Source organism: Magnetospirillum sp., from assembly GCA_027532905.1.
Taxonomy (GTDB): domain Bacteria; phylum Pseudomonadota; class Alphaproteobacteria; order CACIAM-22H2; family CACIAM-22H2; genus Tagaea.
Map to the genome: position 1 here is coordinate 960224 of JAPZUA010000001.1, position 453815 is coordinate 1414038.

Below are 453815 nucleotides of genomic sequence, written 5' to 3' on the forward strand. Positions count from 1 at the left end.
GGGGGCCCTGCAGGCCGGGCACCATCTGCATGTGCGCGGGATCGGCACCGACGGCGACCATGGCCATAGCCATGGCCACGATCATGGGCATGGGCATGGCCATAACCACGGCCACGACCATGGGCACGATCACGGCCATGCGCGTGGGCACGCGCACGACCATGGCCATGGCCACGATCATGCGCACCCCCATCCGCATCCGCACAAACACGACTGAGCTCGCATGGACTATCTGCGCAACCCGGCCGAGATCTATCGCCGCTCCTTTGCCACGATCGGAAGCGAGCGCGATTTGGGCCGCCTGCCGCCCGATCAGGCGGCCTTGGCGGCGCGCGTGGCACATGCCTGCGGCATGGTCGATGTGATCGACACGCTGGTCGTGAGCCCGAACGCGATTGCCGCCGCGCGTGCTGCCTTGCAGAACGGCGCGTCGGTGCTGTGCGACGCGCAGATGGTTGCCCATGGAGTTTTGCGCAAGCGGCTGCCAGCGGGCGTGCAGATCAAATGCACGATCGATGCACCCGAAACAGCGGCGCGTGCGGCAGCACTGGGCACCACGCGCTCGGCTGCCGCTGTCGATCTGTGGGACATCGAAGGGGCGGTCGTCGCCATCGGCAATGCACCGACGGCGTTGTTCCGCTTGCTCGAGAATATCGATGCCGGCGGCAAGCGTCCGGCGGCGGTGTTTGCGTTTCCGGTAGGGTTTGTGGGCGCCGCAGAGTCGAAAGCCGAACTTGTCGCCGCGCCGCGTGGACTTGAATTTGCGACATTGCCGGGCAGGCGCGGCGGCAGTGCGATGGCCGCTGCCGCGATCAACGCGCTGTTCGGCAATCCCGAGGCCAACCCATGAGCAAATGGCTCACGATCGTCGGCATCGGCGAAGACGGCATTGGCGGCTTGTCGGCGGCAGCGTCGGCGGCGATCGCTTCGGCACAAACGCTGATCGGCGGCAAACGCCATCTTGGACTCGTCGGCGCCACAAGCGCCGAGTGCTTCGAATGGTCGAGCCCACTCGACGCGACGTTCGACCTCATCGCGGCAAGGCGCAACACGCGTGTCGCCGTCCTCGCCTCCGGCGATCCGATGTGGTTCGGCATCGGCACCACGCTGTTGAAACGCTTTTCCATCGACGAGATGGCTGTGCTGCCGCATGTCTCGGCCTTTGCATTGGCGGCGGCCGAAATGGGCTGGCCACTCGATGCGGCCGAAAAAATCAGTCTGCATGGCCGCCCGCTCGAAGCGCTCGCTTTGCATCTCGCACCAGGCGCCAAGCTGCTTGCCCTCACCGCCGATAGGGCAGCCCCTGCCGCGATCGCGGCGTTTCTGGCGGCACGCGGCTATGGCGCTTCGCCCGTGACCGTGCTCGAACATTTGGGCGGGCCGAAGATGCGGCGCATCGTTCGCACAGCCGCATCGTTGCCGCCGGGTCCCTATGCCGATCTCAATACGCTCGCGATCGAATGTGCGGCCGACGCAAACACGCTTGCGCTGTCGCGTGTTCCGGGCATGCCCGATGCCGCTTTCGAACATGACGGCCAACTCACAAAACGCGCAGTACGAGCAGCAACGCTTGCAGCTCTTGCACCCCTTCCCGGCCAGCTTTTGTGGGATATCGGGGCAGGCAATGGCTCGATCGCCATCGAGTGGCTGCGCGCGGTGCCGCACACACGCGCGATCGCCGTCGAGCGCGATGCCGCGCGCCATGCGCGCCTCCTGCACAACGCACAAACGCTCGGCGTGCCGCATTTGCAGGCGGTCGCAGGCTCGGCGCCAGCGGCATTCACGGGCCTTCCCGCCCCCGATGCCGTGTTCGTCGGCGGCGGCCTTTCCACACAAGGCCTCGTCGATGCGGCGTGGGCAGCGCTTAAACCGGGTGGCCTGTTCGTCGCCAATGCCGTGACGCTCGAAGGCGAGAGCGTGCTGGCCGAACTTCACCGCAGCAACGGCGGCGAGATGATGCGCCTCGCCGTCGCACATGCCGAGCCGGTCGGTCCGCATCGCGGCTGGCGTGCCGCGATGCCCGTCACGCAATGGATCGGGCGCAAGACATGAGCGGCACCCTTTACGGCATTGGCGTGGGACCCGGCGATCCCGAGTTGCTGACGCTCAAAGCTGTGCGGCTGATCGCTTCGTGCCCAGTCTTGGCGTATCCCGCCCCGGAATCGGGCGAGGCCTTGGCGCGCCGTATTGCCGCCCCGCACATCCCCATCGGCAAGATCGAACTGCCGATCCGCCTGCCGATCGAGATCGAACGCCATCCCGCCCAAGACGCGTACGATGCCGGTGCGGCGTTGCTAGCCGAACATCTTGCGGCGGGCCGCGACGTGGCGCTTCTGTGCTTGGGCGATCCGCTGTTCTACGGCAGCTATATGTATCTGCATGCGCGACTTGCCGAGCGCTTCCAAACGCGTATCGTGCCCGGCGTCACGTCGTTTGCGGCGTCGGCCGCCCTTTCGCACCACGCACTCGCCGCGCGCGAAGACAGCGTGACGGTGGTGCCTGCGACCTTGACCGACGACGAGATCGAACGGCGTATCGCCGCGCACGATTCGCTGGTCTTCCTGAAACTCGGCCGCCATTTCGCGCGGCTGCGCGAAACACTCGCGCGGCTCGGCCTTGGCGACCGCGCAGTCTATGTCGAACGCGCCGGGCTCGACGGCGAACGCACAATGCCGCTTGCGCAAGCCACGCACGCGACCGCCCCCTATTTTTCGCTGATCCTCGTGCATCGGCGCGGCAAGGCCTGGACATGAAGCCCGTTCTTTTCTGCCTCACGCAAGCCGGTGCCGATCTTGCCCGCAAGCTTGACGGCGAGCTGCATGGCTTTCGCCCGCGCGTTGCCGACGCCGAAATCGCCTTCGACGACGCAACCGCGCATCTGGCGGCCCTGTTCGCGGCCGGTCGATCCATTGTCGGCTTCTGTGCAGCCGGCATCCTCGTGCGCGCGGTCGCTCCGCTGCTTGACGACAAACGGAGCGAGCCGCCGGTCGTCGCCGTCAGTGCGGATGGCAAATTCGCGATCCCGCTTTTGGGCGGTCATCGCGGCGCAAACCGCTTGGCGCAGGATGTCGCGGCTGCCCTCGGCGGCCAAGCGGCCGTCACCACGGCGGGCGATGTTGCCCTCTGCGTGTCGCTCGACGAACCGCCGCCGGGCTGGCGCATCGCCAATATCGACGCGGTAAAGCCCGTGGCGGCAGCTTTGCTCGCGGGCGAAAGCGTGCGCATCGAAGGTACTGCTCCCTGGCTCGATACCTTGCCGCAAAGCGAAACCGCGCAAACGACGATCCGCGTCACGGCACACAAGCAAGCCGCCGATTCGAAGGCGCTGATCTATCACCCGCCGTTGCTGGCAGTCGGGGTCGGCTGCGAGCGCGGCACGTCGCAGGCCGAAATCGAAACGCTGATTGCAACAACGCTCGACGAAGCAGGCTTGGCCGCCGCTGCCGTCGCATGCCTCGTGTCGATCGATGTCAAATCCGACGAGCTTGGCTTGCTGGCAGTCGCCGAAAAATTCGGCGTGCCCGCGCGCTTCTTCGATGCAGCCACGCTTTCGGCGCAAGAGCCGCGCGTGACGGCACCTTCCGACTATGTCCGCGCCACCGTGGGCACCGCGTCCGTCGCCGAGGCATCCGCACTCGCAGCCGTGGGGTCGACCGGGACACTGCTGGTGCCCAAGCGCAAATCGATTCGAGCGACCTGTGCGGTCGCCGTATCGCCCGTTCCGCTCGATGCGGCAAAGATCGGCCGCGCGCGCGGCCATCTCGACATTGTCGGCATTGGTCCGGGCAGCGACGCGTGGCGCACACCCGAAGCGAGCGAAGCCCTCGCGGCAGCCGACTGCGTGGTCGGCTACGGGCTCTATCTCGATCTCGTCGCCGATCTGATCGATGGCAAGCAGCGTTTCGAAACGGGCTTGGGCCACGAAACGGGCCGCGTCGAACGTGCGCTCGATCTTGCGGCCGAAGGACGGCGTGTGGCGCTTGTCTGTTCGGGCGATGCCGGCATCTATGCGCTTGCGACGCTAGCGTTCGAGCGGCTCGAAGCCGGTGCGCCCGAGCGCCGGCGCATCGCAGTGCGCGTCTGCCCCGGCATTTCGGCCTTGCAGGCAGCAGCGGCAAGGCTTGGCGCCCCGCTTGGCCACGATTTCTGCGCGATCTCGCTGTCGGATTTGCTGACGCCGACCGCCACGATCGAGCAGCGTTTGCGTGCGGCCGCTGACGGCGATTTTGTCGTGGCCCTCTACAACCCCGCCTCCGAACGGCGGCGCAGCCTGCTGCCGCTGGCGCGCGACATCTTCACGGCGGCGCGCGGTGCGGATTGCTTGGTGGCGTGTGCGCGCAATCTCGGGCGCGACGGCGAGAAGGTGTCGATCTTCCGCCTCGGCGACGATTGGGTCGAAAGCGTTGACATGCTCACGCTCGTCATGATCGGCAGCGCGGCCACGCGCGCTTTTGCGATGGGCGGCCAGCAACGGCTTTACACGCCGCGCGGCTATGCGGCCAAGGAAACGCCATGAGTGTGGATTTCATCGGGGCGGGACCGGGTGCGCCGGACCTCATCACCTTGCGCGGCTTGCGCGCCATCCAGCGCGCCGACCTCGTGCTCTATGCAGGCTCGCTCGTGCCCGCCGAAATCGTTGCCGAGCGGCGGCCGGGTGTGGAAGCGATCGACACCGCCCCATTGGCGCTGGACGCGATTGTCGACGCGATGGCGGCGGCCCACGCCAAAGGCCAGCACGTGGCCCGCGTGCATTCGGGCGATCCGTCGCTCTACGGTGCGACCGCCGAACAGATGCGAAGGCTCGATGCGCTCGGCATTCCCTACGACGTGATCCCGGGCGTGCCCGCCTATGCCGCAATGGCGGCGGCGATGCGCACCGAGCTCACTTTGCCGGGCATTGTGCAAAGCGTGGTGCTCACGCGCACCGCCACGCGCGCTTCGGCGATGCCCAACGGCGAGACGCTGGCGAATTTCGCCGCGACGGGGGCAACGCTCGCCATCCATCTGTCGATCGCCAACCTTGCCAAAGTCGTACGCGAGTTGGCGCCGCTCTACGGCAGCGATTGTCCCGTCGCGATCGGCTACCGAGTAAGTTGGCCCGACCAGCAATTCCTTGCGGGCACGCTTGCCGATATTCGCGACAAGGTCAAAACGGCGGGCTTCACGCGCACCGCCCTCATTCTTGTTGGTCCCGGCCTGGGCGCGGACAATGCGGCCGACAGCCGCCTCTATGCCGCCGACCATACCCATGTGCTGCGCCCGGCGGCAAAGCGCTGAAAATCAGCGCGGCGCACCGTTTCGACGCAGGTAATCGGCAATCGCTCGCCGATTCGCGGCCTCGGCGATCGCAAGCGCCGTGCGGCCCGTGGCGTCGGTCGGCGTCAAATCGACCTTGGCCTGGACCAGCGCTTCGACGACCCGCAAATGCCCCTCGCGCGCGGCTAGCATAAGGGCGGTCGAACTCGTGCTGCGCTCGATCAGATTGAGATTGGCGCGGCCGGCGATCAAGGCCTGCACGACGCCGACATGGCCGCGTTCGCTTGCCCACATCAGCGGCGTGCGGCCCTCGCGGTCGCGAAGATCGGGCGTGGCGCGCGCGTCGAGCAGCATCTTGGCGATCTCGGCATTGCCGCCCACGGCGGCGATTACCAGGGCCGGACGATTGTCGAGATCGAGTTGGTTGGCCGAGATGCCGGCAATCAACTGCTGGCGCACGCCGTCGACGCTGCCTTCCCGCACCGCCTCGGCAAGCGGGCGGCGGATCAGCACTTCGATGCCGATCTGGGCTTGGGCCGGCACGGCAAGCAGCACGGCGAGAAAGACAAAAACGAAGCGACGCATGACTGGACTTTAGGAAGTTCCCGCGTGCGTCGCAAGCCAAGCGACGGCGTCGGCAATGCTTGCCACAGTCGGTCCCGGGGGCGGCGACGGACGGCGCAGCAGCACGACCGGCAGACCGAGATTGCGCGCGGCATCGAGCTTCGCGCGCGCGGAGTCGCCACCACTTGCTTTGGCAAGAATGACCTCGATGGCTTCGGACTTGAGGAAGCGGCGTTCGGCCTCGCGTTCGAAGGGGCCGCGCATCACGACGACACGCGCGCCCGGCAAATCGACCGGACCAGGCTCGGCACGCCGCACCAGGAAGTCGAGGTCGAGGGCGGCAAGCGGGGCAAGCCCGTCTGCGAAGGCCACGAACACGCGCCGCCCCATCGCGGGCAACAGCCGCACGGTGGCCCCGACGTCGTCGACAAAGAGCCAGCGGTCGCCGTCGACCGGCGGCCATTCGGGCCGCACAAAGGCCGCACGTGGGACATTGGCTTGCGTGCAGGCCAAGACTGCGTTGGCGGACATGCGAACGGCAAACGGATGCGTGGCATCGATGCAGACCGCGATGTTCTCGGCACGGAGATAGGTGCCGAGCCCAGCTGCCCCGCCGAAGCCGCCGCTGCGCATCTGGGCAGCACTCGCACTCGGCGCTGCCGTTCGCCCGGCAAGCGACAGGATGGTCTCGTAGCCATCGCCGACGAGGCGATCGGCGAGCAACCGCGCTTCGCCGGTACCGCCGAGAATGAGAATGCGCTTTTTCATGGCCCTGCCTGTCCGATCAGTTCGCCCGCCCGGTCGACGACCAGCACGTCGAGGGCGATCGCGGGGCCGGCGATCTCGGCGGCGATACGCTGCGCGTCTTCGGCGATGCGCTGGGCGAGCGGCAGTTTGGCCGACCGTGCCAGTGCGAGGATCGCACCGGCCGAAGCGTCGGGGGCGGATGCCGCTTCGCACAGTTCGGGGGCAGCACCCAAGGCTGCGAGGCGGTTGGCGAGATGGCGACCGTCAACGCGGCTGCGCGACGAGTGCAGATCCATCGCCCCCGCCGCGAGTTTGGCAAGCTTGGCAAAACCGCCCGCGACGGTCACGCGTGCGACCGGATGGACCCGCAAATACTTCAAAGTGCCGCCCGCGAAATCGCCCATGTCGAGCAGGGCCGAATCGGGCAATGCATAAAAGCTCTTCACAAACGCCTCCGAGGTCGAGCCGGTGGCCGCCGCGACATGGGCCAAGCCCTCGGCGCGGGCCACGTCGATGCCGCGATGGATCGAGTGGATCCAGGCGGCACACGAATAGGGCGTGACGATGCCGCTCGTGCCCAGCACCGACAAACCGCCGACGATGCCCAAGCGCGCATTCAGCGTTTTGACGGCGCGCTTTTCGCCGTCCGGGATCGACACCGTGACGATCCAGTCGGCTCCGTACTCGGCCAGCGCCGTCGCGATGATGGCTCGGGGTGCCGGATTGATCGCCGGCTCGCCGACGGCAAGGGCGAGGCCCGGTTTGGTGACCGTGCCGACGCCGATGCCGGCGCGAAAAGCGAGCCCCTGGCCGGGGACATTGCGCACGAGCCGGACCCGGATTTCGGCGCCGTGTGTGACGTCGGGATCGTCGCCGGCGTCTTTGACGATGCCGGCCTCGGCGAAATCGGCGCCGACAATGCCGCCGACGACGGCAAATGTCGGCGTTTGGCCCTGCGGCAGGCGAATCGTGACCGCCGACGGCATCCGCCCCGTCGCGAGCGCTTCGGCGGCGGCCCGGGCGGCGGCGGCGGCACAGGCCCCGGTCGTCCAGCCGCTGCGCAAAGGCCCCGAAGGCTTGGGCGGAAGTTCGTCTTCGACCATGATTTCAGTAGGGTAGCATCGCAAGCCCGGGCCGGATAGACTGGCAGCGATGGACGATCACGGTCTTGAAATGCCGGTCTTCGAACCGGGCAGCGTTTGGCTGGTGGGGGCTGGCCCGGGCGATCCCGGGCTGTTGTCGCTGTACGGCCTGCATGCGCTGCGGGGGGCCGACTGCGTCGTCTACGACGCACTTGTCGATGCGCGGATCCTGAAGCTCGCGCGCACCGGGGCAAGCCTGTGGTTTGCGGGCAAACGCGGCGGCCGCCCGAGCCCCAAACAACGCGACATCACGCTTCGCCTGATCGAGCTGGCGCGCAGCGGCAAACGCGTGCTGCGCCTCAAAGGCGGCGACCCATTTGTGTTCGGCCGCGGCGGCGAAGAAGCGCTTGGCCTTGCCGGTGCCGGGATCCCGTTCCGCATCGTGCCCGGCATCACGTCGGGTATTGGCGGGCTTGCCTATGCCGGTATCCCGGTCACGCATCGCGACACCAACCACGCCGTGACCTTCATCACCGGCCACGGCGTGACCGGCGACGTGCCCGACGGTCTCGACTGGCCGGCCCTTGCCAACGGTGCGCCAACGCTCGTTTTCTACATGGCGCTCAAACATCTGGGCCGCATCGCCGACCTGCTGATCGCCGCCGGCCGTGCCGGCGACACGCCCGCGGCACTGGTCGTGCGCGCGAGCACCAAGGACCAGCAAGTGGTCGAAACCACGCTCGCCCGCGCGGCTGCCGATGCGCACGCCAGCGGCATCGAACCGCCCGCCTTGTTCGTGGTCGGAGAGGTCGTGCGCTTGCGCGCCGGGCTCGACTGGCAGGGCCAGGCTCTGGGCCGCATCCTCGATCCCGACCCGCTGGGTCTGGGCAACCGCCAGACGGCGGAAACGGCATGAAAGGAAAACAGCACATGGTGCGTCCGACTTTTGCGGCAGCCCTCCTCGCGGTCCTCGCCTTGGGCGCTTGCGAATCGCGCACGTCCTGGGTCAAGGAAAGTGCGCCGGCAGGCCAGCTCGACTACGACCAGCGCGAATGCCGCCGCAATGCGGGCGACTACGGCTATATCGAGCGCGGGCCCTCCTACTCCACCGATGCAGGCCGCAATGTTGGCCAGTCGGTGGTGGCCGAAGAGTATCGGCGCTGCATGGAGCTGCGCGGTTGGCGGCGCGAGCGCGGCTCCGAAACGAGCGGGCCCACCGCCGGCGACCGCCGCTCTTGAGGCAAACACCGGGGCTGATCCTGGCCGCGCCCGCCTCGGGCAGTGGCAAGACGACCCTGGCGCTGGGGCTGGCACGCGCGCTGGTCCGCAAGGGCCTGCGCATCGCGCCCGCCAAGATCGGCCCCGACTATATCGATCCGACCTTCCACCAAGCGGCCGCAGGCCGGCCCTGCCCCAATCTCGACCCGTGGGCGATGCGGCCTGCAACACGGGCGGGCCTCGTTGCCGAGCTTGGCCAGAACGCCGACCTCGTGCTGTGCGAGGGTGTGATGGGGCTCTATGACGGTATTGACGCCGCCGGGACCGCCTCCACCGCCGAACTCGCCGCCGAGACCGGCTGGCCCATCCTCCTCGTCGTCGATACGCGCGGGCTTGCCGCTTCGGTTGGACCTTTGGTGGCGGGTTTCGAAAACGCTGCCAAAGGTTTTAAAGTCGTCGGCGCCATTGCCAACCGGGTCGGAAGTGCAAGCCACATCGCCCTGCTGCGCGAGGCCCTGCAACGCCATTGCCCCTCCATCGCATTTTTGGGCGGGGTCAAGCGCCAAGCCGATCTCGTCGTGCCCGAGCGGCATTTGGGGCTTGTACCGGCGGGCGAACGAAGCGACCTCGAACCCTTCCTCGAGCGCGCTGCCGATGCGTGTGCCGCCGGCGTCGATCTCGACGCGATCGTGGGTCTTGCCCGGCCAAGCCATCTCGCCGCCGCTGCGCCGCCGATCTTGATCCCGCCCTTGGGCCAACATATCGCGATCGCCAAAGACGCCGCTTTTGTCTTCGCCTATCCGACCCTGCTCGAATCCTGGCGCCGCCAGGGTGCGAGTTTAAGCTTCTTCAGCCCGCTTGCCGACGAGCCCCCCACGCCCGACGCCGATGCCGTGTTCTTGCCCGGCGGCTACCCTGAATTGCATGCCGCAACGCTCGCCGCAGCTGCCCGTTTCAAAACCGCTCTGCGTGGTTTCCGAGGCTTCGTCTACGGCGAATGCGGGGGCTATATGACTCTCGGCCGCAGCCTCGAAGACGCTTCCGGCATCCGCCACGCGATGCTCGACCTGCTGCCGATCGATACCTCATTTGCGACTCGTAAATTGCATTTGGGGTATCGGGCGATGCGGCTGCGGAACCGAACACCGTTCGGTGCGGCCGGAGCGATGTTTCGCGGCCACGAATTCCACTATTCGACCGTTTCGGGCGAAAATCCGGCCGATGCGCTGTTCGAAACATGCGACGCGCGCGGACATGCGCTAGACTCCGGCGGCTTGCGACGCGACAATTTCGCCGGATCGTTTTTTCATCTGATCGACCGCACTGAGGCTTGAACCCGCCCATGCTCTACCATTTCTACGACATGCAGCAGACGATGCTTTCGCCCGTGCGTTTGGCCGCCGAAACCGTCCAGCACATGTTCAGCCATCCGCTCATGCCGATGTCGTACACACGCATGGGCCGCGCGATGGCTGCCGGTGCGGAGATGCTTGAGCGCGCCACGCGCCGCTACGGCAAGCCCGCCTTCCGCCTCGACCAGGTCACGATCGACGGTGTGGAATGCCCGATTGTCGAAGAGGTCGTGCACACGAAGCCCTTCTGCGATCTGCTGCATTTCGACCGCGCCACGCCCACGACGCGCAACGATCCCAAAGTGCTGGTCGTGGCCCCGATGTCTGGCCACTACGCGACCTTGCTGCGCGGCACGATCGAAGCCCTGCTGCCCGACCACGATGTCTATGTGACCGACTGGGTCAACGCCGCACTCGTGCCGCTCGTCGAAGGCCCGCCCTTCGATCTCGACGCGTATGTGGACTATCTGATCGAGTTCCTCGAAGTGCTGGGCCCTGAGACCCATATCATCGCGGTCTGCCAGCCCTCGGTGCCGGTGATGGCAGCCGTGGCGCTGATGTCGGCCGACGACGGCGCTTTGGCGCCGCGCTCGATGACCTTGATGGGCGGACCAGTCGATACGCGCGTGAACCCCACGAAGGTGAACCAGCTTGCGGCCGAACGTTCGATCGAATGGTTCGAACGCTCGGTCTTGTCGACCGTACCGGCCAACTATCCGGGCTTCATGCGCCGGGTCTATCCGGGCTTTCTGCAGCTCAGCGGCTTCATGAGCATGAATCTCGACCGCCATGTCGGCTCGGCCATGAAGCAGTTCCAGCATCTCGTGCGCGGCGACGGCCTCAGCGCTCAAGGCCATCGCGAATTCTACGACGAGTATCTGTCGGTCATGGATCTCGACGCTGCCTTCTATCTGCAGACGATCAAGGTCGCCTTCCAGGACCACGATCTGCCGCGGGGGACGTGGGTTTCGCGCGGCCGTAAGGTCGATCCGAGTGCGATCCGCAACACGGCCCTGCTCACGGTCGAAGGCGAACTCGACGACATCTCCGGCGTGGGCCAGACCTACGCAGCGCATGTGCTGTGCAACAACCTGCCCAGCGACAAACACCGCCACTGGCTGCAGAAGAATGTCGGCCATTACGGCATCTTCAACGGCAAGCGTTGGCGCAACGAGATCCTGCCGCAAGTGCGCGGCTTCATCCGCGACAATCGATAGAGCCGGGGCGCTGACGCGTCGGCAAGACGCCCGAGTTACGGACCGCAAAATTTTGCGCGACATAGACGCGACATTTATGCGCCATCTGCGCAACATGCGCGCGACATAGGCGCGACATTTTTCGCCTCAAGTATCTGATAAATAAGCAAACGTCGCGTCCGAAACAGCGGTTTTCGCCGCTGTCGCGTAGGAGCGTTTGCCGCCATCTTCCTCTTCACTTTTCAAACAGCACACGCCGTCGCCGACGATGCACTGATGAAATCATATTCGCTTTATGTACGCAATCAGAAAATAAACTTATTTGCGCATTTCACCACGCATTTGATCATGCCGCTCGATCATCTTGCGGCGAGTCTCGGGCGACATTTTGTCCCAACGTTCGCGCATCTGCTCATAGGACGGCTCGGTGCGCGGCCCGCGCATGCGATCCATCGCACGCTCGCGGGCCGGATGGTCCATGTCGTCCCAGCGCTTGCGCATATCGTCGCGCATCTGCGCCTGGGCGAGCGGGGCAACGACGATACCGGTTGCCAATACAGTCAGGAAAAGACGGCGATCCATGGGCTCATGCCTCCTTCGAGTGACAGCGAAGGATAGAGGCTGCGCCGTTTGAGAGCCCTGCGCATTGCGGCATATCAATACCGCGTGCGCGCCCCTACCGCCCCGCGCGCGTGACGAGGGCGAGGCCCACGAAGATCGATGCCATCGCGGCCCAGATGTAGAGGCTGTGCTGTTCGCCGAACAGCAGCCAGCCCCAGAACACGCCGGCGAGCGTCACGAGAAAACCGGTCTGGCTGAAAAAGACCGGCCCTGCGAGGCGCAAGGTTTCGAAAAACAGCAGCGAGCCGATACCGGCGAGCGCGCATTGAAGCAACAGCGCCCAGTCGCCGTTGTTCTGCGGCGGGATCGGCAGGTGCCACACGCCCAATCCAGCCGCGAGCGGCAGGATGCAGGCGGCGGCTCCGATCTGCATGGTCGCGGCCAAAGCGATCGAATCGACGCCGTCGGGCCGCGCCTTGGCGATGTAAATGTTCGAAGCGGCGTAGAAAAACGGCATCAGCAGGCACGCTAGAACCCAGGGCAGCAGGTCGGGATCCGGCAGGCTCGCGCGCGGCCCTACCACAAGCAAAGCACCGGCGAGCCCGCAGCCGAGCCCGAGCAGGCGCAGGCTGTGGCGCTTTTCCATGCCGAGGCCGAGCGCCATCGCATAGGTCATCAGTGGCGACAGCGTGTTGAGAACGGCCGCAAGCCCCGCCGGCACATGGCCGACGACAAGCACCGCCAGCGAATTGGGGATCGCGATGGCGGTGGCCCCGGCAATCAGCGTATAGACCCAAAAGCGGCGGGCGAGCGGCAGGCTGGCGCCGCGAAAGCGCGCCACCGCCGCCAACAGGCAAGCGGCCGACACCGAAATCGCCAGCGTGAAGCCGAACGGATGGATGCCCGACGCATAGGCGATCTTCGCGAGCGAAAATTGCAGACCCCAGATCAGGCCCATGCACAACATGTAACCGAGGGCGAGATAGAGTCGGCGACCTGTCAGGGTCGGCGCTGCAGCGGGAGGAGACGAATCCATGAAGTTCGCAAGCTACAACATCCAATACGGCAAGGGCAAAGACGGTCGTTTCGACCTTGCGCGCATTGCCGCAAGCGTCGCCGATGCCGACGTGATCGCTTTGCAGGAGGTCGAGCGCTTCTGGCCGCGTTCCGGCAATGTCGACCAGCCGGCCGAGCTTGCGGCCCTGTTGCCGGATTTCTACTGGGTCTACGGACCCGGCTACGACATGGATGCCGACACCGGCCGGCCCGGTGGTGCGCGCCGCCAGTTCGGCAACATGTTGCTGTCGCGCACGCCGATCGTCACGTCGCGCAACCATCTCTTGCCCAAATACGGCGCGGTCCATCAATTCTGCCTGCAGCGCTCGGCTCTCGAAGGGGTGATCGAAACGCCGACGGCGGGGCCCTTGCGTCTCTATTCGCTGCATCTCTCGCATATCGACGACGGCGACCGCGCCGCCCAAGTGGACCGGCTCATCGAACTCCACCGCACCGCCCCCGACGAAGGCGGGGCGTGGTTCGGTGCCCACAAAGATGCCGACTGGACCCAAGGCCGACCGCCGCCGCCGATGCCGCAGGCGGCTTTGTTCATGGGCGATTTCAACATCACCTTCCGCTCGCCGCTTTATGCGCGGCTGGTCGGGCCGCTGTCGGCCGAGTTCGGCCGCGTGACGGCCAGAAGCGGCTTCGTCGATGCCTATGTGGCGGCCGGAAACGATGTGGCGAGCGGCTGGAGCTGCGACAGTACGCTCACGCATCGCGAGCGCATCGATTTCTGCATGGCGAGCGCGGTCTTGGGCCCCCGGATCAAACGCGCCTGGATCGACAACGACGCCCAAGGTTCCGACCACCAGCCGATCTGGACGGAGATCGAGCTTTAGGCGCCGAGATTTAGGCGGCGAGATTTAGGCGTTGGGGCTGCGCCGCAGGCTGCGACCGGACTCGACGTCGAACAGATGCACGTTGGCGGGCGACGCCGAAACCGCGATCGTCCGCCCCGGATCGGCCGCATCGGATGGCAGGGCGAGCACGAAGGCTTCGCCCGCCAGCATGCCGTGCAGTAGGCGCGTGGCTCCAAGCTCTTCGGTCACGTCGCACTGCAGACGCGGCTGCTGCGGCCCCGGGGCCGCTTCGACCTTCGCTTCTTCCGGGCGCAGACCGACTTCGACCTTCGCCCCTTTGCCGGGCGCGTAAACGGCAGCATCGAAACGCAGGCGGCTGCCATCGGCAAGCGCCACCTCGTCAGCCGACACGACCGTGCCCGAAACCAGATTCATCGCCGGCGAGCCGATGAACGTCGCCACGAATTTGCTCAAAGGAGCGCGGTAGATTTCGAGCGGCGTGCCGACCTGTTCGATGCGCCCGCCATTCATGACCACGACCTGGTCGGCGAGCGTCATCGCCTCGACCTGGTCGTGCGTGACGAAGATCGACGTCGCCTTGAGGCGGTTGTGCAGCTTGCGGATTTCAAGGCGCATCTGCACGCGAAGCTTGGCGTCGAGATTGGACAGCGGCTCGTCGAACAGGAACGCCGCCGGCTCGCGTACGATGGCCCGTCCCATCGCCACGCGCTGGCGCTGGCCGCCCGAAAGGGCGCGCGGCTTGCGCTTCAAGTAGGGCTCGATCGCGAGCAGGCGGGCGGCATCGGCCACGCGCCGCGCAATCTCGTCCTTGGGCGTGCCGCGATTGCGCAGCCCATAGGCCATGTTGTCGTACACGGACATGTGCGGATAGAGCGCGTAGTTCTGGAACACCATCGCGATGTCGCGCTCCGACGGCTCGACGTCGTTGACCGTGCGCCCGCCGATCGAAACTGTGCCGCCGCTGATCTCCTCGAGACCCGCGATCATGCGCAGCAGCGTCGACTTGCCGCAGCCCGAGGGGCCGAGCAGCACGGTGAAATTGCCGTCGGGGATCGTGAGCGAAATGCCCTTCACGGCTTCCACGCCGCCCGCATAGACCTTGCGCACCGAATCGAGAATCACGCTCGCCATTTCTTCCGTCCTTCGCGCGCCTTCGTCACTTTTCCGTCTCGACCAGACCTTTGACGAACAGCTTCTGCATCAGCACCACGACCAGCACCGGCGGCAGCAAGGCGAGCACCGCTGTGGCCATCGCGAGCTGCCATTCTGTCAAGGCGTCCTGCGTGACGATCATCTTTTTGATGCCGATCACGATCGTCTGCATGTTGTCGCGCGTCGTGATCAGAAGCGGCCACAGATATTGGTTCCAGCCGTAGATGAACTGGATCACGAACAGGGCCGCCATCGTCGTGATCGACAGCGGCAGCAGCGTGTCCTTGAAAAAGCGCACCGGCCCCGCCCCGTCGATCTTCGACGCTTCGACGAGTTCTTCGGGCACGGTCATGAAAAACTGGCGGAACAGAAGCGTGGCGGTCGCGGACGCGATCAGCGGCAGCGTGAGGCCAGTGTAGGTGTCGAGCAGGCCGAGATCGGCGACGATCTTGTAGGTGGGATAGATGCGCACTTCGACGGGCAGCATCAATGTGACGAAAATGAGCCAGAACGCAGCCATCCGGAACGGAAAGCGGAAGAACACGATCGCGTAGGCCGAGATCAGCGAGATCGCGATCTTGCCGAGTGCGATGACGAGCGCCATCACGAAGCTGTTCAGCAGCATCGTGCCGACCGGCTCGCGCGTGGTGGCGCGAGCGCCAGAAAACACGATGCGCTCGTAGTTTTCCAGCATCTGGTTGCCGGGCAACAGCGACATCTGGCCGTTCTGCACGGTGGCGGCGTCGTAAGTGGAGGCGAGCAAGGCGAGATAGACCGGGAACGCGACGATGCACACGCCGACGAGCAGCACGACATGCGGCACCACGCGGCCGACGAGGGTTTCGCGCTCGACCATCAGTACTGCACCCGGCGCTCGACGAATTTGAACTGCACGGCCGTGAGCGCGATCACGATCGCCATCAGCACGACCGACTGGGCAGCCGAGCCGCCGAGATCGCTGCCGAGTTTGCCGTCGGCATAGACCTTGTAGACCATCGTCGTCGTGTTACCGGCAGGGCCGCCGCTCGTGACCGAGTCGATGATGCCGAACGTGTCGAAGAACACGTAGACGATGTTGACCGTGAGCAGGAAGAAGGCCGTGGGCGATAGCAGCGGGAAGATGATCGTCCAGAAGCGGCGCATCGGCCGCGCTCCGTCAATGGCGGCGGCCTCGATCACGCTCTTGGGGATCGCGGCGAGGCCGGCGAGGAAGAAGAGGAAATTGTACGAGATCTGCTTCCACGTGGCGGCCAGCACCACGAGGATCATCGCGTGGTTGCCGTTCAAGAGCGGGTTCCAGTCGATGCCCCAGCTGCGCAGCGCCTTGGCGAGCATGCCGAGCGACGGCTGGAACATGAAGAGCCACAGAACGCCTGCAACGGCCGGGGCCACCGCATAGGGCCAGATCAGCATCGTCTTATAGATGGTGGCCCCTTTGATCTGCTTGTCGGCCATCACGGCGAGCAGAAGCCCGCTCGACAGCGACAGAAATGCGACCAGCACCGAGAACACGGCCGTGGTGCCCATCGTGCGGTAATATTCGGGGTTGGCGGCGAGGATCGTGTAGTTCTCGAACCACACGAATTCGGTCGAAATGCCGAACGCGTCCTGCATTAGCATCGATTGCCAGACCGCCTGTACGGCCGGCACGTAGAAGAAGACGACGACGATCGCGAATTGCGGCAGCAGTAGCGAATAGGGCAGGACTTTGCCGCCGAACAGCGCGCGTCGTTCCATGCTGCGAAGTCTCCGTTTCCTTCGAAGAAACGGGCCGGGTCCGCGAAGGACCCGGCCCGCCCGTTTCAGACCGCGTTCAGCGCGTGACCGTGCGCTCGAACTGGCGCAGCGAGGCGTTGCCGCGCGCAACGGCCGCATCCATGGCCTGCTGGGCCGTCTTGGTGCCCTGCAGGGCCGCTTCGATTTCTTCCGACCAGATGTCGCGGATCTGGACGAGGTTGCCGAAGCGCAGACCCTTCGAGTTCTCGGTCGGCGCCTTGTTCGTGAGCGACTTCAGCGGCGTCTCGAGATAGGGGTTCGTGTTGTAGAAGCCCGACGCCTTGACCTTTTCGTAGGCCGCCGTCGTGATCGGCAGGTAGCCCGATTCGGTGTGCAGGCGCGCCTGGCGGTCGGTGTCCGACAGGAAGGCGAAGAACTTGGCAACGCCCTTGTACTCGTTGGCGTTCTTGCCGCCCATGACCCACAGCGAAGCGCCGCCGAGCGTCGAGTTCTGCGGCGCACCCGCCACGTCCGGATAGTACGGCATCGCGGCGTTGGCCCAGTCGAACTTGGCGTTCGCCTTGACGTTGCCGTAGAAGCCCGACGAGGTGATCATGATCGGGCATTCGCCCGACGTGAACGTGCCTTCGCCCGTGTTGGTGCGGCCGCCATAGACGTAGGTCTTGTCCTTGGCGAGTTCGGCCAGATTGGCGAAGTGGCGCACATGCGTGGGCGAGTTGATGCGGAACTCGGTGTCGAAACCGTCGATGCCGTTCGACTTGGTGCCGATCGGAATGTTGTGCCACACCGAGAACTGCTCGATGTTGACCCACGTGACCCACGCGGTCGAGAAGCCGCAATTGGGCGTGGCCGACGCCTTAAGCTTCTTGGCGGCTTCGAACACTTCGGGCCAAGTCTTGGGCGGCGCGTCCGGATTGAGGCCAGCCTTGCGGAAGGCGTCCTTGTTGTACCACATCACCGTCGACGACGAGTTGAACGGGAAGGACAGCATCTCGCCGCGCGCGGTGGAATAGTAGCCCGCGACCGCCGGCAGATAGGACGACGGATCGAAGCGTTCGCCCGCTTCCTTCATGAGATCGGCGACCGGCTTGATGGCGCCGCGGGCTGCCATCATCGTGGCCGTCCCCACTTCGAACACCTGCATGATGTGCGGCGCGTTGCCGGCGCGGAACGCGGCGATGCCGGCGTTCATCGTGTCGGGGTACGAACCTTTGTAGGACGCGACGACTTTGTATTCGCGCTGCGAGGCGTTGAATTCATCCGCAAGGCGGTTGACGACGTCGTTGTTCGCACCCGTCATCGCATGCCACCACTGGATCTCGACTTGCGCGAAGGCAGGTGCAGCGGCGGCGACCATCGCGGCGGCGGCCGTGGCGCAAAGCAGATTTCGACGAAAAATCATCAGGTCTCTCCCCTTTTTGTGACGCAAGGATTCGCCCGCACGAACGGGCTCCTGCGTCGTTTAAGCGTGCAGAATGTCTCGTGTGCAACGCTTTTGTGAAGCTTTTATGACATAGCCCGATGGGCAAGAATAGTGCGCTCTTACCGGGTGGTTTTCCGACTGCCGGAATAGTCCGAACGCACGCGCGCGACCGCGTCTTGCCAGCCGCCATAGAGCTTGTCGCGCGCGGCCGCCGCCATTTTTGGCGTAAACAGCCGGTCGGCGCGGCGCAGCTTGGCGATGTCGGCGGTCGAGCCATAGACGCCCGCCCCCAGCCCCGCCAACGCCGCCGCCCCCCAAGCGGTCGTCTCGGTCACGACGGGACGGTCGACCGCCACACCGAGCTGGTCGGCCAAAAACTGCATGACCCAGTCGTTCGCCGCCATGCCGCCATCGACGCGCAGTGTCTTGATCGCGGCCTTGGGCCCGAGATCTTTCTGCATCGCCGCCATCAGATCGCGCGTTTGGTAAGCGGTCGATTCGAGGGCGGCGCGCACGATCTGCGCTTGCCCTGAATCGCGCGTAAGGCCGAGGATGGCTCCGCGCGCATCGGGGTCCCACCACGGCGCACCAAGGCCCGTGAAGGCCGGCACGAGATAGACGCCGCCATTGCCGTCGAGCTTGCGCGCGATCGCTTCGCTGTCGGCGGCGTTGGCGATGGCTTTGAGCCCGTCGCGCACCCATTGCACGACCGCACCCGAAATGAAGATCGAGCCTTCGAGCGCGTAGGCGGTTTTGCCGCCGAGCCTGTAGGCGACGGTGGACAAGAGGCGGTTTTTCGAACGCACGAATTTGTCGCCGGTGTTGAGCAGCACGAAACAACCCGTGCCGTAGGTGCTCTTGACCATGCCCGGCGAAAAACACGCTTGGCCGAACGCGGCCGCCTGCTGGTCGCCCGCGATGCCGCGAATGGGAATGGCCCCGCCGAAGAGCTTCGCGTCGGCAGCGCCGAAATCGTCGGCCGAATTTCGCACCTCCGGCAGCAGGCTTGCCGGGATCGCAAACGCCTTCAGCAATTCCGCGTCCCAGACTTGGCGCTTGATGTCGAACAGCATCGTGCGCGCGGCATTCGTGGCATCCGTCGCATGCACCTTGCCGCCCGTAAGGCGCCACAGCAAAAACGTGTCGATCGTGCCGAACGCAAGCCGCCCGGCTTTGGCGGCAGCCCGCGCACCCGCCACATTGTCGAGCAGCCACGCGATTTTGGAGCCGGAGAAATACGCGTCGAACAAAAGGCCCGTGCGCTTGCCGAGTTCGGCGTCGCCGATCTTCGTGCGCATCGTGCGGCACCAATCGGCCGTGCGCCGATCCTGCCAGACGAGCGCTTTGTGGATGGGTTTGCCCGTCTCGCGATCCCACACGAGCGTGGTTTCGCGCTGGTTCGTGATGCCGATCGCGGTTACGTCGGCGGCTTTGGCCTTGGCGTTCGAAAGCGCGCGGCGCACGACCGACAAGGTTGCGGTCCAAATCTCCTCGCCGTCATGCTCGACCCAACCGGGGGAAGGGTAATATTGCTTGAGCTGGACTTGGGCGGACGCAACGGGCGTGCCGTCGGTCGCAAACAGGATGGCGCGCGTCGAGGTGGTACCCTGGTCGATCGCAAGCAGATATTTGCCGGACATGGAACTTGCCGCCGCTCCCCTCGTGCTTTTTTATCGTTGCCGATGGGGATTCGTACGGCAGGCCCGCCTATTGTTCAAGGGCCGCCCAATCGACGCCGGCGAGCCGGTCGGCATCGGCGGCCACGTTGTAGATCTGCGCACTCACGCGCACCCACAACGCGTTCTCGAACGCCATGATCGGCGCTTGCACGCGCGCAATGTCGTAGAGCTTGGTGAGCAAGGCGAGGGCGCGCTTCTCGTCGCACACGCCGCCGAGCGGCAGGCGGATTGCGGCAAGGTGTGCGCGCGCTTCCGGCGGCCCCAGAATCTCGGTGCCGAACGACGCCGCCAAGCGGGCGGCCATCGCCGCACAAAGCGCATTGTTGTGCGCCCGGATCTGCGGCCAGCCGAAGCGTGTACCAAAGGCGAGCCCCTCCGGGATCGCGAGCCACGCGCCGACGTCGCGCGTGCCCGTCCAATCGAACTCGGCCGCGAGCCCCTGGTCGAGCCCGTGCGAGATCGTCGGCGGATGGACCCATTTGCGATGGGCGGGCGCCACGCTCAGAAACGCCGCCCCCTTCGCGGCAAACAGCCATTTGTGGCAATTGCCGACATAGAAATCGGCATCGAGGGCGGCCAGATCGAGCGGCAATTGGCCCGGTGCATGGGCACCATCGACCAAGACCGGCACGCCCATCGCGCGCACGGCCGCCAAGATTTCGGCGACCGGCAGCACCAAAGCACTCGGCGAGGTGATGTGGTCGACGATCAGCAAACGCGTTTGCTTCGGCAATTGGGCCGCGATGTCGGCGGCTGTGGGCACGGCGCGGCCGAAATCGAGCCGCACATGCGTGGCACTCGCGCGCCTGCACACGTAATCGACCGTCTTGGCGACGGCGCGGTAGCCGTGATTGGTCGTGACGATGCAGTCGCCCGGCTGCAGATCGAGCGAACGCAGCACGGCGTTGGCCCCTTGCGTCGCGTTTTCGACGAGCACCAGACCGTCGGGATCGGCGTTCAGAAATGCCGCAAGAGCCGTGCGCGCGGCCGCAACCGCATCGGGCCACACGCGCCGCACAAAATGCGTGGGGTCGGCCTCCATGCGCCGGCGCCACGCTTCGGCGGCATCGCGCACAGCGATGGGCGTGGCGCCGAACGAGCCGTGATTGAGTTGGGCGGTCGAAAAATCGAGCTGGAATTCCGCGCGGCAGGCGAGGCCGAACTCAGGCATTTGGTTTTGCGGCGAGGGCGGCTTCGACGGCCTTGCGGATTTCGGGACCCGTCGGCGACACGCGGCTCGGCCACGACGCGATCGGCTGCCCGTCGCGCCCGAACAGATGCTTGAAGAAATTCCAGCGCGGATTGGCGCCCTCGCCCATCGACTGCGCGATCCATTTGTAGAGCGGATGCGCCTTCGGGCCGGCGACGACGTTTTTCTCCGCCATCGGGAACGACACATCGAAGCCTTCGCAGAAGGCTTTGATCTCGGCGTTGGTACCCGGCTCCTGGCGGCCGAAATCGTCGGACGGCACGCCGACCAGCACGAGGCCCTTGTCCTTGTAGAGGTCCCAAAGTTTTTCGAGCTCGGTGTATTGCGGGGTGTAGCCGCAGAACGACGCCGTGTTGACGACGAGCACGGGCTTGCCGCGATAGGCCGACAAAGGCAGCGCTGTACCCTCGATCGACGTGAATTCGAAATCGAAAACGGACATGCCGGTGTTCCTTGAGGGTGCGGCCGCAGCTTTGCCGATCAGCTTTTCGCCGTAGTAGGTGCCCATCGCGACCGCAAAGCCGAGGCCTGCAAACAGGCGGCGCGTGACCGGCAAAGGCGGGGTCGTGCGTTTAGCCATAACGTTCCTCCGTCCACGGATCGCCGTGCATGTGGTAGCCGCGCTGCTCCCAGAAACCTGCGCGATCTTCGGCCACGAATTCGAGCTTCGCAAGCCACTTCGCACTCTTCCACAGATAGAGCTTCGGCAGAATCAGCCTTACCGGCCCGCCATGCGCGAGCGACAAGGGTGCGCCCTCCCAGGAATGGGCGAGCAGCACGTCGTCGTCGGCAAAGGCGGCAAGCGGCACGTTCGTCGTGTAGCCGTCGAACGAATGCTGGATCACGAAGCGCGCCTCAGGCTTGGGCCGCACAAGATCGAGCAGATCGTGCGTGGCGACCCCGCGCCAACGATTGTCGAAGCGCGACCACGCCGTCACGCAATGGATGTCGGACAGGAAGTCGGTCTGCTTCTGGCGCTGGAACGCCGCCCAATCCCATTTGAGCGGGGCTTCGACAAGGCCAAAAACCTCGAGCGACCAGTCTTCCGTCGAAACGCCGGGCTCCACGCCGATATCGAGCACGGGCCACGTATCCACGCGGCGCTGGCCGGGCGGCAGGCGCTCGGCAGGCGGCGCGGCAGCGCCGGTCAAAAGCCGGCCGTCGCGCGCCCATTTTTGCTTGGCGGCAATGAGTTTGTCGTCAGTCATGATGCCGAGATTATACGCCCGCAAACGGCGATTGGATCAAGGGACCGCCCCTGCCCGCTAACGCCAGCGCAGCAGGCGTTTTTCGAGCTGGCCGAGGCCCGTGCCGATGGTAAGGCCCAGGATCGACAGGATGACCACACCCGCCAGCAGCTGGTCGGTCAGCATCAGATTGCCGGCCTGCAGCACGAAGGCGCCAATACCGTATTGCGCACCAATCATTTCGGCCGAGACGAGCAGGATGAGGGCGATCGAACTCGAAATGCGGAAGCCCGCAAGGATGCCGGGCAAGGCACCCGGCAGCACGATCTTGCGCAGCACGTCGGCCGTGGGCAAGCCGAAGCTTTGGCCCATGCGAATGAGATTGCGCGGGACGGCGTCGATGGCGGCATAGGTCGCGATGACCGTGGGGAAGAACACGCCGAGCGCGATCGTGGCGACCTTCGAAGCTTCGCCAATACCGAGCCACAGGATCAACAGCGGCAGCAGCGAGATTTTAGGGATCGGGAACAGCGCCGACACAAACGGCACGCCGATCGCCCGGCTCACCGACCAAATGCCCATCGCGAAGCCTGCCGCAAGGCCCAGGAACGTGCCGAACCCCCAGCCGAACACGAGGCGGTAGGCGCTTTCCGACAGATGGCGCAGCAACAGCCCTTGCGTCCAGAGGTCGCCCAAAGCTTTTGCGACGGTGCTGGGCGGCGGCAGGAAGATCGGCGATACGAGGCCCGAACGCCCGGCATATTCCCAGACGGCGAGCAGCACGGCGAAGGCGGCGAGCGACGCATAGCGCACGGGCTGCGGCGCAAAACCGATCCCTCGAAATTCAACCTGCCGCTCAGACATCGGCGACCTCGCGCTCGGCAACGGCCGCTTCGTCGCGGATCAGATGCCACAGATGTTCGGCCCATTCGGCCATGCGGCGTGCAGCTTCCGGGCTGCCGCGCTGGGCTTGCGGCATGTCGAGGGCGACGATTTCCTTGATGCGGCCGGGCCGGCGCGACAGCACGCAAATGCGGTCGGCCAAGCGCAACGCTTCCTGCAGATTGTGCGTGACATAGACCGACGTGGTGCGCGACGCGAGCCAGAGTTTCAGAAAATCTTCCATCAGCAGATCGCGCGTCTGCGCATCGAGGGCCGACAGCGGCTCGTCGAGCAGCAATACGGCCGGATCGACGCTGAGGGCGCGCGCGATGCCCACGCGTTGGCGCATGCCGCCCGACAATTGTTTGGGGAACGCGTCGCGGAATTCGGTCAAGCTCGTGCGCGCCAGCGCATTGGCGACGCGCGCCTCCGTCTCGGCTTTCGCGAGGCCGCGATGTTCGAGGGCGAGGGCGACATTGCCTGCGACCGTGCGCCAAGGCAGCAACGCAAAATCCTGGAACACGTAGGTAATGGGATTGAGCGAAGCAATCGGCGCTTCCCCGCGCAGCACGACGCGGCCCGAACTGGGTGCAAGCAAACCGCCCATGATGCCGAGCAGCGTGGATTTGCCGCAGCCCGACGGGCCCAGCAAAGCCAAGCACTCGCCCGGCCGCACCGCAAGATCGATGCCCGCGAGAACGTCCAACGCCCCGTAGCGATGGGCGATCCCTTCGCAGACCAGCTCCACCTTAGCTGCGCGGCACGTTCATGTGGCCGCGCACGAAGGAGAGGTCGATCACGTCGCGCGCATTCACCTCGCGCGCGACGAGTCCCGCCTGCTGCCAGAACGCGACCTGGGCGTAGATGTCGCCCACGTCGAGGCGCCCTTGCGGATCGATATAGGGCAGGCCCTGCGCCACCAGATTGGTCGGCTGCTGCACGGCGCGCGCAACGAGGCTCAAGGTTTCGGCGTAGTTGGTGCCGTAGATTTCCTTGCCGGCCGCGTCGCGCAGATTGAAGGCGGCATGGAAATCGGCGGCCCCGCGCACATAGCCCGCAATGAAACGTTCGACGACGTTGCGGCGCGTGTCGATGGCGCGCGGACTCGTGAACAAAGCGCCGAGCTGCCACGGCGTTTCGTCGCCGGCCCAGGCGAGGATCTTGCCCGAGCCGTCGGCCTCCAGCGCACGCGCAAGCGTGACGGGGGCGAGGATGCCGTCGATCTGGCCGCCTTTGAACGCGGCCTGCATGTTGGGCAACGTTTGCAGCGGCACAAGCGTGACGCTGTTGATGTCGAAATTGTACTTCTTGGCGATGAGGCCCAGCATGTAGTGGAAGGTCGAGCCCGTGGTGGTGATGCCGATGCGCTTGCCCGCATAGTCTTTGGCGCCGCGAAGCCCGCGCTCGTAGGCGGCGTTCGTCGCCATGAAAGCGGTCAGCGGGAAGCCCTTTTCGTCGCGCGCTTGCGAAGCGACGATCTTCAAGGCCCCACGCCCGGCGAGATTGTAGAACGCCGCCGTGAGGCCCGTGACGCCGAATTCGGCGTCGTTCGAGGTGACGGCCACCGGCACTTGCTGCGCGGCCGTGAAGTATTTGAGTTCGACGTCGAGCCCAAGCTCGCGCCAATAGCCGCGTTCGGCAGCGACAAAAACCGGCCCCGACGAGGACAGGCGCAAAACGCCGACCGAGGTCTTGGCGGGCGTCTGCGCGTGCACGATCGCGGGGGCGGCAAAGGTGGCACCAAGCCCGGCAAGGCCCAGCCCCGCAAGAGTCGTGCGACGCGAAATCGGGGACATGGCAGTTTCCTCCGGCAAACGACGATTTTGCTGCGGCATTGGCGACCGCTGTGGCGTCTATATGGCGAGCGCACGCAATTGTGTCAAACGATAGGCGGTCCGTCGCGCAGGGTGGAAGGTGCGGGGCTGGCGTTTTGGCTGCGAATCCGGCATCCAAGACGGCACCCCGCCTCCGCAATCTGCGTCAGGACCGCCGATGAAACTGCTCGCCGCTTTGCTGTTCGCTCTTTGCGTTTTCGTGGCGCCGCCTGTTGCGCACGCGCAAGAAGCACCGTCGCCCGACGAAATCGAGAAGCTGATCGGCGCTCTCGAAAACGACGCGTCGCGCGCGGCACTCCTCGAACAGCTGAAGACACTCGTGCAGATCCAGCGCTCGGGCCAAGTGCCGGTCCTGGCGCCGACCGATGCGCCCGTCGAGCAGATCGCGCGCGTGGCCAACACCTTTGCCGAGCAGCTCGCCGACCAGATCGAGGCGATCACGCAAGCGGTCGTGCAGGCGGCGGCGTTTGCGGGCGACGCGCCCAAGCTTGCGGCGTGGTTCGACGCCCAAATCGGCAGCGAAGCCTCGCGCGACCGGCTGTTCGAAATTCTCGGCAAGCTCGCGATCGTGCTGGCGGCGGGCGCACTTGCCGAGCATCTCGTGTGGCGGGCCTTGGGCGTCGCCCGCCGTCGGCTTGAGGCGCGCGCGGTCGATGCGGGCTGGCGACGCGCATTTCCGATCGCGTTGAGCGGCCTCTTGGGCTTGTTGCCCATCGCGGCGTTTGCGGCCGTGGCGGTGGCCGTCCTCGGCGCGCTGCAGCCGTCGCGCACGGCAAGCCTTGTCGCGATCTCCTTCGTGAACGCCAACGTGATCGCGCGCGCGGTGGCGCTGGCCGCCGAAATCGCATTCGCGCCGCGCCATCCGGGTTTGCGCGCAGCCCCCCTCGGCGACGAAACCTCGGCCTATCTCTATTTGTGGGTCCGGCGCCTCACCAACATCGCCGTCTATTGGTATTTCGCGGCGCAAGCCGCCTTGCTGCTCGGCATGCCGGACGGGGCGCACAATTTCACGGTCAAGCTTTTGGGCGTGGTCGTCGCGATGATGGTGACGGCCATCGTACTGCAGAACCGCGTGGCGGTCGCCGAATCGCTCGCACGTGCTGCCACCGGCGAAGGCTGGCTCGTGCAGATGCGGGCGGGCTTCCTGGGCCAGGGCCTGTCGAAATACTGGCATGTGGCGGCCCTCGCCTACATCGTGACGGCCCTGTTCGCCTGGCTGCTGCGGCCCGACGGCTTCGCCTTCATCCTGCAGGCAAGTGCTATCACGCTGACCATCGGGGCGACTGCACGCGTGGCCGTGCTGCTGCTCGACTACGGGATCGCGCGCGTGTTCACGGTCGCCCCCGATCTGCGCGAGCGCTTCCCCGCCCTCGAAGCGCGCGCCAATCGCTACGTCAATGCCGGCCGGCGCCTGCTGCAATGGACGATCGGCGCGGTGGCCGTGCTCGCGATCGCGCAAGCCTGGGGCATTCGCACGCTCGAATATGCAGCCACACCGGCAGGCCAACGCGTGGCGGGCGGGCTGTTCTCGATCGCCTTTGCGGTCGTGCTCGCACTGGCGGCGTGGGAATTCGCCAATGCCGGGCTCGAACGCTATCTCGTGCGCAAAGGCGACGTCGAGAAGCCGACCGAGCGCACCTCGGCACGCGTGCGCACGCTTCTGCCGCTGTTGCGCCGTGCGTTGTTCGTGCTGCTGACCGTGTTCGTGACGCTCGTGACTCTCAACGAGATCGGCATCAACGTAACACCCTTGCTGGCGGGTGCGGGCGTGCTCGGCCTCGCCGTCGGCCTGGGTGCGCAAAACATGGTGCGCGATCTCATCACCGGCATTTCGATGATCCTCGAAGACGTGCTGGCGGTCGGCGACGTGGTGCAGCTCGGCGACAAAGCCGGCACGGTCGAAGCGCTGGGCCTGCGCGCGATCAAATTGCGCTCGGCCGACGGCACCTTGCACACGATCCCGTTCGGCACCGTCACGATCATCTCGAACCAGACGAAAGACTTCGCGTTCGCAACGTTCGAGGCGGTCGTGGGCTACGATGCCGATATCGGCAAGGCGCGCGCCGCCATGCGCAAAGCGTTCGAGGTTTTGCAGGCCGAGCCCGAGATGGCGCCGCTGCTGCTCGGCGACTACGAAGATCTGGGGCTCGATGCGTATTCCGACATCGGCCAGACGCTCAAAGCACGCGTGAAGACGTTGCCCGGCAAACAATGGCGCGTGCGCCGCGCCTTCAACGAAACGATCCGCGCCGAGTTCGCCGCCGTCGGCCTCAAGCTCGCCTGGGACAAGCAGGCCGCGACGGCTTAGACCTGCTCGAGCGCTTCCGGGTTGGGGGCGTCGAGCACCATACGCGCGAGCGTGCCGTCGAAGCCGGCACGCGCCATCGCCGCCATATGGCGCAGGCGCTGGTCTTTGCGCACCGCCGCATTCGTGCAGAACGGGCCGAGGCGCTTGCGTTTGGCGAACAGGATCGCGGCCGTGCGGTCGGAGATGCCGGCCTCGTCGAGGGCGGCGAGCGCCTTGTCGACTTCTTCGCCATCCACGCCCTTGATCTTGAGGCGCTGCACGATCTGGCTGCGCGGCAGGCCGCGGCGCGCGAGGCTCAGCGCACGCCCTTCGGCGAACACGCTGTCGTCCACGAGTTTGCGCGCCAAGAGCTTGTCGATGACGGCGGCGACGTCGGCAGCACCCTGCACCTTGTCGCCCACGCCCGCACGCGCCGCTCGCTCGACTTTGCGCATCAGCACGCGGCGCACGCCCTCGCTTGAGGCGGCGTAGCGCTCGAGATAGTGCAAAGCGGCCTTTTCGAGGCGCTCTTGGGTGGGCGGTTTGGGGGGTTGGCGGGGTTTCATCTGGCGCTGTTCTGCCATGCGGCGGGAAACATTGCGAGGGATCTTGCTTTGCGCTTATGGTCCCGCCCGCCATGCATGCTTTGCCGCCTCGCCCGCGTCGCTACGGTTCCGTGAATTGGTTGGGTCTTTGGACCCTGTCGATGCGCGAAATTCGTCGCTTCACCAAGGTCCATACCCAGACGATCGCCGCCCCCGTGGTGACGACGCTGCTGTTCCTTGCCGTGTTCGTGCTGGCGCTGGGGCCGCAGGTGAACGTTGCGGGCGGCATTTCGTTCGCCGAGTTTCTCGCCCCCGGCCTCATCATGATGGCGATGACGCAGAACGCGTTCGCCAACACGTCTTCCTCGCTCGTGATCGCCAAGGTACAGGGCAACATCGTCGACTCGCTGATGCCGCCTTTGTCGCCGGGCGAACTCGTGGTGGGATTTGCCGCCGGCGGCATCGTGCGCGGGCTCGTGGTCGGCCTCGTGGTCGCCGCGTGCCTGCTGCCCTTCGTGCCCTTGCATGTGCATGCATGGGGCTGGATCCTGTTCAACGGCCTGATGGCCTCGGCCTTGCTGTCGCTGCTCGGCATCGCGGGCGGCGTATGGTCGGAGAAATTCGACCATATCGCGGCCGTGACCAACTTCGTGGTGACCCCGCTCGCGTTCCTGTCGGGCACCTTCTACACGGTCGATCGCCTGCCCGAGCCGTGGCATCTGCTCGCCCTCTTCAACCCGTTCTTCTACATGATCGACGGGTTCCGCTTCGGCTTCATCGGCCATGCCGATGCGCACCCGTGGACCGGAGCGGCCGTGCTGATCGGCGCGAACGTCGCCTTGGCGGCCTTGTGCTACGGCATGTTCAAACGCGGCTACAAGCTGCGCAGCTGACGCCTAACATCCTGATCTAAAACTGCGAATTCGCCCCCGAATTGACAAAATCGGGGCTTTTCCGGATACTCGGTTTTTTGCGGCCCCGCGATCTTGTCGCGCGGGCAAAAAGGAGTCGTTTGCCGTGAGCACTGATTTTCCCGCCGTGATGCCGACCTATGCGCGCGCCGAAGTGGGCTTCGAGCGCGGCGAAGGCCCGTATCTGTGGGGAACCGACGGCAAGCGATATCTCGATTTTGCGTGCGGCATCGCCGTGACGGGGCTCGGCCACGCGCACCCGCATCTCGTGGCGCAAGTTGGCGCACAGATGCACAAAGTGTGGCACACCTCGAACATCTTCCCGATCCCGCAGCAGCAGCGTCTGGCCGAACGGCTGGTGGCCGCGACCTTCGCCGACACGGTGTTTTTCACCAATTCGGGGGCCGAAGCCAACGAATGCGGCATCAAGCTTGTGCGCAAATACCACGCGCACCACGGCAACCCGCAGCGCTACCGCATCATCACGTTCGAAGGCGCTTTCCACGGCCGTACGCTCGCGACGTTGGCCGCCGGCGGCCAGCAGAAATATCTCGACGGCTTCGGCCCCAAGGTCGACGGCTTCGACCAAGTGCCGTTCGGCGACCATGCCGCACTCGAAGCCGCGATCGGGCCTGCAACGGCCGGCATTCTCATCGAGCCGATCCAGGGCGAAGGCGGCATTCGCCCCGTGCCCGCGCAATGCCTCAAGGGCGTGCGCGAGCTGTGCGACCGCCATGGCCTGTTGCTGTTCTTCGACGAAATCCAGACCGGCATGGGCCGCTCGGGCAAGCTCTTCGCGCATGAATGGGCGGACGTGATGCCCGACGTGATGTCGGTCGCCAAAGCGCTCGGCAACGGCTTTCCCGTCGGCGCCTGCCTTGCGACCGCAAAGGCCGCCGCCGGCATGACGGCCGGCACGCACGGCTCGACCTACGGCGGCAATCCGCTTGCAATGTCGGCCGGCAATGCCGTGCTCGACGTGATGCTGGCCGACGGTTTCCTCGCAAACGTCGAGCGCATTGCGGGCCATTTGAAGCAGCAATTGGCGGGCCTCGTGTCGCGCAATCCCGACATGTTCGAGGATGCGCGCGGCTCCGGCCTGCTGCTCGGCCTCAAATGCAAAGGCCCGAACCAGGACATGATCCTTGCCGTGCGCAAGCAAGGCCTGCTCACGGCCGGTGCCGGCGACAATGTGATGCGCATCCTCGCCCCGCTGATCGTGACGGCCGAGCATGTCAGCGAAGCGGTCGAGAAGATCGACGCGGCCTGTGCGGATCTGCGCGCCAACGCCGCCGCCGCGCGCAAGGCCGGATAGGAACAGCCCCCATGACGATCGCCGCCCCGCGCCATTTCCTCGATCTCGACGTGCTCGAAACGGGCACGCTGCGCCGCATCCTCGATATGGGGGCCGCGTTCAAAGCCAAGCGCCCGCTCGGCGGCGATGCGAAGCCGCTTGCGGGCAAGACGCTAGCGATGATCTTCGAGAAACCGTCCACGCGCACGCGCGTGTCGTTCGAGGTCGGCATTCGCCAGCTCGGCGGCGAGGCGGTGATCCTGTCGCATCTCGACACGCAGCTCGGGCGCGGCGAGTCGATCGGCGACACCGCGCGCGTGCTGTCGCGCTATTGCGACGCGATCATGCTGCGCACCAATCGTGCGGACAATCTGGCCGAGCTCGTGCGCCATGCGACCGTGCCCGTCATCAACGGCCTCACCGATCTCTCGCATCCGTGCCAGGTGATGGCCGACGTGATGACCATCGAAGAGCGCAAGGGCGACATTGCGGGCAAAGTGGTGGCCTGGACCGGCGACGGCAACAATGTGGCCGCGTCGTGGATCCATGCGGCCAAGCGTTTTGCCTTCGAGCTGCGCCTTGCCTGCCCCGAGCCGCTGCGCCCGCATGCCGACGTGCTCGCCTGGGCCAAGCGCGAGGGTGCGCGCATCCAATTGCTGACCGATCCGGACGCCGCCGTGCGCGGGGCCGACGCGGTGGTGACCGACACCTGGGTGTCGATGGACCAGGAGGGTACGGCGCGCGACAATCGCGAGAAGCGCCACAATCTGCTTGCCCCCTATCGCGTGGACGAGCGTTTGATGGGGCTTGCCAAGCCGGACGCGATTTTCCTGCATTGCCTGCCCGCCCATCGCGGCGAGGAAGTGACCGCTGCCGTCATCGACGGGCCGCAATCGGCCGTGTGGGACGAGGCGGAAAATCGCCTGCATGTGCAAAAGGGCATCCTCGCCTGGTGCATGGCGTAAGAGTCGCGTTCAAGCTTCGAGGGCCGCGCGCACCAGCGAATACGCGACCGTGCCCATGATCGCGGCCACGCTCAGATCGACGATGCGCCACGCGATCGGCTTTGCGAAAATCGGCCCGAGCAGCCTTGCTCCGTAGCCGAGGCCGGCGAACCACACGATCGAGATCGCCGACGCACCGGCCGCAAAGGCCACGCGCGAAGCCATGTCGGCAAAACTGCTGGCAACCGTGCCCAGCAGCACCACCGTATCGAGATAGACATGCGGATTGAGCAAGGCGAGCGCCCACGACGCGGCGGCGGCGGCCGCGCGCGAGGCCACGCTTGCATCCGGTGCCGCAAGGCTCGAGCGGAAATCGAGCGCGCGGCGCAACGCGAACAGCGCATAGCAGACGAGAAACGCGGCCCCGCCCCAAAGCGCCACCTTGAGCAAGGCCGGCTGGGCGGCGAGCAGTGTGGCAAGGCCGAAGGCACCCGCGAGGATCAGCATCACGTCGCAGAAGGCCGCGATCGCGACGACGGTGCCGACATGCTGGCGGAGCAGCCCCTGGCGCAGAATGAACGCGTTCTGCGGCCCCGCCGCCAGGATGAGCCCCGCCGACAAGCCCAAGCCCTGCAAGGCGGCGGCTATCCATGACGCATTCGATTCCAACATCGCATGGAAAGCTTTACCCGAATCCGCGACCGGGCCAAACTGCCGCAATGAACATCGAAGAACTGCCCCGCGACGACATTGTGCTGCCGTTTCGCATCGTCCCCTTCGCCTTGCGGGGCCGCCTCGTGCGCCTCGGCGCCACGCTCGACACGATCCTGCATCGCCACGCCTATCCCAAGCTCGTGGCCCAGGCTTTGGCCGAAGCGCTGACGATGGCGGCCGCCCTTGCCGCGACGCTCAAATACGACGGCGTGTTTTCGATCCAGACCAAGGGCGACGGGCCGGTCAAAATGCTGGTGGCGGACGTGACGTCCGACGGTGCGTTGCGCGGCTATGCGCAGTTCGACGCAGCACGCGTGGCCGAATTGGGCGACGGGCCCGTCTCGGTGCCGCGCCTGTTCGGGGCGGGATATCTTGCGTTCACGGTCGACCAAGGGGCCGACATGGAGCGCTACCAAGGCATCGTCGAGATGACCGAACCCACCTTGGCCGAATGCGCGCACCATTATTTCCGCCAGTCCGAACAATTCGAAGCGGGCCTCAAAGTCGCGGTTGCGGGTACGCCCGACGCGGACGGCATCATGCGCTGGCGTGCGGGTGCCATCATGATCCAGCGCCTGCCGCCCGAAGACGCGCAAGGCTCGGCCGAAGGCGGCGACATCGATCCGCTGGCGGCCGCCAAGCGCGAAGACGAAGAAGATGGCTGGCGCCGTGCGATGATTTTGATGGGCTCGGCCAAAGCGCCGGAACTGGTCGATCCCGCCCTGCCGCCGTGGAAGCTCGTCGACCGGCTGTTCTTGGCCGAAGGGGTCGAGATTTACCGGCCGCTGGCCTTGGCGCATCGCTGCCGCTGTGATCCTGCGCGCATGCGCCAAGTGCTGCGCACGATCCCGCGCGCCGAGCTCGAGACGATGCGCGAACCCGACGGGGCCGTGCACATCACCTGCGAGTTCTGCAACACCACGCAGCTCTACAGCGATCTCGACGCAGTCTACGCGCCGACATAGCAAAGCCACAATCGCAGCCCAGTTTCAGCGCCTCCGGGAGGAATGCCATGACCGTCCATCGCCGCAATTTTTTGAAGCTCGCAGCTATCGGCGCCCCCGCTTTGGCGCTCGGCGCGTGCGCCGATGCGCCGCCGCTGCCGCAGTTTCCCACGCTCACCTACACGCACCTGCCGCGCATTGTGTTCGAGGCCGAGCGCCTGGAAATCGCCAACGAGTACCAAGCCCCGCTGGCACCGCCGAACGTCGAACATCTGTTCGCCCAGCGTCCCGATGCGGTGCTGCAGCGCTGGGCCAACGACCGGCTGGCGGTGAGCGGGCGCGGCGAAAATCTCGTGCGCTTCGTGATCGGCGACGCGCGCGTGACCGAAACCGAATTGCCGCGCGAAACCGGCGTGCGCGCGACCTTCACCAATTTCCAGGCGCAGCGCTACGACGGCCGCATGCAGGCGACGATCGAAATCCGCCAGGTGCGCGGCAATTTCCGCGTCGGCGACGCCGCCGCCTCGGCGACGCGCTCGCGCTCGGTCGCAGAGAACATCTCGCTCAACGACCGCGAACGCGTCTGGTACGAAATGGTCGAGCAGATGATGGCCGACATCAACGCCGAACTCGACCGCCAAGTGCGCGCCAACCTGCCGCGCTTTCTGGCGATCTGAACGCTACGCCGGGCGACTGGCCCAGTCGGCGAGTTTGGCGATGAAGGCGTCGCACTGGGCGAGCTGGTCGCGCGTCGTGTATTCATCGGTCTTGTGCGCGACCGCAATGTCGCCGGGGCCGCAGATCACGGTCGAAATGCCTGCCGCCTGGAACTGGCCCGCTTCGGTGCCGAACGCGACCGTCTCGGTGCGGTTGGCCCCCGTCAGCGCCAATGCAAGCTTCGCGGCCGGGCCGTCGATCTCGGGCTTGAGGCTGGGAATTGCCGCATAGCGCGTCATCGAAACGCTGGCCTCTGGCGCTTCCTTTTTGATCGCGGCGTCGAGTTCGGCGATCTTCGCGGCTGCTTGCGCGTAGATCGCCTCGGGGTTCGCCCCCGGAAGCGCGCGGAATTCCCAAGTGAGCGCGCATTCGCGCGCCACGATATTGGCCGCCGTCCCGCCATGGATGAGGCCAATACCCAGCGTCGTCCAGGGCGGATCGAACGACACGCCGGGCACGGCATCGGCCAAGCCCTTGGCGCGCAGTTCGACCTGCAGCGAGTCGAGGAAGCCCAAGAACCGGCCCATATAGACGATGGCGTTGGCCCCCAGATGCGGCGCACTCGAATGCGCCTCACGGCCGACGATCGAAACGCGATTGACCCAGCTGCTCTTGTGGCCGACGACGACGCGCATCATCGTGGGCTCGCCGACGATGCAGAGGGCCGCTTGCGGCAATTCGCGCCCGAACAGTTCGATCGCATGGGGCGCGCCGAAACAGCCGATCTCTTCGTCGTAGGACAGACACAGATGGATGGGCCGTTGCAGCTTGGCGTGCACGAGGGCGGGAACGGCTGCAAGCGCGCAGGCGATGAAGCCTTTCATGTCCGACGAGCCGCGCCCGTAGAGGCGCCCGTCGCGCTCGATCAGCGCAAACGGATCGCTCGACCAAGGCTGGCCCTCGACCGGGACAACGTCCGTGTGGCCCGACAGCACGGCCCCGCCAGCGACGGCAGGCCCGATCGTAGCCACAAGATTGGCCTTGGTGCCGTCCGCATTGGGCACAAGCCGGCTCACGACACCGAAGGATTCGAGATAGCGGCGCACGTCCTCGATGAGGGCGAGGTTCGAATCCGAACTCACGGTGCGATGCGCCACCAGCCGGGCGAGCATCGCGGTGCTGGAAACGGCAGAAGGCGTCATCGGCAGTCCTTTCAGCCCGTGCGCAGCGGCGGATTGCCGACGATGGCAAGGAACTCGCGGCGCGTGGCTTCGTTGTCGCGGAAAGCGCCGAGCATGCGCGAGGTCACCATCGTGACGCCGGATTTGTGCACGCCGCGCGTGGTCATGCATTGGTGCTGGGCGCGCACGATGACGGCAACGCCGCGCGGCTGCAGCACTTCTTCGATCGAGTTGGCGATCTGGGCCGTGAGGCGCTCCTGGATCTGCATGCGCTTGGCGAACACGTCGATCACGCGCGCGAGCTTGGAGATGCCGACCACGCGGCTGTTCGGCAGGTATGCGACATCGACCGTGCCGAGAATCGCGGCGAGATGGTGCTCGCAGAAGCTCTCGAAGCGCACGTCGCGCAACACGACCATCTCGTCGTAGCCTTCGGCCTCTTCGAACGTACGCTTCAAGAGTTCGACCGGATCTTCGCCGTAGCCCTGGAACCATTCTTCGTAGGCGCGCACCACGCGCTTGGGCGTGTCGCGCAGGCCCTCGCGCTCGGGATTTTCGCCGGCCCATTCGAGCAGCGTACGAACGGCCGCTTCGGCGGCGGCGCGGTCGGGACGAACATGGGCGGAAGGTCGCTTCAGCGGCTGAGTCATGGGTCTTCTTTTTTAGGGGGGAAGATCGGGATCAGTTCAGACGGCAGTCAGTTCAGACGGCCGGGCCGGTCGGGCTGGTCGAGCGAGAAAGCCGGGATCGCGATCTCGAAGGTTTCGCCAGCGTCGGTTTCCATCTGGTAGCTCCCGACCATGAAGCCGGACGGCGTCGGCAGCGGCGTGCCGGAGCTGTATTCGAAAGCTTCGCCCGGCTTCAGCACCGGCTGTTCGCCGACTACGCCGGGGCCTTTGACGTCTTTGCGGCGGCCTTGCGCGTCGGTGATGCGCCAATGACGCGCGCGCAACTGCACCGTCGCCTTGCTGCCGTTTTCGATGCGGACATGGTAGGCCCACACGAAATGGCCGTCGTTCGGCGACGATTGCTCGTCGAGATAAACCGGTTCGACGGTCACTTTGATGCCGCGCGTGGTTTCGCTGTACATCGCTTCCAGGCCCGTGTTTCGTTTTGAGTGAGACAGGCAACGAAACTGCAATATAGGCCTCAGGCGGGGCCGCGACCAGCGCGCCGGCAGCAAATCAGCGTTTTTTCGTGCCCTTCGAAGCTTTTGCGGCGGCCGCCAAGCCCTTGGCAAGATCGGCCAGCAGATCGGCCGGGTCTTCGATGCCGACCGACAGGCGCAGACTGCCGGGCCCGATGCGCAGGCGCGCCTTTTCGTCCGCCGGCAGGCGCTGATGCGTGGTCGTGGCCGGATGGCAGATCAGGCTCTTGGCGTCGCCGAGATTGTTCGAAATCTTGATGAGGCGCAGCGCATCGAGGAACGCGAAGGCCGCCTTCTTGCCGCCTTTGAGGTCGAACGCCACGAGCGGCCCGCCGCCCGCCATCTGGCGCTTGGCGAGCGCGTATTGCGGGTGCGATTTGTGGCCCGGATAGAGCACACGCGCGACCGGGGCGGCCTTCGCCAAAAAATCGGCGACCGCTGCGGCGTTGGCCCCTTGGGCGGCAACGCGCAAGGGCAAGGTTTCGAGGCCCTTCAGCAGCACCCAGGCATTGAAGGCCGACAGGGTCGGGCCGGTATGGCGCAGGAACGGTACGAGCGTGCCGTCGATCCAACCCTGGCGCCCAAGCACAGCCCCGCCCAGAACGCGGCCCTGGCCGTCGATATGTTTGGTCGCCGAATAGACGACGACGTCGGCGCCCAGTTCGAGCGGCTTCTGCAGCATCGGGGTCGCGAACACGTTGTCGACGACGACGCAGGCCCCGGCGCGCTTGGCGAGCTTGGCGACGGCGCGCAGATCGACGAGATCGAGCATCGGGTTCGACGGCGTTTCGAGGAACACGACGTCCGTCTTGACCGACAGCGCCTTGCGCCACGCGTCGAGATCGGCGCCGTCGACAAGCACGCTTTCAATGCCCCAGCGCGGCAAGAGTTCCGTCACGATGTAGTGGCACGAGCCGAACAAAGCGCGCGCCGAGACGATGCGCATGCCGGCCTTGAGCTGGCAGGCAAGGGCTGCGAACACGGCGGCCATGCCGCTAGCCGTCCCCTTGCAGGCCTCGGCCCCTTCGAGGGCGGCAAGGCGCGCTTCGAACATCGCCACGGTCGGGTTGCCGAAGCGCGAATAGACGAAGCGCGCATCTTCAGGAGCCGTGGGTGTCGCAAAGGCGCGCTCGGCCTCGGCAGCCGAGCCGTAGACGAAGCCCGAGGTGAGGAACAATGCTTCGCTCGTCTCCGACCATTGCGAGCGTTCGCCGCCGCCATGCACCACAGCCGTGCGCGCACGCCACGCCGGATCGCTCGCAAATTCGTTTTTCTTCGCCATCTTTGTCCGCCCTCGAAAACAAAAGCCCCGACCTTTGGATCGGGGCTGTCCGGCGGCACGAAAGTGCTTTCGAAGCGCTCCGACCTTTTAGCGGATTTTTTAACGTGGTCCGCAAGCCGGTCGGCTCAAATCGCCACGAGAGACGTAGAATTAGACGACCCCGCCCCCGCTTGTCAAGAAACGCCGCCGCCTCTTGAGATTAGTACCCGGACAGGCTAGAAAATCAGCCGCCGCTTTGCGATGCGGGTGTAGCTCAATGGTAGAGCCGGAGCTTCCCAAGCTCAAGACGAGGGTTCGATTCCCTTCACCCGCTCCAGCGCGCGCCTACGCGGCACGCGCCGCATCGCCCTTCGTCTTCCAAAGGCTGAATAGAATGCCGGACGCCAGGATCGCGACGGTGATGCCGAGGCCCCAGGCCGGCGGGAACTTCTCCCAGCCCAAGCCCCAGGCAACGAAGATCTTCGAGCCGATGAAGATCAGCAGGATCGCGAGGGCGTATTTTAGATAGTGGAAGCGATGGACCATCGCCGCGAGCGCGAAATAGAGCGCGCGCAAGCCCAGGATCGCGAAGATGTTCGACGTGTAGACGATGAACGGGTCCGTCGTGATCAGGAAGATCGCGGGCACCGAATCGACCGCGAAAATCACGTCGGCGATTTCGATCAAGATCAGCGCCAGAAAGAGCGGCGTCATGAAACGCGCAAGCTTGCCCGAGCCCGCCGGCGCTTTGGGGTCGGGAAGCTGCACGAAGAACTTCTCGCCGTGCAGCTGCTCGGTCACGTTGAAGCGCCGCTTGAGCCAGAGCAAAGCCGGATTGTTCGCAATGTCGGGCTGCTGGTCGCCCATATAGAGCATCTTCACGCCCGTGAAGACGAGGAAGAGGGCGAAAATGTAGAGCACCCACGAAAAATTCTCGACGATGGGCGCACCGATGCCGATCATGATCGCGCGCAGCACGATCACGCCGAGAATGCCCCAGAACAGCACGCGGTGCTGGTAGAGGCGCGGGATCGCGAAGTAGCCGAAGATCATCGCGATGACGAAGACATTGTCCATCGCCAGCGTCTTCTCGATCGCGAAACCCGTCAGGTATTCGACGCCGGACTGGGGCCCGAGATACCACCACACCCAGGCGCCAAACAGCAGGCCGAGGCTGATATAGCCGGCCGACAGGATAAGGCTCTCCTTCGCCTCGATTTCGCGGTTCTCCTTGTGCAGAACGCCGAGATCGAGCGTGAGCAAAGCTGCGACGATGCCCATGAAGGCAAGCCACATCCAAGCGGGTTTGCCGAGCCATTCGGCAGACAGGAAAGCGAATTCCATCGGGAGATCCTTCGAATATCGGCACGCGCATCGGGAGCGATCCGACATCGCGTTCGCGCCGACAGCGCACGCCAGAGGGGCCCGGATCAAGGGTTGCGTTCCATATGGGCAGCCGAACCGGCTTTTCAAGGCTCGTTTTTCGCGCGTCCCCGCTTGAAAAGGCGCATGCCCCGTCCCTATCTCGCTTTCGTCAGGGTCCGGGCCCCTCTGGTCGCTCACTTCGGCGCGACGATGTCGGACTCTTCCATCTCAGGCGGGCAAAAAGCGCCCGTCTCCCTTGGGAGAAGATCGTGACGCATTCCGCCACAGTCGAAATCGACGGCGAGATTCTGCCGCCGCCGCGCAAACCGGGCTGCAGCCCCGACATCGACGCCGCGCGCGACCGGCTCGAAGCGCTCGCGCGCACGCTCGACAGCGCCGTGCGCATTCCAGGCACGTCGATCCGCATCGGTGCGGACGCGGCCCTCAATCTGATCCCCGGCCTCGGCACGCTCGCGGCCAAGGGTCTTTCGGGCTATCTGATCTGGGAGGCGCGCCGCCTCGGCGTGCCGACGCGCACGCTGCTGCGCATGGCGGGCAATGTCGGCCTCGACGCGGCGATCAGCGCCATTCCCGTGCTGGGCTGGTTCGGCGACGTGTTTTGGCGCGCCAACGCGCGCAACATCGCCCTGCTGCGCGACCATCTCGACGCGCAAGCGTGAGGGCCGAGGCGCCCTTCAGTATCCGTCGTCGAGTTCGGCGCGCAGTTCCTCGAAGCTCGGCACCAAGCCGGTGGCGGCGGCCATTTTGGCGCGGTCGGCATCTTCGAGAACTTCGACCGATTTGAGCCACGCATCGAGCATCAGGCGCGCCTGGGCCGGCCCCACGATGTCGGTCGAGGCCGGCTTGCCGGTGCGCACCACGACGTTGGCCGACAGGCTGATCTGGCCCGAGCGCATGTTGAGAATGCTGACCATGTGGTTGAGCCGCGCGTCGAAATGTCGGAAGGCGGCGGGCAGGCGCACGGCGAATTGCCACCAGATCGGCTGCGCCAAACGGTAGAACCGGTCCCAATCGACGCCGCCGTCGCCCGCACATTTTTTGGCAAGATCTTCGGCCTCGTGCACCAGGGCCTGTTCGAGTTCCTCGCCCAGAATGAGGCGCGCGAAATGCCGCACACCGTGATGCACGGTGCGCGGTATCTTGTCTTCGGCGAGCAGCTCGCTGAGCGGCCGGAACAGGATGCGTCCGAATGGGTCTTTACGCAGATGCCGCGCCCAGCGCCCTTCGAGCTCCTTGCCGATACCCGCGAGCGCCACGCGCGCGATCTTGGCGATGAGACCGTTGTTGATCATCTCGGCCATCGCGGCATTGAGATCGCCGACCTGCAGCGGCTCGGTCTTGTCCGCCTGCCGCGCCTGCACGGTTTCGATGAAACCGCACAGAATCTCGACTGCGAGAATCTCGAGTTTTTTCTGCTCTTCCGATCCTGCGCCCGAAACGGAATCTCCGTCGGCCATTGCGGATCTCCTTCTATAAGGGAAGATTATGCCGCTGTCGGGTCACGTCAAGGGATACCGCAATGCAACATCGAAATTATGCGCGCGGCGTTGCACACCAGCGCCGCCACAAAGCGCGATAAAGCCGTTCATAATCCCGCGCGTGGCGTTGCAGATTGCAAAGTGCGGAGGCCGCCACGCGCGCGCGCAACGCCGGTCGATCCTGGTGCGGTGCAGCAACTGCAAGCCGCGCGGCAAGTGCTGCAAAACCGGCCGCGTCGTCGGCCGCCCAATCCGCAGCGCCGATGCGCGCCAAAAGCGCTGCCGTCCAGCGCGCCATGATCGTTTGGCCGCGCAAGGCCACGATCGGAACGCCCATCCACAGCGATTCGAAGCTGGTGGTGGCCCCGTTGAACGGCGTGGTGTCGAGGGCGAGATCGATGCGCTGGTAGAAGCGCAGATGCTCGACCAGCCCCAGATTGCCGCGCTCGAACACGACGCGTTCCGGGGCAACGCCGAGGCTCTCGAACCGCGCGCGGAAATTCGCGACCGTTTCGGGGTCGTCGTAGCGCTGCGACGATTTGAGGCGCAGCTGCGAATCCGGCACGGCGCGCAACGCCGCCGCCCACAATGCGAAGGTGCGTTTGGAAAATTTCGACGGATGGTTGGCCGAACCGAACGTGACGAAACCGTTGGCGATGCAAGGTGGGGGCAACGGCTCGGGGGCGATCGTCAGATGCGGATGCACGAACATGGCGCGCGTGCGCAAAGGCCGCTCGGTCAAGCGGTCGTCCGCACCGCCCGCCATCGCGGGATCGAGCACGATGCCGTCGAAGACGTCCGTGCCCGTCGTGCTCGAATCGTAGATCGAGAGCTGCACGGGTGCCGGCCGGTGGAGTGCCACGCCGAGGCGGTTCTCGTCGAAATGGGCGGCACTCAATACCAGAATGTCGATGCGGTCGGCGCGCATGCGCGTCGCGACTTGCGCATCCGACATGCCACGCGTCGATACCCAACCGTCGGCGAGCGCTTGGAAGCGCTTGGTGATCGCATCGTCGGCGCGCGTTTCGGAATAGGCGAAGACCTCGAAACGCGTGCGATCGCGATAGGCAAACAACGCCTCCAGCGGGCGGGCAACCGAATGGTAACGGAAATCCGACGACACATAGCCCACGCGCAAACGCCGCTCGGGATCGGGCACGTTGTCGTGCGGCAACGGCGGCTGCGCGGGCGCAAGGGCAGAAGCACGCTGGCGATTGACCGCAAGTATCGCGTCGGGATCGCTGGCGTCGTTGTAGGCCATCGCGAGAAGCTGGGCTTTGAGGGCGCCGTCGCGCTCGGCATCGCTTGCCTGCGCCGCCGCTTGCGCAAATGCCGCAGCCGCCCGCGCGGGCTCGGCCAATCCCAGCAAAGCATGGCCGAGCTCGTAGCGGATGCGCGGCGAATTCGGCACGCTCTGCGCGCACAGGAGCCCGAGATTGACCGCAAGCTGGAAGCGGTTCGTGGCGCGCAGCACGTGGCCCAGGGCCACCATCAGATTGAGATTGGCCGGATCGTCGCGCAAGGCCGCGTTCAGCATGTGGGCCGCCCGCTCGCCCTGCCCCGCCTCGCACAGCGCCAGCGCATAGTCGCACAAGCACGCGACGTCGCGCGGGCGCAGGCGCAACGCGCGCTCGAACAGTGCGAGCGACAGCGCGCTGTCGCCCGACTGCCGGGCCGCGACGGCCGCCGCCAGCAGAACTTCGAAATTTTCCTGCGCTTCGTCCGACGCCATGAAGCCTAGAGCCAATCGGCCTTTCGGAACCGGTAATAGAGATAGCCGCACACCGCGATGATCGTGCCGAGCACGACGAAATAGCCGTATTCGGTTTCGAGCTCTGGCATGTTCTTGAAGTTCATGCCGTAGATGCCCGCGATCGCGGTCGGCACGGCGAGAATGGCGGCCCACCCCGCGAGCTTTTTGGTGACGTCGTTCTGGCTCGCTGCCGACAGCATCATCGCCGCGTCGAAGGCCGAGGCCAAAGCCTCGCGCAGATTGTCGATCGATTCGTTGACCTGCAGCACATGGTCGTAGACGTCGTGGTAGTAGGGCCGCATCTCCGCATCGATGACGGGCAGGCTGTAGCGCTCGAGCCTTGCGCAGACTTCGAGCATCGGCGACACCGAGCGGCGGAAGCCCAAAAGCTCGCGGCGCAGCTGGTAGAGCCGGTTGACTTCGTCCGACGTGAAGGTCTTGGCGAGAACGTGGCTCTCGATCTCGGCCACTTCTTCGGCGATCGTGTCGATCACAGGGAAGAAATTGTCGGCCACGAAATCCATCACGGCATAGAGCACATAGCCGGCCCCGCGCGCGAACATCTGGGTTTCGCGCTCGCAGCGCGTGCGTACCTCGCCGTACGAGGTGGACGGGCCGTGGCGCACCGCGATCACGTAGCCGCAGCCCGCGAAGATGTGCGTTTCGCCGAACACGATCGCGTTGTCTTTGATCTGGGCGGTGCGCAAGACCATGAACAGCGCGTCGCCGTAGATATCGACCTTCGGGCGCTGGTGGGTGCGGTTGGCGTCTTCGACTGCGAGCGGATGGAGGCCGAAACGCTGCTGCACGTGTGCGAGCAATTCCTCGGACGGCTCGTGCAGGCCGATCCACACGAAATCGCCGGCATCGAGACGGTCGAGGGAAGCCTCGTCGAGCGGCAGATCGCGTTGCTTGATGCCGCCGCGATAGAGGGCACTCGCCACCACCATCGGCGTTCCGTATTCGGTTTTGAGATCGGAAAACGGCATGACAGTCCCCGCCCGGCGCGATTGCTTCGCGCGCACTCTAGGCCATCTCCCGCGCAAACGGGAGGGGGCGTGCGGCAACGGTCGACAGGCACGAAAACGCAAGGTATAAGTGTGACGTTTTCGCGAACGAGCCACCGGAAAATCCGGGGAGGTCGCGATATTTCAGGGGAGGAATGCAGATGAAGCGCAGTGTCGCTTTTGCCGTGTTGGCTGGTTTCGTGGCTGCCGCCATGCCCGCCTCGGCGCAGGAAAAACTCGAAGTTTGGTGGGTCAAAGGCTTCTACAAGGCCGAAGACGACGCGCTGTTCGAAGCCATTCGCAAATTCGAAGGCCGCACCGGCGTCAAAGTCGAGCTGTCGCAATACGCCATTCAGGACATGATCCCGAAGACGGTGGCCGCACTCGAAGCGCGCACGGTGCCCGACGTCGCGTATGCCGACGTCTACGACTTCCAGGTCACCAGCAAATGGGCTTTCGAAGGCCGGCTTGAAGACCTGTCGAGCGTGATGCGCCCGCTGCTGCCGAAGTTCGCGCCCAATACGGCCGAATCGACGCTGCTGTGGAACGACGTGGCCAAGAACCGCGCCTACTACGCATTCCCGCTCAAGCAGCAGACGATGCACATCCAGTACTGGAAGGATCTGCTCGAACAGTCCGGCTTCAAGGAAAGCGATATTCCGAAGAACTGGGCCGAGTATTGGAGCTTCTGGTGCGACAAGGTGCAGCCGGGCTTCCGGCGCGCCTCGGGCACGCGCGGCTTCGCCATCGGCCAGCCGATGGGCGTCGATTCCAGCGACTCGTTCTACTCGTTCTTGACGTTCATGGACGCCCACGGCGTCAAACTCGTGGACGACGAGGGCAAGCTGCTGGTCGACCAGCCCGCCGTGCGCACGGGCCTTATCGCCGCCCTGAAGGACTACACGGACGTCTATTCGCGCAATTGCACGCCGCCGTCGGCGACGGCCTGGAAGGATCCCGACAACAACGTCGCCTTCCACAACAAGACGACCGTGATGACCCACAACGCGACGATTTCGATCGCCGCGAAATGGCTCGACGACATGAACAACCCAGCTCTGACGGCCGAGCAGCGCGCCGAAGCCAAGGCGAACTACGAAAACCGCATCGCCACGGCCGGCTTCCCCAACCGTCCCAACGGCCAGCCGATGGTCTATCGCGCTGCCATCAAGACGGGCGTGGTGTTCTCCGAGGCGCGCAACAAGAACCGCGCCAAGGAATTCGTCGCCTTCCTGCTGCAGGAAGAAAACCTGTCGCCGTACGTCGAGGGCGCGCTTGGCCGCTGGTTCCCGGTCACCAAGGAAGGCCAGCAAAGCGCCTTCTGGAACGCCGACCCGCATCGCCGGGCCGTGCGCGACCAGTTCGCCAACGGCACCGTGACTTTCGAGTTCACCAAGAACTGGAAATTCACGATCCTCAACAACGAAAACGTCTGGGCCAAGGCCATGAACCGCGTGGTCAACGAGCGCGTGCCGGTCGAACGCGCCGTGGACGAAATGATCGCCCGCATCAAGCAAGTCGCGGGCTAAGGCCAAACGAAGCCGGCGGCCGCCCGATTTAGGGGCGGCCGCCGGTCCTCTTGCCGCGCATTCGTAATCGAGGCCGCCGGACATGTCGCAAGCCGCAAGCGCCGATCTCTCCGCCTTTCCAGCTGCGGCCCCTGCCGCTGGCCGCATGTCGAGCTGGCAGAATTGGGGCACGCTTCTGGTCCTGCCCTATCTGGCGGTGTTCTTCGTCTTCGTGCTCTACCCGGTCGGCTACGGGCTGTGGCTCGGCAACGACATGCAAAGCTATCGCGAGCTTTTTGCCGACGACATCTTCTGGCGATCCGTCGTCAACACGATCATTTTCATCGGCGTCGGCGTGAATCTGAAGCTGGCGATCGCGCTCCTGCTGTCGGGCTTTTTCGCGGTGCCGCGCTGGTGGATCCGCGTACTGGGGCTGCTGTTCATATTGCCCTGGGCTGTGCCTTCGATCCCGACAATTCTGTCGTTTCGGTTCATGCTGAACCCCGAATGGGGCGTCATCAACCAAGTCTACTACAACCTCACATTCCTCGACGGGCCCAATTGGCTCAACAACCCGGTCCTCGGCCTGACGATGTCGATCGTCGTGCATATCTGGAAGTCGCTGCCCTTCTGGACGCTGATCCTGCTCGCGGGCCGCCTCGCGATCTCCAAGGAGATGTACGAAGCCGCCGCTATCGACGGCGCCTCGGCCTTGCAGAAATTCCGCTTCATCACCTGGCCCTCCATGCGCCAGCTCTATTTGACCTGCACGATCCTGTCGATGTTCTTCACCCTGGGCGATTTCAACAGCGTCTATCTGCTGACAGGCGGCGGGCCCGCCGACTTGACGCACGTGCTGGCCACACTCGGCATTCGCTACATCCGGCTCGACCAGGTCGATCTGGCGATGGCGTCGATCATCTGCGCGCTCCCGCTGATGGCGCCGCTGATGGTGTTCATGATGCGCCGTCTGTCGAAATAGGAACGCTTGCGATGCGCAATTTCTTCACCGAAGCCCGCCTGCTTTTGGTCGGTATCCCGGTCTTTCTGTGGACCATGATTCCGCTCTACCATCTGACGCTGTTTGCCATTTCGCCAAAGGACACGGCATTCAAGGGCAAGCTGTGGCCCGACGATCCGACGCTTCGGAACTTCGAGATGGTGATTCAGCAGAAGCACTACTATCTCAACAATTTCTGGCATCAGATGTGGAACTCGCTGGTGATCGCACTCGCCGTCGGCTTCATCACGCTGTTCGTGGCGACGGCGGCGGCGTTCGCGATCAGCCGCCTGCGCGTGCGCGGCGGCCGGCTCATCATGAACCTCGCCTTGCTCACCTATTTCGTGCCGGCCGCGTTCCTCGCCTTGCCGATGTACAAGGCGATGGCCGTCTACGGTCTTCTCAACACGCAATGGGCGCTGATCTTCGCGATGGTCGCGATCGCCACACCCTATGCGATCTGGGTGCTCAAACAGGCCGGCGACAAGCTGCCGATCGAACTCGACGAGGCCGCGATCATCGACGGGGCGACCGCACCGCAGCTGTTCCGCTTCATCTTCCTGCCGCTGATGGCGCCCTCGATGGTCGCGGTTGGAACCTACGCGCTGCTGCTCGCGTGGAACGAATATCTCTACGCGTTCCTGCTGCTGTCGCGCGACGTCGACACGACATTGGCCGTGGCGCTGGGCGCGTTCCTGTCGGCCGACGATTCGCCGTGGGAACTGCTGATGACGGCGGGCCTCATCTACGCGCTGCCGCCCGCCGCCATCTACTACGCGTTCCGCCGCTACATGGCGGCCGATCTTACCTCGGGCTCCGTCAAAAGCTGATGCTGACCGCGGACGAAATCGCCGCCTATGCGGACCAAGGTTTCGTCGTGCCCGCGATGCGCCTCGACGCGGCGCGCGTCGAAGCGTTGCGCGGCACGCTCGACCGGCTCATCGCGGCCAATCCGCATATAAGGCCCGAGCGGCTTGTGAGCGCGCATATCGAGGGCGAAAACGCCGAGGGCGTCAAAGGCTCGGCCGATTTCCTCGATCTCGCGCGCGATCCCGCGATCGTGGCTGCGGTTTCCCAATTGATCGGCGCGGACGTGATTCTGTGGGGCTGCCAGATTTTCTGCAAACCCGGCGGCGACGGCATGGAAGTGCCATGGCACCAGGACGGGCATTACTGGCCGATCCGCCCCCTGGCGACCTGCACCGTGTGGATCGCACTGGATCCCTCGAATGTGGCCAACGGCTGCCTGCGCCTGATCCCGGGCTCGCATCGCGACAAGACGCTGCTGCCCCACATGACCGAAGCGCGCAGCGACGTGGTGCTGACCCAGCGCGCCGACGATGCGGGCTTCGATGCGTCAACGGCCGTCGATATCGAACTCGAGCCGGGGCAGATGTCGCTGCACGACGTCTATGCGATCCACGGTTCGAACCCGAACCGCTCGCCCCAGCGGCGCGCCGGTGTCGCGATCCGCTACATGCCGGCAACGTCTTTGTTCGCGCGCGACCTCATCAAGACGAGTGCGGCGAGCGGCTACAAGGTCGATTTCTCCACGCGGCCCATTTGGCTCGTCGCGGGCCAGGACCGCACGGGCCAAAACGATTTTCGCGTCGGCCACAAAAACTAGAATTTGCCGTATTTGAGATAGGCTGCCTGCGGATCCATGCCGGCGAGGATAGCGCTGCGCACGGCGTTTTCCGTTCCGACGACTTCTTCGGTGCGCGCCACAGCCGCCTCGGCGATGGCTTGCGGGACAATGACAGCCCCGTCGGCGTCGGCCAGCACATAGTCGCCGGTCGCGACCGTGACGGCGCCGATCGTGACGGGGGCGCCGAACGCATCCGGGATCCAGCGCGCACCAATATCGGCCGGCGTGGCAAAGCTGCAGAACACCGGAAAGCCGATTTCGACGACCATGTCGACGTCGCGGGTACCGCCGTCGACGAGATAGCCAAGCACGCCTTTGCGCTTGAGGGCGGCCGCCGACAATTCGCCCATCAATGCGATTTCGTGCGTGTGCGGCTGGCAAACCACGACATGGCCTGCGGGCGCTTTGGACAGAAGCCCTGTCCAAGCGAGCAGCGTGTCGTGCGCGGTTTTGGTGCGGTCGATATGGCCGCTCACGGTCCAGACGGGCCCTGCGAGCCGCATGCCGGGGGCAAGCGCGCGGATTGCGGGCGGCAGCACGCAGCGGTCGTGCGCCATCGTGCGCAGCACATCGTGCACGGCCGAACTGTAGCAACGGCCCAGCCTTTGGCTCAACGTGTCGGTCATGACGGTCTCCCGGAAAAATGCGAACGCTTGTCAGACTCTTGCCATCAAGATAAACCCGAGCGAGACATTCTGGCAAAGGCGACGCACGCCCGTGACGCAGAGTTTTGCGCTGTATTTATGGATCGCACTCGGCAGTGCGGTGGGCGGTGTTGCGCGCCACGCGGCGTCGGCCGCAATTCTTGCTGTCGCCGATCCGCAGGGTCTTCCGTGGTGGACGATTCTGGTCAACGTCACCGGCAGTTTCGCGATCGGTTTCGTGGCGGCCGCGACTGCGCCGTCGGGTCTGTGGCCGCAGAGCGACAATCTGCGCATTTTTCTGACCGTCGGCGTGTTGGGCGGCTACACGACCTTCTCGGCCTTCTCGCTGCAAACGCTCGAGCTTGCGCGCCAGGGCGAGATCGGGCTTGCCGGGCTCAACGTGGCGCTGTCGGTCGGGCTGTGCCTTGTCGCGGTGGCGGCCGGGCAATATGCCGCGCGCCTGTTCGAATAGCGCGCCCTAGGAGACGAAAACGTGGCGGCAGAAAACGAACTTGGGCATTTCGACTATATCGTCGTGGGTGCAGGCTCGGCGGGCTGCGTGCTCGCCAACCGCCTGTCGGCCGATCCTGCCAACCGCGTGCTGCTGCTCGAAGCGGGCGGCCAGGACGACTATCTGTGGATCCATATTCCGGTGGGCTATCTCTACACGCACGGCAATCCGCGCGTCGATTGGTGCTTCAAGACCGAGAACGAGCCGGGCCTCGGAGGGCGCGCGCTCGGCTATCCGCGCGGCAAGGTGCTCGGCGGCTGCACGGCCATCAACGGCATGATCTATATGCGCGGCCAAGCCGCCGACTACGACCATTGGCGCCAGTTGGGCCTCAACGGTTGGGGCTGGGACGATGTGCTGCCCTATTTCAAACGCTCGGAAGACAATGTGCGCTTGCGCGACGACGCGCTGCACGGCACGGGCGGCGAAGTGCGCGTCGAGGAGATGCGCCTCTCCTGGGAAATTCTCGACGCGTTCCGCGACGCGGCCGCCCAAACCGGCATTCCGAAGATCGAGGATTTCAACGGCGGCGACAATTTCGGCTGCGCCTATTTCCAGGTGAATCAGAACAAAGGCGTGCGCTGGACTTCGGCCAAAGGCTTCCTGCGCCCGGCGATGAAGCGGCCGAATTTGCGCGTGCTCACGCATGCGACCGCCCACGGCCTTATCCTCGAGGACGGGCGCGTGGCGGGCGTGCGCGTTTCCCACGGCGGCAAAATCCGCGACGCGCGCGCGGCACGCGAAACGGTGCTGGCAGCAGGGGCCATCGGCTCGCCGCAGCTGCTGCAAGTGTCGGGCATTGGCGATCCCGCCGAGCTCGCCAAACACGGCATTGCCGTGCGCCATGCAAGCACGGACGTCGGCGCCAATCTGCAGGACCATCTGCAGATCCGCTGCGCCTACAAGGTCCACGGCACCAAGACGATGAACGAGCGCGCGAACTCGCTGTTCGGCAAGGCCGCGATGGCGCTCGAATACGCGCTGTTCCGGCGCGGGCCTTTGACGATGGCGCCCTCGCAGCTCGGTGCGTTCGCAAAATCCGGACCCGACAAAGCCACCGCCGATCTCGAATACCATGTGCAGCCTTTGAGCCTCGACCGTTTCGGCGAACCGCTGCACGCTTTCCCGGCTTTCACGGCGTCGGTGTGCAATCTGCGCCCGACGAGCCGCGGCCATGTGCGCCTCAAATCGGCAGACCCCACGGCAGCCCCGGCGATCCAGCCCAACTATCTTTCGACCGACGAAGACAAGCGTATTGCAGCCGAAGCTATTCGCCTCACACGGCGCATCGTGGCGGCCCCGGCGCTGCAGCGCTTCCGACCCGAAGAGTTCCGTCCCGGTCCCGAGGCCGCCAGCGAAAGCGAACTCGTGGCGGCGGCGGGCCGCATCGGCACCACGATCTTCCACCCCGTAGGCACATGCCGCATGGGGGCGGACGCCAACGCCGTCGTCGATGCGCGGCTGCGTTTGAACGGGCTCGCAGGGCTTCGCGTTGCCGACGCATCGGTGATGCCGAGCATCACGTCCGGCAACACCAACGCCCCCACGATCATGATCGCGGAAAAAGCCGCCGCGATGATCCTCGAAGATTCGCGCGCGTGACGCACAAGCCGGCGGGTTGACAGGCTCGCGCGCGCATGCGTCGATAAGCACAACGGGTTGGGGGGAACATCATGTCGGCAAACCGTATCCGCGCGCGCATCGGGCGACGCCTGCGCTTGGGCTTCGTGGGCGGCAGCAGCTCGGCCATGATCGGGCCTGTGCACCGGCTTGCGGCACGGCTCGACGATTTCTACGAGCCCGTCGCGGCCGCCCTATCGTCCGACCCGCAGCGCGGGCTTGCCGAAGGTAGCGCGCTTGGCATCCCGCGCGTCTATCCGGATTTTGCGGCCCTCATCGCAGGCGAAGCGGGCCGCAGCGACAAACCCGACGCGATCGCCATCGCAACACCCAACGATCTGCATCGCGAGCAGGCCTGCGCCGCACTTGAAGCGGGCTATCCGGTGATTTGCGACAAGCCGCTGGCCAACAATCTCGCCGACGCGCGCGCGATCCAAGACGCCGTGCGCCGCACCGGCCTGCCCTTCGTGTTGCTGCACAATTATTCGGGCTATCCGATGGTGCGCGAGGCGCGTGCGGCCGTTGCGGCGGGCGAGCTTGGCAAGCTGCATCTCGCCCGCGTGAGCTATCTGCAAGGCAGCCTCGGCCAGTATGTCGAGGCGGATTTCGACAATCTCAATCCGCGCCTCAAATGGCGCCTCGATCCGGTGCGCGGCGGCAGCCATGTGATGGCCGATATCGGCACGCATGCGCATCAGTTGCTCGTGTACATCAGCGGCCGACGCGTCGAGGCCGTGCAGGCGGAGGTGGGGGCTTCGTTCGAAGCGCGCATCGCCGACGATACGGCAAGTGCGCTTTTGCGCCTCGAAGGCGGGCTGCGCGCAAGCTTCCTTGCGAGCAAAGCCGCGACGGGAGCCGAAAACGCGATTTCGATCGAGCTCTACGGCGACAAAGGCGGGCTTGCCTGGGAGCACAGCACGCCCAACGCGCTCAAAATCATGCGCCCGCAAGCCGCGTTCGAGACGCGCACACGCGGCCTTGCAAGCCTGCATCCGCTGGCCCAGCGGGCCACACGCATTTCGGCCGGGCACCACGAGGGCTTCTTCGAAGCGTTCGCCAATCTGATGTCGGACTTCGCCGACATTCTGGCCGCACGCCTGCAAGGCCAAGCGCCCGATCCGTTGGCGCTGCACATTCCGGGCATCGAAGACGGCGTTGCCGGGGCTGCCTTCGTCGAAGCGTGCGTGGCCTCGAGCCGCAGCGGCACGTGGCACAATTGCGAATGACGCAAGCACTTCGATACGTTCGCTTGCTTCAAGGAGAACAGCCGACATGAACAATCCGAACGGAGCGGAAGCTTTCGTCAAACTCCTATCCGCCCACAAAGTCGAGCATGTGTTCGGCCTGTGCGGCGACACGAGCCTGCCGCTCTACGACGCGCTCGCGCGCCTCGGCGGGCCGGGCGGCCACGGGATTGCGCACATCCTGACGCGCGACGAACGCTCGGCCGGCTACATGGCCGACACCTATGCGCGTCTCACCGGCAAGGTCGGCGTGTGCGAAGGCCCGTCGGGCGGCGGCGCCACCTACATTCTGCCGGCGGTGGCCGAAGCCAACGAATCCTCGATCCCGCTGCTCGCAGTCACAACCGACATTTCGGTTTCCTCGCGCGGGCGCTACGTGCTGACCGAACTCGACCAGGCTGCCCTGTTCAAGCCCGTGTCCAAATGGAACAAGGTCATCGACAGGGCGGGCGAAATTCCGGCCACGGTGCGTCGCGCGTTTCGCGAAGCCACAAGCGGCCGGCCTGGGGCCGTACATCTGGGCCTGCCCTACGACGTGCAAAAAGACCCCGTCGATGCCGCCGATGTTTGGGGCGAACCAATCAACGCATCGGCGCCGTCGCATCGCGTGGCACCCGACGATGAAGCGATCGCGGCGGCCGTTGCGGCCCTCGCCAAAGCCAAACGCCCGGTCATCGTGGTCGGCGGCGGCGTCGTACTCGCGCATGCGGAAGCAGCCCTTGCGCGCGTGGCCGAAGCCCTCGGCGCCCCCGTGCTGACGACGATCTCGGGCCAAGGCTCGATTGCCGACAGCCATCCTTTGTCGGCCGGCGTGGTCGGCTCGAATGGCGGGACGATGCCGACGCGCGATCTCGTGGCTGACGCCGATCTCGTGCTGTTCGTGGGCTGCCGCGCGGGCTCGGTCACGACCGAGCGCTGGCGCTTTCCGGCGGCGGGCACGCCCATCGTGCATATCGATGTCGATCCGGCCGTAATCGGGGCCATCTATGCGACGGCGGCAGGCGTGGTTGGCGATGCGCGCCTTGCCCTCGACAAGTTGGCCGATGCGCTGGGTGCCAAACGCAGCGGCGGCGATGCGGCCAAGCGTGTCGCCGCCGCGCGTGCGGCACGCGATGCGGCGTTCCTCGAGCTTGCAAACTCGAACGCAACGCCGATCCGGCCCGAACGGCTGGTGCACACGATGGCCCAGTTGCTGCCCGAGGATGCCGTGATCGTCGCCGATCCGGGCACGCCGTGCCCGTATTTCTCGGCCTTCTACCCGAAGCGCCGCACCGGGCGCTGGTTCGTGACCAACCGCGCGCACGGCGCTCTCGGCTATTCGCTGCCGGCGGTCGTCGGGGCTGCGGTTGCGCGCCCGGCCAGCAAATGCGTGGCCGTGATGGGCGACGGCAGTTTCGGCTTTGCCTGCGGCGAGATGGAAACGATCGTGCGGCTCGGCCTGCCGATCACGCTCGTGGTCGTTTCCAACGCGGTCTATGGCTGGATCAAAGCCGGACAGAAGACCGGTTATGGCGGCCGCTATTTCTCGGTCGATTTCAACCGCACCGACCATGCGGCCGTGGCTTCCGCGTTCGGCGTTAAAAGCTGGCGCGTGGAAGATCCCGCCGATCTCAAGGGCGCGCTCAAAGCCGCGTTCGAACATCCGGGCCCGACCTTGGTCGATGTGCTGTGCCAGCCATTGCACGAAGCCAAGGCGCCCGTCAGCGAATGGGTGGCCTGACATGCCTGCACCTGGCAAAACCGACATCGAAATTGCCCCTGACCGGCTGCGCAGTTTCGCGCGCGCACTCGTTGCGGCTGCGGGCTCCGATGCGGCAGAGGCGGCGTGCGTCGCTGACAATCTCGTCGAGGCCAATCTCACCGGCCACGATTCGCACGGTGTCGGCATGCTGCCGATCTATTTGGATGCGGTGAAACGCGGCAAGCTCGCACTCGGTGCCACGCCCAAAATCGTCAGCGAAACCTTGGCAACCCTGGTCGTCGACGGCCAGCAAGGCTACGGCCAAACGATCATGCGTGCGGCAACCGACTTATTGTGCACCAAAGCCAAGATTGCGGGGGCAGCAGTGCTCGCCTTGCGCAACACCTACCATATCGGCCGCGTCGGTGCCTGGGCCGAGCAAGCGGCGGCACACGGGCTTGCGTCGTTCTTCGTGGTCGATGTGGCGGGCGTGGACGCCAAGGTCGCACCGTTCGGCGGCATTGGTGGCCGGCTCGGCACCAATCCGATTTGTTTGGGCCTGCCCGTACCGGGCTTCCCGCCCATCGTCGCCGACATGGCGACGAGCCGCATTGCGGTCGGCAAGGTCCGCGTGGCGTTCAACAAAGGGGTGCCGGTCGCACCGGGCATCCTGATCGACCACGAAGGCAAACCCACGACCGATCCCGCGACGATGTACACGCAGCCTTCGGGCGCTTTGCTTGCGATGGCCGAGCACAAAGGCTACGCGCTCTCGGCGCTCATCGAACTTTTTGCGGGCGCACTCGGCGGCGGCGGCACCATCGCGACGTGGCAGCCCAGCGAAACGCGCATCATCAACAATGCGATCGCGGTCGCGATCGATCCGGCCGCGTTGGGCACCGCCGAGACGGTTGCAGCCGAAGCGCAAAAGCTCGAAGCTTGGCTCAAATCCGGCCAAAGCGACGTGATGCTGCCCGGCGAGCCCGAGCGGCGCGCGCGCGCCAAACGTGCCGCATCGATCCCGATCGACGCCGGGAACTGGGGCCAACTCGTCGAACTCGCCAAAAGCCTTGGGGTGGCGGTGCCCGCCTAGCTCAGAACCAGCCGCGTTTCTTGAAATAGAGATAGGGCAGGATGGCCGAGGCGATCATGAAACCGATCGCCATCGGATAGCCGAAGCTCCAATCGAGCTCGGGCATGGATTTGAAGTTCATGCCGTAGACCGTGCCGACGAGCGTGGGCGGCATCAGCACGACCGAGACGACCGAGAACAGTTTGATAATGCGGTTCTGCTCGATATTGATAAGGCCCAGCGTGGCGTCGAGCAGGAAGTTCACTTTGCGGCTGTCGAAATCCGCGTGTTCCATGAGCGAGGTCAAGTCGCGGTTCAGCGACTTGAAGCGCGCATGCATGTCTTTCGACTGTTTTTTGGTTTCGCCCTCGGCCGAGGCGTCGAGGAAGCGGACAACGCGCTGCAGGCCCAGCATGCTCTCGCGCGCGGTCGAGCACAGATCTTCGATGCGGCCAAGCTCGCGCAGCACGTCCTGCATCGAGCGTTCTTGGGCCGCTTGCGCCGTCGGGCGCGCGGGATTCGCGAAAATCGTGCGCGAGATGCCGTCGAGGTCGGAGCCGGCTTTTTCCAGAATGTCGGCGATGCGGTCGACGAAAGAATCCATCAGGCCGATCATCGCCTCTTCGCCGTTCGCACAGCTGCCCGGCAGGCGCAAAAGGCGCGTGGCAAACTGCGTGACCGGGCGCGGGTCGTGGTAGCGGACGGTCACGAGGCAGCGATTGGTCAGCACGAAGGTGAAGGCGTCGGCCGTCGGGTTCGGATCGTCGGCGCGCGCCAGGATCGTCGCCGTCATGTAAAGCGCGCCGTTTTCCGAATAGAGCCGCGCCGACGGTTCGATCTCGAGCATTTCGGCATGGGTCGGGATCGCGAGATTGAACGCCGCATCGACGCGCGCGCGATCCTCCGGGGTCGGCGAATAGAGATCGATCCACAACGCCGCCGTAGGTACGGGATCGGTCGCACCGATTTCGCGTTTGACGATCGTGCCGTCCTGGGGGAGATACGCAAAAATCATGGCCGCTCAATTTCATACTTTGCGCCCGCGTGCAATCGCAGCGCGGCCGAATCAAGATATAGCGAGTTACCCACAACCTATTGTGTCTGGACCTTGACTTGGGCGACTCGATTGCTCACAATATGTTGTATTGCAAGTGGAGTTATCCACAACAGCTATGTCGAGCCGGAAAACCGGCAGTAAATCAAGGGGATGCGCAATGGATTGGACGCCAGAGCAAATTTCAGACCTGACCCGCCTGTGGGGCGAAGGTCTGACGACGGCTGAAATCGGCAAGCGCCTAGGCATTTCCAAGAATGCGGTTGTAGGCAAGGCCCATCGCCTGCATCTGCCCGCACGCCCGTCGCCGATCAAGCGCACGGGTCCGCGCCCGGCGGTCTACCGCCCTGCAACGCCGCGCCAGCCCGCCGCCCCGCGCGCACCCCAAGCGCCGCGCGAACCGCGCGCGCCCTCGCAATCCGCGCAGACGAGTGCGGCCGCCTTGCGCGCCCTTGCCAACCAGCCTTCGGCCAAGCGCATGCCGATGATGGCGCTGTCCGCAAGCACCTGCCGCTGGCCGATCGGCGATCCGGGCGACACCGAATTCCATTTCTGCGGCGAGCGCTCGCTCGACGGCAAGCCCTACTGCTCGGCGCATGCCTCGATCGCCTACGTCAAGATGAAGCCGCGGACCGAAGCCGCCTGAGAGGGCGGCCTTCGCCTGCCAAAAGGCCCATGGCTGAACCCGCACTGCTGATCGGCAAAGGCGAGGACGCGGCCTTGCTGCGTCTTGCCATGGCCAACCGCCATGGGCTCATCGCCGGTGCGACCGGGACCGGCAAGACCGTGACCTTGCGCGTGATGGCCGAGCTTTTGTCGCAAGCCGGCGTGCCGGTCTTCATGGCCGACATCAAAGGCGATCTCTCCGGCCTTGCGCGCGCAGGCGAGGCCAACGAAAAATTCGCGGCACGCGCGGCCGAACTCGGTGCCGCGGATTTCGAGTTCGCGCCGAGCCCCGTGCTGTTCTGGGATGTGTTCGGCGAGGCGGGCCATCCCTTGCGCGCCACGATCTCCGAAATGGGGCCGCTGATGCTGGCGCGTCTGCTCGATCTCAACGAGATCCAGACCGGCGTGCTCAACATCGTGTTCAAAGTCGCCGACGACGAGGGGCTGCTTCTCGTCGACCTCAAAGATCTGCGCGCGCTGCTGGCACACGTGTCGCAGAACGCGGCCAACTACGCGGCCAAATACGGCAACGTGTCGCCGGCCTCGGTGGGAGCGATCCAGCGCGGGCTGCTCGCCCTTGAGACGCAAGGCGGCGACAAATTCTTCGGCGAGCCCGCCGTTGCGATCGGCGATCTGCTCAGCGTCGATGCCAAAGGCCGCGGGCTCATTTCAATCCTGGCCGCCGACCGTTTGATGCAGCGCCCGCTGCTCTACGCCACGTTCCTGCTGTGGCTGCTGTCGGAGCTCTACGAAAACCTGCCCGAAGCGGGCGATCTTGCGAAGCCCAAGCTCGCCTTCTTTTTCGACGAAGCGCACCTGCTGTTCGCCGACGCGCCCAAGGCGCTCATCGAACGTATCGAACTCGTGGTGCGGCTCATCCGCTCCAAAGGGGTCGGCGTCTATTTCTGCACGCAGAATGCGCTCGACCTGCCCGACAACGTGCTGGGCCAGCTCGGCAACCGCGTGCAGCACGGGCTTCGCGCCTTCAGCCCGCGCGACCAGAAGACCTTGCGCGCGACGGCCGAAACCTTCCGCGCGCGCCCCGGTCTCGACACCGCCAAAGCGCTGCAGGAGCTCAGTGTGGGCGAAGCGATCGTCTCGCTGCTCGACGAAAAGGGCTCGCCCGTGCCGGCCATGCGCGCGCGCATCTGCCCGCCGCGCTCGCGGCTGGTGCCTTTATCGGATGACGAGCGTCGCGCGCACAACGACCGCAGTGCCCTGTTCGGCAAATACGAAGACGCGACAGACCGCGTTTCGGCCTACGAGCAGATCGCCCAGGCCAAAGAAGCCCAGGCCAAACCTACCGGCAGCATCGGCGAGGCGCTGGGCAGCATTCTGGGCGGCGGAACGCGGTCGGGATCGGGGCCGGGTGCGGGCCGCGGGCGGCCGCAGAAATCGGTTGGCGAACAGGTTGCAGGCGCTATTGTGCGCTCGGTTGCAAGCTCAGTCGGCCGTCAGATCGGGACTGCAATCGTGCGCGGCGTGCTGGGCTCGATCCTGAAACGATGAAACGCATTCTTCCGATGTTCGCGATGGCAGCCTTGCTGGCTGTCGGGGCGTTTGCGTTTGCGCAAACGCCGCTGCAAGGCGCTGTCGTGCGCGTCGGGCCCGACAATATGCCGACTTGTGCCGACGCGGACGTCGCGTGCGCGGTGGCACGCTTCTATGCCTGTGCAGCCGCCCAAGACGCAGCCTTTTGCGCGCAACTTGGCTTTGCCGAAATTCCGAAGCTTGTCGAAACGCCGCAGCCGGTCGAGTTCGTGATCGAGCGCATGAGTACCATCGAGGCCAAGGACGTCACGGACGACCTCAAGCATTTGCCGTGGTTCCGCCCCGGCTTTCTGCTGGTCGAAGCCCAGGCGCGCCGCTGCCCCGCCAATGGCAGCTGCGAGGGCGAGGAATGGGATGATTGGCAGATCTATATTCGCCGCGACGAGACGACGGCCCAGATCGTCTATTGGCGCGGCGACAGCGAGCCCGACCAACCGCCGGAAATTCCGGAGAGTTTCAGGGCCCCCGCCCCCGCGACAGCCGAATAGAAGCAGCCGAATAAAAGCGGCATTTTGCAGAGGCTTGGCGTAAGTTTGCCGGATCGGCCGGGTCCGCTCTGTTGCCCGGCGGCCACAGTTCCGAGGTTCCATCGTGACCGACCCGAATAAGAGCGCCAAGGGCGCGTTGTGCTTGTGTCGAACGGCTGCTTTCGGCGGCCTCGCCGGGGGAGCGCTTTCGTGAACGACGAAACGCTCAACCAGCTGCGCGCCGAAATGGTCGAATTGCTGCCCCGGCTGCGGCGCTTTGCGCGCGGCCTCGCCGGGGCGCCCGACCAGGCCGACGATCTGGTGCAGTCCGCGTGCGAACGCGCCCTTGCCCGGATCGACCAGTACCAGCCGGGCACACGGCTCGACAGCTGGATGTTCCGCATCGTCCAGACGATCTATCTGGACGATCGACGCGCGGTCAAGGTGCGCACCGGCGAAGGCCGGATCGACGCAAGCTTGGTCGAAGACGAACTTGCTTTCGACGGCGGACGCGGCCTGGAAGCGCACATGACCTACGAAGCGGTGCGCGCCGCGATCGCCCAACTGCCCGAGGAGCAACGCGTGGTGCTGACGTTCGTGTGCATCGAAGGCCAGAGCTACAAGGAAGCCGCAGCGTCGCTGGGGATTCCGATCGGCACGGTAATGAGCCGCCTCGCCCGCGCGCGGGCGGCCCTTGCCAAGCGCATGGGCGAAAGCGGTGCCTCGCTTGCCGCCCCTGCCGAATAGAAGAGAAGGAAGACCGCCGCCATGAACCAACCCCGTTTCGACGACGAAAGTCTGATGCGCTATGCCGACGGCACGGCCGCGTCCGACGAAGTGTCGGCGATCGAAGCGGCCCTGCCGGGCGACGCTTCTTTGGTGCGGCGCGTGGCCATGTTCCGCCAGACTGCGGCTTTGGCGCACGCCGCCATGAACGAAGTGCTGCTCGAGCCCGTACCGCAGCGCCTCATCGACACGGTGCTGCGCGCACCCGCCGCACAAAAAGCGGCGATCGACGATGAAACGCTGATGGCCTATGCCGACGGTGCGCTCGATGCCGCAGCGGCCGCACGCGTGGCAGCGCGTGCTGCGGGCGACCGCGACACCGCCGCGCGCATCGCAATGTTCCGCCAAACCGGGGCGATGGCGCGCGCAGCCTTCGCCCCCGTGCTCGACGAACCCGTTCCCGCACGCCTCGTGGCCGCGATCCAAAAGGCGCAAACACCCTCAAACGTCGTGGCCTTCGCAGCGAAACCCGCCCTGCGCTCGAAAACGCGCACCTGGGCGGGCGCTGTGATCGCAGCCTCGCTGCTGCTGTTCGTGGGGCTGGGTGCAGGTGGCGTTTTCACGGGCCGGCTCGACCCGGTGCTCGGCGGCATCCAGTTCGCCTCGAGCGACCGCTGGCTCGAAAACGTCGCGGGTTTCTATACGGTCGCCGAAGCCACGCAAGCCAGCGAAGGCCGCCTACTTGTCGATTTCACGGCCGCCGACGTGCCCGAACTCGGCAAATGGTTCGGCGCCAAGCTCAACCGCAATCTCGCTATTCCCGACCTGGCCGCCCACGGCTTCGAACTGCAGGGCGGGCGCATGGTCATCGTCGGCGGCAGGCCCGCAGCCCAGCTCATCTACACCAACAGCGCCAACGAGATGGTGGGCCTCGTGATCGCCTTCTCGCAGTTCAGCGAACGCGGGGCACGCAACGAAGCGCGCCAGGGCGTCAATCTCGTGCACTGGCATCGCGGCGGCTACGGCTACGCCTTCGCCGGCCGCATCGCCCCCGACCGCCTCAAGATGCTCGCCGACCAGGCCTGGACCGATCTCGAAGCGATTTGACGGCATCGAGCGGCTCGCCGGAGTTTTCCGTACGCGCTATGGGCGCAAACGGATTTGAAGCCGTGCCCAAGGGGCCGACTTGAAGCAACTGCGGATTTCGCTAATACTGGCGAGAACAACAACCGCAAACAGAGAGTCCCCCCTCATGAAACGTCGCCATCTTCTGGCCGGTGTCGCCGCCGCTTCGAGTGCCGGTCTTGCCGCCCCCGCGTTGTCGCAGAACCGCATCGAATGGCGCATGGTCACGCTGTGGCCGCGCAATTTGCCCGGTCCCGGCGTTGCTGCGCAAAAGGTCGCCGACCGCATCGGCCTTGTCTCGGGCGGCCGCATTTCGGTGCGTCTGTTCTCGGCGGGCGAAGTTGTGCCGGCCCCGGGTGCCTTCGACGCAGTCGCGGCGGGCACGGCCGATCTCTACCACGGCGTGCCGTCCTTCTGGATTTCGAAATCGCCGGGCATCGGTTTCTTCGGCTCGTTTCCGTTCGGCATGACCGCCTTCGAACAGCAAGGCTGGATGATGCATGGCGGCGGCCAGGCGCTGTACGACGAAATCTACGGGCGCTTCGGCGTGAAGCCGTTCATCTGCGGCAATTCGGGTCCGCAATGGCTGGGCTGGTTCCGGCGCGAACTGCGCTCGATCGACGATTTCCGCGGCCTGCGTTTCCGCACGGCGGGCCTGGGCGGCGAAATGTTCCGGCGCGCCGGCGCTTCCGTCGTCTCGCTGCCGGCGGGCGAAATCTTCGCCGCCTTGCAGTCGGGCGCCATCGATGCGGCCGAATTCATCGGGCCGTTCTCGGACGGGCCGCTCGGCCTGCATCAGGTCGCCAAAAACTACTACTATCCGGGCGTCCAGGAACCCTCCTCGGCCGAGGAAATCGGCATCAATATGGGCAAGTGGAACGCGTTGCCTGCCGATCTCAAACAGGCCGTGCAGTTCGCCTGCCAATCGGTCGCCGAGGAAATCACCACCGAATACGACGTGCGCCATCCGGTGGCGCTCGCGGGCCTGATCGCCAACAACCAGGTCGTGCCGCGCGAAGCGCCGCGCGACCTGCTGATCGCCTTCGGCAATTCGGCGGGCGAAATGATGGCCGAGTTCCGCGCCCACAGCGATCCGCTGGTCAAGCGCATCGCGGACAGCTACGCCGAATTCCGCGTGCGCTCGCAGAACTATATGCTGCAATCCTATGCGGGCAATTTCAACGCCCGCGCCCTGCCGATCCGCTGGGGCTGATGCCGGGCGGCGGCTGCGGCGGCGCGCAAGCGTCGGACGCAGCCGCCGATCCGCCGCGATGAAAACGCTGCTCAAACTCGCCGATCTGATCGACGAAGCCAGCGACCGGCTTGGCCGTCTCGTGATGTGGGCCGCCGGGTTGCTGGTGCTAGTCCAGTTTTCGGTCGTCGTGCTTCGTTATGCCTACGGATCCAGTTTCATCTGGATGCAGGAAGGCGTCGTCTATCTGCATGCCGCTTTGTTCATGCTCGCGATCGGCTACGCGTATCTGCACGACGGCCATGTTCGCGTCGACGTGCTCTATGCGGAATGGAGCCCGCGCGCCAAAGCGCTCGCCGATCTTCTCGGCATAACCATCGCCGTGCTGCCTTTCTGCGCGCTGGTAATCTGGGCGTGCTGGTCGTACGTGTCGATTTCCTGGCGCTTGCGCGAAGGGCCGATGTCGGTCGGCGGCCTGCCGTTTCTATTTGTGCTGAAGTCGCTGATCCCGGCGATGGCCGTGCTGCTGGGGCTGCAGGCGGTGGCCATCGGCCTGCGCGCGACGGCCGTGCTGACCGGCCACGCGACAACCCATTTTCCGCGCAAGGCCGCCGGCGGCGGCCACGGCGGCTAGGAAAGATCGACAATGGCTTTGGGCGGCGTGCTCGATCTCCTGATGTTCCTTTCGTTGTGCCTGTTGATCCTGACGGGCGTGCCGGTCGTGTTCATTTTGACCGGCTGCGCGGTTGTGTTCGGCGCCGTCGGCTGGGCGCTCGGCGCGTTCGATCCGTTCCTACTGGGTGCTTTGGCGCAGCGCATTTTCGGCACCATGACCAGCGAAGTGCTGATTGCAATTCCCCTGTTCGTGTTCATGGGAATCATGCTCGAGAAGTCCAAGATCGCCGAGGAACTGCTCGAGGCAATGGGGCGACTCTTCGGCAGCGTGCGCGGCGGCCTTGCGATTTCGGTCAGCATCGTGGGCGCGTTGCTCGCCGCATCGACCGGGATCGTGGGCGCCACTGTCGTCACGATGGGACTGATGGCGCTGCCCGCGATGCTGCGTCGCGGCTACGACCCCGCTTTCGCCTGCGGCACAATCTGCGCGGCGGGCACGCTGGGGCAGATCATCCCGCCGTCGACCGTAATGGTCATTCTGGGCGAGGTTCTGTCGGCCGCCTACCAGCAGGCCCAGCTTGCCCAAGGCAAATTCATGCTGGAAACCGTGAGCGTGGGCCAGCTCTTCGCGGGCTCGATGGTCCCGGGGCTTTTGCTGGTGGCGCTTTACATCGCCTACCAGCTCGCATTCGCCTGGCTCAAACCCGGCGTCGCACCGCCAATCCCGCGCGAAGAAGCCGGCACGGTCGGCGCGCGCGACATCGGCAATGCGCTCGTTCCGCCCATCGTTCTGATCGTCGCCGTGCTGGGCTCGATCCTGGGCGGAATCGCGACGCCGACCGAAGCAGCTGCGGTCGGCGCAGTGGGCGCCACGTTGCTTGCGGGCCTTCGGCTCGACGCGCACGGACCTGGGCGCGTGGCGATCTATGTCGGTTTTGCCTGCGCCGTCGGGCTTGTCGTGCTCGGATCGAATTTCGACATGCGGCTGGGTCGCCAAGCGGCACCGCTCGGCGACCGCGTCGCGATCTGGATTGCGGGCGCATTTGCGCTTGGGCTCGCGGTGGGGATCGCCGCCGCCGCGTGGCGCTGCTTTGGAACCGGCGTGCTGGCGGGCGTGTCGCGCGCCACCATGTCGATCACGGCCATGATTTTCGCCACGCTGATCGGCGCCACGCTTTTTGCGCTGGTCTTTCGCGGCCTCGGCGGCGACGAGATGGTGCGCGACTTCCTGGCCGACATGCCCGGCGGCAAGTACGGTGCCATCGCCCTGGTGATGGGCGTCATCTTTGCGATGGGGTTCTTTCTCGACTTCGTCGAGATCACGATCATCGTTATCCCGATCGTCGGGCCGATCCTTTTGCAGATGGATATCGATCCGATATGGCTGGGCGTCATGATCGCGGTCAATCTGCAGACGAGCTTTCTCACGCCGCCGTTCGGATTTTCGCTGTTCTATCTGCGCGGCGTAGCACCCGCGAGCGTGCGCACATCCGACATCTACCGCGGCATCGTGCCGTTCGTGATTCTGCAGCTGATCGGGCTCGGCCTCGTCGTCGCGTTCCCGGCATTGGCAACGTGGCTGCCCGAAAAACTCTTCTGATCTTCTCGCGCGCCTCTCGGCAAACACCCAAACGTCAGCGCTGGCCGAGCAAGGGGTCGGTGAAGGTCGCGTAGGCGTGGAAGAAACGGTAGATGTTGGCGACGTAGGTCACCGTCTCGTCGCCCACGCTCTGCTGCACGATGCGCTCCACATTGCCGAACCAGCGATTGGGATCGAGGCCTTGCGTGCGCGCACGCGCGCGCAGGCGCTGGATGCGGTTGGGGCCTGCATTGTAGGCGGCGATCGCGAAAAGGATGCGCTGCGAAGGCTCGATTTCGGGATCGTTGAAATAGCGGTCGCGGATGCGCGCCATATAGGCAATGCCCGCGGCCACGTTGGTCTCTTCCTCGCCGACATCGGGAAACCCGATCTCGGCCGCCGTCGGCGCCATCAATTGCATGATGCCGATGGCGCCGACGGGACTGCGTGCCTGCTGGTCGAGCCGCGACTCCTGGAAACCTTGGGCGGCCATCAGCATCCAGTCAAAGCCGTGCGTGTCGGCATGGTTGCGGAAATAGGACGACAGCCGCTCGAGCTTGGCGCGCTCGTCGCCCCCGAGCGGGTTGGAGAGGCTGCGCACGCTTTGGAAATACTGGCTCAAGAGCTGCGCGTCGTTCGCCGGTTTGGCTTTCTGGCGCTTTGCGAAAAACGCGTCGGCGGCACCGCGCAGCGCTTTGTCTTGTGGCCGGAAGCCCCAGGCGATGGCCCCGCCGCGCGCGATCTTCACGTTCGTCGTCGCGATGTTCGGCAGCACGCGCGTCCACAGGGCGGCCAGATGGGAGTCGACGACTGTGATGTCGAAAATGCCGGCCGAGACCATCTCGAGCTTGTCTTCGTCGGCGAGCACAGGATCGAGCGGAACGAGTTTGATCGGCGCGCGGCCCTCGGCGACGAAACGACGGTTGAGGGCCTGCAGATGCTCGTAGTAGCTCGTGGCAACGCGCACCGACAGCTGGCGACCGGACAGATCTTCCAGCGTGCGCGGCACGTTGGAGCCGTTGCGCGCGACGATCACCTCGTCGATGTTGCGCAAATAGGGCCGCGAGAAACCGATCTCAGCACTGCGCGTCGGCGTGACCGTCATGCCCGAGGCGATCACGTCGCCGCGCCCAGCGAGCAGACCCGGGATCAGATCCTCGAACGCGAGCGGGACGAACAGCACGCGGATCTGCGGCTGGCCGCGTTTGCGCTCGCGGTTGAGGAAGCGCGCGAATTCGTGCGCGAGCTCGGCTTCGAAGCCGCGCACCTCGCCGCGCACAAGTTGGAAATCCGTGCGTGTCGGCGCGACCAGCACGCGCAGCATGCCGCGCTTGCGGATCTCGGCAAGGTCGCCCGTGTAGCGCGCATCGGAGAGGTCGAGCAGCTCCGAGCCGTCGGGCAGTTCGTCCTCGAGGTCGGCATCCGGCTTTTGCGCGAATGCAGCACCGACGGGTGCGAGCAGCACGACGAGTGCGGCCAACAGAATGCGGCAGAAGGGGGCGAGAGATTGTGGCATGGTGCGGCTTCTATCCCACCAGCGCGTGTGCAATGTCCGCCGGGCGGTCGGTGATGATGCTGTCCACCCCCCAGGCGACAAGTTCGCGCGCGCGCGCAGGCTCGTTGACGGTCCATACCAGCGCCTTGAATCCGGCTTCCTTGACGTCGCGCACGAGCTGGCGCGTGAGATGCTTCCAGCCCGGATGGATGGCGACGCAAGCCAACGCTTCGGCCTCGCTGCGCCAGCTGCGGCCGAGTTCTTCGGCAAGATAGCCGCGCGGCAACGAGGGGGCCGCTGCTTTAGCGGCTTCAAGCGACTGGCGCTTGAAGCTCGACACGATGGGTGTGGGCCCGCGCCATTTCGCAAGCACAAGCGCGCAAGCACGCTCGGCCGTTTCGGCTTCGCGGCCCGGGCAAGGTTTGATCTCGATGTTGAAGCCCATGCCGAGGTTTGCCATCAGCGCCATGGCTTCTTCGAACGTGGGGATGGTTTCGCCCTTGAAGGCGGGTCCGAACCAAGCGCCCGCATCGAGCTTTTTGATTTCTGCAAGCGTGGCTTCCGCGACGGGGCCTTTGCCGTTGCTCGTGCGCTCGAGCGTTTCGTCGTGCATCAGCACGACCGCGTTGTCCTTGGTGAGTTTGGCGTCGAACTCGATCCAGCTCGCACCTTCTTCATGCGCGCGGCGAATGGCGACGAGCGTATTTTCGGGCGCGTTGGCTTTGGCACCACGATGGCCGACGATGCGGGGCGGGTTGGGCATCGCAAACGCTCCTTGAAGGGTCAAAAGAAAACCCCCGCCGGAGCGGCTGCTCCAGCGGGGGCTTGTTGGTTCAAACCGAACGCATGCCCGAGACTACTCGGCCGACGGAGTCGGCTTCTTGTCGAACTGGTCGGAGATGTCGGCACCAGTCGCCTGATCGACGCGGCGCATCGACAGCTTGACCTTGCCGCGATCGTCGAAGCCGATTAGCTTGACCTTGACCGCATCACCGACCTTGACGACGTCGCCGGTCTTTTCGACGCGGCGCGGGGCAAGTTCGGAGATGTGGACGAGGCCGTCCTTCGAGCCCATGAAGTTCACGAAGGCGCCGAAATCCATGATCTTGACGACCTTGCCGGTGTAGATGGCCCCCATCTCGGGTTCCGACACGATGCCCTTGATCCAGTCGATCGCCTTCTTGGCGTTTTCTTCCGAGACCGAAGCGACCTTGATCGTGCCGTCGTCTTCGATGTCGATTTTGCAGCCCGTCTGTTCGACGATCTCGCGGATGACCTTGCCGCCGGTGCCGATGACTTCGCGGATTTTGTCCTTCGGCACCTGGAACGTCGTGATGCGCGGCGCGTTCTTCGAGACTTCCTGGCGCGGGTCGTTGAGACCCTTGGCCATTTCGCCCAGAATATGCAGGCGCCCGTCCTTAGCCTGACCAAGGGCGATCTTCATGATGTTCTCGTCGATCGAGGTGATCTTCAAGTCCATCTGGAGGGCGGTGACGCCCTTTTCCGTACCGGCCACTTTGAAGTCCATGTCGCCGAGATGGTCTTCGTCGCCGAGGATGTCGGAGAGAACCGCAAACGCGCGGTCTTCCTTGATGAGACCCATCGCGATGCCGGCAACCGGACGCGGCAGCGGGACGCCCGCATCCATCATGGCAAGCGAAGTGCCGCACACGGTCGCCATCGACGACGAACCGTTCGACTCGGTGATCTCCGACACGACGCGAATCGTGTAGGGGAACTTGTCCTTGGGCGGCAGCAGCGGACGGATGGCGCGCCAAGCGAGCTTGCCGTGGCCGATTTCACGCCGGCCGGGCGAGCCCATGCGCTTGGCTTCGCCGACCGAGTAGGGCGGGAAATTATAGTGCAGCATGAAGTGCTCGCGATATTCGCCTTCGAGCGCGTCGATGATCTGCTCGTCGTCGCCGGTACCCAGCGTGGCCACGACCAGCGCTTGGGTTTCGCCGCGCGTGAACAGGGCCGAGCCGTGCGTGCGCGGCAGGAAGCCCACTTCCGTCACGATCGGGCGCACCGTCTTGGTGTCGCGGCCGTCGATGCGACGGCCGGTATCCAAGATGTTATCGCGCACGACCTTGGCTTCGAGTTCCTCGAACAGGCCGCCGAACACGGCGGCTTCTTCCGGAATTTCCTTCACGGTCGCAAGCGCTGCGGCCTTGACGGCGGCAACCTTGTCGCGACGCGCGAACTTGACCGGCTCGGCATAGGCCTTGCCGAGATCGGCCGCAAACGCCGCGATCTTGGTTTTGACGGATGCGGCAACCGGCGAAGCTTGCGTGAGCGGCCAGGGATCCTTGGCGGCCGTTTCGGCGAGCGAGATGATGAGATCGATCACCGGCTGGAACGCGCGATGGCCGAACATCACGGCGCCGAGCATCGTTTCTTCCGACAATTCCTTGGCCTGCGATTCGACCATCAGCACGCCGTCCTTGGTGCCGGCCACGACGAGTTCGAGATCGCTCGCCGCAAGATCGGTCTGCAGCGGATTGAGGCGGAATTCGCCGTTATAGACGCCGACGCGCGCAGCCCCGATCGGGCCCATGAACGGAATGCCCGAGATCGTGAGGGCCGCCGAGCAGCCGACCATCGCGACGATGTCGGGATCGTTCTCGAGATCGTGGCTCAGCACGGTCGCGATGACCTGCACTTCGTTGCGGAAGCCCTCGGGGAACAGCGGACGCACCGGACGGTCGATCAGGCGCGAAACCAGCGTTTCCTTTTCCGTCGGGCGACCTTCGCGCTTGAAGAAGCCGCCGGGGATCTTGCCGGCTGCGAAGGTCTTTTCCTGGTAGTGGACGGTCAGCGGGAAGAAATCTTGGCCGGGCTTGGCCGACTTCGCGCCCACGACCGTGCACAGCACAACCGTGTCGCCGTAGGTGGCCATCACGGCCCCGTCGGCCTGGCGGGCGATCTTGCCGGTTTCGAGGACGAGCTTGCGCCCGCCCCACATCATTTCCTTGCGAACGACGTCGAACATGGAATTACTCTCTTTCTTTCTGCCGCGTACGGACCCGCCGGCGCGCATCCCGTGATGCGCGCGACGTGGCGACGGTTGCGAAAGCCCGGATGGCCCTCGCCCCAACCGGCGCCGCCCCTGTCAATTGGGACGTCGAATATGGGTTGCGCGGCGTCGTACGACGGACCGCCGCGCGGGGTGTGTGGCTGGAATCGGAAAAAAGCGCGCGCCGCATCTGCCCCGGCTTCGGGTAGAGATGCCGCGCGCGCTTCGGTCGGTGGAAGGTCAAGCAGTCCGCTTTTAGCGACGCAGATCGAGGCGCCCGATCAGCGTCTCGTAGCGCTTCTTGTCTTTCGACTTCAGATAATCGAGCAGCGAACGGCGCTTGCCGACCATCATCAAAAGACCGCGACGCGAATGGAAGTCCTTCTTGTGCGTCGTCAGATGTTCGGCGAGTTCCTTGATGCGCTCCGAGAGGAGGGCAACTTGGACTTCCGGCGAACCCGTATCGCCCTTTTGGACGGCATAGGCTTCGACGATTTCGGTCTTGCGTGCGGCGTTCATCGACATCGGTCTCTCCTTGGACCCTAGAGGTTGAAGACACGCGTGGGGCGCAAAGTCGCACCGTCGGACGCTGCAAGTGCGACCAGCTTGCCGTCGCAAAAGACGACAAGCACGGGCGCCTCGAGCGGGGATGGTTCCACGCGGGGGTCTCGCAAAGCCTGGCCCCTTCGAAGGGCGGCGGCTTGTTCCACGGTCACGGCCAGAGCCGGGATGTCGTCCAGCACGGTCTCAACCGGGGCGAGGACCCCAAAGCGGGCGGGACTATGCCCAAAACCCTCCAGTTTTTCCAGGGAAATCGAGGCATCGAGGCGAAATCGGCCGACGGCCGTACGCCGCAATTCCGTCACATGCGCGCACGTGCCAAGCGCCAATGCGAGGTCGCGGCCGAGGCTGCGCACATACATGCCCTTGCCGCTGGCGACCCGGAAGCGAGCGGTATCGGCATCCGGGGCCCCCAGATATTCAAGCTTGTGGATCAAGACCTTGCGCGATTCCATCGCAACGTCTTCGCCGGCCCTTGCGCGCGCATAGGCGCGTTCGCCGTCGATCTTGATGGCCGAATAGACCGGCGGGGTCTGGTCGATTTGGCCGACAAATCGCTCCAGAACGCCCGCAATCTGGGTGTCCGTCGGGCGAATATCGGAGGTCGCCACGACCGCCCCTTCGCGGTCGTCGGTCGCCGTCGCCTCGCCCCAACGCACGGCAAATTCGTATTCTTTGTCGCCGTCCACGAGATAGGGCAGCGTCTTGGTGGCCTCGCCGAATGCCATCGGCAACACACCCGTGGCCAGCGGATCGAGCGTGCCGGCATGCCCACCTTTGGCCGCGTTGAACACGCGCCGCACGCGGCCGAGCGCTTGGGTCGAAGACAGGCCGAGCGGTTTGTCGAGCAAGACCCAGCCGTCGATCTTGTCGCGCTTGGTGCTGCTCACGCTTTTTTCTTGGCCGCCCGCTTGCGCGCCGGTTTTTCCGGCGGCGGCGGCGATATGTCGGCAGCGACCTTGGGATCGCGCAAGGCGCGGTCGATGCGCTCGGCATAGTCGAACGACGTATCGCGCTGGAAATGCCATTCGGGCGCCATGCGCAGATCCACACGCCGTGCGATCTCGCCGCGGATATAGGCGCGTGCCCGTCCGAGGGCCGCAATGGTGGGCTCCGCACCCACGCTGCCGAGCGTGGTCACGAAGGCGGTTGCGTGTTTGAGATCGGGGGCCACACGCACCTCGCCGATCGTGATGTTGAGCGTGTCCTGCAGATCGGGATCGCGGAAATGCCCGTCGCGCAGCACCTCGATAAGGGCGCGGCGCAAAGCTTCGCCCACGCGCAATTGGCGCTGCGATGCCCCTTCACTCGAATGTCCGTCGCGTTTCATGGCCGCCCTTTTAGCCCAAATGCGCGCAAGCGCAAAGCGGTCGGGCGGCGACCTGAGAACTCTGCACTTCGCCTGCCTCAGAACGATAGGATCAAAGAACAGCTTTGGAGCTGCCGACCGGAATGCATTTCAACGCCGAGCATCAATGTCGCTGAGCGGGCTTCCGCGCACGATCCAACGCTGCGATCAAAGGGTCCACAGGAGGCTCTGGGACCTCCGACTCCAGTTTGCTGACCGCTTGATGAATGTTTTGGTCAAGTCGACTGTGGCATCTGAATTCGTTTAGGTTGTCTCGCGCTACCAAGATAACGTTCGAGACGGCAGACAATGGTATTGGGCCAATATTGCAAGCTTCTATCCCGTGTATAAACTCACCATATGTACTTCCTGGCTCATCCCACTTAGCGCGTGCGCTTCTCGCATCCCAAAAAGTGTCTGCTAGATTATCTCTATCGACATCAAGCAGGGCTACAACTCGAACGGCTTGGTGCCTGCCAAAAAATCCAAGAGCCTGAGAAAACCGATGTGGACGGTACCGAGCTGTCGATCCAAAGTCGAAGAGACTAATGCCTCCGTTTCGGCCGCAGAATGAGCTTCGAAAGTTTGGGCATACGCCTGGACGGATTTGATTGTTCTGTAAAATTTCAGCCAATCTATCGCTGCCGGTCGCGTGCCAAAGGTGGCCACGCAGCTTCGCCCAAAGAGAGTCTGGAATTCCGGGATGCAACATCTCGACAGTTCTTTCAGGAGCCCTTTCTACCGCCGCACGTCGACGACGACGCGGCCTTGGATTTGGCCCGCGACGATGGCCTCGGCGAGCTTCGGCAGATCCTCGAGCCCGCAGATGGAAAGCCCTTCGCCGGGCAGGCCGTCGGGCAGCAGCGCCGCCAATTTGCGCCACGCAGCTTCGCGCTCAGGCAGCGGGCACAACACAGAGTCGATGCCGATCAGTTTGACGCCGCGCAGGATGAACGGCATCACCGTCGTCGGCAGATCGGCCGAACCCGCAAGACCGCAGGCGGCAACGGCGGCACGGCGTGCGCAGCCGGCGAGCACGCTCGCAAGCGTCGTTCCGCCGACCGAATCGATCGCCCCGCCCCAGCGCTCGGTCAAAAGCGGCTTCGAGGGGGCGGCCAGTTCGGCGCGATCGACGATGCTTGCCGCACCAAGGCTGCGCAAATAAGGCTCGAGCTGGCGGCGGCCGGTGGAGGCGGCAACCTTGTGGCCGAGCTTGGCGAGCAAGGCGACCGCGACCGAGCCCACGCCGCCCGCCGCTCCGGTCACCAGAATTTCGCGGTCGCGGCGCAGGCCTGCGGCTTCGAGTGCATGCACCGCCATCATCGCGGTGAGGCCGGCCGTGCCCATGCCCATCGCCCATTTTTCGTCCGTACCGGCCGGCAATTTCACCAGCCAGGCCGCTTGCGCGCGCGCTTTTTGCGCCATGCCGCCCCAGTAGTTTTCGCCGACACCCCAACCGGTCAGGATCACGCGGTCGCCCGGTTTGAACGCGGCATGGGCCGAGCTTTCGACCGTGCCAGCCCAATCCACGCCCGGCACCATCGGGAAGCTGCGCACGATCTTGCCCTTGTCGGCGATCGCGAGCCCGTCTTTGTAGTTGAGCGAGGAGTAGGCGACGGCAACCGTGACCTCGCCCTCGGGCAACGACGCCTCGTCGAGCGATTTGACCGACGCTGCGACCTTGCCATCCAGTTTGTCGAGCACGAGTGCGCGAAACATCGAAACCCCTCCGGTTCGGCGGTAAACTCGGGCGCTTAAGCATTTTCGTCAAGCCTTGAGTGGCCGCCCTTGAGTAGCTGTCTGCCGCACGGCATCCTTGCCCCATGGATCGCATTTCCGACTGGCTGGTCGCCGAGGGGCCGCATGTGGCGGACATGGGCGCGTTGCTGAGCGGCCTCGCCGAGCGGCTGCTGGCGGGTGGGGTTCCCGTGGCGCGCATGGCGGCCATGATTGAAACGCTGCATCCGCGCTTCATCGGCGCCATGCGCGTTTGGGAGCCGGACGGCGACGTGCGACTGCGCCGCTTGACGTTCGACGATCCGCGGGTCGTTGCCGCACCCAAACGCTTCACGATCGACGAATTGCAGGAAACCGGCGACTGGGTCGAGTTCAAGCTCGACGATCCGCGTATCGACGACTACGACCTGCTGCCGCAGCTCGCACAGGAAGGCCACACGCATTACTTACTGATGCCGCTCAAATTCCGCGAAGGCCCGCTGCAGGGCCTGTCGTTTTCGACCAAACAGCCGGGCGGCTTCACGGGCGCGCAAAGCCGCGCGATCCGCAGCCTGCAGCCGAGCCTTTCCCTGACCGCCAACGTGATCGCCACCCACACGATGTGGCGCGAGGTGCTGAAGGCCTATGTCGGCGAAGTGCCGGGCGACTTGATCCTGCAAGGGGCGATAAGGCGCGCCGACGTGCGCCGCGTGGAAGCCGCTTTGATCATGACCGACATGCGCGGCTTCACGCGGCTTGCCAATGCGAGCACGCCCGAAGCGACGGTTGCCACCCTCAACGCCTATCTCGACGATGTGGTGCCCGCGATCGCGGCGGCGGGCGGCGAGATTCTCAAATTCATCGGCGACGGCGTGCTGGCGACGGTCCCTTTCGACACGACGGCGAATGCCGCGGCCGCGTGCGCGGCGGCGCTGGCGGCTGCACAGGCGATCCGCCACGCGGCCTCCAATGTCGGCACTGCGCTGCATGTGGGCGAGGTTGCGTTCGGCAATATCGGGGCGGGCGACCGGCTCGATTTCACGATCATCGGGCGCGACGTCAATCTGCTCGCGCGCATCGAAAAAATCTGCGGCGAATTCCACGAAGACATCGTGATGTCGCAGGCTTTTGCCGCTTTGTGCGGTGCGCCCACGCGCCTCGTCACGCACTTCACGCCTAAAGGCTTCGACGGCGAAGTAGCCGTGTTTGCGCCGGCCTGAACTGCCCGACTTGGCCGCCGCAAAAATTCAGGCACTGAAGAATTTTTGTCGATATGCACTTAGCGCTATCGCCGAAGCGCGTCGGCGCACTAATGTAGTACGCATAAGATAAAGCGCCGGACAGAAAACCGCGCGCGCAACGTTGGAGGAACGCCGCGAATGGCGAACGCACTGGGCCATCTGATCGTCAGCGGCCGTTGGGACGACAATGTCGCGATCGTCGACGTGGCGGCAGCTTTGCGCGCCGAAAACGACGGCACGCCCAATGCCGTGCTCGCACGGCCGCGCGCCACGCCCGACGTCGATACCGACGGCGACGGCAAGCCCGACGCCAAAGCAAGCGGCCAGCCCGTGTCGATCGCGGTCGACGCGCAGAGCCGTTTTGCCTATGTCGTCAACCATTCGGGGGGCGCGACGCCGGCGGGTGCGGCCGGCTATCAGCATGGCCATCCTGGCCTCGTTGGGGTTGTCGATCTCAAAGCCGCGCGCGACAAGGCAAACGACGGCACGCTGGGGGCGATCGCGGAATTCGTGCCGACCGGCCGCACCGGCCCCGTCGGCTGCGCGATCACGCCCGACGGGCGCACGCTGCTCGTCAATTGCGGCGAAGCCGAAGGCAGCGAAGACGGCGGCGACGAGATCACGGCGATCGACGTCGCCACGCGCAAGGTCGTGCGGCGCATCCCGCTGGCCGAAATGCCGGGCCATCCGGCCCCAGGCCCCAGCAAACACGACAGCCCGCATCCGAGCTTCGGGCGCTATCCCAATCCCACGGGTCTCGGCATCTCGGCCTTGCAGGGCGGGCTCGTATTCGTCGCCAATGGCGGCTTCAGCGATGTGTCGGTGCTGTCGCTCGAGGCGGCCATGGCAGGCGAAAAGCGTCCCGAGATTGGCCGCGTCGCGATCGAAACTGGACCTTTTGGCCTTGCCGTCAGCCCGGACGGACGGCTGGTCGCGGTTGCGGCGCGCGAAAGCATGTCGCATGCCTACGAGGGACGTACGGTCTCGATCATCGACGTCGCGCGTGCTGCCGCCGGCGGCAAGGACGCGGAGGTCGCACGCGTGCGCGTGGGCAGCGACGATCCCAACGAAGCTACGCGCCCGTTCGCCGTCGCGTTTGCGCCCGACGGCAAGCGCGTCGTCGCGACGTGCTTTCGTTCCAACACGATTTCGCTGATCGACGTCGACGACGCGATCGCGGGCCGCTCGGCCGAAACGCTGCGGCTCTATCCGCGCACGCCGACGGGTGCGCTCGCGCGTCCGCGCGGCATTGCCATCGCAGGCGGGCGCTATGCCTGCGTGATCGGCGGCGCCAAAGCGGGTCCAGGCAGCAGCCTTGTTTGGTTCCTCGATCTCGAAAGCGGAAAAATCGTTTCGTGCACGACCGGCGTGGGCAACGAGAGCTACATGCTGGCTGCATTCTAACGCCGGAAAAACGGCCCAACGCCGAAAAAAGTAGGCCAAAAAGGGAGAAAACCATGATGCCGACCCGCCGTTCCTTGCTGAAGACCGCCGCCGCATTGCCGCTGGCGACGGGCAGTTTCGCAGCCTTCGCGCAGACACCGTGGGTGCCCACGCGCGAGGTCGAGTTCGTCGTACCCTTCGCCGTCGGCGGCGGGGCCGATCTGCTCGCGCGCATCGTCCACAAGATCATCCAGGACGAAAAGCTGGTGCCTGTGCCGATCGCTCTCAACAACCGTCCGGGCGGCGGCGGGGCCACGGGGCTCGGCTACGTGACCGCGCGCAAGATCGGCGATCCGCACACGATCATCCTGGTCAACGGCACGACGCAGATCACGCCGATCCTGAACCCGGCCGCCAAGACGCTGTCCGAAGTGCGTCCGGTCATGAACGTGATGCTCGACGACTTCCTGCTGTTCGTTCGCGGCGATGCACCCTGGAAGACGGCCGCCGAATTCGTCGCCGACGCGAAGACGAAACCGGCCAAGAGCCTCGCCTTCGCGACCGGCGGCACCACCGACATCATGGCGATCACGGTCTTCGCCAAGGCGTCGGGTGCGGAATACAACGCGCTCAACTTCAACAGCGGCGGCGAAGCGCTGACCCAGCTGCTCGGCGGGCACGTGCAAGCCTGCATGGGCAATCCGCTCGAGTTCATGGGCCATCTGCAGTCGAAGGCCGTGCGCGCCCTCGGCGTGTTCCGCGACAACCGGTTCGCGGCCCTGCCCGACGTGCCGACCATGAAAGAGCAGGGTATCGCCGCCCCCAATTTCCAAATGTGGCGCGGCATGGCTGTGCCGCGCGGCACGGCCGACGCGCCGTCGCTCTACTGGGAGGGCGTGTTCGCCAAGGTCGTCGCCACGCCGGCCTTCAAGGCCTACATCGCCGAGAACATCGCGTCCGAAGCGCCGATTCCGGGTGCGGCGTTCGCGAGGTTCCTGGCCGACCAGGAGAAGCTCTATCGCGACCTTCTCGGCAAGCCGGCCTGACGCGATGGACCTGTTGCGCGCGAAGGGCGGCGAAATTGCCCTGAGTCTGTTCTTCGTCGCAACGGGCGCGTTCTGGATCGCCGTTGCGGCAGGAATGCCGTTGTGGGACGGGTTCGCGCCCGCGACGGGACTCCTGCCGCTGGTATTCGGCGCCCTGCTCATAATCCTTGCCGTCGCGGCGACGCTCGTCGACGTCGTCTGGGCGTCGTCCGCAACGCCGGACCGCGCTCCGGTCGGGCGTGCGCTGATGGTTCTGCTCGCGGTCGCGGCCGGGGTGGCCGGCATCGAGACGGCCGGGTTCTTCGCGTCGATGTTCGTAACGATGCTGTTCTTGTTCCGCGTCGCCGAAAAACGGCCGATGCTTTCGTCGCTGCTTGCTTCGGCGGGCACGGCACTCTTCCTCACGCTTGTTTTCCGCACGTGGCTCGGCGTGCCGCTCCCTGCCGGACCTTGGGGGTTCTAGAAATGTCGGTCGTCTACGATCTGGCAGCGGGCTTCGCGGGTGCGTTGACGCCTTGGAATCTGCTTATGTGTTTTGCGGGCGTCTTTGCGGGCCAGATCGTCGGCGCGTTGCCCGGCATCGGGCCGGCGGCGGCGATCGCGTTGCTGCTGCCGCTCACTTTCGGCGCCGATCCGACGTCGGCCATCATCCTTTTCGCGGGCATCTATTACGGTGCCCAATATGGCGGCACGCTTACCTCCGTGCTGATCAGCGTGCCGGGCGAACCGTCGAGCGTGATGACCAGCATCGACGGCTACCAGATGGCGCTGCAGGGCCGCGCCGGGGCCGCCCTTGGCATTGCGGCGATCGGCTCGTTCATCGCCGGCACGCTCTCCACGATCGGGCTGATGCTGCTGGCTCCGCCGATGGCCAAGGCCGCCCTCGCCTTCGGCCCGCCCGAGTATTTTGCACTCGTCGTACTCGGCCTCACCGCCCTTGCCGCTGTCGGCGGCTCGGTGCTCAAAGGCCTCACGACCGGCATGTTCGGGCTGCTGATCAGCACGATCGGCATCGACCAGCAGACGGGCGTTGCACGCTTCGCGTTCGACCAGATCTGGCTGCTCGACGGTGTGGGCTTCATCGTGCTGTCGGTGGCCCTGTTCGGCGTCGGCGAAGTGCTTTCGAGTGCGGGCATGGCGACACCGCGCCCGATCACGACGGTCAAGAATCTGCTGCCGTCGCGCGCCGAATGGAAACAGAGCCGCATGCCCATTCTGCGCGGCTCGGTGATCGGCTTCTTCGTCGGCGTGCTGCCCGCCACGGGTGCGACGATCGCGTCGTTCCTTGCCTATATCGTCGAAAAGAAAGTTGCCAAAGACCCCTCGCGCTTTGGCAAAGGGGCGATCGAAGGCGTGGCAGGTCCCGAATCTTCGAACAATGCCGCTGCCGCCGGTGCAATGGTGCCGATGCTGGCCTTGGGTGTGCCCGGCTCGGGCACCACAGCGATCATCCTTGGCGCCCTCATCATGTTTGGCGTGCGTCCCGGACCGGAGCTGTTCGACAAAAACGCCGCACTCGTGTGGACGGTGATTGCCAGCATGTATATCGGCAACGTGATCCTGCTGGTCATGAACCTGCCGCTCGCGGGTCTGTTTGCACAGCTGCTGCGCGTACCCTATTCGTGGCTCTATCCGCCGATCCTCGCCTTGTGCGTCGCGGGCGTCTATTCGCAGGCGAATTCGATCGAAGACGTGTGGATGCTGATCGGCTTCGGCGCGCTCGGCTGGGCCATGATGCGCTACGACTGGCCGGCCGCCCCGATGATCCTGGGCCTCGTGCTGGGCACGATCTTCGAGAACGCATTGCGCCAGTCGATGACACTGTCGCACGGCAGTGCGGCGATCTTCTTCACGCGGCCGATCTCGGCCGTGCTGCTCGCTTGTGCGGCGGCCGCCGTGCTCGCCCCGTTCGTCTACAAGCTCGCGACGTCGCGCCGAACAGCCTGACGGGCGCGCGGCCGTCTATGCCAACCGCCGGTCGGCGACGTTCCAGAACTGCGTGTGGAACGCGCGCAAGGACGGGCGATGGCCGATGCTGACGATCGCCGCGTCCGGCAGGCTGCGGTCCAGCAGTTCGTAGATGTGCGCTTCGTTGGCGTCGTCCATCGCGGCGGTCGCTTCGTCGAGAAACAGGAAATCGGGTTTCGCCAACAGCGCGCGCGCGACGGCCAGGCGCTGCTGTTCGCCGGGCGAAAGTGTCTGCCCCCAATTCGCGGATTCGTCGAGGCGTGCACCTAGGGCCGAAAGACGCACCGCATCGAGTGTCGCGCGCAACGTTGCGTCGTCCGCACCGCCATTGTGCGGATAGAGCAAGGCTTCGCGCAGCGTGCCGATCGGCATGTAGGGTTTCTGCGGCAAGAACAGCGGCCGTGCCGCCTTCGGCAACAGCACGGCTCCGCGCCCGAACGGCCAGATGCCCGACAGCACGCGAAACAGCGTGCTCTTGCCGCTGCCGGACTCGCCCGTCAGCAGGATGCGCGCACCCGGTGCGATCGCCACCCCGGCAGCGGCGATCAGCACGCGCCCGTCGGGCAAGGCGACATCCACGCCTTCGAGGCGCAAATGGCCGTCTTGCGAAGCACCATGCACGAGCGGTGCGACCCGCTCCGCCTGTTCGGCGGCGGCCACGGCCGCTTCGAAATCGAGCAGCCGGTCGACAACGGCCTTCCAGTCGGCCAATTGCGAATAGGCTTGCACGAAGAAGGACAAGGCACCCTGCACCTGGCCGAAGGCCGAAGCCGTCTGCATGAGGCCGCCCAATTGCATCGAGCCCGAGAAATAGCGCGGTGCCGCGACGATGAACGGAAACACGATCGCGATTTGCGCGAACAGGCTCGTGAAGAGATTGAGCTTGAGGCCCGCCCACATGAGATCGCGCCAATTGGCCACGACGGCGGCAAAGCGGGCGAGGAAATCGCGCCGCTCGCGCGCCTCGCCGCCGTAGAGGGCGACCTGTTCGGCGTTTTCGCGCAGGCGCATGAGGCCGTAGCGGAAGTCGGCTTCCACGCGCTGCTGGGCGTAGTTCAGCGGCACGAGCGGCTTGCCCACTTTGTGGGTAAGCCACGTGCCGACGACCGAATAGACGAGCGCGAACCACACCATGTAGCCCGGTATCGAGATCTCGCGGCCGAACAGCGTGAAGCCGTAGTCGCCCGAGAGCCCCCACAAGATGCCGAGAAACGCGACCAGCGTGAGCACTGAATTGACGAGTTGCACGAACAGCCCGAGCGTGGTGGCGACGAACAGCCGCACGTCTTCGGCGATGCGCTGGTCGGGATTGTCGGTGTCGGCGCCTGTCAGCTGGAATCGGTAGTAGACGCGCGCTCTGAGCCAGCCGTCGATGTAGCGCTTGGTGAGCCAGTTGCGCCAGCGTATCTGCAGCCACAGGCTGAAATAGCGCGTGGCGACGAAATTGCCGATGAAGAGGGCGGCAAGCCAGCCGAACACGGCGAACTGCGCCCAGAAGGTGGCTTCGTCGCGCTCCTGCAGCGCGTTGTAGAAATCGTTGTTCCAGCTGTTGAACAGCACTTCGAGATAGACCCCGCCGATCGTGAGGCCCATCACCGCACCGAACAGCAGGCAGGCCGGCAGCCGGTCTTCGGAGACCCAATAGGGGCGCGTGAGGCGCCACAGCCGTGCCGCAAATCCCGCCGGTTTTTCGCCCGTCATGTTCGGCTGTCCTCGGTGGTTCGTGTCAGACCGCGCGTTCGAGCGGGTCTTCGAAGGAATTTTCGCTCGGGTCTTCAAAGCGCTGAAGGCGTGCGGCCGCAAGCCTTGCGAAGCGCAGCGTAAGGGCGCGCCGCCGCGCCGCAGCGAGCGGCGCGCAGATCTGGAGCGGCCGCCGCACGACACCGTCGAACGCGTCGGCGACGATGAGGCCCGCCGTTTCCGGGATCAGACGGTCGGGAAAATCGACCGGCACCGCGAACGCAAACGCGTCGCACCATTCGAGATATTCGGGCCATTTGCCGTCCGACTGAAAATCGGCGGCCGACGATTTGATTTCGACGATCGCGAAGTGCCCGTTGTCGTCCAATGCGAGAATATCGGCGCGCCGCCCGCTCGCAAGCCCCGCCTCGGCAATGCCGACATAGCCGAGATTGCGCAGGAGCCTGAGCGTGCCGCGCCGAACCTGGCGCGCGACAAGATCGTCGCGCGGCTTCACATGAAACCGGCTTGGCGCATCAGCACGAAAAGATCGCGCTGAGCGCGCGCTTTTTCGGCCGGATCGGCGATGTCGGCCACCACCTCGCCCTCGAAATTGGGCCGCTTCAGCATACCCACGATGATGGCGCGCGCGAGATTAGAGGCCTTGCCCGGCGGCAGCGAGGTGGGCAGGCACATCTTCATCAGCATCATCGTGCGCATGCGCAACGGGCGCGCCGGATCGTCGATCTTTTCGAGGATGCGTTCGGTCTTCACGAAATGCACGAGCAGATCGTCGAGGCGCGTGCAGATGCGCTCGACATGTTCGGGCGGCAGGGGCGAGCTGCGGATTTCGCCCCACACTTGCGTGATACCGGCCATCTTCTCGTTGGGCGGCACGCGCGCTTTGACGATGTCGGAAATCGATTCGACGTTGACGAGCACGTCTTCGATGAGGCCGAAGGTTTCGTCCGGATAGAGGCGGCCCGTCGCCGTCTGCGTGAGGGCGATCAAGAAGCGCGTCTTGCGCAGCGGATTGAGCATGATCATCGCGATCCACGCTGCCGCCGCCCGGTAGCCCGCCGCGCCGCCGCGATTGAGGATGCGCATCTTGCGCTGCACGAGCGCATCCACCAGATCGCTGCCGCCGATCGGCGGGGCCGCGTCCGGCATCAGCCGGTCGAGGATCTGGCGGAAGGTCGGAATTTCCTGTTCGGGGTCGCTGCGCACGAGCGGGTTCGCACCGCTAAGCTGGATGCGCACGCGCTCGATCAGCACTTGGCTGCAGCCGGGCAAGCGTCCGGCCTGCACGAGGCGGGCGATCTGCACGATGCTGTCGTCGGTACCACCGTCGGCAGAAGCCGGTGCGACGCCGGGTGGCGGGGCTTGCCATTGGCCAAGGGCAACGTCGAGCAGCTTGTTGACGGCGGCGGCAAGGCTCGGCTGGTCGCCGAGCAGTTCCTGGATCACGCTTGCGGTGCCCAAAATGTCGGCGACAAAATCGTCAAGCCGGCGCGCGGCCACGTCGTCCTGGCTGTCGTTGATCCAGTAGAGCAGGCGCTCGAGCTTGCCGAGATAGTTGCGGATTTCGATGAGTTCGCGGCTGACGGCCACGCGGAACAGAAAATCGGCATTGGCCGCACTGTCGCCGGAACCGGCGACGATTTTTGCAACCGTCGCGTCGAGCCCGAGCTGCTTGATCGACGGCAGCTGCAGGGTTTCGACGTCTTTGGTGCGCTTGCCGATCTCGGTCGCAAAACCGTAGAGCGCGTCGCGGCGCTGGGCGACCGTTGCCCCGCCGCCCGAACCTTCGGCCTGCAGCGTTGCGACCTGGTTGAGCGCGCTGCCGACCAGCGCGTCCTGGTCCTGCAGGCGCTTGTATTCGCGGTAATTGTGCAGCACCTCGATCGGCGTCAGATTCTGCTTGTCGAGATACATGCGCATGAGCCGGTTCATGGCCATACGCGCCGGCAGCTGCAGACAATCGTCGGCCGCCGCACAAGCCGGGGCCGCGTCGATGCGGCCGACCGTCAGTTTTTCTTCGCGCTTTTCCTTGATTTTGGTGAAGACCGCCGTCTGCGACCCGCCGCTGGCCTTCTCGCGGAAGACCTTGACGCCCTCGACCTCGCGCTTTTCGAGCATGCGGCGCGCAAAGGCTTCGGCCTCAGCCTGATTCGGCAGGCTGGTTTCGATAATCCAACGGCCTTCTTTGAGGCACTGGACCTCGAAAATCTCTTTTTTGAACAACGCACGCCCCCGGTCCTAGCTGCTTATCCATATTAAACGCGGCGCGTTGCGGGTTACAATGGGCGCATGTTGACGGTCGAGCGAATCCCGTGCCTCCAGGACAATTACGTCTGGCTGCTGCGCAGCAGCGGCGGCAACGGCGTCGGCGTCGTCGATCCGGCCGAAGCGGCCCCGGTCGAGGCGGTTTTGGCGCGGCATGGTCTTGCCTTGACGCATATCTTCAACACGCACCATCACGGCGACCATGTCGGCGCCAATCTGGCGCTGAAAGCGAAATACGGGCCCACGATCGTTGGGCCGCGCGCGGACCAAGCGCGCATTCCCGGCATCGATTTGGCGCTGGCCGACGGCGAGAGCTATGCGTTCGACGGCGAGATCGCCACGGTGCTCGACGTGCCCGGCCATACGCGCGGCCATATTGCATTCTGGTTTGCGGGCAGTGCGGCGCTGTTTTGCGGCGACACGCTGTTCGCACTCGGCTGCGGGCGCATGTTCGAAGGCACGGCGCCGCAAATGTGGATGTCGCTTGCCAAAATCCGCGCCCTTCCCGACGCCACGCAGGTTTACTGCGCGCACGAATATACGCAGAGCAACGCAAAATTTGCGGTCAGCGTCGATCCAGACAATGCCGAACTGCGCGCACGCTCAGCCACGATCGACCGCCAACGTCTGGCGGGCGAAGCGACCGTGCCGTCGCTGCTGGGCCTCGAGAAACGCACCAACCCGTTTTTGCGCGCCGACGATGCGGGTCTCGCACGCCGCATGGGGCTGCCCGCAACGCAGCCGGCCGCCGTCTTCGGCGCCTTGCGCGCCGCCAAGGACGTCTTCCGATGACCAGCGAATATCGCGTCGTGTTTTTCGGCGACCGCGAGATCGTGATGGCGCTCATCGAACATGCGCGCACGCAAGGCACCAAATTGCCGGCGGGCAAAGCCAACAAACTCGAAATCGACCGCGCCACGCTCACGGCAAAACTTGGCTTCGCGCGCCGCGGCAGCCCGAACGAAGCGCCGATCGAGTTCAACTCGGCAGCACTTGCGCAAGCGCTGATCCGCTACTGCAAAAAAGCCGGCATTCCGCTGCCCGTGAAGGCCAACAAAGAATTGCGCGTGATGGACGACCGCGTCGCCTTCATCGTGGAACTGCAGCGCCCGGCCGTCGATACGCTCGTTCCGATCGAATACGAATAGCGGTAAAACGCGACGGCCCCGCCCGACACCTTGTCCGGCGGGGCCGCGCGCAACGTGCCGTCGTCAATTGCGTTGGCTGATCGACACCGCATAGGCGGGTTGGCGCGCCGTAAAGAGCGGATCGTTCGCCGGCCCTGCGATTCCGTCGGCGAGGTTCAGCGGATCGAAGATGCGCTCGTCGCAGCTCTCGTTCTTCTCGAGTGCTGTGAGCGCAAGGCGGCCGAGCCGGGTCGTGGGCCGCTGATCTTCGTCCGGCCATTGCTGGGTGGCATTCGTGGCCTCGTCGCCCGCGCGGCCGAAAACGACCACCATGTCGAAAGCGGCGGTGTTGGCGGCGATACGCGCCTTGATGTCGTCGACGAGGAAATCGGCAGGCTTGGCTGCGGCTTCCGCATCGGTGAGACCGACTTCGCCGCCGACCGGCACCATCTTGAACTTCACCAAACGCGTTGCACCCGCCGCATTGGTCAAAGTATAGCCGTGGATACCCCAGTAGTTCACGCCGACCCAAGAGCCCGGCACCGGCTTGCTCGCAAGATAGCGGCCTTGCGCGGTGGTTTCGGGATTGGCTTCGGTGAAAGCCCTGATCTTCTCCGCATCCGGGCGGCCGTCGGGCCCCGGCAGACGCGCCTGCAGAAACGCCAGCATCTGGTCGGGCGATTTCACGAAGTTTATCGGCGCATTAACCATCACGAACTCGGTCTCCGCACGGCCGCCATCGTCGATCCGGAAAGAGAAGCCACGATTGACCGCCTTGGTCGCGTCGGCGACTTTGGGATTGCCGCCGCCGACCGACAGGCGGGCCACGACCGGCGAGGTCTTTGCGAAAATCGCGGACTTGCTGAGGCCGGCAGCTTCCGCCGTGGGCGTGAACGTGCCGGCAAAACACTGGCCCTTGGCGCCGCTCGGCCGGGCCTTTTGGTTGCCGGCGAGCGTGCGCTGGATCTCGACGATTTGGCCCGGATCGGCAGTCTGGGCGAAGGCGGGCTGGGTGAAAGCGGGGACGCTTGCGGCAAACACGGCCGACGACAGCGCGAAAACGGCGCGTTTGAGTTTCATAGGGGGACTCCTCCAAACGACTTGCGAGTGATGTCGCACTTGCCGTTCGCGCAGCGGGACACGCAGGTTACGCGCCGTCGATCGGAATTCCGTGCCCGGCATCGCGCTCGGGTTCGAACAGCAAAACGCCCCCCAAACTTGCCGGCAGGGCAACGCGCCGAGCAGGCGTGCCGGGTCGCGTCGCGAGTGCGTAGCCCGCAATCCAGGGCAGGCAGGGCGGTGCGACGCCCAAGTGCCGCTCGGTCGCCACCGGATCGCGGAACACGAGTGCGCCGCGCGACGTGGCAAGCCCCGGCGCATCGTCGATACGAGTCGCTGCCAAGCCCGTATAGGCGGCATAACGCGCCACGGCCGCCTGCGGATCGGCGACGCAAATTTCCACACGCTTCAATCGCGTCGCCCCATTTTTGTGGCTGAGCCACCGCTTCTGCCACAAAAAATCCGGCGTGTGCTGTTCGACGAACTGCACGCGCCCCTCTTCCATCATGCCCGGTTTGGTGCGCACGACCGTGAAGCGCGCTTGGCGAAACCCTTCCGGCGTTTCGATCGGACGGCTCAACGCTACCGGATCGAGCGGCGCAAAGCCGCCCGCCTGCAGGCGCGCTTGGTCGCCAATCGGATCGACGGTGCCGAACGCGATCAGATGCACGCCCGTGTAGCGCGCAATGCCGGCGCGCAAGGTGGCGGCATTCGGCGTATCGGCAAGCGGGGCCAGGAATTCGAGATAGCCGCCTTCGAGCATCACGCAATGGTTGCCGGTGCCGGCTGGGACGGGCGGATCGCCCACGCTTTGCGCCGAAAACGGCGTCACGCAAAAGCCGAGTTCGGTCAACGCAGCGGCGGCGGCAGCCGGATCCGGCACCCAATGCGCGATATGGTCGAGCACAAGATGGCCTGGTTCGGGGCGCTGGTTCATGGGGCGCGTCCAAGCTGCAGATGGAAATCGCGATGTGCCAAACGCCGCGTCGCACAATCGAAGCGCATCAGATCTTCGCCGACGGCGATCGGCCCCGCATAGTCGTGCGCAACCTCGTCCAGCACGGCATTGCGGTCGAAGCGCGTGGGCACAAAATGATTGAGCACGAGCAGCTTCGCATTCGCCTGGGCCGCCACGCGGCCGACCTCGTCGGACCGCGTATGGTATGAGGCCACGGCCGCAACCGTCGCGGCCGTGCGCACGCCGGGAACCGGCTGCAATTCGCGATGCACGAAGCATTCGTGGACCAATACGTCGGCGTCGCGTGCGGCCGCGATCAAGGCCGGGCAAAAGGCCGTGTCGCCGCTGAAGACGGCCTTGCAGTCGTCGGCTTCGAAGACGAAGCCGAATGCGTGGCGCACCGGTGCGTGTGCAACGGCCACGGCCATTACGCGCACGCCGCCCTCGTCGAACACAGTACCCGGCGCGATCTCGACCGTTTCGATTTCGAAGGCCGCCACCGAGCCGCGCTGCTCGTGCGCGATGCGCAAACGCCGCTCAGGCTCAAACAAAGCCATCGTGCCTTCGACGAAGGCCTTGGTGCCCGGCGGCCCGAACACGCGCTGCGAGCGCGCGCGGCCCTGATGCCAGCTCGAGATCACAAGCTGGTAGAAATCGACGACATGGTCGGTGTGCAGATGCGTCAAAAACAACGCGTCGATATCGGCCCCGCGGCCGCCCGCTTCGACGAGACGCTGCGTGACGCCCGAGCCGCAATCGACGAGGAACTGCAGCCCGCGCGCACGCACCAAGTTGGACGGCCCGCGACGCGCCGGGTCGCATTGCGGACAGCCCGTTCCGAGCAGCACGATTTCCATTTCCGGCATATCCCCCGCGTTCGAAGAACACGAAGAATAGCGGCCTTTATCTCGTCTTGCGAGACGCTAGAGCCCGCGACGAGTGCGCTGGTTTTCTTCGATCATGCGGATCATGTCGTCGTATTCGCTGCGCGTGGCCGCGACAGGCTTCAGCATCTTGCCGTCGACGATGCCCTTCCACACATCGGGTGCGTCGACCGGCATCGCGAGCAACGCGTCGCGATAGGCGGCCATCAGATCGTCGGGCAGTTTGCGCGCGACCCACGGCGAATTGGGGATCAGCGGCGAGCGCCACACAATGCGCACGGCCCCCGCCGGGATCATCTTCTTTTCTTCCATGCGCGTGATGTTGCTGCGCTCGGCATTGTTCCACCACGTCGCGGCCGCATCGTACTGGTTGCCGACCACAGCCAAAACGCCGGTCTCGTGGTTGCCAGCAAAGCCCGTGCGCGCGAAATGGCGGGCGGGGACAAGGCCCTCTTTGGCCATGAAATAACTTGGGGCGACGAAGCCCGAGGCCGAATTCGGATCGGCAAACGCAACGCTCTTGCCGCGCAGATCGGCAAGCGTGCGGTAGGGCGAGTCCGCGCGCACGACCACGACAGAGTGGTAGCCGACGGCTCCGTCGAGATCCATGTCCTTGGCGATCGGCACGATGTCTTCGCCCATCAGCTGCACCGCACGCGCATAGGCGGCCGGTCCCATGCGCGCAAACTCGACCTGGCGGGCGGCCAAAGCTTCAACGACGGCCGCATAGTCGTTGCCGCGCCGGACCGTGACCGGCACGCCGAGCTTGGCGCGCATATAGCCTGCAAACGCATCGAACCGCACCAGCGTGTCGGCTTCGTTTTCGGCACTCGTGATGCCGAAGCGCAATTCTTTGAACGAGGCGCGCCAATCGGCCTTGGCGGGCGTGGCGGCGCATGCGACGAGCGCGATTGCGGCCGCAAGCAGATGCTTCAGCATGGCAAGCCTCCCTCTCGAATGGATTGACAGGGAAGCAAGCCTGCGTCGACGCTGTGGCGGCCGCATGACGGTGCCGCTAACGTTCTGCGACAAAATCTCCCGATGGCACGCCGCTTGCTCACCCGAAGGCGGCCGTCTAACACGGCGGAAAACAAAGGGAATCGATGGCTTTTCTGGAACTCGACGCGCTCAGCGCCCGCTACGGCAAAAACACCGTGGTGGCCAATCTCAGCCTTGCGGCCGAGAAGGGCGAATTTTTGTCGATTCTGGGCCCTTCGGGCTGCGGCAAAACCACGACTTTGCGCATGATCGCGGGGTTTGTGGCGCCGTCGGCCGGGGCCATCCGCGTGGCAGGCCGTGCGATCCAGGACGTGGCCCCGCACCAGCGCAATATCGGCTACGTGTTCCAGAACTACGCGCTGTTCCCGCACCTGACCGTGCGCGAGAACGTCGCTTTCGGCCTGCGCATGCGCCATGTCGCCAAAGCCGCCCAAGGCGAGCGTGCAGACAAAGCGCTCGATCTGGTCGGGCTCGGGCATTTGGGCGACCGGTACCCGGCGCAGCTTTCCGGCGGCCAGCAGCAGCGCGTGGCGCTTGCGCGCGCCCTTGTGATCGAACCCGATCTTCTGCTGCTCGACGAGCCCTTGTCCAATCTCGATGCCGCGTTGCGCGGCCAGATGCGCAGCGAAATCCGCGCGCTGCAGCGTCGCCTGCAAATCACGACCGTCTTCGTCACGCACGACCAGGCCGAAGCGCTCGCCATGTCCGACCGTATCGCCGTCATGGACCATGGCCGCTTGGTCGAGGCGGCAACGCCGCAAGCTTTGTGCGATGCGCCCAACCACGGCTTCACGGCCGAATTTCTGGGTGCCCGCACGGTCGTGGCCGGTGCGCGAGCAGGCGGCATCTTTGCGCTGCCCGAAGGGGCGCGCTGCGCGGTCGGCGCCGACATGCCCGACAACGCCACGCGCATCGTGCTGCGCGCCGCGCGCTTGCATCTTTCCGAAGGTTTGCGGCCCGCACGCTTCATGGCGAGCGGGACGGTGCGCGACGTCGCCTATCTCGGCGACTTCTACGACGTCGCCGTTGCGGCCGCGAACACTACGATCCGCGTAATCCGCCCGAGCAGCGAGACGCTGCCAGCGGTGGGGGCGGCCTGTTTCCTGTCCGGCGACGACGATGCCGTTGCCTGGCTTGCCGATTGATTTTTCGTTTCAAAGAAAGAGGAGTCCGACAATGAAAAAACATCTGAACCGTCGCCAGTTCGGCACGGCCCTGCTGGGGGCCGGTGCCGCCACGCTCGCGGCACCCGCGATCTTCGGCCTCAATGCCGTGGCGCAGATCCGCCGCGGCGACGAGCTCGTCGTCGGTATCTGGGGCGGCGCGCAGGAACGCATCACGCGCCAGCACATCGTGCGCCCGCTCGAAGAGAAGCACGGCGTCAAGATCAACTACGTGCTCGGCGGCACGCCCGAGCGGCGCGCGCGCGCATATCAAGAGCGCGGCCGGCCGTCCTTCGACCTGCTCTATCTGAACATCTCCGAAAGCCGCAAAGCGGTCAAAGACGGGGTCACGCAAGCGCCCGCCCTCGACCGTGTGCCGAACGCGAAGTTCCTCTACGAGCCGGCCAAGCTCGGCGGCTACGGGGTCGCCTTCAATCCCGTTACGATCGTCTACGACAAGCGCAAGGGCTCGATTTCGTCGTGGAAAGATTTGTGGAAGCCCGAATGGAAGGGCCGCATCGCTTGGCCGAGCTATCCGGGTGCGCAAGGCGAGTCGGCACTTCTCATGGCAGCCAAAGTGTGGGGCGGATCCGAACGCAATATCGACATTGGATTCCAGAAGATCCGCGAGTTGAAGCCGTTTGCGGCCATTCAGGGCAGCCAGGACCAGCTTTATACGATGTTCGACCAGGGGGTCGCCGATATCTCGATCGAGTTCGGCTCTTTCACGCGCAGCTACGCCGAAACGCGCAATGCCAACATCGAGATCGCATCGCCGATCGAGGGTCAGGCCTTGGCGCAGAACGTCGCGTGCCCCACGGTTGGCACGACGAAGCAAGCGTTGGTCGAAGCCTTTATCGACCTGCATTTGGGCGAAGCCTGCCAGCTTGCTTACGCACGCGAGATCTACTATTCGCCGACCGTGAGCAATCTCACGATCCCGGCCGATCTCCGACCGAAGCTCGTAATCGGCGACGACGTCAAAAAGCTGGTCGACTTTGATCGGGAGCACGTCGCAGACCAGCAATCGACGTGGTCTTCGCGCTACAACCGCGAAATCGCAGGCTGACGAAACACCGTCCAGCCAAGCGCGGAAGGACCACGACGATATGACTCGCGACCGCGTTTGGTTGGGCGTTCTCCTCTCGGTTCCGGCGACGGCATGGCTTGCCGTCGCCTTCGCCGCTCCCTTGGTCGTCGTTGCCCTGCTGTCGCTGCAGGAAACAGCCGATCCGTTTGCGGCCCTGTCGCTCGTACCGTCTTTCAAACAATTCGCCGACATTCTCGGCGACCGCTACTTCCTCGGCATCATCGCCGAGACGATCCTGCTCGGCTTGGGCGTGACCGTTGGGGCCGTCGTGCTCGGCTATCCGCTCGCCATGTGGCTGGCGGGTTTGCCGCCGCGCTGGCGCTCGGTTGCGTTTGCTGTCGTGCTGATTCCGCTTCTCACGAACGTCGTCGTGCGCTCGCTCGGCATCGTGCTGCTGCTCGCCCCAGACGGGCTGTTCAACAGCGCCTTGCGACCCTTCGGGCTCGCGCGCCCGCAAGGCTATGTGTTCACGCATTTCGCCGTCGCGATCGCGTTGATCCAGGTGTTTTTGCCGTTCATGGTGCTGTCGCTTTACGACTCGCTCGCCAATCTCGACGGCCGCCTCAAAGAGGCCGCCGCATCGCTGGGGGCCTCGCGCGCGCGCATCTTTTTTGCGGTGACCTTGCCATTGTCGCTGCAGGGTTTGCGCGCGGGCGTCACCATCGTGTTCCTGCTGTCGTCGACCGCCTACGTGTCGGCGACGATCCTTGGCGGCAAGAAGGTCTGGACCACCGGCATGATCGTCTGGCAGGAGGCGCTGCAGAATCTTAATGCGCCGACGGCCGCCGCCCTTGCCATGATCATGCTCGCCTGGGGCATCGCTTTCGCGTTCCTGGCCGAGCGCATCGTGCGCCGCTTCTCGCCGTGGCTGACTCCCGAGGGGCCGCGGCGCGCGTCGCTTGCCCTGCCCGCCGCATTCGAACGCGTGCTGGTGCGGGTGGCCGATATCAGCGGCCAAGCGCTGTGGCATGCGCTGCTCGCTCTCGGCATTTTCTTGCTGCTGTTCCCGCTGATGCTCGTGGCCGTGCAGTCCTTCAACGACGTGCCGCAGGCGAGCGTGGCGGGTTTCCGCGCCTTTACGTTCAAATGGTACGCGGCCGTTTTCGAGGTCGGATCGTATTTGCGCGCCTTCGAGATTTCAGCACAGCTCGCCGCCGCCTCCGTCGCCTGCGCGCTCGCTTTGGCGCTGCCGGCCGCCTTCGTGCTCGTGCGCTTCGGCTATCCGGGGCGCGGTGCCGTGCAGGCTTTCTGGATGCTGCCGCTCGCGCTGCCGCATGTCGCGATCGGCGTGGGCATGCTGCGGCTGCTGCAATGGTATATCGCGATCCCGCCGTTCATGGGGCTGCTGCTTGTGCATGTGGTGCTGATCGTACCGTTTGCGATTTCGCTGCTGCGCAGCTCGGTTTTGCAGCTCGACACCGCACTCGAACAGGCGGCAGCCTCGCTAGGGGCAAACCCGGTGCGCGTATTTTTCCTGATCGTGCTGCCCAATCTCGCACCGGGCCTGGCGGTCGCGGGCATCATCGGGTTCCTCATCTCGTTCGGCGAGGTGACGGTCACCTCGTTCCTCACCACCGCGCGGCTCACCACGCTGCCGGTGCGCATCTACGCCGAGGCGAGTTTCAGCCTGGAGCCGACCGTGCACGCGGTCTCGACCCTGCTGATTCTGGCGACCGTCGCCCTGCTTGCGATCGTCAACCGCTTCGTAAAGCTCGACCGCGTCTGGGCAAAATAGGGTTAACGAATATCTCTTGCGCGATTTGGCCGCTGCGCTAGGATAAGGGTCTTGTTTTCGGGAGAGTTCGATGGCTTCCAGCATCAGCGACAGCGTACCCGGCGGCACGCCGCAGACCCAGCGCCCGACCGAAACGTCGCAGACGGCCCCGTCGAGCGCCACGCGCGACGGCATCACGCGCCGCGACACCGTGCCCGCGAACCAAGAAAGCGTGACGCGCGCCGATGCGCCCCCGCCGCCGCCCGCTGGCACCCAGCGCGGCCAGACGGTCGATATCAGCGTCTAAGAAAAGTCGGTCGGCTCCGGCGACAGCGTTTTAGTTCGCCGCCAGCCACACCCCGCCCAAATCCTGGCCGAGCAGATGCGACGGCGTGATGTGCCAGCCGCGCACATTTGCGGCGAGCGGCACGATGCGCGTGAACCAGAACAGCGGCACCGTGTAGGCCAAATCGAACGTATGGATCTGGAAGTCGCGCACCAGCGCCTTGCGCTTGCCGAAATCGGTCTCGCGCTCTTGGGCGTCGAAGATTTCGTCGAGACGCCGGTCGAGATGGCGCGACACGTTGAAGCCCGGCACGCGGTCGATCGAGATGAAGCGCCGCAGTTGGAAGTTCGGCTCGTCGGCGAACTCGGTCGTGAAATCGAGCATCACCTGGAACTGGCCCGAGGTGCGCGCGGCGAAGTAGGTCGCGCGCTCGGCCTGGCGCTGCTCGACCGTGACGCCGATCTGGCGCCATTGGTCGATCGCCCACACGGCCACGGTCGGGAAGGGCGGCAGCGACATCGAGATGATCTCGAAGCGCAGATTGGGCACGCCCGCCTCCTGCAGCAGGCGGCGCGCTTCGGCCCGGTTGCGCGCCATGTCGCGGCCCATGCCGGGATAGGTGGCAAGCTCGGCCGCTGTCGGCGCGTAAGCGTAGCCCGGTCGCAGCAACGAGCCCACCGCACTCACCTGCGAGACGCGAGAGAGCGATTCGACCGAGCCCCAACGGTCGAGGGCGAGGTTGAGCGCGCGACGCACGCGCACATCGTCGAACGGTTTCTGCTCGATATTGAAGGACAGAATCAGGCCCGAGAGCCACGACTCTTCTTGGAAGGCCACGCGCGGGCCCGACACACGCGCTTTTTCGGCGGGGCTGATGCCGCGGAACTCGGCCATCACCTGCCCGCCTTGGATGGCGTTCAGCATCGCCGCCCCGCTCATCGTCACGGCGCGGAAACCGTCAAGATAGGGCTGACCCTGGCGGAAATAGCCGTCGAAGCGCTTGCCGGTCCAATGCGAGCCGCGCACGCGTTCGCCGAACACGAACGGGCCCGAGCCCATCGTTTCCTTCTCCGGATAGACCGGATCTTGCGCGAGCTTGGCGGCCGAATAGATGCAATTGAAAGGCGCCGCGAGATACGTCATGAACGCGGGATTGGCGTTGTTGAGGCGGAAGACGACCGTGTCGGCACTGGGTGCTTCGATCGCGGCCACGTCGGCGAAATGATCGCGCCGCGCCGAGCGCGCACCACCGGTCGGGTTGCGGATGCGCTCGAAGCTCGCTTTGACGTCGGCCGCCGTCAGCGGCGAGCCGTCGTGGAAGCGCACGGGCTGCGCGATCTTGAAGCTGTAGGTCTTGCCGTCGGGCGACACGGTCCACGACGTCGCAAGATCGCCCTGAATTTCCGGATATTTGGTCGCGTTGAAGCGCACCAGGGTCGAATAATGCGGGGCGAGATGGTGGATGACCGCGAAATTCGTCGCCGCATGGCAATCGGTCGTGTCGGGCTCGCCGCCGACCGCGAAAATCAGCTCGCCACCGCGTCGCGGCGTCTCTTGCGCCGCAGCGCTTCCAACGCCGACGAGGCCAACAAACGCCAATCCAGCGAGGGCGACCCCCGCGAGTGTCCGAAACCACATGGCCGTTTCTCCCAGAACAACTTTATGAGACATAGCTTATAGGGCAAGCGGGGGATAGGCAATGGAACAAGGCATTCTGAAACGTCCGGGGGCAGACGTGCATTACGGGAGCTTCGGCTCGGGGCCCGCTCTCGTGTTTGCGCACGGGCTCGGCGGCAATGCGCTGTCCTGGTGGCAGCAAGTTCCCTATTTCCAACGCGCCTGGCGCTGCGTCGTGTTTTCGCATCGCGGCTTCGCACCTTCGACGGTCGCAAGCGGCCTGCCCGATCCCGCCGACTATGCGGGCGATCTTGCGGCCCTTGCCGACCATCTCGGTCTCGACGATATGGCGATCGTCGCCCAGTCGATGGGCGGCTGGGGAGCGGTCGAATTTGCGCTGCAAGCCCCGAAGCGCGTGTGCGCGATTGTGCTGGCCGCCACGAGCGGCACGTTCGACCCGAGTGCGGCCGATCCGAAGGCTTTTGCGGCGTGGCAGGTTTGGGCCGCTGCCGAACGCGAACGCCTCAACGCGGCTGCGATCCATCCGGCGGCGGGCGAAGCCATGGCCCTGGACCGGCCCGACCTCAAATTCCTCTACAGCAGCATCGATGCGATGTCGCAGGGGCTCGACAAAGAAGCGCTGCGCAAACGCCTGTTTGCCGCCCGTGTGCGCCCGCTTGGCCATGCCGCGCGTTTGGCCATGCCGGTGCTTGTCGCATGCGGCGAAAAGGACCCGGTCTTCGCCTCGCCGGTGGGCGCTGCCTTTGCAGCCGCTTTTCCGCAAGGTCGGCACATTGAATTTGCAAAGGCCGGACATTCGGCCTATTTCGAAATCGCACCCGAATTCAATCGCCGGATAGAGGCCTTCCTCGCCCCATGAAAGCGCCGATCTTCTACAGCAAGCCCGTGCCCCTTGCGGCCGAGATCCACGGCACCAAGCGCTATCGCGCCGTCGCCGATTTCCGCTTCGCGCGCGCTGCCAATGCGGTTCCGCTGGGGGCGAGCGAAATGGGGATTGCAGCACGCCACTATCCGCTCGTTTTCGCCGCAGCCGAGCCCGGCGGCATCGCCGCGATCATGGGCGTGCAGACGGGCGAAAACCTTTTCGTCGATGCCGAAGGCAAGTGGGCGCCGGACGTCTACGTGCCGGCCTTCGTGCGCCGCTACCCGTTCGCCTTCGCCGAGCAGGACGACAAGCTCGTCTTGTGCATCGACGAAGCAGCGAACGCGCTCGACGACGCCGAAGGGCCGTGGCTGTTCAACGTCGACGGCACCACGACCGCGTTCACCGACCAGGTCGTGCAGTTCAACCGCGAGTTCCAAATCCAAGCGCGTGCGGCCGCCGAATTCGCGACCGCCGCAGCGACGGCGGGCCTGCTTGCCGACAACCGGGCCGAGATCGAAACCCGCAGCGGCAAGAAGATGACGCTCGGCGGGTTCCGCGTGATCGACCGCGCCAAATTCGAAGCGCTGCCCGACGAAACCTTTCTCGAGTGGCGCAAGCGCGGCTGGCTCGACATGGCGGCAGCGCACTTCCTGTCGTTCCATTCCTGGCAGAATCTGATCGCGCGCGCCTGAAAACTATTTCTCGGCCATGGCGAAGACTTCGCCCGTCTCGCCTTCGCGCAGGCGCTCGAGATGGTATTCGGCAAGCGCATCGTCGGGATAGCGCTTGCACAGATCCTCGAACGCCGCGAGCGCTGCTGGATCGGCGTTTTTCATGAGTTCGAACGCGGCCAGATAGAGCGTCGTGTTTTCGTCCGTTGCACGCGCACCCGTCAGCGGCTCGAACACGTGGATGGGTTCGGATTTGCCTTTGACGATCACGCCGCCGACCTTGCGGCACAGCACCTCGGGCGAGGCGTCGCGCGTCTGTTGCGTGATCAGGATGCGCGTGCCGAAATATTTGTTTAGGCCCTCGAGGCGCGCCGCCGTGTTCACCGCGTCGCCGAGCGCTTTGTATTCGTAGCGGTCGAGCGAGCCGAAATTTCCCACGTTCGCCTCGGCCGTGTGCACGCCGATGCGCGTCATGCCGAAATCGACCCCCTTGGCGCGCTCCTCGGCGCGGAAGCGTTCGGAGAATTGGTCGATGTCGAGGGCGGCCTGCAAAGCGCGCTTGGCATGGTCGGGCTGCTCGCGGGGCGCATTGAACATCGCGTAGATCGCATCGCCCGTGAACTGGTTGATGGTGCCGCCGAACTTCCAGATCTCGCGGCAGCCGCCATCGAGATAGCGATTGAGAATGTCGGCAAGATGCGCCGCCTCGAGCTTCTCCGACAGCGTCGTGAAGCCTTGCACGTCGGTGAAGATCAGCGACATCGGACGGCGGCTTGCCGAGAGGTCGAGCTTCTTGGGATCCTTGACGATCTCCTGCAGCAATTCGCCCGACACGTATTTGCTGAACACGCCTTGGATGAATTTCTTCTGCTGGCGCTCGGCACGGCCCGACCACGCGTCCGACAGCCAAAGTGCGAGGCCCAAAGCCACAACGGGCTCGATCAGCGGCAGCAGCAATTGCCGGTCGCGGAACAGATAGAAGGCGCCGACCCACAGCACGGCGATCGCGACGACCGCACCGGTCGCGCGCAGCCAGATCGGCACGCCCGTATTACCGAGCGCTGCCCCGATCAACGCAAACAGCGCCAGGGTCGCAACGAGCGGGACGAGGGCGCGATCCTCGGGTGCCACGCGGCCGTCGAGCAGCTGCGCCAGAATATGCGCCTGGATCACGATCCCGGCGATGGTCCCCTCGCGCCCTTCGCGGGCCACGGCAAACGGCGTGCGATGGCGGTCGGTCAGCGACAGATCGGCGCCAAGCAGCACGATCTTGCCGGCGATCCACGCATCGGGCAGCACCGGCACGGCGTGCGAGGGAAAGACGCGGAAGGGCGGCGTCTGCGCATCGGGCTGGCCGCGCCAGGCGATGATGCGCCGCGATTCCGGGATCGCCACGCCCAGTCGCTCGGCGAGGCGTGCCGCGACGTTGGGCAGGCGCGTGCCGTCGTGGCCTTGGCGCGGCTGGGGCACGAATCGGATCGTGCCGTCGCGAATGTCGGGCTCGATGTCGGCCAAGCCCCGCCATGCGGGGGCGACGAATTCGTCGAGATACTCGCGCTGTTCGTCGGTCACGTAGAGCGGCGAATCGCTGTAGCTGATCGCGAACGGAATCGTGAGGGCGGCCAGGACCGCGCGCAATTCGTCGTCCTTGTCTTCTTCGGTTTCCTGGTCGAGCAGCACGTCGAGCAGCAGCGCTTTGGCGCCCTTGGCCACAAGCGCTTCGATCGTCTTGGCGAGAAACCGGCGGTCGATCGGCGAGCGGTACGGAAACGACGACAGCGTTTCTTCGTTGATGGCCGCCACCACGATGTCGGGATGCTGCGACTCGGGCGCCGTCACGGTTGCGATACGATAGTCGGTCGTCCAGCGCTCGGCCGTGCCGACGAACGGAAACAGCCGGAAGATGCCGAACGCGACCGTCGCGGCCAAAACCGCGATCGCAAACGAAACGCCGATGCGGCGCAAGACGACGGCGGCGCTCATGCGCGCTTGAGCGCGCTCACGGAGCAACGGCGCGTGCCAATGCGCGCGCTTGGTCGTTGCAGCCTTTTTCGATCATCCATGCCGCCTGCAGCAGCGGATCGCTGAAGCTTGCGGGCATGCGGTGGATCACCACATTGGCGGCATTGCCGCCGACGTCGAACACGTAGCCGCGCCCATCGGCAAGCGGGATGCGTGCGGGCAGCGCAAAACGGTCGCTCTCCGCCGGCCATTGGCCGCGCGCGCGCCAGCTGCGGTCGGCAGGCTCGATCGCAAGCGCCGTCGCCTCGGCAAAACGCGGCCCCCACAGCACCGGAATAGCGTCGCCCGCAAGGCAGCGTGCGCCTGAGCGGCTCACATCGAGCACCCACGGATCGGGCAGTTCGACTGCTTCGCCGCCCGCGCGCACGACACCGAGTGCGGCCGTGCCCGCAACGCGCTGGTTCATGAGGTTCTTGAGCGCATCGCCGACATTGGCACCGCCCGTTGCCGCTTGACCCGGAGCGGGCGCTTCCTCGTAGGGGCCGCGCAGCTTCAATGAGCGCCCGTCGGATGCGATCAGCGTGAGGCGTTGGCCGGCCGTGAGCACCAGCACTTTGGTGCCGTCGATCTTGGCGCCGGGCGCCAATTCGATGCCTCTGGCTTCGACCACGACAAGCTCGTTCGCCGTCGCCGCCCCGGCGAGGCCGACGAAAACTGCAATGGCAGCACTAAGCGATCGAACGATACGACGCATGATCGCGAGTTTAGCTTGGATTGCGTGCAACCGGCAATGTTTCGGCGCTGAGGGCCGCCGCACCGTCGCCCTGCAGCACGAATGCACCCCAGAAAAACGGATGCGCGCTGGCGGCTTGGTCGGCGAGCGCCATCTGCGAGGCCGCAAGGGCGCGCGCAATGCCGCCGCGCGTGTTGCCGCCGAGCCGGTCGAACATGCCGGTTGTGAGCTGCACGGTCTGCTGGGAAGGCACTTGCCAGTGCGTGACCAGAAGGCCGCGGGCCCCGGCGAAGAAAAACGCTTCCGCCAAGCCCGACAGCGATTCGCCGCCGAGCCGTTCGCCCGAGGCCGCCGTATTGCAGGCCGAGAGCACGACAAGATCGGCATCGAGCCGCATCGCGGCGATCTCGCTTGCCTCGAGGAGCCCGTCTTCGGCGGGATCCGCCACGTCGCCGGCCGGTGCGCTCAGCGCCAGGCCCGGCTGGGCTTGGCAGCGCAATTCGCCGGGCAGCAGCCCGTGCGTGGCGAAATAGAGCACGCGGTAGCGCTCGAGCTGCTGGCGGCGCAGATTGGCGGCCGTGGCATTGGCACCCAGCAAAAAAGCGTTCGGCCCCGCATTCAGCGAAGCCGCCACGCGGCGCACTTCGTCGGCGGTCTCCGGCAACGGGGCAAGGGCGCGGATCATTGCGGCGGGTACGGCGCCGTCCGAACGGCACGCATCGGCGAGCGCACCGAGCCCGTTGGCGGCCCCGCTGCCTTGCGGCGCCCCCCCTGAATTGGGATTGCCGAAATCCGGATTGGCCAGCGCAAAAAACGGCTCAGGTGCCGCCGGGCGAGCGGCCAGCGTACGCAAATTCAGGAAAGCCCGCACGCTCGGCGGGCTTGCGGTCGCAATGCGGCGCGCCAGCCACGCCGTCTGCCGATAATCGCCGGCCGCTACTGCCGCTTGTTGCGGCGGTTGCGTCGCCAACACGGCGAAAGGCAGGCTCGCAAGGGCGCCGTTGGCGACGACGAACAATTGATCGACCTCCGCCAAGGCCGTCTCGAACGGCCCCAGCAAGGTGCGGTAGAGCCGATGCGACAGCGCCACGTCGAACGGGGCGACGTCGCTGCGGCCGCGAATTTCGAAGGCGTTGCGCAAGATGCGCACCTGGTCGGCGAGTTGCTCTTCGTCGCTCGCCAAGCGCGCGGCTTGGATGCCGTCGCGGCGCACGAGGAACGCAAACGCGCCGTCCGGCCCGGTCAGATAAAAAACGAGTGCTTCGCGCGGCCCCAAAGCGGCGCGCAACTCGTCCGGTGCGACCGGCTGCGGCGAGGTGAGGCGCGAGAAGCCGGGGGCCGCAAGCTCGATGTCAGCTTCGAGTGCGGCAGCTTTGGCCGTCGCGGCGGCGAGATCGGCGCGCAGCTTGGCCACGCGCGCGGCATCGCGCAGAGCCGTCGGCTTGCCGAGCTCGCCCGCAAGATCGAGGCCCAGACGGTCGCGGCTGCGCAACGCGTCTTCGTGCGCAGCCACGACGGGGGCGAGACGCGCATCGTCGCGCGCCAGGCGCTGCGCCGTGCGTGCAACGGCCCGCCCGGCCGTACCGTCGCGCATCAATTGGGCGACCGCAAACATCTCGGCATGCAAAGCGCCTGCGGCAGCCGGATCGCGCTTGGCTTGCGCATCGGCTGCCTCGAGGAACGGGCGCACTTGCGCGAAATTCAGCGTGCGCACCGGCACTTGCGCCAGCACGATGCGGAACGCGTCGCGGTAATTGTCGATCGCGGCCGCATAGCGCCCGTCGTTGCTCTGCTCGCGTGCCAGCGCCATCAGGCTTTGCGCCACCGGCCAGCCGCCGCCGAACACGCGCAAGGTCTGCTGCGCTGAAGCCGCAAGCAGGCGCTCGGCATTGACGAAGTCGCCGCGCGCACCGAGCACTTGGCCCAACTGCGACAAGGCGCGCGGCTGCCACCACGGCGGCAGCCCCGGAATGCTGTCGATGATGCGGCGCGCTTCGAGGGCGGCGGACTCGGCACCCGCAAGGTCGCCGGTTTCGAGCGCCATCGACGAGGCGAACAGAAGCGCATGCGCAAGCTCGGCCTGCAGCACCACGGCACTGCCGAAGATCGAGCCGCCGCCGCCTGCATCGAGGCTCGCCGGAATGCCGCCGCCCAGCGTTTCGATCAAAGCACGTCGACGCTGGATCGTGTCGCGCGCACTCGCCAGCGCCCGCTCGTACTGGCGCTGGTTGGCGGCGTGCAGGGCAAGAAAGGTCTGCAGGCGCGGATACTCGCCGGGATCGGGCGAGCGCAGGATCAGCGCTTCGGCGCGCTGGAACAACGCATCGGCCTCCTCGAAGCGGCCTTGCGCCGAAACTTCGAGCGCCAGCGAGCTCATCGTCGTGCCCGTGCCCGGATGGTCGGGGCCGAGCGCTGCCGTCTGCAGCGCAAGCGCGCGCCGATAGGCGGCCTCGGCCCCCGCATTGTTGCCGACGCTGTTGTAGAGCCGCGCAAGCTCGACGAGATCCTGGTAGCCGCCGACCGAATCGCTGCCGGCAACCGCTGCACCAAACGTCGCCTCAAGATGGTTTTTGAGGATCGCGACGTCGAACGGCCCCGGTGCTGCGGCCCCCAGCGACAGGCGCATCGCTTCGACCAAAGCCGGCAAGGCGGCAGGCTGGCCCTCGGCGACCGCCAAGCGATTGCCCGACACGATCGCCGCCGCAACGAGCGGCCAACCACCGTCTTTGAGCGAACAGGCAGCGACCATCAGGTTCGTGTCAGTACCGACCCATTCGGGCGATTTGCATGCCGCGCGCAAACCGAGCGTGCGGATCGGCGCACTCGTCTCGAACCTGCGCGCCAGGAACGCACGGCGCGCGTCCGGCTCTTGCGGCACGTTGCGCAATTCCGACAAAGCCTGCGCCGAGCCGTAGACACGCGGGCTATTGGCGCAAAAGATTTCGCGCAGATCGGGCTGCACGCGGTTGGGCACCGCCCGACACGCCTCGCCCGACAAGGCGGTGCCGACCGGCGTTTCGAAACTCGGCCCCCCGCCCATGGCCTGGCAGCCGGCCAATGCGACCGCGAGCCCGCAGACTGCGAGGCGCCAAACGGGCTTCATGCGCCCGGTGCCGGCGGCAAGCGCCGGCGCGTGTAGTCGCAGAGCATGTTCATGAGCGCCTTCATCATCGGATCCTTGAGGCCGTAGGATTCGACCACATGCGGCGGCGGCAGCATCATGCGCGCATGGCGGTCGGCGGCGGTTTCGTCGAGCGGCAATCCCGCTTTGGCGCGCGACTCGAACGGCACGGTCGAGCGGCAATATTCCATCAGCGAGTTGATGAGGCGCACGAGATCGGGGTCGAGCGACATCAGGCGCTGCGTAAGCTGCTGGCTGGTGATCACGATGCAGATCGTGTCTTCGCCAGCGACCGCCGTCGCCATGCGGTAGCCGCCGTCGAGAATCGCCATCTCCCCGAACAAGGCACCCGGTCCCAGGCTTGCCACGATGATCGGGGCATCCACGCCTTTTTTGAGGATCAGGATTTTGCCTTTTTCGACCAGAAACGCTTCCGACCCGGCTTCGCCCTCTTTGAATACGACTTTGGCCTTCGGGTAGGTGCGTTTGAACATGGCGCCTAGAAATCGCCCTTGCGAATCTGGAACACGTCCGGGTTCTGCGGATCGCGGATATACGAGATCTGCAGCGTCGGCGGCACCGCCGGTCGCTGGCCCTCAGGGGCTGCGACGCCAGCGAGGGCCGCAATCGCGCGCCGGCCTTGCGTATCGTCGCCGCGGAAGACGAGCACGGTGCCGTCGGGCTGGGCCAAATTGACGGCGACCGTATCGGCCTTGTAGCCCACGGACACAAGATGGGTTTGCAACATGCGCGCAAGATCGACGGCTGTGGCCGGTGCAAGCTGCGGATTGGCGGCCCCGCCGAACGTGACGGTCACCTGGACGAGTTGACGCGTACGGAAACCGATCACGTAGGCGACCTGTACCGGACCGCTGCCAGGCAGCAGGTCGGGGACGGTGATCGCCAGGATCTGCGTGCGCTCGACCCCGTTTTCGGCCGTCTCAATCTTGTCGGCCGGGATCGAGAAATCGCGCCGGATGGCCTGGCGCACTTGATCGGGCGTCATGCCGAACAGGGCCGAGCGGAAGCCGGTCAGGCGAAATTCAGGTTCGGCTGTCGCTGGAGCACCCGTCGCAGGCGGCGTTGTCGGGCGATTGGGGGCGGGTGCTTGTGCATAACCGGCGCTGGCCCCAATCGCCAGCGCGCCAAGGACCACCAAAAACCGTGCGATCGCACGATCACGCTGAATTTTTGTTCCCATTTGCTTACCCCATCCCCATCAATTACCGCCGTTGCGGCGGATCGGCAAGCCCGACACGACGAAGCATATATGGTAGACGAATGCGCGGAGATTGTACCGATTCTACCATTCGTGTATTGAAATTAACTATCCCGATGTCCGATTCGCGCGCCCTTAGGAAAGTACTCACTGCCTTTGCGGCGCTCGCCGTATTCGGCCCTGGGGTTGCCGTCGCTCAGCTTGTGATTCCGCCGTCGGCCGAGCCGCGCCTACCGGGTGCCCCGATCCGCGTGCCGGAAGTCGAACTCGACCTGACGATCCCAGCACAGCCGCGCGCCCCCGACCGCCGCGCAGTCGACGAGCTGCGCTTTTCGATCGAGCGCATCGTGGTCGAAGGTGCGACCGCCTACGATGCGCAGACCCTGGCCCGTTTTACGCAGCCGCTGATCGGCCAATCAGCCGGTCTTTCGTCGATCTCGGGCGTGGCGGAGGCGATCGAGGATCGCTACCGCGCCGACGGCTACGTGCTTACGCGCGTTTTCGTGCCGCCCCAGCGCGTGGGCGACGGCACGTTTCGCATCCAGGTCGTCGAAGGCTATCTCGACGACATCATCTTCGACGGCGGCAGCCCGGGCGTGCAGGCGCGCATTGCAGCCTATCTGCGCCGCGCACTCGAGGGCCGGCCCGCGAAATTGCGCGATCTCGAGCGCGGCCTGCTCTTGGCGGGCGATCTTGCCGGCGTCGATGCTGCCGGAACGCTGGCGCCGGGCCAGGTCCCGGGCTCGTCCAATCTGTCGATCCGCATCCAGGAACGGCCGGTGCAAGCAAGCGTGACGATCGCCAATCGCGGCTCGAAATTCCAAGGGCCCGTGACGATCGCCAACGAAGTCAGCTTCAATGGCCTTCTCGACCAGACCGAGCAGATCACGCTGGGCTTCACGACGATCCCGACCTACCGCGACAGCCGCGAAATGCGCCAGGGCAGCTTTCGCTATAGCCAACCGCTGTGGGGCGACGGGCTGACGGTCGGCTGGGACACGACCTATTCGGCCGGCTGGCTCGGCCACACGCTGCGCGCAACGGCCGTGCACACCGAGGCGCTGCGCTACGGGCCGCGCGCCTCTTATCCGATCATCCGGTCGCGGCGCGAGAATCTGAGCGTCGACGTGTCGGCCTTCGTGTCGCGCACCTTCACCTTCGCGACCGTGTCCGACGCCTACCAAGTCCAGACGGACGAAAAATATCTCGCCTACGACATCCGCTCGACCTACACGCAAGTGGGCTTTTGGCAAGGGGCGACAATCCTGACCGGCGGCATGACGCGCGGCTTCTCCGCCCTCGACGGCACGGAGGGTGCGGCCGCCGGCCTCAGCCGCAACGACGCGCAGGCCAATTTCACGAAATTCTCGGGCGAGCTGCGCCGCATCCAGATCCTGCCCGAGAATTTCTCGCTGCAATGGGTGGGCGCGGGGCAGTTCAGCAAGAGCAAGCTCTACGCGAACGAAGAATTCTCGCTCGGCGGCTCGCGCTTCGGGCGTGGCTACGATCCTTCGGAAATCACCGGTCGCCAAGCGCTCGCCATGTCGGCCGATCTGCGCTACGGCGATCTCAATACGATGGGCTGGCAGCCTTACACGTTCTACGACCACGGCCGCGTGTGGAGCGGGACCGGCATTCGCGGTTCGCTGTCGCAATGGCAGACGCTGACCTCGGCGGGCGTGGGTGCGCGCTTTGCGCCGCTTAGCTGGCTCAGCGCCGGGCTCGAAGCGGCCCAGCCTTTGACGCGCGCACCCGGTCTTGCCGAAGGGCGCAAGCCGACGCGCTATTATTTCGACGTCACGGCGCGCTTCTAAAGCGGCGATTCCGCATGCGGCAAACACACGCGGGCGGCAATACCGTCGCCGCGCGCGGCCGTCAGTATCTCGACATCGATGCCGTAGACTTGGCGCAACGAAGCCGCCGTCACGACGGCGTCAGGCGCGCCGTAAGCCAGCAGGCGGCCTTCATGCAACAGGGCCACGTGCGTTCCGTGCGCGAAGACCTGGTCGGGATCGTGCGTCGACAGCACGATGCCCACGCCCGAGGCCCTGAGTGCATCGATCTGCGCCAGCACGCGCGCGCGATTGCCGAAATCGAGGCTCGCGGTGGGTTCGTCCATGACGAGCAGGCGGGGCGACAGCGCCAGCGCACGCGCAATCAAAGTGAGTTGGCGTTCGCCGCCGGAGATCTGCGTGTAGATGCGGTCGGCCAAGTGGGCGATGCCCAGCCTCGTCAAGGCGGCGTGCGCAGCCTGCCGGTCGGCTTCGCTCGGCCGCGCGAACAGACCCAGATGCGCCGTGCGCCCCATCAGCACCATCTCTTCGACCGTGTAGGGGAAATAGCCGGGCTGGGCTTGCGGCACGTAGCCCACGCGGCGTGCAATGTCGGCGCGCGTCAGGCGCTTGATGTCCGTGCCGTCGAGTGTCACACGACCGGCAAGCGGCGGGATGAGGCCCAGCAGCGTGCGGAACAAAGTCGTCTTGCCGCCGCCATTGGGGCCGAGCAGGCACAGGACCGTTCCTTCCGCGAGCGCCAACGTCACGTCGCGACCAACAAACCGCGCGCCGAAACCGAAGGCCAGATTTTCGGCTGCGAGACTCATTGCCCCGGCCCTATTGCCAATGCCGGCGCGTGGCGGCCAGAAGCCACACGAACACCGGCGTGCCGAGGGCTGCCGTCAATACGCCGAGCGGCAATTCGGTGCGTATCAACGTGCGCGCCACCGTATCGACCCCAAGCATAAAGCTGGCGCCGAGCAGAATCGAAACCGGCAGCAGGCGCCGGAAATCCGGACCGACCAGCAGGCGCGCCACGTGCGGGATCAGGAGGCCGACCCAGCCGACGATGCCCGCGACCGAAACGACGCTGGCCGTCGCCAACGTGGCACAGACCACGATGGCGAGACGTAGGCGGCCCGTCTCGACGCCGAGTGCCCGCGCCTCATCGTCGCCCAACGACAAGAGATTGATGCGCCAGCGCAGCGCCCACAGCGGCACCAAGGACATAACGACCAGCAGCGCCAGAACCTGCATGTCGCTGCGATCGACCGCAGCGAGGCTGCCCAGCAGCCAGAAGGTGATGGCCGGCAATTGATTGTAGGGGTCGGCCAGATATTTGAGCAGCGACACGCCCGCCCCCAGCAGGGCGCCCAACGCGACGCCTGCGAGCACAAGCACCAAAACCGGATCGTGCCCGCCGACGCGCGAGGCGAGAAGATAGACGGCCGCAACCGCACCAAGCCCTCCAGCAAAAGCCATTGCCTGGATCGTCAGCACGTCGAGCGACAGATAGATGCCGAGGACAGCCCCAAGGGCCGCCCCCGACGACACGCCCAAGATATCGGGCGAGACGAGCGGATTGCGGAACAACCCCTGATAGGCAGCACCGGCGGCGGCGAGCGCGCTGCCGACAAGCAAGGCCGCGAGCACGCGCGGTCCCCGTACCGAAAAAAGCACAGTCTCGACGGCCGGATCGAGACCCGAGAGCGTGCCGGTGAGGCGCGCGAAAGCGGCTTCGAGCACGTGCGCTGCCGGGATCGGAAACCGCCCGACGGAAAACGCCATCAGCACGGCGGCGACCAGCAGCAGGATCGCAAATGCGTAGGCCGCGCGCGTTCTCACGCAGGCTCGCTCGCGCGCACGAAGGGTGCGATCTCGGCGTCGGACGGGCGGCGATGGTAGAACATCTCGAAAAACGCCGCGACGATGGGGCCGAGCGGTTCGGGGAAGAGGTCCGGATACAGCACGCGCCCGAGCCAGCGCAGACCCAGCAGCCGATTGACCGAGGGCGGGAAGTCGACCCAGCCGAACGGCACGTTCGGCGCCAGGAACACGCGCCGACGCCGCACGGCAGCAACCGACGCCCACAAAGGATTGGCGAAGACCCCGGCATAAAAATTGGGATCGACGGCGACGATCGTGTCGGGATCGAACAGCAGCACCTGTTCGATCGAGACTTGCGCAAGCCCGCCGCGACCCAACGATGCCGCGACGTTGGTCGCCCCCATCTGCTCGATAGCCTCGACATTGATCGAGCCCGCAAGTCCGGTTTCCAATCCCTGGGGCCCACGCGCAAAATAGAGGCGCGGGCGCTGGGCCATGGGTCGTCGTGCCACGCGCGCGTCGATGTCGGCCAGCGTTTCGCGCGCAAAGGCCGCAAACTGGGCCCCGCGCGCCGACTCGCCGAGTATGTCGCCAAGCAGCGCAAACGCGTCCGGCATTTTCCCGAATGCGCCATCGACCAGCAGATAGGGAACGCCAGTCTGCGTCTGCACACGGTCGGCCAGCGAAACGTATGTGTCGTTGATCGTGCCATAGTCGAAAATCAGATCGGGGCGCTGGGCCAGAACCGTTTCGGGATTGGCGGTGTTGCCGCGCCCGGTCAGCCGCCCAAGCACCGGCAGATCGGCATAACGCTGCGGCACGAAAGGTCGCTCGGCCGCTCGGAAGGCAGAGGTCCAGCCCACGAGCGTGTCGGGGGCCAGCGCATAGAGCAGCACGCTTGCCGGGGGACCTGCCGCATAGACGCGCGAAACGCGCGCGGGTACGCGCACGCGCCGACCGGCCGAATCGACGACTTCGCGCGTCCGGGCTTGCGCGCCGAGCGGATTCGGCATCGCGAATGCCGCACCCAATCCCGCAAGCGCCTTACGACGCGAGATGCGCACGGCCTACTTCCCCACGATCACGTCTGAGGCTTTGACGATGGCCGAGACTTTGTCGCCCTTCTTGAGGGCGAGCTCGTCCACGGCCTCATTTGTGATCGAAGCCGTCACGACGATGCCGGCCGCAATTTTGATCTTCACGTGCGACGTGGTCTGGCCGCGCACGATCTCCTGTACCTTGCCGGGCAGCATGTTGCGGGCACTGAGTTTCATGGAACGCTCTCCTCCTGCGGCAAGCCCGGGGCGTCGAAGCCATTGCGCTTCAGCACGGCTTGGGCCGCAGGCGACAAGATGAACATCGCGAAATTCGCGGCCTCAGCACGCGCCCCGCGCAGCAACGCAAGCCCGTAATCGGCGCCGACTGCAAGCTCTGCCGGGATCGCCACGATTTGCAGGCTTGGGATTTCGCGCTTGGCTTCTTCAGCCGCCGTGCAATAGGCCAGGAAGACGTCCGCGTTGCCGTCGGCAATGTTCGCCGCATAGACGCTGCGCCCGACCGGCGGCGGCGGGGCACCGGGCCCGCCGGTAAGCTTCAGCGCCTTGGCCTCGAGCCTTGCGCGCGCACCGGTCTGCACGCGCTCGGCCTTGGCGAACAGCGCCCACGCATAGTCGCCCGCCGGATCGGCGACCGGCGTCGACGTGCCCACACGGATTGCCGGGTCGAGCAGCGTGGCGAGCAGGTTCTGCGACGTCGCGGCAAGCCCCGGCCGCACGAGCGCGCACAGCCGATTGCGCGCAAAGAGCACAGTCGGCCCAGCCTGCCCGCTGGCCGACAGGCTCTGCGGGTGGGTCATGTTGGCGGAGGCAAAAACCTCCGCCGCCTCGCCGCCCGCAATACGTTCGCGCAAGAGCCCCGACGCGCCGAAAGTGCCCGCGACCTTGCCGCCCGTCTGCTTTTCGTAAAGCTCGGCGACCTGCGTCAAAGCGCTGCGCAGCGAACCCGCCGCATAAAGGCGGACGGGTTCCTGGGCTGCGGCGGGCACGGCCAGCATCGCGAGCAATGCGGCCAGAACTGCGCGCCTCACGAGCGCGGCCGCGGCGTTTCGGCGTTCGGGAAGAACAGCTGTTCGCCGCCGATCTTGTAGTCGGCGATCGTCGCCTGACCCTTGGGGCCGGCCAGCCATTCGATGAAGGTGCGGCCAAGCTCCTGCTTGACCGTGGGATGGCGGGCGGGATTGACGAGGATCACACCGTACTGGTTGAAGAGCTGCGCATCGCCCTCGACGAGGATGGCGAGATCGCCGCGGTTGCGGAAATTGAGCCATGTGCCGCGATCGGCGAGGATGTAGGCCCCCATGCCCGACGCCGTGTTGAGCGCCGGGCCCATGCCTTGGCCCACTTCGCGGTACCAAGCGCCCTTGGCGGCGGCAAGATCAACCTTGGCGCTTTGCCAGTAACGCAGTTCGGCCGCATGCGTGCCCGAATTGTCGCCACGCGACACGAAGGGTGCCGCCGCCTTCTGGATGCGGGAAAAGGCTTCGTTGACGTCCTTGAGGCCCGCAACGCGCGCGGGATCCGCCTTCGGGCCGATCACGACGAAATCGTTGTACATGACCTGGATGCGCGCCACGCCGAAGCCTTCGGCCACGAAACGCTCTTCGGCCGGCTTGTCGTGCACGAACACGACGTCGGCATCGCCGCGGCGACCCACATCGAGCGCTTGGCCAGTACCCAGCGCCACGACGCGCACGTCGATGCCGGTGTCGCGCTTGAAGGCCGGCAGCAGATGGCCGAAGAGGCCCGACTGGTCGGTCGACGTCGTCGAGGCGACCGTGATGAAGCGTTCTTGCGCTTGTACGGGCAGCGCCGCCAACGCCAGCAAGCCCGCCAATACGACGCGCCGCATCTTCACCGCTGTGTCTTTCACTGCTGTGACCTTCACCATGGCAATTCTCCTGCAAGATAGGCCGCCGCTTCCGGCGTGCCGGGGGATTTGAAAAAGCGATCGGCGGGTGCATGTTCGCGCACGCGGCCGCGATGCAAGAAGACGATGTCGGCACCCAAACGCCGCGCCTGGCCAAGATTGTGCGTCGTCATCACGATCTTGGTGCCCTCGTCGGCCATCGCGCGCAGAATGTCTTCAAGGGCACGCGTTGCGGCCGGATCGAGGCTCGCGGTGGGTTCGTCCAAAAACAGAATCTGCGGGTCAAGCGCCCAAGCGCGTGCCAGCGCCACGCGCGCCTGCTCGCCGCCCGACAGCACGCGCGCGGGTCGCTCGGCAATCGCTTCAAGGCCGACGCGGCGCAACCTGTCGCGCGCGATCTCGGTGCGCGTGCGATGCGAAACGCCGCGCAGCTTGAGCCCGTAGGCGACGTTGGCGAGGGCCGAGCGGCGCAGCATCGACGGGCGCTGAAACACCATCGCCTGATGCCCCTGGGGATCGCTTGCCCACGCGATCGTGCCGCCGGTCGGGGTCGCAAGCCCGTGGCACAGCCGCAGCAACGTGCTCTTGCCCGAGCCGTTGGCGCCGACCACGATCGTGGGCGCACCGGCGGCAAGCGTGAGCGTGAAATCCTCGGCGACAAGCGTGGCACCGATCGCGAGGCGCACATTCGCAAGCTCGAGCGGCAGGATGCTAGCCATAGCTGCGCACCGACATGTTCTTGAGCCACGCCGCCGCCGCATTGACGGCAAGCACCACCGCGAGCAGCACGATCCCGAGGGCGAGTGCCAAACCCAGATCGCCCTTGCTCGTTTCGAGAGCGATTGCCGTCGTCATCGTGCGTGTGACACCTGCGATGTTGCCGCCGACGATGATCACAGCACCCACCTCGGCCGCCGCACGCCCGAACCCGGCGAGGACGACGGTTACGAGCGCATAGCGCGTGTCCCACAGCAGCGTGGCGGCCGACTGCATGAGGCTTGCGCCCAGCGAGCGTAGCTGGTCGCAATGCTCGGCCCACGCATCTTCGAGCGTTTGGCGCGCAAGTGCCGCCAGGATGGGAGCGATCAAAATGGTCTGGGCCACAATCATGGCGCCCGGCGTGAAGAGCAGCCCCAAACTGCCGAGCGGGCCTGCACGCGAAAGCAGCAGATAGACGACGAGCCCGACTACGACCGGCGGCAGCCCCATCAATGCGTTGAGAATCACGACGATGGTCTGGCGGCCGGGAAAGCGGGCGAGCGCCAAGGCCGCACCGATCGGCAAGCCGATCGCGGCCGCGATCAACGTCGCGGCAAGGCTCACTTGCAGCGACAGCGCCACGATCCCGAACAGTTGCGGGTCGCCGCCGATCAGCAGAGCCAGTGCCGTCGCAAATGCATCGCCAAATATCGCCATGGATGTGGGGGAATGTCGGTTGGCGCGGCAGGCAGGTCAAACCCCTTGCGCGGCAAAGTTTGCATGTTTTTGCAGGATTTTGCATAAAGGCAGCATGGGCGAAGCCGTTTTGACGACCGAGGAAGTCGCGCGCCATCTGCGCTTGAAGCCGCGCTCGATCTACGAGCTTGTGCGCGCCAAACGCATCCCGTGCGCGCGCATCGGCGGCAAATGGCTGTTTCCGCGCAGTCTCGTCGATGCGTGGCTCGTGCAGAACACCGACCTCGGCGCGCTTAAAGCACAGCCCGCTTCGCCGCCGCCGATCCTTGCCGGCAGCCACGACCCGCTGCTCGATTGGGCGCTGACGCGCTCGGGCTGCGGGCTTGCGGCCCTGCCGGGCGGCAGTCTCGACGGGCTCGACGCCCTGCGCGACCGCCGTGCAATGGCGGCCGCCCTGCACATCGTCGATCCCGACAGCGGCGCCTTCAACGTACCGGCATTGCAGGCCGCCTTACCGGGCCACGATCTGGTGGCGTTCGGCTGGGCATGGCGCACGCAAGGCCTGCTCGTGGCGCGCGGCAACCCCAAGAAGCTGCGTACGCTTGCCGACCTCCGCCGCCGTCGCATCAAAACAATGTTGCGCCAACCGGCCGCAGGCAGCCATGTTCTGTTCATGCATCTCCTCGCCGAAGCGGGCATTCGCCTGACCGAACTCGACGCCGCCCCCCTGCCCGCCTTCAACGAGACCGAGATTGCGGCTGCCGTGCGCGAGGGCCATGCCGATGCAGGCTTCGGCGTTGCCGCGTCGGCGGGCCAGCTCGGCATCGATTTTGTGCCGCTGTTCCGCGAGCGCTTCGATATCGCCGTGCGACGGCGCGACTATTTCGAACCGTCCCTCCAAAGCCTGCTCGCCTTCGCGCGCAGCCCCGCCCTTGCCAAACATGCCGAGCATCTGGGCGGCTACGATCTCTCGTGCCTCGGCCAAGTGGTGCTGAACCAATGAGTCCGACAATTATCGCCGTTTCGAGCCACGCCAAACACGAGTTTTCGAAACCTGCCAAAGACGCCATCGAGCTTCGCGAAGGGTTCGGAATCGTGGGCGACGCGCACGCAGGTACGACAGTCCAGCATCTGAGCCGCATAGCAGTCAATCCGAACGCGCCCAATCTGCGCCAGGTGCATCTGATCCACGCCGAATTGCTCGACGAGCTGCGCGGTCGCGGCTTCGCACTCGCCCCCGGCGCCATGGGCGAAAACGTCGTCACGCGCGGCATCGACCTGCTCGGGCTTGGCACGGGCACCGTTTTGCATCTGGGCGCCGACGCGGCGATCCAAGTCACGGGCTTGCGCAATCCGTGCGCGCAGCTCGACAAGCTTCAGCGCGGCCTTTTGGCCGCCGTCCTCGACCGCGATGCGAACGGCGCGCTCGTGCGCAAATCCGGCATCATGGCGATCGTGCTGAAAAGCGGGCAGGTCCGGCCCGGCGATGCGATCCGCATCGAAGCACCGCCCGGCCCCTTCGTCGCTTTGGCACCGGTCTAAAGTTCTTCGGGCGGCTTGTGCTTGGCAAAGAGCCGCAGCAACAGCAGATCGTAGACGATCTTGATGCCGCCCGCCGCAACCAGCGGCCAGCCGAAACTCGAGGCCGCCAGCATCGCACCCGCAAGGATGGGCCCGACGGCCGTCGCAAGCGTGCGCGGGGCGGTCGTAAGGCTCGCCGCTGCGGGCCGTTCGGCCGCCGAGACGGTCGCCATCACGTAGGATTGGCGCGCCGGCACGTCCATTTGCGTGAGCAGGCTGCGCAGCATAAGCAGCCCGACCGCGATCTCGGCATCGGGCGCGAAAGGCACTGCCATCAGCAGGAAATTGGCGGGCAGATGCGAGAACACCATCGTGCGGATGAGGCCGATGCGCTTGGCGAGCCACACGGCCGCGAACTGTGAGAACGCGGCGAGCAGGCGGGTGGCGAAAAAAACTGCCCCGGTCTCGGCGGCCGAAAAATCGAACCGCACGAGCAGCCACAGAGCCAGGATCGCCTGCACGATGAGGCCGCTTGCGAACGAGTCGATTGCAAATAGCGCAGCCAGCACCAGCACATGGCGGCGCGACTGCTGGAGCGGAACGCGCGCGGCCCCCTTCTCGGGCTTGCTGTCCGGCACGCCGCGATAAAGGGCGAAGATCGCAAGGCCGATTGCCGCATAGACGAAAAACATCGTCTCGGTCGAAATCGCCAGATAGTCGATGAGGCCGATCGACAATGCGCCGAAAGCGCCCGCGAAAATCCCGACGAAGCCGTAGCGCGCAAATACCATCGTGCGCGCGTGGCCGTCGGCGTCGGCGGCCAGCGTGGCATGTTCAAGCGGCACGAACGGGCTCGAATCCCCGCCTGCGACATTGAGCGTGCCGACGAACCCGACCACCGCCACGACCCAGAAACCTTGCGCGAAACCGAAGGCGAGCCCGGTCGCCGCCATTGCGAGCGAAGCGCCCAGCAAGAGCGTGCGGATCGACGCGAGATGGGCCGCCATGCCCACGCCGAGCGACGTAAGGGCGGCCCCTGTGAGCGCCAAAGTCGAAATCGCACCGACCGCAAACGTGTCGTAGCCGAGGGCGGTCAGATGCAGCGGCAGCAACAGGGCCGCAAACCCGTCGGCGAAAGCGCGCAAGCCGCGCCCGGCCGTGACCCGTGTGGATTCGCGCATTCCCGATCCCCCGCCCCCCAAGGGTCTAGCGGGTATGCGGCGGCTTCGCTAGAGGCGGCGCAGATCGGCGGCGGGCAGATACTTGTCGGACCAGAGCAGATCGGCCTGCACCACGCGCGGCGATTCAAGCCCGCGCGCCAGCAACTCGACCGAGCGCTGCAGGCGCGGCAGCTCGATCTGGCCGAGGCCCAGACGCGCCGTCTCCGCCCCCAGCACTTGGTTGTCGAGCACCCATTTGAGGCGGTCGCGCTCGATATCTTTGTTCACGAGCCCGTCGGCCTTGAACAGCGATTCGGTTACGGCCGCAGGATCGGCAACCGCATCGCGCCAACCGCGCATCGTGGCGCGCAGGAAGCCCGGCAACGCCGCTTCGTTCTCGCGCAGGAATTTGCGGCTTACGATCACGGAGTTCGAATAGAGATCGAGCCCGTGCTGCGAATAGAGCATGATCGAGATGTCTTCGAACTTCACGCCGAGCCCGCGCAGATTGAGCCAGATCGTCGAATCGAAGCCGGTGATCGCCTCGACCTCGCGGCGCATGAACACGGCTTCGCGCAAGCGCAGATCCATGTTGTTGAACTTGACCGACGCCGGATCGAGCGAATTGGCGCGGAAGAAAACCGGGAACAGCCGGAATGCATTGTCGGTGAGCGGGCCGCCGACCGTGCGCCCGATGAGATCGGCGGGCTTCTGGATGCCGGCCGATTTCCACGACACGATCGCGGCCGGTGTGGATCGGTAGATGTTGAAGATGCCAAGCGGTGTCGCATCCGGATTGCGCAGATGCCATTCGGCCAGGGCCGGCAAGTCGGCAAAACCGAGATCGTAGGTGTCGGAGGCTACGCGCTGCATGGCGTCGGCACCCGAGGCCGGATCCATCGACGCGATGCGAATGCCTTCTTGCGCGAAATAGCCGCGCTCGGCCGCATGGATGAACGGCGAATTGGTGCCGTTGCGCGGCAGGTTGAGGGTAAAACGCACCGGCACGCCGCCGCTCTGCGCGAACACGTAAGGGGCCGGCAAAGCCGCCAAAGCGCCTGCGGCGGCCGCGGATTTCAGAAACGTCCGGCGCGCGACGTTTTTCGGCTTGTGCATGGCATCCCCCTCCGGCTTGCGAGGCGGAAATCCACGCAAGCCCTATGCCAATTGCAGTCTAGCGCCGCGTTTCGGGGGACAGGTCGCGTTCCAGGCGCTGGCTGTATTTCGACATGCCGAAACACAAGATGAAATAGGTGAGGGCCGCGAAGACGTAGGCCTCGTTGGGAAAGCCCATCCAGTTGGGATCGCCAAGCGCCGCGCGCAGCGTGGTGAAAAAGTCGAAAATGCCGACGATGACGACGAGCGTCGTATCCTTGAACAAGCCGATGAACGTGTTGACCTGCGCCGGGATCGTCATTTTGAGCGCTTGCGGCAGCACGATCAGGCGCATTTTTTGCGCATAGTTGAGGCCCAGCGATTCGGCCGCCTCGTATTGGCCGCGCCCGAGGCCCTGCAAGCCGCCGCGCACGACTTCGGCCAGATACGCCGCCGAGAAGATCGTGTAGGCGAACTGGATGCGGAACAGCCGGTCGATCGTCATGCCCGAGGGCAGGAACAGGGGCAGCATGATCGCCGCCATGAAGATGATCGTGACGAGCGGCACGCCGCGCACACATTCGATGACCGCAACGCAGAACCATTTGACGACCGGCATGTGCGAGCGCCGCCCGAGTGCGAGCAGGATCGCGAGCGGATAGCCGGTCGCAAGGCCGAACACGGCGATGAACACGGTGACGGTGAGCCCGCCCCACAGACGCGTGGGCACCTGGGTTCCGAAAATCTCGATACCGAAGAAGGTGCCGTCCATCAGCATGAACATCAGCGCCGATGCGGCAAGCCAGGCATAGATGAGATTCTTCGACCACAGCCGGCGGAACAGCGACAGGCCGACCATGACTGTAAACAGCGACAGCATCGTGGCCGGGCGCCAGCGCAGCTCGTAGGGATAGAGGCCGAAAACGGCGAACCAGAATTTCTCGTCGATGAACGCCCAGCAAGCACCGCTGCGCGCTTCGCGGCATTGGGCGGCAGTACCCGTCCAGTGCGCGTCGAACATCGCCCAGCCGAGGATCGGCGGCAGGATCTTGTAGAGCACGTAGAGGCACACGAGGGTGATCGCGGCATTCAGCGGCGTGCCGAAATAGCGCAGACGCAGGCCGTTCGCGACGCTGCGCCAGGTGGCACTTGCGGCACGCGGCGCCGACATCGGAGCGGCAAGATCGGCCATGCGCCTAGCGCTCCTTCAGCGCGACGCGCGCGTTGTAGATATTCATGCCGGCCGCCGTCAGCAGCGACAGCACGAGATAGACCGTCATCATGATGAAGATCACCTCGATCGCCTGGCCGGTCTGGTTAATCGAGGTGTTCGAAACGCTGAACAGATCCTGATAGCCGATCACGATCGCAAGCGACGAGTTTTTGGTGAGATTGAGGTACTGGCTCGTGAGCGGCGGCACGATCACGCGCAGGGCCTGCGGCAGAATGACAAGGCGCATGATGCGGCCATTCGAAAGCCCGAGCGCGCGCGACGCCTCCCACTGGCCCTTGCCGACCGACTGGATGCCCGAGCGCACGATCTCGGCGACAAACGCCGCCGTGTAGATCACAAGGCCTGTGAGCAGTGCCGCGAATTCCGGGCTCAGCTCCGCACCGCCCGCGAAGTTGAAGCCCTGCAGTTCCGGCACCGACAGGATCAGGCGGTCGCCGGTCAGCTGGGCGGCAGCCAGAGGCAGCATCACAAGATAGCCGACGCAGATCGGCCACACACGGCGATATTCGCCCGTCTGCATCTGATGCGCGCGCGCGCGCCGCGTGGTCCACACGATCGCCGCGATCGCCAGGGCAAGGCCTGCCAGCGCAAAGACGGCCGCATCGTTCCATTCGAGCACGGGGATCTTGAGGCCGCGCTGCGAGAGATACACGCCCGGCAGCGGATTGAGCGCTTCGCGCACGCTCGGCAGTTGCTGGAACACCACGAGCCAGAACACGAGTTGCAGCACCACAGGCGTGTTGCGCACAATTTCGATATAGGCACCGACGAGGCCCGACAGCAGCGGATTTTCAGAGAGGCGCAGAATGCCGAGGAACACGCCGAGCAGCGTGACCAGAAGGCAGCCGATAATGGCAACGCGCAGCGTGTTGAGCAGCCCCACGAGCAACGCGCGCGCATAGCTGTTCGACGGCGTGTAGGGAATCAAATATTCGCCGATCGGAATGCCGGCCGAGCGGTCGAGGAAGCCGAAGCCCAGCGTGAGGCCGCGCGCGGCCATGTTGGTCTGGACGTTCGAGAAGAAGAAGATCGCAGCTGCCACAACGACGAACAGGAGGGTCGCCTGCAAGGCAAGCGCACGCGCCGTGCGGTCGTACCACCAAGCGGGCAGCGACGAGGTCGAAGAGGTGGCTTGTTGCATTTGCTGCGAAATCCAAGTGGCCGCTGCCGATAAGCCGGCAGCGGCCGTCCTTGGCTCGACTCAGCGTGCGGGCGGGGCGTAGAGGAGGCCGCCCTTGGTCCACACGTTGTTCATGCCGCGCTCGAGGCCGAGCGGGGTATTGACACCGATGTGGCGTTCGAAGATTTCGCCGTAGTTGCCGAACGTCTTGATGATCGTGCGGGCGTAAAGAGCATTGGCCGCACCGATCGATTCGCCCATGTTGCCTTCAGCGCCGAGCAGGCGACGCACGACCGGGTTGGTCGAGCTGGCCGCGATCTGATCGACATTGGCGGCCGTGATGCCCATTTCTTCGGCATCGATCAGCGCAAACACGGTCCATGCGACGAGGTTCGTGAGTTCTTCGTCACCCTGGCGCACGGCTGGCCCCAACGGCTCCTTGGACACGCGCTCGGGCAGGATCACGTGGTCGCGCGGGTTGGTGAGCAAGGTGCGCTGGGCGGCCAGTGCCGCGAAGTCGTTCGTGTAGACGTCGCAACGGCCCGCATCGTAGGTACGACGCAGCTCGTCGAGATCGGCCACGACGACCGGGCGGAACGTCATGTTGTGCTGGCGGAAATAGTCGGCGAGGTTGAGCTCGGTCGTGGTGCCGGGCTGCACGCAGACCGTCGCACCGTTGAGACCGCGCGCACTCGTGACGTTGAGGCGCCGCGGCACCATCATCGCCTGCCCGTCGTAGAACACGACGGCGGGGAAGTTGAAGCGGTTGACGTTGGTGTCGCGCGTCAGCGTCCAGGTCGTGTTGTTCGACAGCATGTCGACTTCGCCAGACGCGAGTGCGGGGAAGCGGCTCTGCGTCGTCACGGGAACGAATTCGACCTTGTTCGGGTCGTTGAAGATCGAGATCGCCACGGCGCGGCAGATATCGACGTTGAAGCCGGACCAGCGGCCTTGCGTGTCGGGGACGCCGAAGCCCGGATTGCTCGGCCCCTGTACGCCGCAGCGCAGCGTGCCGCGCTGCTTGATGGCGTCGAGTGCCGGACCGGCGAGAACCGCCGCCGGTGCGAACACAAAGAATGCCGCCGCAGATGCGGCAAAAATCGTCGCGAATTTCACTGGTAGCCTCCGTTCATGCGCCCCTGTGGTCGGGGCTTGGGGGGGATTCTTAGCGACGCCCATGCCCGCTTTTTACGGCGGGACATGGGCGCTGTCGGTCGTGCGTGCGGCCGGGGCAAAGATTGTCCCGATACACGTCATCCGGACATATGAGCAATTCGCGGGCCATCTTCAAGATGGCGCAAACGCGATATTTCGCCCGGTTTACAGGCAAAAATCGTTAAATCTGCCTAAATGTTTTCCCGCGTGAAAATTGTAGTTTTCGCTCTGCCGCGAACGCGGGCGCTCAAGCTTTCGATCTTGCCCAATGTGCGGCGATCGCGTCGCTTGTCGCGAGCCACACGTCAGGATGGGCAGTGCCGATATGGCGCAAAGCGGCCTTCAGCTTGCGCAAACGAAAGGGCTGGCCCGCAACATAGGCATGCAAGGCAACGCCCATCACGAGCGGCTGGCCCTCCGCCTGTTCACGCATTTCGTCGAACTGGTCGACGATCATGTCGGCGAAATCGGCCGCACTGTGGCGCCGCGCCACGATGGCGTTCGAATCATTGAGCTCCTGCGGATAGGGTACGCTCAGCAACCGGCCGCCCTGCACGTTGAGCCAGATCGGTTGGTCGTCCATGCACCAATCAAGCACGTAGGAAAAGCCCGCCGCGTGCAAGAGATCGGGCGTGTGCTTTGTTTCGGCGATCCACGGCCCGAGCCAGCCTAGCGGGGCTGTTCCCGCATGTGCGGCGATCGCGTCGCGCGCTTGCGTGATGAGTTGGCGCTCCGCCGCTTCGTCGAGCCCGGCTTGGCTTTCGGAATTCGTGCGCCCATGTGCGACAATCGCGGCACCTGCGGCGCGGAACGCCTGTGCGAGTTCCGCATGGCGCTTGTAAATCGCCGAATTGACCAGCAGCGACGGGACGATGCAGCTCTGCTTAAACGCGTCGAGCAGCCGCCATGCGCCCACACGATTGCCGTATTCGCGCCACGACCAATTCAGCACGTCGGGCGTGCCCGATCCGGGCACGATGTCCTCGGAGAGGCCCTCGCCGAACGCGTAGCTTTCGAGATTGAGCGCGACATAGACCGCCAAGCGCTTGCCTTCAGGCCACGCACCGGCCGGCCGCCGCACGATCGGCACATCGTCGAAACGGCCGGGATGCGGCAGATCCATTGGTCAGCCCTTAAAGCGGGCGGCAAGTGCGGGCGACAGGCCGACAGTCTCGCGGCCCACAGGCAACGCATAGCTGCCTGTGCGCGCCTTGGCCGGGCGAATGCGCACGAGCGCTTCGAGCAGCGGCACGCCGGTCGTGATGCCGTCGAACATCGGTACGGGGATCTTGTCTTGCAGGCGCGCAGGTACCCCTGCCATCACGGCCCCCGTCAAGACGATCGCCTCGACATGGTCGCGCTCGACGAGGTCGTTTGCCGCTTCGACGATCATGCGCTCGACCTCGCTCTGGTCGCCGGGCGCGTAGGGTGCGGCACTTTCCAGCGCGCGCCAACCGGCCACGCAGCCGCCGAGCCCGGTTGCGGCAATCGTGTCGCGGTAGAGCCCCAGCACGCGCTTGCCGAACAGGATTACGCCCACGCGCCGCCCCACCAAGGTCGCCACGTGCAAGGCGGCTTCGGTCATGCCGAGCACAGGGACCGACAACATTTCGCGCGCGGCCGTTACGGCGGTGTCGTAGGAGACGACGATCAAAACGCCGTCGCAGTCGCCCGCATGTTCGGCGACGAGCGCCATCGTCGAATGCTCGGCAATCGCGTTTTCGCTGCGCGAGCCGATCACGCGTGCGCCGAAACTGCCGGTGACGGCGCGGATCTCGGTGCCGGGAGAAGCCGCCAAGCGCGCGGCGTCGGCCACTTTGCCCGTGACGAATTCGGAGGTGTTGGAATTGACCAGCAGCAGACGCATCGCGGAACACTCGTTTGAAAGATGTTTGGAAACGCTTTCGAGCCTAGCCGTCGCGACCGCGCCGGTCGAGGCCCACGTCGCGCGCCATCGCGCGCAGATAGAGCGCGCGATAGTAAGGCTCGAGTTCGCCCGCTTCGCGGCGCAGCTCGGCCATGCCGGCGCCAAGTGCCGGGGCGAGTGCCGCAACCTCGGCCAGAATCGCGGCCTCGTCGAGCGTGAGCAGCTTGCCGTTTTCGACAACAAGACGACCGCCCACGACGACGTCGCGCACCGAGGAGCCGGTTTCGCAATAGACAAGCTGGCGCTCGAGATCGTTGAGCGGCGTGAATGCCGTGGTCGCAAGATCGAGCAGCGCCACATCCCCCGCCGCACCTGGCGCAAGGCGCCCCAACGGCACGGGCGCGCGCGCCGCACGCGCGCCGCCGAGATACAGCGCGTCGAGAATCTCGGGCGCTTTGGGCCAATCGCGATAGTCGGTGCGCGTCAGCGTGTGCACAAGGGCCGCCGACTTCGCGACAAGCCACAGATTGTGCGTGTCGTCGACCGTGGCCTCGTCGGTGCCGAGTGCGAGATGCACACCTGCGTCGCGCAAACGGCGCCACGGCATGATGCCGCTGCCCAGGCGCAGATTGCACACCGGATTGTGCGACACAGTGCAGCCCGAGCGCGCCAGCAGGTCGATGTCGTCGTCGTCGATCCAGATTGCGTGCATCACGAGCATGCGTTCGTCGAGCAGCCCGAGATCGTGCACGTAACGCACCAGCGATTTGCCGAGTTTTTCTTCGCCGAACACGCGCTGGGTTTTGGTCTCGAGGATATGCACGAAAAACGGGAGATCGCGTTCGCGCGACAAGGCACTCAGACGCGCGAAATAGTCCTGCGTGACGCGGTGCGGGGCCGAGCACGATACCGCTGCGCCCAACCGCCCGCCTTCGGCCCCATGCCAACGCGCGACCAGATGCGCGTAGCATTCCATCAATTCGTCGGCCGATTGGCGCGGCGCCGCATCCATGCGCGCGCGAATCGCGGGCGGAATGAGCTCGGCCAAGAAAGGCTGCTTGTCGTATTCGACGATGTTGGGCTGGTCGAGCGCCATCGTCGCGCGCATGCCGCTGTCGCGATAGGCTTCCATCACAGCATCGATCGCGTCGGGTGTCACGGTCGGTACGTAGAACGCATCGTCGAGCACCGTCGTGATGCCGAGCTTCAGCATCTCGATCGCCCCCAAGGCCGTGCGCAGATAGGCAAGGCGCCGCCCCTGCCCTTCGGCGGCCAAAGGCGGCACTTCGTAAAGCATGAAGACTTCGAGTGGATACCCGTCGAGACAGCCGCGCATCAGATTGCCCGGCGAATGCACATGCGCGTTGACGAGGCCGGGCACTGCGAGTTTGCCGCGCGCATCGAGCGTGCGAATGCCGTCGGGCACAAGATCGGCGGCCACATCGCCCACCGCGGCAATGCGGCCGCCGCGAATGAGAATATCGCCCGCCTCGATATGGCGCGGCGTCTCCATCGTGAGGATGCGCGCACCGCGTATCAGCAAATCGCCGGTCATCCGCGAAACTCTATCGAGTCGCGTGCGGTTCGGGTACGGAAATTGCTAACATTCGGCGCATGACCATCGATCCTACGCTGCACAAACGCATCGGCATGCTCACGCCGTCTTCCAACACCGTGCTTGAGCCGGTGACCACGGCAATGCTTGCGGGCTTGCCGGACGTGACCGCCCATTTCGGGCGCTTCCGCGTGACTGAGATTTCGCTGTCGACGGCGGCGCTGGCGCAGTTCGACCTGCAGCCGATCCTCGATGCGGCCTTGCTGCTGGCCGATGCCAAGGTCGATGCCATCGTATGGAACGGCACGTCGTCGGGCTGGCTTGGCCTCGAGCGCGACCGCGATCTATGTGCGGCGATTACGGCGACGACGGGCGCCAAAACCGGCACCTCGGTGCTCGCCCTTGCCGAAATCCTGCGCAGCACCGGCGCCAAACGCATCGGCCTCGTGACCCCGTATCTCGACGAAATCCAGGACAAGATCGTCGCGAACTTCGCGGCCGAAGGCTTCGACTGCATCGCCGAGCGCCATCTGCGCGACCGCGGCAATTTCTCGTTTTCGCAGTATTCGGAAGCGACGATCGCCGATCTCGTGCGCGAGGTCGCGAAGGAAAAGCCAGATGCGATCGCGGTTTTCTGCACCAATATGCGCGGCGGCCCCATCGTCGAAGCGCTGGAGGCCGAGACCGGCATTCCGATCTACGACTCTGTTGCCACCGCCGTATGGGCAGGCCTGCGCGCGGCAGGTACTGCACCTGCCCGCGTGCAAGGCTGGGGTCGTTTGTTCCGCGAGGTACCGTAGATGTCGCAAGCCGCTGCGTTCGAAATGCACAAACATTTTTTGGCGACCGTGACGCCCTCGGGCAACACAGTCGTCGAGCGCGCGACCTTGGCGGTGCTGCGCAATTTCCCGAGCGTGTCGCCGCATTTTTCGCGCTCGCCCGTGTTCGGCGCATCCGACCCCTATCCGGACGCCTATGACTGGACGAACATGCTGCGCGCCGCCGAATTGCTCGGCCATGCGCGGCCCGGCGTGGTCGTGTGGAACGGCAGCAAGGGCGGTTCGGTCGGCATCGCGGTCGAACGCGAGTTGCGCACGCGGCTTGAAGCAAGCGCCAAATGCCCGGCGACCACGTCGTTATTCGCGACCATCGAAGCGCTCGGGCTGCTGGGTGCTTCGCGGCTTGCTTTCGTGACGCCCTATGGCGACGCCTACCAGGCCAAGGTCGAAAAGAATTTCGCGGAAATCGGCTTTGCGACCGTGGCGCGCGAAAACTCACGCATGGCCGACAATCTGAGCTATGCGAGCGTGCCGCTCGACGAAATCCGCGCACAGGCGCGCCGGGCGGCGGCGGCAAGGCCCGATGCGATCCTGGGCTGGTGCACGAACTATCCATCGGCCTGGGTCGCGGCCGAGATCGAGGCCGAAACCGGTATCCCGTTCCTCGACGCAACCACGATCGTGCTGTGGCAAGCGCTCAAAATGCTGGGTGTGGATCCGACGTCGGCTTCCCGCGACTGGGGCCGCGTCTTCGCGCTGTAGGCGCCCAAAAAAGCGCCGAATTTTTGCGCACGCGCGCGGCCGTGCCGTCGGCGATGCAAGCAGAATCGGCATCTGCGTGCCGTGGCATATCGCTTGCTTCGCATGCAGACGACCGCCGGTCTCCCCCCAAGACATCAGGTCGCCGTTCGGCACCCAAGCGGCTTTCGGCCGCCCGTCAACTTTTAAGGAGTCCGCCATGACCGTCCGCCATCTTCCCAAGCTCAGCCGCCGCAGCGTTCTGGCCGGTGCCGCCGCCCTGTCGGCCGGCAGCCTTGCAAGCCCGTCGGTGATCCGCGCGCAGACGCGCGAACTGGTCGTGGGTGCAGCCTCGAGCCAGCGCAGCTGGTCGGAAGAGATCATGATCCCGGCCTTCGAAAAGAAGCACAATGTGAAGGTCGTTTTCGAGGGTACCCGCTCGCTCGTCAATCTCGAGAAGATGCAGAAGAACAAGGACAAACAATATCTCTCGGTCGTGCAGATGGACGATCCGGTGATGATCTTGGCCGTGCGCGAAGGCCTGCTCGAGCCGATCACGGCCGCCAAAGTGCCCAACTCGGCGTCGCTGAAGCCCGGTGTGACGCACATGAACGGCATGTGGGTCAACTACCTGCAGCCGTGGGTCGGCATTGCCTACAACACAACCCGCATGGCCGCCCCCACGAGCTGGGCCGAGATCTACGATCCCAAATACAAAGGCCGCGTGATTCTGCCTTCGCTGCAGAACACCGAAGGTGTCATGAACCTGTTCTTGGCCTCGTTCCTCAAGACCGGCAAGCCGATGGCCGAAGCGCAGAAGGACATGGACTCCGCCTTCGCCAAGCTCAAAGAGATGAAGGCCAACATCCTGATGGCCTACACGCAGGAAGGCCAAGCCTACAATCTGCTCGAACAGGGCGAAGCCTTCATGGTGGCGGGTGCGATCTCCACGCTCGCCCTTGCACGCAAGGCAAAGGGTGCGCCGATCGAACTCGCCGCACCCAAAGAAGGCACCTTCTCGATGCCGTCGGGTATCGCACTCGTCAAAGGCGCACCGCTGCCCGAGCTGGGGGCTGCCTATGTCGACATGCTGCTGAGCCCGGAAATCCAGGCCAAGGTCACGGAAGCGACGTTTGCGCTGCCGACCAACCGCACGGTTCCTGCACCGGCCGGGTTGTCGAGCCTCATCGTGCATCCAGTCGACTGGGCCAACGTGTCGGAAAACCGTGCTGCATGGGTCGCGCGTTGGGATCGCGAGCTGTCGCTCTAGGGCCGCAGTGCCGAGCCGCGCGATGAGTGCGAGCGAAGCCTTTCTCGACATTCGCGGCGCCGAGAAATCCTTCGCGGGCAACCGCGTGCTCGGCGGCGTGGATTTTGGCGTGAACCGCGGCGAGTTCGTCTCGCTACTCGGACCTTCGGGCTGCGGCAAAACCACGCTGCTGCGCATCGTCGCAGGGCTGCTCGACGCCGATCGCGGCAGCGTGCGTCTGGCAGGCTCCGAGATCGGCAACCTGCCCACGCACAAGCGCGGCGTGGGTGTCGTCTTCCAGAACTACGCGCTGTTCCCGCATTTGTCGGTCGCCGACAATGTCGCGTTCGGCCTGCGCGCCCAGCGCCGGCCGCAGGCCGACATCGCACCCACGGTCGCGAAGTTTCTCGACCTCGTGCACCTGACCGAGATGGCGGCACGGCCCGTACGCGGGCTTTCGGGCGGCCAGCAGCAGCGCGTGGCGGTGGCGCGCGCGTTGGCGGTCGCCCCCAAATTACTGCTGCTCGACGAACCGTTTTCGGCCCTCGACCGCAAGCTGCGCGAGACGATGCAGATTGAACTCAAGCGGCTGCTGCGCGACGTCGGCATCACGACAGTGCTGGTCACGCACGACCAAGAAGAAGCGCTCGTCATGTCGGACCGCGTCGCGGTGATGAGCGGCGGTGCGATCGAACAATTCGACCGGCCGGACGCGATCTATCTGCGCCCCAAAACGCCGTTCGCTTTGGGCTTCGTCGGCCATTCGACGCGCATTGTCGGCAAAGCGGGCGCAAGTGCGAACGGCACGCTTGCAGTCGAAACGCCGGTCGGCCGCTTTTTTGCGGCCGCCAGTTTCATGGCGGGCGTGCCTGTGCTGCTCGCGATCCGGCCCGAGCGCATCCGCATCAACGCCGCCGAAACGGAAGCAAACACGCTCGACGCAAAACTGACCGAGCTTGTGTTCCAGGGCTCGAAAGTGCATCTGCATTTTGCGGCGGGCGAGGCGCAGACGCTGCTCGTGGAAGCCGCCCAGATCCCGCCCGACCTCGCGGTCGGCGACACGGCCCGCCTGTCCTGGTCGTACGACGACACGCTCATTTTCCCGCACGACGGCACGCCGCAATGATTGCGGCCCTCAAGAACCGGCTGGCACGCACGGATCGCATCGCGATCCTGGCCGTGCCGGCTCTCCTCTACATGGTCGCGATTTTTGCGATCCCGGTGGCGGGGCTGCTGTTGCGCAGTTTCAGCGGACCCGACGGATTCACGCTCGCGGGCTATGTTTCGTTTTTGAGCGACGCGTTCAACTGGCGCGTGATCGGCAACACGCTGCGCGTAGCGGCGATCACCACGCTGATCTGCCTTGCCATCGGCTACCCGACCGCCGTGGCGCTGTCGCGCGCACGCGGCTTCGTGCAGGTGGCCCTGCTCGTTGCGATCATCCTGCCTTTGTCGGTCGGCGTGATCGTCAAAGCCTTCGCCTGGCAGATCGTGCTGCGCCGCGACGGTATCGTCGCCAATATCCTGGTCGGCCTCGGCGTGTGGGACACGCCGAAACTGCTTCTGTTCACCGAAACGGGGCTGATCATCGGCGCGGCCAATCTGTTTTTGCCGTTCATGATCCTGCCGATCTATTCGGTGCTGAAACTCGTCGATCCGAACATCCAGGATGCGGCTGCGACACTCGGCGCTTCGCCCCTCTACCGCTTTTTCAAAGTGGCGTTGCCGCTGGCCATGCCCGGCATTGTGAGCGGGGCATCGATCGTCTTTTCGCTGGCCGTGTCGATGTACGTGATCCCGAGCCTGCTGATCGGCGACCGCTTCCAGACTTTGGCGACCCTCGTAGGCCGCTCGTTCTTGTTGATGCGCAATGAGCAACTCGGTGCCGTGACCGCAAGCGTGCTGCTGGCCCTCGCCCTTGCCATTGTCGCCTTCAGCACCTGGGCCGTGCGACGCAAGGGGGATTCGCGATGACGCTCGCCGAACGCAGCGCGACCGCGGTCGTCTGGACGATCGCCGGCGCGGTCACGATCTTCCTGATGACGCCGCTCGTCGTGACCGTGATCGTGTCGTTCGGCTCGAGCGCTGTTTTCACGCTGCCCCCGCCGGGCTGGTCGCTGCGCTGGTACGAGCGGCTTGCCAATCTGCGGGGGCTAAGCTCGGCCTTGGCGGTATCGTTCCAGGTCGGCCTGCTCGCGACCGCCGCATCGCTGCTGTTGGGCGGCATGGCGTCGATCGCGTTGGCACGCGGCCGTTTTGCAGGCCGCGAAGCGATCCTCGCGTTCCTGACCTCGCCCTTGATGCTGCCGGGCTTGGTGCTCGGCATCGCCTTGCTGCAAGGCCTGCGCTTTGCGGGATTGCGCGACGTGTGGACGAGCCTTGTGATCGCGCACGTGATCATCACCATGCCCTACGTCGTGCGCACGCTCTATTCGGCGCTGACGCTGTTCGACTTCTCGCTCGTCGATGCGGCGCGCACGCTGGGCTGCTCGTATCCGGCCGCGATCGGGCGGGTGCTGCTGCCCAATCTCGCCCCGGCTTTCGTAACGTCGGGAATATTCGCTTTTCTCGCGTCGATGGACAATTATGCGATCTCGATCTTCTTCACCAATGCCTGGACAAAGACATTGCCCATCCAGATGCTCAACTATGTCGAAGAGCAGCCCGACCCGACCATCGCAGCGATTTCGTCGCTGCTGATCGGCCTCGTGCTCGTACTGCTCTTGATCTGCGAGCGCGTGGTGGGCCTGCGCCGTCTAGCCGAGATCTAAAGCAAATCCGATGCAGCTTCCCGAACACGACCGCGATTTTCGCGGGCACGCCGGCCTCTCGCCGATCCGCCATTGGCCCAATGGTGCCACGCTTGCCGTGTCGGTCGTCGTCAATGTCGAGGAAGGGGCGGAGCTTTCGCGCGGCATGGGCGACGAAGCCAACGAATTCATCTACGAGGCGGTCGAGCGCGTCGAAGGCCAGCGCGATCTGTGCATGGAATCGCACTTCGAATACGGCACGCGCGCAGGCTGGCCGCGTCTGCGCAGCGTGCTGCGCCAATACGGCGTGCGCGCGACGATGAGCTGCAACGGCCGCGCCGTGGCCTTGTCGCCGTGGTTGGCGCAAGAAGCCGTTGCCGACGGACACGAAATCTCAGCGCATGGCTGGCGCTGGGAGCGGCATGTGGCGATGGACGAGGCCCACGAGCGCAACGTGATCGTCGCCACGGTCGACGCATTGCAGGCGGCGAGCGGAACGCCCACCGTCGGTTGGCACACGCGCTCGGCGACCTCGATCAACACGCGCCGCCTGCTCGTCGAGCATGGCGGCTTCCTCTACGATTCGAACGCCTACAACGACGATCTGCCCTATGCGGTAACGATGCTCGGCAAATCGCACATCGTGCTGCCCTATTCGTTCGACACGAACGACATGCGCTTCAACAACAATGGCGGCTTCGTACAGGCAGGCGACTTTGCGACCTACTGCATCGGCGCGTTCGACCGGCTCTTGGCCGAAAGTGCGACGCAGCCGCGCATGCTGTCGGTGGGGCTGCATTTGCGCATCATCGGCAAACCTGCGCGCATCGGCGGGCTCGAAAGATTCTTGGCCCACGCGTGCGGCAAGCCGGGCGTGTGGTTCGCGCGCCGCGACGAGATCGCGCATGCGTGGCGCCAAGCAACGGGCCTCGGGCCTTGGCAGGCGCGCGGCTAGGCCGCGCAAAGGGCAGCGTCGCGCCGAGCCCGTGAACAGACGTTCAGGGGCTCGGGCCCTTTCAACCCCATTTCATTTCGCCTGTCGCCACCTTGGAACCGATATCGAGCGCAATGCCCATGCCCAGGCCGCTGAAGCGCGCTTCCATCGCCGCCTTGAGTGCGGCGGCATTCGCAGCGCGCGCCAGTTCCTCCTCGAACGCGGTCAGATAGGCGAGGGTGAATGCGATGGCGGAGCCGTCCGTCGCCGCTGCCGTCGCCATATGGCCAGGCACGACGATCGCGGGCTTGCGCGCGGAGAGCTTTTCCAGATTGGCGCGCCAGCTTGCGCGCTGCGTCTTTTCGGGCGTGTCGGCGGTCCAGACATGGACTCCGGCGAAGATCAACACGCCGCCAAAAACGGCGTTTAGATCCGGCACGAAAAGCGTGCGCCGGTTGGCAAGCTCGTCGGCGGCAACAATCTCGACGGCCGCGCCGTCGACATGCAACGTGGCGCCGTCGAAGCTGTCGGGGATTACGATGTCCGCAAGCGACTGTGGGCCGTTGTCCTTGAGTTGCGGGCCCCACACGGCCAGCTTCTTTTCCACGTTGCCGCGGATCGCGGCGATCGTCGCCGACGCGGCGAGCACGCGCGCATTCGGGAAAGCCGTCGTGATTGGTTTCAGGCTGAAGTAATAGTCGGGGTCAGACTGGCTGACATAGATGGTCGTCAGGGTCTTGCCGGTGGCACGGATCGCCTCGACGACCTTCCGGCCGTCCGAATAGGTGAAACCACCGTCGATCAACATGGCTTCCGAGCCGCCGCTGAGCAGCACCGGCGCACGGTAGAAACCGGTTTCGCCGGCGGGCAAGTGTCGCCAGGCGAGGCGGCCCGCTGCCATGGCAAATCCGGCAGAGGTCGCGGCGAGCGCTCCAGCTGCGGCTTTCATAACGTTTCTCCTCGTAAGCATGGTGTTCTCCCAGTTGGACAAAAAAAGAGGGCGTGAAATCAAGCCGCCTTGAGCAGGGCGATCAACGCTTCGGCGTCGCCGAACAGGGCGGCGCCCGGCACCGGTCGGCACGTTTCTCCGATACCGGCGATCAATCTCGGCACGCCGGTGACGCCAAAGCTGCGCATTGCCGTTTGGCCTTTTTGGATATGGGATTTGCCGGCCACGACCAGCGCGTCATCCGGCTTCTGCAGCCTTTCGGCAGCTTCCACGAGACTCAGAGAACGGAGGATCGCGTTGAGAACGGCAAAATCCGTGATGTCGCGCCCGTCGACGTAGCGTGCCGCCTGAATCGCCCGTAGCGCCTCCAGTTGCCGATCCGGTGCTATAAGGGCGACGGCGGTCAGCGCCAGCGTCGCCGGGCCGGAATCGAACCGCGTGCCAGGTTTCTCCAAGACATGCCGACGATAGGCTTCGCTGAAAATCTGCCCCGTCAATCGAGCGATACGTTCGTCGTTGCTCCATGCAAAGGCTGCGAAGCCGGAATCCATCGGCCGGGCACCTTCGCCGGCGAACAGGCCGGTCGGCAAAACTTCAATGGCAAGATCGCCATCGGCGGCGAGCCGTTCCAACATTGGCGCGGCGCCGTAGCACCAGCCGCATAGCGGGTCGAACAAATAAGTGGCGTGTGTGCGCTTGGTCATGCCGCATCTCCTTGATGCCAGCATTTGCCACACGATTATTGACTATAGAAGACAAACAAAGAATACAGACTGTATGGTATTTCAATACAATTTCTTTGGAGGCGATCATTCGCACGATAAACCTTAACCGCCTTTCCTATTTCGCCGCCGTGGTCGATACGGGGTCGTTTACGCGCGCCGCCGAAAGGCTCGGTATCACCAAGGCGGTGGTCAGCCAGCAAGTCGCCCAGTTGGAGCGCGACCTGCGGACGAGCCTGCTCGTCCGCACTACCCGGCGGGTCCATCCGACGGAAGCCGGCCGCCTGTTGCATGCGCGCTGTCTGCTGATACTGCGCGAGGCCGAGACGGCCGTCGACGAATTGGCCCAGACGGTGGCCCAGCCGAGCGGAGTCCTGCGCATCACAGCGCCGAACGACTATGGCACTGCGATCGTCGTGCCGGTGGTGACGTCGTTCACCACGCGCTATCCGGACTGTCAGGTTGAACTAACGCTCGGCGACGCGCTGCTCGATCTGGCGAATGGCCGTATCGATATGGCCATTCGTGTTGGCTGGCTTGCGGATTCGAGTCTGTCGGCCCGGCGGATAGGCGGTTTCAGGCAATTGCTCGTTGGCGGCGGGGCGCTTGCCGATCGGGCAGCGGCGGTGCGAGACCCCAAGCAGTTGGCTGAGCTGCCCTTCATCGCCAATATGGCTTTGCGCGAGCCGCTGACCTGGACCCTATCGCGCCCTGCGGGCAAACAGCAGACAGTTCGAATGCGCGCCAGCGTCGCCATCGATACGACTCCGGGCGTGCTGGCGGCGGTTCTCGAGGGCGGCGGGCTGTCGGTGCTGCCCGACTATCTTGTCGCAGCCGATCTGGCGGCGGGCCGACTGCGCCATATTCTGCCCGAATGGCAGCTCCCGTCCGGCGGCGTATACACGGTCTATCCGGCGACAAGATTTCGCCCGCGCAAAGTGACCGCCTTTGTCGATATGCTGCTGGCGGCCACCCGGACTGCGCCGTCCCAGGATGCGCATTTGCGCATACCCTGAGTGTGTGCGGCAAAAGAGCGGAATCGAAGACGCGGCCGGAGCCCCGCTCGACGGCATTTCGCGCGGTGTGCTCGAAGGATCGAGAGGAAAGATATTGGCGCGCCCGGCGCGACTCGAACGCGCGACCTTCAGCTTCGGAGGCTGACACTCTATCCAACTGAGCTACGGGCGCTCACCAATTCGGGCCGGAACCTAGCGCATGCCCTGCGGCTTTGCAAATCCGCGCCAAACGCGGTGCACGAGGGCCAAGCCCAGGGCGGCGGCCTGCGCATAAAGCTCGGTGCGGTCGAGCCGCACGGCCAGCGCAAAATGCAGCCAGCCCAACAGGGAAGCCGGATAGACCAAAAGATGCAGCTGGCGCCAACGCGGCATTCCCAGCCACGCGCGCGAGGCCCCGTTCGAGGTGGCCGCGAGCGGCACCATCAGCAAAGTGGCGGCCAAGCCCAGTGCGAGAAAAAGACGCAGCAGTTCCTCGAACAAAAACGGCCAATCGAACCCGTATTGGCGGGTCCAGAAGTACAGATGGGCAAACGCATAGAGGGCACCGCCGAGCCCAAAGGCGCGCCGCCATGGCTCGATCGGCGCCAACAGTCGAAAGCTCAGCAGCGGCGAAATGAGCAGCGCCAGCACGGTAAAGCGCATCGCCCACAAGCCGGTTTCGCGCACGGCCAAGCGCCAGGGCGAGGCGGCGTAGCTGCCGTCGAGCAAGCCCGCCGCCAGCAGCACGGCCGGGGCCGCCGCCATCGCCCAACCGGCGGCGGCGACCGGCTTCATCGCGGCGGGACCCGCGCGAGGATCCAGGCGGCGACGTCGTCATGCACGCGCGCGCGCGCCTGGTCGCGCAGCAGCATGTGGTAGCCGCTCGGATATTCGATTGCCTGCCGGTCGGCGGGCGGGGCGGGCGGCAGGCTTGCGAGCATCTGCGCCATCGGATCGCCCGGCACCAGCGTGTCGCGCGCACCCACCAGCACCAGCAGCGGCGCCTCGAGCTTGGGGGCTACAGCGCTTGCCTCGTCCATCAGATCGACAAGGCCCTTGAGCGCATCGACGCGCGTGCGCTTCAAGAACAGCGGATCGCGCGCCAATTCGCGCATCATCGCCACATTGTCGGACGGCACGATGCCCTGCACTTCGACGCGCGGCGCAAATCCCGGCACCGTGCGGTAGAGCAGCCACAGCCCGCCGCGTTCGAACCAGGTGAGGCTCGCCCGGCTGCGCACGGCGGGGGCCACGAGCACAGTGCCGGGTGCGCCCGGAATCGCCCCGCGCGCAATGGCCGCCATCGCGACCGCCCCGCCCATGCTTTCGCCGGCCACGAAAATCGGCACGCCCGCATGGCGCGCCGCAACGAGGGCATGCACGCTTGCAAGGTCGGCGACCAACGCGTCGCTGCCGGCCCAAATGCCGGGTTGGGGCGCGCGCCCGAAGCCGCGCTGGTCGTAGGCGTAAAGCGCAATGCCGCGCGCAGCCCAAGCTTGGGCCGGCATGTCCCACGCGCGCGAATGGTCGTTGAAACCGTGCAACGCGACGATTACGGCGCGCGTTTGCGCCGCATCTTCCGGCTGCCAGCGGCGATAGGGCAGCACGGCCCCGTCTTCGACGACAAACGCGTCGGCCCGCATCTCGGGCGCTTGCACGGCCGCCCCGCGCGGATTGAGTTGCGAGGTGCACGCCCCCAGAAAAAACGCAAGCATCGCCGCAGCAACCGCTTGGTTAGGCCGCATCGCTGGCCTGGCGATCGTTGCTCTTGCGGACCAATTGCAGGAAAAGATCTTCAAGATCGCTCTCGCGCGTCGCAAGGTCGACGATGCCGAGCCCGCTGCCATGCACGGCCGCAAGCAACTCCTCGACGCGCGCCGCACTCGGCCGATAGCGCAGTTGCAGCGTGCGCGCATCGAGCCGCGTTACGCCCAAGGCCGCAAGCCGTGCCGGCAGTTCGCCCAGATCGCAATCGACGACGATGCGCAATTCCTTGGCATCGAGGCGCGCAAGCAGCGCTTGCTTGGTGTCGCATGCCACGAGCCTGCCGCGATCGATGATCGCGATGCGGTCGCACAATTCTTCGGCTTCCTGCAGATAGTGCGTGGTCAGCACCACCGTGGTGCCGCCTTGGTTGAGTTCGCGCACATAGGCCCACAGGCTTTGGCGCAATTCGATGTCCACACCCGCCGTCGGCTCGTCGAGCACCAGCACAGGCGGGGAATGAACAAGCGCTTTGGCGACCAGCAGGCGCCGGCGCATGCCGCCCGACAGCGTGCGCGCATAGGCGTCCGCCTTGTCCGCCAACCCGACGGCCGCGAGGATTTCCATCGTGCGGCGTTCGGGCTTCGGCACGCCGTAGAGCCCGGCCTGCAGATCGAGCAGTTCGCGCGGCGTGAAAAACGCGTCCATATTGAGTTCTTGCGGCACAACGCCGATGGCGGCACGCGAGGCGCGTGCGTCGCGGTCGATATCGATGTCCCAAATGCGCGCGATCCCGGACGTTTTGTTGACGAGGCCGGCCAGAATGTTGATCAGCGTCGACTTGCCCGCCCCGTTGGGGCCGAGCAGGCCGAAAATGCCACCGCGCGGCACGGCAAGGTCGATGCCGTCGAGGGCGACTTTCGCGGGCATGGCGCCGCGCGGCGCGTAGACTTTGCGCAAACCGATCGTCTCGATCGCGTTGATGGGCGCGTTGTCCGGCAGTTTTGCTTGGTCGCTCATGCAGCGTTTGCTAGCACCCCTGTGCCCGCAGGGTCAAACACGGGGCCCCTTGGGCGGAATCGTTGCATCGGCGGCGCCAATCGGTATCATCCGCGCCATCCGCCCCCCGAGACGGCGAAGAGGAATACCATGACGGCACCCGCCAACCCCATCGACGCCCCCGAAACCATCGAGGTCGAAAGCACCATTGTGCCGTGCGACGGCGGCGGCGGCGCACTCGGCCATCCGCGCGTCTATCTCACGATGGGCGCCAACGACTATGTCGAATGCGGCTATTGCGACCGCAAATACGTGCTGAAGCCGGGCAGTCCGCGCGGCGGCCACTGATGGCCGCACGGCTCTGCCTGGTCGACGGATCGGGCTTCATCTTCCGCGCCTACCACGCACTGCCGCCGCTCACGCGCGGCGACGGCACGCCCGTGGGTGCGGTGATGGGTTTCTGCAACATGGTGGCCCGCCTCATCGAAACCCATGCGGGCGACCGCATCGCGATCGTTTTCGACACCGCGCGCGTGAGCTTCCGCAACGAATTCTATCCCGAATACAAGGCCCACCGCCCCGATCCGCCCGAAGATCTCAAGCCGCAATTCGCGATCGTGCGCGAAGCAACGCGCGCGTTCGATCTGCCGGCGATCGAGCTTGCGGGCTTCGAGGCCGACGACCTCATCGCGACCTATGCGCGGCTGGCGCGCGAGGCGGGCGAAGAGGTCGTGATTGTGAGTTCCGACAAGGACCTCATGCAGCTCGTGCGGCCCGGTGTGGCCATGCTCGATCCCATCAAGCAGAAGACGATCGGAGAGGCCGAAGTCTTCGACAAATTCGGCGTGAAGCCGGACCGCGTGGTGGACGTGCAGGCCCTTGCCGGCGATTCGACCGACAATGTGCCGGGCGTGCCGGGGATCGGCGTCAAAACGGCGGCCGAACTCATCAATCTTTACGGCGATCTCGAAACGCTGCTCGCACGCGCGGGCGAAATCAAGCAGCCCAAAAGGCGCGAAAGCCTGCTTGCCAATGCCGAGCTTGCGCGCGTGTCGCGCCGCTTGGTGCTGCTGCGCGACGATGCACCGGTACCCGTCCCGCTTGCCGAGCTCACGCTCAAAACGCCCGATCCCGAAAAGCTTCGCACATTCTTGAGCGCGCAGGGTTTCCGCAGCCTGCTCGGCCGCCTCGATGCGCTGGCGAGTGCGCCGCGCGGCACATCTTCGGCCGCCGCACCCGCCGCCGTCTCCGCCCCGGTACCGACACCGACCGCCCCGGCATCCGACATCGAACAGCGCTACACGCTCGTGCGCGATGCGGCCACGCTCGAAGCGTGGGTTGCGCGCGCGCGCGCCGCCGGTATCTGCGCGATCGACACCGAGACGACGTCGCTCGATGCGCGCAACGCCAAGCTCGTCGGCGTGTCGCTTGCGATCGAACCCGGCGAGGCCTGCTACATCCCGGTGGGCCACGTGGCCCCCGGCACGCAAGCCGCCGTGGGTGGGCTCGACTTTGCCGGCAGCATTCAACGCGTCGAGGACCAGATCGCGCTCGAAGATGCCGTGCGCATTCTGGGGGCGCTGCTCGCCGATCCAGCCACGCTGAAGATCGGCCATAATTTCAAATACGATCTGCATGTGTTTGCCGGCTGCGGCCTCACGCGAGTCGCCAGCATCGACGATACGATGCTGATCTCCTACGTGCTCGAAGGCGGGCGCCACGGCCACGGCATGGACGAGTTGGCGGCCTTGCATCTCGGCTACAAGACGATCAGCTACGACGAAGTCACGGGCACGGGCAAAGCGCGCATCTCGTTTGCCGAGGTGCCGCTCGACAAGGCGCTCGCCTATGCCGCCGAAGACGCCGACATCACGCTACGCCTGCATCGTGCCTTGAAACCACGCTTGGCCGAGCAAGGATTGCTGACCGTCTACGAAACGATCGAGCGGCCCTTGATCGCCCCCGTCGTGGCGATGGAAGAAGCCGGGATCGGGGTCGACCGTGCGGCCTTGCAGCGCCTCTCCAACGAGTTCGCATTGCGCTTGGCCGAGCTCGAAAAAAAGATCCATGCGCTCGCAGGCCACCCGTTCAATGTCGGCAGCCCGGCCCAGCTCGGCAAGGTGATGTTCGACGAATTGGGCTTGAGCCTGCCCGACGGCAAACAGCCCGCCAAGACCAAGACCGGTGCTTACGCAACCGGCGCCGATGTGCTCGACGATCTTGCCGCACTCGGCCACGAACTGCCGCAGGCGGTTCTCGATTGGCGCCAGCTCGCCAAGCTCAAATCGACCTATACCGACGCGCTCGGCCACGCGATCGACGCCAAAACCGAGCGCGTGCATACGAGCTTTGCGCTGGCCTCGACCTCGACCGGGCGGCTGTCCTCGTCCGATCCCAATCTGCAGAACATTCCGGTGCGCAACGAAGAGGGCCGCAAGATTCGCGAAGCCTTCGTGCCCGCCCCCGGCACGGTGCTGCTGTCCTTCGACTATTCGCAGATCGAACTGCGCCTGCTGGCCCACGTCGCCGACATCGCCTCGCTCAAGGAGGCGTTCGCCAAAGGCCAGGACATCCACGCTACGACCGCGTCCGAAATGTTCGGCGTCCCGCTCGACAAGATGGACAAGGAAACGCGGCGACGCGCCAAGGCGATCAATTTCGGCATCATCTACGGTATCTCCGCCTTTGGCCTCGCGCGCCAACTGGGATTGCCGCAGGGCGAAGCGCGCGCCTATATCGAGGCCTATTTCAAACGCTATCCCGGCATTCGCGCCTATATGGACCGCACCAAAAAAGAAGCGCATCAGCACGGCTACGTGGCGACCTTGTTCGGACGCCGCATCTGGCTGCCCGAGATCGGCTCCAAGAACCCGGCCATGCGCGCCTTTGCCGAGCGTGCGGCCATCAATGCGCCGATCCAAGGCGGCGCGGCCGACATCATCAAGCGCGCGATGATCAGGGTCCCGGACGCGCTTGCGCAGCACAAGCTCGCCGCCAAGCTTTTGTTGCAGGTCCATGACGAATTGCTGTTCGAAGTGGCCCCCGGCGACCTCGAGCGCACGGTTGAAATCGTCAAGCCCTTGATGGAAAAGGCCGCCGAGCCGCGCCTGACGCTGTCGGTGAAGCTGCAAGTGGATTGGGGCCAGGGCCCCAATTGGTCGGCCGCCCACTGAACCCTGCGCAGGCTTTGCGGCAACTTGTCGAATGCGCTATTCTCTGGGTATGTCCTACGTGCTGATGCCCGCTTTGGTCTCGCCGCCCGTGGCCGAGATCTACAAGAAATTTCTGTCGCCGGCCGCGCCCGCGACGGTGTCGGACATTTTGGGCAAAGCCGAAAGCTTCAAACAGAATCCGACGGCCTCTTCGCCCGCCCCGCTGCCGCCCGCATCGGCGAGCTGGGGCCGCGGCGGCACCTCGTTTTTCGCCTAAGCCATGGCCGAGCTCTACCCCCTCCCCAATGTGATCTCGCCGTTTGCGCCGCGCGTGACGCCGCCCAACACCGGCAGCCCGGCCCGCGCCGAGCGCGTCGAGCAGCGGCAGAATCCGCCGCCCCCGCCGCCGACGAATTCGGCGCGCGGCAACACGCTCGACGTTCAAGCCTGATTCCGCACAAAACCCAAACGCCAATGCCCGACGAAACGTCCCCCGGCGATGCGCGACAGGCGCTGCGCGCCATCGACAAGCGCCTCGCCGAATTGTGGCACATGGGTTCGTGGTTCGTGGCCGGCTGGTCGATCGAGGCGACCGACCTCATCGTGGCGCTCGCTCCCATCGGCATGCTGCCGGATCTCGCGGAAACCGAAATCGGCCTGCTGCGCGGCGACTCACTCGACGGGCGCGCCCTCGTGGCCGTGGCCAAGCGCGCGGATCTGCGCATCGAAGCGATTCCGGCGGGTGCTTGGTGGGCGGCCCCTGCGATGCGCGCAGCGTTGGCGCAGAGCGTGCAGCGCTATGCGATCCGCCGCTCGCCCTTCCACGCAACGGCGCGCATCGAGATCGACAATTTTCCGACGCTCAAAACCGTCGAGCAGGTCGCACAACTCGCGACACTCTCCTATTCGCTCAATCTTGCGGCCGAACGCCTGCTTGCGGCCAACAGCGACATCGATCTCGGGCGCAGCCCCACGGTCGCCGGCTACCGGCTGTGGAACCGCCGCCAAGGCTGGAAGGCCGACGCGGATCTTTTCTGCCTGCTGGCACTGGCGCTTGCCGAAAACGGCCTCGCGCGTGCGCGCGATCCGCGCACGGCCCCGATCGTCAAGGCCGCCTTCGCCGTAGGGCCCGGCTGGGAGTTTTCGCTGCCCCGCGGCGGCGGCAGTCCGATGATCCACAACGACGTGCTCGGCGAAGTGCGCTCGACCGTTTCGACGCTCGTCAATTGCGCGCTGCCCGGCCAGATTCTGACCGGTTCTTTCAACCGCCCGATGGTGGACGGCGCGCCGCGCCCCGGTGTGCCCTACAAAAATCTCGACGCGCCCCGCTTCATGGGTTTGGCCCAGCGCCGCCTCGGCGATTTCGACAACGTGCTGCTGGGTCCCGAGAAGATCGCCGGCCTCAAACTCTATCTCACCGGCGACGAGATCGGCCCCGGCACGTTCGACATCAAAGCGTTCCGCTACAAGCTCGCCGACGGCGGCGACATCGAGGCCTTCAACGTCAAGCTCAACATCTTCCGCCCCGCCAATCCGCCGCTGTTTTTCGGGCTGCAGCACAAGGATCTCGCCAACGCAGCCCCGACGCGCGCCTACTATTCGGAAGATTCGGCGCGCGAATTCGTGCTGAAAGACTGAGCTTGGCGATGATCGGTTGCGGTCTGGATTTCGGCACGTCGAATTCGGCGATCGGCATAACGCGCGGCGGCCATGTCGAGCTTGCACCCGTCGAAGACGGCCGCACGCTGCTCCCCAGCGCCGTGTTCTTCGACGACGACGCGAGCCTGCCCGTGCAGTTCGGCGATGCCGCGATCGCGGCCTATGTGGGCCAAGCCGAAGGGCGGCTGATGCGCGCGCTCAAATCGCTGTTGGGATCCTCGCTGATCGAGGAGGAGACGCGCCTTGCCGGGCGCAAAATGCCGCTCACGCGCGTCGTCGAGATCTTCGTGCGCCATCTCAAACGCAAAGCCGAAGAATTCGCCGGCGCGCAAATCGCCGACGTCGTGATGGGCCGGCCCGTGCGCTTCGTCGACGGCGACGACGCGGCCGATGCGGCAGCACAAGCCGCCCTCGAAGCCATCGCGAAAAAGGCGGGCTTCCGCAACGTCGCCTTCGCGTTCGAGCCGATCGCGGCCGCCTACCATTACGAACGGACGGTGACGCGCGAAGCGATCGCGCTGATCGCCGACATCGGCGGCGGGACGAGCGACTTTTCGGTGGTGCGCGTGGGGCCTCAGCGGCGCTTGCGCGCCGAGCGCGCGCAAGACGTGCTGGCGACCGGGGGCGTGCATATCGGCGGCACCGACTTCGACACGAGCCTCAGCCTTGCGCGCCTGATGCCGCTGCTCGGCCACGGCACGCGCCTTGTCGAAAAGAATCTGTCGATGCCCAACGCGCTCTATTTCGAGCTCGCCGCGTGGGCGACGATCAATTTCGCCTACACGCGCAAGAACGAGCGCGAGATCGCCGAACTCGTCGCGATCGCGGCCGAGCCTGCGAAGGTCGAGCGGCTCTTGAACGTCGTGCTCCATCGGCTCGGCCATCGCCTCGCCGCTGCTGTCGAAACCACCAAGATGGAATTGAGTGCGGCCGCGCGTGCCGCCTTGCCGCTTGAGTTTCTCGAGAAAGATTTGACGCTCGAAGCGTCGCGCGCGGATTTCGAGGGCGCCATTGCCGGCCAAATCGACCGGCTGCAGGAAACGGCCAGCGCCTGCATTGCGGCGGCGGGTCTCAAACCCGCCGCGATCGACACGGTCCTTTTGACCGGCGGCTCGAGCCGCGTGCCCGCCGTGCGTGCTGCAATCGCGCGCGCCGCCCCTGCGGCAAAACTCGCCGGCAGTTCGGACCTGCTGTCGGTGGCCTTGGGCCTGACGCAGATGGCCGGTCTTCGGACCTAGCGCACCATGCGGATTAGGTAGAGCGCGTCGTCTTCGGTCAATTGCGCGAAGCTTGCGCGCACCGCATGGATCATCGCGCGCGTCGTCTCTGCATAACTCGTACCGGGGGGCAGATCGCGGCGGGCCGCACTGCAGATCTCGATTATGGTCGCAAGCCGCACCGGCGGCCGGTCGTCGTGAAGCGTTGCGTGAAGGCTCAGCATGGGCGCTCCCTGGCAAATTCGCTTGCGGCGAATTGGTTTTTTGGGTCTGTCGCCGAGACAATGTCGCGCCTCGCCTGCGAACCCTTGCGCCTTCAAGTGGGTGTGCGCAAGCGCCCTACAAGAGATATCGACAAAAAAGAATCGCAGAATCGCAACATGGCGGTATCAAGGTAAATACAATGGCTTCGCGCCGCTAACGGACGGTATCGGCCTGCGTCGCGCGTGCGCGTTTGACGAGCCGTACAAGCTCGACGCGCGCTGCTTCCGGATCGCCGACGACCTTGTCGAAGGCAAGCCGCACGGTCTCGCCGGTTGCCGCCTGCCGCAGATCGAACCCTTCGGGATCGACGCCGGTCATGCGCCAGCCGCCGGCCGCACGCCCGGCCAACACGGTCGCGTAGAGTTCGACCGCATCGCCGTGGTCCTCATTCATGTGCGCAACGATTTCCGCTTCGCCGGCTGCCAAAGCTTCGCAACCGGCCACGTCGCGCGCGAAATTTTCGAACCACACGATGCGCCCGAACCCGGCGACGAGATGCGCGCGCCGTGGCGCCACGCGCCAGAACGAAAAATCGGCGAAGCCCGCATACATTTCCGCCTGCGGAAAGCGCGCGAGATAGCGCGCGACGAGTGCGGCGTCTTCAGCCTTGCCCGGATCGAGGCGGGCCGCATGGCCCTGCACGCTCACGCGCGGGCCGGTCAGCGTTTCGCCGTGGCCGGCCGTCCCGTCGAACAGCAGCGAGCAGCGCGCATCCACGAGCAGGTTCTTGGTGTGCTCGGCCAATGTGGAGATCAGCAGCAAGGGTGCGCCGTCGTGGCCGAACGCGACTTCGACGAGGCTTGCACAGGCAGCCCCCGTCTCGGGCGTATCCGGCCGCGCGGTCACGGCGACGGTCGCCTTGTGGCAGCCTCGTGCCACATGGCGGGCAAGGGCGAGCGGATCGGTTGGCGGCGGCATTGCGGTCATGTTTTTTCCTGCAGGCAGCGCGGTGCTGTTTGGCATAGGATCGCACGAGGCGTGCCCCAATTGAGCCGCAATCGCCTGCCATTCTCAAGATCGTTCCGTCCCCCCTCTTGCTCGGAGCCGATCCTGCCATGGCCCTCAGCGTTTCCGTCCCTCATTCGCGAACGATGCCCATGCCGACTTCCCAACGCTCGATTGTCCTGGTCGACGACGACCGCAACATCCTCGCCTCGGTGTCGCTCGCCCTCGAAGCCGAAGGCTTCAAGGTGCGCAGCTTCACCGACGGAGCGGAGGCTTTGCGTGCACTAGCCGCGGAGCCCGCCGACTTGGCGATCCTCGACATCAAGATGCCGCGCATGGACGGCATGCAGGTGCTCGAGCGTCTGCGCGCAAGCTCGGCGATGCCGGTCATCTTCCTCACCTCCAAAGACGACGAGGTGGACGAGGTGATGGGTCTGCGCTTGGGTGCGGACGACTACATCACCAAGCCCTTTTCCCAGCGCCTGCTGATCGAGCGCATCCGCGCCCTGCTGCGCCGCCAGGAAGCAAACCGGGCTGCCGCCGCAGGCCAGAGCCCGGCGGTCGGCACCGAGCCCGCCTTGGTGCGCGGCGATCTGTCGGTCGATCCGGAGCGCCATCTGTGCACCTGGAAGGGCCTTCCCGTGGTGCTGACCGTGACCGAATTCATGCTGCTGAAGGCACTCGCCCAGCGCCCCGGCCTCGTCAAAAGCCGCGACCAGCTGATGGACCTTGCCTACGGCGAGTCGATCTATGTCGACGACCGCACGATCGACAGCCACGTGAAGCGCCTGCGCAAGAAGTTCAAAGCGGTCGATCCGGAATTCAGCCAAATCGAAACCCTTTACGGCCTCGGCTATCGCTTCAAAGAAAAATAGGGCGCGTTTCAAAGAAGAATAGCCTGGGCCGCACGGTGCTCTAAAGTGCGGGCCATGGACCGGCCATGGAACTGAAATCCCTGTCGCGGCGGCGCTTCTCGCCGCTCACGCGCCGCATTCTGTTCGTGAACATGCTGCCGCTGCTGCTGCTGACGGTGGGCGTGCTTTATCTCGACGATTTCCGCCGCGGGCTCATCGAGTCCGAATTGCAGGCCCTGACCACGCAAAGCCAGATCATCGCGGCCGCCCTCGGCGAAGCGGCCGTGTCGGTCGCCGACCCCGACGATGACGAGCGCGACGACCGCCTCGCACCCGAACTGGCACGCCAGATTTTGCGCCGCTTGGTCGAGCCCACGCGCGTACGCGCGCGCCTGTTCGACGATACGGGTGCTTTGCTTGCCGACAGCCGCATGTTGGGCCAAGGGTTCCTTGCGGTCGAAGTCGCCCCGCTGCCCCCGCCCGACGCACCGGCCGAACGGCCGCGCGCCAGCGACATGCTGGTCGATCTGCTCGGCGGGGCGATGACGCAGGATTTGGCGCTGCCGCCCTATCGCGAATTGCGCGAGGCGAATGCGGCCGACTACGAGGAAGCGCGCCTCGCCTTTCTGGGCGAGGGTGCGCGCGCAGTGCGCCGGGCTGCCGGCGGCGGGATCGTGCTGACGGCCGCCGAACCTGTGCAGCGCTTCAAGCAAGTGCTCGGCGCTCTGATGCTCTCGACCGACGGGCGCAATATCGAAACCGCGCTGCGCACGGTGCGGCGCGACATTCTGCGCCTGGCAAGCGTCACGCTGTTGCTGACGGTGCTGCTGTCGCTGTATCTGGCGGGGACCATCGCGCGCCCCGTGCGGCGCCTTGCGCGTGCGGCCGACCGCGTCACGAGTGCCCGCACACGTTCGGGCGTGGGCGGTACACTCGGGGCCGGTGCCGCTTTGTCGCGCGCGATCCCGGACCTCACCGCGCGCGGCGACGAGATCGGCGATCTGTCGGCCGCCTTGCGCGACATGACCGAAGCGCTTGCCCGCCGCCTCGACGCGATCGACCGCTTCGCCGCCGACGTCGCGCACGAACTCAAAAATCCGCTGACCTCTCTCAAGAGTGCGGTCGAAACCGTGGCGCGCGTCTCCGATCCCGGCGTGCAGCAAAAGCTTATGGCGATCGTGCTCGAAGACGTGGCGCGCCTCGACCGGCTCATCACCGACATTGCCGGTGCCTCGCGCCTCGATGCGGAGCTCAGCCGCACGCAAGCCGAGCCGGTCGATCTTGCGCAGTTGCTCGAAGGTTTGGCCGAAGCGCTCGCCGCCGTCGCCAAACCCGGTCAGGCCAAACCGATCTTCACGGCGGCCAATGCCGGGCCCTTTGCCGTGATGGGGATTGGCGACCGGCTCGGCCAGGTCTTTCGCAACGTCGTCGCCAACGCCCAGTCCTTCAGCCCGCCCGACGCCTCGGTGCGCATCGCCATCGCCCGGGTCGGCAACAAGATCGCCGTCACGATCGACGACGACGGCCCGGGTATTCCGGCAGAAAAATTCGACGCGATTTTCGAACGATTCTATTCCGAGCGCCCAGCGAGCGAAAAATTCGGCACCCACTCGGGCCTCGGCCTGTCGATTTCGCGTCAAATCGTCGAGGCGCATGGCGGCACCATAACCGCCGAAAACCGCCAAAATGAGACGGGTGCCGTGCGCGGCGCACGCTTCACAATCCAGCTGCCGGCTGCCTAGTTTTTGGGCGGTATCTGGGGATTTTCGGGCTTCTGGTTTACTGCCCATCTTTTGTGCAGCGCAACGCGGCGCGATTGACATCAGCGTCGTTCGGTCGCAGGCTGCTGGCGGCGTGAGGCAACGAACCACACTTCAGGTCCATGCGACCTGTGTCGAAATTGCCAGGGTTGGCGTTTTGTTGTGCGGCGCATCGGGAAGCGGCAAGTCCGACCTGGCGTTGCGGGCCATCGCCGCCGGTGCGCGGCTGGTGGCCGACGACAGGGTCGATCTCTGGTACGATGAACCAAAGCAGAGCGGACCAAAGCAGAGCAGGACGAAACGGTCGCAACAGATTGTATGGGCACAAGCGCCCGCGGCCTTGGTCGGTTATCTGGAGGTTAGAGGAATCGGTATCGTGCGTGAGCCTGCCGCAAAACGTGCCCGTATCGGGCTGGTGATCGACTTGGCCGACAAGGCCGACATCGAGCGCCTACCGGAAATGCGTTCGCGCACGCTGCTCGGGCAGGCATTCCCGTTGCTCGCCCTCGACCCGTTTGCGGCGTCGGCCGTGGCAAAACTTTTCCTGGCCGCGAAGCTCGCGCGCCACCAAGCGCTTTTCGCGCATTGAAGCGCCCGAGGCCGAGATCCAAGATGACATCTTCGATTTTGCCCGGCGCGCGCGCCCGATGACCGTTCCCCTGCAAGCAGCGCCCGTTCCGGCCCCGCATGCGCCTGCGCGCCGCGTGGTGCTCGTCACCGGTCTGTCGGGGGCCGGCCGGTCTTCGGCCATGCGCGCACTTGAAGATGCGGGCTACGAGGCGGTCGACAATCTGCCGCTCACCTTGCTCGCAAGCCTCGTTTTGTCCGAGCCTGCCGCCGATCTGCGCCCGGTCGCGATCGGCGTGGATACGCGTACGCGCGATTTTGGCGTCGATGCGCTGACCACCGCCATCGACCGGCTGGTGGCCGAGCCCGCCCTCGACGTACGCCTGCTCTATCTCGATTGCGACGACGACCAGCTCGCGCGCCGTTTCACCGAAACGCGCCGCCGCCATCCGCTCGCCGCCGACCGGCCGCTCTTGGACGGCATCAAGGCCGAACGCCGCCTGCTCGAGCCGTTGCGCGCGCGCGCCGACCGCGTGATCGACACGACCGGCCTTGCCCCGCACCAGCTCAAGCGCTTCGTGCAGGACGATTTCGCCCTCGACGCGCCCGCGGGCCTTGCCCTGTCGGTCGTGAGTTTCGCCTACCGCAACGGCCTGCCGCGCGAGGCCGATCTTGTGTTCGACGTGCGGTTCCTCGCCAACCCGCATTACCGGCCCGATCTGAAGCCGCTTACCGGCAAAGATGCCGACGTGGCGCAGTTCGTGGCCCGCGATCCGGGCTTCCAGGCATTTTTCGACGGCCTTTCCGACATGATCGCGGCCCTGCTGCCGCGCTTCGAGGCGGAAGGCAAATCCTATCTCACCGTCGCGATCGGCTGCACGGGCGGGCGTCACCGCTCGGTCTTCGTGGCCGAACGTTTGTCGGCACGCCTCGCCCAAGGCGGGCGGCGTGTGGCACTCGTCCATCGCGACCTCGACCGGAGTTTTGCATGAGCACGACACCCCGCCCCCCGCAACGCCCAAACAACGTCGAGCCGATCGCCAAAGACATGCCCGAAAAATCCGAAACGCTGATCGGGCTTGTGCTCGTCACGCACGGCCGACTTGCCGCCGAGTTCGTGGCCGCCCTCGAGCATGTGGTGGGGCCGCAGCGCAACGTGGCGGCCGTGTGCATTGGCCCCGACGACGACATGGAAATGCGCCGCAACGAAATCCTCGAAGCGGTCGCACGCTGCGACACAGGCGCCGGCGTGGTCGTGCTCACCGACATGTTCGGCGGCACGCCGTCGAACCTCGCCATTTCGATCATGGACCGCGCGCGCATCGAAGTGATCGCGGGCGTCAATCTGCCGATGCTGATCAAGCTTGCGAGCGTGCGCGCAAGCGAACCGCTGGTCGCCGCCGTGCAGGCCGCGCGCGAAGCGGGCCGCAAATACATCAACGTCGCCTCGCAGTTGCTGGCAGGCGACATCAAGCCGGTCGCCGCCGCGCGATGAGCCAAACGGCCGCGGCGACCTGCGAGATCCGCAACAAGCGCGGCCTGCATGCGCGTGCGGCCGCCAAATTCGTGAAACTCGCAGGCCAGTTTGGCGCCGACATCCGCGTGACCAAAGGGGCCACGACCGTGTCGGGCCTGTCGATCATGGGGCTGATGATGCTGGCGGCCGCCCCGGGCTGCAGTGTCGAGATCGCGGCCGAAGGCGACGACGCGCAAGCGGCCGTCGACGCGATCGCCGCCCTCATCGCCGCCAAGTTCGACGAAGACTGAAGCGATGGCGCGCACGCCCGCACCCAAATCGACCGCCCGCGGCAAGGGCCAGGCAAGCTATCAAGGCCTCGGCGTGGCGCCCGGCATTGCGATCGGGCCGGCGCACGTGCAAGGCAGCGAAGTGCCCGCCTTCGCCGACTGCACGATCGCACCCGACCAGATCGATCTCGAAAAAGCGCGCTTTGCCGCCGCCGTCGAGACCAGCAAGAAACAGCTTGCCAAACTCAAGCAGAAGACCGGCAATCTGCCGGCGGCGGCGGCCGAAGAGCTGAGCTTCCTGCTCGACGCGCACATCCAGATGCTGTCGCAATCGCGCCTCGTGCGCGGCGTGGAGCGACGCATCGGCGAAAATCTCGCAATGTCCGAAACGGCCGTGCGCGCCGAGTCCGAGGCGATCGCCGAAGCCTTCGAGGCGATGAACGACAGCTATCTTGCCCAACGCGTGCAGGATGTGCGCGAAGTCGCCGCCCGCCTCGTGCGCAATTTGACGCAAACGCCGTGGGGCGCATTCAAGAATCTGCCGGCCGGTGCCATCATCGTCGCCGAAGAAATCACGCCCGCCGACACGGCCACGATGGACCCCGACATTGTCGGCGGCTTTGCGACCGTGACCGGCGGGGCCGAAGGCCACACCGCGATCATGGCGCGCGCACTGGGCCTGCCGGCCGTGCTCGGCATTGCCGATCTCGTGGGGGCGGTGCGCTCTGGCGACACCGTGATCGTGGACGGCACCGAGGGCCGTGTGATTGTGCGCCCGACGGCCGCCACGCTCGAGCGCTACGAAAAGCGCCGCCTCGACTACGAAAAGGAAGAGCGCCAGTTTTCGCGGCTGGCGAAGCTTCCGGCCGTCAGCAAAGACGGTGTGGAATTGTCGCTCGGCGCCAATCTCGAACTGCCGCGCGAGGTCGAGCAAGCACTCGCCGTCGGTGCGTCGTCGATCGGCCTGCTGCGCAGCGAATTCATGTTCATGAACCGCTCGGACGTACCGGGCGAAGACGAGCAGTACAAGTTCCTCTCCGAAATCGTCAAAGGCATGGGCGGGCGCACGGTGACGATCCGCACGCTCGATGTGGGCGGCGAAAAACTCGCCTCGGCATTGGGCGATCTGTCGCCAGGGCCGAACCCGGCTTTGGGCTTACGCGCAATCCGCCTGTCGCTGGCGCGGCCGGAACTGCTCGATGCGCAGATTTCTGCGATTCTGCGCGCTGGCGCGCACGGGCCGGTGCGCATCCTCGTGCCGATGATCGCAACGGTCGACGAAATGAAGCAGGTGCGCGAAGCCCTGCTGCGCAACGCGCGCCGCTTGATCCGCAAGGGTACCCCCATCGCCGATCCGCTGCCGCCCGTGGGCGCGATGATCGAGATCCCGGCGGCGGCGCTTGCGGCGGACGCGCTCGCACGCGTGTGCGATTTCTTCGCACTCGGCACCAACGACCTCACCATGTACGCGCTTGCCATCGACCGCGGCGACGAGCAGGTGGCGCATCTCTACAACCCCTTGCACCCGGCCGTGCTGCGCTTGATCCAATTCACGGCCGAGGCCGCGTTGCGCAACCGCATTCCGGTGTCGATCTGCGGCGAGATCGCGGGCGATCCGCGCTACACGGCCTTGCTCGCGGGGCTCGGCATCCGCGAATTGTCGATGGCGCCCATCAAAATTCCGCGCGTCAAAAACCGCGTGCGCACGCTCGACATCCAAAGTGCAGCGGCACGCGCGCGCATGGTCATGGAGCAATGGGACATGAAGACCATTGCCGACCTCGTCGACGCCTACAACGACAGCCTTCTCAAGACCAAAGAATAGAAGCGTTTTCAGCCGCTTGGGGCAGGCTCGGGAAAACCCTTTGAGCGGCTGCGGCAGGGCGGCTATAAGCGGCCCTTCGCGCCCCCGCAAAGGCGGGGACTGCCCCCTTTCTGTCCCAACCTGGAGCTTGTTTGCAGATGCCCGATTATATCGTCAAAGACGTGTCGCTGGCCGAGTGGGGCCGCAAGGAACTGTCGATCGCCGAGTCCGAAATGCCGGGTCTCATGGCGATCCGCAGCGAATACGGCCCGTCGCAGCCGCTGAAGGGCGCGCGCGTCGCAGGCTCGCTGCACATGACGATCCAGACGGGCGTGCTCATCGAAACGCTGAAAGCACTGGGCGCAGACGTGCGCTGGGCGTCCTGCAACATCTTCTCGACGCAAGACCACGCCGCCGCCGCGATCGCAGTCGCCGGCACGCCGGTCTTCGCCTACAAGGGCGAAACGCTGGTCGAGTACTGGGACTACACGCATAAAATCTTCGAATGGGCCGACGGCGGCGTGCCGAACATGATCCTCGACGACGGCGGCGACGCCACGCTGCTGATCCATCTCGGCATGAAGGCCGAGATGGACCTGTCGGTCGTCGCGAACCCGACCAACGAAGAAGAAGAAGTGCTCTACGCCGCTATCAAGAAGCGCGTGGCCGAACAGCCGGGCTGGTACAGCAAGGTCGGCAAGGCAATCCGCGGCGTCACGGAAGAAACCACGACCGGCGTGCATCGCCTGTATCTGATGGAAAAGGACGGCTCGCTGCTGTTCCCGGCCATCAACGTCAACGACTCGGTCACCAAGTCGAAGTTCGACAATCTGTACGGCTGCCGCGAATCGCTGGTCGACGCAATCCGCCGCGCGACCGACGTGATGATGGCCGGCAAAGTCGCGGTCGTCGCCGGCTTCGGCGACGTCGGCAAGGGCTCGGCCGCCTCGCTGCGCCAGGCCGGTGCCCGCGTGCTCGTGACCGAAGTCGATCCGATCTGCGCGCTGCAGGCGGCGATGGAAGGCTACGAAGTGGTGACGATGGAAGACGCCGCCACGCGCGCGGACCTCTTCGTGACCGCCACGGGCAACGTCGACGTCATTACGATCGAGCATATGCGCGCCATGAAGGACCGCGCGATCGTGTGCAACATCGGGCATTTCGACAGCGAGATCCAGGTCGCGGCCCTCAAGAACTACAAGTGGAACAACATCAAGCCGCAGGTCGACGAGATCGAACTGGCGAGCGGCAAGCGCATCCTGCTGCTGGCCGAAGGTCGGTTGGTGAATCTTGGGTGCGCCACGGGCCATCCGAGCTTCGTGATGTCGTCCTCGTTCGCGAACCAAACGCTGGCGCAGATCGAGTTGTGGGTGAACCGCGACAACGGCAAGTACGCGCGCAAGGTCTACACGCTGCCCAAGACGCTCGACGAAAAGGTCGCGGCCCTGCATCTCGAGAAGATCGGCGTGAAGCTTTCGAAGCTCACCCCGGCCCAGGCCAAGTACATCAACGTGACCGAACAGGGTCCGTTCAAGGCCGACACGTACCGCTACTAAGCGGCACCTGCCGACACGCAAGGAAACGGCCGGACGCTGGCACCAGCGTCCGGCCGTTTTCGTTTCAGTCGCTTGAATGCGCCCGCTTCGTCTAGGATATGCGCCGTGATCGAGTTTCTGTCAGGACTGGCGGCGGGCGGGGCGGCGGTGGGGCTTGGCTGTCTCGCATTGTGGCGGCGGCTCAAGGCGGCCGAGGCGCGCGCGATTTCGGCCGAGGCGGCGCGCGGCGAATTCGCGGTGCGCGCCAATCTCGAACGCAGCGAGCGCGAAGCCGCCGAAGATGCAGTGCGGCGCCTCGAATCCGCATTCGACGCGCTCCCCTTGCCGCTGTGGCGGCGCGACGGCGAACAGCAGCTTGTCTGGTGCAATCGCACCTACGCGGCCGCCGCCGACCTCACGCGCGACGAAATCCTGGGCGGACGCATCGGACTCGGCGGGGTGGCGCTTGCCAACCGCCTCATGCGGCTTGCGCGCCTCGCCCTTGCCGCGCGCACGCCGCAGAGCGAAAGCGACCATATCGTGGTCGCGGGCGTGCGGCGGCTGTTCGACTTCACGGAAGTGCCGCTGCCCGACGGCGGCACCATCGGCATTGCGGTCGACCAGACCGAACGCGACGATGCGGCGATCGAACTTGCGCGCCACATCGCCGCCCAAGGTGCGGTGCTCGAGACGATGCCGGTCGCGATCGGCATTTTCGGCGCCGACCGGCGCCTCAAATACTTCAACAGCGCCTATGCGCGCCTGTGGCGCGCCGACGAGGCGTGGCTTGCGGGCGAGCCCGAATACGGCGAGATCCTCGAGACGCTGCGCGAGCGGCGGCGCCTGCCGGAATTCGCCGATTTCCGCCTGTTCAAGCGCCAGCGCATGGGCCTCTTCGACTCGCTGTTCGAATCCTTCGACGAGCTCATGTATCTGCCCGACGGCACCACCTTGCGCGAGCGCTGCATGCCGCATCCGCTGGGCGGCCTCCTGTTCGCGTTCGAAGACGTAACCGACCGGCTCGTGCTCGAGCGCTCCTACAACACGCTGATCGCCGTGCAGCGCGCCACGCTCGACAATCTCTACGAAGGCGTCGCCGTGTTCGGCTCGGACGGGCGGCTCAAGCTGCACAACCCGGCCTTCGCGCGCATCTGGGACATTCCCGACGCCGCCCTCGTCGCCGAGCCGCATATCGGCGACGTGGTCGAACGCATGCGCCCGTTCTACGAACCGCAGGCCGACTGGCCCGCCCTCAAAGAGCGCATCGTCGAGAGCCTCACCGCGCGCGACGGCACGCGCGCGCGTATCGCGCGCAACGACGCGCGCGTGCTCGACTATGCGGTGGTTCCGCTGCCCGACGGGGCCACGCAGCTTTCCTTCGTCGACGTCACGGACCGGCTGCGCGTGGAACAAGCGCTGCGCGAGCGCGCCGAAGCGCTCGAAGCCGCCGACCGGCTCAAATCCGAATTCATCTCGACCGTGTCCTACGAGCTGCGCACGCCGCTCAACACGATCATCGGCTTCACCGAGCTGCTGGCGAAACAGTATTTCGGCACCCTCAATGCGCGCCAGAGCGAATACTGCGCCGACATCCTGACGGCGTCCGAGCGGCTGCTGGCGATCGTCAACGACATTCTCGATCTCGCCTCGATCGACGCCGGGCGCATGACGCTCGAGCTGCATGCGGTCGATCCGGCGAGCCTGCTCGCCGACACCGCCCAGATCATGAGCGATCTTGCGCGCGAGCGCGAAATCACGGTCGCCGTGGACGCCGCAACCGACGTGCCTTTGCGTGGCGACGACCGGCGCCTCAAACAAGCGATGTGCAATCTCGTGTCCAACGCGCTCAAATTCACCCCGCCCGGCGGGCGCGTGGCGCTGTCGGCCCGGGCCGAAGGCGACAGCGTGCTGCTCGCCGTCGCCGACAACGGCACCGGCATCGCCAAGGCGGACCTTGCGCGCGTGTTCAAGGAATTCGAGCGCGGCAACGACGCCGAGACGCGACGCATGGGGGCGGGGCTCGGCCTGTCGCTGGTCAAACGCATCGTCGAGCTGCATGGCGGCAGCATCGATTTGCAGTCCGAACCCGGCGTCGGCACGGTCGTGACCTGCCGGCTCGCGCGCTGGAACGAAGCGGCCGAAGCGAAATCGCCTTAAGCTACGCGCCGGTTCGGGTCGCGCAGCATGCTGTCGATATGGAAGCCCTGGAAAAGGCGAATGCCGACCGCCTGGCCGAGCTCGAGCGCTTCGGCCGTCTCGCAGCGCGCCATGATGAGGCGCCCCGGTTCGGCCGCCGCAATGCGTTCGGCCACGCCCGCATCGCGCCATTCGTTGACGCGCTCGGCACGGAAAAGGATCTTGATGAAATCCGCCCCCATCTCGGCGCGCGAGAACATCGGCAGCACGTCGAGCGTGACGCCGTCGAGCAGCACGCGGTACCCGGCATTGCGCAGGAATTCGCACGCCGTCAGATACTCGGCGAAATCCCAGAAGACGTCGAAGCGCGGGATCTCGATGATGATCTGGCTCTTCGGGATGAAATTGGCGATGCGCGTGTCGAACTCGCGGAACGATGCACTCATCACGGTCTGGATGTTGAGATTGATCGACACGTTGCCGGACGTGCGCGTGACGAATCCGTCGAACATGGCGCGCAGCACGCGCTGGTCCATCGTGCGCGTGAGCTGCTGGAACAAGGGCTTCACGATGCGCAGATCGTTGCGCGGGGCCACCATCTGGCGCAGATCGTTGATGCCGACGAACACCTCGCGAAAAAAATTGCGCATCATCTCGCCGGGGGCGACAGCACAGCACATCTGGCTCTTGAGGAAGCCCGTGATGTCGGCCTTGCGCAGCAGGTCTTCGAGCTTGGCGAGCGAGGCGGGCGTCAGCGGCTGGCCCTGCGCGGTGGTGAGGGCCGTGCCCGCCTTGTTGAGCAGGCGCGCGCGGCGCTCGGCGAAGGCGCGATAGTCCTCGGCGATCTTGCCGACGATCGCCTCGAAATCGGCGAGGCCGTCCTTGAGCGCGAAGAACTCGTAGGCGTCCTGCGCCTGGCCTTCTTCGATGCCGGCCGCCGACGCGTGCTGGCGCAAAAGCGCTTTGAGATCGCTGTCGAAGTTTTCGAGATGGTAGCGATGGTCGCGCCGGAACAGCAGCACGATGTTGAAATTGTGCATCGCGTACACGCCGCTGTCGGATTGCCCGAGCAGCGTGCGCAAGGCGTGGATGATCTGCTGGAAATTCTCGCGCCGGCGCCCGAACCACGCCGAATTGTTCATCGCGATGACCGCGCCGTAGCGAAACTGGATGTCCTCGGACCGCTTGATGCGGGCGAGTTCCGCCAACAGGCTTTCTTCGTCGGTCGTGTCGGTGGTTTTCTGATCCATAATGCGTGCGGATTCTATCCTAGAGGACCGGTTTGTTCAACCCGACGCGCCCAGGGGAGGCCGCGCGCAGGGGCAGGCTGCGCTTGGCGACTGCGCCAGCGCTTCATGATGTCGAGCGATTCCGGCAGGCCGAGGCGCTCGAACATCGCCACCGCCTCGGCCGGCGGATCGAACTTGGCGTCCGCCGACTCCGGCATCACGCGCCCTTCGCTCGTCGAGGTGCGGCGCACGAGGCGGGCCAGCACCAGATACTGCGCGCGCTCCATGCCAAGTGCTCGGGCCGCAACCGCCAACGCGCGCCCGTCGGCCTGGTAGAGCACGCGGCGCGACAGGCGCATCGGCAGTTCGGCAAAACGCGCGAACAAAGCTTCGAACAGCGACACGTGCCCCTGGCGCAAAGTGCGCACCAGGATCGCGGGATCGTTGAGCCGCTCGGCCTTGATCGTGTCGGCAAGGCGGTCCGCACTCGAGCCCCACGCCATCGCCTCGCCATGGTCGGCGGCGGCATTTCCGACCGCCTCGTCGATCGCCCATTCGACCTCGGACGACCAGTTCGGCGACAGGCCTGCGTCGGGCTGGAAGGCGTAGCGCTCGCGGATCTGGCGTTTGAGATCGGCCGCAACCCAGCCATAGAGCTTGGCCGCAAGTTCGGAAGGCAGATCTTCGCGCGTCACAAGGCCGCTTTGTAGGCGCTCGTTCTCGCGCGCGAAATCGGCGAGATAGGCGTAGGTCGCGGCCGCGATTTCGGCCGAGCGATTGGCGAGCAACTCGGCCATCACATCGGCATCGCCGGTTTCGACGAGTGCTGCCGAAACGCCGGCACCGATCTCCTCCCGCGCGGCGATCGCAAGGCTGTGCGCACTGCCGCGCTGGCGGATGATTTCGATGAGATCGGCGTCGTTGAGGGCCGCACTCATGGTCAAAAGGGGGCGCGCGATTTGGATCTCGTCGTTGGCGAGTGCGAGAACGAGATCGCGCGGCGCATCCGGATTGGCGGCGAGCGATTCGGCCAGGCGCTGCCGGATCTCGGCTTCGGTCTCGCGAATGAGATGGCGCACGATGTCGGCGGCGATCTGGAAGGCGCTCGGATCGAACGCACTCGGCGCATCGGCTAGGATTTCGCCGAGCTGGTTGCCGATCTGCGCACGCGCGGGCCCACGCGCCGGGCCCCGGTCGGCCTGGGCGACCTGCAGCAACGCTTCGATTTTGCTTTGGATGCTTTCGGCCATCGCGGGTCCACGTTATGCGACGCAGCGAGTCTGCGGCAAGCGATTGCACCTGAGCCGCAGACCTTGAATCGTTTTGCGAATAATTCTTACTTGCATATTTGAAGCGCGAAGGCTATAACAACGCCACTGCAACTCATTCGCATCTGACGGAGAAAAGACAATGACAGTCGTTTCACGCCGCGCTTTGTTGGGCGGAATTGGGCTTGGCGGCCTTGCAGCAGTTTCCGGCGGCTGGGCGCCCTTCGGCGCGGCCCGCGCGCAAGCGGCCGGCACCGTCAATCTCTACACGGCGCGCCATTACGACACCGACGAGGCGATCTACACGAATTTCACGCGCGCAACCGGCATTCGCGTGAACCGCATCGAGGCCGACGCCGACAAGCTCATGGAGCGCATGCGCGCCGAGGGCGCCAACAGCCCGGCCGACATTTTCATCGCGGTCGATGCCGGGCGCATCTGGCGCGCGCAGGAGGCCGGTCTGCTGCAGCCGCTGCGCTCCGCCGTGCTCGAGGCGGCCATCCCCGCCAATCTGCGCGAGCCTGCGGGCCATTGGTTCGGCCTCTCCAAGCGCGTGCGCGTGATCGCTTACGACAAAGCGCGCGTGGCCCCTGCCGACATTGCGACCTACGCGTCGCTTGCCGATCCCAAGTGGAAGGGCAAGCTTTTGATGCGCTCGTCGACCAATATCTACAATCAGTCGATGGTGGGCGCCATGATCGCGCACAACGGCGAAGCTGCGACCGAAGCTTGGGTGAAGGGCATGGTCGCGAATTTCGCGCGGCCCCCGCGCGGCGGCGACACCGACCAGCTTCGCGGCATTGCCGCCGGCGAAGGCGAGATCGCCGTCGTGAACCATTACTACTACGCAAACCTCGCCGCCTCGACGAAGCCGGAGGACCAGGCTTTGGTCGCGAAGGTCAGCCTCGCGTTCCCCGAGCAAGGGGCCAACATGCGCGGCGTGCTTGCGAACATCACGGGTGCCGGGATCGCGCGCCATTCGCCGAACCGCGCCAATGCGGTGCGCTTCCTCGAATATCTTGCGACTGCCGAAGCCCAGAGCATCTTCGCCGAAGGCAACAACGAGTATCCGATCGTGCAGACCGCCCGCCTGTCGCCGGTCTTGAGCCGCTTCGGCGAGTTCCGCGAGGACACGATCGACGCCGCCGTCTTCGCGCGCAACAACGAAGCCGCCCTCAAGCTCACCGACCGCGCGGGCTGGCGCTGACCTCGGACGTGGCGGTAGTCTCATAGGAGCAATGAACTACCGCCACGCCTTCCACGCCGGAAATTTCGCCGATCTTGCCAAGCACGCCGCCCTCGGCCTGCTGGTGCGGCATTTGGTCGAAAAGCCCAAAGGCTTTTGCGTGCTCGACACGCATGCGGGCCTCGGCGAATACGATCTTCTTGCCGATGCGGCATCGCGCACCGGCGAATGGCTGGGCGGCATCGGCCGTGTCTTCGGGCGGAGCGACCCGCCCGCATCCCTCGCCCCCTATCTCGACGCGGTCAAAGCCCTCAACCCAGACGGCGTGTTGCGCTGGTATCCGGGCAGCCCGCGCCTCGTCAAATCGCTGCTGCGCCCGCAAGACCGCCTGATCGCGTGCGAATTGCACGAGGCCGACGCGGCGACGCTGCAACGCACCTTCGCGCGCGAGCGCGGCGTGGAGATCCGCGCGCAAGACGGCTACCAAGCGCTCGCAAGCCTGTGGCCGCCGCGCGAGCGGCGCGGCTTGGCGCTCATCGATCCGCCGTTCGAACGCACCGACGAATTCGCCGTCCTCGAAAACGCATTGCGCGGCGCCCATCGCCGCTTTGCGACGGGCACGCTCGCAGCCTGGTATCCGATCAAAGGCCGCGCTGCGGTCGATGCGTTTTTGGCCGCGATCGGCGACGGCCGTATTCGACGCGTGAGCGTGGCCGAATTCATGCGCCAGCCGCCCGACGATCCCAAGCGCCTCAACGGCAGCGGCCTCTTGATCGTGAATGCGCCATGGCAATTCGACGAAAAACTGCGCGAGGGCTGGGAATGGTGCGCTGCCGCCCTCGAGATATCGGGCGGCATTCGCATCGAAACGCTGGTCGGCGAATAAGTCGCTTTAGGTTGGCCCGCTTAGGTCGGGGGTGCGCCGATCGGGCCGTTGAGTTCGACTGTGACCGCCTCGGGACCTTTGCGCGCAGTCACGACCTTCATGCGCACCGGCTGGCCCGGCGACAGGCTCTGAAGCCCGGCATTGCGCAGCACCGTGATGTGCACGAACACGTCCTTGCCGCCGCCATTGGGCTGCACGAAGCCATAGCCTTTGAGGCCGGAGAACCATTTGACCACGCCGTCGAGCGATTCGGCATTCGAGAGATCGACAGGTGCCTGGTAGCTCGACCGCTCGTTGCCGCCGCGATCGCCCCAGCCGGCACCGCCACCGCCGCCGCGCTCGCCGCCGCGGTCGCGCTCGTAGCCGCCGCCGCGATCGTTGCCCCCGCCCCAGCCTGTCGACGAATTGCTGCGCTCGGTATAGGCCGGGCGCGCACGCGGGGCCGACGGTTGGGCGGTCGACTGGTCGACCTCGAGCACACGCAGAACCTGACGGCCCTTGGCGCTCGAACCGACTTCGACCGTCACGCTTGCACCCTCGCCGATCGATTCGTAGCCGGCTTGTTTCAAAGCCGACAAATGCAGAAAGGCTTCGGCCGATCCGTCGGCGGGCGTGACAAACCCGAATCCTTTGGCCGAATTGAACCACTTCACTGTGGCGCGCATCATCCCGTCACCGGCAGGCATCGTCCCGTCCTCGTCCTTCGCGTCGCAACGACGTTGGTTTGCAATGAAACAGCTTGCGGACGCCTTGCATTGCTCCCGCATTCGCGTTTTGCATCACAAGGCAGTCGCAATTATACCGCACCGCGCATCGACTCGCAAAGTCCGGAATAGCGCCCCGCTAATTGCGGGCGGTCTCGTAGACAAGTTCGGCCGCCGCAAGATCCTCAAGCGCCGTACCGACCGATTTGAATAGCGTGATTTGATTGTAGAACGAGCGCCCGGCCGCACGCCCTTGCGCCAGTTCGCCGAGGTCGCCCGCGATCTGCGCCTCGTGCAGCGTGCCGTTGGCCAGCGGCTGCACGATGTCGCCCGCCTCTTTCAGCGCCCCGCCGTAGGTATCGACATAGACGCGCGCGCGCGCGATCGCTTCGTCGTCGGCCTCGCGCATGGCGGGCGTGAAGCCGCCGACCAGATCGATATGCTGGCCCGGTCGCAGCCATGCCCCTTCGATCAGCGGCGCTTGGCTCAAGGTCGCACAGCTGATCGTGTCGGCCCACGCGGCCGCCTCGGCAAGATTTGCGGCGGCACGCGCGCGCAGGCGGCGGCCGTCGAAATTGGCGGCCAGGGTCTGCGCCTTTTTGAAGTCGCGACCCCACACGACCAGTTCGCGGATCGGCCGCACCGAGGCGTGGGCGAGGATCAGATGCGGCGCCAAAGCGCCCGTACCCACCATCAGCAGCTTTTCGGAATCCTGCCGCGAGAGATATTTGGCTGCCAATGCGGAAGCAGCGGCGGTGCGCTTCAAGGTCAGCATGCGCCCGTCGATCATGGCGAGCGGCGTGCCGTTGCGCGCCGACAGCAGCAGATAATTGCCCATGACCGACGGCAGACCCGCCGCTCCGTTCGACGGAAACACGGTCACGATCTTGATGCCGCAATAGCGCCCCGGCTGCCAGGCCGGCATCAGCAGCAGCGTTGCATCGGCCGCACCGGGGACCGGCACCGTATGGTGATGGCGCACGGGCACTTGGGCGCCGGTGCGAAAAGCGCCGCGCAGCACTTCGATCAGCGGCCCGATCTCGAGGATGTTTTCGACTTCGCTCGCGCCGAACACACGCATCGCACCGGGCGGGGCACTGCGCATCGCGGCTGCGGTCCTAGACCGGCGGCGTGGGGATAGGCAGCGATGCCGGGCTCGCAGGCGGTGCGGTTACGGCAGGCGCAGTCGCCGCGATTTTGGCCTTGAGCTCGGCCACTTCGCGAGCCAACGCATCGGCGCGGCGCGTGGCCGCACGCCCGCGGCTGCGCGCTCGACCGCCGCCGAACCACGCGATCACAGCCCCCAGCGCAAAGCCGATATAGAGGGCACCCACCAACGCCACGAACAGCGGCATTTCAAGCGCAGGGCCGAGCGGCCAGAAATCGACCGTCGCATCGCCGCGATTGCCAAGAGCGAACAGCCCGGCTGCGGCGGCGAGGATCCCTGCAAAAATCCAATAGAACAGCCGCATGGAAGCCGGCCTCAGCCGGACTTGCCGTCGGTATTGAGCTTCTCGCGCAATTCCTTGCCCGTCTTGAAAAACGGGATGAATTTTTCGGTGACATCGACCGACGTGCCCGTGCGCGGATTGCGGCCGGTGCGAGCCCCCCGTCGCTTGACCGAAAACGCGCCGAAGCCGCGCAGCTCCACGCGATGCCCGCGCGCAAGCGCCGCCGTGATTTCGTCGAACACCGTGGTGACGATGCGTTCGACGTCGCGTTGATAAAGATGCGGGTTGAGCTCGGCCAGCCGCAAGATCAGTTCCGACTTGGTCATTGCCCCGACACTCCCCAGCGCTTTGATATTGTCACCGCAAACGCAAGTCAGGGTGCCAGACGGCCACCAGCCCGTCAAGCCTAAGCCGTTCGGGCAGATAGGTTTTTCCGAACATCGCCGAAATCGCACTGCGCGCCATGCCGCCCAGGAGCGGCTCGTCGCGCCAAACCTGGATTTCGCGCATCGGCAAATCGCCGTCGATACCCTTGGTGGCCAGCCAGTCGCGCGCCTCGCCGATCCCGCCCAGCGCATCGACGAGGCCGTTGGCTTTGGCCTGGCGGCCGGTATAGACGCGCCCGTCGGCAAGCTTGAGGGCCGTTTCGCGGTCGAAATTGCGCCGCTCGGCCACCATGCCCACGAACATGTCGTACATGTCGTCGATCAACAGGCGCGTGGCGGCACGGCCCTCTTCGGTCAGCGCCTCGAATGGCGAGGGGACGGCCTTCAAAGGGGCGGATTTGATCGTCTCGGGCACGACGCCGAGTTTGCCAAGCAAGCCCGTCACGTCGGCCGTCTGCATCAAAACGCCGATCGAACCGGTGATGGTGCCCTCGCGCGCCACAATATGGTCGGCCGCGATCGCGACCATGTAGCCGCCCGAGGCCGCAACCTCGCCCAGCACGGCCACAACGGGCTTGTCGGCGGCTATGGCGCGCACCGCGCGAAAGAAGCTCTCGCCGCCCACGACCGTGCCGCCGGGGCTGTCGATGCGCAGCACCAGCGCCTTGGCATTGCGCGAGGTCATTGCGTCTTCGAGCGCGTCGATCATCTCGGGATCGTCCGCAATCACGCCCGACAGGCGCAGCTCGGCAATGTAAGGCTGGTAGCGGCGCGCAAGGTCGCTGCCGCCGGCCGCAACCGCGATCGCGACCGCCGCCACGACGATCGCCGCCCCGCGCCACCAAGAGCGCGAGCGCTTCAAACGCCGCCGTTCCGCAATAAGTTCGCCCTCGTCCATGGCCCGCAATCTAGGGCGTCGGGGTGCATGTCACAAGCCCCCGCCCGTCCCCAACGCAAAAGGGCGGAACCTTTTGGGTTCCGCCCTTCGCATTTTCGTCCCGCTTTAGGACGCGAAGAAAAACTAGTCGTTTTCCTTCTCGGCCTTGCGCTTGAGGGCCGCACCCAGGATGTCGCCAAGCGAAGCGCCGGAGTCGGACGAGCCGAACTTCTCCATCGCTTCCTTGTCGTCCTCGATTTCGCGCGCCTTGATCGAAAGCTGGATCTTGCGGCTGGCGCGGTCGAGCTGGGTGATCTTCGCATCGACCTTTTCGCCGATCGCGTAGCGCTCGGGGCGCTGTTCGGCGCGGTCGCGGGACAGATCCGACTTGCGGATGAAGCCCGTGACGCCGTCGGCCAGCGTGAGTTCCACGCCGTTGTCCTGCACGGCCGAAACCGTGCCGGTGATGATGTCGCCCTTCTTGAAGCCTTGGGCGGCCGATTCGAACGGATCGGAGGTGAGCTGCTTGATGCCGAGCGAAATGCGCTCTTTTTCGACGTCGACGTCGAGCACCTTCACCTTCACGGTGTCGCCCTTCTTGTAGTCCTTGATGGCTTCTTCGCCGGACTTCTCCCAGTCGATGTCCGAGAGATGGACCATGCCGTCGATGTCGCCGACCAGACCCACGAACAGACCGAACTCGGTGATGTTCTTGATCTCGCCTTCCATCTCGCTGCCGGCCGTGAACTTCGTCTTGAACACGTCCCAGGGATTGTCAATGCACTGCTTGAGGCCGAGCGAAATGCGGCGCTTGGCGCTGTCGACGTCGAGCACCATCACTTCGACTTCCTGCGAGGTCGAAACGATCTTGCCCGGATGGACGTTCTTCTTCGTCCAGCTCATTTCCGAGACGTGCACGAGGCCTTCGATGCCGGCTTCCAGTTCCACGAACGCGCCGTAGTCGGTGATGTTCGTCACGCGGCCGTTGAAGCGCGCGTTGGCCGGATACTTGGCGGCGACACCTTCCCACGGATCGGCTTCGAGCTGCTTCATGCCGAGCGAGATGCGCTGGGTTTCGGCGTTGAAACGGATCACCTGCACCTTGACGTGCTGGCCGATCGTCAGCGCTTCCGACGGATGGTTGATGCGCTTCCAGGCAATGTCGGTCACGTGCAGCAGGCCGTCCACGCCGCCGAGATCGACGAACGCGCCGTAGTCGGTGATGTTCTTGACCACGCCTTCGAGGATCTGGCCTTCCTTCAGCGAGGCGACCAGTTCCGAACGCTGCTCGGCGCGCGTTTCTTCGAGAACCGCACGGCGCGAGACGACGATGTTGCCGCGGCTGCGGTCCATCTTGAGGATCTGGAAGGGCTGCGGCGTGCCCATGAGCGGGGTGATGTCGCGCACGGGGCGGATGTCGACCTGGCTGCCGGGCAGGAACGCAACCGCACCGCCGAGATCGACCGTGAAGCCGCCCTTGACGCGGCCGAAGATGATGCCGTTGACGCGGGCATTGTCCTTGAAGTTCTTGTCGAGCGCACCCCAGGCTTCTTCGCGCTTGGCCTTGTCGCGGGAGAGTGCTGCTTCGCCGTGCTTGTCTTCCATGCGTTCGACGAAAACGTCGACCGTGTCGCCGGCCTTGAGCTCGGCGGGGGCACCGGCGGTGCCGAATTCCTTGAGGGCCACGCGGCCTTCAGCCTTGAGGCCCACATCGATGATGGCGAAATCGCCTTCGATCGAAACGATGCGGCCCTTGACGACGCGGCCGTCGAACGAGCCGCTTTCGCCGAGCGATTCCTGCAGCAGGGCTGCAAAACTGTCGCTGGCTGCGCCAGCGCTGCCCGATGCGGCCGCTTCGTGGCCGGTCAGTTTGGATGCTTTCGCCATTTTAGGATCGGTTCCTTTGGGTCTTTCAGCGCCGGTCGTCCGTAAAGCGCGATGCTTTCGGCCGACGCCGGGGTCGGGGTTCGCAAGACTAGGGACCATCCCTAGCCGCGTGTTTTCGCCGCGATGATTGCCAGCGCTGCTTGGAAGGCGGCGGCGGCGTCCAGATCCGAGGTATCGAGCAGCTCGGCATCGTCGGCGGGTTTCATCGGTGCGGCAGCGCGTTCGCTGTCGCGTCGATCCCGCTCGGTCAAATCGGCGAAAACGCGCTCGTATATAGGGGTTTCGCCGCGCGCAAGCAACTCTTTGAATCGGCGCGTGGCGCGCGCCTCTGCACTCGCGGTCACAAAAATCTTCGCAACCTCGGGCCACGGGCACACGACCGTGCCCACGTCGCGCCCGTCGAGCACCGCACCGCCCGGCTGGCGCGCGAAATTGCGCTGGAATTCCAGCAGGCTGGCGCGCACCGCCGGGACTGCCGAGACGACCGAAGCATGCTTGCCCACCGCCTCGCTGCGCAGATCGGCAGCACCAAGGTCGGCATGCGCAAACTTTGCTGCTGCCGCTTCGGGCGCCAGATTCTCGCGCAAGGCCTTCGACGCAACCGCGCGATAGAGCGATCCTGTGTCGAGATGCGGCAGGCCGAAATGCGCGGCAAGCGCTTTGGCAAGCGTGCCCTTGCCGGCCGCAGCCGGGCCGTCGAGGGCGATGATCAAGCTTGCCCCACCGCGATGTCGCCGCCAAGTTCAGCCATCAGCGCAAGGAAGTTCGGAAAGCTCGTGGCGATGGCGCCGATATCGTCGACCGACACGGTCTGGCGGCTGGCAAGCCCCATCACGAGGAAGCTCATCGCGATGCGATGGTCGAGATGCGTGGCGATGGCGGGCGTGTTCGCCGCCATGCCGGGCGGAGCGCCGTCGCAGCCTTCGACAATCAGATCGTCGCCGTCGATGCGCACATCCACGCCGCATGCAGCAAGCCCGCGCGCCACGGCCGACAGCCGGTCGCTTTCCTTGACGCGCAGTTCGCCCAAGCCCCGCATGATCGTGCGGCCGCGCGCGAACGACGCCGCGACCGCCAGGATCGGATATTCGTCGATCATCGAGGGCGCCCGATCCGCCGGCACGTCGACGCCGACGAGCGAAGACGCGCGCACATGGATGTCGCCGACTTCTTCGCCGGCCGCTTCGCGGCGGTCGCCGATATCGAGCGTGGCCCCCATTTCGCGCAAGGTTTGATAGAGGCCCGTCCGCCGCACATTGAGGCCGACATTGCGCACGACCACGTCCGAGCCCGGCACGATCAACCCCGCCACGACCGGGAAGGCCGCCGACGACGGATCGCCGGGTACGTGGATCGTGCAGCCGGCAAGCTCGGGCTGGCCCGTGAGGGCGATGCGCGACACGCCGTTTTCTTCGCGCACGTCGAGCGTGGCGCCGAAATGGCGCAGCATGCGTTCGCTATGGTCGCGCGTGGGCTCCTTCTCGAGCACGATCGTCTGGCCCGGTGCGGAAAGGCCGGCAAGGAGCACCGCACTTTTGACCTGGGCCGAGGGGACGGGCAGCGCATATTCGATCGGGATGGGGCTGGCCGCACCGATCACGGTCAGCGGCAGCAACACTTTGCCGTCGGCGGCCCCGCGCGCCACGAAGCGCGCCCCCATCTGCATCAAAGGTGCGGTGATGCGGCCCATTGGGCGGCGACGCAACGATGCATCGCCCGTGAAGACCGAAACGAAATTGTGGCCCGCCACGAGCCCCATCAGCAGGCGGGCACCCGTGCCCGCATTGCCAAGATCGAGCACGTCGGCGGGCTCGATCAGGCCGCCGATCCCGCGGCCGCGCGCGCGCCAAATCCCTGTGGCTTCGTCTTTGGAAATCTTGGCGCCCATTTGGCGCATGGCCGCGGCGGTGCGCAGCACGTCTTCGCCCTCGAGCAGCCCGTGCACGACCGTTTCGCCGACAGCCAGACCGCCCAGCATCAACGCGCGGTGCGAGATCGATTTGTCGCCCGGAACCGCGACGGCACCCGACAAAGAGGCCCCGCGGCGGGCGACGGCAGGGGTCGGCTTGGATGCGGCTGACATGGGCGAAACCTCGAATTTCCGGGCGGGCGCCGGGTTTTAGCAACCAAGCCCCCCACACGGCAACACGCACGGCAACAAGGGGCCGCAGCACCAGGGGGCCGCACCCCGCCCGCTGCACCCCGGTTGACAGGGCGGGCCGGACGTGGCATGTCCCGCGCCCGTTCCAAAACGGGCGATTTTTCGGGGAGCTTCCAGGTATGTCGAAAGCCGAATGGGGTTTGAAGCGGACGTGCCAATCGTGCGGTGCGCGTTTCTACGACCTTACGAAAAGCCCGATCGAGTGCCCGAAATGCGGTGCGGAATACGATCCGGAAGTGCTGCTGAAGTCGCGTCGCGGCAAAGCGCCGGTCGCAGCGCCGAAGCCCGTCCCGGTCCCCGTCGCCGACGATGTCGACGCGATCGAGCCGGCGGTGGGCGACGAGGCCGAGGAAGAGGATGCGGTCATCGAAGACACCTCGGAACTGGGCGAGGACGAAGAAGACGTCGCCGAAGTGATCGAGAACGTGGAAGACGAGGAACGTTGACCGCCGCATCGGTTCGGCATAAATAACCGCCTGCCGCCAGCGGGACCCACCCCGCCGGCCACGAATTTCGGGGCCATAGCTCAGCTGGGAGAGCGCCGCAATGGCATTGCGGAGGTCAGCGGTTCGATCCCGCTTGGCTCCACCATATAGAACAAGGGCTTAGCTGGAAACAGCTAGGCCCTTTTTCATTTGATTCTACCACCGTTCTACCACGGCAATGGCAAGATATGGCACTTTACGGCATGGCATTGAGCCCAAAAATCTTCACTCTCGAGAGTCGGGGCGGCTCTCAGCGACCTGCAAAACGTTCATTTTATACCTTGGCGAAATTTTCTCTGCGCATACATTGATTTTTGAAGGAGATTGATTATGGCAGCCCGTGAAAATTACAGAGCTCATCAAGCCGCTGAATATCTTCAGATTTCTGCGAGTAGTTTAGCTAAGCGTCGCGTCGCGGGGTCTGGCCCCCAATTTTGCAAACTTGGGCGGATCGTCGTTTACCGGCGTGTCGATCTCGACGCTTGGTTAAACGAAAATTCCCGCGAAAGCACCTCGGAAGCGTCATAGTAGGTCCGGTCCTCGGTCGCGGAGTAGGCGGGAGCGACGCCGACGGCCCGCGCGCCCTTTTGGGAACGCCGTAGCGGACCGATGGCGGCTCGGGCGGCTACCGTCGATTCGTGGGTTAGCGTTGGTTTGCAGACGCCCCCCATAAACCTGAGGACCACCGATGACCGGTGAGATCATGAACCTTCGGCTGCTTTTGTCTATGAATCGGCGCTTAACTTTGACCACGGCATTAATATGAAGGATCCAAAGGACCTAAGCGCAGATCCGGTTGTTTAGAGGGCTCACGATTGAACGCTGAATAGCCGTCGATTATACTCCGACCAAGATCAAACGCTTTCATTCTGATGTCCCTACGCGCCCACTGAATTGAGCGCCGCTTATAATTGTTTCTCGAAGGCAGTTTTGTTAAGCCCGGCCAATTTCGCAAGATTTATCGCAATGCTCGCAGTGTCACTGCTTGATGTGCTGGTGGGACGCTGGCGCGGGTACCCCCCTCTAAGTCTGCCAACTATTTCTTCTTATTGTGAGCGCGTATGCCGATGGGGCGTGTCCCGACGGCACCACGATCTGCCGGCAAATCGCTGGGCTTCAACTTTTCAATCAATAGTTCGACCGTCGCGGGGATTCGGCGGATGCCTTGCTCCCAGTTTTTCAACGTACCTTTCGCAACGCCCAAGACCTCGGCCGCTTGCGCTTGCGTGAGATTGTTTTTGGTACGCCAGCTATAGAGCGCGTCGGGACCGAAATTTTTCATTCCCTCAAAATACGTCATTGGTGCCTCGAGTGCGAGAGAAAATCCTTTACAAAGACACCAATGGTGTCTATAATGCTTTCATCATCACGCTGCATCCCACAAATCGGAGACCGTTATGTCCGACGACATCCCCATCGCCGACCCGCTCGATTCCAAGATTTGGACGGCTGATCCCAGCCGGAGCTGGGATATCCGCCAATCGCGGCGCATCTGGAACTTTGTTTTGGCGTCTTGCCCTCTGATCGCGGCGCATCTAAGGGAACGAGGACCCAACGACATCGAGCCGGATCTGTTCGCGGATCTCGCGGTGCGCGCCTCCCGCGCCAAACTGTCGGATGATGTCGTCGGGTCGCTCTGGTTTCTGGCCGCAAGCCGAAGCCATGTCGCTGCGGCGGGGGCCCTGGTTGGCATGCTCGCCCAATCTTCAAATACCACGTCAATATCGATTGAAAGGCGACGGGCGATCCGGCATTGGCGCCGTCGTTTGGCGCGGGTCGAGGTGCTGGACGATGCAAAGCAATTGACGGCGGAGTTTTCTGCTTTGGTCAAATCTGCTGATCTGGACGAGAGACTTGCGGCCGATCGGTCTCGGCCCGAGTCCGGTCGCGAGCTGATGGTCCTGGCGCCAGCACTGGCGGCTGAGATCGAGCAGGATCGCGAGATAAAACCCTACAAGAGCCTCGGCGAAATGATGCGGCTTTGGCGACCGAAGACCTCATTCGACGTGCTCCAGAAAGTTCTGCACTTGGAGTTTCCGCATCTTGGCAGTGCTATCGATACGGTATTGGGTTCGGTTATGTCGGGGGGTGCCGATCGCGAACCGCCGGTGTTGTTGGTCGGCGCCCCCGGCCTTGGCAAGGACGCGCTGTGGCGGCGTGCATGCGAGCTTACGGGGCGGCCCTTCGTGGAATATGAGCTTGCTGGGACGGCCGATTCCCGCGCGCTCAAGGGCACCGCACGCGGCTGGTCTTCTCGGAATCCGAGCTATCCCGCCCAGGTCGCGCGGCGGCTGCAGGCGGCAAATCCCTGCGTTCTAATGACGGAATTGGACAAAGCGGGCGGGAACCCCGCGAATGGATTGATCGTCGATACCCTGCTCGCATGGCTGGAACCCGGATCGCGTGGACATTGGTTCGACGAGGGGCTGGGCGTGCCGTTGGATTTGAGCCGATTTACCTTCGGGTTCTCAGCGAACCGTATAGATCCGCTGCCGGGTCCGCTACGAAACCGGCTGCGGATCATCGCGATCAATGCGATCGCGCCGACACATGTCGATCTCTTGCTCGCCAATGTTCGTCGTCGCCACGCGACGCAACTGGGCGTTCGCGAGGGCGACGTTCCCGAGCTCGACAAGCGGGTTGTTGCGCGGCTGCGTCAGGTCGCGCGGCAAGGCGGGTTGAATCTGCGGCTGCTGGAGCGGGTCATGCGCGCCGCTTTTCCTGAGCGGTCGCAAGCCATTTTCGCAAAATTCCATTAGGGGCAGACCCCAATGACACCGCAATCAATCTCAGTCGCGGTCACTTGGCCGAGTGATGTCTATCGCGAGTTCAAGGTAACTGTAACCAATGCCGCGTCTAAACAGGAAGTACCGAGCTACATTGACGCGGCTGCGAGGGGCATTAAAGAATGCGACAGCGTTCCGCGTACGGCGATCTTGAGACCGGCGCCACGCGTTTCGGTGATCCGACTTGCCGCCGATCCGACCTGCCGGTGTCAGATCAGCCGGGTTTCGAGCCTCGCGCCAAGAGGAAATTGGTCAAGGTTCCGGTTTGCGGTGAAGTGGGTGTCGCGCCTTGTCGCTGTGTGCGATGGATATACCGCCATGCGCGACTCGGTAATTCCGATTGCGGCAACACTCGCCGCGTTTTTTTTCATCAGATAGTCTTGCTGTGACTCGGCTTCCAAGGTTGACCCCGCCATTTCTACATCTATCAAACCGATACTCCATAGAGTCTGGAGCGTTTCGGCGAAAAGAATCAACGTTAAAGCGTTCCCCTCTAGACCATCGAATCTGCGCTTAGGTCCATTGGCTTCTGCTTATTTATGCCGGGGTCAGATTTCAACGCCGGTTCACAGGCGGAAGCACTACAAAAAAATGGCTGCACTCGTCACTCAGATATCGGCCGCCAGCACCGGCGACGTTCGGCGAGATACAGCCTCTCAAACCGGTCGCCGGGATGCAGTAATCTCTCATTCGGCTTGGTTCAAAAACTCGATCAGGTCACTTGAATAACATCGTTAATGCCCCGTCAACGCGGAGGTTTCGGCATTTAGGAAACCGGCGATGCATCCGAAAAAGAAGCTAGGCCTGAAAAGTCGATTTACTAGGATGATCTGCGGTGCGAGCGACCGACGTAAATTTCGTTGTTATGATCGACGACCTCGAAACTGCGGTGGCTATTGATCCTTTGTCGTATTGCGCACCGCGGCCGTAAGCTGGACCGAAAGTCGTTGGAGACGATACGCCTGATGGCGGTCGAACGGGTTCGCGATGGCGAAGCAGCGACGCTAAATAGGCAAGTCATTGGGATTCAGCTTAGGCTCAAGCTCTGCAGACCAAGAAAATGGTACCCCAATTGCGGCTACGTTCAGATCTGGGCGTCCATATCGCTGGAACGTTTTGGGATCGGAGTGTCCCATCATTGTGAGTCGGTCGCGCAGGGACAGATTGGTATCTTTGAGCAACGAAGCAAATCGATGGCGCAATACACGCGGCGTTACGAGTTTTCCGTCCTTTCCAAATATTTCACTCATGATCGCGGTGACCCTGTCATAGGCCTTCTTTGGCGACTTGACCCGCACAACCCGTAGGCCCTCCGGACCGGTCGCCTGCAAAAGCGCTCTAGTCCATGGCGCATCAGCCTTTACGGTAATACGGCGAACGCCAAGGCCAACATCTTTTTCTTTGCGGACCTTGACTGGCCGCAACTCGATTTCAACCAAATTGCAGCCTGGTGATCGGATGCTAACACCAAGAGCGATTTCTTCTGGGCGTGCGCCTGCCGCAAGCATAATACAGATTGGCAAATACCAAATGCCGTGCGTGCGAGCGGCCTCCTCTAATTTGAATTCCCAATTTGGCGGAAGTCTTTTTAGACGTTCCCAGTATCGCTTTCGAGCGGGTGCCTTTTTGTAAGATGGTTGGGCAGACGTATCAAAAAGCGTTTTAGTAGCCCAAACGCAAAATTCGAGTGCCTGCAGCGCATATTGCCGCTCCCCATCATCTGACTTGCAGCAAATGTTGTTCCAATAATCCAAGGCGCTAAAAATCGCGCATTCGAGCCAGATGAGGCATGCCGTATGAACTTTCTTTCGATGCCCACCTGAAAATCTTCGGAGGTCGAATCCGTCGGTTCTTGAGCACTCCGCCTTATAAATTTTTTGGTAGGCGCGTTCTGTTTGCGCTGTTCGCACTGCATCAATTCGCGATCGCCATTTTTCGCCGATAATATTTTGCGTTTGCGTCAAATGATCGATTGCGATTTGTATTCTTTCGAATTCTTGGTCTATCAGTTCGCCGTGTCGCTTTTCGCTTAAGAAAGAATGGTACTCTTCTGGCTCAAGCGCGTCGGCCGCGAATTCATATTCGAAGTATCGTCTTTCCTCGCCCCCCTCCCTTATTCTTCCCGGGGGAAGATAAGAGGGGGAAGATGATGTTGGAGATAGTGTAGGCACTTGGGCATGCGCCCGGGTTGAGCCCACCGAAGCGAGACCGCTAGATGCGGCGAGAAGCGATGATCCTATTTTATCGGTATTGAACATGGTGGCTCCTTTCCTCGGCGACAGAAACAGCGCCGTGTTAGAGACAACATATTAGTTTTGATCGGAATGGGCGCTTATACCGCTTTTTTTCGTACTACCGGCATTCACTTTTTTTCAAAAGCCCGGGCTCCAGGTCGGCATCTACGGCATCAGATAAATGGCCGCCAGACCATTAAGTCACTAAAATCTTTATAATTAACACGGCAGCAGCTAGCCGGACGGCGTCGCGGATCGTCGTATATGCCTCGGAGCCTGCAATCTCCCCGTTGCCAAGATTGATGAGACCACCGTCTTGTATCCCGATGATCGTGTCCCCATCGGATCTGGTCATTCCAAGAAGTGTCTTGATGCCGGACGCGGTCGGCGTGTTATCGATATTGGCGACACACTGCACGTCATTGCTTTAGCCAGAATTAAGGGATCCCAATATTTACATTATAAATGTGTAAATTTTAGTATCTTTGTCGGCCCCGCCTCTAAATCGTGTCTCTTACATGTCCTTCGAAAATGTTGATTTCGCCGTCCAGTTTGAGTGACCTGACTGAAGTACTCCACTGGATCTGTAGAAATCGGCAAATTCGAACACTTGTTGTCTGTGCTATTTTGCCAGAAGACCCGCAACGGCATCACTTGATTAAGGTTGGACGGAGATCGAGGTGCGCATGTTACGAATTTCTTGTGGCGTTAGACTTCACGAACTAGGAACCAGACGAGCTCCAACACAGACATGTCGACAGTCCATCAGCCGCCAGCACCGCGCGCCGTTGCCAACCCTGCAAGATGATGCAGAACTTCGTCAGCTTTCATGACGTCGGCGTACTTGTGATGCAGATCGAAAAGGTTGATCTTGTGGATCAGATCCGAGCGATCGAAGGTGCATTCTTCGACGACCGAAATGTGATATCCGCCCGAATAGCCATCAATACAAGTTGCTCTGACGCAGCCTGAAGTGCTCTCGCCGCACACGATTAGGCTGCGCACCCCAAGCATCGTAAGGTGCGATCCCAGAGGTGTTCCGGCGAACGCCGAGGCGCGCTGTTTGACGATGACGACATCTTCCGGGGCCGGCGACAGTTCGGGATGGATTTCGTAGTCGTCAGGCGATGAAGTCATCCGCTGCCGACGTGTCGGTTCGACCCCGCCTGGCTTGCTTAGTGGACGCGCATCCGACGTGCTGTAGAAAATGGGGATGCTTGCGCGTCGGGCTACCGCAAGGAGCCTCTTTGTTGGGTCCAGCGCATTCCAGGCGTTGATTCCGCACGAACTGGGCCACTGCGCCTGAACGTCGACTGGCGGCTTGCGGCCGCCACGATATGCCGAGTTATAGAGATCGACGGCGATGATGGCAGGGCTCGGCCCGACGAACGTGCGACGGGCGTAGGCACTGTAGATCGTGAGCGTGTCGCGATCGACCACGTCTTTCCAGCAGTGGTCTTCAAACGCTTCGATTTCTGCCATGGTTCAAGGCTCCTGATCTGTGAATTGGGTGGCGATGCGCGATGCGCCCGCAATCAGTTTTTGGCGCCGAGACCCGCCCGGAACTCAGGATGAGCCACCGGCTTCCTAGTCGATGTATCCGGCCTGCTATCGCCTGCCTCGATGAAGGTGACCGCAATTGCGGCCACGAAGCACAGCAGTCCGGAAATCACGAAGGCAGAAAAGTAGTCGCTATATGTCACTCGGATCAGCGCTGCAAAGGCAGCCGCCGAGGCCCCTCCCAACTGGTGGCACACGAACACCCAGCCGAATACCAGCGGTGCGCGCTCGCGGCCAAACGTATTGGCCAATATGCGGACGGTCGGTGAAACGGTCGCGAACCAACCCAGACCGAAAAATGCAGCAAATATCGACATGGTATAGATATCGTCAAACGAGAACGGCAGATAGAGAAGCGATACCCCTCTGACGCCGTAATAGATCGCCAACAGGCTGCGATTGTCGAACTTGTCCGAAAGCCAGCCCGACAGGGAAGTGCCAAAGAAATTGAACATACCCATCGTTGCGAGAAGCGCCGCTCCGGTGATCTCTGAATATCCGTGATCGACGCAGGCAGGAATCAGGTGCGTCCCGAGCAATCCGTTCGTCGATGCGCCGCAGACAAAAAATGTCCCACTGATCAACCAAAAATTTCGGTTTGAACTTGCATTGCGAAGCGCCAGAAATGCGAGTGCGAAAGGATTTTCATGTCGGCTGGAGATCGGCTCGATCGGTTGCGTCTCGCCGTAAGGCAACATGCCCACGTCGGATGGCCGATCTCGGAAGAAAATCACGACGAGCGGCAGCAGCGTGCAAAGTACGCCAACGATGCAAACAAGCGTGATACGCCATCCGTAGGCAGAATTGACGCTAGCCATCGCGGGCAGGAAAATCAGTTGGCCTGTCGCGGCAGCCCCCGAGAATATCCCGATGACTAGGCCTCGTTTCGTCGTGAACCATCTGGACGCGACCGTTGCGGCGAGAACCGTCGCCAGAAAGCCGGTACCCGTTCCGACGAGAACGCCCCACACGACGATCAACTGCCAGACGTGCTCCATGAAGGCTGTCGCTGCGATTGCCCCGGCGAGGACGAGAAGCGCGACGAGGATGCATCGCCGAACGCCATATCGTTCCATGATCGCGACCGCAAACGGCGCAATGAGCCCATAGAGCAGGAGATTCAAAGATACGGCGAAGCTGATCGTCGCCCGAGACCATCCGAATTCCTGCTCAAGCGGCAGTATCAGGACACCGGGCGTTGCCCGTATTCCGGCACCGGCCAAGAGGACGAGGCTTGTCACGCCGACGATGATCCAGCAATAGTCGATCGGCAGTTTTCTCATGATTTCGTGGTTCTTCTTCGTCCAGAATTTGAAGCGAACAGATCCTGCCGCTGAGCGAAATCCGTCTAGTATGGCTTCTCGCCCAGCAGCGTCAGTCGACGAAGCAGTCTGCGCTCGCTTGAGTCAAAATCCGTTCTAGCATGCAGGCAGGACCGATTGTCCCAGAACATCAGATCGCCGACGGTCCATACGTGCTCGTAAACATAACTTTGCTGCTCTTGATGCGCGAAAAGCTCGTTCAAGATGGCATCACTTTCATCTCTCGGCATTCCGACGATGTACTGGGTCAGTAGCCTGTTTACATAGAGCGCCTTTCGGCCCGTCGGAGGGTGTGTCCGGAAAATCGGATGAATGAAACTTCTGGGTCCGAGGTTCGCCGACGACGGTCGAAGCGTACTGACCGTGTCGTAGCTATGCATCGCTGACTTTCCAGACAGCGCGGCCTTAAGGTGTGTCGGCAGGTCGTCGTACGCCTGAAGCGCATTGGCGAAGAGGGTGTTCCCGCCTTTCGACGGAATCTCCAACGCATAGAGCATCGTTCCGGTCGCTGGCTTTTCGATATAGGTCTGATCCGAGTGGAAGTGCATTTCGCCGTCGGGTAGGGAGCCGATCAACTTCCCGTCTTCCCGAATGTTCGAGATCAGCATGATCGCGGGATTCGATTTCGCTGCACGCTCGGCGTTTGCCGTTTTTGCAAGCGGTCCGAAACGTTCTGCAAATCGTATCTGCGCGTTTTCGCCGATCTTTTGACCCCGGAACAGGATCACACAGTGCCTTTCCCACTCCTGCCGAATACGGGAAAATTGGTTTTCGGTGAGGTCTTCCGAAAGGTCGAAACCAACCGCTTCAGTGCCGATAGCTTCCGAAAGGGGCCTAAACTCAAGCGCCATGGAGTTGTCTCCCATGATCCGTTTCCGACAAAGATAGACTGGAGAAACTTGTAGGAAGGTCGACTCGCATTCGATCAACGGCGATCTTCAAGGCTTGCGCAAATGGCACCTCGCTCAGATTGCACAAATCGGGTGGGGTAGATTGGGAGAAATCCCCAAATGAATAAGCACCAGCCATAGAAGTACGCATAGGAGTGCTGTATTTAAGAGGTCTAGCGCAAAGACAGATACATTGGACTTCAAGCGAGCGTAGATCAGCATGTCTGATTACCTCAGCTAGGAGATTCAGCCGAATTGCGGCCCGGAGATCTTCAATAGTCTACGGACGCGTTGAGCACGACGCACCGACATCGCTACCTTACCTTCGCAAGGGTATTCTCGCCCAGAGAGCCGAGAGCGCTTACGCGGTTGTTCTTTTTCAACCAATCGAGAAGATCCCTAAGCTGCCGATCCCGCTCTCGAACGCGCTGGTCGTTGTTCTCGTCCCAGCGATACCATCCAGCTCCCGCCGATGCGCCGATCTGGCCGCTGTCGGCCAGATTCTTCAGGATAGCCGGCGGCGCGAAGTGGGCGTTGCCGGTTGCCTTGTAGATGTAGTCCATGACGGCCACGATGGTTTTCTTGCTGGTCGAAAGATCCTCCTGCATCATCGGACCCCATAGTGCCAGCCTAGGACCGATGCTAAGTCGCACGGCCATATCGATGTCGTGGGCAGTCGATACGCCCTCTTCAAGGATTTTTTGAACTTCCGCTTTCAGCGCATACTGGATTCGATTGATTATGAATCCGGGGCACTCGCGACAAACGATCCCCACGTGATCGATGGTTTCGAGAAAGCTCTGGGCCCGCACGACGAACTCGGGTGCCGTGAAGTCGGCCGTGATGATCTCGACAGCCTGGATCAAATGCGCCGGCGCGACGTAATGGATGCCGATCACCCGCCGCCGCCCCGGAACATCCACACAGATCTCGCTGAGCAGGAATGAAGACGTATTCGTGGCCAGCATTACGTCTCCGGCACACATTTCGTCGAGCTGCCGGAAGAGCGCACGCTTCGCTTCGAGATCCTCGTGGATGATTTCATGAACGAGGGTTGCGCCCTGGACGCAGCTCTCGAGAGAATCGTGAAGCTTTATCCGGTCGAGTATCTCGTCCTGCGCTTCCTTGGACTCCGCGAGATTCCCGAGGATGGGGCGCACCCGATCAGCAAACCCGTCAAGGCTCTTCCGGTTCTGATCGTAGAGGCCGACTCGGTGCCCGCGGGCAGCACACAATGCGGCGATGACCGTCCCCATAAGTCCTGCGCCGACGATTGCGATCGAGCCATTCATGGTCATCCTTCTTTCCTTTACCCATTTCCCGAAAACGGCCCGGCTATTGGACGGTCAATTCGAAGAAGTGTACCAAAAATCACTCTAGTGTCCAATTTTGGAACACTACATACTTGGATACTCAGTGATTATCTTCATGATCGAAGCCATTTCCAGGCATCGCCAGCATGCACACCCTCGCTTGTTCGCCGTAGGCGCCCATAGGACAGTCTGAGCAGTTTGCGAACCGGAGTGCTTTCGGCTCATCGTCATCGTGAATGGGACGAGGATGAGACCGATGTAACAGACCCCGCCGAACGACACAGCCCAGCGCGACGAGCTGCTCGATGGCGAGATCTTCTACAGCCAGGCCGAAGCCAAAGTGCTGATCGAGGGTTGGGGGCGGCACTACAGCACGATCCGCCCGCACAGCAGCCTTGGCCATCAACCGCCAGCCCCGGAAACCGCAACGCCACCATCGCCGCCTTCCGGTTCCGCTTCGCTCCACCTACTGCCGGCAATGGTGAAGGAGGCCACAATGCACTAACAGTTTATCCGGACCACTCGATGGGGGGCGACCGCCATAGTGTACCAAAATTTGTCCTAGAGTCTATTTTTGGAACACACTACATTCGTTCTCTTAGACGTTTTTTTATCAGCGGTTCCGCGATTGGATGCCTCGCAGATGCACACGCTCACCTTAAGCCTCGCTTGCGGCGACTATGACCGCACTCGTGCAGTATTTGATGGCCGTGCTCCCATCGATGGCTGCACAATCATCCCGCTCGCAATGCCGCCCGAAGAAGCGTTTCCGCGGGCACTGCGGCATCAGTCCTTCGATATCAGCGAACTATCGATGGCGAGCCATATGACCCAAGTTGACCGGGGCACGAACGCCTACATTGCGGTGCCGGTCTTCCCGTCGCGTTTGTTCCGCCACTCCTCGATCTACGTGCGGCGCGATCGGGGGATCGCACACCCCTCTGATCTCAAGGGCCGCCTCGTAGGCGTGCCAGAGTACCAGATTACAGCAGCCGTCTGGGTGCGTGGCATTCTTCAGGATGAGTACGGCGTCCTACCTGCCGATTTGCGTTGGCGTACGGGAGGGGTCGAACAGGCAGGGCGAACGCCGAGCGTCACACTAAAGCTCCCAGGAAACGTCGATGTATCAGCCATTCCAGATCACGATACGCTGTCGGCCCAACTGGATCGGGGCGATATCGACGCGCTTGTATCTGCGATGCCGCCCTCGTGCATGAAGACAAATCGTGAGGTTGGACGTCTCTTTCCGGACTACAAGGCCGTCGAGTCCGAATACTTCGCGAAGACCGGCATCTTCCCGACCATGCATTTGGTCGGGATTCGAAAGCGGCTGGTCGAGGAGCATCCATGGTTGCCCTTCAATGTGTATCGCGCATTTGCAAGAGCGAAAGAACTTTGCTACGCGCGGCTCGAAACGCTCGGACATCTCTATACGACCTTGCCTTGGCCGGTTGCTGAGCTTGAGCAAACACGTGCACTTCTCGGGCAAGATTTCTGGCGCTACGGCGTCGACGAAAACCGAAAAGAGATCGACGCGCTGGCTAGATACCTCCATGAACAAGGCCTTACTGCGCGCCGCTTGACGGCAGAAGACGTGTTCCATCCGTCTACTTTTTCGATCCCAAAGCTCTGATGCCTAAGCTCGTCGGCCAGTCGGTTCCCCGAATCGAAGATCCGCCGCTTCTGCGCGGTACAGCCCGCTTCGTCGACGACGTCAATCTTCCAGGGATGTTGGCAATTGCATTTGTGCGAAGCCCGCATTCGCATGCTTCGATCGGCCGTATCGACACGCAGGCGGCACGTGCTTTACCAGGCGTTCGTGCTGTCTTCACGATGGAAGACCTTCGGCACCACCTAACCGCGGACAGATTGGTCGTCGCCCTGCCGAGCGCGGCCTATCTGCTTGAGGTGCATCGCCCAATTCTCGCCGACCGGGAAGTCGCCTATGTCGGCGAAGCAGTCGCCGTCGTCGTTGCGGAAAGCCGCAACGTCGCCGAGGACGCCGCAGCTCTGGTGGATATTGAATACGAACCGCTGGCAGCAGTAGCTGACTGCCGCGCTGCACTTCGCGAAAACGCACCGAGAGTGCATAGCGCACACCCCCACAATATTGCCGCCCGCTTTACTCTGGGGTTCGGCGACATCGACCGTGCATTCGAAGATGCCCACCATGTATTCAGCGAGTCTCTTTGGCAGCATCGTGGTGCAGCACATCCTCTCGAGTGTCGCGGGGTGGTCGCAATACACGACCCGCAGAGCGACGTCCTTACGGTCTGGTCGTCGACTCAAACGCCGCACACCGCACTCGCACAGATCTGCGATTTGCTCGGACGCACGGAAAATCAGGTGCGCGTGATTACCCCAGATGTCGGCGGCGGTTTCGGACCAAAGCTCGTTTTCTACCCTGAAGACCTCATTGTGCCGCTAGTCGCACTTCGCCTCGCCGCGCCGGTGAAATGGATCGAAGACCGCCAGGAACATTTCATCGCAACGACACAAGAGCGCGACCAGTTTTGGGACGTGGAAATCGCGGTCACACGCGACGCACGAATACTCGGCGTACGCGGAAGGGTCGTCCATGACCACGGCGCCTATACGGCCCGCGGCTTGACTGTTGTCCAGGGAGCAATGTCCGCGCTTCCTCTCGCGTACGATATTCCGGCATATCAGATCGAAGGTCTGGCAGTGCTTACGAATCTGGTTCCAGTCACGCCGGTGCGCGGGGCCGGCCAGCCGCAAGGCGTCTTTGCGATGGAACGATTGCTCGATCGGGTCGCAAATGAACTTGGACTTGATCGCATGGAAGTTCGTCGACGCAATCTCGTGCGTAGAGAACAGATGCCATTCACGAGGCCGTTTGCAACACGGGGCGGAATCCCAATTTCGCTTGATTCCGGCGACTACCCAGCCACTATGTCGGCGGCGGCTGAAAAAGCCGACTGGGTCGGTTTCAAGGCGCGCCAAAAGCTGGCGTTGCAAGCCGGACGCCATATCGGCATTGGTCTTGCCAACTATGTCGAGGGAACAGGGCGCGGCCCTTACGAGTCGGTTTCAGTGCGCATTGACCGCAGCGGGAAAGTTCTTGTCGCCACCGGTGCGGTAGCTATGGGTCAAAGCACCAAAACGATGCTGGCACAAATCGTCGCCGACGAACTCGGCGGCGACATGTCGAACATCATCGTCACTGCCGGCGACACAAGCGCCATCGCCCAAGGGTTCGGCGGGTTCAACAGTCGACAGGCTGTTACGGCAGGATCGTCGGCGCTCATCGCCGCCTGCAAGCTGCGGGATCGCATTTTGGACCTAACCGCCAAGGTTCTTGAAGTCGCGCGCAGCGACCTTGCGATCCAGGGGCGCACCGTCCGAATTGTGGGAACGGACCGAAGTTTGGATTTCGCTGATTTGGTCAAGAAGGTCGTTGGGCTGCCTGGATACCGCATGCTCGACGCGCACGGCCCGGAACTTGCCGTAACCGAGCACGTCCAGATCGATCCAATGGCCTACGCGAACGGATGCGCTGTGGTTGAAGTCGAGGTCGACCCCGAAATCGGCCGTGTCGATATCCGGCGCGTCACCTTCGCGCACGACTGCGGGCGAATGATCAATCCAAAAATCGTCGATGGACAGGTAATAGGCGGTATCGTGCACGGCATCGGCAATACCTTGTTCGAGTGGATGCGTTACGGTGCAGACGGCCAGCCACTCACGACCACGCTTGCGGACTACATGCTGCCAACCGCAACCGAAATTCCGCCCATCGATCTTCTCCACCTAAGCAGCCCAACGCCGCTCAATCCGCTCGGCATTAAGGGTGTCGGCGAAGCCGGCGTCATTCCAATGAGCGCTGCCATCGTCGCCGCGATCGAAGATGCACTTTCCCCTTTGGGGGTACATCTTTCGGGCAGCCCGATAACACCGAACAACCTCCTCGCTGCCATTCACGGTTCAGCGCAGAATTGGGATGCGGAGCCAGCGACGCAGTAGTTAGCGCGATGGATGAATCAGAAGCCTTGCGTGCCGCGGAGAACTTCGCTGCTGATATTGAGCACTAAGTCGTCGATGGCAGGCTGCTCGCGGATCAGCCCCTGCTCCCAACAATAGCGGACAAGCGTCTTCAGGTTCTCGCGATTACGTGGCGTTAACCCGTACTCCCAAGGGTCCTGCCCCATCAGTTCCACTTGCTCTTCCCAGGCGCTCGTCCCCCAGGCTAGAGGCGCCACGCGTGGATTGCGAAAGCGCTCGTAACCCAGACGTTTGGACTCATTGAACGCAAAAGCAACGTTCGGCGCAATCCAGGGGTTCTTCTTGACCAAGTCCTCACGGATCAAGACCAAATGCATGATCGGAAAAATCCCAGTGCGTTTGAAATAGTCTTCTTCTGCGGATTTGAAGTCAGGGATCAAGCGCCGGATGTTCTTGTTGCCGGCAAGAAACGAGGGCGGATAACCGGGCGAGATCAGAGCGTCGATCTCTCCGGTCACAAGCATTCGGTCCAAGGACCCCGGTGATGCACGTTCGATCCGGAGCCCTGCCTGAGGCGTAAACGGAATGTCTTCGTCTCGGTCAGTGAGCCAAGTGATGTCCTGGTGCGGAACGCCGTACTCGTCGCCGAGAATACCGCGTACCCAGACCGCAGCGGCTGGTTGGAAGCCGCTCTCCACGCCAACTCTGCGCCCCGCCAATTCCGACGGCTTTTCGATTCCTTTGTTCGGATTCACGAAAATGAAACCATGCCGAAAGCGGCGATGCGGAAATACAGGGAGCGCCACGTAGGGATGGCCCCTTTCACGGGCCATGAAGTAGGCGCACGCGTTCAACTCGCCAATATCGCATTCCGCATTTCGCGCCAGCCGCCATTGCCGATCCCGCGCGGTCGACGCCGCGAGCACCGTCAGATCCAAACCTTCCGGTCGAACGACACCGTCAATGAGCGGTCGCGTGATCTCGTAGTCGCCACAGCTCAAAGACACTTGAATGTTTTTCGGCATCTGAATCCCGACTAGATGGGGTTTTTTGTGACATTCCCGTCTTTATGCACATACCACCGTTCGCTTGTGATCGGCTTACCCGCCAATCTGGCGGCCATCCAATCCGCAATCAAAGTGGTCGGATAGGGCCCGAGATTCGCAGACGGAACGAAGCCGACTGCATGGCGGGATTCCTGATAGACGACGAACTGACGGGGACACGTCATTGTTGCAAGCATTCGGTCCGCGTTTTCCAAGGGGCACAGCTCTTCATGTTCACCAGCCAGAGCGATATAAGGCACTCGGATTTTGTCTGCATACCCTTCCCACGTCAGGCTGCGTCGGAAATCATCGAATTTTGCCTCGTCTGTATAGCCCGAGATGTACATAAGCCGACGTTTGTAAGTCGGCGAAGCCGCTTCGACCATTGTCTTCTGCCCGGGCTCGAAGCAAATAGACGAGACGGCACATGCACGCAGACGCGGTTCGTTCGCCGTAACAGCCGTAACGATCAAGGAACCGAGACTGTTGCCGAATATCCCGATTTTGTCTTTGTCGATCTCCGGTCTCGCAATCGCCCAATCGACAAGCTTCGGCGCCAGTTCAATGAAGCCTTGTAGCGAGAACTTGTGGCCAAGAATTCGCGACTCCGACTGTCCCGGACCATCGACCACAAGAACGGCCATACCACGCGAAAGCCAGCGATCGTTCGACAGCGACACGAATATCTCTTTGAATGTGTCCAACCCCGGGAACGATACCACTAGCGGAATCTTGCCGCCGGTATATCCAGGCGGAAGGTGGAACCAAGCTGGTATTTTGCTTTGACCGAACGGGATCCAGACTTCTTCGACCTTGTGATCGGCAAGGCGCGCGTAAGCCGTATAGCAGTCGCGTTTGTTCTTGTTGCAGTTCGCGTTGATCGCGTTGACTGTATTGTGCGGCCACTGCGCAGCACCCCATTGAATGGCAGCAATGAAATAGTTGTCGCGGGCGGTCACGAGATTGCCGGCGTCTTCGGCAGCGATCGCTTTGGCCTGGCGACGGCGGGCCGCCGCCTCGAATGATGGTCCAATATCCGCAAACTTCTTTACGCCTTGGCGAATTGTCGCAAAGTCGGGATTTGATTCAATGCCGCAGGCTCCGTTAAAATAAAGCGATCGAGGTTGGTCCCAATCGATGCCGACGGATGCGATAACATTGTCTAAGAGCCAGCGTTGATCCACCCATCGGCGGGAGCTCGGCGCTTCGACATTTGGATCGATCTGAATTTCGTTCGACATAATTCACCTTCCTGATTGCTCAATCTGAGACTGAAGTCTGAGGCGAACCAACCACTGGCCGCCAAGCGGAGACTCCGCTCACGCTTTTCCATCGACGCTGACGAGAAGCCTCACGAGGCAGCGCCACCTTCTCGAATGTCGCGAGCATTGGCTTTTGAGGCCCATTTGATCAATGCGACCATCATGGCCGTCGGCACCACAATGCTAGCAACAAGAGCAGGCGTTCCGGGGACAAGAATGATCAGACCGCCGACAGCAATCAGAATCCTGATCGGCCAGTGTATCCGCGACTGCCGAACCGTGCCAGCGATTGCGTAGCTGATAGCCAGGACACTGATGAATGCGGCGACGAGTGTCACGACGACATTGCCCATCGCACCCTCGAGCAGGAGCTCAGGTCGAACGACGAAAAGAAAGGGCAGGAGGAATCCGGCATAGGCAAGACGGCAGCCGTAATATCCAACGCGGTCCGCGTTGGCGCCCGCCAGTGCCGCAGCGGCCATCGCAGCGACCGCCATCGGCGGCGTAATCGCCGACATGCACGCGAAAACCAGCATGAACATGTGCGCCGTCATCACCGATAGCCCGTAATCGGCGATCAGCACGGGCGCCACCAACGCCACTCCCATGATATAGACGGCAGCCGTCGGCAGCCCCAAGCCGAGTATGACTAGCAAAACTGCTGCAGCAACGATCACCACCGCAAAGTTCCCGCCGGAAACGGCCGATAGGATGAAGCTGAACTTTCCGACCAAGCCGCTCATGTCGAGATACCCGATTGCCATGCCGGCAGCGGCACACGCAGCAGTCAGTCCGCTGATGCGAACAGCAGTCTCGATGCAGCATTCGAGCAGTGCGCTGGGCGTTACCCAGAGATTTCGATTGGGAGTGAGATAGCTGGACAAAATTCCGATAACTGATGATCCCGCGGCAACGATCGTCGGCGAGTATCCCGCTTCAATCAGGTAAAGCAACGCGAAGACGGGGAAAATCAGACGGAAGTCGCGCTTTAGGACGTTGGGCAACGACGACACGTCGCCTTCCTGAAGCGCTCCCTCGCGCAAATAGCTGGATTCATGGTGTGTGATCGCCAGTACACCGAGATAGTAGAGAATGGCGATGCCGGTTGCGGCCAGTGCGATCGAGCGATAGGGAATCCCCGTGTACTCGACCATGAGAAACGCCACGGAGCCCATTACCGGTGGCAAGATGGCGCCGCCGCAGGATGCCGCCGCTTCAGTCGCTGCGGCACGCGTAGCAGTCGCGCCACTGCGGCGCATGATGGGAATCGTGATCGGGCCGGTCGTCATGACGTCGGCGGTGGGGCTGCCGGAAACCGATCCGTAGATTCCGCTTGAAACGACACACGCCTTTGTTGCACCGCCTTTTGTTCTCCCCACGAGTGCGCTGGCCAGATCAAAGAAGAACTGACCCCCGCCCGCACGATGGTAGATGCTGCCAAAGAAGACGAACAGGAACCCATAGGTCGCGGCGACCTCGACGGTCACGCCAAACAGTGCATCTTCTGATACGGTTATCCGACGTGCGTAATATTCCAGACTTATCGGGGTGTGCCCCAGCGCGCCGCCAAGATGGTGGCCGTACGCCACATACAAGAGCAGGAGCACGCATGTACCGGTCAAGCCCCAGCCGACAACTCGACGACAAGCTTCGATGACGAAAACCGTCATGACCACGCTCATCGCAACTTCTAACCTGGATACTCGCGTGATGCCCTCGATCATCGTGTCGTAGAACCGCCAATTGAAGATAAAGTAACTACATGCGACTATTGCACCTACCGTCCACAACCAGTCGATCCAGTTTCGGTCGCTCCGACCGGTATGTGCCGAGGTCGTAAGAAAAACGATCGGAAGCATGCCGGTCAGGAATATAGCGGTGTGGAGATGCAGGCTGGAAATCGAGAAGAAGGCGTATCGAAAGATGTATACCGCCATTAATATTGAAATTATCGCGACCAGTATACGCGCGGGACCATCCAACTCAACCGAACGACCTTCGTTGATATAACGGAACACCAATTGACGGAGTGAAGTCGCGCTGGTCATTGATGTCCACCGATAAGCCGAAAGCGGTCTACTTCATGCCGACTACTTAAGAATGGCCCCGCGAGCAAGTAGCGGGGCCATCGTCGTCAACTCACTTCAGAACACCGGCTTCACGGAAGTACCTCTCCGCGCCCGGATGATAGGGGACGCTCGGCGGCTTGCGGGCCAACTCCGCAAGCGTTACCTCGCTATACGAAGGATGGATGGACCGGAAGCGGTCGAGTCGGCTACCGATGGCCTTCATGTACTTGTAGACCGCCTCTTCGGATACGGAGGTCGCCGCAAGCATCACAAGATCGATGCGAAGCGTCTTAACGTCCTCATCGAGGAAACTGTAAGAGCTCTTCGGAAGGGTTACGATCTCGAGATCGTATTCCTTTGCAACCGCACTTAGATAGCTGTCCGGCACCTTCAGCCAAACAAGCGGCCGGCTGCGAGCGACTTCATTGATCGCCTGGAACGGTTGGAATGCTGTGCCAATCTGCCAATCAATCTTGCCATCCCTGAGTTCATCGACGCCGCGCGCACTGGGGAGATACGCGACTCGCGATCCCGACCATTGCTTCTCGATGGACTCAATCGATGCACCGCCCTGCTTCAGGAGCGAGTCCGCGATGATATTCACATAAAGCGTTCCACGGGCGCTTACCGACATCGTGCCCCGAGGCCTCTTCTTGGTATAGTCCTCAAGCGTCACGACGCCGGCCTTTTCGGCCCAAGCTTTCTCGGCGATGAAGAAGAACTTTGTGCCCGGCAGGCCGTTAAACACGAACGAGAGCTTGCCCTTCATCGGCTGCTCGAAGGGCGGCTTCCCCTCAAGGGCCATCGGGATCTCCACGTTCGTTACGCCCAGCGACAGTTGAGCGTCATTGTTCATGAGATCGACGAGACCGCCTGACCCGGTGTTCGGCCTGAATGTCATCGTCGAACCGGGATAGACGTCCCGGACAATGGCATTTAGGGCCTCAACGACCGCGCGACCGAACCCGGTCGCTGTCGCGCCCGAAGTCGTGATTGAAATCGGCTGATTGTCCTGGAAATCCGCTTTTGCAGAAAAGCCAGAGAAGATGACGGCCGCGGCAGCAAGGCCTGCAACTATTTTCTTCATTTCCAATCCCCTCATTTGGACCCCTGCCGTCCGGATCGCTGCAGGCGTCGTTGATCGAGCATTCGCCTCATCTGTTTCATTTTATGATATCGTACCAAAAAAAGAACGCAACAATAAACACATGGCTCCGTCAATAAAGAAGGTCCCAGATGCAAAGTTCGAATGGCCGGACGGCGAAGGCTTACGTCTTGGAGCGTCTCGGTTTCGACGGGCTTGAGCAGAAGTTGCTCTCCCTAACCGCCCCGCCTCCAAAACATTTATTGATCCGCATGCGCGCCGTATCGTTGAACTATCGAGACCTGAAAATCGTCAAAGGACTGTATGCGCGCCCGCCAAAGCTGCCCCTCATTCCCTTGTCAGACGGAGCGGGCGAGGTCGTCGAGACCGGTACAGACGTTACGGCGGTCCAGATCGGCAGCCGCGTCATGCCAATCTATATGCAAGGCTGGTATACCGGGCCGCAGACGCGCGAGCGTCTTGGGTGGCTCTCGAGGGGGGGCGACATCGACGGGACTGCCGTCGAGTATCTTGTTTGCCACGAAAACGACGTTGTTCGAATTCCAGATTCCATGACCTACGAGCAAGCCGCGTGCCTCCCGTGCGCAGGAGTCACTGCATGGCATGCTCTTATTTCAGTCGGTCGACTCCAAGCGGGGCAAAGCGTTCTCGTTCTCGGCAGCGGCGGGGTCTCGAATTTCGCGATTCAGATTGCACGTATACGCGGCGCGTCTTCCATTGCGATAACGCGAAGCGCGTTGAAAGCCGATGGGCTGCGAAAGATCGGCGCCATAAATGTTGTCGATGCAAGCAACCTCCCAGGTTGGGACAATGAAGTCCGTGCTCTTACTGGGGGGAAGGGCGTTGACCATGTCGTTGAGGTCGGCGGGCGCGAAACCATCGAAAGATCAATAAATGCGACAAGCGCCGGCGGCCAAATTCATATCATCGGAGATTTGAGCGGTGCATTTCCGCCGAAGGATCTCGACGCTCAAACGGTCAGCATAAAGTCGATTACCGTTGGGTCTAAGGAAATGCACGAAGACCTAACCCATGAATTCGAGCGAAGTGGGGCGAAACCGATTATTGATCGGGTGTTTCCGTTCTCGCAACTCGCTGAAGCCTTCAACTATCTCGATAAGGGAACACACTTCGGCAAGATCGTAGTTACATTCTAGCTGATTGCAGTTTGTTCGGAACGAAGCGCTGCGGCCGGATGTCGCCTTGTTCTACGACATCCGGCCGCACGCCATTTACCGACCGGCCGTCTTCCACACATCCCGATAACGCGGGATCTGATCCGGGATCCACGTGAAGCCTTGGACCGTATCTTTGCGCGCAAGATACTGGACGGCGAAGAACAACGATACATACGGCAGATCATCAACGATGATTTGCTGCGCCTTCGCATAGAGAGGCTTGCGCGCGTTGATATCCGTCAGTGCACGCGCCTGGTCCAACAAGGCATCGAACTCTTTGTTCGAATACCCCGTCGAGTTCTGCGCCGCGTTTGTATAGAAAAGGAACCGGAACAACCCATCGGGATCCGGACGCTGCGTCCAGTTCATCGGCGTGAAGTTAATCTGACGCCGAACCGTACGCGGATAGAACTCGGCGTTCGAAACCGGCTCAAGCGTCACTGTGATTCCGACTGCCTTCAATTGATCCTGAATCACCTCGGATATCTGCGAGTCGGGCGTGCGCTGAGGCGATGCCATGGCAATCGACAGCCCATTCGGGTAGCCAGCCTGCCTCAGAAGTTCGCGCGCCTTGGCCGGATCATAGGGAAGCGACTTGACGTCGGGGCTCTGCCACCAAAGACCTTCGGGTGTCGGCGATTCAGCGATCGGCGCTTGCCCCAGCATGATGATGTCCACCAGCTTCTTTCGGTCGATCGCGTGCGCGATTGCCCGGCGCAGCAACGGATTGTCGAAGGGTGGCTTGTCGATCTGCCATTGCAGCGAATACCAGCGGTTCGCCGGGGCCCGATCAAGCTTGATATCGCGAACGTTGCGGAGCGGGATCACATCCTGCGCTGTAAGCGTAGGGATAAGGTCAAGTTCACCCGTCCGTAGGCGCTGCAAACCCACAACAGATCCCGCGATATTCTGCATCACGATCCTGTCGAGATAAGGCTTTCCGGCCTCCCAATAGTTCGGGTTGCGTTCGACGACCAACTGGTTCCCGCGCACCCATTCACGGAGAATAAAGGGACCGCTTCCGACCGGTCGGCTTCCGAAGTCATCGCCGAGCCTTTGGACGGCCGTCGGCGACACCATGTAGCCTTCGCGCTGTCCGAGAAGCCCCAATAGTCCGGGATCCGCTACCTTGGTGTCGACCGCCACTGTCAGCGGATCCAAAACTGTAACCGCCTTGATCGATGCTTCAAGCGCCGGTCGTTGGGGCGATTTGGCGTCCGGATTGAGGCGCCAATCGAAGTTCCATTTCACTGCTTCGGCATCGACAGGCGTGCCGTCCTGGAACTTGACGCCTGGCCGCAGTTTCAAGATGAGACGCAGCCCCTCATTCTCGTATCGCCAGCTTTCCGCGAGTTCGGGCTTGACCGAGAAATCGGTGTCGAGGCGAACGAGCGTGTTGTAGAGCAGATAGAGGACATCACGCTCCGATAGATCGTTGGAGCGGACCGGATCCAAGGTTTGCATGCCGTGAAAGGACCCGACGACAAGCGTGCCGCCTCGCACCGGTTCTTGCGCCAAAGCGGAGAACGCCATCGAGCCGCCAGCCAGAAGCCCAAGAACTAGGCTTCGGAATCCGCGTTGCACTCCCATATTCGCCCTCCATCCCGGTTGTCCCAAAAGTGGGATTATTAATTATTAGATGACAGTATTAGCCTCAACGACGAATGTCAACGTGTCGGGAAGCAGATTGTACGCGAAACGGCTTCAAACAGATCGTCGAGATCGGCGACAGATCCGATTAGCTCGGTCAGCGGATCTATCCGCGAGAAGCGCGGGGCATCATCAAAGAACGAAAGCACAGCAGCGCTTGTGGTGATTCGTCTACTTTTCGCGGCATCAGTTTCGATAGTTGTTTCTGAATTTTTATCGCGTCGATCAGGCGCACAATGCCGCTATGGGAGCTTGAACGGCTTTTCAGGCTTATTGGGATATGACTAGTATGATCTGTTCCGAATTTTGAACACTAGGGGATTAACAATGCGAATTCTTGTAACAGGGGGCGTCGGTGTGAACGGGGCCGTTGTCACGCGTAAACTACTCGCGCACGGCATCGTCCCCATCGTCGTTGATCGACGTGCTGATTTCTCGCTTGTGCAAGACATCAAAGGAAAATTCGATTTTGCAGAACTCGATATCACCGACTTTGACGCTGTTAACAGCTTGCTTGCCGAAAAACAGATCGATCGAATCATCCATTTAGCGGCATTTATAGATCCGAACATGGACACGGAACCGTTTAAATCGTTCCAGGTAAACGCAGCAGGCACTGCGAATCTACTTGAAGCGGCAAAGCGGGCGGGAATCAAACGATTCGTCTATGCAAGCAGCCGCGCTGTCTACGGCGAATTGCCGGGCAATGTTGGCGTGCCGGAATACCGACTGATTTCGGAGGACTATCCGAAAAACCCGCTCCTCTCGTACGACGCGACGAAGTTGGCCGCCGAAAATCTTGGCCAAGTCTATCGAACCGTTTTTGGGCTCGAGTTCGCAGCGCTGCGTTTTTCGGCAATCTACGGACCCGGCAAACAGGCGCGACATGGCAAAATGTCACTGCGCAGTCGCCTGGTGGAAGACCCGTTCTGCGGAAAAGAAGTGCATCTGCAAAAGGGCGGCGACCAGGTCGATGACTTGATCTATGTCGACGACGCCGCGGAGGGCATGGTCGGCGCTGTGATGGCCGAAAAGCTGCCTCACGCAGCGTATAACATCGCAAGCGGCGTTGGATGCACTCTCCGTCAATTTGCCGATGCCGTTCGTGCGGCGATCCCAGGCACGGTTATCGAAATCGGCCCAGGACTAAATCCACTCGGCTTTTCCGTCAATCGGGCTGGGATATTCGACATCCAACGCGCGGGCATCGACTTTGGATTCAAGCCGAAATTTGATCTGGCAAGCGGCGTGAAAGACTATGTCGATGCGCTTCGACGCCTTGAACAATAACTTTGCCGACCTGAGTGGATTAGCGTGCGCTTGCGGTTCGCGCCGCCTCGATGAGCGCACGCAGGCGGACTGGCGTCACGGGGAGATCTAGCACCCGCACGCCGAGTGGTTTCAGCGCATCTTCGATTGCCGACACGACAGCCGCAGGCGCCGCGATCGTGCCGCCTTCGGCAGCGCCTTTGACGCCGAGCGGATTGAGCGGGCTTGGGGACTCCATGTGCAGCAACTCGATGCGAGGCAATACATCCGAGGCCGGCAGCAAATAGTCCCCGTAAGTCACCGTAAGCGGCTGTCCGCGATCATCGTAGCGCATCCATTCGAACAAGGCGTTGCCGATGCCGTGGACAATCGCCCCAAGCACCTGCCCTTCAACGATCTGAGGGTTGATGACCTTCCCACAATCGTGGATCGCAACATATCGAGTTAGTTCTATGCCGCCCGTTTCGCAATCTACTTCGACCTCGGCGACATGCGCGCCGTTTGCGAAAGGGGTTCCGGCAACCTGAAAATCGGATGCAGCGAACAAACCGGGAGAAATCCCCCCCGGAAGAGCGAATCCGATCGATCCATTTACCGCTTTAGCGAGGTCGCCGAGCGACCGCGACATCTGACGTACACCCCGCACATGCGCGACACCATCTCGAAGTTCGATGTCCTCCGGCGCCGCTTCGAGAAGGACAGAGGCGATCTGTTTTGCCTTCTGTGCAACCTCGATCGCCGCCGCATATACCGAGTTTCCCGCGGTCACTGTCTGGCGGCTTGCAAAGGCGCCAATTCCAAGCGGACTAAAGTTCGTATCGCCGACGATCACATCGATCATGCTGGTTTCAACTCCAAGTTCCCGCGCGACGATCGTCGCCAGCATCGACTTTGTCCCCTGCCCCTGCGCTGTCGCGCCGCTTGTGACAAGTATGCGCCCGGAAGGTCCGATGCGGACAGATGCGCTCTCAAACGGACCGCGCCCCGTCAATTCGACGTAGTTCGACAAGCCAATCCCAATCCACCGTCCCTTGGCGCGCGCTGCGGCTTGACGAGCGGAAAAATCCGCCCATCCGGCCGCCGCTAGGACCCGTTTTTGGCATTCTGGATAGTCGCCGCTGTCGTAGGTCATCATGCTGCCGTCGCGCATGACGACCGGCGTCGTAAACGGCATCTGACTTGCTTGAATGAGATTCCTACTGCGTATCTCGTCGCGCGTTATCCCGACGATCGCGGCGGCGCGATCAAGCATGCGTTCCATTACATACGTGCCTTGCGGCCGACCTGCGCCCCTTGTCGCCGCAGTGGGCACCATGTTGGTCAGACAAGACGAAACCTTCATCTCGTAGGCAGGCAAGACGTAGGCGCCGATCAGGTTTGTCGCCGCGTTTTGCGGAATGGAGCTGCCATAGGGCGTGCAGGCGCCATGGTCGTGGATAAGGCGCCCTTTGACGGCAAGCACCTTGCCATCCTTGTCGAGCGCCATCGCTACCGACCAGAATTGATCGCGCTCCATGACAGTCGCCTGGAAGTTTTCACGTCGGTCCTCGGTCCATTTCAAAATGCGCCCAAGAAGTTTCGCCGCCGCAGGCACGGCAAGCTCCTCGGGATGGAATACGGCCTTCGGGCCGAAACCGCCGCCAACCTCAGGTGCCACGACCCGCACTTGACTCTCGTGCAGCCCTAGCATTTGCACCAAGACTGCCTTGTTGCGATGCGGCATTTGGGTGCTGTCCCAAACATCCAGAGATTCGGCGCTTTCGTCGTACCTGGCCAAGATGCCGCGCGGTTCCATCGAATGCCCGCCGCCTTTATGCAGGCGGAATTCCTCCGAAAAAACATGCGCCGCACGTTTGAAGGCGCTATCGACATCCCCGTATTTGATGACCGCTTCGGCCACCAGATTATCCGGACAGTCGAGGCGCGTTTTCGGCGCACCTGGCGCAAGGCCGACGACGATGTCAACAACGGCAGTCAGCGGCTCGTAGTCGATTTCAACGCGCGCAGCAGCATCTTCCGCCAATGCCTGACTTTCAGCGACGACCAGTGCGATCGGTTCGCCGACATAACATGTCTCGCTGGAAGCGAGCACCGGCGGATCGACCACAAAACGGATGGCACCAGACGGCATAGCCAACGCGATGCGATCCTGCGTGAGCAGTGGGCGAATATCGGCATAGGTCAAAACCGCCTTCACCCCAGGCGCAGCCTTCGCTGCGGCGGTATCTATGCTTCGGATAAGCGCGTGCGCCATGGCGCTGCGAACGAACGCGACATGAAGCATCCCTGGCATATGCAGATCATCGACGAAACGGCCCTTCCCACGCAGCAATGTCTCGTCTTCGTAACGCGTCCCAGTCTGCAGCTCACCGATAGCCATATGCCTGTCCTCTAAAGACAATTCGTCAAATCAGTCCACATTTACGCCCCGGCCTTATCTTCGAACGCTTGCCGCCAAGACAGACGAAAGTTTATGCAAGCGCCTTGCTCCGTCGTGCGTTCTCCTCCCACCGGCGACGAACTTCGGCGGATTGATAGTCTTGCGTCTTCGACATCTTCGGCCAATCCGATACGTCGAGCCAAAGCCGCAGTAGATGACGGCGGCGCTCTTTCTCCGGGTGGTCCTCGAATGCAGCACGCCCGTGCAGGACCGTGCGATTGTTCAGAAACTGCATGTCGCCAGGCTCAAGATACATGTTCGTCATTATTTCAGGATGATTTGCAAACGCGTTGAGCGCCTGAAGTGCAGCCTCCTCCTTCGGACTAAGCTGCACCAATCCGGACAAAACCGGACGCCGAATATAGCCGGGCACATAAAAGCAATTCAGCCATCCATCCGCATGCTCGTAAATCGGAACGCGGTGCCGACTGACCAGATCGTAACCCGCGTCTTTTGCATCGCCGTCCGTACCGCGAAGGAAGAAGCCTTCGTATAGAACCTCCAAGAGCATTGGGCAGTGGTCGAGAAGCAGATTATGTACCGCATGGGCGCTCGCCAACCGCGACGCGCCACCGGTTTTCGCCATTGTAATGCTTAACATCGAGACAATATCGGAAGCGTCAGTATGAGCGAGCTGAGCGCCGGGTGAGTGGTATCCACGGCGGCGGAATATGTCGGGCTGCTCGTCGCTCAAATCGATTATGTCGCCCAAGCGGTCGCCTTCGTGGCTTTGCGCTTCGGCGCGCCCGAAATGAGCGCCGATCCCCCAATAGATGCGCTTCAGATCATCCAGACCGTACTTCTGCGCCGGCAATCCCCGAATAACGATAAAACCCCGCCCGGTCGCGATCTCTTTTCGAATTTCGTCAAGATCGCCATTAAGCGATACGAGCGGAAAATCGTCGGATCGCACCGCATCCCAAGCAAGTCCGCGCGCCTTGACCCGCGCAAGACAATCATCGATCTCTTGAAGGGTTCGCTCCGGCAGACGGAACACCCAATCGCTTCGATCGGACAATTCCTTGGCTGTCCAAACGGAGCGGCCTTGAGGGCGATACCGCGCAAACGAGGTTGTGCCTTGGTTCATAGCATCCTCCTATTTCGGAGCCACATTCAGTGTCGGTGCGCTCGAACGGTGCCCGGCGGTTAACCCGCCACAATATGGAAATGGTTCATCTCCGGCTTTTCCTGACATGATTAGGCCAAATTGTTCCAAAGTTTGAACCCTCCTTGGCCATCAGGAAATGTCCGCTGTGCCTCACCCTTGCATTCGTTTGAGCTTGAAAAACAAGGAATCGGCAATGTGCTCCTCCAAATACCCTTCGAACGGCTGACCACAGAACGATAGCACATTCCCATTTTTTGTATTATTATTGATTTTGGTATGAATACGAGCGAAAACTAGTTTTTCCGTGAAGAGATTCAGCAGTAAATGACAACTCACCTTCTGACCACGCTAGGCCGAGACCGACTTGACCGGCACTATCGGGACGGCTCTTGGAAAAGCGACACCTTCTACAAACTTGTCGCGAACCGGGCTGAGCGAAGCCCCGACAAATTTGCCATCCGCGATCGCGCCCGACGGCTCACCTACAGACAGCTTGTCCAGGAGGCGGATGCTCTCGCACGCGCGCTACAACACCGCGGAACCCGCCCAGGGCAACGTATCGCCGTTTGGGTCGCAAGCCGCATTGAAGTCGCGATCGCGCTCCTTGCCTGTTCGCGCAACGGCTATGTCTGCTGCCCTTCGCTACACCGCGACCACACTGTAAACGACGTCACAGAATTGCTTCGAAAAGTTCGTGCGTCCGTGCTGATTGCCCAGCGTGGTTTCGGCGCCGACGCCGAAAAGAACGACATCGTCGTTCAGGCGGGAACAATCGCGTCGATCAGACATATCTATGTGCTTGGATCGGTCGATGAGCATAACGGAACTCCGCTTTCGCTGCCGTGGTCACAAGACGCGGCCGCAGAAGCGAACCCAGTTCGGCCCGATGACAATCCCGACAGCGTCGTTTATCTCGCCTTCACATCCGGTACGACAGGCGTTCCCAAAGGCGTCATGCACAGCGACAATACGCTGCTTGCCAACGCACGAACAATCTCGCGGGACTGGACGATCGACGAGAAGGCAAATGTCTATACGCTCGGCACTCTGAGCCACAATCTCGGATTTGGCGCGATGATCATGACTTTGATTGTCGGCGGCGAGATAATCGTCCACGACTTGCCCAAAGGGGCGAGCTTGCTCGACCGGCTCAAGGAAGTGGGCGCCACGTTTCTTTTCGGCGTTCCCACGCATGCCATAGACCTGCTGTCGGAGATGCGAGGCCGCAAGGCCCTTGATCTTCCCAAACTCGCCGGCTTTCGCGTGTCTGGCGCATCCGCCCCTGCTTGGGTCATCAGCGAGCTTCTGAGCCACGGAATCAAGCCGCAGGCCGGGTATGGCATGACGGAAACGTGCTCACATCAGTATACGCATCCGAACGACGAAGCGAGATTGCTCACCGAGACAGTCGGCCGTGCTTGCGAAGGCTACGAGATAAAGATCTGGAACACGGAGAACGCGTCGATCGAAATGCCTGTCGGGGAGATCGGCGAGATAGGCGGCAGGGGTGCAAGCCTTATGCTAGGCTACTTCAACGATCAGACGGCGACGGAAGACTCGTTCAACGCCCACGGCTGGTTCATGACCAGCGATTTGGGCTGGATCGACGAGAATGGCTACCTTCGCATCACCGGCCGCAAGAAGGATGTCATCAATCGCGGTGGACACAAGATTTTCCCTGCAAAACTCGAGGCGATCGCGTCCCAGCACCATAGCATCGAACGCGTTGCTGCAATCCCGGTTGCCGATGCACGGCTCGGCGAGAAGGTCTGCCTCGCGGTCGAATTCCGAAACGGCGAGAAGATTTCGGCAAAAGATATTCTGGAGCATCTGAACGTCGGTGGGCTTTCGAAGTACGACATGCCCGAGTATTTCCTCGAGCTCGACCGCATTCCGCTCACCGCGAGCGGAAAGATCCGAAAAGTCGAAATAGTCGAGGCGGTCAAATCCGGTCGCCAGCTTCCTGTCGCAATCCGGTGATCGCAAGAGCGCCACACGAACTTTGAATACGTCTCAGCGAAGGTCACATGCGCGCCATAATCGTCGATGCCTACGGCCCGATCGAAAATCTGCGTCTCGGCACGATGCCAGATCCAGTCCCTGTCCGAGACGAGGTGCTCGTGCGCACCCATGCCACCACGGTCAACTATGTCGACCAGTTGGTGATCACCGGGAAGTACCAGTTCTTGCCCAAGCCACCCTTCGTGCCCGGCAAGGGGCCTGCCGGTATTGTCATTGGGCTAGGGCCCGATGCCAAGAGAATCAAAGTCGGAGATAGAGTTCTGGCAATGGCGGAGATCGGCGGATATGCCGAACTCGCAACGGTATCGGAATCACAATGCTATGTGCTGCCACCCAAGATGAGCTTCCCCGAAGCGTCGTCGATGGCCGTCGCGAGCGATACCGCTTGGTTCGCCCTGAACGATCGGGCACGTTACAAGGTCGGCGACACTGTCCTTGTGCTTGGCGCTTCGGGTGCCGTGGGAATAGCCGCGATTCAAATCGCGAAGGCAATGGGCGCTTTTGTAATGGCGGGGATATCCAACCCCGACAAGATACCCCTCGCAAAGTTAGCCGGAGCCGACGCGATCGTCGACTTGGCGCGGCCCGACCTACGCGACGGGTTGCGTGCCCAAGTCCACGCCCTAACGGATGGTCGTGGCGCAGACATCATCCTCGATCCGCTTGGCGGCGATGTATTCGACGCTGCAATCCGCGCGCTTGCCTGGTGCGGTCGACTCGTTGTCATCGGGTTCGCCGCAGGACGAATTCCGACACTTAAAGTCAACTACGTGCTCCTGAAGAACATTGAAGTGACTGGCCTTCAGGTCAGCGATTACCGCAAGAAACGCCCCGAGCAAGTTGAAACCTGCTATCGGCAATTATTCGATTGGTTTCAAGCCGGAAAGATATCTCCGCTGCCGATGACCGCGTATACGTTCGAGAATTTCCACGAGGCGCTTGCGGCTATTCGCGACAGAACGGCGCGCGGACGCGTTGTCCTTACGCACAGAACGGACACGCTATAGCGTTGAAGCCAACTCAAGTGCCGTGCGAGACGTCGTCCTCGACGCGCTTCGGACGGCTTGGCGCCAAAACGCGCTTTCGCCGAACCGTGCTGTTTTCGTGTTTTCCCGCCGCTTCGTCCTCAAGTCTTGTAAGCAGCGCGATCGCGTAGCGCGCCGAACGCTCGACCATTGATTTGCAACGCTGAACGATATCATCGACATCGCGGCGTATGGCCGCATCGACGACTCCTCGCATAATTGAAAGCGTTTCGCTCTCGCGTTCGGCTCCCGAAGCCTCTGCGGTTAACGCCCGCAAATAGTTTATTCGAGCGCGCAAGTTGCGAAGTATCGAACGGGCCACCTCGTTGTCGGCGCCACGCATCAAGATGTCGAAAAAACGATCAATCGACTGGACGTAGTCAGTGACCGGCTTGCGATTGATATCCCGCTCGATCGCGTCGCACGCGAGTTTCAGCGCCTCGACGTCTTTTGCGCTTGCTCGCTGAACGAACAGGCCCGCCGACGCTGTCTCGAGGGCAAGTCGAACCTCGTATATTTGGCGAGCTTCCGACGGCGAAAGAGCAGCGACCATGAGTCCCCGACGCGGCCCACGTTCGACCAATCCTTCAGCCTCAAGCTGACGAAGCGCTTCTCGGATCGACGTCCTGCTGACGCCGGTTTCGACACACAGCATTCGCTCCGTGAGCTTTTGGCCCGGTTTGTAGTGGAGCCGCAGAATAGCGTTGCGGATCTTGACGGTGGCACGTTCCCGCAAATTGGGGGCATTTCGTCCAACCCGCAGCGATTGCTGTCCGCCACGCGCCATCCAGAAGAATCCTTGCGTCTGAGCCGCAGATTAGGTGATCTGCACGCCTTCAAGAATATCAGAGGATCGTCGCAAAAGTCTGCCTATCCTTGGCGGCGGCCGAATAGCCTCGAAACATAAGCCAATATCACCTTCCACAACAGTCTGCCTGCCGACAGGCTCTCTACCGGTGGCGGCGTTGATGGGGCGGATACCGAATTTGTCGCCGGGTCTTGTGTCGAAACCGGACTAGTGTTTTCGGCGTCGATCTGGTTCCGCAAACGGCCAGCGAACTCCGATGTAATCTGATTGGCGAGTTCTTTTATAACACCGGAAGCTCGGCCATACTGAGCAACGGCTCCAGTTAGCGATAGGGTCGTCTTGATCGTGACAATCGAGCCCGATGGCGACGGGTCTAGTCCAAACTGGATGTTAGCATTGGCCGCTCCGCGCCCCTTAGCATCGTTGCCGCGCGCGGTCGCCAAGGCTCGGTGGTTCACCGCATCCATTTCAGTGAATTTTACGGTACCGGCGAAGTTCATTGTCACCGGGCCAAGGCGAACCGTAACCTTCCCTTTGAAGGTCTTATCGTCGACAATCTCGACCAGTTCTGCGCCCGGCATACACTTGACCATGTTCGGCACATCGAGCAACACAGCCCAAGCGCGGTCGGGAGGAAGCGGCACTTCAAACGAGTTTTCAAATTCCATAACGCTTATCGGACCCCTTTGGCCTTTGCCTCAAATTCGCGACAGAGCGTCGCATCGACCACTTCACGCCTCGAAACATACCACCAATTCCAATTTCGGTACAGTTGGCAATTGACACAAATATGACTGCCTGTTATTGAATTTACGACATTTGAAATGCCTGCTGTATGCTGGAGTTGAGAAGAGAGAAAAAAATTGGAACACTCCGTTCTGCAGACTGCGACACTGTCCAATCAGCGCCCCCTGCGGCTCCTGCTGCCGAACGAATTGTCGTCTGTATCTCAGCTTAAAAGCAGCGACAATTTGGCTTTTTCCGATCCGATGCCGCCCTGCGCTACCTCAGCCGTATTGGAACTTGGCCAATGCTAAGTTTGATCGTTCGGCGACTTCTGCTCGGCATTCCAAACATCATTCTCATTTCAGTACTGCTGTTTTTTACGATTCTTGGCGCTTTGGGCAGCCCCGCAACCCTCATGCTCGGCCTCGATGCAACGCCGGAACGGATACTTGAGCTTGAGCGCCAGTACGGTTTCGACCGTCCACTCTACGTGCAGTATATCGATTGGGTATGGAAGGCTCTGAACGGAGACTTCGGTCGGTCCTATGCGACGAACCAACGTGTCGTCGATGCGCTTTTGCCCCGTATCCTGCCCAGCGTCGAACTGGCACTTCTCGGCATGATCGTCGCAGTTACCACATCCGTCGTATTCAGCAGCATTACTGTCGGCCGCAGAATCGTCCAGCCTGTTGTCAACATTCTCAGTCTCATTGGGATCACAGTGCCAAACTTTATGCTTGGCATCACACTGACATACATTTTCTCCGTCGTATTGGGCATCCTGCCGACATCCGGGTGGGCCCCCTGGTCTGCAGGCATTTTCGAGCATCTGCTCCATCTGATCCTGCCTGTGCTGACAGTCGCCGCGTACTACTTCGCCTCGTTTGGCCTCGTGTACCGCGCTGAGTATCGCGCCACATCGCGCCGGCTTTACATTCAGGTCGCGCGCGCAAAGGGGCTTTCGGAAAGCGCCGTGTCTTTCAGGCATATCCTGCCGAACTCAATTCTTCCTGTAATCACTCAGGTCGGCAGCAGTCTTGGGCAACTTGCGGCCGGCGCGCTCGTCGCAGAGACGGTCTTCTCCATTCCCGGCGTCGGCACGCTTTTCACAAGCGCGCTCCTATCTCGTGATTTTCCGGTGTTCCTCGCGATCGGAATGATCACGATTGTCAGCGTGGTTGTCATGAATCTTTTGGCCGACTTGCTTTATGTCGCCGCCAATCCCCAAATCCGGCTCGATTAGCCATGAAGAACCGGAACGCGTTGATTGGATTTGTGATCGTATCCATCGTCACTACGCTGGCGATCGCGGCGCCTTGGATCGCACCCTACGATCCCGCGACGACGAGTATCCGCTTGTTCGAGGGCCCGTCTGCGGACCATTGGCTTGGGACGGACCAGCTCGGACGCGATATCTTCAGTCGCATTCTTTTTGGCGCGCGCGTATCGCTGATAATCGGTGCCGGCTCGGCAGTGGTTGCAGGTATCATCGGCGTGCCCATCGGGCTTGCCGCCGGCTATCTCGGTCGCACTGTCGACATGATGGCCATGCAGTTCATCAATCTTTTCATTGCCCTACCGGGGCTTGTTCTCGCACTCATTATCATCACGATGACGGGCGCGACGATGCTCAACATCGTATTGGTCCTCGGATTCGTAGCCTGGCCGGGCGTCGCCCGACTGGCTCGCGGGCAGACCTTTGCGATCCGAGAGTCGGTGTATGTCGAGGCTGCACGCGCCGTCGGGGGCGGCACGGCATGGATCATCATCCGCCACATCTGGCCCAACATCTTTCGCCTCGTAGCAGTCCAGCTTGCGACAGTCGTGGCATTCGCAATATTCACGTCTTCGAGCCTCAGCTTCCTCGGTTTGGGCGTGCCGCCGCCGACCGCCGACTGGGGCGGAATGGTCCGCAGCGGTGTCGACTATCTGTCCGTCAATCCGTACATGAGCCTTGCCCCTGGCTTCTCGGTCGCGATCACTATTTTCGGCTTCTACATGCTGGGCTATCGAGAGGAATAGCGAATGGCCCGGAACTCCCTCCTTGAAGTCGAAAACGTTTCGGTGTCTTTCAAATCGGCGCAAGGACCCATTCGCGCCGTCCGTGACGTCAGCTTTCGGATAAATCCCGGCGAGATCGTCGCGCTTGTCGGCGAGTCGGGGTCGGGGAAATCCACGACTGGCCTGGCTACAATGCAGTTGATCCCCTCGGCAACGGTATCGGGCCGCATATGTCTTACGCGAAAAGACGGGACCAAAGCCGATCTGGTGTCATTGAGCGAATCCGACATTCGCAGGGTCCGCGGCAACGAAGTGGCGATGATTTTCCAGGAGCCGATGTCGTCGCTCGATCCGGTCTTCACGATCGGAACGCAGATGTGCGAAGCGGCGAGGGTCCACCAGCGCCTCTCCTATCGAGAAGCCTATGCCGCATCGATAAAGGCCCTTGAAGCGGTCGGCATGCCTGATCCCGAAAAATGCATGGAGACCTACCAGCACAAGCTGTCGGGCGGCATGCGGCAGCGCGTCATGATCGCGATGGCCTTGAGCAGCAAGCCCTCTCTTCTCATCGCCGACGAACCGACGACCGCGCTCGATGTCACCATCCAAGCCCAGATCGTCGAGTACCTGAAGCGTATCCAGAAACAGACCGGAATGGCGATTCTGTTCATCACTCACAATCTCGGGCTCGTTGCCGAAATCGCCGATCGCGCCATCGTTATGTATGCCGGGGAGATCGTCGAATCGGGCAGTGTGTCGGAACTGTTCACGCGCCCCCGGATGCCATACACCTCCGGTCTCTTGAAATCGTTGCCACGTCTTGGACGGAAGAAGACACTCGGCACGCCGATCGAGCCTATTCCCGGCAGCCTTCCGAGCCCTCTTGCGCTTCCAAGCGGCTGCAAGTTCCATCCTCGTTGCGGCCACTTCGTCGCCGGGGTCTGCGACACGGCCGTTCCCGAACTCGAATCCAGCGACCAGGCGCATCAGGTTCGCTGCGCCCGCTGGCGCGACATCGCGAGGACAGCGCAATGAGTTCGGAAATGGCACCGCTTCTGCAGGTCGAAGGGCTGAGGAAATGGTTCGACATCACGCGCGGCGTATTCGGCCGCAAGGTCGGCCAGGTGAAGGCCGTCGACGACGTTTCTTTCACGGTCCGCTCGCGTGAGGTTTTAGGATTAGCGGGCGAGTCGGGGTCGGGAAAAACCACGATTGGCCGTTCCGTCCTTCGCCTCGTCGAGCCAAGCGCGGGCCGTGTTGTTTTCGACGGCACTGACGTGACCTCTCTGAACACAGCGGACCTCCGCCGATTTCGGCGCAGGATGCAGATTATCTTTCAGGATCCGCTCGCGGCCCTGAACCCGCAAATGACGATCGAGGAGGTTTTAAGCGAACCCTTGATCGTCCAAGGTATCGGCCGCAGCGACGCTGATCGACGCAACCGAGCCGTGGAACTGCTCGATAGTGTGTCGCTTTCAAGCGACTATCTTAAGCGCCGTCCCGGGGAAATGTCCGGCGGTCAACGGCAGAGAATCGTCATCGCCCGCGCGCTCGCCGTGAACCCGGAGTTCATCGTCGCGGACGAGCCGGTTTCGGCGCTCGACGTATCGATCCAGGCACAAATCATCGCGCTTTTGATCGAGCTGAAGGGTCGCCTTGGTTTGTCCATGCTCTTCATTTCCCACGATCTCGCGGCAATGGAATACATCTCCGACCGAATTGCGGTTCTTTATCTCGGTCGCGTCATGGAGATCGGTCCAAGTTCCGAGGTCTGCGGCAATTTCAAGCATCCCTATACGGAGATGCTGATCTCGGCCGTCCCGCAACCCGAGCCCGGATACCAGCGCAAGATTTTTCCGGCAGGCGAGATTCCGAGCGCTGCGTCTCCGCCCAGCGGCTGCGTATTTCGGACTCGCTGCAGCTACGCACGGCCTGAATGCGCGCAAATTGTTCCGCAGTTGCGGAAAGTGGCCGAAGATCATTACACCGCATGTATCCGCGATGATTTATCCCTCTCGAGGGTGCTGCTATGATCGGACACGTCCAAAGCTATGCAGGCGAAGTCAAACGGCACCGCGATGATTGATCACTGTCCGGAGCAGAAGCGTTCGCTCGGAAACGCGGGTGCGAAATGAAACCGGCGCCATTCACGCATCACAACCCGAAGACCTTGGCCGAAGCGATTTCACTGCTTTCGGTCCTCGCGCCCGAGGACGGACGAATCATTGCTGGTGGTCAGACTCTTGTCCCGATGATGGCGTTTCGCTTGGCCCGTCCCCGGCATGTCATCGACATCAATGGAATTACAGAGCTTGGGAAAATCACGATCGAGAACGGCACAATGACGATCGGCGCCACCGTGCGCCACAATGCCTTTGAAAAGCCGTATCCCGGGAGCGGGAAGCTTGGAAGCCTTCTTGCGAACGTCGTGCAAAACATTGCGCATGCGCCCATTCGGTCCCGTGGCACTTTCTGCGGTAGCATTGCAAATTCGGACCCCGCGTCGGAATGGTGTCTCGTATCGACAACTGCTGGCGCGGAGATCGTATTGGCAAGCGTACGCGGCGAGCGAATCGTTCCAGCACATGATTTTTATACCGGCATAATGGCCAATGCGCTCGCAGAAGACGAAATTATCACCAAGGTCCGTATCCCGCTTCTTTCGGACGATACGCGGTTTGGATTTCACGAGGTAAGCCGAAGAAAAGGCGATTTTGCAATGGCAGCTTGCCTCGCGATCTATCGTCTGTCGAACGGCAAAGCACTCGAACCAAGAATCGGACTTGGCGGTGTCCAAGCAATTCCGAAACGCGTCACCGCGGCCGAAGAAGCTCTTCGCGGCGGCGACATTGGGGGCGAGCTGTTCCGTCAAACCGCATCCGTCGCGATGCGCGCGATCGATCCGCTCGATGACGAGGAGTTTCCGGAGCAATATCGTCGGGAGCTGGCGCAGGCGGTGGTCGCGCGCGCATTGGAAAGCAGCGTCGCATGACAGACGAAGTGGATATCAGCCTATCCGTCAACGGACGGACCTATCGCTTTAAGGCGGAGCCCCGGCGAACCCTGGCGGACGCGCTGAGAGAAGATTGCGGACTGACCGGGACACATCTCGGCTGTGAACACGGCGTCTGCGGAACGTGCACCGTCAGCATGGACGGACAGCCAGTCCGCGCGTGTCTGATGTTTGCTGTCCAAGCGCAAGGGGCAAAGATCGTTACCGTCGAAGGCCTCGCATCGGGATCGGAGCTGCATCCGCTTCAAAAGGCTTTCATCGAACATCACGCTCTTCAGTGCGGCTTTTGTACGCCTGGATTTCTGATGCTCGCATGGACCGAGCTCGCAAAGAATCCGAACCCAAGCGATGAAGAGCTGACTGACATTCTGTCGTCCAATCTATGTCGCTGCACAGGATACAAGAACATCTTTTCCGCGGTAAAAGCAGCGGCCAATGAAATGCGAAATGGAGCGCCAAAATGAGTATCCAGGCCGCCCCATCGCAGCGAAAGGAGACCAAAGTCTTCGGAAAACGCGTGCCGCGTCTCGAAGATCTTCCCCTCGTCAAAGGGCTCGGACGGTTCGTCGCGGACCTCTCGTTTCCCCATCAGCTTTACATGCGCGTCGTTCGCTCGCCGATCGCACACGGGACGATCACACGGATCGACGCTGACGAGGCGCGTAAGGCGCCAGGCGTGGTCGCGATTTGGACGCACGCCGACATCGCATCATACCCTCTGATCGACTTTAGAGATCCATCCGCGGAAGCGTTGATGCCATACCGGCAACCGCTGCTCGCCAAGGACCGTGTCCGATATGTCGGCGAGCCGATTGCCGTGGTGTTTGCCGAGTCCGCCTACCTTGCCGAAGACGCAGCAGACTTGGTCTTTGCCGAAATCGACGAGCTTCCTCCGCATATGGATGCTCAAGCGGACTGCGCCAGCTTCGCGCCGGGCATTTCGACCGAACCGATCGTATTGAAGCAAGGATTCGGCGATCTACCGGGCGCGTTCGCCAACGCCCACTGCGTCGTCGAACTGGAACTCTCGATCGGGCGCCACTCGGGCGTTCCAATGGAATGCCGGGGTGCGATCGGGCGCTACGATGCAGCGCAAGACGTTCTCGAGCTGTGGGGAGCGGCGAAGGTGCCGTTGCGCAACCGAGAAACGATGGCGCGTTACTTCCAGCGTAGCTCGGCATCCGTGCAGCTCTACGAACTACATGTCGGCGGCGGATTCGGCGTTCGCGGCGAGTTGTACCCCGAAGATTTCCTCGTATGCGCGGCCAGCATGACACTTGGCCGACCGGTAAAGTGGATCGAGGACCGCCGGGAACATCTCATGGCGACAAACCAGTCGCGCGAACAATATCACCGCGTCCGAGCGGCTGTCGATCAGACCGGCCGCATTCTGGCGCTCAGCGACGTGTTTTTCCACGATCAAGGCGCTTACGTCAGAACCCATGGCGCGAGGGTCGCGGATCTGACGATCGGTATGCTACCGGGCCCGTACCACGTGCCTGTCTATCAAGGCATCGGCCATTTTCGCCTGACGAACAAAACGCCCGCTGCCACCTATCGATCGCCTGGGCGTTACGAGGGCTCTTTCGTTCGCGAGCGTCTTGTTGATGCGATTGCAGCAAAGTTGGGGCTCGATCGGATCGAGGTTCGCCGACGCAATCTGATCCCAAGCGCCGACATGCCCTACACACGGCAACTCGGCGCGCTCGGAACCGAGGTTGTGCTCGATTCCGGCGATTACGCCGGCCTCCTGCAAACGTCGATCGATCGCTTTGGGTGGGACGAATTGCAGAAGACGATCCGCGTGCGTCGAGCACAGGGTGAATTCGTCGGCGCCGGCATCGCGATGTTCCTCGAAAAAAGCGGGATGGGACCGTCCGACAGCGTCACGGTCAGCGTCGATCCCATGGGTTTCGTCGAAGTCGTCACAGGTGGAGCTTCTGTCGGGCAAGGCTTCGAAACAGCCATGGCGCAGATCTGCGCCGAAACGCTCGGCGTCGACTATCGACGCATCCGGGTCGTACATGGACAAACGGACCGAATTCGCTTCGGAATTGGGGCCCATGCGTCGCGCGCCACGGTTATGACCGGAAACGCCGTCCACGCAGCCGCAACGAATGTTCGCGATCTTGCCCTCAAGCATGCATCCGTCTTGTTGCAGGCACCGGCTGAACTGCTCGACATCGTCGATGGCATCGTCGCCCGAAAGGGCAGCCCAAGTGGGCCCACGATTTCCCTCGGCCAGTTGTCGCGGCAATTGTCGCCCGGCCCTGAAGCGATCGCACGCGGGACAAACGGTCTCTCCTGCGAAGGATGGTTCTATGCCGACCACATGACCTACCCCTATGGAGTCCACTTGGCGCTTGTACGAGTGGACGGGGAAACAGGTCAGGTCTTTGTCGAGCGCTACATGGTCGCGAGCGATGTCGGCCGAGCGGTCAACCCAATGATTGTCGAGGGCCAGGTTGTAGGCGGCGTCGCGCAGGGGCTCGGCGGCGCTCTTTACGAACAGTTCCGCTACAGCGATACCGGACAGCCGCTCTCACTGAATTTTGCGGAGTATCTGATACCAACCGCGCATGAGGTGCCCGACGTCGAAGTCATCGTCGCGGAGGACGCACCAAGCCCCCTCAATCCACTCGGGATCAAGGGCGCTGGCGAGGGCGGCTGCACGGGCGTCGGGGCAGCCATCGCCTCTGCTGTCGACGACGCGATCGGCATCCCGGGGGCTATCACATCCCTTCCCATCACGCCCGCGAAGCTGAAAGCGCTGCTTAAGAACAGACGCGACAATTCGAACGGCGACAGCACATGAAAGCAGCTCCTTTTCAGTATCACGATCCCACCTCGATAGACGAGGCGATCGACCTACTTGGCAAACTGGAGAACGCAAAAGTTCTTGCCGGCGGCCAGTCGTTGATGGCGATGCTCAACATGAGATACGCCCAACCCGATCACGTCGTGGACATCAATCGCATCGCAGATCTTTCGTATATTCGGGAAGCAAACGGCGCACTCGTTATCGGCGCCATGACCCGCCAGCGCGATCTGGAGTTTTCTGATCTCGTTCGCAGGACCTGTCCCATACTCCACGAAGCGATCCAGCATGTCGGCCACCGCCAGACGCGCAATCGCGGAACCGTCGGCGGATCGCTTTGCCACCTCGATCCGTCCGCCGAACTCGCAGCGATGGCTGCGCTGCACAACGCAACGCTGACAGTGGCAGGTCCAAAGGGCTCTCGGGAGCTTGCCTTCAAAGAGTTCGCGCTCGGCTTTATGACGCCGGCGCTGGAAGTCGACGAAATTCTGACGGCGATTCGGATCGAATTCTGGCCTAAGGGCCACGGCTACGGGTTTCTCGAATTCGCCCGTCGGCACGGAGATTTCGCCGTCGCGTCGGCTGGGGCGCTGATCACGCTCGACGCAAAAGGCTTAATCGACCGGGCCAGCCTCGTGATTGGCGGCGTCGGCTCGGTACCTACGCGAGTAGAAAGCGCCGAGCAGATCTTGCTGGGCACGCAGCCGACCCAGGCCGTTTTCGAGGAAGCTGCGCGCGCCTGCAAATCGATCGAAGCCCTCGACGATATCCATGCACCGGCCTCCTATCGATTGCATCTGGCGGAAACCCTGGCGCGACGAGCTCTTGCCAAAGCCCTCCTCAGCCTGAGATCGGACGGAGAACAATGACGATGGATTCCCGCGACATTGTCGTTACGGTGAATGGCATCCGCCACGAGGCAACGGTGAAAACGCGCGTCACCCTCGCGGACTTTCTGCGTCACCAACTCGAGCTTACGGGCACACATCTCGGATGCGAGCACGGCGTCTGCGGCGCATGCACCGTCCTTGTTGATGGCCGTACGGCACGCTCTTGTCTGATGCTGGCAGTTCAGGCGCACGGCCACGAAATCAGAACTGTCGAAGGTATAGCTCCGAACGCAAAGGAACTGCATCCGCTGCAGACGGCTTTCCAGAAACATCATGGACTGCAATGCGGCTTCTGCACGCCCGGAATGCTGACGACTTTGATCGAGTTCCTCCACGACAATCCAGATCCGACGGAAGCCGAAGTAAGAATAGCGATATCCGGCAATCTCTGTCGCTGCACCGGCTATCAGGGAATCGTCGATGCCGCCCTCGATGCCGCAAAAACAATGCGCAACAGCACATGAGTACGCCGTGCAAGATATGACCGAAAAGTCGCTTCAGGATATGGCGGAAGCCGCCGGACTGGGATTGGCGTTCCAGTTGTTTCCCGAGGACATTCGAGCGGCTGTGAAGCAAGTCGCAAATCAGCGCGCCGCACTTCGGGACGATATCTCGGCGGCGGAGGAGCCATGGCCTCCCATGACTATTCCCGGGAAATGAGCGAAGAACTGCACTGGCTTGGAATTGCCGAATTGCACGCGGCTTTCGGGGCGCGCAGAACCTCGCCGGTCGAAGTGGTCGAGGCCTTGTTGCGGCGCATCGAGCGCCTTGACGAAAAACTTCACGTATTCGTGACGCTGGATGCCGAGAACGCCCGCAAAGCCGCGCGCGCCGCGGAGCAGGATATCGAGGCGGGAAGACACAAAGGACCGCTGCACGGCATCCCGATTGCGATCAAGGATGTTATCGATGCTGCAGGCCTTCCGACGACGTGCCAATCGAAGATCTTCGAAGGCAACATACCGTCTGACGACGCGACGTCGGTCGCCCAGTTGCGTCGAGCCGGCGCCATCGTCCTCGGAAAGGTCGCGACCTACGAGTTCGCCCTAGGCGGGCCGAGTTTCGACCTTCCCTATCCACCGGCACGGAATCCGTGGCATGTCGATCACAGTACTGGGGGGTCCTCCTCAGGTTCGGGCGTTGGTTTGGCAGCCGGTCTCTTTCCCGGCGCGCTTGGCACCGACACCGCCGGCTCCGTCCGCAATCCGGCCAGCGCTTGCGGGATCGTTGGCCTAAAACCGACCTACGGCCGCGTTTCGCGTCAAGGCGTGTTCCCGCTGGCTTTTACGATGGATCATGTCGGCCCGATGGCACGGCGCGTCGCCGACATTGAACACCTGCTTGCCGCCATGGCCGATCGCAACGCCCCTTATATCGACGCCGCGACAGACGCTGCTGTGCCGCACAGACCCGCCGATCTTCGTGGAAAGCGCATCGGGTTCGTTCGGCATTTTCACGAGCGCGACATGCCGGCAGACAATGAAGTCGCGGCCGCTCTTGAGTTGGCGGCGCGGGTCTTCGAAGAGGCCGGTGCCGAAATAGTTAACGTATCGCTTCCGCCGCTCGACGCCTTCGCCGCCGTCAACCGCATCATTCTGCAGGCGGAGGCCTGGGCGGTGCATGCGAGTTGGCTTCGGACGCGCCCTCAAGACTACGCGAAGCTCACGCGCCAGCGTCTTCTCGGCGGGGCATTCCTGAGCGCGGAGGATTACGTTCAGGCGCAGCGGAGACGGCGGCGCATGATTGCGGCAATGGAAGATGTATTTCGGGACGTCGATTTGCTCTTATGTGCGAGTGCCATGGATCCGCCGTGCCGGATTGACGATGCGGAAGCTGTTGCACGGACCTACCCACGTCAGGCGCGCACGCCGTTCAGCGTGACGGGGCATCCAGCTCTCGCGATGATGTCCGGGCTCTCTTCGGCTTCATTGCCGCTGTCTTTGCAGCTTGCAGGGCGCTATTGGGACGAAGCCAGCGTGCTGTCGGCAGCCGCTGTGTTCGAGCGCGAAACCCAGTTCTACCGGCATCGCCCGACGCTTGAATAACCGATAGAACTAAGGTCAACGCCCCTTTTTCTTCGGGGCAAGACGGCGTATCGCAGACGGCTCGATCGCAATCGGGCCGTCTGCGACGCCGCATTCGCCAAGCCGATCAGTCCGCGTATCCGTAGTACCACTTGCGCAGATCGCGATACGTGATCGGCTTGTATTTCGGCGGATTGTTCGGCCCCTGGCATGTCGGCAGAACTTCGATCAAGGCATCCGCGTTCGGTCCGAAGAACACTGGAATCGAATAACGATCGACGGTGTTCGTATTGATAACCCGATGTTTCGTCGACAGATACTGATCGTTCGTCCATCGAACAATCAAATTTCCCGTATTGATGAGTAGCGTTCCGGGGATCGCCTCTACCGCCCGCCAATGGCCGGACGGCATGCGTACTGCGAGTCCCGACTCGCTGGCCGTCAGGAGCGTCATCATCGAATTGTCGGTATGTGGCGCAATGCCGTACTGGCGGTCGCCGATCGTTTTCTGCGGCGGATAATGCAGCAGCGACAGGTTGACATGCGGCACCTCGAAGAATTTGTCGAAGTAATCCAAGGGCAGATTCAATGTCGTCGCCCAAAGCGGCAAGAACTGCTTGCCAAGTTTTTCGGCCGCCGCTTGGTACTTCACTACGACCTCTTTGAACCCGGGCAGATTCTCCGGCCAGACGTTCCGCTCGACCTTTGGATCGGTTTCCCGGATGACTGTGAACTTGGAATAAAGATTCGTCTTCGCATCTTTGATGATGTTGACGTTCGCTCTGTTGGAGCGTTCCTCGCCGCCTCCTTGATAGCCGGTCTTGTGGCTATCGACGTCGATGTAGGGCACCCGGTCCTTCACTTCGGACGGAAGCGAATGGAAGCGCTTCGACTGCTCGAAAACCTGTTTGATGAGTTCTTCGGGGATGCTGTGTCCCTTGAGATAAAAGAAGCCGACGGTTTCGGTGATTTCTTTCAACTGCGCGGCGACGCGTTCGCGCCCACCCGGCTCGCCTTTCAGATAAGGCGACATATCGAGCGTCGGAATCTCCTCGTCGGAGTCCGGGTAGTCCATGAGCCTGAGCTCTTCTTCCTCGGTGAATTTCGGCATCGATGCAGTCGAACTGGTGGGCGCCGTTTGAACTATCGACATTTGCTTTCTCCTTCCCTGATTGGACCAATCATATCCTGATTGTTTTTGGCATACCATCATACAAATATGCCTTCTTAAGCGTCTGTATTACCGAATATTTCTCCGAATTAGCTTTTCTGGTTTTTTCGTTAGCCGAGATACATCGGCCGGACTTAGCTGCCGGCAATCGTTCCGGGCGGCAGCGAGCGGGCATATGCTGCGATCTCGCCCGGTCGTGTGAACCAAACTTTGTCGCGCAGTTTATGGTTCACGATGTATTGCAGCGCTTTGCGAAGCTGAGCGTAACGAAAGGGCTGTCCAACGACGAAAGTGTGCAGCGAAATGCCGCAGACCAAGGGTGCCCGCTCCGAGAATTCAAGCATCGTGTCGAATTGATCGATGATCATTTGGCTGAAATCGGTCGCCGACTGCATCCGGCTCAGCATCGTCGGGCTGTCGTTGATTTCGATAGGATAGGGCACGGACAGAATAGGTCCTGAGCGTGTCCGCATCCAAAACGGCTGATCGTCGGCGGGCCAATCCAGCAAATAGCTGTAGCCGGCTTCCTTGAGCAGATCCGGCGTAACGGCGGTTTCGGATATCCATGGCCCCATCCAACCTTCGGGCCGCACGCCGTGACCCGCCGCCAGCTTGTCGGTTGCTTCGCGAATGAGACGCGCCTCGCTCGGCTCGTCCAGATCGCCCTGGCGCTCAGAGTTTGTGCGTCCATGCCCGACAATTTCATCCGCCCGCGCCTTGATCCGCGCCACGATTTGCGGGCAGCGGTCGTAGACTGCGGAGTTGATCAAGTGGGACAACGGCAGTCCCAAAGAGTCAGCCAAATCGAAGATACGCCAGATTCCGACGCGCAAGCCGTAGTCGCGCCAAGCATAGTTGCGCGGGTCCGGTGGGGGTCCGAGCGAGGTCGGCGTATGCCCCATCGTGCCGCCGAAAGCGAAGTCCTCGACATTGAGCGCCAGGTAAAAAGCCAATCGTTTGCCGCCCGGCCAGTCGAAATCGGGCCGCTCAAAGATCGGCGAATACTCGAATCGGCCATGGTGCGGCAACGTCATCGGGCGCCCCTCGCTCCAGTACCTTCAAACATTCGCATTTGCCCCTTACCGAGCGCTTCGAGCGCCTTGATGTACCAAATTTGCTACATTTTTGAAATTCCGGCAAGCCATATAAATCGAGGTTCTGTGAGCTGATTTAACCCCCATCATAAAGTGTTCCATTTTTCGTACGATATGAAATACTTGCTGACGAGTTTTTGGACAACAGCTTCTAAAGGGCAATTGAACAGCGTGACGGACCCATCGGAGCGCATGTACGACGCGCTGATCGTCGGCGGCGGTAACGCAGCGATGTGTGCTGCCATCAGTGCGCGGCGCGGCGGTGCGAGCGTGCTCGTGCTCGAGGCAGCGCCAAAATTCTATCGCGGCGGCAACACGCGGCACACACGCAACATGCGCTGCGCCCACGATTCCGCGACGGAGACACTGACCGGTCCCTATACGGAAGCGGAATTCTGGACCGATCTTCATCAGGTCACGGGCGGTCAGACCGACGAAGAACTCGCCAAGCACATGATCGCCGAGTCCAAGGAGATGCTCGGCTGGATCGTCGAGCAGGGTGTGCGCTTCCAGCCGTCGCTCGGCGGAACCCTCAGCCTAGGCCGAACCAATTCGTTTTTCTTAGGCGGCGGCCGGGCAATGCTTAACGCGCTCTACCGCACGGCCGAGTCGCTCGGCGTCGAAGTTCTTTACGACGCGGAGGTCGTCGGCGCCGACATACGCGACGGGATGTTCCTGGCCGCTAGCGTCAAACGCGGTTCCAAGATCAAAAGGATTCGCGCCAAAACGTTGGTCGCGGCGGCTGGCGGATTCGAGGCGAACATCGACTGGCTCAAGCAATACTGGGGCGATCCGGCCGACAATTTCCTGATCCGCGGGACGCCCTACAATCGCGGCACCGTATTGCGCATACTGCTCGATGCAGGCGCTCATCCGATCGGCGATCCCACGCAATGCCATGCAGTCGCGATCGACGCGCGCGCGCCCAAATTTGACGGCGGCATCATCACGCGGCTCGACTGCGTCGTCTTCGGCATCGTAGTGAACAAGCACGCGCAGCGCTTCGACGACGAAGGTGCCGATTTCTGGCCGAAGCGTTATGCGGTTTGGGGCCGCCTCGTGGCCGCCCAGCCGGACCAGATCGCCTACATCGTTTTCGACAAAAGCGCTTCGACGCTGTTCATGCCGTCGCTGTTTCCGGCCATCGAGGGGCAGACGATCGCCGAACTTGCGGCCAAACTCGGCCTCGATACCGCAGCGCTCGAACAAACCGTCGCGCGCTTCAATGCGGCCGTGCGCCCCGGCACGTTCGACTCGACCGTCTTGGACGATTGCCGCACCGAGGGTCTTGTGCCGCCGAAGAGCCATTGGGCGCGTGCACTGGCGACACCGCCCTTCTACGCCTATCCCGTTCGACCCGGCATTACCTTCACCTATCTCGGCACAAAGGTCGACAAGACCGCCCGCATCCTGATGCAGGACGGCAAACCGTCGGCGAACATGTTTGCGGCCGGCGAGATCATGGCCGGGAACGTGCTCGGCAAAGGTTATGCCGCGGGTATTGGTATGACGATTGGAAGCGTGTTCGGGCGTATCGCGGGCCGGGAGGCCGCAAAACGTGCAAGCAACTGAAACGACGTCGCCTGCCCTGATCGAGGCCGACCGCCTGATGGTAGTCTGCAATTCCTGCCGCTATTGCGAAGGCATTTGCGCCGTGTTCCCGGCGATGGAGATGCGGCGCAGCTTCACGGCTGCGGATCTGCGCTACTTTGCCAATCTCTGCCACGGCTGCGGCGCTTGCTACGACGATTGTCAGTTCTCACCACCGCACGAGTTCAACGTCAATGTGCCGAAAGTGATGGCGCAGGTGCGCGCCGAATCCTACGCGCACTACGCATGGCCGCGTGCGGCCGCCAAGATTTTCGAGCATAACGGTTTGGCGGTGGCGCTTACTGCCGCACTGGGTGTTGCCGCTTTTGTGGCCGGTTTCGTTGCATGGACGGATCCAAGCGTGCTGTTCGGCACGCATACGGGACCGGGTGCGTTCTACCGGCTGATGCCCCACAATGCGATGGTGCTGCTGTTCGGCGCCGCGTTTTCGTATGCGTTGCTGGCGCTCGCGATGGGTCTGCGGAATTTCTGGCGCGACGGCAAGGGGGCCGAGGCGGCGGCCTACGCGGCGGCCGGGCACGATGCGGCGACGCTACGCTATCTCGACGGCGGCGGTGCCGGCTGCCAGGACGGCGACGGGGCCGAAAGCGACAATCGGCGCCTGTTCCACCATCTGACACTCTACGGCTTCTTGCTGTGCCTCGCCTCGACCACCACCGCGACGCTCTACCACTACGTCCTCGGCCGCGAAGCGCCCTATCCTTGGTACGACGTGCCGGTCGTGCTCGGAACCTTGGGCGGGCTTGGCCTGCTCGTGGGCCCGATCGGGCTGATGCGCGAGAAGGCCAAGCGCGACCCGGCCACAAAAGCGACTGGGCTCGTAGGCATGGAAACGGCGTTTGTTGCGATGCTGTTTTTGACGAGCCTCAGCGGGCTTGCCCTTCTGGTTCTGCGCGAGACCCCGGCGATGGGGCTGCTCCTCGCCTTCCATTTGGGCGTCGTGTTCGCGCTGTTCTTGACGTTGCCCTACGGCAAGTTCGTGCATGGGCTCTATCGCTATCTCGCCCTCGTGCGCTATGCGCAGGAGCGAAAATCGGGCCCTTGAGGGCGCCCGGCAGGCCGCGCTTGACCTGCGGCCGTCCATATGCACATTGCTTGGCCCAACAGGCTTGGTTTCGTTTTCTTTTGAACGGCTTATGGCGGCGAAGCGAGCCGTGTGTTTTGCAACGATTGGGCAGCGCGGCAAACAGATGACACTTCGTTATGACGACATTGGGAACCGTCTCAAAGCCTACCGCATGGGCTCAGGCTTGAGCGCCGACGAGATCGCCAAGCAACTTGGCATCTCGCGGACGGCTCTTTACCGTTTCGAGAAAGGCGAATTGGCCAAGATCGAGACGCTGGAAAGGCTGGCCGAGCTGCTCGGCGTATCGATCCCTACCCTGCTCGGCGTCGGCATCGAATACATCCCCTCCGCTGTCGGCTACTTCGAACGGCTTCGCCAGATCGAAGAGACGGCAGAGCATATCGTCGTGCTATCCGGCCCTATCTCGTTTTTGCTCGGGTCCGAAAATTTCTTACCGACTCTGCAAGACGTGCTGACCGAAAACATCAGCAGCACGATCGAAAACCAAGCCCAAGCGCTGAGCGATATCAAGCAGATCATCGAAATACTGCGCCAGCGCAAAGAACTCTATCGGCGACGGCGGCCGACGATCGTCAACATGATGTCGGCCCTTGAGATCGAGCGCTTTCTGGATCACGGTTTCATCGGGCGCGCTGGGCTTGCGGATGCAGAAATCCGAAAAAGAAAGCAACTCGCACGGACCGAGATACAGCATTTTGCATCCCTGATCGATCAGCACCCGATCGGGATCCAAGTAGGTATCGTAACGGATACGCTGCCGTTCACGGGTTTTCAGCTTTTTCGACAACCAGACCGGAAGTTGCTAGTGCTGAGCCCGTTCAGGCTCGGCAGCGAGCCAAACGTTCGGGTCGGCGTCGCAACGATTACGTCCGCGCCGGATGCGGTCAATCTCCACGAAAAATCGATCGACGAAATGTGGCGCCGAGCTCTCAAAGGTCAGGCAGCCGCCGAGTATCTCCGGCGCCTGCTCGCAAACGACAGCGAACCCGACGTCCCCAAGAAAAAGAAGTAATTGACGTAATTTTGATCTGACCGGGATTTCTTGAGCCAGGCTGAATAAGGCGATCAGCTTGAAATGATACCGCCTAAAACTTAAATCCGTTTTAAGTGGGAATTAAAGTTCTCACATTCATCCGCGCTGGCGTGCCATAGCGGGTGAAACTGGGCACTATTGGCGACGAGCAATGGATGTCCCCTAAAGTCGTTCGGCACACGGCACGTCGATTAACGAATAGCGTGCCATAGTCGATGTATAGGGGAACTTTTTGAGCGAGACAGGAACAAGTGGAAATTTCCTGTAATTATCTGAAATTCTTAGATTTTCTATCTCTAATGTCTCTCGAGATCGATCTTCCTTATACTTTTTTCAAGAAGACATCCTTGGCAACTGACATCGCCATTACGGCGCATGGCCAGCCAGCATAGAACGCTAGGTGCGTAATGGCTTCGACAAGTTCCTCTTCCGTGAGTCCGTTCTGTTTTGCTATTGCGAGATGGGACCGGAGCTGCTCCGGACGATATGCCGCAACAAGCGCGCTGATTGTCACCAAGCTGCGATCACGCTTGGAGAGCTGGGACCGCTCCCAAATATCACCGAACAGTATGCCATCAGTCAATTCGACCATTTTTGGCGCGATGTCGCCGTATAGTTGCTGCGCGCGCGTGGGCGGTAGATCAGATATCGACGATACTGGTTGCTCAGGATTCTTCGTAGAGTTTGTCATCTTTGCCTCAATGAGACCTATCCCACTTAAGGACGAAGCACATCGCGATCGTCCGGGCACTAGCGGCACTCAAGTCAATACGAATCAAACCTCCCGACCGCTCTGAGAATGAAAACGCCGAAGGCACAGGGAGTTTGGCATTCCCTTCTGTCGATGCCACGTCCCTTCGGCAGGTGACTTGGTTCCCGACGACCGCCTGCTTAGTCTAACCTGTCTGAAGTTCTTGAGGTGCGAGACTAATTGAGCCTCCATCTCAACGTTACAAAAGTGGACATCGAATCAGCTATAGAGGATCCCTGCCACGGGATCGGAGACGCGCCATGTCACTTGTCAAGAAAGTCCACCATGTCGCCTATCGCTGTAAGGATGCGAAGGAGACGGTGAACTGGTACCGAAAATATCTCGACATGGAATTCATCCTCGCAATTGCCGAGGATGAAGTGCCTTCAACAAAGGCGCCAAACCCTTACATACACGTCTTCCTTGATGCCGGAGACGGGAATGTTCTTGCGTTTTTTGAGATCGTCGGGCAGCCGCCGATGGATCGAGACCGCAACACGCCGTCCTGGGTGCAGCATCTCGCGCTGAAGGTCGACACGATGGAAACGCTTCTCGCGGCGAAGGCGCGGCTCGAGGCCGACGGCATCGAGGTCGTGGGACCGACGAACCACACGATCTTCAAGAGCATCTACTTCTTTGACCCGAACGGCCATCGACTTGAACTTGCGGTGGATTGCGGCACGCCTGACATGTACCAGCGTCTGGATGCTGTAAAGTGGGAGATGCTCGAAGAGTGGAGCAAAACCCGGCGCGCACCGAAACACGCTCGATGGATGCACGAAATGCCCGACGCCTGACCCTGCGACGCGGGATTCCGAATGAAAGCTGGATCGACCCGTCAACCGAACGTGGGCGATGGCAAGATACGCCCGCTGCAGGCGCCGAAGCCGATCCGATGGTCTTGCCCGCGTGCGTATCCCCGCAGCGTCACGACATCGCCGTCTTCGATGAACGTGCGGCTCGCTCCCTCGTCCAGCCGTATCGGTCGTTTGCCGCCGTGGGTCAGCTCCAGCAGGGAGCCCTGACTTCCATCCGTCGGCCCCGAGATCGTGCCTGAACCGATCAGGTCGCCAGTCTCCATCTTGCAGCCGCCGACCGCATGATGCGCGATCTGCTGCGCAGACGAATAGTACATCTCTCGGTAATTGGTCCGACTTACCGTGGTCGGCGCGTGCGCGCCGGTCGGCGTCAATTGAACCTCGAGATCGATGTCGTAGAGCATCGGACCGGGCTCATTAAGATACGGCAGTAGGGGACGCTCGCGCGGCGGCGTCGGAGTCCGGAACGGTTCCAGAGCGGCTGTCGTGACGATCCAGGGACTGATCGTCGTTGCGAAGACTTTCGATTGGAACGGGCCAAGCGGCTGATACTCCCAAGCTTGGATGTCCCGCGCAGACCAGTCGTTCAGGAGCACATAGCCAAACACCAATTCGTCGGCCTGTGCGACGGAGAGCGGTGTCCCCATTTCCGACGGCAAGCCAATGACCGCGCCCATCTCCAGCTCGAAATCCAGACGGCGGCACGGACCGAACACCGGCAGATCGGCGTCCGCAGGCTTCATCTGACCCAACGGTCGCCTGATCGGTGTGCCGTCGACGACAACCGTCGAGGCGCGTCCGTTGTAGCCGATCGGGATGCTGAGCCAGTTCGGCGGTAGCGCGTATTCGGGCCCTCGGAAAAGCGTGCCCACATTCACAGCGTGGTTCTTGCCGGCGTAGAAATCCGTGAATCCGGATACCTTGATCGGCAGATGCTGCACGACTTCGGACAGCGGTCGAAGAGCCCTGGAACACAAGGAGCGGCTACCGCTCAGGCGCGGATCGCCGCCGTCGATCAGTAGGTCGGTCAGGCGTTCACGGACCTGACGCCACTTACCACGCCCCCGCGCCATGAACCCGTTCAGCGCGGATGCCGCGAACACCGACGTCCAATCGCGGCCGAACCATCCTTCGCTCTCGAGTACCGACAGATCGAGGACGCTTTCACCGATGGCCACCCCGCAGCGTGGGGCTTCGCCTGCCGGGCTGAAGACACCATAAGGTAGGTTCCGAAGCGGAAATTCGCAGTCCGGGGCATTCGCATTTTCAAGCCAGCTCTTCATGTCGGCAGCGATCATCCAATGCCACGCCTTTCAGGAAGTCGGCATGGCCAAATTGCGGGTTGTAGCTTTCGCCATTACCACACCTACTGCCAAGCTTCGCGACATCCAAGTCCCCTTGGGAGGGGACACAAAAATTAGCCTTCTTCAGCCTTCTTCGGGCCAAATCGGCGTTGAATCAGCCCCGAAAAAATCTGATGATATCAATAATTAACGGGGTGGGGGGCTGCGCTGTGATCGAGAACATCATTCTGGAAATCGGCAAACCCCGATTCTCAGCACAGCTTTTTGACGGCGTTAGTCGAGCACTGAACCTGCGGCAGATGGTGGCATACCGATTCGACCCGATCGGGAAAATCGAACTGCTGTTCGCAGCGAGTCGGGATGGCGAAGATGCGATGCACCGCGCCATTCGTGACTATTCGACAAGCCTCCATACGAGGGATCCCCTCCGCTGTTACCTTCAAGCGCAACGCGAGCGGCAGTTGCGCGTCCATCATGTTGAGGCCCGAACGATTTCCGACACGTATTTCCGCCAGAACCTCTATGTGTCGCAGCGCATAGCGAGCAAGACCGCCATCGTCATCCGCCGACCGGCTGACGCCATCGCAATCGGATTCTTCCGAGGCGACGATGCGGGCGAGTTCTCTGATCGACAGTGGGATTTCTTGAATCGGTCCGCCGGCGCCGTTGCAGCCGCCGTTGAACGACATATCGATCTCTGCCGCGAACCACCTGTCGCCGATTGGGGAAGCCGTCTCGAGTCCGTCGCGTGCAGTCAGCCCCTTTCGCGGCAGGAGATCGCTGTGTGCAGCCAGATTCTCGAGGGCTATTTCAACGAAGCGATCTCACTCAATATGGGCATCTCGGTCCACTCAGTGATCACGTACCGACGGCGCGCCTTCGCTAAACTACGGGTCGGCACGCAGAACGAATTGTTCAATCTACTCCTGCGCGGGCGGGCCAACTAGCGTCTAGTCTGCCGTGTCGCATCCGGAGGCGACTTGTCAGGGCAAGCCTCGCCTATAATTTCGATCCCTGATCGGACGGCGAAACCTCGGGCAATCGCTTGTCCGATCCGTTTAGGAGCTTCTTATGGTCTATTGTGTAATTGGCGGCGCCGGTTTCATTGGTCGACGTGTCGTCCGCTCGCTTGCTGCTAAAGGGCACGAAGTCGTTTCCCTCGATATCGATTCGACACGACATTTCGACGATCTCGGAAGCCAGGTGCGGTCCGTCCGCATTGACCTCGCCCAGTTCGAGGACGTCGTAAGCGCATTCGCCGACCACCGGCCCGAAGCCGTCATCAATCTAAGCTACATGCGCGAGACGTTTCCACGGCCCGCCATGAAGGTTAATGTCCTCGGTATGGACAACTGCTTTGAAGCGGCACGCGTGTGCGGCGTCGAGCGCGTTGTCTATTCGAGTTCTATCGCGATTCACGGGCGTCAGGCGCCTTACGGCAGGCGAAAGATTACCGAAGACGACGCACCATTCCCCATCCGCCAATACTCCGTCCACAAGGTCTTCAACGAGTGGCAAGCGAAGGAATATCGCGAGAAACACGGAATGTGCATCGCGGGCGTACGGGCGGCCCATGTCGCCGGCGTCGATAAGCTTATCGGTTCCGTCGATCACGTCGAGTGTATCGTGAAACCGGCGCTAGGACAGAAAGCGGAGTTCGAATTTCGCGACCAGATGCGTTGTGTCATCCACGCCGACGATGCGGCCGAAGTCTTCGTGCTGATCGCGCTCGCGCGCGCACCGAAGCACACGATCTACAATTCCGGTGGCGAAACGCTCAGCATCGGCGATATTGCAGAAATGGTCCGAAGCGAAATCCCTGATGCCGAGATCGCCTTCCGAAACGAGACAGGCGGTGAGGCACAATCGACAGCCTACCTGTTCGATAACAGCCGCTTCGTAAGTGAGTTTGGCTTCCAATTCATGCCGTATCGGCAACGTATTCCGCAGATGATCGACGAAGTACGCAAGCGACCATCGGGGACCTGAGATCCACGCTTTGGCAACTCGTCAGGCACGTTTCCCAGCCATATGCCGTACAGCAGTATAGGCGAAAACAATCGCAGCTCCGATGTTGATGCCGCCCCCCGGGTAGAAACCGCGCATAACCGGCGAGATGTCCTGCCCGGAAGCGTAGAGTCCCTCGATCGGGTGATCATCGGACCCTACGACCTGGCTGTCCGCCGTCGCCTTCAAACCTATCGCGGTGCCCAGCGTTGAAGGATAAATCCGGAGCGCCACATAGGGCGGATTGCAGATCGGACCGAGATTTGGGTTGGGTTTTACTGATGGATCGCCGAGCATCTTAAACCCGAAAGGCGTGGTCCCGCGCCTGAAGTCAGGATCGAGTCCCGTGCGTGCATATTCGTTATTTTTTCTAACCGATTCAGTCAATCCGTTCGGATCGACGGCGATCTTTGCGGCAAGCTCCTCGATGCTTGAACCGACGACGATATAGCCGCTCCCTTCGTAAGGGCGAAGCGACGGTCGATAAGGCCGAATCATGCCCAGCCCCCAGCGCCAGACGAACTTACGATCACAGATGAAGTAGAACCGGTTGCCGTCAGCAACTCCGTTCTTGAACATCGCAGCACCGATATCGTGGTAAGTTGAAGACTCATTTACGAACCGCTTCCCGGTTGCATCGACCGCAATCAGGCCAGGCTTCCCTCGATCTAGATAGCCATAGAGGATCGTTTCTTCGCTGCCATCCGGATGCTTTAGGACAGACGATGGCTGCCACAGGCCGGAACCAACCACGTTGTCGTCGATCACGGCACCGATCTTTCGTGCCGCATTGATGCCTTGGCCGACATTCCCGATCCAGCCAACCGAATGGTCGTGCGGATGATTGGGACCTAGCTCGCGCCGCATTTCGGCGTTGTGAGGGAACCCACCGGTCCCAAGAAAAACGCCACGCAACGCGCGAATGCGACGTTTCGTACCGTCTTGATCCACGACGGCACCGATCACCTTTGAATCTTCGACAATCAGCTCGATGAGTGGCGATCGGACCCAAATGTCTGCTTTCATATTTCGCAGCGTAAGGAGCATCCGAGCGACGAGGGCGTTACCGGCGCCTATGTCCGTACCGCGTGAGTATCTGAGGCGATCCATCGCAAATCGCGCCACCGTAGAAACCACAGTCGCGAAGCCACTAATTGACCGGAACGGATTGAGGAAATTATCAACTTTGCGCTTGTCGATCGACATCCCACCCAGAAGCATAAGGCGATGGATCGGCGGACGAAGAAGTTCGAAATCCTGTCCGAGTTTCCGCCCGTCGAAACGTCGCGGCTCAAGTGTCCGCCCTTCGAGAACACCACCCTCCGTCTCTGCGTGGTAGTCGGGCCATTTCACGTAGTCGTAGACGACTTCGGTGTCGCGCTGTAGCTCCGCGATCGCTTTTGGGCCAGCCTCTAGGAACGCCTCGACAAGATCAGAGCGGTAGTAGTTTCCAAGCTCGTTGCGTAGGTATATTCGCGCGTTCTCTACAGAATCCTGCGCACCCGCTGCCTTCGCTTGGTAAGTATTCGGCACCCACGCGAACCCACCAGACGTCGCCGTCGTTCCACCAATAACCGACATTTTTTCGCAGATAAGCACGCGGAGTTGCTGCTTGCGAGCGAAGATGCCCGCAGACAATCCGGCAGCACCGCTTCCGAATACCAGCAGGTCTGTCTCGTGGTCCCAGTTGGTGCTTGATGCTGTCATTTTTAAGTTCCTTGTCCGGTCCATCGCCGGATATCCGGTGATCGGCTTGGATTTCTGGTTCAGGCGCCGTCGCCATGTTTAGCGTCGCTCGGTGCCGGCGGGTCTTCGACGAAGACATCCCGAACGAGCTCTGGATCTACCTTGATCGATACCCCGGCCCGCTCTTGAGGAAGGAGCATAACGGAGCGAGCATCTCTACCACCCCAACCGCGGTTCATCGCCTCGAGGATATCGGCAAGCGCGAGATTGGCGATCCGCATAGGTACGCGCAGTTCACGACCGAGTTCGGTCGCGAGCTTCAGATCTTTCTCAACGATTTCCAGTGAAGCATGCGGCGGATCAAAGTTCGCCGGCAGGAATTCGTCTGCAAGGCCGTCAAACGTCCGTCGTCGGCCGATCGACCCTTGACGAATTGCTTTCCACAGCGCGAGCGGCTCTGCGCCTGCCTTGACCCCGAGCACAAACACCTCGGCAAGAGCCGCCTGCATGGCCTGACTGGCGCTGTTGTGAACAAGCTTTGTTACTAAGCCGGCACCAATAGCGCCAACATACGTTGGCTTGTCGCCCATTGCCTTGAGAACTGGCTTGAACCTGCTGAAAACTGCCCGATTACCGCCAACCCAAAATGCCATTCTCCCGCGCTTTGCACCGAGAGCGCCGCCGCTGATTGGGGCATCAAGCAAGTGGCAGCCCTTTTTCAGGAACGCCTCATTCAGCTTCTTGAGCAAGCCAATCGAGTTCGTAGAGGTTTCGAAGCAAGCACCACCCTCGCGCATGCCTTCGAGAATGCCGCTGGGGCCAACCGTCGCCGTCTCAATCGCCTCAAGGCTTGGAAGACAAGTGAATACCACGTCGCTCCGCGCCGCTGTTTCAGCCGCGGTGTTTGCCCATTGCGCCCCTGCGGCAATCTGCTCTGAAGCGGCGTCAGCACGAAGGTCGCTTACGATGATCCTGTACCCGGCGCGAAGCAGACTCATCGTCATGGGCGCGCCCATGACGCCGATCCCAATGAATCCAACGACCGGCCGCGCGCCGGACACTACGACGCAACCTTCTGGGGTGTTTCACCAGAAGCTCTGTACGCAGCACCTGCACCCCGCACCACCTCCACAATATGCTCAGGATTATCGATGGTCGTGCCGCGCCAGGCTACATGACCGTCGGGCCGGACGAGGACGAGCGGCATCTCGTAAAGATCAGCGATGCTGGAATCCGTGATCCGCTCGACAACGAACGGAACTCCGCGGCGCGCAAAGGCAGCCGCAAGCAACTCCGTGTCCGACTTATTCGAGAAGGCGAGAAGGACAAATTTCGCCCCGAAAAGATCAAGCATCGACCGTCCGTCCGCAAGCCATGCATGGGGTGCTCGGGAGCCAGGGCGTGCTGTCGGCACATAGACTCGGAAGTCGTCAGGAACCGGCGGCGTTCCGTCAGGAATGCAGATCGGGGAGCCTTCGTAACGATGACCGATCTGCAGGCCGAGCGACTCCCACTCGACACGGGTCGACTCCCGCAGTCGTCCTCCAACGCTTTCACGAAGACGCCGACCTTCGTCGGTGTCGTCAGCGATCGCACGGGTATCGGGAACATCGCGCCAAGCATTGTAGTTGGATGTCGAGAAACGGAGATTGCGCGCAGCGATCGGACGTCGCTCGGCTTCGTAACTTGCGAGCAGCTCGGAGCCCGCCCATCCTTTCAGCACGGCATCAAGCTTCCAACCGAGATCGAAAACCTCTTGCATCCCGGTATTCATGCCCATTCCACCGGTCGGCGACGTCGTATGAGCAGCGTCACCGACAAGGATTACGCGGCGATCGAGGAAGCGCTCAGCAAGCAACTCACTCCGGCGCCACGGAATAACCGAATCCACTCTGTATGGGATATCATTTGCCCCAAGCGCGCGACGCACCCAGTAGTCAGCGTCGAAAGTATCCAAGTTCATTTTCTCTTGGGACCCTAGGACGGTGATGCGCCAAACCGCGTCGCCATCCACGACCGTCATGTTGCCCCAAGTCCCTTCAGCATCTGTGAAAATATAGCGCTCCGCCTCTCCCATCCGGTGCTTCTTCGTAAGGCCAGGAGCGGTAATCAGAATGTTAATCGAATAACTGAGAAGCCGACCCTGCATCTCAATGCCCAGAGCAGTTCGAATACTGCTTCCGGCGCCATCGCAGGCAAGAAGATAGTCGGCATGAACCTCGAGCTCGTCGCCTGTAGCTAGGTCTGTCACGTATCCAACGACCGAGCTGTCGTGTTGAACAAAGCGATTGAAGCGATGGCCGTATCGCAAGTCATTACACGCGTAATCGCGCGCTGCATCCGCGAGGATTGGCTGCATCCACGATTGCGGGCACCGTTGCTTCTTTTCCGGCGTTTCTGGCGGCGTCGGCGCTGCCCGCATGCTTGGATACGGCTCTTTGGCAATAAGATGGCCGTTGAGTGAGGTGCAGAAAACCATGGATAGCTCGTAGTCCGGAGGGAAACCGGCATTGCGGATTCGGTTCGCAATCCCCCACTTGCGCGCAAGCTCCATCGTCCGGACAATGATCAGTCCGGTGCGGGGATGCGCGACATCGCCGCCGCCCTCGTCGATCACAAGCGTCTTGATGTTCCTGGAGCCGAGCTCGATCGCCATGCCGAGACCAACTGGACCAGCGCCGACAATCAAAACGGGGACGTGGATCGATTTTGCCGAATCGGGCTGTCGGCTGTTGGCCTGTGTCATTTCCCCTCCCATGTTCGCTTGCCGCATTGACTAACTAAGTCAACGTCCGTATTAATGTCGAATTGAATTTTGAAACCTGGAATATTCATATGCTGAATGGCGTCGATCTTAATCTTATGCGCGTGTTCGCGGCCGTCGATGCCGAACGCAACGTGTCCCGAGCGGCATCGAAGATCGGCTTGACTCAGCCTGCAATGAGCAACGCGCTCTCGCGGTTGCGTCGAGTCTTCGACGACCCATTGTTCGTGCGGACCCCCTCGGGTATGGAACCGACGGCGCTGGCGCTCGAGATGGCCGGCGCGGTACACGAAGCCCTTGTTCATTTCGAGCGCGCATTCGGGGGCCCGCGTGAGTTCAATCCGCAACGGGTCATACGTCGTTTCCGAATACTGATGTCCGACGCCGGCCAGATTGTTGTCCTGCCAACCCTGATGCGCGCGCTGTCGTTGAGCGCGCCAGGCATAACGATTGAGGCGGTTCAGATCCCGCGAGAACAGGTCGTCGAATCGCTCCAAAGCGGTTCGGCCGACATCGCGATCAGCCATTTATCCTCGCTTCGGGCCGGAATCTATCAAGAGCCGCTGTTCGACGATTCCTACTGCTGCGTGGCCTCCGCAAAACACCCCGTTTTGAGAGGATCGATCAGCGCACAGCAATTTGCAGCGGCAAAACACGTCGCGATCGCTTCGGGAAACGCAGAAGCGCTCGTCGAGCGGACACTTTCGAAGAAGCGACTGACCCGTGACATCGCATTGATTGTAACGCAATATCATATCGCCATCGAGGTAGTGCGCACCACCCGCTTGGTCGCAACAGTACCCCTCCGCTCGGTCCGCTCGCGGACCGACGTCCAAGTCATGGCGCACCCCTTGAGTATTCCGAAAGCGCAAATTCGTATTTTCTGGCACCGACGCGTAAACAATGACCCGGCCAATCAATGGCTGCGAAGATTCCTTCGCGAGACGCTCGTTCCGAAAAGCGAAACATCCCCCGTCCCGGAGAAGAAAAATGAATGATGTAGCCAAGCGGCTCGACGAAATCGAAGCTCGGATCGCAATTAGCGAGCTGCGCTCGGCGTATTGTTGGTATACGACGCGCGGCGAGCGGGATCTCGTAGTAGATCTGTTTACCGAAGACTGTGTCTTTGAGAATAATCGCGCTGAAGGGGAGAATCCGGCGATCGCGATAGGAAAGTCGGCGCTGCGCGCATATCTCAGCAAAATGGCACCCGGGCGGCGGATCCCCGTCGTCATGAACGAAATTCTGTCCGTATCGGAAGATCGTGCATCCGGCACATGCGTCATGCAGTCCTTCGGTAGTGATCCGTTCTGCGGGCACTATATAGACGAGTTCCTGAAGATATCTGGCTCATGGAAGTTTTCCGCCCGCCGTTTCTTTCCGTACTGGCCTATCTTCAAGCCGGACAAAGTCCGTCGAAAACCCTAGCGTTGCGAAGGTCCTGTACGCGCTGCCTGAACTGCTGAGCGAGCAAAGTCGGCGAGATAGTTTGCGACAGTTTCAGGACTCTCAATCATCGGGAAATGCCCGGTATCGGACATCACCTTTATGTCAACAGCGGTCGACAGACTGGAGAGTTTGCGCATCAGCGGCGTCTCTGTTGTTGGGGTCATGAATGTCCTGCCGAAGCCGGCCTGGAATTGCGTCGATTGGATGAGCAGTATCGGAACGCGCACAGAGCTCCATGTGCTGTTTCCGACGGCCGCCTCCCAGCGTATCGAATCGATCAGTATCTGCGCGCCAAGCTCCGCGTCGATGCCACTCGCCCGCTCGACCACACGATCAACAATGCTACGCTCGACTTTCGCGGGAAACATTGCTTGAAAGGACCGATTCACGAACCCTCGAATCCCGTCGCGCGCGAGGTCACCGTTGAGTTCGGCGATCTGGATCTCCGGATCACCGACATAGATGCTCCCGTCGACGAATGCGAGGCCGGCCACGGCTTGCTTCGACTGCCGGTAGCATTCCCGAATGACTTTTGTGCCCAAGCTATGACCGACAAAGACCACGTCATTGAGTCCGAGACTATCGACAACCGCGTTCACTTCCTTTGCGAACGTCGTGATTGAGTTCTCTTCGAGTGGCTTTGACAGGCCGTGGCCGGGTAGATCGACCGCAACACAGGCGAATCGGTCCGACAATTCGAATATCGTCGCATCCCAATCGTCGAGAGAGCATCCGAAGCCATGAACAAAGACGAGGTTGGGACGCCCCCCGCCGACCACTCTGAAGTTCAAGTTAGCGGGCATCGGGCCTACAACATCATCGGCCAAGTGATCTAACCTCGGAATCATGCGACACGCTGCCTTTCAGACTCCGGAATTTGAATGCGTGACATCAGACAAGACCCACAGTCTTTCTTCTAAGAAACTCGTCGAGGCCCGCCCGGCCGCCTTCATAGCCGATGCCGCTTCGTCGGTACCCTCCGAATGGCGCGCCAGGGTTCGTCCGGCTCGCGTCGTTGACGTAGACAGTTCCGCTCTTGAGCTGCGCGGTAACCCGGATTGCGCGCCGAAGATCGGCGGTGTGAACGTAATTAGAAAGCCCGAACTCAGTGTCGTTCGCCGCAGCGACCGCATTCGCCTCGTCCGCGAACGGTACAATCGACATAACTGGTCCAAATATCTCTTCTCGTATTAGCGCGCTGTTTGAGTCCACATCCTCGAACACCGCTGGCTCAACGAAAAATCCTTCAGAGAACGGGTGCGACAGAGCAGGTACCTTGCCGCCTGAAATCAACTTCGCTTCTTTTCGGCTTGTTGACTGATTGATCAGCGCAACAAGCCGATCACGAGCGACAGCCGAAACGACCGGTCCCATCGTCGTCCGCTCGTCGAAAGGGTCGCCGAGCACGATTCCATTTGCATGCTCGACCAGTGCCGCCCTGAAAGATGCATAGACACTCTCGTGGACATAGATCCTTGAACCAAAAGTACAAGATTGTCCGGCGTTCGATAGGCCTGCGCAGACGACTTTCGTTGCGAGGCGGACATCCGCGTCTGAGAAGACGAGGTGCGACGACTTACCGCCGAGTTCGAAGCAGAACGGCTTCACCAGCGGCGCCCCAGTCCGCATCATCGCCGAAGCGGCTCGCAGCCCTCCGGTGAAAGATATCTTCTCGACATCCGGATGTGCCACGAGGGTCTCACCCGCCTCCACGGCGCCAGGAACTATGTTCACCACACCAGCAGGGATCCCAGCTTCGACGCATGCTTGCGCGAATAGCAACGGGGTATATGGGGTTATCTCCGATGGTTTGACGACAACGGTGTTACCCGCCGCAAGTGCAGCCGGGATCTTCATCGTTAGAGACAGCAACGCCGAGTTCCAGGTAAGGACGATTCCAATCACGCCGTATGCTTCGAACCGCGTGTACTCGAAACGACCGGCATCGAGCGAAGCCGTAACATCCCCGCCGATTTTATCGGCCCAGCCTTGGTAAGTCCGGATCCAATCGACGGCAAATCTATGCCTAGCTGCGAAAGAACGCGCAGGCATACCGACCTCCGCCGCGGCAAGTGTCCGAAACTTACCTTCCCACGCCTCAACGATGTCAGCCAGCTTCCCGATCCGCGCCCGACGTTCGGTCGGACCAATTGATTCCCAGAGCGGCGCGGCACGTTTCGCAGCGGCGACGGCATGCCTAATTTCTTCAGCCCCACCAAGAACGACTGTTCCATTAATCTCTCCAGTCGCCGGATAGATGTGGCTTATCTCCCCGCCACTTCCGGCCGGGAGAAAAGCGTTCTCGATGAATATCTCGTTCTTCAACACTTGACGCGTTCCACTTTCTGTCGTTCGTCACCCTATCGCGGATGTCAGTCTGAGCGGTACGGCCGGGTGCCCGACATCCCCTGACGGGCACCCGGCCTTCGCAAGTCATTACGTAAGCTTTACTGACTCAAGTCGCGTGGCATATGGATCGCCCGCCGGACGTATCCATTCGGCAACCTTCCGCGTCGCCGCCCATTGCGAGTTCGACCACGGCCCTGTCCCGAATAGGAAATTGTCGTAGCAGAACTTGTGCATACGCTGAGCGATGGCCATTTGCTTGTCCGTATCGACCTCTGCCAGCATCGCCGCATGCATCGCATTTAGCTCCGGAACGTTATCGGTTGAGCCCCATTGTGCGCCGGTGATGAGCCAACCGGCGGTAGTCCGAAGATCATTCTCGAATGCGATCGACTGGATTCCGGCGCCGGTGAGCTGCCGGTTGACCAGGCGGCTAATGTAGGTCGAGGCCTCAAGCATGACGATTTTCGGCTTCAATCCTATGCCGCCCCAGTAACCAGCCACGGCTTGTGCAATTTCTGGAAGATTTGCGTAAGAACCGGACGGATAAGCCATCAGATCGAACTCAAAACCTTCCGCACCGGCCTCCCTAACCAACCGCCTGGCGCGCTCCGGATCATGCTTCCGGACCGCAAACAAATTCGCGTCGAAGCCTTTGCTCGCGGGGAAGACATGCGCATTGGGACTCGGCGTGCCCTGACGAAGCAAGCCGCGTACAATTTCATCTTGGTTTACGGAGATCGTAAGCGCTTCTCGGAACCGCACGTCGTTCCAAGGTTTGATGCCGCGCTGGACGTCGAAGTAGTTAACTTTCATAATTGCCGTTTCCGGCGCCCGGAAGATCTTAAGATTGGGATCAGCAGCAATCTGCATACCCTGGACGCCAGTAATCCCATCTATAATGTCGACTTCACCGGATCGGAGCTGCGCCATTCGGGTTGTCACCTCCGGCACAACATTCATTCGCACGGTTTTCACATTCGAAATTCGGTCTTTCCGGTAATGCCGTTCGTTCGCCTCCATTTCGATAAACGCGCCGATCTGGTTTCGGACGAGTTTGAACGGCCCCGTTCCCATAGGCTGGGTCCGGAACGCGTCTGGTCCGACTTTCGTGAAATGCGCCTTCGAGGACACATTCCACCAGATTGTGAACTCCGCCGTCCGCATCGGGGTCGGATTGAAGAGCTTCATCACGACTGTCCGCGCGTCTGTGGCTACAACGGACTCAATTTGTCGTTTTAAGCCGGGTACCTGCGGCTGCGGCGGGTTGCGCGTACTGAACGCTTCCCACGACCACGCGACATCCTCAGCCGTCACCGGCGAGCCGTCCCAGAACACGGCGTCGCCACGAATCGTGAAGGTGACGGTCTTGCGGTCGGAAGAAACATCCATGCCTTCCGCAAGATCGAACTCGAGTTGCCCCTTGTCGTCAAACCGGAAAAGCGCATTGTAAAGTGAATAGCCGATTGGGCGCGCGAGACCACCGCCCTGAAAGAACGGATCGACGGACTGGTCCGTGAGTGACGTCAGAGCGATCCGAAGTGTTCCCGCCGGTGCAGCATTGGCCCGCTTCGACACGAGCGAGCCTCCGACCGCAAGCGCCGACGCTGCCGCAGCGCCGATGAAGAGTTCGCGTCGATTTAGGCTGGCAATCAGATCTCCTGGATTCGACATTTCGTTTCTCCCTTTTTTGCGTTTTTGTTGGCGTTTTCAGGTGTGGACTCTATCCGGCAAAATGGCAGGCAACGCGATGGCCGGGGGCAATCTCCCGAAGCGTTGGCGCTTCGGCGGCGCATCGATCGGTTGCCGACGGGCAGCGGGTCCGGAAACGGCAGCCGCTCGGCGGATTCATCGGATTCGGCAGGTCTCCGCTGATTCGGCCTTCGAGATTTGGATTGCGCGGATCGGGCGGAAGGGAGGCCTCTAAAAGTCCCTGCGTATAGGGATGCTTCGGCGTGCCGTATATCACGTTGGCTGGCGCTGCCTCGACGATCGTACCGAGATACATCACGATCACGTCGTCACTCATGTAGCGTACGGCACCGAGATCGTGGGCGACGAATATGTAGGCAACGCCACTCTTGGCTTGGAGATCCTTCAACAAGTTCAGAACTTGCGCGCGGATTGAAACGTCGAGCGCGGAGACGGGTTCGTCGAGCAGAATCAGCTTTGGGCTGGTCGAGATCGCGCGCGCAATCGCGATCCGCTGGCGTTGTCCACCGCTGAATTCGTGCGGGTAGAGCGCTGCCGCCGATTTCGGAAGCCCTACGGATGTTAAAAGCGCATCAAGTCGTTCGCGTACGACTGCGCTGCGACCGAAGTTGACAAGAACTGGCTCCATGACCGATTCCTCAACCTTGTGTCGCGGGTTTAGAGAACTGTAGGGGTCCTGGAACACCGCCGAGACCGCCCGTCGAAACTCGCGCAGGCCGTTGCGATCCAGATCCCAGATTCCGTCGCCGAGAAAACTCACCTCACCTTCGGTCGGCGGCTCAATTCTAAGAATCATTCGGCACAAGGTCGTCTTGCCGCATCCGGATTCGCCGACAATCCCAAGAACTTTTCCCGCTCGGATATCGATCGAGACTCGATCGACCGCAGTAAGAGAGCCAAAACGCTTGGTAACGCCTTCAAGTCGCATGAGGGGTGCGGCGGGTCCGTGTGCCGTGCCAAAAGTTGTAGCTGTCATGCGGCACCTCCGTTCGTCGATCGCAGCCGCTCATGGACGACCCAACACGCACTCAGATGACTTGCGGAGAGAGCCACATCGGGCGGCACTTCCCGCCGACATATTTCGCTTGCCTCGCGGCACCGCGGTGCAAACGCACAGCCCGGTCCGAGCTTGCGCACGTCAGGTGGCTGCCCGTCGATCGAGAACAGCCTACCATTTTCGTCGGTTTCAACGTTCAACGAGCGCATAAGCGCCTTCGTGTACGGATGCGACGGCCGCTCAAAGAGCTCGGCGAGCGGGGCCTTTTCGACAACCCGACCAGCATACATGACCGCAACGTCGTCGCAGACACGCGCGATTACTGCGAGGTCGTGGCTGACCATGATCATGCCTAGTTGGAACTCCCGCTGCAGCTCACGCAAAAGCTTGAGAATTTGGAGCTGGATCGTGACATCGAGTGCCGTCGTTGGTTCGTCACACAGAATCAAGGCAGGATGGCACTCCAACGCCATCGCGGTCACAACCCGCTGGCGCTGACCGCCGCTCAATTGATGGGGATAGCTTTCAACTCGTGATTCCGGAGCCGGTATTCCAACCCGTCGCAGGGCAGCGACAACTCTCTCTTTGAGTGTCGCCTTATTCCGAACATTTTGATGCTGGCGCAGCGGTTCCTCGAGTTGATTCCCAATCGAGTAAACCGGATTGAGCGATGTCATTGGATCCTGGGTGACAACGGAAATCTGCGCACCGCGAATTTGGCGCATTTCGTCCTCGGAAAGCTTGAGGAGATCCTTACCGTTGAAAAGTATTTCTCCACTTTCGATGTTCCCAGCCGGTTTTGCGACCAGTCGGACGATCGACATCAGCGTCACACTCTTTCCGCTTCCCGACTCGCCGACGATCCCGAGCGTACGACCGCGCTCGACAGTCAGCGATACCCCGTTGACAGCCCTGCTCACGCCGTTTCGCGTCCGGAACGTCGTGGTGAGGTTCTTCACCTCGAGAAGTGGAGCCTCCTTCATGACTTGCTCGGTCATAGCTGACGGAACCTTGGGTCAAGTCGAACGCGCAGCCAGTCGCCGAGAATGTTGATCGACATAACGACGAGAAAGATTGCGATTCCTGGAACGGCGACAAGAGAGGTCTGGAAGCCGATAAAATTCTTGCCGGAAGCAAGCATACCCCCCCATGTCGCCTGCGGGGGTGGTACGCCGAGCCCAAGGAAGCTCAGCGACGCCTCTACGACAATGGTGGCGCCGAGTTGAAGCGTTGCCAAAATCACTAACGGATTGATGATGTTCGGTAGGAGGTGCCGGAAGAGGATGCGCGTGTTGCTGCAGCCGGCCACTTTCGCAAGCTTAACAAACTCCATCTCGCGCAGACGCAGGACCTCACTGCGGAGGACGCGCGCGTACCCGGCCCAGCTCATGAAGATCAGGGTCAAGATTAGATTTTGCGTACTAGCACCGACCGCGCCGACCACCGCAATAGCAACCAAGAGAAAGGGCACGGCAATGAAGACCTCGCACATGCGAGATATCAAGTTATCGATCACACCACCAAAGTAGCCTGATAGGAGAGCAAGGAATGTCCCGATCGAACCGGCACCCACGACGACGGCAAAACCGACAAGCAACGAGATTCTCGCGCCACTGATCAAACGGCTCAGCACGTCGCGGCCAAGGTCATCGGTTCCGAGAATATGCTCGAAGGTGCCACCGAGAAATACCGGCGGCAGATGCGAGTTCATCAATCTGACGGTATTCGGATCGTGCGGCGAGATGACTGGCGCCAGGAAACCAACGACGATCAGAGTCGCAATGATCCCGATGGGAATAACCGGAGCGCCGCGCAGCGCGTCTCGAACGGACTGAACGGAGAGAGCGTATGCCATCAGCGCCGAATCCGGGGATCGATAAGGCCATAGAGGATGTCTACGGCCAGATTTAACAATACAATCCCCGACGAAGAGATGAATACGATCGTCTGTACGAGAGGATAGTCACGCGACTCGATTGCTTGGATCGACAACTGTCCGATTCCGGGCCACGCAAAAATGTTTTCGACGATTACCGAGCCACTTACGAAGAAGACCAATTGCAGCGAGAACATCGTCATGATCGGCAGCACCGCATTGCGGAAGGCGTGCTTCCATACAATCACGTGCTCGGGCAGGCCCTTCAAACGGGCGAGCCGGATGTATTCGGCATGAAACACGTCGAGCATCGACGATCGAGTCATTCGCGTCAGGGAAGCCAACGAGAACCATGCGAGCGCGATGGAGGGCATGATAAAGGACTGCCACTGTCCCATCCCCGATGTCGGGAGCCATCGCAGATTCACGGCGAAGATTGCGATCATGAATATTGCGATTGCGAATGACGGTGCGGCCTGACCAATCATAGCAAGAACGTTTGCTGCCTTATCGACGAGGCTGCCGGCACGCACAGCTCCATAGACCCCGATCAAAACGCCGCCGGTCGCCGCTAGAAGTGCCGCAAAGAATCCAAGTTGAGCGGTCCGCGGGAGCCGTTCGAGATAGACCTCGATTGCAGGTTGGCCAAAGCGGAAGGACGTGCCGAAATCGAACGTGACTGCACCTTTTAGGAAGAGCCAGTATTGGGCAAGTAGCGGCCGGTCTAGACCGAGCGCTTGGCTGAGAGCAATTCGGTCCGCAGGCGTTGCATCCGGTGGGATTAGCAAAGACGCAGGATCGCCGCTCAGGCGGGCGAGCACGAATACGATAATGCTGATGCCAATGATCGTCGTAATTGCCTGGGCAAAGCGCGACAATAGATAGCGAGTCATGCCCGCACCGTATACGCGACAAAACGCGTACCCGCTGCACAGGCGAGGGCAGGCGTATAGTCGATCATTGCTTCAATGTACCTGTCTGAAATGGCTGCATCACATAGCGCTGTCGGAGAGGGCGGGACTTCTGTGAACGTCACATGAGGCCTCTATTCGGGGCGCTCTGAAACGATTTACTGTTTGCTTCGGCTTGGGCGTGCAGACACGGCACGCTTCGATGTTTCCTCCGACGAAACCGATGTTGGGTCTTCGTGTTGTTTTTGTGCTTGATGTAAGCAAGTGACGGCGAGGTTAGGAGCAATCCGACTCTGTGTAAACTTTCTTGATAATGGTGATTTGCTAAATCAGTTTTATGAATATGGCTGTCACATTCTTTGTATGTTTGGGTTCTGGTCGCCACACAAAAGACTGCTCATTCTTGATGGCGTTTTCTGCGATTCCGCGCTTCGGCATATACAGGCACGTACTTTATCTACCGACAGGCGCTCTTCAGTGGCGAATTCTCTAAATTGTACCTGCTTTAACAAGCGATGGCGTCTCCTAGGGGATTCGAACCGCTATACTGACCGTGAAAGTGACGACGATTAGATCAATGGAGTGGGGTCCGCTGATTAGTCTCTACAGTGCCTTGCTTTCAAGCCGAACTCGGTCGCCTTGTTGCGATATCGATGACCTTGGCCGAAGAGCTTGACGCCGTTACCTCAGCATTAGGTAATGCTGCCCGACCTAAGGCTCTCGAAATGCGGGTTGAATTTGCTTCGACGGACGCACGTAGCGGGTCGTCCGGCAAATGGGCGTATTTCTTAGTCGTCCGTATATCGGCATGGCCGAGCATGCGCGCGACTTTGACTAGAGTGTCGCCAGCACCGGTGGCGTTAGTGGCAAACGAGTGACGTAAGTCGTGCAGCCGAACATGCGGTATTCCCGCCTTCGCGCGCAGCCGTTCCCAGACATGTGCGAGGCCGACAAAGTGTTTTCCCGCTTGATGGCCCACAAACACGAAAGGGTTATCGTTGAACCGCGGCTGTGCATCGATGATCGCCGCGACCTCCCGCGAAATCGGAATCGTTTTTTTGCCCGTTTTTGAGTCTGGGAGAAGCAGCACCCCTCGTTCGAGATCGACCCAATCCCAACGCAAGGCCAAGATCTCCATTTTCCGTGCACCAGTCATTGCAAGCACCAAGATCGCACATAGAGCGACGGGATTTTCACCTCGGCGCGGCGGCAGGGGACGTTGGTCCTTTTTTGCAGCGGTGCATTCAGCCTCCCAGTCGAGCCAATCGCGCTCAGCCTGATGGAGTGCTTTACCAAGTTGGTCCGTTTCATTCGATTTTAGGTAAGTCGTTATTTCGTTCGATTTGAAAAGCGTCACGCCCTTGGCGGGGTTCGACTTCATGTACTTTTGGGAGATCGCCCACGCGAAAATCGCAGCGAGGAGCGCCGTAGATCGCGCAGCGATCCCCTTGCCGCCGCGCACGTTTGCAACACCGCGTGGCCGGGTTTTTTCGCGCTTCTTGGACTTGCCGGCGGCAACGTCGTCCTGGAATCGTTTGACATCGACTTGTTCGACCCGAGTTACGATACGAGCACCTAGCAAGGGCTTTATATGGCGCTCAATATTGGACCTGTCCGTCTCCAAAGTGCGCGGCTTCTTTGGGCGGCCCTTCCCGGGAATCAATCGGGTTTCGCAATCTTTGACATACAAGTCGCAAAGCGCGGCGACTGTAAGCTCATCGGCTCCGATTTTGGTATCCCGGGACGGATCCTCACCCATGCGCGCGCGATGAAGCATATCGCTGGCGCGCGCACGCGCCGTGTCCGGCGTCCAAGGTGAGCCGTGCCGCCCGATCGTGGCCATGCGCTGCTGCGCGCTTCGGCCGCTACCCACCCGATATTTCACAAAATAGGCTGCACCTGCTGAGGTCCTGCGCACACCGAAGCCCTTCAGCGTGTCGTCCCAAAGTGTCGCATCGATAGCGAGTGCATCGACGGATTTCTTGGTGATCTTGCCATGTCTCTTTTCGATCTTGTCCTGCATGTCTCGACTTGCCCAATGATGCCGACGGCGCCGCAATGGGCCATCCCATTCTACCACCATTCTACCACCGAACTGGAAAACAGGGGTATCTCGGAATATCGTGTATTGATTGTTTTCAAAAGCTTGGCATCTCCCGGCACCTCCCGGAAACATAGTATTTTTCAATGGCATTGCGGAGGTCAGCGGTTCGATCCCGCTTGGCTCCACCAAATAAAACAAGGGCTTAGCTGGAAACGGCTAGGCCCTTTATCTTTTTTAGCTAGCACCCAGCTAGCACCAGATGGCCAAACAGCAGCTTTAGACTTCGACCAAACCCTTTCTGGCGTCGGTTCCGATTGCGTCGTTCTTCAGCTATTCAGCTAGCCATCCGGATTTCTGAAGCAGATATCCAACGACATTGAGGACAAGCTCGCTTTCTCACTGGTCTGAGCCCGTAAACTCATCCATTCGAATGTCGATTCTGCTTCGTATTTGAGCCTGTCTGGGTGGTTGTGGCAACGGGGCGAGGACGCTTGCCGCAACAACGATCGCGCCCGCAGCACTACGGGCGTTGACGGCGGACGGTGTCGCCCCATTGGCCGACGGTGCTCGCCGCTTTGGCATCGATCTTTATGCCGATCACGGTGGCGCTCGAGAGATCGACCCCTGTCAGATCGGCTTGCGTAAAGTCGGTGCCGAGCATTTCGGCACCGAGAACTTTTGTGGCCTGCGCTTTGCCGATGACCTTGCCGCCATCGTCGATGAGCTCGGCGGCGGAAAGCCTTGCGCCCGCCATGATTGTGCCGGCAATTGTCGCATACGATAGATTTGCGCCGGCGAGATCGACTTCGGAGAAATCGGCGCCATCGAGGCGCGCTTTGACGAACGATGCCGATCTCAAGTTCGCGCCGCGCAGAAGAGCACCGGAGATATCCGCCTCTTCAAAACGCGCGCCGCGCAGATCGAGCCATTGAAGTTTCGCACCGGCGAGTTTCATCCTATCGAACACAGCGCGCTCGCCTTTTTTTCCCGCCGTCTCGAGCCATTGGGCGTGCTGCGTTGCGATCCACTGCACCTCGGATGTCGTGAGAGCCGAGGATTGTGCGAAGATCCGGTTCCACTCGTCCTGTACGATTCCGTCGAATTTCGCGCCGGCGGTATTGGCGCCGGCAATCCGCGCGCCGCGAAGGTCGCAGCCGCTCAGCGACGCGCCGCAAAGACGCGCGCCGTTGAGATAGGCGCCGCGAAGATTGGCGCCGTCGAGCTTCGCTCCCGAAAGGTCGGCGCCTGCAAGATTGGTATTCTCGAATTCCGCTTCGCTCAGATCCGCATCGCGCAGCGAGCATCCGGCAAGACGGGCTCCGCTGGCTTTACCGCGAACAAAGCGGACGTTGTCGAGATTTGCGCCCAGCAGCGCTGTGGGGGTGTCTTGGGTTCCGGTAAAATTCACCTCGCGCAAATCGCAGTGCATTAAGCAAACCTGGTGCATCTGCGCGCCGCGAAGATCGGCGCTGCGCAAACTGCTTCCGGAAAGATCGGCATCGATCAGAACGACTGCGCGCATATCGGCAAGCGAGAAGTCGCAGGAAAGAAACGCAGCGCTGATGAACGACGTCCGTTGAAACAGACCGCCGGAAAGATTGAGATCGCTGACTTCAAATCCGTCGAGTTGCGCGCCAGTTACGTCGAGCCGCATGCCGTTGTCGCGCCCGAACAAGTAGCCGCCATGCCGTTTGACGAGGTCGGAAAATTCGGTTTTTTCCACTGACTTTATCTACCTGTTCGCATTTCGCGTTTCGCGTTTTGCAATCCCGAGAAGATCACCAAATCGCTTGCAACTGGAGACTGACAGAATGAATGTAGAAGAAATGTGGGGATCGACAAGACATCGAAACGGTTTGTAATAAAAAATTATCCAAAAGAACAACAACTAGGGCGCGCTATTCGCAGCTCCCCAGCTGACTCGGCAGGATCTGCGCCAAGCGAGGGACGAGGCGATGGCTTGTCCGGCGCCAGCGCAATCGGAGCATCTCGAGACGGCTATGAATTGGGATTTCTGTATTTCTGATTCTGTGGTTTACGTGATTGCCTGCCGGCCTGCGGCTGGAAAGTTCAATTTTTTCAATATCCTAAATTCCGATAACATTGACTCAAGATTGCTTCTTCGCTAAAATTTCTCCAATTCCCGCTGCAAAAGGGGGAACGCCATGGGCGAAAAAACCGTTATTCTGCGCCTCGTTGTGATCACGCTCGTGTTCGTGTGCGCGATGGGAGCGCTCGGCTACGTCGTCACGCGCTATCCCGAATTGCTCACGAGCGACAGCCTTGCCGTCGTCGACGGCGTTGCCATCAGCGTGCCCGATGCGCGCAGCACGGGTGTGGCCCAGACCTATCGCTGCCGCATGAGCAAAGACTACGTGCTCGAACCCAACTCGAACCGCGTTGCCACCACACTGCAGACCACGAGCTGCGGCTTCGAAGATACGGCGACTCCCAACTGAGGCGGACCGAATTGAACTGGGGCCGTGGGTAGTTTCCGAGGCTCGCGGCCGCGGTACCGGCGGCTAGAATTCCGGGAGGTCCACCTTGCGCGCCAACCTTTCCGGCGCCTGAAAGGAAGTCCCATGAACCGCCTCGCCGAATTGCTCGCCATCGCCGCCGTCGCGATGGCCGCCGCAAACGCGGTGCCTGCCCATGCGCAGGGCGCCAAACAGACCGTCGGCTTGGCCCAGATCAACCCGGCCACGCTTGCCAGCGGCTATCGCAGTTCGAAGGTCGTCGGCAGTGCGGTCTACAACGAAGCGAACGAGCAGATCGGCAGCATCGACGACCTCATCGTCACGACCAACGACAGCGTGCCCTACGCGATCCTGTCGGTCGGCGGATTCCTCGGCATCGACAAACACTACGTGGTCGTCGCGATGAGCGCTCTCGACGTCGACGGTGCGCGCATGGTTCTGCGCGGCGGCACGAAGGAATCGCTGAAAGCGCTGCCGGGTTACAGCTACACGAACTAGCGGCACTCGCGCGCAAGGCCGGCCGCCTTGTTCGCGCGATACCACGCGACGGTGCGGCGAATGCCTTCCGACAGGCCGATCTTCGGCACAAAGCCCAGGATCGCCTGCGCACGCGCCGTGTCGGCCACTTTGCGCGCTTCGCCGGCGGGCTTGGATGCGTCCCAAAACACGCCTCCGTCCCTGCCAGCGACATGGCGCAGGATCGTCTCGACGACCTCGGAAATCGCGTAACCGTGCCCGCTGCCGAGATTGATGGGCCCAGCACCGAGGCCCTTTTCGTAGGCCGCGAGCAGCCCGTCGATCGCGTCCTCGACATAGAGGAAATCGCGCACGGCCGTGCCGTCGCCCCATACACGGAGCGGCACTTCGCCCGCGACCGCGCGCGCGATCAAGGCCGGCACCACGAGTGCGGTTGCGGGATCGAAATCGTCGAACGGCCCGAACGTATTGACCGGCCGCACCACCGCGATGTTGGCAAGGCCGTACTGCACGCCATAAGCCTCGATCAACTTCTCGGCCATGCGCTTGGACCACGCGACATACTGGTTGGCCGGATGCGGTGCTGCCGACCACGCCAGGTCTTCGACATAGCGGTCGAGCGGCGGATAGACCGAGACCGTGCTGACATAGACGATGCGCGCAACGCCAGCCCGGCGTGCGGCTTCGAGCGCGTTGAAGCAGATCAGCGTGTTGTCGGCCAGCATCGTTGCGGCTTGCGCGATCTGAATGCCGACCGATCCGCGCTTGCCAGCAAGATGGAACAGCCCGTCCGCGCCCGCGGCAGCTTCGTTCGCAAAGGCCGGGTTTTTGAGATCGCCCACGCGCAGCTCGACCCCGTCCGGCAGCGTCACCGCCGGCGGTCGGGAGGCAACCGCACGCACGCGCGCCCCGCGTGCAAGCAGGTGCGGCACAAGGGCGCGCCCGTAGAGCCCGCTTGCCCCGGTCACCAGGATCGTCTTGCCGTCGTAAAGTTCGCTGTCCACGCGCGTCATATTGCGGCACTTTGCCGGGCCGTGCCACTACGACGCGCGCGCCACGGCGCTCGACGACGGCGGAGGCGCCCGGGGTCGAACGCTCAATAGATCAGATCGTCCTCGCTGCCGGCCCCGCCCTTCGAGAGAACGATTTCGTCCTTCGCGGCGAGTTCTTTGGCAACGGCGACCATCGCGGTCTGCGCTTCGGCCACGTCCTTGCCGCGCACGGGACCGAGCGCTTCGATTTCCTCTTTGAGCATCTTGCCGGCACGCTCGGACATGTTCGAGAAAAAGAGGTCGCGCACCTGTTCGTTGGCACCCTTCATGGCGATGGCGAGTTTCGATTTGTCGACCGCGCGCAGCAGCGTCTGCACGCCGCCGGGATCGAGACGGCCCAGATCCTCGAACTTGAACATGAGCGCTTTGATCTTGTCGGCACTGTCGCGGTTGCGCTCTTCGAGCGCTGTCGTAAAGCGCGCTTCGGTCTGGCGCTCGAGCGAGTTGAAGATTTCGGCCATCAGCTCGTGCGTGTCTTTGCGGCTCGTCTTGGCGAGGTTCGACATGAACTCGTTGCGCAGCACGCGTTCGACGTCGTCGAGCACTTCCTTCTGCACCGTCTCCATGCGCAGCATGCGCATGATGACTTCCATCGCGAACGCTTCGGGCAAAGTGCCCAGCACGCGCGCGGCGTGGTCCGAGCGGATCTTGGCCAGCACCACGGCCACGGTTTGCGGATATTCATTCTTGAGATAGTTCGCGAGGACCGCTTCGTTGACGTTGCCGAGCTTGTCCCACATCGTGCGGCCGGCAGGGCCACGGATGTCGTCCATGATCCCGGCCATGCGATTCTTGTCGAGAATCTTGCCGAGCAGCCGTTCGGTCGAATCGAACGAGCCGACGAGCGAGCCGGTCGCCGAAATCTGGTCGGCGAACTCGACGATCAGGCGCTCGATGATCGAAGAATTGACCGTGCCAAGACCGGACATCGACTGCGAGATCTCCTTGATCTCGTCGTCGGTCATCAGCGCAAAGAGTTTGGTCGCGACGTTTTCGCCGAGCGACAGCAGCAGGATCGAGGCTTTGTCTTGGCCTGTGAGGGTGCGATAGTCGTCGCGGACACGCATGGCACCGCTCCCGTCGCTCGCCCGCTGCCGATACGCGAAACACATCGCGCACACGAGACAGGCGACTCGGAGAGTAGCACAGTACGACCGCACAACCTAATTTAGGCTCGGCCAATGGCGGCCCGGCCTATTGCTGGCGGATATAGTCGAAATCGAAGCCGCGATAGTGGAAGGCGAGACCGACCAGCCGGTCCTCGCGGTCGTACCACGCGTCCAAATTGAGCCAGGGCTGTTTCTGGCGTTCGCCCTTGCGGATTTCGTAGCCGCGCATGGCATAGCGCCGCGCTTCCACCGGCTTGCCGGCCACTTGGCGGGTTTCAGCCCCGCGCAACTCGACCGCAAGATCGGCAAGCGATCCCCATTGCACGTCGAACCCGCGCGGGGCGCGCATCACCGCGACGTTCCAGTAGCTGAGCGGCTTGATGCCGACCGGCACGGCATGCGTTTCCTGATGGCCGTCGAGGCGCAGCACGCCGTCTTTTGCGACCCCGCGCAGGCGGAAGGGCGTGCCGTTGTCGTCGATGTCGCTTTCGATGCCGACCAACACGCCGTCGCGCCAAATCTCGCGCGTGCGCTGCACGTAGCGATAGACGGTCACGAAGGCCAGGCGCAGCTGCAATTTCGAATCGGTTTCGACGACCAACGCGCCGTCGCGCTCGGCAAAGGTGATGCGATGCGTGCCGACTTCCGAGCCCGATTTGCGCACCGAAAAGACCATCGCCCCGTCGGGCGGCACGCCCGGCATGGCCGCCGCCGTCGAAGCGCTCGCGATCGCGGCCGCAAACAACAGCGCCGACACGCCTGAAATTGCACGAATCATGGCATTGAATGTGGGGAGCTTGCTGCACCTGCACAAGCGAAATCCCCGTGAAAGTTCCCGCCGGTGTTGCCGAAAACGCCTTTTCACCTTATATGATGGGCAAGGAATCCGGCCATGAACGGCGAAACTAGCGTTCTCACAAAGCTGCTCGGCGTGACCGCCATTTTCGTGGCGGTGATGGGCGTGCTTGGTTATTTGGCCACGCTGTTTCCGGGTTTTGCCGACGGTGCGACGCGGCTTACCAGCAATTTCTCGGCGGTCGAGCGCCCCGTGACAATCACCGAGCCGCAAACCTTTCGCTGCCGCATCACCAAAGAATTCGAGCTCGAAAAGACCGGCAGCCAAGTACGCACCACGCACCAGCTGACCGCCTGCGGCAACGAAAACACCAGCAAATAGCGCCGAAACGGCTCAGGCCAGAATTTGGCGGGCGGCGGCGGCGTCGATCGCGATCTGGTCTTTGAGGGCGGCAAAATCGGCGAATTTTCGCTCAGGCCGCAAAAACGCTTCGAAGCCGACGCGCAGACGGCGCCCGTAGAGATCGCCGGCAAAATCGAACAGATGCGCTTCCAGTTGCGGTGCCAAGCCGCCGCCAAGCGTGGGGCGAACGCCGAGATTGGCGACTCCGGCGACACTCTGGCCAGGGATGGCGCCTTCGACGCGCACGGCATATACGCCGAAGGCTGGCGGCACATGAGTGCCGAGGCCCAAATTGGCGGTCGGGAAACCGATCGTGCGGCCGCGCTTGGCGCCTGCGCGCACATGCCCGTCGATCGCGTAGGGCCGGCCGAGCAGACGGGCGGCACGCTGCGGATCGCCTGCGGCAAGGGCCGCGCGCACAGCAGTCGAAGAATAGATGGCTTTGTCGTCGGCCGTGGCGGCCGCCACGATATGCGCAACGCGCCCGGCTTGCGCCATGCGCGAAACCAGCGTGGCCGCCGTCCCGCTGCGGCCGCGCCCGAACGCAAAATCCCAGCCCGCCACGATCGCCGCCAGATCGAGCCGACCCAGCAGGATCTCGTCGACGAACGCATCGGCCGAATGGGCGGCGAGGGCCGCGTTGAAACGTAGCGCAAACACGTGGGCGACACCGCATTCGGCCAGCAACTCGAGCTTGCGCCGCACGCTAGCAAGCCGAAAGGGCGGAGCGTCGGGCTGGAAAAAGCGGCGCGGATGCGGCTCGAACGTAACGACCGATAGGGCCGCACCCTGCCGGGCCGCAGCATCGGCGGCCGCGGCGATCACCGCCCGGTGGCCCAAATGCACGCCGTCGAAATTGCCGATCGCGGCGACCGTGCCGCGCGCGGCGGCCGGCAGGCGCTCGAGATCGCGATGGAAGCGCAAAGCGGAATTCATGAGGGGCGTCGCGCGCCGGGCGGCGCTATTCGCCAACCTCGGCAGCCACGCGAGCGGCGCTTGCCGCGACCGGGCGGGTCGCGACCAGCACCACCGCCTCGCCTTCGAGCACGATCTTGTCGTCGACCGAGATCGTCGTCGTCAGCGTGCAGCGGCGCTTTTCGGGCAGCAGTTCCTTGACCGTGGCGCGCGCCACGACCGTGTCGCCCGCGCGCACCGGCGCTTTGAAGCGCAGCGTCTGGCTCAGATAGATCGCCCCCGGCCCCGGCAGCTTGGTGCCGAGCACGGTCGACACGAAACTCGCGGTCAACATGCCGTGCGCGATGCGCCCCGAAAACGGCGTTGCGGCCGCGAACACCTCGTTGATATGCACGGGGTTGTTGTCCCCGGTGAGGCCCGCAAACAGCACGATGTCGGTTTCGGTCACGGTTTTGGCGAAGATCGCCGTTTGGCCGACCGCGAGGTCCTCGAAATAGAGGCCGTGCAATTCTTCGAATTGGTTCATCCCCAAATCCCCCTCGCGCGCCCTGCGATCGATCGCATCCAGCGCCTGTTGCGCTGCAACATGCCCCTTGCCCGACTATAGACGAGGTGCTGCAAGCCGGGCAACGTATGTTGCAAAAGGAGGCCTGCCTATGCCGCCGACATCGAAAATTACAGCTCCGCCAGCGGCCCGCAGCTTGGCCGGCGTGGCGCTCTTCGCGGACGTGCCGGAGCCCGCCCGCAAGCAGATCGAAAAAGCCTGCCGCTGGCGCACCTACGATTCCGACCAGACGATCATCGCGCGCGACGATGCCTCCAACGACGTGTATTTCGTGGTGGCGGGCCTGGCGCGCGTCGTCCTTTATTCTGCGACCGGGCGCGAGGTCAGTTTCGACGAGATCGGCCCGGGTGCGTGCGTGGGCGAACTTGCCGCGATCGACGGCGGCAACCGCTCGGCCGGCGTCGTGGCTTTGGCGCCGAGCCTCGTGGCGATCCTGCCGCGCGCGGCGTTTCTGGCAACTTTGGCAGCCGAGCCCAAAACCGCTTTAGCCTTGCTCTACCGCTTGGCTGCCGCCTTGCGCCAAGCCACCGGCCGCATTTTCGAGCTTTCGACGCTGGGGGCGCACAACCGGGTCTATGCCGAGTTGCTGCGCCTTGCCCGCCCCGCCGCTGGCGAGCGCATCGTCATCCGCCCGATCCCGGCCCACGGCGACATTGCCGCACGCGTCTCGGCCACGCGCGAGACGGTGGCGCGCGCCCTCTCCGATCTCGCCAAAAAAGGCATCGTCGCGCGCGAGAAACAGGAGCTCGTCGTGCGCGATCCCAAACGCCTCAAGACGATGGTCAGCACCTTCAGCGAGGCGTGACTTGTGCCGCTTCCTCCGGCGCGCGTAGCCGCGCGAACACGCGCGACACGTCGTCCATCACCAGGAAAAACGCCGGCACGAAAATCAGCGACAGGCCCGTCGACACGATGAGGCCGCCGATCACAGCGACCGCCATCGGCGAACGGAACTCGCCGCCGTCGCCGACCCCGTAGGCCGACGGAAGCATGCCCGCCGCCATCGCCAGCGTCGTCATCACGATGGGCCGCGCGCGTTTGGCACCCGCATCGACGATCGCCGTCACGCGGTCCACGCCGCGCGCGATCTCTTCGACCGCGAAATCGACGAGCATGATCGCGTTTTTGGTCACGATGCCCATCAGCATCAGAATGCCGATCACGACCGGCATCGACATCGGTTTTTGCGTGAGCAACAGCGCGATCGCGACACCGCCGAACGACAGCGGCAACGAAAACAGAATGGTGACCGGCTGCAGGAACGAGCCGAACAGCAGCACCAGCACGCCGAACACCATCAGGATGCCGGCCCCCATGGCGAGTGCGAAGCCTTCGAACACTTCGCCCATGATCTCGGCATCGCCCGTCGTGCGGATTTCCACGCCCGGCGGCAGGCTGCGCGCGGTCGGCAGGTCCAGGATCGCCTCGATGGCGCCGCCCAGCGCGTCGGTGCCGAGCAGATCGGCCTCGACCGCAATGCGCCGACGCCGGTCGTAGCGGTCGATCGCGGTCGGGCTCTGGCCGAATTCGATGTCGGCCACGGCCGCAAGCGGCACAGGCCCGCTGCGCGCGGTGGGCACTTTGAGCGTCTCCAGCGTTTCGCGCTCGCTGCGCGCGATCTGTTCGAGCTGCACGCGGATCGGCACCTGGCGCGTGCCGACGTCGAACTTGGCGAGATTGGCGCCGATGTCGCCGATCGTGGCCACGCGCAGCGTCTCGGCGATCGTGTCGGTCGAAACGCCGAGCTCGGCCGCACGCTCGGGCTTCGGCCGCACGCGGATTTCGGCACGGTCCAACGCGGCCGTCGAAATCACGCCTTGCAGCATCGGCAAGGTTCGCATTTCGGCGGCCAAGCGCGACGACACATCGGCCGTAAGGACCGGGTCGTCGCCCGCTACCAGCAGCGACAGGCCGCGCTGGCCGTTGTCGGCCAGACGCCAGAAGCGGATGTCCGGCACGTCGGCAAGCTCGCGCAAGATCTCGGCCTCGAGCGCCTTCTGTTTTTTGGCGCGCTGGCTCTTGTGCACGAAGGCGATCGTGAGCGTGGCGCGGCGCACTTCGCGCCCGCCATTGGGCGTGCGGCCCCCGTCCACGAACACGCTCAGCACTTCGGGCCGCGCGCGCAGGCGCTCGGCGATCGCACTCGTCTTGGCTTCGGTGTCGGCCAACCGAGCACCGGGCGGCAGTTCGACCACAAGCAGGCTGCGCGCGGCATCCTCGCCGGGCAGGAAGCCCGAGGGCAGCGCTTGGGTGGACATGACCGAGCCCGCGAAGATCGCGAGCCCGAGCCCGACGGTCGCAAAACGATGGCGCGCCGACCAGCCGATGGCGCGCAGATAAAGCGCCATCACGCGCCCCGGCGGGCCTTCGCGGTGTGCCACGGGCCGCATGAAATAGGCCGCCATCATCGGCGTGATGAGGCGGGCGACCAGCAGCGAGAAAAACACCGCCGCCGCGACCGTGAGGCCGAATTGCTTGAAATACTGGCCGACAATGCCGCCCATGAAGCTCACGGGCGCAAACACCGCGATGATCGTGAGCGTGATTGCGACGACGGCAAGGCCGATCTCGTCGGCGGCTTCGAGGGCAGCCTGCCACGGCGATTTGCCCATCTGCATGTGGCGCACGATATTTTCGATTTCGACGATTGCGTCGTCGACGAGAATGCCGGTCACCAGCGTAATCGCGAGCAGCGACACGAGATTGAGCGAGAACCCCATGAGGTCCATCGCGAAGAAGGTCGGTATGATGGCAAGCGGCAGCGCGCAGGCCGTGATCAAGGTTGCGCGCCAATTGCGCAAAAACACGAGCACCACCACGACGGCCAAGAGCGCGCCCTCGACAAGACTCGCCATCGCCGAATGGTAGTTGCCGAGCGTGTAGGCAACGTAGGTGTCGATCTGCTGGATCGCCACCTGCGGATAGCGCGCCTGCAACGCCGCGATGCGCGCCTGCACAAGCGTGGCCAAGGTCGCGTCGCTGGCCCCTTTCGAGCGGCTCACCGCGAAGGCGACCACGGGCTCGCCGTTGATGCGCGCGAATGTGCGCCGCTCGGCCGCCCCGTCGGTCACGCTGCCGAGCTCGTCGAGCCGCACCTTGCGCCCGCCCGACAGCGAAATCGCGGTCTCGGCGAGTTCGTCGAGCGTATCCGTGCCCGCCAGCGTGCGGATCGATTGTTCGCGCCCCGCGATCTCGCCGCGCCCGCCGGCGAGGTCCACATGCGTGGCACGGAGCTGGCGATTGACCTCGGCGGCCGTCACGCCGAACGCAGCCAGACGGTCGGGATCGAGTGTCACGCGAATTTCGCGCTCCACGCCACCTACGCGCTCGATCTTGGACACGCCGCGTATCCCTTGCAGATCGCGCGCGATCACGTCGTCCACGAACCACGACAATTCTTCGACCGACATTTGCGGGGCGCGCGCGGCAAAGGTCACGATCGGCAGGCCCGCAATATCCACGCGCTGCGTGATCGGCTCGTCGATGGTGCGCGGCAGATCCGAGCGGATGCGCGCGATCGCGTCTTTGACGTCGTTGAGCGCACGGTCGGCCGAGACCTCGAGGCGGAACTCGATCGTCGAAGTGCTGACGCCCTCGCTGATGCTCGAGGTGATGTGCTTGACGCCGAGCAGGCCCGCGACCGCGTCTTCGACCTTCTTGGTGACTTGCGTTTCGAGCTCGGTGGGGGCGGCCCCGGCTTGCGTGACCGTCACCGACACGAAGGGGGCGTCGATGTTCGGGAAACGCGTGATCGGCAGCTTGGCGAAGCCGTAGAGCCCCAGCACCGTCAGCACGAGAAACAGCACGATCGACGGCAGCGGCTTTTTGATGGCCCAGGCCGAAACGGGGAATGCCATGCTGCGTTACTCCGTCGCCGTCTGGGTGCGCACGCGGTCGCCGTCGCGCAGGAACGGGGCTGCGCGCGCCACCACCAAATCGCCGGCGCCAAGGCCGCTCTGGATTTCGGCCCAGCCGTCGGCGATGAGGCCGAGGACCACTTTGCGCACGACGATCTTGCCGTCCACGACGATCTGCAACGTCGCCTGGCCCTCGCCATAGACGACCGAACCTGCAGGCACGGCCAACACGGTCTTGCGCGCAAGCTCGACCGTGCCGCGCGCAAACGTGCCGATGCGCAAACCCGCTTCCGCCGCCTGCGGTGCTGCGGCGAGTGCAATGCGCAGCTTGCCCAGGCGCGTGGTGCGGTCGACCTCGGCGGGCACAAGCCGCACCTTGCCCGGCACGTCGGTGCCGTTGGCGGCATGGATCGTCGCTTCCATGCCTTCGCGCATGCCGGCCAGGCGCGTTTCGAGCAATTCGGCTTCAAGCTCGATTTCGCTGTCGGCGAGAATGCGGAACAAAGGCTCGGTGCCGCCGGTCATCTGGCCGATGCGCGCCGAGCGGCGCGACACGAGCCCGCCGCGCGGCGCTTTGACCTCGCTGCGCTCGGCGCGCACGGAAAGCTCGCGGCGCTGCGCTTCGATCTGGGCACGCTCAGCATTGGCGAAGGTAAGCCCGTCGCGGGCGCCCGCAAGCCGCCCTTCGGCCGCGCGGAACGCCGACAGGCGCTGTTCGACGGTGGCTTCCGTCGCGTTGCCGTTGGCGCGCAACGCGCGCGCGCGCTCGAGGGCGGGCAGCGCTTCGTTGTAGGCGGCCTCGGCCTGCACGATCTGCGCGCGCGCCTGCGAGATCGCGGCCGTGGCGCGCTGCAGCTGTGCCGCATTCTGGGCAAGTTGCGCATCGAGCAGATCGCGCGACAGGCGTGCAAGCACCTGGCCTTGCACGACGATGCTGCCCTCGTCGGCGAGCACGTCGACGATGCGCACGCCGTCGTTTTCGGCGAACACCATCACGTCTTCGCGGGGCACGAGCGTGCCGGTCACGCGCTGCCGGTCCACGAGTTCGCGCGAGGCTGCCGCAACAACCGTGACGGTCGGTGCGGGTGCCGCCGGCGGATTGGCGGCGTTTGCGACGAATGGCTCAAAAGCGACAGGCAGCGCCGCAACGAGAGCGAAAGCGAACAGAAAGGCGGTACGCGTCATTTGCGGGCAACTCCGATGCGGGACGGCAGCTTACGCGCGCGGCGCTGCTTTGGATCAGGACGTTTGGTTTCGGAGCGTGTCGGCTCGGAACGTTTTGTTGCGTGCCGTTTCGCCGTGTTGCGCTTGGTTCCGGCGGGCAGCAGGTCGGCGCGCAGCAAGCGCATCGTGTGCGCGATGTCGGGCCGCGGATCGTAGCCGGGCACGCGGCTCAATTGCACGACGAGGCCGTCGAACAAGGCGATCAGGAACATGGCGATGCGCCGAGGCTCGCAATCGACGCGCAAGCTGCCGGCCGCAATGCCCTCGCGCACGATGTCTTCGAGCGTGACGCGGATGAAGGCATGCACGCGCAAACCAAGGGCTGCGACGGCCGCATTGCGCGAGCCCTCTGCCGTGGTCTCAGCCCACAAAGCGTAGTCGGCGCGCTGGCGACCGCACAGATGCTGCACCATCAAAGCCTCGAGCGAGGCCAGAATGTCGGCACTGCGGCGCACATGGGCGAAGCCTGCGGCGGCATCGTCCATGTCGCGCGCGCAGAGCCCTGCGATCAACGCGTCCTTGGACGGAAAATAGCGGTAGAGATTGCCCGCACTCATGCCGGCAGCGGCACAGATCTGCTGCATCGAGGCGCTGTGGAAACCGTGGCGCACGAAACATTCCTTGGCCGCATCCAGGATGCGCGTGCGCCGGTCGGCGCGGTCGTGGTCGGCGAGTTTGGGCATGATGGCGCCTATAAAATGAATGTTCGTTCACTTTGTCAAGCGACGCGTTTTTCCCGGCGTTACGGTGCCGGACGCCAGCCCCTGGAGTATCGCTTCGAGTGCGGTCAGCGCATGGGCGGCCTTCATGCCGTCGGCGACATCCATTGCGGCGCGTTCGAACATCGCCGAAAGCACGCTCGCCAGCGCTTCGATCGGCAAGGGCGGCAAGGCGCCCGCCGCCATTGCCGCGGCAAGCCCGTTTTTGAGGCTGCGGTCGCCATGCTGCGCTTCGATGCGTCGCATCGCCGGGCGTCCGAGCACGGCAGGTCCTTCGACGAGCAGCAGCCTCACGCGCCCTTCTTCACGCATCGCCTGCACATAGGCCGCCGCACCGGCAAGCAACGACGCCATCGGCGAGTACGCCGGGCCGTCGGCCGTTTCGATGGCGTCGGCAACCGCCGCGGATTCGGCTTCGACGACCGCGCGGAAGAGCGCTTGCTTATCGGGGAAATGGTGGTACAGCGCGCCGCGCGTCGCCTTGGCGGCATCGACGATTGCGGGCGTGCCGGCGGCGGCATAACCCTGGTCGACGAACAGCCGCCGGGCGGCGGAGACCAGCCGCGCGCGCATCTCGGCGCTGCGCTCGGGATTGCTGCGGCGCGACGATTTCATTTGCGTACATCCTGCCTGTTTGTTACATTCAAAAACATACAGAAAGTATGTTTTTGAATGGAGAAAGGAAAGCATGAAGGTTACGAGCTATTACCCGGTGCTGATGGTTGCGGACGTCGCGGCGACGACGGCGTTTTACATCCGGCACTTCGGGTTCAGGGCGCTGTTCGAGGCGAATTGGTACGTGCATCTGCAACTCCGCGACGATCCGAACGTCAATCTCGCGATTCTCGACGGCACACATGCGACCATCCCGGAAGCGGCACGCGGCCGCGCTGCGGGCATTCTGCTCAACTTTGAAGTGGCGGACGTCGATGCCGTCCACGCCCGCGCGATCGCCGACGGACTCCCGGTCCTGACGCCGCTGCGCGACGAGGCGTTTGGGCAACGCCACTTCATCACGCAGGATCCCAACGGGGTTCTGATCGACGTCGTCACGCCGATCCCGCCGAGCGCCGAATTCGCCGCGCAGTACGCTGCCGGTGCGCTGTCGCGCTGATCGGTCGGCGTCGCTTGCGCACGATGCGCGCGCCGCACGTTCCGCCGACTGGATCGGCGGAACAAGAGCGAATCGCCTTCACCAACCTTGCCAAAACGCAAGGAATATGCTTCTATATGGCATCCGCCGTAGGCTTCACGGCGGGGCGCTGTTTCTCATTGTGAAGAACGTGTTTTCCTTATCCTGCGGGGTTATTCGGCGATGTAACACGAATTGGCGCCGTGGCGACATCCCTGCAAAATCAAAGGAATATATAGGCGACCGTCGCGCTTCGTCGCGTTTGGCAACCTATTTCAGGCCAGCGAATCCAGCTGCTGGCGGGCGGCTTCGTAGTTGGGATCGATCGCAAGTGCGCGGTCGAACGCCGCACGCGCTTCGTCGAGGCGCCCCAAGCCCAACAAGGCGGCGCCGCGCCCGAAATGGCCGCGTTTGTCTTTAGGCGCGGCTTCAGCGAGCATGTCGAGCATCGCCAGCGCCTGGGCGAAATCGCCGTAGCGCATATAGGCGATCGAAAGATTGATCACGATGTCGGGCTGGCCCGGCATCAAAGCGCGCGCCTGCGACAGGAGGCCGATCGCCTCGAGATACGCCCCCTGGCTCATTCGCACGAGGCCGAGATTGTTGGCCGCCAAGCCGTTGCCGGGCTCGAGATCGAGGGCACGCTTGAAACACGCGGCGGCCTCGTCGTTGCGCTCTTCGGCCCGGTAGACCGCCCCCAAATTGGCGTGCGCGTCGGCGAAATCCGGGGCAAGTGCGATCGCTTGTTTAAGGCGCGCGATCGCGGCCGGTCGCTTGCCGAGCGCATGCAGCGCCAAGCCGCCGAGATTGAGCGCGTCGAGATCGTCGGGGTTGGATGCAAGCAGCTGCGCGTAGATCGCTTCGGCCTCGGCGATCTTGCCTTTGGCGTGCAGCTCAAGGGCCGCCCCCAGCGTGGCTTCGGTCATGCTCTCTCCTCAGGCGCCGATTCGGCGCCGCGCCCCAAAGCGCGCTGCATCATCACGCTATCGACCCAGCGTCCATGTTTGTAGCCGATCGCCTCGAACACGCCAACCATGCGAAAACCAAGCGCTTTGTGCAGGCCGATCGAGCCCGAATTGGCGCTGTCGCCGATCACCGCGACCATCTGGCGCGCGCCCCACGCCTCGGCGCGGCCAAGCAGCTCGACCAGCAAGCCGCGCCCGATGCCGCCGCCGACCGCATCGGGGGCCACGTAGATCGAGTCCTCGAGCGAATAGCGATAGGCCGCACGCGGCCGGAAGGGCCCGGCATAGGCGTAGCCAACGATTTTGTCGGCGCGCGTGGCCACGATGTAGGGAAGCCCTTTGGCAAGCAGGCTCGCGCGCCGCTCGGCCATCGTTTCGAGCCCGGGCGGGATTTCCTCGAAGCTGCCGAGGCCGTGCGTGACGTGATGGGCGTAGATGGCCTGGATGGCGGCGATGTCGGCGTCGACCGAATCGCGGATCGAAAGCGGCTCGGTCATGCGGACCTCGGCACCAAGGTTCTGGAAAGATCGGCGAGCTTGTGGACGAGCACGCCCAGATCGGCCGCAAGCTTGGCGAAGCCCGGCGCTTTGGCGATCGCGAGTTCGTCCATGTAGAGGCCGCGATTGATCTCGATCTGCAGCGCATGGCGTGCCGCCGACGGCGTGCCGTAATGGCGCGTGATGAAGCCGCCGGCATAAGGATCGTTGCGCCCCACCGCATAGCCCATATCGCGCAGACAGCTTTCGGCCGTGGCGATCACGGCGGGCGCGCAGGCCGCCCCGAAACAATCGCCGAGCACGAAATCCAAGCGGCGGCGGCCGGGGTCGCGGTCCATCGGCCCGCCGACCGACGGCATCGAATGGCAATCGACGAGCAGGCACGCACCGAACTGGGCTTGGGTGCGGGCGAGCAGCGCTTCGAGGGCCGCATGGTAGGGCATGTAGAGCGCTTCGATGCGCCGGCGCGTTTCGGCGAAATCGAGCTTGCCGCGATAGATCTCGGCCCCGTTCGCGACCACGCGCGCCACCGTGCCGAGCCCTCCTGCCACGCGCGGCGACTGGCGGTTCACGAAAGCCGGCAGCGGGCCCTCGAACATCGCCGGGTCGAGCTCCCACGGCTCGCGGTTGGGATCGACGTAGGCGCGCGGGAACAAAGCTCTGACGAGGGCCGCCCCGTTCGCGGCTGCGGCGGCGGCGAAAAGTTCGTCGACGAACGCGTCTTCCGAGCGGCGCAGCACGGTCGGGTCGAGGCGCGAAGAAGCCAAGAAAGCGGCCGAATAATGGGCGCCGGAATGCGGCGAGGAGAAGACGAGCGGGGCTGCCGGCGCCGTCGCCGGCACGATTTCGAACGGCGGATCGGGCTCGTAAATCGGGGTCGGCGGACGCTCCGACGAGGTGGGCGAGAAGGCGGGCATCGGGATGGGGTCGTTTCGAAGGCTTGCCAAAAAATCGAGGATCGGTATATTCCGCGCCTTCCCGGTCCGGATGGGCGCTTAGCTCAGCGGGAGAGCACTACCTTGACATGGTAGGGGTCACAGGTTCAATCCCTGTAGCGCCCACCATCCGGACCCGAAGAGGCCTCTTGGGCCTAGACCGTCGGATTCGCATCCATCGCGCGGTCGAGCATTTCCGACACATTGCGGCACAGATCGTTGTAGGGCTGCGACGTGCGGAAGCTCGTCCCCCGCGGATATGGGGCGGGGACGGCGAGTTCGCCCACCACGCGGCCCGGCCTTGCCGCCATCACCACGATGCGCGTCGAGAGATAGACGCTTTCGTAGACGCTGTGGGTGACGAACACGACCGTCCAGCGCTGCTTCTCCCACAAGGCCAGCAGGTCGTTGTTGAGCTTGAAGCGCGTGATTTCGTCCAACGCCGCGAACGGCTCGTCCATCAGCAGCACTTTAGGCCGCAGCACGAGGGCGCGCGCGATCGACACGCGCATCTTCATCCCGCCCGACAATTCGCGTGGGTAAGATTTGGCGAATCGGTCGAGCCCGACCATGGCGAGCGCTTCGTGCACGCGGTCCGGCACGTCGCTTTTGGGCCGGTCCTTGAGCGTGAAGGGCAAGGCCACGTTGTCGAAGACCGTGGCCCACGGCATCAAGGTCGGCTCCTGGAATACGAAGCCGATTTCGCGCATCGGCCGGCCGGCCGCATCGTAGCTCGAGGACGGCCAGTCGATCATTCCTTCGCTGGGCTCGCCGAGGCCAGCGATCATGCGCAAGGCCGTCGACTTGCCGCAGCCCGAGGGACCAAGCAGCGAAATGAACTCGCCGCTGCGCACGTCGAGATCGAGGCCGCGAATGGCTTCCGTACCGTTCGAGAAGACCTTGCGAATGCCGGCAAGGCGCACGAGGGGTTTGGGTTCGGACATGGGCTGGGCCGCGCTCAATTCTCGCGCCGCACCTGGCTCTCGTGCCAGCGATGCAGGAGCGCCCATTGCAGCCACATGGTGAGATAAAACAGCACGATGCCGAACACCGACAGCATCAGAAGGGCCGCAAACATGCGCGGGATATTGAGCATGTTGCCGCTCTCGACGATGCGCCAGGCAAGGCCGGTGGCCGTACCCGATCCCGCCACGAACTCGGCCACGACCGCACCGATCAGCGCCAAGCCGCCCGACACGCGCACGCCGCCCAGAATGTAGGGCAAGGCCGACGGGAACTGCAGATAGCGGAAGCGCTTCCAGCGCGAAGCGCCGTAGAGCTCGAACAGATTCTTGAGCCCGTGGTCGGCCGAGGAGAGGCCGATCGTGGTATTGGAGAGGATCGGAAAAAACGCCACGAGCCAGGCGAGGATCAGCAAGGCGAGCCACAGTTTTTCGAAGCCGACCCAGATGATTACCAAGGGTGCGATCGCAACGACAGGGGTCACCTGCAGCATCACGGCGTAGGGCCACAGCGTGCGCTCGAGCGTGCGGTTGAGCGTGAACAGCACGCCGAGGCTAATGCCCGTTGCCACGGCCGACAGAAACGCACCCAAAGTCACCTTGGTGGTGAACCACAACGACTGCATCAGCGAGGGCCCATCGTTGATCAAGGCGGCCGCGATCAGGCTCGGCGCCGGCAGCACGAATTTGGGCACGTTCCATGCCGCCACGGCCCATTCCCACGCGGCGAGGAACACAAGGCCCGCCCCTGCCGGCAACGCGTAGCGCGAATGGCGGGCCCAGAGGCCGTCGGTGCTGCTCGAACTCATTCGGCGGCGATCGGAGCAGGGGACGGGGTCGCGCGCGTTTCCTGCTCGCCATGCGCTTCGAGGAGTTCGCGCAGCTTGCGGCGCATGGCAAGGCCCGGCCGATCCGACGGCATGTGGAATTCCTCGCCATCGACCACGGCCAGAGGCACGTCGTAGCTGCAGCCTTCGAGGATGCGGCGGTCTTCCTCGATGATCTTGCGGTCAAAGGCGATGACCTGCTCGGTCGAGGCCATCTCTTCGGTGTCGTTGCGGAAGCAAAACTGCACCAGCATCGTGCGGTCGTCGGTCATCGGCGTGGCGGCCGTCACGATCGTGTGGCGCAGGCCGTTCGGGTAGGTGATGCCAAGGCGCCGCACGAACGGCATGTACCAGGTGTTGGTGCGCCGGCGCGTGGTGGTCCCTTCGGCTACTTTGAGCGTATCGGCCGCATCGGACCCGCGCACCGAAACTTCGCTTTCGACGAAATAGTCGAAGCCCCAGGGGCCCTCGACGACGGTCGGCATCACGGGCGGCAGCGGGCGTGAGGTGTCGCCGAAGGTGCTGCGATGCACGAAGGCCGGGTGCGCCACATCGAACGAGTTTTCCATGAGCCGCAATGCGCCGATCGCCCATTCTTCGTAGAACTGGTCGATGCGCCGGAAGCCGGCTTCCTCGGCTTCGGGGATCTGCGGCAACGCGCACAAAGGCTCGCCCAGCGCCACCCACACATGCCCGTAACGCTCGACGGCCTTGTAGCCGTCGACCGCGATGCGGCCGGTGTTCTCGGGGTTCTCGCGCTGTGGAATGCGCACGCATTTGCCCGTGCCGTCGAAGGTCCAGCCATGGTAGCCGCACACGATATTGCCGCCTTCGAGATAGCCCAGCGACAGCTTGGCCGTGCGATGGCAGCAGCGGTCGGCGATGGCGGCAAGGCCACCGTCGGGCTTGCGCCACACGACGATGGCTTCGCCCAGCAGCGTGAAAGGCTGCGGGCCGGCATCGAGCCGCCCCGTCGGCATGACCGGATACCAGAAGCGGCGCAGAACCGGCTGTTGCGTGGGCAGCATCAGATTGCGCCTTTCCTACTCGGCCGCCTGGGCCGGACGGCGATGGCGAGTCACTTCGGTTTCGCCGTGGCGGGCGAGAAGCTCGCGCAGCATGCGCCGCATGCGCAAGCCCGGCATGTCGCTCGGCATGTGCGTTTCGAAGCGCTCGTCGAGCGGCACGTCCGGATCGCACGATTCAAGGATAACCTTGTCCTCGAGTGTGACGAGCCGGTCGAACGCCACGATGTCGGCAGCGGGCGCCTGCTCTTCGGTGTCCGAGCGATAGCACCATTGCACAAGCATCGTCGTGTCGTCGGTCATCGGCGTGGCGGCCGTGATGATCGTGTGGCGCAGGCCATTGGGATAGGTGATGCCCAAACGCCGCACGAACGGCATGAACCACGTGTTCTTGAGTTTTCGAACGGTGTCGCCTTCGCCGGCACTCAAGACCTTGGTCGCGAGATCGCCGCGGATTTTGACCGGGATCTCGGCGCGGAGGTGAAAACCGTAATCGTATTCTTCGAGTTCGTTCTTGGCCGGGATCGGCTCGGAGGCTTCGCCGAACGTCTTGCGGTGCGTGAAGGCCACATGCGCGTTGTCGAAGGAATTTTCCATGAGGCGCAACGCGCCGATTTTCCACGGCTCGAAGAACTGGTCGATCTTGCGCAAACCCGGCTCGTCGGCTTCCGGAATATGAGGAAGATCGGCCAACGGTTCGCCCAGCGCCACCCACACATGGCCGTATCGTTCGACCGCGCGATAGCCCGATACGCCCATCTTGCCGGTCGCTTCGGGGTTCTCGCGCTGCGGAATGCGCACGCATTTGCCCGACGCGTCGAATGTCCAGCCATGGTAGCCGCAGACGACGTTGCCGCCCTCGAGATAGCCCAGCGAAAGCTTGGCCGAGCGATGGCAGCAGCGGTCTTCGATGCAGGCGATCGAACCGTCTTCCTTGCGCCACAGCACGATTGGCGTGCCCAGCAGCGTGAAACCGTAGGGCGCGTCGCCGAGCTTGCCCACAGGCATGATCGGATACCAGAAACGGCGCAGAACCGGCTGTTGCGTGACCAGCATGGATCGCTCCTCCTCTTAAAATCTCAAAGGCCGCGGCGCTTGTTGATGAAGTCGAGCGTGAAAGCCGAACGCCAGTCGAAATCCGGCTTGTAGAGACCTTCGTCGCGCATCATCTCGAAATGGCCGCGAAAGCGCGCCTCGGTCATTGTCCCGATGCCCAGACGCTTGGTGTCTTCGGTTTCGACGATACCGTAGCTCTTCATTTTGTCGATAGCATAAGCGATCAAAGCGTCGGTGTTGTCCGGATTGTCGCGCTTGATCAGCACCGACGCGGGGGCGGGATCGCGGAAGAAATCGATCCAGCCGTCGGTCGTCGCGTCGACGAAGCACTGGATCGCGCGCGGCTTCTCGCGAATCGTTTTGGTCGGGAAGATCGGCATCGACGAATAGCTGAGATAGCCCAGATCCGACAGCATGAACACGACGGGCTCGACATTGGCTTCCGTGCGCACCTTGAACGGTTCGCTCGAAATGAAGCCTTGCTGGATCGCCATTTTGTCGACGAGCCAGGGGCCCATCTGGAAATTGTAGGCGCGGATCTGCGCGTCGGTGAAGCCGTAGCGCGCGCGCAGGAACGGCCAGAAAGTGGTGCGCGAGCTCTGCCCGATCATGATCGGGCGGCCTTTCATGTCTTCGAGCTTTTCGATGCCGTTGCCCGGATGCGTCATCAGGATCTGCGGCGTCTTCTGGAACGAGGCCATCACGGCCTGGGCCGGAAAGCCCGCCTCGTTGAGGCGGAACGGATCGTCGGTGAACGAGCCCATCATGCCGTCCACCGCCCCGCCTGCGAGCAGCGCCTTGGCGTCAGTGCCGGGCCCACCCATGCGGATCGTCACGTCGAGGCCGCACGCGCGGTACATGCCCTTGGCCACGGCTTGGTAGTAGCCGCCATGCTCGGCCTGCGCGCGCCAGCTGCTGAGGAACGTTATCTTTTCCTGGGCTTGCGCGATTTGCGGAGCGAAAAGGGCGGCCACAAGAGCAAGGCCAGTTGCCAACCGAGCGATCATCGAAGGGCTCCCACCGAAAACGAGCGCAAGCGCCCGACGCGCCTGCCTGATCCCACAAATGCAGCAAGCATTGTGCCAGCGAGCGGACAATCGCGGATCGCGCTTGGCGCCGTTGTTGCATCGTTTCGAGCAGGACAGGGCCGTGCTGCGCCCAAAATTTCAGCATTCGTTCGGAAGGCGCGAAATGGCCGAATCCATCGCGAAGCACGATGCCGAGAATGCCGCCCGTTTGGCGCGCTTTCGCCACGCGCTGGGCGCGATTGCCTACGACGACGCGCATCAGACGCTGAAAGCGATGAGCCGCGATTGGTCGGCCGTGAGCCCGCTCCTGCGCAAGTCGCTTCGCGGCCGCGTGGCCGACGCGATCGTGGCCCCAAAAACGCGCGAAGAGATCGTCGCGATCATCAAAGCTGCCGTCGCGTTCGGCATCAAGCTCATCGCGCGCGGCGGCGGGACCGCCAATTACGGCCAAAGCGTGCCGCTCGACGGCGGCGTGCTCGTCGATTTCCGAAACTATGCGGGCATCGTTGGCGTCACGCCCACGCATGTGCGCGCGCGCGCCGGCACCAACATGGAAGCGCTCGATGCCGAACTACGCCCGCATGGGCTCGAGCTGCGCATCCACCCTTCCACGCGCCATGCCTCGACCCTGGCGGGCTTCATCGCCGGCGGCTCGGGCGGAATCGGCAGCATCCGCTACGGGCTTTTGCGCGACCGCGGCAATATCGCAGCGATCGAATTGCTGAGCATCGAGGCCGAACCGCAAACGGTCGAGCTGCGCGGCAAGGCAACGGGCCTTGCCCACCACGCCTACGGCACCAACGGCCTCATCACCGAAATCGAACTGCCGCTCGCACCGGCCTGGGAATGGCGCGAAACGGTATTCGCTTTTTCGGATTTTGGTGCGGCACTTGCCTGCGCCGTGCGCGCAGGCTCGGAAGACGCATTGCTGCTCAAAGTGCTGTCCTTGCAGGAAACGCCGATCGCGCAGTTGATGCCGGCCATGTCCGGCATCGTGCCCGAGGGCCATACGATGCTGTCCGCGATGGTGGCCAAGCAGCATCGCGACGAACTTGTCGAACTCGTAGAAGAGTTCGGCGGCCGCCTCGTGAACGAGGCGGGCGAAGGCCAAGGGCCTTACGGCGAGCCGCTCTACAAATTCTGCTACGGCCACAGCCTTGCACAGGTGCAGAAACGCGAACCCAAATTCACGAGCGTGCAGACGCTGTTCGCCGGGGCCGCCCTCAAACGCCAGATCGGCGATCTGCATCCGCTCTTTGCGGGCCGCCTTCCCTTCCGGCTCGAGTTTCAGAAATCGCAAGGCCGCCTTGTCGCGGTAGGCTCGCCGCTGTTCGTGTACGAAAACGAAGCCCAGATGAGCGCCATCGTGGCGCAGATCCAAGCAGGCGGCGGCCAGGTCGCGAACTCGCACACCACCTCGGTGCGCGCGGTCGGCATGAAAGTCGTGTCCGACGCCGACATCGCGTTCGTGCGCCGCATGGATCCGCACGGGCTGCTCAATCCCGGCAAGATCGATCTTGCGGCCCACGAAACCGATGCGCTGAAGACCGGGCTCGCCACATCGGGCTGGCATGTCGAAGAACGCAGATTGGATTCAGCCCCGGCGCGTGCATCGGACAGCCGAACGGCCTAGGCTTGGGCCCATGGAACGACTCGAATTCGGCAATCGGCATTTGCGCGCAGAAGCGCTGCCGGAACTGGGCGGGCGCCTCGCGCGCCTGCAATATCGCGCGGGCGACGGTGCGCACGACGTGCTGGTGCCGATCGGCGCCGACCCGGCGCTGCCGCCAAGCTGGCCCAAGGGTGGGGCCTATCCGCTGATCCCCTATTCAAACCGCATCGCGGATGCGCAAGTGCTGCACGCGGGCAAAACCCATGCGCTCGCCCCGCATCCGGATGCCAAGCCGCACACGCTGCACGGCCACACGCAATTGCGGCCCTGGGGCGTTGCCGCACGCAGCGAATCCGGTCTCACGCTCGCGATCGAGCATGCCGGCGACGCGCAATGGCCGTGGGCTTTTGCGGCTACCCAGCGCTTCTGGATCGATGAGGCAACGCTTCATGTCGCCATCGAGTTTCGCAACCAAGCGGCCGGCGACGCGCCCGTCGGCATGGGATGGCATCCGTATTTCGCGATTTCCGGTGATCCGGCGGTCGTTATGAACGCCAAAACCGAATGGCTGCAGGACGACGTCAATCTGCCGACCGGCGAAACGACAGCCGCACCGCAAGGCGGGCTCACGCTCGATCGTTCAGGCGGGACGCGTTATCTGGGCGGCTGGGACGGCACAGCCAAATTCGAAACCGGGCTTGGCCTCGGCCTCACGCTGCGCGCAGACCGAATTTTCGGGCAGATGGTTGTCCATCGGCCACGCAATATCGATTATTTGTGCCTCGAACCCGTTTCGCACGTCGCAAACGGCTTCAATCTCGCGGCCAAGGGTTGGCGCGAAACGGGGACGATCAGTCTGAAGCCTGGAGAATCGGTTGCCGGTCAACTCGCCCTCACGGTGGAGAGCAAGTAACCATTGAGGGCAGCTGAATCGAAACCAGCGCTGCACCGCAAGAAGCGCCCAGCCTGACAGGTGGAACCTGATAGGGCGGGGCGCGTCGTTGCCGCAGGCCCCAGAAGGGACCTGCGAAGCCAAAAAAGGCTTAGATGACCTTCAGATTGTCGGCCGAAGTCTTGCCCTTCTTGGGATCGGGCTTTTCTTCGTACGACACCTTCTGGCCTTCATTCAGACCGCGAAGCCCAGCGCGCTCGACCGCCGAGATATGAACGAACACGTCAGCGCCGCCGCTTTCCGGCTGGATGAAGCCGTAACCCTTGGTGCCGTTGAACCACTTGACCGTACCTGTAGGCATATTGATCACTCCTAGATGTCAGTTACCGGCTATGTCCATAACCGCTTAACAAAAAATTAGCAACAAGCGCGATTCGCATGGTTGCACGGTCTGGAGCAGCGTTTTACGCGTACCGCACGCTGATGGCGATCCTGTTCCGCGGCAACCGACTACCTGAATAATGTTCCATTACAAGCGCTTGATGCAAAAACAGCGCTATCGCGCCGGGGGTGGCGGCGGGCATTTTCGCAAAACCGTGCCGATGGCGCGGCGGGCGATATTTTCGATCGTGGGGTCGCTCGCCTCGATATTTGCGATCGTCATGCGCCCATTTTCGCCCGGAAGAGCGAATGTCTGAGCGAGCCGTACCCCGCCTTGGCCGTATTCGATGCGCATCGTGGCGGGCGTGGGTTGCGAATAGGCGGCATCGAAACTTTGACGCGCAGCGCCGATCACAGCCGTGTAGCGGCGGCGTTCGAACTCAACATAGTTGATTTCGCAGTTCGTTGCCGGATTGCCGATCGCCCAGCGCCCGTCGATGTCGGGCGGCGGTCCTGAAAGAATCGCCTCGGCCTGCAATTCGGAATCGAGAATCGGCGGCAGCAGAATCACAAGCCCGACCGCAAGCGCGGCAACCGCGAAGCTTGCGCCGGCCACGAGATATTTGCGCCGCCGCTTGGCCGCGAGCCGTGCCGCAACCGCGCGATACAGCAGCGGCAGCTCGTCGCGCTCGAACGCTTGCGCACGCAGCGAAAGCGAATCGTCGGCCGCACCGAGGGCACCGGCAAAAACCGTGACCCTCTCGGCGGCCGGATCGCCCGGAACATGGCCCACAATATGGATCTCGATCGCCGCCCCGATCTTGCCGAAATTGGCGGTGCCGAGCGCCATGCGCAGGCGTTGGGCCGTGACAAGCGCCCAATCGGCGGCGGCATCGGCGGCGGCGAAATTGCGCGTGGCCAGCCGTTCCCGGCCGTTGCCGACCGACAGCGTGGCGCGGCACACAAATTTAAGGTCGCTTGCGGTCACGCGGCATTATAGCGAGCGAACCTGCCCACGCCAGCAAGTCAGCCGCGCTCGCGAGTCGTACGGAAGGTAAGGCCCGGCCAATCGGTCTGGATGCGATTGAGCTCCCAGGCATTGCGCGCGAGAAACACAGGTGCGCCGTCGCGGTCGTCGGCAAGGCTGCCGCGATTGCCGTCGACGAATTTCTTGAGCGCGGCCGCATCGGTGCTCGACACCCAGCGTGCGGCCTCAAACGGGGCTGGCTCAAACCCGGCTTTGACGTCGTATTCGGCGGCAATGCGACTGGCGAGCACGTCGATCTGCAGCGCACCGACCACGCCGACGATCCATTGCGAGCCCAGCAGCGGGCGGAAGACCTGCGTGACGCCCTCTTCGGCGAGATCCTCGAGCGCACGGCGCAATTGCTTGGCTTTCAACGGATCGTCGAGCCGCACCCGGCGCAGGATTTCGGGCGCGAAATTGGGGATGCCCGTGAAGCGCAGCGCTTCGCCTTCGGTGAGCGCGTCGCCCACGCGCAAAGTGCCGTGGTTCGGAATGCCGATAATGTCGCCGGGCAGTGCCTCTTCGGCGAGTTCGCGCTCTTGGGCGAAAAAGAAGATCGGGCTGTGGATCGCGATCGCCTTGCCGGTGCGCACCTGCACGAGCTTCATGCCGCGCTTGAAGCGGCCCGAGCACAGACGCAGGAACGCGATGCGGTCGCGATGGTTGGGGTCCATATTGGCCTGGACCTTGAACACGAAACCGGTCACGCGCGCTTCTTCGGGGTCGATGTTGCGCGGCTCGGCGGGCTGGAAGCGCGGACTCGGCGCGAACTCCGCCAGCCCGTGGATCAGCGATTCCACGCCGTAATCCTTCAGCGCACTGCCGAAGAACACCGGCGTCATGTTGCCGCTGCGATAGGCTTCGAGATCGAAGGTGGGATACGCCGACAGCGCCAAGCCCGCCTGCTCGCGAAACTCGCGCAAGGGCCGCTCGGCGACGGCCGCATCGAGGGCCGCATCGTCGATGCCGCTCGTCGCTTGCGTGCGCTCGTAATTGCCGCCGACCTTGCCGGTCAAAAACGCGTTGCTGCGCAGATCGAAACAGCCGTGGAAATCCGAGCCCATGCCCACGGGCCACACCATCGGGCACACGTCGAGTTGCAGCGTCTTTTCGATTTCGTCGAGCAAGTCGAACGGGTCGCGGCCTTCGCGGTCGACCTTGTTGACGAAGACCGAAATCGGAATGTCGCGCAGGCGGCAGACCTCGAACAATTTGCGCGTCTGCGTCTCGATGCCCTTGGCGGCGTCGATGACCATCACGGCCGAATCGACCGCCGTCAGCGTGCGGTAGGTGTCTTCGCTGAAATCTTCGTGGCCCGGCGTGTCGAGCAGGTTGAACGTCGCCCCTGCATAGTCGAACGTCATGACCGAGCTTGTGACCGAAATGCCGCGCGCCTGTTCGATCGCCATCCAGTCCGAGCGCGCGCGACGGCGTTCGCCCCGCGCTTTCACCTGGCCCGCAAGGCGGATCGCCCCGCCGAACAGCAACAGCTTTTCGGTCAGCGTCGTTTTGCCCGCGTCTGGATGCGAGATGATGGCAAAGGTGCGGCGCGTGGCGGCACCGCTTTGGGGGTTTGGCGGCATGAGCGGCCTTGCACATAGCCCCCAGGGCCTGCGGCTGCAAGGCCCAAAATGGCGGGCTTGCTACAGCGGCAAGCGGATGCGCACGCGTGCGCCGCCCATCGGCGATTCTTCGATGCGCACGTCGCCGCCATGGCCGCGCACCACGTCGCGCGCGATGGTGAGGCCGAGGCCCACGCCGCCGGTTTGCGCGTTGCGCGCCGGATCGAGGCGGAAAAAGGGCTTGAACACGTCTTCGCGCGATTCGGCCGGAATGCCGGGGCCGTCGTCGTCGATTGCGACTTCGACTTCCGATGCGTGCCGCACGGCGACGACGCGCACTTGGGCTGCGTGGCGCACGGCGTTGGCGATCAGATTCTCGAGGCAGCGTTTGATCGCGTGCGGGCGCACCGGCAGCGTGAGATCGCCCTCGATGCTGAGTGCGACCGAATGGCCGCCGCGCTGGGTGGCGGCGATAATCCCGTCGAGCAGTGCGGCAAGATCGGTCGTCTCGATCTGCTCCTCGCCCTCGCCGCGCACAAAGGCGAGATAGGATTCGACCATGCGCGCCATGTCGCCCACATCGGCCTTGAGGCCTTGCGCCGAGGGATGGTCGCCAAGCATCGCCAGTTCGAGCTTCATGCGCGTGAGCGGCGTGCGCAGATCGTGGCTGATGCCAGCCAGCATTTCGGTGCGCTGGGCCATGTGGCGCGCAATGCGCTCGCGCATGGTGAGGAAGGCCGCCGCCGCCTGGCGCACTTCACTGGCCCCGTGCGGGCGGAATTCGGTGTCGATGCGGCCTTTGCCGAAATCGTCGGCGGCCTTGGCCAGAAGGCGGATCGGCCGCACCTGGTTGCGCATGAAGGTCGAGGCGACCGCGATCAAGATCAACGACGTGCCGACCATGAAGAGCAGGAACACGTAGACGTTCGTCGTGAACACGCGCTGGCGCGAGGCGACGAGATGCAGCACACCGTCCGGCAGCTGCACCGCGAGCTTCAAATCGGCCGGATCGCCCCACGCATCGAGCAGAAACGGCCGCCGCACGCGCTCGTTGAGGCCCGAGACGAGATAATGCTCGAGCAGCGTGTCCGGCGCTTCCGGCCCCGTGCGTTCGAGAATCGCCCCGCCCTCGAAACGGTAGGTCGAGCCGTAGGCCAAATGCATCGTCTGGAACAGCCACGTGCGGTCCGCACCTTCCGGAAAGCGGCCCAGCGTCTGCACGACCGTCGCCACTTCACCCGCGAGCGCGTTCGACAGACGCCGCGACACCGTGTCCCAGACGCGGTCGTAGAACACGAGCCCTGCGACGAGCTGCACCAGCACCATCGGGGCGACGATGATGATGAGCGCGCGCGCATAGAGCGTGCGCGGCAGATATTGGCGTAGCGTGTGGCCGAGCGCGCCCATCGTCAATCCGTGCGCAGGAGGTAGCCGGCCCCGCGCACCGTCTGCAGGAAGCGCGGATTGCGCGGGTCTTCTTCGATCTTCGGACGCAGGCGCGTGACGGTTACGTCGACCGTGCGCACATTGCCCGACAGGCGCGAGCGGCGCAGCAGCTCCTCGCGGCTCACGGGCGCGTTGGCCGAACTCGCCAGCACCTTCAAAAGCGAGGTTTCGGCCGAGGTCAGCTTAATCTGCGACGTGCCGCGCGTGAGCTGTTCGCGCGCAATGTCGAAGCGGAAGCCACCGAAATCGACCGCTTCGGGCGCTTCGCTGGGCGGGGGGGCCCGGCGCAAAATGGCGCGAATGCGCAGCACGAGTTCTTCGGGCTCGAAGGGTTTTGGCAAATAATCGTCCGCCCCCGAGGCAAGGCCCGAGATGCGGTCGGCGGTTTCGCCGCGCGCGGTCAAAAGCACGATCGGCACGTCGCGCTTGGCGCTGCGCAGGCGCTTGGTGAAGGCAATGCCATCCTCGCCCGGCAGCATCACGTCGAGCACCACGAGGTCGAAGGCGAGTGCCGCAAGCTGCGCTTCGGCCTCGGTCGTGTCGGCGGCGGTCGCCACGCGATAGCCCTGCTCGGCCAGGAACCGGCGCAGCAATTCGCGCGTGCGCGTATCGTCGTCGACGACGAGGAGGTGGGCCCCTTCAAGCATGGAGATGAATTTAGGGCTGCGGGGTCCGCCTGCCAACAGACCATTTGGCGACAAATTCATGCGCGTTGCTTGGCAGCGAGCGGCGGCGTCTTTGCGGGCTCGGCCGCGACTTTGCGGCGGTCGCGCTCGTCGATGAGGCCCAGCATCACGCGCCGGAAGCCTTCGACGGCCGCCGGCCCCGCCGCCCGGTAGGCGGCCGCGATGCGCCGGCGCTGGTTTTCGGACAGTTTGCGCTCAAGAGATGCCCCCTGCTCGGTCAGCTCGAGGCGGCGTTGGCGGCGATCGGACGTGCCTTGGCGCTGCAGGATGTAGCCCTTGCGCACCAATTCGCCCAGCACGCGCGACAGGCTTTGTTTGGTGATGCGCAGGATCGCCAGCAATTCACCGACATTGATGCCCGGATAGCGGCCGACGAAATAGATGGCCCGGTGGTGCGCGCGCCCGAAGCCGATTTCCTCGAGCATCCGGTCGGGCTCGGCCGTGAAATCGCGATAGGCATAGAACAGCAGCTCGATGCCGAGGCGCAGATCTTCGTCGCGCAGATAGAGATGCTGAAGGCCGGGGCGCAAATCAGGCATGTGGTTTTTTCATGCTCCGAATATGTCAGTGTTGTTGACATATATGCCGCAAGAGTGTTTCTTTGCGCAAGCCCAAAACGGGCGGTTAATTGCGCCTGCAGCGTCGCAGGCGAAACGAAAGACCCCTATAGCGAGGAAATCCGCCATGGCTCTGGTTCCCTTCGACGATCGCGACGGTTTTGTGTGGTGGAACGGCGCACTCGTGCCGTGGCGCGATGCCAAGCTGCACGTGCTGTCGCACGGGCTGCACTACGCCTCGGCCGTGTTCGAGGGCGAGCGCGCCTACAACGGCAAGGTCTTCAAGCTGCGTGAACATTCGCAGCGCCTGCTCGATTCGGCGCGCATCCTAGGCTTCGAGATCCCCTACACGGTCGAAGAGATCGACGAAGCCACCAACGCGGTCGTCGCCGCCAACGGCCAGCCCGACTGCTATTTGCGCCCGATCGCCTGGCGCGGCTCGGAAATGATGGGCGTGTCGGCCCAGCAATCGAAGATCAATGTCGCGATCGCGAGCTGGGCCTGGGGCAGCTACTTCTCGGACAAGGAGAAGGGCATCCGCATGTGCTGGGCCAAATGGTCGCGGCCCGCCCCCAACACGGCCCCGACGAATTCGAAGGCGGCCGGCCTCTACATGATCTGCACCATGTCGAAGCACGAGGCCGAAAAGAACGGCTATGCCGACGCGTTGATGCTTGATTGGCGCGGCCAGATCGCCGAAGCGACGGGTGCCAACATCTTCTTGGCGATCGACGGCGTCTTGCACACGCCCAAGCCCGACTGTTTCCTCGATGGCATCACGCGCCGCTCGGTCATCGCGATGGCCAAAGCGCGCCAGATCCAGATCGTCGAACGCGCGATCTGGCCGGACGAATTGGCGCAGGCGCAAGAAGTGTTCCTGACCGGGACCGCCGCCGAGATCACGCCGGTCGGCGAGATCGACAAGTATCGCTTCACGCCCGGCCCGATCACCAAAGCGCTGCTCGAAGATTTCGGGCGTGCCACGCGCGGCGAGGTCGATTTCCCGATCTCCTAATGCCCGAGAACCCTGATGCCCGAGAACAGGGTCCCGGCGGCTGAAATCGCGGCGCGCTTTCAAGCCGCCTGGGACCGGTTCGCGCGCTCCTATCCCGAACCTGCCGCAGGGCCGCGCCTAATCGATCCGCTGCTGCGGCTGTTCGGCAAAGACTCGCAAAGCTTTGCCCGAATTGAGCGCGCGCGCGCCCTCGACCGGCTCGCGCGCGATGCCGTGACGGCCGAAATGATTGGCGAAGGTGTAAGCGCCGACGCGGCGCACGCAACGCTCGACGCGTTTATTCAGGGTGCGCGCGGCAGATAGCGGTCGGCGAGCATGAACATCGCCGCCACGCCCACACCGAACATGCCGTTGATGAATACGCCGCGCGCCATGTTCTCGATCACGAACCCGGCCGCGACGGGGCTCCCGCGCAGCGGTGCGAGCACGAACCAGCCGAAGAGCGTAGGCCCCAGCACGCCGAACACGAAGCCCATCGGCAACGGATGCAAGTTCGCCGGGAAACGATGCCGCAAGGCGGCATAGACAAGCGCCCACACCCCGCCCCAGAAGGCTGCGTTCAGCACCAAGGGCACGCCGAGCGGGCCAACAGGGCGCATCCGGTAGGGCGGGTTGGCAAGGATGCCGGACTTGAACAGCATCTGGATCGCCCCCTGGTGGAACACCAGCACCGCCAAAGCGCCGCACGCAAAAGCAAGGGCCACCCAATAGGGCGAGAGGTCGCGCAGCTTCATCGATCCTGCTCCCAGCGGCGCGCCGCATCGTCGTCGCTTGCTTTGGCGCCGACCCATTGCGGACCGGCTGCCGTGTCTTCGAGTTTCCAGAAGGGTGCGCGCGTCTTGAGCCAGTCGATCAGAAAATGGCACGCGGCGAAAGCGGCTTCGCGATGCGCACTGGCCGCAGCACACAGAACGATGGGCTCGCCCGGTTCCATAAGCCCGTAGCGATGCACGATCAGCGTGGCCTGCAGCGGCCAGCGACGATTGGCTTCGGCTTCGATTTCGGCGAGCTGCTTTTCGGTCATGCCGGGATAGTGCTCGAGCGTCATCGCGCCGATCGCGGCATCGCCCGCCATGTCGCGCACGAGGCCCACAAAGCTCGTGACCGCACCGATATCGGTACGCCCGGCCGTCAGCGCCGCAAGCTCGGCGCCGACATCGAAGGTTTCGCGCTGCACGCGGATCGACATATCTAGCCCCCCGTGACCGGCGGGAAGATCGCGATCTCGTCGCCGTCGGCAACCGCGTGATCGAGCGGCACGTAAGTCTGGTTCACGGCCACGCGCACAACGTCGCGGCGCGCCAAAGCTTGCGCATGGCCGGGCGAGCGTGCCGCCAGCCAATCCAGCAATTGGCCGACCGTCGCGATGTCGGCGGGTTTTTCGACGATCTCTTCGCCCGTGCCTACACGCGTGCGCAGCCAAGCGAACCACAGGATCTTCACTGGGCAACCTCCGTATAGGGCAGGAAATCGACGAGGCTGCCCGCTGCCACTGCGCGCGTGTCTTCGTCGAGTTCGATGAGGCCGTCGGATTCGACGAGCGATGTGAGGATGCCCGCCCCGTCGCGCGGGAATTTGTGCGCGACCGGAATGCCGTCGTCGCCCGCCACCAGCTTCGCGCGCAACCATTCGCGCCGCCCGGCCTTTTTGCCGATGTCGGCGGCCGTGCGCACGCGCTGAAGGCGCGGCACCACGTCGGCCGCACCGGCCAAGCGCAGCAGCACGGGGCGCGCGAAACGCAGGAACGTGACCATCATCGCAACCGGATTGCCCGGCAATCCCAGAAACGCCTTGCCCGCAAGCGTGCCGAACGCAACTGGCCGGCCGGGGCGAATGGCAAGGCGCCAAAAATGCAAAGCGCCCTGCGCTTCAACGGCGGCGCGCACATGGTCTTCCTCGCCCATCGACATGCCGCCGGACGTGATGACGGCATCGTGCGTCGCGGCGGCGGCAGCCAAAGCCTCGCGCACCGCCTCTTGCCGGTCGGCGAGGATGCCGAGATCGCTCACCTCGAAACCGAGCCGGTCGAGGGCGGCCAGCAGCACGAAACGATTGGCGTCGTACACGGCGCCGGTCGGTGCTGCATGGCCCGGCTCGCGCAATTCGTCGCCAGTCGAAAACACCGCGACGCGAAGTTTCGCAAAAGCGTCGAATTCGACATGGCCTAGCGACGCGATGAGCCCAACATCTTGCGCGCGCAGCCGGTGGCCCGCTTTCAGCACGGTCGCACCCGCGGCAATGTCTTCGCCGGCCTTGCGCCGATTGCTGCCGCGCTTGAGGCCCGGCGGCAGTACGGCAAACTCGCCTTCGACGCGCACGTCTTCCTGCATGAAGACCGTATCGGCGCCCTGCGGCATCGGGGCGCCCGTGAACACGCGCGCGGTCGTGCGCCCACGCAACGGCTCCGCCATCGGATGGCCGGCTGCACTGCGCCCGACGATCGGCAGGCGTGTGGCCGCGTTCGGATCAAGATCGGCGAACGCAACCGCATAGCCGTCGACCGCCGCATTGTCGTGCGGCGGCACGCTGCGCGCGGCGACGATGTCGGCCGCCAGAATGCGCCCGACGGCGTTGCGCAAGCCGCATCGTTCGACGGCCGCCAGCGGCGTTGCGCGGTCGGCAAGGATTGCGGCGGCGGCATCCGCGCGCATCAACTCGCCACCGAAAGCAAAACAATCGTCGGAGAGCTGCGCCATCAGCCGAGCCCCGTATGCTTAACGACGAAGTCGACAATAGCGGCAGTGTCGTCGAGTTCGAGACGCGGCACCGTGAGGCCTTCGAGGGCCGCGTCGCTGGCCACCGCCACGATGTGCGGATCTTCGGGTGCGAGCAGCTTTTTGCCCACCGACGGGCGATGCACTTCGATCTTGTCGTGCCCGTGGCGCTTGAAGCCTTCGACGATCAACAGATCGACCGGGGCGAGGCGAGCCACAAGCTCTTCGAGCGTGGGCTCGGGTGCATCGCGCAATTCGTGCATCAGCGCAAAGCGGCGCGCCGAGGCGACGAGCACTTCGTGTGCACCGGCCGCACGATGTTCGTAGCTGTCCTTGCCCGGCGTATCGACGTCGAATTCGTGGTGCGCGTGTTTGATCGTCGAGACGCGCAAGCCCCGCGCGACCAGAACGGGCAGCAGCCGAACCACAAGCGAGGTTTTGCCGCTGCCGCTCCAGCCCGCAAGTCCGATGATGCGCATCGTCTTTAAACCGACTGGCGCGCTGGGGCGGCAGGCTTGGCGGGCGCGGGCGGCGGCGGCGCCTCTTCGTCGACATGCTTGAGGCCGGTCGCAAGATAGTCGTAGCCGGTGTAGAGCGTGAGTGCGGCTGCGATCCACAAGCCGATTTCGCCGATCGGCAGCACCGGCAGCATCGCGGTGGGTGCGGCATCGCCGACGATGAGGAAACCCAGCGCCGTCATCTGGATGGCGGTCTTCCATTTGGCGAGTTTCGAGACCGGCAGACCGACGCGGATTTCGGCCAGGAACTCGCGCAAGCCCGAGACCAGCACTTCGCGCAGCAAGATCACCAACGCCGCAAGCACGGTGAAACCTTCCACGCGCCCGAACGCGACGAGAAGCAGGATCGTGGCCGCGACCAAGAGCTTGTCGGCGATGGGATCGAAGATACGGCCGAGTTTGGATTGCTGCGCCCAGGCGCGCGCGAGATAGCCGTCGAGCCAATCCGTCGCTGCGGCGATCGCATAGACACCGCACGCCACATAGCGCCACAGATCGCCGTCCAACCAGAACAGCGCGACGATCACCGGAATGGCGAAGATGCGGCTCAAGGTCAGCCACATCGGCAGCGAAAAAGACATGGGCCTCGCGTGGGTCGAAACGGGGTGGCGGAGGGCGGAATCCAGGGTGCTATTTTACCCGCCGCCGTGGAAGTGGTCATAGATTTTTTTGGCCGCCGCCTTGCCGACCCCGGCCACGGCTTCGAGATCGGCGAGACCCGCGCGTTTGACGGCAGTGGACGAGCCGAAATGCAGCAAAAGCGCCTTTTTGCGGCGAGGACCGATACCCTCGACCTCGTCCAGGGACGAGCTCGAAATCGCCTTGGAACGCCGCGCACGGTGGCTGCCGATGGCAAAACGGTGCGCTTCGTCGCGCAAGCGTTGCAGATAGTACAGAACCGGGTCGCGCGGCTCGAGTTGGAAGGGTGCGCGCCCGGGCAGGAAAAACCGCTCGCGACCCGCGTCGCGGTCCGGCCCTTTGGCGATCGCGGCGAACGGCAGATCGTCGATGCCAAGCTCGGCCAGCACGGAAGCGACGGCATTGAGCTGGCCCTGCCCGCCGTCGATCAGCACGAGATCGGGCCAGGTTCCCTCGTCGCGGTTCGGGTCTTCGCGCAGGGCGCGCGAAAAGCGCCGCTCGAACACTTCGCGCATCATCGCGTAATCGTCCCCACCTTCGCCGACGTCGGACTTGCCGGCCCCGCGAATGTTGAATTTGCGGTACTGGGCTTTGGCGAAGCCTTCCGGCCCCGCGACGATCATCCCGCCGACGGCGCCAGTACCTTGGATATGGCTGTTGTCGTAGACCTCGATGCGCGCGGGCGGGCCGTCGAGCCCGAACACCGTTGCCACGCCATCAAGCAGCTTGGCTTGCGCGCCCGATTCGGCCATGCGTCGGGCGAGCGCTTCGCGCGCATTGTTGAGCGCATGTTCGACCGGTTTGCGCTTCTCGCCGCGCTCCGGCACCGCGATGCGCACGCGCGATTCGGCCCGCGCCGTCAGCGCTTCTTCGATGAGCGCGCGCTCGGCCACGTCCTGCGACAACAGGATCGAAGGCGGCGGCGGCTTGTCCGCATAGAACTGGCCCAGAAACGCCGCCAGCACGTCGGCCGCATCGACGAGCTTGTCGTGGCGCGGGAAATAGGCGCGGTTGCCGTAGTTGCGCCCGCCGCGGAAGAAGAACACTTGGATGCAGCTCTGCCCGCCTTCGGCATGGATCGCAACCACGTCGCAATCGCCGAGATCTTCGAAATTGATGTCCTGGCGCGCTTGCACGGCCGTAAGTGCTCGGATGCGGTCGCGATACATCGCGGCCGTTTCGAAATCCATCGTGTCGGCGGCTGTCTGCATTTTGGCGACGAGTTCGCTTTGCGCATCGCGCGAGCGGCCTTCGAGAAAATCGATCGCCTCGTCGACGAGACCGCGATAGTCGGCCGCCGAAATGCGCCCCACGCACGGGGCCGAACAGCGCTTGATCTGGTAGAGCAGGCACGGCCGCGTGCGCTGGCTGAAGATCGCGTCCGTGCACGAGCGCAGCAGGAACGCGCGCTGCATGGCGGTGAGCGTCTGGTTGACCGCCCCGGCCGACGCGAAGGGCCCGAAATAGCGGCCTTTGCGCTCGCGGCTGCCGCGATGTTTTGCGACCTGCACGAAATCGTGGTCTTCGAAAAGTGCGATGTACGGAAAGGATTTGTCGTCGCGCAGCAGCACGTTGTAGCGCGGCATCAACCGCTTGATGAGATTGCTCTCGAGCAGCAGCGCTTCGGCTTCGGTATGCGTGGTGACGATCTCGAGGCGCCGCGTTTCGGCGACCATGCGCAGCAGCCGATTGGGCATGCGCTCGAACTGCAGATACTGCGCGACGCGTTTGCGAAGCGCACGCGCCTTGCCGACATAGAGCGCGTCGCCCTTGGCATCGAGCATGCGATAGACGCCGGGGCTCAGCGGCAGCGTCGCCAACGCCGCGCGCAACACCCCCGCCCCTTCGGCGGCGATCGGCGGCGGTTCGAACTGCAGAGCGTCGTCGTCGGACGGATTTTCCATGGCTGCTTTGCGTTAGCGAGTCCGGCTGCGGCGGGCAAGAGGATGCGTGCTGTGGCGCTTGGGACACGCGCCTGCACGTGGGGCAGGCAATGCCGATTCGGCTGGATTCTTCTATCCACCAAGTCTGTGGATAAACTTGTGCAAAACCGCCTTCAAGGCCCCTCGAACCGAGCAAAAACGGCAATTTATGTCGTCTTGCCTAGTTTTTAGACGTTTTTGTTAAGTCGCTGATTTGCATGGATATAGAGGTTAACAATCGCCTTCGATGCTTCATATTTCCGTCAGAAATCGCTGAATTCCGCCATTTTTGTGGCTGGGTCCGGACGGTGTGCACAAGTTGCGAAGCGCAATTCCTGTATGCGCACCGACCGCGTCAAGCGCCTTTTCGGAATATTTCGATGCCGACCGACGCCGCGTCGGGGGCGATGTCGAGCTTCTCGACGCGCACGCGCACCCACAGCACCTCGGCGATCGCAAGGCATTGTGCGGCCACGCGTTCTGCCAGCGTTTCGACGAGATTGACGTGCCCGGCATCGACGATTTGGCGAATCCGATCGATCGCATGGTCGTAGCGCACGACCTCGCGGATCGAATCGCGCTGCGGCGGCCGGTCGGGCACGCCGAGTTCGATGTTGAAGCGTACGCGCTGGGCCGCCCCCTGCTCGTGCGCAAAAATGCCGATGCGCGCTTGTAGCACCAGATCGCGGATCAGCACGACACGGCAATCGGTCGCGTTCATTCGTCGGGCTGATGGGTGCCGGGCGCACCCCAATTGAGATGCTGGCCGCCGTCGAGTGCGATCATCTGGCCCGTGACCGAGCGCGCGGCGACGAGGAAGCGCACGGCGGCGCACACCTCGTCGAGCGCGGGCGCGCGGCGCAGCGGCACGCTCGCCACTTGGCGCGCGAACTGCGCGGGGTCTTGGCGGATATTCGCAAGCGTGGGCCCCGGACCGATCGCGTTGACGCGGATGCGCGGGGCAAGTGCGAGTGCGAGCGTCTGCGTCAGCGTCCACAGGCCCGCTTTCGACAATGTGTAGGTCGTGAAATGCGGCGTGAGATTCCACACACGCTGGTCGATCAGATTGACCGCGACCCCTTCGGCATCCGCCGGCAGATGGCGCGCCATTTCCTGGATCAGCACGAAGGGCGCGCGCAGATTGGCCTCCATATGCATGTCCCAGCTGGCGCGCGTCGCGTCGTCGATTTCGTCGCGCTCGAAGGTCGAGGCGTTGTTGACGAGCACGCCGATGGGCCCGAGGGCGGCATGCGCTTCGGCTGCCAGCTGCTGCACCTGCGCTTCGCTTGCGAGATCGGCTTTGAACGCAAAAGCGCGACCGCCGTCGGCGGCAATCTCGGCGACCAGCGCCTGTGCGTCGTCGTGCGACTGCGCGTAGTGGATGCCGACGGCAAAACCCTGGCGCGCGAGATCGCGAGCGATGGCGCGGCCGATGCGTTTGGCAGCCCCCGTGACGAGGGCGGTGCGCGGCAGATTGGGGGGCAGGGTCATGACGCTCCGATACCCTTCGTGCGCGCCGCACGCAACAGCGCCGTGCCGAAGACCGCCGGGGCGAGAGCAGCGATCACATAGGCGAGCGCGTAGGAGTCGCTGAGCAGCACGATGGACGCGAAAAAGCTCGGCACGATTGCGACACCGCCGAAGGTGAAGAGGCCGATGGCACCCGTGGCTTCGCCCACGCGGTCGGCCGGAGCGATGCGCGCGACCTCGCCCAAATAGACGCCGTTCCACGACATTGCGGTGGCGCCGAACAACATGCAGGCGAGCAGCAACACGGGATAGCTCAGGGTCGGCGCGGCCATGCCCACAAATGCGCCGAGGGCCGCCATCGCGAGCCCCAGCATCCCGAGCACGCGGTCGGGCCGGCCGCTTTTGTCGGCAACCAACCCCCACACGACGCGGCAGACAACGCCCGCAGCTTGAGCCGCCGCAAGCACGCCTGCCGCCGCGACGAGGTCGAGGGCGGTGTCGTGCACGAGAAACGCCACGAGAAAGCCTGCAAGCGAGCCCTGCAACCCCGAAAACGCCGCCGACGCGAGACCCAAGCGCCGCAGCTCTTTGACGGCCCACAGTCGCTGCAAAGGTTCGACGAACTGGCTGCGCAGCGAAAAGGTTGGCCGCGATATCGTGCGGCCGCTCGCGAATTGCTCTCGCCACGGCGTCAGCGCAAGCGCTGCCGCGAACAGCACGCATGCCGCAACCACGGCCGCCCCGCGCCAGCCCAAGGCCAGGGCGAGCGGCGGCATGCTCAATGCCGCCAGCATGAAGCCGCCGGGCACACCCGTCTGCTTCAGCGAAAACACGAGGTTGCGGTTGGCGGTCTGCGTGTTGCCCACGAGAATCGCCGACGAGGCCGGCGTCGTCGGCCCCAAGCTGATGCCGCACGCGACGGCCGCAAGGGCCACGCTCCACGGCGTGCCGATCGCCAGCAGCAACTGGCCGGCGGCACCGCTGCACAACGTCACCTGCATCGTGCCGAGGGCGCCCAAACGCTGGATGAGGCCGCCGCTGGCCAAGCCCGCTACCGCCGCAACAGCGTAGAGGGCGGCCACGTAGTAGCCCACGCCCGCCGTCGGCATGCCGAGATCGGGACCGACCAACGGCACAAGGACGGCAACCGTGAGGCTGGCCCCACTCACCAAAATTTGCACACACAGCGTCAGGAAAAGCGGCAGCCAGAACGCGTTCACTTGCGCGCACCGCCCGGCGGGGGACGGCGCGCGCGCCCTTTGCGCGAATTGACCGCACCGCCGGTCGAGCGCGGGCGCGGCCGGTCGGGGCCCGATTGGTAGCCGGCTTGCGCGCCCTCGCCCACGCCGCCCGGCATTTCGAGTTCGATCGATTCGAGCCGTTTGATTTCGTCGCGCAGGCGGGCTGCTTCTTCGAATTCGAGATTGGCCGCCGCCTCGCGCATGCGCGTCTCGAGGCCCGTGATGTGGCTGCGCAGATTGTGGCCGACGAGATGTTGGGTCCCCTCGTCGCCGGTGCCGACAGTCACGCGGTCGCGCTCGTACACGCTGCCCAGAATATCGCCGATCTGCTTGCGGATCGTCTCGGGCGTGATGCCGTGTTCGAGGTTGTAGGCGACCTGCTTGGTGCGCCGCCGGTCGGTTTCGGCCAAGGCCGCTTCCATCGAATCGGTCCGCTTGTCGGCATAGAGGATCACGCGCCCGTCGACGTTGCGCGCAGCCCGGCCGATCGTTTGAATAAGGGACGTGCGCGAGCGCAGATAGCCTTCCTTGTCGGCATCGAGAATCGCCACGAGCGCGCATTCGGGAATGTCGAGCCCTTCGCGCAGCAGATTGATGCCGATCAGCGCGTCGAACGCGCCGAGCCGCAGATCGCGGATGATCTCGATGCGCTCAAGCGTCTCGACGTCCGAGTGCATGTAGCGCACGCGCACGCCGTTTTCGTGCAGATATTCGGTGAGGTCCTCGGCCATGCGCTTGGTCAGCGTCGTCACGAGGGCCCGCTGGCCCTTCTTCGCGACGGCTTTAAGTTCGCCCAAGAGATCGTCGACCTGGCGCTCGGTCGGGCGGATTTCGACCGGCGGATCGACGAGGCCCGTCGGCCGGATCACCTGTTCGACGAACACGCCCTTGGTGCGCTCGAGCTCCCAATTGCCGGGGGTTGCCGAGACGAACACGGTCTGCGGGCGCATCGCGTCCCATTCTTCGAATTTGAGCGGGCGGTTGTCGATGCAGGACGGCAGGCGGAAGCCGTATTCTGCCAAGGTCGACTTGCGCATGTAGTCGCCTTTGTACATACCGCCGATCTGCGGCACCATCACGTGGCTTTCGTCGCAGATCAGCACCGCGTTTTTGGGCAGATATTCGAACAGAGTCGGCGGCGCCGCCCCAGGCGGGCGGCCCGTGAGATAGCGCGAATAGTTTTCGATACCGGCGCACGAGCCTGTGGCCGCCATCATCTCGATGTCGAACGTCGTGCGCTGCTCGAGGCGCTGGGCTTCGAGCAATTTGCCGCCGGCGTTGAGCTCGGCCAGGCGCAGCTTGAGATCGGTTTTGATCTGCGAGATCGCCTGTTCGAGCGTGGGCTGCGGCGTCACATAGTGCGAATTGGCGTAAAGCTTGGCCGTGGCGAGGGTCGCCTTCTTCTCGCCCGTCAGCGGATCGAATTCGAAGATCGCCTCGATCTCGTCGCCGAACAGCGACACGCGCCACGCGCGGTCCTCACAGTGCGCCGGGAAAATTTCGACCGCGTCGCCGCGCGCGCGGAACGTGCCGCGCTGGAAGGCGGCTTCGTTGCGCTTGTAGTGCAGCTTCACGAGCTCGCGCAGCAGCGCGTTGCGGTCCATGCGCTGGCCGGTCTTCAGCGTCAGCGTCATCGAGGAATAGGTCTCGACCGAGCCGATGCCGTAGATGCAGCTGACCGACGCCACGATGATCGTGTCCTGGCGCTCGAGCAGGGCACGCGTCGCCGAATGGCGCATGCGGTCGATCTGCTCGTTGATCGAGCTTTCCTTCTCGATATAGGTGTCCGAGCGCGGCACGTAGGCTTCGGGCTGGTAGTAATCGTAATAGCTGACGAAATATTCGACCGCGTTGTTGGGGAAGAACGACTTCATCTCGCCGTAGAGCTGCGCGGCGAGCGTCTTGTTCGGCGCGAGCACGAGTGCGGGGCGCTGCAGATTCTGGATCACATGCGCCATCGTGAAGGTCTTGCCTGAGCCCGTGACGCCGAGCAGCACCTGGTCCTTCTCGCCGCGCTGCAGACCTTGGGTGATCTCCGCGATCGCCGCCGGCTGGTCGCCGGCCGGCACATAGTCCGAGACGACCGCCAGCCGCTCGGGCGGATGCGCATCCGGATCGACCGCCAGCGGCGGGGCCGGATTCTGCAGCGCATCGGGCAAGGGAGCGGAAATTTTGGGAAGAGCCATGACGCGCGCACTCTAGCGCGTTGCCAACCCCCGTCAACGCGCGCGAATGGCGCGCGCACTCAGGCGAACGTCACCACCACATTGCCGACCGTCTGGCCGATTTCGACGGCTTCGTGCGCGCGCGCGATGTCGGCAAGCGCGAAACGTTTGGCGATGCGCGTTTTTAGATGGCCCATGGCGACGCGCGAATTCACGTAGGCGCAGCCGTCGCGGCGCTGGGGCGGCGACAATTCGTACATGATAAAACATGCGAAGGTCAGGTTCTTGGCGATCGACGGCATGAAGGGCAGCTGGAACTCCGGCTTGCCCGAGCCGTAGATCGCGGCAAGCCCGCCGGGCTTCAGCGACGCGACCGTCGCGGCCGCATTGGCCGCAATATCCATGTCGATCACGCGGTCGACACCTTCGCCGCCGGTGAGCTCGCGCACCCGTGCGGCCACGTCTTCGCGGCGATAGTCGATGGTTGCGTCCGCCCCCGCCTCCTTGGCGATCGCGGCTTTTTCGGGCGAGGAGACGGTCGCGTAGACAATCGCCCCTTCGTATTTCGCCATTTGGATGGCGGCATGGCCGACAGCACCCGCCCCGCCCGTCACCAGCACGCGGCGCTGCGAGACGCCGCCATTCATCGTGACGGCGCGCCACGCGGTCAAAGCCGGGATGCCGAGACAGGCCCCGGTGTCGAAATCCGCATTGCTCGGCAAAGCCGGGGCAAGTTCGGCCGGCACGCAGACATAGTCGGCGGCCGTGCCGTCGGCGCGCTGCCATTGCGCATTGAACACCCACACGCGTGCACCGATGCGCGCCGGATCCACGTTCGGCCCCACCGCATCGATGATGCCGGCCCCGTCCGAATGCGGGATCACGCGCGGATAGACGGCGTTGCGCGACGCGACCGCGCGCGCTTTGACGTCGGACGGGTTCACGCCCGAGGCGGCAAGCTTCACCCGCACCTCGCCCGGCCCCGGAATGGGATCTGGCAAGACGGCCAGCGACAGCACTTCGGCCGCCGGCCCGAACGACGAATAGATCGCAGCGCGCATGTCTCTTTCCCCCCGCCTTTCGCTATGGGCGAATCGAAGCGAGGGACGAGCTTAGCGGTTTCGCGCTTGCCACGCGCGCATTTGGGCGATCTCCCGCTCCTGGTCGCGGATGATGCCCTCGGCCAGCGTGCGGATCTCGGGATCGGATCCGTGCTGGATCACGATGCGCGCCATTGCGACGGCACCCTCGTGGTGCGCAATCATGCCGGCCACAAAATCTTTGTCGGCATTGCCGCTGTAGCGGATGTCCATGTCCTTGTGCATTTTGTCGTTCGCGGCACGGTAGGCGCGCGTTGCGGGCGAATCGTTGGCCGAGCCGCCGCGGTGGCCTGCGTGCTGAGCCACTGCGGGGCCGCCGACGAGAAGTGCCGCCACGAGGGCGACAAATGTGCTTCTGCGAATCATTGCGTTTGGGTCTCCTTCGAAAAGACACGCGATTGTGCGCGGACAATGTTTTAGCCACCCTGCCCCGCAGGAAGGTCAAGCCGATTGCCAGCACCGCTTGAGGGGTCTAATTTCCACTGTCTTTTTTCCGTCCCATCGCACCCCAAGGAAGCCCCTATGTCGATCGTCGCCGACCGTCTCCAGCGCGTGAAGCCGTCGCCCACCATTGCCGTATCGATGAAGGCGGCCGAACTCAAAGCCGCCGGCAAGGACGTGATCGGCCTGGGTGCGGGCGAGCCCGATTTCGACACGCCGCAGAACATCAAAGACGCCGCCAAGCGCGCCATCGATGCGGGCGACACGAAGTATACGGCCGTCGACGGCACGCCCGCGCTCAAAAAGGCGATCATCGCGAAGTTCGAGCGCGAAAACGGCCTCAAATACGCCGCCAACCAGATTACGGTCGGCACGGGCGGCAAGCAGGTGCTCTACAACGCGCTGATGGCGACGCTGAACCCCGGCGACGAAGTCATCGTGCCCGCGCCCTATTGGGTGAGCTACCCCGACATGGTGATCCTCGCCGAGGGCATGCCAGTCGAAGTCGCGTGCTCGGAGAACCAGAATTTCAAGCTGACCCCAGAAGCGCTCGAAGCGGCGATCACGCCCAAGACAAAATGGGTGATTTTGAACTCGCCTTCGAACCCGACCGGGGCTGCCTACTCGGCCGCCGACCTCAAGGCGCTTGCCGACGTGCTGCTGCGCCATCCGCATGTCTGGATCATGACCGACGACATGTACGAACATCTGCTCTACGACGATTTCAAATTCGCCACGATCGCGCAGGTCGAGCCGAAGCTCTACGACCGCACTTTGACCGTCAACGGCGTGTCGAAAGCCTATTGCATGACCGGCTGGCGCATCGGCTATGCGGGCGGTCCCGCCGCCCTCATCAAGGCCATGCAGGCGATCCAGTCGCAATCGACCTCGAACCCGAGTTCGGTGAGCCAGGCCGCCGCTGTCGAAGCGCTGAACGGCCCCAACGGCTTCATCGCCGAGCACAACAAGGCGTTCGTCGAGCGGCGCAACATGGTTGTGAAGATGCTGAACGAGGCCAAGGGCCTGCGCTGTCCGATGCCGGACGGCGCGTTCTACGTGTTTCCGTCCTGTGCGGGCACGATCGGCAAGAAGACGCCCGAGGGCAAAACCATCCAGACCGACACGGATTTCGTGACGTATCTGTTGGAGAGCGTGGGCGTTGCGGTCGTGCAAGGCTCGGCCTTCGGATTGGCGCCCTATTTCCGCATCTCCTACGCCACGTCGTCCGAAGTGCTGCGCGAGGCCTGCACGCGCATCCAGAAGGCCTGTGCGGCACTGACGTAAGCGCCGTTCGGGCGGGGGAGAGATAACGCGTGAAAATCGTATTCGTCGGGGCCGGCGGGGTTGGCGGCTATTTTGGTGCGCGCCTTGCCGCCGCCGGTGCCGACGTAGCGCTGATCGCGCGCGGGCCGCATCTTGCGGCCATTCGCGGCCAGGGCCTGGCGGTCGAATCCGCACTCGGCAATCTGCGCCAGAAAATCCGCGCCGAGGCCGATCCCGCCGCCATCGGCCCGGTCGATCTCGTGCTGCTGGCCGTCAAATTGTGGGACGTCGAAAGCACCATCGAGCATATCCGCCCCTTGATGGGGCCGACGACGCACGTGGTATCGCTGCAAAACGGCATCGATTCACCGAAGATGCTGGCGGCGGCCTTCGGGTCGGCGCAGGTCCTCGGCGGCGTTGCGCATATCGCAACGACGATCGCTGGGCCCGGCACCATTCGCCATACCGGCACGCTCGCGCGTCTCACGATCGGCGCCTTCGGCAATCCGCAGCACGAGAAAGCCGCCGCCTTCGTTGCGGCCGCAAAGGCTGCCGGCATCGACGCCGTGCTGAGCCCCGACATTGCGCGCGCGATCTGGGAGAAGTTCGTCTTCCTCTCGGCCTTCTCTGCGATCACGGCGGCCTCAAGGCTCGCCAAGGGCGTGTTGTGGCGCGATGCGGCCGCACGCGGTCTCTACGAAACCTTGGTGCGCGAAGCGGTCACCGTGGCGCGCGCCGAGAAGATCGACTTGGCACCCGACCAAGTCGAAAAAACCGTGGCGCAAGCAGCCGCCTTGCCGGACGGCATGAAGGCCTCGATGCTGCACGACCTCGAACGTGGCGCGAAACTCGAGCTGCCGTGGCTGTCGGGGGCGGTCGTGCGCATGGCAAACGCGCACGGGCTCGCCGCCCCGTCGCATGCCGCCATCGTCGGCCTGCTGCAGCCGTTCGCGCAAGGCACGCCGCATGTTCATTCGTGAAATCGACACGCTGCTGAAGAAGCACGATCCGCGCTGGCGGTTCGCTCTCTTTCTGATTTTTCTGATCGCCTGCGTGCAGTCCGTCGCCATCGTGGCGCGGCCCTTGCCGATCAACGCGCTGATCGACGGTGCCAAGCCGCAAAGCTGGTGGGGCGCCATCGAGGCCGCCCTTGTCGGCGACGGCAACCGCATCTGGTTCTACGTCATTGTGATCTTCGCGATCGAAGTCCTCGTCTTTTGCTTTTTCCTTTTGTCCGAGTATCGCACCTCGGCCCTGTCCGAGCGCATCATCCGCTCGATCCGCGGCTCGATAGCGCTCAACCTGCTGCGCGGCCCCTATGCGCGCCTGTCGAAGTTGGGGGCCGGCGGCGTGCTGGCCGCCGCTGCGGGCGATCTCGAAGCCGTGCAGCGCCTGCTGCGCGAAGCGCTCGTGCATGCCGGCGTGGCCGTGCTGCAGATTTCGCTGATGCTCGTCGTGATCTTTTTCGTGGAGAGCTGGCTCTTTTACATCTTGGTCGTCGAGATCGCGTTGCTGGCGGGCGGCATTGCGATCTACGCCAATTGGCGCAAGCAGCGCTATCTGACCAAAATGGGCCTCGACCAGGGCTATCTCGGCTATCTCGCCGCCCTCTACCAGAAGAATCTCGATCTGCGCTTCACCGGCCTCGGGGCCATCTATCTCGTGCGGCTTCTGTCGGGCGCGCGGCGCTTGATGCGCATCAATCTGCTGCTGTGGCGCCGCCATGCGCTCTATCACGGGCTCGTTGAGTTCGTGATCGGCATGTCGGCGGCCGTGTGCTTGGTGCTGCTGTTCGTGACGTCGGAAGGCGGGCCGCCGCCCATCGGCAAGTTCCTGATCTTCGCCTACTACACGATGCTGATCTTCCCGAATCTGAGCCGCATCGGCGAAGCTTGGCCGATGATCAACGACGCGCGGCTGGCTTTGAAGCGCATCTCGGCCTCGACCGACGGGCTCGACGCCGTCCTCGCCGACAAGGCGCAGCGCCCGGCCGCCTCGTTCGGCGAGATCCGCTTCGAAGAAGTCGGGCTCGTGTCCGAGCGCGGCGAAACACTGCTGCATCCTTTTTCGTTTTCGATCCGGGCGGGCGACAAGATCGGTCTGTTCGGCGACTCAGGGGCGGGCAAAACCACGCTGATCTTCATGCTGCTCGGCATGCACCGACCGTCGTCGGGCCGCGTCACCGTCGACGGGCGCGACGTGACGTCGCTGAGCCTCACCGACCGCAAGCGGCTGTTCTTCTTCGCGCGTGCTGCGACCGCGTTCGTGGCGGGCGACGTCGAAGACAACGTGGCCATCTTCCGCCACCTGTCGGAAGACCTTTGGCAGCAGACGCTTGAGCGCGTGCGCATGGACAAGCGCATCGAAGCCGAGCCCGAGCGGCGCAAAGCCTCCGTCGGCGACAAGGGCGAGCCGTTTTCGGGCGGCGAGCAGCAGCGCTTGGCGTTTGCGCGCGCATTGCTCACCGATTCGCCGTGCCTGATCCTCGACGAAACCTTGGCTTCGCTCGACGAAGACACCGAGATGTTCATGCTCGGCCGCCTGCTCGCCGATTTCCCGGAAAAGACCCTGATCTGCGTGTCGCACCGCAAGCAGGTCGCAACCTTGTTCGACCGCCGCATCGAAGTGAAGCGCGGCGGCTTCGTTCGCATGATTGAGGAGCCGAAATGACCGCCGCATTCGACGCAAAAGCCTGCGCCGCCGCTTTGTTTGAGGCCCGCAAGGCCGCCCGCAAGATCGATTGGCCGACGACCGGCCCGCAAACGCCGGCCGACGCCTATACGGTGCAAGCGGCCCTGGCCGAGCTTTCCGGCGGCGCCGTGCCGGGCTGGAAGGTCGGCAATCTCACGGCCGCGCAACAGGAAAAATCAAAGATTCCCAGCGTCACCACGGGCGCGTTGCTGGCGCCGTGGTTCGGGCCAAGCCCCGTGCGCTGGCGGCTTGCCGATTTCCTCGTTCCCAAGCTCGAATGCGAATTCGCGTTTTCGCTTGGGATGGATTTGCCGAAGCGCGAGCAGCCCTATTCGCGCGACGAGGTCGCGGCCGCCGTCGCCGCCTTGCATCCCGCGATCGAGATTTTCGACACGCGGCTTGCCGTATCCTCGCCGATCGGCGGGTTGGCCGATTGCATGGCAAGCGGCGGCTTCACTTACGGGCCCGGATTTGCCGATTGGAAAAAGCTCGATCTCGGCAAACACACGATGACGCTCGCCCTCGACGGTACGGAAGTGGCGAAGGGTAGCGGGGCCGAAATTCTCGGCGATCCGTTTGCAGCCCTCGTGCTGATGGCGAACAATCCGCCCTCGTGGAACGCCTTGCGCAAAGGCGCGATCGTGACGACGGGTTCGTGTATCGTGCCGTATCTGGCGTCCAAAACAGGCACTTACACGGCCGATTTTGGCGTGCTGGGCAAAGTCGAAATCGCAATGGTTTAGAGCTTCTTGACAGTATTTTAGAATTATTCTAATCTCCAAATCGAAGGAGAAGACCCATGAAAGTCGATATCGGCCTCAAAGAAAACGCGCGCAAGACCGCTGCCGAAGCCCTCGGCCGCGTGCTGGCGAGCAGCTACATGCTCTACGTGAAAACGCAGAGCTTCCACTGGAACGTCGAAGGGCCGTTCTTCGCACTCCTGCATGCGCAATTCGGTTCGCAGTACGAAGCCTTGGGCGACGCGATCGACGAAATCGCCGAACGCATCCGCGCCCTCGGGTTTGCCGCCCCCGGCAGCTTGACGCAGTTCAAGAAACTGTCGGCGGTCGAAGAGCAGACAGGCACGCCGAAGGCCGAGAAGATGATCGCCGAACTGTTGGCCGACCACGAGACCTTGGCCAAGCTCGCGCGCGAGACCAAAGACATCGTCGAGCGCGTCGGCGACGCGGAGTCGGGCGATCTCATGGTCGAACGCATGACCGAACACGGCAAAACCGCCTGGATGCTGCGCGCCCAGCTCGCCTGAGCTTTCGGGCTCAGCTGATCCAGGCGATACGCAGAATGTTGGTTGCCCCCGGCGTGCCGAATGGCACGCCGGCGGTGATCGCGATCGTGTCGCCGGGATCGGCGAAGCCTTCGGCCTTGGCGACCTCGCAGGCCTTTTCGACCATTTTCGTGAACGAGGCAAACTCGTCCGACACGTGCGTGTGCGTTCCCCAGCACAGCACGAGGCGGCGTGCCGTGCGCCGATTCTGCGTCAGGCACAGGATCGGCGCTTCCGGCCGCTCGCGTGCGGCGCGCAAAGCCGTCGAACCCGACGTGGTGAAGGTCACGATCGCCGCCGCCTTGATCGTGCGCGCGACTTGCGCTGCCGCCGCCGTGATCGCGTCCGACGCAGTCGCCTCGGGTGCCGAATGGTCGGCATCCATGATCGGGCGATACAAGGGATCGCGTTCGACGCGGCCGATGATGCGCTCCATCATCGACACCGCCTCGACAGGATGTTTGCCCGACGCAGTTTCGGCCGACAGCATCACGGCGTCGGCCCCGTCATAGACGGCCGTCGCGACGTCGGAGGCTTCGGCGCGCGTCGGTGTGGGCGCTTCGATCATCGATTCGAGCATCTGCGTTGCGACGATGACCGGGCGGCCGAGCCGGCGCGCGGTGCGCACGATGCGCTTCTGCAAGGCCGGCACGTCTTCGGGCGGCATTTCGACGCCGAGATCGCCGCGCGCCACCATCACCGCATCGGCCAATTCGACGATCTCCTCGAGCCGTTCGATGGCCGAGGGTTTTTCGAGCTTGGCGCACACGCCGGCCCGGCCTTGCACGAGCTTTTTGGCTTCCGCCATGTCGTCGGGCCGCTGCACGAACGAAAGTGCGATCCAATCCACGCCCATCTCGAGCGCGAAATCGAGATCGCGCCGGTCTTTTTCGGTAAGGGCGGAAATCGGCAGCACCGTGCCCGGCACGTTGACGCCCTTGCGGTCGGAGATGGTGCCGCCGACCAGCACCTTGCAAAGTGCGTGCGTCGGCGAGGTTTCGAGCGCTTCGAGGCGCAGCTTTCCGTCATCGACGAGCAAATGCTGGCCAGGGCTGAGGGCTGCGAAAATCTCGGGATGGCGCAAGGGGGCACGCGTCTCGTCGCCGGGCGTGGCGTCCATGTCGAAGCGGAACGTCGCCCCCGCCGTTAGTTTCGCCGAGCCTGCCTTGAACGTGCCGACGCGCAGCTTGGGCCCTTGCAGGTCGGCAAGGATCGCGATCGGGCGGCCGGTTTTGGCTTCGAGCGCGCGCAGCTGGTCGTAGCGCTTTTTGTGGTCCTCGTGCGCGCCGTGGCTGAAATTGAGCCGGAAAACATCGGCACCGGCTTTGAACAAGGCTTCGATCGTCGCACTGTCGCTTGTGGCAGGCCCAAGCGTGGCGACGATTTTGGTGGCGCAGATGCGGCGCATGCGGCGGTTCGCTCCGTGTCGGGCGGCCCTTTGCGACCGCGTTTATCGAATCACTATAGCGCGAAAATCGTTGACGTTGGTATGGGTGGGACCGGTCGTCACGAGATCGTCAAGTTTAACGAAAAATCCGTAGCCGTCATTGTCGGCAAGGCGCTCGGATGCCGACAAACCGAGTACCGCCGCGCGGACGAGCGTGTCGGGGGCGACGATGGCGCCGGCGTTTGCTTCGGTGCCGTCGATGCCGTCGGTATCGCCCGCAAGCGCCCACACGTCGGCAAGCCCATCGAGCGCCACGGCCAAGCCGAGGGCGAACTCCGCATTGCGCCCGCCGCGCCCCTGCCCGCGCACGGTAACCGTCGTCTCGCCGCCCGACAGCAGCACGCACGGGGCCGCGACAGGCCCGTGGCCCCCTTTGATGCGGCGCACGAGGTCGGCGTGTGCTGCCGCCACGTCGCGCGCTTCGCCTTCGAGATCGGGGCCGAGCGAATGCACGGCAAAGCCTGCCGCGCGCGCGATCTCGGCCGCACGGTCGAGCGACTGGATGGGTGCCGCAATCATGCGATAGGCCGCATGCGGCAGCGCCTTGGGCGTTTCGGCTGCGGGATCGTTGAGGCGTGCGGCGATTTCGGGTGCCGGCACGATGCCGTATTTCGCAAGGACGGCGCGCGCATCGCCAAGCGTCGTCGGGTCGGGCACAGTGGGGCCTGAGCCGATCGTCGAAGGATCGTCGCCGGGCACGTCCGAAATACCCAGCGTGAGCACGCGCGCAGGCGCGGCCGCGGCGGCAAGCCGGCCGCCCGAAATCGTCGACAGGTGTTTGCGCACCGTGTTGATCTCGACGATGTTGGCCCCCGATTTGAGCAGCGCCGACGTCAGCGCGCGGAACATCTCGAGCGCGATCGGCGGGGCCGGATTGCTGAGCACGGCCGAGCCGCCGCCGGACATCAACGCGAGCACCAAATCTTCGCGCCCGAGACCGCGCACAAGGTCCATCATGCGCGCCGCCGCCGCCATGCCGGCCGCATCGGGTACCGGGTGCGCGGCCTCGACGATCTCGATGCGCTTGCACGCGACGCCATGGCCGTAGCGCGTGACGACGAGCCCCTCGAGCTTGCCTTGCCAATTGTCTTCGACCGCGCGCGCCATCGCGGCCGACGCTTTGCCCGCCCCCACCACCACAAGGCGACCCTTGGGCGGCGGCGGCAGAAAGGCCGGAATGCGCAACGCCGGTTGGGCCGCCGCGATGGCGGCTTCGAACAACGACAAGAGAAGGCGGCGCGGGTCGGTCATATCTGCGACCGAGCCTAGCAGGTGCGCGCGGTTGGACGCTATACTCGGCCGCGAATCATGAATCTGTTGCCGCTTCTCGAAGCCGACGAGCTTCCCGTTTTTTTCGCGCGCCCGGCCGAGCGGCCGACGCCGTTGGTTCTGCTGTGCGACCATGCCGGGCGCGACGTGCCGCGGGCCCTTGGCGACATGGGGGTGCCGCGCGCCGACTGGGATCGCCATATTGCGTGGGACATCGGCGCTCTGGCCGTCGCCCAGCATTTGGCCAAGCGCTTCGGCTGCGCTTTGATCGAGAGCCGCTATTCGCGCCTGGTGCTCGACTGCAACCGCCGCACCGACGATCCGGGCCTGTGCCCGGCGGTCGCGGACGGCACGGATATTCCGGCCAACCAGGATTTAACGCCGGCCGCCCGCGCGCGCCGCGTGGCCGAATTGCACGCGCCCTACCACGACGCGATCCGCAGCGTGCTTGCGAATATGCGCGCGAGCGGCCACGTGCCGGTCGTCGTGTCGATGCATTCCTGCACGCCGGTGTTCAAGGGCTTTGCGCGGCCCTGGCATATTGGCGTGCTGTGGCGCTCGGACCCGCGCTTGCCCGTCCCCCTGATGGCGGCGTTGCGTAGCCGCGGCGACATCGAAGTCGGCGACAACCAGCCCTACGATGCGCGCGACGGCCACGGCTTCACGATGCGCGAACATTGCGAAGAAACCGGCTATCCGCACGCGCTGATCGAGATCCGCCAGGACCTCATCGACACGCAGGCGGGTACCGCCAAATGGGCCGCGATCTTCGGCGACGCGCTCGAGCCCCTGCTGGCGCGCAAAGAGCTGCGCCGCGTCGAGGTCTATGCGTGAGCGAGCCCGCTTTCACGCTGGGCCTCGAGGAAGAGTACCTGCTGGTCGACAAGCGCACGCGCGATCTTGCGCGCGATCCGCCTGCCGACCTTGTGGCGCGCTGCGAAGCCGCCCTTGCAGCCCAAGGCCAGGCAGGCCAAGTCAGTCCCGAATTTCTGCGCGCCCAGCTTGAAGTGCAGACCGGCGTGTGCCGCACGGCCGGCCAGTTGCGCGCCGAACTCGTGAAACTGCGGCGCGCGATCGTCGCCGTCACGGGCGAGGCAGGGCTTGCCCCCATCGCGGCTTCGACGCATCCATTCGCCGAATGGCGCGGCGTCGAGGCGACCGACAAGGATCGCTATCGCGCCCTCGAGCGCGATCTGCAGGGTGTCGGTCGTCGCCTCGTGATTTGCGGGCTGCATGTGCATGTCGGCATCGACGACGACGAGCTGCGCGTCGATCTCATGAACCAGATCGGCTATTTCCTGCCGCATCTGCTGGCGCTGTCCACGTCGTCGCCGTTCTGGCGCGGCGAGGATACGGGCCTCGCAAGCTACCGCGTTGCGATCTTCAACGAACTGCCGCGCACGGGCCTGCCCGACCATTTCGAAAGCTACGGCGAATATCGCCGCCAGCTCGAAAGGCTGGTGGCGGCCGGCCTCATCGACGATGCCTCGAAACTCTGGTGGGATGTGCGTCTCTCCGCGCGCTTTCCCACGCTCGAGATGCGCATCACCGACATGTGCCCCTATCTCGACGACGCGGTCGCGATTGCCGCTCTCTACCAGTGCCTGTTGTCGATGCTGTGGCGCCTCAAACGCCAGAACCAGCGCTGGCGCATCTATCCGCACATGCTGGTGCGCGAAAATCGCTGGCGCGCGCAGCGCTACGGCTTCGATGCGGGCCTCGTCGATTTCGGCAAGGACCGCATCGTCGATTTTGCGGGCCTGCTCGAAGAACTTTTCGAACTTATCGCCCCCGACGCCGCAAGGCTCGACTGCACGGCCGAAATCGCGAACGCGCGCACGATCCTCACGCGCGGTACTTCCGCCCATCGCCAGCGCCAGGCTTACGCGCTCGCATTGGCCGACGGTGCGGACCGGCACGAAGCGCTGGTCGCCGTGGTGGACGGGCTGATCGCCGAAACCGCGTCCGGTTTGTCGTAAGGGCGCGACCGCCCTATATTGCGGCCACACACCCCCGCGCTGGAGACACGCCATGGCCGCCGATCTCGATCCCAAGACCCGCACCGAGCTTGAAGCCGCCGCGTTTCGGCGTCTTGTGCAGCATCTGCAGGAACGCACCGACGTGCAGAATATCGACCTTATGAATTTGGCCGGTTTCTGCCGCAACTGCCTGTCCAAATGGTATCTGGCCGAAGCCCAGACGCGCGACGTGGCGCTCACCGACCCACAAGCGCGCGAAATCGTCTACGGCATGCCGTACGACGAATGGAAGGCCAAGCACCAAGCCCCGGCGGACGCCGCCAAACAGGCCAAATTCGCCGAGACACACAAGCACTAACGCTATCCACAGGCTGGGGAAGAAAAGTCCCTAGCGGGGACCCGCGCGAATCGGTAGCTTCGCGCGCTTCATTGCATATTGGAGACAGCAGATGGCGGACGGCGGCGAAGTAGGCGGCATTGCAGCGGCGAAACTCAAGCAGTTCGTCGAAAAGATCGAGCGACTCGAAGCCGAGAAAACCGACCTCGCCACCGATATCCGCGAAGTCTACGCCGAAGCCAAGGGCAACGGCTTCGACACGAAGATCATGCGCCAGGTCATCAAGCTGCGCAAAATGGAAGAGCCCGACCGCAAGGAACAGGACGAGCTGCTCGACCTCTACCGCGCCGCGCTGGAAATCTGAGCTAGCGCCAGACCGCCATTTCGATTCCAAAGCGGTCTTTGGACGGCACGGGCGGGAAGCTCTCGCCCTTACCGGCCGCGACGCGCAACGCGGCCACGCACACACAAGCCGCATCGATCACATCGTCGACCGCGACTTGCGCGCGCGGAAAGCGATCGAGCCATTTTTCGACGACGCCGAAACCAGCTTTGGCGAGTACTTCAAGCCGCGCTTGACGGCCCTCTGCGGAGCGCTTGGGCGCCAAGATGGGTGCCCCTGCCAGCCGCGCAAATCCCAATTCCGGATGCGCTTCGACGATACGGCACGGCGGCTGCCCGCGCAGCACCGCATCGAGCTCGCGCATTTTCGGGAACAGGTTGAAAGATTGTTTGGAAAGCCCGATCCCGTGCGCCTTGCGATTGGCATCGAGGGCCGCGCGATAGTCGGCTGCATCGAGGGCCGCACGGCACGGGGCCGAGAACACGCTCGAGCCTTTGCCCGGCAAAGCCGCACGCGCGGCGCGCTCGCAATCGCGCCCGCCGGGCAAAGCTTCGTCCGCAAAACCCATCGGCATATCGACTGCGATCAAAGCGGGCTTCGCGTCGAATAGTTCCTCGAAGCGGCGCACGAAGCGCACGCTCTTTGTGCGCCCCTCGGCCCCGACCGCGACCCATCCGCCGCGACAGCCATCGACGCCGTAGACGAGGCTCACTCCGCCGCCTGGGCCGTTGCGGCGGGGTTGCGGAAGTTTGCCAGCAGCATCGCTTCGTGCGCTTTGGCGCGGGTAAAATGGGCTTGTTTCACGTGGCCGTAGCCGCGGATTTCTTCGGGGATCGAGGCGAGACCCACCGCCGCCGCATGGTTGGCGGGCGTGAGGTTCGCAGCGATTTCGTCGAGTAGATTTTCGTAGTCGGCGATGAGGCGGCGTTCCGTGCGGCGCTCTTCCGTGCGCCCGAAAATGTCGAACGACGTGCCGCGTAGGAACTTGAACTTCGCGAGCACGCCGAATGCCGACAGCATCCACGGGCCGAAGGTGCGCTTCTTGGCGTGGCCCGTATTGGCGTCGATCTCGGCGATCATCGGCGGGGCGAGATTGAATTCGATTCGGTAAGCGCCTTCGAATTGGCGCGCCAAGGCCGCACGGAATTTTCCGTCGCTGTAGAGGCGGGCCACTTCGTATTCGTCTTTGTAGGCGAGCAGCTTTGCGTAGTAGCGCGCGACCGCGAGCGCCAAACCGATCTGGCCCGGCGTCTTGGTGCGCTCGGCCGCGTCGATCGCGGCAACGCGCGCGGCGTAGCGCTCGGCAAGGCTCGCATCCTGATAGCCCGTGAGATGGGCCACGCGGGCGGCCACGATATCTTCGAGCGTCGTGGCGATTTTGGCTTCGACCGGCATGGTGGGGGCGGCGGCTTCTTTGACGCGCGCGATGTCCACGGCCGCCAAACGGCCCCATTGGAAGGCGCGCTTGTTGGCTTCGATCGCGACTTCGTTGAGTTCGATCGCGCGCATCAGCGCTTCGAGCCCGACGGGGACAAGGCCCTTCTGCCAGGCAAAGCCCAGCATGAACGGGTTCGTCGCGATCGAATCGCCCATCAGCGCCGTGGCGAGTTTCGTGGCGTCCACCACGTCCATCGCACCCTGGCCCAACGCATGCGCGATCGTGTCCTGCATTTCCTTGTTCGGGAACGCAAGATCGGGATTGCGCGTGAAATCGCCTGTGGGTGCTTCGTAGCTGTTGATGACGGCACGGCTCATGCCGATGCGCATCTTGTCGAGCGTTTCGGCGCCGGCGGCCACGACCACGTCGCAACCGAGCAGCAGATTGGCTTCGCCTGCGGCAATGCGCACGGCGTGCAGATCGTCGGGCGAGCCCGCAATGCGGATGTGGCTCACGACCGCGCCGCCTTTCTGCGCCAAGCCCGCCATGTCGAGGATCGACACGCCCTTGCCTTCGAGATGGGCTGCCATGCCGACCAAGGCGCCGACCGTGACCACGCCCGTACCCCCGATGCCCGTGACCAGAATGCCGTAGGGCTTGTCGAGCGACGGCAGTTCGGGGGCGGGCAGCAGCGCGAACGGATCGGCCGCCCCGCTTGCGGCTTTGCTCTTGGCCTTGCGCACGCGCCCGCCGAGCACGTTCACGAAAGACGGGCAGAAACCCTTGGCGCAGGAAAAATCCTTGTTGCAGCTCGATTGGTCGATGGCGCGCTTGCGCCCGAATTCGGTTTCGACAGGGACGACCGACAGGCAGTTCGATTTGACCGAGCAGTCGCCGCAGCCTTCGCACACTGCATCGTTGATGAAGATGCGCTTGGCGGGATCGGGATAGGTCCCGCGCTTGCGCCGGCGGCGCTTCTCGGCCGCACAGGTCTGGTCGTGGATCAGGATCGTCACACCGCTCGTGTCGCGCAATTCGCGCTGTACTTCATCGAGATCGTCGCGATCGCGAATCTCGACACCGGGGGCAAACGACGCGGCCCCGTATTTCTCCGTGTCGTCAGTCGTGATCACGATGCGCGCAACGCCTTCGGCATGCAGCTGCTTGGTGATCTGCGGCACGGTCAACGGCCCGTCATGCGGCTGGCCGCCGGTCATCGCGACGGCGTCGTTGAACAAGAGCTTGTAGGTGATGTTGGCTTTGGCCGCGACCGCCGCCCGGATCGCGAGCGAGCCCGAATGGTAGTAAGTCCCATCGCCGAGATTCTGGAAAATATGTTTGGTCGTCGTGAACGGCGCTTGGCCGATCCACGGCGTGCCTTCGGCCCCCATCTGCGTAAACGTCGTGGTCTCGCGGTCCATCCACAGCGCCATGAAATGGCAGCCGATCCCTGCAGCTGCACGACTGCCCTCGGGCACTTTCGTAGACGTGTTGTGCGGGCAGCCCGAGCAGAAATAGGGGATGCGCTTGAAGCTATGGCCTTCGGGGGCCGCTTCCTTGGCTTCGATCAGCGCCACGCGTGCTGCCATACGCTCGGACCAGTAGAACGGCTTCAGGCGTTTGGCGATGACCTTGGCGATTTGGGCCGGATTGAGTTCGTAGGACGAGGGCAGGATCCATTCGCCCTTCTCGTCGAACTTGCCGATCACGCGCGGGCGCACGTCGGCGCGCCAATTATAGAGCTGCTCTTTGATTTGGTTTTCGATGAGGGCGCGCTTCTCCTCGACGACGAGCACCTCTTCGAGGCCCTCGGCGAAGGCGCGCGCGCCTTCGCGCTCGAGCGGCCACGGCATCGCGACTTTGTAGACGCGCAAGCCGATGCGCGCGGCCAAAGCATCGTCAATGCCGAGATCTTCGAGCGCTTGGCGCACATCGAGATAGCTCTTGCCCGTCGTCACGATGCCGAAGCGAGGGTTCGGGCTGTCGATGACGATCTTGTCGAGCTTGTTGGCGCGCGCGAACGCAAGCGCTGCGTAGACCTTATATTTCTGCAGCCGGTATTCCTGGTCGAGCCACGGATCGGGCCAGCGAATATGCACGCCCCCTTCGGGCATCTGGAAATCGGTCGGCTGCACGATCTTGATGCGGTGCGGATCGACCGACACCGAGGCTGTGCTGTCGACCGTTTCGCCCGTGCATTTGAACGCGACCCAGCAGCCCGAATAGCGGCTCATCGCCCAGCCATAGAGGCCCATGTCGAGAAATTCCTGCACGCTCGACGGGTTCAGGATCGGGATCATGGCCGAGACGAATTCGTGCTCGGACTGGTGCGGCAAGGTCGAGGATTTGGCAGCATGGTCGTCGCCCGCCAGCACCAGCACGCCGCCATGCGGCGAGGTGCCGGCCGCATTGGCGTGCTTGAACACGTCGCCGCAACGGTCGACGCCGGGGCCCTTGCCGTACCACATGCCGAACACGCCGTCGTATTTGGCGCCCTCGTACATATTCACTTGCTGCGTGCCCCACACGGCGGTGGCGGCGAGGTCTTCGTTCACGCCCGGCGTGAAATGGATGTGATGGTCTTTGAGATGGCGCTTGGCCTTCCACAAGGCCTGGTCGAGACCGCCGAGCGGCGAACCGCGATAGCCCGTGACGAACCCGGCCGTGTCGAGGCCGGCGGCCAGATCGCGTTCGCGCTGCATCAGCGTGAGGCGCACGAGCGCTTGCGTGCCGGTCAGGAACACGCGGCCCGAATGCGCCGTGTATTTGTCGTCGAGGGCGAGATCGAGCAGCTTGCCGGCGGCTGGGGTCATGATTTGCGTTTCCCGTCCCTGATTGCCGTTTGCATTGGTCGCGCGTCGGTCTTGGAAAACCGTACAGCGAAGTGCGGGTCCGCTCAATCGCCGCCGCAGCTTGCCGCAAAGAACGCAATCTCCAGCTTGGGTTCGTTCGATTTGCTTTCGCGTTGTTGCGCGATCCCGGCAGGTTCGCGCAACGACGTTTCGTCAGGCGGCCTGCGTTTACTTCTTTGCCACAAGGTCTGCGAGTACGTTTTCGATCAGGATTCGCCCGATCTCGCCGCGCCCGGCCCAGCCCATCGACAGAATCGATTCGGGATGGAACTGCACGGCGGCGATCGGCAGCGTCTTGTGCTGCACGGCCATCACGATGCCGGCCTCGGTCTTGGCCGTGATGTCGAAGGCTTCATGCGGGAAGGTCGCCATATCGGCGTAGAGCGAATGGTAGGCGCCGACAGCGCACGGGCTGGGCAAATCCGCGAACAGGCCCTTTGCATCGTGCAGCACGTTCCAGCGCTTGCCGTGGCGCGGCTCGGGCAACACGGACAGCGTGCCGCCGAACGCCTCGACGGTCCCTTGCAGGCCCAAACACACGCCGAATTGAGCCACGCCCGCTTGCGCCAGCGCCTTTACCAAAGCGGGCACGCCGAATTGCTGCGGCGTGCCCGGGCCCGGCGAATGCACAACGAGATCAGGGGCAAGCGCCAGGATCTGGGCGGCCGAGAGCCCATGGCGATAGGTTGAAACCGTCGCCCCCGTTTGGCGGAAGTAGTCGGCGAGCGTGTGGACGAAACTGTCTTCGTTGTCGATCAGCACGATCTTGCGCCCTGCCCGCGGCCCCGGCACTTGCGCCGTGTCTGCCGTCGCGGCGGCGGGCGGGGCCAGCACGCGGAACAATGCATTGGCCTTCAGATACGTCTCTTCGTTTTCCTCCGGGCCCGTCGAATCCCAGATCAACGTCGCACCCACGCGATAGCGCGCCATCTGGCGCTTTTTCATGTCGTCTTCGAGATGCACGGTGCGGATCGTAATGCCGGTATTGACGTCGCCATTGAGCAGCAAGGCGCCGACGGCTCCGCCATACCAGCCGCGCGGGGCCGTCTCCATCGCTTCGACGATTTCGACGGCCCATTTTTTCGGCGCACCCGTGAGTGTGACGGCCCACATATGGCTGATGAACGCATCGAGGCCCGTCACGTCGGCGCGCAGGCGGCCTTCGACATGGTCGACCGTGTGGAAGAGGCCCGCATAGGTTTCGATCTGGCGGCGGCCCAGGAGCTTGACCGAGCCCGGCTCGCAGATGCGCGATTTGTCGTTGCGGTCGACGTCGGTGCACATGGTGAGCTCGACTTCGTCCTTCTCCGAATCGATCAGCGCTTTGAGCCGCTCGGCATCTTCCATGGCGTTGCGCCCGCGCCTTGCCGTGCCCGAAATCGGGCAGGATTCGACGCGCGTACCCTCGACGCGCACGAACATTTCGGGGCTCGTGCCCACGAGCCGGTCCGGCCCGAGCTGCAGATAGAATTCGAACGGCGACGGGTTCACCTTCTTGAGTTTGGCGAACAGGCCCGACGGTGCGCCGGGGTACAAAGCATCGAACCTTCGCGACAGCACGACCTCGAAAATGTCGCCCACGCGCATGCGCTCGCGCGCCGCATCGACCATCGCCCCGTATTGTTCGGCCGAAAGGTCGCTGGTGATTTCGGGCTTTTCGGTGGGTTCGACATAGCGGCGCTTCGGCACGGGTGCGTAGCAGCTGCGCGCCGCCCCTACCGTGGTGCGTTCGCCCCGCGAAAATTCGTAGTCGTAGCGGAACGCCGTCTCTTTGCGGCGATCGACGATGTACATGCGATCGGGCAAAAACAGATGCAGCTCGCGCGCATCTTGGCCCCGCGCATGGTTGAGGGCGATCGGCTCGAACTGGAACAGAAGATCGTAGCCGAAGGCGCCGTAGAGCCCGAGGAACGCGTCGCCGATGCCGGCAAACTCGGCCACAATACGCCGCAGCGGCGAGAACAGCGACGGCTGCAGGCTGCGCTGCTCTTCCGGGAACGGTCCCAAGGCGGGCGCGATCTCGAGCACGCGTGAGCGCGCCGATTTCTCGACGCAGGCAAATTCGGCCAAGATCGGGTCGAACAGATCGAGCAGGATTTCGCCGCGCGCATTCAGCGCCCGCAAAGTCAAACGACGCCCGTTGCCGACCAGTTCGAGCGGCGGATCGATGAAGCCGAATTCCCAGCGCGAATAGCGCCCCGGATAATCCACGCCCGACGAGAACAGCCCGCCGCGCGTGCGGTCGAGCTTTTCGGCGAAACCATCGAGGGCGGTTGCGTAGTCGAGCGGGCGCTTCACGCGCGCGACGACGAGGCCGGTTTTGGAGGCGAATTCGGTGCGCATGGCATCCTCACCAAGAATGGGCTGCGGCCCCAGCTTGGTGCCAAGGCGGCGAAACGGTCGGTCGATTACGGGAATCGGAAAGGGGAAATGGGTTGGCTGGCGCTTAGCGCCACCAAGCCTGCCAACGGACGATGCGAACCGCGACGCTTTCCATAATCGGAACGCTAACAGGCAAGCTGGGGCGGAGTCCAGAACTTCAGGGGTCGGCAACTTGGCCCCACCCCAACTTGGCGCGTGATTTTGCCGGCCAAGGCGGCTAAAACGCCGTCCATCATGAGCGTTCTTGTCACCGGGGCTGCCGGATTCATCGGATTTTCCGTCGCGCGCGCGTTGTTGGCACGCGGCGAAAGCGTCGTCGGCTTCGACAATTTCGATCCGTACTACGACGTGGCGCTCAAAGAAGCGCGCGCCGCCGAGCTTGCCAAACATGCGGGCTTCCGCATGGTGCGCGCCGACATTGCGAGCGACGGCGCTTTTGCGGCAGCGCTCGCCGACAAGGCGATCGACCGCGTGGTGCATCTGGCCGCCCAAGCGGGCGTGCGCTATTCGATCACGAACCCCGAGGTCTATATCCGCACGAACATCGTCGGCCATTTCAACGTCGTCGAAGCGTGCCGGCGGCGCGGCGACATCAAGCATCTCGTCTACGCCTCGTCCTCGTCGGTCTATGGCGGCAACACGAAATTGCCCTTCGACGTCGCCGACAAGATCGACCGGCCGGTCTCGCTCTATGCCGCGACCAAGGCCGCCAACGAACTCGTCGGCCATTGCTACAGCCATCTCTATGCGTTGCCGGCCACGGGCTTGCGCTTCTTCACGGTCTACGGGCCGTGGGGCCGGCCCGACATGGCGCTGTGGATCTTCACCAAGGCGATCCTCGCGGGCCAGCCCATTCCGGTCTTCAACAACGGCCAGATGCGCCGCGACTTCACCTATATCGACGACATCGTGGCGGGTGTGATCGCCGCCCTCGACCATGTGCCGCCCGCAGGGGCGAGCGCCCCGCACCGCGTCTACAATCTCGGCAACCACAAATCCGAGCCGCTGCTGCGCTTCGTCGAGCTCATCGAGCGCGCGACGAACCACAAAGCCATTCTCGATCTGCAGCCCTTGCAGGCGGGCGACGTGCCGGAGAGCTTCGCCGACATCGAAGCCTCGACGCGCGATTTGGGATTCGCCCCGCGCACGGCGATCGACGTCGGCGTGCCGAATTTCGTCTCCTGGTTCCGCAGCTACCACGGCATCTGAGGCAGCCGCAGGCGCGCGTTTACGACCCCGGTTCGCGCGGCGCGTAGCTGCGCAGCAACAGAGCACCCGTACCGCCTTTGCCGTCGGCCCAGCGCAAAATCGTTTGCCGCGTGCGCTGCTCGTGCTCGAGCGTGACTTTCTGGTGCGGCAATTCCGCGACGACATTGCGCCCATCGAGACGCGCCTGCACGCGAAAGGTTTTGTCGAGCTTGTTCGAGCCGCGCGCGCTCATCAGATACACAAGCTCGTAGCCGTCCGCCGCTTTTTCAAGGGCGATGGCGGCGAGGTTGGGCCCGCTCCAAGCCCCCACCCAAACGCCCTCGTAGAATTTCCACCACTCGCCGGCCGGCAAGGCGGCCGGTTTCAGCGTTGCGGTCTCGGCCATCAAATCGGGTGCAGCGGCCAAACCGCCCTGCCCGCAAGCGGCGGCACCCGCCGCGCGCGTGCGCAGCGGATCGAGAAACGCCGCCAAACAGACGGCGTAGATTTGCGTCATGGCGCTGGAACTCGAACCGCCATGACCGACAAGGATCGTCGAAGCGTCGTCCAAGGGCAGAAACGGCACGTTGCGTTTGGCCAGGATTTCGCGGGCGCGACGTCCGCGCTCGGGGCTTGCCAAGGCAAATTCGTCGGAAAAGGGCAGAATGGCGGCCGCTCGTTCGAATTTTCCGTCGGCCAGGGACGCATAGAGATGGTCGGTGCCCGCCGTCTCGGCGGCGACGGTACCGACGAGCGTCGAGGATACGCCTGTCCCCGGCGAGGACGGCACGATCGCATACACCTCGACGCGACGCGCGGCTTCGAGCGCGATCGCACCGCCATAGCTTTGGCCCGCCAGGATCACGCGCGCATAGCCTTGCACCTTGGCACGCTGCACTTCTTCGACCGTGCGTGCGACATGGCGCAAACCGCCCGTGGTCCAGCCGCCGCCTTCCGACAGGCCGTCGCGCTTGATGCGGACGACGTCCCAGCCGGCGGCATGCAGCACGCGCACATAGGCGGGCGGCGGAGCGCGGGACTGGTCGTTGTTGCCCGAGAGTCCGTGGTTCCAGATGACGATGCCGCGGGCCGTTCCGGGCCCCTTGGGCGGCAGATCGTCGAAGCCTTGCACGACCTCGTACTGCGCAAAAGCCGGTGCCGCCGCGAGCAGCAATGCCGTCGCCAAACCCAGTATCCCCCGCATCGTTCTCCCCCGTATTCGAAGCCCCGCCTACAGCGTCAGCGCGAACTCCAGCGTTTCGGCCGGCTGCCCGCGCGCCGGTTGCGCGCGCAGCAGGCGCCCGGCCCGCCGCATGCCGAGTTTGCGCGCCACACTTTGCGAGGCAAGATTGTCGGGGTGCGTGCCTGCCGTCAAGCGTTGCAATCCCATGGTGCGCGCGAAATCGACGATGCAGGACGCGGCCTCGCTTGCGTAACCCAGCCCCTGGAACGGGCCGCCGACCCACCAGCCCATGTCGGCCTCTTCGCCCGCCCCGTCGAGCCCGAGGCCGATGGTGCCGATGAGGCCCGGCGCCTCAAGCCTTTCGAACGCGAAGGTCAGCGTGCGCGCATCGACGATGGCGCGGCGCGCATCGTCGACGAACTTTTCGGCGTCCGCGCGCGTGTAGGGATGCGGGATGTTGGCGGTCCAGCGCGCCAACTCCCAATCGCCGCACCAGCGCGCCAGGGCCGGCGCGTCGCCGTCTTCAGGTGCCCGCAGCACCAGGCGCTCGGTATAGAGCTTGAGTTCGAGCAGCTCGTCCATGCGGGGCCGTTGCGGCTAGGGCCGGACCTGCACGTGGGAGACGACGCGGCGCACATTGTCGGTGCTGCGCGCTTCGGCCATCGCCTTGTCGAGTTCGGCCTGGGTATGCGCGCGGCCGAACAGATAGACCGTGCCGTTGACCGCCCGGTAGCGGAAATTGACCGAGCGCACGCCGTCGGCGGCGAGCAGCTTCACGCCGAGCTTCTGTTCGATCACGAGATCGTTGGCCGTGGCCCCGACCCCGCCCTCGCTCGTGACTTGGATCTCGTTGACGATCTGGCCCACGCCCTGGACCCCGCGCGCGATCGCCTCGGCGCGCGCTTTGGCGGGGGCGGTTGCGACCGCTCCGGTCAGCATCATGCGCGTGAGATACACATCCGTCGACACGTCGCGGAACAAGGCACCCGATTCGCCCGCGACCGCGCGGTTGAAGGCGATCAGGATGCGGTTGTCTTCGGTGATCTGCGAGGTGGTGCGGTCTTCGCTCGCAAGCCGTGCGACGGTCGAAACGCCGGGCGGGGCACCGCAGGCAGCGAGTGCCAAGGCCGCAAACACAATTAGTGCGTATTTCATTTGTAGAGCCCCTCCAGAGCGTCGGCGTAAGCGTCGCGCACGGCGTGGCGACGGACCTTGAGCGTGGGCGTCAATTGCGCGTTGTCGATGGCGAAGGGGGCGGATGCTACCACGAATTTACGCACGCGGTCCGGCAAAGCGAGTTTGGCGTTGGCACGCTCGACCGCGCGCGCCAAAGCCTCGCGCAAGTCGTCCGTACCGATCGCCTCTGCGTTCGGCACCAGAACGGCCGCGAGATACGGCTTGCCGTCGCCGACCACCATCGCCTGCGCGATCTCGGGCTCGAGCAGCAACGTGCCCTCGACCTTCGTGGGTGCGATCATCTGCCCGCCGGAATTTTTGATGAAATCGCGCTTGCGGTCGGTGATGCACAGGCGCCCGGCCGCGTCGAAACTGCCGACGTCGCCCGTATGCAGCCACCCGTCGCGCACGGCGTTGGCAGTCCCGGCCGGATCGTTCCAATAGCCGGTCATCACAAGTTCGCCGCGCACGAGGATTTCGCCGTCCTCGGCCAAGCGCACTTCGACGCCTTTCAAGGGCGGGCCGACCGTTTCCATGCGCTCCATGAAGGGCCGGTTGCACGCAACGACGGGCGCAGCCTCGGTGAGCCCATAGCCCTGCAGCACGCGCACGCCGAGCGCGTGGAAGAAGATGCCGATTTCGGGATTGAGGGCGGCCCCGCCCGACACAAACGCCTTCAACGATCCGCCGAAGCGCGCGCGCACTTTTTCGCGCACGAGCTTTTCGAGGATTGCGTCCAACAACCTGTCGAACAGCCCGAGCTTTTCGCCGCGGTAGCGCCGCGTGCCCAGATCGAGCGTTGCGGCAAACAGCTTCTGGCGCAGCGGACTCGCCTTTTTGAGACCGCCCAGGATGCGCTGGTGCAGCGCCTCGTAGAGGCGCGGCACGGCCGTCATCAAGGTCGGGCGCACCTCGAGCATGTTGGCCGAGAGCTTGTCCACGCTTTCGGCAAAATGGATCGTCGCCCCGATGCCGGTCGCAACCCCGACATAGACCGAGTGCGCATAGGCATGCGACAGCGGCAGGAAACACAAAAACCGCTCGTGCGTTCCGCCCAGCACCTGCACGAGATCGTCGGCCCCCATCGCGTTGCACAGGATGGCCCCGTGATGCAGCATCACGCCGCGCGGCAAGCCGCCGGTGCCCGACGTATGGATGATGCAGGCAAGGTCGCTGCGGACGAGCCGCGCGGTCGTGGCATCGGTCGGGTCGGGCGTGTCTTTGCCGCGTTCCACCACATCGTTCCAGCCATGCAGATCCACACCCGCATGCTGGGCGATCTTCGGCACGTCGATCGCCACGACGAAGCGGCAGTGCGGGCCCGCCGCGCGCGCGGCCGCCATCGCGTTCGTCGCAAGCTCTGCGGTCGACGCAATCACGCCGACGGCCGAAACATTGGCCAGGATGTAGCGATGGTCGGCAACCGTGTTGGTTGTGTAGGCCGGCACCGTGATCGCACCCGCCGCCATGATCGCGAGGTCGGCCAAAAGCCATTCGGGCCGGTTTTCGGCGATGAGCCCGATGCGGTCGCCTGGTTTGACGCCCAACGCCGCCAAACCCTTGGCCAAGGCGCGCACCTTGGCGGCGGCGGCTGTCCAACTGATCGGGACCCATGCACCGTCGATCTTGGCGACGAGAAATGGGGCTTCGCCCAAAGCCGCAGCACGGTCGAAGAAAAGCCGCAGCAGATTGGGGCACTTGGCAAAATCGACGCGCAATCGGACCTCCCATCGGCGGCGGCGCTTGGCGCGCCGCCTTTCCCGACATATATCGTAGTCTCGCCTCTCAATTCCAAGCCCGGGATGGATCTATGACTGCCGCCGCGAAACTTGCCCCATCCGACACGCTGCCGGTGTGGAACCTTGCCGATCTGTTTCCGGGGCCGGACTCGCCGGAACTCAAGGCCGCCCTCGAAGCTGCAGTGGCGGACGCGCAGGCGTTCGAAAAGAAATACGCGGGAAAGCTCGACGGCCTGTCGGGTTCGGAACTGGGGGCGGCGATCCAGTCCTACGAAAAGCTCGACGAGCGGCTGTCGCGCCTCTCGAGCTATTCTGACCTCACCTATGCGGGCGACCAATCGGACCCGGCGATCGCCAAATTCTACCAGGGCATCCAGGAGCGCGTGAACGCAGCGGCAAGCCACACGCTGTTCTTCACGCTCGAGCTCAACCGGCTCGAAGAATCCGACCTTGCCCCCAAACTCAAGGAACCGGCCTTGCGCCATTATGCGCCGTGGCTGTCCGACCTGCGCAGCTTCCGCGCCCACCAATTGGGCGACGACATGGAAAAGCTGCTGCACGAAAAATACGTGGCCGGCAAAGCCGCCTGGACGCGGCTGTTCGACGAAACCATGGCGGGCCTGCGCTTCGACGTGGACGGCAAGAGCCTCACCTCGGCCGAGGCGCTGCACTTGCTTTCCGACCGCTCGGGTGCGGTCCGCAAGACGGCCGCCAAAGCGGTGGGCAAGACGCTGGGGGACAATGCGCGGCTGTTCGCGCTCATCACCAACACGCTCGCCAAAGACAAAGAGATCGAAGACAAATGGCGCCGCTACGCGGCCCCCATCTCGGCGCGCAATCTCGCCAACCGCGTCGAGGACGAAGTCGTCGACGCGCTGATGACGGCCGTGCAGCAATCCTATCCGCGTCTGTCGCACCGCTACTACGCGCTCAAAGCCAAATGGTTCGGCGTCGAGCAGCTCGATTATTGGGACCGCAACGCGCCCTTGCCGATGGCCGACGACACGAACGTGCCGTGGCCGGCTGCGCGCGACACCGTGCTCGAAGCCTACGGCGATTTTTCGACCGATCTTGCGGGCTTGGGCAAACGCTTTTTCGACAATCCGTGGATCGATGCCGGCGTGCGCCCCGGCAAATCGCCGGGCGCCTTCGCGCACCCGACCGTGCCCTCGGCCCATCCCTATCTGCTGCTGAACTACCAGGGCAAAACGCGCGACGTGATGACGCTCGCGCACGAACTCGGCCACGGCGTGCACCAATTGCTGGCGGCGGGCCAAGGCCATCTCTTGGCCGATACGCCGCTCACCCTCGCCGAAACCGCCTCGGTGTTCGGCGAAATGCTGACCTTCCGCAAGCTGCTGGCGCAAGCATCCGATCCGCAGCGCCGCAAGGCGATGCTGGCCGGCAAGGTCGAGGACATGCTGAACACGGTCGTGCGCCAGATCGCGTTCTGCACGTTCGAGATGCGCGTGCATGCCGAGCGGCGCAACGGCGAATTGATGCCCGAGCGCATCGGCGAAATCTGGCTCGACGTGCAGCGCGAAAGCCTGGGGCCGGCCTTGCGCCTGCACGACGAATACCGGAACTACTGGACCTACATTCCGCACTTCGTGCACACGCCGTTCTACGTGTACGCCTACGCGTTCGGCGATTGCCTCGTGAATTCGCTCTATGCGCGCTATCGCCAGACGCCCGACGGCTTTGCCGAGAAATATCTCGCGATGCTGCGCGCGGGCGGCAGCAAGCGGCACAAGGAATTGCTGGCGCCGTTCGGGCTCGACGCGTCCGACCCCGGCTTCTGGCGCCAAGGGCTCGGCGTGATCGAAGGCTTCATCGACGAACTCGAAACGCTGTAATGGGATCGTTTTGATGGCACAGATCTGATGGCAGGCGGCAGCGAATCCAACCGGCTCGGCGGGCGCATGGCGCGCTATGCGCGCGTGGGCACGGCCGTGGGCGGGCTTGCCGTGCGGCTCGGCGCCGAGCGCGTGCTGGGCGTGAAGATGGATCGCGAGCGCCATGCGGGCGAGTTGCGCGCGGCCTTGGGCGGCCTCAAAGGGCCGCTCATGAAGGTCGCCCAGCTCATGTCGACCATCCCCGATGCGCTGCCCGAAGAATACGTGGCCGAACTTTCGCAGTTGCAATCGAACGCGCCCGCCATGGGCTGGCCGTTCGTGAAGCGGCGCATGGCGGCCGAATTGGGGCCCGATTGGCAGAGCCGGTTTTCGTCGTTCGAGCGCGAGGCCGCCGCCGCCGCCTCGCTCGGCCAAGTGCATCGCGCCACCGCCAAAGACGGCACCAAGCTTGCCTGCAAGCTCCAGTATCCCGACATGGCCTCGGCCGTCGAAGCCGATCTGAAGCAGCTGCGGCTCATCTTCGGCGTCTATGAGCGCTACGACCCGGCCATCCGCACGGGCCAAATCCATGCCGAATTGTCGGCGCGCCTGCGCGAAGAGCTCGATTACGGGCGCGAGGCGCGGCACATGGCGCTTTATGCGCATATGCTCGCAGGCGAGCCGCAGATCCATGTGCCCCGCGCGATCGCCGAGCTTTCGAGCACGCGGCTTTTGTCGATGACGTGGCTCGAGGGTGCGGGGCTGCTTACGCTCAAAGACGCTCCCGTCGAACTGCGAAACCAGATTGCGATGAACATGTTCCGCGCGTGGTACGTGCCGTTCTACGGCTACGGTGCGATCCATGGCGATCCGCATCTCGGCAACTATGCCGTGCGGCCCGACGGCGGCATCAATCTGCTCGATTTCGGCTGCGTGCGCATTTTTCCGCCGCGTTTCGTGGGCGGGGTCATCGATCTCTACCGCGCCTTGCGGGACGGCGACACCGCCCTTGCCGTGCATGCCTACGAAACCTGGGGTTTCACCGATCTTACCAAGGTCAAGGTGCAGGCGCTCAATCGCTGGGCCTCGTTCATCTACGCACCCTTGATGGAAGACCGCGCGCGCCCGATCGACGAGACCAATTCGGGGGCGTATGGGCGCGACGTCGCCGAAAAAGTGCACAAGGAACTGCGCGATCTGGGCGGCGTGCAGCCGCCGCGCGAGTTCGTGCTGATGGACCGGGCAGCCGTGGGCCTGGGCTCGGTCTTTTTGCACCTCAAAGCAGAGGTGAATTGGCATCGCGCGTTCCACGGCCTCATCGAGGGTTTCAGCGTCGAAGCCCTTGCCGCCCGCCAGACCAAGGCGCTGGCCAAGGCCGGCGTGCCGGCGGCCGCGTAAGGCGCGCGCCGCAAAAATTCTTGCTTCCCGTGGGCGCGCCGCACGCCTAAATTGGCAATTGTGAAAAAACACGTTGTCGATTCGATTGCTTTCGCCGGGGTTGATCTCAAACTCGACCGCCAGTCGCCACTGCCTTTGTACGTGCAGGTGCGCAGCCGCCTGCTTGCGATGATCATGGCTTGGCCCGACGAGCGCGAGCAGTTCCCGACCGAAGCCGCCTTGACCGAAATGTTCGGCGTAAGCCGCGTCACCGTGCGCGGGGCGTTGGCCGAGCTTGCGGAATCGGGCTATCTGCAGCGCCAGCGCGGGGCGGGTACGCGCGTGCGCGCGCACAAGATCGAAGAGAAGCTGAGCCTCGGGCGCAATCTCGCCAAAAAATGGATAAGCGGCGATCCGATGAAGATCTCGGTCGTGTCGTTTGCCACGATCGAAGCGCCTGAGAACGTCGCCGCAGCGCTCAAGCTTGCGTCCAAGACGCCTGTGCTGGCGATCAAACGTCTGCGCGCGATGAAGGTTACGCCGATCTCGGTCGATTGGCGCTACGTGCCGCCCGATTTGGCCAAAGGGATCACGCGCACCGACGCGCGCACCGGCATTTTCGCGACCCTCGCGCGCAACGCAGCCCTCACGCGCGCCGACATGGAAGTGGAAGGCTGCAGTGCGAGTGCCGAAGAGGCCGAATTGCTTCAGGTGCCCGAGGGGACGGCGATGCTGTCGCACAGTTTCGTCGTCTGCGACAAAGCCGACCGCCCGGTCGTGTTCGGCCGCTCGGTCGCGCGCGCCGACCTCACGCGCTACGCCGTCAAAATGGACCTCACGCCGGAAACGGTGGGGTGAGCGAAGCGCCGACGTTAGTGGGCGCCACAGCTTGTTTTTTACTAGGAATATGCTCTATTTTGACCATCGCCGCATGCGGCGGGCGCTGTTTGACAGGTGAAGAAAAATTCTGGGGGAACCCCGACAAATATGGGCTCGCGCATAGGTAACCCAAATTCGTCGCCGTGGTTACATCGGTGAAAAATCAATGGGATAAATAGGCTACCGTCGCGGATCGTCGCTCAAGGTAACCTATTGTTGGCCCCGCTGACGCGCTTGACGCTCGGGCGCGATGCGGGCTTCACTCGGGCTCGAAGCAAACATTCGCAAACTTGGCCGGGAGGCTGCCGCCATGACCCTCAAGACAAGCGTTTCGCGCCGTGCCGTATTGGCGGGTGCCGCTGCCGGCTCTGCCGCCCTCGCCGCTCCGGCGATCGTTTCTGCGCAAGCCGGAACCTTGCGCATCGGCGTGCTGCTGCCGCGCTCGGGGCTGTTGGCGCAGGCCGGCCAAAGCTGCCATCGCGGCGCTTTGGCCGCCCCCCGCGTGCTGGCCGAGCTCGGCTACCGGGTGGAACTCGTGCATGTCGATACGGAATCGAACGCCGACATCGCGCGCACCCAGGCCGAGCGGCTCATCAACGACGGCGCGCATGTGCTCACGGGCGCTTTCGACAGCGGCCACACGCTGGCGATCGCGCAAGTCTGCGAACAGCGCCAGGTGCCGTTCGTCGTGAATATCGCGGCCGCCCCGCCGATCACGGAGCAGGGCCTCAAGTTCCTCGTGCGCAATTTCCAGACCGGGCCGCAGCTCGTGACCAACGGCTTGCGGCTCATCAACAACCTGATTGCGGCCACCAAGATCGATCCCAAGCGCGCCGTGTTCCTGCATGCCAACGACACGTTCGGCCAGGCGCAGCGCAACGCGATGGATGCCATCTTTCCGCGCACGAACATGCCGTTCCAGCTCGTCGAGAGCATCGCCTACGATCCGCGCGCGCAGGATCTGTCGGTCGAGGTCACGCGCCTGCGCAGCCTGCGCCCCGATCTGGTGCTGGTCGTCACGCGCGCGTCGGACGCGATCAAGCTCGTGCGCGATATGGTGCGCCAGCGCTTCGAGCCGATGGGCATCGTGTCGCCCGGCAGCCCCGGCATGTACGACGAGGAATTCTACCAGGCGCTGGGGCCGCTCGCCGATTTCCACGTCTCGAACCTGCCGTGGGTCAATCCGAAGTCGGCGATGACGCAAGCCCTCGAGCGTTCGTTTGCCGCCACGAATCCCGGCAATCGTTTTGCCGCCGACGGCTTCAATGCAGGCTTCACGTTCGAAGCCCTGCTGATCGCGGCCGACGCGTTCAAGCGCGCCGGCACCACGAGCGGCGTGCCGCTCATGGAAGCGATCCGCGCCACGAACCTCACCGAGCATGTGATGATCGGCGGACCGATCCGCTTCGACGAGAAGGGCCAGAACCCGAATATCGGTTCGGCCTGCGTGCAGAATCGCGGCCGCATGCCGGTCGTGGTGCTGCCCGAAGACTCCGCCACGATGGCGCCCGTGCTGCCGATGCCGGGCTGGCAGGGCCGCACGTAAAGAATCGAACAACGGCGATGCCGTTCGATTTCTACGTCACGGTTGCGGTCCAAGGCGTTCTGACGGGGCTGGTGTACGGGCTGATGGCGCTCGGCCTGTCCGTCATTTTCGGCGTCGTGCGCGTGGTCAATTTCGCGCACGGCGAATTCGCGGTCGTGGCGATGTATCTGGCGTTTCTGGGTTTCGCCATATTCGGCCTCGATCCGATTCTGGCAATGCTGCCGATCGGGCTCGGCTTTTTCGGCCTCGGCTATCTGCTGCAGCGCCATCTCATCAATCCGTTCGTCGGCCGGCCCGAGCACGAGCAGTTCATCCTGCTCGTGGGCCTCGCGATCGTGCTCGTGAACGGCTTGCTGATGCTGTTCGGGCCCGACACGCGGCACGCCAATCTGCCCTACGGCTTCGACAGCTACGAAGTGGCGAACGTGCTGATCGACAAAGTGCGCGTCTATGCCGCCGCCGCCGCGTTGGTCGTGGCCGCCTGTCTGTTCGCGTTCTTCCGGTGGAGCCGCACCGGCATGGCGATCCGGGCGTGCGCGGACAATCTGCTCGGGGCCGCGATCGTCGGGCTCGACGTCAAGCATCTCTACGCGCTCACTTTCGGCCTCGGTATGGCGTGCGTGGGGGCGGCGGGCGCCTTGATGGTGGTTCTGGCCGACGCAACGCCGATGCTCGCCCCTGCTTTCACGCTGCTCGCCTTCACGATCGTGATCGTCGGCGGCATGGGTTCGATGGCGGGCGCTTTGGTGGGCGGGATTCTGATCGGCGTGTCGGAGGCGTTTGCCTCGTTCCTCGTGGCGCCCTCGGCCAAGAGCATGTTCAGCTTCGCGATCCTGATCGCGATCTTGGCGCTGCGCCCGCAAGGCCTGTTGGGCCGCAAACAATGAGCGTTTTTGCCCCGCTCAACGGCCGCGCCAAATTACTGCTGGCCCTGTTTGTTGTGGGGCTTGCGGCCGCACCGATAGCGGCCGACCGCTATCTTTTGTCGGTGCTGATCCTGATTTTCTACTTCGCCTATTTGGGCCAAGCCTGGAACATCATGATGGGCTTCGCGGGCCAATTGTCGCTGGGCCATTCGCTCTATGTCGGCTTGGGCGCCTACGTCGCGGCGGCCTTGTGGACCAAGTTCGGCATCGGCCCGTGGGCGGGCATGTTCGCCGGCATGGCCGTCGCGATGGCGTTCGGTGCTGCGATCGGCTGGCTCGGCTTCCGCTTCGGCATTGCGGGCGTTTATTTCGCGTTGCTCACGATCGCTTTCGCCGAATTCACGCGCATCGCCTTCGACCATATGGACTGGACAGGCCGCGCAGGTGGGCTCTTCTTGCCCGTGCGCGCCGAGCAAGCCCATCAATGGTGGAACCTGCGCGGCGGACCCTTGCTGTTCTACTATCTGGCGCTGGCGCTGATGCTGGGGGCCTTGTGGCTGTGCGCAACCTTGCGCGCCGCGCGCATCGGCCATTACTGGCTCGCCGTGCGCGAGGACGAAGCGGCCGCCCGCGCACTCGGCATCGATGTGTTCGCGGTCAAGATGAAGGCGGTGCTGATCTCGTCCGCAATGGCGGCCGTCGGCGGCACGTTCTACGCCTTCTACTACAACAATCTCTTCCCGGCACAGATCTTCGACATGTCGCGTTCGATCGAGATGATCCTCGCCCCGATCGTCGGCGGGCTCGGCACCTTGATCGGTCCGATCCTGGGCGCCTTCATCCTCACCCCGCTCGGCGAAGGCTTGATCGCCGCCACCGAAGAAGCGGGCTTGAGTGCGCCCGGCACCAAGGCCGTGTTCTACGGCCTCGCCTTGATGGCGATCGTGTGGGTCGCCCCCTCGGGCGTGTGGCCGTGGCTGCGCCGCAAACTCGGGCTCGAAACGCCGTGAGCCGTTTTCTCGAGGTCGCGCACGTCACGAAGCGCTTTCGCGGCCTCACGGCCGTCGACGATGTTTCGTTCGGTCTCGACAAGGGTGCGATCTACGCGATCATCGGGCCGAACGGGGCGGGCAAAACGACCTTGTTCAATCTGCTCGCGGGCGTCTATGCGCCCGACACCGGCAGCATCGCCTTCGAAGGCAAGCCGATCGCAGGGCTCGCGCCTGAGAAGATCTGCCAAGCCGGCATTGCGCGCACCTTCCAGATCGTGCGGCCGTTTCCGGGTTTGAGCGTGCTCGAAAACGCCAAGATCGGCGCCCTGCTTCGCCATCGCGATCCGGCGAATGCCGAACAAGCGGCGGGCGAAACGCTGCGCCGCCTCGATCTGTGGGACAAGCGCCGCCAGCTCGCGGCAAGCCTCACATTGCCCGACCGCAAACGCCTCGAGATGGCGCGGGCACTCGCAACGGAACCCAAACTCCTGCTGCTCGACGAGGTGATGGCGGGCTTGAGGCCCACCGAAACCGATCGCATCGTCGCGATCCTCAAAGCGCTGGCAGCCGAAAGCGGCCTCACCGTGCTGCTGATCGAGCATGTGATGCGTGCGGTGATGGCGCTCGCCGAGCGCATCTTGGTGCTCCATCACGGGGCCGCGATCGCCGAAGGGGAACCCGCTGCCGTCGTACGCGATCCGCTCGTGCTCGAATGCTATCTGGGGGCCGAAGCGCTCGAATGATGCTCAAGGTCGAAACGCTCGATCTTTTCCACGGCGATGCGCAAGCGCTCGACCAAGTGTCGCTCGGCGTTGAAGCGCACAGCGTCGTCGCGATCGTGGGCGCCAACGGGGCCGGCAAAACCTCGCTGATCCGCACGGTCGCCGGCATCCACAAGCCCGCGCGCGGGCGCATTCTGTGGCACGGGCAGGATATTGCGGGCTGGCCGAGCCACAAGGTCTGCGAACTCGGGATCGGCCAAGTCGCCGAGGGTCGTCAAATTTTCCCCACGCTCACGGTGCGCGAGAATCTCGAAACCGGGGCCATGCTGAAGCGCGCCAAGGCCAAGCGCCACGCGAATCTCGAGCGTGTTCTGGCCCTCTTCCCGAAACTCGCGCAGCGTGAGCGCCAGGCAGCGGGCACGTTGTCGGGCGGCGAACAACAGATGCTCGCGATCGGCCGCTGCCTGATGGGCGAGCCGAGCCTCGTGATGTTCGACGAGCCGTCGCTGGGCTTGGCCCCCGCCGTCGTCGGTGAGATGCTGCGCACGATCCGCACACTAGCAAGCGAGGGGCTCACGGTCGTGCTCGTCGAACAAAACGTCGCGGTCTCGCTCAAGCTCGCCGACCGCGCCTACGTACTCGAAAACGGCCGCATCGTGCTCGAGGGCACGGGGGCCGAGCTCCTCGCCGACGACCGCGTGCGCCAGGCGTATTTGGGGCTGTGAGCGCTCACACTTTCGGCACGCTCGAATAGAGCGATACGAACAAGAATCGTTTGGCCGCTTCTTCGGGCGCAAACGAATCGTCCATCCAATTCATCGTCTCGGGCGAAAACTCGCGGAAGCTTCGCCACATTCCGTTGCGGCGCATATGGAGCCACGCCGCATGCAGCGCCACTTGGTCGATCGTCCAGGTTGCTTGGCGGCTTTCGAGGAAATGACGGCAATAACCCGCCACCAGATCGGCATAGCGCAAGGAAGCTTGCGTATCGCCGAAATAGACCAACGTCGCGAGCAGGCGGTTGGCAAAATCGTAGCGGATTTTTACATTGGCCCCGGCATCGACTGCCGCGAGATCGTCGAGCCAAGCGCGCGGATCGCGCGTGGGGGCAAGATCGATGTCGCAGACCAGGATGGGTCGCCGATAGCGGCGCATCAGATGCGGCAGGACGAGAAAGCGCGCGCAGGAATAGTAGGTCTTGGCAGCGTAGAACGGATCGCCGTCGGCGGGTGCAAATCGCGCAAGGTCGGTCGTCTCGCGCGTGATCGCAAGATCGAGATGTCCTTGCGTGAGATCGCGCACCCGCGCAAGCCGCGCTTCAGATTCGGGCGTCGAATTCACGATGTGCAGATGCAAGCCAATGCCCGGCGCTTGGGCGGCCAGATTGCCCGCCAGCAGATCGACGAAGCGCGCCGCATAGCCCGCATCGGCCGCGGCAAAAAAGATGGGCGCGTCGCCGCCGATATAGCTGCCCTCAGGGGCGGAGCCTGAATCCGTCGACAAGCCGGCGAAAAACGCATCGTCGAGCCGGATCTGGCGCGCGATTGCCGAGAAATGCAGATGCGGATCGAGGCCCGGCGGATTCGGCAATTCGCCCCAGCGCGCGAAGGCATCGGCGGCGCCCGCGACGTCGTCGCACTCGGCGCGCGCGGTCCCGAGCCCGTACCACGATCCGCCGTCGCGGGGACCCAGCGCGGTCGCACGCATGAACGCTGCAACCGCCTCGGCCGGGCGCTCGAGATCGAGCAGCGCATTGCCCAAGCGCCGCTCGACGTCGCCCGCGCGCGGACTGAGTTCGAGCGCGCGCCGATAAGAGGCAACCGCCGCCGTCGCATCGCCGAGCCCGTGAAGTGCGCGGCCCAGCAGCGAATGGATGGGGGCTATCGTCGGCGCAAGCTCAGCCGCGTGCGCCAGAATCGCTCGTGCGGCCGCAAAATCGCGCCGCTTCACGCACGCCTCGCCCTCGCGCAGCAGGCTGTAGGCGTCGGACGACAATCAGGCCTTCGCCGCGTCGAGGATCGCGTGCAGTAGCACATTGCAGCCCGCCGCAAGATCGCCGGGCTTGGCGTCCTCGACCTCGTTGTGGCTGATACCGTCGACGCACGGTACGAAGATCATCGCGGTGGGTGCTACGCGCGCCATATAGACCGCATCGTGCCCCGCACCCGACACGATCTCCATCGCCGGATAATCGAACATCGCCGCCCCTTGGCGCACCGCATCGACCAAGCTCGGCGCGAACGGTGTGGGCGGGAAGTACCAGAAATCCTTGATATCGAGTTCGAGCCCTGCAGATGCCGCGATCGCGGCACAGCGTTCTTTGAGGGCCGCATCCATACCCGACAGGCGCTTATCGTCCGGATGGCGGAAATCGACCGTGAAGAATACGCGGCCCGGAATCGTGTTGCGGCTGTTGGGCGAAGATTGGATGAAGCCAACGGTGGCGCACGCATACGGCTGGAATTCGAAGCCGATCGCGTTGACCGTCTCGATCATGCGTGCGGCCCCCACCAGCGCATCCTTGCGTCGGCGCATTGGCGTGGGACCGGCATGCGCTTCCTGGCCGACGACCGTGACCTCGTACCAGCGCTGGCCTTGGGCACCTGTGACGATACCGATGGTCTTTTTCTCGGCTTCGAGGATAGGGCCTTGTTCGATATGTGCTTCGAAATACGCAGCCGTTGCGCGGCCGCCGACGGGGGCAGCCCCGCGATAGCCGATCCGGTCGAGCGCTTGGGCGAACGACACGCCGTCGATGTCTTGCTTGGCGTCGACCTCGTCTGCTGCGAACACGCCCGCATAAACGCCCGAGCCCATCATGGCCGGCGAAAAGCGCGAGCCTTCTTCGTTGGTCCACACGGCCACTTCGATGGCGCGGTCGGTTTCAATCTTCGCGTCGGCCAGCGTGCGCAGCACTTCGAGGCCCGCGAGCACGCCGTACACGCCGTCGAACCGGCCGCCGGTGGGCTGCGTGTCGAGATGACTGCCGGTCATCACGGCGGGCAGATCGGCGCGCTTGCCGGGCCTGCGCGCGAACATGTTGCCCACGCGGTCGATCTCGACCGTGCAGCCGACGGACTTCGCCCATTGCGCAAACAGATCGCGCCCCTGCCGGTCGAGATCGGTCAAGGCCAAGCGGCATACGCCGCCCTTGGGGGTGGCGCCGATGCGCGCCATGTCCATAAGGCTTTGCCACAGACGGTCGGAGTCGATTCGCAGATTTTTCATGGTTTCTTTCTACCGGATCGATTGACGCGGCGGGAGAGGGCGTCGCATGCTGCTTCCAAAGAAGGTTGGGAGAAACAAGATGGCCGTCAACAAGAAAAAGCCGGAAGAACTGCGCTCGCACCGTTGGTACGGCGCGCAAGACATGCGCTCCTTCGGGCACCGCTCGCGCACCAAGCAGATGGGCTTTTCGGCCGAGGATTATGCGGGCAAGCCGATCATCGCGATCCTCAATACGTTCAGCGACGCCAATCCCTGCCACCACCACTTCAAATCCCGCGTCGAAGACGTGAAGCGCGGCATCTACCAGGCCGGCGGCTTTCCGCTGGAGATGCCGGCCATGTCGCTGGGCGAGCCCTTCATGAAGCCCACGACGATGCTCTACCGCAATCTTATGTCGATGGATGTCGAGGAATTGCTGCGCGCCAACCCGGTCGACGGCGTGGTGCTGATGGGCGGGTGCGACAAGACCGTGCCTGCGATGCTGATGGGGGCGGCTTCGATGAACCTGCCCGCGATCTTCCTGCCCGCAGGGCCCATGCTGCGCGGCAACTGGCACGGCAAGACGCTGGGCTCGGGCTCGGACGTGTGGAAATATTGGGCCGAGAAGCGTGCGGGCAACATCGACGACAAAGCCTGGGTCGAAATCGAAGACGGCATCGCGCGCTCGTTCGGCACCTGCATGACCATGGGCACGGCCTCGACCTTGGCCTCGGCGGCCGAAGCGCTCGGCATGACGCTGCCAGGAGCCGGCTCGATCCCGGCGGCGGATTCGAACCATCCGCGCATGTCGGCCGCCTGCGGGCGGCGCATCGTCGAGATGGTGTGGGAAGATCTCAAGCCCAGCGACATCATGACGACGGCGGCGTTCGAGAACGCCGTGATGACCGTGACAGCTCTCGCCGGTTCCACCAACTCGATCATCCATCTGATCGCGATGGCCGGGCGCATCGGGGCAGCACTCGATCTCGACAAGTTCGACGCGCTCGCCAAGCGCGTGCCCGTGCTCGCCAATCTGCGGCCGAGCGGCAAATATCTGATGGAAGATTTCTACTATGCGGGCGGCCTACCGGCCTTGTTGGCCCAGCTCGAAAAGTTCCTGCACAAAGACTGCATAACCGCCAACGGCAAGACTCTCGGTGAAAACATCGCCGGGGCCGAGATCTACAACGACGACGTGATTCGCACGCTTGCCAACCCGGCAGCGCCCGAAGGCGGCATTGCCGTGCTACGCGGCAGCTTGGCGCCGAGCGGGGCGGTGATCAAGCCGCCGGCAGCCGAGCCGCATCTGCTCAAACACCGCGGACCGGCGATCGTGTTCAAGAACTACAACGACATGGCCGCGCGCATCGACGATCCCAATCTGGGGGCGACGAAAGATTCGGTGCTGATCCTGCAAAGTGCGGGGCCGCTCGGGGCTCCGGGCATGCCCGAATGGGGCCAGTTGCCGATTCCCAAAAAGCTGCTCGAAGCGGGCGTGCGCGACATGGTGCGCATCTCGGATGCGCGCATGAGCGGCACCAGCTACGGCGCGTGCGTGCTGCATGTCGCGCCCGAATCGGCCCTTGGCGGGCCGCTCGCGCTCGTCAAAGACGGCGACATCGTTTCGCTCGACGTGCCCGCGCGCCGGCTCGATCTCGAGATTTCGGCCGCCGAAATGGCGGCGCGCAAAGCCGCTTGGAAGACGCCGCCCGAACATTATCCGCGTGGCTACGGCTGGATGCACCATCGCCATGTGACGCAAGCCAACGAAGGTTGCGATTTCGACTTTTTGCGCGGTACGGCCCCCATCCCCGATCCGGAGATTCATTGACGCACGGCAGGATTATCGTGTTCACTTGATTGCAGTGCCCCGCAAGAGGGCCGAAAACGATCAAGGGAGAAACGCGATGATCCGCCGCTTGGTTCCGCTGGCCGTCAGTGTCGGCGTTCTGTTCTGTGCGACTGCCGCTTCCGCCCAAACCGCCAACAGCTATCGCCTGATGACCGGGCCGCAAGGCGGGGTGTGGGTGCCGCTCGGTGGGGCGCTCAAAAATCTGTGGGAGAACGCGATCCCCGGCCTCTCGATCCAGACGCTGCCGGGGGCCGGTATCGCCAATGTGCGCGGCATCGACGAGGACAAGGCCGAGATCGGCTTCGGCAACTCGATTTCGACCGTGGACGGCGTAAACGGGGCCGAGCCCTATCCGCGCAAGACCACGAATGTGTGCCAGCTCGCCTCGCTCTATCCGCAGTATTTCCAGGTCGTGGTCAACGAGGATTCCGGCATCAACAGCCTCAAGGATCTCAAAGGCAAGGCGATCGCCGTGCAGACGCGCGGCAACACGGCCGAGATCATCACGCAGCACATCCTGCGCGTGGCGGGTTTGAGCTATTCCGACGTGCGCACCAACTTTCTGCCCTCCTACAACGACGCGGTATCGCTGCTGAAAGACGGCCATGCGCAGGCCTTCACGCTCGGCACCACGATCCCGGCCTCGTCGGTCATGGATCTCGCGACGTCGCGCAAGATCCGCGTGCTCGACCTCAAAGAAGCCGTCGAGCCGATGAAGAAAATCAATGCGGGCTACACGGCCGTGACCTTGCCCGCCAACACCTATCCGGGCCAAACCCAGGCCGCCACGCAGATCGGCTATGCCGCACACCTCATCGTGTCGTGCAAACTGCCCGAAGACCGCGTCTACACGATGCTGCGCACGATCGCCGCCAATATGCGCGACCTGTCGGCGGTCAACAAAGCGATGGAAAACGTGACGCCGGCGATGATGGCCGAAGATATCGGCGTGCGCTTCCATCCGGGCGCGGTGCGCTTCTATCGCGAGGCCGGCGTGCGCATGTAGGCGAAACGACGGCGAACGGGCGGGGTCGACGAAAACACAATGCAGAACATGAGCTATGCGCGCGCGGTGGCGCTGCTGGTCGGCGCCATCGGTGCAGCCATGTCGCTGTGGCATATGTGGGTGATCGTCGCGGCCCCGCCCGAAGCTTTGTTCTTCCGCGGCGGGCACTTGATGTTTGCGATGGTGCTCGTCTTTCTGCTCTATCCGCTGGCGGCCAAAGACGACGCAAAAACGCCCGGCCTGCTCGATTGGCTGTGCATCGCGGGCAGCATCGTCTTCATCGGCTATCTGTGGGTCAATTACCGCTACCTCATCAACCGCATCCCCTACATCGACGACCCGACGAGCATGGACAAAGCGATGGCCGTGCTGGCGATCGTGCTCGTGATGGAAGCCACGCGCCGGGTGATCGGCTGGGCCTTGCCGATCACGGCGATGGCCTTCATGGGCTATTGCCTTGTGTTCACGAACATCTCGTTCGACGCGTTTCTCGACCAAACGTACCTGACCACCGAGGGGATTTTCGGCTCGACCTTGGGTGTGTCGGCGGCGTTCGTCCTGATCTTCGTGCTGTTCGGCTCGTTCATGGAGCGCACGGGCACGGGCCAGCTCTTCATGGATTTTGCGCTCGCCTTGACCGGGCGGCAGGCGGGCGGACCCGGCAAGGTTTCGGTCGTGTCGTCCTCGCTGTTCGGCACGATTTCGGGCTCGGCCGTGGCCAACGTGATGGTCGACGGGCCGATCACGATCCCGCTCATGAAGCGCTCGGGCTTCAAGCCGCATTTTGCGGCCGGGATCGAGGCCGTTGCGTCCACGGGCGGCCAGATCATGCCGCCGATCATGGGGGCTGCCGCCTTCGTGATGGCCGAATATCTGCAGACGACCTATTTCCAGGTCACGCTGTGGGCGCTGATCCCGGCATTCCTCTACTACGTCGCGTGTTTCGGTGCCGTCCATTTCGAGGCCAAGCGCGACGGGCTCAAGGGTCTCAGTGCCGCCGAAACGCCGCGCCTGGGCGCCGTGATGCGCGCGCGCGGCCACCTGTTCATCCCCGTGCTCGCCATCCTGGTCATGATGTTTTCGGGCTATTCCTCGCCGCTCGCGGCCCTGGTCGGCACGTTGCTGTGCTTCCCCGTGGCGCTGATGCGCAAGAACACGCGCGAAGGCTTGAGCTGGTGGCATGTGCTCGACGCCCTCATCGACGGAGCAAAAAACGCATTGTCGGTCGCCATGGCGTGCGCATGTGCGGGCATCGTGATCGGCGTAATCGCGCTCACGGGCATCGGCATCCAGTTCACGCAATGGGTGCTGGTCCTCGCCCAAAACACGCTGCTGCTGGCCCTCGTGGTGACAGCGATGGCCGGCATCGTGCTCGGCATGGGCATGCCGACCACGCCCGCCTACATCATCATGGTGTCGCTGCTCGTACCGGCGCTCATGAAGCTCGGCGTGGTCGAACCGGCCGCACATATGTTTGCGTTCTATTTCGCCATTCTGTCGGCGATCACGCCGCCCGTGGCGCTTGCCGTGTTCGCGGCCGCGAGCCTCGCCAAATCCGATCTTTGGGCATCGGGCTGGGCGGCCGTGAAGATCGGTGCTGCGGGCTTCGTAGTCCCGTTCATGTTCGTCTACGAACCGGCCTTGCTGATGATCGGCGACTGGGCCGACATCGCGCGCGGCTTTGCGGTGGCGTCGCTCGGCATCGCAATGCTCGCAGGCGGCTTGCACGGCTATTTCTTGCGCCGCTGCACGGCGCTCGAGAAAACCATGCTGCTTGCCGGTGCCGCCTGCGTCGTCTTCCCGAGTGCCGTTACCGACCTGACCGGCCTCGGCCTTGGGGCCGCGGTGCTGCTGATGCAGCGCCTGCGGCCCGCAGAGTCCTAATCAGAAATCGGTCTTGGCACCCGCAAGTGCGGCAACGCCGGCCTTGGCGACTTCGAGATCCTGGTCGCCCGTACCCGAACCCACGCCAATGCCGCCGATCGTGTGGCCGTCGACGACGATCGGCAGGCCGCCTTTGACGTTCAGGAGCTTGCCTTGCGTGGCGATGGCAAGGCGAATATCGAGCCCTTCGGCCATGCCGCCGGTGGGTGCGCGGCTCGACGCGGCCGAGATCGCCTTACGCGTGGCCGAATCGACCGACAAGGGCTTCGCACCGTCCATGCGCGCAAAAGCCAGCAGATTGCCGCCATTGTCGACGATAGCAATGCATTGCGGCACGGCCATCGCGTCGGCCTTGGCCACGGCGGCGGCCAGCATCTTGTTCGCACCCGCATAGGTGAGTTTCAGAAACGCAACGACATCGGCCATGCTTTGGGTCCATCCACACGAAAGAGAGAAAGCGACACGTGCGCGAGATTTGCCCCGACGCGCGGTGGCCGCACAAGCATTATTTCAAGGCGGCAGCACTCACGTCTCGACGAGGTCGCGGAAATCCGCGTCGACGCCGAAGCCGATATCGACAAGATCGCGACGCACCACGTTGGCCCCCAAGAGGCGGGTACCAGCCGCCAAGCGGCGGTCCCAGCGCGACTGCGCTTCGTCGGCGAACAGAATGAAGCCCTCGACGCCCGACTCGTTCGAGGCGAGCGGCATGCCGAGCGTTTCGATCGTCAGCGCCTCGCCGCTCGAATAGACCTGGGTGATATCGGCGCGAAAACCCATCGGGCGGCCGATCACCATGTTCATGGCGCGCTGGGCATAACTGCGGCGGATGTCGGGCACGAGATCGTAGTAGTTGAGATTCGTCGGATCGAAGCCCATGCGGTTTTTGAGGTTCTCGCCGACCAGCCGAAAGATGCAGCGGTCGGGGGCTTCGATTGCGACCAATGCAACATCTGCCAGCATTCGCGCGATCGGCGACAGATCGAGGCTTGCTTTGGACGGAATGGCGCCGCCAGCAGCTGCCAGCAACTTCGCATAGCCCGAGGCCAAAAATTTGGCGGAGTCGGTGCGCAACAGCGGTGCTAAATCCGCAAGGGCAACAATTGTCGCGGGGGGTTTTTCGGTCCAAGCCATCGGAGCGCACTCTATCGTGCCGTTGTTTCTCTTCTATAGGGTGGCACAAAAAGAAAAAGGCCGACGCAAAAAGCGCCGGCCCAAAGTTGGGGAGAAACCTGTCCGCCAAGAAACGCGGTGTTCGAGTATGAACACGGGCGTAAATCTTGCGACAACGGTTATATTTAAGCAGTTTCCATGCCAACAGAGCCGCAGGCGGCACGCGCAACCTCGCAGGCTTCGGCCAGCTCCTGTGCCGAGGCCCCCGAGCGGGCCAGAACCGCCAGCCCCGGCACGCAGACCGCGAGCAGATTGCCGAGGCGCCGCGCGGTCTTGGGCGGCACAAACCGTTCCAGCGCCGTCGCGAACTGGGCGCGACCGGCCGCCGCAGTCGTGGCCATCAGGCGGCGCCAGCGCGGATCGTTGGCGCTCGCATCGGCCAGAACGCAGGCAACCAGGCACCCGCGCGGCGTCGATTTGCCAGCAACGAGACGCAAAGAAGCGGCGAAAAAATCGGCAAGCGCGGCTTCCAAATTGGGCGCTTGCGCCAGCACGCGCAGATTCGGCCCGGCATGCTTTTCCTGGTACCGCGCGATCGCTTTTTCGAACAGATCGGCCTTGTCGCCGAACGCGCCGTAGAGGCTCGGCCGGTTGATCTGCATCTCCCGGGTCAGCAGGTCGAGCGAGGCACCCTCGTAACCATACTGCCAAAAAACATTCATCGCCGCGTCGAGGGCGGCGTCGGTATCGAAGCTTCGCGGGCGGCCTGCCGGCATTTTGTACCTATCGGTAAAAATAAGCTTGACGCCGCAATGGCGCCTTCTTATTTATACCGAACGATACATAATCCACCGATTTCCCGCAAGGAGAAAACTGATGAAACGACTCGAAGGCAAAACCGCCTTGATCACCGGCGGCACCACCGGCATTGGCTACGAAACCGCGCGCCGGTTTCTCGAAGAAGGGGCCAAGGTCGCGATCACGGGTCTCGACGCAGGCCGCTTGGCCGACGCCAAGAAGTCGCTCGGCGGCAATGTCGTCGCATTGCGCGCCGATGCGGGCGACGTCGCCGCGCAAAAGAAACTGGCTACCGATGTCGCCGCCGAATTCGGTAAGCTCGACGTGCTGTTCGTCAATGCCGGGATCGGCCTGTTCGGCCCGTTCGATAGCTTTTCCGAAGCCGATTTCGACCGCCAGATCGGCGCCAATCTCAAAGGCCCGTATTTCCTGATCCAGGCCTTGCTGCCGCATTTCGGCGCCGAAGCCTCGATCGTGCTGAATACCTCGATCAACGCGCATATCGGCATGCCCAACAGCAGCCTCTATGCCGCCAGCAAGGCGGGGTTCCTGAGCCTTGCGCGCACGCTGTCGGGCGAACTGGTAGGTCGCGGCATTCGCGTGAACGCGGTGAGCCCTGGCCCCATCGCAACGCCGATCTACGGCAAGCTCGGCCTGCCCGCCGACGTCGTTGCCGGCATAGCCGAAGGCATTCGCAACCAAGTGCCGCTTAAGCGCTTCGGCCAGCCGGTCGAAATCGCCGATACGGTTGTGTTCCTGGCTTCGAACGAATCGCGCTTCATGCTGGGTGCCGAAATCATCGTCGACGGCGGCATGGCTACACTCTAAAGCCTACGCGGGCCTTACCCAAATGGCGGTGTCGTGGAACACGGCACCGCCGGCTGGGAAGCCCGGATCGGCGGCCGTGAGCGCGTTGATGCCGAGCCCCTCGGCATAAGCCCCGTTCGGCCAAATGCTTTCGACGACGACCGTGCCGCGCACGAGCCCGTCGAACGCTTTGGCCGCCACGCGCACATTCGCACGTGCATTGCCGAGGCGCACTTGCGCCCCGTCCGCGAGCCCAAGTTCCGCAAGATCTGCAGGATGGATCAACGCGGCAGGTGCGCCCTCGCGCGCTTGGCTGCCCGGCGTTTCGGTAAAGGTCGAATTCAAGAAGCTGCGCGCGGGCGCTGCCACAAGCCGGAACGGTTTCTCGGCGCTCGGCGCATCGAAGCCCATCTGGTCGGGCAAGCTCGGCATGCCCGCCCATTCAGGGCCGATCGCGGCCCAATCCGCCGTGAAATGCCATTTGCCGTCTTCATGGCCGAACCCGTCGAGAAAATGGCCGGTCTCGAACGAGGGTGCGCAATCGTGCCAGCGCTTGGCGTGAATCTCGGCTGCACCCGGATGGCCCGAGGCCTTCAGCGTCCAGTCGATGAGCTCCCATTCGCTCATCTCGAAGCCCGGATGCACGGCACCCAGGCGCTTGGCCAATTGCTGCAACACCCAATGATTGGGCTGGCACTGCGCATAAGGTTCGACGATTTTGCGCGCGACCTGCAGATAGGTGTGGCCGCTCGCCGTATAAAGATCGTCGTGCTCGAGGAAGGTCGTGGCCGGCAGCACGATATCGGCCTGGCGTGCGGTGTCGGTCAAAAACTGCTCGTGCACGCAAACGAACAGATCGTCGCGCCCGAAGCCGGCGCGCACCTTCGCTAGATCGGGGGCGACGTTCATCGGGTTCGTGTTCTGCACAAACAGCGCCGTGACCGGCGGACCCGATCCGAGATCGGCAGGATTGCCCGTCAGCACCGCGCCGATGCGGCTCTGGTCGAGGACCCGCACATTCGGGTCGAGCCGGTCGAGCCCTTCGATCATCGTCTTGTCGAGCTTGTACAGGCCCGACTGCCCGTACATCGCCCCGCCGCCGCGATGCGCCCACGCCCCCGTGACGGCTGCAAGCGAGCTTGCCGCATGCATCGACGACGCCCCGTTGCGATGGCGCGCAAAACCGTAGCCCATGCGCATGTAGCTGCGCTTGGTGCGCCCGAACAGGCGCGCAAATTCGCGGATCGTGTCGGCCGGCACGCCGCAGATCGCGGCCGCCCATTCGGGCGTTTTGGCCGCGACATGCGCTTCAAGCTCGGCCGCGCCCTTCGTGTATTTAGCCATGTAGGCGCGGTCGGCAAAACCCTCGGCGAACAGCACATGCATCACGCCAAGTGCCAACGCCGCATCCGTGCCCGGCCGCACGATCAAGGCTAGATCGGCCTGCTGGGCCGTCCCGGTCATATACGCATCGACGACGACGAGCTTCGCACCGCGCTCTTTTCGTGCGCGCGCGATATGCGTCATCACGTTGACTTGCGTCGAAACAGGATTGCCGCCCCACACGACCACCAAATCGCTGTCGGCGATCTCGCGCGCATCCACGCCGCGCTTGACGCCCGCCCCCGCCTTCCAGCCCGCATCGGGCAAGGTGATGCAGAAGGTCGAGTATTGGCGCGAATAACCCATCGTGTGGCGCAAGCGTTCGATGCCGTCGCGCTGCACGAGCCCCATCGTGCCGGCATAAAAATAGGGCCACACGGTCTCGGGCCCATATTTGGCCGAAGCCGCTTTCAGGCGCTCGGCGGTCTCGTCGAGCGCTTCGTCCCACGAAATCGGCGCAAAAGCCGCAAGGCCGCCGCCCTTGGGGCCGATGCGGCGCAACGGCTGCGAGAGCCGGTCGGGATGGTGCTGGCGCTCGGCATAGCGTGCGACCTTCGCGCAGACAACGCCGGCCGTGTAGTCGTTGGCGCGCGCGCCGCGCACCTTGCCGATGCGGCCCTCGGCCAACAGCTCGACCTCCAGCGCGCACACGCTGGGGCAATCGTGCGGGCAGGTCGAAGAATGCCAGCCTTGCGAAAACGGGGCGGGCAAAACGGCACTTGAATCAGGCATGGCCGGAAGGTACGGGAACTGTCCGGGGCAGGCAAGACGCACGCCCGCCCTTTCCGTTTCGAGCAAAGCGAGGCCGCCTTCATGTCCCAGTCCTGGATCGTCAGCCTGTCCGCCGGCGAGATCGCCGCCCGCGTCAAATCCGGGGCGTTGTCGGCGACGACGGTGCTCGAAGCGCATTTGGCGCGCATCGCGACCGAGAACCCGACGCTGAACGCAATCTGCACGCTCGTCGAAGACAAAGCGCGCGAAGCTGCATCGGCGGTCGATGCCAAGGTCGCGGCCGGCATCGATCCCGGCCCGCTTGCGGGCATTCCCATCGGCATCAAAGACGTGCACCAGACGGCCGGCATTCTAACGACATACGGCTCGCCGACGATGGCCGACAACGTGCCGACCCAAGACCACATCATGATCGCGCGCATCAAAGATGCCGGGGCCGTGATCGTCGGCAAGACCAACACGCCCGAATATGCGGCCGGTGCGAACACCGTCAACGCGCTGTTCGGCGCCACGCGCAATCCGTGGAACACGCAAATGTCGGCCTCGGGCTCGACCGGCGGCGGAGCCGCTGCCCTTGCCGCGCGCATGATTGCGCTGAGCGACGGCTCGGATCTCGGCGGCAGCCTGCGCACGCCCGCTTCCTTCTGCGGCGTGGTCGGCTTGCGGCCCACGCCGGGCTTGGTCCCGGTCTATCCGACCGCACGCGCGTTCGACATGCTGTCGGTCGCGGGGCCGATGGCGCGCAACGTCACCGACTGCGCCTTGCTGCTGCAGGCGATAGCCGGCGAAAGCCCGCGCGATGCGCGCAGCTTCCCGCTCGGCGGCCGCGATTTTCCCGCCGCCGTCGAAGGCAAAGTCGCGGGCATGCGTATCGCCTACGTGGCCGACTTCGCACGCATCGGCGTCGATGCGGAGGTCGAGGCGTTGTGCAAGGCGGCCGCCTACCAGATCGGCACCTGGGGTGCCCGCGTCGAACAGGCCGACATGGATCTCGCCTTCGGGCGCGAAGCCTTCTTGCAGTTGCGCGGCCAATGGATGGTGCATTCGCATCTCGACCGGCTGCATCTGGTCGAACGCTTCAATCCGAATCTCGCCGGCAACATAAGGCGCGGGCTTGCACAAGGCCCCACGGACATTGCGGCCGGCGAACATGCGCGTGCGCGCATGGTGCAGATCTGGGCCGATCTGCTTGAGACCTACGACGCCGTGTGCTGCCCGTGTTCGCCCGTGGCCCCGTTCCCCGTCGAGCAGAATTATCCCGAGACGATCGCAGGCAAAAAACTCACGAGCTATATCGACTGGGTCGCCCCCACCTTCCTCGTATCGATGGTGGGCTTGCCCGCGATCTCGGTGCCGTGCGGCATGACGGCTTCGCAGCTGCCGGTGGGCTTGCAGATCGTCGGTCGCCGCCATCGCGAAGAAGACATTCTGGCGCTGGCCCGCTCGGTCGAGCGCATGCGGCCTATGGGGTTTGCGCCCTCGCACGGCTGAACACGAAGCGCGCGTAAACCAGCTGCAGCGCAAACGCCGCAAGGAGGGCGAGGGCCACGCTGGTGGACAGGTACAAAGCTGCAAGCCCTTGCAAACCTGCAAAGCAGGCGAGCAACGCCGACACGCGCCCGTGCGACACGCCGGACTGGTTCAGAAGCTGGTAAAGATGCCCGCGATGGGCGGCGAGCACGTTTTCGCCCGCCGCCGCCCGGCGTGCGGCGGTCAGCATCGTGTCGAACAGGAAATGCATGAGCAGCAGCGGAACCAGCCAGAAAAGCTGGCCGCTTGAGTCGGCATTGGCGGCGAGCACGCCGAGCCCCGCAAAGGCGAAACCCAGAAACTGCGAGCCCACGTCGCCCATGAAAACGCGCGCGCGCGGCCAATTGAGCGGCAGAAAACCCAAGCACGCGGCCGCAAGCACGAAGGCAAGCCCCGCAATGGCGTGATGCCCGTCGATCGCGAGCACGCAGCCTGCAAACAGGGCCGCAACCGCCCCCGTCGAGGCGGCCAACGCATCGAGCCCATCCATGAAATTGTAGGCGTTGGTAAGGCCGACAAACCAAAGGAACGTGACCGGGCCTGCAAACACGCCGAGATCGACAGGCCCGATCCCCGGCACATGCACGATCCCGAACACCGCCCCGCCCGCCATCGCCAGACCAGCTGCCAGAAACTGCGCGCCGAATTTGATGAACGCCCCTTGCGCGCGCGCATCGTCGGCAAGCCCGGCCACGGCTGCCACCAAGGCACCGGCGCCAAGCCCGACCCAGGCACTCTCCGCCCCCAACCACAAGCAGCCCGCCACGACGCCGACGACGAGGCCAATCCCGCCGCCGCGCGGGGTCGGCAGGATATGCGAGGAGCGCGCGTTCGGTTTGTCGACGAGCAGACGCAGGCGCGCCATCGCCGCAGCACCGGCAAGGCCACAGCCGAACGCGATTACAAAAGCGGGCCCGATTTCAACCATCTGCATGCCCCTTGCTAGCCCGCGTCGCGCCGAGCCCGCAAGAACCTTGCGCAATTCCAGCAGAATCGCCTAAAATTTGGGCAGCTCAACCCGCAAATCCAGCGAGATCAACGGGTTGGAATCTGGAATGGCCGTTGCATCGCTTGGTCTTTCCGTCCGTGCACTCTTGGCTTTGCGAGTTCCCCCGCCATGAACAAAGACAAAATGATCGTCTACGTGACCCCCATTGCGACGGTGGTGGGCCTGTTTGTGTTCTGGGAAATCGCCTGCATCGCCTTCAAGATCCCTGTCTTCATCCTGCCGCGCCCGAGCATCATTTTCGATACGCTCGTGCTGCGCTGGGGCCCGATCTGGCACAACGCCGCCTTCACGCTCACCACCACGATGATCGGCTTCGGCATCGCGGTGGTCGTCGGTATGGCCATCGGCCTTTTGATCGGCGCTTCGCGCGTCGTCTATGCCGGCCTCTATCCGGTGCTGATCGGCTTCAACTCGGTGCCGAAAGTGGCCGTGGTCCCCGTGCTGGTGATTTGGTTCGGCATCGGTGCCGTACCTGCCATTTTGACCGCGTTCATGATCGCATTCCTGCCCATTGCCGTGAACGTCGCGACCGGGCTTGCCACGATCGAGCCCGAGATGCGCGACGTGCTGCGCTCGCTGGGCGCGCGCAAGATGCAGATCCTGTGGAAGGTAGGCATTCCGCGCTCGCTGCCCTATTTCTTCGCCTCGCTCAAAGTCTCGATCACGCTTGCCTTTGTGGGCTCGGTCGTGGCCGAAACCGTCGCCTCGAACGAGGGTATTGGCTATCTGATGATCGCGGCCTCCTCGCGCTTCGACGTGCCGCTGGTGTTCGCAGGGCTTCTGGTGATTGCCGTGATGGGCGTCGTCATGTATGCCGTGACGGTGCTGCTCGAGCAGCATTTCACCGGCTGGGCAACGCGCGGCCAAGAAGGCACCACGTAACAAAGGTTTTTCCGATGACCGTCAAATATCTGAAGCCTGGCGCACGCATGAGCCAGGCGACTGTGCATGGCTCGACCGTCTATGTCGCAGGCCAAGTCGCCGCCGACCCCGTGGCGGACGTCAAGAAACAGACGCAACAGATCCTCGCCCAAATCGACGAGTTACTGGCGATGGCCGCGACCGACAAGACCAAGCTCCTGTCGGCCAATATCTGGCTTGCCGACATGCGCAGCTTTGCCGACATGAATGCGGTGTGGGATGGCTGGGTCGTTGCCGGCCACACGCCCGCGCGTGCCACCGTCGAAGCCAAGCTTGCCGGCCCGCAATATCTCGTGGAAATCGCGGTTATCGCGGCGATCTAACGGAAGTCAATTCCGGTGCCGGGCGGACGGCTTCTGTGCTGGCCGCCCGGTGCTTCAAGAGCTGTGCGGCAACGCCGATCGCGATCGCGTGCGGATGTTTGTCGTCGATCTCGGGCAGTCCGATCGGGCAGACGAGTTTTCTCCAATCGACGCCCTTGGCCGACAGGCGCGCTTCGAAGCGTTTGCGTTTGGAAGCCGAGCCGATCAGCCCGACGTAAGCAAGATCGCCGCGCCGCAAGAGCCGCTCGACGAGGATGAGGTCGAGATCGTGGCTGTGCGTCATCACAAGGGCGGCAGCCCCCGGCGGCACGTCTTTGACCGCATCTTCGAGCACGGACTCGACGAGCTTCGTGCAGTTGGCGGGGAGCGCGTCGGGGAACTGCTCGGGCCGCGCATCGGCGAGGACGGCGCGCAGCGGCAGGCCCGCCAATTGATGCACAAGCGCCTTGCCCACGTGCCCCGCGCCGAAAATCCAGACGTTCCACGCGGCCGCCGCAAACGGCTCGAACAGCAGCGTAACCGAGCCGCCGCAGCATTGGCCGAGCGCCGGCCCCAGCGCGTAGCGCTCGATCTGCGGACGGGCCGCCGCATCGGCCAGCAACACGCGTGCTTTTTCGAGCGCTTTGAGCTCGAGATGCCCGCCGCCGATCGAACCGGTTTGACCGTCGGAAGTGACCAGCATTTTCGTGCCGCCCTCGCGCGGGGCCGAGCCTTCCGTTTCGAGGATGGTCACGAGTGTCGTGCCAAACCCTTGCGCACGCGCGCTTGCAAGCGCGCCAAGCCAATCGTCGCTGGGGACTTGCAGCAGCGTCATGGTGCGGCCGACGCAATCGTCATCAGCACGCGCTCGGGCGTCGCCGGTGCGATCAGCATTGCTTCGCGGCCAGGCACTGCCGCCGCGACCGCATCCTGCAACGCGAAAAACGCGGCGTTGCCGAGCATCAAAGGCGGCTCGCCGACGGCCTTCGAACGGTGGATCGAATCTTCGCGGTTTTCGCCCGCCGCCCACAGGCGCGCGCGGAACTGGCGCGGCAAATCGCGCGCGATCGGGATTTTGTAGGTCGAGGGTGCGTGCGTGCGCAGACGCCCGCTCGCATCGAACCAGATTTCCTCGGTCGTAAGCCAGCCCATGCCCTGCACGAAGCCGCCTTCGACCTGGCCCAAATCGATGGCGGGGTTGAGCGAGCGCCCGGCATCGTGCAGCAACTCGGCACGGTCGAACGCATACTCGCCGGTCAGCGTGTCGATCGTCGCTTCGACATAGGCGGCCCCGTAGGCGAAGTAATAGTAAGGGCGGCCCTTGGCTGTGGCTCGGTCGAAATGGATTTTGGGCGTGCGATAAAATCCCGTCGCCGACAATTGGATGCGCGCATTGTAGGCCTTCTGCACCGCCTCTTTGAACGACAGTGAGGCTGCGCCCACCTGCACTTGGCCGCCCGCAAACAGCACGTCCGATTCGGGCAGACCGGCCGCCCCCGCGAGATGCTGCGCGATGCGCGCTTTGATCGTGCGCGCGGCGGCTTGGGCGGCTTTGCCGTTGAGGTCGGAGCCCGCCGACGCCGCCGTCGCCGACGTATTCGGCACTTTGCCGGTGTTGGTGGCGGCGATGCGCACGGTCTCGAGCGGCACCGCGAATTCGTCGGCCACAATCTGGCAGATTTTGGTGTGCAGCCCCTGGCCCATCTCCGTACCGGCGTGGTTGAGCGCAATCGAGCCGTCGGTATAGACATGCACGAGGGCGCCCGCCTGGTTGAACTGGATCGCCGTGAAGGACACGCCGAACATCACCGGCGTCAACGCGAGCCCCTTCTTCAGCACGGGCGAATTCGCGTTGAACGCGTCGATAGCTTTGCGACGCTCGGCATAACCCACATCGGCGGCAAGTTCGGCCACGATTTTGTCGGCCACGAAGTCATCGACGCGCTGGCCGTAATGCGTGACGTCGCGCGGGGCCTGTCCGAAGAAATTGAGCTGGCGCAGGGCGAGCGGATCTTTGCCCAAGCGCCGCGCCACGCGGTCCACCACATGCTCGGCCGCAAGCATACCTTGCGGGCCGCCGAAGCCGCGAAATGCCGTGTTGGACTGCGTGTGCGTCTTGCACGAATAACCCGTCGCCGTCACATGCGGCACGAAATAGCAGTTCGTGGTATGGAAAAGGGCGCGGTCCACGATCGACGTGGTGAGGTCCGCCACATGGCCGCCGCGCGCGGCAAAGGAAATATCAAGGGCGAGCAGGCGGCCGCCGTCGTCGTAACCGACCTCGTAGCGCACGAGAAAATCGTGGCGCTTGCCGGTCATCATAAAATCGTCGTCGCGATCCACTCGGTATTTGACCGGCCGCTTCGCCGTGTAGGCCAGCACCGCCGCAATGCAGGCGATGATCGCAGGCTGCGTTTCCTTGCCGCCGAACCCGCCGCCCATGCGCCGCAATTCGCAGGTGACGGCGTTGGCCGGCAGATCAAGCGCACCCGCCACCATCTTCTGCACTTCGGTGGGGTGCTGCGTGGACGACCAGATCGCCATCTCGCCGCCCTCTTGCGGCACGGCAAGGGCGATCTGCCCTTCGAGATAAAAATGGTCCTGCGCCCCATTGGCGAAAGTGCCTTTGAGGCGGTGCGGTGCGGCCGCCAAAGCCGCGGCCGCATCGCCGGTTTTCATCTGGTAGGGCTTGGCGACGTAGAATTCTTTGGCGAGCGCGTCTTCGATCGTCAGCACCGGCGGCAGATCTTCGTAGACGATGCGCACGCGCTTCGCTGCTTCGCGCGCGATCTTGATCGAACTTGCCGCAATCGCAACCACGGGCTGGCCGATATATTCGACGATACCTTGCGCCAAAAACGGCTCGCCCTTGTAGATCGGGCCAACCTCGTTTTTGCCTGGAATGTCGGCGGCCGAAATCGCCGCACCCACGCCCGGATAGGCGCGTGCGGCCGCAAGATCGACCGCTACAATGCGCGCATGCGCCTTGGTGCTCAGCACGCAATAGGCGTGCAAGGTGCCTTCAGGTGCACGAATATCGTCGATATAAAGCGCTTCGCCGGCGACCTGTTTGGCCGCACTGTCGTGTGCAATGGGTTTGCCGACGGTCTTGTACGTTTCAAGCATAATGCACCGCGCGTACATCCGTTTGGGTTGCGGTTTCGAACCAGAAACGCTGCAGGAGATTGGCTGCAACCTTCAAGCGATAGGCAGCCGAGGCGCGCATATCGTCGATCGGTACAAAATCTTTCGCCAAAGCGGCACCCGCCGCCTTGGCGGTTTCGAGCGACCAGACTTGGCCGAGCAGAACGGCTTCGCATGCAGGCGCACGCTTCGGGATCGCCGCCATGCCGCCAAAGGCCGCGCGCGCCTGCACGATTTTCCCGTTAGCGATTTCGAGTGCCAACACGCCGCACACGGCCGAGATGTCGTCGTCGAGACGCTTCGAAACTTTGTAGGCCGCGAACAACGTGCCGGGCTTGGGCAGCGGCACATGCAAACCCGCCACGATCTCGCCAGGTGCGCGCGCGGTCTTGCGATAATCGAGGAAAAAATCGGCGAGCTTCAGGCGTCTTGTGCCCGCGGGTCCCAGCAATTCGATCTCGGCATCGAGCGCCAAGAAGATCGGCGGCCCGTCGCCGATGGGCGAGGCGTTCGCAATATTGCCGCCGACAGTCCCCGCATTGCGGATCGGCGGGCCTGCAAAGCGCGCCATGATTTCGTCGAGGCCCGGCCAAATCGCCACAAGTTCGCGCGCGGCGTTTGTCCAGGTTGCGGCAGCGCCGACCGTCAGATGGCTGGCGCTGCGCGAGACGGTCGCCAACTCGGCCACGCGCCCGAGATAGATGATCGTCTCGAGCGAGCGATGCGCCTTGGTCACTTCCAGGCCCAAATCCGTGCCGCCCGAGAGGATACGCGCGGCAGGATATTTGCCGAGCAAGTTTTGCAGCTCGGCGACGCTTGCGGGTGCGAAAAACCGATCGCGATAGGCAAGACCGGATTTGCGCGCGAGCTTTGCCAACGCAGCCAAAGTCGCGTCGCGTTTGGCATCGAACGCATCGGGGCGCGGGCTTTGGAACATGCGCCCGGCCGCTTCGAGGATCGAGCGGTAGCCCGTGCAGCGACAGAGATTGCCGCCAAGGGCCCGGTCCAACGTTTCGCGCGACGGCGGCAACGGGCCGTCATAGTCGCGATAGAGCTTGAACAGGCTCATCACGAAGCCCGGCGTGCAGAAGCCGCATTGCGAGGCGTGCTGGTCGACCATCGCCTGCTGCACAGGATGCAGCGTGCTGCCCTGTTTGAGATCTTCGACCGTGAGGAGCTGGGTGCCATCGAGCGTGCCGACGAACTGGATACAGGAATTGACCGAACGGTAGGCAAGCCCGCCCGCCGAATCGGGCTCGGCCAGCACCACAGTGCAGGCGCCGCAATCGCCCTCGGCGCAGCCTTCTTTGGTGCCGCAGCGCCCACCGGCCCCGCGCAACCATTCCAGAACCGTCAGGTTCGGATCGCAATCGGCGATCTCGACCGGCTGGTCGCCCAACAAAAATCGAATCGTGTCGCTCAAGCTCAAGCCTCGTTTGCCAATTGGACCCCAATCCATGCAAGAATCCCACCGATCCGCGCCCTCTTGCAAGGCCTGCCGCAACCCTAATGCCGAGCCCCGACGCGACCGCGATCCGCACCCAGGCCTTGACGCTGGGCTTCGATGCCGTCGGCTTTGCCGCCGCCACCGCTTTGCCGCAAGCAAAGGCCGGGCTTGCGGCGTTTCTGGCCGCCGGACGGCACGGCGACATGGGGTGGATGGAAACCCATGCCGACCGGCGGGGCGATCCCCAGACTTTGTGGGCGGAAGCAAAAAGCGTGATCGTGCTCGCCGCTAATTACGGCCCCGACCACAATCCGCTCGACGATCTATTGCACAAGGACCGCGCGGTAATTTCGGTCTATGCGCGCCATCGCGACTATCACGACACGCTCAAAAAGCGGCTGAAAGCGCTGGGGCGCTGGCTATGCGCTACGCAAGGCGGCGACTGCAAAGTGTTCGTCGACACGGCCCCGGTCATGGAAAAGCCGCTGGCGCAAGCGGCCGGCCTCGGCTGGCAGGGCAAACACACGAATCTCGTGTCGCGCGAATTCGGCTCGTGGCTTTTTCTGGGGGCCGTGTTCACCACGCTCGAACTTGCCCCGGATGCCGCCGACAGCGACCATTGCGGGGCTTGCTGTGCCTGCCTCGATATCTGCCCGACGGCCGCTTTCCCGGCCCCCTACCAGCTCGATGCGCGCCGGTGCCTTTCCTATCTCAGTATCGAATATAAAGGCCATATCGCGCGCGAATTCCGTGCTGCCATGGGCAATCGTATCTATGGCTGCGACGATTGCCTTGCCGTGTGCCCGTGGAACAAATTCGCCAAACCCACCGGCCTCGCTGATTTCCGCGCGCGCGCCGATTTGGCCGCCCCCACGCTCGCCAGTCTCGCGAAGCTCGACGATGCGGCGTTTCGCGCGCTCTTCTCCGGCTCGCCTGTCAAACGCATCGGCCGCGACCGCTTCGTGCGCAACGTGCTGATCGCGATCGGCAACAGCGGCAAGCCCGAGCTTGCAGCTTGCGCACAAGAGTTGCTCGACGACCCCTCGCCGCTCGTACGCGCGATGGCGGCGTGGGCATTGCGTTGCCTGCTCGAAATACCCGTTTTCGCAGCCCTTGCGCGAACGCGACAGGTCTGCGAAACCGACGCCGCCGTGCGCGCCGAATGGGACCTGTCTTGAGGAATTGTTTTTGAAGCTCGCCGATTTCGATTTCGACCTGCCCGAGGCGCTGATCGCCCAACGCCCGGCAAGCCCGCGCGACGCCGCCCGCCTGCTGCAGGTGGGCGCGCAGTTGGCCGACCGCACGATCCGCGATCTGCCCAATCTGCTGCGACCCGGCGATTTGTTGGTCTACAACGACACGCGCGTGCTCAAAGCCCGCCTCATCGGCCAGCGCGGCGCCGCGCGCGTCGAAATCACCTTGCACAAAAACATCGATGCGAACACGTGGCGCGCTTTTGCCAAAGGTTCAAAGCGCCTCAAAATCGGCGACCGCCTTGTGTTCGCCGACGGCTTCTGGGCCGACGTCGTCGACAAATCCGACAGCGGCGATATCGGCGTTGCGTTCTCGCATGAAGGCCCCGCTTTGATGGCAGCGCTCGAGCAGCACGGGGCCGTACCACTGCCGCCCTACATCAAGCGTGCGACGCCTGAGCGCCAGGACGAAAGCGATTACCAGACCGTTTGGGCCACCAAGGACGGGGCGGTTGCCGCCTCGACCGCGGGCCTGCATTTCACGCCCGCTTTGCTCGATGCGTTGGCCGCACGCGGCATTGGCCGCACGGCGCTCACGCTACATATCGGGGCCGGCACGTTTCTGCCGGTGAAGACGGAAAACGTCACCGACCACACGATGCATGCCGAATGGGGCGAGGTCACCGCCTCTGCGATCGCGGCCATCGAAGAAACGCGTGCGAAGGGCGGACGCATCGTTGCGGTCGGCACCACGCCGTTGCGCCTCCTCGAGACGGTCGCCAAGGACAACGACGGAAAACTGGTGCCATGGGCAGGCGAAACGCAGCTCTTCTGCCTGCCGGGCTTCCGTTTTCGCGCGGTCGATCTGCTGTTCACCAATTTCCATCTACCGAAATCGACCTTGTTCATGCTCGTCTCGGCATTTGCAGGCCTCGCACGCATGCAGGCCGCCTACGCGCACGCGATCGCCGAGCGCTATCGGTTTTTCAGCTACGGCGACGCAACGCTTCTGGAGCGCGCATGACCAAGCGATTTTCCTTCGACCTGTTGGCCCAAGACGGGCGCGCGCGCCGCGGCCGCGTAAATACCTCTCGCGGCTCGATCGAAACGCCGGCCTTCATGCCGGTGGGTACGGCCGCCACCGTCAAAGCCATGATGCCGGACAGCGTGGCCGCCACGGGTGCCGAGATTCTGCTGTGCAACACCTACCATCTGATGCTGCGACCCGGCGCTGAGCGTGTGGCCGCGCGCGGCGGCTTGCATCCCTTCATGGATTGGCACAAGCCGATCCTGACCGATAGCGGCGGCTACCAGGTGTTTTCGTTGTCGGGCTTGCGCAAGATGGACGAGACGGGGGTCACGTTCAATTCGCATCTCGACGGCAGCAAACACACGCTCACGCCCGAACGGTCGATCCAGATCCAGCATCTGCTCGATTCCGACATCACGATGGCGTTCGACGAATGCACGCCCTATCCGGCCACGCACGACGTCGCGGCAAAATCGATGCAGCTGTCGATGCGCTGGGCCAAGCGCAGCCGCGACGCGTTCGTCGAACGGCCCGGCTACGCGATCTTCGGCATCGTGCAGGGCTCGACCTACGCCGATCTTCGCGAAGAGAGTGCGAAGACGCTGGCCGACATCGGCTTCGACGGCTACGCGATCGGCGGGTTGGCAGTGGGCGAGCCCAAGCACGAGCGCGAAGAAACGCTGGCTGCAACCGAGCCGTTTTTGCCGCAGCACCGGCCGCGCTACATGATGGGCGTGGGCAAGCCGCAGGACATTGTGGCGGCCGTGTCGCTTGGCGTGGACATGTTCGACTGCGTGTTGCCCACGCGCTCGGGCCGCACCGGCCAAGCCTTTACCTGCAACGGCACGCTCAATCTGCGCAACGCCAAATTCGCCGAAGACGACGCGCCCATCGACGCTGCGTGCGCGTGCCCGGCCTGCAAACGCTTCAGCCGCGCCTATCTGCACCATCTCATCCGTGCGGGCGAAATATTGGGGCCGATGCTGCTGACATGGCATAATCTTGCCTATTACCAAGATCTGATGCGCGACCTGCGCGCCGCGATCGTGCTGGGGCGGCTTGCCGAATACCGGCGCGAGTTTTGGGCGCGGCAGGGATTGACGAACGCGGATAAAGACGGGGAAAAAGACGATGGCTAAGAACATCTATGCGGGTTTGAAGCAGCTCGGCAAAGAGGCCGCCATACCGGCGTCGCCGGAAGCGGCTTTGCTCGAGCGCGTGGCCAATCCGCATGCAGGCACCGACTATCTCGTGCGCTTCACGGCGCCCGAATTCACGTCGCTGTGCCCGATGACCGGCCAGCCGGATTTTGCGCATCTGGTGCTCGATTATGTGCCGCGCAAATTCCTCGTCGAATCGAAGTCGCTGAAGCTCTATCTGCAAAGCTTCCGCAACCATGGTGCGTTCCACGAAGCCTGCACGATCGACATCGGCAAACGCATTGCGGGCCTGCTCGATCCGAAATACTTGCGCATCGGCGGCTATTGGTATCCGCGCGGCGGCATGCCGATCGACGTATTCTGGCAAACCGGCAAACTGCCCAAGGGCCTGTGGCTGCCCGAGCAGGGGGTTGCCCCCTATCGCGGCCGCGGCTGAAAAGAAAACGGGGAGAGACCATCATGGCCAAGGCCTTTGCATCGACCGCCGATCTCGAAGACAAGCGCGAAAGCTTCGTAAAGCTCGGCCCCAACGCCTATTGCCTGACGGCCGAGGGCGATCCCAATTCGGGCGTGGTCGTCGGCGACGATTGCTGCATGGTGATCGACGCGCGCGCCACGCCTGAGATGGCGCAAGACCTCGTGCGCTACATCCGCAAAGTCACCGACAAGCCGGTCAAATACGTGGTGCTCACGCACTACCACGCGGTGCGCGTGCTGGGTGCGTCGGGTTACGGTGCCGAACACGTGATCGCCTCGCGCCCGACCTTGGAGATGATCAAAGAACGCGGCAAGCAGGATTGGAAATCGGAGGTGGGCCGCTTCCCGCGCCTGTTCCGCAATGCGGACAGCGTGCCGGGCCTCACATGGCCCACAATCGTGTTCGACAAGGCGCTCACGCTTTATCTCGGCAAACTCGAAGTGCAGATCCTGCAGCCCGGCGGCGGCGGGCATACGCGCGGCGACAGCGTGGTGTGGTTGCCCAAGGACCGCATCCTGTTTGCGGGCGATCTCGTCGAAGAGGGTGCGACACCCTATTGCGGCGATGCGCAATTGGCCGAGTGGCCCGCCACGCTCGACGCGCTTTTGGCGCTGAAGCCGCAGAAGCTCGTACCCGGCCGCGGGGCCGCACTCACGAACGCGGCCGCGTCGAAGAAAGCCATCGCGGGCACGCGCCTGTTCGTGCAGGAGCTTCTGGCGCACGCCAAGAAGGGCGTGAAGGCCGGAAAAACGCTGAACGCGGTCTATGCCGCGACCTACAAGGCGATGGCGCCCAAATACGGCAGATGGGTGATCTTCGACCATTGCATGCCGTTCTGCGTGAGCCGCGCCTACGACGAGGCCAAGGGCCTTGCCCATCCGCGCATCTGGACGGCCCAGCGCGACAAAGAGATGTGGCGCGCCCTGCAGGGCTGAAGCGGCCGTACCCGTGGAAGACCTGCTCGAACGCCTCGCCGTGCTGCGCGACGATCTCGCACCTGCCGAAAAGCGGGTCGCCGAGCGGACACTCGACCATCCGGAATCGATCGTGCGCATGCCGCTCAAGACGTTTGCGGCGGCAGCCAAGGTCAGCGAGCCCACGGTGTTGCGCGTCGTGCGCGCCCTCGGCCTGTCGGGCTATCCCGAATTCAAACTGCGCGTGGCGCAAAGCCTCGTGCGCGGCCAGCCCTATCTGCATCGCGAGATCGCCCCCGGCGACGGGCCCGACGTGGTCGCCGCCAAAATCTTCGATTCGACCGTGTTTGCGGTCAATTCGCTGCGCGCCACGCTCGATGCGGCGGCCGTGCGCCGCGCCATCGACCTCTTGCACAAGGCCAGCCGCATCGAATGCTACGGCAACGGGCCGGCCAGCATCCTCGCCTTCGATGCGCAGCAGAAGTTCATGCGCTACGGCATTCCGAGCGTGGCCTATCTCGAGGGCCATCTGCAGACGATGGGGGCGGCCTCGCTCGCGCAAGGGGCCGTGGCGCTGTGTTTTTCGCACACGGGTGCCGTCAGGGACATCGTGCGCACGGCCGAAGCGGCGGCGGCCGCCGGCGCCAAAGTGATCGCGATCACGCGCGCGGGCAGTCCGCTGGCCGCCGCAGCCCACGTCGTCGTGCATGTGGCCGCACTCGAAAACACCGAACTCACGGCGCCGATGGTGAGCCGCGTCGCGCAAAGCGTCGTGATCGACATTCTCGTGACCGGCGTCGGCGTTGCCCTCGGCGCACCTGTCAACGAAAGGCTGCGGCGCATCAAAGACAGCGTGGCCGAGACGCGAATCCCGCCGCGCCGGGCCGCTACGCGCAAGCGGCGCCATATTCGCAAAACTACATAGAAACTTCCAAAAACCTCCCGCATACTTGCGCCACTACAAAAGAAAAAAAGCGGGAGGATCGGCCATCGTTGCCCCCAAAGCCCCATCTGCGGGCGCCATTGCGCGCGTGATCGCGCATCCGCTCAAATGCACGCTGCCAAAGACGCAGACCACGGGTGCGCGCGCCTTTCCCGAAATCGAACTCGTGATCGTCGAGATCGTCACGGCAGATGGTCTCGTCGGCTGGGGCGAGTGTCTCGGCCGCACCGGTTCGGTCGCCTACGCCGCCATCGTCGAAAAACTCCTCGCGCCGCTTCTGATCGGCCGCGACAGTGCGGACATCGCGACCCTGCACGGCGAGATGCGCCGCGTTTTGTCGGGCCGCTCGGGCGGCATGCTGCTCGAAACGATCGCAGGCGTCGATATCGCCTTGTGGGACATCGCCGGCAAGCGCATGGGCGTGCCGGTGCATCGGCTGCTGGGCGGCCTATCGCGCCCGCGCGTGGCGGCTTACGCCTCCTCGATCAACTGGACCGACGATGCTGGGGCCGCCGAAGAAACGAATGCCGCCCTTGCCCTCGGCTTCCGCACGATCAAGGTCAAGATCGGCAAACCCGTGGCGCGGGCCAGAGCACGCATCGCCCAACTAGCCGCGTTGGTCGGCGACAAGGCGCAGCTCTTCGTCGACGCCAACTGGGCCTACACGCCCGAGGAAGCCGCCGAAGTCGCGCAATGCCTGCACGACCACGGCTATGCCTGGTTCGAAGAGCCGATCGTGCCCGAAGACATCGACGGTTATCGGCGCTTGCGCGCGCTCGGGCTCTGTCCGCTCGCGGCCGGCGAGAGCGATTTCACCGTTTGGCAAGCGCGCGAACTGATCGCCGAGCGGCTCGTCGATCTGATCCAGCCGGACGTCGCACGCTCGGGCGGCATTACCGAGACCCGCCGCATCGCCGAACTCGCTTTCGCCCACCATGTCGGCTACGCGCCGCATGTCGGCTGGTCGGGGGCGATCTGCGTCGCGGCGAGCCTGCATCTGGCGAGTGCGATGCCCGCCTTCCGCATTTTCGAGTGCATGGTGTTCGACAATCCGCTGCGCGACGCGCTGACCACGACGCCCATCGGCGACCGCCACTCGCTCGTCGACGGCACGCTCGAGGTGCCGCAAGGCCCCGGCCTCGGCGTCGAGGTGGATCGCAAAGCACTGGCCAAGTTCCGCACCCATTGAACCGCCACACAAGGAGTTTGCCCATGGCACTCGCTCCCTCGACCTTCGGCCGTCGCGCGTTTCTGGCAGGCAGTGCGGCGACTTTTGCGGCCTTGCCGAGGTCGGCACGCGCCCAAGCGCGCACGCTGAACGCGTTCGGCCATCGCGTCCACCAAACGGTCGCAACCACAGGCCCCGGCGGCGATGCCACCGCCGCATGGCGCGCGCAATCGGGCTACGACATTTCCTGGGTGACGTTGGGCGACGTCAACGCGATTCAGGAACGTCTGCTGCGCGAGGCGAGCCTCGGCGAAACGACGCTCGATTTGACGTACCTGCTGAACGGCCGCGCGGTGCCGCGAAATCTGCGGCTTTTCGAACCGCTCGACGCGTTTCAGCGCGAAGCGCCGATCGAGGATTTCGACGACATTTCCGCAGGCCTCGTCGCACCGATGCGCGTCGAAGGTGCACTCCACGCCATCCCCATGCGCCACGCCACCAACGGCTTGGTTTGGAACGAAGCCATCCTCGAAGAGCGCGGCATCAAAGCCCCGCCCGCGACGTTCGAGGAATTCGTCGACGTCGCCAAGCGCCTGACCTACACGCGCGCCGACGGCACGCAAGTGGTGGGCTTGGCCTTCACGGCCGTGTTTGCGTCCAACTTCCTGTCGATCGCGCGCGCCTTCGACGGCGATTTCATGACCGGCGACATGCGCGTCGTCGCCGACCAGCCGTCGATGGTCAAGCCGCTCGAGGCGTTGGCCGATCTCTTCAAGGCCGGCGCCTTGCCGCGCAATTTTGCGGCCGTGAACAACGAAGAGATCACCACCTGGATGCAGCAAGGCCGGGCTGCGATGACGATCAATCCCTATGCGCGGCTGGTCAGCTACAACGATCCGGCGCAATCGCGCTATCCCGGCAAGATCAAGGGCGGCGCCATGCCGATGACCGCTGCACTTGTCGGCCGTACGCCATACGCCTCGACGACCGAATACTGGGCCTTCGCCATCCCGCGTAACTCGAAGAACAAGCGCGCCGCTTGGGATCTTGCGCGCGCATTGTCGGCACGTGCGGGAACCCTGGCTATGGTGCGCAACGGCAACGGCCCGGTGCGCGTTTCCACCTATTCCGAGTCGAGCTTCGCCGCCGCCTTGCCGCACGCGGCGGCCGAAGCCTTGGCGCTCAAGACCGCGCGCATCCATTTGCCCGCATTCGACAACCAGGCGCGCGCCCACGACGTGTTCGTCGAAGAATGCCAAGCGGCCGTGCTCGGTATGAAGCCCGCCGAGCGCGCCATGGCGGACGCCACACGGCGCGTGCGCGCGATGCTGTGACGGTGCTCCCAGCGATGCGCGGACGCAACGCTCTGGTTACGGGCTCGACGCGCGGCATCGGCCGCGCGATCGCCGTTGCGTTTGCGCAAGAAGGTGCCGCCGTGTTTTTGCACGGGCTGGAGCGCGACAGCGCGCTGGAAGTGACTTTGGGCGCGCAATGCGCGGGCTTCGACGGGACCGATCTGGCGCTGCCCGACGGTGCGGACCGTCTCTTCACGGCGGCGGCAGCGGCGATGGGCTCGGTCGATATTCTGGTGCTGTGCGCGTCGGCCGAAATCCGCGAGATGTGGGACCGCGTGACGCCGGCGGCGGAAGCAACGCAGCTTGCCGTGAATTTTTCGGCCAGCGTGCGCTTGCTGTGCCGCGCGGTTCCGGCCATGTCGGCGCGCGGCTGGGGACGCGTGCTGGCGATCGGCTCGATTCAAGAAACGCTGCCCAACGCCGATTGCCTCGTGTATGTCGCAACCAAGGCCGCGCAGACGGCGATGATGCGCACGCTGGCGCGGCACGCAAGTGCCGACGGCGTCACCTTCAACACGATCAAACCGGGGGCGATCGAAACCGACCGCAATGCCGCACGGCTTGCCGATCCGGCGTTTCGCGCAAGCGTCGTCGCGCGCATCCCGGCCGGCCGCTTGGGCCAGGCCGACGATTGCGCCGGCATCGCCGTTGCCCTGTGCGCGGACGGCTGCGGCTACGTGAACGGGGCCGAGATCGCCGTTGCGGGCGGGCTGGCGCTATGAGGGGGTCGTTTACAGGGCCCGCGCGCGTGGCGCCGATCCATCTGGCGATGGTCGCCCCCGTCCAGGCCTTGCTGATCGGCGTCGTGTTCCTGCCCTCGCTCTACGTGTTCTGGCTGTCGTTCAACGAGTCGAGCTTCGGCAAAGCGCCCACCTATGTCGGGCTCAAGAACTACATCGAGGTTCTCGGCGATCCCTATTTCTGGCGCGCCTTCGGCAACACCGCGATCGTCATCAACATCGTCGTCTATCTGGAATTAGCGCTGGGCTTGGCGATCGCCTTGCTGTTTGCGGGCGGCGTGCCGATGCGCAAAGTTCTGATCTCGATCGTGCTCGCGCCCTACGCGATCTCCGAGGTCGCCGCAGTCGTGATGTGGCGTTTCATGCTCGATCCTTCGGTCGGCATGGTGAGCCAGACCCTTGCAGCCTTCGGCCTGCCCACGATCGAGTGGGCCGTGATCCCGTCCCACGGTCTGGCGGCCGTGTGCGCGCTGTCGGTTTGGCTGCATCTGCCGTTTACGTTCCTGATCCTCTACGCCGCTCGCTTGGCGATACCGGCCGATCTCTACGAAGCCGCGCGCATCGACGGGGCGACGGCCTGGCAGCAATTCCGCTACGTCACCTTGCCCACGCTCGTGCCTGCGATTCTGGTGGCGGTGCTGTTCCGCTACATCTTCGCGTTCCGCATGTTCTCGGAAGTGTGGCTCATCACCGGCGGCGGACCGGCGCGTTCGACCGAAGTGCTGGCCGTCTATCTCTATCAGGAGGCGTTCCGCTACAACGAGTTCGGCTTGGCGGCTGCGACCGGCTGGCTGATGGTCGTGGCGTCGGTCGTGCTGGCGACACCCTATCTCTACGTCGTCTACAAACGCACATTGGCCAACGATGCGTAGGCCCTGGCCCTTGCGCATCCTGCGCGGCATTGCCGTGGCGGCCGTCGTTTTCTGGTCGGCCTTCCCGATCGTGCTGGTGACGCTGTCGTCGCTGAAACCGTCGCGCGAGATCTTCGTGTTTCCGCCGGTCTGGCTGTTTTCGCCGACCTTCGAAAACTACACGGCCCTGTGGCGGCGCTGGCCCGATTTTTTCGCCAACCTCACCAACAGTTTCATCGTCACGATCGGCGCCACGCTGGTCGCCGTGCTGGCAAGTGCCATGGCCGCCTATGTCCATTCGCGCAAACGCACGCGCTGGCTCGCCGGTGCGGCGTTTTTCATGATCTTCGTGCGCCTCATCCCGCCGATCGTGATCACGCTGCCGCTGTTCCCGCTCGTGAATCTCCTGCGCCTCAACGACACGCATTTTGTGCTGATCCTGCTCTACGCGACGTTTTTCGTGTCGATGGGCACGATGATCCTGAAATCCTTCGTCGACCAGATCCCGCGCGAATTGGACGAAGCGGCGATGATCGACGGGGCGGGCGTGTGGGCGGTTTTCCGGCGCGTGATCGTGCCCCTGTCGACGCAAGGCATGGTCGCCGTCGCAGTGTTCGTCATCGTGTTCGCGTGGAACGAGTTTCTGTTCGCGTTCATCTTCACGACCACGACCGCCAAGACAGCACCGCTCGTGCTGTCGGAGATGACCGGGGCGGTCGACGGCGTGGAATGGGGCGTTCTGTTCGCGGCAACCACCGTGCAGCTCCTGCCGATACTCGTCTTCGTCGTTCTAGCCCAGAAATACCTCATCGCCGGCCTTACTGCCGGCGCTACGAAAGGATAAAAAATGGACATCGCGCGCGCGTTGCGGCTGGCGAATCCGAAGCTTTCGCGCTTCGATCCGATGTCGCGCATCATCGCCTTCGACGATTTCGACGACGGTTTCTGCGGCTGGACGCAGCTCGTGGGCAACTACGAGCACACGCTCGATTCGATGCTGCCGGGCTATGCCCAGCACACCCAGCCGCAGCTCTCCAACCTCGCCAATTGGGATTCCGGCACGCACGGATCTTTCGACGGCAACTACGCGCTAAAGATCCAGACGCGGCCCAAGAAGGGCGCGCAGAACGTAGCGCTGAAGCGCCTCACCTTCCGCGAACCCGGCCCCATCCGCCTCGAATTCTATTTCACCTTCAAGCCCGAGGCGAACGAGCTGCGCCTGTCGGAGACCGACGTGCGCTCGGTCGGCTTTCTCTACGATCTGCAGACCGGGTTCGAGAAAGGCGGGACGCGCGTGATGCCGCATGTGCGCTTCCTCAACGCCAGCGACGGCACGCATCTGCAGAAATGGCAGACGAAATCGCGCACGACCGCGATCAAGCCGCTCGGCACCGAAGGCAAGACCGTCACGCACTACCATCTCGCACCGACCGACTGGGAAGACCTGCCGGGCGGCGAGCAGAAGCTCTGCTACAACGAGATTCCGACCAAAGTGAACTGGCACTATGTACGCTACGATTTCGATCTGCGCACGATGCGGGCGATCTCGCTGCGCTGCAACGACCGCGAATGGGACATGTCGGGCGTGGCCCCTATCGTGATGCCCGCCATGCGCAATCTCTGGTGCATGCTCAACATCTGCTTCTTTGCCGAAGCCGACACCGACAAACGCACGCTCTTCTACGTCGACTCGGTCTGCCTTTCGGGAGAATTCGCATGATGCGCCAGTGTGTGACCGCCGTCGTTTCGCGCAACGAAACCTGGACGGGAGCTGCGGCCAGCGAACCCTACGAATGCGGCTGGGCGGGCGAAGCAATCGTGTGGCTGCGGTGCCTCGGCGCCAAAGGCAAGCTTGGCGCCGCGCGCGCGCGCGTGCAGATCTCGCCCGACGGCATGCGCTGGGTCGACGAAGGCACAAAGCTCAAATTTCCGGCCAAAGACGGGGCACTCACCCATGTGCGGGTCGCCCATTTCGGAAATTTTTTGCGCGTCGTGGCCGATCTGCCCAAGGGCACGTCGGCTAAGATTCTCTTCACCCTGACCCTGAAGGAGTGATCGCCATGAAACTCGACGGAAAACTCGGACGCCGCGCGGTTCTCGCCGGCGCGGCCCTCACGCTTGCAGCTCCCGCCTTGCGGGCCCAGACGCAAGCGCGCGTCAACATCTTCGCCCACCGCGTGCACCGCACCGTCGCCACGGGTGCGCAAGGCGGCGACATCACCGAAGCGTGGGCACGCGAAAACAACGCCGCGGTCGAATGGGTCACGTTCGACACCGGCCCGCTGCAGGACCGGCTGCTGCGCGAAGCCTCGCTCGCCGACAGCACGGTCGATATCGGCTTCATCCTGAACACGCAGGCAACGCCGCGCATCGCGACCCTGTTCGAGCCGCTCGACGATCTGATGCGCCAAGCGCCCATCGAAGAACTCGGCGACGTGTTTCCCGGCATGCTCGACGGGCTCAAGGTCGGCGGGCGCCTCTACGGCCTGCCGTTCCGGCATGCCTCGTCGGGGATGCATTACAACGAGACTTTCTTCGAGGAGCGCGGCATCTCCGGCCCGCCGCGCACCATCGAGGACCTTGCCGAATTCGCGCGCCGCACGACGTGGTCGCGCAACGGCCAGCCCGTGGTCGGCCTCGTGCTGCCGGGCGTGACCTATCCCAACGTCATCGACATCGCGCGCGCCTGGGACGGCGAGTTCATCACGCCGGACATGCGCGTGGTCGCCAGCGAAAAGCCGATGGTCAACGCGATCACGCTGCTACGCGACCTGTTCGTGGCGGGCGCTTTCCCGCGCAGCTTCACCGCCATCAACACCGAAGACGTGAATCTGTGGATGCAGACCGGGCGTGCGGCGATGGTCGTGAACTCGATGGGCCGCAACGCGATCTACAACGATCCGGCGCGTTCGCAGTTTCCGGGCAAGATCAAGACGACGACGATCCCGATTTCGCGCGAATTCTCGAACAAGTTCGAGGTCGCACCGGCCAAGGTCGAGTTCTGGGGCATGGCGATCCCCAAAAACGCCAAGAACAAAGAGCGCGCCTGGAGCCTGATGCGCACGATGTTGTCGAAGGATTCGACGCTGCGCGCGGCCTTGAACGGCAACGGGCCCGTGCGCAACTCGACCTACGACGACGCGCGCGTGCGTGCCCAACTGCCGTTCGCCGACGACGAACGCAAGGTGCTGCGCGTGGCGCGGGTCCCCATGCCCGCCTTCGACAACGCGCAGCGTGCGGCCGACTTCTTCAAGGAAGAAGCCGAAGCGGCCGTGCTCGGCATGAAGACGCCGCAGGCGGCGATGGACGATCTTACGCGGCGCGTGCGCCCGCTGCTGCAGAGCTAAAGCAGCTCGGTATGTTCGACCGGCCGGCCGAGATGGGCGAGCACGTCGCCCATCTCGGCCGGTGCTGGTGCGCGGCGGCACAGCAAAATGCCGTCGGCCGAAAAGCGCACGATTTCGGGTGCGCGGTCCGGCCGCTCGAGATCGTGCAGACGGCCGGCGATGTCGCCCGCGCGCACGGTGTCGCCCAAGGTCGCGGCCGGCTCGAACAGGCCGCGGCCGGGCGCGCGCACGAAGTGCTTCGGTTCGACCGACAGGAACCGCACCGATGCCGGCGACGGCTTCGGCCCCACGAGACCGGCATAGCCCAAGAAACGTGAAATGCCGGCGCGTGCGATCGCGAGCGTCTTGGGCGTGAGTGCGCCCGCCCCGCCAAGCTCCGACGAAATCGCGATCTTGCCGGCATTGTGCGCAGCCGCCAGGAACGTGCCCTGGCTCTGCGGCTTCAGCACCACGCCCGCGTCGGAGGCGCCGAACGCCGCTAGCGCATCGAGTGTTTGCTTGCGCTGTACGGCTTCGCTCGGCAGGCGCGACCATGCGCACGGCAGATAGTCGAGCGTGCGCCCGCCCGAATGCAGATCGAGCACGTAGTCGGCATGCGGCAGCAGCAGCCGCATCAGACCTTCGGCAATCTGCGACGTCGGTGGGCCGTCGCCGCGGCCGGGGAACACGCGCGCAAGATTGCCGCCGTCGATGGGCGATGTGCGCCGGCCGACGACCGCCGCCGGCAGATTGGCCGAAGGCACGAGGATGAGGCGCCCGGCGAGCGATGCCGGATCGAGGTCCCGCGCAAGATCGCCGAGCACGACTTGGCCTTCGTATTCGTCGCCGTGCACGCCCGCGACCGCAAGCACGGTCGGGCCGGGGCAGCCATTCAGCACGATCACGGGTACGACGATCTGCCCATAGGCCGATTCGTCGTGCGACCAGGGCAGCCGCATGGCGCCGAAGGTCCGCCCCGGCCGGTCGAGCGGAATGTCGAGTTCGGCGGGTCCGCTCACGATGCCTCTCCGAAAGATGCCGCATTGACGAACAGGCCCGGTGCCCCGCCCGAATGCAAAAACAAAGGTGCGGCGGTGCGCGGCATATGCCCGGCTTCGCATGCCGCGATCAACCCCGCCAACGCCTTGCCCGTATAGACCGGATCGAGCACCCAGCCTTGGCTGCGACCGGCCAAGCGCACGGCGGCGATCGCTTCGGGCGAAGGTTGGCCATAGCCCGGCCCGACCGCTTCGACCAGATCGAAGTCGGTTTCGGCAAGCGCCACGTCCAATCCCAGCATTGCTGCACCCTGGGCGGCTGCCGCGACGATCCAGGGGCGCAATCGCGAAACAGGCTGCTGCACCGACACGCCGAACAGACGCGGGCCGCGACCGCGCCATTTGAAGCCAAGGGCGAGCCCCGCCAAGGTCAGCGCGGAGCCGCACGCCACGACCATATGCGTGGGCGCGATCGCAGCTGCGTCGATTTGCGCCAGCACCTCGTCCGCCCCCGCAACCCAGCCCGCGACCCCCAACGAAGCCGAATCGCCGGTCAGTTGCACGATCGTGGGTCGCTTGCCGGCGGCGCGCGCGCGTTCGGCCATCGCCTCGAGTTCGACGCGGATCGCGGGATCCCACGGATCGGTTGCGGCCGTGAACGCGACCTTGGCGCCGAAGATATGGTCGAGCAGCAGATTGCCTTCGCGTTTTGCCGCAGCCGACCCGCGCAGCAGCAATTCGCAGCCGAGGCCGAAGCTTGCGGCGGAACCTGCAAGCGCGCGGCAGAAATTCGACTGCACGCCCGCCGTCGCGATCACCGTGTCAGCGCCCTCGGCGCAGGCCGCCCCCAGGATCAGCGACAATTGGCGCAGCTTGTTGCCGCCGAAGGCCGTGCCGCTCAGATCTTCGCGCTTGACCCACAGAGCGGCCACGCCGAGAGATGCCGCCAAACGCGGTGCGGTCTCGATCGGTGTCGGCAGTCGCGCCAGATCCAGACGCGGCAAAGCGGCGAAGTCGTCGGGCATGAGGGCTGCGACTCTAGCGCAGCCCGCCCTTCAGCTCAAAGCCCGGCGCGCTTTGAGGGCGGCGAGCAGCGTGCCGTCGTCGAGATAATCAAGCTCGCCGCCAACCGGCACGCCGTGCGCCAGACGGGTGATCGAAACCGGCGACTCCTTCAAGCGATCGGCGATGTAGTGCGACGTCGTTTGCCCGTCGACCGTCGCGTTGAGGGCGAGGATCAATTCGCGCACCTCGCCGCGCGCACAGCGTTCGACCAAGCTCGCGACATTGAGATCCTGCGGCCCGCGCCCGTCGAGGGCCGACAGCGTGCCGCCGAGCACATGATAGACGCCCTTGAAGCCCATCGTGCGTTCGATGGCCCAGAGATCGGCCACATCTTCGACGACGCAGACCAAGGCGCGGTCGCGCCGGTCGTCGGCGCACACGCTGCACGGATCGCGCGTGTCGAGATTGCCGCACACGCGGCACGAAACGATCGCGTCGGCCGCTTGGGTCAGCGCTGTCGCCAGCGGACGCAGCAGCAACTCTTTCTTTTTGAGGAGCTGCAGCGCCGCGCGGCGCGCCGAGCGCGGCCCCAGCCCCGGCAGCTTCGCCAACAGCCGCACCAACGCTTCGATTTCGGGACCGTTCATGGCGACGAAACGCGCTTCCTCAGAAGGGCAGCTTCATGCCCGGCGGAAGATTGAGCCCGCCCGTCATTTCGCGCATCTGATCGGAAGTCACGGCATCGACCTTGGCGCGCGCATCGTTGAGGGCGGCGACCAGCAGATCTTCGAGCACTTCGACGTCGTTGGGATCGACCAGGCTCTTGTCGATCTTGACGCGGCGCACGTCGCCCTTGCCGCCGAGCGTGGCCACGACCATGCCGCCGCCGGACTGGCCCGTCACTTCGAGGGCCGCCAGCTTCTCCTGCATCTCGGCCATTTTGCTCTGCATCTGCTGGGCTTGCTTCATCAGATTGCCGAGATTCTTCATTGCTCGTACTCCTGTTCCATATTGTCCGGCACGATCCAGGTCTCTTCGCCATCCGACCCGAACAGATCGTCGCCCGCCTCGACCGGGGCGGGGGCCGCAAATTCAGGGACTGCGGCCGCCGCCTCGTTGCCGCGCACGGCTTCGATGGCCGAGCCCTCGAACGCCGAAAGCACGGCCGCCACCAGCGGATGCTCGGCCGCCGCGCGCTTTTTGTCTTCGACGGCTTGGCTTGCCTGCTCGGCCAAGGTCGCGGCACCTGCCGCTTGCGTTTCCAGCGTCACAAGCCAGGTCTGGCCGGTCCATTCGCGCAGACGTTCGGCAAGCTGCGTGGGCAAGGTGAGATTGCGCGGCGCGTTGGGATAGGCGAACGACAAGCGCCCCGGCGCAAACGACACGAGCCGCACGCGACCATAGAGTTCGCCGTAGAGCAGGCCCTCGCGCTTGGCCTGCACCAGCGCCACAAGTTCGGCAAAACTCTGCGGCTGGCTTGCGACCGCATCGGCCGCCGGTGCTTCGCGCGGCTGGATGGCTGCTGCGGTTGCCGTGCGCCCGCCCGCGATCGCGCGCGGGCCCCCGCCGTTCCCGCCGCCGCCGCCGGGGCGCGTACCCGCACCGCCATCGCCGCCGGCCTTGGTGAGTTTTTCGACAAGATCGCCGGGGCTCGGCAGATTGGCGGCGTAGGCCAAGCGCACGATCAGCATCTCGAGAGCGGCAAGCGGCTGCGGGGCCGTCTGCACTTCGCCAAGACCCTTGAGCAGAATCTGCCACGCGCGTGCGAGCACGGGCACGCCAAGCGCTTCGGCCATTGCCCGGCCACGCACGCGCTCGGTCTCGGGCAGGCCCGCCTCGTCGATCAAGGCAGGGGCGACTTTGAAGCGCGTCAGCGCGTGGGCGGTGCCCAGAAGATCCTGCGTGACGACCAAGGGCTCGGCACCGCGCGCGTAAAGATCGCCCGCGCGCGCCAGGGCCGCCGGCGCATCGCCCTTCAGGATTTCTTCGAACAGATCGAAAATCTGCGCGCGGTCGGCCAAGCCCAGCAGCGTTTGGATCTGCGCTTCGCCGACCTCGCCTTCGACGGCGGCCAAAGCGCGATCAAGCAGCGACAAGCCGTCGCGCGCCGACCCGTCGGCCGCACGCGCCAGCAAGGCCGCGGCACCGGTCGCGATTTTTCGTCCCTCAAGTTCGGCAATATGGACCAGATGGCGTGCCAATGTTGCCTGGTCGAAGCGGCGCAGATCGAAGCGCTGGCAGCGCGACAGCACGGTCACCGGCACTTTGCGGATTTCGGTCGTCGCAAACAGGAATTTTGCGTGCGCGGGCGGCTCTTCGAGCGTCTTCAAAAGCGCGTTCCACGCTTGCGTCGACAGCATGTGGACTTCGTCCACGATGTAGATTTTGTAGCGCGCCGAAACCGGGCGGTAGCGCACGGCTTCGATGAGCTCGCGCACATTCTGCACGCCATTGTTCGACGCCGCGTCGATCTCGATCACGTCGAGATGTTTGTCTTCGGCGATCGCTACGCAATGTTCGCACACGCCGCACGGGTCGATCGTGGGCCCACCCTTGCCGTCGACACCGACGCAGTTCAAGGCGCGGGCGACGATGCGCGCGGTCGTGGTTTTGCCCACGCCGCGTACGCCCGTCAGCATGAACGCGTGCGCGATGCGGCCCGTTTCGATCGCGTTGGACAGCGTACGCACCAGCGCCTCTTGCCCGACAAGGTCGGAGAGCCGCGTGGGCCGGTATTTGCGTGCCAGGACCTGATAGGGGGCGGCTTGCGCGTCGGCCATCGCTGTCGCTGTTAGGAGGTTGGGTCGGGTGGGGAAAAGGGTGGGAGGCTGGACGTCGACCCGGGCGGAGACTCGTTACGGCTGCTTCCTTCCGGACCTGACCGGGTTGGCGAGGCGCTCGTCCGCCGCCAACCTCCCGCTTGCTATATAGCCCGCTTGGCCGCCGCCGCCAAGCCGCACTTGACGGGGCACGGCAATCGCCCGATGTATGGGACCAACCATGGAAAAACCCAATTTCTACGCGGCCCTCCCGCTCGACAGACAGGCCGAAAGACGCCGCGATGCGGCCTTTCTGGCCGACCGCCTGGCCCACGCGACGGCCTTGGCCGTGCCGGTTTGGCGCACGCGCAGCCTGATCCTCGAAACCGGCCCCGGCTTCCTCGCCCTGCACCAAATCGCACATCTGCAATTGCCGACGATGTATCTGGGCGAGCTCGAGGGCGCACCCTATTTCGCGGTCGACGCGAGCAAGCTCGAAGAGCCCGAACTTGCCGCGCACATCGCCCCGGCCGAGCGCTTCGTCGATCTGCGCGGGATCGGCGCTACCTTGCCGCATGCGCAAGGCGGGCTCATGGCCTATGCGCGCGGGCTGGCCTGGTGGAACCAGCGCCATCTCTTCTGCGGCGTGTGCGGTGCGCCGACGCGCAGCGAAGCGGCCGGCCATGTGCGCAGCTGCACGAATGCGGCCTGCGCCACCGACCATTTCCCGCGCAGCGACCCTGCCACGATCATGCTGATCGTATCGGGCGACAAATGCCTGCTCGGCCGCTCGGCGCGCTTTCCGTTTGCGATGTACTCGACACTCGCCGGTTTCGTCGAGCCGGGCGAAAGCCTCGAAGATTGCGTGCGCCGCGAGACGTTCGAAGAGTCGGGCGTGCGCGTGGGTGCGGTACGCTACCATTCCTCGCAGCCCTGGCCGTTCCCGGCCTCGATCATGCTCGGCTTCTACGGCGAAGCTTTGACGACCGAGCTCACGATCGACCGCGAAGAGCTCGTCGATGCGATGTGGGTCACGCGCGATTTCCTGCGCCAAGAGCATGATCCCGAAAAGTTCCGCCTGCCGCGCGCCGATTCGATCGCGCGCCGCCTGATCGAGGATTGGGTCGCCGAAAGGATTTGAGTATGGCCTCCGACCGCTACGGCAATGCGCTCGCCACCGACGCAACTGCGGCAGCGCATTACGTCGCCGGTGTGGATGCGCTGTTCGCGGCCGACATCGGTGCGGCCGAAGCCTTCGAAGCGGCCATCGCGCACGATCCTGAATTCGCCCTCGCGCATGCGGCATTGGCGCGCACGCACCAGATTTTCGGCAATCGGGCGGCCGCCAAAGCCGCAATCGCACGCACGCGCGAGTTGGCGCCGCGTCTTGCGGGCCGCGAAGCCAGCCACGTTGCCGCACTGGGCTTGGTGCTCGACGGGCAAGGCCCGGCCGCCCTTGCCGCCATCCACACGCATCTCAAAGAGTGGCCGCGCGACGCGATGGCGCTAGCCCCTTGCGTGGGCGTGTTCGGCCTCTACGGGTTCAGCGGGGCCAACGACCGGGCAGCGCAACTGCGCCAGATGCTCGACGAGCTCGCCGATGCGTACGGCGACGATTGGTGGTTCCTCGCCATGCAGGCTTTTGCGCATTGCGAGACGGGCGCCATCGGTTCCGCGCGCGCCAAAATCCTGCGCGCCCTTGCGCTGAACCCGCGCGATGCGCACGGGGCGCATATCCGAGCACACGTGCATTACGAAGCCGGCGAAGCGCAAGAGGGCCAACGCTATCTCGGTGAATTCGTCGCCGCCTATCCGCGCGAAGGGCTGCTGCATTGCCATATCCAATGGCACCGCGCTTTGTGGGCGCTGGCCGTGGGCGACACGCCAAACGCGTGGGCGCTCTACGACGCGAACGTCGCCCCCGGCGCCTTGTGGGGGCCGTCGCTGAACGTGCTGACCGACGCCGCCTCGTTCCTGATGCGCGCGACCCTCAAGGGCGCCACGCCGCCGCCGGGTGCGTGGGACAAGGTCTTGGCCTACGGCAAAGCCGAGTTCCCGCGTGCAGGCCTCGCCTTCGTCGATTTGCACATGGCCCTTGCTGCCGCCATGGCCGGCGACACGGCCGAATGTGCGGCGCGGGGTGCGGGCACACGCGGCCCCGCCCAACCGATGGTCGCGCGCGCCGCCGAAGGCTTTTCGGTCTTCGCCAAACAAGACTGGCCGCGCGCCATCGAAGCATTGGGGGCGGTCCTGCCCGAACACGAACGCTTCGGCGGCAGCTTGGCCCAGCGCGATCTTATCGAAGAAATGCTGGCAGCATCCCACCGCCATGCGGGGCGTAGCTACGCCAGCCAGCGCTTGCGGCGTTTATAGTGTTTGATGTCGCGGAAGGATTTGCGGCCCGCACCTGAGACGCCGAGATAAAACTCTTTGACGTCTTCGTTGCCGCGCAGGGCTTCGGCCGTGCCGTCCAGCACAACGCGGCCGTTTTCGAGAATGTAGCCGTAGTGCGCGTGGCGCAACGCGATCGACGTGTTCTGTTCGGCCAGCAGAAACGACACGTTCTGCTCGCGGTTGAGTTTTACGACGATTTCAAAAATTTCTTCGACGAGCTGCGGGGCCAAGCCCATCGAGGGTTCGTCGAGCAGGATCGTCTCTGGCTTCGACATCATCGCACGGCCCATCGCGACCATCTGCTGCTCGCCGCCCGACGTGTAGCCCGCCTGGCTTTTGCGCCGTTCTTTGAGGCGCGGGAAATAGCCGTAGACCATCTCCATGTCGGCGGCGATGGCCGCACGCCCGTCGCGGCGCGTGTAGGCGCCGGTGAGCAGATTTTCTTCGACCGTCAGATGGCCGAAACAATGGCGGCCTTCCATGACCTGGATCACGCCGCGGCGCACGAGCTCGTTGGGCGTGAGCCCGTCGATGCGCTGGCCTTTATATTCCACGCTGCCTTTGGTCACTTCGCCGCGCTCGGCGCGCAGGAGATTGGAAATCGATTTGATCGTCGTCGATTTGCCGGCCCCGTTCGCACCCAGCAGCGCCACGATGCCGCCCTTGGGCACTTCGAGGCTCACGCCCTTCAGCACCAGGATCACGTGGTCGTAGATCACTTCGATGTTGCGCACGGCCAAAAGCGGGGCCGGCGGCGGGTTCTGCAGTTTCTTTTCGAGCAAGGCGGCGTCGGTTGTCATCGCATCTGTCCTGCGCAAGAAAAAAGGGCGGACCGTTGCCGGCCCGCCCCCCAGTCAAGCCTTAGGCCACTTGAGCGGGCCTTTAGGATTGATTCGCGCAATCGCGCGGCGTGATGTTCTTCTCGCGTGCATACTGCATCGACGAGGCTTCGTACCCCTGGCGCAGCGCGGCACGGTTGGGCTCGATCCAATCCGAGACCCAGTTCCAGGCCTTACCGTCCCATTGCTGGATGCGGACAACGCCGCCGCCTTCGTGGTCGGCGCACGAGGTGCGCAGCGGCGGCATGAAGCCTTCGAAGCCCATGGCCGCAAGGCGCTGCGGCGACAGGTTCAGGTTCTCGAAGCCCCAGCGCACTTGCTCGCCGGTCATCGGCTTGTTGCCGTAACGCTCCTGTGCTGTGCGCACGGCTTCGACCACCATCGCGGCGTTGATCGCCCCGCGATTGTAGAGAACCGTGCCGACATGGCGCGCTTCGCCGGTCCCCTGGCCCGCCTTGATCACGGTCGTCTCGATGTCGCGCATGAATTTGTAGTCTTTGCCGGTCCCGTGGAAGTTCGCGGCCATGTAGCCCTTGGCAGCATCTCCGGGCGGGGTCACGTCCTGCTCGGAGCCGGCCCACCACACGCCGATGAACCGGTCGCGCGGGAAGCCCACGGCCGCCGCTTCCTGGATGGCGGTCGGGTTCATCACGCCCCAGCCCCACATGATCACGTAGTTCGGGCGAATTTGGCGGCCGATGCGCAGCCAGATCGCCTTCTGCTCCACGCCCGGATTCGGCACCGGGAATTCCGAAAGCTCGAAGCCTTCTTCCTTGGCCAGGCGCTGGATCACCGGCAGCGGTTCCTTGCCGAACGCGCTGTCGTGGTAGATGAACGAAATCTTCTTGCCCTTGAGGCTGCCTTTTTCCTTGGACTTCACGAACTGCAGGATCGCGTCCATCTGCGAATGGTAGGTTGCAGGCAGCGTGAACATCCACGGGAAGACGCGCCCGTCCGAGCCGTCCGAGCGGCCGTAGCCCGAGGTCAGCATCGGGATCTTGTCTTGCGCCGTGCGCTCGATCAGCGCGTAGGTGATGCCGGTCGACAGCGGCACGATGGCCGTCGCCCCCGTCGGGCCCTTGCCCTTCAGGCGCTCGTAGCATTCGACGCCGCGGTCGGTGTTGTAGGCGGTCTCGCACTCTTCATACGTGATGCGCACGCCATTGATGCCGCCGTCGCGCGCGTTGATCATCTTGAAATAGTCGAGGAAGCCGTCGGCGAACGGCGTGCCGTTGGGCCCGAACGGACCCGTGCGGTAGGAGAGCGACGGAATGAACTGCTCGTTGGCTTGCGCGTTGGCGACGGTCGGCACCGCGAACGGTGCGGCGACAAAGGCCGCAAGCGCAAGTGCAGACCCAATGCGGGCGAAATTCATGGGGCATTCTCCCTGTTGCAGCAATGGCGCCGGAAATTGCTCCGGCAGATCGTTGGCCGACCTTGAGCGAATACCCTACGCCAGTACGCGGCCCCTTGCCAAACGCTTTTGCGCGCACGCCCGATGAAACCTCAAGCGGCGACAGTCGCTGCAATGCGCGCCGTCCAACCCGAACGACAAAGGACCTTGCGAACGCCCGAAGCTCGGCGCGCCCGCAAGGCCCTTGTGCCCGACTGTCGCTGCAGCGGCGCTGCCGTCAGTGCGCCGAATGACGCAATTGGCATTGCGCAGTCGCTATTTCAGCGTCGCCAGATAGGCAATCAGATTGGCGCGCTCGTCGTCGTTGCGAAGGCCCGCATAGGCCATGGCAGTACCCGGCACGACTTCGCGCGGGTTCTTGATGTAGGGATCGAGCTTGTCCGCAGTCCAGACGATGCCGGATTCGGTGTTGGCTTTCGAATATTTGAAGCCTTCGACCGAAGCCGACTTGCGGCCGACAACGCCGGCCAAAGTGGGGCCGAGTTTGCGCGGGCCCTCGGCGGTCGGGTTGTGGCAGACCGAACAGGCGCGCTTGAACACGCCTTCGCCCGAGGCCGCATCGGCTGCCTGCGCTTGCGACACGCCCGCCAAAATCAAGCCCGCGACCGCCACCCCAAATGCCGCAACCAAACGCTTCATGTTTTCGTCCTCCACTGGGCGACTGTAAAATAAAGCCAAAACAAATCGGACGCGCGCTGCGCCGACTTGTTTGCGCGTTTACTTGAGGGTCGCGAGATAGGCGATCAGATTGGCGCGATCTTCGTCGTTGCGCAGGCCCGCATAGGCCATCGTCGTGCCGGGCACCACTTCGCGCGGGTTCTTGAGATACGGATCGAGCTTTTCAGCCGTCCACACGATGTTGGCTTCGCTGTTGGCCTTCGAATAGCGGAAGCCTTCGACCGTGCCGGACTTGCGGCCGACGATACCTGCCAGCGTGGGGCCGAGCTTGCGCGGGCCTTCGGCGGTCGGGTTGTGGCAGGTGGCGCAGACGCGCTTGAATACGTTCTCGCCGGCCGCCGCATCGGCCGCTTGCGCGCCCGCCGGCAGCATCGCCAGCAAACCGACTGCACCAAACACTGCCGCCATGCTCGTCTTCGACATTCTCGCGTCTCCGCCGTTTATTTGCGTTTGAGTTACCGGGATACTAGGGGGCGTTTGCGGCCAATTCAAGGCCGGGAAGTGGTTCAATTCGTCGCAGGATTCTTCAATGCGGGAAGGGCCATAGCCGCAGTTTTTCCTTCCCCAATTGCCAGAGCCGGGCAAGCCCGTGCGGCTCGACGATCAGGAAAAACACGATAAGTCCGCCGAAAATCATGAATTCGAGATGCGCGAGCGTGGAGGTCGTGACCGGCACGCCCATGGCTTGCGGCACGGCGCTGAGGAAAATCGGCAGCAGCACGATGAACGCCGCCCCCAAAAAGGCACCCAAGATCGAGCCGAGCCCGCCGATGATGATCATGAACAGGATCTGGAACGAACGGTTGATGTCGAAGGCGAGCGCTTCGACCGAGCTTGTATAGATGAAAGCCCATAGAGCACCCGCCACGCCGCAATAGAACGACGACACGGCAAACGCCAAAAGCTTGGTCTGCAACGGGCGGATGCCGATGATCTCGGCCGCGATATCCATGTCGCGGATCGCCATCCAGGCGCGCCCGATGCGCCCGCGCACGAGGTTTTTGGCAACCAACGCCAGCACGGCCACGAACGTAAGGCAGAACAGATATTTGGCCTCGGCCGTAGCCTCGATGCCGGTCACGTACCAGCCGAACACTTCGCGCGGCGGGGCGGAAATCACGCCCGACGGCGAATAGTTCACGAACCACGGCACCTTCGTGAACAGCCAGATCAAGAAGAACTGCGAGGCGAGTGTGGCGACCGCAAGATAGAAACCCTTGATGCGCAGCGACGGCACGCCGAACACCACGCCCACCGCCGCCGAAACCCCGCCGGACAGCAGGAACACAAGCACGATATTGAGTTCGGGGAACGCGGTCGCGAATTTGTAGGCGGCATAAGCGCCGCACGCCATGAAGCCGCCGGTCCCCAAGCTCAGCTGGCCGCAATAGCCCGTGAGGATGTTGAGACCGATCGCCGCCACCGAGAAAACCAGGAACGGGATGAAGATGGTCGACAGAAAATAGTCGCTCGCCGTGAGCGGTACGACCACGAACGCGACCGCGAGCAAAACCGCCATGCCGATGCGGTCTTGCAGGATCGGGAAAATGCCCTGGTCGGCCGAATAGCTCGTCTTGAATTGGCCTGCTTCGCGGTAGAGCACGGGATCAAACCCTCTCGATGATGCGTTCGCCGAACAGGCCTTGCGGCCGGAACATCAGGAAGAACAGCGCCAGGATATAGGCGAACCAGTCTTCGATGCCGCCGCCGATCTTGGCGGCCCAAAACACTTCGGCGACTTTTTCGCCCACACCGATGATGAGGCCGCCGATGATCGCCCCCGGAATCGAGGTGAAGCCGCCCAGGATCAGCACTGGCAGCGCTTTGAGCGCGATGAGCGCGAGCGAGAACTGCACGCCGAGCTTCGAGCCCCACATGATGCCGGCCACCAGCGCCACGATGCCCGCAACCGACCACACGATGACCCAGATCGTCTGCAACGGAATGCCGACGGATTGGGCCGCCTGATGGTCGTCGGCAACGGCGCGCAGCGCGCGGCCGATGCGCGTCGATTGGAAGAAAAACGCGAGCACGCCCACCAACGTGCCCGCCACGAGGGCCGCCACGATGTCGAACGTGTTCACAAGCACGCCGCCGATTTCGAGCGGATCTTTGGGGATGCCGATATCGAGGCGCTTCACGTCCTCGCCCCAGATCATCTGGAAGAAGCCGTCGATGAAAAACGTGATGCCGATCGTGGCCATGAACAGGATGATCGGTGCTTGGTTCACGAGCGGGCGCAGCACGATGCGCTCGATCGCGAAGGCAAGGGCAACCATCACGCCGAGCGTCAAGATCAGCGACAGCCATTGCGGCACGCCCAATTCGTGGAAGCCTACGAAGGTGAGGGCCGCGCACAGCACCATCGCCCCTTGCGCGAAATTGAACACGCCCGAGGCTTTGAAGATCAGCACGAAGCCCAGCGCCACGAGGCTGTACATGACGCCGGTGAGGATCCCGCCGACCACGACCTCGATAAAGAAGATCGGGAACTCCCAGATCTCTTTGAGCGGCCCGAACAGAAAATCGATCATGAAATCCATGGCGGACCTTTCAACCGTGGCCGGTGCCGAGATAGGCCGCGATCACTTTGGGATCGGCTTTGACCGTGTCGGGCGTGCCGTCGGCGATCTTGCGGCCGTATTCGAGCACGACCACACGGTCGGAAATGTCCATGACCACGCCCATATCGTGTTCGATGAGGGCGATCGTGGTGCCGAACTGCTCGTTCACGTCGAGGATGAAGCGGCACATGTCCTCTTTCTCCTCGAGATTCATGCCCGCCATCGGCTCGTCGAGCAGCAGCAATTCAGGCTCGGCCGCAAGGGCACGCCCGAGCTCGACGCGCTTCTGCAGGCCATAGGGCAAGCGGCCGACCGGCGTTTTGCGGATCGCCTGGATTTCGAGGAAGTCGATCACGCGCTCGACCGTCTCGCGATGCGCGATCTCTTCGGCCTGGGCCGGGCCCCAATGCAGGCACTGCCAGAAGAAGTTGCGCTTCATCTTGAGCAGGCGCCCCGTCATGATGTTGTCGAGCGTCGACATGCCCTTGAACAACGCGATGTTCTGGAAGGTGCGCGCGATACCGCCGCGCGCAGCCTCGTAGGGGCGCATCGCCCCGCGCACCACGCCCTTGTACGAGATGCGGCCCTGGCTTGGCTGGTAGAAGCCGTTGATGCAGTTCAGCATCGAGGATTTGCCGGCCCCGTTGGGCCCGATGATTGCGCGGATTTCGCCCTTTTTGATGTCGAACGACACGTCGGTCAGCGCTTTCACACCGCCAAAGCCGAGGCTGACATTGTCGACCCTCAACAACGTGTCGCCGATCGTGCGGGCGATATGTGCGCGGCCCATCTTCAGCCCGCCTTCTGCAATGCCGGTGCGGGTACGGCCACCGGGCGGTGGGCGGCAAAACGCGGCACGTCGCGGATCGCGAGATCGGCTTCGATCTTGCCCGTGCGCCCGTCTTCGAACGTGACCACGCTCGAAATGAAAGCGCGCTCGGCGCCCGAATAGAGCCCGTCGATCAACGGCGCGTAGCGGTCGGCGATGAAGCTGCGGCGCACTTTGCGCGTGCGCGTGAGTTCGCCGTCGTCGGCGTCGAGCTCCTTGTGCAGCAACAGGAAGCGCCTGATCTGGCTGCCCGCGAGATTGGCGTCTTCCGCCAAATCGCGATTGACCTGCTCGACGCATTCCAGCGCCAGCGCCTGCACCTCGGCCTTGGCGGCAAGCTCTTGGTACGAGGCATAGGCAATGCCCTTGCGCTCGGCCCAATTGCCGACCGCGTCGAGATCGATGCACAGGATGCACGACACGTAATCGCGCCCGTGGCCGAAGGCGACGGCCTCTTTGACGTAGCTGAAAAACTTGAGCTTGTTCTCGATGTATTTGGGCGCGAACAAGGTGCCGTCGACCAGGCGACCGACGTCTTTGGCGCGGTCGATGATCTTGAGATGGCCGTCTTTGTCGAAGAAGCCCGCATCGCCGGTGAGGTAGTAGCCGTCCGGCGTTTTGGCCGACAGCGTCGCCGTGTCGTTTTTGAAATAGCTCTGGAAAATGCCAGGCGACTTCACGAGCACTTCGCCGCTTTCGGCGATTTTGATTTCTACACCCGGCGCGGGCACCCCGACCGTATCGGCTTTGATCTGCCCGTCGGGCTGCATGCACACGAAGACGCTGGCCTCGGTCATGCCGTAGAGCTGTTTGAGATTGAGGCCGAGCGAACGGTAGAAGTCGAAAATATCGGGGCCGATCGCTTCGCCCGCCGTGTAGCCCACGCGCATCTTCGTGAAGCCGAGCGTGTTTTTGAGCGGGCCGTAGACCAAAAGTTCGCCCAGCGCATAGAGCAGCCGGTCGACAAGGCCGACTTGCTTTTTGTCCATCAGCGCAATGCCAGCCGTTTTGGCGAGCCGCATGAAATAGCGATACATCGCGCGCTTGGGCGCGCTTGCGTCTTCCATGCGGATCGAAACTTGCGTGAGGATGTTCTCGAAAATGCGCGGGGGTGCGAAGAAGAAGCTCGGGCCGATCTCGCGCAGATCGGTCATCACAGTCGCCCCCGATTCCGGGCAGCTCACGCAGAAGCCCGCGACGTAGGCTTGCGCGTACGAAAACACATGGTCGCCGACCCACGCCATCGGCAGATAGGCGAGGATGTCGTCGGTTTCGGTGAGGCGGTCGAAATCGACGGCACTCTGTGCCGTCTTGATCACGTTGTCGTAGCTCAGCAGCACGCCCTTGGGCTGGCCCGTGGTGCCGGACGTGTAGAGCATCACCGAATGGTCGCTGCCCTGGCCCTTGGCGATTTCGGAATCGAGAAAGCCCGGATCGGCGGCGATGCGCGCATCGCCCTGCTTGGCGACGTCGGCGAGTGCCACAAGCCCCTCGTCGCCGTAGCCGCGCATGCCGCGCGGATCGTTGTAGGCGATGGTGCGCGGCAAGCCGGTCTTGGCGCGGATCGCGAGCAGCTTGTCGACCTGCTCCTGGTCTTCGACGACCGCGAGCCACGCCTCGGCATGCGCGATCACATAGGCCATCTCGTCGGCGACGGCATCTTGGTAGACCGGGACCGGAATGGCGCCGAGCATTTGGGCGGCACAGATCGACCAGTAAAGCTGCGGCCGATTGTCGCCGACCAGCACGATCTTGTCGCCGCGCGCCACGCCCAGGACCGCGAAGCCTGCGGCCAGGCGCCTTATCTCGGTTGCCATCTCGGCCCAGCTCCAGCTTTGCCAGATGCCGAAATCCTTTTCGCGCATGGCCGGGCGCGCGCCTCGCGACCGCACATTGTGCGCGAGCAGCTTCGGGAACGTATCGAGCCTTGGATCGCGGGCCGAAGTCATTTCAGGAGACGGGGCGCATTAATGTGCATGACGGATCAGGCGTGTAGCTCCCTGGCGGCAAATCGGGCTATGTTTTTTCGCCCTTGTCTTCCTGCCACTTAATTCGAAAGCCGCAACTTGGTCAAGCAAAGCTCGATCTTCGCGTGCGACAGCGGTGCGGGGTCCGTGCGGGTGCAACGCCTGAACGAGGCCGCCGCCGGCCGGCCGGTCGTGTTCCTGCACGAGGCCCTCGGATCGATCGCCCTGTGGCGCGACTTTCCGGCTGCCTTGTGCGCGCGCATTGCACGGCCCGGCATCGTCTACGAACGGCTCGGGCACGGCCAATCGGACCCGTTGCCGGGGCCGCGCGCACCGCGTTATCTGCACGACGAAGCGCAGGCCTTGCTGGCACTGCTCGACCGGCTCGACGTGGCCGAGGCCGATCTTGTCGGCCATTCCGACGGCGGCTCGATCGCGCTGCTGGCAGGGGCCGCCGCCCCGGATCGGTTCGGCAGCATCGTCACGATCGCAGCCCACGTTTATGTCGAAGAATTGACGCTTGCCGGCATTCGCGCGGCGGTCGAACTCTACAAAACGACCGATCTGCGCCGTCGCTTGTCGCGCTACCATGGCGCGCAGACCGATGCGCTGTTCGCCGCCTGGGCCGAGACCTGGCTGTCGGCACCGTTTGCGGCCTGGAACATCGAGGCGGATCTCAAGACGCTGACAGCCCCCGTCCTGGCCGTGCAGGGCGAAAACGACGAATACGGCACGCTCGACCAGCTGCGGCGCATCGGCCGCGCCGTCGGCGGCAGTTGCGAAACCTGGGAAGTTCCGGGCGCGGCCCACCAGCCGCAATTCCAGGCGGCAGAGGCGATGCTCGCACGGCTTGCGGCGTTTCTGGAACCGCACGCCCCGGACTTGGCTCTTTAACGCCGCTTCAGCGCGCGACCGCACGCAAAGGCGCTGCATCCGCGCGCAAGCGCGACGTGGGCAACCAAACGGTCGCAACAGTACCGACCCCCAGCGTGCTCTCGATGCGCAAGGCGCCGCCATGCAGCTCGGCCAGGCGTTTGCTGATCGACAGCCCAAGGCCCGTGCCGCCGAATTTGCCCGCAATGCCGTCCGCCTGGCGGAACGGCTCGGTCACGTGCGCAAGCGCTTCTGGCGCGATGCCGATGCCGTTGTCGGCGACCGCGAATTCGAGGCCATCTGCCACGCGCCGCACGGCGATCAGCACATGGCCGCCGGCATGGCTGAATTTGATCGCGTTCGACAGCAGATTGATGGCGATCTGGCGCAGCGCCTGGCTGTCGGCGTAAAGCCCGACGTCGGCGGCGGGTGCGATATCGAGGGCGAGCTCGACATTGGCGACCTGCGCGTGGCCGCGCATCAGGCGCAGCAGATCGCGCGCGAAATCGACGACCGACATCTCGACTTCCGAAAGCGTGTAGCCGCCCGCTTCGATTTTCGACATGTCGAGCACGTCGCCGATGAGCCCGACGAGATGGCGCCCCGAGGCGGCAATGTCGCGCGCGTAGCTCGCATAGCGCTTGTTGCCCACGGGCCCGAACAATTCGCCCTCGATCACTTCGGAAAAGCCGATGATCGCATTGAGCGGCGTGCGCAGCTCGTGGCTCATGTTGGCGAGGAACTGGGATTTGGCGCGGTTGGCGGACTCGGCCGCGTCGCGCGCCTGGCGAAGCGCCGTCTGGGTTTCGATCGCCGCCGTCACGTCGGCGCGGAAACCCACGATGCCGATACCCGGCACGCGGCGCTCGAGCGTCGAGATCCAGCGCCCGTCGGCGACCTGCAGCAGGCGCGATTCGCCGTCGGCCGCAAGATGGCGGCGCACGCGCTCGGCAACCCAGGCTTCGCCTTCGAACCCCGGCTCCGGCGGCTCGCCCTTGACCATCGACGCGCGTACGAGATCGGCGAACGTGAGCCCGACGATGGCATTGGGATCGTCGCCGGTCGTGAAAATCTGCGCATAGGTGCGGTTGGCAACGACCAGACGGTCGTTGTCATCGAACACGGCGAAGCCTTCGGGGATCGAATCAAGCGCCGCGCGCAGCAGCGTTTCGGCCGCAATCGACTTGCGCTCGACGGCTTTGAGCTCGGTGATGTCGACCGCAACCGTGACCACGCCCTCGGTTTTGCCGTCGGGGCCGATCAGCGGCACTTTCTTGGCGTAGAAACTGTGCGGGCGGCCGTCGATGAAAAACGTGTCTTCGCGGCTGTCGACGACCCCGTCCGCCATGGCTTTGCGCTCGCGCGCGCGCACTTCCTCGGCGAACTGCGCATCCGTCAGATCCTCGATACGGCGGCCGATCGCCTCCGTCTGCGACACGCCGAACAGACGTGCGGCGAATTCGTTGACCAGCGTGTAGCGCCCGTCGAGGTCCTTGGCATTGACGATGGCCGGCATCGCATTGATGACCGTGTGCAGGCTGCGCTGGGCCGCCAGCATGCGGCGGCGCTGGCGCACGCGCAGCGCATCGAGCCTGCCGAGCCATGCGATCTGGCGATGCAGAAACGCAGCAAAGCCCAGCAGCACGGCCAGTCCGACGATCGTGACCGTCGCGCGCAGCGCGATCGAAGCGCGATACGGCCGAAGATACGATTCGTGCCAGTCGAGGACGGAAGCGCGCAGCGGCAGGGCGGCAAAATCGTAGGCCGCCAGCACATAGCCGTCGCGATGCTCGAATGCCGCCGCAAACCAATGTTCGACCGGCGGGCGCACATGGGCGAGCGTGCCCGCATCTGCCAAGTGCGGCGGATAGGCGGCAACGATGTTGCCGGCCGTATCCTGCAGCAAGGCGCCGACGAGGTTCGTGGGCGATGCGGCCAAGGAGGCGCGCAGAAAATCGGTATCCACCCGCGCGACGACAGCGCCGCCGCGCACGCGCCGGACGACGTCGATCTGCGGCACGGCATCGGCCGCCGCTTCGATCCGCAGACGGCCGGGCGGGCTTGCGCGCAATGCGTCGGGAAATGCCACCATCGTGGGTTCGACACCGTCGTCGCGGAAAATTCGCCCGTCGAGGCGGTGGAAAACGACGGCGCGCAAGCTCGGCACCACCGCGCGCACGATCCGGGCTTGGGCCAGCACCTGGGCCACCGCCGCGTCGCTCGCAGCCTCGGGCAACCGCTCGAGTTCGTCGCCGATTTTGACGAGCAAGGCCGTCGCCGTTTCGAGCGTTTTGGCGGCGTGTTCGTGCAGCACATGCGCTTCGGCTGCGGTCTGGCGCAGGGCGGCATTCTGCGCGCGCGCATAGGTTCCGGCCGTCAGGTCGGAAAACAGCCACGCCGCCGCCGCGACGACCAGGACCGCAAAAAGCCCCAGAATCCGGCGTTGGCGCCGCGCGCTGTAGCTGCGCGCGAATGTCGGTCGCTTGCGCACCGCCGCCGGCGGCCGCGATTCTAGGGACGCAGTGGAAATTGCGGTTTCCTCAAATTCCGGCTGCGCCGGGCGACAGTCTGGCGCTGCCTCGTTTACATTGTCATCATAGTAGCGCCCAATTCGTTAACAGGTCGTTTACCCTCTGCCCGGCACCCCGGCGCACCGCTTCAATCCCGTGCGCAGCCGTGCTATGCCAACGACGCGCGCCGGAAGGCCGGTGCGACGCCGCTCGCAAAAGGGGGAGATTTGCTCGTGCCCAGTTTCGGACAAGATACGCTCAAAACGCGCCGCACCTTGACGGTCGACGGCAAAAACTACAGCTATTTCAGCCTTGAAGCGGCTGCGGCGGCGGGCCTCAACGGCATCGAGCGGCTGCCCAATTCGCTCAAAGTTCTGCTCGAGAACCTGCTGCGCTGGGAAGACGGGCGCACGGTCACGACCGACGACGTCAAAGCCATGGCGGGCTGGCTTGAGGCGCGCAAATCCACGCGCGAAATCGCCTACCGCCCGGCGCGCGTGCTGATGCAGGACTTCACCGGCGTGCCGGCCGTGGTCGATTTGGCCGCGATGCGCGACGCGATGGTCGACATGGGCGGCGACGCCAAAAAGATCAATCCGCTGTCGCCGGTCGATCTCGTGATCGACCACTCGGTGATGATCGACAATTTCGGCAAGGCCGACAGCTTCGCCAAGAACGTCGCCCTCGAATACGAGCGCAACGGCGAGCGCTACGCCTTCCTGCGCTGGGGGGCTGCCGCCTTCTCGAATTTCCGCGTGGTTCCGCCCGGCACGGGCATTTGCCACCAGGTCAATCTCGAATACCTCGCCCAGACCGTCTGGACGCAGGACGGCGACGGCACCACCTACGCCTATCCCGACACGCTCGTGGGCACCGACAGCCACACGACGATGGTGAACGGCATGGCCGTGCTCGGCTGGGGCGTGGGCGGCATCGAGGCCGAAGCCGCGATGCTGGGCCAGCCCGTGTCGATGCTGATCCCCGAAGTGGTCGGCTTCAAGCTCACCGGCCGCCTGCGCGAAGGCATGACCGCGACCGACCTCGTGCTCGTGGTCACGCAGCTGCTGCGCAAAAAGGGTGTCGTCAACAAATTCGTCGAGTTCTACGGCCCCGGCCTCGACACGCTGTCGCTGGCCGACCGTGCGACGATCGCCAACATGGCGCCCGAATACGGCGCCACCTGCGGCTTCTTCCCCGTCGACAAGGAAACGATCAACTATCTGAACTTCACCGGCCGCGATCCGGCGCGCGTGAAGCTCGTCGAAGCCTACGCCAAAGCCCAGGGCATGTGGCGCGACGAAAATTCGCCCGACCCGGTCTTCACCGACACGATGGAACTCGATATGAGCTCGGTCGAGCCGTCGCTCGCAGGCCCGAAGCGCCCGCAGGACCGCGTGCTGCTGTCGGCCGCCAAAGCCGGCTTCGAAAAAGCGCTGCCCGAACTCACGAGCCCCAAAAACGCCAAGGACGGCGTGAAGGTTTCCTCGGGCGGCTACACGCTCAAGAACGGCGACGTCGTCATCGCCGCGATCACTTCGTGCACGAACACGTCGAACCCGGCGGTCCTCGTGGCCGCAGGGCTGCTCGCGCGCAACGCCGTCGCCAAGGGCCTCAAAGTCCAGCCCTGGGTCAAAACGTCGTTCGCCCCCGGCAGCCAAGTCGTGACCGACTATATGCTCGCGGCGGGCCTGCAAGCCCCGCTCGACCAGCTCGGCTTCACGCTCGCGGGCTATGGCTGCACGACCTGCATCGGCAATTCGGGCCCGCTGCCCGACGCCGTCGCCGAAGCGATCGATGCCGGCGACTTGACGGTCACGGCCGTTCTGTCCGGCAACCGCAATTTCGAAGGCCGCGTGCATGCGCAGGTGAAGGCGAACTATCTCGCCTCGCCGCCGCTCGTGGTGGCCTACGCGCTGGCAGGCTCGATGCTGAAGGACCTCACGACCGAACCGCTCGGCATGAGTACGGACGGCCCGGTGTACCTCAAGGACGTGTGGCCCTCGAACAAAGACGTCGCCGACACGATGCGCGCCAATCTCACCGCCAAGATGTTCCGCGACCGCTACGCGAACGTCTTCCAGGGCGACAAGAACTGGCAGAGCATGGGCACCTCGGCAGGCCTCACCTACAAATGGCAGCCCGGCTCCACCTACGTGAAGCATGCGCCCTATTTCGAAGATCTGCCCAAGGAAGCGGGCGGCTTCTCGGACATCAAGGGTGCGCGCCCGCTCGCCATCCTCGGCGATTCGATCACGACCGACCATATCAGCCCGGCCGGATCGATCAAAAAGGACGGCCCCGCCGGCAACTATCTGATCGAGCACCAGGTGCGGCCCGACGATTTCAACTCGTTCGGCGCCCGCCGCGGCAACCACGAGATCATGATGCGCGGCACGTTCGCCAATATCCGCCTCAAGAACGAGGCGGCACCGGGCACGTCCGGCGGCATGGCGCGGCTGATGCCGGAAGGCAAGGTCATGTCGATCTACGATGCGGCCGTCGAATACAAGGCGCGCAACACGCCGCTCGTGATCTTTGCGGGCAAAGAATACGGCACCGGCTCGTCGCGCGACTGGGCGGCCAAGGGCACGATGCTCCTGGGCGTCAAAGCCGTGGTCGTCGAGAGCTTCGAGCGCATCCACCGTTCGAACCTCGTGGGCATGGGCGTGCTGCCGCTGCAGTTCCCGGAAGGCACCACGCGCCAAACCCTCAAGCTCGACGGCTCCGAGACGGTCGATATCGCGGGCATTGCGGGTGGTATTTCGCCGCGCATGACGATCAAGATGACCGTCACGCGCGCCTCGGGCGAGAAGTTCGACGTCGATCTTCTGTGCCGCATCGACACGCTCGACGAGGTCGAATATTACCGCCACGGCGGCATTTTGCCGTACGTGCTGCGCGGCCTGCTCAAAGCCGCGTAAGCAACGTGGCCTAGGCCGAAACGACAAAAGCCCCGAACGCAAGTTCGGGGCTTTTTGTTTGGTGTCGCGCTTGCAGCCGCCAAAGACGGCGGCTATACCGCGACCATGACGCTTGAAATCGTCCCGATCTATGCGGCCGTGCTGGGCCTGCTCTATCTGGTTCTGAGCGGGCGCGCGATCCGCGCGCGGCGGACCGCACGCAAAGCGATCGGCCCCCTGGGCGACGACGCCCTCGAGCGGCGTGTGCGCGTGCACGCGAATTTCGCCGAATACGCACCCTTCGTGCTGCTGCTGCTGGCCTTCGCCGAAATCCGCGAAGCACCCGCGGGCCTCATCCACCTTGCCTGCGCGGGCCTCGTCGTCGGACGACTGTCGCACGCCTGGGGCGTGTCGCAACTGCCCGAGAATTTCCGCTTCCGCATCTACGGCATGATGGCGACGTTCTTCGCCCTCGTCGTCGCCGTCACGCTGCTGCTGGCGTCGTATCTGTTCGGCTGAAACATTCGCGCAAGATGCGTTGCGGCGTCGGCGAAGCTTGACGGGGCAAGTGTTGCGTGATACGTAACACGCAATGATCGAGAGTTTTCGATGCCGCCGCACGGCACTCGTATTCTCAGGCCAAGTCCCGAAAGGCTTTCCCGCCGACATTCTGGCGGTCGCGCGGCGCAAGCTTCGCATGCTCGATGCGGCGATCCGCCTCGACGATCTGCGCATGCCACCCGGCAATCGTCTCGAGGCGTTGCCCGGAAATCGCCAAGGGCAACACAGTATTCGCATCAACGACCAATGGCGGCTGTGTTTCGTGTGGCACTCCGGCAAAGCACACGATGTTGAAATTGTCGACTATCACTGAGAGAGGGGCACGCGAACGATGGCCAAGAAGAATAAGACGATCTCTCGCGGCGATCTTGATGCCGGCATGCTCGACCTCGCTTCGGATGCGACAGGCGAACGCCTTCCGCTCGTATCGCCAGGCGAGGTGCTGCGCGCGGAGTTCCTGGCACCGCTCGGCATGTCGGCGCGCGCCCTTGCGCGCGAGATCGACGTGCCCGCCAACCGCATCACCGAGATACTCAACGGCGTGCGTGCGATCACGGGCGACACGGCGCTGCGCTTGGCCGAACGTTTCGGCGTATCGGCCGAATTCTGGATGAATCTGCAATCGGCGCACGACCTCGAGAAGGCACGCCAGCGCCGCACCAAAACGGCCGCGTGACGCGCACGCGCCTCGCTAAAGCGGGATGCCGCCCTGCGGGCCGGACGGGGCGGGGGCGGGCTTGGCCAGGCGCGGCGGGTTGAGGCGGCGGATCGTGATGTTGCCGTCGGCGTCCATTTCCGGTGCCGCATATTGCGGCAGGTTCGCGATCATGGCGCCAAGCGCTTGGATCATCATTGCGATCGCCTCGCGCGCCAATTGCTCGGGCGGTACGGCCTCGCTCGGATTCTGTGGCTGGGCCGCAGCAGGCACGGCGAATAGCAAGGCAGCAATCAGCAAAGCTTTGGCGCGCATCTCGAACCCTCCGTCGGTTCGCCTGCACAACGCCGCACGTGCTTGCGCTATTCCGCGAAGACTAAGCCCCCATACGGCACGCAATTTACCTTTGGTTTAACAATCTCTATGATCGTAGCCTGTTCGAGGCTATGGAGCAGCGATTGGGCCTAAAAATGACCTATCGGCGTAGTTTTACAAGGCGACCGACGCTCGGCCTTCGGTATCACCTATTCGGCCTTGCCCTTCCGACTTTTCTGACGGTGTACTTTCTAGTTTGTGGTGAACTGATCCTGTCACGGCCAGAGGGCTTTGCCGTCCTGTGGTGGATGCAGGTCGTAAAGGGGTCGATACCAGGGGCGGAAAAAACGATCCACGCGTTCGCGAAGGTCGGCGTCGCACCAGCGCGCTTGGACTATGCTTCTCATGCGTTCGCGCTTTTTGTCTTCGCCGTTATGTTCAACAGCGTTATCCAAGTTTTTCTGGGCTTTAGGATCAAGCTCAACATTGGAAACGTAAAACTCAACCATGATGGCCTTCGCAAGGATTTGCGATTGGACCCCAAGATCTACTATTTTTTGTTGTTTGTGCTTTTTGCCGGATTTGCCTTCTATTTTTTGTATCTTGGATTCACGCCCAGTTCGTCAAGAAGGAGCATTGATTTGCACGGGTTTCGAGGCTTAGGTTCGACGCTCTTGCTCGCAATGATATGTCAGTACTTTTCCGGCGCCATAGCGATGTACGTAATTGCGCTCGTTCGTCACAAGGCAATTTGAATCGTCTTTGATGAACGACCACAAGCGCCACCGCCTCTAAAGCCCCGTACGCACGTCCCACAGTTCGGGGAACAGGCGGATGTCGAGGAGCTTTTTCAAATAGCCGACACCGGCGGTACCACCCGTCCCGCGCTTGAAGCCGATCACGCGTTCGACGGTCGTCACATGCCGGAACCGCCATTGGCGCAATCCGTCTTCGAGGTCGACGAGTTCTTCGGCCAGTTCGTAGAGATCGAAATAGCGTTTGGTGTCGCGATAGACTTCCGCCCACGCGGCTTCGACCGAGGCGTTCGGCGCGTAAGGCTGGCGCCAGTCGCGCGACGTGGCCGCCGCATCGAGGGCAAAGCCGCGGCGGCCAAGCAGCCGAATCGCTTCGTCGTAGAGCGACGGCTCAGCCAATGCGTTTTCCAGCGTCGAAAGAATGTCGGCGCGATGGCGGTGGGCGGCGAGGAAGCGCGCATCCTTGTTGCCGCACATGAATTCGATGAGACGGTACTGGTAGCTTTGGAAGCCCGAGGAATGGCCGAGGGAGGCGCGAAACGCGCTGTATTCGCTGGGCGTCATCGTCGCCAGCACGTCCCACGCCTGGATGAGCTGCGCGAAGATGCGCGCCACGCGTGCCAAGCCCTTGAAGGCGGGGCCGAGATCGTCGGACGCGACGCAAGTGCGCGCGCGTTTCATCTCATCGATGACGAGCTTCATCCAAAGCTCGCTCGTCTGGTGCTGCACGATGAACAGCAATTCGTTGGGATCGCCCGACAACGGCTTCTGCGCGCCCAGCAAAGAATCCAGCGACAAATAGTCGCCATAGCTCATCGACGCGGCAAAATCCTTGTGGGCTGCGTCGGGCGTGTCGCCGGTCATGTTCTGCGCGGGGGCATTTACGTGACCGCAGCGCGAACCGCGTATTTGGGATCCTCGAAGGCGCGCGTTTCGATCACGTCGGCGAGATTGGCCGCCGCATCCCACACATCGACATAGCGCAGATAGAGGGGGGCGAAGCCGAAGCGCATGATGTCCGGCATGCGGAAATCGCCGATCACGCGCCGCTCGATCAGCGCCTGCACGATCTCGTAGCCCTTTGGATGGCTGTAGGAGAGCTGGCTGCCGCGCTTGTCGAAATCGCGCGGGCTCACGCGCGCGAGGCCGAGCTTTTCGCCGACCGAATCGATCAGGATGCGGAAAATCTCGGTCAGGGCTTCGGATTTCGAGCGGATGTCTTCCATCTTCCAGCGCAGCATCGCATCCACGCCGCATTCGAGCGTGCGCAGCGACAGGATCGAGGGCGACGACACGATGGCGCGCTGCATGCCCTCGGCCGGGCGAAAGTCGGTTTCGAACTTGAACGGGGCGGCATGGCCGAGCCAGCCTTGGAGCGGCTGGCGGAAGCTCGCCTGCAGACGCGTGGCCACGTAGAGAAACGCCGGCGCGCCCGGCCCGCCATTCAGATATTTGTAGCCGCAGCCAACTGCGTAATCGACGTCACATCCCGTGAGGTCCACCGGCAAGGCACCCGCCGAATGGGCCAAGTCCCAGATCGCGAGTGCGCCCTTGGCGTGGGCCGCACGCGTGATCGCGGCCATGTCGTGCAGTTCGCCGGTGCGGTAGTCGACATGGCCCAGCATCACGGCGACCGTGTCGTCGTCGATCGCTTCGACAAGCTCGGATACCGTATCGAAGAGCTTCAGCTTGTGGCCCTGGCCCAATTGCTTGAAGAGCCCGTCGGCCATGTAGAGGTCGGTCGGGAAATTGCCGCGATCGGAGAGGATCGTGCGCCGCTTGGGCCGCTCGGCCACAGCGGCCGCCACGAGCTTGTAGAGATTGAGCGAGGTCGTATCGCACGCCGCGACGGTACCTTCGGGTGCGCCGATCAGACGGCCGATCTTGTCGCCGAGCGTGAGCGGCAACTGCATCCAGCCGTGTTTGGTCCAGCCCGCGATGAGGTCTTCGCCCCATTCCTGGCGCATCGCTTCGAAGATGCGGTTGGGTGCAAGGCGCGGCAGCGGGCCCAGCGAATTGCCGTCGAGATACACAAGGCCTGCGGGCAAAAGGAAATGGTCGCGCGCACGGCCCAGCGGGTCGTTGGCGTCCATGGCTTTGGCGTCGGCGCGGGTTGGCGCTTCAGACGGAAAGGGCGAGTGGCGGTCGAGCGAGGCTTGCGGCATGGCGTCAATAAAGCCTCGCTCGGGCGCGAGATTCAATAGGCTTGAAGAAGGCCTGCCCTCAACCGGATTTGACCGCGACTTTGATCGCCCGGCGCTCGGCTTCCACGGGGCGCGGCACGAGAACGTGCAGCACGCCGTTTTCGAAGTGCCCTTCGATGCGCGCGGGATCCACGTCGAACGGCAATTCGAAACGCCGCACGAACTTGCCGTAGGCACGTTCGCTCAGATGCGTGCGCTTGCCGCCGCCCGGATCGTCTTTTTCGACCGTTCGCTCGGCTGCAACCGTCAGCACGCCGTCTTCGATCTCGACCGCCACGTCCTTGGGGTCGATGCCGGGCAGATCGAATTGGAATTCGACGCCGGCGTCGGTTTCGCAGACCTCGGCGGCCGGGCTCAAAAAGGCCGCCGCCCCGACCGGCGGGGCGGAAAAGCCGCGCGTGAAATCGTCGAACATGCGGTCCATTTCGCGGCGCATGGCCGCAAACGGATCGCGCGCGGCCGGTGCGTTCGCCGAAACGCCGCGCGCATTGGGCAGCAGCGGTCTGAAATCCATAGCATTCCTCCTTCGGGATCGATGCGCGAAGCCCCGGCCCGCTTGGAAAAAAGGGGCCGGAAGCGAAGCGCATTATCCGCCAAGGCGGCGCTGCCCGATATGATCTAGGTCAAGCGGCGGCGAATCCGGCGGCAAGCGTGCTCGCGAGGCGCTTGGCGAAGGCGGACGGGTCGTCGAGCTTGTCGCCTTCCACGATGCGCGCCTGGTCGAACAGCAGTTTCGCCACTTCGCTCACGCGGGCCTGCACGGCCGTGTTGTCGCCCTGCTCGCGAAGCTTGCGCGCCAGCGCCTGGATCAGCGCGTGCTCGGGGTTGAGCTCGAGGATGCGCTTGGCGGCCGCACGCAGCTGCTTGTGCTGGCGCAGCATGCGCTCCAAATGGATATCCATGTCGCTGTCGTCGGCCACCAAGCACACGGCACTTTCGGCCAGACGCTGGCTCGCGCGCACGTCCTTGACGTCGTCGCCGAGGGCGAGCCGGAACAGCGCCACCAACGGGGCGATGTCGGGCGTTGCCTCGTCTTTCTTGGCATCTTCGGGCTTCTCGGCTTCGGCGATCTTGTCGAGATCGGCGGAGCCGCGCGTGACGGAGGCGAATTTTTTGCCCTCGAAATCGGTCGTCTGCGCGATCCAGAATTCGTCGACGGGGTCGGACAGCAGCAGCACCTCGATGCCGCGCTTGGCGAACCCTTCGAGATGCGGGCTGTTGGCCACCGTCTTCGCGTCGTCGCCGGCGATGTAGTAGATCGTCTCCTGGCCCGGCTTCATGCGCGCAACGTAGTCGGCAAGCCCGACCCATTTGTCGGGTGCCGTCGTGGTGCGGAAGCGGGCGAGCGACAGCACGCGGCCGCCGTTTTCGGCATCTTCGAAAATGCCTTCCTTCATCGCTTCGCCGAACGAATCCCAGAAGACGGCGTAGGAATCGGCATCGTCCTTGGCGCGCTTTTCGAGCTCGCCCAGCACGCGCGCGGTAATGCCCTGGCGGATCAGGCGCACGACCGGATTGTTCTGCAGCATCTCGCGGCTCACATTGAGCGGCAGATCTTCCGAATCGACCACGCCGCGCAGGAAACGCAGATAGCGCGGCACCAAACCCTCGGGCGCTTCGTTCACGAACACGCGCCGCACATAGAGCTTCACGCCGTGCTTGCGCTCAGGCGCAAACAGATCGAATGGCCGGATGCCCGGCACGTAAAGCAGTGCGGTGTATTCGATCTTGCCCTCGGCCCGCCAATGCAGCGTGCCCCAGGGTTCGTCGAACCCGTGCGAGAGATGGCGGTAGAACTCCGTGTGCTGTTCGGCCGTGACTTCGTTTTTGGAGCGCGTCCACAAAGCCGAAGCGCGGTTCAGCGTCTGGTCGCCGAGCTTGATCGGGATTGCGATATGGTCGGAATAGCGGCGCACGATTTCGCCGAGCTTGTCGGCGTCCAGGAACTCGGTGGCGTCGTCCTTGAGATGCAGGCGGATCGACGTGCCGCGCTTGGCAAGCTCGATCTCGTCGATCGTGTAGCTGCCCTTGCCGTCGGACTCCCAGCGCCAGCCAGCATCGCTGCCTGCTTTGCGCGATTCGACCGTGACCTTGTCGGCCACCATGAAGGCCGAATAGAAGCCCACACCGAATTGGCCGATCAGCGGCATATCCTTGCGCTGGCCCGCATCGAGCGCCTTCACGAAAGCGGCCGTGCCCGAACGCGCGATGGTGCCCAGATTGGCCACGAGATCGTCGCGATCCATGCCGATGCCGTTGTCGGCGATGGTCAGCGTTTTTCCGCTCTCGTCGGCCGTCAGGAGCACGGCGAAATCCGTATCGTCGCCGGCAAGCGCTGCGTCCTGCTGCGCCAGAAATCGCAGCTTGTCGCAGGCGTCGGACGCGTTCGAAATCAGTTCGCGCAAAAACACCTGGCGTTCGCTGTAGAGCGAGTGCGCGACGATCTCGAGCAGGCGGCTCACTTCCGCCTGGAATTCGTGTTTTTCGGTCATCGGTAGCTCCGGATGGTCTTGTTTTGCCGGGCTATCTAGTCGGGCTCTGCGGCCGAATCAAGAGAGCCTGCATCAGCCCCACGGAAACGGGATCGTCTCCCGGTCGCCGGTCGTGGCGAGCGTGTGGCTGACGATGCCGGTCTCGGCCGTCCAGCGATGCAGTTGCAGCCCCGGCGGCTCGAAGGTGAAACCGCCCGCCGAGTCCGCGCGCAGATCGAGTGCAATCTGGTGCGCGGTCGAGGGGCACACGGACGCGATGGTGCCGGCAAAGCGCACTTGGATCGCGCGATGCACATGGCCGCAGACGACGCGCTCGACATTCGGGTAGCGCTTGACGATGGCGGCCAAACGCCCGTCGTCGCGCAAGCCCATCTTGTCCATGTGCGCGATACCGGTCGCAAAAGGCGGGTGATGCTGAAAGATCAGCGTCGGCTTCGCCCCGCACGCCGCAAGCGTTGCGTCGAGCCAAGCGGCACGCGCGTCGCAGAACGTGCCCCACGGCTTCTTGGGCTCGGACGTATCGACCGCCACAAGGCGCACCGGATGATCGTCGACCGCATAATGGAAGAAGTCGCCCTCGGCCACACGATCGCCGCCGGCATGCGGGAACGCGGCCTTCAACGTCGCGCGCGCGTCGTGGTTGCCGGGCACGACAAGCAAGGGCGCTTTGAGCGGTGCGAGGATCTCGCGCAGGAGCCCGTATTCGACGGCCGAACCGCGCTCGACGAGGTCGCCGGTGGCGAGCACGATGTCGGGCTGCGGGTCGAGCGCGTTCAGCACGGCGACGGCCTTGGTCAGATACGACACGGTATCAACCTTGCCGTAGGCGAATTTGCCGTCGGTCTGGATATGGAGGTCTGATATCTGGGCGATGAGCATGGCTTGAATTCGCCCGGCAGGCGGGCAAGAGTCAAGGTCGCGATGCAAGACTCCAAGGTTACGGCCGTCTTGGGGCCGACGAATACGGGAAAGACCTTTCTGGCGGTCGAGCGCATGCTGGGCCATCGCACCGGCATGATCGGCTTTCCGCTGCGCCTGCTGGCGCGCGAAAACTACGAACGCATCGCAGCCTCCAAGGGCGCTTCACAAGTCGCCCTCGTCACCGGCGAGGAGCGCATCGTGCCGCCCTATGCGCGCTGGTTCGTGTGCACGGTCGAGGCGATGCCGATCGAGCGCGAGGTGGGGTTCCTTGCCGTCGACGAAATCCAGATGATCGCCGACCGCGAGCGCGGCCATGTCTTCGTCGACCGGCTCCTGCATGCGCGCGGGCGCAACGAGACGATGTTCATGGGGGCCGAATCCGCCCGGCCCTTGATCCGGCGCCTGGTGCCCGAGGCCGAATTCGTCGTGCGCCCGCGCCTTTCGACGCTTACCTATGCGGGCCCGCGCAAGATCACGCGCCTGCCCAGGCGCAGCGCCATCGTCGCGTTTTCGGCCGCCGAGGTTTACGAGATCGCCGAGCTTGTGCGCCGCCAGCGCGGCGGGGCGGCCCTCGTGTTCGGCGCTTTGAGCCCGCGCACGCGCAACGCGCAGGTCGCCATGTACCAGTCGGGCGACGTCGACTATCTGATCGCGACCGACGCGATCGGCATGGGCCTCAACATGGATATCGACCATGTCGCGTTTGCGGCGACGGCGAAGTTCGACGGCCGCCATATGCGAAGGCTCCTCGCGCCTGAGCTTGGCCAGATCGCCGGGCGTGCCGGCCGCAACATGACCAACGGCACCTTCGGCACCACGGCCGATGTGGGCCCGCTCGACGCCGATCTTGTCGAAGCGATCGAGGAGCACCGCTTCCCGCCCCTCACCCATTGCTATTGGCGCAATTCCGATCTCGATTTCCGCACGCTCGACGGGCTGCTCGAAACGCTCGACAGGCGAGCACCTTGGCCCGAGCTCGTGCGCGTGCGCGATGCCGACGACCATCTGGCTTTGCAGGCGCTGGCGCGCGATGCCGACATCCGCGCTTTGTCGCGCGGGCGTGTGGGGCTGCTGTGGGAGGTGGCACGCATCCCCGATTTCCGCAAACAGATGGCCGACACGCATCCGCGCCTGCTCGCCAAAATCTTCGGCCATCTTGCGGGGCCCGCGGGCCGCCTGCCGCAGGATTGGGTCGACCGCCAAATCGAGCGCATCGATTCGGCCGACGGCGATATCGACAAATTGCTGCAGCAGATCTCCGCCATCCGTACCTGGACCTACGTGTCGCACCGACCCGACTGGATCGCCGATGCCGAGGGCGTGCAAGCCCGTGCCCGCGCGGTCGAAGACCGTTTGTCGGACGCGCTGCACGAGCGGCTCACGCAGCGCTTCGTCGACCGGCGCAATGCCGTCATCGTGCGCAAACTCGCCGACGGCAGCGAATTGCTGGCGGCCGTGACGGCGTCGGGCGACGTGCTCGTCGAAGGCATGCCCGCCGGCAAGCTCGACGGGTTCGAGTTTCGCCCCGACCCGTCGCTCGATATGGGCGTGGCCGCGTTGCGCGCGGCCGCCAACCGCGCCTTGCGCCGCGATGTGGGCTTGCGCGTGCAGAAATTCGTCGCCGACGACGATGCCGCGTTCACGCTGCTGCCGGATGCGCGCATCGCGTGGCACGGCCAGCAAGTGGCAAAGCTCGTTGCCGGTACGGAAGCGCTTGCACCCGAAATCCAGCTTGCGCGCGCCGATCTGCTCGAGCCTGCACACCGGCAGGCCGTTTCGCGCCGTTTAGCCGAATGGCTGCAGGCCTGGCTCAAACAGCATATGGCCCCGCTCCTGCGCCTCAAGACCGAGCCGCTGCCCGCCGCCGCACGCGGTCTTGCGTTCGAGCTTGCGGCGTCGCTCGGTGCCATCGCCGCATCCGACACGACGATTGCCCTCGACAGTCTCGACCGCACCGCGCGCGGGCGCCTTGCCTCGATCGGCGTGCATGTCGGCGTGCGCGCGGCCTACGTGCCCGCACTTAAAGACCACGCCGCGACGAAGCTGCGCGCCCTGCTGTGGTCCATTCATCGCGGCAGCGAGGGCGTGCCGCCGCCGCCGGGCAAGCTCAGCGTGCCGCGCGCCGACCAGCCGCCGGGCCTGATGGCCGCGTGCCTCTATCTGCCGGCCGGCCCCTTGTTTGTGCGCGCCGACCGGCTCGAAAAGCTCGCCCAAGCGCTGCTGCAAACCGGGCGCGCAGGGCCGTTTGCGCTCGATCCCGCTTGGGCCAAGCTCGTCGATTGCGAGGCGGCGACGCTGCCGGCGGTCGCGGTATCGCTCGGCTATCGCCTGCAGCAGGGCGAAAACGGACCGATGTTTGCAGCCCATCGCGGCGGGGCCGCGAGGCGGCGCCCGAGGCCCACGCCGGGCGATGCCGCGTCGCCCTTTTCGGTCTTGTCGGGGATTGCGCGCAAATGAACGGCGAAGAAACACCAGACCGCATGCGCGCCGACAAATTCCTGTGGATCGCGCGCTTCTTCCGCTCGCGCGCACAGGCGCAAAGCGTGCTCGAAGCGGGCCGCGTGCGCTGCCGCGGCCGCATCCTCGACAAGGGCGACGCTGTCAAACAAGGCGACGTTCTCACCTTCACGCAAGGCGACAAGCTGCGCACGGTCGAGATCCTGGGTTTCGCGCCCAAACGCGGCAATGCCGCCCAGGGGCAAGCGCTCTATCGCGATCTTTACGAAGCGGTTTGACCCTGCTGGGCACAGGGTTGCCGAGGGCGAAGGGCTATGCTACCCGAACAGTCGGAACCGGTGCGTGCGTAAAGGCCAGAGAGAGCGCGATGACCTATATCGTCAACGACAACTGCATCAAGTGCAAATACACCGACTGCGTGGAAGTGTGCCCGGTCGATTGCTTCTACGAAGGCGAGAACATGCTCGTCATCAAGGCCGACGAGTGCATCGATTGCGGCGTGTGCGAGCCCGAATGCCCGGCCGAAGCGATTCGCCCCGACACCGACCCCTCGGCCCAGCCCTGGATCGCCATCAACACCGAGTACGCCGAGAAATGGCCGAATCTGCGTCGCAAGAAAGATGCGCCCGCCGATGCCGATTCCTGGAAGGGTGTTGAGGGAAAGTTCGACAAGTATTTTTCTCCTAAGCCTGGCTCGGGAAACCCATAAAAGTCGCGTTCCGGCGAAATTCAAGCCCTAAAGTCTCTCAAAAGGACCTTAGCCGTGCAAAAAACGCGCGGGTAAAGCGTGCTTTTTCGTCGTTTTTGTGATAGCTTAATAATCATCGGACTGTGGCAATTTCGTCGCAGGCCTCCTCCCCGGCAGGGGATCCCACGGGCCAGGATGCCCGCTTCTCGATCGCCGTTTTAGCTGTCCGGACAAAGGATTAGCTCAAATGGACAAGGGCCGATTTGCCAAACCGGCACATCGGAACGGCGGGGTTTTCGCCAATTCTCCCCGGAGAATAGGTGAAATAGACCCTCCCGAGAGCAGCGTCCGACGGTGTGTGGGGTTCGACGGCCGATTTACGAGTGGCACATTCCGGCCGGTTTTTTTCCGGTCGGTTCTGAAAGGAGCGGCTTTTCCATGACGCTACGCAAGACGACAGTGCGCGAAACCGACGATCTGGGCTTTGCCGTGGGCGACCACGTTGTCTACCCGACCCATGGCGTGGGCAAAATCACCGGCCTCGAATCGCAGGAAATCGCGGGCACCAAGCTGCGTCTGTTCGTGATCCAGTTCGACAAGGATCGCATGACGCTGCGCGTGCCGATGATGAAGGCCAAAACCTCGGGCCTGCGCCGTCTTTGCACGAAAAAGGAAATGCAGAACGCGCTCGCCACGCTGAAGGCACGCGCGCGCATCCGCCGCACCATGTGGAGCCGCCGCGCGCAGGAATACGAAGCCAAGATCAATTCGGGCGACCCCAAGGCGATCGCCGAAGTCGTGCGCGACCTGCACCGCAATGCCGGCCAGCCCGACCAGTCGTTCAGCGAACGCCAGATGTACCAGGCGGCCCTCGACCGTCTGGTGCGCGAATTCGCGGCCGTCGAAAAGATCACGGAAGAAGTGGCCGTGCAGCGCCTCGAAGCGATGCTGAAAGCCGCTTAAGTCCGAACGCAAGTTCAAGGGACCAAGCAGAAACCCCGCCGGGTCGAACCGGCGGGGTTTTTGTTTGGTGGATTAAGTTGGGGGGCTTTTTTGTTTGGGGCGGCGCGAGCGCGCACGTTAGCTTTGCGGCGATGGCTGCTTCTCCGCCCGCAAAATCGACCAGCGCTGCCCGCAACGAACGCTTCGCCGTGCTGCGCAAGGCCAAACGCGTGTGGGCGGTTTCGAGCATCCACGGGGCGGACGAAAAACTCGGGCGTCTGCACGAGGCGTTGGCCGAGCGCTGGCAAACCGGCGACCGGCTTGTCTATCTCGGCAATTGGCTTGGGCGCGGGCCCGGTATAGCCGCCGCCATCGACGAGATGCTGCGCATGCGCCGCGAGATCATCGCCCTGCCCGGTTTCTTTGCGGCCGACGTCGTGTTCCTGCGCGGCATGCAAGAAGAGATGCTGCAGAAATGCCTGCAGCTGCATTTTGCCGTCAATCCCGGCGAAGTGTTTTCCTGGATGCTCGACCAGGGCTTGGCCGCAACACTCGAAGCCTATGGGGCCGACATCCGTGCCGGCCTCGTCGCTGCGCGCGAAGGGGCAACCGCCTTGGCGCGCTGGACCGGCCTCGTGCGCCGCGGCCTCGATGCGAAGCCCGGCCACCGCGAACTCACGCTCGCAATGCGCCGTGCCGCCACCGACGAAATCGGCAAACGCCTGTTCGTGAGTGCCGGTCTCGATTTCGACCGCCCGCTCGAAGCCCAGGGCGATGCGCTGTGGTGGGGCGGGCGCGGCTTCGACAAACGCGACACGGCCTTCGAGAGCTATGCCCGCATCGTGCGCGGCTATGCCCCCACCCATCCGGGCAGTGCGGCGGGCCCCTTTACCCTCACGCTCGACGGCGGCTGCGGTTTCGGCGGCCCGCTTTTGGCCGCAAGTATCGGATCGGAAGGCGAAATTCTCGAAACAATTGAAGCCTGAACGGGGTTTTTTGGAATTCCTGTGATCCGACTTGTCGGGGGTTGCGTAAACCCCAAGACAGCCCGGCATTGGCGGGGCAAGACCTGGGGTTCGACCCTGGGCAGATCCGGAAAGTTCGTTCGAATGGCCCATTTCGACGACGCCCAGACCCAGCGCGACAATCTGATCGTGATTCGCCGCGCGATGAAAACCCCGATGCTCGAGCGCGCGCGCGAGATGGAGCTGGCGCTGGCCTGGCGCGAGACCGGCAATCAAACGGCCTTAGCCGAGCTCGTCGGCGCCTATGGGCGCATGGTCGTGTCGATGGCGCTCAAATTCCGCCATTACGGTCTGCCCGTCGGCGACCTCATCCAAGAAGGCAATATCGGCCTCATGCAGGCCGCCCAACGTTTCGAGCCGTCGCGCGACGTGCGCTTTGCCACGTATGCGCAATGGTGGATCCGCGCCGCGATCCAGGATTTCGTGCTGCGCAATTGGTCGATCGTGCGCACCGGGACCACCGCCGCGCACAAATCTCTGTTCTTCAATCTGCGTCGCCTGCGCGCCAAGCTCGACGATCCGTCGGCCGACCGCATGACGGATGCGCAGCGCAAGCAGATCGCGACCAGCTTGCGCGTCGATCTGTCGGACGTCGAAACGATGGAAGGCCGCATGTCGGCCGGCGACCGTTCGCTCGATGCCCCGGCCAGCGACGAAAACGAAAACGCTTGGGTTTCCGCCCTCGCCGACGACCGCCCGACGCCCGAAGAAACCACGATGTCGCTGCACGACGAAGACGCGCGCAAGAACCTGCTGCGCGCCGCCTTGGGCGACCTCAACGCGCGCGAGCGCGCCGTCATCGAAGCGCGGCGCTTGGGCGAAGACAACGTGACGCTCGAAACGCTCGGCGACCGCCTCGGCATTTCCAAAGAACGCGTGCGCCAAATCGAACACCGCGCCCTCATCAAGCTCAAGGAAGCGGTCGTGAAGCGCGTCGCCGACCCGAGCGATCTGTTCGCCGGCATGTGAGCGGGCGCGGCGGGGTTGGACGTCGGCGCACGCTTCAAATACGTCAAATGAAGCTAGCGCGCTGCCGCCTAAGGCCGTTTCTTGGTTTTTGACCGCATCACAGGCGGCGTGGCGAGGCACCGTGGTTTTTCTTCGAAGTGTCGGTTGAGCCCCGCTTCGAGTTCGTCGCTCGTTAACTCGACATACCGACCTTGTCGAGATCGTCGATACCCGCCTTTACCAATATCCTAAGCCGCGCAAGGCGCGCTTCCGCGTCATCTGGTTTGCGCTTGGGCATAGGAACCCTCCGTGTCGAAACACAATTAAGTATGGTGTCCCCGGAACCCCGGATTTGTAGCCATGGCCTGGAAAGGCAGGTTACCTTGCTGCTATCGTTGTCGGATCAACTTCGGGGAGGTTGAATTGCCCACACTAATTGAATTGCTGGGACCCGGCGGTCCTGCGGTTGACAAGTATACAATTGAACAAATTGTCGCGATATGCGGCGACGGTAAACTTCGCGATAAGAGCGCTTCATCCGATCAACTTAGGCAGTTTCTTTCTCAAAGGAGTACTGCTCAACTTGAAGCATATGCTCAGTATTGCCTTGAAGAGAAATTTGATCGGGGCGGGCTTGTTTTGCAAGACGTTATAAACGAGATAGGTCGTCGTCTTGGCTACCAGGTTCAAAATGGGCGCTACCGTGGTGCTCAAAACCAGATCGGGTTTGATGGTCTGTGGTTCGATGGCGCTGCATATCTTGTAGTAGAGGTAAAGACAACAGATGCGTATAGGATAAACCTAGATACAATTTGTGCATATAGTGAGAAGCTAAAGGATGCACAGATAGGCCCTGATAAAAAAGTAAACACTCTGGTCGTAGTTGGACGACAAGATACTGGTGACTTAGAAGCACAAGTTCGGGGAAGTCGGCATGCTTGGAGCGTCCGAATTATAAGCATCAACTCACTTGTGAAATTGATGTTCCTTCACGAGGAGTTAGATGATCCAAAGCTAGTTACTCAAATAAGGACGATTCTTCATCCATTTGAATACACTCGAGTCGATAACATCATCGATATGTTGTTTGATACCCAAAGGGAGGCAGACGAGGCGTTAACTGAGCCGCCAGAGATATTGTCTCAAGAGCAACTGCAGAAGCCTTCTGTCAAGCCGAAAAGATTTACGGCTGAGCTAACTCCAAAGATGGAGCTCGAGGCTAAGCGAGCAAAGATTGTGAACGCATTCTTTTTGCTACGAGGATCTCAAGCACACAAAAAGTCAAAAACGAACTTTTCTGATCTCGCAGGCGACCTTCGAGTGACTTGCGCCGTATCAAAACGATATGACAATGACTATCAACCTTATTGGTACGCTCTGCATCCTGCGTGGGTTGAATTCTTGAAGGAAGGTAAGCAGTCATTTTTTGTTTTAGGATGTATGGATCGCCGCGAAGCATATGCGGTGCCTTTTGCTGAGGTTGCAGCCCTTTTGCCGAGTCTCAACCAGACAGAAAAAGGTGATCGAAGCTATTGGCATGTTGCGCTGAACTTGGATGGCGGAAATCTGAAGTGGAACGTATCGCAGATTGGACGAAAGCTCGATTTGCACGAGTATAGGTTCGACCTTGATGTAGCTTCCTAGTTTCCTGACAGAGGCTGCCGGGTTTGCGATCTGCGGTGAACTCGCGGGACTAACGATATCTGAGCGCGCGATGCGCGGCCGAATACTGCGACCGATGCATCGAATCGGTGACACGGCGTCGAACCTGTGTTAGATTATAAGCACTGAAAGGAAGTTTAACCTTTCATGCGCTGTTTGACATCGTAAAGAAGTTTTTGGCGCGCTCGGCCATTTCGAGCGTTACGCGGATTTTCACGAAAACCGCGCGACGGTTTTATATAAATCAATGGCTTACCAAGAAAAACGTCGCGTCCATGTCGCGTGGACGTCGCGCGCATGTTGCATCTATGTTGCGTACGTGTTGCGCAGACGTTTCGCCTGTCAGTCGCCCGTCGCGCGGGCGTTTTGGGCGGCGGCTTGGGCGACCGGCAGATAGACCGAGAAGGTCGTGCCCTTGCCGATCTCGCTCGCAATGTCGAGCGCCCCGCGGTGGCGGTTGACGATGTGTTTGACGATCGCGAGGCCGAGGCCAGTACCCCCCATGTCGCGCGAGCGGCCGGCATCCACGCGGTAGAAACGCTCGGTTAGGCGCGGCAGATGCTCGCGCGCAATGCCCTCGCCGTCGTCGGCGACGACGATCTCGACATAGGTCTCGGCACGCGGCGCAAATCCGGCCGGCAGACGGGCGGCCACGCTTGCGCGCACGCGCACAGTACCTCCGCTGCGGCCGTATTTGATCGCGTTGTCGATGAGATTCTGAAACACCTGGGCCAGCTGGTCGCTGTCGCCGCGCACCGGCGGCAGGGCGCCGGCGATCTGCACGTCGAGGCCCGTATTTTTGGCCTTGGCGGCCAGCGTCAGCGAATCGAGCGTGGTCTGCAGCGTCTTGGCGATGTCGGCTTGCGTCGCGGGCGGGCTGTGTTCGAGCTCTTCAATCTTCGAGAGCGACAGCAGATCCTTGACGATGCGCGTCATGCGCTGGGTCTGCGCATCCATGATGCCGAGAAAGCGTTTGCGGGCTTCGGTATCGTCGCGCGCGGGCCCTTGCAGCGTTTCGATGAAGCCCGTCAGCGTGGCAAGCGGCGTGCGCAGCTCGTGGCTCACATTGGCGACGAAATCGCGGCGCATGCGTTCGGCCTGCTGCACGGCCGTCACGTCGGCGATCGCGACGAGGGCGGCGGGAGCCGTGCCCAGCGGGCGCGGCAAGGGCACCACGCGCACGCGCAAAGCGCGCTCGACCGAGCCCGCGAGGCGCGCTTCGGTCGCTTCCGGATGGCGGCCGGAGAGGGCTTCGGCCACCGCATCGAGCGTGCTGGGGTCGCGCAGATACGCCACCAGCGGCTTGTCTTCGAGGTCCGAGCCGAACAAAGCGCGGGCGGCCGTGTTGGCGCGAACGATGCGCTCGTCGCTGTCGATCTGCAGGATCGCGTAGGGCAATGCATCGACGATCGATTCGAGGGCCGCTTCGCTCGCCATCGGCTGGGCGCGCTCGGGCATCGCACGTTCGAGCTTGGCCACCGCCTCGGCCAAGGGGGCGGTCGGGCCCTCTTCCTGGGCCGTCGCCAAGGCATTCGGCGGATCGCCTTTGGCCAACGCCTCGAGCCGTGCGGCGTGCTGGGCCAAACGCTCGAGATGGCGGCGCACGAGCCAGCCCGTGCACAGACCCGTCGCGGCAATGGCGACCAGCGCCCACAGCCACGAAACCTGGTGGGCAACCGCAAAAACGACAAGCACGAGCGAGGCGGGTGCCGTCAACGCCAGCGTGGTCGTCCAGAAATCTTCGGGCGGACTGCGCATCGCCTGCTTGTGCAGTCTCCGTTGGAAGCGGTCAAGAGAATGAGTCACAAAAGCCGACTCGAAGGGTACTCAGCATGGCACGTCTTCAAGTCGGCTTTGTGACCGCTTATGTGCGAAGTCCGCTTAGCTGCCGAGTTGGGGCAGCATGCGTTCGGCCTTCGGCGGCAGGAAACGGTCGGTGAAGACCTTAGCCGGCGTGAGCGTGCTGTTCTTGACCTCGAAGGCCTCGTTCACGATGCGGATGTTCTCGCGCATCTTGTCCTCGCGCACGTCCGACATGCCGTTGGCCAGCGTGTGCGGCGTCATCACGAGTTCGCGCAAGGACAGCAGCAGGCGGTCGTATTCGAGGGCGAGGTCGACGAGCTGGTCGCGCGACTTGAGCGAAGCGACGGCTTCGCGCGGATTGAGGATCGACTCCTTCACGCCGCGATTGATGGCCCGCACCATGGCGGCCACGGTGCGCGGGTTCTTGGCGGCGAAATCCTGCGTCGTGTAGATCGCCGACGAATAGACGTCGACGCCGAATTCGCGGTAGCGGAACGTGACGATGTCTTCGTCCTTGGCCCCCAGCGCCTTCAGCGAAAAGATGCCGGAGGTGATGAAGCCCGTGATCGCGTCGACCTCGCCGCGATACAGCATCGGCTCGCGCAAGGGCGCGTTCATTGTGACCCATTCGATCTTGGCCGGATCGAGCTTCTGGGCCTGCACAAGGGCCGGGAACATCTGGCGGCCGGCATCGACCGTGGGGGCGCCGAGCTTGCGGCCTTCGAGCTGCTTCAAATTCGTGATGCCCGTCCGCTTCAGCGTCATCACGGCAAGGGCGGCCTGCTCGTAGGCGATGTACACGGCCGTCAATTCGCGGCCCGGATTTTCGGCCGAAAATTTGATCATCGGATTGATGTCGCCGAAGCCCATGTCGTAGGCGCCCGAGGCGATGCGCGTGACCGTGTCGCCCGAGCCCATGCCGCGGTCGATCGTGACGTTGAGGCCTTCCTGGCGGAAGAAGCCCTTCTCGGCGGCGTAGGTGAACATCGATTGCGGGCCCTGGAAGGCCCAATCGAGCGACAGGCGGACATTCGGCTGTTCCGGGGCTTGCGCCAGAACGGGGGTCGCCAGCGCCAGGGCGGCGGCGACAAAAAACGCTGTTTTCATAGATAACTCTCCTCAATCGGGGGCCCAGTCGGGGGCGAGGGCCAGCCCGTGGAGCCCGGGCATGCAAAAAACGGGACAGTTTTTCTTGTGTATCGCCCCGTAACCTACAGGGCGCTGCTGTCGAAACGGAGAGGGTACCGACCTCGCAAAAATGCGTGGTTTTCTCGAACGATGGAGAATCCATCATGGAAATCGTCAACGGCGTGCCGTGCTTCAATTGTACGGATGTCGAAAAGGCCAAAAAGGCGGCCACCGAACTGCCGCCGCGCGAAGCCCCGAGCGCCGTCTTGCGGACATTCGAAACCGCCAATGCGCCGCTCGCACAGGGTCTACGCGGGACCCAGGTGAATTTCGGCGCCTGACCCCGGCGAGGTCGCTGTTTGCGCCGCACAAATATGCCATGGTGCGCAGCGATGGACAGCGATTCGTGGCCCGAATTGATGGGACGTGCGCAGGCCGGCGATGCGGCAGCGTATCGGCGATTCCTGTCCGAAGTGCTGCCGTTTTTGCGCATCGTGATCGGCCGGACCGGCATTCCGTTCGACCAGATCGAAGACGTGGCGCAGGAAACGCTGATCAGCCTGCACGCGATCCGCCACACCTACGATACGGCGCGGCCGATCAAGCCGTGGCTCGTGGCCGTGGCACGGCGCCGCGCGATCGATTGGCGGCGACGGCGCAATTCGGCAAACCGCCACGAAACGCCGCTCGACGATGCCACGCATGAAACCTTTGCCGATCCGCTTGCGAACCGTGACAACGAGAAGTCAGAAGCGGCCGCTTCGATCCGACGCTGGTTGGCGCAATTGCCGGCTGGCCAGCGCCAAGCGGTCGAGTTGCTGAAGCTGCGAGAGTTGAGTCTGAACGAAGCCGCCGCCGTTTCGGGACAATCCGTCGGCTCTTTGAAGGTTGCGACCCACCGCGCGCTTGCGAGTCTGCGCAAAATCTGGAAACGCGAAGAAAAAGATCAGGACCGATGACCCCTACCGACAAACTTATCGCCGCCTTGAGCGAGGCGGTCGCACCCGTCAAGCGCTTGCCGTCGCCGGAAGTGCGGGCGGGCAAGTGGCTGGCTTTTGCCGTCTGCGTCGTCGGCGCGTTGGTGGCGATGCATGGGGTCCGCGCGGATATTGCCGAGCGTTTCGCCGACCCGGCCTTCGCCGCGCCCTGGATCGCGTCGGTACTGGTCGGGCTCACGGCTGCGTTTGCCGCCTTCCAGATGTCCGTGCCGGGCAGCAAGCGCGCCATCGAATTGCTGCCGGTCTTGCCGCTCGGCGTGTGGCTCGGCACGCTCGGGACCGGCTGTGCGGCCGAACTTTCCGAGATCGGCCGTGCCGCTTTCGGCACGAGCTGGGAATGTTTCAAATTCATCGTGCTGACCAGTTCCGCACTCGGAATTGCAATGGCGCTGATGCTGCGCAAGGCAGCGCCGCTCGCACCCTCGCGTACGCTCGCCATGGGTGCTTTGGCGGCGGCGGCCTTCGCCTCCGCCGGGCTCGAGTTGTTCCATCATCTGCAGACGTCGACGATGGTGCTGGTCTGGCATTTGGGCACGGTCGCGTTCGTGACGTTGGTGGCCCTGCCGCTCGGCCGAAGCACTTTGGGCAAACCGGCCTACTGAGCCTCAAACGCCGTGCGCAGATGGCTTGCCGTGGCGGCAATCGCCGATCGTGCCGCTGTCGAGACCGACGACAAATGCGCAAAGCCGTGGTTGGCGCGCGGATACTCGACATAGGCCGTGTCGATGCCCGCCGCCAGCAGCAGGTCGCGCATGCGGCGGCTGTCGTCGCGCAGCGGATCGAGCCCGGCCGCCAAGAGGAACGGCCGCTTAAGATAGGCGAGATAGTTCGCAGGTGCGCGCGCCGGGGCCACGAGCGCATCGCGCCGCCGTGTGGGATCCGCACAGTACAAAGACCAGTAGAGCGCCATGCTGGCGCGCGAAAGTCCGTAACGGCCGTCGCCGCGCATCAGATACGAAACCGTGTCGAGATCGCTGTCGAGCGCCCCGTAGATCGAGGCGACGGCAACCGGCAGCGGCTTGCCAGAAGCGCCCAACGCCATCGCGGCGGCAACGGCGATCGTCGCCCCGGCCGAGTCGCCGGCCACGGCAAGCCGGTCCATGCGTACGGGAAAACCCAGAATCTCCGGATTGCCCGCGAGCCAATCCAAGACATCGAGCGTATCTTCCAGGGCGGCCGGATAGGGATGTTCGGGCGCCTTACGGTAGCCAATGCTCAAAAACGCGAGGCCCGAGGCGGCTGCCAGCGCGCGCGTGAGCCGGTCGTGCGTGTCGAGGCTGCCGATCACCCAGCCGCCGCCATGGAGATACAGAACCAGCCCTTCGGCCGGCAGTTTGGGCACGTAGAGGCGGACCGTCAGCGACCGGTCGGGCAAGGCGATCGCAATGTCACGCTGGATCGCCATTTGCGGCCCGCCGACATTCCAGGGCGCGCGGCGGCGCTCCTGCTCGGCCCGGGCGGCGGCCGGATCGCCCGGCAGATGCGCAGGGGCAGGGCCAAAGCGTTGCAAATCCAACGCTAAGGCGGCTTGAATCTCAGGATCGAGGGTGCTCATCGCGTAAAAATTGCCATAAGCGGGTGGGAAAATTCAACGGTATCATTTTACGTTTTCCCCCTTGAAACACCGCAGGTGCGGCATCACTTGTACAGCGTCCAAGTGGTTATCTCGCATCGAGCGGCAGACCGTCCCATGACGCCCAGATTCCAAGCAACGCTCGCCGTTCTCGGCAATGCCCATCCGGTTGTGCGCGATCTGGCGCGCGCACAACGCAGCGGCGATGCGCTCGACGAATTGATCGTCGAAGCGGGCCTCGCCGAATTGCCCCCGGCCGAGCGCAACGCGATCGACGAGATCGCGCGCTACATCGCGGCGAAGATGCATTAACGTCGGCGTTTTCGCGGCGGCAGCGGCACGTCGTCGTCGTAGAGGATACGGTTGGCCGCACCTTCCATATCGTCATACTGGCCGCTGCGCAGCGACCATAAAAACGCCGCCAGCCCTATACCCGCCGCCAGCAGCGATACAGGGATCAAGATCAACAGCGATTCCATTACGCTTCTCCCTTGGCGCGCGACAGCCGCAGCGCATTGGCGACCACGACCAGCGACGAGCTCGACATCAAAGCCGCCGCGATCGGCGGCGTGACCATGCCGAGCATCGCAAGCGGCACGGCGATCGCATTGTAGAGAATCGAAAAGGTGATGTTTTGGCGCATGAGCCGCTGCGATTGGCGAGCAGCCGCCAGCAGCACGACCACGGCCACGAGCCCGCGCCCTTGGAATACGGCATCGGCCGCAACTTGGGCAACGTCCGTGCCCGAGGCAGGCGACAAGGATGCAGACGCCACCGCCAAAGCCGGCGCATCGTTGAGACCGTCGCCGACCATGAGCACCTTGCGGCCGGAAGCGGCAAACTGCGCCAAACGCGCGGCCTTGCCGGCCGGATCGACCCCGCCCTGCCAATCGGCGATGCCAAGCTTGCTTGCAATGTCGCCGACCACTTCCGGTCGATCGCCGGACAGCAACGCCACGCCAAAACCCTGTGCCTGCAACACGGCAACGGTCTGCGCCGCGTCGTCGCGCAAGGCATCGTCGAAGGCAAAGCGCACGGCCTTGTCGTCGCCGGTCGCAAACCATATCTCCGGCCCGTCGGCGGGGCCGGCGAGCGCATCGTCGATGCCGCAATAGACGCGGCTGCCGAGCCGCATGTCGCCGCAGCTGAGCCCCAGGCCCGGATGTTCGACCACACCTGCCGCCATCGGCTGGTCGGGGCACGCGGCCGCCAAGGCGCGCGCCAGCGGATGGCGCGAGGCCACAGCCAGGCTCGCCGCCACGGGCAGCAAAGCCGGATCGCGCGTCGGGTCGGCGCGCAGCACAAGCTGGCCTTGCGTGAGCGTGCCGGTCTTGTCGAACACGACCATGTCGATATCGGCCAAACGCTCGAGCCCCGTCACGTTTTTGAGCAGAATGCCGCTCTTGAGCAGGCGGCCGGTCGCGACCGTCTGCACGGCCGGCACGGCCAAGCCCAGCGCGCATGGGCAGGTGACGATCAAGGTCGCCACCGCATAGAGCATTGCAACCTGCCAATCGACGCCGACGCCGAAATGCCAGGCGAGGAAGGTCGCAAGTGCTGTCGCATGCACGACAGGTGCATAAGCGCGCGTCACGCGCTCGGCTAGCGCCACGTAGCGCCCGCGCGAACGTTCGGCCGCCTCGACAAGCCGCACGATCTCGGCCAGTAGGGTGCCCTCGCCAGTTGCCGTCGCAACGATGCGCAAGGCAGCCCCGAGATTGACCATGCCCGCAAACACTTGTGCGCCGGGTGCAACGGCCTGCGGGACGGCCTCGCCGGTGACCAACGCCGCATCGACAAGCGACTGGCCCGATACGACGCGCCCGTCGATGCCAATGCGCTCGCCCGAGGCCACATAGACGGTCTGGCCGGGTGCGACCGCATCGGCTGCCACGCTGCGCAAGGCACCCGACGCCTCGACGACCGTGACGGGCCGCACCGCCAAAGCCAGCAGCTGCGTTGCCGTCGCGCGCACTTTGCCGCGCGCGCGCGCATCGAGATAGCGGCCGGCCAGCAGGAAGAACAGCAATGTGAGCGCCGCATCGAAATACGCATACGGCCCGCCGCGCAGCGTTTCGGACAGGCTCATCGCCGCGGTCATCGTCACGCCCACCGCGATCGGCACGTCCATGTTGAGGCGCTTGGCGCTTAGAGCGCTCCAAGCCGAGCGGTAGAACGGCAGGCCCGCATAGAAGATGCACGGCAGACCGATCAAGGCCGAGACCCAATGCAGCAGATCCTTGGTCGCCGGGCCCATATCGACGCCGACCCACACGGCGACCGACAGCATCATCACGTTGCCGGCCCCGAAGCCCGCAACGCCGAGCGCTTTCAAAAGCCGCGTCTCTTCGATTTCGGCAAGCGTGCCGAGGCAACTCGGATCGTACGGTACGAGCCGGAAACCGAGGCGCGCCACGCGCCCAACAAGTTCGCCCGCCCGTGCGGCATCGCCGCGCCATTTGAGCACCATGCGGCCGGTCGAAAGATTGACGCGCGCATCCGCGACATCCGAATCGCGCGCATACACACTTTCGATGAGCCACGCGCAGGCTGCGCACTGCATCCCGTCGACCATCAGATGCAGCGTGGCCAAACCGTCCGGCGCCAGCTGCACGCGTTGCGCATAATCGAAGTCGGGCGTGGGCTCGGGCCGCAATTTGCGCGCCTCGGCGCCAAGCGTGCGGCGGCGATAGAATGCCTCGAGACCCAGACCCTGCACGGCCTCATACGCCGCTTCGCAGCCCGTGCAGCAGAAACGCGCATGCACTTCGACGACCGGGCTTGCGCAATGCAGGCAGGTCGCGGCCTTTGCAGCGATGCCGATCGAGCCGTCGAGAGGCGCCATGATGGCGTGCCGTTCTTTCAGCGCACGACGAAACGCTGCGCTTCGTGCGCGCGCGCTTCGCCGCGTGCGGCGGCAACGCGCACTTCCCATTGCCCAGGGGCAACGAGCTCGACCGGCGCGCGATAAACGCCAGGCGCAACCGCGCCGAACGCAAGCCGCGTATCGGCAATCCCACCCAAGGGGCGAACCAGCGTGCCGGTCAGCGCCAGATCGTCGAGGGCGGCACCGCTTGCATCGACGATGCGCACTTCGACGGCCTTGTCGACGTAGCGCAGCGCGAATTTCCAGCCGAGCCCGTGCGCCTTCTCTTCGGCCTGCAAAACTTGGTTGAATTTGCGGCCGCGCTCGGACGGGTTTTCGTAAGCCAAGCCCGGCCAGCTCGCGAGCGCGAAATAGACCAGCACCACATTGGCTGCCAACACGACCGCGAACATGGCCGGAAAGACGAGCCACAGATAGCGGTTGCGAAGATCGATTGCGGATTGCGTCAGCATGGTCTTGCTCCCTATTGCGGCGGGGCGATGAAAACGGTTTCGCGTTCGGCGCTGTCGCGACCGTCGGCGGCGCGCAGCTTGAATTCGATATGCGTCGATTCGTGCTTCGTGGCCGCACCTTCCGGCAAGGTCACGAACACGCGATAGCTCGCGACCTGGTCGGGCTTTGCCGACAGCACGAGCCTGTCGCCCGCACCGTCGCCACCCACCATCGAGAGCCTTGCTCCCGGCAGGTCTTCGAGGGTGAGCGTGTAATCGCGCGCATTGTGGGTCTTGTTCAGCACATGCACCGTGTAGGCGTTGCGTACGCTGCCGTCGACGAGGCGCACATACAGCGGATTGCGGTCGCGCTGGACCGTGAGCTCGACCGTGGTTCGCAGCACCACGCCAACGAGCATGATGCTGCCGACGATCACAAGTAGCAGCGTGTAGAGAACCGTGCGCGCGCGGATCAGGCGGTGGACGGGGGTGCCGCCTTCGGCGCGTGCGCGCTGATTGTCGAGTGTGTCGAAGCGGATGAGGCTGCGCGGCCGGCCGACCTTGTCCATGACCGCATTGCACGCATCGATGCACAGGCCGCAGCCGATGCACTCAAGCTGCTGGCCGTCGCGAATATCAATGCCGGTCGGGCATGTGGCGACACAGGCGTTGCAGTCCACACAGTCGCCGCGCCCGACGAACGGGTCCGACCCATCGGCCTTCTTGGCAAGCCGTCCGCGCGGTTCGCCGCGCCAATCTTCGTAGGTGACGACGTAGGAGCGGTCGTCGAGCATGGCACTTTGAAAGCGCGGCCATGGGCACATATAGGTGCAGACCTGCTCGCGCGCGAATCCCGCCAACACGTAAGTCGTGGTCGCGAATAGCCCGGCGAAGAAATATTCCGACGCCGAGGCGCGGCCCGTGAACAGCTCCGCAAGCAAGGTCGGTGCGTCGCCGAAGAACAGAATACAAGCCCCGCCGGTCGCCAGCGACAGCACGATCCAACTCGCATGTTTGGCCGTTCGCTTAGCGAATTTCCCGAGCGAAGCGGGCGCTGCATCAAGCCGAATGCGCGCGTTGCGGTCGCCCTCGATCCAGCGTTCGACCAGCATGAACAGATCGGTCCACACGGTCTGCGGGCAGGCATAACCGCACCAGATGCGCCCGAACAAGGCGGTCGCCAAAAACAGCCCGAACGCCGCCAGCACCAGGATGCCGGTGAGGAAATAGACTTCCTGCGGCCAGATTTCGAGGAAGAAGAAATAGGCGCGTCGGCCCGGCAGATCGATCAAGATCGCCTGGTCGGGGGCGAAGGGGCCGCGATCCCAGCGCAGCCACGGTGCGATGTAGTAGACAGCAAGGCAGGCGACAAGAACGGCCCATTTGATGTTGCGATAGAGGCCCTGGACGTTTTTGGGATGGACCTTGATGCGGCTCGCATAGAGCGGCATCGCCGCCTTCTGCGTCTTGATCGAAACCGCAGAATCGATCTCCGGCGTATGCGCCGGGCCCTCAACCACACCGCCGTCCATCTTGGTCACGTGCCTGGCACCGCGGTCGGTCTCATTTGCCGCCGCCCAACGCATGCACATAGACCGTCAGCATCTTGATGCGCGCGGCATCGAGCCGCTCGGACCAACCCGGCATGGCGCCCGCGCGCGAATTCGTGATCGTCTCCACGAGCGTTGCCTTGTCGCCGCCATAGAGCCAGATATTGGCGGCAAGGCTCGGCGCCCCCATTTCGGGATTGCCGACCCCGCCTTGCAGATGGCAGGCCTCGCAATTCTCGCTGAAGACCACGGCCCCGCGCTCGACGGCGACGGCGTTGCGCGAGCGGCGCGACAGCGACAGCACATATTCGGCGACGTCGTCGATCTGCTTTGCGTCGAGGATCTTGTCGGCACCAAAACGCGGCATCTGCGAGATGCGCGAATCGGGGTTCGAATTGCGAATGCCGTTCTGGATCGTGGTGTGGATGTCGTCGAGCGTACCGCCCCAGATCCAATTGTCGTCGACGAGATTGGGGAAGCCCTTGCTGCCCGCAGCCCCTGCCCCGTGGCACGGCGCGCAATTCACGGCGAACACCGAACGGCCGCCGGCGATCGCGAAATTGCGCAGGTCGGTCGATTTGGCGATGTCTTCAAGGCTTGCCGCCCCGATGCGATTCACGAACGGCGCTTGAGCCGCAGCCGCTTGCGCAAGACTTTCGGAAATCTCGCCGCGCATCGTCCAGCCCAGCACGCCGGTCGTGTGGCCCGAGAGGCCGGGCCACGCCGGATAGAGCACGAAATACCCGAGCGCCCACAGGATCGTGGCATAGAAGGTGTAGAGCCACCATTTGGGTAGCGGCGTGTTGAGTTCTTTGATTCCGTCCCATTCGTGACCGGTGGTATCGGTCCCGGTGACGGCGTCTTTTTCGATCTTGGTCGGCATCTGCAGGGTTCCTTCAGATACGGTCGTCGCGCAGCGGGATCTGGGCTTGGTGGTCCATGCGCGATTTGTGTTTGGGCCAATAGACCCAGGCGAGCATCGCCACGAAGAAGAGGAAGAACCACACGGTCGAAACCGTGCCGAGAATCGCCATGAGTTGGGCTTGGTCCATCGGTCGGTCGCCTTTCTACTGGCGCAGCTGTTCGGGTTTGACGTTGCGGAAATCGACGAGCGTGCCGAGCATCTGCAGATAGGCCACAAGCGCGTCCATTTCCGTGACTTGGCCCGCAGGCCCCGCGAAATCCGACACGACGGCCTTGGGATAGCGTTTCAGGAGGGCGCTCGTGTCGGCGTCGGGGTTCTTCTGCGCTTCGAGATCAGCCTTGGCGTTGGCCACCATCTCGTCGGAATAGGGCACGCCGATGATCTTGAGCGTGCGCAGATGCTCGCCGATGTCCGCATAGGCGAGCGGACGCGTCGCCATGAAGGCGTAGGTCGGCATGATCGACTCAGGGACGACGGCGCGCGGATTGATCAGATGTGCCACATGCCACGCGTCCGAATACTTGCCGCCGACGCGCGCAAGATCGGGGCCGTTGCGCTTGGAGCCCCATTGAAACGGATGGTCGTACATCGACTCGGCCGCGAGGCTGTAGTGGCCGTAGCGCTCGATCTCGTCGCGGAACGGACGCACCTGCTGGCTGTGGCACACATAGCAGCCTTCGCGCACATAGATGTTGCGCCCGGCAAGCTCGAGCGGCGAATAGGGGCGCACCCCTTCCACCCGCTCGATCGTCTGTTCGATCGTGAAGAGCGGCACGATCTGCACAAGGCCGCCGATCGCCACCGTAATCAGCGTGGCGACGGCGAGCAGGACGACGTTCTTTTCGAGTATTGCGTGACTGAAGGCCATTTCCGGCTCCCCGATTCTAGGCGGTTGCGACGGCGGCACGGACCGGTGCGACCGACGTGACCGTTTTCCAAAGGTTGTAGGCCATGATGAGGGCGCCTACGAGGTAGAGCAGCCCGCCGAGCAGCCGGATCACGTAGAACGGATGCATGGCGGCGACCGATTCGGAGAACGAGTACTGCAGGAACCCGTATTCGTCGTAAGCGCGCCACATAAGGCCCTGCATGATCCCCGACACCCACATCGAGGTGATGTAGAAGACGATGCCGAGTGTCGCGATCCAGAAATGCCAGTTGGCAAGGCGCTGCGAATAGAGACCGGCACGGCCCCACAATTGCGGCACGAGCCAATAGAGCATGCCGAAGGTGATGAAGCCGACCCAGCCCATGGCGCCCGAATGCACGTGGCCCACGGTCCAGTCGGTGTAGTGCGACAGCGCGTTGACGGCCTTGATCGACATCATCGGCCCCTCGAAGGTCGACATGCCGTAGAAGGCGAGTGCCGTCACCGAGAAGCGCAAGGAGGGGTCGGTGCGCAGCTTGTCCCAAGCGCCGGACAGCGTCATGAGGCCGTTGATCATGCCGCCCCAGGACGGCATCCACAGCATGATCGAGAAGGTCATGCCGAGTGTTTGCGCCCAGTCGGGCAGCGAGGTGTAGTGCAGATGGTGCGGACCCGCCCAGATATAGAGGAAGATCAGCGACCAGAAATGCACGATCGACAGCCGGTACGAATAGACCGGGCGGTTCGCTGCTTTCGGGATGAAATAGTACATCATGCCGAGAAACGCGGCCGTCAGGAAAAAGCCGACGGCGTTGTGGCCGTACCACCATTGGATCATCGCATCCTGCACGCCGCCGGGCACGGTGTAGCTCTTCCAGCCCAGGAACGAGACCGGCACTTGGACGTTGTTGCCGATATGCAGCATCGCCACGGTGACGATGAAAGCGAGGATAAACCAGTTGGCGACGTAGATGTGCGGCTCGCGGCGCAGCATCAGCGTGCCCGCGAACACGACGAGATAAAGCACCCACACGAGCGTGAGCCACAAATCCACGTACCATTCGGGCTCGGCATATTCCTTGCCCGAGGTGATGCCGAGCACGTAGCCCGAAGCTGCCAGCAGAATGAAGATCTGGTAGCCCCAGAACACGCACCAAGCGCCGAGCGAGCCCAGGAACAGCGGCGTGCGGCAAGTGCGCTGCACGATGTAGAACGAGGCGGCAATCATTGCGTTGCCGCCGAACGCGAAGACGACTGCCGAGGTGTGCACAGGCCGCAAGCGCCCGAAGCTCGTCCATTCGAGGCCGAGATTCATCGCTGGGAAGGCGAGCTGCGAGGCGATGACGTTGCCCATCAGGAAGCCGACGATGCCCCAGAACACGGTCGCGATCATGCCGGCCCGGATCACGTCGTCGTGGTAGGCGGGGGCGGCCGTATCGTGCGCCGAAACCGCATTTGCGTTGATGCCGCCCATGGCGACGCTGGCCGATGCCATTGTGATCTTCCCCCGTTTGGAACCAATTGCCGCACAATCGGCGACGCATATGCTGTCGACATTGCCGCCCGCGTCGCCCGCCTGCATTGACCTGCATCAAGGCGCCGCCGGAAAATTGCTTCAAACTCCCTGAAACGGCGGAGGAAATCGCAATGCAGCCCGTAATCCCGATTATCGCGGGACCCATCCCACGCATCCGTGCAGTCGCCCTCGATCGGCCGTGGATCTGGATCGCGCAAGGCTGGAGCGATCTGGCGGCCGCCCCGCGCGTCAGCGTCGCCTATGGCGGCACGTTCGTGCTCGCGGGTGCGGCCATCGCACTGCTGCTGTTTCTCGTCGAGTCGATCTATCTGCTGCTGCCCTTGGCCGCCGGATTCATGCTGCTCGCCCCGCTGCTGGCGGTCGGGCTCTACGAGACGAGTCGACGCATCGAACAAGGCCAAGCCCCCGATCTAGGCGCTGCCCTCGGCGCATTCCGCACCAATTTCGAGCAAGTCGCCTATATGGGGCTTGTACTCATGCTGCTCAATCTGTTCTGGACACGCATGGCGACGCTGATCTTCGCGATCTTTTTCGGCAGCCCGCGCGGCAATCTGCAGGATCTCGTCGATCTCACGCTGTTCTCGTCCGCGTCGCTGCCGTTCTTGCTCGTCGGCGGCTTCGTTGGTTTCGTGCTCGCGACCATCACGTTTGCGATTTCGGTCGTGTCGATCCCGATGCTGCTCGACCGGCCCGGCACGCCGATTTGGGTTGCGATCGGTACGTCGATCGAAGCGGTGCGCGCCAACCCGAAACCGATGGCGCTATGGGCCGCGTTGATCTGCGCCTTTACGGGCTTCGGCATGATCCCGGCGTTTCTGGGCCTTGCCGTGACGATGCCGCTGATCGGCTATGCGAGCTGGCATTGCTACAAAGACGTGGTCGTGCAGGGCGACGCGTGATCAACCAAGTGCGCGAAAGCCAAGCCAGAACAGCACGCCCGCATTGAACAGCAGCAGAGCCGGTGCAAGGCGGCCCATAGCCGTACGTATGCGCTTGGCGGCCATGGCACCGGCAAAGCCGACCGCCAGCAAAGCGGGCGCGGTACCAATAACGAACCCCGCCATCGCCAGGGCCCCGCCCGCCGCTGAGCCTGCCCCTGCCGCTGCGGCCAAAGCCCCGTAGAGGAAGCCGCACGGCAGAAAACCGAGTGCCACGCCCAGCGCATAGCCGCGCAGACCCGTGGGCGCTTCCAACAAGCTGCGCACTGAACTGGTCAACCAAAAGCCACCGAGTGTGGCACCCGAACGGCCAAAGGCCTGCAGTGCGAACAACACGCCGCCGAGCCCCAACGCGGCCGCGAACGCATAACGGGCACCCGGCAGATCGGCGATTGCCCCGCCGAGGGCGCCCAGAGCGGCACCGAGCAGAATGTAGCTGGTGGCACGCCCAAGATGATAAGGCAGCAACACGGCACCCTGCAGCCGCTGCAAGGGTGCGGCTTCCAGGCGCGCCAAGGTCTGCGCCATCACGAACGGCCCGCACATCGACGCACAATGCAGGAAGCTGCCCGCGAACCCTGCGAGTGCCAAAGCCGCTGCAATGCCACCTGCGTCCAGCCCGCCGACCAGGGCAAGGTCTGTCGGGTGGTCGCGCATCGGGTTTAGTCGGCGGCTTTGCGCGCGGTTTGCGCCGCGTCGCGATAGCAGGCGAGCGCTTGGGGGACGGCCGCATTGGTCGCGATCTTCGCGCCATTGGCGAGCAGCACCGACTCGAGGGCCGCGAGCGTGGTCAGCACGCAATCCTTGCGCGCATTGTAGCCCATCGTGCCGATGCGCCAGATCTTGCCGTGCAGCGGCCCGAAGCTGGTGCCGATCTCGATGCCGAAATCCTCGAGCATCGACCGGCGCACGGCCTCGCCCGCCACGCCCTCGGGGATGTAGACGCCGACGACATTGGCCATCTTGTGGCGCTGGTCGCCGAAGAGTTTGAGGCCCATAGCCGCAAGCCCCTGCGCCATTGCATCGCCCGCAACGCGGTGGCGCGCAAAGGCCGCTTCGAGCCCTTCTTCGACCAGGATCTTGGCGCATTCGCGCGCCCCGTAAAGCATCGAGGTCGCTTCCGTATGGTGGTTGAGGCGCTTTTCGCCCCAATAATCCATGATCATCGCAAGATCGAAATAGTTGGACGCAATGCGCCGCCCCGGCCCGGCCACGTCGGCGGCCGTCGCAATGCCTTGTTCGACATGGCGCCGGCGCATGATCGCTTCTTCGGCACGCGGGCCGATCGTGATCGGCGCCGAGCCGGACGGCCCGGCGAGGCACTTCTGCAGGCCCGAGGAGACGAGATCGAGCTGCCATTCGTCGGCGCGCAGATCGTTGCCGCCGAGCGACGCGGTCGTGTCGGTGTAGAGCAACGCGTCGTAAGCACGCGCGAGTTTGCCGAGCTCGTTCAAAGGCTGCAGCATCGTGGTCGAGGTGTCGCCCTGGCACACGGCGAGCAGTTTCGGGCGATGCTGCTTCAGGGCCGCTTCGATCTGTTCTGGCGTAAAGACCGTGCCCCATTCGGCCTGGATTTCGACGACTTCGGCGCCGCAGCGGCGCGCGATTTCGGCCTTCAAATGGCCGAAACGGCCGAAGACGGGGACCAGCACCTTGTCGCCGGGTTCGATCAGCGAAACCATCGCGGCCTCGATACCGCCGCGTGCGGTGGCGTCGATCAGCAGCGACCATTTGTTCTGGGTGCGGAAGACCTGGCGATAGAGCGCCATCGTCTCGGCCATCAGGGCGGTCATCGACGGGTCGAACTGCCCGACCAAGGGCGTTGCCATGGCGCGCAGCACGCGCGGATCGGCATTGATGGGCCCGGGCCCCATCAGCAGGCGGGCGGGCGGGTTCAGATCGGCAAAAACGGTCATGGGGGCAGCCGGAATGCTGGAGGAGAACGGGAATTCCGCCCGGTTTTCCCGCGAAATCGCGCCAAGCGCAAGGGCCCGCGGCTTTTGCCACGAAGCCCCGACGCATGCTATCCAACCCGACCGTCAAAACAGGACAAAAAGACCGATGCTCGACCGCAATTTCGTCCTCGCCAACCTCGCCGATATCGCTGCCAATTGCCGCAATCGCGGCGTCGACATCGATCTCGACCGTTTCGCGCAAATCGAGGCTGCGCGCAAAAAGGCCGACCAGGCCCTGCAGGACGCCCAACGCGAAGCCAATTCGCTGGCGTCCGCCAAAGACCTGTCGGTCGACCAGAAGCGCGAACAGGGCCGCAGCTTGCGCGAAAAGCGCGAGGCGCTGAAGGCCGAACTCGACGCGGCACAAGCCGAGGCCGATGCGCTGCTGCTGCGCATCCCGAACATGACGCACCCGGCCTCGCCGGTGGGGCGCGACGACAAGGACAATAAAGAGATCGACCGCAACGCGGTTGCGCATCCGAAATTCGATTTCGCGCCGCGCGATCACGTCGCCCTCGGCGACCTGCTCGGCATCATCGACACCGAGGGCGGCAGCAAGGTCGCCGGTCCCGGCTTCTATTTCCTCAAAGGCGACGGGGCGCGCCTCGAACTCGCCTTGCAGAATTTCGCGGTCGAGTTTCTGGCCAAGCGCGGCTACGTGCCGCACATCACGCCCGACATGGCGCGCGACACGATCCTGCAGGGCACTGGCTTCGTGCCGCGCGGGGCCGAGACCAATACCTACCGCATCGAAGACCAAGACATGTCTTTGATCGCGACGGCCGAGATCACATTGTGCGGCCTCTATCAGGACACGATCCTCGACGAGGCCGAATTGCCGATCCGCATTGCGGGCGTGTCGCACTGTTTCCGAACCGAGCGCGCGGCGGGGCGTGCCACGCGCGGCCTCTATCGCGTGCACCAATTCACGAAGGTCGAGATGGTGGTGATCGCGACCCCTGAACAGTCCGACGCGATCCACGCCGAATTGCTCGCCAACGAGCGCGCGATTTTCGACGCGCTCGAACTGCCCTATCGCGTGCTCGACATCTGCACGGGCGATCTGGGCGGTGCGGCCTATCGCAAATACGATCTCGAGGCTTGGATGCCGGGGCGCGGGGACGGCGGCGAATTCGGCGAGGTCACGAGTACGTCGAACTGCACCGACTACCAGGCGCGGCGCCTCAATATCCGCTACCGCAAGGGGCCAAAGGAAAAGCCGCTCTACGCGCACACCCTGAACGGCACGGGTATTGCGCTCGGCCGCGCCATGATCGCGATCCTCGAGAACAACCAGGAAGCCGACGGCAGCGTGCGCCTGCCCGCACCCTTGCAGGCTTTCATGGGCCAGACGCATATCCGCCCGCGTGCGGCCAAGGCATGAAACGCTTGCGCGACTTCGTTGTGGCCGCCACGCGGGTGATGGGCCCGGACGGCCTCGACGAAGCAGACGCGCACGCCAAACTCGGACCGCTGTTGCGCACGCTGATCGCAAGCGACGATTGGTTGCCGCCTGCGTTTGCCGAGCCAGATCCGGTGCATTACCGCCAGTACCTGCTGCATTGCGACCCTCTCGAGCGTTTCAGCGTGGCGAGTTTCGTGTGGGGGCCGGGCCAGAAAACGCCGATTCACGACCACACGGTCTGGGGCCTCATCGGCATTCTGCGCGGCGCCGAACAGTGCCGATTTTTCGCGCGCAAAGCCGACGGTAAGCTTGAAGCGGCGGGCGAAGAGCGGCTCGAACAAGGCCAGCTCAGCACGCTTGGGCCACAGAGCGGCGATATCCACGAAGTGGCGAATGCCTATGCCGACCGCGTGTCGGTCGCAATCCATGTCTATGGCGCCAATATCGGGGCGGTCGCGCGCCATGTATTCGATCCGGCGACGGGGGCCATAAAAAATTTCGTGTCCGGCTACGCCGCCGCGATCCAGCCAAATCTATGGGACCGTTCGGCCGATATCCGCGCGTCGCTTTCGTGAAGACAGGCCCCGCTTTGGTCGGCGTGCTGATGTGCACGATGGCAAGTGCGGCCACGCTGCGCGCGGTCGACCCGCTGTTGCCCGATCTTGCCGAGCGTTTCGGCACGCTGCCAGGTGCGGTCGGCATTGTGATCACGGCCTATTCGATCGCCTATGGCGGCGTGCAGTTCGTCTCGGGGCGCATTGGCGACCTTTGGGGAAAGCCGCAGACGATCGCGGCGGCGGCACTCGCGGCAGCCTTGGCGACGGGGGCGTGCGCGCTTGCCACCTCGCTCGACATGCTGATCGTGCTGCGTGCGATTGCAGGGGCATGTGCGGGCGGCATCATCCCTCTCGGCATTGCCTATATCGGCGACAGTGTCGCCTACGAGCAGCGCCAGCGCGCTTTGATCCGCCTCTCGTCGATGCAGATTCTCGGCACGATGGCGGGCCAAGTCGGCGGCGGCGTGGTCGGTGCGGCCCTCGGCTGGCAGGGCGTGTTTTTGGTTTTGGCGGCGGCGTTCGGCTTGGGTGCCGTTGTGCTGGCCTCGATCCTGCGCAACGCCCCCGCAAGGGCGCCAAGTGCGGCAAGCGCCAATCCGGGCTATGGCTGGGTTGCAAACCCGCGCGCGCGCATGGTGCTGGCGACGGTCGCGTTGGAGGGATTTTTCTTCTATGGCAGCTTGGCCTTCGTTGCGGCCGATCTGCAGACGCGCTTTGCGCTCGATCTTGCGACGGCGGGGCTCGTGCTTCTCACCTTCGGCGCGGGCGGCCTTGTGTTTGCCTTCACATTCGCGCGCCTCTTCGGGGCCGCACCTGCGGGTCGCGTGCCTTTGCTGGGTGCTTGCGCGTTGGCTGTCGCTTTTGCGGGACTTGCCGCGATTCCGGACGCGTTCTATGCGGGGCCGCTGCTGGCCATGATGGGCTGGGGTTTCTTTGCGATGCATTCCTCGCTGCAGACGGAGGCAACGCAGATGCTGCCGCACGCGCGCGGCCATGCGGTGGCGACGTTTGCGGCCGTGTTCTTCGCGGGCCAAGCCGTTGGCGTTGCCGCCGGCGGGGCGGCGTTCGACCGCTTCGGCGCCGAGCCGCTGTTCCTCGCCAGTGCGGCCATCTTGCTTGCGATCGGCGTGCGCTTTGCGCGCGCCCTTGCGCGCGGTTACGCCAAATAGGGCTTGAGCCAGCCCAAGCCCGCCGACGTGCCGCCGCGCGGCCGATATTCGCAGCCGATATGGCCCGCATAGCCAAGGCGATCGATGAGATCGAACAGATACGGATAGGCAAGCTCGCCTTCGCTGGGCTCGTGCCGGTCGGGCACACCGGCGATCTGCATGTGGCACACGCCCGGCAGGAACTTTTCGATCTTGCGCGCCACATCGCCCTCGACGATTTGGCAATGATAGAGATCCATCTGCACGCCTAACGCCGACGAGCCCACCGCCGTGCAGATAGCGTGCGCTTCGTCTTGTCGATTGAGGAAATAGCCCGGTATGTCGCGCGTGTTGATGGGCTCGATCGCAAGCCCAATGCCGCGCGCTTCGGCAACGGGTGCGGCCCGACGCAGATTGGCAAGATACGTGGCGAAATCGGCCCCATCGTCGACGCGCCCGGCCATCGCGTGCACGCGCGGGCACGCCAGCGCATCCGCATAGTCGAGCGCTTTGGCAAGGGCCGCGTCGAATTCGGCTTCGCGGCCTTTGAGGGCGGCAAGCCCGCGCTCGCCGCGTTCCCAATTGCCGGGCGGCAGGTTGAACAGCACGATGGCGACACCGGCCGCTTTGGCGGCAGCGGCCACGCGCGCCGGCGTTTCGTCGTAGGGGAACAAGAACTCGACCGCGCGAAAACCGTCGGCGGCGGCGGCGGCGAAACGGTCGAGAAATGCGTGTTCGTTGTAGAGGAACGAGAGGTTGGCGGCGAATTTCGGCATCACGCAACCGCCGGACGTTTGCCGACCAGCAAGGCATGGGCGCCGAAGCCGAGCAGCGCCATCGCAAACATCGTGGCGCACATCGGCACGGCGGTGCCGTCGGCCAACAATGCGACCATCAAGCCCGAAACGGCACCCAGCACGAACTGTGTGAACCCAGCAAGGGCCGAAGCCGCACCGGCAATCTGCGGATGGTCGGCGAGCGCCCCCGCCATCGCGTTTGAGCCGATGAGGCCCATGCAAGCAAGCATGCACAGCAAGCCTGCGACGATGCCCGCAAGGCCGAAAGCGCCGGTGGCTGCGATGACCAACAGCACGGCCCCGCACACGACCGACGCCACCAGCCCGATGCGCAGTGCCGCATCGCTACCCATGCTCAGCACAAGGCGACTGTTCAGATAGTTCGAGCCCATCATGCCCACGACATTGAGCGCGAACAGCAAGCCGTACGTGTCGGGTGCCACGCCGTAGAGCTCGATATACACAAACGGCGTGCCCGAGATGTACGCGAACATCGCGCCGAAGATCCCGGCCCCGCCGATAACGTAGCCGAGATAGCGCGGATCTCGCAGCAGACGCATATAGGCGCCCATGACCGACGAAAAACCGGCTGAGCGGCGTCGATCAAGCGGCAAGGTTTCGGGCTGGCGCAGCAAGGGCAAACCCGCAACGAGCCCGAGGACGGCTAGCACCCAGAAGATCGCGCGCCAATCGAACAGCTTCAGCACTTGGCTGCCGAGGATGGGCGCAAGCATCGGGGCTGCACCCATCACCAGCATCATCAGCGACATGACGCTTGCACTGCGGTCGCGGTCGAACACGTCGCGCACCATGGCGCGCCCCAGCACGACGGCGGCGGCCGCCCCCAATGCCTGCACCACGCGCCACAAGGCGAGTTCGATCGGATCGCGTGCGAAACTGCAGCCAATACTTCCGACTGCGAACAGCGCAATGCCCATCAAGGTCGGACCGCGGCGCCCGTAACGGTCGCCGATCGGCCCCCAGGCCAATTGGCCGAACGCAAAGGCGAGGAAAAAGCCGGACAGCGACAGTTGCACCTGGTCTTGCGTCGCGTTGAAGGCGCGCCCGATCGTCGGCAAGGCGGGCAGATACATATCGACCGCACTGGGCGTGATCGCCATCAGCGCGCCGAGCATGAAGACGAAGCCGACATCGCCGCGCCACCCCGGCGGCCGCGGGCCGCCTTTCAATCCGTCGAACATCAGCGGCTGCCCCCTCGAATGGGCCGGTCGGCCCGGAATTTTTATAGGGCTTCGAAATCCGGCAGACAAGATCGATGCGCCGCGCCATAGTCCGGCTTATGCGCTACGCGATCTATTACGTACCCACAGCCGACGATCCTTTGTGGGATTTCGCCAATCGCTGGCTTGGCCGCAATCCCGAAACCGGCGCGGTGTTCGACTGCGACGCATCCGTCGTTGCCGATCCGCGCCGCTACGGTTTCCACGCCACGCTGAAGCCGCCTTTTGCACTCGCACATGGCAAAAGCGAAGCCGAACTCGTTGCGGCCCTTGTCGACTTCGCGCGCCGCACCGCCCCGTTCGACGTGCCGGATATGCGCGTAGCAAAGCTTGGTCGGTTCCTCGCGATCGTGCCCGGCACGCATTCTCCGGCTCTGCATGCGCTTGCCGATGCGTGCGTGCGCGATTTCGATTTTTTCCGCGCGCCCGCCGACGAAGTCGAGCTCGCAAAGCGGCGCAAAGGCGGCTTGAGCGCGCGCGAAGACGAGCACCTCGTGCGCTGGGGCTATCCTTACGTATTCGACACGTTCCGCTTCCACATGACGTTGTCCGGGCAGCTCGACGATGCAACGGCGACAAGGCTCGAGCCCGAACTAGCGGCCGCAACTTCCGACATGTTGAAGCACCCGCTTGCCGTACGCGAAATCGCATTGTTCACCGAGCCTGAAGCCGGCGCCGATTTCGTGCTTACGCGGCGCTTACCGCTTGGATCTGCTTGAGGGCGGCGACGAAGGCCGCGACGGACGCGTCGAGCGCGCCGCTATTGTCGATGCGCACAGCATTTGGGATCGCGGTTTCAAGGGCTGCTGCGCGCGCCAATCGCGCTTCGATCTCGGCTGCATCTTCGCGCGCACGCGCGGCCAAGCGCGCGGCAAGAACCGCAGAGCTTGCTTCGATCAGCACAGGAATCGCACCGGCCGCAGCGGGTTTGCCGGCGGCCCAATCGGCCCGACTGCCGGATACAACGACAGTCAATCCCGCTTGGCGCCAGTGCGCAATCTCCGAACCGATCGCGTAGCCGACGTCGCGCGCCTGCCAGTCGAACGCGAACAGCCCGGCGGCTTTGCGCGCTGCGAATTCCTGCGTCGTGAGCGGCACAAACACTTCGTCGCCCGGCACCGGCGGGCGCGTGATGTAGCGATGCGCAAACGCAAAGCCCTGTCCGTCGAGCGACGCGCGTGCAGCATTCAGCAGCGTGTCTTTGCCCGCACCCGACGGGCCCATCACATACGCAAGCGCTCCCGGCCTCAAACGACGCGGCGCCCTTCGCGCCACACTTCGCGGATCTGCGCCAACTCGCCTGCGATACGCGCGCGCACGAGATCCGCGCGCTTGCCGACGGCGATTTCGCCGCGGTCGTCGAGCCCCACCGAATGGGCGGGGTTGTAGCTGATCTTGGCAACCGCTTCGGCCAGATCGATGCCGATCCCGGCTTGGGCCAGCTTGAGTGCTGCCGGCAGAATGCTCGCGGGCACGTAGTCCGACGACACGATGTCGACATGGCCGGTGCGCGCAAGATCGACGGCCGCGACGTTGCCCGAGTGCGAGCCGCCGAGCACCAGATTGGGCCCACCAACGAGCACGGCCAAACCTGCCGCGTGCGAGGCCGCAGCGGCTTCCGGCGTGGTCGGGAATTCGGCGATCTGCATGCGGTCGCGGATCGCCTCGTCGACATGCGCAAGCGTGGCGTCGTCGTGGCTGGCGAGTGCAATACCCTTGCGATGCGCGTGATCGACGAGCAGGCGCCGGTTCACGACGGCGTAGTTCTGGTGCATGTGATGGCGCTCTGCCACGAAGGCGCGGAAGGCTTCGTCGGTCATCGCGTATTTTTTGGTGTAGTAGAGGCGAAGCTTGCCCTCGTCCACAAACTGCCGCTGGCCCGGCGTGTGGTCCATGATCGAGGCGAGCTTGACCTCGGGGAAATCCATCATCCGCAAGGCGAGCGCTTCGACGTTCGGATAGGTCACCTCGCAGCGCACATGGATGAGGTGCTCGGCGCGCAATGCGCCGACCGCCCCCGTCGCCATCAAAGCCGCATGCATGCGCTCGAGATTTTCCACGCGGTCGCTGCGCTCGAATACGTCGCCCAAACCGACAGCGTCGAATACCGTCACGATGCCGGCCGCGGCGATCTGCGCATCGTGCGCCATCACCGCTTCTTCGGCGGGCCAGTGCACGCCGGGACGCGGGCTCATGTGCTTTTCAAGATTGTCGGTGTGCAGCTCGACGAAGCCCGGCATCAGAAAATCGCCGTCGAGGTCCGTACCGACGGCACTGCCGCTTTCGGCGATGTCGGCAATGCGGCCGTTCGCGATGCGCACCGCCGCGCCTTCGAGGACGCGGTCGCGCAACACCACGCGCGCATTGCGGAACACGATTTCGCTGCTCATGCGGCCATCCGTACGGGTTCGACGTTGAAAATGCGCGTGCCGACGGCGTCGGCCATGTCGTGGTCGTGGAACACGCCGAGGACTGCGGCCCCGCGCGATTTGGCGGCCTCGATGAGCGCCACCACGCGGCGGCGGTTCTCGGCATCGAGGGCAGAGGTCGGCTCGTCGAGCAGCATCAGCGGATACTCGACCGCAAAGCCGCGCGCAAGATTGACGCGCTGCTGCTCGCCGCCTGAAAATGTGGCGGGCGGCAGATCCCACATTTTTTGGGCAATGCCGAGGCCGTCGAGCAAAGTGCCGGCCCGTTCGCGCGCGCGGTCTTCGTCCCAGCCGATGCGGCGCAACGGTTCGGCGACGACGTCGCGCGCGCCCACGCGCGGGATCGCACGCAGAAACTGGCTCACATAGCCGAGCGTGCGGCGGCGCAGATCGAGGATCGTGCGGTGGCCTGCCCCCACGATCTCGACCTTTGCCGCCCCATCGGCGATTTTGATCGAGCCCGTATCGGCAACATAGTTACCGTAGACGCAGCGCAGCAGCGTCGATTTGCCGGCCCCCGAAGGGCCTGCGAGCACGAGGCATTCGCCCGCGAACGCATCGAGCGACACGCCGCCAAGGACCGGCAATTCGAGACCGCCGCGATTGTGCAGGCGGAAGCTTTTGCGCAAGTCGCGCACTTCGAGCAGCGTGTTCATATCTGCAGCACCGAGGAAACGAGCAGTTGCGCGTAGGGCGTTTGCGGATCGTCGAGCACTTGGTCGACGAGGCCGAGTTCGACCGCTTTGCCGTCCTTCATCACCAAGAGCCGGTCGCCGAGCAGGCGGGCGACCGCCAGATCGTGCGTGACGAGCACGGCCGCCAGCCCCAGATCGCGCACGAGCACGCGCAAGAGGTCGAGCAGGCGCGCTTGCACCGAAACGTCGAGCCCGCCGGTCGGCTCGTCCATGAACACAAGGCGCGGTTTGGTCACGAGATTGCGCGCGATCTGCAGGCGCTGCTGCATGCCGCCCGAAAATTTCGACGGCAGATCGTCGATGCGGTCGCCCGAAATTTCGAGCCGCTGCAGCCAGTCGGACGACTCGTTGCGGATATTGCCGTAGTTGCGGGCACCCAGCGCCATCAGCCGTTCGCCGACATTCGCACCCGCCGACACGCCGAAGCGCAACCCGTCGCGCGGGTTCTGGTGGATGAGGCCCCACTCGGTGCGCTGCAGGCGCTTCAACAGCGTTTCGTCGCTCGCCGCAATGTCGATCTCGCGACCCTTGGCGTTGCGATAGTAAGCGTGGCCTGCATCGATCGGCGTCTGGCCCGACAGGCATTTGAGGAGCGAGGTTTTGCCCGCCCCCGATTCGCCGACGACAGCCAAAACTTCGCCCGGCCACAGATCGAACGAGATGCCGTCGCACACCGCGCGGGCGCCGAAATTCTTGCGCAAGCCCTCGACGCGCAGAATCGGTTCGTCGCTGCTCGCGCTCATTCGGCGGCTTCCTTAGTGTCGGTTGCGGGGCCGTGGCCGTGCGCGCGGCGCGTCTGGCAATAGTCGCTGTCCGAGCACACGAACATGCGCTTGTTGCGGTCGTCGACGACGATCTCGTCGAGGAACGAGTCGGTAGCCCCGCAGAGAGCACAGCTCTCGTCCCATTTCTCGATGCGGAACGGATGGTCTTCGAAATCGAGCGAACGCACGGCCGTATAGGGCGGGACCGCATAGATGCGCTTTTCGCGCCCGGCCCCGAACAGCATTAAGGCAGGGCTGCGGTCGAGCTTGGGATTGTCGAATTTGGGGATCGGCGAGGGCTTCATCAGATAGCGCCCGTCGACGACGACCGGATAGTCGTAGCCCGTGGCGATATGGCCGAAGCGCGCCACGTCTTCGTAGAGCTTCACATGCATGATCGAATAGTCGGCGTGCGCGTGCATGCGCCGCGTTTCCGCCTCGCGCGGCTCGAGCCAGCGCAGCGGCTCGGGGATCGGCACCTGGAAGACCATGATCTGGCCTTCGCGGAGCGGGGCTTCGGGGATGCGATGGCGCGTTTGGATGATCGTCGCCTCGGCTGTGCGCTCGGTCGTGGCGACGTCGGTCGTGTTGGCGAACAGGCGGCGGATCGACACGGCGTTGGTCGTGTCGTCGGCACCTTGGTCGATGACTTTCAGAACGTCTCCGCTGCCGACGATGGCGGCCGTCACCTGGATGCCGCCCGTACCCCAGCCGTAGGGCAGCGGCATCTCGCGACTCGCGAACGGCACCTGGTAGCCGGGGATCGCGACGGCCTTCAGCAGCGCACGGCGGATCATGCGCTTGGTCTGCTCGTCGAGATAGGCGAAATTGTAGCCTTCGATCATTCGGCCGCCTCGCGCGTTTGGTCGGCGCGGATGCGCCGGATGAGATTGAGCTCGGATTGGAAGTCGACGTAGTGCGGCAGCTTCAGATGCTGCACGAAGCCCGAGGCTTCGACATTGTCGGCGTGCGACAGCACAAATTCTTCGTCTTGGGCAGGCGACGTGCGTTCCTCGCCGAGCTCGCCCGCGCGCAGCGAGCGGTCGACGAGCGCCATCGCCATCGCCTTGCGCTCGCCCTCGCCGAACACGAGCCCGTAGCCGCGCGTGAACTGGGCGGGTTTTTCGCGCGAACCCTGGAACTGGTTGATCATCTCGCACTCGGTCACGCGAACCTCGCCGATGCACACGGCAAAGCCGAGCTCTTCGGGCACGATCTCCACATCGACGTCGCCGATGCGGATTTCGCCCGCAAACGGATGGGTGGAGGAATAGCCGCGCTGTGTCGAATAGCCCAAAGCAAGCAGGAAGCCTTCGTCGCCGCGCGCCAGATTCTGGAGGCGCAACGCGCGCTCCGCCGGGAACTGCAGCGGATCGCGCGTGAGATCAGGCGGGCTTGCGTCGCTTTCGTCGACCTGCTCGATGAGGCCTTCGCGGTCGAGAATGTCGAGCGCACGCGGGCAATCGGCTTGCGGCGCGTCCGCGACAGGCTCGACCGTTTTGCGCGTCCCCTCGGCGGCAAGCGCAAAATCGAGCAGGCGGTGCGTGTAGTCGAAAGTCGGTCCCAGCATTTGGCCGCCCGGCAGATCTTTGTACGCGGCGGAAATGCGCCGGATCGGGCGCATCTTGTCGGTATCGACCGGCAGCGATTCGGCCAGGCGCGGCAAGGTGGTGCGATAGGCGCGCAGCAGAAAGATCGCTTCGACGAGATCGCCGCGCGCCTGTTTGACGGCAAGGGCCGCAAGCTCGCGGTCGTAGAGAGAGCCTTCCGCCATCACGCGATCGACCGATAGCGTGAGCTGGCTTGCGATCTGCATCAGCGACAGTTCGGGCGTGGCAGGATCGCCGCGCCGTGCCTGGTCGAGCAGCGCATGCGAGGCTTCGATCGCCTTGGCCCCGCCTTTGACGGCAACGTACATGGCCTATCCCTCCACGCGCGTGGTGCGCGGCAATGCAAGCGCGCTATCGCCCGCAACAAACACAATGTCGAGGCCCCGCGGGAACAGCTCGTGCAGCATGTCGCGCTGGCCCCAGAAGCCGCTCGGCAGACCGGCAATGCCGACATGTTCGACCGTCTCGATGCCGGGGCCGCGCAGCGCAAGTGCGCCGCGATGCGCCAGGCTCGGCACTTCGAGCACAAGCGTTGTCGATTGGTCGGGATATTCGTTGGTGCCAAGGTCGAAACCGGCGAGCGGCGGGCATTCGGCCGCCGTCGCAAATGCAAAGCGTGCACCCGCCGGGCTTGCCGCAACGCGCGCACTGCAATGGAAGCGAAGCCAATCGGCAGCCGGTGCGCATGCCGGGCTCAGCCAGACGGGCGTATCCATATCGGCCAAGGTCAACGCCAACGCGGCAGCCGCACGGCAGAAGCCCGGCGGCAACTCGGTCGGGGCGGCAAAATTCGCCAAACGGCCCGGGCGCGCCATCGCATCGAGCACGGCGCGGAAGGCGGCTTGGGCATCGGCAACGGGATCGGCGAAACCGGTTTGCATTGCACGCATCCTCTATTCCCGCACAAGCGTGAAAAAATCGACCTTGCTGGTCGCGGCATGCGCTGCTTGTGCCGCAACGCGTGCGGCCTGCGCTGCTTCGAGCCGATCGATCTGGCGCGCTGCTTCTGCGTTGCCGCGCTGCAAAAGCGCATCGAGCAGCGCTGCCTGTTCGGCGCGGTTTTTGTCGCGGCCCATTACATAGCCGAAGCCCATCGGCCCTGCCGCGTCGCCCGCAAGCCGCACGACGCAGCGCGTGACCGTGGCTTCGCCGAAATTGAACGGCGCCCCGCGCCCGCCGATGCGGCCGCGCAGCAATGCCAATCCCGTTTCGGGCGGACGCACGAACGCTGCGCGTGGCATCTGCCCCAGTGCCGCACACGCTGCGGCCAACTCGCCCGGCAGGGCTTTCGCCAGCACGCGCATCCAGCGCTGGCGTGCGGCGTTCGCAGCGTCGCCTACGGGTGCGGGGTCGGATACGGAAACTGTCATTTGCGATTCATCCAACTTGTCTATACAAGTGTATTTAGACCAATCCGGCAAACTTGTCTATATAAGATAAGGCGGATGGCAGCCCCTCAAATAGCGCGGGCACGAGAAGTTTTTGTGGCGCTTTGCGGACGCGGAGAAGGAGGGCGTTGGATGGAACCGATCTACGGCGACGACACGAGCCCGGCCGTGTGGAAACGCATCGAAGAAGCGCTGTTCCGCGAGATCGCCGCGCGCGGCAACAAGCCGGGCGAGCGGTTGGAATCGGAAGGTGCCCTTGCGCGCCGGTTCGGCGTGAACCGGCATACGGTGCGGCGCGCCATCGGCGGGCTCGTACAGCGCGGCCTTGTGCGCGTTGAACGCGGGCGCGGCTCGTTTCTGGTGGGGGCGGCCGTCGAATACGCGCTTGGGCCGCGTACGCGCTTTTCCGAAAACCTGCTGCGCCAGGGCCGTGCGCCGCACCACGAAATTCTCGGCATCGCCGAAGTGTTCGCGGCCAAACCGATCGCCAAAGCGCTTGGTTTGCGCGTGGGCCGGCCGGTCGTGGCGTGGCGCTCGGTCGGCAGTGCCGACGGCAGCCCGACGAGCTATGCGCTGCATTTCTTTCCGGCCGAACGTTTGCCCGGCATTGCCGAAGCGCTGCGCACACACCGCTCGATTTCCAAAGCCATGGCGGCCATTGGCCACGGCGACTATCGGCGCAAATGGACGCGCATCACGGCACGCTTGGCGGAGGCCGACGAGATCGAATTGCTCGCACTCACCCCGGCCCGCCCCGTGCTGGTGACAGAGAGCGTGAACGTGTCTGCCGACGACGTGCCGATCGATTTCGGCATGACGAGCTTCGCCGCCGACCGCGTGCAGCTCACGGTCGAAGCGCCCTAGACCGGCACTCACGCCGGCAGCGGCTGCTTGCCGACGAGTTTTTCGCGCAAGCTGCGCGACACCACGTCGATGATCGAGACCGTGATCAGAATCATGATCACGATGAAGCAGACTTGGTCCCAATCGTTGATGCGGATGCGGTCGGCGAGAGCAAGCCCGATGCCGCCGGCACCCACGACGCCCAGCACCGTGGCAGAGCGCGTGTTGCTCTCGAAATAGTAGAGCACGTTCGAAACGAACACCGGCAGCACCTGCGGCACCACGGAAAAGCGCATTTCCAGAAGACGGCTCGCGCCGGCGGCGCGAACACCTTCGCCCTGCTCGCGCTCGACGTTTTCGATGGCTTCCGAGAACAGCTTCGAAAGCGTGCCGACGTCCGACAAAGCAAGCGCCATCACGCCCGCAAACGGCCCCAAGCCAACAGCGCTCACGAACACGAGCGCCCAGATCAACGCGTCCACGCCGCGAAACCCGTCCAGGCTGCGCCTTATGCCGAAATGGAAGATGCGGTTCGAGACGATGTTGCGCGCGGCGAGAAACCCGAGCGGGATGGCGGCGAGAGCCGCCAGCATCGTACCCAAAAACGCCATTGCCAGCGTTTCGCCCATGCCGGTCAGAAAATACGTGAACCAACCGCCGCTGTTGGGCGGAAACAGGAACTGGAACAGCCAGCCGAGCTTGCCGAGGCCGGCGAAGAAGCGGTCCCAGCCCATGCCGATCCACCAGAAGCCGAAGCCCACAAAACAAGCGATCGCCGCCGCGATCGCGATCTGCTTGAGCTTGCGGCGCTGCTCGGCCGCGTAGATCTGCGGATAGCGGGCCTGCAAGGCGGCGATTTCGCTTGCGTGCGGCAGGGCCGTTTCCATGCGCGGATTCGTCATTGGCGCCCCTCACCCATCAGGCCCGAGCGCAGCCGCTCGCACACCATGTCGATGACCGCAACGGTCGCAATGATCATCAAGAGAATGGCCGAAATTTCCGGATAGATGAACTGGCGCACGGCCAGCAGCAACTCTTCGCCGATACCGCCTGCGCCCACGAAACCCAGCACAGCGGCCGAGCGCACATTGATCTCGAAGCGCAGCAGCGCGTAGCTCACATAGTTGGGCATCACCTGGGGCGACACGGCGAACACCATCGTCTGCCACCAGGATGCACCTGCCGACTGCACGCCCTCGACCGAGCGCGTGTCGACGTTTTCGTTCACTTCGGCAAACAGCTTGCCAAGCGCGCCCGTCGAATGGATCGCGATCGCCAGCATGCCGGGGAACGCGCCAAGCCCAAACGCGAACACGAAAATGAGCGCGTAAACGAGCTCAGGGACAGCGCGGAAAATTTCGAAGATGCGCCGTACGACCCACACGCCGGTGCGCGAACCGTTGAGATTGGCCGACGCGTAGAAGCAGCCGACAAAGGCTGCCCCGAAAGCGAGCAACGTCGCAAGGCCCGCGATCAGAATAGTTTCAAGCAGAAGTTTGAGCCAGTGCCAGAAGCCCCAGTACCATTCCGCCATGTCGGCGCGGAAGGTCTCGATGCGCAGCACGGGTACTGTGCGCCAGATGTAATTCCACGCACCCGGCAAGCCCTCGATCAGATTGCGCGGGTTGACCTCGGCCATGTACACGGCCAAGGCCGTGCATACGAGCAGTACGAGACCGCCCAGCCAGAGCTGGCGCCGCTTGTCGCGGCGCTGGCTCTGCCAGGCGGTCTCGAACCGTTCGACCGCGTCGAGATTCGTCGGCGAGGCGGCCATCTGTCGGTCAGGAGCCGCGACGCTGGGTCTGGTTGAAACGGATCATTTCGAGCACCGGCTCGTAGACCGCATGCGAGCCGGGCACGAAGCCCTTCGAGTTGCCCGCAGTGATCTGCTTGAAACCTTCCGGATCGACATTGACCATGTCGAGCATCGCCTTACGCAAATCGTCGCGCATCGCTTGCGGCAGGTCCTTGCGCACCACCCAGGGGCTTTCCGGGATATCGGGCGACGTCCACACGACGCGCACCGAGTCCTTCGGGATCAGGTTCTTGTCCCACATGCGCTGGAACACGCTGTCTGACGCAGAACGGAACCACACGAATCCCGCATCGTACTGTCCGTTGACGACGGCCAGCGCCACGTTGTCGTGGCTCCCGGCAAAGCCAGTGCGCGAGAAATAGGTATTGGCGGGCGTGCCGGCCTTGGAGAGGAAGAAGTTGGGCGCAACGAACCCGGACATCGAATTGGGGTCGACAAAGGCCAGCGTTTTGCCCCGCAGATCTTCGATCGATTTTGCCGCATTGTCGGCGCGCACGACGATGACCGAGCGATAGAGCGCCACGCCGTTGATGTCGGTTTCGATCACGATCGGCTCGACGTTGCCTTGCGTGACCTCGAATGCGCGCGCATACGAGGCGGGTCCATGGAATGCCATTTCGACGCGTCTGGCGCGCTGGGCTTCGATGATGCCGGCATAGTCGGTTGCCGTGAACAAGCGCACTTCGACGCCGAACGTGCGTGCCAGATACGCCTGCAGGGCCGCGTAGCGGCTCATCACCGTCTGCTGATTTTCCGCCGGAATGACGGCGACGTTCAGCACCGGGAACTGGGCGCGCCAGCTGGCCTGCGCCTGCGCACGGGTTGCAGCAATGGCGGGCGCGAACAGCGCGGCACCGGCGGCACCGGCGATGATTTGACGGCGGGTTGTTTTCATTGTGGGACTCCTGGTTGGCGGGGTGGAAAAATCAGTTTGCGAGTTGACGCGGCGCATCGGCGCGCGCAGCCGCTTCCGTGGCGACGAGGCGCGAGAAACCGGCATCCGCGCCGGATTCGGCCGATACGTCGTCGCCGTAGATCGCACGCACGGCGGCCGTGTCGAGCATGTCGGGCGTGCCGTCGAACACGATTTTGCCGCCGCGCATACCGACGATGCGCTTGCAGTAGGTGCGTGCGGCGTCAAGATCGTGCAGATTCACCACGACCGTGATGCCGTCCGCGCGGTTGATGCGCGCGAGCGTGTCCATGACCATGCGCGCACTGCGCGGATCGAGCGATGCGATCGGCTCGTCGGCCAAGATCATGCGCGGCTGCTGGCTCAGCGCGCGCGCGATGGCCACGCGCTGCTGCTGGCCGCCCGACAGCGTGTCGGCGCGCTGCAGGGCAAGTTCGGCGATGTCCACGCGCTCGAGGCAGCGAATGGCGAGTGCACGTTCGGCGGCCGAGAACTGCATCAGCAGCGACGGCACGAGGCTGCGATAGGCGAGTCTGCCGACGAGCACGTTGGTGACCACGTCGAGCCGCTTAACGAGATTGAATTGCTGGAAGATCATCGCGCACTGGGCGCGCCATTTGCGCAGGGCCGCACCCTTCAGGCTCGCCACATCGATATCGCCCGCGAGGATACGGCCGCTGGTGGGATCGGCGAGGCGATTGATCATACGCAGTAGCGTCGATTTGCCGGCCCCCGAACGGCCGATGATGCCGACCATCGCGCCCTCGGCGAGGTCGATGCTCACGCCATCGACGGCGGCTGTGGTGCCAAAACGTTTGGTCAGATCGACGATCTGCAGCATGCGCATTCCCTTCGGCAAGGCGTTCGGGATACGCGGCATATGGCGGACAGAGAGTTACGCCCGCGTGAAGTTTGTCGGGCAAATTTGTTTCAGAAGCGCGACAAAAACCTTAATTGTGGAGGCGCACGCCCGGTGCGAGCGTGCCGCGATCGGCCAGACCTGCTGCGCGCGCGGGATTTTCCGACACAAGCGGCCGGAGTTTCGCGAGATCGGCACGCCCGCCCGCAAGGCGCCACGGGTGGGCGCGTCATCGGGAAACCCTAGATGCGGCAGCGATGGGCACAGAACGATTCGCGGTCTCCCGGCTGCTGCCCAGCTACACCACCTCCCAGCGACCGCTGTCGCCGGCGCGCACCAGCGCGTCGAGTGCCCGCATGTTTAGGATCGCATCCTCGATGCCGCCGACGACGGGGGCGAGGCCGCGGACCGTCCGGCCGAAGGCTTCCGCCTGCAACTGGTACTGATCGACCGGCGGGAAGGCGATCTCGCGGGCATTACGGCCGCCCAGGCGCGTGCCGTCATCGATGAAGATCCGCGTCGCCGCGTCGGGTGGGGGGTTGAAGGGGATCTCGATCTCGATGCGGCCCTTCGTCCCCAGCGCTTGGACTCGCTGGAACGGCACGAGTTGCGTCGAGACGCTGAAGCCAAGATGGCGTCCGGCGCCGAAATCGAACAGGCCGCTGGACAGCGTGTCCGTGCCGAACGCAGCCGAACGCTCGATGATTGCCGTCGCCCGCATTGGATCGGCGCCGAAGAGCAGACGCCCCGACATGAGCGCGTAGCAGCCGATATCGAGCAGGCCGCCGCCGCCAATGTCCTTGCGGTTGCGGATGTTCGCGGGATCGGCATTGAAATAGCTGAACGCGACCTGGACGGCGCGCAATTCGCCAATCTGCCCCGACGCCACAATCTCGATCGCCTTCTGCCACTGCGGGTGATGGCGGATCATGAAGGCCTCGGCGACATGGATTCCGGGCGGCACATCGCGCAATGCCTCGGCTTCCGCTGCGGTGATGGCGATGGGCTTTTCGCACAGCACGTGTTTTCCCGCACGTGCCGCCGCCAGCGTGAAGGGCACGTGCAGATGGTTCGGCAGCGGGTTGTAGATCGCCTCCACCTCCGGGTCGGCCAGCAGCGCTTCGTACGATCCAAAGGCGCGCGCAGCCCCGCACGCGGCTGCAAACTCGGCGGCCCGTGCGGCGTCGCGCGATGCCACTGCGACGATCTGCAGGTCCTTGCTGCGCAGCATGCCGGGAACGACTTTCTCCCGGCCGATCTTGGCGGTGCTGAGAATGCCCCACCGGACGGGCGAAATTGCGTCGGCCATTTTTTGTCCTCCCTCTGAGGCTCCCCGCTGGAGCCGGTGAATTCTGTCGTCTTTCCGCGCGGCTGCCGCGGTTTTGCGAACCGGCCGCCGCCAAGATTTGACGGGCGCCTCGGGCCACCTCGTTCACGCCGATTCACAGCCCAGCGTCCGGCAATCGTTGTACCGGCATCGAGGATCAGAATAATGCAACTCGGCCATATCGGCTCAAGGCGATGCCGCGAGCTGGCGGTCGGTATCGCGCAGAGCGCGAGCGTCGGGGAAGAACACGCCGGGGCGCGGCGCCTGCGTATTCTCGATGCGCCAAGCTTGCGGCTTGGCGGAAAATGTTTCGGCCGTCGGTGGTGCCCCAGGTCGGACTTGAACCAACATGTCCTTGCGGACAACAGATTTTGAGTCTGCCGCGTCTACCGTTTCGCCACTGGGGCACCGGGCCGAACGAAGCGGCGATAATAGGGGCGAATTTGCCGGGGTCAACCCCTTGGGATTCGCTCCTCGCGAAGCTAGGATCGCGGCGATGAAATCGAATTTGCGCATGCAGGCGGCGGCCGTTGCCGTTGGATCGGCAGCCACGCTGGGGGCGGCCTTGGCCTTCCAGCATTTGGGCGGCTTGGCGCCGTGCGAGCTCTGCTATTGGCAGCGCTACCCGTATTGGGGAGCGATCCCGCTCGCCATCCTTGGCACCGTGCTGCCGGGCCGAGCGGGGGCGCTGTGCCTGGCCGGGGCTTCGATTTGCTTGGCCACGACCGCCGGCATTGGCGGCTTCCATGTGGGCGTCGAGCAGCATTGGTGGCAGGGGACGAGTGCCTGCGGCAGCGCCCAAGGCCCCGCGGCCAGCCTCGAGGAATTGCGCGCCCGCCTGCTGGCAGCCCCCATCGTGCGCTGCGATTCGCCGGCTTGGACCCTGGCCGGGCTGTCGATGGCGGCCTATAATATGCTGATCGCGACGGCGCTCGGCCTCACGGCCGGGTGGACGGCGCTGAAACGCTGGAAGGGCGACGTTCAATGACTGCCGCACGCAATCTGGGCCTGCCCGGCGAACCGGCCGGCGAAAAACTGATCGACCGCGTGCTGCGCGTGAATCTGGCCGGCGAATACGGGGCCGTGCGCATCTACGAAGGCCAGCTCGCCGTGCTCGGCCGCACGAGCCCGGCCGGCGCCGCGATCGCCCACATGGCCGAGCAGGAGCGCCGCCATCTCGAAGCTTTCGAGCGCCTCGTGCCCGAACGCCGCGCCCGCCCCACCGTGCTGCAGCCTTTGTGGCATGTGGCCGGATTTGCGCTGGGGGCTGCGACCGCGATGCTGGGGCCAAAGGGTGCGATGGCCTGCACGGTCGCGGTCGAAGAAGTGATCGACGAACATTACCGCGAGCAGATCGCGACCCTGCCCGACAGCGAAGCCGATCTCAAAGCCACGCTCGAAGATTTCCGCCGCGAAGAGGTCGAGCATCGCGACGAGGCCCTCGCGCAAGGGGCGGAAGCCGCCCCCGGCTTCGAGCTCTTGCGCGGCGCCATCAAGGCCGGCTCGCGCGCGGCGATCTGGCTTTCCTCGCGCCTCTGAAACTCCCGCTCTAAGACTGCCGCAAAGGTTTCTCGCACCTGCCGCTTTTCCGCCATGGTTGGCGGGCAATAAGCTCGGCATGCGAACCCGCCGCTTCCTCCACGACGAACCGCCCCTGGCCGAACTCATCGACGATCCGATGGTTCGCGCCGTGATGGCGCGCGACCGCGTTTCGCGCGAAGGGCTTATCGAAGTGATCCGTGCGGCCCAGAAGCATCTGAAGCCCGAAAAAATCCCGGCCTAAATCGGCCCGCTCAGATGGGCTCGAGTTCCGCATCCCAATAGAGGAAGTCGCGCCAGCTCTGGTGCAGATAGTTGGGCGGAAAGGCGCGGCCGTTTTCCTGCAGTGCGGCCGAGGTCGGCTGGATCGGCCGATGGCGCGGGAACATTTTGGCCTCGGCCGGCAAGCGGCTGCCTTTGACGAGATTGCAGCACGAGCAGGCCGTAACGACGTTTTCCCACGTGGTGCGCCCGCCGCGCGAGCGCGGCACCACATGGTCAAAGGTGAGCTCAGGCGCCGGGAAGGCTTCGGCGCAGTATTGGCATTCGAAGCGATCGCGCAGGAACACGTTGAAGCGCGTGAAGGCCGGGCGGCGGGCGGCCGGCACGTATTCTTTGAGCGAGATCACCGACGGCAGGCGGAAGGCTTGCGAGGGCGAGCGGACCACGCGATCGTATTCCGAGACGACGTTCACGCGATCCTGGAACACCGCTTTGATTGCGTCCTGCCAGGACCAGATCGACAGAGGGAAATACGAAAGCGGGCGGAAATCGGCGTTCAGCACCAGGGCGGGGCAAGCTTCGGCGCGGCTGCTGCGCGAGCCCATTTCGGCGAAAGGAACTCGGCGCGGATCCAGCGGTGCCGGATCCAATCTTGTTGCCAGTGCTCCAAAAGCCTGGGCCCCGAACGCTTCACCGTCCACGCCTGCCCCTCCGCTAACCGCTTCGAGAATCGACGTTCACTTTCAGCCCTTCTTTGATAGGCGATCTTGCCTTCAAAAGCAATGCGTTGGCCCGTTACAGGGGCATGACATTTTAGGCCTGCAAAACGGTGCCGAGCCGGTTTCGCAGGAACTCGGCCCCGGCCTGCAAGCCCGCCTCGTCGATCGAGTGCGGCAGACCCGGACACGCCAAAGTTTCAACTGCCATACCTGCCGAATCTAAAGCGGTTGCGGCCTCCGCCATGCGCTCGAACGGCACGATCGGATCGGCCGTGCCGTGCACGAGCAGCACGGGCGGACGCGATTTTACGGCTGCCCCGAAATGTGCCGCATCGACCAAAGCGCCCGAATAGCCGAGCACGCCGCCGATCGCCACATCGCGGCGCGGCGCCACATAAAGCGACATCATCGTGCCTTGGCTGAAGCCGACGAGCGCCAGGCGCTCGGGCGGCAGGGCGAAGCGCTGCAATTCGGCGTCGAGAAACGCATCGAGGATCGGCGCTGCCGCCGCCACACCCGCCACGACGCGTTCGGGCGTGCGGTCCTGCAGGCTGAACCATTGGCGCCCGTAGGGCGCCATGTCGCAGGGGAAGGGTGCATGCGGCGACACAAAATGTGTGCGCGGCAAAAACCGCGACCACAAGGGGGCGAGCGAGATAAGATCGTTGCCGTCGGCCCCCAGCCCGTGCAGCAGCACCACCAGCGAATCGGGCTTGTTTGCCCCCGCCCGCGGTCCGTCGAGTTCGAAGAACGCCATTCTGCCGCCCCTTTTTTGCCGCCCCGGATTCCCTAGCCTGCCTTCCCCTCAAAGTCGAGCCTGCCACAGACGAGTGCGATGTCCGATACCCGCTTTGCCCCTTCGCCCACCGGCTATCTGCATCGCGGCCACGCTTTTTCAGCCCTGTTCGCGGCCGAGGCGGCCCGCACGAGCGGCGGGCGCTTCATCCTGCGCATCGAAGACATCGACCACGGCCGCTGTCGGCCCGAATTCACCGACGCGATCTTCGAAGATCTCGCCTGGCTGGGCCTGATCTGGGAGAAGCCGGTGCGCCGCCAGTCCGAACACATGGCCGACTACCAAGCCGCCCTCGCCAAGCTCGAGGCGCTCGGCGTGCTCTACAAATGCGTGTGCACGCGCGCCGACATCAAACGCGAAATCGCCGCAGCCGGGGCGGCCCCGCATCTCGCCGGCGAAGGCGGCGAGCCGCTTTATCCGGGCACTTGCCGCAGACGCCCGGCAAACGAAGTGGCCGACCTCGTCGCAAACGGGGCGGCCTATGCGCTGCGCCTCGATGTTGCGGCGGCGGCAGCGATCGCAGGCAAGCTTGCCTGGCACGACCAGGCGGCGGGCCCGCAAGTGGCGCGACCCGAATTGCTTGGCGACGCGGTGCTGGCCCGCAAGGACGTGCCGACGAGCTACCATCTGGCCGTGACGATCGACGACCATCTGCAGGGCATCGACCTTGTCACGCGCGGCCAAGATCTGTTCGTCGCCACGCATCTGCACTGCCTGCTGCAGAAACTGCTCGGCCTGCCGACCCCTGCCTATCATCACCATAAATTATTGACCGACCCGGACGGCCAGCGCCTGGCCAAACGCGCCGGGTCGCCAAGCCTGCGCGATTTGCGCGCGACCGGGATCGCGGCAACCACCCTAAGAAATGATTTGGGTTTTAGTTGACTTTTGTTAAAATTATGGCTAAATTCTCGATATGGAGGATTGAGCCATGGTCACGTTGTTTTGGGGCCTTGCCATCTATATTGCGTTTGTTTTCCTTCTCGATATTGTCGTCGATCTGCTTGCCGGCGCGTTTGCGTGGGCGGGCCGCCACGAGGCCCGCATCCGCGCAGGTCGCCTAGCAAACTGAGCCGCAGGCGAACTTTTTGCGGCGGAAATAAGTTACCATAGGCGCCGAAAGGCGACGATTGGCGACTGCTGCAACCTATTCATTATCATTTATTTACAAATACTTGACTGAATTAGGCGACCAGGTGACGAAATTTTTTTCGTCGCCTATTTCAACCTGTCTCCGCAATAGCAGCCCCACGGTCGCCAAGACCGCAGGCAAGACCCTCATTTCACCATGTCAAACAGCGCCGCTTCGGGAACGCCAAGGCATAAGATTATTATCCACAAGTCGATCTAAAAAGCAAGGACTTTTGCACCGCAAAACTTTGTGCCCGGCGCAGGCCGTTTATCGCTAGGGTGCGCCAGCAGGGCCTTGAACTTGCCGCCCTCCCACCGCAGATTACCGGCCATTGCCGTTTTGTCGCTTCTTCACCCCCGGCCCCCGAGTTCAGCCATGACAGACCCCGCCAACAACCTGTCGGCAGCCCCCACAGAACCCGCCTTCGAGGTTCCGGAAGGCACCATCTATATCGGGGCCAACTCGGTGGCGCGCTGGTTCATCGAACTCGGCTTCAGCCAGGGCAAACCATGCCTGCTGGCCAAGCAAGTGTTCCTCGACGCGCCCAAGAACCAGACCGCGATTTCGCGCCAGCTCGCCGCAGGCCGCGTGTTCTTTTCGCTGAAGCAGCTCGAAATGCTGATGCAGGTGCGCCACCACATCGAAATCAACGTGCCCGACTACGAGCGCGTCCGCATCGCAGCCCATCTCGGCAGCGGCTGATACGCCGCGCGCGCTCTCGCTGGGCGGTGCGTCTTCAGGAAATCACGCGAAACATCTTGAACGCTTGCCCGTCGACGAAGGCGAAATTCGCCCCGGACGGCGAGAACGCAACGTCGCTAATGAGACGCGCGTCAGGCGTCTCGTAAGCGAACATCTCCGCCCCGTCGGACACGCGCCAAACGCTGACCCCGCTGCCCAAAACGCGGCTATATTTGGCGCGCCGTGTGGCAAACCAACGATTGTCCGGCGAGATCGCCGAGGCCATGACCGGCGAATAGACAAGCGGAAACGAAATCTTCGTCCGCCGTTCGCGCAATTCCCATATCCAAACCGCCTCCTGAACGGCCGAAGCCGGTTGTGGCGCCGGGTTTTGGAGATGCATCGTCGAATGCTGATGCAGTGGCATCGAGCCGATCCCCAGCAAGCTGCCATCGGGGCTCCAGCGCAACGATGCCGTACCTTCGCTGGTTCCCGGAAATTCGGCGATGCGCGTATTGCGCGCCGGATCGACGATAGCGATGTTCGGCGGCAGATTGGCGCGCATAAGCGGGGCGCCATTTTCCGCGACCGCCACAAGACCGTCGCGCGAGACGTCCAACATCCGCTGATACCCCAATCCAGGGGCCGATTCGTACATGACGCCCCGGACCGACAAATCTTTCGTGTCAAGCAGGACGATCGCGGATTGCTTCAAAGGCTGTCCAACGCGGATCGCTGCAAATCGGCTGTCCGACGAGGTTGCAACTCGATCGGCAAAAAAACCCGCGCCGCCCTCCATCATTGGAAACGCCAGCCTGTCCAACAATCGTCCGCTTGCCGCGTCGAACACTTGGACAAGTTCGGTGGGAAAAACACGGTCGCTGCCAATTTGACGCGGCGAGACGATCAAGCTACGCCCATCGTCGCCGAAGCCAAACGACGGAAGACTTACCGCACTAGGCCTTGGAATACCCAAAATAGCTTTGCCGGAGGGAAACTCGTAAACGGCAAGCCGATCCGCGTGCCGAATCGCAACCCGACTTCCGTCCGGACTGAACCGAAAGGCCATGACCTCGCCCGTCAGTGACCAAAACCCGGCCGGAACTAGCGCCAATTGCGGTCCCATGTCGCGCGCGTTCCGACCGCCCTGCGCCGTTTGTGCAAAGGCCTTAGCTCTGTTTGCCAAAATGGCGGGGGCGGACAGAGCTGCGCCCAGCGCACCCGTCACGAAACGGCGCCGTGTACTGCACACGGCAGATTCGGGTTCGGGTCGCTTCTGCCGCACCATCCGAAACGCTCCTGACGGTCGCCACGACAGGGCCGACAAAAGCGGCACCTGCATCGACGACACAATCTTACATGCATTTCAGCCTAGCGGGCGCGCATGCCGCGCGCAATCGCCTAAAGCGTCGCCTCGAGCGTGGCGCGCAGTTCGCGGCTGATCTCCGGCAAAATGCCGAACCACGCCTGGAAGGCCGGGCGGGCTTGGTGCATCAGCATGCCGAGTCCGTCCACGGCCGGGTTGCCGCGCGCGCGGGCGGCCGCAAGCAGCGGTGTCGCAAGCGGCGTGTAGACGATATCGGCCACCACGGCGTCGCGCGGCAGGCGGTCGAGGGCGAGATCGAGCGCGTCTTGCCCCTTCATGCCTTGGCTCGTGGTGTTGACGAGCATCGCCGCATCGGCGAGTGCTGCGTGCCGGTCTTCCCACGCGACGGATACGAGGGCTGAACCGAAACCGGCGCGCAAGCCTTCGGCGCGCGCCTGCGTGCGGTTGACCACGCGGATTTCGCGGCAGCCCTGCTGCAGCAAACCGTCGACGATCGCGCGCGCTCCCCCGCCCGCCCCGATCACGGTCGCAGGCCCCGCAGCGGCACGCCACGTCGGAATGGCTTCGGCCACGCTGGCAACGAAACCCCACGCATCGGTGTTGGTGCCCGAAAGGCTGCCGTCTTTTTCGACCACGATCGTGTTGGTGGCCCCGATGCGGCGCGCGGTGTCGTCGAGCCGGTCGACCAGCTTCACCGCTTCGATCTTGTGCGGAATGGTGAGATTGCAGCCAGCAAAGCCGAGGGCCGGCAAAGCGCGCAACGCGGCTGCGAGGCCCGCGACCGGAATCTCGAGCGGCACGTAGCGCCCCTCGAGCCCGCTTTGCGCAAGCCAATGGTTGTGCAAGAGCGGCGAGCGCGAATGCAGAACCGGCCAACCCATGACCCCGGCCAGATGGAAACGTCGCGGTGCGGACATTTGCGCGGCAACTCCTGCGAAAAACCGGCGCAAGAGTCGTCGCAGACGCAAGCTTGCGCAACGGTTTTTTCGCGAAGCCCGCCCGGCCCAAAAACCTGCTGCAAGACCGCCCCGAATCGCGCGAGACTCGAGGTTAAATCCGCGTCGCCCAGCCGATTCGCAAAAACAAGGGTCCCGCCGCATCATGGCGACCGTCAACGCAAGCCAGCACCATGCCGACGGCTATCTGCAGGCCGTGCGCGTAGAAGCGCAGACCCCGAACCCGGTCGCCACACTCGTATTCACGCACGGCGCTTTCGGCACGGCCGCCCATTTCGAGAAAATCGCCGAGGCGCTCTCGCGCAGCTACGAGGTCTATCTCGTCAATCTGCCGGGCCACGGGCGCTCGGCCTGCGATTTTTCGCCGACGGTCGCAGCGATGGCGCAGCGCGTTGCGACCTATCTCAATGCGCGCCGCACGCAGCCGCTCGTGCTGATCGGCGAATCGATCGGCGCCAATGTGCTGGTGGCGGCCGTACCGATGCTTCAGCAAAACGTGCGCGCGGTCTTGATGGTCGATCCGCCGGTGGGTCCGCGCGGCATGGCGCAGGTGGCGGGCTGGTTCAAACGCTACGCCAATGCCGAGAGCCCGCCTTTCTGGCTCGCACTGGCGCAGGCGTGTTTCGGCTACAATGTGCTGAGCGGCCAATCGCAGCCGGTTTCCTACGCCGATCTGTTCGCGCACCTGCCGCCATCTTTGCCGATCACGGTCGTGACCGGTGCGGCAAGCGACGACGACGCGATCGAACAGGCCGATGCGGCGAGCAACCCGTGCTGCTTCGGCAATGCCGACGAAGCGGCGTTGCGCCTGCGCCTGGGTGCACGCTTCGCATGTCGGCGCCTGGCCGGTCTCAACCACAATCCGTTCCACTATGCGCCCGACGCGATGCAGGCCGAGATCGAGGCGTTTTTGGCGCGGCTCGAAGCGACGTCCCCGCAAACACCGGCGCCGCGTCCCGCCAATGCGCGGCGCCGCGTGCTGTGGTTCTCCGGCTTTCCGTCGTCGGGCACGGTCAAGCTGCAGATGATGGCAGCGCACTTGCTGGCAGCCGAAGCCAAGGGAGGCCCGATCCGCTCGCTTGCGCATATGGACGAGATCGTGCCGCCGATGCTCGTGGACTACAACATGCCGCCCGATCCGATGGGGCGGGCGATCGAGCCGATCTTCACGCACCATCTGCCGGGGCCGTTTTTGTCGACGACCTACGAGACGGCGGCGATCGTGCAGGTCGTGCGCCATCCGGTCGATATTGCGTTTTCGACCGCGTCTTATGCGCTGCCGTTCCACTGCGACTATGTGTCGATGTCGCCCGAGCAACGCAATGCCCGCACGCGCGCGCTTGTGCACGAATTTCTCGATCTCGGCACGCTCGCACTCTACGCAAATTACGGCTTCGGAACGTGGGCTTTGCATGCGCGGCTGTGGCGCGATTTTGCCGAGCAGGCGAAGGTGCCGTATCTGCGCTTGCGCCTGGAAGACGTGCGCAAGGACGAAACCGCCGCCTGCCGCCAGATCGCGTCCATTCTGGGGCTCGCACCCGACGATGCGACGATCGCCGCCGCCGTCGAAGCCGCCACGATCGGCCATTCGCGCACCCTCGAAGAGGCGACGATCGCGGCCAAGCTGCCGTGTCGATTTTATGTGCCGCAATTGGCGCCGCTCTACGAAGCGGGCTGGCGCTACCACGGCAAGGGCCTGTCCGACTACGGCAAGGGCCAATTGACGGACGCGGATTGGGCGAAGGCCAAAACGACCTTCGGCAGCGAAGCGGCAAGGCTCGGCTATGCTTTCCCCTGACACGAAATCCGGCACGGTATTCTGGATCACCGGCCTGTCGGGGGCCGGCAAGACCACGCTTGCCGAATTGCTCGTCCCCGCTTTGCGCAACCGCGGCCGGGCGGCTGTACTGCTCGACGGCGATATGCTGCGCGCGATTTTAGGGCGCGAAGTGGGTGCATACGACCGCGCGGCGCGGCGTGAACTTGCCTTCGTATATGCACGGCTCGCACACGCGTTGGCCGCCCAAGGCATCGACGCGGTGTGCGCCACCATCTCGATGTTCGATGCGGTGCGCGAGTGGAACCGCACCAACAACGCTTCGTATGTCGAGATCTATCTCGACGTCGCCTTGGCCGAGCGCGTGCGGCGCGATCCCAAAGGGATCTATGCGCGCGCACAAGCAGGTGCGGAAGCAGCCGTGCCCGGATTCGACGACGCGTTCGAAGCGCCCAAAGCGCCCGATCTCGTTTTCGGACCCGCACCGCTCCCGGCGCCCGACGCCTGCGTCGCTGCGATCCTGGCATGGCTCGACAGGCAGGCGTGATCCCGACTAGCTTTTCCTTTGGTCCCCGATACGAACGGAAAAAGACGATGGCAGGCGAAACTAGGGCAGGCGAAACCAAACTGGGCGATTTCACCGGGCTTGCGGCCGACTATACGCGCTACCGCCAAGGCTACGCGCCGGGCGTGGTGAAGGCCTTGCTCGGCCTGCTCGACCGGCCGGCCGCCCAGTGCGATGCGGCCGATGTTGGGGCCGGGACGGGTATTTGGTCGCGCATTCTGGCGCAGGCGGGTTTGCGCAGCGTGACGGCGATCGAGCCCAACGACGACATGCGCGGCAAAGGCAGTACGCATCGCGAAAACGGCGCCATCGCGTGGCGCAACGGCTCGGGCGAAGCGACGGGCCTCGACGCACAGAGCGTGGATCTGCTGACCATGGCCTCGTCGTTCCATTGGGTCGATTTCGACAAGGGCACGGCCGAATTCGCGCGCGTGCTGCGGCCCGGCGGGCGCTTCTGCGCGCTTTGGAACCCGCGCCTCGTCGAGGCCAACGCGCTGACGGCAGCCATCGAATCCGAACTCGATCGCCGCTTGGTCGGCAAGCCGCGCGTGTCGTCGGGCCGCTCGGGCATCACGCAGACGCTGACCGCGCAGCTGTGGTCGCATCCTCTGTTCGAAGACATCGTCTATCTCGAAGGCCGGCACGTCGCCCATCTGTCGCCCGAAATCTACATGGGCGCTTGGCGCAGCGTGAACGACGTACGCGCGAAATTGGGCGAGGCGGGCTTCGCCGATTTCCTCGGCTGGGTCGAAAAGCGCATCGAAGGCCACAAGACGATCGAAGCCGTGTATCTGACGCGCGCTTGGGCCGCCCGTCGGCGCGCATGAAAGCGGCGGCAATCCGCCTCGACCTTGCCGGCAAGGCGCAAACGCTGGCCGCCTTGCGCGGGCAGTTGGCGCACGGGCATGTGTTGCCGCTGCAGCATTTTGCCGTGGCCGAATGGCGGGCGGCGCGCGCTTCGGTGCTGGCGCGACTTGGCAACGATGCCGAGCTCCCCTTTCCGCTGATCGTGCGCTCGAGTGCGGCGGGGGAAGATTCGGCCAGTGCGTCGCAAGCCGGACGCTTTCTGTCGATCGCGAATGTGGCCGACGCCGATGCGCTTGCCGCAGCGATCGACGCGGTCGTCGCGTCCTATGGCGACGCGGCCACGCAAGCGGCGAGCCGCGTGCTCGTGCAGCCGATGCTGGCGGCGCCGCGTCTTTCCGGCGTTGCCTTCACGCGCGATCCGGCCACGGGGGCGCCCTATCGCACGGTCAATTACCATATCGGCGCCGATACGGCGGCGGTGACGGCGGGCAAGCGTGCCGAGTTGCAAACGCTTGTCTATATCGCAGGAGCGGGCGACGCGATCCCATCGGAATTCGTAGGCCTCGACCGCTGCCTCGACGAGCTCGAAGCTTTGTTCGGCTCGCCTGCCCTCGACGTCGAATTCGCGATCGACCAGGCGGGCGCTGTCGCAATCCTGCAAGTGCGCGCCCTTGCCTGCCCGCCGGGGGCCGCGATCGACGAGGCGCTGCACGCGGCCTTGGACCGCATTTCGGAGAAAGTGGCTGCGGGCTTGCGGCCGCATCCGTTTTTGTTCGGGCCGCGCACGGTGTTTGCGGTGATGCCCGACTGGAACCCGGCCGAGATCATCGGCCTTAGGCCGCGCCCGCTTGCGCTGTCGCTCTATCGCGAGCTCGTGACCGACGCGATCTGGGCCTACCAGCGCGACAATTACGGCTACCGCAATCTGCGCAGCTTTCCGCTGATGGTGTCCTTCGAGGGCCTGCCCTATATCGACGTGCGGCTGAGCTTCAATAGCTTCGTGCCGCGCGATGTTTCGCCCGCTTTGGCCGAACGTTTGGTCGCCCACTATATAGGTCGGCTCATTGCCGCCCCCGTGCTCCACGACAAGGTCGAGTTCGACATCGTCTTCTCGTGCTACGATTTCACGCTGCGCGAACGCCTCGAAGGGCTCGACGAGCGCGGTTTTTCGGCATCCGAGCGCGCGGCACTGGCTGAGTCGCTGCGCACGCTCACCAACAACATCCTGCGGCCCGACGGGCTGTGGCACCAGGACGAAGCGCGGCTTGTCGATCTCGACAAGCGCTACCAAGCGCTCGCCCTTGCCAAGCTCGATCCGGTCGCGCGCATCTATTGGCTGCTCGAAGACTGCAAGCGCTACGGCACTTTGCCGTTTGCGGGGCTCGCCCGCGCAGGCTTCATCGCGATGCAGATTCTGCGCTCGCTCGTGGCCGTGGGCGTGCTCGACGAGGACGGGCTTGCCGCCTTCATGGCCTCGGTCGACACGGTGGGTACGCGCATCGGCCGCGATCTGGCCGCGATGCCGCGCTGGCAGTTCCTCGAGACCTACGGCCATCTGCGCCCCGGTGCCTACGACATTCTGTCGCCGCGCTACGACGAGGCGCCGGACCTCTATTTCGATTTTGCGCAAGCGGCGAACCGCCCCGCCCCGCCGCCGCACAAACCCTTTGCGCCCGACGAAGCCATGCGCGCGAAGATCGCCGCATTGCTTGCACAGCACGGGCTCGAAACCGACGTCGACGGGCTGTTCGCGTTTCTGGCGGGCGGCATTCGCGGGCGCGAGCGCGCCAAGTTTCTGTTCTCGCGCAATTTGTCGCTGGCCTTGGCCGAGATCGGCAAGCTCGCCGCAGCACACGGGCTCAATCTCGACGATGCGTCGCATCTCGACATCCGCACGATCTACGAGCTTTACGTCGGCAGTGCGGATATCGGTTCGGCGTTGCGCGAAAGTGCGGCGGCGGGGCGTGCGCGCCAGAAGCTCGCGCAGCGCCTGGTGCTACCGCCGCTCATCTACACGCAAGCGCATGTGCGCGCCTTCCACTTCCCGCCGAGCGAGCCCAATTTTGTCGGCCGCAGCCGCGCGCAAGGAACGGTGAGTGCGGCCGACGCCGGCAGCGATCTTGCCGGCAAAATCGTGGTCGTCGCCAATGCCGATCCGGGTTTCGACTGGCTGTTCTCGCGCCGCATTGCGGGCTTCGTGACCGCCTATGGCGGGGCCAATTCGCACATGGCAATCCGTGCCGGCGAAACCGGCACGCCCGCCGCTATCGGCGTGGGCGAGCGCGCGTTCGAGACCTATCGCCGGGCGCGCGCACTCGATCTCGACTGCGCCAATCGGCGCATCGTGGCGATCCAATGAGGGTGTTGCTGGTGAGCCAGCGCGTGGTCGTCGATCCGCGTCACGGCGAACGGCGCGACGCGCTCGACCAGCGTTGGAGCGAATTTCTCGCAGCATCCGGGTTCTTGTGCGTGGCCCTGCCGAACCATCCGCAAAATGCCGCCGCGTTTGTCGAAGCGCTGGCACCTGCGGGCGTCTTGCTCACCGGCGGCGACGATCTCGGCGATGCGCCCGAACGCGACGCAGCCGAAGAGATCGTCGTCGCGTGGGCGCTGGCGCACAAGCGGCCCGTCTACGGCGTGTGCCGCGGCTTCCAGTTTCTGCTCCAGCGCGCGGGCGCCAAGCTCGAGCGCATCGCAGGCCATGTCGCAATACGGCATGCGCTTAGCGACGGCACAAGCGTGAACAGCTTCCACGATTGGGGCACGGCGCATGTGCCGAAGGGCTGGACCGAAATCGCGCGCGCACCGGACGGCACGCTCGAGGCGGCACGCGCCGACGACGCAGCGCTCGCGGGCCAAATGTGGCACCCAGAGCGCGAGATGCCGTTCGCGACGCGGGACATCCAAACCATCGCAGCGTTTTTCGGAGGAGGCCCATGAAAGGCTTGATCCTGGCGGCCGGGCGCGGCTCGCGCATGGGGGCCCTTACCGACGCCAAACCCAAATGCCTCGTCGAGATCGGCGGACGCAGCCTGCTCGATCGCCAGATCGCCGCACTCACGGCAGCGGGCTGTGCCGAGATCGGCATCGTGCATGGCTGGCAGGGCCACATGCTGGCGCAAGGAGGACTCGTGCGCTTCGCCAATACCAATTGGCAGACGACCAACATGGTGCGCTCGCTCGAATGTGCGGCTGCGTGGCTTGGCGCCGACATTTGCCTCGTGAGCTACAGCGACATTTTTTATCCAGCTTCGGCCGCCGCCAAACTCGCTGCGTGCGACGCACCCCTGGCCATCGCTTACGACCCGCTTTGGTTGGCGCTGTGGCAGCAGCGTTTTGCCGATCCGCTGGCCGATGCCGAAACCTTCCGCCGCAGCGCGGACGGGCAGCTGATCGAGATCGGCGGCAAAACAAAAGACGTCGCCGAGATCGAAGGCCAGTATATGGGCCTCCTGCGTTTCGCCCCCGCCGGCTGGGCAAGCGTGGCGGCCTATCTTTCGACCTTGCCCGCCGCCAGCGCCGACCGGCTCGACATGACGGGCCTGCTCAAAGCGCTGCTCGCGCAAGGGACGGCAATCCACACCGTCGCGGTCGACGGCCCGTGGGGCGAAGTCGACAGTGCAAGCGATCTCGAACTCTACAGAACTTGGAGCGTGTGATGGCGAAGGCAGGAAAACTCGACGGTCGCAAAGCGCTGGTCACCGGCGGCAATACGGGCATCGGCCGCGCCGTAGCGCTGGCTTATGCCGCCGAAGGGGCCGACGTGACCGTGGCTTGGCACGCGGACCCGAAGGAAGCCGAAGCAACCGTTGCCGCGATCGTGGCGTTGGGCCGCCAAGCGATCGCCGTACGCGCCGACGTGACCAGCGAGGCGAGCGTGGCGGCTTTGTTTGCTTCCCACCGCAAACGCTTCGGCAGGCTCGACATCCTCGTGAACAATGCCGGCATCCAGAAATCGCAGAAGCTCGAGAAGACGACCCTGGCCGATTGGGAGCGTATGCTCGCCGTGCATCTGCGCGGCGCCTTCCTGTGTTCGCGCGCCGCCGCTGTCTTGATGCGTCGGCAAAAGCAGGGACGCATCGTCAATGTGTGCTCGCAGCTCGGCTATATCGGGCGCGCAGAATATCTCGCCTACAGCACCGCCAAAGCCGGGCTCATCGGCTTCACGCGGGCCCTTGCCAAAGAACTGGCACCCGCAGGCATCCTTGTGAACGGCGTGGCGCCGGGCCTCGTCGATACGGGCTTCGATCCGCTGTCGACTGCGGCCAAACGTGCGCACGCGCGAAGCTTGCCGCTGAAGCGCCTCGGCACGCCCGGCGACATGACGCCCGCTTTCGTGTTTCTGGCCAGCGACGAGAGCCGCTATTTCTGCGGCCAGCTCCTGCACCCGAATGGCGGCGAGATCATGCCGTAGCGGACGGGAATACCAGCCGGTACGCGCGGTCGAGCGGCAGCGTGCGGTGGTCGGTCTCGTTGGTGTCGGACAGTTCGAGATTGAAGAAGTCGCATTTGGGCGGCGCGAAATATGGCCCCGCATGCCACGTGCCGACATGCAGCTTGATCGCGACATTGCCCGGAATCGCGAACGCGGCAAGCCGCTTGGGGTCCGGCACGTCGCCGGGCGGGGCCACCAGCAGATACCACGGCACGCCGCCCACGCTCGCCAGACATTGCGTGACGCGCACATGGCACGTAATGCCGCGAATCGTCGGCTCGCGCCGGGCGAGCGCCATGATGTAGAAGCGCGGCGTGCCGGCCGACAACACAAGCTCGGCATCCTGCGGCCCGAACAAAGCGCCGTCTTCGGTCGCCGCGATGAGCTGGCCGTAGGGGGCGAATGCCGATGCGGCGATCGGTTGCGGCACGAGATCGACAAGTTCGGCGGTTTGGGTCGGGGTCATTGCGCACTTGCTCCGGCGTAGGAATTGCACATCATTGGCTGCCCTTTTCCCCTTGGCAAGAGAACGATGCGCTACGAACAAAGCGGCTATCCCCCGATCGACCTCGCAAGCCCGGCGCTGCAAGCATTGGCCGCCCAAGCGCAGGCCGAAATCGCGGCCCTCGCCTATCCCGCACGCAGCTGGGTCGAGCGCCGTTCGCCTGCGGGCGAAGAATGGTGCGACGTCGCAATTGTCGGCGGCGGGCAATCGGCATTGGGCCTTGCCTTCGGCCTGCAACGCGCAGGCGTGCCGGACACGCTGTGCTTGAGTGCGGCAGCGCCCGGCGAGGCCGGGCCCTGGCAGACCTATGCGCGCATGGAAACGTTGCGCACGCCCAAAGACCTTGTCGGCCTCGAATTCGGACTGCCGAATTTGGGCTTCCGGCGCTGGTACGAGGTGCAGTTCGGCACAGCCGCGTGGGAGGCACTCGGCCGCATCGCGCGCGTGCATTGGGCGGCCTATCTCGATTGGTACGCGGCCGCGACGTGCGCCAAAATTCGCCATCGAACGAACGTCGAAGCGATCCGCCCGATCGCGGGCGGCTTTGCCTTGGCGCTGCAAGGGCCCGAGGGGCCCAGCACGCTCCATGCGCGCCGCGTGGCGCTGGCCACCGGCTTCGAGGGCAGCGGCGGCTGGGACGTGCCCGCCCACATCAAAAACAACGTGCCGCCGCATGCCTATGCGCATTCGAACGGCCCGCTCGCGACAGGCCAGGTCGCGGGCAAGCGCGTGGCCGTGCTCGGCCACGGTGCGTCGGCCTTCGACAATGCGGCGTGGGCGTTGGCCAACGGTGCGACGCGCGTCGATCTCTGTTTCCGACGTGCCAAACTGCCCGAGATCAATCCGCATCGCTGGGCCGAACAGGCGGGCTTTCTCGACCATTTCTACGATCTGCCGGACGCGCTGCGCTGGCAGCTCGGCGTTACCTTCCGCCGCATGGACCAGCCGCCGACGGCGAACGGCGTTGCCGCCGCCACTTCGTATCCAAACTTCGAAGCGCATCCGGGCCGCGATTGGCTTCGCATTGCTGTGGACGGCGACGCGATCCGCATCGACACGCCGAAGGGGCCGCTGGTCGCCGATTTCCTGATCTGCGCCACCGGCCTTGCGACCGACCTTGCGCGCCGGCCCGAACTCGATCTTGTGCGCGAACACATCGCCCTGTGGGCCGACCGCTACATGCCGCCGCCCGCGTTGGCACATGCGGGACTGGGCGCATCGCCCTATCTCGGCCCCGATTTCGAATTCCTCGAACGGCGGCCGGGATCGGCCCCCTATCTCAAACATCTGTTCTGTTTCAGCTACGCGGCCATGGCGAGCCATGGCGGGCAATGTACCTCGATCAGCGGCCATAAATTCGCGCTGCCGCGCCTCGTGCGCGGTGTGGCACGCTCGCTGTTCCTCGAACAGGCCGACACATTGATGCCGGGCCTCGAAGCGTTCGACGAGCGCGAGATCCTGCTGCCGAGCGCGACGGCCTAGAGCAGCAACGCGTTGGCGATTTCGTCGAGCAGCGCCGCCTTGCGGAACGGCTTAGCGAGATAGCCGGTCATGCCGACCGCAAACGAGCGCGCACGGTCGTCGTCGAACGCACCCGCCGTCACCGCCACGATCGGCACGCGGCCTGCTTCGCCCGGCAGCGTGCGGATGGCGCGCGTGGCGTCGAGCCCGTCCATCTCGGGCATGTTCACGTCCATCAGCACGAGATCGTAGGGTGCCGTGCGCACCGCCTCGACCGCTTCGAGGCCGTTGGCCGCCACGTCGACGCGCACGGGATAGGGCTTCAGCATTTCGATCGCGACGAGACGGTTGGTCGCGTTGTCTTCGGCTAGCAGCAGGCGGATCGGGCGGCCGAGCGCTTCGGCGGCTTCTTCGATGCGCGCGATGGCGCTGGTCAGCGCCACGTTCTCGCGCTTGGGCGTGGCGCTGGCGGCGACGGGCAGCGACAGGCGCACCTCGAAACGGCTGCCGCGCCCGAGCGTGCTGGCGGCCTGCACAGTACCGCCCATCCGCTCGGCCAAGCGCCGCACGATCGCAAGCCCGAGCCCGGTGCCGCCGAAACGGCGCGCGACCGACGCATCGCCTTGAACGAACTCTTCGAACAGATTCGGCAGATACGCCGGTGCGATGCCAATGCCCGTGTCGCTGACCGCCAGGCACAGTGCCACCCTGCCTGCAACCGCGACCGCCCCGTGGTCGACCGCAAGCTCGACGCGCACCGAGCCGGTTTCGGTGAACTTCACGGCGTTCGACACGAGATTGAGGGCGATCTGGCGCAGCCGGCCCGGATCGCCCGAAACCGCGTCCGGCAATTCCGGATCGGTCTCGTAATCGAGGGCAAGGCCCTTGGCGTCGGCGCGCGGCCGCACGATCTCGAGGGCACCCCGCACGCACTGGCGCAGATCGAAGGCGATCTGCTCGAACTCGAGCCGGTCGGCATTGAGCTTCGAAAGATCGAGCACGTCGTTGACGATCAGCAGCAGGCTTTCGCTCGAATCGCGGATAGCGACGGCGAGCTCGCGCTGATTGACGTCGAGAGGCGTATCGAGCAGCAGCCCCGAGATGCCCATGATGCCGTTCATCGGCGTGCGGATTTCGTGGCTCACGGTCGCCACGAAATTGGACTTGGCGAGATTGGCTGCTTCCGACGCGTTTTTGGCGGCAGCGAGCGCTTGGGCATTCGCCTGGATATTGGCGAGTGCCCGCGCTTGGGCGAATACGAGCAGGCTTGCCGAAAACCCAAGTGCCAGCACCAGCCACGGCGCCCACATCTCGTCGTTGCGCTCGAAGGCTTCGCCTGCGCCGAATTCGACGGTCCAGCTGCGTCCCAGCGCTTGGAACGCAACGTCGCGCGCGTTGCTCGGCGCAACGAGGCTCTGCGGCCAAGCTGCATGCATCAAGGCGGTTTCGGTTTTTTCCGAACCGTCGTAGATGCGGAAGGCGAGGCCCGAATCCCAGCTGCGCTGCATCCCCGCCATCAGATCCGGCATGCGGAACGGTGCAAACACGAAACCCAGCGGCTGGCGGGCTTCGCCCTTGAAGACCGGCGCGTAGATCACGAAACCCGGCGGGCGCGCGTCGCCCTGCTCGCCCGCAAGCACGACTTTGCCGGACATTGTCGGTCGCCGTGCCGCGATCGCCGCGTCGATCGCCGTGCGGCGCGTGGCTTCGGAATACATGTCGAACCCGACCACGCCGCGATTGCGGCCAACATAGGGCTCGTTGAAAGCGATCGGCACGTAGGCCTGACGCATTCCCGGCGGCCTAATCTCGTAGTCGACGCTGGCTTCGGCGCGCCCCAATTCGGCGCGTAAGGCGGCCAGATGCGCCGCACGGCCCGGCTCCAGCACCAAGGGGGCAAAGCCGAATGCCTGATTGCCCGGCAGCGTTTCGCGCACGCGCGTCGCGGCGACGTAGGTCGCCCATTCGGCGCGCGTGACCTCGTCCGACGCCGCGAACAGTGCGGCTCCGCCGGACAGGGCCGTTTCGTAAACCAGCAGATGGTTCGCCAGTGTCGCCATGAACCGATCGGTCTGGATCGCAAAGCGCGTTTCGACATCGGCGCGGCGCTCGAACCAGGCAAGGGCCGTCAATGCGAGCGACAGGACCAGGCCGAACAGCAGATAGGTGACGGGACGGCGGTGCAGCGCCCGCGCGCGGTCGGGCGGCGCGGCGGCAACGGCGGGAGCGGACGACGCGGAATAATCAGCCAAGCGAAAAACACCACGAGGATCGGCGCAGCCCTGCCGCAAACGCCCAGGCTTTTCGTTTAGCCGAACCGCCGCACCCGGTCCAGCGGCAAAGGGCCAGCGGCAAAGGGGCCAGCGCCGAAAGCGCTGGTCAGCACCTGGCTTTACGCGGCATTAATGATTTCGGTTCAGATTTGTCTGAACTATATGACCAAACAACGCCCGCGGTCCTGCAGGCGCTTTGGCTGTTGGATGCGAGCAATACAGAATGCGTTCCGCCGCTTGGCCTTTTGCGATCGTCGCCGTTTTTGCACTTGCAATGCTGTTTGCCGCGAATTGGATCCGCAACCAGGAGGCTGCTTTTCGCATCGCCGAGGTTGAGCGAACCTTGCGCGCGGCGGCAAGCCATGCCGAACAAACGCTCGCACTGGCCGACACGATCCTGCAAAACGCGCTCACGGCGCTGCACGGCCGCAATCCCGACATGCTCGACGCGGCCGAACTAGCGGAGATCGAACGCGGGGCGGTGGGCAGCCTCACCCAGGTCATGCAGCTCGATCTGTACGGCCCCGGCGGCACCAGCAAGCGGCTCGGTGCGGCCGCGAATGTCGCGGACCGCGACTACTTCGCCGCACAGACCGACGCGGGGCGCGCCCTGCCCGCACGCGCCAAGCTCGCCGACGCGCGCAGCGACCTCGCGATCGGCGCGCCGATCCTCGGCGGCCCAAACAACAGCTGGGTCATCAACGTCTCGCGCCCGATTATGGCGGCCGACGGCCGCATGGCGGGCGTTGCCGCCGTGGCCGTGCCGCTCGAGATTTTCAACAATCTCTATACGGCGCTGCTGGCCGACCCCAGCGACTTTCTCGCGCTGTGGCGCACCGACGGCACGATTCTCGTGCGGGCACCGGACGACGCGGCATCGCGCGGCCGCATGATCCCCGACGCGCCGATCTGGGCGCACGACCCGTACGCACGGTCGGGCAGCTTCGCCGCGGCACCCCACGCCGACAGCCGCGCGCGCACGATCGTTTTCCAAGGCTTGGCGCCGATGCCGCTGGTGCTCGCCTACGCGATCGAAGAGCGCGGCCTCACATGGGCGGCCCTCATACGCTATTGGCCGCTGATCGCAGTCGCGGCAGCGGCCCTTGTTGCTGCGTTCGCGTTCGCGTGGCGCTCGCTCGACGCCACGCTCGCCTTGCGCAAGTCGAACGCCGATCTGCGCACGGCCGAAGCGCAGGCGCGCAGTGCCGCCGACGCGCGCGGCGCTTTCATCGCCAACATGAACCACGAGCTGCGCACGCCGCTAAACGCCGTGATCGGTTTCTCGCAGATGATTTCGGGCCAAGTGCTGGGCCCCATCGGCAACGCGCGCTACGGCGAATATGCGCGCGACATCGAAATGTCGGGGGCGCATCTTCTCGCCCTCATCGACGACATCATCGATTTCTCGGCGATCGATTCGGGCCATCGGCCGCTCGAAGTGGGGGCGATCGACGTTGCGGCCTGCATCGGCGACGCGCTCAAGATCATCCGCCCGCTCGCGCAAGCGCGCCGGATCGACTTTGCGGTCGATCTCGAAACGGGTAACATCGCGGGCGATGCGCGCGCGGTGCGCCAGATTCTGGTCAATGTCATGTCGAACGCGATCAAGTTTTCCCCGCCCGGCTCGCATGTGCGCATCGCCGGCCATACGGCGCTCGCAAAACGGTTCTACGAAATCACCGTCGTCGACGAGGGGCGCGGTTTTGCGAACGACGAATTGGCGCGCGTGGGCCAGGTCTTTTTCCGCACACAGCAGACGCGTACCCAGGCGATCGCCGGCTCGGGCCTCGGCCTTTCGATCGCGCGGCGCTTGGCCGAATTGATGGGCGGTGCAGTCGAAATCGCCAACGCCGCCGACCACGGGGCAGAAATCCGGCTGCGCATGCCGACCGCAGCATGAGCGGTGGGGCCGTCACGGTCGGCATCTTGGGGCTCGGCCGCATCGGCACGCGGCTTGTGCGCTTGCTCGCAGGCGCGGGCGACGGCTTGCGCGTTGCCGCAATCCTGGCGCGACGCGACGCAGGCGAGGTGCCGCGCGATCTTGTGTGCGCCGATTGGGATACGTTTCTGGCGCGCAAGCCCGACATCGTCGTCGAGTGCGCTTCGCGCGAAACGCTGGCCGATCTCGGGCCAAAACTGCTTGCAGCCGGCATCGATCTCGTGCCGCTGTCGCTCACGGCTTTTTGCGATCCGGCGGTCGAAGCTTCATTGACGCAAGCCGCCGCACACGGCCCCGGGCGGCTCGAGATTCCGCCGGGGGCCATCGGCACGCTCGATCTGCTGGCGGCCGCGCGCGAAGCGGGCCTTACAAGTGTGGTCTATCGGCAATCGAAATCGGTGGCGGCATGGCGGGTGTCGCCGGCCGCAACGCTCGTCGATCTCGACGCCATCGCCGCGCGCAGCGTGTTCCTGGCCGGCAGCGTGCGCGAAATCGCCGCGAAGTTCCCGAACAATCTCAACGTCTCGGTTGGCGTGGCACTCGCCGGGCTCGGGCTCGACCGCACGCGCGTCGAACTCGTCGCCGATCCAGCCGCGACGGCCACGACGCATACGCTCGAAATCGTGGCCGATCCCGGTACGGCAAGTTTGCAGATCGGCGGGCGCGCGGTCCCGCCCGGCGGCGATCCAGCCGACTACACGACCTACAGCCTCATGCGCGTGCTGCGCCGCCGCGTGGCGCGCGTTGCTTTTTAATCGAAGCGCGGGCTAGCCGAAGCGTTCGATCGAAAACGGCGCCACGTCGAAATCCGGTTTGCGCCCTGCCGCCAGATCTGCCGCAAGCTTGCCCACGATCGGCCCCAGCGTGTAGCCGTTCGAGGTGACCGCGTTGAAGAAGCCCGGCACGCCCGGCACTTCGCCGACCAACGGGGCACCGTCGAGATTGACGTTCATCGCCGCCCAGCCACGCAGCACATTGTAGCCGTCGAGGGCTGGCACCACGCGGCGCGCAACCCACAAATTGCCTTCCATCGACGCACGCAGCACGCGCGGCAAGCCGGTGGCGGGATCGGACGCTGCCGTCCAGCCGCCGCCGACGATGAAGCCGCCGGTGTCGGCCTGTTTCAGCGTGAGATGGCGATCGGCGTGTGCAACGAGTTGCGAGACGATCTTCGGCCCCGGATTGGTTACCACGATCTGCAAAGGGGCACCCTTCACGGGCACGTTCACGCCGAGCATGCGCCCGATCGCGGCACTCCACGGGCCGGCCGCATTGACGATGCGCTTGCAGCGGATCGTGCCGTTCGAGGCCGTGACGCGGAAGCCGCTGCCGTCGCGCGCGATCGCGCGGATTTCCGTGCCCGTCTCGAACCGTGCCCCGCGCTGCTGGGCAAGTTGCACGACCGCGTAGGTCGCGGTCGCGGGATTGATCTTGCCCTCGGACGGGCAATAGGCCGCACCGATCAATTTATCGGATAAGGCGGGTGCGAGGTTGCGCAGCTCGTTGGCGCCAATCACCGAACAATCGACGCCATAGGATTTTTCGAGCGCGGTTTTGGCCGCCAAGAATTCCATGTCGCGTTTTGTTTCGGCGACCATGAGACCGCCCGTCGTGCGGATCTCGAGATCGAGACCCGAATCGCGTTCGATTTGGCGCCAAAGTTCGATGGCGGCCGGGCCCAGCACGAGCGTCTGCGCGGCAGGCCCGCCGCCCGCTTGCGCTTTGCTGCCGAAATCGAACGACAGCAGCTGCACATGCAGGCTGCCGGCATTGGCCCCCGAAGCCTGCAGATTGGGCGCGTCGCGCTCGGCCACCAAGGTTTCGACCCCGTGCTCGGCAAGGGCAAGCGCGCACGAAGCACCCAGAATGCCGCCGCCGACCACAAGCACGTCGGTCGTGCGGTCGAAGCTGGGGCCCGCATGCGCAAGGCGCGTGCGCGCAGCGATCGGCAACGGCGCTTCGACCTCTTTGTGCCCGCCCCATTCGCCTTGCTCGAAGGCAAGGGAAGCGACGGGGACAGGTTTGGCCGGAACGCGGGGTGCGAAAAAATCGTACATGCCGGGGGCAACGCCTGTTTTCGCCTGCACGAGGCGCGCAAGCGTGGCCGCGCAATTGCGGCCCTGGCAGCGGCCCATGCCCGCACGCGTCATGCGCTTGATCGCGCCCAGCGACGAAGCCCCTTCGTCCAAACACGCGCGCACGCGGCCTGCGGTTACTTCCTCGCAGCGGCACACGATCGTTGTGTCGGCAAGTGCCTGCGCATCGAAAGCGGGCTGCGGGTAGAGGCGCCAAAGCGCATCTTGGAAAGTGCGCGCGGCGGCAAGGGCGCGCAGCGTTTCGGCCGCTGGCGTGCGGCCCACGATGGCGGCCCCCGCCAATTGGCCGCGCGCCGTGGCAATGCGTGCACCGCCAATATCGGCGCCGTCGCCCACGACGTAAACGCCCGGCACGTTGCAGCTGCCGTCGGCGGCTGCGTCGGCGGCAAGATAGCCGACATGTCGATCGACGAAACGATGGGCCACGCCCAATTGGCGCGCCAATTCGCTCGACGGGACGAAGCCGTAGCCGAGCGCCAGTGCATCGCCTTCGAGCCTTGTGCCGTCGTCGAGATGTGCTGCCGCAAATGTGCCGTCCGGCCCTGCTTCGGCAGCGACGATGCGCCGTTCCCACAGGATCGGCACGTTGGCGGCCGCGAGCGTGCGCAGCATCGCGATCCCGTCGAAAGCAAGATCGGGGGCGGCCAGCGCCAAGCGCATCGCATCACGCAATGCCGAAAAGCCAGGGCGCGGGGCTGTCTCGACGACAGCAACGATCTTGGCGCCGCCGCGCACAAGCTCGACCGCTGTTTGCAGATTGAGCGGCCCGTTGCCGGCCACGATGGTGGCCGCCCCCGCCGCCACGCGATAGCTGCGCGCCAAAGTCTGTGCGGCCCCCGTCGTCATCACGCCGGGCAAGGTCCAGCCTGGCATCGGCACCGGGCGCTCGTAAGCGCCGGCCGCAAGCACCAGATGCTTGGCCGCAAACAGCACCGCGCGGCCATCCACGAGCGCGCCGATTTCGTCCAGCGCAAAAGCGCTCCACACATGCGCGTCGCTGAAGATCTCCACGCCTGCGTCGCGCGCAGCCGCGACCAACGCAGAGCCGCTACGGAATTGTTTGTCGGGCGAAGCGGCTTCGTAGGCGGGGGCGAGCGGTTTGAAATATTGGCCGCCAGGCTGCGGCCGTTCATCGAGGATGACGACCTTCAAGCCCGCTCGTGCGGCGACAAGGGCGGCATTGAGCCCGGCCGCACCCGCACCGACCACGAGCACGTCCACGGCGCGGCGCTCCGGCTGTGCCGCAGGCGGCGGTGCTAGCGCAGACGGATCGGCCGAGGCGGCCGAGCGCACATCCATGCCGTCTTCGGCTTTGACGAGACAGGCGCGCTGTTCGGGTTTGCCGTCGACCGCGACGACGCATTCGAAGCACGCCCCCATGCCGCACCACACGCCGCGTGGCGCACCCGAACGCGCATGGCGCAGCGTTCGCAAGCCGGCGGCCGTGAGGGCAGCGGCCAGCGTTTCGCCCGCCACGGCCGGCACGGTTTGGCCGTCGAAGCGAAACGCAATGGGCGCGCCGATGCGGGCGGCGGAAAGACGCTGCGTCAAAGCTTCGTCCCGTGCCAGCCGGCCTCGCGCTTGCGCCAATAGATTTCGTTGAGGGCGCGCGTCACCGGTCCCGGCGCACCGCCGCGAATGGCGCGGCCCGCAACCTCGCGCACGCCCAAAGCGGCCCCCGAGGTCGAGCAAGTGAATACCTCATCGGCCACAAACAGATCGAACGCCGTCACCGCCGATTCGGCGACCGGCAAGCCAAGCTCGGCGGCAAGCTCGAAGAAGGTGCGTCGCGTGATGCCGTGCAGCACGCCCAAAGCGGGGCTGCGTAGCACGCCGTCTTTGACGAGAAAGATGTTCGAGCGCGGCGCTTCCTCGACAAAACCCTGCGCCGACAGCCACACGACGTCGTCGTAGCCGGAATCGAGCGCTTCGATTTTGGCGAGCTGGTACTGCAGGCGTGCGGTGTGCTTGTAGCGTGGATCAAGCGTGTCGGGCGCCATGCCGCGCTGATGGCCGATCTGCAGGCGAATCCCGGTTTCGCGCTGCTGTGCCGTGCCGAGATGCGCATAAGGTGTGGCAAAAGCGCGCACCGAGGGTTTGGCCGCGCGCGGATCGGAATTGCCGGGAGCGAGCATGCCGCGCGTGACGATGATTTTGATCGCGGCATCGGCAAGCCCGTTGCGGCGCGCGGTTTCGCACACGATATGCGACCAGCCAGCCGCATCGATGCCGGTATCGATGCGCGCGGCGTGCAGCGTGTCGACGAGGCGAGCGACATGCAGATCGAGGCGGAACACGAGGCCCTTCCACGCCGAGACGACCTCGTACACGCCGTCGCCGAACTGCACGCCCAGATCGAACGCCGACAGCCGCGCCTGGCTTTCGGGCACGTAAGAACCGTCGCAATAGAGAATGGGTTCGCTCGCCATAAATTCTTCCCCTCGCCTTCAAACGCCGCAAACGAAGCGGCGCGGATTGTCGCACATCAGCATCGCGATCTCGGCCGCCGAGAAGCCGCGGTCGCGCATCAGGCCCGGCACGTTGGCGGGCAGATGCGCGTAGCCGTGCCCGCCATAGGCCGCCAAGCGCGAACGCGTGCAAATGTCGTGCGAGAGCAGCAGCCGGTCGCCCCAGCCGTCGCTGATCGCCTGACGGATATAGCGCAGCCGCATCCAATCGGTCGGCAAATCGGCGATGCCCATCCAGTAATTCGACGTCTCGATGCCGAAGAAGTCGAATTCGAGCCAGCAGCCGCGCTTGGCAAGCTCGGCCATCGCCGGATAGTCGAAATAGGTGCGGTCGATGTGGCTGATCGCAACGCAAGCCGGATCGGCGCCGTTGGCCTCGAGAATGTCCAGAATCTGATGCGGCGCTTGGCTATGGCGGCCGGGATGCACATTGATCGACACACCCGTGCGCCGATGCGCGATGGCACTTGCCGCAAGCGACCGGCGCTCGAAATCCACCAACGGCCAGCTGCAGCCCACCTCGCCGATGAGGCCCGCTTTGACGTCGCTGCCCGCACAGCCCACGCGGATCTGGCTCTCGATGAAATCGGCGAGAAACCCGACATCGTGGGCGCGGAATTCAGGGGCGACGAACGGGGCCGTGTAGAACCCCGCACCCGCGACGATGGCGACACCCGTGGCAGCCGAAAGATCGCGCAAACCGACGGGGTCGGGCGCGATGCCGATCGTCGACAGCTCGAAAATGGTGCCGCCGCCGGCCTTGGCGAAGGCCGCAAGCTCGATCGCGGCAATATCGCGCTGCGTGAGGCGATGGTTGCCCTTGTGGTCGTTCGGGCGATAGGCGACCGCATGGGCATTGGCGAGCGTGATCGGCGTGTCGGCGATCGCGGGATCGCGCAGGTCGAGCGGTGTGAGATCGCACAGCACGTGCTCGTGCGGCAGGACGAGGCCCAACGCATCGGCCGATTTGGGCCCCAGTACCGTGGTTACATTCGCCATCCCGCCCCGCCCCGAAACGCACCCTTGCACAAAACCGCCGCCCGCGCGCAATATCGCCCGCAACATCATACAATCGGATACAAGCATGGCGAAACAGTTCCGCGGCACCTACACCGTTCTCATCACGCCTTTCGACGAAAGCGGCGAAAAGGTCGATCTCAAGGCGATGGCCGATCTCGTCGATTGGCAGATCGCCGAAGGCATCCACGGGCTCATTCCGCTGGGCTCGACCGGCGAATTTCTATCGCTCAGCGACGACGAGGCGGCTGCCGTCGCCGAAACAACGATCAAGGCCGCGCGCGGCCGCGTGCCCGTGCTGATCGGCACGGGTGCCGAAGATACGCGCGAGGCCGTGCGACTTGCCAAACGCGCCGAAAAGCTGGGCGCCGATGGCGTGATGGTGATCCCGCCTTTCTATTCGACGCCGACCGAAGACGAGCTGTTCGCGCACTACAAAAGCATCGGTGCGGCGATCGGCCTGCCGATCATGATCTACAACAACCCCGCCACCGCGAACGTGGATATGCGCCCCGAAACGGTGAAGCGCCTCAGCGCCATCGACAATGTGCGCTATATCAAGGAATCCACGCTCGAGGTCACGCGCGTGCGCGACATTATCGACCTGTGCGGTGACCGCATGACGGTGTTTGCGGGCATCCTCGGCTACGAATCCTTCTGGTTGGGTGCCGAAGGCTGGGTCGCCGTGTGCTCGAACCTGCTCCCCCGCGATTCGGCCCGGCTGTTCGAGCTTGTCGCCGACAAACGCGACCAGCCGGCGGCCTTGGCGCTCTACAAGCGCATCCTGCCGATCGTGCGTTGGGTCGGCGGCCAGCGTTATGTGGGTGCAACCAAAGCCGCTTTCGGCATGATGGGCCGCCCGGTAGGCCCGCCGCGCCCGCCGCGCCTGCCGCTGCCGGCCGTCGATGCGGCCTTGCTGCGCAAAGACCTCGCCGCCTTGGGGCTCGTTGCCCCCGGTTGAGGCGCTCCGGCGCTGGATTTGGCGCCCGATTTGCATACAATTAGCCACGCGATTCCAGACCCCAGGGGAGACACGACATGACCGACAAATCCAAAGCCCAAGCCATCCGGCTCGACCGGCGCACGCTTATCGCGACCGGCCTTGCCGCCGGTGCAGCGGCTGCCGCCCTGCCCAAGCGCGTACGCGCCCAAGCGCGCATCGCCCCGCCCAACATCATCAAGGCCGGCACGCTGGTCATGTCGATCAACCCGACCCTGCCGCCGCTGCAATTCGTCGACGATCGCGGCCAGCTGCAGGGCATGCGCGTCGAACTCGGCAACGAAGTGGCCAAGCGCCTCGGCCTCACGCCCGAATATATCCGCATCGAATTCTCGGCGATGGTGCCGGGCCTCGCGGCCAAGCGCTGGGACATGATCAACACCGGCATCTTCTGGACCGAAGAACGCTCGCGGCTTATGTACATGGTACCCTACGAACAGGCGGCGGTGAGCTTCCTTGCCGCTCGCGGCAACCCGCTCGGCATTTCGAAGATCCAGGACCTCGCTGGCCGGCGCGTGTCGGTCGAACTCGGCGGCATTGAAGAGCGCCGCACGCGCGAAGTCAGCGAAATTCTGGTCAAGGAAGGCCTTCGCCCGGTCGAAGTGCGCACCTTCAACAATTTCGCCGAAGCCTTCCAAGCGCTGCGCGCCGGCCAAGCCGACGCCGCCACGAGCATCGACGCGACGGCGATGTTCATGCAGCAGCGCGGCGACTTCACGCGCGCGATCAGCGGCGTGTTCCCGCAGACCGCGACCTTCGCCTTTGCCAACAAGGCGCTGGCCGAAGCCGTGGTGGGTGCGCTCAACGACACCAAGCGCGACGGCTTCTACGACCAGCTGTTCGACAAATACGGCGTGCTCAAAATTTCCGAGCCGACCTTCGCGATCAACGGCCCCGGCCCGGCCTAAAAGCCATCGGCGGCGGGCGGATGCGGCAAAGGCCGCATCCGCCCGCTCCGCTCCAAGAGGGCACGTCCCAGGAAGATATGCGATGAAGGTTTGGAACTGGGACGGGTTTTGGAGCTACTTCCTCAACCCCTATCTGCTCGAAGGCGCGCTGTGGACGGTCGCTTTGACCGCCAACACGCTGCTTTTCGGATTTCTGCTGGGCTTGGCGTTGGCCGCCATGCGCATGTCCAATTCGAAATACCTCGACCGTGCCGCACAGACCTATATTTGGGTGTTTCGCGGCACGCCGCTTCTGGTGCAACTCATCATTATCTATACGGGCCTGCCGCAATTGGGCCTCGTGCGCTTGAGCGTGCTGCAATCGGCTTTGATCGGCTTGGCGCTGAACGAAGCAGCGTATCTCTCCGAAATTCTGCGCGGCGGTATTCTGTCGGTCGCCAAGGGCCAGACGGAAGCCGCCCGCTCGCTCGGGCTTCGCCCGCACCAGATTTTCCGCCTCGTCGTGTTTCCGCAAGCCTTGCGCGTGATCATCCCGCCGCTCGGCAATTCGGTGAACGGCCTTCTGAAAGCGACCTCAATCGCCTCGGTCATTTCGATGGAAGAGCTCTTGCGCCGCGGCCAGATCCTGATGCAGCAGCGCTTCGAAGTGCTCGAAATCTTCATGGTCGTGGCGATCATCTATCTCGCGATGACCACGTGCTGGGACTACGTGCAGCGCCGCATCGAAGCGCATTACGGCAAAGCCTACGGTGCGATGGAACACAAACAACTCGCCCGCGACGACCGGTAGCCGGACTTAGTCCTTCGCCGCCAGCTTTTCGCGCAGGGCGCGCACTTCGCCCGCCAGCGCTTCGATCTGGGCGGCGAGCGCTGCCTGCGGGTCGGGCTGATCGGCGGCGTTTTCGGCGTGCAGGCGCGTCATCGAATCGACGATGAGGGCAATGAACAGGTTCAGCACCACGAACGTCGACACCAGAATGAACGGCAGGAAATACAGCATCGCCGCCGGATGGTCTTCCAGTGCGGGTTTGACGATCTCCCCCGACCAGCCGTCGAGCGTCATCAGCTGGAACAGCGTGAGGAACGTCGCCCCCAGCGTGCCGAACTGCTCGGGCTGGGTATCGCCGAACAATTTGGTGCCCATCACCGCGAACACGTAGAACACGAGCATCAGCAGGGCCATGATCGCCGACATGCCCGGCAGCGAACGCAGCAGCGCTTCGACGATCGAGCGCATCGACGGCACGATCGAGATGAGCCGCAGCACGCGCAACACGCGCAAGGCACGCAAGACCGACAGCGGCCCCGACGCTGGAACGAGAGCGATCGCAACGACGATCAAGTCGAACCAGTTCCAACCGCCGCGGAAAAAGCGCAGCCCGTGCGCAAAGATGCGCAAAGCGATTTCGACCGTGAAGACCGCGAGGATCGCGGTGTCGAGAACCGACAGCACGCCGCCGATCGCGTCCGTGACGGTATCCGAAGTTTCGAGGCCCAGCGTGATCGCGTTGAGCACGATCAGCGCCATGACAGCGCGCTGGACGGGGGCCGACTCGACCCAGCGACGCAAACGAGCGCGAAACGTGGGTTCGGGAACGGGGGTAGAAAGCGCTGTATCGGTCATGGCGGCTCCGGGGGGGCGGAACAGGGGGGATCGCGAATCGCCGCGCAATATAGAGCCGCCCGACGCGGGGCCCAAGGGGGTGCGGTACCGCCGAATGGCCTATGCGCTCCTGCACCGCTTCGTCTATAAAAGGCGGGTCGAGAAACGCGCTAGGATTTCGCATGAATTCGCCCGCACCGATCGAACGGCTGCGTTTGCCCGCCACGTGCGATGCAGCGGCGGCCGACGCACTCAAGCCCGAGCTAGCAGCACGCCTCGATGCGCGCACGCCCCTGGTGCTTGACGCGAGCGACGTGGCCGAACCGTCCGTCGCGGTGATCCAGCTCATCGAAGCGGCAAGCGTGGCGTTCGCAGCCCACGATCTGCGCTTCGGTTTCGCCGATCCGTCCGATGCGCTGTGCGCGGCCTACGAAGATATCGGCCTCTATTCCGCCCTCATGCAGCGCCTTGTGATGGACGCATGAGCAGCGAAGAAGAAGATCTGCAGCGCATCTTTTTCCTCGAATGCGAGGAGCTGCTCGCGAGTGCGGAGCAATCGGTCGAAACGCTGAAAAATGCGGCGTCGGACGCGGCGATCAACGCGCTGTTCCGCGCCGTGCATTCGATCAAAGGCGGGGCCGGCGCTTTCGGCATGGACCGGCTCGCCAAATTCGCGCATGCGTTCGAATCCTTCATGGATCTGCTGCGCAAGGGCAAAGCCGCCCTCGATGCGGCAGCGGTCGATCTGCTGTTCGACGGCGTCGACATGCTGCGCCTGCTCGTCGACGAATCGCAGAACGGCACGCCGGCCCCGGCCGAGCGCTATGCCGCCACTTTTGCGGCATTGCGCGCAGCCGCCGGGCTCGACGACGAGCCGGCGGAGGAAGCAGGGGCCGATTTCGATCCGATGGCGGCCTTTGCCAATGCCGCACCGGCCGTCGAAGAACCGGCCGCAGCGACGGCGACCTATCGCATTCGCTTCGCTCCGGGCCCGAATTTCATCAAAGCCGGGCTCGATCCGCTACGTATCTTCGCCGCCCTTAAAGCCATGGGCGATCTCAGCGCCGAGATCGACGCAAGCGCTCTTCCCGCCTTCGCCAATCTCGATCCCGAGGTTTGCCATTATCGCTGGAACCTGACGCTCGAAACGGCAGCTCCCTTCGCCGACATCGACGAAGTGCGCGAGATGATCGACGATCTGGCGCAGTTCGAGATCGAAGCGCCTGCCGCAGCGTCGGCGCCGGAGCCAGCGCCCGCATCGGAAGCCCCGCAGCCGGACGCGAGCGCCGCACCGGCAACGGTCGCGGCAAAGCCCGCCCCCGCCCCGGCAGCTCCTGCCACAGCGCCTGCCGCCGAAGCCAAACGCGACAAGCCCGTTGCGACCGTGCGCGTGGACGTGCCCAAGCTCGAGCGGCTCGGCAACATGGTGGGCGAGCTCATCATCACGCAGGCGTTTCTCGCGCGCCAAGCCGCCTCGCTCGATCCCGAGACCTACCGGCCGCTGTTCCGCGCCCTCGACGACATGTCGCAGCACATCCGCGACTTGGCCGACGCCGCGACGGCGATCCGCGCGCAGCCGCTCAAGGTCGTTTTTTCGCGCTTCGGCGCCATCGTGCGCGACCTCGAAAAGAATACCGGCAAACGCGTGCGGCTCGTGGTCGAGGGCGAAGCGACTGAAATCGACAAGACGGTGGTCGAGCGGCTCAGCGAGCCGCTTACGCACCTCATCCGCAATTCGATCGACCACGGCATCGAATCGCCCGAGAAGCGCGAGGCGGCCGGCAAAGACCCGGTCGGCCAGCTGCGCTTGCGCGCCGAGCAGCGCGGCAGCCAGGTCGTGATCGAATTGGCCGACGACGGTGCGGGCGTCAATCGCGAACGCGTGCTCGCCAAGGCGATCGAGCGCGGGCTCGTCGCGCAAGGGGCCGCTTTGTCGGACGAAGAAATCGACGAGCTGATTTTCCTGCCCGGCTTCTCGACCGCCGACACGGTCACCTCCGTGTCGGGGCGCGGCGTGGGCATGGATGCCGTACGCGCCACGATCGGCGAGATGAGCGGGCGCGTGGCGCTGTCCTCGCGGCCCGGCAAGGGCACGGTGTTTTCGCTGTATCTGCCGCTGTCGCTGGCCGTGCTCGACGCGATGGCAATGCTCGTCGGCCGCCAGAACTATCTCGTTCCCATCGGCGATATCGTGGAAAGTCTGCGCCCGGCGGAGGCCGCGATCGTGCGCCTTGATCGCGGCCGCGCGATGCTTGCTTGGCGCGGCGCCATGCTGCGCATCTTGAGCCTTGGCGAAGAGTTCGGCGTGGCCGGCGCGATCGACGATCCCACGCGCTGCATCCTCGTGGTTGTGCGCGCGGCGCAGGGCGAGATGCTGGCCTTGCAGGTCGACGATCTGATCGGCCAGGAGCCGGTCGTGGTCAAAAGCCTCGAAAAGAATTTCCGCAAAGTGGCTGGCATTTCGGGGGCGACGATCCTGGGCGACGGCAGGCCTGCCCTGATCCTCGATCCACCGTCGCTCGGCAGTGCGAGTGCCCGCCGCCGCCGTCTCGAATCCGCCAACGAACCGACAGAAGCCTGAGGGAGCCGCCGATGGAGCAACCACGCAAAACCGCCGTCGTGAGCGAAGCGCCCGAAACCCAGTTCGTGTCCTTCGAGGTGGGTCCCGACACGTTTCTGATCCCGATCGAAAAGGTCGTCGAGTTCCGCACCTGGTCGGAACCCACGTCCGTGCCGCACACGCCTGAGTTCGTGCGCGGCATCGTCAATATCCGCGGCGAAATCGTGCCGATCTACGACGTGGCCGCACGGCTCGGGCGCGGGCTTACGAAGGCGGCGGCGCGCCATGTCGTAGTCATCGTGCGCTCGGACGACGGGCGCTCGGTCGGCCTGCTCGTCGATTCGGTGACCGACATCGTCAATGCGCGTACCGCCGACATGGCGCCGATCCCGCGCATCGAGGGCGGCGACGCCACGCCGTTCATGCGCGGCGTCGTGTTCGTCGAAGCGCGCATTCTGGGCGTGACCGACGTCGACCGACTGGTGCAGGAAACGCTGCCCGACGGCGCGCTGCAGATGGCCGACGAATCGGCGGGAGCATCCGCGCCGATATGAACGCGCTTTCCCTGCCGCCGTCCGCAACGCTCGCCGTTCCCGAATTCACGCCCGACGACATGGCGTTTTTCGCGAGCGAATTGCGCGTGCGCACCGGCATCGTGCTGGCGGCGAGCAAAGCGGCCCTGGTCGTGCGGCGCTTGGCGCCGCGCATGCGCGAATTGGGCTGCGCGCAGTTCGCCGACTATCGGCGCCTGCTCGCCGAGCCGACGGCCGAGGAATGGAACCGCGTGGTCGAGCTTTTGACCACCAACCATTCGCACTTCTTCCGCGAGGTCCACCATTTCAAACTTCTGTCGCGCCATGTGCGCGCCGGGCGTGCGGCGGGCCAGACGCGCTTTCGCCTTTGGTCGGCGGCATGTGCGGCCGGCCAAGAGCCCTATTCGATGGCGATGCTGCTCCTGCATTTGGGCAACGGGCAAGTGGCGGACGATACGCGCATCCTTGCGACCGACATCGACCGCAGCGTGCTCGCCGCCGCCGAGGCAGGCCTGTTCGGCCCGGAAGACGTGCGCCACCTGCCCGGCTTCGCCAAACCCTATCTGGAGGAAAAGGCCGACGGGCGCTTTGCGGTGGCGCCTTCCATGCGCGATCTCGTGCGCTTCAAGCCGCACAATCTGATCGGCGCCGACTGGCCCATGAAAGGCCCGTTCGACGCGATCTTCTGCCGCAACATGCTGATCTATCTTGCCCCCGCCGACCAAACCAAAGTCGTGGCACGTCTTGCGGGTCTTTTGTCGGTCGGGGGCATATTGTGCCTCGGCCATTCCGAAATCGCGCGCGACGCCGCGTTGCCGCTTGCACGTCTTGAGGTTCCCAGCAGCTATGTCCGACTCTGAAGCACCAAAGCCCAAGCGCGTACGCGTGATGATCGTCGACGACTCGGCCCTCGTGCGCGAGATGCTGACCGGCATCCTCTCGGCCGACCCGGAAATCGAAGTTGTCGGGACGGCCCCCGATCCGCTCGTGGCGCGCGAAAAAATCAAAGCGCTCAATCCCGACGTGATCACACTCGACGTGGAAATGCCGCACATGAGCGGCATCGAGTTTCTCGAGAAGATCATGCGCCTGCGCCCGATGCCGGTCGTGATGATCTCGACCCTGACGCAGGAGGGGGCAGACACGACCTTGCGCGCCCTCGAGCTCGGCGCGGTCGACTACGTCGCCAAGCCCACGCAGCGTTTGAGCGAATCTTTCGGCGCCCTCAAAGAAGCGATCTGCAGCAAGGTCAAAATGGCCGCAACCGCGCGCGTGCGCGGCGCCGGCACGGCGCGCCGCCCCGCCGCAGTGTCCGCCCAAGCCGCCGCCGCGGCATCTGACGGCTCGGCCACCCCAAGCCATCTCGACGCGATCGCCATCGGTGCGTCGACAGGCGGGGTCGAAGCGCTGGGCGAAGTGCTGTCGGCCGTACCGCCCGGCGCACCCGGCATCCTCGTGGTGCAGCACATGCCCGGCAATTTTACCGGACGTTTTGCAGCCCGCCTCGACGCGATCCTGCCGCTCAAAGTGGTCGAAGCGCAGGACGGGGCGGCCATTCTGCCGGGCTGCGTCTATATCGGCCCAGGCGGGCGGCATCTGGCGCTGGCGCGCGAGACGGGCGGCAAACTCGTGTGCCGCGTGACCGAGGGTCCAGCCGAAAGCGGCCATGTGCCGTCGGTCGACCATCTGTTCCGCTCGATGGCCCAACTCGGCAATCGCACGGTCGGGGTGATCTTGACCGGCATGGGCCGCGACGGAGCGGCGGGCTTGAAGCTGATGCGCGAAGCCGGCGCCCTTACGATCGCGCAAGACGCAGCAACTTCCGTCGTCTATGGTATGCCTAGAGTTGCGGTCGAACTCGACGCAGCGGCCGCCGTACTGCCGCTGTCGCGCATCGCCGGCGCCATGCTGGCCGCCGGCGCCACCGTCAATGCAGGAGGACGCTAGTACGATGCCCACCAACGCCCGCAGCCTGCGCGTACTCGTGGTCGACGACCAAGCGAGCATGCGCGGCCTCATCCGCAGCTACTTGCGCAAACTCGGCTTCGAGAGCATCGACGAAGCCGAGAGTGGCAGCCAAGCCGCCAAGCTGCTCGGCGAAAAGCCGTTCAATCTCGTGATCTCCGATTTCAACATGGACGGCGGTTCGGGCCTCGATCTGCTCAAGACCATGCGCGGGCACCCGGTTCTCAAGCGCATTCCAGTCATCATGGTGACGGGCAATGCCGACAAGCAGACCGTAACCTCGGTCGTGCAGGCGGGCGTCAACGGCTACGTGGTGAAGCCCGTGTCGCTCGAAGCGCTCAAAGCGCGCGTCGTGCATATTCTGGGCGATTTGGTCTGAAGCAAGAAACGGGACAGCGGCGATGAAGATTGCGACGAAACTGACCGGCCTCATCGTTGCGGCCGCTGCCGTCTCGACGGCCTTGTTCGGCATACTGACCTGGCAGTCCTACAGCGGGCTCGAGGGCGAGCGACGGATCATGGCGGGTCTCGCCTATTCGGCGCCGATGCGCGAGATGGGCGAGGCCGTCTACCGGCACAAGCTCAACATGCTCAAAAACAGCGGCGTGGCAAACCCCGACAACGAGGGCCTCGCGCGCGCCAAAGATGCGGTTCGCAGTTCCCTCGACCGGCTCGAAGCGCTCGACCGCAGCAGCCGTGCGGCCTTCGGCATCGCGTCGGAAGCGCCCGGCTTCCGCGCGGCCGTCGAGCGCATCCTTGCTTTGCGCCACGGCCCCTCGCAAACGGCCGCCAATATCATCGAATTCCACGAGGCAACCTTCGCGCAGTACCGCGAACTTGCCTTTTCGGCCGCCGACGCGTTCAACATCCTCGGCGATTCCGACGTCGATTTCGTACTGACCTTCACGAACCAGTTTGAGGTCTATCCCAACGTGATGATGGCGCGCGCCTATTTGATCGGGCGCTCCTACGCGTTCGACGAAACGCTCGACGGGCGGGCCGGCACTAGCCCCGAAGACCTTCAGGTGCAGCTCGACCGGCTCGTCCAACAGCAGGGCGTGATCGTCGAGAATTTGCGTCGGCTCGTGCGCAACATCGCGCGCGCCGTGCGCGCGGAGGCCGACGGGCGCAGCTGGCGCGCCCGCGCGCCTGTGGTCGCCGCCCTGCAGGAACGCGGCCAAAGGCTCGAGACGGCCTATCTCTTCGCCATGCGCAGCCCCCCCGTGGGTGCCGCCATGGTGGCCGAAGAAGAGGCCTTCCTTGCAGCCCTCAGCGAGGCATGGCGCAATCTTGGAACGCTGATCGACGCCAATCTCAATACCCGTTATGCGCAGAGCACGCGCGCCTTCTATCTGCACACGATCCTCATGGGCCTCAGCCTGATCGTGCTGTTCGGCGCCATGGGCTGGGTCGTGCGCGGCGTGTCGCGCGACATCGTGGCGACGAACGCGCTCACGATGCGCATTGCAGAGGGCGATCTCGACGTGTCCATCGCCGGCACCGCGCGGCCCGACGAGATCGGCAGCCTTGCGCGCTCGATCGAGGTTTTGCGCAAAAACTCGCAGGCCCAGCGCATGTTGCAGGCAAAGGAACGCGAGACGGCCCAGCATCTGGCGCAAACGGCCGTGCTCGTCGCCGAGTCGGTCGATGCGATCCGTGCGGCGGCAAGCGAGATCTCGCAAGGGAGCAACGATCTTGCCTCGCGCACCGAGCGGCAGGCATCCGCCTTGCAACAGACGGTCGCGACCATGGCCGAGATTTCGGCGACCGTTGCGACCAACGCGCAGAATTCCGACCAGGCGCGTGTGCTGGCCGCCGACGCGCTGGCGAAAGCCGAAGGCGGGGGCGGGGCCGTCACCAGCGTGGTCACGGCCATGTCCGGCATCGAAGCCTCGTCCGCGCGCATCGCCGCGATCATCCAGGTCATGGAAGAGATCTCGTTCCAGACCAAGCTTCTCGCCCTCAACGCCGCGGTCGAAGCCGCGCGCGCCGGCGAATCCGGCAAGGGCTTCGCCGTGGTCGCGCAGGAAGTGCGCTCGCTTGCCGACCGCTCGCGCCAAGCCTCGCAGCAGATCCGCGATCTGATCGCCGAGAGCACGCGCGAAGTGGGACAGGGCGTGCAGCTTGCAGGGGCGGCCGGCGAAGCGCTGTCCAGCATCATCTCGATCGTGCGCAAAGTGGCCGAGATCGCCCCCGAAATCGCGGCGGGCAGCCGCGAGCAGGCGCGCAGCATCGCCGAAATCAACAAGGCGCTCACCGATCTCGACGCCGCCACGCAGCAGAACGCCGCCCTTGTCGAGGAAAGCTCGGCCTCGGCCGCGTCGCTGGCCGAGCAATCGACGCAACTCGTAGACGTGGTGGCGAGCTTCCGTACCGACGGGACAGCACCCGAAAAGCCGCAGGCCGCCGCACCGACGGCGCGCGCGCCCAAACTAGCGCCCAATCAAGCGGCGACAAAGCCGACCCCCAAGCGCGATGCCGACTGGGACGAAGAGTTCTAGCCGAACAACCCGAAGCAGCGCTGCAATGTTCGCTGTCGGCGCGCGCCTAGACGGCCGACGCGCTGAAAGCCGAAACAGCGTCACGGCGAATTTCCGCACGCGCAGCGACGGCGAAAACGCGCTTGTGCGCGCGGCGACGCCCGCGTAGGCTTTTTCGCGTTCGGGGGATCCGCAGGCCCCCCGTGAGACAAGACCGTCCAAGCTCTGCACAACTCGGTTTCCGAGGTGTGTCGCTATGGATGAAACGCTCCCGGCTCTTGCGCCTCAATTTCTCTATGCCCGACTTGGCACGGCCACCTGGCCGCTGCTGATCGACGTGCGCCGCGAGGCGCGCTACGCGGCCGACGACGCGCTGATCGCCGGTGCCGTACGCCGCGATCCCGAGACGATCGACGCCTGGATGCACGAAGTGCCGCCGAACCGTTCCGTCGTCGTCTATTGCGTGCACGGCCACGAGGTGAGCCAGAACGCGGCCGCAGCGCTGCGCGCCGTCGGTCGCGATGCCGCCTATCTCGAAGGCGGCATCGCCGAATGGTGCGAGCAGGGCCTGCCGACGCGGCAGCGGTCGGCGCCCAATTCGGGCAAATGGATCACGCGTGCGCGGCCCAAGATCGACCGTATTGCGTGCCCGTGGCTCGTGCGCCGCTTCGTGGATCCGCTGGCGACGTTTTTGTACGTGCCGACCGAAGCCGTTTTCGCCGTCGCGGCGAAAACCGACGCCATCGCTTTCGACATTCCGGGCGCCGAGCCGTTTTCGCACGACGGCGATCTGTGCTCGTTCGATGCCTTCATAAAAGTGTTCGGGCTGCGCGACGCCGCACTCGACCGGCTTGCGGCCATCGTGCGCGGCGCCGATACGGGGCATCTCGAACTTGCACCGCAAGCATCGGGCCTGCTCGCGATTTCGCTAGGCCTGTCGGCGGTGCATGCCGAGGACGACCACGCGATGCTCGACGCCGCCATGCCGGTCTACGACGCGCTGTACGCCTGGTGCCGCAACCTGCAGCACGAAACCCACAATTGGAAACCCGTGCCTGCGTGAGATCCCCTCAATCGGGGCGCGGATCGGGCGGGATCGGCGATTGGCGCACGGCGTTGCGGTGCAGCGTGTAGAGGGCCGCACCGACGATCAGGATCGAGCCCACGATCGTGGCGAGGCGCGGCGTTTCGTCGTAGAGCAAGTAGCCGACGGCCGCCATCAGCAGCAGACGCACATACTGCAAAGGTGCGATCGACGAGGCTTTACCGCTGCGGAACGCCGTCGTGAACAGCCACGTGCCGGCCGACAGCATCACGGCCATGATGGCGACGACCGCGAGCGCTTTGAGCGTGGGCGGAACCCAGAAATACCAGGCCAGCGGTGCTAGAAACGCGATCAGCACGATGCTCTGGAAAAAGATCACCGTCTCGGCCGTGTCGTAGCGCGAGCCGAAACGCAGCGTGGCGACCGATACCGCACCTGCGGCCGAGCCCGCCAGGGCAAGCAGCGCGTAGAACTCGATCGGCCCCGAAAAAGGCTGCAGCATTACGCCCACGCCCGCGAAGCCGACGGCCGTTGCTGTCCAGCGCCGCCAGCCCACTTTTTCGCCGAGAAAAATCGCCGCGAGAGCCGTGATGAACAGCACCTCGGACATTTGGATCGCCGTCACGTCGGCGAACGGGATGTAGATCACGGCCGTGTTGCCGCAGACCATCGCCACGATCGCCGCACAGCCGCGCAGCAGATGCAGGCGCAGGCCCTGCGGATGCAGGATGGCGCTGCGATGGCGCCAGAACAGCGGCGCCATGATCGCCATCGACATTAATTGGCGAATAAACAGGATCACGACGATGGGCAGCATCTCGGCCGCCACACGGATCAACACGCCGGTCGCGGTGAAGACGCACATCGCCGCCAGCATCAGCAGCGAGGCCGAGAGATCGGGCGGCAAAAGCCGGAAATCGCGCCGCAACTTCGACAGCAGCGCGGTCGGCAGCATGGACAAGAGCATTCCCCCAGAGCGTTCGCGCAATGATGCGCCCAATCTCGGCCCGGCAACAAGCCTTGTTCCAGAAAAATGCAGGATGATTTTCTTGTATTGGTTTGTCTTTTGACTTTATGACCGACGCCAAACTACTCTTTTGGTTCAAGCTTTGGTCCCAAACGCATGAAAATACGTTCAGTCTCGGTGCGGATCGTCGCCGTCGTGGCGACTCTGTGCAGCCTCACCGGCCTTGCCGTGGCAAGCCTGTCGGCGGCGCAAACCTATCGCCAATTGCTGAGTGCGGCCGAACAGCGAGTCGAGGACATCCGCAACTCGGTGATGACCGGCATACGCAACGGCGTCGACGACACGGTCAACACGCTGCGCGTGGCAACCTTGAGCCCGGCAACGCGTGTGCAGTTCGCCGATCTTGCGGCAGCTTTTGCCGAACTTTCGCCCGACGCGCGCGCCGATCTCGTCTCACGCTATGCCGGCGACAATGCAGCACCTCTGGCGTTGCGCGCGGCCGTCGACTCGGTCGGAACGGACAGCGCCTACGACACGCTGCACAACGCCTACCATCGCCACTGGCTGCGCTTTGCCCAGGAAACGCGGGCACCCGATCTGCTCTTCGTCGATCGCGAAGGCACAGTGTTCTATTCGGTGCGTAAGCGCGAGGATTTCGGCGTCAATCTGCCCACCCTGCTGCCCGACTCGATCGCCGCACGCACCTTCGTGGCCGCCGTCGCGGGCAACCCGCCCTACGTGCCGGCCTTTTCCGACATCGCCTTCTATTCGCCCAACGGCAACGCACCGGCGGCCTTCGTCGGCCTGCCGATGGTGGACGGCTCGGGCGGCACCATCGGCGCCATTCTGATCCAGCTTGCCGACACGAATTTCGCGGCCGCCCTGCAGGCCGCGCCCGCCTTGGGCCAGACCGGCGAAGTACTGATCGTGGGCAGCGACTATGTCGTGCGCAACGAGCCACGCTTTGCCGAAGGGTCGGCCCTCGTGCGAAAGATCGTGACCGACGGAACGCGCCGCGCTCTGAACGGCGAAATCGCGCGGCTGCACTACTTAAATTACCGCGGCGAGACCGTGGTCTCCGCGATCGGCGCCATCGATCTCTACGGCGTGCGCTGGGGCATTCTTTCGACCAACGATCTCAGCGAGTTCCACGAGCAGATTTTCGACGTGCTGAAGGTCAATTTCGCGCTCGCGATCGTGCTGTCGCTGATCCTCGCCATCGTCGGCGCGTTTTTCGCCAAGAGCGTGGCCACACCGATCGTGTCGCTGACGGGCACGCTCGCGCAATTGTCGGGCGGCGACCACCGGGCGCAGATCCCCTTCACGGGCCGCGAAGACGAAATCGGCAAGCTCGCGCGCGGGCTCGTCACGTTCCGCGAAGCTTTGGTCGAAAGCGACCAGCTCACCACGCGCCTCAAAGAGGGCGAATCGCGCCTCGTAGGCCTGCTCGACAGCAGCCCGTCCGGCGCCTTGGTGGTCGGGCTCGAAGACCGGCTCGCGATCTTCGCAAGCGAGCGTGCCGCAGTCCTTCTCGGCAAGCCCAAGCGCGATCTCGTGGGCCAGCCCTTCGCGCTGCCGAGTGCCGAAGGCGGCCAGGATCTGCTCGATGCCGTGTTCGTGCGCCTGCGCCGCCAATCGGTCGCCCAGTCGATCGAGGGCATGGTGCAGCTCAGCGAAGAAGCCGTCGCCATCCTGCAGGTCTCGGCCGAACGCATCGAGTTCCACGACAAGCCGTGCGTGCTGCTGTGGATCTCCGACGTGACCGAGCAACGCGAATCGGAAGAGCGCGTGCGCCGCGAGCGCGCCAAGACGGACGCGATTTTCGAAGGCACGCCCGACCCGATGTTCATCGTCGACCGCGAGGGCCGCGTGCGCTTCGTGAACAGGCGCGCCGAAGAGCTGTTCAAGTACCGCCGCACCGATCTGCTCGACAAGCCGGTCGAATTGCTGATCCCACCGCGCTTCCAACGCGGGCATATCGGCCTGCGCCAAGCCTTCGCGGCCAAGCCCGAGAGCCGCGCCATGGGCCGCGGCCAAGAGCTCATCGCCATCGACGCGCTCGGGCGCGAGTTTCCGGTCGAAATCGCGCTCAATCCAGTGCCGGGCGAGGACCTGCTGGCGGCCTCGGTGCGCGACATTTCCGAGCGGCGTGCGGCCGAAGCCGAACTGCGCCGCATCCAATACGCGCTCGAAAACGCGCCCGACGCGATCGTGTGGTTCGACCGCACGGGCAACCTCGCCGAGGCCAACACCCACGCCGAAAAGCTGTTCGACCTGCCGCGCGGCAAGCTTGCGGGCCGCAATGCCAAAGGGCTGTTCGAGGGCATCGATGCGCGCATCTGGGAAATCGTCTGGCAGGCCGTCTCGACACGCAAAGTGGACGATCCGGCCGAGCAGATGCTGATCCGCGCCGACGGCACGTTGGTGCCGGTCGAGACGCTCTCCAAATACATATCCTTCGGCGGCAAAGAGTTCATTTTGACGTTCTTGCGCGACGTCTCAACACGGCGTGCCGCCGAGGCCGAGATGCGGCGCATCCAGTACGCGCTCGAAAACGCGCCAGACGCGATCTTCTGGGTCGATCGCAGCGGCCATTACGTGGCGGCCAACGCCAATACCGAAGCGCTGTTCGGCGCCAAACGCGCCGACATCGTCGGCAAGCAGGCGGCCACCTACGTGCAGGGCGTCGACGAGGCGATGTGGGCGCGCATCTGGGACAAGGTCTCGACGCGCAAGACCGACCGACCGGTCGAGCAGGTGGTACTGCGCCCCGACGGAACGTCGATCGACGTCGAAACACTGTCGAAATTCATTTCATTCGGCGGCACGGAATTCGTCATCGTGTTCATGCGCGACATCGCCGAGCGCAAGCGCGCCAAGGCCGAGCTCGACGCCACGCTCAAGAGCCTCGAGCTCGAGCGCGCCTTGCTCAAATCGATCTTCGATTCGATCCCCGACATTATCTTCGCCAAGGATCTCGACGGCATCTACACGATCGGCAACGAAAAATTCGCCGAACTGTTCGGGCGCCCGTCCAAAGACATTGTCGGCAAATCGGACTACGACATTTTCCCGAAGGAGCTTGCCGACTTCTTCCGCGAAAAGGACAAAATCGCCCTTTCGGCCGGCGAGGCGCAGCGCAACGAAGAAGAAGTGGCCTATCCCGACGGGCGCAAGGCGCTGCTCGACACGCAGAAGACGGCGATCAAAGCGCCGGACGGCACCGTGCTGGGGCTGCTCGGCGTGGCGCGCGACATCACCGAGCGCAAGGCCGCCGAAAAGGCGATGGCCGACCAGCGCGTGGCGCTGCAGAATATCCTCGACAACAGCCCGATGGGAACGGCCTTCACGCTGAAGAGCCGCTTCCACTACATGAACCCCGAATTCGAAAAAGCCTTCGACGCGCGGCCGGGCGACGACGCCTCGACCATCTACGCCAATCCCGAGGACCGCGACGCGCTGATCGCCGACCTCAAGAACGGCGTTTCGGTGCGCAATCGCGAGATGGTGCTGGTCGGTAAAAGCGGCGAGAAGCGGCCCTTCCTCGTGACCTTCATGCCGTTCGTGCACGAGGGCGAAGAAGGCGTGATGGGCTGGCTGCTCGACATCTCGGACCGCAAGGCCGCCGAAGACAAGATCAAGCGCGCCAATTTCCTGTCGGACATCGCGCTCGAACTGACCGATAGCGGCCATTGGTACGTGGATTACAGCGACCCCGACCATTATTATCAGTCCGAACGTGCCGCGCGCATCCTGGGCGAGCCGATCAAGCAAGACGGGCGCTACCATCTCGTCGAAGAATGGTTCGCGCGCCTGCTTGAGGCCGATCCTGCGATCGCAGCCGACGTGAGTGCGCGCTACCAAGGGGCAGTCGACGGCAAATACGCCCAATACGACGCGACCTATCCCTACAAGCGGCCGACCGACGGCAAGATCGTGTGGGTGCATGCAGCCGGCAAGCTCGTGCGCGAGGAGGATTCGGGCAAGCTGCAATTCATGTACGGCGCCTACCAGGACATCACGGCCCAGAAACACGCCGAGGCCGAATTGCAGCACGCCAAGGAAGCGGCCGAGGAAGCGACCAAGGCCAAATCGAGCTTCCTTGCGACGATGAGCCACGAAATCCGCACGCCGATGAACGGCGTGATGTCGATGGCCGAAATGCTCGAGCAGACCGACCTCAGCGCCGACCAGCGCGAGATGTCGAAGGTCATCCGCGCCTCGGCCGAATCGCTGATGACGATCCTCAACGACATTCTCGATTTCTCGAAGATCGAAGCCGGCCGCATCGAATTCGAACGGCTGCCGATCGATGTCGGCGACGTTGTGGAAGAGGCGGCCGAACTCATCGCGGCGCGCGCCGACGAAAAGGGGCTCGACCTCGTCGTCGATCTCGATCCGGCCCTGCCCTCGCAGATCGCGGGCGATCCCACGCGCATCCGCCAGATCGTGCTCAACTATCTGTCGAATGCGGTC

At 63.9% G+C, this 453815-nt stretch carries 433 protein-coding genes, 5 tRNA genes, 1 other RNA gene, 1 pseudogene and 1 riboswitch (2 of these 441 running past the window's edge); of the genes and pseudogenes, 210 read left to right on the plus strand and 230 right to left on the minus strand.

Annotated elements, in window-relative coordinates; translation table 11 throughout:
• The 6 genes in view from O9320_04660 to cobM are tightly spaced (at most 6 nt apart) and all read left to right on the plus strand, a layout consistent with a single transcriptional unit that may run on beyond the window.
• A protein-coding gene (locus O9320_04660) for a sirohydrochlorin chelatase (GenBank protein MCZ8310121.1) crosses the window boundary here: on the plus strand, positions 1-217 show its 3' portion. The gene continues 824 nt to the left of window position 1, outside the view; the window shows 217 of its 1041 coding nt (coding positions 825-1041); the start codon falls outside the window, past its left edge; it ends in the stop codon at positions 215-217.
• Positions 218-223: 6 nt separating this feature from the next.
• The gene (locus tag O9320_04665; protein ID MCZ8310122.1) at positions 224-850 is read left to right on the plus strand and encodes a precorrin-8X methylmutase; all 627 of its coding nucleotides are present in this window, start codon (positions 224-226) and stop codon (positions 848-850) included.
• Positions 847-2052: a precorrin-6y C5,15-methyltransferase (decarboxylating) subunit CbiE gene (gene cbiE, locus O9320_04670; protein ID MCZ8310123.1), complete on the plus strand. Its 1206-nt coding sequence runs from the start codon at positions 847-849 to the stop codon at positions 2050-2052. The genes O9320_04665 and cbiE overlap by 4 nt, the downstream gene beginning before the upstream one ends.
• The gene (cobI, locus tag O9320_04675; protein MCZ8310124.1) at positions 2049-2753 is read left to right on the plus strand and encodes a precorrin-2 C(20)-methyltransferase; all 705 of its coding nucleotides are present in this window, start codon (positions 2049-2051) and stop codon (positions 2751-2753) included. Before cbiE ends, cobI begins: the two co-directional genes overlap by 4 nt.
• On the plus strand, positions 2750-4516 hold the full coding sequence (gene cobJ, locus O9320_04680) for a precorrin-3B C(17)-methyltransferase (protein ID MCZ8310125.1): 1767 nt from the start codon (positions 2750-2752) through the stop codon (positions 4514-4516). The genes cobI and cobJ overlap by 4 nt, the downstream gene beginning before the upstream one ends.
• Positions 4513-5277, plus strand: coding sequence for a precorrin-4 C(11)-methyltransferase (gene cobM, locus O9320_04685; protein ID MCZ8310126.1), 765 nt, complete (start codon positions 4513-4515; stop codon positions 5275-5277). Before cobJ ends, cobM begins: the two co-directional genes overlap by 4 nt.
• 3 nt (positions 5278-5280) lie before the next feature.
• Here the strand turns inward: cobM and O9320_04690 are convergent, their stop codons facing one another.
• From O9320_04690 to O9320_04700, 3 genes are read right to left on the minus strand one after another with little or no spacing between them, the layout of a single operon-like run.
• The gene (locus tag O9320_04690) at positions 5281-5841 is read right to left on the minus strand and encodes an ankyrin repeat domain-containing protein (GenBank protein ID MCZ8310127.1); all 561 of its coding nucleotides are present in this window, start codon (positions 5839-5841) and stop codon (positions 5281-5283) included.
• A gap of 9 nt (positions 5842-5850) precedes the next feature.
• Entirely contained in the window at positions 5851-6588 is a 738-nt protein-coding gene (locus O9320_04695; GenBank protein MCZ8310128.1) for a cobalt-precorrin-6A reductase, read from the minus strand.
• Entirely contained in the window at positions 6585-7670 is a 1086-nt protein-coding gene (locus O9320_04700) for a cobalt-precorrin-5B (C(1))-methyltransferase (GenBank protein MCZ8310129.1), read from the minus strand. Before O9320_04700 ends, O9320_04695 begins: the two co-directional genes overlap by 4 nt.
• Positions 7671-7719: 49 nt before the next feature.
• Here O9320_04700 and cobA point away from each other — a divergent pair, with 49 nt between their 5' ends.
• From cobA to phaZ, 4 genes are read left to right on the plus strand one after another with little or no spacing between them, the layout of a single operon-like run.
• Positions 7720-8565: a uroporphyrinogen-III C-methyltransferase gene (cobA, locus tag O9320_04705; protein ID MCZ8310130.1), complete on the plus strand. Its 846-nt coding sequence runs from the start codon at positions 7720-7722 to the stop codon at positions 8563-8565.
• Between the two features lie 14 nt (positions 8566-8579).
• Positions 8580-8888: a hypothetical protein gene (locus tag O9320_04710; protein ID MCZ8310131.1), complete on the plus strand. Its 309-nt coding sequence runs from the start codon at positions 8580-8582 to the stop codon at positions 8886-8888.
• Positions 8885-10201 carry a cobyrinate a,c-diamide synthase gene (locus O9320_04715; protein ID MCZ8310132.1) on the plus strand — a complete coding sequence of 439 codons (1317 nt, stop codon included), beginning with the start codon at positions 8885-8887 and terminating at the stop codon, positions 10199-10201. The genes O9320_04710 and O9320_04715 overlap by 4 nt, the downstream gene beginning before the upstream one ends.
• 8 nt (positions 10202-10209) lie before the next feature.
• Positions 10210-11436 carry a polyhydroxyalkanoate depolymerase gene (gene phaZ / locus O9320_04720; GenBank protein MCZ8310133.1) on the plus strand — a complete coding sequence of 409 codons (1227 nt, stop codon included), beginning with the start codon at positions 10210-10212 and terminating at the stop codon, positions 11434-11436.
• 297 nt (positions 11437-11733) lie between these two features.
• Here the strand turns inward: phaZ and O9320_04725 are convergent, their stop codons facing one another.
• Together O9320_04725 and O9320_04730 are read right to left on the minus strand one after the other, a co-directional pair.
• Entirely contained in the window at positions 11734-11997 is a 264-nt protein-coding gene (locus tag O9320_04725) for a hypothetical protein (GenBank protein MCZ8310134.1), read from the minus strand.
• A gap of 94 nt (positions 11998-12091) precedes the next feature.
• Positions 12092-13012: a DMT family transporter gene (locus O9320_04730; GenBank protein MCZ8310135.1), complete on the minus strand. Its 921-nt coding sequence runs from the start codon at positions 13010-13012 to the stop codon at positions 12092-12094.
• Between O9320_04730 and O9320_04735 the strand changes: the two genes are divergently transcribed.
• Positions 13011-13874, plus strand: a complete 864-nt coding sequence (locus O9320_04735; protein MCZ8310136.1) for an endonuclease/exonuclease/phosphatase family protein — start codon at positions 13011-13013, stop codon at positions 13872-13874. The genes O9320_04730 and O9320_04735 overlap by 2 nt on opposite strands.
• Positions 13875-13898: 24 nt before the next feature.
• On the opposite strand, the gene ugpC is transcribed toward O9320_04735, so the two are convergent.
• The 11 genes from ugpC to O9320_04790 all read right to left on the minus strand — a co-directional run bounded on the left by ugpC (position 13899) and on the right by O9320_04790 (position 24922).
• Complete coding sequence (gene ugpC, locus O9320_04740; GenBank protein ID MCZ8310137.1) at positions 13899-14987, minus strand: sn-glycerol-3-phosphate ABC transporter ATP-binding protein UgpC; 1089 nt, start codon at positions 14985-14987, stop codon at positions 13899-13901.
• A gap of 25 nt (positions 14988-15012) precedes the next feature.
• Complete coding sequence (gene ugpE, locus O9320_04745; protein MCZ8310138.1) at positions 15013-15864, minus strand: sn-glycerol-3-phosphate ABC transporter permease UgpE; 852 nt, start codon at positions 15862-15864, stop codon at positions 15013-15015.
• On the minus strand, positions 15864-16745 hold the full coding sequence (gene ugpA, locus O9320_04750) for a sn-glycerol-3-phosphate ABC transporter permease UgpA (protein MCZ8310139.1): 882 nt from the start codon (positions 16743-16745) through the stop codon (positions 15864-15866). The genes ugpE and ugpA overlap by 1 nt, the downstream gene beginning before the upstream one ends.
• 76 nt (positions 16746-16821) lie before the next feature.
• Positions 16822-18147, minus strand: a complete 1326-nt coding sequence (ugpB, locus tag O9320_04755) for a sn-glycerol-3-phosphate ABC transporter substrate-binding protein UgpB (GenBank protein ID MCZ8310140.1) — start codon at positions 18145-18147, stop codon at positions 16822-16824.
• Between the two features lie 140 nt (positions 18148-18287).
• Positions 18288-19808 carry a glycerol kinase GlpK gene (gene glpK, locus O9320_04760; GenBank protein ID MCZ8310141.1) on the minus strand — a complete coding sequence of 507 codons (1521 nt, stop codon included), beginning with the start codon at positions 19806-19808 and terminating at the stop codon, positions 18288-18290.
• Positions 19809-19875: 67 nt separating this feature from the next.
• Entirely contained in the window at positions 19876-21018 is a 1143-nt protein-coding gene (locus O9320_04765) for an aminotransferase class V-fold PLP-dependent enzyme (protein ID MCZ8310142.1), read from the minus strand.
• Complete coding sequence (locus O9320_04770) at positions 21011-21637, minus strand: glutathione peroxidase (protein MCZ8310143.1); 627 nt, start codon at positions 21635-21637, stop codon at positions 21011-21013. The genes O9320_04765 and O9320_04770 overlap by 8 nt, the downstream gene beginning before the upstream one ends.
• Positions 21630-22265 (minus strand): sulfite oxidase-like oxidoreductase, encoded by a 636-nt coding sequence (locus tag O9320_04775; GenBank protein MCZ8310144.1) that lies wholly within the window; start codon positions 22263-22265, stop codon positions 21630-21632. The genes O9320_04770 and O9320_04775 overlap by 8 nt, the downstream gene beginning before the upstream one ends.
• Before the next feature lie 57 nt (positions 22266-22322).
• Entirely contained in the window at positions 22323-23108 is a 786-nt protein-coding gene (locus O9320_04780) for an ABC transporter permease (protein MCZ8310145.1), read from the minus strand.
• Positions 23101-23874 (minus strand): ABC transporter ATP-binding protein, encoded by a 774-nt coding sequence (locus tag O9320_04785; protein ID MCZ8310146.1) that lies wholly within the window; start codon positions 23872-23874, stop codon positions 23101-23103. The genes O9320_04780 and O9320_04785 overlap by 8 nt, the downstream gene beginning before the upstream one ends.
• 1 nt (position 23875) lies before the next feature.
• Positions 23876-24922, minus strand: a complete 1047-nt coding sequence (locus O9320_04790; protein MCZ8310147.1) for an ABC transporter substrate-binding protein — start codon at positions 24920-24922, stop codon at positions 23876-23878.
• A 196-nt stretch (positions 24923-25118) separates the two neighbouring features.
• On the opposite strand from O9320_04790, the gene O9320_04795 reads away from it, so the two are divergent.
• Positions 25119-27269 carry a mechanosensitive ion channel gene (locus O9320_04795; protein MCZ8310148.1) on the plus strand — a complete coding sequence of 717 codons (2151 nt, stop codon included), beginning with the start codon at positions 25119-25121 and terminating at the stop codon, positions 27267-27269.
• On the opposite strand, the gene O9320_04800 is transcribed toward O9320_04795, so the two are convergent.
• Positions 27266-27814 carry a RecX family transcriptional regulator gene (locus tag O9320_04800; GenBank protein ID MCZ8310149.1) on the minus strand — a complete coding sequence of 183 codons (549 nt, stop codon included), beginning with the start codon at positions 27812-27814 and terminating at the stop codon, positions 27266-27268. The genes O9320_04795 and O9320_04800 overlap by 4 nt on opposite strands.
• Before the next feature lie 56 nt (positions 27815-27870).
• On the opposite strand from O9320_04800, the gene O9320_04805 reads away from it, so the two are divergent.
• From O9320_04805 to argF, 3 genes are all read left to right on the plus strand, one after another.
• A complete protein-coding gene (locus O9320_04805) occupies positions 27871-28686 on the plus strand; it encodes an ABC transporter permease (GenBank protein ID MCZ8310150.1) in 816 nt (271 codons plus the stop codon).
• A 148-nt stretch (positions 28687-28834) separates the two neighbouring features.
• Positions 28835-30019: an aspartate aminotransferase family protein gene (locus tag O9320_04810; GenBank protein MCZ8310151.1), complete on the plus strand. Its 1185-nt coding sequence runs from the start codon at positions 28835-28837 to the stop codon at positions 30017-30019.
• A gap of 11 nt (positions 30020-30030) precedes the next feature.
• Complete coding sequence (gene argF, locus O9320_04815) at positions 30031-30963, plus strand: ornithine carbamoyltransferase (GenBank protein MCZ8310152.1); 933 nt, start codon at positions 30031-30033, stop codon at positions 30961-30963.
• A gap of 9 nt (positions 30964-30972) precedes the next feature.
• Here argF and O9320_04820 read toward each other — a convergent pair whose 3' ends face one another.
• On the minus strand, positions 30973-31614 hold the full coding sequence (locus tag O9320_04820; GenBank protein ID MCZ8310153.1) for a LysE family transporter: 642 nt from the start codon (positions 31612-31614) through the stop codon (positions 30973-30975).
• A gap of 47 nt (positions 31615-31661) precedes the next feature.
• Between O9320_04820 and O9320_04825 the strand changes: the two genes are divergently transcribed.
• Both O9320_04825 and O9320_04830 read left to right on the plus strand, forming a co-directional pair.
• The gene (locus O9320_04825; GenBank protein ID MCZ8310154.1) at positions 31662-32621 is read left to right on the plus strand and encodes an Hsp33 family molecular chaperone HslO; all 960 of its coding nucleotides are present in this window, start codon (positions 31662-31664) and stop codon (positions 32619-32621) included.
• A 47-nt stretch (positions 32622-32668) separates the two neighbouring features.
• Complete coding sequence (locus O9320_04830) at positions 32669-33277, plus strand: twin-arginine translocation signal domain-containing protein (protein ID MCZ8310155.1); 609 nt, start codon at positions 32669-32671, stop codon at positions 33275-33277.
• 3 nt (positions 33278-33280) lie between these two features.
• On the opposite strand, the gene argE is transcribed toward O9320_04830, so the two are convergent.
• From argE to metZ, 4 genes are all read right to left on the minus strand, one after another.
• Positions 33281-34459: an acetylornithine deacetylase gene (argE, locus tag O9320_04835; GenBank protein MCZ8310156.1), complete on the minus strand. Its 1179-nt coding sequence runs from the start codon at positions 34457-34459 to the stop codon at positions 33281-33283.
• 11 nt (positions 34460-34470) lie between these two features.
• A complete protein-coding gene (gene folE / locus O9320_04840; GenBank protein MCZ8310157.1) occupies positions 34471-35088 on the minus strand; it encodes a GTP cyclohydrolase I FolE in 618 nt (205 codons plus the stop codon).
• A 47-nt stretch (positions 35089-35135) separates the two neighbouring features.
• Complete coding sequence (gene apaG, locus O9320_04845) at positions 35136-35528, minus strand: Co2+/Mg2+ efflux protein ApaG (protein MCZ8310158.1); 393 nt, start codon at positions 35526-35528, stop codon at positions 35136-35138.
• A 94-nt stretch (positions 35529-35622) separates the two neighbouring features.
• A complete protein-coding gene (metZ, locus tag O9320_04850; GenBank protein ID MCZ8310159.1) occupies positions 35623-36867 on the minus strand; it encodes an O-succinylhomoserine sulfhydrylase in 1245 nt (414 codons plus the stop codon).
• A gap of 67 nt (positions 36868-36934) precedes the next feature.
• Positions 36935-37014: riboswitch (SAM riboswitch) on the minus strand.
• Between the two features lie 95 nt (positions 37015-37109).
• On the opposite strand from metZ, the gene O9320_04855 reads away from it, so the two are divergent.
• Positions 37110-37183: transfer RNA gene (locus O9320_04855), tRNA-Gly, on the plus strand.
• Positions 37184-37191: 8 nt separating this feature from the next.
• On the opposite strand, the gene O9320_04860 is transcribed toward O9320_04855, so the two are convergent.
• Positions 37192-38190: a TerC family protein gene (locus O9320_04860; GenBank protein MCZ8310160.1), complete on the minus strand. Its 999-nt coding sequence runs from the start codon at positions 38188-38190 to the stop codon at positions 37192-37194.
• Between the two features lie 290 nt (positions 38191-38480).
• Here O9320_04860 and O9320_04865 point away from each other — a divergent pair, with 290 nt between their 5' ends.
• A complete protein-coding gene (locus O9320_04865; protein MCZ8310161.1) occupies positions 38481-38891 on the plus strand; it encodes a DUF4112 domain-containing protein in 411 nt (136 codons plus the stop codon).
• Positions 38892-38906: 15 nt separating this feature from the next.
• Here O9320_04865 and O9320_04870 read toward each other — a convergent pair whose 3' ends face one another.
• The 3 genes from O9320_04870 to corA all read right to left on the minus strand — a co-directional run bounded on the left by O9320_04870 (position 38907) and on the right by corA (position 42452).
• Entirely contained in the window at positions 38907-39689 is a 783-nt protein-coding gene (locus O9320_04870) for a hypothetical protein (GenBank protein MCZ8310162.1), read from the minus strand.
• A gap of 76 nt (positions 39690-39765) precedes the next feature.
• The gene (locus O9320_04875) at positions 39766-41457 is read right to left on the minus strand and encodes a hypothetical protein (GenBank protein MCZ8310163.1); all 1692 of its coding nucleotides are present in this window, start codon (positions 41455-41457) and stop codon (positions 39766-39768) included.
• The gene (gene corA, locus O9320_04880; GenBank protein MCZ8310164.1) at positions 41448-42452 is read right to left on the minus strand and encodes a magnesium/cobalt transporter CorA; all 1005 of its coding nucleotides are present in this window, start codon (positions 42450-42452) and stop codon (positions 41448-41450) included. Before corA ends, O9320_04875 begins: the two co-directional genes overlap by 10 nt.
• A gap of 179 nt (positions 42453-42631) precedes the next feature.
• Between corA and O9320_04885 the strand changes: the two genes are divergently transcribed.
• The 4 genes from O9320_04885 (at position 42632) to O9320_04900 (ending at position 46605) form a co-directional block, all read left to right on the plus strand.
• Positions 42632-43999, plus strand: coding sequence for an ABC transporter substrate-binding protein (locus O9320_04885; protein ID MCZ8310165.1), 1368 nt, complete (start codon positions 42632-42634; stop codon positions 43997-43999).
• 82 nt (positions 44000-44081) lie between these two features.
• Positions 44082-44960, plus strand: a complete 879-nt coding sequence (locus tag O9320_04890; protein ID MCZ8310166.1) for a sugar ABC transporter permease — start codon at positions 44082-44084, stop codon at positions 44958-44960.
• Between the two features lie 11 nt (positions 44961-44971).
• Positions 44972-45808: a carbohydrate ABC transporter permease gene (locus tag O9320_04895; GenBank protein MCZ8310167.1), complete on the plus strand. Its 837-nt coding sequence runs from the start codon at positions 44972-44974 to the stop codon at positions 45806-45808.
• Positions 45808-46605 carry a phytanoyl-CoA dioxygenase family protein gene (locus tag O9320_04900; protein MCZ8310168.1) on the plus strand — a complete coding sequence of 266 codons (798 nt, stop codon included), beginning with the start codon at positions 45808-45810 and terminating at the stop codon, positions 46603-46605. Before O9320_04895 ends, O9320_04900 begins: the two co-directional genes overlap by 1 nt.
• On the opposite strand, the gene O9320_04905 is transcribed toward O9320_04900, so the two are convergent.
• Positions 46602-47252: a hypothetical protein gene (locus O9320_04905; GenBank protein MCZ8310169.1), complete on the minus strand. Its 651-nt coding sequence runs from the start codon at positions 47250-47252 to the stop codon at positions 46602-46604. The two genes, O9320_04900 and O9320_04905, sit on opposite strands and share 4 nt — an antisense overlap.
• Before the next feature lie 91 nt (positions 47253-47343).
• Between O9320_04905 and crcB the strand changes: the two genes are divergently transcribed.
• The 5 genes from crcB (at position 47344) to O9320_04930 (ending at position 53419) form a co-directional block, all read left to right on the plus strand.
• Positions 47344-47742, plus strand: a complete 399-nt coding sequence (gene crcB / locus O9320_04910) for a fluoride efflux transporter CrcB (protein MCZ8310170.1) — start codon at positions 47344-47346, stop codon at positions 47740-47742.
• A gap of 21 nt (positions 47743-47763) precedes the next feature.
• Positions 47764-49383 carry a GMC family oxidoreductase N-terminal domain-containing protein gene (locus O9320_04915; protein MCZ8310171.1) on the plus strand — a complete coding sequence of 540 codons (1620 nt, stop codon included), beginning with the start codon at positions 47764-47766 and terminating at the stop codon, positions 49381-49383.
• A gap of 71 nt (positions 49384-49454) precedes the next feature.
• Positions 49455-50627, plus strand: coding sequence for a Gfo/Idh/MocA family oxidoreductase (locus O9320_04920; protein MCZ8310172.1), 1173 nt, complete (start codon positions 49455-49457; stop codon positions 50625-50627).
• 46 nt (positions 50628-50673) lie between these two features.
• Positions 50674-52365: a thiamine pyrophosphate-binding protein gene (locus O9320_04925; protein MCZ8310173.1), complete on the plus strand. Its 1692-nt coding sequence runs from the start codon at positions 50674-50676 to the stop codon at positions 52363-52365.
• 1 nt (position 52366) lies between these two features.
• Positions 52367-53419 carry a malate/lactate/ureidoglycolate dehydrogenase gene (locus O9320_04930; protein MCZ8310174.1) on the plus strand — a complete coding sequence of 351 codons (1053 nt, stop codon included), beginning with the start codon at positions 52367-52369 and terminating at the stop codon, positions 53417-53419.
• A gap of 1 nt (position 53420) precedes the next feature.
• Here O9320_04930 and O9320_04935 read toward each other — a convergent pair whose 3' ends face one another.
• Complete coding sequence (locus O9320_04935; protein ID MCZ8310175.1) at positions 53421-54413, minus strand: magnesium transporter CorA family protein; 993 nt, start codon at positions 54411-54413, stop codon at positions 53421-53423.
• A 199-nt stretch (positions 54414-54612) separates the two neighbouring features.
• Between O9320_04935 and O9320_04940 the strand changes: the two genes are divergently transcribed.
• From O9320_04940 to O9320_04975, 8 genes are all read left to right on the plus strand, one after another.
• A complete protein-coding gene (locus O9320_04940) occupies positions 54613-55098 on the plus strand; it encodes a GcrA cell cycle regulator (protein MCZ8310176.1) in 486 nt (161 codons plus the stop codon).
• Between the two features lie 29 nt (positions 55099-55127).
• The gene (locus O9320_04945) at positions 55128-56627 is read left to right on the plus strand and encodes a DUF853 family protein (GenBank protein MCZ8310177.1); all 1500 of its coding nucleotides are present in this window, start codon (positions 55128-55130) and stop codon (positions 56625-56627) included.
• Entirely contained in the window at positions 56624-57157 is a 534-nt protein-coding gene (locus O9320_04950) for a hypothetical protein (protein ID MCZ8310178.1), read from the plus strand. Before O9320_04945 ends, O9320_04950 begins: the two co-directional genes overlap by 4 nt.
• Before the next feature lie 189 nt (positions 57158-57346).
• Complete coding sequence (locus tag O9320_04955; protein ID MCZ8310179.1) at positions 57347-57883, plus strand: sigma-70 family RNA polymerase sigma factor; 537 nt, start codon at positions 57347-57349, stop codon at positions 57881-57883.
• Positions 57884-57904: 21 nt separating this feature from the next.
• Positions 57905-58969: a hypothetical protein gene (locus tag O9320_04960; protein MCZ8310180.1), complete on the plus strand. Its 1065-nt coding sequence runs from the start codon at positions 57905-57907 to the stop codon at positions 58967-58969.
• Between the two features lie 145 nt (positions 58970-59114).
• Positions 59115-60200 carry a TRAP transporter substrate-binding protein gene (locus O9320_04965; GenBank protein ID MCZ8310181.1) on the plus strand — a complete coding sequence of 362 codons (1086 nt, stop codon included), beginning with the start codon at positions 59115-59117 and terminating at the stop codon, positions 60198-60200.
• 58 nt (positions 60201-60258) lie between these two features.
• Positions 60259-60813: a TRAP transporter small permease subunit gene (locus O9320_04970; protein ID MCZ8310182.1), complete on the plus strand. Its 555-nt coding sequence runs from the start codon at positions 60259-60261 to the stop codon at positions 60811-60813.
• A gap of 12 nt (positions 60814-60825) precedes the next feature.
• Positions 60826-62394, plus strand: coding sequence for a TRAP transporter large permease subunit (locus O9320_04975; GenBank protein MCZ8310183.1), 1569 nt, complete (start codon positions 60826-60828; stop codon positions 62392-62394).
• A gap of 34 nt (positions 62395-62428) precedes the next feature.
• On the opposite strand, the gene O9320_04980 is transcribed toward O9320_04975, so the two are convergent.
• The 7 genes from O9320_04980 to O9320_05010 all read right to left on the minus strand — a co-directional run bounded on the left by O9320_04980 (position 62429) and on the right by O9320_05010 (position 70512).
• The gene (locus tag O9320_04980; protein ID MCZ8310184.1) at positions 62429-63889 is read right to left on the minus strand and encodes a transporter substrate-binding domain-containing protein; all 1461 of its coding nucleotides are present in this window, start codon (positions 63887-63889) and stop codon (positions 62429-62431) included.
• Positions 63890-63899: 10 nt separating this feature from the next.
• Positions 63900-64631, minus strand: coding sequence for a glycerophosphodiester phosphodiesterase (gene ugpQ, locus O9320_04985; protein MCZ8310185.1), 732 nt, complete (start codon positions 64629-64631; stop codon positions 63900-63902).
• A gap of 93 nt (positions 64632-64724) precedes the next feature.
• Complete coding sequence (gene pnp / locus O9320_04990) at positions 64725-66860, minus strand: polyribonucleotide nucleotidyltransferase (GenBank protein MCZ8310186.1); 2136 nt, start codon at positions 66858-66860, stop codon at positions 64725-64727.
• A gap of 279 nt (positions 66861-67139) precedes the next feature.
• Entirely contained in the window at positions 67140-67409 is a 270-nt protein-coding gene (gene rpsO / locus O9320_04995) for a 30S ribosomal protein S15 (protein MCZ8310187.1), read from the minus strand.
• A gap of 17 nt (positions 67410-67426) precedes the next feature.
• Positions 67427-68335 carry a tRNA pseudouridine(55) synthase TruB gene (truB, locus tag O9320_05000; protein MCZ8310188.1) on the minus strand — a complete coding sequence of 303 codons (909 nt, stop codon included), beginning with the start codon at positions 68333-68335 and terminating at the stop codon, positions 67427-67429.
• Positions 68332-68775: a 30S ribosome-binding factor RbfA gene (rbfA, locus tag O9320_05005; GenBank protein ID MCZ8310189.1), complete on the minus strand. Its 444-nt coding sequence runs from the start codon at positions 68773-68775 to the stop codon at positions 68332-68334. Before rbfA ends, truB begins: the two co-directional genes overlap by 4 nt.
• 756 nt (positions 68776-69531) lie before the next feature.
• Positions 69532-70512: an oxidoreductase gene (locus tag O9320_05010; protein ID MCZ8310190.1), complete on the minus strand. Its 981-nt coding sequence runs from the start codon at positions 70510-70512 to the stop codon at positions 69532-69534.
• 104 nt (positions 70513-70616) lie between these two features.
• On the opposite strand from O9320_05010, the gene O9320_05015 reads away from it, so the two are divergent.
• From O9320_05015 to O9320_05035, 5 genes are all read left to right on the plus strand, one after another.
• Complete coding sequence (locus O9320_05015) at positions 70617-71729, plus strand: adenylate/guanylate cyclase domain-containing protein (protein MCZ8310191.1); 1113 nt, start codon at positions 70617-70619, stop codon at positions 71727-71729.
• A 159-nt stretch (positions 71730-71888) separates the two neighbouring features.
• On the plus strand, positions 71889-73154 hold the full coding sequence (locus O9320_05020) for a YncE family protein (protein ID MCZ8310192.1): 1266 nt from the start codon (positions 71889-71891) through the stop codon (positions 73152-73154).
• Between the two features lie 53 nt (positions 73155-73207).
• A complete protein-coding gene (locus tag O9320_05025) occupies positions 73208-74179 on the plus strand; it encodes a tripartite tricarboxylate transporter substrate binding protein (GenBank protein MCZ8310193.1) in 972 nt (323 codons plus the stop codon).
• A 4-nt stretch (positions 74180-74183) separates the two neighbouring features.
• Positions 74184-74642 carry a tripartite tricarboxylate transporter TctB family protein gene (locus tag O9320_05030; GenBank protein ID MCZ8310194.1) on the plus strand — a complete coding sequence of 153 codons (459 nt, stop codon included), beginning with the start codon at positions 74184-74186 and terminating at the stop codon, positions 74640-74642.
• Between the two features lie 2 nt (positions 74643-74644).
• Entirely contained in the window at positions 74645-76126 is a 1482-nt protein-coding gene (locus O9320_05035) for a tripartite tricarboxylate transporter permease (protein MCZ8310195.1), read from the plus strand.
• Positions 76127-76141: 15 nt separating this feature from the next.
• Here the strand turns inward: O9320_05035 and O9320_05040 are convergent, their stop codons facing one another.
• The 3 genes from O9320_05040 to O9320_05050 are packed head-to-tail and all read right to left on the minus strand — an operon-like array spanning position 76142 to position 80071.
• Positions 76142-77848, minus strand: a complete 1707-nt coding sequence (locus tag O9320_05040; GenBank protein ID MCZ8310196.1) for an ABC transporter ATP-binding protein/permease — start codon at positions 77846-77848, stop codon at positions 76142-76144.
• A 25-nt stretch (positions 77849-77873) separates the two neighbouring features.
• On the minus strand, positions 77874-78344 hold the full coding sequence (locus tag O9320_05045) for an MmcB family DNA repair protein (GenBank protein MCZ8310197.1): 471 nt from the start codon (positions 78342-78344) through the stop codon (positions 77874-77876).
• The gene (locus O9320_05050; GenBank protein MCZ8310198.1) at positions 78341-80071 is read right to left on the minus strand and encodes a hypothetical protein; all 1731 of its coding nucleotides are present in this window, start codon (positions 80069-80071) and stop codon (positions 78341-78343) included. Before O9320_05050 ends, O9320_05045 begins: the two co-directional genes overlap by 4 nt.
• A 66-nt stretch (positions 80072-80137) precedes the next feature.
• Between O9320_05050 and gloB the strand changes: the two genes are divergently transcribed.
• Positions 80138-80905, plus strand: a complete 768-nt coding sequence (gene gloB / locus O9320_05055; protein MCZ8310199.1) for a hydroxyacylglutathione hydrolase — start codon at positions 80138-80140, stop codon at positions 80903-80905.
• Positions 80902-81261, plus strand: a complete 360-nt coding sequence (locus O9320_05060) for a hypothetical protein (GenBank protein MCZ8310200.1) — start codon at positions 80902-80904, stop codon at positions 81259-81261. Before gloB ends, O9320_05060 begins: the two co-directional genes overlap by 4 nt.
• Before the next feature lie 63 nt (positions 81262-81324).
• Here O9320_05060 and O9320_05065 read toward each other — a convergent pair whose 3' ends face one another.
• The 4 genes from O9320_05065 to phnD (O9320_05080) form a co-directional block, all read right to left on the minus strand.
• Positions 81325-82320, minus strand: coding sequence for a catalase (locus tag O9320_05065; GenBank protein MCZ8310201.1), 996 nt, complete (start codon positions 82318-82320; stop codon positions 81325-81327).
• Between the two features lie 67 nt (positions 82321-82387).
• Positions 82388-83236: a VOC family protein gene (locus tag O9320_05070; protein ID MCZ8310202.1), complete on the minus strand. Its 849-nt coding sequence runs from the start codon at positions 83234-83236 to the stop codon at positions 82388-82390.
• Positions 83233-84114 carry an MBL fold metallo-hydrolase gene (locus tag O9320_05075; GenBank protein MCZ8310203.1) on the minus strand — a complete coding sequence of 294 codons (882 nt, stop codon included), beginning with the start codon at positions 84112-84114 and terminating at the stop codon, positions 83233-83235. The genes O9320_05070 and O9320_05075 overlap by 4 nt, the downstream gene beginning before the upstream one ends.
• Before the next feature lie 66 nt (positions 84115-84180).
• Positions 84181-85080: a phosphate/phosphite/phosphonate ABC transporter substrate-binding protein gene (gene phnD / locus O9320_05080; GenBank protein ID MCZ8310204.1), complete on the minus strand. Its 900-nt coding sequence runs from the start codon at positions 85078-85080 to the stop codon at positions 84181-84183.
• A 164-nt stretch (positions 85081-85244) separates the two neighbouring features.
• Between phnD (O9320_05080) and O9320_05085 the strand changes: the two genes are divergently transcribed.
• The 4 genes from O9320_05085 (at position 85245) to O9320_05100 (ending at position 89414) form a co-directional block, all read left to right on the plus strand.
• The gene (locus O9320_05085) at positions 85245-86285 is read left to right on the plus strand and encodes an ABC transporter ATP-binding protein (protein MCZ8310205.1); all 1041 of its coding nucleotides are present in this window, start codon (positions 85245-85247) and stop codon (positions 86283-86285) included.
• Positions 86286-86316: 31 nt separating this feature from the next.
• The gene (locus tag O9320_05090) at positions 86317-87372 is read left to right on the plus strand and encodes an extracellular solute-binding protein (protein MCZ8310206.1); all 1056 of its coding nucleotides are present in this window, start codon (positions 86317-86319) and stop codon (positions 87370-87372) included.
• A 40-nt stretch (positions 87373-87412) separates the two neighbouring features.
• The gene (locus O9320_05095; protein ID MCZ8310207.1) at positions 87413-89128 is read left to right on the plus strand and encodes an ABC transporter permease subunit; all 1716 of its coding nucleotides are present in this window, start codon (positions 87413-87415) and stop codon (positions 89126-89128) included.
• Positions 89129-89198: 70 nt separating this feature from the next.
• A complete protein-coding gene (locus tag O9320_05100; protein ID MCZ8310208.1) occupies positions 89199-89414 on the plus strand; it encodes a hypothetical protein in 216 nt (71 codons plus the stop codon).
• 30 nt (positions 89415-89444) lie between these two features.
• Here O9320_05100 and O9320_05105 read toward each other — a convergent pair whose 3' ends face one another.
• Positions 89445-91031, minus strand: coding sequence for an ABC transporter substrate-binding protein (locus O9320_05105; protein ID MCZ8310209.1), 1587 nt, complete (start codon positions 91029-91031; stop codon positions 89445-89447).
• A gap of 61 nt (positions 91032-91092) precedes the next feature.
• On the opposite strand from O9320_05105, the gene O9320_05110 reads away from it, so the two are divergent.
• Together O9320_05110 and O9320_05115 are read left to right on the plus strand one after the other, a co-directional pair.
• Positions 91093-91890 carry an alpha/beta hydrolase gene (locus O9320_05110; protein ID MCZ8310210.1) on the plus strand — a complete coding sequence of 266 codons (798 nt, stop codon included), beginning with the start codon at positions 91093-91095 and terminating at the stop codon, positions 91888-91890.
• On the plus strand, positions 91887-92588 hold the full coding sequence (locus O9320_05115) for a SapC family protein (GenBank protein MCZ8310211.1): 702 nt from the start codon (positions 91887-91889) through the stop codon (positions 92586-92588). The genes O9320_05110 and O9320_05115 overlap by 4 nt, the downstream gene beginning before the upstream one ends.
• A 3-nt stretch (positions 92589-92591) precedes the next feature.
• Here O9320_05115 and O9320_05120 read toward each other — a convergent pair whose 3' ends face one another.
• The 5 genes from O9320_05120 to O9320_05140 are packed head-to-tail and all read right to left on the minus strand — an operon-like array spanning position 92592 to position 99584.
• The gene (locus O9320_05120; protein MCZ8310212.1) at positions 92592-94550 is read right to left on the minus strand and encodes an adenylate/guanylate cyclase domain-containing protein; all 1959 of its coding nucleotides are present in this window, start codon (positions 94548-94550) and stop codon (positions 92592-92594) included.
• Between the two features lie 16 nt (positions 94551-94566).
• Positions 94567-95283 carry a hypothetical protein gene (locus tag O9320_05125; GenBank protein MCZ8310213.1) on the minus strand — a complete coding sequence of 239 codons (717 nt, stop codon included), beginning with the start codon at positions 95281-95283 and terminating at the stop codon, positions 94567-94569.
• Between the two features lie 10 nt (positions 95284-95293).
• A complete protein-coding gene (locus O9320_05130) occupies positions 95294-98365 on the minus strand; it encodes a CHAT domain-containing protein (GenBank protein ID MCZ8310214.1) in 3072 nt (1023 codons plus the stop codon).
• A complete protein-coding gene (locus O9320_05135) occupies positions 98362-98877 on the minus strand; it encodes a cyclic nucleotide-binding domain-containing protein (protein ID MCZ8310215.1) in 516 nt (171 codons plus the stop codon). Before O9320_05135 ends, O9320_05130 begins: the two co-directional genes overlap by 4 nt.
• A gap of 5 nt (positions 98878-98882) precedes the next feature.
• Positions 98883-99584 carry a hypothetical protein gene (locus O9320_05140; GenBank protein MCZ8310216.1) on the minus strand — a complete coding sequence of 234 codons (702 nt, stop codon included), beginning with the start codon at positions 99582-99584 and terminating at the stop codon, positions 98883-98885.
• Between the two features lie 134 nt (positions 99585-99718).
• Between O9320_05140 and O9320_05145 the strand changes: the two genes are divergently transcribed.
• Positions 99719-101416: a hypothetical protein gene (locus O9320_05145; protein MCZ8310217.1), complete on the plus strand. Its 1698-nt coding sequence runs from the start codon at positions 99719-99721 to the stop codon at positions 101414-101416.
• Here O9320_05145 and O9320_05150 read toward each other — a convergent pair.
• From O9320_05150 to O9320_05185, 8 genes are read right to left on the minus strand one after another with little or no spacing between them, the layout of a single operon-like run.
• On the minus strand, positions 101413-102204 hold the full coding sequence (locus O9320_05150) for an ABC transporter ATP-binding protein (protein MCZ8310218.1): 792 nt from the start codon (positions 102202-102204) through the stop codon (positions 101413-101415). The two genes, O9320_05145 and O9320_05150, sit on opposite strands and share 4 nt — an antisense overlap.
• Positions 102205-102214: 10 nt before the next feature.
• Positions 102215-103222 (minus strand): iron ABC transporter permease, encoded by a 1008-nt coding sequence (locus tag O9320_05155; GenBank protein MCZ8310219.1) that lies wholly within the window; start codon positions 103220-103222, stop codon positions 102215-102217.
• On the minus strand, positions 103219-104268 hold the full coding sequence (locus tag O9320_05160; protein ID MCZ8310220.1) for an iron ABC transporter substrate-binding protein: 1050 nt from the start codon (positions 104266-104268) through the stop codon (positions 103219-103221). Before O9320_05160 ends, O9320_05155 begins: the two co-directional genes overlap by 4 nt.
• A 3-nt stretch (positions 104269-104271) precedes the next feature.
• Positions 104272-104478, minus strand: a complete 207-nt coding sequence (locus O9320_05165; GenBank protein ID MCZ8310221.1) for a TOBE domain-containing protein — start codon at positions 104476-104478, stop codon at positions 104272-104274.
• Positions 104475-105290, minus strand: coding sequence for a molybdate ABC transporter substrate-binding protein (locus O9320_05170; protein ID MCZ8310222.1), 816 nt, complete (start codon positions 105288-105290; stop codon positions 104475-104477). The genes O9320_05165 and O9320_05170 overlap by 4 nt, the downstream gene beginning before the upstream one ends.
• Entirely contained in the window at positions 105287-106111 is an 825-nt protein-coding gene (locus O9320_05175) for a substrate-binding domain-containing protein (protein ID MCZ8310223.1), read from the minus strand. Before O9320_05175 ends, O9320_05170 begins: the two co-directional genes overlap by 4 nt.
• A 32-nt stretch (positions 106112-106143) precedes the next feature.
• Entirely contained in the window at positions 106144-106848 is a 705-nt protein-coding gene (locus tag O9320_05180; GenBank protein MCZ8310224.1) for an ATP-binding cassette domain-containing protein, read from the minus strand.
• Positions 106841-107545 (minus strand): ABC transporter permease, encoded by a 705-nt coding sequence (locus O9320_05185; GenBank protein MCZ8310225.1) that lies wholly within the window; start codon positions 107543-107545, stop codon positions 106841-106843. The genes O9320_05180 and O9320_05185 overlap by 8 nt, the downstream gene beginning before the upstream one ends.
• A gap of 94 nt (positions 107546-107639) precedes the next feature.
• On the opposite strand from O9320_05185, the gene O9320_05190 reads away from it, so the two are divergent.
• The gene (locus tag O9320_05190) at positions 107640-108527 is read left to right on the plus strand and encodes a helix-turn-helix transcriptional regulator (protein MCZ8310226.1); all 888 of its coding nucleotides are present in this window, start codon (positions 107640-107642) and stop codon (positions 108525-108527) included.
• Positions 108524-109066 carry an MOSC domain-containing protein gene (locus tag O9320_05195; protein MCZ8310227.1) on the plus strand — a complete coding sequence of 181 codons (543 nt, stop codon included), beginning with the start codon at positions 108524-108526 and terminating at the stop codon, positions 109064-109066. Before O9320_05190 ends, O9320_05195 begins: the two co-directional genes overlap by 4 nt.
• Here O9320_05195 and O9320_05200 read toward each other — a convergent pair.
• The 8 genes from O9320_05200 to O9320_05235 form a co-directional block, all read right to left on the minus strand.
• Positions 109063-110226 carry an MFS transporter gene (locus O9320_05200; protein ID MCZ8310228.1) on the minus strand — a complete coding sequence of 388 codons (1164 nt, stop codon included), beginning with the start codon at positions 110224-110226 and terminating at the stop codon, positions 109063-109065. The genes O9320_05195 and O9320_05200 overlap by 4 nt on opposite strands.
• A gap of 48 nt (positions 110227-110274) precedes the next feature.
• Positions 110275-111321, minus strand: coding sequence for an ABC transporter substrate-binding protein (locus O9320_05205; GenBank protein MCZ8310229.1), 1047 nt, complete (start codon positions 111319-111321; stop codon positions 110275-110277).
• 58 nt (positions 111322-111379) lie between these two features.
• Positions 111380-112492 (minus strand): amino acid ABC transporter permease, encoded by a 1113-nt coding sequence (locus O9320_05210; GenBank protein MCZ8310230.1) that lies wholly within the window; start codon positions 112490-112492, stop codon positions 111380-111382.
• 4 nt (positions 112493-112496) lie between these two features.
• Complete coding sequence (locus O9320_05215; GenBank protein MCZ8310231.1) at positions 112497-113675, minus strand: ABC transporter permease subunit; 1179 nt, start codon at positions 113673-113675, stop codon at positions 112497-112499.
• 60 nt (positions 113676-113735) lie between these two features.
• Positions 113736-114770 (minus strand): amino acid ABC transporter substrate-binding protein, encoded by a 1035-nt coding sequence (locus tag O9320_05220; GenBank protein MCZ8310232.1) that lies wholly within the window; start codon positions 114768-114770, stop codon positions 113736-113738.
• Positions 114771-115056: 286 nt separating this feature from the next.
• The gene (locus tag O9320_05225; GenBank protein MCZ8310233.1) at positions 115057-115932 is read right to left on the minus strand and encodes a polysaccharide deacetylase family protein; all 876 of its coding nucleotides are present in this window, start codon (positions 115930-115932) and stop codon (positions 115057-115059) included.
• Positions 115933-115935: 3 nt separating this feature from the next.
• Complete coding sequence (locus tag O9320_05230; GenBank protein ID MCZ8310234.1) at positions 115936-116676, minus strand: aspartate/glutamate racemase family protein; 741 nt, start codon at positions 116674-116676, stop codon at positions 115936-115938.
• A 43-nt stretch (positions 116677-116719) separates the two neighbouring features.
• On the minus strand, positions 116720-118231 hold the full coding sequence (locus O9320_05235; protein ID MCZ8310235.1) for an amidohydrolase family protein: 1512 nt from the start codon (positions 118229-118231) through the stop codon (positions 116720-116722).
• A 59-nt stretch (positions 118232-118290) separates the two neighbouring features.
• Between O9320_05235 and O9320_05240 the strand changes: the two genes are divergently transcribed.
• The 7 genes from O9320_05240 to O9320_05270 all read left to right on the plus strand — a co-directional run bounded on the left by O9320_05240 (position 118291) and on the right by O9320_05270 (position 124702).
• A complete protein-coding gene (locus O9320_05240; GenBank protein ID MCZ8310236.1) occupies positions 118291-119031 on the plus strand; it encodes an aspartate/glutamate racemase family protein in 741 nt (246 codons plus the stop codon).
• Positions 119032-119772 (plus strand): aspartate/glutamate racemase family protein, encoded by a 741-nt coding sequence (locus O9320_05245; protein ID MCZ8310237.1) that lies wholly within the window; start codon positions 119032-119034, stop codon positions 119770-119772.
• A gap of 196 nt (positions 119773-119968) precedes the next feature.
• A complete protein-coding gene (locus O9320_05250; GenBank protein ID MCZ8310238.1) occupies positions 119969-121018 on the plus strand; it encodes an ABC transporter substrate-binding protein in 1050 nt (349 codons plus the stop codon).
• Positions 121019-121040: 22 nt separating this feature from the next.
• Positions 121041-122123: an ABC transporter ATP-binding protein gene (locus O9320_05255; protein MCZ8310239.1), complete on the plus strand. Its 1083-nt coding sequence runs from the start codon at positions 121041-121043 to the stop codon at positions 122121-122123.
• Positions 122120-122971 carry an ABC transporter permease gene (locus O9320_05260; protein ID MCZ8310240.1) on the plus strand — a complete coding sequence of 284 codons (852 nt, stop codon included), beginning with the start codon at positions 122120-122122 and terminating at the stop codon, positions 122969-122971. The genes O9320_05255 and O9320_05260 overlap by 4 nt, the downstream gene beginning before the upstream one ends.
• Positions 122968-123768 (plus strand): ABC transporter permease, encoded by an 801-nt coding sequence (locus O9320_05265; protein MCZ8310241.1) that lies wholly within the window; start codon positions 122968-122970, stop codon positions 123766-123768. Before O9320_05260 ends, O9320_05265 begins: the two co-directional genes overlap by 4 nt.
• 10 nt (positions 123769-123778) lie before the next feature.
• Positions 123779-124702, plus strand: a complete 924-nt coding sequence (locus O9320_05270; protein ID MCZ8310242.1) for a polysaccharide deacetylase family protein — start codon at positions 123779-123781, stop codon at positions 124700-124702.
• A gap of 61 nt (positions 124703-124763) precedes the next feature.
• Here O9320_05270 and O9320_05275 read toward each other — a convergent pair whose 3' ends face one another.
• Together O9320_05275 and O9320_05280 are read right to left on the minus strand one after the other, a co-directional pair.
• Positions 124764-125762, minus strand: a complete 999-nt coding sequence (locus tag O9320_05275) for an MBL fold metallo-hydrolase (protein ID MCZ8310243.1) — start codon at positions 125760-125762, stop codon at positions 124764-124766.
• Positions 125690-126334 carry a DsbA family protein gene (locus tag O9320_05280; GenBank protein MCZ8310244.1) on the minus strand — a complete coding sequence of 215 codons (645 nt, stop codon included), beginning with the start codon at positions 126332-126334 and terminating at the stop codon, positions 125690-125692. The genes O9320_05275 and O9320_05280 overlap by 73 nt, the downstream gene beginning before the upstream one ends.
• Positions 126335-126429: 95 nt before the next feature.
• Between O9320_05280 and O9320_05285 the strand changes: the two genes are divergently transcribed.
• Entirely contained in the window at positions 126430-127368 is a 939-nt protein-coding gene (locus O9320_05285) for a LysR family transcriptional regulator (protein MCZ8310245.1), read from the plus strand.
• A gap of 95 nt (positions 127369-127463) precedes the next feature.
• Here the strand turns inward: O9320_05285 and O9320_05290 are convergent.
• The 4 genes from O9320_05290 to O9320_05305 all read right to left on the minus strand — a co-directional run bounded on the left by O9320_05290 (position 127464) and on the right by O9320_05305 (position 130071).
• Positions 127464-127540: transfer RNA gene (locus O9320_05290), tRNA-Arg, on the minus strand.
• A 20-nt stretch (positions 127541-127560) separates the two neighbouring features.
• Positions 127561-128142 (minus strand): ferric reductase-like transmembrane domain-containing protein, encoded by a 582-nt coding sequence (locus tag O9320_05295; protein MCZ8310246.1) that lies wholly within the window; start codon positions 128140-128142, stop codon positions 127561-127563.
• The gene (locus O9320_05300) at positions 128139-129092 is read right to left on the minus strand and encodes a lysophospholipase (protein ID MCZ8310247.1); all 954 of its coding nucleotides are present in this window, start codon (positions 129090-129092) and stop codon (positions 128139-128141) included. Before O9320_05300 ends, O9320_05295 begins: the two co-directional genes overlap by 4 nt.
• Positions 129082-130071 carry an ABC transporter ATP-binding protein gene (locus O9320_05305; GenBank protein MCZ8310248.1) on the minus strand — a complete coding sequence of 330 codons (990 nt, stop codon included), beginning with the start codon at positions 130069-130071 and terminating at the stop codon, positions 129082-129084. Before O9320_05305 ends, O9320_05300 begins: the two co-directional genes overlap by 11 nt.
• A 129-nt stretch (positions 130072-130200) precedes the next feature.
• On the opposite strand from O9320_05305, the gene O9320_05310 reads away from it, so the two are divergent.
• From O9320_05310 to O9320_05335, 6 genes are read left to right on the plus strand one after another with little or no spacing between them, the layout of a single operon-like run.
• Positions 130201-130398 (plus strand): zinc-finger domain-containing protein, encoded by a 198-nt coding sequence (locus tag O9320_05310; protein MCZ8310249.1) that lies wholly within the window; start codon positions 130201-130203, stop codon positions 130396-130398.
• Positions 130398-133223, plus strand: coding sequence for a DNA polymerase I (gene polA, locus O9320_05315; protein MCZ8310250.1), 2826 nt, complete (start codon positions 130398-130400; stop codon positions 133221-133223). Before O9320_05310 ends, polA begins: the two co-directional genes overlap by 1 nt.
• 31 nt (positions 133224-133254) lie before the next feature.
• Positions 133255-133479 carry a hypothetical protein gene (locus O9320_05320; GenBank protein MCZ8310251.1) on the plus strand — a complete coding sequence of 75 codons (225 nt, stop codon included), beginning with the start codon at positions 133255-133257 and terminating at the stop codon, positions 133477-133479.
• A 3-nt stretch (positions 133480-133482) separates the two neighbouring features.
• Positions 133483-133653: a hypothetical protein gene (locus O9320_05325; GenBank protein MCZ8310252.1), complete on the plus strand. Its 171-nt coding sequence runs from the start codon at positions 133483-133485 to the stop codon at positions 133651-133653.
• Positions 133654-133676: 23 nt separating this feature from the next.
• Positions 133677-134840, plus strand: coding sequence for a hypothetical protein (locus tag O9320_05330; GenBank protein ID MCZ8310253.1), 1164 nt, complete (start codon positions 133677-133679; stop codon positions 134838-134840).
• 8 nt (positions 134841-134848) lie between these two features.
• Positions 134849-136099 (plus strand): Hsp70 family protein, encoded by a 1251-nt coding sequence (locus O9320_05335; GenBank protein MCZ8310254.1) that lies wholly within the window; start codon positions 134849-134851, stop codon positions 136097-136099.
• Here the strand turns inward: O9320_05335 and O9320_05340 are convergent.
• Together O9320_05340 and O9320_05345 are read right to left on the minus strand one after the other, a co-directional pair.
• Complete coding sequence (locus tag O9320_05340; GenBank protein MCZ8310255.1) at positions 136096-136302, minus strand: hypothetical protein; 207 nt, start codon at positions 136300-136302, stop codon at positions 136096-136098. The two genes, O9320_05335 and O9320_05340, sit on opposite strands and share 4 nt — an antisense overlap.
• A 193-nt stretch (positions 136303-136495) precedes the next feature.
• The gene (locus tag O9320_05345) at positions 136496-137269 is read right to left on the minus strand and encodes a DUF2470 domain-containing protein (protein ID MCZ8310256.1); all 774 of its coding nucleotides are present in this window, start codon (positions 137267-137269) and stop codon (positions 136496-136498) included.
• 170 nt (positions 137270-137439) lie between these two features.
• Between O9320_05345 and O9320_05350 the strand changes: the two genes are divergently transcribed.
• The 9 genes from O9320_05350 to O9320_05390 all read left to right on the plus strand — a co-directional run bounded on the left by O9320_05350 (position 137440) and on the right by O9320_05390 (position 147710).
• On the plus strand, positions 137440-138162 hold the full coding sequence (locus O9320_05350; GenBank protein ID MCZ8310257.1) for a response regulator transcription factor: 723 nt from the start codon (positions 137440-137442) through the stop codon (positions 138160-138162).
• Positions 138163-138227: 65 nt separating this feature from the next.
• Positions 138228-139883, plus strand: a complete 1656-nt coding sequence (locus tag O9320_05355; GenBank protein ID MCZ8310258.1) for a stimulus-sensing domain-containing protein — start codon at positions 138228-138230, stop codon at positions 139881-139883.
• Between the two features lie 112 nt (positions 139884-139995).
• Entirely contained in the window at positions 139996-140490 is a 495-nt protein-coding gene (locus O9320_05360; protein ID MCZ8310259.1) for an HPr kinase/phosphatase C-terminal domain-containing protein, read from the plus strand.
• Between the two features lie 58 nt (positions 140491-140548).
• The gene (rapZ, locus tag O9320_05365; protein ID MCZ8310260.1) at positions 140549-141460 is read left to right on the plus strand and encodes an RNase adapter RapZ; all 912 of its coding nucleotides are present in this window, start codon (positions 140549-140551) and stop codon (positions 141458-141460) included.
• A gap of 77 nt (positions 141461-141537) precedes the next feature.
• On the plus strand, positions 141538-141963 hold the full coding sequence (locus O9320_05370; GenBank protein ID MCZ8310261.1) for a PTS sugar transporter subunit IIA: 426 nt from the start codon (positions 141538-141540) through the stop codon (positions 141961-141963).
• The gene (locus O9320_05375) at positions 141960-142235 is read left to right on the plus strand and encodes an HPr family phosphocarrier protein (GenBank protein MCZ8310262.1); all 276 of its coding nucleotides are present in this window, start codon (positions 141960-141962) and stop codon (positions 142233-142235) included. The genes O9320_05370 and O9320_05375 overlap by 4 nt, the downstream gene beginning before the upstream one ends.
• 4 nt (positions 142236-142239) lie before the next feature.
• Positions 142240-144039 (plus strand): phosphoenolpyruvate--protein phosphotransferase, encoded by a 1800-nt coding sequence (gene ptsP / locus O9320_05380; protein MCZ8310263.1) that lies wholly within the window; start codon positions 142240-142242, stop codon positions 144037-144039.
• 137 nt (positions 144040-144176) lie between these two features.
• Entirely contained in the window at positions 144177-145574 is a 1398-nt protein-coding gene (ahcY, locus tag O9320_05385; protein MCZ8310264.1) for an adenosylhomocysteinase, read from the plus strand.
• Positions 145575-145679: 105 nt separating this feature from the next.
• Positions 145680-147710, plus strand: coding sequence for a PAS-domain containing protein (locus tag O9320_05390; protein MCZ8310265.1), 2031 nt, complete (start codon positions 145680-145682; stop codon positions 147708-147710).
• On the opposite strand, the gene O9320_05395 is transcribed toward O9320_05390, so the two are convergent.
• Positions 147707-148939 (minus strand): EAL domain-containing protein, encoded by a 1233-nt coding sequence (locus tag O9320_05395; protein ID MCZ8310266.1) that lies wholly within the window; start codon positions 148937-148939, stop codon positions 147707-147709. The genes O9320_05390 and O9320_05395 overlap by 4 nt on opposite strands.
• Before the next feature lie 14 nt (positions 148940-148953).
• On the minus strand, positions 148954-150168 hold the full coding sequence (locus O9320_05400) for a DUF2336 domain-containing protein (protein ID MCZ8310267.1): 1215 nt from the start codon (positions 150166-150168) through the stop codon (positions 148954-148956).
• A 160-nt stretch (positions 150169-150328) separates the two neighbouring features.
• Between O9320_05400 and O9320_05405 the strand changes: the two genes are divergently transcribed.
• Positions 150329-151393 (plus strand): Fe(3+) ABC transporter substrate-binding protein, encoded by a 1065-nt coding sequence (locus O9320_05405; protein MCZ8310268.1) that lies wholly within the window; start codon positions 150329-150331, stop codon positions 151391-151393.
• 31 nt (positions 151394-151424) lie between these two features.
• Entirely contained in the window at positions 151425-152258 is an 834-nt protein-coding gene (gene rlmJ, locus O9320_05410) for a 23S rRNA (adenine(2030)-N(6))-methyltransferase RlmJ (GenBank protein ID MCZ8310269.1), read from the plus strand.
• A gap of 20 nt (positions 152259-152278) precedes the next feature.
• Here the strand turns inward: rlmJ and O9320_05415 are convergent, their stop codons facing one another.
• From O9320_05415 to aroA, 8 genes are all read right to left on the minus strand, one after another.
• The gene (locus tag O9320_05415; protein ID MCZ8310270.1) at positions 152279-152944 is read right to left on the minus strand and encodes a cold shock domain-containing protein; all 666 of its coding nucleotides are present in this window, start codon (positions 152942-152944) and stop codon (positions 152279-152281) included.
• Between the two features lie 157 nt (positions 152945-153101).
• A complete protein-coding gene (locus O9320_05420; protein ID MCZ8310271.1) occupies positions 153102-154067 on the minus strand; it encodes an ornithine cyclodeaminase family protein in 966 nt (321 codons plus the stop codon).
• A 13-nt stretch (positions 154068-154080) separates the two neighbouring features.
• Complete coding sequence (locus tag O9320_05425; GenBank protein ID MCZ8310272.1) at positions 154081-154434, minus strand: LapA family protein; 354 nt, start codon at positions 154432-154434, stop codon at positions 154081-154083.
• A gap of 11 nt (positions 154435-154445) precedes the next feature.
• Positions 154446-154739: an integration host factor subunit beta gene (gene ihfB / locus O9320_05430; protein ID MCZ8310273.1), complete on the minus strand. Its 294-nt coding sequence runs from the start codon at positions 154737-154739 to the stop codon at positions 154446-154448.
• Positions 154740-154770: 31 nt separating this feature from the next.
• Positions 154771-155697, minus strand: a complete 927-nt coding sequence (sppA, locus tag O9320_05435) for a signal peptide peptidase SppA (protein MCZ8310274.1) — start codon at positions 155695-155697, stop codon at positions 154771-154773.
• 123 nt (positions 155698-155820) lie between these two features.
• Positions 155821-157563 (minus strand): 30S ribosomal protein S1, encoded by a 1743-nt coding sequence (gene rpsA, locus O9320_05440; protein ID MCZ8310275.1) that lies wholly within the window; start codon positions 157561-157563, stop codon positions 155821-155823.
• Positions 157564-157664: 101 nt separating this feature from the next.
• Positions 157665-158276 carry a d(CMP) kinase gene (locus O9320_05445; GenBank protein MCZ8310276.1) on the minus strand — a complete coding sequence of 204 codons (612 nt, stop codon included), beginning with the start codon at positions 158274-158276 and terminating at the stop codon, positions 157665-157667.
• Complete coding sequence (gene aroA / locus O9320_05450; GenBank protein MCZ8310277.1) at positions 158273-159646, minus strand: 3-phosphoshikimate 1-carboxyvinyltransferase; 1374 nt, start codon at positions 159644-159646, stop codon at positions 158273-158275. The genes O9320_05445 and aroA overlap by 4 nt, the downstream gene beginning before the upstream one ends.
• 197 nt (positions 159647-159843) lie before the next feature.
• Between aroA and O9320_05455 the strand changes: the two genes are divergently transcribed.
• From O9320_05455 to O9320_05465, 3 genes are all read left to right on the plus strand, one after another.
• Positions 159844-160170, plus strand: a complete 327-nt coding sequence (locus tag O9320_05455) for a TIGR02300 family protein (GenBank protein MCZ8310278.1) — start codon at positions 159844-159846, stop codon at positions 160168-160170.
• Positions 160171-160239: 69 nt separating this feature from the next.
• A tRNA-Ala gene (locus O9320_05460) sits at positions 160240-160315 on the plus strand.
• Positions 160316-160539: 224 nt separating this feature from the next.
• Entirely contained in the window at positions 160540-160737 is a 198-nt protein-coding gene (locus O9320_05465; GenBank protein ID MCZ8310279.1) for a helix-turn-helix domain-containing protein, read from the plus strand.
• 508 nt (positions 160738-161245) lie between these two features.
• Here the strand turns inward: O9320_05465 and O9320_05470 are convergent.
• Positions 161246-161509 carry a helix-turn-helix transcriptional regulator gene (locus tag O9320_05470; GenBank protein MCZ8310280.1) on the minus strand — a complete coding sequence of 88 codons (264 nt, stop codon included), beginning with the start codon at positions 161507-161509 and terminating at the stop codon, positions 161246-161248.
• A 97-nt stretch (positions 161510-161606) separates the two neighbouring features.
• Between O9320_05470 and O9320_05475 the strand changes: the two genes are divergently transcribed.
• Entirely contained in the window at positions 161607-162968 is a 1362-nt protein-coding gene (locus tag O9320_05475; protein MCZ8310281.1) for an AAA family ATPase, read from the plus strand.
• 236 nt (positions 162969-163204) lie between these two features.
• Here the strand turns inward: O9320_05475 and O9320_05480 are convergent, their stop codons facing one another.
• The 6 genes from O9320_05480 to O9320_05505 form a co-directional block, all read right to left on the minus strand.
• Positions 163205-163471, minus strand: a complete 267-nt coding sequence (locus O9320_05480; protein MCZ8310282.1) for a hypothetical protein — start codon at positions 163469-163471, stop codon at positions 163205-163207.
• 528 nt (positions 163472-163999) lie between these two features.
• Positions 164000-165253: a site-specific integrase gene (locus O9320_05485; GenBank protein ID MCZ8310283.1), complete on the minus strand. Its 1254-nt coding sequence runs from the start codon at positions 165251-165253 to the stop codon at positions 164000-164002.
• Positions 165254-165994: 741 nt separating this feature from the next.
• Positions 165995-166711, minus strand: coding sequence for an isochorismatase family protein (locus tag O9320_05490; protein MCZ8310284.1), 717 nt, complete (start codon positions 166709-166711; stop codon positions 165995-165997).
• 53 nt (positions 166712-166764) lie between these two features.
• A complete protein-coding gene (locus O9320_05495) occupies positions 166765-168072 on the minus strand; it encodes an MFS transporter (protein MCZ8310285.1) in 1308 nt (435 codons plus the stop codon).
• A gap of 65 nt (positions 168073-168137) precedes the next feature.
• Positions 168138-168977 (minus strand): TauD/TfdA family dioxygenase, encoded by an 840-nt coding sequence (locus O9320_05500; GenBank protein ID MCZ8310286.1) that lies wholly within the window; start codon positions 168975-168977, stop codon positions 168138-168140.
• Positions 168978-169315: 338 nt separating this feature from the next.
• Positions 169316-170293, minus strand: a complete 978-nt coding sequence (locus O9320_05505) for a 3-hydroxyacyl-CoA dehydrogenase NAD-binding domain-containing protein (protein ID MCZ8310287.1) — start codon at positions 170291-170293, stop codon at positions 169316-169318.
• 310 nt (positions 170294-170603) lie between these two features.
• Between O9320_05505 and O9320_05510 the strand changes: the two are divergent.
• The 3 genes and pseudogenes from O9320_05510 (at position 170604) to O9320_05520 (ending at position 174298) form a co-directional block, all read left to right on the plus strand.
• Positions 170604-170819, plus strand: a pseudogene (locus O9320_05510) (integrase core domain-containing protein).
• 138 nt (positions 170820-170957) lie between these two features.
• Positions 170958-171947, plus strand: a complete 990-nt coding sequence (locus O9320_05515) for an ABC transporter substrate-binding protein (protein ID MCZ8310288.1) — start codon at positions 170958-170960, stop codon at positions 171945-171947.
• Positions 171947-174298: a xanthine dehydrogenase family protein molybdopterin-binding subunit gene (locus O9320_05520; protein ID MCZ8310289.1), complete on the plus strand. Its 2352-nt coding sequence runs from the start codon at positions 171947-171949 to the stop codon at positions 174296-174298. The genes O9320_05515 and O9320_05520 overlap by 1 nt, the downstream gene beginning before the upstream one ends.
• Before the next feature lie 17 nt (positions 174299-174315).
• Here O9320_05520 and O9320_05525 read toward each other — a convergent pair whose 3' ends face one another.
• The 4 genes from O9320_05525 to O9320_05540 form a co-directional block, all read right to left on the minus strand.
• Positions 174316-175302, minus strand: a complete 987-nt coding sequence (locus O9320_05525) for a hypothetical protein (GenBank protein MCZ8310290.1) — start codon at positions 175300-175302, stop codon at positions 174316-174318.
• 11 nt (positions 175303-175313) lie between these two features.
• Positions 175314-176564: an alpha/beta hydrolase gene (locus tag O9320_05530; GenBank protein MCZ8310291.1), complete on the minus strand. Its 1251-nt coding sequence runs from the start codon at positions 176562-176564 to the stop codon at positions 175314-175316.
• Positions 176565-176674: 110 nt separating this feature from the next.
• Entirely contained in the window at positions 176675-178633 is a 1959-nt protein-coding gene (locus tag O9320_05535; protein MCZ8310292.1) for a TRAP transporter fused permease subunit, read from the minus strand.
• Between the two features lie 91 nt (positions 178634-178724).
• Positions 178725-179741: a TAXI family TRAP transporter solute-binding subunit gene (locus tag O9320_05540; protein MCZ8310293.1), complete on the minus strand. Its 1017-nt coding sequence runs from the start codon at positions 179739-179741 to the stop codon at positions 178725-178727.
• Between the two features lie 149 nt (positions 179742-179890).
• Here O9320_05540 and O9320_05545 point away from each other — a divergent pair, with 149 nt between their 5' ends.
• Positions 179891-180916, plus strand: a complete 1026-nt coding sequence (locus tag O9320_05545; GenBank protein MCZ8310294.1) for an NAD(P)-dependent alcohol dehydrogenase — start codon at positions 179891-179893, stop codon at positions 180914-180916.
• Between the two features lie 75 nt (positions 180917-180991).
• Here O9320_05545 and O9320_05550 read toward each other — a convergent pair whose 3' ends face one another.
• Positions 180992-182470, minus strand: a complete 1479-nt coding sequence (locus O9320_05550) for an ABC transporter substrate-binding protein (GenBank protein MCZ8310295.1) — start codon at positions 182468-182470, stop codon at positions 180992-180994.
• Positions 182471-182914: 444 nt separating this feature from the next.
• Here O9320_05550 and O9320_05555 point away from each other — a divergent pair, with 444 nt between their 5' ends.
• Positions 182915-183877: an NAD-dependent epimerase/dehydratase family protein gene (locus O9320_05555; GenBank protein MCZ8310296.1), complete on the plus strand. Its 963-nt coding sequence runs from the start codon at positions 182915-182917 to the stop codon at positions 183875-183877.
• A 19-nt stretch (positions 183878-183896) separates the two neighbouring features.
• Here O9320_05555 and O9320_05560 read toward each other — a convergent pair whose 3' ends face one another.
• Together O9320_05560 and O9320_05565 are read right to left on the minus strand one after the other, a co-directional pair.
• A complete protein-coding gene (locus O9320_05560) occupies positions 183897-186236 on the minus strand; it encodes a xanthine dehydrogenase family protein molybdopterin-binding subunit (GenBank protein ID MCZ8310297.1) in 2340 nt (779 codons plus the stop codon).
• A 91-nt stretch (positions 186237-186327) separates the two neighbouring features.
• Positions 186328-187383, minus strand: coding sequence for a TauD/TfdA family dioxygenase (locus O9320_05565; protein MCZ8310298.1), 1056 nt, complete (start codon positions 187381-187383; stop codon positions 186328-186330).
• A 345-nt stretch (positions 187384-187728) separates the two neighbouring features.
• On the opposite strand from O9320_05565, the gene O9320_05570 reads away from it, so the two are divergent.
• A complete protein-coding gene (locus O9320_05570; GenBank protein ID MCZ8310299.1) occupies positions 187729-189384 on the plus strand; it encodes a class I adenylate-forming enzyme family protein in 1656 nt (551 codons plus the stop codon).
• A gap of 47 nt (positions 189385-189431) precedes the next feature.
• Positions 189432-190433, plus strand: a complete 1002-nt coding sequence (locus O9320_05575) for an NADPH:quinone oxidoreductase family protein (GenBank protein MCZ8310300.1) — start codon at positions 189432-189434, stop codon at positions 190431-190433.
• 13 nt (positions 190434-190446) lie between these two features.
• Here O9320_05575 and O9320_05580 read toward each other — a convergent pair whose 3' ends face one another.
• Both O9320_05580 and O9320_05585 read right to left on the minus strand, forming a co-directional pair.
• Entirely contained in the window at positions 190447-191238 is a 792-nt protein-coding gene (locus O9320_05580; GenBank protein ID MCZ8310301.1) for a GntR family transcriptional regulator, read from the minus strand.
• 83 nt (positions 191239-191321) lie between these two features.
• Entirely contained in the window at positions 191322-191927 is a 606-nt protein-coding gene (locus O9320_05585; protein MCZ8310302.1) for an SRPBCC family protein, read from the minus strand.
• Between the two features lie 362 nt (positions 191928-192289).
• Between O9320_05585 and O9320_05590 the strand changes: the two genes are divergently transcribed.
• The 10 genes from O9320_05590 (at position 192290) to O9320_05635 (ending at position 202752) form a co-directional block, all read left to right on the plus strand.
• The gene (locus tag O9320_05590) at positions 192290-193228 is read left to right on the plus strand and encodes an ABC transporter permease (protein MCZ8310303.1); all 939 of its coding nucleotides are present in this window, start codon (positions 192290-192292) and stop codon (positions 193226-193228) included.
• 2 nt (positions 193229-193230) lie between these two features.
• The gene (locus tag O9320_05595) at positions 193231-194007 is read left to right on the plus strand and encodes an ABC transporter permease (protein ID MCZ8310304.1); all 777 of its coding nucleotides are present in this window, start codon (positions 193231-193233) and stop codon (positions 194005-194007) included.
• A gap of 3 nt (positions 194008-194010) precedes the next feature.
• A complete protein-coding gene (locus O9320_05600) occupies positions 194011-195021 on the plus strand; it encodes an ABC transporter ATP-binding protein (protein ID MCZ8310305.1) in 1011 nt (336 codons plus the stop codon).
• Between the two features lie 8 nt (positions 195022-195029).
• Positions 195030-196019 carry an ABC transporter ATP-binding protein gene (locus tag O9320_05605; GenBank protein MCZ8310306.1) on the plus strand — a complete coding sequence of 330 codons (990 nt, stop codon included), beginning with the start codon at positions 195030-195032 and terminating at the stop codon, positions 196017-196019.
• A gap of 98 nt (positions 196020-196117) precedes the next feature.
• Complete coding sequence (locus O9320_05610) at positions 196118-196978, plus strand: FAD binding domain-containing protein (protein MCZ8310307.1); 861 nt, start codon at positions 196118-196120, stop codon at positions 196976-196978.
• Positions 196975-197463 (plus strand): (2Fe-2S)-binding protein, encoded by a 489-nt coding sequence (locus O9320_05615; GenBank protein ID MCZ8310308.1) that lies wholly within the window; start codon positions 196975-196977, stop codon positions 197461-197463. The genes O9320_05610 and O9320_05615 overlap by 4 nt, the downstream gene beginning before the upstream one ends.
• Positions 197460-199814, plus strand: a complete 2355-nt coding sequence (locus O9320_05620; protein ID MCZ8310309.1) for a xanthine dehydrogenase family protein molybdopterin-binding subunit — start codon at positions 197460-197462, stop codon at positions 199812-199814. Before O9320_05615 ends, O9320_05620 begins: the two co-directional genes overlap by 4 nt.
• Positions 199811-200686 (plus strand): xanthine dehydrogenase family protein subunit M, encoded by an 876-nt coding sequence (locus O9320_05625; protein ID MCZ8310310.1) that lies wholly within the window; start codon positions 199811-199813, stop codon positions 200684-200686. Before O9320_05620 ends, O9320_05625 begins: the two co-directional genes overlap by 4 nt.
• Positions 200683-201171, plus strand: coding sequence for a (2Fe-2S)-binding protein (locus O9320_05630; protein ID MCZ8310311.1), 489 nt, complete (start codon positions 200683-200685; stop codon positions 201169-201171). Before O9320_05625 ends, O9320_05630 begins: the two co-directional genes overlap by 4 nt.
• Before the next feature lie 192 nt (positions 201172-201363).
• Positions 201364-202752, plus strand: a complete 1389-nt coding sequence (locus O9320_05635) for an amidase (protein ID MCZ8310312.1) — start codon at positions 201364-201366, stop codon at positions 202750-202752.
• Positions 202753-202858: 106 nt separating this feature from the next.
• On the opposite strand, the gene O9320_05640 is transcribed toward O9320_05635, so the two are convergent.
• Together O9320_05640 and O9320_05645 are read right to left on the minus strand one after the other, a co-directional pair.
• Entirely contained in the window at positions 202859-203842 is a 984-nt protein-coding gene (locus O9320_05640; GenBank protein MCZ8310313.1) for a hypothetical protein, read from the minus strand.
• 194 nt (positions 203843-204036) lie between these two features.
• Entirely contained in the window at positions 204037-204936 is a 900-nt protein-coding gene (locus O9320_05645) for a polysaccharide deacetylase family protein (GenBank protein ID MCZ8310314.1), read from the minus strand.
• Positions 204937-205167: 231 nt separating this feature from the next.
• On the opposite strand from O9320_05645, the gene tcuA reads away from it, so the two are divergent.
• The 3 genes from tcuA (at position 205168) to O9320_05660 (ending at position 208706) form a co-directional block, all read left to right on the plus strand.
• Positions 205168-206568 (plus strand): FAD-dependent tricarballylate dehydrogenase TcuA, encoded by a 1401-nt coding sequence (tcuA, locus tag O9320_05650; GenBank protein ID MCZ8310315.1) that lies wholly within the window; start codon positions 205168-205170, stop codon positions 206566-206568.
• Entirely contained in the window at positions 206555-207652 is a 1098-nt protein-coding gene (tcuB, locus tag O9320_05655) for a tricarballylate utilization 4Fe-4S protein TcuB (protein MCZ8310316.1), read from the plus strand. The genes tcuA and tcuB overlap by 14 nt, the downstream gene beginning before the upstream one ends.
• Before the next feature lie 91 nt (positions 207653-207743).
• A complete protein-coding gene (locus tag O9320_05660) occupies positions 207744-208706 on the plus strand; it encodes a helix-turn-helix transcriptional regulator (GenBank protein ID MCZ8310317.1) in 963 nt (320 codons plus the stop codon).
• A gap of 343 nt (positions 208707-209049) precedes the next feature.
• On the opposite strand, the gene O9320_05665 is transcribed toward O9320_05660, so the two are convergent.
• Entirely contained in the window at positions 209050-209418 is a 369-nt protein-coding gene (locus O9320_05665) for a carboxymuconolactone decarboxylase family protein (GenBank protein MCZ8310318.1), read from the minus strand.
• 320 nt (positions 209419-209738) lie between these two features.
• Here O9320_05665 and O9320_05670 point away from each other — a divergent pair, with 320 nt between their 5' ends.
• Positions 209739-210275: a VOC family protein gene (locus O9320_05670; protein MCZ8310319.1), complete on the plus strand. Its 537-nt coding sequence runs from the start codon at positions 209739-209741 to the stop codon at positions 210273-210275.
• A gap of 41 nt (positions 210276-210316) precedes the next feature.
• Here the strand turns inward: O9320_05670 and fahA are convergent, their stop codons facing one another.
• Complete coding sequence (gene fahA, locus O9320_05675) at positions 210317-211594, minus strand: fumarylacetoacetase (GenBank protein ID MCZ8310320.1); 1278 nt, start codon at positions 211592-211594, stop codon at positions 210317-210319.
• Positions 211595-211809: 215 nt separating this feature from the next.
• Here fahA and O9320_05680 point away from each other — a divergent pair, with 215 nt between their 5' ends.
• Entirely contained in the window at positions 211810-212547 is a 738-nt protein-coding gene (locus tag O9320_05680) for a helix-turn-helix transcriptional regulator (GenBank protein ID MCZ8310321.1), read from the plus strand.
• Between the two features lie 124 nt (positions 212548-212671).
• Positions 212672-213589: an NAD-dependent epimerase/dehydratase family protein gene (locus tag O9320_05685; protein MCZ8310322.1), complete on the plus strand. Its 918-nt coding sequence runs from the start codon at positions 212672-212674 to the stop codon at positions 213587-213589.
• 21 nt (positions 213590-213610) lie between these two features.
• Here O9320_05685 and O9320_05690 read toward each other — a convergent pair whose 3' ends face one another.
• From O9320_05690 to O9320_05700, 3 genes are read right to left on the minus strand one after another with little or no spacing between them, the layout of a single operon-like run.
• Entirely contained in the window at positions 213611-215314 is a 1704-nt protein-coding gene (locus tag O9320_05690) for an FAD-binding protein (protein MCZ8310323.1), read from the minus strand.
• 59 nt (positions 215315-215373) lie between these two features.
• A complete protein-coding gene (locus O9320_05695) occupies positions 215374-216354 on the minus strand; it encodes an NAD(P)-binding domain-containing protein (GenBank protein ID MCZ8310324.1) in 981 nt (326 codons plus the stop codon).
• Positions 216354-218039: an FAD-dependent monooxygenase gene (locus tag O9320_05700; GenBank protein ID MCZ8310325.1), complete on the minus strand. Its 1686-nt coding sequence runs from the start codon at positions 218037-218039 to the stop codon at positions 216354-216356. The genes O9320_05695 and O9320_05700 overlap by 1 nt, the downstream gene beginning before the upstream one ends.
• An 89-nt stretch (positions 218040-218128) precedes the next feature.
• Between O9320_05700 and O9320_05705 the strand changes: the two genes are divergently transcribed.
• Positions 218129-219055: a LysR family transcriptional regulator gene (locus tag O9320_05705; protein ID MCZ8310326.1), complete on the plus strand. Its 927-nt coding sequence runs from the start codon at positions 218129-218131 to the stop codon at positions 219053-219055.
• Positions 219048-219485 carry a nuclear transport factor 2 family protein gene (locus O9320_05710; GenBank protein ID MCZ8310327.1) on the plus strand — a complete coding sequence of 146 codons (438 nt, stop codon included), beginning with the start codon at positions 219048-219050 and terminating at the stop codon, positions 219483-219485. The genes O9320_05705 and O9320_05710 overlap by 8 nt, the downstream gene beginning before the upstream one ends.
• Here the strand turns inward: O9320_05710 and O9320_05715 are convergent.
• The 9 genes from O9320_05715 to O9320_05755 all read right to left on the minus strand — a co-directional run bounded on the left by O9320_05715 (position 219482) and on the right by O9320_05755 (position 231116).
• On the minus strand, positions 219482-220333 hold the full coding sequence (locus O9320_05715) for an alpha/beta hydrolase (GenBank protein MCZ8310328.1): 852 nt from the start codon (positions 220331-220333) through the stop codon (positions 219482-219484). The two genes, O9320_05710 and O9320_05715, sit on opposite strands and share 4 nt — an antisense overlap.
• Positions 220334-220397: 64 nt before the next feature.
• Entirely contained in the window at positions 220398-221834 is a 1437-nt protein-coding gene (locus tag O9320_05720) for an aldehyde dehydrogenase family protein (GenBank protein MCZ8310329.1), read from the minus strand.
• A 108-nt stretch (positions 221835-221942) separates the two neighbouring features.
• The gene (locus O9320_05725; GenBank protein ID MCZ8310330.1) at positions 221943-223526 is read right to left on the minus strand and encodes an ABC transporter substrate-binding protein; all 1584 of its coding nucleotides are present in this window, start codon (positions 223524-223526) and stop codon (positions 221943-221945) included.
• Positions 223527-223575: 49 nt separating this feature from the next.
• On the minus strand, positions 223576-224541 hold the full coding sequence (locus O9320_05730) for an ATP-binding cassette domain-containing protein (GenBank protein MCZ8310331.1): 966 nt from the start codon (positions 224539-224541) through the stop codon (positions 223576-223578).
• Positions 224538-225560, minus strand: a complete 1023-nt coding sequence (locus O9320_05735) for an ABC transporter ATP-binding protein (GenBank protein ID MCZ8310332.1) — start codon at positions 225558-225560, stop codon at positions 224538-224540. Before O9320_05735 ends, O9320_05730 begins: the two co-directional genes overlap by 4 nt.
• Positions 225557-226417, minus strand: coding sequence for an ABC transporter permease (locus O9320_05740; protein MCZ8310333.1), 861 nt, complete (start codon positions 226415-226417; stop codon positions 225557-225559). The genes O9320_05735 and O9320_05740 overlap by 4 nt, the downstream gene beginning before the upstream one ends.
• Entirely contained in the window at positions 226417-227331 is a 915-nt protein-coding gene (locus O9320_05745; GenBank protein ID MCZ8310334.1) for an ABC transporter permease, read from the minus strand. Before O9320_05745 ends, O9320_05740 begins: the two co-directional genes overlap by 1 nt.
• A 637-nt stretch (positions 227332-227968) precedes the next feature.
• Complete coding sequence (locus O9320_05750) at positions 227969-229372, minus strand: tyrosine-type recombinase/integrase (protein ID MCZ8310335.1); 1404 nt, start codon at positions 229370-229372, stop codon at positions 227969-227971.
• A 541-nt stretch (positions 229373-229913) separates the two neighbouring features.
• Complete coding sequence (locus tag O9320_05755) at positions 229914-231116, minus strand: pentapeptide repeat-containing protein (protein ID MCZ8310336.1); 1203 nt, start codon at positions 231114-231116, stop codon at positions 229914-229916.
• Between the two features lie 442 nt (positions 231117-231558).
• Here O9320_05755 and O9320_05760 point away from each other — a divergent pair, with 442 nt between their 5' ends.
• Positions 231559-231852 carry a hypothetical protein gene (locus O9320_05760; GenBank protein ID MCZ8310337.1) on the plus strand — a complete coding sequence of 98 codons (294 nt, stop codon included), beginning with the start codon at positions 231559-231561 and terminating at the stop codon, positions 231850-231852.
• A 123-nt stretch (positions 231853-231975) separates the two neighbouring features.
• The gene (locus O9320_05765) at positions 231976-232368 is read left to right on the plus strand and encodes a PRC-barrel domain-containing protein (GenBank protein MCZ8310338.1); all 393 of its coding nucleotides are present in this window, start codon (positions 231976-231978) and stop codon (positions 232366-232368) included.
• Here O9320_05765 and O9320_05770 read toward each other — a convergent pair.
• From O9320_05770 to O9320_05780, 3 genes are all read right to left on the minus strand, one after another.
• The gene (locus O9320_05770) at positions 232365-233360 is read right to left on the minus strand and encodes an NAD-dependent epimerase/dehydratase family protein (protein ID MCZ8310339.1); all 996 of its coding nucleotides are present in this window, start codon (positions 233358-233360) and stop codon (positions 232365-232367) included. The two genes, O9320_05765 and O9320_05770, sit on opposite strands and share 4 nt — an antisense overlap.
• An 83-nt stretch (positions 233361-233443) precedes the next feature.
• Positions 233444-234466 (minus strand): flagellar motor switch protein FliG, encoded by a 1023-nt coding sequence (gene fliG, locus O9320_05775; protein MCZ8310340.1) that lies wholly within the window; start codon positions 234464-234466, stop codon positions 233444-233446.
• A gap of 127 nt (positions 234467-234593) precedes the next feature.
• Positions 234594-235265: a DUF6134 family protein gene (locus tag O9320_05780; GenBank protein MCZ8310341.1), complete on the minus strand. Its 672-nt coding sequence runs from the start codon at positions 235263-235265 to the stop codon at positions 234594-234596.
• A 135-nt stretch (positions 235266-235400) separates the two neighbouring features.
• Here O9320_05780 and O9320_05785 point away from each other — a divergent pair, with 135 nt between their 5' ends.
• Positions 235401-235685, plus strand: a complete 285-nt coding sequence (locus O9320_05785) for a hypothetical protein (protein ID MCZ8310342.1) — start codon at positions 235401-235403, stop codon at positions 235683-235685.
• A 12-nt stretch (positions 235686-235697) separates the two neighbouring features.
• Here O9320_05785 and O9320_05790 read toward each other — a convergent pair whose 3' ends face one another.
• On the minus strand, positions 235698-236642 hold the full coding sequence (locus O9320_05790) for a bifunctional riboflavin kinase/FAD synthetase (GenBank protein ID MCZ8310343.1): 945 nt from the start codon (positions 236640-236642) through the stop codon (positions 235698-235700).
• Positions 236643-236667: 25 nt separating this feature from the next.
• Positions 236668-237147 carry a MaoC family dehydratase gene (locus tag O9320_05795; GenBank protein MCZ8310344.1) on the minus strand — a complete coding sequence of 160 codons (480 nt, stop codon included), beginning with the start codon at positions 237145-237147 and terminating at the stop codon, positions 236668-236670.
• 130 nt (positions 237148-237277) lie between these two features.
• On the opposite strand from O9320_05795, the gene O9320_05800 reads away from it, so the two are divergent.
• Positions 237278-237991: a Crp/Fnr family transcriptional regulator gene (locus O9320_05800; GenBank protein ID MCZ8310345.1), complete on the plus strand. Its 714-nt coding sequence runs from the start codon at positions 237278-237280 to the stop codon at positions 237989-237991.
• Here O9320_05800 and O9320_05805 read toward each other — a convergent pair.
• Genes O9320_05805 through O9320_05820 form a run of 4 tightly spaced genes read right to left on the minus strand, consistent with a single transcriptional unit; the run spans position 237978 to position 243601 of the window.
• Positions 237978-241043, minus strand: coding sequence for an efflux RND transporter permease subunit (locus tag O9320_05805; protein MCZ8310346.1), 3066 nt, complete (start codon positions 241041-241043; stop codon positions 237978-237980). The two genes, O9320_05800 and O9320_05805, sit on opposite strands and share 14 nt — an antisense overlap.
• 6 nt (positions 241044-241049) lie before the next feature.
• Positions 241050-242228 carry an efflux RND transporter periplasmic adaptor subunit gene (locus O9320_05810; protein ID MCZ8310347.1) on the minus strand — a complete coding sequence of 393 codons (1179 nt, stop codon included), beginning with the start codon at positions 242226-242228 and terminating at the stop codon, positions 241050-241052.
• Entirely contained in the window at positions 242225-242950 is a 726-nt protein-coding gene (locus O9320_05815) for a TetR/AcrR family transcriptional regulator (protein ID MCZ8310348.1), read from the minus strand. The genes O9320_05810 and O9320_05815 overlap by 4 nt, the downstream gene beginning before the upstream one ends.
• 27 nt (positions 242951-242977) lie before the next feature.
• Complete coding sequence (locus O9320_05820; protein MCZ8310349.1) at positions 242978-243601, minus strand: helix-turn-helix domain containing protein; 624 nt, start codon at positions 243599-243601, stop codon at positions 242978-242980.
• A 73-nt stretch (positions 243602-243674) separates the two neighbouring features.
• Between O9320_05820 and O9320_05825 the strand changes: the two genes are divergently transcribed.
• Positions 243675-244100 carry a VOC family protein gene (locus O9320_05825; GenBank protein MCZ8310350.1) on the plus strand — a complete coding sequence of 142 codons (426 nt, stop codon included), beginning with the start codon at positions 243675-243677 and terminating at the stop codon, positions 244098-244100.
• Between the two features lie 293 nt (positions 244101-244393).
• On the opposite strand, the gene O9320_05830 is transcribed toward O9320_05825, so the two are convergent.
• The 3 genes from O9320_05830 to O9320_05840 are packed head-to-tail and all read right to left on the minus strand — an operon-like array spanning position 244394 to position 246497.
• Complete coding sequence (locus O9320_05830) at positions 244394-245044, minus strand: tetratricopeptide repeat protein (GenBank protein ID MCZ8310351.1); 651 nt, start codon at positions 245042-245044, stop codon at positions 244394-244396.
• Complete coding sequence (locus O9320_05835) at positions 245041-245580, minus strand: GNAT family N-acetyltransferase (protein ID MCZ8310352.1); 540 nt, start codon at positions 245578-245580, stop codon at positions 245041-245043. The genes O9320_05830 and O9320_05835 overlap by 4 nt, the downstream gene beginning before the upstream one ends.
• Positions 245577-246497, minus strand: coding sequence for an N-formylglutamate amidohydrolase (locus O9320_05840; protein MCZ8310353.1), 921 nt, complete (start codon positions 246495-246497; stop codon positions 245577-245579). The genes O9320_05835 and O9320_05840 overlap by 4 nt, the downstream gene beginning before the upstream one ends.
• 72 nt (positions 246498-246569) lie before the next feature.
• Between O9320_05840 and O9320_05845 the strand changes: the two genes are divergently transcribed.
• Positions 246570-246644 (plus strand) — tRNA-Val (locus tag O9320_05845).
• A gap of 26 nt (positions 246645-246670) precedes the next feature.
• On the opposite strand, the gene O9320_05850 is transcribed toward O9320_05845, so the two are convergent.
• Genes O9320_05850 through O9320_05870 form a run of 5 tightly spaced genes read right to left on the minus strand, consistent with a single transcriptional unit; the run spans position 246671 to position 251392 of the window.
• Positions 246671-247459, minus strand: a complete 789-nt coding sequence (locus O9320_05850; protein MCZ8310354.1) for an ABC transporter ATP-binding protein — start codon at positions 247457-247459, stop codon at positions 246671-246673.
• Between the two features lie 14 nt (positions 247460-247473).
• Positions 247474-248286: an ABC transporter permease gene (locus tag O9320_05855; protein ID MCZ8310355.1), complete on the minus strand. Its 813-nt coding sequence runs from the start codon at positions 248284-248286 to the stop codon at positions 247474-247476.
• Complete coding sequence (locus O9320_05860; GenBank protein MCZ8310356.1) at positions 248283-249332, minus strand: aromatic ring-hydroxylating dioxygenase subunit alpha; 1050 nt, start codon at positions 249330-249332, stop codon at positions 248283-248285. Before O9320_05860 ends, O9320_05855 begins: the two co-directional genes overlap by 4 nt.
• A 15-nt stretch (positions 249333-249347) precedes the next feature.
• Positions 249348-250385 (minus strand): aromatic ring-hydroxylating dioxygenase subunit alpha, encoded by a 1038-nt coding sequence (locus O9320_05865; protein ID MCZ8310357.1) that lies wholly within the window; start codon positions 250383-250385, stop codon positions 249348-249350.
• 23 nt (positions 250386-250408) lie between these two features.
• Positions 250409-251392 carry an ABC transporter substrate-binding protein gene (locus O9320_05870; GenBank protein MCZ8310358.1) on the minus strand — a complete coding sequence of 328 codons (984 nt, stop codon included), beginning with the start codon at positions 251390-251392 and terminating at the stop codon, positions 250409-250411.
• A 184-nt stretch (positions 251393-251576) separates the two neighbouring features.
• Between O9320_05870 and O9320_05875 the strand changes: the two genes are divergently transcribed.
• Positions 251577-253046 (plus strand): FAD-binding oxidoreductase, encoded by a 1470-nt coding sequence (locus O9320_05875; protein ID MCZ8310359.1) that lies wholly within the window; start codon positions 251577-251579, stop codon positions 253044-253046.
• Positions 253047-253056: 10 nt separating this feature from the next.
• Positions 253057-253938, plus strand: coding sequence for a hypothetical protein (locus tag O9320_05880; GenBank protein ID MCZ8310360.1), 882 nt, complete (start codon positions 253057-253059; stop codon positions 253936-253938).
• 130 nt (positions 253939-254068) lie between these two features.
• Here O9320_05880 and O9320_05885 read toward each other — a convergent pair whose 3' ends face one another.
• From O9320_05885 to O9320_05910, 6 genes are all read right to left on the minus strand, one after another.
• Complete coding sequence (locus O9320_05885) at positions 254069-254278, minus strand: cold-shock protein (GenBank protein ID MCZ8310361.1); 210 nt, start codon at positions 254276-254278, stop codon at positions 254069-254071.
• Positions 254279-254473: 195 nt separating this feature from the next.
• Positions 254474-255286: a hypothetical protein gene (locus O9320_05890; GenBank protein ID MCZ8310362.1), complete on the minus strand. Its 813-nt coding sequence runs from the start codon at positions 255284-255286 to the stop codon at positions 254474-254476.
• Between the two features lie 38 nt (positions 255287-255324).
• Positions 255325-256908: a peptide chain release factor 3 gene (locus O9320_05895; GenBank protein MCZ8310363.1), complete on the minus strand. Its 1584-nt coding sequence runs from the start codon at positions 256906-256908 to the stop codon at positions 255325-255327.
• Between the two features lie 60 nt (positions 256909-256968).
• On the minus strand, positions 256969-258294 hold the full coding sequence (locus O9320_05900) for an ATP-binding protein (GenBank protein MCZ8310364.1): 1326 nt from the start codon (positions 258292-258294) through the stop codon (positions 256969-256971).
• Positions 258295-258296: 2 nt separating this feature from the next.
• Positions 258297-258980, minus strand: coding sequence for a response regulator (locus O9320_05905; protein MCZ8310365.1), 684 nt, complete (start codon positions 258978-258980; stop codon positions 258297-258299).
• 56 nt (positions 258981-259036) lie between these two features.
• Positions 259037-259558, minus strand: coding sequence for a MarR family transcriptional regulator (locus O9320_05910; protein MCZ8310366.1), 522 nt, complete (start codon positions 259556-259558; stop codon positions 259037-259039).
• Between the two features lie 145 nt (positions 259559-259703).
• On the opposite strand from O9320_05910, the gene O9320_05915 reads away from it, so the two are divergent.
• Together O9320_05915 and O9320_05920 are read left to right on the plus strand one after the other, a co-directional pair.
• Positions 259704-260591, plus strand: a complete 888-nt coding sequence (locus O9320_05915) for a branched-chain amino acid aminotransferase (GenBank protein MCZ8310367.1) — start codon at positions 259704-259706, stop codon at positions 260589-260591.
• 15 nt (positions 260592-260606) lie between these two features.
• Positions 260607-260894: a hypothetical protein gene (locus tag O9320_05920; protein ID MCZ8310368.1), complete on the plus strand. Its 288-nt coding sequence runs from the start codon at positions 260607-260609 to the stop codon at positions 260892-260894.
• Here O9320_05920 and O9320_05925 read toward each other — a convergent pair.
• From O9320_05925 to O9320_05985, 13 genes are all read right to left on the minus strand, one after another.
• Positions 260873-261325 (minus strand): hypothetical protein, encoded by a 453-nt coding sequence (locus O9320_05925; GenBank protein MCZ8310369.1) that lies wholly within the window; start codon positions 261323-261325, stop codon positions 260873-260875. The genes O9320_05920 and O9320_05925 overlap by 22 nt on opposite strands.
• Positions 261322-261780, minus strand: a complete 459-nt coding sequence (locus tag O9320_05930) for a molybdenum cofactor biosynthesis protein MoaE (protein MCZ8310370.1) — start codon at positions 261778-261780, stop codon at positions 261322-261324. Before O9320_05930 ends, O9320_05925 begins: the two co-directional genes overlap by 4 nt.
• A 2-nt stretch (positions 261781-261782) precedes the next feature.
• Entirely contained in the window at positions 261783-262034 is a 252-nt protein-coding gene (gene moaD, locus O9320_05935) for a molybdopterin converting factor subunit 1 (GenBank protein ID MCZ8310371.1), read from the minus strand.
• Positions 262031-263287: a molybdopterin molybdotransferase MoeA gene (locus tag O9320_05940; protein ID MCZ8310372.1), complete on the minus strand. Its 1257-nt coding sequence runs from the start codon at positions 263285-263287 to the stop codon at positions 262031-262033. Before O9320_05940 ends, moaD begins: the two co-directional genes overlap by 4 nt.
• Positions 263287-263784: a molybdopterin-guanine dinucleotide biosynthesis protein B gene (gene mobB / locus O9320_05945; GenBank protein MCZ8310373.1), complete on the minus strand. Its 498-nt coding sequence runs from the start codon at positions 263782-263784 to the stop codon at positions 263287-263289. The genes O9320_05940 and mobB overlap by 1 nt, the downstream gene beginning before the upstream one ends.
• A 5-nt stretch (positions 263785-263789) precedes the next feature.
• Positions 263790-264404, minus strand: coding sequence for a CDP-diacylglycerol--glycerol-3-phosphate 3-phosphatidyltransferase (gene pgsA / locus O9320_05950; GenBank protein MCZ8310374.1), 615 nt, complete (start codon positions 264402-264404; stop codon positions 263790-263792).
• A 54-nt stretch (positions 264405-264458) separates the two neighbouring features.
• Positions 264459-266366 (minus strand): excinuclease ABC subunit UvrC, encoded by a 1908-nt coding sequence (gene uvrC, locus O9320_05955; protein ID MCZ8310375.1) that lies wholly within the window; start codon positions 266364-266366, stop codon positions 264459-264461.
• A gap of 373 nt (positions 266367-266739) precedes the next feature.
• Entirely contained in the window at positions 266740-267105 is a 366-nt protein-coding gene (locus O9320_05960; GenBank protein MCZ8310376.1) for a dihydroneopterin aldolase, read from the minus strand.
• Positions 267102-267875 carry an SDR family oxidoreductase gene (locus tag O9320_05965; GenBank protein MCZ8310377.1) on the minus strand — a complete coding sequence of 258 codons (774 nt, stop codon included), beginning with the start codon at positions 267873-267875 and terminating at the stop codon, positions 267102-267104. The genes O9320_05960 and O9320_05965 overlap by 4 nt, the downstream gene beginning before the upstream one ends.
• On the minus strand, positions 267872-269074 hold the full coding sequence (locus O9320_05970) for an MFS transporter (GenBank protein ID MCZ8310378.1): 1203 nt from the start codon (positions 269072-269074) through the stop codon (positions 267872-267874). Before O9320_05970 ends, O9320_05965 begins: the two co-directional genes overlap by 4 nt.
• Positions 269071-271281, minus strand: coding sequence for an excinuclease ABC subunit UvrB (gene uvrB / locus O9320_05975; protein ID MCZ8310379.1), 2211 nt, complete (start codon positions 271279-271281; stop codon positions 269071-269073). Before uvrB ends, O9320_05970 begins: the two co-directional genes overlap by 4 nt.
• Positions 271282-271340: 59 nt before the next feature.
• Complete coding sequence (locus O9320_05980; GenBank protein ID MCZ8310380.1) at positions 271341-272321, minus strand: NADPH:quinone reductase; 981 nt, start codon at positions 272319-272321, stop codon at positions 271341-271343.
• A 51-nt stretch (positions 272322-272372) separates the two neighbouring features.
• On the minus strand, positions 272373-272726 hold the full coding sequence (locus O9320_05985) for a DUF305 domain-containing protein (protein ID MCZ8310381.1): 354 nt from the start codon (positions 272724-272726) through the stop codon (positions 272373-272375).
• 156 nt (positions 272727-272882) lie between these two features.
• Between O9320_05985 and O9320_05990 the strand changes: the two genes are divergently transcribed.
• From O9320_05990 to O9320_06010, 5 genes are read left to right on the plus strand one after another with little or no spacing between them, the layout of a single operon-like run.
• Complete coding sequence (locus O9320_05990; protein MCZ8310382.1) at positions 272883-274085, plus strand: aspartate transaminase; 1203 nt, start codon at positions 272883-272885, stop codon at positions 274083-274085.
• A gap of 29 nt (positions 274086-274114) precedes the next feature.
• Positions 274115-275044 carry a 2-dehydropantoate 2-reductase gene (locus tag O9320_05995; GenBank protein MCZ8310383.1) on the plus strand — a complete coding sequence of 310 codons (930 nt, stop codon included), beginning with the start codon at positions 274115-274117 and terminating at the stop codon, positions 275042-275044.
• The gene (locus tag O9320_06000; protein MCZ8310384.1) at positions 275031-276734 is read left to right on the plus strand and encodes an ABC transporter ATP-binding protein; all 1704 of its coding nucleotides are present in this window, start codon (positions 275031-275033) and stop codon (positions 276732-276734) included. The genes O9320_05995 and O9320_06000 overlap by 14 nt, the downstream gene beginning before the upstream one ends.
• Positions 276731-277498: a hypothetical protein gene (locus O9320_06005; GenBank protein ID MCZ8310385.1), complete on the plus strand. Its 768-nt coding sequence runs from the start codon at positions 276731-276733 to the stop codon at positions 277496-277498. The genes O9320_06000 and O9320_06005 overlap by 4 nt, the downstream gene beginning before the upstream one ends.
• A 56-nt stretch (positions 277499-277554) precedes the next feature.
• On the plus strand, positions 277555-278022 hold the full coding sequence (locus O9320_06010; GenBank protein ID MCZ8310386.1) for a DNA starvation/stationary phase protection protein: 468 nt from the start codon (positions 277555-277557) through the stop codon (positions 278020-278022).
• A gap of 10 nt (positions 278023-278032) precedes the next feature.
• On the opposite strand, the gene pyk is transcribed toward O9320_06010, so the two are convergent.
• Together pyk and O9320_06020 are read right to left on the minus strand one after the other, a co-directional pair.
• Complete coding sequence (gene pyk / locus O9320_06015; protein MCZ8310387.1) at positions 278033-279448, minus strand: pyruvate kinase; 1416 nt, start codon at positions 279446-279448, stop codon at positions 278033-278035.
• Between the two features lie 42 nt (positions 279449-279490).
• On the minus strand, positions 279491-280738 hold the full coding sequence (locus tag O9320_06020) for a glycerate kinase (GenBank protein MCZ8310388.1): 1248 nt from the start codon (positions 280736-280738) through the stop codon (positions 279491-279493).
• A gap of 57 nt (positions 280739-280795) precedes the next feature.
• Between O9320_06020 and O9320_06025 the strand changes: the two genes are divergently transcribed.
• The 4 genes from O9320_06025 (at position 280796) to O9320_06040 (ending at position 283436) form a co-directional block, all read left to right on the plus strand.
• On the plus strand, positions 280796-281590 hold the full coding sequence (locus tag O9320_06025) for an N-formylglutamate amidohydrolase (protein ID MCZ8310389.1): 795 nt from the start codon (positions 280796-280798) through the stop codon (positions 281588-281590).
• The gene (locus O9320_06030) at positions 281587-282735 is read left to right on the plus strand and encodes a carboxylate-amine ligase (protein MCZ8310390.1); all 1149 of its coding nucleotides are present in this window, start codon (positions 281587-281589) and stop codon (positions 282733-282735) included. Before O9320_06025 ends, O9320_06030 begins: the two co-directional genes overlap by 4 nt.
• A 52-nt stretch (positions 282736-282787) precedes the next feature.
• Entirely contained in the window at positions 282788-283093 is a 306-nt protein-coding gene (locus O9320_06035; GenBank protein ID MCZ8310391.1) for a DUF1244 domain-containing protein, read from the plus strand.
• A 91-nt stretch (positions 283094-283184) separates the two neighbouring features.
• Complete coding sequence (locus O9320_06040) at positions 283185-283436, plus strand: DUF2312 domain-containing protein (protein ID MCZ8310392.1); 252 nt, start codon at positions 283185-283187, stop codon at positions 283434-283436.
• Between the two features lies 1 nt (position 283437).
• On the opposite strand, the gene O9320_06045 is transcribed toward O9320_06040, so the two are convergent.
• The 3 genes from O9320_06045 to O9320_06055 form a co-directional block, all read right to left on the minus strand.
• Complete coding sequence (locus tag O9320_06045; GenBank protein ID MCZ8310393.1) at positions 283438-284127, minus strand: DUF429 domain-containing protein; 690 nt, start codon at positions 284125-284127, stop codon at positions 283438-283440.
• Positions 284124-287606, minus strand: coding sequence for an indolepyruvate ferredoxin oxidoreductase family protein (locus O9320_06050; GenBank protein MCZ8310394.1), 3483 nt, complete (start codon positions 287604-287606; stop codon positions 284124-284126). The genes O9320_06045 and O9320_06050 overlap by 4 nt, the downstream gene beginning before the upstream one ends.
• A gap of 207 nt (positions 287607-287813) precedes the next feature.
• Positions 287814-289988: an anthranilate synthase component I gene (locus O9320_06055; GenBank protein ID MCZ8310395.1), complete on the minus strand. Its 2175-nt coding sequence runs from the start codon at positions 289986-289988 to the stop codon at positions 287814-287816.
• Between the two features lie 273 nt (positions 289989-290261).
• Here O9320_06055 and O9320_06060 point away from each other — a divergent pair, with 273 nt between their 5' ends.
• A complete protein-coding gene (locus O9320_06060; GenBank protein ID MCZ8310396.1) occupies positions 290262-291236 on the plus strand; it encodes an SDR family NAD(P)-dependent oxidoreductase in 975 nt (324 codons plus the stop codon).
• A gap of 19 nt (positions 291237-291255) precedes the next feature.
• Here O9320_06060 and O9320_06065 read toward each other — a convergent pair whose 3' ends face one another.
• Genes O9320_06065 through O9320_06080 form a run of 4 tightly spaced genes read right to left on the minus strand, consistent with a single transcriptional unit; the run spans position 291256 to position 295292 of the window.
• Positions 291256-292419, minus strand: a complete 1164-nt coding sequence (locus O9320_06065; protein ID MCZ8310397.1) for an alpha/beta hydrolase — start codon at positions 292417-292419, stop codon at positions 291256-291258.
• A 27-nt stretch (positions 292420-292446) separates the two neighbouring features.
• Positions 292447-292980, minus strand: a complete 534-nt coding sequence (locus O9320_06070) for a GNAT family N-acetyltransferase (protein MCZ8310398.1) — start codon at positions 292978-292980, stop codon at positions 292447-292449.
• Between the two features lie 15 nt (positions 292981-292995).
• Positions 292996-293553 (minus strand): BON domain-containing protein, encoded by a 558-nt coding sequence (locus O9320_06075; GenBank protein ID MCZ8310399.1) that lies wholly within the window; start codon positions 293551-293553, stop codon positions 292996-292998.
• On the minus strand, positions 293550-295292 hold the full coding sequence (locus tag O9320_06080; GenBank protein ID MCZ8310400.1) for a long-chain fatty acid--CoA ligase: 1743 nt from the start codon (positions 295290-295292) through the stop codon (positions 293550-293552). Before O9320_06080 ends, O9320_06075 begins: the two co-directional genes overlap by 4 nt.
• A gap of 92 nt (positions 295293-295384) precedes the next feature.
• On the opposite strand from O9320_06080, the gene O9320_06085 reads away from it, so the two are divergent.
• From O9320_06085 to O9320_06120, 8 genes are all read left to right on the plus strand, one after another.
• Positions 295385-297169 carry a M3 family oligoendopeptidase gene (locus O9320_06085; protein MCZ8310401.1) on the plus strand — a complete coding sequence of 595 codons (1785 nt, stop codon included), beginning with the start codon at positions 295385-295387 and terminating at the stop codon, positions 297167-297169.
• 27 nt (positions 297170-297196) lie between these two features.
• A complete protein-coding gene (locus tag O9320_06090; protein ID MCZ8310402.1) occupies positions 297197-298546 on the plus strand; it encodes an AarF/ABC1/UbiB kinase family protein in 1350 nt (449 codons plus the stop codon).
• 60 nt (positions 298547-298606) lie between these two features.
• Positions 298607-299383 (plus strand): GntR family transcriptional regulator, encoded by a 777-nt coding sequence (locus O9320_06095; GenBank protein MCZ8310403.1) that lies wholly within the window; start codon positions 298607-298609, stop codon positions 299381-299383.
• A 331-nt stretch (positions 299384-299714) separates the two neighbouring features.
• Complete coding sequence (locus O9320_06100; GenBank protein MCZ8310404.1) at positions 299715-300950, plus strand: ABC transporter substrate-binding protein; 1236 nt, start codon at positions 299715-299717, stop codon at positions 300948-300950.
• 17 nt (positions 300951-300967) lie between these two features.
• Entirely contained in the window at positions 300968-301837 is an 870-nt protein-coding gene (locus O9320_06105; protein ID MCZ8310405.1) for a branched-chain amino acid ABC transporter permease, read from the plus strand.
• Positions 301834-302826: a branched-chain amino acid ABC transporter permease gene (locus tag O9320_06110; protein MCZ8310406.1), complete on the plus strand. Its 993-nt coding sequence runs from the start codon at positions 301834-301836 to the stop codon at positions 302824-302826. Before O9320_06105 ends, O9320_06110 begins: the two co-directional genes overlap by 4 nt.
• On the plus strand, positions 302823-303551 hold the full coding sequence (locus O9320_06115; GenBank protein ID MCZ8310407.1) for an ABC transporter ATP-binding protein: 729 nt from the start codon (positions 302823-302825) through the stop codon (positions 303549-303551). The genes O9320_06110 and O9320_06115 overlap by 4 nt, the downstream gene beginning before the upstream one ends.
• Complete coding sequence (locus O9320_06120) at positions 303551-304255, plus strand: ABC transporter ATP-binding protein (protein MCZ8310408.1); 705 nt, start codon at positions 303551-303553, stop codon at positions 304253-304255. The genes O9320_06115 and O9320_06120 overlap by 1 nt, the downstream gene beginning before the upstream one ends.
• A 4-nt stretch (positions 304256-304259) precedes the next feature.
• Here the strand turns inward: O9320_06120 and O9320_06125 are convergent, their stop codons facing one another.
• Together O9320_06125 and O9320_06130 are read right to left on the minus strand one after the other, a co-directional pair.
• Positions 304260-305525 carry a tetratricopeptide repeat protein gene (locus tag O9320_06125; protein MCZ8310409.1) on the minus strand — a complete coding sequence of 422 codons (1266 nt, stop codon included), beginning with the start codon at positions 305523-305525 and terminating at the stop codon, positions 304260-304262.
• Positions 305526-306758, minus strand: a complete 1233-nt coding sequence (locus O9320_06130) for a Zn-dependent hydrolase (protein MCZ8310410.1) — start codon at positions 306756-306758, stop codon at positions 305526-305528.
• A gap of 79 nt (positions 306759-306837) precedes the next feature.
• Between O9320_06130 and araD the strand changes: the two genes are divergently transcribed.
• From araD to O9320_06145, 3 genes are all read left to right on the plus strand, one after another.
• Entirely contained in the window at positions 306838-308568 is a 1731-nt protein-coding gene (gene araD, locus O9320_06135) for an L-arabinonate dehydratase (GenBank protein ID MCZ8310411.1), read from the plus strand.
• A gap of 76 nt (positions 308569-308644) precedes the next feature.
• Positions 308645-309595, plus strand: coding sequence for a TAXI family TRAP transporter solute-binding subunit (locus O9320_06140; protein MCZ8310412.1), 951 nt, complete (start codon positions 308645-308647; stop codon positions 309593-309595).
• A gap of 39 nt (positions 309596-309634) precedes the next feature.
• Positions 309635-311479 carry a TRAP transporter permease gene (locus O9320_06145; protein MCZ8310413.1) on the plus strand — a complete coding sequence of 615 codons (1845 nt, stop codon included), beginning with the start codon at positions 309635-309637 and terminating at the stop codon, positions 311477-311479.
• On the opposite strand, the gene O9320_06150 is transcribed toward O9320_06145, so the two are convergent.
• The 3 genes from O9320_06150 to O9320_06160 form a co-directional block, all read right to left on the minus strand.
• Positions 311480-311905, minus strand: a complete 426-nt coding sequence (locus O9320_06150; GenBank protein MCZ8310414.1) for a heme-binding protein — start codon at positions 311903-311905, stop codon at positions 311480-311482. It abuts the gene before it with no gap.
• 99 nt (positions 311906-312004) lie between these two features.
• The gene (locus tag O9320_06155; protein ID MCZ8310415.1) at positions 312005-312613 is read right to left on the minus strand and encodes a PAS domain-containing protein; all 609 of its coding nucleotides are present in this window, start codon (positions 312611-312613) and stop codon (positions 312005-312007) included.
• Positions 312614-312777: 164 nt separating this feature from the next.
• Positions 312778-313368, minus strand: a complete 591-nt coding sequence (locus tag O9320_06160) for a TetR/AcrR family transcriptional regulator (GenBank protein ID MCZ8310416.1) — start codon at positions 313366-313368, stop codon at positions 312778-312780.
• A gap of 100 nt (positions 313369-313468) precedes the next feature.
• Here O9320_06160 and O9320_06165 point away from each other — a divergent pair, with 100 nt between their 5' ends.
• Positions 313469-314218, plus strand: a complete 750-nt coding sequence (locus tag O9320_06165; protein MCZ8310417.1) for an SDR family oxidoreductase — start codon at positions 313469-313471, stop codon at positions 314216-314218.
• Between the two features lie 3 nt (positions 314219-314221).
• On the opposite strand, the gene O9320_06170 is transcribed toward O9320_06165, so the two are convergent.
• On the minus strand, positions 314222-316312 hold the full coding sequence (locus tag O9320_06170; GenBank protein ID MCZ8310418.1) for a molybdopterin-dependent oxidoreductase: 2091 nt from the start codon (positions 316310-316312) through the stop codon (positions 314222-314224).
• Between the two features lie 81 nt (positions 316313-316393).
• Between O9320_06170 and O9320_06175 the strand changes: the two genes are divergently transcribed.
• Positions 316394-317803, plus strand: a complete 1410-nt coding sequence (locus O9320_06175) for an amidase (GenBank protein MCZ8310419.1) — start codon at positions 316394-316396, stop codon at positions 317801-317803.
• Here O9320_06175 and O9320_06180 read toward each other — a convergent pair.
• Positions 317775-318770: an undecaprenyl/decaprenyl-phosphate alpha-N-acetylglucosaminyl 1-phosphate transferase gene (locus O9320_06180; GenBank protein ID MCZ8310420.1), complete on the minus strand. Its 996-nt coding sequence runs from the start codon at positions 318768-318770 to the stop codon at positions 317775-317777. The genes O9320_06175 and O9320_06180 overlap by 29 nt on opposite strands.
• Before the next feature lie 189 nt (positions 318771-318959).
• On the opposite strand from O9320_06180, the gene O9320_06185 reads away from it, so the two are divergent.
• Both O9320_06185 and O9320_06190 read left to right on the plus strand, forming a co-directional pair.
• Complete coding sequence (locus O9320_06185; GenBank protein ID MCZ8310421.1) at positions 318960-319733, plus strand: ABC transporter permease; 774 nt, start codon at positions 318960-318962, stop codon at positions 319731-319733.
• Between the two features lie 14 nt (positions 319734-319747).
• The gene (locus O9320_06190; protein MCZ8310422.1) at positions 319748-320095 is read left to right on the plus strand and encodes a RidA family protein; all 348 of its coding nucleotides are present in this window, start codon (positions 319748-319750) and stop codon (positions 320093-320095) included.
• On the opposite strand, the gene xdhC is transcribed toward O9320_06190, so the two are convergent.
• From xdhC to xdhA, 3 genes are read right to left on the minus strand one after another with little or no spacing between them, the layout of a single operon-like run.
• Positions 320079-320909 (minus strand): xanthine dehydrogenase accessory protein XdhC, encoded by an 831-nt coding sequence (gene xdhC, locus O9320_06195; protein ID MCZ8310423.1) that lies wholly within the window; start codon positions 320907-320909, stop codon positions 320079-320081. The two genes, O9320_06190 and xdhC, sit on opposite strands and share 17 nt — an antisense overlap.
• Positions 320906-323200 carry a xanthine dehydrogenase molybdopterin binding subunit gene (xdhB, locus tag O9320_06200; GenBank protein ID MCZ8310424.1) on the minus strand — a complete coding sequence of 765 codons (2295 nt, stop codon included), beginning with the start codon at positions 323198-323200 and terminating at the stop codon, positions 320906-320908. Before xdhB ends, xdhC begins: the two co-directional genes overlap by 4 nt.
• Entirely contained in the window at positions 323193-324641 is a 1449-nt protein-coding gene (xdhA, locus tag O9320_06205) for a xanthine dehydrogenase small subunit (GenBank protein ID MCZ8310425.1), read from the minus strand. Before xdhA ends, xdhB begins: the two co-directional genes overlap by 8 nt.
• Positions 324642-324727: 86 nt before the next feature.
• Here xdhA and queG point away from each other — a divergent pair, with 86 nt between their 5' ends.
• The 14 genes from queG (at position 324728) to O9320_06275 (ending at position 337844) form a co-directional block, all read left to right on the plus strand.
• Positions 324728-325843 carry a tRNA epoxyqueuosine(34) reductase QueG gene (gene queG, locus O9320_06210; protein ID MCZ8310426.1) on the plus strand — a complete coding sequence of 372 codons (1116 nt, stop codon included), beginning with the start codon at positions 324728-324730 and terminating at the stop codon, positions 325841-325843.
• A gap of 10 nt (positions 325844-325853) precedes the next feature.
• Positions 325854-326882 carry a tRNA preQ1(34) S-adenosylmethionine ribosyltransferase-isomerase QueA gene (gene queA / locus O9320_06215; GenBank protein MCZ8310427.1) on the plus strand — a complete coding sequence of 343 codons (1029 nt, stop codon included), beginning with the start codon at positions 325854-325856 and terminating at the stop codon, positions 326880-326882.
• Positions 326879-328027: a tRNA guanosine(34) transglycosylase Tgt gene (tgt, locus tag O9320_06220; protein MCZ8310428.1), complete on the plus strand. Its 1149-nt coding sequence runs from the start codon at positions 326879-326881 to the stop codon at positions 328025-328027. Before queA ends, tgt begins: the two co-directional genes overlap by 4 nt.
• Positions 328020-328484: a preQ(1) synthase gene (gene queF, locus O9320_06225; protein ID MCZ8310429.1), complete on the plus strand. Its 465-nt coding sequence runs from the start codon at positions 328020-328022 to the stop codon at positions 328482-328484. The genes tgt and queF overlap by 8 nt, the downstream gene beginning before the upstream one ends.
• 23 nt (positions 328485-328507) lie before the next feature.
• A complete protein-coding gene (locus O9320_06230; GenBank protein MCZ8310430.1) occupies positions 328508-329461 on the plus strand; it encodes an MBL fold metallo-hydrolase in 954 nt (317 codons plus the stop codon).
• Between the two features lie 13 nt (positions 329462-329474).
• The gene (locus O9320_06235) at positions 329475-330365 is read left to right on the plus strand and encodes an SIS domain-containing protein (protein ID MCZ8310431.1); all 891 of its coding nucleotides are present in this window, start codon (positions 329475-329477) and stop codon (positions 330363-330365) included.
• A 106-nt stretch (positions 330366-330471) separates the two neighbouring features.
• Positions 330472-331572 (plus strand): mandelate racemase/muconate lactonizing enzyme family protein, encoded by a 1101-nt coding sequence (locus tag O9320_06240; protein MCZ8310432.1) that lies wholly within the window; start codon positions 330472-330474, stop codon positions 331570-331572.
• A gap of 23 nt (positions 331573-331595) precedes the next feature.
• Positions 331596-332885 (plus strand): ABC transporter substrate-binding protein, encoded by a 1290-nt coding sequence (locus tag O9320_06245; protein ID MCZ8310433.1) that lies wholly within the window; start codon positions 331596-331598, stop codon positions 332883-332885.
• A 14-nt stretch (positions 332886-332899) separates the two neighbouring features.
• Entirely contained in the window at positions 332900-333628 is a 729-nt protein-coding gene (locus tag O9320_06250; GenBank protein MCZ8310434.1) for an SDR family oxidoreductase, read from the plus strand.
• 26 nt (positions 333629-333654) lie between these two features.
• A complete protein-coding gene (locus O9320_06255; GenBank protein ID MCZ8310435.1) occupies positions 333655-334518 on the plus strand; it encodes a sugar ABC transporter permease in 864 nt (287 codons plus the stop codon).
• Positions 334511-335341 carry a carbohydrate ABC transporter permease gene (locus O9320_06260; GenBank protein MCZ8310436.1) on the plus strand — a complete coding sequence of 277 codons (831 nt, stop codon included), beginning with the start codon at positions 334511-334513 and terminating at the stop codon, positions 335339-335341. The genes O9320_06255 and O9320_06260 overlap by 8 nt, the downstream gene beginning before the upstream one ends.
• Positions 335342-335344: 3 nt before the next feature.
• Entirely contained in the window at positions 335345-336217 is an 873-nt protein-coding gene (locus tag O9320_06265) for a hypothetical protein (protein MCZ8310437.1), read from the plus strand.
• Entirely contained in the window at positions 336214-336552 is a 339-nt protein-coding gene (locus O9320_06270) for a hypothetical protein (protein MCZ8310438.1), read from the plus strand. The genes O9320_06265 and O9320_06270 overlap by 4 nt, the downstream gene beginning before the upstream one ends.
• Positions 336553-336557: 5 nt before the next feature.
• Complete coding sequence (locus O9320_06275) at positions 336558-337844, plus strand: extracellular solute-binding protein (protein MCZ8310439.1); 1287 nt, start codon at positions 336558-336560, stop codon at positions 337842-337844.
• On the opposite strand, the gene O9320_06280 is transcribed toward O9320_06275, so the two are convergent.
• The 6 genes from O9320_06280 to ffs all read right to left on the minus strand — a co-directional run bounded on the left by O9320_06280 (position 337841) and on the right by ffs (position 342744).
• Positions 337841-338842 carry a succinylglutamate desuccinylase/aspartoacylase family protein gene (locus tag O9320_06280; protein MCZ8310440.1) on the minus strand — a complete coding sequence of 334 codons (1002 nt, stop codon included), beginning with the start codon at positions 338840-338842 and terminating at the stop codon, positions 337841-337843. The two genes, O9320_06275 and O9320_06280, sit on opposite strands and share 4 nt — an antisense overlap.
• A complete protein-coding gene (locus O9320_06285; GenBank protein MCZ8310441.1) occupies positions 338839-339846 on the minus strand; it encodes a pyridoxal-phosphate dependent enzyme in 1008 nt (335 codons plus the stop codon). The genes O9320_06280 and O9320_06285 overlap by 4 nt, the downstream gene beginning before the upstream one ends.
• Positions 339847-339876: 30 nt before the next feature.
• On the minus strand, positions 339877-340473 hold the full coding sequence (gene recR / locus O9320_06290; protein ID MCZ8310442.1) for a recombination mediator RecR: 597 nt from the start codon (positions 340471-340473) through the stop codon (positions 339877-339879).
• Positions 340474-340492: 19 nt separating this feature from the next.
• Entirely contained in the window at positions 340493-340816 is a 324-nt protein-coding gene (locus tag O9320_06295; protein ID MCZ8310443.1) for a YbaB/EbfC family nucleoid-associated protein, read from the minus strand.
• The gene (locus tag O9320_06300; protein ID MCZ8310444.1) at positions 340813-342606 is read right to left on the minus strand and encodes a DNA polymerase III subunit gamma/tau; all 1794 of its coding nucleotides are present in this window, start codon (positions 342604-342606) and stop codon (positions 340813-340815) included. Before O9320_06300 ends, O9320_06295 begins: the two co-directional genes overlap by 4 nt.
• A 39-nt stretch (positions 342607-342645) precedes the next feature.
• An RNA gene (gene ffs / locus O9320_06305) (signal recognition particle sRNA small type) lies at positions 342646-342744 on the minus strand.
• 82 nt (positions 342745-342826) lie between these two features.
• Here ffs and nudC point away from each other — a divergent pair.
• Both nudC and O9320_06315 read left to right on the plus strand, forming a co-directional pair.
• On the plus strand, positions 342827-343726 hold the full coding sequence (nudC, locus tag O9320_06310) for an NAD(+) diphosphatase (protein MCZ8310445.1): 900 nt from the start codon (positions 342827-342829) through the stop codon (positions 343724-343726).
• Between the two features lie 2 nt (positions 343727-343728).
• Positions 343729-344958, plus strand: a complete 1230-nt coding sequence (locus tag O9320_06315; GenBank protein ID MCZ8310446.1) for a tetratricopeptide repeat protein — start codon at positions 343729-343731, stop codon at positions 344956-344958.
• On the opposite strand, the gene O9320_06320 is transcribed toward O9320_06315, so the two are convergent.
• From O9320_06320 to O9320_06355, 8 genes are all read right to left on the minus strand, one after another.
• The gene (locus O9320_06320; protein ID MCZ8310447.1) at positions 344928-345779 is read right to left on the minus strand and encodes an ABC transporter ATP-binding protein; all 852 of its coding nucleotides are present in this window, start codon (positions 345777-345779) and stop codon (positions 344928-344930) included. The genes O9320_06315 and O9320_06320 overlap by 31 nt on opposite strands.
• 82 nt (positions 345780-345861) lie before the next feature.
• Entirely contained in the window at positions 345862-347193 is a 1332-nt protein-coding gene (locus tag O9320_06325) for an ABC transporter substrate-binding protein (GenBank protein MCZ8310448.1), read from the minus strand.
• Positions 347194-347487: 294 nt separating this feature from the next.
• The gene (locus O9320_06330) at positions 347488-347871 is read right to left on the minus strand and encodes a cytochrome c family protein (GenBank protein MCZ8310449.1); all 384 of its coding nucleotides are present in this window, start codon (positions 347869-347871) and stop codon (positions 347488-347490) included.
• Positions 347872-347949: 78 nt separating this feature from the next.
• Positions 347950-348333: a cytochrome c family protein gene (locus tag O9320_06335; protein ID MCZ8310450.1), complete on the minus strand. Its 384-nt coding sequence runs from the start codon at positions 348331-348333 to the stop codon at positions 347950-347952.
• A gap of 103 nt (positions 348334-348436) precedes the next feature.
• Positions 348437-349513, minus strand: coding sequence for a branched-chain amino acid ABC transporter permease (locus O9320_06340; protein ID MCZ8310451.1), 1077 nt, complete (start codon positions 349511-349513; stop codon positions 348437-348439).
• Between the two features lie 4 nt (positions 349514-349517).
• Entirely contained in the window at positions 349518-350453 is a 936-nt protein-coding gene (locus O9320_06345) for a branched-chain amino acid ABC transporter permease (GenBank protein MCZ8310452.1), read from the minus strand.
• Between the two features lie 10 nt (positions 350454-350463).
• The gene (locus O9320_06350; protein ID MCZ8310453.1) at positions 350464-351264 is read right to left on the minus strand and encodes an ABC transporter ATP-binding protein; all 801 of its coding nucleotides are present in this window, start codon (positions 351262-351264) and stop codon (positions 350464-350466) included.
• Between the two features lie 2 nt (positions 351265-351266).
• Entirely contained in the window at positions 351267-353252 is a 1986-nt protein-coding gene (locus O9320_06355; protein MCZ8310454.1) for an AMP-binding protein, read from the minus strand.
• Between the two features lie 117 nt (positions 353253-353369).
• Between O9320_06355 and O9320_06360 the strand changes: the two genes are divergently transcribed.
• Positions 353370-354164, plus strand: a complete 795-nt coding sequence (locus O9320_06360; GenBank protein MCZ8310455.1) for an alpha/beta hydrolase — start codon at positions 353370-353372, stop codon at positions 354162-354164.
• A 7-nt stretch (positions 354165-354171) separates the two neighbouring features.
• On the opposite strand, the gene O9320_06365 is transcribed toward O9320_06360, so the two are convergent.
• Complete coding sequence (locus tag O9320_06365; GenBank protein ID MCZ8310456.1) at positions 354172-356634, minus strand: ATP-binding protein; 2463 nt, start codon at positions 356632-356634, stop codon at positions 354172-354174.
• A gap of 252 nt (positions 356635-356886) precedes the next feature.
• Between O9320_06365 and acnA the strand changes: the two genes are divergently transcribed.
• The 4 genes from acnA (at position 356887) to O9320_06385 (ending at position 360790) form a co-directional block, all read left to right on the plus strand.
• Positions 356887-359574 carry an aconitate hydratase AcnA gene (acnA, locus tag O9320_06370; GenBank protein MCZ8310457.1) on the plus strand — a complete coding sequence of 896 codons (2688 nt, stop codon included), beginning with the start codon at positions 356887-356889 and terminating at the stop codon, positions 359572-359574.
• Positions 359575-359628: 54 nt separating this feature from the next.
• Entirely contained in the window at positions 359629-360072 is a 444-nt protein-coding gene (locus O9320_06375) for an MAPEG family protein (GenBank protein MCZ8310458.1), read from the plus strand.
• A gap of 73 nt (positions 360073-360145) precedes the next feature.
• Positions 360146-360427, plus strand: coding sequence for a type II toxin-antitoxin system RelE/ParE family toxin (locus O9320_06380; protein ID MCZ8310459.1), 282 nt, complete (start codon positions 360146-360148; stop codon positions 360425-360427).
• 66 nt (positions 360428-360493) lie between these two features.
• Entirely contained in the window at positions 360494-360790 is a 297-nt protein-coding gene (locus O9320_06385; GenBank protein MCZ8310460.1) for a HigA family addiction module antitoxin, read from the plus strand.
• A 15-nt stretch (positions 360791-360805) separates the two neighbouring features.
• Here the strand turns inward: O9320_06385 and O9320_06390 are convergent, their stop codons facing one another.
• Positions 360806-361084: a hypothetical protein gene (locus tag O9320_06390; protein ID MCZ8310461.1), complete on the minus strand. Its 279-nt coding sequence runs from the start codon at positions 361082-361084 to the stop codon at positions 360806-360808.
• Positions 361085-361239: 155 nt separating this feature from the next.
• On the opposite strand from O9320_06390, the gene O9320_06395 reads away from it, so the two are divergent.
• Positions 361240-361839 (plus strand): hypothetical protein, encoded by a 600-nt coding sequence (locus O9320_06395; protein MCZ8310462.1) that lies wholly within the window; start codon positions 361240-361242, stop codon positions 361837-361839.
• 36 nt (positions 361840-361875) lie between these two features.
• Here the strand turns inward: O9320_06395 and kynA are convergent, their stop codons facing one another.
• The 5 genes from kynA to O9320_06420 form a co-directional block, all read right to left on the minus strand.
• On the minus strand, positions 361876-362703 hold the full coding sequence (gene kynA / locus O9320_06400) for a tryptophan 2,3-dioxygenase (GenBank protein MCZ8310463.1): 828 nt from the start codon (positions 362701-362703) through the stop codon (positions 361876-361878).
• A gap of 17 nt (positions 362704-362720) precedes the next feature.
• Positions 362721-364004: a kynureninase gene (kynU, locus tag O9320_06405; GenBank protein MCZ8310464.1), complete on the minus strand. Its 1284-nt coding sequence runs from the start codon at positions 364002-364004 to the stop codon at positions 362721-362723.
• Between the two features lie 58 nt (positions 364005-364062).
• Positions 364063-364557: an Hsp20/alpha crystallin family protein gene (locus tag O9320_06410; GenBank protein ID MCZ8310465.1), complete on the minus strand. Its 495-nt coding sequence runs from the start codon at positions 364555-364557 to the stop codon at positions 364063-364065.
• Between the two features lie 109 nt (positions 364558-364666).
• Entirely contained in the window at positions 364667-366535 is a 1869-nt protein-coding gene (htpG, locus tag O9320_06415) for a molecular chaperone HtpG (protein ID MCZ8310466.1), read from the minus strand.
• Between the two features lie 72 nt (positions 366536-366607).
• The gene (locus O9320_06420; protein ID MCZ8310467.1) at positions 366608-367414 is read right to left on the minus strand and encodes a phosphodiesterase; all 807 of its coding nucleotides are present in this window, start codon (positions 367412-367414) and stop codon (positions 366608-366610) included.
• Between the two features lie 42 nt (positions 367415-367456).
• On the opposite strand from O9320_06420, the gene O9320_06425 reads away from it, so the two are divergent.
• The 7 genes from O9320_06425 to O9320_06455 all read left to right on the plus strand — a co-directional run bounded on the left by O9320_06425 (position 367457) and on the right by O9320_06455 (position 375160).
• The gene (locus O9320_06425; GenBank protein ID MCZ8310468.1) at positions 367457-369913 is read left to right on the plus strand and encodes a helicase-related protein; all 2457 of its coding nucleotides are present in this window, start codon (positions 367457-367459) and stop codon (positions 369911-369913) included.
• Between the two features lie 23 nt (positions 369914-369936).
• A complete protein-coding gene (locus tag O9320_06430; GenBank protein MCZ8310469.1) occupies positions 369937-370191 on the plus strand; it encodes a S4 domain-containing protein in 255 nt (84 codons plus the stop codon).
• 89 nt (positions 370192-370280) lie between these two features.
• On the plus strand, positions 370281-370622 hold the full coding sequence (locus O9320_06435; protein ID MCZ8310470.1) for a ferredoxin family protein: 342 nt from the start codon (positions 370281-370283) through the stop codon (positions 370620-370622).
• A 417-nt stretch (positions 370623-371039) separates the two neighbouring features.
• Positions 371040-371564 carry a CarD family transcriptional regulator gene (locus O9320_06440; protein MCZ8310471.1) on the plus strand — a complete coding sequence of 175 codons (525 nt, stop codon included), beginning with the start codon at positions 371040-371042 and terminating at the stop codon, positions 371562-371564.
• A 131-nt stretch (positions 371565-371695) separates the two neighbouring features.
• Positions 371696-372529: a hypothetical protein gene (locus tag O9320_06445; GenBank protein ID MCZ8310472.1), complete on the plus strand. Its 834-nt coding sequence runs from the start codon at positions 371696-371698 to the stop codon at positions 372527-372529.
• A gap of 123 nt (positions 372530-372652) precedes the next feature.
• Positions 372653-373537: an RNA polymerase factor sigma-32 gene (locus tag O9320_06450; GenBank protein ID MCZ8310473.1), complete on the plus strand. Its 885-nt coding sequence runs from the start codon at positions 372653-372655 to the stop codon at positions 373535-373537.
• A 339-nt stretch (positions 373538-373876) separates the two neighbouring features.
• Positions 373877-375160 carry a hypothetical protein gene (locus tag O9320_06455; protein ID MCZ8310474.1) on the plus strand — a complete coding sequence of 428 codons (1284 nt, stop codon included), beginning with the start codon at positions 373877-373879 and terminating at the stop codon, positions 375158-375160.
• A gap of 360 nt (positions 375161-375520) precedes the next feature.
• On the opposite strand, the gene O9320_06460 is transcribed toward O9320_06455, so the two are convergent.
• Together O9320_06460 and O9320_06465 are read right to left on the minus strand one after the other, a co-directional pair.
• Positions 375521-376936 carry an ATP-binding protein gene (locus tag O9320_06460; protein ID MCZ8310475.1) on the minus strand — a complete coding sequence of 472 codons (1416 nt, stop codon included), beginning with the start codon at positions 376934-376936 and terminating at the stop codon, positions 375521-375523.
• Positions 376937-377059: 123 nt separating this feature from the next.
• On the minus strand, positions 377060-378088 hold the full coding sequence (locus O9320_06465) for an ABC transporter substrate-binding protein (protein MCZ8310476.1): 1029 nt from the start codon (positions 378086-378088) through the stop codon (positions 377060-377062).
• A 185-nt stretch (positions 378089-378273) separates the two neighbouring features.
• Here O9320_06465 and O9320_06470 point away from each other — a divergent pair, with 185 nt between their 5' ends.
• From O9320_06470 to O9320_06480, 3 genes are read left to right on the plus strand one after another with little or no spacing between them, the layout of a single operon-like run.
• Positions 378274-378450 (plus strand): hypothetical protein, encoded by a 177-nt coding sequence (locus O9320_06470; GenBank protein MCZ8310477.1) that lies wholly within the window; start codon positions 378274-378276, stop codon positions 378448-378450.
• Positions 378451-378501: 51 nt separating this feature from the next.
• Positions 378502-379068: a sigma-70 family RNA polymerase sigma factor gene (locus O9320_06475; protein ID MCZ8310478.1), complete on the plus strand. Its 567-nt coding sequence runs from the start codon at positions 378502-378504 to the stop codon at positions 379066-379068.
• The gene (locus O9320_06480; protein ID MCZ8310479.1) at positions 379065-379709 is read left to right on the plus strand and encodes an NrsF family protein; all 645 of its coding nucleotides are present in this window, start codon (positions 379065-379067) and stop codon (positions 379707-379709) included. The genes O9320_06475 and O9320_06480 overlap by 4 nt, the downstream gene beginning before the upstream one ends.
• Here O9320_06480 and O9320_06485 read toward each other — a convergent pair.
• Positions 379703-380662, minus strand: a complete 960-nt coding sequence (locus O9320_06485) for an alpha/beta hydrolase (protein ID MCZ8310480.1) — start codon at positions 380660-380662, stop codon at positions 379703-379705. The two genes, O9320_06480 and O9320_06485, sit on opposite strands and share 7 nt — an antisense overlap.
• Before the next feature lie 135 nt (positions 380663-380797).
• Here O9320_06485 and O9320_06490 point away from each other — a divergent pair, with 135 nt between their 5' ends.
• Positions 380798-380992 (plus strand): hypothetical protein, encoded by a 195-nt coding sequence (locus O9320_06490; GenBank protein ID MCZ8310481.1) that lies wholly within the window; start codon positions 380798-380800, stop codon positions 380990-380992.
• On the opposite strand, the gene ccoS is transcribed toward O9320_06490, so the two are convergent.
• Genes ccoS through ccoN form a run of 8 tightly spaced genes read right to left on the minus strand, consistent with a single transcriptional unit; the run spans position 380989 to position 388815 of the window.
• On the minus strand, positions 380989-381159 hold the full coding sequence (gene ccoS, locus O9320_06495; GenBank protein MCZ8310482.1) for a cbb3-type cytochrome oxidase assembly protein CcoS: 171 nt from the start codon (positions 381157-381159) through the stop codon (positions 380989-380991). The two genes, O9320_06490 and ccoS, sit on opposite strands and share 4 nt — an antisense overlap.
• Positions 381159-383525 carry a heavy metal translocating P-type ATPase metal-binding domain-containing protein gene (locus O9320_06500; GenBank protein MCZ8310483.1) on the minus strand — a complete coding sequence of 789 codons (2367 nt, stop codon included), beginning with the start codon at positions 383523-383525 and terminating at the stop codon, positions 381159-381161. Before O9320_06500 ends, ccoS begins: the two co-directional genes overlap by 1 nt.
• A gap of 17 nt (positions 383526-383542) precedes the next feature.
• A complete protein-coding gene (locus O9320_06505) occupies positions 383543-384019 on the minus strand; it encodes a FixH family protein (protein MCZ8310484.1) in 477 nt (158 codons plus the stop codon).
• Positions 384020-384030: 11 nt separating this feature from the next.
• Positions 384031-385530: a cytochrome c oxidase accessory protein CcoG gene (gene ccoG, locus O9320_06510; GenBank protein ID MCZ8310485.1), complete on the minus strand. Its 1500-nt coding sequence runs from the start codon at positions 385528-385530 to the stop codon at positions 384031-384033.
• Between the two features lie 31 nt (positions 385531-385561).
• Positions 385562-386431 (minus strand): cytochrome-c oxidase, cbb3-type subunit III, encoded by an 870-nt coding sequence (gene ccoP, locus O9320_06515; GenBank protein ID MCZ8310486.1) that lies wholly within the window; start codon positions 386429-386431, stop codon positions 385562-385564.
• Positions 386432-386444: 13 nt separating this feature from the next.
• On the minus strand, positions 386445-386600 hold the full coding sequence (locus O9320_06520) for a cbb3-type cytochrome c oxidase subunit 3 (GenBank protein MCZ8310487.1): 156 nt from the start codon (positions 386598-386600) through the stop codon (positions 386445-386447).
• A gap of 15 nt (positions 386601-386615) precedes the next feature.
• Entirely contained in the window at positions 386616-387341 is a 726-nt protein-coding gene (gene ccoO, locus O9320_06525; GenBank protein ID MCZ8310488.1) for a cytochrome-c oxidase, cbb3-type subunit II, read from the minus strand.
• A 16-nt stretch (positions 387342-387357) separates the two neighbouring features.
• A complete protein-coding gene (ccoN, locus tag O9320_06530) occupies positions 387358-388815 on the minus strand; it encodes a cytochrome-c oxidase, cbb3-type subunit I (GenBank protein MCZ8310489.1) in 1458 nt (485 codons plus the stop codon).
• On the opposite strand from ccoN, the gene O9320_06535 reads away from it, so the two are divergent.
• Positions 388814-388969 carry a hypothetical protein gene (locus O9320_06535; GenBank protein ID MCZ8310490.1) on the plus strand — a complete coding sequence of 52 codons (156 nt, stop codon included), beginning with the start codon at positions 388814-388816 and terminating at the stop codon, positions 388967-388969. The two genes, ccoN and O9320_06535, sit on opposite strands and share 2 nt — an antisense overlap.
• Positions 388970-388988: 19 nt before the next feature.
• Positions 388989-389777 (plus strand): DUF2189 domain-containing protein, encoded by a 789-nt coding sequence (locus O9320_06540; protein ID MCZ8310491.1) that lies wholly within the window; start codon positions 388989-388991, stop codon positions 389775-389777.
• Here the strand turns inward: O9320_06540 and O9320_06545 are convergent, their stop codons facing one another.
• Together O9320_06545 and O9320_06550 are read right to left on the minus strand one after the other, a co-directional pair.
• Entirely contained in the window at positions 389778-390473 is a 696-nt protein-coding gene (locus O9320_06545; protein ID MCZ8310492.1) for a sulfite exporter TauE/SafE family protein, read from the minus strand.
• Positions 390474-390478: 5 nt separating this feature from the next.
• Positions 390479-391732: an alanine--glyoxylate aminotransferase family protein gene (locus O9320_06550; protein ID MCZ8310493.1), complete on the minus strand. Its 1254-nt coding sequence runs from the start codon at positions 391730-391732 to the stop codon at positions 390479-390481.
• Between the two features lie 145 nt (positions 391733-391877).
• Here O9320_06550 and serS point away from each other — a divergent pair, with 145 nt between their 5' ends.
• Genes serS through O9320_06565 form a run of 3 tightly spaced genes read left to right on the plus strand, consistent with a single transcriptional unit; the run spans position 391878 to position 394902 of the window.
• The gene (gene serS / locus O9320_06555; GenBank protein ID MCZ8310494.1) at positions 391878-393155 is read left to right on the plus strand and encodes a serine--tRNA ligase; all 1278 of its coding nucleotides are present in this window, start codon (positions 391878-391880) and stop codon (positions 393153-393155) included.
• Positions 393152-393751 (plus strand): cysteine dioxygenase, encoded by a 600-nt coding sequence (locus O9320_06560; GenBank protein MCZ8310495.1) that lies wholly within the window; start codon positions 393152-393154, stop codon positions 393749-393751. The genes serS and O9320_06560 overlap by 4 nt, the downstream gene beginning before the upstream one ends.
• Positions 393748-394902 carry an MFS transporter gene (locus O9320_06565; protein MCZ8310496.1) on the plus strand — a complete coding sequence of 385 codons (1155 nt, stop codon included), beginning with the start codon at positions 393748-393750 and terminating at the stop codon, positions 394900-394902. Before O9320_06560 ends, O9320_06565 begins: the two co-directional genes overlap by 4 nt.
• Here O9320_06565 and O9320_06570 read toward each other — a convergent pair.
• Together O9320_06570 and O9320_06575 are read right to left on the minus strand one after the other, a co-directional pair.
• Entirely contained in the window at positions 394890-395657 is a 768-nt protein-coding gene (locus O9320_06570; protein ID MCZ8310497.1) for a TIM barrel protein, read from the minus strand. The genes O9320_06565 and O9320_06570 overlap by 13 nt on opposite strands.
• A complete protein-coding gene (locus O9320_06575) occupies positions 395657-396880 on the minus strand; it encodes a Bcr/CflA family multidrug efflux MFS transporter (GenBank protein MCZ8310498.1) in 1224 nt (407 codons plus the stop codon). The genes O9320_06570 and O9320_06575 overlap by 1 nt, the downstream gene beginning before the upstream one ends.
• Positions 396881-396954: 74 nt before the next feature.
• Between O9320_06575 and O9320_06580 the strand changes: the two genes are divergently transcribed.
• Positions 396955-397638, plus strand: a complete 684-nt coding sequence (locus O9320_06580) for a DUF1045 domain-containing protein (GenBank protein MCZ8310499.1) — start codon at positions 396955-396957, stop codon at positions 397636-397638.
• On the opposite strand, the gene phnN is transcribed toward O9320_06580, so the two are convergent.
• The 8 genes from phnN to phnG are packed head-to-tail and all read right to left on the minus strand — an operon-like array spanning position 397607 to position 403787.
• Positions 397607-398170, minus strand: a complete 564-nt coding sequence (gene phnN / locus O9320_06585; protein MCZ8310500.1) for a phosphonate metabolism protein/1,5-bisphosphokinase (PRPP-forming) PhnN — start codon at positions 398168-398170, stop codon at positions 397607-397609. The two genes, O9320_06580 and phnN, sit on opposite strands and share 32 nt — an antisense overlap.
• On the minus strand, positions 398167-399309 hold the full coding sequence (locus O9320_06590) for an alpha-D-ribose 1-methylphosphonate 5-triphosphate diphosphatase (GenBank protein ID MCZ8310501.1): 1143 nt from the start codon (positions 399307-399309) through the stop codon (positions 398167-398169). The genes phnN and O9320_06590 overlap by 4 nt, the downstream gene beginning before the upstream one ends.
• Positions 399306-400004 (minus strand): phosphonate C-P lyase system protein PhnL, encoded by a 699-nt coding sequence (phnL, locus tag O9320_06595; GenBank protein MCZ8310502.1) that lies wholly within the window; start codon positions 400002-400004, stop codon positions 399306-399308. The genes O9320_06590 and phnL overlap by 4 nt, the downstream gene beginning before the upstream one ends.
• On the minus strand, positions 400001-400786 hold the full coding sequence (phnK, locus tag O9320_06600) for a phosphonate C-P lyase system protein PhnK (protein MCZ8310503.1): 786 nt from the start codon (positions 400784-400786) through the stop codon (positions 400001-400003). Before phnK ends, phnL begins: the two co-directional genes overlap by 4 nt.
• Positions 400783-401652, minus strand: a complete 870-nt coding sequence (locus O9320_06605; GenBank protein MCZ8310504.1) for an alpha-D-ribose 1-methylphosphonate 5-phosphate C-P-lyase PhnJ — start codon at positions 401650-401652, stop codon at positions 400783-400785. Before O9320_06605 ends, phnK begins: the two co-directional genes overlap by 4 nt.
• Positions 401649-402725: a carbon-phosphorus lyase complex subunit PhnI gene (locus tag O9320_06610; protein ID MCZ8310505.1), complete on the minus strand. Its 1077-nt coding sequence runs from the start codon at positions 402723-402725 to the stop codon at positions 401649-401651. The genes O9320_06605 and O9320_06610 overlap by 4 nt, the downstream gene beginning before the upstream one ends.
• A 3-nt stretch (positions 402726-402728) precedes the next feature.
• Complete coding sequence (gene phnH / locus O9320_06615) at positions 402729-403298, minus strand: phosphonate C-P lyase system protein PhnH (GenBank protein ID MCZ8310506.1); 570 nt, start codon at positions 403296-403298, stop codon at positions 402729-402731.
• Positions 403299-403310: 12 nt separating this feature from the next.
• Positions 403311-403787 (minus strand): phosphonate C-P lyase system protein PhnG, encoded by a 477-nt coding sequence (gene phnG / locus O9320_06620; GenBank protein ID MCZ8310507.1) that lies wholly within the window; start codon positions 403785-403787, stop codon positions 403311-403313.
• Between the two features lie 150 nt (positions 403788-403937).
• Between phnG and phnF the strand changes: the two genes are divergently transcribed.
• Positions 403938-404669 carry a phosphonate metabolism transcriptional regulator PhnF gene (gene phnF, locus O9320_06625; GenBank protein ID MCZ8310508.1) on the plus strand — a complete coding sequence of 244 codons (732 nt, stop codon included), beginning with the start codon at positions 403938-403940 and terminating at the stop codon, positions 404667-404669.
• Positions 404670-404677: 8 nt separating this feature from the next.
• Here phnF and phnE (O9320_06630) read toward each other — a convergent pair whose 3' ends face one another.
• The 6 genes from phnE (O9320_06630) to O9320_06655 form a co-directional block, all read right to left on the minus strand.
• Positions 404678-405550, minus strand: a complete 873-nt coding sequence (phnE, locus tag O9320_06630) for a phosphonate ABC transporter, permease protein PhnE (GenBank protein MCZ8310509.1) — start codon at positions 405548-405550, stop codon at positions 404678-404680.
• Complete coding sequence (gene phnE, locus O9320_06635; protein MCZ8310510.1) at positions 405547-406422, minus strand: phosphonate ABC transporter, permease protein PhnE; 876 nt, start codon at positions 406420-406422, stop codon at positions 405547-405549. The genes phnE (O9320_06630) and phnE (O9320_06635) overlap by 4 nt, the downstream gene beginning before the upstream one ends.
• A 7-nt stretch (positions 406423-406429) precedes the next feature.
• Entirely contained in the window at positions 406430-407359 is a 930-nt protein-coding gene (gene phnD, locus O9320_06640; protein MCZ8310511.1) for a phosphonate ABC transporter substrate-binding protein, read from the minus strand.
• 31 nt (positions 407360-407390) lie between these two features.
• A complete protein-coding gene (phnC, locus tag O9320_06645) occupies positions 407391-408218 on the minus strand; it encodes a phosphonate ABC transporter ATP-binding protein (GenBank protein MCZ8310512.1) in 828 nt (275 codons plus the stop codon).
• A 316-nt stretch (positions 408219-408534) separates the two neighbouring features.
• Complete coding sequence (locus O9320_06650; GenBank protein MCZ8310513.1) at positions 408535-409545, minus strand: Gfo/Idh/MocA family oxidoreductase; 1011 nt, start codon at positions 409543-409545, stop codon at positions 408535-408537.
• A 339-nt stretch (positions 409546-409884) separates the two neighbouring features.
• Positions 409885-409970 (minus strand) — tRNA-Leu (locus tag O9320_06655).
• 89 nt (positions 409971-410059) lie between these two features.
• Here O9320_06655 and O9320_06660 point away from each other — a divergent pair.
• The 3 genes from O9320_06660 (at position 410060) to O9320_06670 (ending at position 411346) form a co-directional block, all read left to right on the plus strand.
• Positions 410060-410551, plus strand: a complete 492-nt coding sequence (locus O9320_06660; protein ID MCZ8310514.1) for a disulfide bond formation protein B — start codon at positions 410060-410062, stop codon at positions 410549-410551.
• Positions 410548-411102 carry a demethoxyubiquinone hydroxylase family protein gene (locus O9320_06665; protein MCZ8310515.1) on the plus strand — a complete coding sequence of 185 codons (555 nt, stop codon included), beginning with the start codon at positions 410548-410550 and terminating at the stop codon, positions 411100-411102. Before O9320_06660 ends, O9320_06665 begins: the two co-directional genes overlap by 4 nt.
• A 79-nt stretch (positions 411103-411181) precedes the next feature.
• Positions 411182-411346 carry a hypothetical protein gene (locus O9320_06670; protein ID MCZ8310516.1) on the plus strand — a complete coding sequence of 55 codons (165 nt, stop codon included), beginning with the start codon at positions 411182-411184 and terminating at the stop codon, positions 411344-411346.
• Positions 411347-411356: 10 nt separating this feature from the next.
• Here the strand turns inward: O9320_06670 and O9320_06675 are convergent, their stop codons facing one another.
• Together O9320_06675 and O9320_06680 are read right to left on the minus strand one after the other, a co-directional pair.
• The gene (locus tag O9320_06675; protein MCZ8310517.1) at positions 411357-411929 is read right to left on the minus strand and encodes an HNH endonuclease; all 573 of its coding nucleotides are present in this window, start codon (positions 411927-411929) and stop codon (positions 411357-411359) included.
• Positions 411930-412137: 208 nt separating this feature from the next.
• On the minus strand, positions 412138-412800 hold the full coding sequence (locus O9320_06680; GenBank protein MCZ8310518.1) for a prolyl oligopeptidase family serine peptidase: 663 nt from the start codon (positions 412798-412800) through the stop codon (positions 412138-412140).
• A 78-nt stretch (positions 412801-412878) separates the two neighbouring features.
• On the opposite strand from O9320_06680, the gene gluQRS reads away from it, so the two are divergent.
• From gluQRS to O9320_06695, 3 genes are all read left to right on the plus strand, one after another.
• Positions 412879-413724, plus strand: coding sequence for a tRNA glutamyl-Q(34) synthetase GluQRS (gene gluQRS, locus O9320_06685; GenBank protein ID MCZ8310519.1), 846 nt, complete (start codon positions 412879-412881; stop codon positions 413722-413724).
• A gap of 46 nt (positions 413725-413770) precedes the next feature.
• On the plus strand, positions 413771-413911 hold the full coding sequence (locus O9320_06690; GenBank protein MCZ8310520.1) for a hypothetical protein: 141 nt from the start codon (positions 413771-413773) through the stop codon (positions 413909-413911).
• Between the two features lie 435 nt (positions 413912-414346).
• On the plus strand, positions 414347-414673 hold the full coding sequence (locus tag O9320_06695; protein MCZ8310521.1) for a hypothetical protein: 327 nt from the start codon (positions 414347-414349) through the stop codon (positions 414671-414673).
• 34 nt (positions 414674-414707) lie between these two features.
• Here O9320_06695 and O9320_06700 read toward each other — a convergent pair whose 3' ends face one another.
• Together O9320_06700 and O9320_06705 are read right to left on the minus strand one after the other, a co-directional pair.
• Positions 414708-415994, minus strand: coding sequence for a hypothetical protein (locus O9320_06700; GenBank protein ID MCZ8310522.1), 1287 nt, complete (start codon positions 415992-415994; stop codon positions 414708-414710).
• A 59-nt stretch (positions 415995-416053) separates the two neighbouring features.
• Positions 416054-416896, minus strand: a complete 843-nt coding sequence (locus tag O9320_06705; GenBank protein MCZ8310523.1) for a shikimate dehydrogenase — start codon at positions 416894-416896, stop codon at positions 416054-416056.
• 184 nt (positions 416897-417080) lie between these two features.
• Between O9320_06705 and O9320_06710 the strand changes: the two genes are divergently transcribed.
• The 7 genes from O9320_06710 to O9320_06740 are packed head-to-tail and all read left to right on the plus strand — an operon-like array spanning position 417081 to position 424498.
• On the plus strand, positions 417081-418733 hold the full coding sequence (locus tag O9320_06710) for an alpha/beta fold hydrolase (GenBank protein ID MCZ8310524.1): 1653 nt from the start codon (positions 417081-417083) through the stop codon (positions 418731-418733).
• Positions 418720-419259: an adenylyl-sulfate kinase gene (locus O9320_06715; GenBank protein MCZ8310525.1), complete on the plus strand. Its 540-nt coding sequence runs from the start codon at positions 418720-418722 to the stop codon at positions 419257-419259. Before O9320_06710 ends, O9320_06715 begins: the two co-directional genes overlap by 14 nt.
• A gap of 47 nt (positions 419260-419306) precedes the next feature.
• On the plus strand, positions 419307-420104 hold the full coding sequence (locus O9320_06720) for a class I SAM-dependent methyltransferase (GenBank protein MCZ8310526.1): 798 nt from the start codon (positions 419307-419309) through the stop codon (positions 420102-420104).
• Positions 420101-422443 carry a PEP-utilizing enzyme gene (locus O9320_06725; protein ID MCZ8310527.1) on the plus strand — a complete coding sequence of 781 codons (2343 nt, stop codon included), beginning with the start codon at positions 420101-420103 and terminating at the stop codon, positions 422441-422443. The genes O9320_06720 and O9320_06725 overlap by 4 nt, the downstream gene beginning before the upstream one ends.
• A complete protein-coding gene (locus O9320_06730; GenBank protein MCZ8310528.1) occupies positions 422440-423024 on the plus strand; it encodes a gamma-glutamyl-gamma-aminobutyrate hydrolase family protein in 585 nt (194 codons plus the stop codon). Before O9320_06725 ends, O9320_06730 begins: the two co-directional genes overlap by 4 nt.
• A complete protein-coding gene (locus O9320_06735; GenBank protein ID MCZ8310529.1) occupies positions 423021-423743 on the plus strand; it encodes a phosphocholine cytidylyltransferase family protein in 723 nt (240 codons plus the stop codon). The genes O9320_06730 and O9320_06735 overlap by 4 nt, the downstream gene beginning before the upstream one ends.
• The gene (locus O9320_06740) at positions 423743-424498 is read left to right on the plus strand and encodes a 3-oxoacyl-ACP reductase FabG (protein ID MCZ8310530.1); all 756 of its coding nucleotides are present in this window, start codon (positions 423743-423745) and stop codon (positions 424496-424498) included. Before O9320_06735 ends, O9320_06740 begins: the two co-directional genes overlap by 1 nt.
• Here the strand turns inward: O9320_06740 and O9320_06745 are convergent.
• Positions 424488-424985, minus strand: coding sequence for an ureidoglycolate lyase (locus tag O9320_06745; GenBank protein MCZ8310531.1), 498 nt, complete (start codon positions 424983-424985; stop codon positions 424488-424490). The genes O9320_06740 and O9320_06745 overlap by 11 nt on opposite strands.
• Positions 424986-425051: 66 nt before the next feature.
• On the opposite strand from O9320_06745, the gene O9320_06750 reads away from it, so the two are divergent.
• Positions 425052-426506: an NAD(P)/FAD-dependent oxidoreductase gene (locus O9320_06750; GenBank protein ID MCZ8310532.1), complete on the plus strand. Its 1455-nt coding sequence runs from the start codon at positions 425052-425054 to the stop codon at positions 426504-426506.
• Here O9320_06750 and O9320_06755 read toward each other — a convergent pair.
• On the minus strand, positions 426503-428737 hold the full coding sequence (locus O9320_06755) for a CHASE domain-containing protein (protein ID MCZ8310533.1): 2235 nt from the start codon (positions 428735-428737) through the stop codon (positions 426503-426505). The genes O9320_06750 and O9320_06755 overlap by 4 nt on opposite strands.
• A 244-nt stretch (positions 428738-428981) precedes the next feature.
• Here O9320_06755 and O9320_06760 point away from each other — a divergent pair, with 244 nt between their 5' ends.
• Together O9320_06760 and O9320_06765 are read left to right on the plus strand one after the other, a co-directional pair.
• A complete protein-coding gene (locus tag O9320_06760) occupies positions 428982-430658 on the plus strand; it encodes an ATP-binding protein (protein ID MCZ8310534.1) in 1677 nt (558 codons plus the stop codon).
• The gene (locus O9320_06765) at positions 430655-431452 is read left to right on the plus strand and encodes an aspartate dehydrogenase (protein ID MCZ8310535.1); all 798 of its coding nucleotides are present in this window, start codon (positions 430655-430657) and stop codon (positions 431450-431452) included. Before O9320_06760 ends, O9320_06765 begins: the two co-directional genes overlap by 4 nt.
• Positions 431453-431464: 12 nt before the next feature.
• On the opposite strand, the gene O9320_06770 is transcribed toward O9320_06765, so the two are convergent.
• From O9320_06770 to O9320_06780, 3 genes are read right to left on the minus strand one after another with little or no spacing between them, the layout of a single operon-like run.
• Complete coding sequence (locus tag O9320_06770; GenBank protein MCZ8310536.1) at positions 431465-434344, minus strand: FAD-dependent oxidoreductase; 2880 nt, start codon at positions 434342-434344, stop codon at positions 431465-431467.
• On the minus strand, positions 434341-435222 hold the full coding sequence (locus O9320_06775) for an aminotransferase class IV (GenBank protein ID MCZ8310537.1): 882 nt from the start codon (positions 435220-435222) through the stop codon (positions 434341-434343). The genes O9320_06770 and O9320_06775 overlap by 4 nt, the downstream gene beginning before the upstream one ends.
• A gap of 18 nt (positions 435223-435240) precedes the next feature.
• Positions 435241-436260: a hypothetical protein gene (locus O9320_06780; protein MCZ8310538.1), complete on the minus strand. Its 1020-nt coding sequence runs from the start codon at positions 436258-436260 to the stop codon at positions 435241-435243.
• Between the two features lie 85 nt (positions 436261-436345).
• Here O9320_06780 and O9320_06785 point away from each other — a divergent pair, with 85 nt between their 5' ends.
• The 3 genes from O9320_06785 to O9320_06795 all read left to right on the plus strand — a co-directional run bounded on the left by O9320_06785 (position 436346) and on the right by O9320_06795 (position 438976).
• Complete coding sequence (locus O9320_06785; GenBank protein MCZ8310539.1) at positions 436346-437239, plus strand: dihydrodipicolinate synthase family protein; 894 nt, start codon at positions 436346-436348, stop codon at positions 437237-437239.
• A gap of 77 nt (positions 437240-437316) precedes the next feature.
• Positions 437317-438186, plus strand: coding sequence for an ABC transporter substrate-binding protein (locus tag O9320_06790; protein ID MCZ8310540.1), 870 nt, complete (start codon positions 437317-437319; stop codon positions 438184-438186).
• Between the two features lie 82 nt (positions 438187-438268).
• Positions 438269-438976 (plus strand): amino acid ABC transporter permease, encoded by a 708-nt coding sequence (locus O9320_06795; protein MCZ8310541.1) that lies wholly within the window; start codon positions 438269-438271, stop codon positions 438974-438976.
• A gap of 6 nt (positions 438977-438982) precedes the next feature.
• On the opposite strand, the gene O9320_06800 is transcribed toward O9320_06795, so the two are convergent.
• On the minus strand, positions 438983-439810 hold the full coding sequence (locus tag O9320_06800; protein MCZ8310542.1) for an ion transporter: 828 nt from the start codon (positions 439808-439810) through the stop codon (positions 438983-438985).
• Positions 439811-439971: 161 nt separating this feature from the next.
• Here O9320_06800 and O9320_06805 point away from each other — a divergent pair, with 161 nt between their 5' ends.
• From O9320_06805 to O9320_06845, 9 genes are all read left to right on the plus strand, one after another.
• Positions 439972-440274: an STAS domain-containing protein gene (locus O9320_06805; GenBank protein ID MCZ8310543.1), complete on the plus strand. Its 303-nt coding sequence runs from the start codon at positions 439972-439974 to the stop codon at positions 440272-440274.
• Positions 440271-442370, plus strand: a complete 2100-nt coding sequence (locus O9320_06810) for a chemotaxis protein CheA (GenBank protein ID MCZ8310544.1) — start codon at positions 440271-440273, stop codon at positions 442368-442370. The genes O9320_06805 and O9320_06810 overlap by 4 nt, the downstream gene beginning before the upstream one ends.
• Before the next feature lie 11 nt (positions 442371-442381).
• Complete coding sequence (locus tag O9320_06815; GenBank protein MCZ8310545.1) at positions 442382-442903, plus strand: chemotaxis protein CheW; 522 nt, start codon at positions 442382-442384, stop codon at positions 442901-442903.
• The gene (locus O9320_06820) at positions 442900-443742 is read left to right on the plus strand and encodes a protein-glutamate O-methyltransferase CheR (protein ID MCZ8310546.1); all 843 of its coding nucleotides are present in this window, start codon (positions 442900-442902) and stop codon (positions 443740-443742) included. Before O9320_06815 ends, O9320_06820 begins: the two co-directional genes overlap by 4 nt.
• On the plus strand, positions 443729-444829 hold the full coding sequence (locus O9320_06825) for a chemotaxis response regulator protein-glutamate methylesterase (protein ID MCZ8310547.1): 1101 nt from the start codon (positions 443729-443731) through the stop codon (positions 444827-444829). Before O9320_06820 ends, O9320_06825 begins: the two co-directional genes overlap by 14 nt.
• 4 nt (positions 444830-444833) lie before the next feature.
• Complete coding sequence (locus tag O9320_06830) at positions 444834-445226, plus strand: response regulator (GenBank protein MCZ8310548.1); 393 nt, start codon at positions 444834-444836, stop codon at positions 445224-445226.
• A gap of 22 nt (positions 445227-445248) precedes the next feature.
• On the plus strand, positions 445249-447348 hold the full coding sequence (locus tag O9320_06835; protein MCZ8310549.1) for a methyl-accepting chemotaxis protein: 2100 nt from the start codon (positions 445249-445251) through the stop codon (positions 447346-447348).
• 25 nt (positions 447349-447373) lie between these two features.
• Complete coding sequence (locus tag O9320_06840) at positions 447374-447496, plus strand: hypothetical protein (protein ID MCZ8310550.1); 123 nt, start codon at positions 447374-447376, stop codon at positions 447494-447496.
• Between the two features lie 87 nt (positions 447497-447583).
• Positions 447584-448390, plus strand: coding sequence for a chromate resistance protein (locus O9320_06845; protein MCZ8310551.1), 807 nt, complete (start codon positions 447584-447586; stop codon positions 448388-448390).
• 7 nt (positions 448391-448397) lie between these two features.
• Here O9320_06845 and O9320_06850 read toward each other — a convergent pair whose 3' ends face one another.
• Positions 448398-449327 (minus strand): DMT family transporter, encoded by a 930-nt coding sequence (locus tag O9320_06850; protein ID MCZ8310552.1) that lies wholly within the window; start codon positions 449325-449327, stop codon positions 448398-448400.
• Between the two features lie 168 nt (positions 449328-449495).
• Here O9320_06850 and O9320_06855 point away from each other — a divergent pair, with 168 nt between their 5' ends.
• Positions 449496-453815, plus strand: partial view of a PAS domain S-box protein gene (locus O9320_06855; GenBank protein MCZ8310553.1) — the 5' portion only. It continues 1572 nt past the right edge of the window; 4320 of the gene's 5892 nt are visible here — the first part of the coding sequence; the start codon lies at positions 449496-449498; the stop codon falls past the right edge of the window.

Excerpts from the sequence above, each read along its gene's own strand:
- O9320_04665 (MCZ8310122.1), top strand. The coding sequence starts at position 224 with ATGGACTATCTGCGCAACCCGGCCGAGATCTATCGCCGCTCCTTTGCC.
- cbiE (MCZ8310123.1), top strand. The coding sequence starts at position 847 with ATGAGCAAATGGCTCACGATCGTCGGCATCGGCGAAGACGGCATTGGC.
- cobI (MCZ8310124.1), top strand. The coding sequence starts at position 2,049 with ATGAGCGGCACCCTTTACGGCATTGGCGTGGGACCCGGCGATCCCGAG.
- cobJ (MCZ8310125.1), top strand. The coding sequence starts at position 2,750 with ATGAAGCCCGTTCTTTTCTGCCTCACGCAAGCCGGTGCCGATCTTGCC.
- cobM (MCZ8310126.1), top strand. The coding sequence starts at position 4,513 with ATGAGTGTGGATTTCATCGGGGCGGGACCGGGTGCGCCGGACCTCATC.
- O9320_04690 (MCZ8310127.1), bottom strand. The coding sequence starts at position 5,841 with ATGCGTCGCTTCGTTTTTGTCTTTCTCGCCGTGCTGCTTGCCGTGCCG.
- O9320_04695 (MCZ8310128.1), bottom strand. The coding sequence starts at position 6,588 with ATGAAAAAGCGCATTCTCATTCTCGGCGGTACCGGCGAAGCGCGGTTG.
- O9320_04700 (MCZ8310129.1), bottom strand. The coding sequence starts at position 7,670 with ATGGTCGAAGACGAACTTCCGCCCAAGCCTTCGGGGCCTTTGCGCAGC.
- cobA (MCZ8310130.1), top strand. The coding sequence starts at position 7,720 with ATGGACGATCACGGTCTTGAAATGCCGGTCTTCGAACCGGGCAGCGTT.
- O9320_04710 (MCZ8310131.1), top strand. The coding sequence starts at position 8,580 with ATGGTGCGTCCGACTTTTGCGGCAGCCCTCCTCGCGGTCCTCGCCTTG.
- phaZ (MCZ8310133.1), top strand. The coding sequence starts at position 10,210 with ATGCTCTACCATTTCTACGACATGCAGCAGACGATGCTTTCGCCCGTG.
- O9320_04725 (MCZ8310134.1), bottom strand. The coding sequence starts at position 11,997 with ATGGATCGCCGTCTTTTCCTGACTGTATTGGCAACCGGTATCGTCGTT.
- O9320_04735 (MCZ8310136.1), top strand. The coding sequence starts at position 13,011 with ATGAAGTTCGCAAGCTACAACATCCAATACGGCAAGGGCAAAGACGGT.
- O9320_04730 (MCZ8310135.1), bottom strand. The coding sequence starts at position 13,012 with ATGGATTCGTCTCCTCCCGCTGCAGCGCCGACCCTGACAGGTCGCCGA.
- ugpC (MCZ8310137.1), bottom strand. The coding sequence starts at position 14,987 with ATGGCGAGCGTGATTCTCGATTCGGTGCGCAAGGTCTATGCGGGCGGC.
- ugpE (MCZ8310138.1), bottom strand. The coding sequence starts at position 15,864 with ATGGTCGAGCGCGAAACCCTCGTCGGCCGCGTGGTGCCGCATGTCGTG.
- ugpA (MCZ8310139.1), bottom strand. The coding sequence starts at position 16,745 with ATGGAACGACGCGCGCTGTTCGGCGGCAAAGTCCTGCCCTATTCGCTA.
- ugpB (MCZ8310140.1), bottom strand. The coding sequence starts at position 18,147 with ATGATTTTTCGTCGAAATCTGCTTTGCGCCACGGCCGCCGCCGCGATG.
- glpK (MCZ8310141.1), bottom strand. The coding sequence starts at position 19,808 with ATGTCCGGCAAATATCTGCTTGCGATCGACCAGGGTACCACCTCGACG.
- O9320_04765 (MCZ8310142.1), bottom strand. The coding sequence starts at position 21,018 with ATGCCTGAGTTCGGCCTCGCCTGCCGCGCGGAATTCCAGCTCGATTTT.
- O9320_04770 (MCZ8310143.1), bottom strand. The coding sequence starts at position 21,637 with ATGGCTAAACGCACGACCCCGCCTTTGCCGGTCACGCGCCGCCTGTTT.
- O9320_04775 (MCZ8310144.1), bottom strand. The coding sequence starts at position 22,265 with ATGACTGACGACAAACTCATTGCCGCCAAGCAAAAATGGGCGCGCGAC.
- O9320_04780 (MCZ8310145.1), bottom strand. The coding sequence starts at position 23,108 with ATGTCTGAGCGGCAGGTTGAATTTCGAGGGATCGGTTTTGCGCCGCAG.
- O9320_04790 (MCZ8310147.1), bottom strand. The coding sequence starts at position 24,922 with ATGTCCCCGATTTCGCGTCGCACGACTCTTGCGGGGCTGGGCCTTGCC.
- O9320_04795 (MCZ8310148.1), top strand. The coding sequence starts at position 25,119 with ATGAAACTGCTCGCCGCTTTGCTGTTCGCTCTTTGCGTTTTCGTGGCG.
- O9320_04800 (MCZ8310149.1), bottom strand. The coding sequence starts at position 27,814 with ATGAAACCCCGCCAACCCCCCAAACCGCCCACCCAAGAGCGCCTCGAA.
- O9320_04805 (MCZ8310150.1), top strand. The coding sequence starts at position 27,871 with ATGGTCCCGCCCGCCATGCATGCTTTGCCGCCTCGCCCGCGTCGCTAC.
- O9320_04810 (MCZ8310151.1), top strand. The coding sequence starts at position 28,835 with ATGCCGACCTATGCGCGCGCCGAAGTGGGCTTCGAGCGCGGCGAAGGC.
- argF (MCZ8310152.1), top strand. The coding sequence starts at position 30,031 with ATGACGATCGCCGCCCCGCGCCATTTCCTCGATCTCGACGTGCTCGAA.
- O9320_04820 (MCZ8310153.1), bottom strand. The coding sequence starts at position 31,614 with ATGTTGGAATCGAATGCGTCATGGATAGCCGCCGCCTTGCAGGGCTTG.
- O9320_04825 (MCZ8310154.1), top strand. The coding sequence starts at position 31,662 with ATGAACATCGAAGAACTGCCCCGCGACGACATTGTGCTGCCGTTTCGC.
- O9320_04830 (MCZ8310155.1), top strand. The coding sequence starts at position 32,669 with ATGACCGTCCATCGCCGCAATTTTTTGAAGCTCGCAGCTATCGGCGCC.
- argE (MCZ8310156.1), bottom strand. The coding sequence starts at position 34,459 with ATGACGCCTTCTGCCGTTTCCAGCACCGCGATGCTCGCCCGGCTGGTG.
- folE (MCZ8310157.1), bottom strand. The coding sequence starts at position 35,088 with ATGACTCAGCCGCTGAAGCGACCTTCCGCCCATGTTCGTCCCGACCGC.
- apaG (MCZ8310158.1), bottom strand. The coding sequence starts at position 35,528 with ATGTACAGCGAAACCACGCGCGGCATCAAAGTGACCGTCGAACCGGTT.
- metZ (MCZ8310159.1), bottom strand. The coding sequence starts at position 36,867 with ATGGCGAAGAAAAACGAATTTGCGAGCGATCCGGCGTGGCGTGCGCGC.
- O9320_04860 (MCZ8310160.1), bottom strand. The coding sequence starts at position 38,190 with ATGGAATTCGCTTTCCTGTCTGCCGAATGGCTCGGCAAACCCGCTTGG.
- O9320_04870 (MCZ8310162.1), bottom strand. The coding sequence starts at position 39,689 with ATGGCCGACGGAGATTCCGTTTCGGGCGCAGGATCGGAAGAGCAGAAA.
- corA (MCZ8310164.1), bottom strand. The coding sequence starts at position 42,452 with ATGCCGTTTTCCGATCTCAAAACCGAATACGGAACGCCGATGGTGGTG.
- O9320_04885 (MCZ8310165.1), top strand. The coding sequence starts at position 42,632 with ATGAAGCGCAGTGTCGCTTTTGCCGTGTTGGCTGGTTTCGTGGCTGCC.
- O9320_04890 (MCZ8310166.1), top strand. The coding sequence starts at position 44,082 with ATGTCGCAAGCCGCAAGCGCCGATCTCTCCGCCTTTCCAGCTGCGGCC.
- O9320_04895 (MCZ8310167.1), top strand. The coding sequence starts at position 44,972 with ATGCGCAATTTCTTCACCGAAGCCCGCCTGCTTTTGGTCGGTATCCCG.
- O9320_04900 (MCZ8310168.1), top strand. The coding sequence starts at position 45,808 with ATGCTGACCGCGGACGAAATCGCCGCCTATGCGGACCAAGGTTTCGTC.
- O9320_04905 (MCZ8310169.1), bottom strand. The coding sequence starts at position 47,252 with ATGACCGACACGTTGAGCCAAAGGCTGGGCCGTTGCTACAGTTCGGCC.
- O9320_04920 (MCZ8310172.1), top strand. The coding sequence starts at position 49,455 with ATGTCGGCAAACCGTATCCGCGCGCGCATCGGGCGACGCCTGCGCTTG.
- O9320_04925 (MCZ8310173.1), top strand. The coding sequence starts at position 50,674 with ATGAACAATCCGAACGGAGCGGAAGCTTTCGTCAAACTCCTATCCGCC.
- O9320_04930 (MCZ8310174.1), top strand. The coding sequence starts at position 52,367 with ATGCCTGCACCTGGCAAAACCGACATCGAAATTGCCCCTGACCGGCTG.
- O9320_04935 (MCZ8310175.1), bottom strand. The coding sequence starts at position 54,413 with ATGATTTTTGCGTATCTCCCCCAGGACGGCACGATCGTCAAACGCGAA.
- O9320_04940 (MCZ8310176.1), top strand. The coding sequence starts at position 54,613 with ATGGATTGGACGCCAGAGCAAATTTCAGACCTGACCCGCCTGTGGGGC.
- O9320_04945 (MCZ8310177.1), top strand. The coding sequence starts at position 55,128 with ATGGCTGAACCCGCACTGCTGATCGGCAAAGGCGAGGACGCGGCCTTG.
- O9320_04950 (MCZ8310178.1), top strand. The coding sequence starts at position 56,624 with ATGAAACGCATTCTTCCGATGTTCGCGATGGCAGCCTTGCTGGCTGTC.
- O9320_04960 (MCZ8310180.1), top strand. The coding sequence starts at position 57,905 with ATGAACCAACCCCGTTTCGACGACGAAAGTCTGATGCGCTATGCCGAC.
- O9320_04965 (MCZ8310181.1), top strand. The coding sequence starts at position 59,115 with ATGAAACGTCGCCATCTTCTGGCCGGTGTCGCCGCCGCTTCGAGTGCC.
- O9320_04970 (MCZ8310182.1), top strand. The coding sequence starts at position 60,259 with ATGAAAACGCTGCTCAAACTCGCCGATCTGATCGACGAAGCCAGCGAC.
- O9320_04975 (MCZ8310183.1), top strand. The coding sequence starts at position 60,826 with ATGGCTTTGGGCGGCGTGCTCGATCTCCTGATGTTCCTTTCGTTGTGC.
- O9320_04980 (MCZ8310184.1), bottom strand. The coding sequence starts at position 63,889 with ATGCCACAATCTCTCGCCCCCTTCTGCCGCATTCTGTTGGCCGCACTC.
- ugpQ (MCZ8310185.1), bottom strand. The coding sequence starts at position 64,631 with ATGCCCAACCCGCCCCGCATCGTCGGCCATCGTGGTGCCAAAGCCAAC.
- pnp (MCZ8310186.1), bottom strand. The coding sequence starts at position 66,860 with ATGTTCGACGTCGTTCGCAAGGAAATGATGTGGGGCGGGCGCAAGCTC.
- rpsO (MCZ8310187.1), bottom strand. The coding sequence starts at position 67,409 with ATGTCGATGAACGCCGCACGCAAGACCGAAATCGTCGAAGCCTATGCC.
- rbfA (MCZ8310189.1), bottom strand. The coding sequence starts at position 68,775 with ATGAAACGCGACGGACATTCGAGTGAAGGGGCATCGCAGCGCCAATTG.
- O9320_05010 (MCZ8310190.1), bottom strand. The coding sequence starts at position 70,512 with ATGTTTCGCGCACTCGTGCTCGACAAACTGGATGGCAAGGTCGCAGCG.
- O9320_05015 (MCZ8310191.1), top strand. The coding sequence starts at position 70,617 with ATGGATCGCATTTCCGACTGGCTGGTCGCCGAGGGGCCGCATGTGGCG.
- O9320_05020 (MCZ8310192.1), top strand. The coding sequence starts at position 71,889 with ATGGCGAACGCACTGGGCCATCTGATCGTCAGCGGCCGTTGGGACGAC.
- O9320_05025 (MCZ8310193.1), top strand. The coding sequence starts at position 73,208 with ATGATGCCGACCCGCCGTTCCTTGCTGAAGACCGCCGCCGCATTGCCG.
- O9320_05030 (MCZ8310194.1), top strand. The coding sequence starts at position 74,184 with ATGGACCTGTTGCGCGCGAAGGGCGGCGAAATTGCCCTGAGTCTGTTC.
- O9320_05035 (MCZ8310195.1), top strand. The coding sequence starts at position 74,645 with ATGTCGGTCGTCTACGATCTGGCAGCGGGCTTCGCGGGTGCGTTGACG.
- O9320_05040 (MCZ8310196.1), bottom strand. The coding sequence starts at position 77,848 with ATGACGGGCGAAAAACCGGCGGGATTTGCGGCACGGCTGTGGCGCCTC.
- gloB (MCZ8310199.1), top strand. The coding sequence starts at position 80,138 with ATGTTGACGGTCGAGCGAATCCCGTGCCTCCAGGACAATTACGTCTGG.
- O9320_05060 (MCZ8310200.1), top strand. The coding sequence starts at position 80,902 with ATGACCAGCGAATATCGCGTCGTGTTTTTCGGCGACCGCGAGATCGTG.
- O9320_05065 (MCZ8310201.1), bottom strand. The coding sequence starts at position 82,320 with ATGAAACTCAAACGCGCCGTTTTCGCGCTGTCGTCGGCCGTGTTTGCC.
- O9320_05070 (MCZ8310202.1), bottom strand. The coding sequence starts at position 83,236 with ATGAACCAGCGCCCCGAACCAGGCCATCTTGTGCTCGACCATATCGCG.
- O9320_05075 (MCZ8310203.1), bottom strand. The coding sequence starts at position 84,114 with ATGGAAATCGTGCTGCTCGGAACGGGCTGTCCGCAATGCGACCCGGCG.
- phnD (MCZ8310204.1), bottom strand. The coding sequence starts at position 85,080 with ATGCTGAAGCATCTGCTTGCGGCCGCAATCGCGCTCGTCGCATGCGCC.
- O9320_05085 (MCZ8310205.1), top strand. The coding sequence starts at position 85,245 with ATGGCTTTTCTGGAACTCGACGCGCTCAGCGCCCGCTACGGCAAAAAC.
- O9320_05090 (MCZ8310206.1), top strand. The coding sequence starts at position 86,317 with ATGAAAAAACATCTGAACCGTCGCCAGTTCGGCACGGCCCTGCTGGGG.
- O9320_05095 (MCZ8310207.1), top strand. The coding sequence starts at position 87,413 with ATGACTCGCGACCGCGTTTGGTTGGGCGTTCTCCTCTCGGTTCCGGCG.
- O9320_05100 (MCZ8310208.1), top strand. The coding sequence starts at position 89,199 with ATGGCTTCCAGCATCAGCGACAGCGTACCCGGCGGCACGCCGCAGACC.
- O9320_05105 (MCZ8310209.1), bottom strand. The coding sequence starts at position 91,031 with ATGTGGTTTCGGACACTCGCGGGGGTCGCCCTCGCTGGATTGGCGTTT.
- O9320_05110 (MCZ8310210.1), top strand. The coding sequence starts at position 91,093 with ATGGAACAAGGCATTCTGAAACGTCCGGGGGCAGACGTGCATTACGGG.
- O9320_05115 (MCZ8310211.1), top strand. The coding sequence starts at position 91,887 with ATGAAAGCGCCGATCTTCTACAGCAAGCCCGTGCCCCTTGCGGCCGAG.
- O9320_05120 (MCZ8310212.1), bottom strand. The coding sequence starts at position 94,550 with ATGAGCGCCGCCGTCGTCTTGCGCCGCATCGGCGTTTCGTTTGCGATC.
- O9320_05125 (MCZ8310213.1), bottom strand. The coding sequence starts at position 95,283 with ATGCGTCGTATCGTTCGATCGCTTAGTGCTGCCATTGCAGTTTTCGTC.
- O9320_05130 (MCZ8310214.1), bottom strand. The coding sequence starts at position 98,365 with ATGAAGCCCGTTTGGCGCCTCGCAGTCTGCGGGCTCGCGGTCGCATTG.
- O9320_05135 (MCZ8310215.1), bottom strand. The coding sequence starts at position 98,877 with ATGTTCAAACGCACCTACCCGAAGGCCAAAGTCGTATTCAAAGAGGGC.
- O9320_05140 (MCZ8310216.1), bottom strand. The coding sequence starts at position 99,584 with ATGGGAACAAAAATTCAGCGTGATCGTGCGATCGCACGGTTTTTGGTG.
- O9320_05145 (MCZ8310217.1), top strand. The coding sequence starts at position 99,719 with ATGTCCGATTCGCGCGCCCTTAGGAAAGTACTCACTGCCTTTGCGGCG.
- O9320_05150 (MCZ8310218.1), bottom strand. The coding sequence starts at position 102,204 with ATGAGTCTCGCAGCCGAAAATCTGGCCTTCGGTTTCGGCGCGCGGTTT.
- O9320_05165 (MCZ8310221.1), bottom strand. The coding sequence starts at position 104,478 with ATGAAACTCAGTGCCCGCAACATGCTGCCCGGCAAGGTACAGGAGATC.
- O9320_05175 (MCZ8310223.1), bottom strand. The coding sequence starts at position 106,111 with ATGCGGCGCGTCGTATTGGCGGGCTTGCTGGCGTTGGCGGCGCTGCCC.
- O9320_05180 (MCZ8310224.1), bottom strand. The coding sequence starts at position 106,848 with ATGGCTAGCATCCTGCCGCTCGAGCTTGCGAATGTGCGCCTCGCGATC.
- O9320_05185 (MCZ8310225.1), bottom strand. The coding sequence starts at position 107,545 with ATGGCGATATTTGGCGATGCATTTGCGACGGCACTGGCTCTGCTGATC.
- O9320_05190 (MCZ8310226.1), top strand. The coding sequence starts at position 107,640 with ATGGGCGAAGCCGTTTTGACGACCGAGGAAGTCGCGCGCCATCTGCGC.
- O9320_05195 (MCZ8310227.1), top strand. The coding sequence starts at position 108,524 with ATGAGTCCGACAATTATCGCCGTTTCGAGCCACGCCAAACACGAGTTT.
- O9320_05200 (MCZ8310228.1), bottom strand. The coding sequence starts at position 110,226 with ATGCGCGAATCCACACGGGTCACGGCCGGGCGCGGCTTGCGCGCTTTC.
- O9320_05205 (MCZ8310229.1), bottom strand. The coding sequence starts at position 111,321 with ATGCACAAGCCGAAAAACGTCGCGCGCCGGACGTTTCTGAAATCCGCG.
- O9320_05210 (MCZ8310230.1), bottom strand. The coding sequence starts at position 112,492 with ATGGCCGATCTTGCCGCTCCGATGTCGGCGCCGCGTGCCGCAAGTGCC.
- O9320_05215 (MCZ8310231.1), bottom strand. The coding sequence starts at position 113,675 with ATGCAACAAGCCACCTCTTCGACCTCGTCGCTGCCCGCTTGGTGGTAC.
- O9320_05225 (MCZ8310233.1), bottom strand. The coding sequence starts at position 115,932 with ATGGATCTGCCGCATCCCGGCCGTTTCGACGATGTGCCGATCGTGCGG.
- O9320_05230 (MCZ8310234.1), bottom strand. The coding sequence starts at position 116,676 with ATGCGTCTGCTGCTGGTCAATTCCAACACCTCCGAATTCGTCACGGGC.
- O9320_05235 (MCZ8310235.1), bottom strand. The coding sequence starts at position 118,231 with ATGACCGGCGATTTGCTGATACGCGGTGCGCGCATCCTCACGATGGAG.
- O9320_05240 (MCZ8310236.1), top strand. The coding sequence starts at position 118,291 with ATGACCATCGATCCTACGCTGCACAAACGCATCGGCATGCTCACGCCG.
- O9320_05245 (MCZ8310237.1), top strand. The coding sequence starts at position 119,032 with ATGTCGCAAGCCGCTGCGTTCGAAATGCACAAACATTTTTTGGCGACC.
- O9320_05250 (MCZ8310238.1), top strand. The coding sequence starts at position 119,969 with ATGACCGTCCGCCATCTTCCCAAGCTCAGCCGCCGCAGCGTTCTGGCC.
- O9320_05255 (MCZ8310239.1), top strand. The coding sequence starts at position 121,041 with ATGAGTGCGAGCGAAGCCTTTCTCGACATTCGCGGCGCCGAGAAATCC.
- O9320_05260 (MCZ8310240.1), top strand. The coding sequence starts at position 122,120 with ATGATTGCGGCCCTCAAGAACCGGCTGGCACGCACGGATCGCATCGCG.
- O9320_05265 (MCZ8310241.1), top strand. The coding sequence starts at position 122,968 with ATGACGCTCGCCGAACGCAGCGCGACCGCGGTCGTCTGGACGATCGCC.
- O9320_05270 (MCZ8310242.1), top strand. The coding sequence starts at position 123,779 with ATGCAGCTTCCCGAACACGACCGCGATTTTCGCGGGCACGCCGGCCTC.
- O9320_05280 (MCZ8310244.1), bottom strand. The coding sequence starts at position 126,334 with ATGACCAAGCGCACACACGCCACTTATTTGTTCGACCCGCTATGCGGC.
- O9320_05295 (MCZ8310246.1), bottom strand. The coding sequence starts at position 128,142 with ATGAAGCCGGTCGCCGCCGCCGGTTGGGCGATGGCGGCGGCCCCGGCC.
- O9320_05300 (MCZ8310247.1), bottom strand. The coding sequence starts at position 129,092 with ATGCGGCCTAACCAAGCGGTTGCTGCGGCGATGCTTGCGTTTTTTCTG.
- O9320_05305 (MCZ8310248.1), bottom strand. The coding sequence starts at position 130,071 with ATGAGCGACCAAGCAAAACTGCCGGACAACGCGCCCATCAACGCGATC.
- O9320_05310 (MCZ8310249.1), top strand. The coding sequence starts at position 130,201 with ATGACGGCACCCGCCAACCCCATCGACGCCCCCGAAACCATCGAGGTC.
- polA (MCZ8310250.1), top strand. The coding sequence starts at position 130,398 with ATGGCCGCACGGCTCTGCCTGGTCGACGGATCGGGCTTCATCTTCCGC.
- O9320_05320 (MCZ8310251.1), top strand. The coding sequence starts at position 133,255 with ATGCGCTATTCTCTGGGTATGTCCTACGTGCTGATGCCCGCTTTGGTC.
- O9320_05325 (MCZ8310252.1), top strand. The coding sequence starts at position 133,483 with ATGGCCGAGCTCTACCCCCTCCCCAATGTGATCTCGCCGTTTGCGCCG.
- O9320_05330 (MCZ8310253.1), top strand. The coding sequence starts at position 133,677 with ATGCCCGACGAAACGTCCCCCGGCGATGCGCGACAGGCGCTGCGCGCC.
- O9320_05335 (MCZ8310254.1), top strand. The coding sequence starts at position 134,849 with ATGATCGGTTGCGGTCTGGATTTCGGCACGTCGAATTCGGCGATCGGC.
- O9320_05340 (MCZ8310255.1), bottom strand. The coding sequence starts at position 136,302 with ATGCTGAGCCTTCACGCAACGCTTCACGACGACCGGCCGCCGGTGCGG.
- O9320_05345 (MCZ8310256.1), bottom strand. The coding sequence starts at position 137,269 with ATGACCGCAATGCCGCCGCCAACCGATCCGCTCGCCCTTGCCCGCCAT.
- O9320_05350 (MCZ8310257.1), top strand. The coding sequence starts at position 137,440 with ATGCCGACTTCCCAACGCTCGATTGTCCTGGTCGACGACGACCGCAAC.
- O9320_05355 (MCZ8310258.1), top strand. The coding sequence starts at position 138,228 with ATGGAACTGAAATCCCTGTCGCGGCGGCGCTTCTCGCCGCTCACGCGC.
- rapZ (MCZ8310260.1), top strand. The coding sequence starts at position 140,549 with ATGACCGTTCCCCTGCAAGCAGCGCCCGTTCCGGCCCCGCATGCGCCT.
- O9320_05375 (MCZ8310262.1), top strand. The coding sequence starts at position 141,960 with ATGAGCCAAACGGCCGCGGCGACCTGCGAGATCCGCAACAAGCGCGGC.
- ptsP (MCZ8310263.1), top strand. The coding sequence starts at position 142,240 with ATGGCGCGCACGCCCGCACCCAAATCGACCGCCCGCGGCAAGGGCCAG.
- ahcY (MCZ8310264.1), top strand. The coding sequence starts at position 144,177 with ATGCCCGATTATATCGTCAAAGACGTGTCGCTGGCCGAGTGGGGCCGC.
- O9320_05395 (MCZ8310266.1), bottom strand. The coding sequence starts at position 148,939 with ATGGATCAGAAAACCACCGACACGACCGACGAAGAAAGCCTGTTGGCG.
- O9320_05400 (MCZ8310267.1), bottom strand. The coding sequence starts at position 150,168 with ATGGCCGAAAGCATCCAAAGCAAAATCGAAGCGTTGCTGCAGGTCGCC.
- O9320_05405 (MCZ8310268.1), top strand. The coding sequence starts at position 150,329 with ATGACAGTCGTTTCACGCCGCGCTTTGTTGGGCGGAATTGGGCTTGGC.
- rlmJ (MCZ8310269.1), top strand. The coding sequence starts at position 151,425 with ATGAACTACCGCCACGCCTTCCACGCCGGAAATTTCGCCGATCTTGCC.
- O9320_05415 (MCZ8310270.1), bottom strand. The coding sequence starts at position 152,944 with ATGCCTGCCGGTGACGGGATGATGCGCGCCACAGTGAAGTGGTTCAAT.
- O9320_05420 (MCZ8310271.1), bottom strand. The coding sequence starts at position 154,067 with ATGCGCAGTGCCCCGCCCGGTGCGATGCGTGTGTTCGGCGCGAGCGAA.
- O9320_05425 (MCZ8310272.1), bottom strand. The coding sequence starts at position 154,434 with ATGCGGCTGTTCTATTGGATTTTTGCAGGGATCCTCGCCGCCGCAGCC.
- ihfB (MCZ8310273.1), bottom strand. The coding sequence starts at position 154,739 with ATGACCAAGTCGGAACTGATCTTGCGGCTGGCCGAGCTCAACCCGCAT.
- sppA (MCZ8310274.1), bottom strand. The coding sequence starts at position 155,697 with ATGGACGAGGGCGAACTTATTGCGGAACGGCGGCGTTTGAAGCGCTCG.
- rpsA (MCZ8310275.1), bottom strand. The coding sequence starts at position 157,563 with ATGGCGAAAGCATCCAAACTGACCGGCCACGAAGCGGCCGCATCGGGC.
- aroA (MCZ8310277.1), bottom strand. The coding sequence starts at position 159,646 with ATGTCAGCCGCATCCAAGCCGACCCCTGCCGTCGCCCGCCGCGGGGCC.
- O9320_05455 (MCZ8310278.1), top strand. The coding sequence starts at position 159,844 with ATGTCGAAAGCCGAATGGGGTTTGAAGCGGACGTGCCAATCGTGCGGT.
- O9320_05465 (MCZ8310279.1), top strand. The coding sequence starts at position 160,540 with ATGGCAGCCCGTGAAAATTACAGAGCTCATCAAGCCGCTGAATATCTT.
- O9320_05470 (MCZ8310280.1), bottom strand. The coding sequence starts at position 161,509 with ATGACGTATTTTGAGGGAATGAAAAATTTCGGTCCCGACGCGCTCTAT.
- O9320_05475 (MCZ8310281.1), top strand. The coding sequence starts at position 161,607 with ATGTCCGACGACATCCCCATCGCCGACCCGCTCGATTCCAAGATTTGG.
- O9320_05485 (MCZ8310283.1), bottom strand. The coding sequence starts at position 165,253 with ATGTTCAATACCGATAAAATAGGATCATCGCTTCTCGCCGCATCTAGC.
- O9320_05490 (MCZ8310284.1), bottom strand. The coding sequence starts at position 166,711 with ATGGCAGAAATCGAAGCGTTTGAAGACCACTGCTGGAAAGACGTGGTC.
- O9320_05495 (MCZ8310285.1), bottom strand. The coding sequence starts at position 168,072 with ATGAGAAAACTGCCGATCGACTATTGCTGGATCATCGTCGGCGTGACA.
- O9320_05500 (MCZ8310286.1), bottom strand. The coding sequence starts at position 168,977 with ATGGGAGACAACTCCATGGCGCTTGAGTTTAGGCCCCTTTCGGAAGCT.
- O9320_05505 (MCZ8310287.1), bottom strand. The coding sequence starts at position 170,293 with ATGAATGGCTCGATCGCAATCGTCGGCGCAGGACTTATGGGGACGGTC.
- O9320_05515 (MCZ8310288.1), top strand. The coding sequence starts at position 170,958 with ATGCACACGCTCACCTTAAGCCTCGCTTGCGGCGACTATGACCGCACT.
- O9320_05520 (MCZ8310289.1), top strand. The coding sequence starts at position 171,947 with ATGCCTAAGCTCGTCGGCCAGTCGGTTCCCCGAATCGAAGATCCGCCG.
- O9320_05525 (MCZ8310290.1), bottom strand. The coding sequence starts at position 175,302 with ATGCCGAAAAACATTCAAGTGTCTTTGAGCTGTGGCGACTACGAGATC.
- O9320_05530 (MCZ8310291.1), bottom strand. The coding sequence starts at position 176,564 with ATGTCGAACGAAATTCAGATCGATCCAAATGTCGAAGCGCCGAGCTCC.
- O9320_05535 (MCZ8310292.1), bottom strand. The coding sequence starts at position 178,633 with ATGACCAGCGCGACTTCACTCCGTCAATTGGTGTTCCGTTATATCAAC.
- O9320_05540 (MCZ8310293.1), bottom strand. The coding sequence starts at position 179,741 with ATGAAGAAAATAGTTGCAGGCCTTGCTGCCGCGGCCGTCATCTTCTCT.
- O9320_05545 (MCZ8310294.1), top strand. The coding sequence starts at position 179,891 with ATGCAAAGTTCGAATGGCCGGACGGCGAAGGCTTACGTCTTGGAGCGT.
- O9320_05550 (MCZ8310295.1), bottom strand. The coding sequence starts at position 182,470 with ATGGCGTTCTCCGCTTTGGCGCAAGAACCGGTGCGAGGCGGCACGCTT.
- O9320_05555 (MCZ8310296.1), top strand. The coding sequence starts at position 182,915 with ATGCGAATTCTTGTAACAGGGGGCGTCGGTGTGAACGGGGCCGTTGTC.
- O9320_05560 (MCZ8310297.1), bottom strand. The coding sequence starts at position 186,236 with ATGGCTATCGGTGAGCTGCAGACTGGGACGCGTTACGAAGACGAGACA.
- O9320_05565 (MCZ8310298.1), bottom strand. The coding sequence starts at position 187,383 with ATGAACCAAGGCACAACCTCGTTTGCGCGGTATCGCCCTCAAGGCCGC.
- O9320_05570 (MCZ8310299.1), top strand. The coding sequence starts at position 187,729 with ATGACAACTCACCTTCTGACCACGCTAGGCCGAGACCGACTTGACCGG.
- O9320_05575 (MCZ8310300.1), top strand. The coding sequence starts at position 189,432 with ATGCGCGCCATAATCGTCGATGCCTACGGCCCGATCGAAAATCTGCGT.
- O9320_05580 (MCZ8310301.1), bottom strand. The coding sequence starts at position 191,238 with ATGGCGCGTGGCGGACAGCAATCGCTGCGGGTTGGACGAAATGCCCCC.
- O9320_05585 (MCZ8310302.1), bottom strand. The coding sequence starts at position 191,927 with ATGGAATTTGAAAACTCGTTTGAAGTGCCGCTTCCTCCCGACCGCGCT.
- O9320_05590 (MCZ8310303.1), top strand. The coding sequence starts at position 192,290 with ATGCTAAGTTTGATCGTTCGGCGACTTCTGCTCGGCATTCCAAACATC.
- O9320_05595 (MCZ8310304.1), top strand. The coding sequence starts at position 193,231 with ATGAAGAACCGGAACGCGTTGATTGGATTTGTGATCGTATCCATCGTC.
- O9320_05600 (MCZ8310305.1), top strand. The coding sequence starts at position 194,011 with ATGGCCCGGAACTCCCTCCTTGAAGTCGAAAACGTTTCGGTGTCTTTC.
- O9320_05605 (MCZ8310306.1), top strand. The coding sequence starts at position 195,030 with ATGGCACCGCTTCTGCAGGTCGAAGGGCTGAGGAAATGGTTCGACATC.
- O9320_05610 (MCZ8310307.1), top strand. The coding sequence starts at position 196,118 with ATGAAACCGGCGCCATTCACGCATCACAACCCGAAGACCTTGGCCGAA.
- O9320_05615 (MCZ8310308.1), top strand. The coding sequence starts at position 196,975 with ATGACAGACGAAGTGGATATCAGCCTATCCGTCAACGGACGGACCTAT.
- O9320_05620 (MCZ8310309.1), top strand. The coding sequence starts at position 197,460 with ATGAGTATCCAGGCCGCCCCATCGCAGCGAAAGGAGACCAAAGTCTTC.
- O9320_05625 (MCZ8310310.1), top strand. The coding sequence starts at position 199,811 with ATGAAAGCAGCTCCTTTTCAGTATCACGATCCCACCTCGATAGACGAG.
- O9320_05630 (MCZ8310311.1), top strand. The coding sequence starts at position 200,683 with ATGACGATGGATTCCCGCGACATTGTCGTTACGGTGAATGGCATCCGC.
- O9320_05635 (MCZ8310312.1), top strand. The coding sequence starts at position 201,364 with ATGAGCGAAGAACTGCACTGGCTTGGAATTGCCGAATTGCACGCGGCT.
- O9320_05640 (MCZ8310313.1), bottom strand. The coding sequence starts at position 203,842 with ATGCCGAAATTCACCGAGGAAGAAGAGCTCAGGCTCATGGACTACCCG.
- O9320_05645 (MCZ8310314.1), bottom strand. The coding sequence starts at position 204,936 with ATGACGTTGCCGCACCATGGCCGATTCGAGTATTCGCCGATCTTTGAG.
- O9320_05660 (MCZ8310317.1), top strand. The coding sequence starts at position 207,744 with ATGGCGGCGAAGCGAGCCGTGTGTTTTGCAACGATTGGGCAGCGCGGC.
- O9320_05665 (MCZ8310318.1), bottom strand. The coding sequence starts at position 209,418 with ATGACAAACTCTACGAAGAATCCTGAGCAACCAGTATCGTCGATATCT.
- O9320_05670 (MCZ8310319.1), top strand. The coding sequence starts at position 209,739 with ATGTCACTTGTCAAGAAAGTCCACCATGTCGCCTATCGCTGTAAGGAT.
- fahA (MCZ8310320.1), bottom strand. The coding sequence starts at position 211,594 with ATGATCGCTGCCGACATGAAGAGCTGGCTTGAAAATGCGAATGCCCCG.
- O9320_05685 (MCZ8310322.1), top strand. The coding sequence starts at position 212,672 with ATGGTCTATTGTGTAATTGGCGGCGCCGGTTTCATTGGTCGACGTGTC.
- O9320_05690 (MCZ8310323.1), bottom strand. The coding sequence starts at position 215,314 with ATGACAGCATCAAGCACCAACTGGGACCACGAGACAGACCTGCTGGTA.
- O9320_05700 (MCZ8310325.1), bottom strand. The coding sequence starts at position 218,039 with ATGACACAGGCCAACAGCCGACAGCCCGATTCGGCAAAATCGATCCAC.
- O9320_05705 (MCZ8310326.1), top strand. The coding sequence starts at position 218,129 with ATGCTGAATGGCGTCGATCTTAATCTTATGCGCGTGTTCGCGGCCGTC.
- O9320_05710 (MCZ8310327.1), top strand. The coding sequence starts at position 219,048 with ATGAATGATGTAGCCAAGCGGCTCGACGAAATCGAAGCTCGGATCGCA.
- O9320_05725 (MCZ8310330.1), bottom strand. The coding sequence starts at position 223,526 with ATGTCGAATCCAGGAGATCTGATTGCCAGCCTAAATCGACGCGAACTC.
- O9320_05730 (MCZ8310331.1), bottom strand. The coding sequence starts at position 224,541 with ATGACAGCTACAACTTTTGGCACGGCACACGGACCCGCCGCACCCCTC.
- O9320_05735 (MCZ8310332.1), bottom strand. The coding sequence starts at position 225,560 with ATGACCGAGCAAGTCATGAAGGAGGCTCCACTTCTCGAGGTGAAGAAC.
- O9320_05740 (MCZ8310333.1), bottom strand. The coding sequence starts at position 226,417 with ATGGCATACGCTCTCTCCGTTCAGTCCGTTCGAGACGCGCTGCGCGGC.
- O9320_05745 (MCZ8310334.1), bottom strand. The coding sequence starts at position 227,331 with ATGACTCGCTATCTATTGTCGCGCTTTGCCCAGGCAATTACGACGATC.
- O9320_05750 (MCZ8310335.1), bottom strand. The coding sequence starts at position 229,372 with ATGCAGGACAAGATCGAAAAGAGACATGGCAAGATCACCAAGAAATCC.
- O9320_05760 (MCZ8310337.1), top strand. The coding sequence starts at position 231,559 with ATGGGCGAAAAAACCGTTATTCTGCGCCTCGTTGTGATCACGCTCGTG.
- O9320_05765 (MCZ8310338.1), top strand. The coding sequence starts at position 231,976 with ATGAACCGCCTCGCCGAATTGCTCGCCATCGCCGCCGTCGCGATGGCC.
- O9320_05770 (MCZ8310339.1), bottom strand. The coding sequence starts at position 233,360 with ATGACGCGCGTGGACAGCGAACTTTACGACGGCAAGACGATCCTGGTG.
- fliG (MCZ8310340.1), bottom strand. The coding sequence starts at position 234,466 with ATGCGTGTCCGCGACGACTATCGCACCCTCACAGGCCAAGACAAAGCC.
- O9320_05785 (MCZ8310342.1), top strand. The coding sequence starts at position 235,401 with ATGAACGGCGAAACTAGCGTTCTCACAAAGCTGCTCGGCGTGACCGCC.
- O9320_05790 (MCZ8310343.1), bottom strand. The coding sequence starts at position 236,642 with ATGAATTCCGCTTTGCGCTTCCATCGCGATCTCGAGCGCCTGCCGGCC.
- O9320_05795 (MCZ8310344.1), bottom strand. The coding sequence starts at position 237,147 with ATGAACCAATTCGAAGAATTGCACGGCCTCTATTTCGAGGACCTCGCG.
- O9320_05800 (MCZ8310345.1), top strand. The coding sequence starts at position 237,278 with ATGCCGCCGACATCGAAAATTACAGCTCCGCCAGCGGCCCGCAGCTTG.
- O9320_05805 (MCZ8310346.1), bottom strand. The coding sequence starts at position 241,043 with ATGGCATTCCCCGTTTCGGCCTGGGCCATCAAAAAGCCGCTGCCGTCG.
- O9320_05810 (MCZ8310347.1), bottom strand. The coding sequence starts at position 242,228 with ATGACGCGTACCGCCTTTCTGTTCGCTTTCGCTCTCGTTGCGGCGCTG.
- O9320_05815 (MCZ8310348.1), bottom strand. The coding sequence starts at position 242,950 with ATGCCCAAACTCGCCGACCACGACCGCGCCGACCGGCGCACGCGCATC.
- O9320_05820 (MCZ8310349.1), bottom strand. The coding sequence starts at position 243,601 with ATGAAATCGTCGCGCCGCAGCAATCCCGAGCGCAGCGCCGAGATGCGC.
- O9320_05825 (MCZ8310350.1), top strand. The coding sequence starts at position 243,675 with ATGAAGGTTACGAGCTATTACCCGGTGCTGATGGTTGCGGACGTCGCG.
- O9320_05830 (MCZ8310351.1), bottom strand. The coding sequence starts at position 245,044 with ATGACCGAAGCCACGCTGGGGGCGGCCCTTGAGCTGCACGCCAAAGGC.
- O9320_05835 (MCZ8310352.1), bottom strand. The coding sequence starts at position 245,580 with ATGACCGAGCCGCTTTCGATCCGCGATTCGGTCGACGCCGACATCGCC.
- O9320_05840 (MCZ8310353.1), bottom strand. The coding sequence starts at position 246,497 with ATGCCCGCCTTCTCGCCCACCTCGTCGGAGCGTCCGCCGACCCCGATT.
- O9320_05850 (MCZ8310354.1), bottom strand. The coding sequence starts at position 247,459 with ATGTCCGAACCCAAACCCCTCGTGCGCCTTGCCGGCATTCGCAAGGTC.
- O9320_05855 (MCZ8310355.1), bottom strand. The coding sequence starts at position 248,286 with ATGAGTTCGAGCAGCACCGACGGCCTCTGGGCCCGCCATTCGCGCTAC.
- O9320_05860 (MCZ8310356.1), bottom strand. The coding sequence starts at position 249,332 with ATGCTGCCCACGCAACAGCCGGTTCTGCGCCGCTTCTGGTATCCGGTC.
- O9320_05865 (MCZ8310357.1), bottom strand. The coding sequence starts at position 250,385 with ATGCTGGTCACGCAACAGCCGGTTCTGCGCCGTTTCTGGTATCCGATC.
- O9320_05870 (MCZ8310358.1), bottom strand. The coding sequence starts at position 251,392 with ATGATCGCTCGGTTGGCAACTGGCCTTGCTCTTGTGGCCGCCCTTTTC.
- O9320_05875 (MCZ8310359.1), top strand. The coding sequence starts at position 251,577 with ATGGCCGAATCCATCGCGAAGCACGATGCCGAGAATGCCGCCCGTTTG.
- O9320_05880 (MCZ8310360.1), top strand. The coding sequence starts at position 253,057 with ATGGAACGACTCGAATTCGGCAATCGGCATTTGCGCGCAGAAGCGCTG.
- O9320_05885 (MCZ8310361.1), bottom strand. The coding sequence starts at position 254,278 with ATGCCTACAGGTACGGTCAAGTGGTTCAACGGCACCAAGGGTTACGGC.
- O9320_05895 (MCZ8310363.1), bottom strand. The coding sequence starts at position 256,908 with ATGCCGCCAAACCCCCAAAGCGGTGCCGCCACGCGCCGCACCTTTGCC.
- O9320_05900 (MCZ8310364.1), bottom strand. The coding sequence starts at position 258,294 with ATGGGCGCGCTCGGCCACACGCTACGCCAATATCTGCCGCGCACGCTC.
- O9320_05905 (MCZ8310365.1), bottom strand. The coding sequence starts at position 258,980 with ATGCTTGAAGGGGCCCACCTCCTCGTCGTCGACGACGATACGCGCACG.
- O9320_05910 (MCZ8310366.1), bottom strand. The coding sequence starts at position 259,558 with ATGCCTGATTTGCGCCCCGGCCTTCAGCATCTCTATCTGCGCGACGAA.
- O9320_05915 (MCZ8310367.1), top strand. The coding sequence starts at position 259,704 with ATGGCTCTGGTTCCCTTCGACGATCGCGACGGTTTTGTGTGGTGGAAC.
- O9320_05920 (MCZ8310368.1), top strand. The coding sequence starts at position 260,607 with ATGCCCGAGAACAGGGTCCCGGCGGCTGAAATCGCGGCGCGCTTTCAA.
- O9320_05925 (MCZ8310369.1), bottom strand. The coding sequence starts at position 261,325 with ATGAAGCTGCGCGACCTCTCGCCCTATTGGGTGGCCCTTGCTTTTGCG.
- O9320_05930 (MCZ8310370.1), bottom strand. The coding sequence starts at position 261,780 with ATGTCGATCCGCGTGCAGCGCGAAACCTTCGATGTCGGCGCCGAGCTT.
- O9320_05940 (MCZ8310372.1), bottom strand. The coding sequence starts at position 263,287 with ATGGCGCAGCTCTCCGACGATTGTTTTGCTTTCGGTGGCGAGTTGATG.
- mobB (MCZ8310373.1), bottom strand. The coding sequence starts at position 263,784 with ATGCGCATCATCGGACTTGCGGGCTGGAGCGGCAGCGGCAAAACCTCG.
- pgsA (MCZ8310374.1), bottom strand. The coding sequence starts at position 264,404 with ATGTCTTTTTCGCTGCCGATGTGGCTGACCTTGAGCCGCATCTTCGCC.
- uvrC (MCZ8310375.1), bottom strand. The coding sequence starts at position 266,366 with ATGGAAAATCCGTCCGACGACGACGCTCTGCAGTTCGAACCGCCGCCG.
- O9320_05960 (MCZ8310376.1), bottom strand. The coding sequence starts at position 267,105 with ATGAACGCGACCGATTGCCGTGTCGTGCTGATCCGCGATCTGGTGCTA.
- O9320_05965 (MCZ8310377.1), bottom strand. The coding sequence starts at position 267,875 with ATGACCCTGCCCCCCAATCTGCCGCGCACCGCCCTCGTCACGGGGGCT.
- uvrB (MCZ8310379.1), bottom strand. The coding sequence starts at position 271,281 with ATGGCTCTTCCCAAAATTTCCGCTCCCTTGCCCGATGCGCTGCAGAAT.
- O9320_05980 (MCZ8310380.1), bottom strand. The coding sequence starts at position 272,321 with ATGCGCGCTGCGATCTATTCGTCGTTCGGGCCGGCGGCCGAAGTGCTG.
- O9320_05985 (MCZ8310381.1), bottom strand. The coding sequence starts at position 272,726 with ATGATTCGCAGAAGCACATTTGTCGCCCTCGTGGCGGCACTTCTCGTC.
- O9320_05990 (MCZ8310382.1), top strand. The coding sequence starts at position 272,883 with ATGTCGATCGTCGCCGACCGTCTCCAGCGCGTGAAGCCGTCGCCCACC.
- O9320_06000 (MCZ8310384.1), top strand. The coding sequence starts at position 275,031 with ATGTTCATTCGTGAAATCGACACGCTGCTGAAGAAGCACGATCCGCGC.
- O9320_06005 (MCZ8310385.1), top strand. The coding sequence starts at position 276,731 with ATGACCGCCGCATTCGACGCAAAAGCCTGCGCCGCCGCTTTGTTTGAG.
- O9320_06010 (MCZ8310386.1), top strand. The coding sequence starts at position 277,555 with ATGAAAGTCGATATCGGCCTCAAAGAAAACGCGCGCAAGACCGCTGCC.
- pyk (MCZ8310387.1), bottom strand. The coding sequence starts at position 279,448 with ATGCGCCGCATCTGCGCCACCAAAATCGTCGCCACGCTTGGGCCTGCC.
- O9320_06020 (MCZ8310388.1), bottom strand. The coding sequence starts at position 280,738 with ATGACCGACCCGCGCCGCCTTCTCTTGTCGTTGTTCGAAGCCGCCATC.
- O9320_06025 (MCZ8310389.1), top strand. The coding sequence starts at position 280,796 with ATGAATCTGTTGCCGCTTCTCGAAGCCGACGAGCTTCCCGTTTTTTTC.
- O9320_06035 (MCZ8310391.1), top strand. The coding sequence starts at position 282,788 with ATGGCCGCCGATCTCGATCCCAAGACCCGCACCGAGCTTGAAGCCGCC.
- O9320_06040 (MCZ8310392.1), top strand. The coding sequence starts at position 283,185 with ATGGCGGACGGCGGCGAAGTAGGCGGCATTGCAGCGGCGAAACTCAAG.
- O9320_06050 (MCZ8310394.1), bottom strand. The coding sequence starts at position 287,606 with ATGACCCCAGCCGCCGGCAAGCTGCTCGATCTCGCCCTCGACGACAAA.
- O9320_06055 (MCZ8310395.1), bottom strand. The coding sequence starts at position 289,988 with ATGCGCACCGAATTCGCCTCCAAAACCGGCCTCGTCGTCGCGCGCGTG.
- O9320_06060 (MCZ8310396.1), top strand. The coding sequence starts at position 290,262 with ATGAGCGTTCTTGTCACCGGGGCTGCCGGATTCATCGGATTTTCCGTC.
- O9320_06065 (MCZ8310397.1), bottom strand. The coding sequence starts at position 292,419 with ATGCGGGGGATACTGGGTTTGGCGACGGCATTGCTGCTCGCGGCGGCA.
- O9320_06070 (MCZ8310398.1), bottom strand. The coding sequence starts at position 292,980 with ATGGACGAGCTGCTCGAACTCAAGCTCTATACCGAGCGCCTGGTGCTG.
- O9320_06075 (MCZ8310399.1), bottom strand. The coding sequence starts at position 293,553 with ATGAAATACGCACTAATTGTGTTTGCGGCCTTGGCACTCGCTGCCTGC.
- O9320_06085 (MCZ8310401.1), top strand. The coding sequence starts at position 295,385 with ATGACTGCCGCCGCGAAACTTGCCCCATCCGACACGCTGCCGGTGTGG.
- O9320_06090 (MCZ8310402.1), top strand. The coding sequence starts at position 297,197 with ATGGCAGGCGGCAGCGAATCCAACCGGCTCGGCGGGCGCATGGCGCGC.
- O9320_06100 (MCZ8310404.1), top strand. The coding sequence starts at position 299,715 with ATGACCCTCAAGACAAGCGTTTCGCGCCGTGCCGTATTGGCGGGTGCC.
- O9320_06105 (MCZ8310405.1), top strand. The coding sequence starts at position 300,968 with ATGCCGTTCGATTTCTACGTCACGGTTGCGGTCCAAGGCGTTCTGACG.
- O9320_06110 (MCZ8310406.1), top strand. The coding sequence starts at position 301,834 with ATGAGCGTTTTTGCCCCGCTCAACGGCCGCGCCAAATTACTGCTGGCC.
- O9320_06120 (MCZ8310408.1), top strand. The coding sequence starts at position 303,551 with ATGCTCAAGGTCGAAACGCTCGATCTTTTCCACGGCGATGCGCAAGCG.
- O9320_06130 (MCZ8310410.1), bottom strand. The coding sequence starts at position 306,758 with ATGAAAAATCTGCGAATCGACTCCGACCGTCTGTGGCAAAGCCTTATG.
- araD (MCZ8310411.1), top strand. The coding sequence starts at position 306,838 with ATGGCCGTCAACAAGAAAAAGCCGGAAGAACTGCGCTCGCACCGTTGG.
- O9320_06140 (MCZ8310412.1), top strand. The coding sequence starts at position 308,645 with ATGATCCGCCGCTTGGTTCCGCTGGCCGTCAGTGTCGGCGTTCTGTTC.
- O9320_06145 (MCZ8310413.1), top strand. The coding sequence starts at position 309,635 with ATGCAGAACATGAGCTATGCGCGCGCGGTGGCGCTGCTGGTCGGCGCC.
- O9320_06150 (MCZ8310414.1), bottom strand. The coding sequence starts at position 311,905 with ATGGCCGATGTCGTTGCGTTTCTGAAACTCACCTATGCGGGTGCGAAC.
- O9320_06155 (MCZ8310415.1), bottom strand. The coding sequence starts at position 312,613 with ATGGCTTGGACCGAAAAACCCCCCGCGACAATTGTTGCCCTTGCGGAT.
- O9320_06160 (MCZ8310416.1), bottom strand. The coding sequence starts at position 313,368 with ATGCCGGCAGGCCGCCCGCGAAGCTTCGATACCGACGCCGCCCTCGAC.
- O9320_06165 (MCZ8310417.1), top strand. The coding sequence starts at position 313,469 with ATGAAACGACTCGAAGGCAAAACCGCCTTGATCACCGGCGGCACCACC.
- O9320_06170 (MCZ8310418.1), bottom strand. The coding sequence starts at position 316,312 with ATGCCTGATTCAAGTGCCGTTTTGCCCGCCCCGTTTTCGCAAGGCTGG.
- O9320_06175 (MCZ8310419.1), top strand. The coding sequence starts at position 316,394 with ATGTCCCAGTCCTGGATCGTCAGCCTGTCCGCCGGCGAGATCGCCGCC.
- O9320_06180 (MCZ8310420.1), bottom strand. The coding sequence starts at position 318,770 with ATGGTTGAAATCGGGCCCGCTTTTGTAATCGCGTTCGGCTGTGGCCTT.
- O9320_06185 (MCZ8310421.1), top strand. The coding sequence starts at position 318,960 with ATGAACAAAGACAAAATGATCGTCTACGTGACCCCCATTGCGACGGTG.
- O9320_06190 (MCZ8310422.1), top strand. The coding sequence starts at position 319,748 with ATGACCGTCAAATATCTGAAGCCTGGCGCACGCATGAGCCAGGCGACT.
- xdhC (MCZ8310423.1), bottom strand. The coding sequence starts at position 320,909 with ATGACGCTGCTGCAAGTCCCCAGCGACGATTGGCTTGGCGCGCTTGCA.
- xdhB (MCZ8310424.1), bottom strand. The coding sequence starts at position 323,200 with ATGCTTGAAACGTACAAGACCGTCGGCAAACCCATTGCACACGACAGT.
- queG (MCZ8310426.1), top strand. The coding sequence starts at position 324,728 with ATGCCGAGCCCCGACGCGACCGCGATCCGCACCCAGGCCTTGACGCTG.
- tgt (MCZ8310428.1), top strand. The coding sequence starts at position 326,879 with ATGACCAAGCGATTTTCCTTCGACCTGTTGGCCCAAGACGGGCGCGCG.
- queF (MCZ8310429.1), top strand. The coding sequence starts at position 328,020 with ATGGCTAAGAACATCTATGCGGGTTTGAAGCAGCTCGGCAAAGAGGCC.
- O9320_06230 (MCZ8310430.1), top strand. The coding sequence starts at position 328,508 with ATGGCCAAGGCCTTTGCATCGACCGCCGATCTCGAAGACAAGCGCGAA.
- O9320_06245 (MCZ8310433.1), top strand. The coding sequence starts at position 331,596 with ATGGCACTCGCTCCCTCGACCTTCGGCCGTCGCGCGTTTCTGGCAGGC.
- O9320_06250 (MCZ8310434.1), top strand. The coding sequence starts at position 332,900 with ATGCGCGGACGCAACGCTCTGGTTACGGGCTCGACGCGCGGCATCGGC.
- O9320_06260 (MCZ8310436.1), top strand. The coding sequence starts at position 334,511 with ATGCGTAGGCCCTGGCCCTTGCGCATCCTGCGCGGCATTGCCGTGGCG.
- O9320_06265 (MCZ8310437.1), top strand. The coding sequence starts at position 335,345 with ATGGACATCGCGCGCGCGTTGCGGCTGGCGAATCCGAAGCTTTCGCGC.
- O9320_06270 (MCZ8310438.1), top strand. The coding sequence starts at position 336,214 with ATGATGCGCCAGTGTGTGACCGCCGTCGTTTCGCGCAACGAAACCTGG.
- O9320_06275 (MCZ8310439.1), top strand. The coding sequence starts at position 336,558 with ATGAAACTCGACGGAAAACTCGGACGCCGCGCGGTTCTCGCCGGCGCG.
- O9320_06285 (MCZ8310441.1), bottom strand. The coding sequence starts at position 339,846 with ATGCCCGACGACTTCGCCGCTTTGCCGCGTCTGGATCTGGCGCGACTG.
- recR (MCZ8310442.1), bottom strand. The coding sequence starts at position 340,473 with ATGAACGGTCCCGAAATCGAAGCGTTGGTGCGGCTGTTGGCGAAGCTG.
- O9320_06295 (MCZ8310443.1), bottom strand. The coding sequence starts at position 340,816 with ATGAAGAATCTCGGCAATCTGATGAAGCAAGCCCAGCAGATGCAGAGC.
- O9320_06300 (MCZ8310444.1), bottom strand. The coding sequence starts at position 342,606 with ATGGCCGACGCGCAAGCCGCCCCCTATCAGGTCCTGGCACGCAAATAC.
- nudC (MCZ8310445.1), top strand. The coding sequence starts at position 342,827 with ATGGAAAAACCCAATTTCTACGCGGCCCTCCCGCTCGACAGACAGGCC.
- O9320_06315 (MCZ8310446.1), top strand. The coding sequence starts at position 343,729 with ATGGCCTCCGACCGCTACGGCAATGCGCTCGCCACCGACGCAACTGCG.
- O9320_06320 (MCZ8310447.1), bottom strand. The coding sequence starts at position 345,779 with ATGACAACCGACGCCGCCTTGCTCGAAAAGAAACTGCAGAACCCGCCG.
- O9320_06325 (MCZ8310448.1), bottom strand. The coding sequence starts at position 347,193 with ATGAATTTCGCCCGCATTGGGTCTGCACTTGCGCTTGCGGCCTTTGTC.
- O9320_06330 (MCZ8310449.1), bottom strand. The coding sequence starts at position 347,871 with ATGAAGCGTTTGGTTGCGGCATTTGGGGTGGCGGTCGCGGGCTTGATT.
- O9320_06335 (MCZ8310450.1), bottom strand. The coding sequence starts at position 348,333 with ATGTCGAAGACGAGCATGGCGGCAGTGTTTGGTGCAGTCGGTTTGCTG.
- O9320_06345 (MCZ8310452.1), bottom strand. The coding sequence starts at position 350,453 with ATGGATTTCATGATCGATTTTCTGTTCGGGCCGCTCAAAGAGATCTGG.
- O9320_06350 (MCZ8310453.1), bottom strand. The coding sequence starts at position 351,264 with ATGGGCCGCGCACATATCGCCCGCACGATCGGCGACACGTTGTTGAGG.
- O9320_06355 (MCZ8310454.1), bottom strand. The coding sequence starts at position 353,252 with ATGACTTCGGCCCGCGATCCAAGGCTCGATACGTTCCCGAAGCTGCTC.
- O9320_06380 (MCZ8310459.1), top strand. The coding sequence starts at position 360,146 with ATGATCGAGAGTTTTCGATGCCGCCGCACGGCACTCGTATTCTCAGGC.
- O9320_06385 (MCZ8310460.1), top strand. The coding sequence starts at position 360,494 with ATGCTCGACCTCGCTTCGGATGCGACAGGCGAACGCCTTCCGCTCGTA.
- O9320_06390 (MCZ8310461.1), bottom strand. The coding sequence starts at position 361,084 with ATGCGCGCCAAAGCTTTGCTGATTGCTGCCTTGCTATTCGCCGTGCCT.
- O9320_06395 (MCZ8310462.1), top strand. The coding sequence starts at position 361,240 with ATGACCTATCGGCGTAGTTTTACAAGGCGACCGACGCTCGGCCTTCGG.
- kynA (MCZ8310463.1), bottom strand. The coding sequence starts at position 362,703 with ATGACCGGCGACACGCCCGACGCAGCCCACAAGGATTTTGCCGCGTCG.
- kynU (MCZ8310464.1), bottom strand. The coding sequence starts at position 364,004 with ATGCCGCAAGCCTCGCTCGACCGCCACTCGCCCTTTCCGTCTGAAGCG.
- O9320_06410 (MCZ8310465.1), bottom strand. The coding sequence starts at position 364,557 with ATGGATTTCAGACCGCTGCTGCCCAATGCGCGCGGCGTTTCGGCGAAC.
- htpG (MCZ8310466.1), bottom strand. The coding sequence starts at position 366,535 with ATGACCGAAAAACACGAATTCCAGGCGGAAGTGAGCCGCCTGCTCGAG.
- O9320_06420 (MCZ8310467.1), bottom strand. The coding sequence starts at position 367,414 with ATGCTCATCGCCCAGATATCAGACCTCCATATCCAGACCGACGGCAAA.
- O9320_06425 (MCZ8310468.1), top strand. The coding sequence starts at position 367,457 with ATGCAAGACTCCAAGGTTACGGCCGTCTTGGGGCCGACGAATACGGGA.
- O9320_06430 (MCZ8310469.1), top strand. The coding sequence starts at position 369,937 with ATGCGCGCCGACAAATTCCTGTGGATCGCGCGCTTCTTCCGCTCGCGC.
- O9320_06435 (MCZ8310470.1), top strand. The coding sequence starts at position 370,281 with ATGACCTATATCGTCAACGACAACTGCATCAAGTGCAAATACACCGAC.
- O9320_06440 (MCZ8310471.1), top strand. The coding sequence starts at position 371,040 with ATGACGCTACGCAAGACGACAGTGCGCGAAACCGACGATCTGGGCTTT.
- O9320_06445 (MCZ8310472.1), top strand. The coding sequence starts at position 371,696 with ATGGCTGCTTCTCCGCCCGCAAAATCGACCAGCGCTGCCCGCAACGAA.
- O9320_06450 (MCZ8310473.1), top strand. The coding sequence starts at position 372,653 with ATGGCCCATTTCGACGACGCCCAGACCCAGCGCGACAATCTGATCGTG.
- O9320_06455 (MCZ8310474.1), top strand. The coding sequence starts at position 373,877 with ATGGCCTGGAAAGGCAGGTTACCTTGCTGCTATCGTTGTCGGATCAAC.
- O9320_06460 (MCZ8310475.1), bottom strand. The coding sequence starts at position 376,936 with ATGCGCAGTCCGCCCGAAGATTTCTGGACGACCACGCTGGCGTTGACG.
- O9320_06465 (MCZ8310476.1), bottom strand. The coding sequence starts at position 378,088 with ATGAAAACAGCGTTTTTTGTCGCCGCCGCCCTGGCGCTGGCGACCCCC.
- O9320_06470 (MCZ8310477.1), top strand. The coding sequence starts at position 378,274 with ATGGAAATCGTCAACGGCGTGCCGTGCTTCAATTGTACGGATGTCGAA.
- O9320_06475 (MCZ8310478.1), top strand. The coding sequence starts at position 378,502 with ATGGACAGCGATTCGTGGCCCGAATTGATGGGACGTGCGCAGGCCGGC.
- O9320_06480 (MCZ8310479.1), top strand. The coding sequence starts at position 379,065 with ATGACCCCTACCGACAAACTTATCGCCGCCTTGAGCGAGGCGGTCGCA.
- O9320_06485 (MCZ8310480.1), bottom strand. The coding sequence starts at position 380,662 with ATGAGCACCCTCGATCCTGAGATTCAAGCCGCCTTAGCGTTGGATTTG.
- O9320_06490 (MCZ8310481.1), top strand. The coding sequence starts at position 380,798 with ATGACGCCCAGATTCCAAGCAACGCTCGCCGTTCTCGGCAATGCCCAT.
- ccoS (MCZ8310482.1), bottom strand. The coding sequence starts at position 381,159 with ATGGAATCGCTGTTGATCTTGATCCCTGTATCGCTGCTGGCGGCGGGT.
- O9320_06500 (MCZ8310483.1), bottom strand. The coding sequence starts at position 383,525 with ATGGCGCCTCTCGACGGCTCGATCGGCATCGCTGCAAAGGCCGCGACC.
- O9320_06505 (MCZ8310484.1), bottom strand. The coding sequence starts at position 384,019 with ATGCTGACGCAATCCGCAATCGATCTTCGCAACCGCTATCTGTGGCTC.
- ccoG (MCZ8310485.1), bottom strand. The coding sequence starts at position 385,530 with ATGGACGGCGGTGTGGTTGAGGGCCCGGCGCATACGCCGGAGATCGAT.
- ccoP (MCZ8310486.1), bottom strand. The coding sequence starts at position 386,431 with ATGCCGACCAAGATCGAAAAAGACGCCGTCACCGGGACCGATACCACC.
- O9320_06520 (MCZ8310487.1), bottom strand. The coding sequence starts at position 386,600 with ATGGACCAAGCCCAACTCATGGCGATTCTCGGCACGGTTTCGACCGTG.
- ccoO (MCZ8310488.1), bottom strand. The coding sequence starts at position 387,341 with ATGGCCTTCAGTCACGCAATACTCGAAAAGAACGTCGTCCTGCTCGCC.
- O9320_06535 (MCZ8310490.1), top strand. The coding sequence starts at position 388,814 with ATGGCGACGCTGGCCGATGCCATTGTGATCTTCCCCCGTTTGGAACCA.
- ccoN (MCZ8310489.1), bottom strand. The coding sequence starts at position 388,815 with ATGGGCGGCATCAACGCAAATGCGGTTTCGGCGCACGATACGGCCGCC.
- O9320_06540 (MCZ8310491.1), top strand. The coding sequence starts at position 388,989 with ATGCAGCCCGTAATCCCGATTATCGCGGGACCCATCCCACGCATCCGT.
- O9320_06545 (MCZ8310492.1), bottom strand. The coding sequence starts at position 390,473 with ATGCGCGACCACCCGACAGACCTTGCCCTGGTCGGCGGGCTGGACGCA.
- O9320_06550 (MCZ8310493.1), bottom strand. The coding sequence starts at position 391,732 with ATGACCGTTTTTGCCGATCTGAACCCGCCCGCCCGCCTGCTGATGGGG.
- serS (MCZ8310494.1), top strand. The coding sequence starts at position 391,878 with ATGCTCGACCGCAATTTCGTCCTCGCCAACCTCGCCGATATCGCTGCC.
- O9320_06560 (MCZ8310495.1), top strand. The coding sequence starts at position 393,152 with ATGAAACGCTTGCGCGACTTCGTTGTGGCCGCCACGCGGGTGATGGGC.
- O9320_06570 (MCZ8310497.1), bottom strand. The coding sequence starts at position 395,657 with ATGCCGAAATTCGCCGCCAACCTCTCGTTCCTCTACAACGAACACGCA.
- O9320_06575 (MCZ8310498.1), bottom strand. The coding sequence starts at position 396,880 with ATGTTCGACGGATTGAAAGGCGGCCCGCGGCCGCCGGGGTGGCGCGGC.
- O9320_06580 (MCZ8310499.1), top strand. The coding sequence starts at position 396,955 with ATGCGCCGCGCCATAGTCCGGCTTATGCGCTACGCGATCTATTACGTA.
- O9320_06590 (MCZ8310501.1), bottom strand. The coding sequence starts at position 399,309 with ATGAGCAGCGAAATCGTGTTCCGCAATGCGCGCGTGGTGTTGCGCGAC.
- phnL (MCZ8310502.1), bottom strand. The coding sequence starts at position 400,004 with ATGAACACGCTGCTCGAAGTGCGCGACTTGCGCAAAAGCTTCCGCCTG.
- phnK (MCZ8310503.1), bottom strand. The coding sequence starts at position 400,786 with ATGAGCGCGAGCAGCGACGAACCGATTCTGCGCGTCGAGGGCTTGCGC.
- O9320_06605 (MCZ8310504.1), bottom strand. The coding sequence starts at position 401,652 with ATGATCGAAGGCTACAATTTCGCCTATCTCGACGAGCAGACCAAGCGC.
- O9320_06610 (MCZ8310505.1), bottom strand. The coding sequence starts at position 402,725 with ATGTACGTTGCCGTCAAAGGCGGGGCCAAGGCGATCGAAGCCTCGCAT.
- phnH (MCZ8310506.1), bottom strand. The coding sequence starts at position 403,298 with ATGCAAACCGGTTTCGCCGATCCCGTTGCCGATGCCCAAGCCGCCTTC.
- phnG (MCZ8310507.1), bottom strand. The coding sequence starts at position 403,787 with ATGACAGTTTCCGTATCCGACCCCGCACCCGTAGGCGACGCTGCGAAC.
- phnF (MCZ8310508.1), top strand. The coding sequence starts at position 403,938 with ATGGAACCGATCTACGGCGACGACACGAGCCCGGCCGTGTGGAAACGC.
- phnE (MCZ8310509.1), bottom strand. The coding sequence starts at position 405,550 with ATGACGAATCCGCGCATGGAAACGGCCCTGCCGCACGCAAGCGAAATC.
- phnE (MCZ8310510.1), bottom strand. The coding sequence starts at position 406,422 with ATGGCCGCCTCGCCGACGAATCTCGACGCGGTCGAACGGTTCGAGACC.
- phnD (MCZ8310511.1), bottom strand. The coding sequence starts at position 407,359 with ATGAAAACAACCCGCCGTCAAATCATCGCCGGTGCCGCCGGTGCCGCG.
- phnC (MCZ8310512.1), bottom strand. The coding sequence starts at position 408,218 with ATGCTGCAGATCGTCGATCTGACCAAACGTTTTGGCACCACAGCCGCC.
- O9320_06650 (MCZ8310513.1), bottom strand. The coding sequence starts at position 409,545 with ATGGCCGACGCAATTTCGCCCGTCCGGTGGGGCATTCTCAGCACCGCC.
- O9320_06660 (MCZ8310514.1), top strand. The coding sequence starts at position 410,060 with ATGAAATCGAATTTGCGCATGCAGGCGGCGGCCGTTGCCGTTGGATCG.
- O9320_06665 (MCZ8310515.1), top strand. The coding sequence starts at position 410,548 with ATGACTGCCGCACGCAATCTGGGCCTGCCCGGCGAACCGGCCGGCGAA.
- O9320_06670 (MCZ8310516.1), top strand. The coding sequence starts at position 411,182 with ATGCGAACCCGCCGCTTCCTCCACGACGAACCGCCCCTGGCCGAACTC.
- O9320_06675 (MCZ8310517.1), bottom strand. The coding sequence starts at position 411,929 with ATGGGCTCGCGCAGCAGCCGCGCCGAAGCTTGCCCCGCCCTGGTGCTG.
- O9320_06680 (MCZ8310518.1), bottom strand. The coding sequence starts at position 412,800 with ATGGCGTTCTTCGAACTCGACGGACCGCGGGCGGGGGCAAACAAGCCC.
- gluQRS (MCZ8310519.1), top strand. The coding sequence starts at position 412,879 with ATGTCCGATACCCGCTTTGCCCCTTCGCCCACCGGCTATCTGCATCGC.
- O9320_06690 (MCZ8310520.1), top strand. The coding sequence starts at position 413,771 with ATGGTCACGTTGTTTTGGGGCCTTGCCATCTATATTGCGTTTGTTTTC.
- O9320_06695 (MCZ8310521.1), top strand. The coding sequence starts at position 414,347 with ATGACAGACCCCGCCAACAACCTGTCGGCAGCCCCCACAGAACCCGCC.
- O9320_06700 (MCZ8310522.1), bottom strand. The coding sequence starts at position 415,994 with ATGCAGGTGCCGCTTTTGTCGGCCCTGTCGTGGCGACCGTCAGGAGCG.
- O9320_06705 (MCZ8310523.1), bottom strand. The coding sequence starts at position 416,896 with ATGTCCGCACCGCGACGTTTCCATCTGGCCGGGGTCATGGGTTGGCCG.
- O9320_06710 (MCZ8310524.1), top strand. The coding sequence starts at position 417,081 with ATGGCGACCGTCAACGCAAGCCAGCACCATGCCGACGGCTATCTGCAG.
- O9320_06715 (MCZ8310525.1), top strand. The coding sequence starts at position 418,720 with ATGCTTTCCCCTGACACGAAATCCGGCACGGTATTCTGGATCACCGGC.
- O9320_06720 (MCZ8310526.1), top strand. The coding sequence starts at position 419,307 with ATGGCAGGCGAAACTAGGGCAGGCGAAACCAAACTGGGCGATTTCACC.
- O9320_06725 (MCZ8310527.1), top strand. The coding sequence starts at position 420,101 with ATGAAAGCGGCGGCAATCCGCCTCGACCTTGCCGGCAAGGCGCAAACG.
- O9320_06730 (MCZ8310528.1), top strand. The coding sequence starts at position 422,440 with ATGAGGGTGTTGCTGGTGAGCCAGCGCGTGGTCGTCGATCCGCGTCAC.
- O9320_06735 (MCZ8310529.1), top strand. The coding sequence starts at position 423,021 with ATGAAAGGCTTGATCCTGGCGGCCGGGCGCGGCTCGCGCATGGGGGCC.
- O9320_06740 (MCZ8310530.1), top strand. The coding sequence starts at position 423,743 with ATGGCGAAGGCAGGAAAACTCGACGGTCGCAAAGCGCTGGTCACCGGC.
- O9320_06745 (MCZ8310531.1), bottom strand. The coding sequence starts at position 424,985 with ATGACCCCGACCCAAACCGCCGAACTTGTCGATCTCGTGCCGCAACCG.
- O9320_06750 (MCZ8310532.1), top strand. The coding sequence starts at position 425,052 with ATGCGCTACGAACAAAGCGGCTATCCCCCGATCGACCTCGCAAGCCCG.
- O9320_06760 (MCZ8310534.1), top strand. The coding sequence starts at position 428,982 with ATGCGTTCCGCCGCTTGGCCTTTTGCGATCGTCGCCGTTTTTGCACTT.
- O9320_06765 (MCZ8310535.1), top strand. The coding sequence starts at position 430,655 with ATGAGCGGTGGGGCCGTCACGGTCGGCATCTTGGGGCTCGGCCGCATC.
- O9320_06775 (MCZ8310537.1), bottom strand. The coding sequence starts at position 435,222 with ATGGCGAGCGAACCCATTCTCTATTGCGACGGTTCTTACGTGCCCGAA.
- O9320_06780 (MCZ8310538.1), bottom strand. The coding sequence starts at position 436,260 with ATGGCGAATGTAACCACGGTACTGGGGCCCAAATCGGCCGATGCGTTG.
- O9320_06785 (MCZ8310539.1), top strand. The coding sequence starts at position 436,346 with ATGGCGAAACAGTTCCGCGGCACCTACACCGTTCTCATCACGCCTTTC.
- O9320_06790 (MCZ8310540.1), top strand. The coding sequence starts at position 437,317 with ATGACCGACAAATCCAAAGCCCAAGCCATCCGGCTCGACCGGCGCACG.
- O9320_06795 (MCZ8310541.1), top strand. The coding sequence starts at position 438,269 with ATGAAGGTTTGGAACTGGGACGGGTTTTGGAGCTACTTCCTCAACCCC.
- O9320_06800 (MCZ8310542.1), bottom strand. The coding sequence starts at position 439,810 with ATGACCGATACAGCGCTTTCTACCCCCGTTCCCGAACCCACGTTTCGC.
- O9320_06805 (MCZ8310543.1), top strand. The coding sequence starts at position 439,972 with ATGAATTCGCCCGCACCGATCGAACGGCTGCGTTTGCCCGCCACGTGC.
- O9320_06810 (MCZ8310544.1), top strand. The coding sequence starts at position 440,271 with ATGAGCAGCGAAGAAGAAGATCTGCAGCGCATCTTTTTCCTCGAATGC.
- O9320_06815 (MCZ8310545.1), top strand. The coding sequence starts at position 442,382 with ATGGAGCAACCACGCAAAACCGCCGTCGTGAGCGAAGCGCCCGAAACC.
- O9320_06820 (MCZ8310546.1), top strand. The coding sequence starts at position 442,900 with ATGAACGCGCTTTCCCTGCCGCCGTCCGCAACGCTCGCCGTTCCCGAA.
- O9320_06825 (MCZ8310547.1), top strand. The coding sequence starts at position 443,729 with ATGTCCGACTCTGAAGCACCAAAGCCCAAGCGCGTACGCGTGATGATC.
- O9320_06830 (MCZ8310548.1), top strand. The coding sequence starts at position 444,834 with ATGCCCACCAACGCCCGCAGCCTGCGCGTACTCGTGGTCGACGACCAA.
- O9320_06835 (MCZ8310549.1), top strand. The coding sequence starts at position 445,249 with ATGAAGATTGCGACGAAACTGACCGGCCTCATCGTTGCGGCCGCTGCC.
- O9320_06840 (MCZ8310550.1), top strand. The coding sequence starts at position 447,374 with ATGTTCGCTGTCGGCGCGCGCCTAGACGGCCGACGCGCTGAAAGCCGA.
- O9320_06845 (MCZ8310551.1), top strand. The coding sequence starts at position 447,584 with ATGGATGAAACGCTCCCGGCTCTTGCGCCTCAATTTCTCTATGCCCGA.
- O9320_06850 (MCZ8310552.1), bottom strand. The coding sequence starts at position 449,327 with ATGCTGCCGACCGCGCTGCTGTCGAAGTTGCGGCGCGATTTCCGGCTT.